We start from the raw sequence: 461,373 nt of genomic DNA on the forward strand, positions 1-461,373 counted from the left end.
ACTGGCGTTCCACGTAATGCTGTAGTTTGTCGGAGAATTGGTTGTTGCCGTGTAAGGCAATGTGGTACTCTGCAAGTTTGAACTTGTGCAAACAGCCGTAGTAGCACTTAATGTTATTGTTGGCAAAGGATTTACTGTTACAGTAAAATTATTTGCTGTAGACACACATCCAGTTGCATTTTTTACTGTTAAAGTTCCTGTATATGTTCCAACAGCAGTTCCAGCAGGAACAGCAATACTGATCGGGCTAGATCCTAGCGTAGCATTTGAAACTGGTAAAAAAGTATTTGTCGGACTGGCATTCCAAGTTATACTGTAAGTTGTTGGAGAATTTGTTGTGGCGCTATAACTCAAATTTGACGTTTGAGCCGAAGCGTTAACACAAACTTGTGTTGCTGTACCAAGGGTAATGGTTGGTGGTCCACTCACAGTAACTGTAAAATTATTTGTTGTAGACGTGCATCCAGCAGCATTTTTTACTGTTAAAGTTCCCGTATATGTTCCTGCTGCTGTATTTGCTGGTATTGCAATATTAATTGGGCTCGCGGGTAAAGCTGCATTTGAAATAGGCAAAAAAGTATTTGTCGGACTGGCATTCCATGTAATACTGTAGGTCGTTGGGGAGCTAGTAACTGCAGTATAAGGAAGTGTTGTATTCTGAGCACTTGAACTTGTACACACGGCCGTAGTACTAGCCAATGTAATTGTCGGTAATGGATTTACAACAACTGTAAAATTGTTTGTCCCAGATACACATCCAGCATTACTAACAGTAAGTGTCCCTGTATATGTCCCAGCAGCAGTTCCTGCTGGAATTGCAATAGTAATAGGACTTGCTGGTAAAGTTGCATTTGAAACTGGCAAAAAAGTATTGGCAGGACTTGCATTCCACGTAATGCTGTAGTTTGTTGGAGAATTTGTCGTTCCAGTATAACTCAAATTAGTTGTTTGTGCACTTGCACTTGTACATACCGCATTAGCTGTTCCTAGAGTAATTGTTGGCTGAGCTGTTATATTTATTTGGGTTGACAAACCTATTGAAGAGGTACAATCTACCGATGTTAAAGAGTCAACGACAATATTACTATTTCCTGGATTAGTAAATCCAGTAGCCGTAAAAGTTCCCGATCCTGCCGTGGTAACAGTCATTATTGCTGTCAAATTATTACCCACAGGACTACTTCTATGATAGGTCACTGTATATGTTCCCACTGGTAAATTGGCAGGGGTACTTAACAATTGCACTTGAGAGCTACTTCCAATAGACGTACAAACATTTGTTGCCGAAATTGATGTTACGCTATAGGTTTTACAGGTATAGGTAATATTAACTTGTCCTCTTGCGCCACTTCCTCCATTTTGTAAAGTAGAAGCACTTATCGCTCCGCCACCACCACCTCCGTATATACTTCCTGGATTTCCTGGATTTGTTGCCAATACTACTGTACTTCTTGCGGCGCCTCCTGCACCTCCTAAACCAGCACCAAAGTTACCTCCATTTCCTCCAGCACCAGAAGTAAGAAGTAAACCCAATAAGGCACTTCCACCTGGACCTCCATCCGCACCATTAGCAGTAGCAAGGTTTCCAATGGCCCCAGTACCTCCAGCTCCGCCGGTTGGATTAGAGTTTGTTGCAATATTAGCATTTCCTCCCTGACCTCCAGGCGCATTGAAAGAACTTGTAAATCCTGTTATGCTTGATGCTCCTCCCGGAGCCCCATTATCAGTTCCTCCAGAAGCAGTTGCCCCAACTACGACATTCAAACTTGAGAGTCCTGTTGTTGTAATTGTTCCTCTTGCGTAAGCCCCTCCGCCTCCGCCTCCGCCACTTCTTCCTGAACCTCCTCCTGCTAAGGCAGCACCTCCAGCTCCCCCTGCACCCCATGCTTCTACAGTAACAACATCCATCCCTGCAGGAAGAGGAAGAGAACCACTAGTTGTAATTGGATGTACAATTTGTGCTTCAGAAGTCGTATAAAAAATTGAGAAAAATAAAATAAGAAGAAATTTAAATCTCAAATTGAAATTAAGCGGTTTCTCCACATAAGTTACTAAAGTTGAAAAGCTGAAGAGATTCAGCACAGTAAGTATTTTTTTTTTCATCTTGTGGCATTTTAGTAATTGAAAAATAAATTCAAACTCAACAAGATTAATTGTAAAATCGAGTAATACAGAATAAAAACGAGCACTCCAGTTTTACAATCAATCGAAGGCAGATAAAATGGCAGTTATTGAAGTGTGATTTTGAAGAAAAAAATAATTGCAAGGCTTATAGAAACATTTAATCGATTTAATATGCATTTTATCGATTAAACTTTACTACAAGGTACGATTTTATTTACATTGAAATTGTAGTTATAATATTAAACTATAATTTTAACATGTTTATGTCAAAAAACACACAAAATAAGAAAAAACTGTTAAAACACAAATAAACCACACATAATCAACTATTTATGCAAATATTTTGATAAAAAAATCCTTTTGTAAAAATTACAAAAGGATTATGAAGTCATTTCATTACATTATTTAAAAAATCACTTTTTTTGAAGTTGATTTGCCATTTTCAAAAATGACTTTTACTACTAAAACCTCATGAGGAGAAAACAAATTTTGAACAGCCATCTTTCTAGTTTCAAGCTTGTCTCTCTTGTACAATTCATTTCCAGAAATATCAAATATTCTTACTACTTTAATATTTTCATCAAATGACTCAATATTTATGACTTGATTTTTGACATATATCATAATGCTTTTAGAATCCTCTTCAAGAGCTGCATTTCCTAAAGTTTTGTTAGCATAAACTATTGAAAATCGATTATTAAAAGTTCCCACTTCAGAATCAAATTGATATGGTCTTTCAGAAAGATTATGAATTTTGTTTAAAGTTTTATCCACTAAAAAAATATCTATTTGATTAAACAACTCATCCTGATGATCTATCTCTAAATTCAAAGTGGTTTTAACATTCGTTTTATATCCTAAACTAAAAAAGTCGCTTTCTATCCAAGGCATAGCTTTTCCTTGAATAGTTAGTTTTTTATTTTCTAAAATACTATAAAAATCAATCTCTTGACTTGAACCGAAAGATACAGCATCATAATAATCTAATGAGTTTGAAGCTTCTTTGGCATAACCCAATAGGATTTGCTTTAAAGCATTTTTTCCATTATGAAGATTCAGCCAAAATCGAAGTTTGTCATTTCCTTTTTCAGGTTGAGCACTATTGCTTGGTCTAAAAAATGAACTGTTATGAGTTTTAATTCTCATACTATTGTTAAATTGAATAAAGCCTTCTCCTTTGCTTTGTACAAAAAAGCCTTGCCCAGAAGCTATTATGCCATCTGGCGTAGTAGTATAATTTTCCGAATTTAAAGAAGAACTTATTCCAACTCCACCTAAAAGGTTATATACAACACAATCATCTGCTGAATATTTTCCATTGGAAGGAGGCGTGCTGTGTGTCCAAAAATAAAGAGCTCCATAGATTTTTGAAGCATTTGATTTTATAAAAAGATCTGCATTTATTGCAGAAGGATACGGATTTCCGATGAGATAAAAACCGTCCGCAACTTTAAATTCTGCGTCTATTTTACCATTATTCGGGATACCCTTAAAAGTTCCCTCAAACATTTGCCGCTCTGTAATAGAATAATTTTGCGGTGCCCTAATGCAGTAACCTTGCCCTGGGGTCATTATCATCGTTCCGTTATAACTTATAACCCAATTAGAAATTGGGTCATGCCAATAGTATTTATCTCCAAGAGTGTTGGGCGAAAAATCTGCCATTGTCTGCTTATCAACCGGTGAAGACCAATACGTCATATCATAGCGAATTACCGGCTTTGTTTTTCTTTTTAAATGAATAATCCCAGTATTTACTATTTCATCATCTGACTGATATAAACTAGCCGAATCTTCCAAAATCAAAGTTCCAGCCCCCGTGTATCCAAACTCTATCGAAAGAGCATTTTTCTCTAGCAAGGTTACTGTTTTGCCATTATCAATATAGCACCCGCAAACAGCAGCAGTAGTTAACTGCGGGAAATTTTCTTTGAAATAGACATCTTTTCCTGCAGAAGGAAAACCATTTGACCATGAGATTCCATTCCAAACTGTAGTATTCACGCAAAGTTTTAAACGAGCAATTCTATGTTTCGAAATACCAGAAACCGAATTAAAATTACCTCCAATGAGTAATCTATAATCGTTAGTAAATTTCATCTCAAAAAGTGTATTGTTTAGAGGTGCAATGAAGGAATTATCAATAGCTCCTGTAGACATTAATCTAACAAGTCTAGAAGATGCGGTATTTTTATATGTTCCCGAGAAAGAACCTCCAACCAAAATTCGGTCATCGGGCTGTATTAAAATAGAACGAACATCTCCTTTACTAAAACCTGTTCCAGATTCAAATGTTGCATCAAGACTTCCGTTGCTATTCAGCCTAAGTATTCTTTTTTGAGAAATCCCATCAAAAGTTAAAAATGAACCTCCAACAATAATCTTTTGATCCGATTGAAGTGCTATTGCATAAACATATTTATCAAAACCATTTTGGATATCAAAACTAGAATCAATACTCCCATCAGGATTTAAACGAACCAAACCTGAAAAAGACTGTCCATTAAACGTTTTAAAATGCCCTCCAAGAAGAATTTTCCCATCAGGTTGTATAACAATTGCATCAATAATACCATCAGCTCCCAAGCCAATATTAAAGCTAATGTCTTTTGATCCATCGGGAAGAAGTCTAACAATCCCATTAGCATTTAAATTTGATCCATTGTATTTTGTGAACGCTCCTACAGCGAGTATTTTCTGATCAGGCTGAATAGCAAGTCTGTAAACTTGTCCATTAAATCCCTCACCAATATTAAAGGAATTATCTATTTCTCCATTTGAAAAAATCCTAACAATTCTATTACCAATTACATCATTATATTTTGTAAAATTTCCTCCAATAATAACTTTGCCATCAGCTTGTAAAATTGCTGTCTTTACTACGTTATTTGCTCCAGATTTTCCAGAATTAAAAGATGCATCAATAGAACCATCTTCTAAAAGACAAGTCAATTTAGAAACTGCTATTCCATTAAATTTATTAAAATTACCTCCAACAATTATTTTCTGATTTAGAAGAGGCAAAATACTCAAAACAGAATTATCAAAACCAATACCTGAAGACAAATAGCCAATATCATGTTCTCCATCACTGTTAATTTTAGCTAATCGCCCTTGATTTTGTCCGTTAAAAACAGAAAAAGAACCTCCAATAAACCACGAATCTTCTTCATCAAATTCTAAACATAAAACAGATGCAGAAGCAGGTCCTGAACCAATATCAAAATCTGATTTTAAGGTTCCATCTGCGTTAAGAAAGACTAATCTATTAACTTCACTATTATTATAAAATCCGGTAAAAGATCCGCCTACCATTAAATTTCCGTATGAATCCATTTTGAGCGTTTGGACTCCTTCTTTACTAAAACCAGAGCCTGTTTGGAAACTTTCATCTTTCGTTCCATCAGTATTCAAACGAATAAGGCGATTGGCTACAATATCATTAAAAGTGGTAAAATTTCCCCCTAAAATGATTTTTTTATCAGGTTGCACCACAATGGCATTAACATCATCATTGAAACCCGTACCACAATTAAAAGCCGAGTCGAAACTTCCGTTACTATTTAGACGTACAATTCTATTGGCTGAAACTCCATTAAATGTGATAAAATTTCCCGTAAGAATTATTTTTTCATCGTCAGTTATTTTCGCATGTGTTATATTTAAAGCTGAACCCGAGCCCGTCAAAAAAGAAGTATCCAGAATTCCATTTGGAAACAAACGCGCTACTCTATTTACAGTAGAATTTGCATATTTTGTAAAACTTCCAACAATTATTATTTTCCCATCTGACTGCATTGCGATATCATAAACAATTCCTGTTGTTGCTCCTATCGTGGTATTAAAAGTAGAATCATAAGACCCATCTGGGTTTAAGCGAATCAGTCTTCCAGCATTAATTCCGTTGTACATTGTAAAATTCCCACCCAAAATAACTTTCCCGTCTGGCTGTAGATAGGATGCATAAATTTTCCCATTAAAACCTGTGCCCGTATTAAAACTTTCATCAATAGTGCCATTGGGATTTAAACGAGTAAGATAAGAAACTGGAGATCCGTGTAAACTTAGGTAATCGCCACCAACAATCAAACTGCCGTTACTCTGCATGAGGAGAGTTCGTACAGCCCCATCAAATCCGTCTCCGTTTTGTCCGTCATCAAATACATTAAATGACTGGTCAATTTTTCCCTGTTGTGCTAAAAGGCTTGAATCTGGCGAAAATAAAAATAGGGTTAGGCAATAGAATAAATTTCTAATCAAAACAATGCAATTAAAGTTAATATTGTAAGAATTAAGCTAAAATTACAAAGTTGCAATAAAGCACACAATACCAAGATTTAGGGATATTTTTGTGCATAAAAAAGCCCATTCTTTTAAGGAATGGGCTTATAAATATTTTGATAAATTATTTATAGATTAGAAAAAATAGCTTTCTTAGTAAAAGTATGACCATTTTCTAAGGTTATTTTTACCAATAGTACCTGATCTGTAGAATGCAAGTTTTTAATTTGCAATTCCGAAGCATTTACTTTACTATTAGTATATAATAACTGCGCTCCAACGTTATAAACATTTACTTCTTTTATTGTTTCTTTAGATGAAGTAATATTTACAGTTTTGTCTTTAACAGAAACTAAAACTGTATTTTCAAGATTTTCAAATTCACCTGTACCTAAAGTTTTGTTTGTATAACGAAGAGAAAAACGAGTTGCATTTGTTTCTGCCGCACTAAAGAAAGTATAATTTTCTTTTCTTAAATCTATTACTTTGCCTGTTACTTTGTCTTCTAAATATACAGCTTGAGTATTAAAAAATCCGTCTGTGTGATCAATAGAAATCGTGAAGTTACGATCTCCCTTATCATCAACACCGCTTCTATATCCTAAAGGAATTACTTCTGTATTATCAAAAGGAAGTGCTCGACCTTGAACTGTTAGTTTTTGGTTCTCGTTAAGCGTATAAAAATCAATATAAGAGTTGCTTCCCATTGTAACCGCGTCATAATCCACATCAATACCGTTAGTTGCACCTTCAATATAACCAACTAATATCTGTTTAAAAGCTCCTTGCGAATTAGCAATATTCAGCCAAAGACGATTTTTTTCAATTTTACTGGTTTTAGCTGTTTTATAAAATTGGGTATTCTCTGAACTTCCCTTACGGAATTCATTTTTAAATTTAATTGCAGTTCCAGGTGGTATTGCGAAGAAAGCTTGACCTGCGCCAATGTAACCCTTAAATTCATCTGCACCAGTAACAACGTCATTATTTACTCGTACCGAACCTGTTCCGTTAAAAACAACAAAATCTGAGCTTAGGTATTTAAAACTATTTGTTCCCGAATCAAATTGAGGAGGCTGGTTATGCGTCCAAAAATATAATGAACCTAGTTTATCTTTATTCTCTAGCATTAACTCACCGGCATCTACTGGAGAAGGATAAGGGTTACCAATCAAATTAAATTTATTGGGCTGTACATTAAATGAAACATCTCCATTGTTTGGCACCCCAACAAATACACCTTCAAATATTTGAGGAGTTACCAAATCAAAATTTTGTGGTCCTCTGATACTATAACCATTTCCTTTTACCATTTCTTCTGTTCCATTACTAATTAGTGTCCATTTTTCCGTTGTAGAATTGAATTTATGATATTTATCCCAAAGTGTGTTTGGTGATAAATCATGTAATGTAAAAATTGGCGAACGAGTTACTGGCGAAGACCAATAAACAACATCATAACGGCGCATACTAACCTTTCTTTTATAAGAAATATTACCAGTGTTTACTGCACTTGCTCCCTGTAATAAGCTTGATCCACTTTCAAATGTCAATTTACCATTACTTGATATTCCGTTTGTAATAGTCAAAGTCATTTCAGACGGAATAATTACATCAGGATCTGTTGCCCCATTTGGAACATTAATATTTAAAGAACATGCAGTTATATTTGGTTTAGCGGCAGAAAAAGGCTGACTTGGTACAACTGACGAAATCGTTACGCTTTTACTTCCGTCGGGTTCTCCATTTGACCATCCTGAACCATTCCATGTTGTATTTGAAGTAATGTCATCTATCTTAACAGTAACCGAACTTGAAGTACAATTTACATCATTTGTAACTGTAAAGTAATACGTTCCTACTACTAAATCTTGAATAGGAAGAGTAGAACTTGTGCCAGAAAATGATCTCGGCAAAGTAGTCGTTCCTGTCTGATTAATCGTCCAATTTCCTGATAAACCTGTCAGAGTTATGCTTCCAAAACTACCGCAGGATACATCATTGTTTTTTGTAATTGATGGTGCTGAAGACACTTGTTTTACAGTTATGGTTCCTGTTGCTGAAATGTTTCCGCAACCACTGATCAAAGTAACTGTATAGTTAAATGGACTACCTACTTCTGTAGTAGGAGTTCCGCTAATTGTAATTACATTTCCTGCCCAACCTCCAGTAACTCCAGCAGGTAAACCTGAAAATGTTGCACCTGTAGCTCCTGTTGTAGCGTAGGTTATATCTGAGATTGCAGTATTAGCACACACTGTTTGCGAATCTGTACCTGCTGCTGAACTTAACGTTATGGTATTGTTTGGGTTTACTGTTAAGGATTTTGTAGCAGTACTAGAACATGACCCATTTGTAACAGTATAGCCAACCGTTACTGTTCCCGAAGCTATTCCTGTAACAACACCCCCCGAAGTAATACTTGCATTACCCGTAATATTTGTGATCGACCACGTTCCACCAGTAGTACTATTCGTAAAAGCAGGAGTCGTAGTTCCGATACAAACCGAACTAGCACCACCACCTATCGCTGCAACTGTTGGCAATGCAGCAGTTGTTACTGAAACAACATTAGATGCGACAGCATAAACACCACAAGAATAAATCGGATAAACTCTATAATAATATGTTGTATTAGGCAAAAGACCTGTTACTGCAAAAGAAGAGACATCTCCAACATCTTTACCATTAAAACCAGTAACAAAAGGACTAAAAGTATTAGAAGTAGAAACATCTAATAAGTAAGTACTTGCACCCGGTACTTTATTCCAGTTAGCAGTAAAACCATTACATACTGTTAGAGTAGCTGCTGTAGCAGTCACTTTTCCTGTTGTTATACTTCCTATTGATGAATAAACAGAAGAACAACTTCCGCTTTTTACTAATGCACGATAATAAGTTGTAACGTTAACATTAGAAACTGTTAAACTAGTTGTTGTATTTGCTATTGCTATACCAGCAGTAGCAAAGTTATCAGTTGATGACTCCCATTGCACTACATTACCGACATTACCTGTTAATGTGAAAGTTGTACCACTTGAAGCTGCACATCCAGAAATACTTCCTGATATTGTTCCGCCAACACTTGTAGGATTTACTGTTATACTACCAGTAGCTGTAATAGTTCCACATCCACCTGTCAAAGTAACCGTATAGTTATATGCACTTGCCTGACTTACCGTTGGAATTCCGCTTATGGTCACTACATTTCCTGACCAACTTCCTGTAACTCCTGTTGGAAGACCTGAAAACGTCGCTCCGGTTGCTCCTGTTGTATTATACTTAATATCTGTAATCGCAGTATTAATACATACAGTCTGTGCATTTGTATTTGCAGCAGAACTTAATGATATTGTATTGTTTGGATTGACAGTAACTGTTAACGTAAAAGGTACACCTGAACAACTTCCTGTAATTGGAGTGACAGTGTAAGTTGCTGTTTGAGCTGTTAATGTAGTATTTGTTAATGTTCCTGTTATAGAAGATGCTGCAACCGTATTTGCTGCCCCACCAGTTAAACCTCCAGTAACGGTTGGTGCTGTCCATGTATATGTTGTACTACCCGGAATTGTTCCGTTTGTACCGTTTGCTGGTGTTACCGTGAAAGCCACTCCAGTACATGTTGAATATGTCATTGGAGTAATTGTTGCTGATGTTACATCTACCATAACTGGTGTTGATGCAACGGTAGTATTAGACCCACAAGTTACTAAAGCACGATAATATGTTTTTACTGTTTGAGAAGTGGTAAATGTTGAATTTGATCCTGTTGTATCAAGAAAATCAATTGACAAATCATCTATACTATGTCTATCATTTTCTCCTCCAGTACGTGCAGAAAACTTAAATTTCCATGATGATTTGTCTGCAGCGCTATAACCTGGCAAGAAAAGGTCTGAGACTACAGTTACGCCTGCAATCACAAGAGATAATTTTGCATTGGCATCAACTCTTAAAACAACATCTCGATAAGATGCATTTCTTAAGGCAACTGCATTAATAGCAGAAGTAAAATATCTAACATTATTGTATAAGACCCTTACACGTCCACCGCTCGTAACACCTTCATTATCATAAGTGTCAAATTGAATTATAATACCATCTCCTTCACCATTTTCTCCTCCTCCAGCACCTGCCACTACATTACTGCCATAACTAAAACTCATACCATCTGCTCCTGCTCCTCCCGTAGTTGTACCCCAAATTCTATATTTAAAAGTAGCTGTAAAAGCATTGATGTTACTATTTGTTGGCTTACTAATAAAGAATCCACTATTATGTCCGCTAAGACTAGTATCAGTTAAGATCAACTCAGTTCCGTTAATAATACAGTCACCACCTGCAAGTGAAATATCACCACTTGTTGTGTTTGCTGCTTGTGGAGTAGAAAAGTTACTATAGAAATAATTAGTCGATGTTGGTGTTGCATTTGTCCAATTGGTACCATCTGTAGACTTTTGCCAAACATAATTTGAACCATCAACAAATGTACTTCCTAAAGACAATGTAAAAGGTGAACTAGGACAAACCGATGAAGATGATGATACAGTGGTACTTGAAGTTGGATTTCCTGAACAAGAATTCAGAAGAGTAACTGTATATTCCTCAATCTGTCCCGCACTACCACTTGCAACACAAGGACCACCAGAATAACCTCCCATTCTCGCTACGATTCGCATTTTAATATTTCCTGCTACTGCTGTTGACGGAATTTGTAAATAAACAGATGTTATAGCACCATCTGCCCCTGTTGAGTTATTAATAGTTCCTATTGTATAACTTTCATTCGAGTCTGTGAAAACACCATTGTTATTCCAATCAAAATAGGCTGTATAATAACCGTTTGTATATCCAGTTGTATTTCCTTTTACTGTTAATACATAGAACTGATCCTTAACTAATGTAGTAGGCGTATCTGAAGTAAAGTCTTCATAAGCTGGGCTTGTTGTAAGATTGGAACTCGTTTTGTCTAACGTATTTAGTATGACCTCTGTAATTGGATTAACACTTGTAAAATAAGCGCATGTAACATTTAATATTCCAGTTGCTGAACTCCCAAAATAAGTAGTGTTTTTATTTGTAGCCAAAGATGCTGAACTACCCCAAGAAGAAGCTGTAGGAGCAGTTGTTGTCCCATAAGTTAGAGAAGCAGCAGTATGATTTTGGGTGCCTAAATTTGCGCTTGCTCCCGAGTTAATAACCAAAGAATTTGCAATAGTAGTTGCATTTGTAAAACTTTTTGCTCCCGTTCCAGCTAATGTCAAATTATAGAAATTTGAAACATTAAAAGATTGATTATTATTATTACCGTTTAGAGTTACTGTTGCTGTTCCAGGAGTAAATGTTCCAGCATTCGTAAAATTTCCTGTAATCGTAAGATTGTTATTTCCACTAGCTAAACCTCCTCCTGTAATTGATAAATTACCATTTACTGTCAATCCAGTGCCTAATGTAGTAGTTCCTGAGCTAACAGTTAGATTGTTAAATGTTGTAAATATTGTTGAAGGTAAAGTATTTGTAGCTGTTAATTGAACTGTACCTGAGCCCGAAGTAAAAGTATTTGAACCACTGCTATTTGCGAGATCAAAACCTTGACAAATAAGTAATCCCCCATTTGTCATATTTAAAGCTCCTCTTCTATTATTAGCACCACTTTCCCCCAAAGTTACAATACCATTTACAGTAAGTTGACTTGTAGATCCAGAATATGATAAAGTTGAAGTATTATTATTCACAGGAGAAATAAATAATGATGCACAAGTAAATGTTCCATTAACCGTTACATTATGATTTGAAACTATAGAAACATTGTCTACTGGACTTGGAGGTCCTCCAGTTGTACGGTAAGTCTGTGTTGTATTGTTTGATGATGCATTTGCTGTCAAGGTTAAACTTGTATTGCTCGCTATAGATGCAACAGTACCGATTGCTGCTCCTCCTTGAGTGGTTATAACTGAACCAATTGACAACTGTGTTAAAAAAAGTGTTGAGACTCCTGTAACAGTATTTGAAGTTGTTGAGGAAGTAATGGTTCCTGTTCTATTGATTGAAGCATTAACCCAAGTTCCTGCCGCGCTCCAATTTCCAGTGGCATTACTTGTTCTATTTTGAGAAAAAGTCATTTGTAAAGCCACAAAAAACATCCCAACACAAAGCAATCCTAAACTTGGCGTAAAAGATCTTTTGAATAAAGACTTATAGGAAATAAAAAATAAAAACGAGTAAAGTAATTTTCTCATCATATGTTAGTAGGTATTTGTTTTAAATTTGTTTTTGGTTTGCTAAAAAGCAAAAAATGGCAATCTATTTTCAAAAAAATAAATATTCATTTGGGTATTTTAATGGAAACTTAAATGTTAAATTCTTGATTTTTACCAGAATATCACGACTGTTAAAATTCCGTACAAAAATATTTAAATTAGCCTAATACACAAGGTTATAATTTATTTCTTTTGATAATATATTAACAAATTTTAGAATTAATTTATAACCTATTGACTAAAACTTCATTTAAACGTTAAAATGCATGAAAAAGCCGACGAACAGCACTTTTACCATCAAAGAAGCTTTACAAAAATTAGAACATTTTTGTGCTTATCAAGAACGCTGTCATGATGAAGTAGTTTCAAAATTGTATAGTTTAAAAATGACACCTGATGAGATTGACAGTATTGTCGTACAACTTATTGAAGGAAATTTTCTAAACGAAACCCGTTTTGCATGTAGCTTCGCCAGAGGCAAACACAGAATCAAGCATTGGGGCAAAATTAGAATCACGAATGAACTTAAAGCAAGAAACATTTCGTCAACGAATATTACCTTGGCTTTAAAAGAAATTTCTTCTGAAGAATATTTCGAAACTTTCGAAAACCTAGCAGAAAGATGTTGGAGAAGCATTTCTGAAACTAACCAACTCAAAAAACGTAAAAAATTCTGCGACTATATGTTACGAAGAGGCTATGAAAGCAATTTAGTTTATGAAAAAGTTAAAGAACTAGAAGAAAACTAAATTCCCTTTTCTTAAAAAGAGCCATTTATCTTTTTCAAACCTTTTCGATTTTTGCCCAAAAATCGTCAAAAAATTACCTGATAAATCAAATAACTTTTGGCTATAAAATATTCCGTTTTTTTCGGAATTTATAGCAACTTAGACGTTTTTCAGTCTAAAACTTCAAAAAACAGTCCTAAAAAAATCAATTTAGTACTATTATTCCTGCAATAATGTTATTTTTTTTATAAGAATACTTCTCTAACATTAAAATTTTTAATGTCTTCATCGAGTATTTTTTTTGTTCATCGATTATATCGGGGTTCGCAAAACCACGCTCAGTTTCAGCTCGTACCTTTATATATATTCTGAAGTCCTATTCCAGTATAACAAATTGATAAAAAAAAATTTAACATGAAAAAAACTCTACTTTTATTCTTATTATTGCCTTTTTTTGGATTTGCTCAAACTGATTTAGTAAAATGGGATGCGACAAATTCTGGCAATAGATATGCTCCTGTTCCAATAGTAGGAACAATTAACGCTTCTGATTTATCAGCAACGGTAACTAATACATATACCACCAGTGGTGGAAATACTTTTTTTTTTAGTAGCGGGTGGCCAACATCTGCAAGCAAGGGTGGCCAATATGATCCGACAAAGTATATACAATTTTCTCTGGGACCTAAAACAGGAAACAAGGTAAATTTAAGCACATTCACTTTTGAATGTAAATCTCCAGGTTCTCAAAAATATACAATTAAATATTCCAAGCAATCTGATTTCTCATCTGGTGTTTTTAATCTTCTTACAGCAACAGCACCTACAAGTAATTGGATACAATACACATTGAATTTTTCTGAAGAAATAAACCCTGTTTTACCTACTGAAAAAGTTTATGTTAGAATTTACGCCTATTACACTAATAACGAGTTCCAAATTAGAACTGGAAGTGGAAGTGGGACTATTGTACCTACCATCAATGGTGAAGTACTAAGCTTTGATGCTACTAAAATATTAGCTATCAATGATTACGTTACCACTACAAAAGATGTAGCAGTGAATGTAAATCCGCTAAACAATGACGTAAACAAAGCCAACGTAAACACTTTGGTTATTTCTACACCACCATCTGCTACCGAAGGAACTGCGATAATTAATCCTGATAAGACTATAACTTTTAATCCCGCTGCGGGATTTATTGGCACTTCTGTCTTCAACTACACCATCTCAAATGCAACGGAAACATCTACAGGAACCATAAAAGTAACCGTAAATCAAGACACAACAGACTTTCTATCACTTTGGGATGGAGCCGATGACACTTTCAATCCCGTAACCAAACAATATGTGGACCCAAACTCTCCAATTATAAAAGCGGGCACAAACATAAATTTAGATTATACATTTCAAAACCAAAATAATGCGTTTTTTCAAACTAGCGGCTGGCCTCCTTCTCCTAGTAACCCTAATGTTGCAGATAAATCAGACGAAACGAAGTACATTCAATTTAAAATCACACCCGATTCTCAACACAAATTAAATCTTAAACAATTCAATTTCACTTACCGAGGAAAGAATCAAAAGTTTCTTGTAAAGTATTCTAAGAATCCAGATTTTACCAGTGGTGCGCAGATTTTAATTCCAGACAGCAATACTGCCTCATCATGGACATCATTAACTAATAATATAGCACCGGGCTTAAACACCATATCGCCTGGAGAAACATTGTACATTAGATTTTATGTTTATGCAAACAATACTCCTAATAGTTCTTTTGATTTAAAAAATGGAAACGGAAGTCCAGAAGGCCCAGTAATCACAGGAACAATCCAAGATGTTTTTACCTTAACAGCAAAGAATGATATTGTTTCAACTCCATCAAATCAGGCTATAACAATCCCTATTTTAGATAATGATGTTATTGGCGGCTATCCCTTAGAAGCCATAACGGTAACACAACCTAGCAATGGTACTGTAACTGTAAACGGTCTTAACAATATCACGTTTACGCCTGCAGCAAATTTTACTGGATCTGCAACATTTACATACACTCTTAAAAATACCAATTCTAATTATTCTTCCGCTACTGTAACTATTAATGCTACAGCACCTGTTTGTAATCCAGGTGACCAAATTAAATACGGAGATAATAAATGGATAGGATATGTCTACAAAACAACAACTTTGCCACCATCTGGAAGCCCTGCAGATCCAAATCCTGCAACGCCTACTACCATTCCGATTTCGAACATGACTTATATTGGGCAAGTTGAAGAAAACAAACTATTTAATCGCGATGTTGTACAAGGAACTGTTACTGGGTTAAATCCGCAATTGTGTGAAACTCCTTCAGACTATTTCTTTGTTCGTTATAAAATGAAAGCCAAAGTTGATGTAACAGGCACATACAATATTACTGTTGGAGGTGATGATTATTATCGTTTGTATTTAACTACTGGCTCTACTACAAAGAAAATAATTGATCAGTGGTCTGATGTAAATTATTCTCAAAAGGCAGTAAATATGGCATTGACAGCTGGCGTAGAATATACTTTTGACTTAGAATATTACGAAAAAACAACTGATTCAAGAATACAGTTCTCTATGGGGTTAATAGCGGGAAGCAATACTGCACCTTATCCATTTGGAGACAATTTATGGAAAGTTTACGGATTTACTACCGCTGATAGTGGCAATAATTTTACAATTCCACAAAATAGCTACGCTGGATATTATAGTGTTAACCCGGTAAATATTAATACAACAGATTCATTTGCTCTTGCAGAATCACCTTCTTTTGATCCGGCTAAATCTGGCTGGCAAGGTGCCCCTGTTCCACAAGATTACTTCACTCTGGTTTATAAAAGACAAGGTTTTCCTTGCGGAACTTATCAAATACAAATTACAAACTGCGATGACCAAGTGCAAATTTTCATTGATGATGAAAATGCCGCAACTCCAGTTTACACTTCACCAGGAAACATTAATGATAATGCGCCTGTAAACAATGTATTAACCAGTCCTAGAGTTTTAGGCAAAAATTCTAAAGTCGAAATTCGCTTAAAAGACTACAAACAAAGTGCAAGACTAAATTTAAATTTTATTAAAACCCAAACAAACTATAATGGCGTAGCTACTCCAAATGGAAGTTCGTTATTAATCAGTTCAAATACAGCATTAGCGGCAGACCTTACAATTTGCTCTTGCACAATAAACGACAAAGTTACTTTGACGGTTCCAAAAGACATAACTTTAACTGTTGATGAAGATATAAATGTTCTTGGAGAAGGAAAACTGCTGATTTTAGACGGAGGATCATTACTTCAAACCTCGACTGCCAAAAACATGTTTACAGGAAATGCAAAATCTTTTGAAATACAAAGAACAACCAGTGTTGTTCGTTTCGACGTAACATACTGGTCATCACCTGTAGTCGGTTTGTCTATGCATGATTTATCTCCGGAAACTCTGTTTGACAAATACCATTACTGGAATGCAACTACCACAAAATGGGTTCCTAGCAACTATGGTATAAAAATAATGGATCCTGGATACGGATACAGTATTAGAGCTCCACAAACATACGACCTTACTACGCCAAGCAATTTTACTGCGAAATTCATAGGAGTTCCAAATAATGGAAACGTCCCAGTCCAAATTGTAAGCGGAAAATTTAATTTATTAGGTAATCCTTACCCTTCAGCTATTGATGCAGAAAAGTTCATTCAAGACAATGGAGATGTTGGCCCTTTATACTTCTGGTCACATAATACGCCACCGAAAATAATTGCAGGAACCAACACATTTACCTATGATAGTGCTGATTTTGCTGTTTTCACATTAATGGGACAAACACAACCATCGCCAAAAGGACAAGTTTCAAACGGCTATATTGCTACTGGACAAGGATTTTTTACTTTGCCAAATGTAAACACTGTTTTATTTACAAACGAACAAAGAGTTAAAGCCAAAAACACCACATTCTTTAAGACAACTGAAAAAACAAGTCAAATTGAAAAAAATCGTTTGTGGCTAAACTTAACCAATTCTGATGGTGCATTCAAGCAAATGCTTATTGGATACGCAACGGGAGCAACCAATAATTTAGATTATAATTATGATGCCCCAACTATGGGAAGCAACTCTTATATTGATTTTTATAGTATAAACGAGGCTAAAAATTTAACTGTTCAAGGCCGTGCCCTACCTTTTGATAATTCTGACATTGTCCCGATTGGTTACAAAAGCAGTGTTGAAGGCAATCTTACAATCTCAATTGATCATGCTGACGGATTCTTCAATACTCAGGCGGTTTATCTAGAAGACAAAACCACAGGCACTATAACTGATTTACGTACATCTAATTACACTTTTAAAACAGCTATTGGAACTTTTGCTGATCGTTTTGTGTTGCGTTACACAAATAAAACATTAGGAACAGATGATTTCGAAAATATAAAAGATGGACTTTTAGTCACTGTAAAATCAAAAGTAATAAATGTCACCAGCGGAACTGAAAACATTAATGAAGTGAAAATCTATACAATTGGTGGACAATTACTTTACAGCAAAAACAAAATCGAAGCAAAAGAATTAGAGGTTGCAAACTTACATTCTAGCAATCAGGTTTTATTGGTAAAAGTAATTCTTGAAAATGATCACGCACTTACAAAGAAAATCATATTTAATTAATAACAAAAACCCATCTATGCGATGGGTTTCTTGTTTTTATTCTTTTCTAATTATTATCAAAAAACAAAATCTCTGACCAATTCTAAGACTTGATTAATCTCTTCTTCCGAATTATAACTGTGAACACAAAAGCGAAGACGTTCCTGCCCTTCTGGAACAATCGGAGAAAGAATGCACTGAACATCAAACCCTTTGCCCTGAAGTTGTTGTGATAACTCGCTTACATTATTATTTCCTGGAATAATAGCAGAATGTATTGCAGATTTACTATGAACGAACATTGGTTTCAGTCCTAATAAATTTTTCTGCTGATTGAAAAGCACAATATTCTGACGAAGCTTTTCAATAGCTTCTTTTTCTATTTCCAAATGCTGGTATGCAGTAAAAATTGTCGCAACAGCATGAGGAGACAAAGCAGTAGTATAAATAAAACTTCGAGCAAAATTGATTAAATAATCCCTTAACTCGATACTTCCTAAAACTGCCGCACCTTGACATCCTAAACCTTTCCCAAAAGTTACAATTCGAGCAAAAATTTTATGATGCAATTGTAAATACTGACTTAAACCTTCTCCTTTTTCTCCAAAAATGCCTAAAGCATGAGCTTCATCAACAACCAAATAACAATTGTGCTTTTCCGAAAGTTGCAATAATTCTTCCAAATTTGGACAATCACCATCCATAGAAAAAACAGTTTCTGTTACTATGTAAATTGTTGCATATGGATATTTAAGAATATACTTTTCTAAATCTTCAAAATCATTATGAATAAACGAATATGATTTTGCTTTAGACATCGCAATTCTATCTTTTATAGAAGCATGACACAATTCATCATACAGAACAACATCATTTTCTTGCGGTACAGCGCTAAAAAATCCCAAATTGGCATTATAGCCTGAATTGAAAATTAAAGCGGATTCTGCCTCATGAAATCGCGCTATAAAACTTTCTGCAATTTGATATAAAGAATGGTTTCCTGTCGTTAATCGTGAACCAGTAGATCCATTTTGAAAAATCTCATTTTCTAATAAATAAGCATGAGTATGCTTATAAATAGTTTCTGATTTAGAAAATCCTATATAATCATTAGAAGAAAAATCAATCAGATTATTAAACACAGGCAATTTCCTAAACAGATTTTCCTGTTTACAGCTTTCTATTTTTCGTTTAAGATTTTCAGGCAACTCCATCAAACAAAGTTAGGCAATTCCTATTAGAATAAAATAAACGGCGGGTTTTGAACAATCCGCCGTTTTCCAAGTTTAAATAGCACTAATAAAAGGTGACTGTCTCACAAAATTTGATGCCATCATCTCTTTTACAAGAAATTTCGAAATATCCAATGCAGTAATTTTATCTCCCAAACAATCTTCAAGATTTACAGAGATTTCACTACTATCATTAGAAAAAACAATTAACGGAACACGAACCTGTGTCCAATCAACATTGCTCGCATTTAAAAGATCATAAGTTAATTGTCGATCCTTCTGGATCTCAGGAAAATTAGTTTTCATCCAGTCGGTTGCCATAATTGTTTTCGAGCTTTTTCTATCAAAAGGAGTATCGATATTCAATCCTGCCAGAAGAACATATCTTTGAATTCCATATTGACTCATTGCATTCAAAACATTCTTTGTTGCTTGGCTTGCTACCATGGGTTCACCCGGTCTTTGCCCAATCGTACTGATTACAGCCTGACAATCTTTAACTAATAAACTTATAGATTCTTCATTAATAGCATCGCCCTTAATGATTTCTATTTTTGAATTTTGAATAGTAAAATTGTCTGGATTTCTTAGTAGAAGTTTTACACTAAATCCATTTTCTAGTAACTGATTTACCAGATATTTTCCTGTTCTTCCGCCACCGCCAAGAACAGCAACTTTTGATATATTTTTCATATATATACTTTATAAAATTTGACATAAAAAATTTTGCTTCATCATTCTAGATGAAACAAAGTGCAAAAGCTTACTGAGCTTTTACAATCGATCAAATATTTTATAAAGAGATTTTGATAGTTCAAAAGTAAGAAAATAAAAAAAGCCAGACAATACTGTCTGGCTTTTCAGCTTATTTTGAAATTGTTTTAGTCAACTAACACAATTATCTTATTGTTTTTCATTTCGATTGTTCCCGACTTAATCCCTAAAGTATAAGTTTGGTCATTAACTCTCGTAAATTTATCAGCAGCCTCTTTAGAAAAACTGAAGCTTGGAGCTGCAATTTTAATTGTTCCTTCTTCTAAGATTGAAACAATTGGCGCGTGATGATTTAAAATCTGAAAGCTTCCATTAACTCCTGGTAAAGTAACAGATGTTACCTCTCCTGAAAATAATTTCGCTTCTGGTGATACTATTTCTAAAATCATTTTTTTTGAGTTATGAGTTATAAGTTATGAGTTATAAGTGAGCAGAAACTCATAATTTATAACTCATAATTCATAATTATATTAAGCTTCAGCTAACATTTTCTCTCCAGCTTCGATTGCATCTTGAATAGAACCTTTCAAGTTGAAAGCTGCTTCTGGAAGGTGATCTAACTCACCATCGATGATCATGTTAAATCCTTTTATAGTATCTTTAATATCAACTAATACTCCTGGGATACCTGTAAATTGCTCTGCTACGTGGAATGGCTGAGACAAGAAACGTTGTACACGACGTGCTCTTGCTACTGCAAGTTTATCTTCTTCAGATAACTCTTCCATACCAAGGATCGCGATGATATCTTGTAATTGTTTGTATTTTTGAAGAATTTCTTTTACTCTTTGTGCACAGTTGTAGTGCTCATCTCCTAAGATGTGTGGAGTTAAAATTCTTGAAGTAGAATCTAAAGGGTCAACCGCAGGATAGATACCTAACTCAGCAATTTTACGAGACAATACTGTTGTTGCATCTAAGTGAGCGAAAGTTGTAGCTGGCGCCGGGTCAGTTAAGTCATCCGCAGGAACGTAAACCGCTTGTACAGATGTAATAGATCCTTTGTTTGTAGATGTAATACGCTCTTGCATAGCACCCATCTCTGTTGCCAAAGTTGGTTGGTAACCTACTGCAGAAGGCATACGACCTAAAAGTGCTGATACCTCAGAACCTGCTTGTGTAAAACGGAAGATGTTATCAACGAAGAATAATACATCTTTTCCTTGGTCTGATCCAGCTCCATCACGGAAATATTCAGCGATAGATAATCCTGAAAGTGCCACACGTGCACGAGCTCCAGGTGGCTCATTCATTTGTCCGAAAACGAAAGTAGCTTTAGACTCTCTCATTCCTGGCATATCTACTTTAGATAAATCCCATCCTCCATTTTCCATAGAGTGCATGAAATCATCACCGTATTTAATAATTCCTGACTCTAACATCTCACGAAGCAAGTCATTTCCTTCACGTGTTCTTTCACCTACTCCAGCGAATACTGAAAGTCCACCGTGACCTTTTGCGATATTGTTGATCAACTCCTGAATCAATACAGTTTTACCTACTCCAGCACCACCAAACAATCCAATTTTACCTCCTTTTGCGTAAGGCTCGATCAAATCGATTACTTTGATACCTGTAAATAAAACTTCAGATGAAGTTGATAAATCTTCAAATTTTGGTGCTGGTCTGTGGATTGGCAAACCGTTCTCTCCAGATTTTGGCAAATCACCTAAACCGTCAATGGCATCTCCAACAACATTAAATAATCTTCCATATACATCTGGACCGATTGGCATTTGGATTGGGCTTCCAGTTCCAACTACTTCATATCCTCTGCTTAAACCATCTGTTGAATCCATAGAAATGGTACGAACAGTGTTTTCACCAATATGAGATTGTACTTCTAGAACTAAGATAGTTCCGTCTTTTTTAGTGACTTCTAGTGAATCATAAATTTTTGGAAGTTCAACATCTTTACCGTTGAAAACTACGTCTACTACTGGTCCAATGATTTGAGCAACTTTTCCTATTACTTTTGACATTACTTATGTATTTATTAAATAGCTATTTAGGTTTATCGAAAATACCTCTTTTTTCAGAGCGCAAAGATAATTTTTTAAAATATAAAATCAATTTTTTTTTCATAAAAAATAGCATGATTTTGTTTGATTCATAAAACTTGTCCAAAAAACAACAAAAACAGCATTTTTTTAATAAAAGAAAAAAACCGCTTCATTGATATAAATGAGCGGTTTTTTTGAAACTAAAATATAGTTCTGATTATAATTTTGCGGGGAATAAAACTGGATAATTACCAATATTAACACCTTTTAAATTTGAACCGTATTTGGCATTTATAGCTTGAATAAATTTATTGGCAATAAAAGCATACCCTCTCGGAGAAGGATGAACACCATCTAAAGAAAACATACCGCCGGTAACAAATGTAGCTTTCAATGTAAAGTCATTCATCGTAACCCCAGTTGACTTATTTAAATCGTCCATAATTGCTTTTGCATCAACAATTGCCAAACCATTTGCTTCTGCAGCCGCCTTGATAACCGCATTATATGCATTTGTAGCCACTTCTATTTCTGCCACTTCCGAAGGAAGCAAAACATATCTGTCTGGCAAAGGAAAAGTAACTCCTAATTGAGACAATGAAGGTGAAGGCGAAGCAACTCCGTCAAGCGCAACAGTTGGAACTTTTCCAATTCTAGAAGAAGCTCCTAAAACTATCAAATCAGTTGGCAACGCTTGTCTTGCTTTTCCAAAAATCATTCCCATTGCTGTAGCAGTATTAACATCCAATCCACCACCCATTAAAACCGCTTTTAAGTTTGCCGACAAATCTGGCAAGTTCTCATCGACGATTAGCAACGGATTATTTCCTGTTGTAGACAAAAGCTTAATTCTATCTCCTTGTCCTAAAAAAGCTAACGCATTATGCAAAGGACCATATAATTGTGCATTTAAAGCGCCAACTAAACTAACCCCATTAGAACTTAAATTAGATTGTTTTAATTGATTATAAGCTATTACATGAAAATGAGGAAGGGTTGTAATATTCGGAAGATTAGCTATAACTCCTTTTCTTCCGCCAGCTACCAACTGAGCAACCAAACCTTTGTAAGCCGCTTCAAAGGTTGCAGGAGGCGTTAAAGGATTTACAGCTGGATCTCCTCCAGCAGTTGCATAACCTAATTCATCATTTCCTCCGATCCATAAAGAAAAGAAAGTCGGATTCTGACTTAAAGCATCTGCCAAAACTGTAGTTGTAGCACTCGATGCAAATCGAGCAAAATAAGGATTTGCCGTTCCCGCTGCAATACCTGCAACACTACCATAACCAGGCGCTAATAAATGAAAACTTTTTGCCCCAGGAACCCCTAAGTTATTAAAAGTCCCAGACAAATGCGCCGTAACTTCTGTTGTCGGCACTCCAACTATAGGATCAACAGTTGATTCTGGATGAGTCGGAGTTATAACTGTATTAAAATACAAACGCTGAGTAGTAATAACATTTCCTCCTAACAGCAGTCCTCCTATATTATCATTTGCAAAAGGCGTCTTAAACTCTCCGCCGCCCACTAAGGCAAATTGCTGTGCCAAAATATTCGGATAAGCCCCTTCTTGACCTTTAATAAATAAAGCATTATCACTAAAACCTGCAGCAAAAGAATCTCCTAAAGCAACATACTTAGAAAAATCAGCACTTCCAGCAGTCAAAGCTTTACCATCCGATGACTCTACCACTGGAGCCACATCATCATCACTATTACAAGCCATAAAGGTCAACGAAACCAATAAAAGCCACTTGAAATTTTTTATCATAATTTATAATTTTTATAATTATCCGTTTCCAGATTGAACATCCAGAAACATAAATAATGAATTTGACTTTGAGTTAATAACCAATTATGGATTAATAGTCCATGAAGCAAAATACTGCTGCCCGATTAATCCTGCTCCAATTACTTGATAGTATTCTTTACCTCCAATATTAGCAGCTCCTAATTTTACTACTGATTTTAATTTTGGAATTCCATAATTAATCTGAGCATCAATTACTGTAGCCGATTTAATCATACCGTCAGCAAAACCAGCCTGCCATAAATATTCACTATTCCATCTTCCACTTACATTAAATCCGAAGTTTTTGAATAATTTATCGTTTCCAACAGACGCTTTAATTCTATGTTTTGGCGTATTAAATCCAGCCTCAAAGCTTGGGTCTTTTGCTTGATCAAAATCAAATTGAGCATAATTGTAATTCAATCCCAATTCGAAGTCAGCAATTATTTTTCGAGAAAGTCCAACTCCAAATCCTAACGAGTGTATTTCTACATCTGAATTTGTATACAATTGATACGTTCTATATTCTCCATTTTGAAGCGCCCTAATTGACTGAACACCTGGATCAGCAGTCCCTGCAGCAATATTAGGATTATCCTGAGCAGTTCCATAGAAAGGAGAAATCACATTTAGATTACCAATAAAGTTGTTGTAAATATTGTAGTAACCGTTAAGATCTATTGATGTACCTTCAAAAACAGAACGATATCCTAGCTCAAAAGCTTTTACCTCTTCTGGTTTCACATAATTGGCTCTAGATTTTTTTAACAGCGCTGCCGCCGCAACTGGATCAGTTCCAGCCATTGCAGAAAATGCAGATACAGAACTTGCTAGGTAAGAGTTCCCATAAGCATCATTACCATTCATAACTTTTGTTGGACTTCCTGTATATGATTGACCTTCTGCACTAAGATTAAAAGTCTCATTAAATCGTGTTAAGTTATCTGGAGCAGAACCAAGCAATACCGCATTTCCAATATTAAATCCTATATATTGATCCTGAGTTGTAGGATTTCTAAAACCTGTTTGAAAAGATCCTCTGAAGTTGTGGTTTCTTTTTTCTCCAGCAGAATATACAAGTGACAAACGAGGAGAATAATTGCCATCAAAGTTTTTAGACTTATCATAACGAAGAGAACCTGTAAACTTCAATCTGTCATCCAAAAATTTCTTCATCAATTGTGCGTATGCACCGTACTCATTATAATTTATCTGACTATTAGCATCGGTATAGATTCTTCCGTGAGAATTTAACTCATAAGCTCTAAAAGAACCTCCAACCTGAATTTCAGCAAATTTTATTATATCTCTGAAATTATAATTCGCATCTGAGTGATACATTTTTGAATTATCAACCAACCTTGATCCAGTTAAAACATCTGGATCACTTATAACCTGATTAAATGCATTTTTAAACTCAGCTGTACCAGGCAGAAAACGACCTGTATCAGCAGTAGATCTCGCAATAGCATGAGCCTGTTCTGGCGTCATACCTGCCAAAGTCCCTTGAATAAATGCTCCAGCATATTGACCAAACCAAGTATTATCGTCTTTCCATTTTCTGTTTACGTTAATACCAGTAAAAATCATATCATATGAATGGCCTCCATCTTCGCCAGTCATATAACCTCTAACAAAAAAGTTTTTCCCTTTAAATTCTAATTTATGCTGTTGCATAAAAAAGTCGTTCAAATAATATCTATTTGCTCCTTGATAAACAGCATTTCCAGTACCAAATTTACTCTGCCAGATAATTTCCAATCTTTCATCTCCAAAAGGTCTCGCATGCAAAGAGAAATCAATTTTCTTATTTGCCGCTTTATTATCTGTCAAATCAATTTCATTATACCCTGTTCTACTCACTATAGAATTTGGCAATAAATTAGATGCCCCAGCAGGAATCAATCCCATTGCCTCTAACTTTTGACCAACACCTTTAATATTTGTCGCAGCCTCATCTCCATAAACATTAATCCCATCATAGCTAGGATTTGTTCTATCTATACCAGCTCTTGTTTTATCATCGTAGTTTGTAGCATACCAATCTGTGGCCTGCATGTAAGTAAAGTTTGCTTTTGCCGCAAAATATTTATTAAACGCATGAGCGAATCGGATACCAAAATCATAAAAACTATTTGTCCCCGCAGCTTCTTGTGAAGTTGCACCATACTTAAAATAAGTAGAAATTCCCTGATTTGTAAATGGACTTTTACTAGTCATAAACAAAATTCCGTTAAAAGCATTAGCTCCATATAAAGCAGAAGATGCTCCAGGAAGCAATTCCACACTTTGAACATCAATTTCAGAAACCCCAATCATATTTCCTAAAACAAAGTTCAATAACGGAGACGCATTATCCATTCCATCAACCAATTGCATGAAACGAGTATTTGCAACCGTAGCAAATCCTCTCGTATTGATTGACTTGAATGACATACTACTTGTATTCATCTGAACCTCTTTCATATTTTCTAAACCATCATAAAAAGAAGGAGAAGCCGTTTTTTTAATTTCCTGAATCCCCATTCTTTCAATCGTCACTGGAGATTCTAAAACTCTTTCTGGCGTTCTTGATGCCGAAACTACAATTTCATCTAGTTTTGTTTCTTCACCTTTTAAAAACACATTTACTTTTTGATTCGTCGTCGTTATATTTACCGTTTTAGATTCAAATCCTACTGCGGAAACCTTTATAGAAAAAGGCAATTTAGCATTAGTACTCAATTTAAACGATCCGTCAAAATCTGTAGAAGCTCCAGTGTTTTCTCCTACAACAACAACATTGGCACCAGGAATAGATTGCTTGTTACTATCTGTAACTGAACCTGTAATTGTATTCTGCGCAAAAGATATTCCGCTGAATAACAACATAATTAGCAAGTAGACTCTCATTAGGGTTAGTTTTATTGTTAGTATATATAGCCAAAATACACAAATATTTTAATATGCATAAAAAAATGTTAAATAAAATTTATATTTATCATTGTTTTGTATAATATTTTAACTATTCACTAATTCATTTTATTAAAATAAAAACAAAGAAAACCTAAAGAAAAATCAGTTTACTATGCATACATATAAATTTTTATCAAAAAAATGAAAAATTCATAAAAATACATACACTGAAAAAAATTTTTGACAATAAAAAAAAGCGAGACCTAAATCTCGCTTTTTTAACATATTTATATTTTAAAATAGAATCTCTATTCTACTGTAACCGACTTCGCTAAGTTACGAGGCTGGTCAACATTACAACCTCTCATAACCGCAATGTAGTAAGAAAGCAATTGCAACGGAATTGTCGTAACTAATGGAGATAATGCATCTGAAGTTTCTGGAATTTCGATTACATAATCTGCCAATTCACGAACTTGAGTATCACCTTTTGTAACTACGGCAATAATTTTACCGCTTCTTGATTTAATTTCCTGAATGTTACTTACAATTTTATCGTAATGTCCTTGTTTTGGCGCAATCACAATAACTGGCATTAATTCGTCAATTAAAGCAATCGGACCATGCTTCATTTCAGCAGCTGGATAGCCTTCTGCATGTATGTATGAAATCTCTTTTAATTTCAATGCACCTTCTAAAGCAACTGGGAAATTATATCCTCTACCTAAATAAAGACAGTTTGGCGAATCTTTAAAAGCAGCGGCAATTTCTTTTGCTTTATCATTAGTTTCTAATGCTTCTGCAACTTTATCTGGAATGATTTCCAATTCTTGAAGATACGTATGGAAATCTGTATTTGACAACGTTCCTTTTGCTTTTCCTAAACGCAAAGCAATCATCGTTAAAACTGTGATTTGAGTAGTAAATGCTTTTGTAGAAGCCACTCCAATTTCTGGCCCTGCGTGTGTATAAGCACCTGCGTGGCTTTCCCTAGAAATAGAAGATCCTACTACGTTACAAACTCCAAATACAAACGCTCCGTTTTCTTTAGCCAATTTAATAGCCGCCATAGTATCTGCAGTTTCACCAGATTGTGAAATCGCAATAACTACGTCATCTTTATTGATAATTGGATTTCTGTATCTAAACTCAGAAGCATATTCTACTTCAACAGGAATACGTGTAAATTCCTCAAAAATGTATTCTGCAACTAAACCTGCATGCCAAGAAGTTCCGCACGCAACGATTAGGATACGTTTTGCATTTAAGAATTTCTCCAGATTATCCTCAACACCAGCCATCTGAACTATTCCTTCATTTGCATGAAGTCTTCCTCTGTAAGTATCTTTAATTACACTTGGCTGCTCGTAGATTTCTTTAAGCATAAAATGATCATACCCTCCTTTTTCAATCTGCTCCAAGTTCATTTGAAGTTCTTGAATATAAGGATCTACTAAAGAGTCATCCTGGATTTTTCTAATTTTAATTGGCTTATGCAATCTGATATTAGCCATTTCACCATCTTCTAAATATACTGCATTAGAAGTATATTCAATAAATGGTGAAGCATCAGAAGCAACAAAATACTCTCCTTCTCCAACTCCAATTGCCAACGGACTTCCTAATCTTGCCGCCACAAGTTCGTTTGGATTTTTTTTATCAAAAACAGCAATTGCATACGCTCCAACTACTTGGTTTAATGCAACTTGAACAGCTTTCCCTAATTTAATATTTTCTTTCTTTTGAACTTCTTCTATTAAATTAACTAAAACCTCAGTATCTGTATCCGATTTAAAAGTGTAGCCTCTTTTTATAAGCTCCTCTTTCAAAGGTGCATAATTCTCTATAATTCCATTATGGATGATTGCTAAATCTCCAGAATTAGAAAGATGAGGATGCGAATTCACATCATTTGGAACTCCGTGAGTTGCCCAACGTGTGTGTCCAATTCCAATATTTCCATTTGTTGTAAAACCTTCATTGGCTTTAGCTTCAAGATCAGAAACTTTGCCTTTTGTTTTGCAAACTTTAATGCCCGACTCTTCGTCATATAGCATAACACCGGCACTGTCATATCCCCTGTACTCAAGACGCTTCAAGCCCTTGATTACAATTGGATATGCGTCTCTATGACCGATATATCCAACAATTCCACACATATATATTTATTAATTTGGTTTCGTGTAGTATACTTCGAGTCTCAGTCTTTTCTTTTCTTGTTCTGAATCAGGTGAACCACCTTTTTTCCCTCCAAATAAGACTGTACCCAAAGGATTCATAACTGATGTTCTTGGCGCCGCAGAAAAATATTCAATTGGATTATCATTAATTTGAATCTTATTCTTCAACGCATTAAACGTAAGTGTTGTAGCACTTTGAGAAACAACCAGTCCTAAATCAACATTTTTAGCCGTTGCATCCTTAATTAAATTACGGAAATGGCTTGTGATTCTAATTTTATAACTCTTCCCTCTTTTATCTGAACCCACAGTAATCAAACCTCCATAAGCAGAAGAAGCATCTGCAGAATAATCTGCCAAAACAGTATTATTTGTCAAATTGTACAAATACACTCGATTTGGCTCTTCTGTACCCGTCATTTTAGCGGCATCAATATAGAATACTAAGTTAGCTTCATTAACTTTCCAGTTTTTGTTAGCTACATTATATCTAATTTCATCCAGCTCATCAGGAACACCATTTGCACCATTTACAGGTTCACCAGCAGAATTATAACTCAATACATCTGTCTGATTAAAAAGTTTTATAATAGCTAAAGATCCCTGTCCGCCTTTCAGATAAAGCTTTTCGTCTCCCTCCGTTTCATTTACATTTGTAGTTATAGCACTTACATACTCAGGATTTCGCGCATCAGCTAGAAAATTAGCCGTATTTGATGTTGTTGCAGAAGCACCTTTTAAATTCAATTCGATCTTCTTACTCTCTGTAGCATCATCAGCATCAGCTGTGGATTCCGTTTTAGCTTTATAATAAACCGTAATTTTACCTTCACTAAAATTTATCAGAGCCATATTACTTGGACTAGCCCCAGACCTTTCAACATTAAAATACAAACCTCTGAAATATTCCTGAAAAACATCTTCTGATGAAAGTTTAGAAGCCGCTGCATTCAATATTTTATCTTGAAAAAATTGCGGATTAAGATGCAGAGTCATCTGAGGTTTTTTTCTATCTGTTGTAACTACTTTTGTAGTAGGATCAGTAGTTTTGGTTACAATCTCTTTTGCATTAAAATAAAACTCATCATTCTCTAAAACCCCGCCATTATTTAATCTTTCTCCAACTTTTTTATTAGAGAATTCTGTGTTTTGATCTGTATAATAAAACTGTGGCAACTGATTACCACCACTAAAATAACTACTTCTCATCTGGATTCCAGATTCATAAACACTTAATTTTAGTTTTCCATTTTTATCTCCGTAAATAGAATCTAACTCATAAGTATTGTTCCCATCTTTATCAGTAGCTGTAACATGGCTAAAATATGGAATTTCTATTTTTACACTATCAATTACAGCAGACGCCCCAATTGTCGGAGCATATGACGTAAGTCCCACCTGAGTTACAAAATTTGCAGTCGTAGTCCCAAAAAGCGGATTATCATAAATACCTAATGCATTTGGTGTCATATTATTTGACTGAATAGGAGTAACTTCTTGATTAAAAGCTAGAACATCATATTTTTCAGACTCAAGTCCAAAGTGATCATCACCAACCAAACCATCACCAATCGCATTAAAATCTTTGTCACAAGAATATAGAAAAACAGCCATTACAGCTAAAAGAGATTTCTTAAAAAAAGAAGTTTTATACATGTCTAATAATAAAATTTAAATTTAAAGTCCAAATGTTCTGTAGAAATTTGTGTAAGCATCTGCAAATCCATCTTTCCCGGCGAAAGGTAAAAAAGGTTTTCCTGAAGATTCTATAAATTTTGTTAAACTTGGAGAAACATTTTCTGACGCAATAATTACACCATCAGAATGTAAGATGCTAGCTTTTAAAACATTCTCGTAATTTGGAGTTTCTAAATCTGATACAGCTTCATGAGGAACGCCATCAAATTTAACTTTATTGATCATTTCTAAATCTAGATTTTCATCAAATGATTGTCCGTAAACAGAAGTAATAATTTTAGTTTCAGAAAACAATGCTTCATGTTTATAATAATGCTTCATATAAATTGGAAGCATAGCTGCAAGCCAGCCGTGAACATGTATAATATCTGGAACCCAGTTTAATTTTTTTACAGTCTCTACAACACCCTTTGCAAAGAAAATAGCTCTTTCGTCATTATCAGGATATAAAGCACCTTCTTCATCTGTAAAAGTGGCTTTACGTTTGAAATATTCATCATTATCAATAAAATAAACCTGAATTCTCTCTTTCGGAATAGATGCAACTTTAATAATCAACGGCATATCTAAGTCATTCACTACCAAATTCATCCCTGAAAGTCTAATCACTTCATGCAATTGGTGTCTTCTCTCATTGATATTCCCATATCTTGGCATGAAAATTCTTATCTGACCGCCTTGGTCATTAATCATTTTCGGAACGTCATAAGACATTAAAGAAACCTCATTTTCAGCCAAATAAGGCACGACTTCAGATGATACGTATAATATCCTCTTATCTTTCATAATAGTATTTTACTTAATTTTGGTAATAAAAACGTCGCAAAATTACAAAAATTTATGCAGTTTATAACTAATATATTATGTTTGCATAAATTTTAATAATACCTCAATGCATATTTTCTACAGTAAAGCAGCGTTGATAGCCTATCTTAAAACTATCAAAACCGCAAATTCAACCATCGGATTTGTACCAACAATGGGCGCTTTACACCAAGGCCATTTGGCTTTAATGCAACGTTCGCTAAAAGAAAACGATGACACAGTAGTGAGCATTTTTGTCAATCCAACGCAATTTAACAACCCAGAAGATTTAGCAAAATATCCTAGGACACTAGAAGAAGATGTTAAGAAAATGCGTACATTAAGTGATAAAATTATTTTATACGCACCTTCTGTTGAAGATATTTATGAAGGAAATACCGTTTCGCAAACTTTTGATTTTGACGGATTAGAAAACCAAATGGAAGGAAAATTCAGACCTGGACATTTTAATGGTGTTGGAACAATTGTTAAAAGGTTATTCGAAATCGTAACTCCGACAAATGCTTATTTTGGGGAAAAAGATTTTCAGCAGCTTCAAATCGTTAAAAAATTAGTTGAAAAAACAGGATTGCCTGTAAACATTGTGGGATGTCCAATTTTTAGAGAAGAAAATCAGCTGGCAATGAGTTCACGAAATGAACGCTTAACGACTGAAGAGAGAAAAGACGCGGCGATTATTTACAAAACTTTAACCGAGGCAAAAGAGATTTTCCAAAATCACAGTCCGCAAGAAACAATCGAATTTGTAGAAAATTCTTTCAAAGACAATAAAGAATTTGAACTAGAATATTTTGTTATTGCTGACGAATCTACACTTTTATCTATCGATCAAAAAGAGAATGACAAAAAATACCGAGCATTTATAGCCGTATTTGTTAATTCTATAAGACTGATAGACACCATTTCATTAAATTAATCTAACTTTGCATCATGCAAATTCAAGTTATAAAATCAAAAATTCATCGTGTTAAAGTAACAGGAGCTGATTTAAATTATATTGGCAGCATTACTATTGATGAAACTTTACTAGAGGCTTCAAACATTATTGAAGGCGAAAAAGTATCTATTGTTAACATTAATAATGGCGAACGTTTTGAAACTTACGCTATTAAAGGCGAAAAAAATTCAGGCGAAATCACTTTGAATGGTCCGGCTGCAAGAAAAGTTCAGAAAGATGACATCATCATTATCATTTCTTATGCAACCTTGGATTTTGAAGAAGCGAAAACTTTCAAACCTTGGATTATTTTCCCTAACGAAAATGATAATTCGCTAACCTAATCAATTCTTTTTTTTAAGAATTTACTTTCTTTGTCAAAAGTTATTTTTGCACAAAGAATTCTTCTTTTGTCTCAATCCAAAATGATTTTGACGCTAAAACATTACGCTTCAATTTTTGCCCCATTTAAGAAAGAAGCAAATAAAATAGTATATTGCTACACTATTTTCAATACTTTTTAATTTACTGAAATGCCACAAATCATGAAAAAAGTTTACCTACTGACACTTTTGATTTCATTCTCGTCGTTTGCCCAAAAAACGTTCGATAATATTAAATCAGAAAAACTGGGAGAAGAACGCCGAATTACGATCGGACTTCCTGCTTCTTATGAAGCAAACAAAGACAAAAAATATCCTGTTCTTTATTTATTGGATGGAGATTACTTATTTGATCCGTTTTCTGGAGCAGTAAGTTATGGCACTTATTGGGATGACATTCCAGAGATGATTATCATCGGTATTCATCAAAATAAAAATGAAGAACGTTATGACGACACAACAATAGATCAAAACGAAGGTCTCCCATTTGAAAAAGGCGCAAAGTTTTTCGAATTTATAGGAGCCGAATTAATTCCGTATATCGAAAAAAAATATCGCACCTCGCCTTTCAGACTTATTGCAGGTCATGATGTAACAGCGAGTTTTGCCAATTTTTATTTATATAAAGAAATTCCGCTTTTTAATGCATACATCTGCTTAAGCCCAGAGCTTGCTCCAAAAATGGAAGTGCGTATTGCTGAGAAATTTGCCAAAATAAAAAGCCCTATTTTCTATTACCTTTCTGCTGGAGAAGGCGATATTAAGAAAATTAAAGAACCGATAGAAAAATTAAATAGCAATATTAAAATCGCTAATAATCCGTTAGTGAATTATAAATATGATGTTTTCAAAGGCGCGACTCATTATACAGAAGTTTTGCATTCTATACCAAGTGCATTGTACCAGATTTTTGAAATATACCGCCCTATAAATTCTGCCGAATACAATGATAAGATTGCGGTTCTTCAAACAGGTTATGCAGAATATTTAGAAAAAAAATACGCAGCTATGTCTGAAGTTTTAGGAGTTCAGATTCCAGTTAGAATGAGTGATTTTAAAGTAATGGAAAATCTTATTTTAAAGAGAAATGCTTATGATGAGTTAGGTAAAATGGCCGAAATTGGAAATGTGAATTACCCAAAAGCCATGTTAGGCGAATATGAATTGGGTTTGATGTATGAAAAAATGGGCGATCCTAAACATGCTTCAAAAAAATACCAAAATGCTTCGCAAATGGAGCCAATTGGAGATTTGAACAAAGACTTGATGTATGAGAAAATTGACGAAATGAATACACTTGCTAAAAAAAATAAATAATGTCAAAAGTTAAAACTTCCTTTTTCTGCCAAAACTGCGGAACCCAATATGCCAAATGGCAAGGGCAATGCAACGCGTGCAAAGAATGGAATACGATTGCCGAAGAAATTATTCAGAAACAGGATAAAGTGGCTTGGAAAAGTGAACCTACTCCAACAAGCAAAGCACCAAAGCCTTTAAAAATTAATGAGATCGATTCTACCCAGGAAGTCCGCATGGACACGACTGATGGCGAATTAAATCGTGTTTTGGGCGGCGGACTTGTTCCTGGATCTTTAACGCTTTTGGGCGGAGAACCCGGCATCGGAAAAAGTACACTTTTGCTTCAAGTATCATTAAAGCTACCTTATAAAACATTATACGTTTCTGGAGAAGAAAGTCAGAAACAGATAAAAATGCGTGCAGAAAGAATTACACCCAACAGCGAAAACTGTTATATTCTTACTGAAACAAAAACGCAGAACATCTTTAAACAAATCGAAACTATTCAGCCTGAAGTGGTCATTATTGACTCAATTCAGACTTTACATACCGATTATATCGAATCGACAGCGGGAAGTATTTCTCAAATTCGTGAAACCACAGCAGAATTAATCAAATTTGCTAAAGAAAGTAATATTCCTGTAATTTTAATTGGCCATATCACAAAAGACGGAAATATCGCTGGACCAAAAATCTTAGAACATATGGTTGACACGGTTCTTCAATTTGAAGGCGACAGAAATCATATTTATAGAATTTTACGCTCGCTTAAAAACCGTTTTGGTTCTACATCAGAATTAGGAATTTACGAAATGCTTGGTAGCGGATTACGAGAAGTCAGCAATCCATCTGAAATTTTGATTTCTCATAAAGACGAAGAACTTTCAGGAACGGCAATTGCCACAACTCTTGAAGGCATGCGTCCGCTTATGATTGAAATTCAATCTTTGGTTAGCACAGCAGTTTATGGAACTCCCCAACGAAGCACAACGGGTTATAACGCCAAAAGGCTAAACATGATTTTGGCTGTTTTAGAGAAAAGAGCTGGATTTCGTTTAGGCGCAAAAGACGTTTTTCTGAATGTCACTGGAGGAATTTCTGTTGATGATCCCGCGATTGACTTGGCTGTTGTTGCTGCAATTTTATCTTCAAACGAAGATATTCCAGTTGGAAAAGGTTTCTGTTTTGCTGGAGAAGTCGGACTTTCTGGCGAAATTCGTCCTGTGAATCGCGTGGATCAGCGTATTCAGGAGGCTGAAAAATTAGGTTTCGATACTATCTTTGTTTCCAAATACAATAAAATAGCTTTAAAGAATACGGGAATTAAAATTGAACTTGTTGCAAAAATTGAAGATGTTGCAAGCATACTTTTTGGCTGATTTCAAATACCACTCCTTCTATGAATTTTCCAAAACAAAAAATATACAAAGCATTAAAAATACTAGGAATAGTAATTTTAGTGCTTTGCATCGGACTGTACTATTTCCGTAATTCACTTCTAAACCAGGCCATAGCAAAAGTTACCCATAAAATGGCTGTTCAGTACAACAGTAATTTTTCTGTAGAATCGGCTTCTTTTGATGGTTTATCGACTATAAAATTGACAGATGTAGTTCTGGCTCCAATAAATGCTGACACACTTGTCAAAATAAAAAATGTAGAAACTAGCATTAGTTTAAGCAATTTATTAATTGGCGATGTTCAAGTTGGAACTCTAAAAGTAGACAATGGATATATTCAGTTAGTTAAAAAAGGCAAAAAACGAAATTTTGATGCTTTTCTAAAAAGAGATCGCGAAGAAACAGAATCAAACGAAAAACGCAAATACGCTTCGTTTGCTTACAGAATTATTTCGAAAGTGTTGAATCTAGTTCCGACTGATATGGATCTGAAAAACTTCAAATTCAAAATCGACGATAACGGAAAACAAACCAATATTGCTGTAGACAAATTGGTTTTAAGCAACAAACAACTCGAAACTAATCTTCATGTTCAGGCAAAAGATTTTGATCAGCGCTGGAATATTAAAGGATTTGCCGATCCAAGAAATAAAAAAGCAGATATTCGATTTTTTAATCTTGATACTGGCGCCATTCGTGTTCCTTATCTTGACGAAAGATACAATCTTAAGGCTAGTTTCGATTCTATTCGATTAAATGTTCAAAATATTGATAAAAGCGGCAGTGAACTTCATATTGATGGCTATACTTCGATCACAAATCTTACAATCAATCACCCAAAAATCGCGAGCAAAGATGTGGTTATAAAAAATGCTCGTTTTGATTATCGCTTTTTATTAGGCGATAGTTTCATCTCTATCGATAGCACTTCAACAATGCAGTTGAACAAAATTAAAGTTCGCCCTTATATTTCTTATGATACCGAAAAAGATACGGTTTATACTTTGAAAGTCGATATTCCGAAAATGAAAGCGCAGGATTTTATCGTTTCGCTTCCTGACGGATTATTTACACATTTTCAAGGAATGCAGGCAACTGGAAATTTCGATTATAAACTGGATTTCAAATTCAACAAAAACAAACCAAACACACTTGTTTTTGACAGTAAGCTAAATAAAGAGGATTTACGAATTACGAAATATGGTGAAGCCGATTTAAATAAATTAAACGGCGAATTTGTTTATCGCGCCATTATTCAGAATGTATTGCAAAGACCTGTTTTGGTTGGAAATGCAAATCCGAACTATACACCGTTGGATCAAATTTCGCCTTATTTGAGAAAATGCGTTCTAACGACCGAAGATCCATCTTTCTTCTCGCATCGCGGATTCATAAACGAAGCTTTCAAACAATCTATTCTAAAAAACATTAGAACGAAGAAATTCTCTCGCGGTGCCAGCACAATCAGCATGCAGTTGATTAAAAATGTCTTTTTAACTCGTGAAAAAACGCTTTCGCGAAAGCTTGAAGAAATCCTTCTAGTTTACATTTTAGAAAACAACCGAATTGTTAGCAAAGAAAGAATGCTCGAAGTCTATTTCAATATTATTGAATGGGGTCCAAATGTATACGGAATCGGGGAAGCAAGCCATTTCTATTTCCAAAAAAGCCCTTCAGCTTTAAATGTTGATGAATGTCTGTACTTGGCAACGATTATTCCGAAACCAAGAAAATTTATGTATCAGTTTAATGATGAAGGTAACTTGAAAGATTATGCTATTAAAAACCAAAAATTCCTGAAGAATCTAATGTTTAGAAGAGGACTTTTAGTTCCCGAAGACACGATTGGATTATTGCCGGTTTACATTTCTGGAAATGCGCGTTCTTTAATTAAAATTAAAGTTCCAGATTCGACAGCAATCAAAGCAGATTCTTTGACTGTTGATGATGAATTTGATTTGTAATTTTCTGCCGCGAAGGCACTAAGACACAAAGTTTTTTTCTTTTTAATCTCGCAAAGACGCAGAGTCGCAAAGTTTTTTGAATAGCCACTAGCTTAAGCTAGTGGAATAAGGTTAAAATAGAAAAGGCTTTAGCCAAACCAGTAAAGTTTGGCTAAAGCCTTCTTGTTTGCGCTTATCTTCTCATCCAGCTAAAGCCGGACGCAATTGAACTTAAAAATTTAACTTTGCGACTCTGCGTCTTTGCGAGATTAAAAAGAAAAAAACTTCGTGCCTTAGCGCCTTCGTGGCAAAAAATCACTTGTACGCAAAAAACTTATGGAGCTGGATCAGGAATTATAGCCTGAACTGCATCAATTTCAGCTAAGATTTGTTTAGAAAGAACAACATCAATCGTATCGATATTTTCTTTTAATTGTTCCAAGGTTGTAGCGCCAATAATAGCACTTGTCAGGAACGGTTGTTGCAACACAAATCCCATTGCTAATTGCGTTAGCGTTAAACCATGCTTTTTAGCGATTTCCTGATACAATTTTGTTGCTTCTGTACATTGATCGCTACTGTAACGTTTGTATTGCGGAAAAAGATTAATTCTCGCTTTTGGGTGACTTTCGCCAGTTAAGAATTTCCCAGTCAAAACACCGAAGGCTAAAGGTGAATATCCTAATAAACCAACATTTTCATATTTTGAAACTTCTGCAGAATTCACTTCAAATAAACGGTTCAATAGAGAATACGGATTCTGAACGGTTTTGATTCTTGGCAGATTGTTGTATTTGCTTTCTTCCAAAAGACGCATCATTCCCCACGCATTTTCATTAGAAACTCCAATATGTTTGATTTTACCTTCTTTGATTAATCCGTCGAAAGTTTCTAATATTTCTCTGAAATTATCTTCCCAAACATCATCATGTCCATGAAAAGCGCGCTGACCAAAATTGTTAGTTTTTCTTTCCGGCCAATGCATTTGGTACAAATCAATATAATCTGTCTGAAGTCTTTTTAAACTTTGCTCAACAGCAAATTTGATACTTGCTGGAGAAAAATCCAGTTTCTCACGCATGTATCCAAAATTCGGATTCGGACCTGCGATTTTAGAAGCCAAAATTACCTTATCTCTGTTTCCTGATTTCTTAAACCAAGTTCCAATAATTTTTTCTGTGCTTCCGTAAGTCGCTTCACTTGCAGGAACGGAATACATTTCGGCTGTGTCAAAGAAATTAACTCCTCTTTCAAGAGCGTAATCCATTTGTTCGTGCCCTTCTGCTTCTGTATTTTGCTGCCCGAAAGTCATTGTTCCAAGGCATATTTTACTAACTTTTATATCGGTGTTGGGTAATGTTGTGTATTTCATTTTTTCTTTAAAGGTTCAAAGTTGCAAAGTCACAAAGGTACAAAGGGATTTTTCAAATCTAAATTTGTGAAAGGTTAAAAAAAGTACAAGATTTTCTTGGTTTCTCCTGCGAGGTTTCTAAAACCTTGTAGGTTTATTTTTTTTATATTGAAATAAGATATTTATACCTACAAGGTTTTATAAACCTTGCAGGAAAGAAAAAGGCTCAAAAGTAAAAACCTTTGAGCCTTTGAACCTATGTCCCTTTGAACCTTAGTTTATGCTATTAAGCATCTCCGCAATCTCGTCTAATCTTGGAGTCAAGATAATTTCAATTCTACGGTTTTTAGCTTTTCCTTCCGGAGTAGCGTTGCTTGCTAGTGGAGAAAACTCGCTTCTTCCCGCCGCGGTTAATTTTTGTTTATTGATTTTTGGGTTTTCGCTTAAAATAGCTACGATTGCTGTTGCTCTTTTAGTTGACAGATCCCAGTTGTTTGCAATTGGTCCAGAACCAGCATACGGATCATCATCTGTATGTCCTTCGATTAAAACAGAAAGATCTGGATTGTCTCCTAAAACTTTTCCCAGTTCTACAACAGCTTTTCTTCCTTCAACACCAACAGCCCAGCTTCCTGAATTGAAAAGTAATTTATTTTCCATAGAAACATATACTTTTCCGTTTTTCTGTTCCACTGTTAAACCTTTACCTTCAAAACCATTTAAGGCTTTAGATAAAGTTTCTTTAAGTTTGCGCATTGATTCTTCTTTAGCCGCAATCATATCTTCCAATTCTTTCAAACGATTAGCTGTTTTATCCAAACGAGCTTGTTCATCTGCAAGAGCTTTACCTTTTGCTTCTAGTTGCGCTAACAATTCACGGTTTTTAGCCATGTTTTTCTCTAATGCATCATTGCTATTTTTCTCTAATGCATTGTATGAATCCTGAAGCACTTTATATTTCTTTTGTTCAGCAGCAAGATCAGCTTTTTGTTTTGCCAAATCGTCTTTTGTGCTGGCCAAATCTTTAGTCAGTTTATCACGGTCTAGTTCTAATTGATTTTTTGCCGCTTTCAAACTTTCATTTTCATCAGCGATAGAACGGTTTTCTTTTTTCAAATCAGAATATTTTGTTTCCAGATCATTGTAAATTTTCTTAGAAACACATGACGTTGTGGACAAGGCTAATGCCAATAATCCGATGGAGGCTTTTTTAATCATCTTACTTTAATTGGTTTTTATTTTAGGCGTTTAAAATCTCACAATTTTAAAATTCAGAATCAATTCTTGAATTTAAACCACCTTTCTCTCAACAAGAACAATACCAAAAATTAGTCAATTTCGACTAAAATAGGGCAATGATCTGAATGCATAGCGTCTGGAAGTATAACAGCTCTTTTTAATCTGTCTTCTAATACATTGCTTACCAAATTATAATCGATACGCCAGCCTTTGTTATTTCCTCTAGCTCCTGCACGATAACTCCACCAAGAATAATGGTGAGGCTCTTTGTTGAAATGACGGAAACTATCAATAAAACCAGATTTCATAAAAGCATCCAGCCAAGCACGTTCTGCAGGAAGAAATCCTGAAACGGTTTTATTACGAACGGGATCATGAATATCTATCGCTTCATGACAAATATTATAATCTCCGCAAATAATTAAATTCGGAATCATAAGTTTCAATTCATTAATATAATTCTGAAAATCATCCATAAACATAAATTTATGATCTAGTCTTTCAATGTTTGTTCCAGACGGAAGGTATAAACTCATTACTGAAACATCATCAAAATCTGCTCGAAGATTTCTTCCTTCAAAATCCATGTGGTGAATTCCTGTTCCGTAAACAATATTATTCGGTTTTGTTTTAGAAAGAATCGCTACTCCGCTATATCCTTTTTTGGTTGCAGGATAGTAATATTGAAACGGATAACCTGCTGCTGTAATATCATCTACTGGAATTTGATCCTGTGTCGCTTTTATTTCCTGAAGACATATTACATCAGGATTTGCTTGCTGCAGCCACTCGATAAACCCTTTGTTTATTGCCGCTCTAATTCCGTTTACATTATAAGAAATAATTTTCATCAGTGATTTTTTTAGGATTCCAAATGTAATAAAAAAGTGCAAAGTTTGTCTTGGAAACAGCGAAAAGTAGAGTTTTTTGTTATCTTTGTTCGCTGTTCTAATAAATTAAAAGTAGTACATGGGTTTAGTTACCGCGAAAGAAGTTGCAAAGGCAATAAATGTTGAAAAGTACGGAGTTTTCGGTACCTTTTCTGGCTGGATTCTTATGAAGGTTCTTAAGATCTCGACCCTTAATAAAATTTACGATCGCAATAAACATTTGGAAGACCTTGACTTTTTGAATGGAATTTTGGACGAAATGGAAATTAAGTTTGAAATCCCTGAAGAAGATTTAAAACGTCTGCCAAAAGATGGTGCGTATATAACCATTTCTAATCATCCGCTTGGTGGAATTGATGGAATTTTGCTTTTGAAATTGATGCTTGAAAGAGAGCCAAATTTCAAAATCATTGCCAATTTCTTGTTACACAGAATTGTTCCGATGAAAAAATACATTATGCCGGTTAATCCTTTTGAAAACCATAAGGATGCAAAATCGAGCGTAATTGGCATTAAAGAAACGTTGCGCCATTTGAGCGATGGAAAACCTTTGGGAATTTTCCCTGCAGGAGAAGTGTCAACTTATAAAGATGGCAAATTAGTAGTAGACAAACCTTGGGAAGAAGGTGCGATAAAACTAATTAGAAAAGCTAAAGTACCTGTTGTTCCAATTTATTTTCATGCCAAAAACAGTAAATTATTCTACTGGCTTTCTAAAATTGATGATACTTTAAGAACTGCGAAATTACCTTCTGAGCTTTTGACTCAAAAAGACCGTGTAATTAAAGTTCGTATCGGGAAACCAATTTCTGTAAGTGAACAAAATGAAATCGAATCTTTTGAAGAATACTCAGAATTCTTAAGAAAGAAAACCTATATGTTGGCAAATCCGTTTGAGAAAGACACCAAACTGATTGACACGGCAAGCCTTAAAATACCAAAAGCACCTAAAAAAATTGTAACGCCCGCAAGCGAATCAAAATTGATTGATGAAGTTCAGGCATTGCGTGATAGCGACAGCAGGTTTTTACAAAGCAAAAACTATGAGGTTTTCTTTGCAAGCGCAAAAGAAATACCGAACATTTTACACGAAATTGGACGCTTGCGCGAGATTACTTTCCGTGAAGTTGGCGAAGGAACAAACGAGTCGATTGATATTGACGAATACGACCAATATTATCACCATATGTTTTTATGGGATGATGAAACCAATAAAATCGCTGGAGCATACCGTATGGGATTAGGTTCTGAAATCTATCCAAAATATGGTATTGAAGGTTTTTACCTGACTGATCTTTTCAGATTTGAACCAGAATTGCATGACATGATGCACAAATCGATCGAAATGGGACGTGCATTTATCGTAAAAGAATATCAGCAAAAACCAATGCCTTTATTTTTATTATGGAAAGGTATTATCCATACTACTTTGCGTCATCCTGAACACAAATATTTGGTTGGAGGTGTAAGTATCAGCAATCAGTTTTCAGATTTCTCTAAATCGCTTATGATTGAGTTTATGAAATCAAACTATTACGATCCATATATCGCGCAATATATTCATCCTAAAAAAGCATACAAAGTAAAACTGAAAGACGCAGACAAAGATTTCATTTTCGACGAAGCAGAATCTGATTTGAATAAGTTTGATAAAATCATTGACGAATTAGAGCCAGGAAATTTACGTTTGCCAGTTTTAATTAAGAAATACATCAAACAAAACGCAAGAGTTGTCGCTTTCAACGTTGACCCGTTATTCAACAATGCAATTGATGGTTTAATGTACATTAGAATAGCAGATATTCCAGAAAGCACTATGAAACCTGTCATTGAAGAGTTTCAGATTGAATTGGAAAAAAAATTATCTGAAAAAGAAGAGTAATACAAATAAAGAAGCCGTTTCAATTGAAACGGCTTCTTTTGTATCATTAAAATCAGAGAACTTATTCTTTTCCAATTTCATTAATATCCTCTAATTGATTTTTAGGATCTGCACCGTATTGATTTGGCCCTTTTTCACCTTCTGTTGCTAACAATACAATATTATAAATTGGAATAAGTAAGAACCATCCGCTCTTATTGATATCATGCATTCTTCTAACTCCAACAGCAATTGCAGGAATTAAAACTGCAAAACCATAAATTCCTGTAACAATTTTAAAAAATGGTAAAAATGATTCAAAAATTCCAAAGATGAAATTAATAATTACACTTGCTAAAAAGAACATCCAATATTCTTTTCTTCTAGCTCTTCCATTAAAATTTGCATAATTTTTTAAAACTACTTTCTTGTAAATTTCTAACATAATAAATTCTTTTTAATTCCTTACTCATTATGGATTTTCAGTTACTCCATTACTTCTTTTAACAGAGCGCAAAATTATCTACTTAGAAAAGCGCCAATAGACTCTAAAAGCTTTTATTATATCAGAAAAAGACATTTTTAAGCATAAAAAAATCCCATTCATTTCTGAATGGGATTTAGATATAAATGTATTTTTCTTTTAAAACCAGCCTTTATAACCAATCTGATACGTTTGATAAAACTCTTCATCATCTCTGGTCAGATATATTATTCCTTCGATAACTCCAATTATACCGCCAATTCCAAAGGCAAAACCTAGAAGAAGCTGAATTATTCCTTCTTTGGTATAACCCAAATAAAACTTATGGATTCCTAGATATCCTAATAAAATAGCTAAAATTCCAGCTAACACTTTTTTATTTTCCTGTCCGTAACGCGGATTATTCCAATCTTCTCTCTTTGTATTTTCCATGATCTTAATTTTTAGTATTCTTAAAACTGTACTTGAACAAACAAATCTGATTGTTGCAAAATCAGATTATTGGATTTTAAAACCAAATTGACTGATGCAAAATATCATCAAAAGAGTTGTTTCTCACAAATAAAACCAATCTTATAAAATGATAAACCCCCAGAAAAATGGCTAATGCATAAGCTAACCTTCTGTTGTATAAAAGCGAATTAAAATATTCTTTTTTGGTAATTAATTCTGTAGTCAAAACAACAATCGTTACGGCACAAAAAGCAATAACAAAAGGCCCCAAAATATGATAAGAAATTGATTTGTATAGATCTCCCTGATAAAAATAGACTAAGGATTTTGTAATTCCGCATCCTGGACACGGAAAACCTGTCAGCATCTTAAAAGGGCATAATGACTGATCTGTTTCCAGGTGATCATTATGATTATGAAGCATTAAAAAAAACGGAACTATCAGTGTAATTGCTGCACCGATAATTCCGTAAATTTTACGTCTAGTTTGCGTATTATTTATATAATCTGTTGATATCACCTTGTACAATCATTGCCGCCGCAATAGGAAAAAAGAATCCTAAAACAATTAATAAAGTAGATTGGTCTTTTTGAAGCTCACCAGTTTTCTCATATACTTTTGGCAATGCATCTTTACCAGCCAAGTAGTAGAAATAAATATTAACCGGCATACAACAACCTGCAAAAATTGCAACTGGCTGCGAAATAACTTCTCTTTTCGCTACAGCATTAAAAACCTCTGCTACTTTAATGTTCCAATAAATTAAATACAATCCGCAAGTTAAAAATCCAAATAGCAAAACCATAATAGGATCTACTTTAAATACTGGGATTTGTTCTTCAAAATTATTCGATGTTTCTTGTAATTCCATCTTTGCTTAAAAAATTTATTAATTCCTACTCTTCGGATTTTCGGCTTTCTCCAAACTTTAAACAAATCTATTTAGATTCATTTTTTTAAAATTCGGAAACAATATTATTAAAAATTAACAAATAAAACTAATCTCACTAAATAAAATTCACAAGAAAAAACTCGTTATTAAAATCTAAAGGTCGTAACCTAGTTTTTGCCGTACACAGCTTTTATTTTGTCTACAATTACCTGCGCCAAACGTTCATGACTTTCAAAAGTCCAGCCCGCAATATGAGGCGTCAGCAAAACGTTTTTAGCTTCCATAAGATATTGAAGCGCTTCCGGTGTATTGTTTTCTTGAAATAAGGTTTCAAAAGAAAGTTTTTCGTATTCTAAAACATCCAAACCTGCTCCTAACACTTTTTTCTCTTTCATTGCTTCAACCAAATCGGCTGTAACTATATTTTTACCACGCGATGTATTAATAATCCAAAATGGCTTTTTAAACGCATTTATAAAGGCGCTGTTAACCATTTTATCTGTTTCTGGTGTCCAAGGAAGGTGAAGGCTTAAAACATCTGCTTTTTCGCGTAATTCCTCCAGAGAAACTTGTTTGGCATTTTCGTCGCCAACATTATCCAAAATATCATAGCATAAAACCTGTGAATCAAATCCTCTTAATTTTTTAGCGAAAGCTTTTCCCATGTTTCCATAACCGATAATTCCGACTGTTTTTAAATCCAATTCATGTCCACGGTTGCTTTCACGATTCCAATGCCCCGCTTTTACTTCTTCATCGGCTTGATTTAAATTATTAAACAATGACAAAATCATTCCTAACGAATGTTCTGCAACAGCATTGCGATTTCCTTCCGGTGCTGCAATAAGATGAATTCCTTTTGAAAAAGCATACTCACAATCAATACTTTCCAGGCCTGCGCCAACTCTTGCAATAAATTGCAACTTTGTTGCAGCATCTAAAAAAGTCTTGTCAATCTTAAATCGGCTTCGAATTACGATTCCGTTATAATCTTGAATTTTTGCTTCGATTTCTTCTTTTGAAGACTTAAAATCGGCGTGGTTTTCGAAACCAGCTTCTTCCAGTTGATTCCAAAGAATTGGATTGTTACTATCGATATGAAGAATTTTTATACTCATTTTTTCTGAATTTTATAAAAAACAAAAATACGGTTAATTTAATCTCGCAAAGTCACAAAGCCGCAAAGTTTTTCCTCTTTCAATAAACTTTGAACCTCTGAATCTTTGCGCCTTTGTTCCCAAACTTTTTATTGCTCAGATTTTTTTTTAACTTTGAAAGAATACGGATTTCGTAATCCATCATATAAATCTTCAGAAAATCTTCTCTAATGAAACTTACCAAGACTTTTAAAGCCTTTTTTGAAAACGAAAAATCGGGAGGAATTATCTTGCTCTTTGTCACGATTTTATCTCTTTATCTTGCTAATTCTTCGATTCAAATTCCGTACGTTGCTTTTTGGGAAAAAGAAGTTGCGGGTCATTCTATAACACATTGGATCAACGACGGCTTGATGACTATTTTCTTCCTTTTAATCGGATTGGAGTTGGAACGCGAGATTTATCATGGTGAATTATCCAATATTAAAAATGCTTCTCTGCCCATTATGGCGGCTTTTGGAGGAATGCTGGTTCCTGCTGCAATCTTCCTGGCTTTAAATTATGGAACAACCACACAAAATGGAGCTGGAATTCCAATGGCAACCGATATTGCTTTTGCCATCGGAATTTTATCGCTTCTTGGAAAAAGAGTTCCCACATCTTTGAAAGTTTTTTTAACTGCTTTGGCTGTTATTGATGATTTAGGCGCTATTATCGTTATTGCAGTTTTTTACACCACATCAATTTCTTTTTTGAATCTCGGAATTGCACTAGGAATTTGGGGCTTGCTATTTATCTTAAACCGAATGAAGGTTCATAATCTAATTCCGTATTTAATTGGTGGAGCCATAATGTGGTATTTTATGCTTAATTCAGGCGTTCACGCAACCATTACAGGAGTAATTTTAGCATTTGTAATTCCGTTTGGCGATGGCGGAGAGAAAACCTCATCTTATAGATTACAGCATTTTTTGCATCAGCCCGTTGCTTTTTTTATTCTTCCCTTATTTGCGATAGCCAATACAGCTTTAACAATTACAGAAAACTGGCATGAAGGTCTTAATCATGTTAACACATACGGAATCATTCTAGGACTTGTAGTTGGAAAACCGCTTGGCATTTTACTTTTCTCGTCTGTTGGCGTGACATCTGGCTTGTGCATGTTACCGAAAAACTTAAAATGGGCGCATATTTTAGGTGCAGGAATGCTGGGCGGAATTGGTTTTACCATGTCAATATTTATTACGGTTCTTGCTTTCAAAAATCCTGAGGTTATTATTTTTTCTAAAATTGCGATTCTTATTGCTTCTTTCGTAGCAGGTTTGACGGGCTTTTTATATCTAAAATATATTTTGAATAAAAAAGCGAGCTGAGTTTGACAAATTATAAAAAATTGCTCCCATCTATTCTATTAATCTGATTAAAGCAAATTCCAAAAAATTCCAACTTTAAATTCTTTAAATGAAAAGAATTCATCAAATACTACTTTACTCAATTTCTTCAATAATTGTATTAGTTGGAGTAATTTTCTATGAAATGGAAACATACGAGCCTCCTATAAATTGGTATTGCAATACTCCAGTTCCAAACTTCTGTGGTACACCAAACCTATCAGAAACTCAAGAAAAAGGAAGAGAAGTGTTCAATGCGAACTGTGCCGCTTGTCATAAGTTAGACGCCAGAAGTACAGGACCTGCACTTCGTGGAGTAGATTCATTAGTTTTTGTAAAATGGATTATTGGTAAAAATCACAAAATTGATACTGCAAAAATTGAAGATTTAGGAATAGATTATCATCGAACAATGTTTACTGAATATGTAAACGGAAAAGACCTGCAATCAATAATCGAATATTGCTCCAGAGAGCGTAATTATTAATTTCAAAAATAAAATTTAAATACTTCGTAGAGCTTCTTGCGGAGATTTCTCGTTCCTCGAAATGACAAACTGAACTTTTTAATCTCAAAACAAAAAATTCCAAACTCCATTTTAAAATTGGAATTTGGAATTTATAATATTGGAATTTCTTTAAAACTTAACCTTTGATTTGTTTCAAAGAGGTTTTGATTCCTTTTATCAAAGACGAACTGAAACCATTATGCTCCATTTCATTCAAACCAACAATTGTACAGCCTTGCGGTGTTGTTACACGGTCGATTAATTGCTCTGGGTGCACTCGTTCTTCTAAAAGCATTTTAGCCGCTCCTTTTACCGTTTGAGCCGCAATTGCTAAAGCGGTATTAGAATCAAAACCAATTTCGATTCCTGCCTGCATAGATGCACGAATATAACGCAATGCATATGCCGTTCCGCACGCACCTAAAACAGTCGCTGCATCCATTAATTTTTCATCAATAACAGGAGCCGTTCCTAGATCTTGAAATAAGTCAACAACTGGCGACGCATTTGATGCATATTTTTCTGGAAAAGAAATACAAGTTGCCGATTCTCCAAACTGTGCCGCAATATTTGGCATAATGCGAACAACTGGATATTCAAAATTTGTTTTGGTTTGAAGCATATCCAAAGACAATCCGCTTACTGCTGATGCAATGGTTTTGTTTTGAATAACTGGCAAAATTTCGGCTAAAACGGTATCAACCTGATACGGCTTTATAGTTAAAATTACAACATCAGCTTCCTGAATATTGTGTTTATTATCGTTAGAAACTGTAATTCCATATTCTGATAAATATTGAATACTTGCAGTGTTTCTTCTAGTAACAGTAACTTGGTTGTTTTTCGAGAATTTAGCAATTCCCAAGGCAATAGAAACTCCAAGGTTTCCTCCTCCAATAATGTGTACTTTCATTTTGGTTTGGCTTTAATTTATTTCTGATTGGTTAACAGCGTTTTCCGCCTGCAAATTACGCAGATTTTAGAGATTTTAAATCACTGTAAAAGGCTAATTTGTGGCAAAAATCTAGAATCCAAGAATCAGATTTGCTACACCAAAGTATAACATGATTCCGAATACGTCATTGGTCGTTGTAATAAACGGACCAGTCGCGATCGCGGGATCAATTTTATTTTTGTTCAGAAAAAGTGGCACCAAAGTTCCTAAAGTTGCAGCAAAAAGAATTACAACAATCATCGAAATTGAAATAGCAAACCCTACCAAGTACTGCTGATACATAATAGAATGATAGCCGAGTAAAAGCAGAGAAATGATACTTCCAGAAATCATCGATACAGTAATTTCTTTAGTAAAATAACCACGGCTAAAATCTTTCAATGTTCCGTTTGCTAAACCTTGAACCACAATTGCCGATGCTTGAACTCCAATATTTCCTGCTGTTGCAGAAAGTAGCGGTACAAAAATGATTAAAGTAGAATATTTTTGAAATGTTCCTTCGTTTCCTTTCAATACAAAAGAAGCTACGATTTCAATTACCATTCCGATTAAAAGCCAAGGCAAGCGCGCTTTGGTCAATTCGTAAACGCTGTCATTCGATTCAACGTCCTGTGTAATACCCGCAGCTAACTGGTAATCTTTATCAGCTTCTTCCTTAATTACGTCTACGATATCGTCGATAGTAATTCTCCCCACCAAACGACCTAATTCGTCAACAACCGGAATAGCCTCTAAGTCATATTTCTGCATGATACGAGCAACTTCAACGTCTTCCGTATCAACATTTACAAAATTTAATTTTCGGATATAAACTTCTCCAATTTGAGTTTTGGTAGAAGAAGTCAGCAAGTCTTTAAGTGATAACCTTCCTTTTAGTCGGTTTTCATCATCAACTACATAAATAGAATGTACTCTAGAAACATTTTCTGCTTGAATACGCATTTCTTTTACGCAAGTTAATACATTCCAATTTTCGTTTACTTTCACAAGCTCCTTACCCATCAAACCACCGGCTGTATTTTCGTCATAACGCAAAAGATCAACAATATCTTTGGCGTGTTCAACGTCGACAAGCTCAGAGATTACTTCCGCTTTTATTTCTTGCGAAAGTTCGGCGATAATGTCGGCAGCATCATTGGTTTCAAGCTCGTCAAGCTCTTCCGCGATTTCCTTTGGTGAAAGTCGGCTTAAGATATTTTCACGCAAATCTTCTTCCAATTCAAGAAGAATTTCGGCTGTTTTATCACTATCTAAAACCTTAAAGATGTAGGTTGCCTCATCGAAATCTAATTCGTCTAAAATTTCGGCAATATCGGCATGGTGCAGATCATTAAGCAAAACTTCCAGTTCACTGTCGTTTTTCTTATTGATTAGCTCCTCTAACTGATGTATAAATTCTTTACTAACTTTGAACTCCATTGGCTTCTATTTTTAGAGTTAGTTCAATAAATTCATCGACGCTAAGCTGCTCTGGACGTTTATCAAAGATAGTGTCTTCTCGCAAATTGTCTGATAAATTTAATGTTTTCAAACTGTTACGTAATGTTTTTCGTCTCTGCTGAAAAGCGGTTTTCACTACTGTAAAAAATAACTTTTCGCTACACGGAAGGCTGTAATCTTCCTTTCGGGTCATTCTCATCACACCCGATTTCACCTTGGGCGGAGGAATAAAAACGTTTTCATTAACCGTAAACAGATACTCGGTATCATAGAAAGCCTGAGCTAAAACTGATAGTATTCCGTAGGTTTTTGAGCCTTTCTTTTCACAGATACGCTCGGCTACTTCTTTCTGAAACATTCCCGAAAATTCTGGAATCTGGTGTTTTAGATCTAATGTCCTAAAAACAATCTGAGAAGAAATATTATACGGAAAGTTACCTATTATGGCAAATTGTTTGTCTTGGTAAACTTCATTTATATTATACTTCAGGAAATCCTGGGAGATAATCTTGTCTTTTAATTTTGGATAATGTGCATCCAAATATGCTACCGATTCGGTATCGATCTCAATAACGTGCGTGGTAATTGGCTTTTCAAGTAAATATTTAGTAAGCACACCCATTCCTGGCCCTATTTCTAGAATCTCCTCATATCCTTTAAGACTTAAAGTATCAGCAATAGCCTTTGCGACACTTTCGTCTTTAAGAAAGTGCTGTCCTAAATGTTTTTTTGCTTTTACTTTTTCCATTTCATTTCTTGTTTGCCACCAGGCTGCAAAAGTATTCTTTTTGTTGCAAAGGCACTAAGCTTCTTTATTTTTTTTTGCCACTAAGGCGCGAAGGCACAAAGTTTTATTTTTTGTTTTCTTGCCACAAAGGCTCAAAGACTGAAAGTTTTCATTCTTTTCTCTCAGTTATGAAACTGAAAACTGAGACTGTGACTGAAAACTAAAAAATTTAATGCTCCGAAATAACCTCCAATTCTGTTCTGAAAGAAAGCATTTTATCGGCAAATAAACCTAATGCTTCTCTGTGAAATTCTGGTTCGTCTTCGATATAAAACTTCTCTAAAGTTTCCTTGCTGTCTGTTATATACTGTACAGAATAGGTGATTCCGCCCATTTCTTCTTCAACTAGAACTTTTACAATTCGTGCTGAAGAAAATTTATTAGTAGCCAGAATTTCTGGTATGTGTTTTTCCTGCATCCATTTTAACCATTGGTCGTGAACGCTTTCGTGTATGTTTGTGGTAACGTTGTAAATAATCATTTTTTCTTGTTTAATCGTTTGTTCGGTTAACCGGTTAATCGATTAACCGATTAAACCAAACTATAAATTCTTATCCCCTCTTAACTCACGGTATTTTTTTCTGGCATCGACAAAGTAGATACTGTCTTGATGGTTAAAAATTACCTTTTCATATAAAGGCTTTGCCTTTTCTGGATCTTTTAGTTCGTCGTTATAAATTTCAGCGGAGAAAAACAGTGCTTCATCTACATAAATTCCGTCACTGTGATTATCTATAATTTGCTGATACTGGCTTAAAGCCGAAGCAAAATCTTTCTGGCTTTCGTAAACTTTTCCTAAACGAAGCAATGTTACCGCTTCTATTTCCTGACCTTTATAAGTCTTTAAAATATTCTGAAATTGTATAACCGCTTCTTGCTTTTTATTCTGATAGATTAAAAAATCTCCTTTTGCAAATGCTTTCAAAGCCACTTGTGTTGAATCTGCGGCAGTATTATCATTAATCAAAAGAAAATATTCCAACGCATCATTGGCGATTAACTGCGTGTTTGCTGCTTTTAATTCTTTGAATTGTTTCTGCGCCCATTCAAAATCGCCTTTGTAATAACTTGTTTTTGCCGCTTTCAAACTGGCTTCGTGTGCCATTACATCATTCTTTAAATCCAATTGAATTTGCGAATAATAAATTAGCGCCTGATTGTATTTTTCTTCCAAAAGCAAAATATCGGCCAGCTCCATTTTAGCATCGGCTTTTTGATATTCGTTTAGATTTAATTCTAAAGCTTTTTTGATCACTGCCTTTCCTTCTTCTGTCTTTTTCAAATTAAAGGCCAGAAAATGCGCTTGTATGATTTGCAAAGATAAGGTAAAAGGACTGATTTCGTAAGTTCCCAGCAATTGCTTTAATTCTTGATCGATAACTGGATAATCTTTTTCTTGAGCTTTATCGATTTTAATCTGCATTAAATAAGCATTCGACTGAACAAGCAAACCTAAATCTTTAGTATTTTGAAGAATGAAGTTTAGAATTTCTTCTGCCGTATCATTATCTCCTTCATTAATGGCAAATTGACTCAAATTGACAATACTCATTAACGATTCTGGCTCGCGTTTGTAAATGGCTTTTTCCTGAATAAATGCTTTTCCGAATTCTTTTTGCTGTACATAAAACCAGCTTAAATAGTGATTCCAGAAAACGTCTTGATCTTTTTGAGTTCTTAAGATTAATGCTTTTCGCATTGCATCTTTAAAAGCCGTATTGTCGGTTTCGCCATTCATGAATCGAGACAATTGCGTCTGAATCAGATTAGTGTTTTGCGGATTTGTGAAAGACTCAGTCAACAACAAATCGATCATAAGATCTGTTTTTCCTAACTGTCCGTACAGCATTCCAATCTGAAAATTGAAATTGAAGTTTGGCTGAATCTGCATTGCAGTTTGATAGGCTTTCAAAGCATATTCCAGCAAGACTTTTTTCTCAAACGAACTTGCAATTCCGTAAACATCATTCGGATTAACTTTTATTTTTTCGATTGCCTGTTCGTAGTAGTTTTTAGCTTTCGAATCGTTTTTCTGCAATTGAAAATTGTATCCTAACTCAACCAAAAAAACACCTTGCTTGTAGCGGTTGTAACGATCTTGAATTGCTTTCTCTGCGTTGGCAAACTGCTGTAACTGCTGATAGCAATCGACTGTTCTTAAAAAATACTGCGTGTTGGATGGCGCGCCTCTCAAAAGCTCTTCATAACTGATTTTTGCTTTATCAAAATCGCCTTTATCGTAATAATATTGTGCCAGCTGTTCGTTTTGTGCAAACGCAAAACCAGAGCACAACAAAACAATACAAATCAATATGTTTCTCATACTTTCATTTTAAGTTTTCAGTCGCAGTCGCGGTTCTCAGTCTAAGTTTAACTGTAAACTGGGACTTTTTTTAGTTTTCAGTCGCAATCGTGGCTTTCAGTCTTGTTAAAACTGCAAACTGTTACTGTCCACTGAGACTTTCTTAGTTTTCCAAAAAATCAGAGCTAAACCAATTAAAATAAATGGAATACTTAAAATCTGTCCCATATTAATCAGCATACTATTCTCGAAAGCTTCTTGATTTTCTTTAAAAAATTCAATTATAAAACGAGCTGTAAATAATAAAGTTAAGAAAGTTCCAAAGATTAATCCTTGTGCGTTTCTAATTTTTTCTGATTTATACATATAAAACAGAATCACAAAAATCAACACATAGGCAAAAGCTTCATACAATTGCGTTGGATGTCTCGGAATCAAATCGTCTCTTTGAAAGACAACTCCCCAATTTCCGTTGGTTGGTTTTCCGTAGATTTCAGAATTCATAAAATTCCCCATTCTAATAAAGGCACCTGTTACAGGAACTGCAACCGCCATTTTATCTAAAAGTCCCAAGAATTGCACTTTGTATTTACGGCAGTACAAAATCATTGCCGTTATAACTCCAATTGATCCTCCGTGACTTGCCAAACCTTGATAGCCCACAAATTGATATGCGCCTTTAATTTTCTGGATTGGTAAAAGAATTTCTATAGGATGTTTGAAGAAATAATCAGGTTCGTAAAAGAAACAATGTCCAAGTCTGGCACCTAAAACGGTTCCGACAATTACATAAATCAATAAGGAATCAAGATTATCTAAAGAAAGATTTTCTTTTTTGTAAATATTTCTAACAATATAAAAACCTAAAAGAAGCCCGCAGGCAAAAAGAGCTCCGTAATATTTTAACGGAAAACTATCTGTGATCCAGAAAATGACAGGATCTACGTTCCAATTTAATATTCCGTCTTTCATAAGTGGTAATTTTTAGTCGCAGTTTTCAGTCACAGTTCACAGTCGAAACTGAAAACTGAGACTGAGACTGTCAACTAAATTAATTTATAATGTCAAATCCGCAGTAAGGACGTAAAACTTCTGGTATTACGATTCCTTCTGGAGTTTGGTAATTTTCAATAATTCCAGCTAAAACACGTGGAAGCGCTAATGAACTCCCGTTAAGTGTGTGAGCCAATTGATTTTTTCCGTCTTTATCTTTGAAACGTAATTTCAAGCGGTTTGCCTGGAAAGTTTCAAAGTTAGAAACAGAACTGATTTCTAACCAGCGATCTTGTGCTGTAGAAAACACTTCAAAATCGTAAGTCAAAGCAGACGTGAATCCCATATCGCCACCGCAAAGACGTAAAACTCTGTAAGGTAATTTTAATTCTTTTAAAATCTCTTTTACATGTTCTACCATTCCGTCAAGTGCCGCGTAAGAATTATCAGGATGCTCGATGCGAACAATTTCTACTTTATCAAACTGGTGTAAACGGTTTAATCCGCGAACGTGCGCTCCGTAAGAACCTGCTTCACGACGGAAACATGGCGTATAGGCAGTTTGTAAAACCGGCAATTCGCTTTCGTTTAAAATTACATCGCGGAACAAATTCGTAACTGGAACCTCAGCCGTTGGAATTAGATATAAATCGTCTAATCCAGCGTGGTACATTTGTCCTTCTTTATCTGGCAATTGCCCAGTTCCGTAACCTGAAGCTTCATTTACCAAATGAGGCACCTGAACTTCGTTATACCCTGCCTCAGTATTTTTGTCTAAAAAGTAGTTGATCAAAGCACGTTGAAGCTTTGCTCCTTTTCCTTTATAAACAGGAAATCCAGCTCCAGTGATTTTTACACCTAATTCAAAATCGATAATATCGTATTTCTTAACCAATTCCCAGTGAGGCTGTGCGCCTTCGTGCAAAGCTGGAATATCTCCTTCTTCGAAAACATTCAAATTGTCATCTGCCGTTTTTCCTTCAGGAACAATATCGGCAGGAAGGTTTGGTAATGTGTATAATTTATTGGTTAACTCAACAGCCAAAGCTTCTGCTTTTTCGCTCAGTTCTTTACTTTTTTCTTTTAGTGAAACTGTTTTTTCTTTCAAGATCGCTGCTTTGGCTTTCTCTCCAGCTTTCATCAATTCACCAATATCTTTGGACAATTTATTAGATTCTGATAAAGTATTGTCTAATTCCACCTGTGCAGCACGACGATTTTCGTCTAATTGAACCACCTCTTCAACAACGCTTTTAGCATCGATATTTCGTTTTGCTAAAGCTTTGATTACTTTCTCTTGATTTTCTCTAATAAATGCAATTTGTAACATAGCTTGATTTTTATAACTATTGTATTTTTTATAACGGAAGCAAATTTAAGGAAATGTTTGTTAACATTAGGTCAAAGTTTTACAGTAAAACCGAAATCTCCTATAAACAGCAAAAGCACTGTAAAAGTGCTCTTGATGTTATCGTTTTTTTTTTCGAATTTTACTCTAGAAAACGATGCCTGTCATCTCTGTGAAAAGCGTATTCTCTTCCGTTATACTTTATCTTTTCTATTTCTTTTTTAATTTTCAAGTCGCTTTTTTCTTCGATACCATTTTCTAAATCATTTTCTACGGCTTCTTCATAAGAAAAGTTTTTGGAAATGATTAAGTCAAAATAACCGTTGGTTTTATGATCCGAAAAGCTCATTCCGGTTTCCAAAGTTTCTATCTGAAAAGTCCCGCTTCCGTTAGAATCGCCATTGGTCAATCGAATTGGATATTCATATAAAACCTTTTTTATCTCGTTATCAGCCAAAGTTATCAATGTAAATTTCTTTTCCGAATACAAAACAATTCGGCTGCTGGCATTGGCTTCGGTATAAAAAGCAATTGCTGGAGTAGTTTCGTTTAGAAAAACTAGATCTTTCAGGATATGCGATTTTGAAAACTGAATGGCTTCATTATCATAATAACCTAAATTATCGTCAAACTCTTCGGCAATTACAGTTCCGTCTTCACGATTTACAAATAAATATTTACGCTGAAAATAATTTCCCACCTCATTATCGTCATCGCTGGTTTTAAATGCTTTTTTATCATGCGACACCGTTGTCAGAACAAAAAAAACGGTTTGCTCATCATAATTGATAGAACTTGTTTCGTTAATTCTAATATCTGAATATTTAATTTTTAAGTTTGATGCCACTTTTGAGAGCAGATTCAGATTCATTTCTTTTGAATCTTCGATTTCATCCAGATTTTTAAAAATGAGTTTTCTTATTGGTTTTTTGTTGTGGCCAAGTTGTGCTTGCGTTTCCGAAAGCAGTTCCTGATATTGAACTTCGGCATCGTTTTTAACTTTTTCATTCTTCCCGCAGGAAAACAAAAACAGCAAAACGCCACTTAAAAGAATCGTTTTTTTCATAGGCTTGATTTATTAGATATTAGGGCATTCCAAATATATAATTTTCTTACAAACCATAACGAAAAAACAAAAATTTAATCTCTCTTAATTTCGTGACCTACAAACTCTTCCAGTGTTTTAAACATTTCTTCGACAGAAAGCACTTCAGTATCAGGATGCGATTTTAAAAATGCAGCATTCAATTCGGCTAAATTTTCGTCCAATTCAAAATAGGCATTATTATTCAACAAATCTTTAAAAGCATTCGGCGCGTCGTATTTCTCTTTTAAAAACTTCCCTAATTTAATATTGCTCTGCAAACGCAGTTTACGGCATTGCTCTTTAAACAGTTCCAAATGTTTTTCGGCACCAATTAAAGCCAAACCCTCTTCTATTAATTCATTAAGTTCCTTATTCCAGCCCGAATCATGAACGAATTTCGAAAAATTTCCTTCTGCATACTTCGAGGCATAAAAATCTAAATAATAACTCAACAATGCATCTTCGTGAATTAGATCATCGTCAATTTTTTCTTCGCGCATTAAATTAATTACCGAAATATTTGAATTGACAACATCTTGAGGATTTTCACTATTTGCTGCAGTTTCTGAAATAATAATTTTACCGAATTCCATTTGAGTTTTTATTTAAAAAGATTGTTTTGCAAAGTTGAGGGAAATAATTCAATGTTCCTTTTTAAACTTATTTATTTTGCGTTATTTTTTACGCTGTTTAACGTACAAAATAGTCTTTTTGACGTGAAATACAATTTTTCTAGTTTTTCTGCGTTTGTCCTTACAATCTTTAACAAAAAACAACGTTATCAATATAAATTAAAAAGTTGGTCAAAAATTGACTACCTTTAAGCAACCATTTATAAAAAAGCATATCTGTTTAAGAAATAAGACTTTACACCGAAGTCCTCCTAGCTAAAACCAAAAACATGAAACAGATCTTACTACTATTTAGCATCCTGCTTTTGCTGGCCAGCTGTGATAATGATGAATTGCCACAGTCTGATGTTCCATTTGCATTAGTGGGCAAAGGAGATTCTTTTTCTAATGGTCAAAGTATAGCTCAAAGACATTTGGTAATTAAAGACGCTAAAACCTGGAACAACTTTAAGAAAGAAATGAACATCACTAGCGATGTAGCAAAAGGTTTTAAAGAAATGAATATTGATTTTAGCCAATATCAAGTTATTGCCGTAATTGACAAAACACAACCCAACGACGGACATTCTATAGATATTGTAGAAATGACCGAAAACCGCAATACCATAATTGTAAAAGTCGAAAAGCTTAAAAACGGAAATCTTACTAAGAAACCATCTAAACCTTATGACATTGTAAAAACAGCAAAAACAGATAAAAAAGTAGTTTTTGAGCAATAACCTTCAATAGATTTCAATTTAATTTCACAGTAATGATGTAGCCATTGCATTTCTTTTTTACTGTTATTCAATATTAAATAATCCTCAAGAAAAAGTAAAAAGTACTGCTAGAATAGCAGTAAAACTTTTTATTATCTAATTTTATTGCTATCAAATATAGCATACTGTGATTTATTTCTTCACTAAATATTCATTTTGGCGTATTGAAAAGTGAAGCTTATATGTAAAATACAATAATAAACTGTAATTTTATCGCATTCAGATCGACTAAGCTTCAAAACCAGAAAATATGACCCAAAGAAAAGTATTAGAATATTACGTTTTAGACGTATTCTCAAATGAGAGCTACAAAGGAAATCCGCTTTCTGTAGTTTTTACAGATGGAAATCTAAAACTAGAAACATATCAGAATATTTCTCGAGAGTTTCGCTATTCTGAAACCTCTTTTGTCTATTATTCTACAAGAGAAAAAGCGCTGATGGTTCGCTCGTTTACCCCAACTGGAATCGAAATCGACGGTGCAGGACATAATTTGTTGGGCGCTGTCTGTGGCGCACTTTTAAAAGGAATCCCAATTTTTGACGAGCAAAATGAGAGCGAGCCTTTTGTGATTATGAACCATTCTGCAATTCCGTTGACTGTAAGTTTTGATTCTGAAACTCTTTCTCCAATTGTTCAAATGCATCAAAAATCGGCAGTTATCAAACAGGAAATTCCAACTTATAGAATTGCGGTAGCGTTGGGCTTAAAGATTGAAGATTTGGATGTAAATGCTTTTGTGCCAACAATAGTAAAGACAGAAGTTGCACATACGATGGTTCCCATAAAAAACAGTCAAATATTAAATAGTTTTATTCCTGACAGTCAGCTTTTAATCGAAATCTCAAAAGAATATGATTTTGAAGGTTTTTATTGTTTCACCCCAGCCGAAGAAGGCTTAGACCACATAGTTGAAACAAGGTTTTTTAATCCCATAATCGGAATAAATGAAGACCCTGCAACAGGAACAGCCGCCGGGCCATTGATTGGTTTTTTAACTCAAAAGAAATTCACTAAATCAGATAAGGAATATAAAATTCTTCAAGGCGTAAAATTAAAACAGCCGTCGATGATTGAAGTTATGAATCGTGAGGAAGATATTTTAGTAGGCGGTTCTTCGATTATTACAATGAAAGGAGAACTTTACATATAAACAAAGAAGCTGCATCTCAAAAAATGCAGCTTTTTTTATATTCAAAACCTAATAAAGATTTAGTTCGTTTTCATCGGAGGTAAATCAAACGCTTTTGAATCATGTTCAAAGTTATTTCTGTGCGCTCCATCGCAAAATGGTTTGTTTGAAGAATGTCCGCAACGGCAAAGTCCTAACGCTTGTCTTCCTTGCAAACCGTAAAGTGTTCCTTCTGGATCCATGATTTCAAAATCACCTTCAATTTTGATTGATCCGTTTTTATTGATGATTAATTTAGTCTTGCTCATAAATTTGTTTTTTTGTTTTTTTCGGATGGCAAAGATTGCGAAATATATTGTCATTTATAAGCGCGAATCGTAGTTTAAACTGGTTCTATTTTATGGAGAAATTACACAGAGGAACGCGAAGTTTTTACGCAAAGATTCGCAAAGATTTTAATTATTATACTCAAATAATCTCGCAAGGCGCAGAGACGCAAAGTCTTTTCAAGGTTATTTTGTCATTTCGACGAAGGAGAAATCTCCACGAGTAACTCCGTTCCTAAAAGCGTCAATCTTTGTTGAGCTACTTGCGAAGATTTCTCCTTCGTCGAAATGACAATATTGAGGAAAAACTAAGTGAATCTCAGCGAAAAAATCAGCGAATCTCCACGTAATATTAAAATCTCAATTCTATTGCTTATTTTTGCACTCAATAAAATTGAATTATGATACAAGATCCAAAAAGATATACTATCACAGCAGCATTGCCTTACACTAATGGACCTATTCATATTGGTCACTTGGCTGGGGTTTACGTGCCTGCAGATATATATTCGAGATATTTAAGATTGCAAGGAAAAGATGTAGCATTTATCTGCGGAAGCGATGAACATGGAGTTGCAATTTCGATGAAAGCCAAAAAAGAAGGAGTCACACCGCAAGAGGTTATCGATAAATATGATGGAATTATTCGTAAATCGTTTGAAGATTTCGGAATTTCATTCAATAATTATTCTAGAACTTCTGCAAAAATTCATCATGATACGGCTTCAGAATTCTTTAGAACATTGTATGATAAAGGAGATTTTATTGAAGAAGTTACAGAACAATTGTACGATGCAAAAGCAAATCAGTTTTTAGCAGACCGTTTTGTTGTCGGAACTTGCCCAAAATGTGACAATCCAGAAGCTTATGGAGATCAATGCGAAAAATGCGGATCTACTTTGAACGCAACTGATTTGATCAATCCAAAATCTACAATTACAGGAGAAACTCCGATTCTTAAAGAAACAAAACATTGGTTTTTACCTTTAGACAGATATTCTGATTTCTTAACAGAATGGATTTTAGTTGGACATAAAAACGACTGGAAAACCAATGTTTACGGACAAGTAAAATCTTGGATCGATGCAGGATTAGAGCCTCGTGCCGTAACGCGTGACCTTGATTGGGGAATTGATGTTCCTGTTGAAGGTGCTGAAGGCAAAAAACTTTATGTTTGGTTTGATGCGCCAATCGGTTACATTTCTTCTACAAAAGAATGGGCTGCGCGCGAAGGAAAAGATTGGGAACCATATTGGAAAGATCAAGATACTAAACTGGTTCACTTTATCGGAAAAGACAATATTGTTTTTCACTGTATCATTTTCCCAGCGATGCTTAAAGCTGAAGGAAGCTATATTTTACCAGACAACGTTCCAGCAAATGAGTTCTTGAACTTAGAAGGAAACAAACTTTCGACTTCTAAAAACTGGGCAGTTTGGTTGCACGAATATTTAGAAGAGTTTCCAGATAAGCAGGATGTTTTGCGTTATGCCTTAACATCTAACGCTCCTGAAACAAAAGATAACGATTTTACTTGGAAAGATTTCCAAGCTAGAAATAACAACGAATTGGTTGCCGTTTTCGGAAACTTCGTAAACCGTGTTGTGGTTTTAACCAACAAATATTACGACGGAATTATCCCAACGCCAAACGAATTTACAGAAGTTGACGAACAAACTTTAGCAGAATTAAAAGCGTATCCAGCTGTAATTGCAAGTTCAGTTGAGCGTTACAGATTCCGTGAAGCTTTGGGTGAATTGATGAATGTGGCTCGTTTAGGAAATAAATATTTAGCAGACGAAGAGCCTTGGAAAGTGATGAAAGACAATCCAGAGCGTGTAAAAACTCAAATGTATGTAGCGTTACAAATTGCTGCTGCATTGAGCGTTTTGGCAGAACCGTTTTTACCTTTTACTGCTGCTAAGCTTTCTAAAATATTGAATTTATCTGACCTAAAAGAACATTTTGCAGGTTTCAGCAAATTCTTGAAAGAGAAAAATCGTGATGCAAAAGACATCTTTATTGATAAAACTTTAGGATGGAATGACATTTCTGAAAACTCAGATTTATTGCCTGCGGGACATAAAATTGGTGAAGCAGAATTGCTTTTCGCTAAAATCGAAGACGAAGAAATACAAAAACAAATAGACAAATTGGAAGCGACAAAAACTGCAAATATTGCTGAAAACAAACAAGCAGAACCACAAAAAGATTTAATTCAGTTTGAGGATTTTGCGAAAATGGATATCCGTATCGGAACTATTCTTGAGGCTGAAAAAATGCCAAAAGCAAACAAACTTTTAGTGCTTAAAGTAGATACAGGAATCGATGTTCGTACAATTGTTTCAGGAATTGCAGAAAGTTTTTCTCCAGAAGAAATTATCGGAAAACGTGTTTCTGTATTGGCAAACCTTGCTCCAAGAGCTTTACGCGGTGTTGAAAGCCAAGGAATGATCTTGATGACAACAAATGCAGAAGGAAAACTGGTTTTTGTAAATCCAGATGCTGATGCGCCAAATGGTGCTACGGTAAACTAAACTGATTTTACACACTAAACATATAGTTTGTCATTTCGAGGAACGAGAAATCTTCGCAAGTAACTCCGCAATGAGAATCCAATCTTTGTAGAGCCTCTCGCGAAGATTTCTCGTTCCTCGAAATGACAAGATTGCAGAATTAACAGAATAAAATTCTTACATTTTTACTATTTCTTTCAAATTTACATTTATACGTTTGTACTGACTAAATATATAAAAGACTTTTGATAAAAAACTTATTTAAAGTTAACAATAAGCGAAATCCTCGTCATGGTGATGGAACGGGAAACTGTCCAAAAAACTATCTTTTAGATATTTAGTCACACCTAAAGCGAGGGTTTCGTGCGTTTAATATTTTCGTTATGACTAAGGAAAATCAAAAACCAACACATCAAGATGTAATGCCATCAATGGCAAAATTCCTTTCAGACCTTTGGTTTGAAGGCGATTTTAGAGAACAGCCCAATTATCTGTCTGAGATTTTCAAGCGAATTCTTGAAACAGATTTGGGAGATGACAAAGAGCTAAGATCAAAAATGATGGAATGCATCAAAACCAGTGAAATGCTTGCCGAAACACTCGAACCGTTTTCGGATAAACAAATTCAGAAAGCCTGCAGTAAAATTTTAGCTGCTTAAAACAACAAAAAAGCGCGAACCGATTATAGTTTTTAATTGATTCGTGCTTTTTCCTTTCAAAATACTCGCTTTCTAAGTTATCTTTGAAAAATAATACACGATTAAAATTCATTCAATGAAACTGACCAAACCAAGATTAGCCCTAATCTGCGGTATACTCTGCATATCTATTTTCCCGATATTGGTAAAATTACGTTTAACACCAGGATTGATTTCGGCTTTTTACCGAATGTTTTTTGCTGTCTTACTTTTATTGCCTTATGTTATTTTCAGCGGAAATTTCAAACTTCCAAAACTAAAATTTGCACTTTTAGCTGTGCTTTGCGGTGTTTTATTCTCATCTGATGTTGCAGTTTGGAATATTGCCATTCAGGAATCAAGCGCTACTCAGGCATCTTTATTGACCAATTTATCTCCTGTTTGGGTTGGAGTTGGTTCTTTCTTTTTTCTGAAAGCAAAACCTGCCACAAATTTCTGGATCGGAACCTTGGTCGCTTTATTCGGAATGGTAATTTTAGTCGGTTTTGAATTTTTTATCGATTTAAACTTCGATAAAGCATTTCTATTTGCCGTTTTATCGGGCATTTTGTATTCGATTTATCTTTTGGTCAGCAAAAATGTACTTTCAGAAGTTGATGTTCTTTCGTTTATGACGATTAGTTTATTCGCTTCAAGCATCTATTTAGGGATTTTATGTTACGCGTTAGGTGAACCTTTCACTGGGTTTACAAATACTGGCTGGTTTGTACTCGTACTTCAGGCCGTTATTTGCCAATTGTGCGCTTGGCTTTCCATTAGTTATGCCACTCAGCACATGCGTGCAACGAGGGTTTCGCTAAGTTTATTGAGTCAAGCTGTAATTACCTCAATTTTAGCTTGGTTGTTTTTGGAAGAACAAATAACTTTACAAATGATTATCGGCGGAATCATTCTCCTTTTCGGAATCCGAATTACTTTTTACGATAAAACGATTTCTTTGAAAAGATTGTTTTCTAAGAATTGAGATTAAAAAGTTTCTCGCAGATTACGCAGATTGAGCAGATTTGTTTTTATCTTAACAGAAATTAATCCGAGTAAAAAAAAATTAGTGAAATTACTTCATCACTTCTAAAAATCAATTATCTAATTAGCTATAATTCGTGAATTCGTGGCTAATAAAACTTGAAACAAAAAAACTTATGTTACATAAAACTAAAATACCAAACCTAAAAGTAATCGCATTTGATGCTGATGATACTTTGTTTGTAAACGAACCTTATTTTCAGGAAACCGAACATAAATTTTGCGCTTTGATGGAAGATTACCTTTCGCATCAAGGCATTTCGCAAGAATTATTTAAAATCGAAATTGCCAATCTGCCATTATATGGATACGGAATCAAAGGTTATATTCTTTCGATGATCGAAGCGGCAATGAACATTTCGAACAATACTATTCCGATGGAAGTCATTGAAAAGATTATTCAGTACGGAAAAGAATTGCTAGAAAAACCAATCGAGCTTTTAGACGGAATTGAAGAAACTCTTGAAGCTTTAAAAGGAAAATATAAATTGGTTGTTGCTACAAAAGGCGATTTAAAAGATCAGCATAGCAAATTGCATCGTTCTGGTTTAGGGCATTATTTCCATCATATCGAAGTAATGTCAGACAAACAAGAAATCGATTATCAGAAACTTTTAGGCCGTTTAGATATTGAGCCACACGAATTTTTGATGATCGGAAATTCATTAAAATCTGATGTTCTCCCAGTTTTAGGAATTGGAGGTTATGCCGTTCACATTCCATTTCACACCACTTGGGAACACGAAAAAATTAATCACACTATAGAACACGAGCATTTTAGTTCATTTGAAACTATTGCAGAAGTGGTTCCGAATTTATTATAATGAAAACACTTTTAGACTTAGAAAATTGGAATAGAAAAGAGCATTTTGCCCATTTTAAACAAATGGAAGAACCCTTTTTTGGAGTTACTGTAGAAATTGACTGCACAAAAGCGTATCAAACTGCAAAAAGTATAAATGCCTCTTTCTTCAATTTCTATTTGCATAAAACTTTGACTGCGGTAAACGCTATTGAAAATTTTAGATATCGAATTTCAGAAGACAAAATATACATCAACGACCAAATTGATGCATCTGCAACTATTGGGCGCGAAGATGGCACTTTTGGATTTTCTTTAATTGAATATCATCCAGATTTCAAAACATTTGAAAAGATTGCCTTAACCGAAATCGAACGAATTCAAAACACAACTGGACTTTTCACTAGATCTTTTGATGATGACAATCTGATTCATTTTTCGGCAATTCCGTGGTTGAATTTTGGTTCAATAACTCATGCACGCAGTTTTACGTACCCAGACAGCTGTCCAAAAATTTCGTTTGGAAAAATGATGGTTTCTGAAACTGGCAAAAGAACGATGTCAATGGCGGTTTATGTTCATCACGGTTTAATGGACGGAATGCACGTTGGTCAATTTGTAGATCTTTTTCAAGAGCTTATGAATCAATAAAATAAGCGGAATGATTTTTGTGCCCAAAAGCCTATGAAACGAATTTTTCTTTTTTTGTTTTTAATCTCCAGTACTGTTTTGCTAAGTCAGACAGTGCTAACTTCTTATACGATCGATTTAAAAAATAAATTAGAACAATCCGAAATCATAACTGGCAAAAATACGGCTACTCACGATGTATTTGTTTTTGCCGCAAGCGCAGATAGCCTTTCTATATTAAAATACAATAGCGCTTTATTCTTAAGAGATAAATTTGTCACAAACCGTCAATATACTGAAAACAGATCTTTGATGGGTTATAGTTTTAGCGAAGACGGAAATCCAACTTTGTATTGGTTTTCGAAAGAAGAAAAATCAATCATTTTGATTAAGTACTATCTGGAAAACAAAACTTCCAGAGCATTAAAATTTCAAATTCCGCTTGAGGACAACTATCTTTTAACGAATTATCAAAAAGACAACAATTTCTATTTGTTGATGCAAAGCAAAACAAAACAGGCCTTGACTGCTTTTGTTTTTAAAAACGGAATGGCAGAAGAGCGGTTTCTCGATTTCAGCTCTTTCAAATTCATAGATAGAAAAACTCAGCCCAAAACATTCAACCAGATTTTGAATGAAAACCCTATTGAAAAAATGGATTCTGGCGAATATAATCCGTTGTATAAAGTTAGTGCTAAAAGCAAACTTTACACGCTTCCAAACCGTTTGATTCTAACTTTAGACCAAAGTTTCAGAAAAACACAATTGTTTGATATTAACTTGGAAAATCAGGAAATAATAGAGAAGACGTTTATGAAACCTGTCGGGGAGAAAAATCCAAGATCGTCTAACTCTTTTTACCATGAAAACAAATTATATCAGATCAATGTTAACGCTGACGAACTTTTGTTTGATATAAAAGATTATGAATCTGGCGAATCGCTAAAATCATTTGCCGTTACCAAAAAAGACACAATACGTTTTGCAAACTCACCTTTACTTATGCAGATTGAAGACCGCGAGCCTAAACAGTTAAAAAATACAGCAAAATTTTTAAAAGTACTGTCTTCTCTTGATGCTGGACTTTCTGTTTACAAAAACCAAAAAAATCTATTTATCACTTTAGGAGGTTCGGGCAGCGATTTAAAATCGATTTCTCTGAATGGTTTTAATTTTAATGATCCTTTTGGTGATTTTTCTTCAAACAATTATTACAATATTGAAACCAATTATTCTGTCTTTTTTGAAAGCATTTGGACAAAAAAATTAGAGTTAACCCAAGAAACGCACGAACCTTTTGCCGCCGATAAAGTCTCTTATTTTTTAGATTCTCATAAAGAAGCAGTACTTCCTTATACCCTTAAACTTAATAATTATACTATTTTAAGTTATTACGACATTATTGCAAAACAATTGGTTCTTCGCAAATTTGCTGATGGATTCAACTAAACAAATCTTTATCAATAACTTACATCAAAAAACCTCGCAATTATTTTTATTATCCTTCTTTTTTAAAATCCTGAAATTTTGACTGTTGTCTTATTTTAATACTTTTTTGACTTTTAAAGAAAGTTTTTACTTACAATTTGTTGTTGTTTTGAACCAAATTTAAAATCAAAAAATAATGAAAAAAATTGTAATGACTCTTGCATTTGCCCTAGCGTTAACTGGAGTACATGCTCAAACAGAAAGTAATAACAATTTTAACAAATGGTCTATAGAATTAGGCGCAGGTTTTAATAAACCGCAACGACCATTTAATAGTGGTTATACGACTAACACGGTAAGTCCATGGACTGGAGATTTAGGAGTGCGCTATATGTTTAACAACAAGTTTGGTTTGAAGGCAGACTTTGGGTACAACAGTTTTGATCCGAAAGGTAACTCTATCGATTTTGATTCAAGATACTATAGAGTAGATTTACAAGCTGTTGCCAACTTAGGGCGCATCATGAATTTTGAAACTTGGACTAAGACTATTGGTTTATTAGGACATGCTGGTTTTGGTTATGGTCAACTAAGAAGTGATAATTTTAAAGGAGCAGATGAAGTAGGTAACTTTATTGCTGGTGTAACTGGACAAATAAGATTATCAGACAGAATCGCTTTAACTGGAGATTTCTCTACTATTTTAAACGCATCACAAGATCGTACTTTTGATGGAGTTTATGTTGCAGAAAATAGAGGTTTCTCTGGATTAATTTTTAACGGGACTGTTGGTTTAAACATTTACTTAGGTAAAAATGCTAAACATGCAGACTGGACAGTAATGTCTAATGACGGTAACAATACTGATCTTACTGCATTGGAAAACAAGCTAGCTGATCTTGAATCGCAAATCAAAAACAGACCTGCTCAAAAAGAAGTGGTTGTAGAAAAACAAGTAGCTGCGCAACCAGCTGATAATGATTTAATCAAGAGAATGATTAATGATAAATATTACAGCGTGTATTTTGATTTCAACAAAACGACTCCGATCGAAAACTCAACTGCTGCAATTGATGTAGTTTTAAACTACTTAAGAAAAAACCCTTCTGCTTCACTTGACCTTGTAGGTTATGCTGACCAAGTAGGAAAAGCTGAGTACAACGAAAAACTATCTAACACTAGAGCTACAAACGTAAAAACTATTTTTGAAAAAGCTGGAATTGCTTCTTCTCGTTTAAATGTTATCGCAAATGGTGCAGATACATCAATCCAAAAAGATTCTGATGAAGCTAGAAGATTAGCTAGAAGAGTTACTTTTATTGTAAAATAGTTTATTTTTAGACTTGAATTAAAAAGTCCTTAAGATATTTTCTTAAGGGCTTTTTTTATTGTCATTTTTTAATATGATGAATCTTTATTTTCAAATCCTGCAATTTCTAATAAATCCAAAAGCCTAATGTTTTCAAGGTTTCTAAAAAGTGTAATGAATAATTTTTCTTAATTTTACAAAAAAGACACTTATTATGTTAGCAAAAAATATTGAATCGGCTTTAAATAAGCAAATCCGCATAGAAGCAGAATCTTCGCAAACTTATCTTTCTATGGCTTGTTGGGCTGAAGTACAAGGATTAGAGGGAATTGCTCAATTTATGTACACGCAATCAGACGAAGAGCGTGCACACATGCTTAAATTGGTTAAGTATGTAAACGAACGCGGAGGACATGCTCAAGTAACAGATCTTAAAGCGCCAAAAACAACTTATACAACTTTCAAAGAAATGTTTGAGGAGCTTTACAATCATGAACTTTTTGTTTCGAAATCTATCAACGAATTAGTGCACATTACTTTTGAAGAAAGAGATTATGCGACACACAATTTCTTACAGTGGTATGTTTCTGAACAAATCGAAGAAGAGGCTACAGCTAAATCTATTTTAGATAAAATCAACTTAATTGGTGATGATAAAGGCGGACTTTATTTGTTTGATCGTGATATTCAGCAATTAACAGTTACAAGTTCAATCGCTATCAATCCTAAATAAAAAAGTTAAAGTTTATTTAGAATATTTAAAAATAACTTTTTTGGTTTATATTTGTCTCTGTTTTTAAAATTCAGAGGAAAAAGTGAGCAAGAAAGAAAAAGACAAGGACAAAAAAAAGGATAAAAAGCAAAAGAAAAACGCAGCTATCCTTGATAAAATTAAGAAGATTGAAAACTGTAAATCTTCTTGTTGTGAGAAATATAAAAAAAGCGAAAAGAAACGTTGCTCACGCTGTCCTATGTTTGATTTATTCAAAAAAACTGCTTAACACGATATAGAAAAACCCATCAGATTTCTCTGGTGGGTTTTTTAGTTTTAAATTGCAGTCTATATTTTCGATTTTTAAATTCAATTATGAAAAACGATATTACAATTCCCAAATCTAGTCTTGACTTTTTGGTTCAGCTGAAAGAAAACAATAACAAACCATGGTTTGAAGAGCATAAACCGCAATATTTGATAGAACTTAATCATATTGAAAATTTTGCAGGAGCTTTACTGAAGGAACTTTCCAAAACGGATGTTTTAGAAAATACTTCTGGTAAAAAAAGTGTTTACAGAATCTATCGTGATATTCGTTTTTCTAAAGACAAAACTCCCTTTAAACATTATTGGGGCGGAAGCTACACACGTGCAACTGCTGCAAGACGAGGAGGATATTATTTTCATCTGGAAAAAGGAAACAGCTTTTTTGCGGGCGGTTTCTGGGGGCCAAATGCCGCAGATTTAAAACGAATTAGAACCGAATTTGCCCAAGATCCCGAAACCTTTCAGGAAATACTGAATTCAGAATCTTTCAAAAACAATTTTGGCACTTTGCAAGGAGAACAGCTTAAAACAAAGCCAAAAGGTTTTGATGTTGATCATCCTGCTATTGATTTGCTTCGTTACAAACAATTTTTGGTCATAAAACGTTTTACTGACGAAGAAGTATTGAGTCCGCAATTTTTAGAACTGGCTTTGGACGCATTCAAAAACATGAGACCTTTTTTTGATTACATGAGCGAAGTGCTTACTACTGATGCTAATGGAGTTTCTATTTTATAAAAAAAATCTGCAAAGCATGAAACCCGACAGGTTTTTGAAACCTGGAGGGTTTAAATATTTCGCAAAAGCGTTATTTACTCAGCAGTAAAATTTCATTTACAATCACTTCGGTTATATAACGTTTTTCGCCGTTTTTATCATCGTAGCTTCGATGTGTCAATTTTCCTTCAACAGCAATTTCTTTTCCTTTTACAACAAACTTTTCAATAATTTCTGCCGTTTTTCCCCAGGCTGTTATTCGGTGCCATTCCGTTTGTTCTACTCTTTCTCCTTTGTCATTTTTATAATAGTCTTTTGTGGCAATCGAAACATGTGCTAGTTTTTTGCCGTTTTCTAATGTTTTAACTTCTGGATCGTTTCCTACATTCCCAATTAACTGTACTCTGTTTTTCATGGCGTATATGTTTTTATGTTATAAATAAATTGAATCGTTTATCAAATTCAACACTGCAAAGATGAGGAACCCCAGCGATGACAGTCGGTTGTTAACTATTTACTATCGACTGTAACTATTTGTAAGCGTTTGTAAATGGAATCTGTTTTTTGTATATTTGAGATAAATCTTACGATATGCAGGCAAAAATTAAAAAAGTAGAGTTAAGAAACCTTGAAATTGAGGACTATAGACAATTAAAGAAATCAATGATTGAATCGTATCCTGAAATGGCCGATTCATATTGGGGATCTGATGACATAGAAAGACTTCTTTCTATTTTTCCAGAAGGCCAGCTGGTGATTTTGGTTGACGGAAAGGTTGTTGGTTCTGCCCTATCTCTTATTGTTGATGAAAAGTTGGTAGAAAAAAGACATAACTATCAGCAAATTAGCGGAAACTATACTTTTTCTACTCACAATCCGAATGCGGAAATTTTATACGGAATAGATGTTTTTATTCACCCGAATTATAGAGGCTTACGTTTAGGCCGCCGATTATACGATGCTAGAAAAGAACTTTGCGAACAACTGAATTTAAAAGCAATTGTTTTTGCCGGAAGAATTCCAAACTATAGAGAACACGCCAAAAAATTGTCTCCAAAAGCGTATATAGAAAAAGTACGCACCAAAGAACTGTACGATCCTGTTCTTTCTTTTCAGCTGAGCAATGATTTCCATGTTTTAAGAATCCTCAAAAATTATTTGGAAGGCGACGAAGAATCAAAAGAATTTGCTGTTTTATTGGAGTGGAACAATATTTACTATGATGATAGTCCAAAACTGATTAACGTTAAGAAAGAAATTATTCGTTTAGGATTGATTCAATGGCAGATGCGTCCGCTAAATAATGTCGAAGCGCTTTTTGAGCAAGCCGAATTTTTCATTGATGCTGTTTCGGGTTATGGTTCTGATTTTGCTTTATTTCCAGAATTATTTACCGCACCTTTAATGGCCGATTACAATCATTTATCTGAAGCTGAAGCCATTCGAGAATTGGCTCGTCACACTGACCCAATTCGTAAGCGCTTTCAAGAATTTGCCATTTCATACAACATCAATATTATTACAGGAAGTATGCCTTATGTAGAAGGTGGAAATCTTTACAATGTTGGGTTCTTATGCAAAAGAGATGGAACTTCAGAAATGTATACCAAAATTCATATCACCCCGAACGAAGTTATACATTGGGGAATGAAAGGCGGATCTCAATTTAAAACCTTTGATACTGATTGTGGTAAAATCGGAATTCTAATCTGTTATGATGTTGAGTTTCCAGAACTTTCGAGACTTTTGGCAGATGAAGGAATGGATATTTTGTTTGTACCATTTTTAACCGATACTCAAAATGGTTATACTCGTGTAAAACATTGTTCGCAGGCGCGCGCCATAGAAAATGAGTGTTATGTAGCCATAGCAGGTTGCGTTGGAAATCTTCCGAAAGTAAACAATATGGATATTCAATATGCGCAGTCTTCTGTATTTACGCCATCTGATTTTGCTTTTCCAAGTAATGGAATCAAAGCTGAAGCAACTCCAAACACAGAAATGACCCTTATTGTTGATGTTGATTTAACCTTACTAAAGGAACTTCATGAACATGGAAGCGTAAAAACATTAAAAGACAGAAGAACAGATCTTTACGAAATTAAAAAATTGAATTCATGAAAACATGCCTCGAATGTTCTGCTAAAATTTTCGGCCGAGAAGACAAGAAATTCTGCTCAGATAGCTGTCGCAATGCCTACAATAACAAAATAAATAAAGATAGTACGAATTTCATGCGAAATATAAACAACAAGTTACGCAAAAATTACCGTATTTTGGCAGAGTTAAATGTAGACGGAAAATCGAAAGCTTCTCGAGACAAATTATTAACAAAAGGTTTTGATTTTGAGTTCTTTACAAACATTTTACAGACCAAGACAGGAAATACATATTATTTCTTGTATGACCAAGGCTACCGTTCCTTGGACAATGATTATTTTATGCTTGTTAAAAAAGAAATATAGTTAGTATTTATTCACCATGAGAAAAAACCCCACCTCAATTCTAGCCATTGTCTGCGTCTTAGCTATACTTGGCATTATATACGCCACGATGATGCCGCAAGGAATCTCTAAGGACGAAGAAGCGCTTGCTGAATTTTCGACCGAAAGAGCTTTTAACCAGGTTGAGATTATAGCACAGAAACCCCACTATGTCGGATCGACCAATCACGAACTGGTTGCAAATTATCTTAAACTAGAATTAAACAGAATCGGATTAGAGACGAGTGTTCAGGAAGGTTTTACTCTAAATGATAAAGGTCTTTTGGTAAAGTCAAAAAATATTTTGGCTCGAATTAAAGGAACAAATAATACAAAAGCGCTTTTACTTCTTTCTCATTATGACAGTGCGCCACACTCTTTCTCAAAAGGTGCAAGCGACGATGCTTCTGGAGTTGCAACAATTTTAGAAGGTGTACGTGCCTTTTTATACTCAAAACATCCTCAAAAAAACGATATTATCATATTATTCTCTGATGCCGAAGAATTAGGATTAAACGGTGCTGCTTTATTCGTAAACAAACATCCTTGGGCAAAAGACGTTGGTTTGGTTTTAAACTTTGAAGCAAGAGGAACTTCTGGTCCAAGCTATATGCTAATGGAAACCAACAAAGGGAATCAAGCTTTGGTGGAGGAGTTTACTAAAGCAAAACCTTCTCATCCTGTTTCAAATTCTCTGATGTACAGCATTTACAAAATGCTTCCAAATGATACTGATCTAACCGTATTTAGAGAACAAGGAAATATTCAGGGATTCAATTTTGCTTTTATCGATGGGCATTTCAACTATCACACGCAGCAAGATGATATTCAGCATTTAAACAAAACTACATTAGCACATCAAGGCACTTACATCATGCCTTTGCTGAAATACTTTACAAACATTGATTTAAATCAGACAGAATCTACAGAAGATAATGTTTATTTCAGTGCTCCTTTTACCTTCATTAGTTATCCGTTTACATGGGTAATGCCAATGACACTGATTGCTTTTGGATTATTGGTTTTATTCATTTTTGTTGGAAAAGTAAAAAGAATTATCACATTCACAGAAATATTCAAAGGTTTTGTTCCGCTTTTAGGATCTATTATAATTGCGGGATTGGTTACATTTTTAGGTTGGAAACTTATTCTGGAAATTTATCCGCAGTACTCTGATCTCCTAAACGGTTTTACTTATAATGGTCATGCTTATATTGGAGCTTTTGTTACGCTAAGCATTGCTATTTGCTTTGCTTTCTACCATCATTTTTCTGAAGGGAAAACTACCATGAACCATTTTGTGGCACCTTTGCTGCTTTGGATTATCATTAATGCATTTTTAGCCAATAGCTTAACAGGAGCTGGCTTTTTAATTATTCCTGTATATTTTGGAATATTATTATTCGGAATATTTATATTTACACAACATTACAGTTTAGGAATGAATTTACTTTTCAGCATTCCTGCTTTAGCTATTGTTGCGCCTTTTATAGTAATGTTTCCAATTGGACTTGGACTTAAAATCTTGTACGGAAGTGCTATTTTGACTGTTTTATTATTTGGATTATTACTTCCAATATTTGGAGCTTTTGCTAAAAAAGGAGCTTGGATTGTGGTTTTCTTTATCACTTCTATTTCATTTTTCGTTTACGCAGGATATAACTCTGGTTACGAATACGGCAAAGCCAAATCAAACAGCTTATTATATGTTTATAACGCTGATAACAATTCTGCTGTTTGGACTACTTATGATACGAATTTGGATGAATGGACGAAATCTTATTTAGGCGAGAAAAACCAAAAAGCAGTTGGATTAAATACGCTACCGCTAACGAGCAAATACAATACAACCTTTACTTATAGTGCTATTGCACCGGTTGTTGATGTGCCAAAACCTACAATTCAGTTTTTAAGAGATAGCGTTATTGGAAATAATAGATATTTGAAAATTAAAATTACTCCGAATAGAAAAGTAAATCGTTACGACATCTTTGCCAATCCAAAAATGACTTTTTACAACTTTAAGGCAAATGGAGTTGCTACTTCAGGAGAAAAAACAAATCGTCTTGAGCGAGAAGGTTCAAAAATATTATGTTACTATGTTGTAGGCAATGAACCGCTTGAAATGGATTTCTATATTAACAAATCGACTGTTTTTGATATGGATTTAATTGAAAGTTCTTTCGATTTAATGAGCAATCCGCTATTAAATGTTAAACCAAGAGAGAACTGGATGATGCCAACGCCGTTTGTATTGAATGATGCTGTTATGATTCAGCAGAAAATCAAACGATACACACCGCCAGTAAAACCAATTGAGCCTGTTGTTCCAGTAGATAGCTTAGCTGTTCCAAAAGACAGTATCAAACCTGTGACACAGCCGCAACCTTAATAAAATACTAAAAACTAATGCTATGGCAACAAATATTTCTACAATTGTTTTGAATGCCCCAGTTAAAAAAGTCTGGAATGTATTGACAAAATCAGAATTAGTCAAACAATGGCAATATGGAAGTGATTTAATTACTGATTGGAAAATCGGCAATGAAATACGATTTAGAAATGAATGGGAAGGCCAGGTTTTTGAGCAATGGGGAACCGTTTTAGAAGTTGTTCCAAATCAGAAAATTAAATATTCTTTGTTTTTTCCGAGACCAGGATTAGAAGATAAACCAGAGAATTATTTCATAATGAGTTATGTTTTAACTGAAGAAGATCAAAATACAAAACTCGAAATAATTCAGGAAGATAATCGTCCGGGCGCAGTTCAGGAAGAACCGAAGGGAGAGGAAAATCCAATTCTGCAAGCATTAAAAGCTGTAGTGGAAGCTTAAATTTAGGTTCAAAGAAACAAAGGTAAAGATTAAAAAAGCGCTATTCTATAGTGCTTTTTGTTTTTTAGATATGTTGAGAAACCTTTGAGCCTGTGTTTCTTTGAACCTTTGAACCAAAAAATTAGCATGCACATTCTATTTTTAAACCCTACTTCACTCATTTCGAACCTTCAATTACAAAAATCAATCTTTCACTATTCGAAGCATTACAACCTACAATGGCAAACACCAGAATTCAATACAAGAGCTATTAAATTCTAAAACAGAATGGGCGCAAAAGGAAAAGACAAAGTGAGATTTACGTTAACTTTGTAACGAAAGAATATCTCTGTGACTTTTAATCTGACAAAGTCGCCAAAACGCTAAGTTTAATTTTCTTTGCGACTCTGCGACTTTGCGAGATTATTACTTAAAGCAACCTTAAAAGAAATGAAGAAAATAAGTATACTTGGCTGTGGTTGGCTAGGACTTCCTTTAGCAAAAAACTTAACTGCAAAAGGAAATTCGGTAAACGGATCAACAACTTCGGAAGACAAACTTTCTATTTTGAAAGATGCGGGAATAAATCCGTTTTTAGTGACGGTTGAAAGCGAAAGTGTTTCTGAAAACATTACCGATTTTTTAGCCGAAAGCGAAATCTTAATTATAGATATTCCGCCAAAACTGAGAACAGTTGACCCAAGTTCTGAAAAGAAAGCATTTGTAGAAAAAATCAAGAATTTAATTCCGTTTATAGAAAAATCAACAATTAAAAAGGTTCTTTTTGTAAGTTCCACTTCTGTTTATGGTGATGATAATGGCTTTATAACAGAAGAAACTATTCCGAATCCAGACACCGAAAGTGGTAAGCAGTTACTTGTAGCAGAAAATCTCCTTCAAGAAAATCAAAACTTCCAAACCACAACCCTCCGTTTCGGCGGATTAATTGGTGAAGATCGTCATCCTGTTAAGTTTTTAGCTGGGAAAGAAAACATTGAAAATCCAGATGCTCCCGTTAATCTTATTCATAAAAACGATTGTATTGGCGTTATTGGAGCCATCATAAGTCAATCTAAATGGAACGCAGTTTTTAATGCCGTTGCGCCTTTTCACCCGACAAGAGAAGAATATTACACTTCAAAAGCAGTTGAAATGGATTTGGCTTTACCAAAATTCAGTTCACAACAATCTAATATTAAAAAGGTTATTTCGAGTAAAAAAATTGAAAACAATCTAAACTATCAATTCAAGCTGGAGAATTATTAAAAAAACTTTGCGAACTTTGCGTATCCCGATAGCTATAGGATTGCACCTTTGCGGTTAAAAAATTATGGAAACAGTTTATATCAATTCGCCTTTAGGAATCACCAAAATAATTGGAGACGAAAATGGTATTGCCGTAATTTCTGTTTCTGATGTTGGAACAAATGATGTTTCTAAGGAAATTCCAGATGTTTTAAAAGATGCCGTTTTGCAGCTAAATGAATATTTTGAAGGCAAAAGAACCGATTTTGACCTAAAACTGAATCCGCAAGGAACCGAATTTCAGCAGAAAGTCTGGAAATCTCTTCTTGAAATTCCGTACGGTAAAACGGTAAGCTACATGGATCAGACTAAAAAATTGGGTGATATAAAAGCAATTCGCGCTGTAGCTTCGGCAAATGGAAAAAATCCGCTTTGGATTGTTGTTCCTTGCCATCGCGTTATTGGCACAAACGGATCTTTAACCGGTTACGCTGGCGGACTATCGCGCAAAAAATGGCTTTTGGAACATGAATCTCCATCTGCACAACAAAGCTTGTTTTTAGTTTGTAATTAAAAAAGCAGGATAATTCATTCAATTTTTATTTACGATAGATTAAAAATCTAAATTTGTGTACATTTATACAGAATAAAAAATTAGTTCAATTCGTGAATTCGTGGCAAAAAAAATATGATTGAAAAGATAAACCTAAATAACATTCTCTTTCTCGATATAGAAACCGTTCCCGAAGAAGAAAACTTCAATTCGCTTGACGCGGAAATGCAATCACTTTGGGATTTAAAAACACAATATCAGCGAAAAGATGAATTTACACCTGAAGAATTTTACGAACGCGCCGGAATTTGGGCCGAATTTGGAAAGATAATATGTATTTCGGTTGGTTTTTTTACCATCAAAGGAGATGTTCGCAATTTTAGAGTGACATCATTTTTTGGTGATGAAAAGAAAATCCTAAAAGACTTTTCGAATCTGATCAACAATCATTTTAATCAGCCTCAGCATTTGCTCTGCGGACATAATTCGAAAGAATTTGATATTCCGTTTATTGCCCGAAGAATGATCATCAACCAAATGCCCATTCCAGACAAATTGAATTTATTTGGCAAAAAACCTTGGGAAATCCCACATTTGGACACTTTGGAATTATGGAAGTTTGGCGATTATAAGCATTATACTTCTTTAAAACTATTGACTAAAATCTTAGGAGTTCCTTCTCCAAAAGGCGATATTGACGGAAGCCAAGTTGCTCACGTATATTATGTTGAAAAAGATATTGACAGAATCATTACGTATTGCGAAAAAGACACCATTGCGGTAGCGCAGATTTTCTTGCGTTTACGTCGAGAAGATCTATTGATTGATGACGAACTAATTCATGTATAACTCTAGGTCAAAGGGTCTAAGTTGCAAAGGGACAAAGATTTTTAACTTATAATCTTTAATTTTTTTAAATGATTCATTCCGAAATTTCACATTATCGTATGGCTTCTCAGAAGCTTTATCAGGAAAATCAATGTTCTCCTCAGGAAATTGTACAGCATTTTGGTGCTATGCAGGCTCAGGATTATGCCATGGCAAAATGGGCAATTGGTTCGCGCTGCAATTCCTCTGAAAAAGAAATTGAAGAAGCCGTTAATTCGGGAAAAATAATTCGAACTCACATTCTTCGTCCAACTTGGCATTTTGTTTCTGCTGATGATATTTATTGGATGCTCGATCTTTCTGCTCCGCAAGTAAAACGCTTTACAGCTTCTGCAGCGAAAAAATTTGGCTATGATGAGAAAAAGTTAAATCAAACTAATGCAGCCATTGAGAAATTATTGTCTGGAAATAATCATTTGACTCGAGACGAAATTATGCAGGAACTTGGCATAAAAAAAACTTCTAGTGAAGACTTTTTGAGTGCTGCCATTATGATGAATGCAGAATTGGATGGTTTGGTTTGTAATGGACGAATGAAAGGCAAACAAATTACGTATGCTTTACTTGAAGAAAGAGTTTCTAAACCAAAAACTAAATTATCAAAAGAAGAAAGTTTAGCCAAACTCGCTCAACGCTATTTTGAGAGTCACGGACCGGCAACTTTACTAGATTTTTCGTGGTGGTCTGGTTTTGCGCCTACTTTTTGCAAAAATGCAATTAATGCAATTGAGTTGCAATTAAACTCTATTACCATTGATAATCAGACTTATTTGTTCTCCAAAAAACGTTCAATCGAGGATAACTTTCGCGAAAGCGTACATTTTCTTCCAGCATTCGACGAAATCTTAATTTCATATAAAACGCGTGAAGTTTCGTTTTCAGGAGATCATCAATCGAAAACTTTTACCAATAATGGCATTTTTAAACCTGTTATTTTAGAAAATGGAAAAGTAATCGGAATCTGGAAACGAACCATTAAAAAAGATCATGTAAAAATTGAAACGGAGTTTTTTAATGAAACTGAAAGTTCGAAAAAAGAGATTCTGTTTGAAGGAATCAAAACTTTTGAAACCTATTTGGAAACCAAAGTTGTGATTGGATAATTAATTTTTCAAAATAGATAATTAGATTTCGCCCCGCTGGGGCTTTTCAATTTATAGCTGAATGATTTCTATAAATATTTAGCTCTTCCAGAGCTTTTTCATTTGCATATAATTTTGTTTTATAACGTTTAATAGCTCTGGAAGAGCTAAATATCTATAGCAAATGAAATTTCCCATTTCAAAAAGCTCCAGCGGAGCGACACACAAACTCAAATTCCCGTCTCTTACATAAAATATTTATGCATTTTATTGCTAAATAATTACATTTACAAAAAAATGTAATTATGGTATTGAGCAGATTTTGGTTGGTTATTTTTATTTCTTCGATTCTTTTTATTGTAGTCAGTTTATTTACTGCCAATACTTATACCATTGATTCTGTTTTGAATGGAAAAAAAGACGATCCTGTTTTAGTTTCTGAAAAATATGTTGAAGAGCTTCCTGCTTTCATCAAAGACAGTATCAAAAAAGCTCCAGATCAGACCATGATCATCAATCATGATACGCTAAATGCCGATACGACTTATGTTTACAAAAGCAAAACTGTAAAAATTTATAGCGGACTTCAAAAATCTGATGGTTTACTGCCGACTTGTAAAAGCACTTTAGTAGATTTGATTTTGCCTCTTATAGCCTATTTAGCCTTTTTCTGCGGATTAATGGAACTTTTAATCGTTTCTGGAGCTTCTGGAAACCTAGCCAAAGCCTTAAGTCCGGTGTTTGTAAAAGTATTCCCGAGTATTCCTAAAAATCATCCTTCGATATCCTACATGACCTTAAACTTTGCTGCCAATTTCTTGGGATTGGATTCGGCCGCAACACCATTCGGATTAAAGGCTATGGAAAGTTTACAGGAAATAAACCCCGAAAAAGATAAAGCCAGTGATGCACAAATCATGTTTATGTGCCTTCATGCTTCTGGATTAACTTTAATTGCAACTTCGATCATTGGTTATCGTGCAGCTGCAAATGCCAGTAATCCAGCAGATGTAATGCTGCCTTGTATCATTACTTCTTTTATCGGAACTATTGCGGCTTTCTTAATTGTCGGAATAAAACAGAAAATCAATTTCAAAAGTGCTTCGCTTTTAATTGGTTTGATGGGATTAATTGCTGCAATTGTGGGATTATTGATGTATGTAAACCATTTAGATTTAATTGGCAAAAACTATTTCACTTCTAACCTTTCTGGATTAATCTTATTGGCGATTATTGTATTTACGCTGATCTTTTCTTTTAGACATGAGAAAAAATTCAAAGAAGCAGACACAACTGTTTTTGATACTTTTGTAGTTGGTGCAAATAATGGTGTAAAGACTGGAGTTACTATTTTCCCTTACGTTCTAGGCATGTTGGTTGCAATCTCATTATTTAGAAACAGCGGTTTATTCGAAATCATAAGTGATGCCATCGGATTTGTTTTTTCGAATCTAGGTGTTAGCAAAGAAATTACCAATGCGCTTCCTGTTGCCATGTTACGTCCTTTTAGTTCTGCAGGTTCAAGAGGTTTCTTAATTGATTCTATGAATACTTTTGGAGCCGATTCTCTAACTGCTAGATTGAGCAGTATTTTCCAATGTAGTGCCGAAAGTACATTTTATGTTATTGCGGTTTATTTTGGTTCTGTAAATATCAAAAACACACGTTATGCATTAGGCACAATGCTTTTGGTTGATTTAATCTGTGTTATTACAGCTATTTTTGTGGCAACTTGGTTTTTCTAAGACCAGCAAAAACATCAAAATAATTGCTTCTTATTTTTCGTAAATCTCTTTAAAACAACAAATTAGGTTTGTTGTTTTAAAGTTTTGATATAAGTCACCTGTTTGAATTAGGTGCATTATCCTACATTATTTTTTCATTTTTTATAAAAAACCTCTTATAATTTTATACTTTAGCCTTCTAACATAAATAAAACAATTAAATATTCCCCCAAATATGTTTAAATGGTTTTTAAGTAAAAAAAAGGAATCTAAGGTTCCTGAAAAAATCGAATGCGCTGAAGAGCCAAAACCTACAGAAAACCCTGTATCAGCACAAGACAGATTCGATACCAGCAAAATGGACTGGCTCATTAATGACTCGCTTCTAGCTTTTATGCCTCGCGAATTATTTATGCATTATTCAGATTCCAACACCACACCAGATCCTCAGGATCCTTCTTGGCAAAATCAAGGACTTTATTTTTGGAAAGAAAAAGAAGCTTTCGAAAACAAATCGCTCCCAGAGTTTTTTGGAACTATGGACCAGAAATTATTTGTCATCAACGAAGTGCCTGATTATATTTCGCTAGTTTCAGGAAAAGCAATGCCATGGTTTGGAATGCCCGGAGGCGGCGAAAAATTCTTCTTCAGGTATGATGAGACTACGCCCGTAACTTTAGAAGAGGCACACAAACTCAATATCATAAATTATGTTGAAGTTGTGGAATTGAATCAAGACAATCTGAGTGTTTTAAACGACAGGGACAATTATTGCTTTTTGATTGATCCTTATGAAGTGAAATACGAAGACCAGCTTTTTTATCTTAATGGCGAAAAAATATCGCTTGCAGAACTTTATCAAAAAAAGAAACTTTTAGTTCTATCTGTTGAATAAAATCACTTTGAATTATAATATATGAAAATCCACACTCTTTTCTTCCTGCTTGTTTTAGTAGGATGCCAAAAAACAAAACCAACAGATGCTGCTGCCCCAATTGCAGAAATTATTGAACCGCAAGAAACATTGGAGGTTACAAATGATGAAAAAATCATTAAAACCGATACTGTTTCTATTTACACTGACGGAACAGAATCATCTACAGATTACATTCTGGCGCATTTGGTAGATCAAGAGGCAGACAAAGACAGTATTGTTACCGTAAAATACAGATTAGATTTTTATCAGAATAAAGCCAAAACTGCTTCTTCAAAAATTGCAATCAAAGGTTTTCAGAAAGGTTCTGAATGGATGGCTTCTTACGGATTGACATCTGAAAGTTCAAAAAATTCTCCATTTATACAAATCTCACTTGGATATCCTGCATGCGGTTATTCTCATGACCACTATCTGTATTACCTAAAAAACAGCGCATTACAATTGGTGCACCAATGGAGCACAATGACTGATAGCGGCTGGGGAAGTTGGGTAGAAATTGAAAACCCTTCAACCAATTCTGACCCAAAATCCTTTTATTGCAAAACTGTTGCATTTGTACCTGCAGATGAAGATGAGAACGTAGATATGGGAATCCTTACACACTCAGACTCAATATCTTTCGAATTAAAAGACAACAAATGGAAAAAGATGCTGCTATCTGCGAAAGACAAACCTTACTTCGAAAAAAAGATGACGTTTGATCAATTTAATAACGTAGAATAAAATCATAAAACTGTTGAAGAGTTCTTATTCAAATTCTTTCTTAGGTAAATAATTTCTAAATTTGTAAAAAAACAAAACAATGATTGATTTTATATACCAAGATCCTTATCCGATCTTAAAGGATGATACGCAGTACCGCAAAATCACTTCTGATTTTGTAAAAGTTGAAAAGTTTGGAGAACGCGAAGTTTTAACCGTTGATCCAAAAGGTTTAGAGTTATTGGCTGAAGAAGCTTTGACCGATGTGTCTTTCATGTTGAGAACAACACACTTGCAAAAACTAAGAAAAATTCTAGACGATCCAGAAGCTACAGACAACGATCGATTTGTGGCTTACAATTTACTTCAGAATGCATCTGTTGCGGCTGAAGGCCAATTACCAAGCTGTCAAGATACAGGAACTGCAATTGTAATGGCCAAAAAAGGAGAAAGCATCTTTACAGGTGTTGATGATGCAGAATGGTTAAGCCGCGGTATTTTCAATACGTATCAAAAAAGAAACTTACGTTATTCTCAGATCGTTCCGATTTCGATGTTTGAAGAGAAAAATTCAGGATCAAATCTTCCGGCACAAATTGATATTTATGCTAAAAAAGGAACTTCTTACGACTTTTTGTTTATGGCAAAAGGTGGAGGATCTGCAAACAAAACTTATTTATACCAACAGACAAAATCTTTATTGAATGAAAAATCTATGGATGAATTCATTCGCACAAAAATTAAAGATTTAGGAACTTCTGCTTGCCCTCCTTATCACTTAGCTTTGGTAATCGGCGGAACTTCTGCAGAAGCCAACTTAAGCGCTGTTAAAAAAGCTTCTGCTGGATATTATGACAATCTTCCAACTTCAGGAAACATGGCAGGTCAAGCTTTCCGTGATCACGAATGGGAAGAAAGAGTTCAGAAAATCTGTCAAGAAAGTGCTATTGGAGCGCAATTTGGAGGAAAATATTTCACTCATGATGTACGTGTAATCCGTTTGCCTCGCCACGCGGCTTCTTGTCCGGTTGGATTAGGGGTTTCTTGTTCGGCAGATAGAAATATCAAAGGAAAAATTACTAAAGACGGAATTTTTGTTGAACAGTTAGAAACAAATCCGAAACAGTTTTTACCAGAAACAGCTCCGCATTTAGAAGCTCCTGTAGAAATTGATTTAGATCAGCCAATGGCAGATATTTTGGCTAAATTATCTCAATATCCAGTTAAAACTCGTTTAAAACTAAACGGAACTGTAATTGTTGCACGAGATATTGCTCACGCAAAAATCAAAGAATTGTTAGACGCTGGAAAACCAATGCCTGACTATTTCAAAAACCATCCTGTTTACTATGCTGGTCCTGCAAAAACTCCAGACGGAATGGCTTCTGGAAGTTTCGGACCAACAACTGCTGGACGTATGGACGTTTATGTGGATGAATTCCAGAAAAATGGCGGAAGTATGATTATGCTGGCAAAAGGAAACCGAACTAAACAAGTTACTGATGCTTGTAATAAATACGGCGGATTCTACTTAGGGTCTATTGGAGGTCCTGCTGCTATTTTGGCTCAAGATAATATCTTAAAAGTCGAAGTAGTTGATTTTGAAGAATTAGGAATGGAAGCTGTTCGTAAAATTACAGTTAAAGATTTCCCTGCGTTTATTATCACTGATGATAAAGGAAATGATTTCTTTGCTAATCTCTAGTTGTTTCTTAACCGCAAAGAACGCAAAGATTTACGCTAAGTTCGCAAAGAAAAATTTATATAAAAACGAAAAAACGTCCCAATTGGGACGTTTTTTTATTCTTAGTGTGCCTTGCGTAAATCTTTGCGCGCTTTGCGGTTAAAATACCATCATGCACTTAAATCCTGTTTTTCAAAAGCTATAAAATGTGATATTTCACCTTTTAGATTATACACTGGCGACGCCTCTATTTTGCATTTATAAGTCTGCCCGTTTTTTCTATAATTTTCAAGGGTTTTTGCAAAAGGAATCTGCTTTTTTACGGCTTCTCTTATATCTTTTAAATCCTTTTTGGAAGTTGCGGGGCCTTGAAACATTTTTGGAGTTTTCCCTAAGACTTCTTCCTCTTTGTAACCTGTCATTTTTTTAATTCCGCTTGACGCGAAAACTATTCTCAAATCTAAATCTGTAACCAAAACCACTTCATTTTTGATTCGTTCTTGAATGTTAAGCTTCTTTTCATCCCAAACGAATTCATTTGAAATCTTACTGACTCTCTGTAGATCAGCGCTTAAAGCTTTTAGTTCATTTAGATACTCGTAATGAAAATCCCAAGATAAGATTGGGACTGAATTTCGTTGCAGTGAATCATCAGAATTTTTATTTTTCATATCAAAATAATTCAAAAGATAGACAGATCTTTTTTCTCAAAGATACAGGAAAAATCTTGTTATATAAAGCTCCAAATCTTAATATACGCTTAAGTAGCGTTATCAGAATGTAAATTTTAGCTGAACAACAACCGCCTTTTTTACTTCAGTATTCAAATTACTCAACGAAATTCCAAGTAGCCTTACAGAATCCTTCATTTTTTCCTGATATAACAATTCTTCAACATTTTCCATAATCAAGCTTTTATCAGAAATGAAATAAGGCAGGGTTTTACTTCTGGTCTGCTGAGAAAAATCACTGTATTTAATTTTTAGCGTAATGGTTTTCCCTGAAACATTATGCCTCTTTAGACGTTTTTCTAATGAACTGGCAATTCGATCCAATTGTTCCATCATAAAAATTTCAGAAGACAAATTCACGTCAAAAGTATGTTCTGCTGCTACAGATTTAGCAATTCGAGAAGATTTCACTTCACTATTATGAATGCCTCGAACAACATGGTAATAAAATGCTCCCGATTTTCCGAAATGTTTCTCTAAAAACTCCAAAGATTTGCTTTTCAAATCGGTTCCTGTAAAAATGCCGAGCTGATACATTTTTTCTGTCGTCACTTTTCCGACTCCGTAAAATTTCCGAATGGGCAAATCTTCTAGAAAAGCTTCTACTTCGTCAGGGTTAACTGTTTTTTGTCCGTTTGGTTTGTTATAATCACTTGCAATTTTGGCAACAAATTTATTGACTGAAATACCCGCAGAAGCCGTTAACCCCACTTCATTAAAAATTCTTGCTCTAATTTCCTGAGCCAGAAGACTTGCACTCGGATTTCCTTTTTTATTTTTAGTAACATCCAAATAAGCCTCGTCAAGCGAAAGAGGCTCAACCAAATCCGTATATTCATGAAAAATTTTATGGATTTTGGATGAAATCTCTTTATATCGGTCAAATCTTGGTCTGACAAAGATAATTTCTGGACAATATTTTTTTGCCAAAACTCCGCTAAGAGCACTTCGAACACCAAATTTTCTAGCTTCGTAACTGGCCGCCGAAACTACACCTCGATTCTCTGAACCGCCAACTGCGACTGGTTTTCCTCTTAACTCTGGGTTGTCCATCTGCTCTACCGATGCATAAAAGGCATCCATATCAATATGAATAATTTTACGATATGTTGGTGTTTCAGACATATTGCAAATTTACAGAGTAAAAGCAATAAAAAAACGCTGTAAACAGTTATAAATCATACCAATTTTTAAAGAATGTGAAATCGATGAGTCCAAACCAATTATTCTTTCTATTTTTGTTCTTCTACTCGAAAAATTAAATAATGCGAACATTTGTTATAGGTGACATTCATGGCGGGTTACTTGCACTTGAGCAAGTATTGGCAAGAGCCGAAGTTACTACTGAAGATACTCTAATTTTTTTGGGCGATTATGTTGACGGCTGGAGTCAGTCTGTTGAAGTAATTGACTATTTGATTGATTTAAAAAGCAAACAAAATATCATCTGCATAAGAGGAAATCACGACCAGCTTGCATTAGACTGGTTAGAAAATAGACATGATGATTTTGACGAAGAAATGTGGTACAAACATGGCGGGAAAGCTACTGTTGAAGGCTACGCCAAAATCTCAGAAGAGAAAAAAAGAGCGCATATCGAATTTCTAGAAAATCTTCAAGACTATTATATTGATGATCAAAATCGTTTGTTTGTACATGCAGGTTTCACCAATTTAAGTGGTGTGAAATGGGAATATTTTTCGAAGCTATTTTACTGGGATAGAACTCTTTGGGAAACGGCTCTTTCATTAGATCCAAAATTAAAGGAAGACGACATACACTATCCGAAGAGATTTACCGTTTATAAGGAAGTTTATATTGGTCACACACCAGTTACCCGAATCGGCGAAACAGTTCCTGTAAATAGAGCTTGTGTTTGGAATGTAGATACAGGCGCAGCATTTAGAGGTCCGCTTACAATTTTAAACGTTGATACTAAGGAATACTGGCAAAGTGAACCCTTAAACGAACTCTATTTTAACGAAAAAGGTAGGAATTAATTTATTTAAAAATTACATTTGCTGCCACAATAATTAATATTAAATTTTTATGAAAAAGGTTATTACACTTCTATTTTTAGTAACATTCGGATTTGTTAATGCTCAAGAAGCTTTCAAAGGAAAGGGAGATATTAAAGTAAACGTAGGTGCTAATTTACAAGACGGTGGTTCTGGAATTCAAGGTTCTGTTGATTTTGGTTTAGGAGAAAATTTCTCTTTCGGTTTTGTTGCTAACTATATCCTAGGATTTGATAATTTTAATGGTAACTACCATGGTAGTTCTAGTGCTTATTATGATGCTGAACCAGATTTCTCAGATCGTTTTGATGCAAAAGCAAGAATCAATGCTAACTTATCTAGTGTAATTGGTGTAAAAGAATTAGACGTTTACCCTGGATTAAGCTTGGGTTTACATAATTTCGGAGGTCATGTTGGAGGTCGCTATTTCTTTACTGACGGATTTGGTGTTTTCACAGAAATCGGATTCCCAATTGCAAAATACGGTTCAAACAATGATCCTTTTTATCATTTGAATAATCAAGCTACTTTTAGTTTAGGTGCTTCGTTTAATTTATAATATTTTCTTAGGTTCAAAGGCTCAAAGAAGCAAAGGAACAAAGTTTTTATAAATAGAAAACCGCCCAATTGGGCGGTTTTCATTTTTGCGTAATAAAAATTTATGATCTGCTGAACTTTCTTTTTATTGTAGCCATAAACTCATTAAGTGTAATTCCATTATTTTCTATTGAATCATCTTCTACTAATTCTGAAATATCTTTTCCCCTATATGGCGCAAATAAAGACAAATACCAACTACCTGTATTTGTAATTGCACTTCCATTTAAAAATAACGTCAAAAGGTAAAAGAACACTAAAAGTCTAACAAAAACAAAAAACTTTCTATAACCTTTACTTAAGTCATTCTTTTTATTTTCTGATATTGCTTTAACAGTAAAATATATTAATTGAACAATAAAAACTACTATTAGAATATTTGGCAAATATCTTAAACTATCATAGTTAACTAACAACATTAATAGTGATATAACGATTGAAAATAAGGCATATGTTATAAACAAATAACTTCCCCATTTTATATCGATTTCAAACTTTTCCAAAGGCGTATTTTTTTAAATCAGAGCAAATCTAAATAAAAGACTATCTAAATTATTCGAAATTGATTAAAATAAAAAGAGAACTTTCTCTTAAGAAAGTTTTCTTATCTAAATTTATTTTTAGCACTTCAACTTTGAGTCTCTGCACCTTTGAGCCTTTGAACCTTAAAAAACCATCTCAGGAATTTCACCTTCAACAATCAAATCGGCTTCGCTTGAGGCGATGATATGCTCAACTGAGACACCTGGCGCTCGTTCTAAGAGCTTAAAACCTTTTTCTGTTACTTCGAGAACTGCAAGCTCAGTTACAACCTTTTTAACGCATCCTACGCCCGTTAATGGTAAAGTGCATCTTTTTAAGATTTTGGACTCTCCTGCTTTGTTTACGTGCATCATGGCAACGATGATATTTTCGGCGGAAGCCACCAAATCCATTGCGCCTCCCATTCCTTTAACCATTTTCCCTGGAATTTTCCAGTTTGCGATGTCTCCGTTTTCAGAAACTTCCATTGCCCCAAGAATAGTCAAATCTACTTTTTGGCTTCGGATCATTCCAAAACTAAAAGCCGAATCAAAGAAACTTGCACCCGGCAGTGTTGTAATAGTCTGTTTTCCCGCATTGATAATATCGGCATCTTCTTCACCTTCAAATGGAAAAGGTCCCATTCCGAGAACGCCGTTTTCACTTTGAAATTCTACCGCTATATCTTCTCGAACATAATTCGCTACCAAGGTCGGAATCCCGATACCAAGGTTTACGAAATATCGGTCTTTTACCTCTTTTGCAATTCGCTTTGCTATATCTTCTTTACTAAGTGCCATAATAATGTGTCAATTTTGTTAATGTGCCAATTAGTCAATTTGATAATTAGATAATATTTACGCAATCTAGATAATTGTCTAATTATCACATTATCTAATTATCTAATTCTAACCGTGCGTTGTTCAATTCGTTTCTCAAACTTTTCTCCTTGAAAGATACGCTGCACCATAATTCCCGGAATATGAATCTGATTCGGATCTAAAGAACCAACCGGAACCAATTCTTCAACTTCGGCAATTGTGATTTTTCCAGCTCCAGCCATACAAGCATTGAAGTTTCTGGCTGTTCCTTTGAAAATAAGATTTCCAGCTTCGTCGCCTTTCCAAGCTTTTACAATTGCAAAATCGGCTTTGAAAGCTTCTTCCATAATGTGCATTTTTCCGTTGAATTCTCGTGCTTCTTTTCCCTCTGCTACTTCAGTTCCGTAGCCTGCTGGAGTAAAGAATGCTGGAATTCCAGCCTGAGCTGCACGGCAACGTTCTGCAAGAGTTCCTTGTGGAGTTAATTCAACTTCTAATTCTCCTGAAAGCATCTGACGTTCGAATTCTGCATTTTCTCCCACATAAGAAGAAATCATTTTCTTGATCTGCTTTTTCTGCAGCAACAATCCCAAACCAAAATCATCTACTCCCGCATTGTTTGAAATACAAGTTAAATCTGAAATTGATGTATTTACTAAAGCTGCTATTATATTTTCAGGAATACCACATAATCCGAATCCTCCAAACATGATGGTCATGCCGTTTTGAATTCCTTGAATAGCTTCCTGAACGCTATTTACTTTTTTTGTTATCATAACAAACTATCTTAATTGCTGAATATTTTTGATAAAAATAAGATTTTTAGATGAAATTATAACGATTTCGTAAAAATAAAACTAAAAGAAAAATCCCTTTACTAATCTTCTTAAAGAGTTGTAAAGGGATTGAAATATAATTAGATAAGCTTTATTGCAACATTGTTACAATTCGAATTCATCTGTATTTTGTTCGGTTTGAGTAGTATCTTTTACTACAGCTGGCCTTTGATAGCAATCTACTTTTATTGAAAGGTTTGCCGGACGTTCAAATTCAGATTTTGAAACCTGCAGATCTTTATCAGCATAACACTTTTTCATGAAGTAACCCCAAACTGGTAAAGCCGCGGTTGCTCCTTGTCCATAAGTCAAACTTTTGAAACGTGCTGAACGATCTTCACATCCAACCCAAACTCCAGTTACTAAGTTAGGAACCATTCCCATAAACCAACCATCAGACTGGTTTTGTGTTGTTCCAGTTTTACCTGCAATTGGATTTGTAAACATGTACGGATATCCCGTCCAACGGTTATCTCCACTTCCTCCGCCTTGCGTACGTAAACGCACACCAGAACCACTTTCTGTTACCCCTTGAAGTAATTTGATTACTGCAAAAGCAATATCTTTATTTAAAACGTCGTGAGACTCAGGAATCGGTTCGTAAATAACCTCTCCGCTTTTGTTCTCAATTCTGCTTAAAAACTGTGGTTTTACATAAACTCCTTGGTTTGCAAATGTGCTATATGCCGCAACCATATCTTCAACCGTAATATCAACTGCACCTAATGCGATTGAAGGCTGAACTGGAATTTCTGTTTTAACTCCTAATTTTTTAGTCAATTCTACAACAGCTTCTGGACTTGTTCTATCAATTAATTTAGCCGAAACTGTATTAATAGAAGCCGCTAAAGCTTGCTTTAAAGTCACCATTCCTCTGTATCTGTAATCAGAGTTTCTTGGCTCCCAATCTTCTGTTACGTGGTGACGCCCTTTATGAATCATAAACGGTCCGTCCAAAATAGAATCGCAAGGAGACATATTCAGTTCTTCGATTGCTGTTGCATAAACGAAAGGCTTGAAAGTAGAACCTACCTGTCTTGCTCCCTGTCCTACGTGATCGTATTGGAAATATTTGTAATTAATTCCTCCAACCCAAGCTTTAATTGCTCCTGTTTGAGGTTCCATTGACATTAAACCAGATTGTAAAAAGTGCTTGTAGTAACGAATAGAATCTAATGGCGTCATTACTGTATCTCTTTCTCCTTTCCAAGTAAAGACACGCATTTTTGTTTTTACTTTGAATGAAGCAATAATATCATCTTCACTTTTGTCCATTTCTTTCATTTGCGCCCAGCGAACAGAATTCTTCATCGCTTGCATCATGATTCTATCAGTCTCAGCTTGGGTAATATTTACGAAAGGAGCATTTTTATTGTTTTTCTGGTCAATAAAAAACTGCTGTTGAAGGTTTTGCATGTGTGCCGCAACAGCCTCTTCAGCATAAGTTTGCATTCTAGAATCTATCGTAGTATAGATTTTAAGTCCGTCTTTGTAAATATCGTAGTCAGAACCGTCAGGTTTTTTGTTTTCTGCTACCCATTTCTTCATATAATCACGAAGATATTCTCTAAAGTAAGTTGCAATACCTTCACGGTGGCTTTCTAGTTTAAATTTCAAAGTAATTGGCAAAGCTTGAAGTCTTTCTTTCTCAGCCTCTGAAATCATTTTTGCTTTTGCCATTTGAGATAAAACCACATTACGGCGATTCTTCACTCCTTCTGGATTTCTAACCGGATTGTATAAACCTGAGTTTTTGAACATTCCAACCAAAATAGCCGATTCGTCAACTGTCAAGTCTTTTGGATCTTTAGAAAAATAAGTTTGCGCTGCAGAACTTACCCCAACAGAATAATTTCCGAAGTCATAAACGTTACAGTACATTGCTAGGATTTCATTCTTCGTATACTGTCTTTCCAGACGAATAGCGATAATCCATTCTTTTATTTTTTGTACAATCCTGAAAGGAAGGAATTTAGAACCTTCACCATGAAACAACTGTTTTGCAAGCTGTTGAGTTAATGTACTTGCACCTCCATTTGTTCCTAAACTAAAAACAGCTCTTAACGTTCCGCGTCCGTCAATCCCAGAGTGCTCGTAGAAACGAGCATCTTCAGTAGCGACAAGCGCTTCAACCAGATTTTTAGGCAAATCTGAATATTTAAGCTGAGATCTGTTGGTCTTGAAATACTTACCTAGCACTACTCCGTCAGAAGAAATAATCTCTGTTGCAAGGTTTGAATCTGGATTTTCTAAATCTTCAAATGAAGGCATAGATCCAAATAAACCCCATGAGGCAAATAAGAAGAAAGCTAAAACTCCTAACAAAGAGTACGCAAATACTCTCCAGAATTTCTTCTTGTAATAATTAATATCCTTAGTTTTATTTGATGGATTGTTTTTTTTAGCAGCCATAACTATTTTTCTAATCTTTTTGTTCTATTCTAAAACCAACGTCTGTAATTCCTTGCAAAGCTTCAACTCCAGGAATTTTACCTGATTGTCTAACAGCTTGTTTGATGTGAACTTTGTATTTTCCTCTAAACTTTACATCTTCTTTGTAATACAGTTTACTTTCTTTTATATCCGAAAATCCGTTTCCAAGTAATGTTCCGTCTGGCTCAGCCATTTGATATTCTAAGGTATCCACTTTTGTAAATCCGTTTGGCATTTCTATTGAAACAATCAAAAACAAATTATTAAACGGATAATTGTTGTTATCTCGTATGTTTACAAAAGCATTGTATCTTTTTGTAGAATCTAAAACTGGCAGATCAAAAGTTATGATACTGTCTTTGTGCCAGGCACTTCCAACAGATTTATACTCATCGAATACTCTTTTTTTATCGCAAGAAAAAAGAAGTATTGCTGCCAAGAGAAGAATTCCGCTATTTTTTATTCTCATTTTTAGTATTCGTTATTGGTTTTCTAGGTTCAGCAGGTTTATTTTCATTTGAATTCTGCTTATTCGGATTGTTTTTATTCGAATTATGCTTTTTCTTATGATTTGACTTGTTTGGATTTGGTTTATTCCCAGCATTTCCATTGTTCGCATTTCCAGCGTTGTTCGGATTATTATTTCCTGCTGGTTTAGCGTTATTCGCATTTTTTTCCTGCTGTGGTTTTACCGGAGTTGCCACACCAGCTGGCTCAGCATTTTGTTTACGTTTGCGATTTGGTTTTTTCTTTCTTTTTGGCTGATCAAAACGAGTCAAACTCTCTTGTCCCATTGCGTTATTGAAGTCTTTTTCTGGCTCTGAAGTAACCTCAACGGCAAAATCTTCTAAAGATGAAACTTTGTTTTTCAACTTGTTTTCAGCAATAATTTCTTTTACCTGATCAATTTTTAAAACATGCCAGTTTGCGAAATTATTGGTGTAAGCAAACCACATTAATCCTTTAAAAATATCTTGTTTTTGGCAGACAGCGTCTCCTTTTTCCGTAATCAATTTTGTATCGTAATCAGGAAAATCCTTTAATGCGTCCATGTAAGTGTCTAACTCATAGTTTAGACAGCATTTTAATTTTCCGCATTGCCCCGCCAATTTCTGCGGATTCAATGATAATTGCTGATAACGAGCTGCTGATGTATTTACACTTCTAAAATCTGTTAACCAAGTAGAACAGCAAAGTTCACGTCCGCAAGAACCAACTCCACCTAAACGAGCTGCTTCCTGACGGAAACCAACTTGTTTCATTTCTACTCTAGTACTGAATTCTTTAGCAAAATCTTTAATCAGCATTCTAAAATCGACACGATCGTTTGCTGTGTAGTAAAAAGTGGCTTTAGATCCGTCTCCTTGAAATTCGATATCCGAAATTTTCATTTCAAGTTTATGCTGAATTGCCAATTCACGCGCACGAACTTTCATTGGTTCTTCACGATCGCGGGCCACAGACCAGATATCGATATCTTTTTGAGATGCTTTTCTATAAATTTTTGGAACGTCGTTACTTTCGTAATTCACCCCCTTTTTCTTCATTTGAATCTTTACCAATTCTCCTGTAAGAGTTACAATTCCAATATCATGTCCTGGCGAAGCAACAGTTGCTACAATATCGCCAATACTTAAAGTTAATTTCTCCGAATTTCTAAAAAATTCCTTACGTCCGTTTTTAAAACGAACCTCAACACAATCAAAAATCGCCTCTCCATTAGACGGACTCATGTTAGAAAGCCAGTCAAAAACCGTCAATTTATTGCAGCTATCGGTGCCGCAAGTCCCATTATTTTTGCAACCTTTTGGTGCACCACCATCTGAGGTTGAACAACTTGTACATGCCATAATTATATATGTAGTGCTGCCAAAACGCAGCTTAAGTTCATAAACGTTTGATCGGTAAAGATAGTATTTTTTTTATTTTGCTTTTTATGGATTAAAACTAATGGTTTGTTAAATAAAAAATGAAATGTTTTATAAATAAAATTCCTTAAAAAAACAGAAGTTTATTCTTACTTATTAATAAAAAAAGCTTGCACACAATGTTTTCTGTCTGTTATAAATCGTAAAAGTTCTTTTTAACTTTTTATCCTAAAATATATTTACGATTTTTATGTTTTATCTTACAGCTTGGTTTGCGAGGCCACTATTTGCAAACCTAATTGCAATTAAAACTTATCATCATTTTTAAATATATTTCTAATGCAAACACAAAACCAGATTGAAAATTTCCTTTTTCAAGGAAAATTTGACGAGGCCAGAGAATGTCTAAATAACGGAGAAAAATTTAACGAACAATATCTCAAAAACAACTTTTCGCAGATTACCGCCAAAATTATAGACGCCAAAGAAATTGATTTCATCGAAAAATTAATAAAAGCTGGATTTATTGAGACCGACATTTACGAATTGGACAGTTTTGATCAATCCATTTTCAAACCATTGACTTTATATATAAAAGATGACGAAGATTCGATTGCTTTCTTCAAGGAATTAATGTCGAAAATGGATAACATTAACGACGAAATAAGCGACAAAACTCTTCTTGGTTATTTTCTTGAAAAAGGAGCTTCGCCAAAAATAGTTAAAGTTTTAGTTGATGATTTTGGAGCTAACACTCAGTATAAGAACAATGCAGGAGAAAATTTCATCTACACTATTTTGAATACTTATGGTCTAGATCCTGAAAAAGTAAAAGAATATATATCTATACTTTTAGAAAATGGCGTTGACATTAATGAAAAAAATATTGTGGGCACAACACCGTTAATCTGCGCCGTTAAAAGAAACAGAAAAGAACTTTTGCCATTTTTATTAGAAAATGGTGCAGATCCAAATGAAACTGATAATCAGGAAAACAGTGCTTTTTATTACGCTGCAGCCGAACAGTTTTCTTTTCCGATGTACGAACTTTTAGCAGAATCATCATCAGCCAATTTTAATAGCATCAATAAAAATGGAAAAACTTTACTCACAGAATTTATCCGAATGATGTCTGATTCTGAATACGATCTGAATTCGCTACAAAGATTATTATCAGATGGAGCCGATTTAAATCATTGTGCCCAATATTATGGAAATCCGAAATCGGGCGTAGATTATATCGTTGAGAAAAAATCGGGCATTTTAAAATCGGTGCTTGACAGCGGATCGGTTGACGTTAATGAGCAAGATAATCAAGGAAATACGATTTTGCATAAAGTTTGCGCCTATAATGTCAATTACGACGCAGAAATGGCAAAAGAAACCTATAGAAAAGTAAAACTATTATTAGATCAGGGAGCCGACATTTCGATTACAAACGATAAAGACGAAACTGCTCTAATGCTTGCTTCTGGAGATAATCTTAAAATTAAAACGGTTGAACTTTTAATGAAACAATAAAACAATCATTTACTTAAAATTATTCAAACATGTCAATGTCATTTATAGTTGCCTGCGAAAACGGCAACCGAAAAATAGCCGAATTGCTGCTTCAAAATAAAGAAGTAGATGTAAAATATACAGACGAACTTGGAAGAACTGCTCTTCATTATGCCGCACACCGCGGTTATCTCGATACTGTGAAAATTCTAATCGAAGAAGGTGCCGATATTAACTACGAAGACCATCAAGGAGAAACGCCTTTATATTTTGCCTGCCTTCAAAAACAAAAACAAACGGCGCTGCATCTTTTAGAAAACGAAGCAGAAATCACGAAGAATGATAAATACGGAAATAGTCTGTTGCATTTAGTCGTTCAGACGGGTCAAATTGAAATTGCAACAAAGTTGCTTCAAGCTGGAATCGAGGTTAATTTACTGAATAGCAATGGAGAAACTCCGCTATTATTGGCTTCGACAAAATTAAATAGAGAAATTATCCAGTTGCTTTTAGACAATGGAGCCGATATTAATGTAACCGATAAACAAGGAAATACGCCTCTTATTTATGCTTGTTATTCCAAATCGATTCCGATGGTGACATTGCTTTTAGATAATGGTGCCGATATAAACCACGCGAATCATTCTGGTGAAAATGCACTTTTAATTGCTTGTTATGAAACAAACAGAATGCTAGCTAAATTATTGATTGAAAGAGGTGCAGATGTATTTACTTCAAGCAATACTGGACATTCTCCTATTTGGTACGCTTGCGCGAATAATCAAAAGGAAATCGTGGCTTTGTTTTTAGAAAACGGAGTTGATGTAAATTACAGCAAACCTTTAGCTGGCGACACTTCTTCAATGAATGATTATTTGGATTGGATTGTTAGCGCCACAAATATTTCAAACGAATCGAGTTTTACTTTGAACAGTTCATACAATTATGGTGGAGAAAGTCTGCTGCATGTAGCAACCAAAAAAGGGAACTTAAGTATGGTTAAACTGCTTATCGAAGCTGGAGCAAACATCAATATTCAAGACGAATCTGGAAATACGCCACTTCATTACAGCGCCACAAATGGAAAGAAAGATGTTGTAAAATATTTATTAGATAATAAAGCCGATGCGTCAATCGTAAACGTAAAAGAACAAAAAGCAATAGATTATTCGAATGTAAAAGGCTTTAATGAAATTACAGAACTTATTCTGAAATATGCTCCGTCAGGAACTGTTGTAAATCCAATAAATACTCCACAACAACCCGAAGCACCAAAAGCCGAAGTTTCAAATTCGATGGAAGCAAAGAAAAAAGCATTATTAGATTTAAAAGAACTTCTAGATGCTGGAATCTTAACTTCGGAGGAATTTGATGCCGAGAAAAGTAAAATTTTAAAAGGATAAATAATAAATAAATTCAAAAATGAAAAAAATCTTAAATGCCACAACTCTATTTTTAGTATTAATTGCCGGAAGCTTAATTTCTACATCATGCACTAACCTTTCACCAGAAAAAACCTTTGAAATTGCTGCTTTAAATTCGAATTTATTATCTCGTTTTGGAAGTAAAGAAATCAATGAAAAGTTGCAATCTGAAGCACAAGTTTATGATGAAACTCAAAAAAAGATGATTCCGTCTACTTATCAAGACTCTTTTAAATATGATATAACGAATTTAGAAACGCGATTAAAAACAATTCAAGACATACCGGAAGATGAAGACAATAAAGAACTTCTTCAGGCATCTAAAGACTTATTTACTTATGCAATTGCGAAACAGAAAGAAGGCTACTTGCCAATCGCTAAACTGAAAGATGAAAAGGCTTCACCAGAACAAATTGAAAAAGCAATTGCAGATTTTGACGCTTCTACTCAAAAAGATATAGATGCAAAGTTTACCAAATTGATGAATGTTGCACAAACTTATGTTGACAAGCATAATATCAATGCTAAAATTGGAATTTAAATTTCTCTTATCATAAACAACAAACCCTATTTTGTAATGTTACAAAATAGGGTTTGTTATTTTAATTTATAGATTTTAAGTCTGCTTAACCGTAATAATCTTTACAGGACAAGCTTTCGCAGCCAATTCACAGCTTTCAACAATCGCATGATTTGGGGATTTTAAAGTAAAAAAGCCTTTTGCATTTACAGAATGAATCAAAACCGATTTCCCATCTTTTTTTGACATTTGAAAATGAGTCGGATCCATTTCAACGCAATAATTACAGCCAATGCACTTATCTCTTTGTAAAGTTATGATAACCATTACGCCTCAACAATTTTATATAATTTGTCCGACATTCTGATCCTGAATGGAAGTTTAAAAGTACAATCGTCTCCTTTTGTTGCTTTTTCTACCGTTAAATCATTCACGAACATTTCTTCAATAATCATTTCCTGAGCTCCTGTACTTGGTCCAGTAACTAAAATTTTATCTCCGATTTTAATATCATAAGCTTCAATCTTAAATTGCCCAACCTCAGCTTTTGGAAAATAATGCGTTCCTTTACCCACATAAACCTTTTTCTGAGTCGCTGCAGATCCCGGAATACCGCTCCATTCGCCTAATTCCTGACCTAGATAATATCCAGACCAGAATCCGCGATTGTAAACAGTTTCTAAAGCTTTCATCCAATCTACAGTTTTTTCTTTTGAAAAAGTTCCGTCATAATATGCATCGATAGCTTCACGATAGGTTTTGGTTACCGTTGCCACATATTCTGGTGCACGGCCACGTCCTTCGATTTTTAAAACTTTAACTCCCGAATCGATAACCTGATCTAAGAAATCCAGTGTACATAAATCTTTAGGTGACATCATATATTCATTATCCAATTCGATTTCGAAACCTGTTTCCTGATCGATAACTGTATATTTTTTTCGGCAGTTTTGTTTGCAAGCACCACGATTCGCTGATGAATTATGGGAATGCAAGCTCAAATAACATTTTCCAGAAACCGCCATACACAAAGCGCCATGACCAAAGATTTCGATTTCAACTAAATTTCCGTTTGGTCCTTTGATCTGTTCTTTTTCAATTTGGTCTGTGATATTTTTTACTTGACGCAAACTCAATTCACGACTTAAAACCATTGTATCAGCAAATAGACTGTAAAATTTTATGGTTTCAATATTGGTTACATTCAACTGTGTTGAAATGTGAACTTCCATGCCAATTAATCTTGCCATAGCAATTACCGCTTGATCAGAAGCAATTACGGCTGTAATATTCGCTTCTTTAGCTTTTGTCAATAATGTTTTTACGACTGATAAATCGTGATCGTAAATAATGGTGTTTAATGTAAGATAACTTCGAACATTTTTGGCTTCGCAACGATTGGCAATTTCTTTTAAATCATCAATTGTAAAATTTACAGTTGAACGTGCACGCATATTAAGCTGTTCGACTCCAAAATATACTGAATCACAGCCATTGTCTAAAGCAGCCTGAAGCGACTCAAAATCTCCAGCTGGAGACATAAGTTCAATTTTATCGGTAAGTGTCATTTTTGATTTAATATACAAATGACAAAAATAATGTGGCTATAATTAGATTACTATGATTTATATCATAGTCTATATTTTAAAAATTATTTGCAGTAGTATAATATAGCTCACGATTTCAAACACAACAAACGATTATTGTGCATTTCAAATTCAATTTTGCAAAATACACAATCGTTGTGGATATTCTTTGCGTTCCTGCGGTTGAAACCGCAGGTTATGTTTTTCTTACGTTGTGTTTTTCAAATATAGCCCGTGGTTTCAACCACGGGAAACGTATTATGGAGTCAAGCTATCATTTATCTCCCAACCCATGCAATTTTACAAACTCATCAAATTCATCTTGTCCATTTTTCTTAAGATGATGTTCTTTTTGATTTTTAATGTAATTATAAACAGCATTTAACTGAGATTCACTGACAGAGAAAGCACCAAAACCAGTTTGCCATGCAAATTTTTCAAGGATAAATTCTCCTCTATTCATAAAATGAGAAGAACTTCCTTTGATTTGCTTTACAATATCTGTGATAGTTTTTTGTGGATTTTGTAAAAATAAAACATGCACATGATCTGGCATTCCATTTATGATTCTAACAGGGCAACCAAGTTCTATTAACTCTTGCCAAATGTAATCGTACAAGTTCTTCTCAATTGAACGATTAATTAATTCTTGACGATTTTTGGTAGCCCAAATTACATGAATCCATAATTTGGTAAACGATTGTGACATAAATAAATTAGCATAAAAATTTTGCTAATTTACAATTTTATACAATTTATCTGACAAACGAATACGAAATGGAACCTCAAAAGTAATCTTGTCACCAATTTTAGCAGATTGAGTTTCTGCGCCATTAACAATGATTCTGTTCAAAACCATTTCCTGTTCACCAGTTGTAGGCCCAGAAATAAGGATTTTATCACCGCTGTTTAATTCGTGATTTTCTACAGTAAATTGTCCAACTTGAGCTTTCACATAATAATGTTCTGCTTTTCCAAGAAGTACTTTCTTTACTTTTATTTTCTGACGGATATCAGCTGGTTTTTGAGCTGTAGCTAAAGCCGTTTCAGGAAGTTCGCCTGAATGTTTGAATTTCAAGTTTTCAGATTTTCCTTTTCTAAACACTTTATTTCCAACTTGTTTTCCAGTTCTTAAACGAACTTGGTCAACTAATGGCATGTGGATGATTTCTAAACATTCTGTAGAACAGCAGTTTTCCATTGCCGCTTTACAATCGTCACACTGAATAAATAATAAATGACAACCGTCATTTTCGCAATTCGTGTGATTATCGCAAGGTTTTCCGCATTGGTGACATTGCGAAATAATATCATCTGTAATTCTTTCGCCTAGACGATTATCAAATACGAAGTTTTTTCCAATGAATTTGCTTTCTAAACCTTCTTCTTTCAATTGTTTAGCGTAATTAATAATTCCGCCTTCTAATTGATAAACATTTTTGAAACCTTGGTGCTTGAAATAAGCACTGGCTTTTTCGCAACGGATACCTCCAGTACAATACATTACCAGATTTTTATCGTCTTTGTGATCTTTAAGCTGTTCGTTAATGATTGGCAAACTCTCTCTGAAAGTTTCAACATCTGGAGTAATCGCACCTTTAAAATGTCCTACTTCACTTTCGTAGTGATTTCTAAAATCTACTACAATTGTGTTTGGATCATCAAGGATTTCATTGAATTCTTTGGCTTTCAAGTGAACGCCAATATTAGTAACATCAAAAGTATCATCATTTAAACCGTCAGCAACGATTTTGTGACGCACTTTGATAGTCAATTTTAAAAAGGAATGATCGTCTTGCTCTACAGCAACATTCAATCGTATGCCTTTCATGAAATCGTAAGCTTCAAGCGTTTCTCTAAAAGCTTCAAAATTTTCGGCAGGAACGCTCATTTGAGCATTAATTCCTTCATTGGCAACATAAATTCTTCCTAATGCATCGAGTGCATTCCAGGCAATGAATAAATCGTTACGAAATTTTTGTGGATCTTGAATTTTGGCATACGCATAGAAAGACAACGTAAGTCGTTGTTTACCTGCATCATCGATCATGATGGCTCTTTCTTCTGCGCTTAAAGTGTTATACAGTTGCATGCTATAAACAGTTTTAAGTTAAGAAATATATGTTTTTTAGATTTTCTTTAAAATCTGCGGCAAATTTAGAGTTTATTTTGAGATTAAAAATGACCTTTCCCTAATTATCTCATTTTTTTAACATCTTTCGGCACTTTATGTATTGATTTATAACACATTTTAATGCTTTTGATGTTCTTTTATAGAAAGCTGTACCAAATCATCTACTGAAACAGAACGGCTAATATGCCCAAATAGAATTTCAAGGTTTTCTGCTCGCAGACTGTCCCTCACATCAGAACGGGCTTCGGCAATTTTTAGAGTAACGTTTTTTGCTTGTAAATCAATAAATAAATTCTTTAAGAAACGTGCACCGGCAATATCGATACGAGGTGAAGAATTGAGATCTAATATTACCGTCTTTAAAGAATCCTGTTCACCGTAGATTTTTTCCAAAATTCTTTCTTTAATATATTCCGCATTGAAATAAAATATGGAAGATTCGATTCTAACAATCAATACGTGCTCTATTTCCTCGTTGTCTGGATGTCTTTTCAAATCTGTATAAACCCTAGTTCCAGGAACTTTTCCCAAAAAAGCGACGTGTGGTTTTGAAGCGGCTTTCAATAAAAGCAACAAAGTTACAAGTGTTGCAAGTAAAACTCCCGCGAGAATTCCCCAGATCAATACTCCTGCTAGCGCAATCATTACAACAGCAAATTCTTGTTTGTTTATTTTATAAAGATGTCTCATTTCTTTCCAATCAAAAAGACCTCTTATCGCTACTAGAACAATAGCGGCCAGAATTACGGTTGGCAGATTTTGAAGATATCCTGTCAAAAACAAAAGACAACAGGCGATAGCTCCCGAAGCAAACAAAAGTGACAATGGTGTTTTAGCTCCAGCAGCATCATTTACAGCTGATTGCGACAAACCGCCAGCAACGGGATAACCATGTCCAAATGAAACAGCCGCATTAGCAACTCCAAGCGCCAGAAGTTCTTGGCGCGGATCAATAACATATCCATTTTTTTGTGCTAAGGTGCGTCCAGCAGAAACACTTTCTATATAAGATAATAAAAAACAAGCCATTGAGAGTGGCAAAACTCCTTCGACATCTCGAATTCGGAGAGAAGGCAGATGAAATTCAGGAAGTCCAGTCGGAATAATCCCGACTGTTTTGAATTCTGCATATTTTAATGAGGTACTCGAAATAAGAATAATTGATAAAATGACAATAAATATGGCAACTGGAAACTGAGGGGCTACTTTTTCTCCTATAATTAATATCAGAATGGCAATTATTCCAAAAATGAAAACAGCCATATTCATTTCTGGAATTTGGTTGAAAAGAACCATAATTCTTTCCACAAAATTATCTCCGCCTCCTTCAACACCAAACAATTTTGGCAATTGCGTTAAACCAATAGTGATCGCCGCACCCGCTTTGAACCCAACCAAAACGGTTTCGCTAATAAAATTAATAATACCGCTTAACCTCAACAAATAAGCGATGATTGCCATTCCCGCAAATACCAATGCTGTAAGCGAGGCAATTTCAGACCAACGCTGCACATCGCCATTGGCCATGGTTGCTATAGTTGTGCCTACTAATAAAGAAATAGCAGATGTCGGACCTATTGCAAGCTGTTTACTGGATCCTAACAAAGCATAAAATATTCCGCCAATGAGATATCCGTAAATTCCATATTGAGGCGGTAAACCTGCAAGAGTTGCATAGGCAAGAGAAACAGGAATTCCGTAAGCAGCGAGAGTTACACCTGCAATAAAGTCTCTTTTGAGATTCTGTTTTTCATAATTTTTAATCCAGTCTAGTGAGGGCAAAAGCTTAGAAATCATATTAAGAAAGATTAAGATAATACTAATTCACAATTACAAATGAATGTTTATAGTTGTAAAAAGTTACTCTTTCTCTTCTAACAATGCCTTTTTAACCTCATTAAGTTCTGCTATTTTCTCTGGACTTACTTTCGGGTATTCCAAATCCATTTCGTCTAAAGCATGAATGATTGCAGAAGCAATTGCAATTCGAGCATACGATTTATTATCGGCGGGAATTACATACCAAGGCGACTTTTTGGTTGATGTATTTTTGATTAATTCTTCGTATGCGTGCATGTAGTCGTCCCAATAGCCACGTTCTTTAGCATCGGCTGCACTGAATTTCCAATTTTTATCAGGATTGTCAACTCTTTCTATAAATCTTCTCTTTTGTTCCTCTTTAGAAACATTTAGAAAAAATTTAATGACAACTGTTCCGTTTCTATTCAGATATTTTTCAAAGTTTCGAATGTCTTCAAAACGATTCTCCCAGATATTTTCTTTTATCAATTTTTCAGGGATTTTTTGACTCTTTAATATTTGTTCGTGAACACGAACCACCAGCACTTCTTCATAATAAGAGCGATTGAAAATCCCGATTCGCCCTCTTTCGGGAAGATGCTTTTGACAGCGCCATAAATAATCATGGTCTAATTCTTCTGAACTTGGTCCTTTAAAAGAAGAAACTTGACAGCCCTGCGGATTTATGCCTGACATGACATGCTTGATTGCACCGTCTTTTCCAGCAGCATCCATGGCTTGAAAAATAATAAGAACCGACCATTTATCTTGCGCATACAAAATATCCTGCATGGCAGCGAGAGCCTTAATTCCCATTTTTAATGTTTTTTGAACCGAGAACTTTTCTGCTTCGCCAGAATAAGACGTTGGTTTATCTTTTAATGTAAAATTCTTATCATCACCAACACAATATTGCTCAGAGAATTTTTTAGCTCGATGTAACAATTCCTTTTTATTTAATTTTTTTAAATCATTATCATCATCTCCTTCTTTTTTATGTTTTTTCTTGTTATTTTTTGACATGATTACTAAAGTTTTTGAATTATTATTACTAGTCCATTAAATAATTTATTCTTACAAAAATGTAGTTTATCGGCAGTAAGCAGTATTTCATCTTAATTTTCATTATAAACTGATATACAGATAGATAAAATTTTAACTAAAATTAACAAAATCTGCACAATATTTAACCACTTAAACAAAAAAACGCTAACTTAGCTATTGCACTTTACTGGTTTTTAATTAGTTGTATTTAATGAATTTTATCTAAAAGAATTTAACAATGAACAAAATCTACTCCTCAGCAATTTTATTAAGTTTCTTATTTTTTTCTTGCAAAAAAGAAACTCCGCCAGCGCCCAAACCATTAGAAATTTCAGTTACTTCAGTTTTACAGCAAGATGTAGATTTAGAATCTGAATATACGGGGCAGACTTTTGGTCAATCAGACATACAAATTAACCCACGAGTTGATGGTATTATTGAAAGCATGAACTTCAAAGAAGGAAGTTTTGTCAAAAAAGGACAGGTTCTTTACACAATTGATCCTTTACCATACAGAGCTAAACTTAACGAAGCCCAAGGAGTTGCAGCAGAATCGCAGGCGAGATTATCAAAAACCAAATCAGATTTGGATATGATTACTCCATTGGCAAAAATGAACGCGGTGAGCCAAAGAGAATTGGTTTCGGCAAAAGCTGCGTACAATGCTTCTTTAGCCCAAATAAAAGCCTCAGACGCTTCGGTTCAAAATGCTCAGATAGAATTGGGCTATTGCCAAATTTTAGCACCAATTTCAGGATTAATTGGTATTTCTAAAGTCCGCGTTGGTGATTATGTGAGACCTGGCGCCATGTCTATTTTAAACACCATTTCTGACCTTGGCGATGTTAGAGTACGATTTACTATTAGCGAACAGGAATTTCTGCGCCTCTTTAGAGAGTTTAGCAAACCAAATTCTGCCTTAAAAGGGTCTGGAGCTACTGTCACTATAAAATTATCTGACGGTTCTATCTATCCCGAAAAAGGAAAAGTAAGTTTTGCCGACAGACAAATCGATCCTTCTACGGGAGCAATCACATTTGAAGCAACATTTCCTAATCCTGATAAATTACTCCGTCCGGGTCAATATGTAAAAGTTGCCTTGCTTACAGATATTCGCAAAGACGCAATTGTAATTCCGCAGCGCGCAGTTATTGAAGTCCAAGGAATCTATCAAGTCTACGTAGTTGGTAATGATAACAAAGTACAAATGCAGATTGTAAAACCAGGCCCTTCTGTTAAAAACGGTTATATAATCGAAGAAGGATTAAAACCTGGCGACAAGATAGCCATGGGAGGTACTTCGTTATTGAAAAACGGAAGTGTCATTACTCCTAAAATCGTTCAGTGGCAATTGGGCGATCCAGAAACTGTAGCTTCAAAGTAATCTAAATCAAATACTATTATGGGAGAATTTTTCGTCCGAAGACCGATTGTTGCCATTGTAATTAGTATTATTATTGTGATACTTGGATTACTGGCATTACAAAAAACACCTATTTCACAATATCCGGATATTAACCCGCCTGTTGTAAAAATTACCACATCTTTTACTGGAGCAAATGCGCTAAATGTCGAACAAGCAGTTGCCACTCCGATCGAACAAAAAGTGAATGGTGTTGAAAATATGTTGTACATGAAATCGATCAACACTTCTGATGGCGCTTGTACCATTGAGGTAACTTTCGACGTAGGAACAAATCTGGACAACGCCAATATGCTTACACAAAACAGACAAAACCAGTCTGCTCCCTTTATGCCTTCAAGCGTAAAACAGCAGGGAGTTGTGGTAAAAAAATCGCTTTCGTTCCCAATGATGCTTTTTACCATTACATCTACCAATCCGAAATATGATGCTAAGTTTTTAAATAACTATGCTAGTATCAATGTTGTTGACCAGCTGGCTCGTATCAAAGGAGTTGGAGAGGTTGCTCTTTTTGGAGGTAGTGATTACTCCATGCGTATTTGGTTAAAGGCAGATGTGATGAGTAAACTCGGTGTAACCGTAGAAGATGTCAAAAATGCACTGAATGCACAAAATATGATCAGTCCGGGAGGAAAATTTGGAGCTGAACCAGCGCCTCCTAATACTGAATTTACATACGGCGTAACACTTCAAGACCGATTGGTAACTGAAAAAGAATTTGGAAATATCGTAGTTCGAAGCAAAGAAGATGGAGCACAAGTTTTACTTGCCGATATTGCTCGAATCGAATTAGGAACTGAAAATTACAGTTCAACAGCCAGAAGAAACAGTTCTCCAAGTGCCGTTGTGGCTTTGTACCAAATGCCTGGAAGTAATGCGCTAGACGTAGCAGAAACTGCAAAAGCAACTATGAAACAATTGTCAGAGCGATTTCCGCAAGATGTTGTATATCAAGAATCTTTAGACACCACACTTGCCATTACCGCAGGGGTTGATGATATTGTTCATACCCTTTTTGAAGCTATTATTTTAGTTATTATAGTAGTATTTATATTCCTCCAAAACTGGCGCGCCACTTTAATTCCGTTAATTACAGTTCCTGTTTCATTGGTTGGTACTATTGCCGTTTTCCCAATGTTGGGATTTTCGATCAATACCCTTTCGCTTTTAGGATTAGTATTGGCAATTGGTATCGTGGTCGATGATGCAATTGTGGTTGTAGAAGCCGTAATACATCATATCGAACACGGAAAAACTCCTAAAGAAGCAACTGTTCAGGCTATGAAAGAGGTTTCGGGACCAGTAATTGCCATTGCATTGATTCTATGTGCCGTTTTTATTCCAGTAGCTATGACTCCGGGAATTACGGGACGTTTTTATCAGCAATTTGCCATAACTATTGCCGTCTCGGTCGCCTTTTCGGCATTTAGTGCTTTATCTTTAAGTCCTGCCCTTTGTGCTATGTTATTAAAACCAACAAAACCTATCGATCAGCAAAAAGGATGGCTTGCTAAATTCTTTTCTTGGTTTAATAGAGTTTTCGAAAATGTGACAGGAAAATATATTGGCGGAGCAACATTTTTTGCCAAAAAAGCAATGCGTATTGTTGTTTTACTAGCTGTCATTCTGGTTTCCATTGTTCTTTTGGGCAAAAAGATTCCGTTAGGATTTATTCCTGAGGAAGATCAAGGTTATGTTTTAGTAAATATTGCCTTGCCTCCTGCATCATCTTTACAGCGTACCGATGAAATATCTAAAAAAGTAGACAGTTTCCTTAAAGAAGAAAAATCGATTTTATCATATACAACGATAAACGGATTTAGTATGCTTACAAACTCCTACCAGCCAAATAATGCTTTCATCTTCATTTCTCTAAAACCTTGGGAAGAAAGAGCCGAAACGGCTAAACAGTTTGTAGACCGATTCAATAAAAAACTGGCTACTCAAATTACGACGGCAACCTGTTTTTCATTTGGCCCGCCTGCAATTCAAGGTTTGGGAGCTTCCGCTGGATTTAGCTTAATGTTGCAAGACCGCGGAGGAAATACACCACAGTATTTAGCAGAACAGACACAAAAATTTATTGCCGCAGCACAACAGCGTCCTGAGATAAAACGAATTTATACCACTTTTAATGCTGGTACTCCACAAATTAAGCTGGATATCGACAATGACAAAGCAATGAAATTAGGAATACCTGTTTCTAAAGTTACCGAAGCACTTGGAGCCTTTTTAGGAGGAAGTTATGTAAACGACTTTAACCGTTTCGGGCGTCAATACAAAGTGTATGTGCAGGGAGAAGCCTTTAATCGTGTAAAACCAGAAGATTTAAACATGATTTATGTCAAAAACAATAAAGGCGATATGCTTCCGGTTTCGACATTAGTTACGGCAACTAAAGTTTCAGGTCCCGATTTTACGAATCGTTTAAACTTATTCCGATCTGCTGAAATTGGAGGAAGTCCCAACGATGGTTATAGTAGTGCTCAAGCTTTAACTGCATTAGAAGAAGTCGCCAAACAGACCTTACCTGCAGATATGAGTTACGATTACATTAACTTATCTTATCAGGAAAAACATTCTCCTGGAGGATCTTCTGTATTTATTATGGCATTGGTCTTTGTATTCTTAATCCTAGCAGCACAATACGAAAGCTGGAAACTACCTTTTAGTGTACTTCTTGGAGCGCCTTTTGCAGTTTTTGGAGCCTTCTTAGGGCTTCTTTTAGCAAGATTTGGAAGTGATGCTTATGTCAACAACGTTTTTGCTCAAATTGGACTCGTTTTACTTATCGGATTAGTGGCGAAAAATGCTATTCTTATTGTTGAGTTTGCCAAAGAAGAATATGAAAAAGGAAAACCTCTTTACGAATCGGCAATGTACGCGGCAAGACTTCGTTTTCGACCGATCTTAATGACTGCTTTCGCTTTCATTTTAGGAGTAGTTCCGTTGCTAACCGCTACAGGTGCAGGTTCTCAAGCCCGTATTGTAATGGGAATGGCTGTATTTAGCGGTATGTTAATCGCCACCGTTTTAGGTGTATTAATTGTACCAGGTCTATTTGTTATGATTGAAAAAATTGGACACAAGAAAGAAGAAGCAATCGTAGCACGAGAAAACAATGTAGAATCAAATACTACAGACCATGAGTAAGAAATATAAAATAATCGTTATCGTATTGGTTCTTTCCTTTTTCCCAGTGGGATGTATGGTCGGACCAAAATATAAAAAACCTGAGCAGTTAAAATCAGATTCTTATAAAAACGAAAGAAATTTAGACAGTCTCGCTTCGGTAACCAATTTAAAATGGTTTGATTTGTTTAATGATGATGTTTTAAAAGGTCTTATTCAAAAAGGACTTGAGAATAATTACGATTTAAAAATTGCGGTTTCAAGAATTGAACAGTTTCGTGCTGAATTAGGTTATTCCAAAGCCGATTTGTTTCCGTCTTTTCAATATGGAGCTACTATAAACAGCAACAAGAAATACATTACTCCGTCAACGGCTGGCGCAAGCATGTCATGGGAACTTGACTTTTGGGGGAAATTTCGCCATGAAAACAATGCTGTCAAAAATGAACTTCTCGCTACAGAAGAAGCTCGAAAAGTAATATTGTCTGATATCGTTGCCAATATTGCAATCGCATACTTTCAGATGCGAAATTTTGATGATCAGCTGGAAATTACCAAACACACTCTTGAAACAAGACAAAAATACTATGAAATTATAAGCGAAAGATTTGCGAAAGGCTATATCTCTGAAGTTGACAAAGTGCAGATTGAACAGCAGGTTGCCATTGCCGAAGCAGCAATTCCGAATATTGAAAGACAAATAACGTTTCAAGAAAATGCAATTGCGTTGCTAACAGGTCAGCTTCCTACTGAAATTCCGAGAGGAAAAAGTAATACCGAGTTGCAGATAGTCAGCAAAATTCCATTATCAATTCCGTCTGCCTTATTAGAAAACAGACCCGATGTAAAAGCGGCCGAATTAAGATATGCAGCAGCAAACGAAAGAATTGGCGTAGCCCAGGCAATGCGTTTTCCGTCTATCAATCTAGCTGCAATTGCTGGATTTGCCAGTGCCGATTTGAGTAATCTTTTTCTCGGAAGCTCATATATGCAAAATGCTTCTGGCGGAATTGCTGGGCCAATATTTGCATTCGGAAAAAACAAAAGAAGAGTTGAGATAAACAGACAACAAGCAGAACAGTTCAAATTTCTTTATCAACAAAAATATATTGATGCTGTCTCTGAAGTAGAACAATCTATACAAAACGTCAGAACCTATCAAGAAGAATGGAAAGCGCGCAATAGACAAGTGCAAGCCGCTTTAATAAACTACAAACTATCTCACGAAAGATATGACAGTGGTTACGTTTCTTACTTAGAAGTTCTAGATGTAGAAACCAACCTTTTCAACGCACAATTAAGTCTAGCACAATTATCTGAAAGACAATTAAGTTCAATGGTTGAATTGTACAAAGCACTTGGCGGGGGATGGAGTTTATAAAGGTACAAAGGTTCGTAGTAGCAAAGGTCCAAAGGTCTCCAACCATCTCTAAAAACAAAAAAGCACTATTTTCATAGTGCTTTTTTTAATCTTTGTACCTCTGTACCTTTGCTTCTTTGGACCTAACGAATTAACAGAACTCGTTAAACGCATCCTGCAAATTCTCAGCAATTAATTCAGCTGGGCGTCCTTCGATGTGGTGACGCTCTAACATGTGAACCAATTCTCCGTTTTTAAACAAAGCCATAGATGGCGAGGATGGAGGAAATGGGAACATATGTTGTCTTGCAGCATCAACAGCTTCTTTGTCTACACCTGCAAAAACAGTAATTAAGTGGTCTGGTTTTTTAGCATTATCCAAACTCATTTTTGCTCCTGGACGTGCATTTCTTGCAGCGCACCCGCAAACAGAGTTCACAACAACTAAAGTGGTACCTTCAGCTTTGATAGCATTCTCAACAGCTTCAGCACTATGTAAATCTTGAAAACCTGCAGCTGTTAATTCAGCTTCCATTGGTTTTACCATTTCTAGTGGATACATATTCTTGTCTTTTAAAATTTTACTTTTGAACTGCAAAGTTACAAAGTTTACTCGCAACTAGTTAATTTGAAGTATAAAGTTTTGTTATAGTTCGATATCAAATTTTAAATCACGTATTTTAGAAATACTTAAACAGCTTCCGCTTTAATATTTTTTTTTGGAAACTGATAATTATATTGTTTTAAGTGTCTGTTTCTGCCTCTCATTTTATGTCTTGTTGCTAAAACTGTTGATTTATCGTGTTCAGAGATTTCAATTGTTGTGAGATAATTGCTGACATACTTTTTAAGAACTTCGATATTATCTACCGTTATAGAATAAATTGTTTTTTTTCCTTCATATTTTACATCAACCAGGCTAGCTTTTTTTAGTTCTAAAAGATGTTTTGATATTGTAGACTGTGCCAGCGGAATTAATTCGACTATTTCGCCGCAAGTTCTATTATCTCTTTTCCAAAGAAGTGTCATAATCTGGATTCGGGTGGGATGTCCAAGAGCTTTGCAGATCTTTCCTATTGCTTCTGTTTCTATATCAAAATCTAAACGTTTTGTGATTCCCATAACCTGTCAATTCATTCATTATCGTAAAAAACCGATGTTGTTTTGAATCACAAATTTAGATAAGTAACATATTTTGCAAAAGCCTCAAAAAGTCATTAAAACATAAGAATAAGGCATTTTTTAGTGCAAAAATGCATTAGTTAAATCCCTTTTAAAAAAACAGATTTTGCTGATTACTGTTTTCCAAACTTCTCTTGGTTTTCCCTGTTTTAAACAGCTTTATAATACTTCGAGCCTGAAAATTCAAGATAGATTTTTAATGGTTACGTTTTCTAGTTAGATTTATTTGAGAGAAAAATCATTCTAAATAACGCTTTAATAAATGGAAGTTTTGGGCACTTTAAAATAACTTTAACATCTTCAAAAAAACTCGTCTCTTCATCTAAAAATTTGAAAATCAATTCAGGATTTCCTTTTTTAAACAAAGAAGAAAAAATGGAACTTCCTAATTCGTTATTGCGATGAAGAATATCCAAAAGCAATAAATCGTAAAACCAAAATCTATTCTTCTTATGAAACAATGCCATATTGAGCGAAGTCGAAGCATCGTTTTGAATAAACTCGACTAAATCTGATGATTTTTTGTCTGAACTTTTAAACGTATAACCTGTACTCGCTTTTGTCCAACCGCCTGCCGTACCAATATTCAGGACACGTTTTGTGTTTTTTTTCCAAAAAGGATAACAAGTCATAGGAATACTCCCGTCCTCTTTTTCAAGAATTTCATATTGGCTTACGCCGAGTTTCTTCAGATAAACTTGAATTTCGTTTTCATATTCTTTTTTCGGAAGAAGTTTTTCCGAAAACAACGTATATTCAACCAAAGCCTCCGTTTTTGAAGTTGATAAAACATACATAAATCTGGTATTCCCTTTTTGTTCCACCGAAAAATCCATGAAAGTCACTTCTTCGGGATTGAAAACTTTCTTTTCGCTCTTTATAAACCAGCCCACAAAATGCTGTTGCAAAACGGGATATTTGTTTTGCCTTTCAGCGAAAGCCTTAGTATAAATACTGTTGAATAAATAATTACAAGTATATCTATTTTCTTCTGTTCCAACAAAAACATGCGTTTCGAGTTCGTTGATATCGGTTACTTTTTCATTTAGAAAAGTAATACTTGAATGTTTGAAAAGTTCCTCAAAGACAAAATTGTAAAAATCGATTCCGCTAATCTTATTGTATTTGTATGGCTTCAACGCTAAATTGCGTTTAAACTTTTCATTAGCAAATAAAGCAAAATCCCACTTTTTAGAAATAATAGGATCCCAAGCTAATTCATCTTTTTCCCAAAAACACCAAGTTCTATCATTTACTTTCTTCAATTCCTGATCTAACAGCAAAATTGTTTTAGAAGAGAATTTCCCAGACAGAATCATTTTATAAACCGTCATTAAAGATGCCAGTCCGGTTCCTGTAAAAATGTAATCGAAATGTGGAATTTGAGAAGAGTTCATTTTCAAAAATAAGAAAATTTATTTTGCCAGTTTTTCCAAAAGAACTTTAAACTCTTTTATACTCAAATAAATATTATATTGAAAAATGATTTCGTTTTTTTCATTCAAAACACACAAGGTTGGATAGGCAATTTGATTATTGATTGTTCCCAATTGCAATGCCAGTTCATGAACTCCGACATTATTCCCTGAAGGCAGGTATTTGAAAGTGTGATTTGCGAATTTGATATCTCTTTTTTCCTCTGCATTAAAATCAACGAAATAGAAATTGGAGTTTAGTTTTTCTATAATTTCTTGATCTTTAAAAGTTGTGGCTTTCATTCTTTGGCAAAACTGACACCAATCGGTATGTATGAAAACAATGATTTTTCGTTTTTGGATTTGCTGTAAGCTGTCTACTTCTTCAAAAGTTCTGCTTTTTAACTGACAGAATCCTGTTGAAGTTATTCCGAAGAAGAGAATAAGTAGAACTAACTTTTTCATTTTTTTGTTTTTTTTAGCCACGAATTCACGAATTATTTTAAAAATTATCTGTAATGCAAAACAACTGAAAGAAAAATTACACAAATTAATTTTGATAAATTCGTGTAATTTTATTTGGTTGAATCTCAATAAATAATTCGTGAATTCGTGGCTAATAATCGATAATAAAATTACCTAAAAGTATATCGCAATCCCAAAAATCCACGAATAGTTTGGTTCTGTCCGTAAACGTAAGTCGTATCAAATGTCAAACCGTATGGATTATCTGGCGTTACCAAAACTTTTCCAGCTGAATCATATTGCACATTTTTGTCGAAAGGATCATTGGTTCTCGAAATCAAAAACGGATTATTCTGTTTGGGAGTGAAATTCAGTAGATTTTTGATGCCACCATAAACTTCAAAATCTTTCCATCTTGAATAGGTAAACTGAATATTCTGAATACTGTACCAAGGCGAATTCGGACTTCTCGGATCGGTTTCGCTCAACAAAGGCAATTTCATCGGACTATAAACATTTCCTGTGTAATCCATCGATAAATTCCAAGGTTGAATTTTGTATGAAACACTCCATGTTGCAGTGAAATTCTCCGTTAAAAAAGGTCTTTCAGAAATTCCATTTTCAACATTTTTATTATCCAAAACTGTTGCTCCGACAATAAATTTTAATCCCGAAGGGAAATTAAGATCAATATTTGTGCTGATTCCTTGACTTATTGCATAACCATCAATATTGTCGTAGATGATTTCGTTTGGATTGGTCTCATAATCTGAAATGATTTTATTGCTGAATCTCGTATAGAAAGCTGTGGTTTCAATTCCCATAAAGGTTCCGTTCCCGAAGTTGATTTTCTGAATATAATTCAAATTCACATTTACAGATTGTTCAGGTTTTAAATCATTTTTGATAATAACATCTCTCGAACCTGTCAACGCAGCGTGATCTTCGGTAAACAAATTCACAACTCTAAATCCCGTTCCAGCATTTAATCTAAAAATAGTATTTTCATTTGCTTTAAATCTGTAAGCAAAACGCGGTGTAAAAATAGATCCGTGAATAGAATTGTAATCGTAACGCATTCCGAGCAAAACCTGACTTTTTGGAGAAAATGTAATTTCGTCCTGCACAAAAATCCCAGGAAGCCAAGTGTTTTCAGCCTCTTTTGTTGCAGGCGTGTTATCGTCATAGTATGTGTATCGACTTGCAATTCCTGCCAATAAATCGTTACGTCCAATTTTTTTATCCCAAGTCAGCTGTAAAAATCCAATTTTCTGATTCGCGATATAAGATGTTGTACCGTAACGGCTGTCTTGATAATGCACATTTCCAGAGAACGAAAGCATCAGCTTTTCTTCAAACGGCAATTGGTAACTTCCAATTAATTCGGCTCTTTTGGTATAAATACTTTCGCCATAGATTTCATCACCGCCACGATATTTTTTCTCCCAACGAATATCTCCGCCCCAGCGATCTTCATACATTCCGCGGGCTGCAATGGTAAAAAGGCGATTATGATTTCGCTGAAAACTCCATTTATTAAAAACCGAAATTCGTTCAGAAAGCGTAACGTCAGTAAAATTGTCCTTGTCTTTATCAATTACTTGATCGTAGTTAAAATAGTTAATCCCAATAAGCGAAATAGCTTTTTTTCCCGCATTAAATTTCATTCCCAAATCTAGATTGCTTTCAAAATAAGAAGTCGTAAAATAATCGGCGGAAAAAACGGGTGCGTTAGTCGGATTTTTAGTAATGATGTTGATTAAACCTCCAACCGCTTCACTTCCGTAAAGAGACGAAGCTGGCCCTTTTACAATCTCGATTCGTTCCACCAGAGAATTCGGAATTCCAGACAAACCATAAACCGTCGAAAGACTGCTCACAATTGGCATTCCGTCAATCATAACCAAAGTATAAGGCCCTTCCAATCCGTTTATATGAATATCTCCTGTGTTACAAACACCACAATTAAGCTGCGGACGAACTCCATTTATATTCTGAAGCGCATCATAAATGCTTGGAGTTGGGTTTTTCTTGAAGAAAACTGGCGAATAAACCTCAACCGGAACGGCGCTTTCTAATCTTTTTACAGGTTTTAAGGTTCCTGAAACCACAACTTCGTTCAATTCGTTTTGATCTTCCTCTAATTCAAAATCGAGATTCAGATTTTCATTTTCTAAAACAGAAATTCTTTGGGTTGCAGGTTTGAATCCTGTTGAGGTGACATTTATTTTATAATTCCCTTTCGGAATATTTTCGAGTTTATAAAATCCTAGTGAATCTGTTTGCGTCTTAAAGTTAGTATTTAATAAACTAACGTTAATTTCCTGACCTACTGGAATTGATGATTCGACTTTTCCTGATATATTTTGCGAGTAGAGGCTTTTAGCTGAAAGTATTAATATTGTCAAAAATAAATATTTCATTCTTTTAAAATTAAATTTAGACAAATCTAAAAATTAAATTTGACAAATAATTATTCTTAAAACAAAATTTTCAGACTGATTGAAATCAATATGTTACATTTCTATTTTTAAGAATCGTAAGCATTTTTGTTTAATCTCGCAAAGACGTTAAGTCGCAAAGCTTTTTTTAAAAACTTGGCGGCTCTGCGACTTTGCGAGAGAATTTTACGAATGCATTAAAAATCTTCGTCAATAAGTTCTTTATTAATGACCGCTCCAGCGAACGAACCGGTCGAAACCGCAATCGCCACAGATCGCATTTGAGTTGTGCAATCTCCACTTGCAAAAATGCCAGGAATGTTTGTTTTCTGCATCGCATCTACTTTCACCAATCCTTGTTCACTAACATCACATCCCAAAGTTTCAGGGATTGGGCAATGCTGTTCAAAAGGCGGTTTGGCGTAAATCGCTTTTACTTCTACTTTTTCTGTATTTTTAAAAATGATATTTTTAATATACCCTTCATGATGCTCAAAAGACTCTATTTCTTCTTCTAGAATTAAAACACCATGATTTTTAAGCGTTTGTGTTTGTTCTGAAGTCAAGTCCGATTTTCCGTTTGTGCATAATCTCAAGTCTTTTGTCCAATTAGAAATTAGTTTTGCATACTCAAATCCCATTTCTCCGTTGGCGATAATTGCCGTCTTTTCATTTTTAACTTCATAACCATGACAATAGGGACAATGCAAAACCGAAATTCCCCAGCAAGCAGCAAAACCATCAATTTCTGGTAGTAAATCTTTAACTCCTGTTGCAAACAAAACTTTTCTCGAAGTAAAAAGAGCTCCCGATTCTGTCTCAATTTCGAAACCATTTTCTGTTTTAAGTGCTTTTACCGCAAGTCGGTTATAGAATTGAACCGTTTTATAAATGTCAACTTGCAATTTGGCTTTCGCCGAAATAACTGCTGGCTTTTCACCGTCTTGCGTAATGAAATTATGAGAATGTGGTGTCTGTCTATTGCAAGGCAAACCGCTGTCAATAACCAAAACCTGACGCAAAGAACGTCCCAAACTCATTGCGGCAGACAATCCGCTGTAGCTTCCGCCAATGATAATCACTTCAAAATGCTTCTGTTCCATCTTTCTATTTTTAATGATTTTGATTTCTATGTAATTTGTAATTGATTAAATGCCCAATGATCATTCCGATTCCTCCGAAATAAATCATATCTAAATGGATGTCTAATAAAAGTTCTACCAAAACACTAATCCAAATGAGTGTCATTGAAACAACTAAAATGGACGATACCAAAAGAGATGATTTTTTTATAATTTTGAGAATTGCAAATAAACCTATCGAAGCAAATAGTAAATCTATAATCGGATTGTGACTCAACCCTAAAGGCAGAATCGTTAAAAGAGGAAAAACCAAACAATGAACCAGACAAATGGTCGCGCTTGAAATTCCTAAAATATCGTAAAAGGATGTGCTTATTTTCTTCATTATGTGTACTTTTGCTTAATGCAATTTTGTTGCAAATATATACAATTTTATCAATTGCAACATTGTTGCGTTTAATTTTTAATTTCATAAAAAATGAAAACTACACGTAATACAGCAGCAAAGACAGCTGTTTTAGAGGTATTTGAGAAATCTAAAACGGCTCTTTCGCACACCGAAATTCACAAACAATTAAATGATTTGTGCGATCGCGTTACCATCTATAGAATTTTGGATCGCTTGATTAATGAAGATGTGATTCATAAGATTTCAAATCTAGACGGAACGGTAAAATATGCCAAATGCAATCATTCGCATCAGCGCGTGCATATTCATAACCATGCGCATTTTAGCTGCGAGAATTGTCATGAGATTACGTGCCTTGAAAATGTAAAACCTAGTTACATTATGCCACACAATTATAAAGTGAACGAGATTAACTTTACACTTTCAGGATTGTGTCCGAATTGTTTAAATTCTAACATTTAACTTTTAGACTCGTCTAAAAATATTGTTTCGCGAATGTAATTTTTCTCTATATTTGTGAAAACAATACTTTTACAATGACCAAATCTTTAGAAGAAGTCCACGAATCGGTTTCTACAGAAAATAAAAAAAAAGGTTTTAGAAAAATTTTAGCCTTCTTAGGGCCCGCTTATTTAGTAAGTGTCGGTTATATGGATCCAGGAAACTGGGCAACCGATATTGCTGGCGGAAGCCAATTCGGATACACTTTAGTTTGGGTTTTATTAATGAGTAATTTAATGGCTTTGCTTTTGCAGAGTTTAAGTGCTCGCCTCGGAATTGTAACACAGCGCGATCTGGCACAAGCTTCGAGAGAAACTTATTCGAAATACATCAACTACATTTTATATTTTCTTGCCGAAATTGCGATTGCGGCCTGTGATCTAGCAGAAGTTCTCGGAATGGCGATTGGAATTAATCTTCTTTTCGGGATTCCGTTGCTCGAAGCAGTTCTAATTACCGTTTTAGACACCTTTTTATTGCTTTTCCTGATCAATAAAGGAATTCGCAAGATGGAAGCCTTCATTATTGCTTTAGTTGCCATAATTGGCTTTTCCTTCATTTTCGAAATGATTTTTGCAGAACCAGAAGTGCACAAAGTTTTAGCTGGGCTTATTCCTTCGATTCCAAACTCTGCAGCTTTATATATTGCAATTGGAATTATCGGAGCAACTGTAATGCCACACAATTTGTATTTGCATTCGTCTTTAGTGCAAACACGAAAATTTGATAGAACTCCAGCGGGAATCAAACAAGCATTAAAATACAATTTGATCGATTCTACAATTGCTCTAAATCTTGCTTTCTTCGTAAATGCTGCGATTCTTATTCTTGCCGCCGCGACTTTTCATAAAAACGGAATGTTTGAAGTGGCCGAAATTCAAGATGCGCATCAATTTCTCGAACCATTATTAGGAACCAAATGGGCGCCAATATTATTTGCAGTCGCCTTGATCGCCGCAGGACAAAGTTCAACGGTAACAGGAACACTTGCTGGACAAATTGTAATGGAAGGTTATCTGCATTTCAGAATTCAACCTTGGGTTCGAAGAATTATAACGCGTTTAATTGCTATTATTCCTGCCGTAATCGTGATTTTAATTTATGGCGAAAGCGTAACAGGAAAGCTTTTAATTCTAAGTCAGGTCATTTTGAGTTTACAGCTCGGATTTGCCATAATTCCGTTGATTCACTTTGTTAGTGATAAATCTAAAATGAAAGGTTTTCATATTTCGAGAACTACGCAAATTGTTTCTTGGATTATTGCCTCTATTATAGTTTCACTAAATGCCAAATTGGTTTATGACGAAATCACTTCTTGGTTAGCAAATTCAGATCATCCGATGGTTCTTTGGCTTACGGTTGTTCCACTTGCCTTCGGATTCTTGGCTTTATTGTTATACATCGTTTTTAAACCATTTATCGCCAAATTCAAATCAAAAGCTATAAATCATTCGCCTCATAATCTAAAATTGAAGTTTTCACCTAGAGAAAGTAAGAGCATTAAAAACATTGCTGTCTCTGTAGATTTCTCAAATGCAGATGAAGCGGCTTTGAACAAAGCCTTTGAATTGGGTGGCATTGAAACAGAATATACTCTAATTCACATTGTAGAAACGGTCGGAGCCTTAATGTACGGAGTTAATATACAAGATTACGAAACCACAATAGATGAGAAATTATTGCTGAAGTACAAAGATATGCTTTCGGAAAAAGGATTCAGGATCAAAACAGAACTTGGTTTTGGAAAACCAGACAAAGTAATTCCGAAAATTATAAACGAAGGAAATTTTGATATTCTCGTTATGGGAACCCACGGCCACACTGGACTAAAAGATATTCTTTTCGGTACAACAGTAGATAAATTGAGACATAAAATTTCGATACCTTTGTTGATTGTTAAATAAAAGGGGCAAAGGCTCAGAGGAACAAAGGAACAAAGCCTTTGCAACTTTGAACCTTTGTAACTTTGAACCTCAAAAAAAATGACTTTTTCAGAAGAAAACTACCTTAAATCAATCTATCATCTGACTGCTGCATCAGAAACAGAAGTCAGTACAAATGCAATTGCAGAAATTATGGAAACGAAAGCTTCCTCTGTAACTGATATGCTTAAAAAGCTGGCAGAAAAAGATTTGGTCAATTATAAAAAATATCAAGGAGTTTCTTTGACTGAAAACGGAAAACTGGCTGCGAAAATGATTGTGCGAAAACATCGTCTTTGGGAAGTATTTCTAGTTGAAAAACTAAACTTTAGCTGGGATGAAGTTCATGATATTGCAGAACAGTTAGAACATATCAAATCGGAACAATTAATTAACCGATTGGATGATTTTCTAGGAAATCCGACCGAAGATCCGCACGGCGATCCTATTCCAGATGCAAACGGACGAATTATTAAAATCGAAAAACAGCTTTTATCGGAGTTAGAAGAAAATCAAACAGGTGTTTGTGTCGGTGTAAAAGATACTTCATCTGAGTTTTTGAAATATCTCGATAAACAAGGAATTGCCTTGGGTTCTAAAATTGAATTCCTTTCTAAAGAGTCTTTCGATTTATCGGTTAAAATCAAAGTGAATGATAGAGAATTATCAATTTCAAATAAAATTGCTTCTAATTTGTTTGTGAAGTTGGTTTAGACCGTTTTTAATGTTTCAAAGAATTATTATATTTTTTTAAGTCTTTTATATAAAACATCTTCCAAATCAATAGTTTTTAGACCAACTAAATTTAAACATATTTTCTTTTTATTTTTTGTCTCTAAACACAGATTAAAAACTTGAATATAAGCATCTTCAACTTCTTTAAATTCAACTTTTCGAGTAATAAAAACATTCGTAATAATAATTGATTTATCAGTTATTATTACCTTTTTTCTAAAAGAAGCTATCAACATTATAAGCGCAAGCAAATTGATTCCAATTAGGCCTATTAGAAGTAAATAAAACAAATAATCGAGCGGCGGCCAAGATTTTTGCATTTCACTCATAATAGTATTTGCAGGAACTGGTACAACTGGAATTAATAAAATTCCAGTGCAAACTATAAGAAGCGGTAAAGAAAAAAGCAAGCCAAATATCTTGAAACCTATATGTGTTCTATAAACTTTTGTACTCATAAATACTTTTGCAGATACATTATCTACCATAACCAACAACCACCCAAGGAATATCAAATCTCCCTTTAAATTGATATACTAAAACACTGTTACCTGCCTCAACGTTTTCGTACAATTCTCTATCAACAGATACTTTTTCAATTTCTGTTTTATTTCCCCATGGAGATATTTTCAGGTCGTATGACTTAGTTTTTCTGCCGCCGTTTATTTCTTTGCTTATAACATGCGAATCAAATAATAATGGTTCAGATTCGTCAAATGTGCAGTTTAAAGCTACGACCGCGCTATACCCATAAATGAATCCGAAAACAACATAACTCAATATTGAAAAATAACCTTTAGCATTATTAAACGACATTTGTTTACTACATGAAATTACAATAGCTGCATAAACTAAAGCGATCAAAATTGCAGGAATCCAAATATTAGAATAATCATCAATCGAAAAATCCAACATTACTCTTAGTGTAAGGATTACTCCCGGAAATACTATAGGAAAAGCTACCATTGGATATGCACTCTCTTTTTCAGAATCAATTTTAATTAAACCCTTCCAAAACTTTACTGATAAAATACCAATAATTGGGAGAGAAATACAAGTTATTATAGCATAATGATATGGTTTTGGGTAGAAAAACAACCAAACGCAAACAATACTAGTTATACTATTTACTACTTTCGCAAACAAGCGGGCTTTTTTTAATTTATCCTCTCTTTCTTCAATTGTAAAACCGAAATCGTTATTAGTTAAAATTTCTTTGTGTTCTTTTTCTCTTTTTTCTAACATTGCTTTTAGCTCTTCTGCATTCAAATCAACAATTTTAGATCTTAACACGCTCTTCAATTCTTCTGAATTTTCAAATAAATTGCTAAGTGTAATATTTTTTTTTGTTGAATCTAAAGGGGCAATACCAATATGTTCCATAGGAATTTTTGGATTTTTAAAAATATTAAAACATTTGATTTCAATAAATTTCAATTCTTTTTTTCCAAACAAAGTGATTGAAATTATAGATTCTTCAGTAATAATTACTTTTCTTTTCTTTATAGAAATTATGGACACAATCATTAAAACAATCATCACTAAGAACAATGCTGGCAACCAAAGTCCAGGCATTGAGTCTTGCATTTCTTTAATTGTTTTATTAAAAGGCGGAATTATTAAGGCAATCAAAAATCCTCCATATATAAATATTACTAATGATGCCAAAACATACATTAATATCCTTAACCCTTTTTTTACTCTATATTCTTTCATTTTAAGAAGCATTAAATTTTTTGCAAAATTATTGCTCCTTTTTATCATCAGACACCTGTAAAAGACTTATAATTAACAAAAAAAGACAAAAAAAAACCGTAAAAACTATTTAGCTTTTACGGGTTTGGTTTTTTATTTAATTAAGTGGAATACTTTAAACAATCCCCTTCTCAATCATTTCCAGCATTACTGGAGAGGCATTTTTAAACGTTGGTGCTTGTTCGATTATACTTCCAGCGTTCTTTTTATTTACTTTGAAAGTCACATCGTCATCTGTTGTAAACAAAAGAGCGGTCAAGAAAGGTTTTTTGATGTGTGAACCCAATATCAGTAAAGCTTCATCTAAAGAATGAATGCTTTCTATTTCTTCTGTTTTATATCTAAAAGTTAACGAAATTGAAAACGTATTATCTTCATTCAGAACCAATCTGAAATACACATTTTTAAGCTCTGTATCACCCATCGTTTTGGCCAAAGTCAGTTTTGCGAAATTTCCGTTTTGGATGCTTTCTTTAACTCGTTCACAAAAAAGGGCAAATATTGGTTCGTACATTTTTTTTAAGGTGCTAAGGTTCTGAGATGCTATCGCGATAGCTATCGGACTAAGTTTTTACAATCTTTGTCTATTATTTAACCGCAAAGGTCGCAAAGATTTACACAAAGAACACAAGAATTGAGCAAAAAAAAATCAGCCACAGATTATAGAGATTAACACAGATTTCCATAAATCCTTTTAATCCAAATAATCTGTGGCTAAAAATTAATATTTTTTGCGGTTAAGAAAAATTATTTTCCTGTAAATTCTGCTTTACGTTTTTCTAAGAAAGCCGTTGTTCCTTCTTTGAAGTCTTGAGTTCCGAAACATTCTCCGAATGATTTTATTTCGGTATCAAAGCCATTTTTGCCGTCTTTAAAATTAGCATTGATGGCTTTTATCGCTTTTCCAATAGCAAATGGCGCATTTTTAATGATTTTCTGAGCAATCACGTTTGTAAATGACAAAAGCTCTTCTTGAGGCACCACATGATTTACCAAACCGTACTCTTTTGCTTGTTCGGCAGTAATCATTGCAGCAGTCATGATCAATTCCATTGCGCGTCCTTTTCCAATTAATTGCGGTAAACGCTGTGTTCCTCCATATCCTGGAATTAATCCTAAAGTGACTTCTGGAAGTCCCATTTTTGCATTATCAGAAGCAATTCTAAAATGACAGGCCATTGCCAATTCTAATCCGCCACCAAGAGCAAAACCATTTACGGCAGCAATTACTGGTTTTTTAAGATTATCAATAAAATCAAATAAAGATTCCTGTCCTTCGGCTGCCAATTGCGCGCCTTCAACAGTTGTATAATTTGCAAACTCCGAAATATCTGCTCCAGCTACAAAAGCTTTTTCTCCACTTCCAGTTAAAACAACAACACGAACATCATCATTTTTCGCCAATGATTGAATGGCATTACTCAGATCACTGATTGTTGCTTTGTTTAAGGCATTCAATTTGGTTGGTCTGTTAATGGTAATTGTCGCAACTTTTTCTTCGATTGAAACTAAGATATTTTCGTAATTCATGACGCTATATTTTATAAGTTTGTGATAGGGAGAGAAACTGTAAACGTAGTTCCTTTTCCGTAAGTTGATTCAAAGGTAATTGTTCCTTTGTAATTTTCGATAATGTTTTTAATAATTCCAAGTCCAAGTCCCATACCGCTGGTTTTGGTTGTGAATTTTGGCTCGAAAATCCTTCCTATATCTTGTTTTTGAATTCCGATTCCGTTGTCCTTTACTGCAATTTCAACATTATTATCTCTTCTTTTTACTGACACAACAATTGATTTTTGAAACTGGCTTTCTGGAATGGCTTGAGTCGCATTTTTAACCAAATTAGTAATAACACGAATCAATTGCGTACGATCCATTTTGGAAATGATTTCTTCTTCTTCTTTTTCGAAAGAAATATAATCTTCGTTGAAAATATCCAAAGCCAGTTCTACAACCTCAACAACATTTAGCGTTTCATTTTGCTGTGCTGGCATCGAAGCAAAGTTTGAAAATGCCGAAGCTACAGCCGTCATCGTATCGATCTGCTGAATTAAAGTTTCGGAGTAATCATTCATTTTTTGCTTCACGTCGGGAGCAGAAGGATCAAATTTTCTTTGGAAACTCTGAACGGTCAAACGCATCGGCGTAAGCGGATTTTTGATTTCGTGGGCAACTTGTTTCGCCATTTCGCGCCAAGCTTCTTCACGTTCGCTTTGTGCTAGCTTGATGGCACTTTTTTCGAGTTTATCCACCATTCCGTTATAAGCTGTAATCAAGAAATTAACCTCTTTACTATTCGCTTCCAAAACAATCTTTTCATTTTTCTGATCCAGATTGGTTTCTTCTAATCTTTCAGAAATCGTTTTTAGTGATTTTGTAATGTAGGTTGAAAGGAAATATGCTAACGCGAAAGCCACAATCAGCATAAAAGAATATACTTGACTTAAACGAATCAAGAAGGTATTCAATTCGTTATCATAATATCCATCGTCTTCTAAATACGGAAGATTAAGGATTCCAAGAGGTTTAAATTTTTCGTCTTTTATTAAGCTGTATGAAGATCGGTTCTTAACTCCATCTATCGTTTTAATATCTACAAAACGCTTTTCGATGGAAGAACGAACCAGTTTAAGAATATATTCTGGAATTGGAGGTGGTGCTTTATCAACAGCAAAAGACTCTTTAGAAGATTTGAGCAGTTTTCCATCTAAACTGTAGATATTGATTTCAATTTTGTGAATCTGAGCTAACTCATGAATTTTATCTTTAAAAATTAAATCTAAATTCTGAGTTTTTAATGGATACGTCGTAGTCGCTAGAACATAATTGATATGTTCTTTTACCGCATTTTCTTTTCGCTCTAAACGTTCCTGATGGTATTCTTTGGCCTCAGTCTTAAACTGAATAATCGAAATCGAAGCCAATAAAAAAGATGCCACAACAATCAATACAATCATCGACAGGAAAATCCTGGTACGAAGCGATAGCATTGACATTTTGAAGTTTAGCATTTTGTTTTTGTTTTGTTTGTTTCAGGTTTCAAGTTCCAGGTTATGTTGCGTTTGGCAACTTGAAACTTGAAACCTGAAACTAAAAAAACTATTTTCTCTCTCTAATTCTTTTGTAAAACCTGAATCCCAGCATTATTAAAACCGAGAATAAAATAATTCCGATTACGCCGAAAATCCAGTTGATGGCACTTTTTAAAACTACTAAAAAGACAACAGCAAACAAAATAATTGTTGCGCCTTCATTCCACAAACGCATGAAATTGTTAGAATATTTTACTTCATCGTTTTGCAATTGTTTAAAAATCTGATGGCATTTTCCGTGGTATAAATACAAAAGGAAAACGAAACATAATTTTACGTGCATCCAAGGCATTGTAATCCAAACATGACCTGCATCTGTAAAAAACAGCATCCAAAAAGCAAAAATACTTGCCAAAACTGCTGAAGGCCATGTAATAATGTACCACAACCGGTAGGCCATTATTTTGTATTGCACCTGCAGAATTTCTTTTTCTGGCGAAGGTTTTTCATTGGCTTCAATTTGGTACACAAACAAACGCACAATATAAAACAAACCCGCAAACCAAGTGATTACGAATATAAGATGAAGTGATTTGAGATAATTGTAGTATTCCATTATTTCTTAAATGTAGATTTTTTAAAAAGATCAATCATTTCTTTACCATCATCTTCATCTTCATAAACAATCGAATTTACAAAGATCTTATCATTAAAACCTCGAGAAAAAATCACTAGAGTTACTACTTTTTTCTCATCTTCAGTTATTTCTATTTTGGCTCTTCTAAATGGCAAACCCGAAATATTTTCAGTACTAACTGAATAATCTCCCATTTTACCTTTTGGATAAATTTTACCAATATCCTTTAAAAGAAGAAAATCCTTTAATTTCATATTTAGATCAAGCGCTCGAACATCACTTCCAAAAAAATCTTCGTAATTCACTGAAAAATAATTGGCTTCATCTTTTTTAAAAACAACAATCGAATGTTTCTTTTTAGCTAAAGTCGTATCTCCTTTAATATCGGCTTTCTGCTTTAAATCTACTTTTTCGTAATCATCTGGAACAGAAATTTGCCAATTGAATGTTTTATCGTAAAAATTATTGTCTGCAAGAGAATTGTTTTTTTTGCAACCTGAAAAAGCTACTAAAACAAGAAATAAAACGGAAATGCTTTTTAATTTATTCATCTAATATTTATTTAGTCCAATCATTAATCCAATTTGCCACTGTTTGGCACCATTCGTCGTCGTCATTCAAGCAAGGAATTGCCAAGAATTCTTCTCCTCCTTTTGCTTCGAAATCTTCTTTGGCACGCATTGCGATTTCCTCTAAAGTTTCTAAACAATCTGAAACGAAAGCAGGTGTTACAACTGCTAATTTTTTAATTCCTTTTGAAGGCATATTATCGATTTCAACATCAGTATAAGGTTCTAACCATTTATCACCTGCTAAACGAGATTGGAAAGTCAAACTGTATTTGTCTTCTGGAAGCCCTAATAATTTAACGACTTGTCTTGTTGTTTCATAACATTGGTGACGGTAACAGAATTCGTGTGCCGGAGATGGCGTGTTACAGCAAGAACCGTCAATTTTACAATGTGACTTTGTTATGTCAGTTTTACGGATATGACGTTCTGGAATTCCGTGATATGAAAACAATAAATGATCATATTCAAAACCAACTAAATGTTTTTGAATAGAATCTGCTAAATTTTTGATGTAATCTGGCTTGTTGTAAAATGCTGGAACATCGGTAAACTTCATGTGAGGAAATTTCTTCTTGCGGATTTCTTCTGCTTTAACTAAAATAGTCAAAGTCGAAGCCATTGCATATTGTGGATATAAAGGAAAAAGCAATACATCTGTCACTCCTTTATCGCTTAATTCTTGAAGTCCTTTTTCAATTGTCATGCTTCCATAACGCATTGCTAAAGAAACTGGAACGTTTACTAAAGGCTGAACTTTTTGCTGCATTCTTTCTGAAAGAACGACTAAAGGAGAACCTTCTTCCCACCAGATTTTCGCGTAAGCATGTGCCGATTCTTCCGGTCTTTTTCTTAAAATAATACCACGAACTAATAGTGCTCTTAATAAATATGGAACATCAATCACATATTTATCCATTAAAAATTCATCTAAATATGGTTTTACGTCTTTTGGAGTTGGACTTTCTGGAGAACCTAAGTTTACTAATAATACGCCTTTCATTATTGTTTTTTTTTGCTTTAGGCTTTAAGCTCTAGGCTTTAAGCTTTTTATTTGTTTTTAAAAATTTCGACAAAAGTAGAACTTGGAACTTTTTCGAAATATGATAATTATTACTTTTTAATTATTGTTGAATATTCAAAATTGATTTTAAACAATTCGAGAAATTTTTCACCAGATTTACACAGATTAACGCAGATTTATTTGATTAATTTGTGAATTCGTGGCGAAAAAAACTTAAACATTCGCATTAATCGACATTAAATATTTTTTTGGTGTTGTTCCGAATTTCTTTTTGAACGCGGCTATGAAATGACTACCTGTACTGTAGCCAATTTTCAATCCAACTTCATTTACATTATATGAACCGCTGTCTAAAAGTTTTCTAGCAAAATCCATTTTATAATCAAACAGAAAACCATAAACCGTATCGCCATAAATCTGTTTGAAACCCATTTTTAGCTTTTTCAAATTCAAACCGATTTCATCTGCTAGTTCTTGCAATCCTGGCGGTTCGGCCATATTGGCAATTACAATTTCTTTTGCCTTTCTGATTTTTAGAACGTTATCTTCGTCAATCAAAAACGGACATTGTTCCGCATTTGGATCTTCGGTTCTGTTGAAATACAAACTCAACAATTCGTATCCTTTCCCTTTATAATAAAGGTTTTTTATCGATGGATGAAGATTGTAATGAAACAGCTGACTCAAAACAATTGCCATTGACGGACTAATATTCCCTTCGTTATAGTACTTTTTATCTTTATTGTCAGGACTTAGAAAAGTAATATAATCGGCTTCGGCAGAAAATAACGCGTGAAATTTCTTGATAGAAACAATTACTGAAATCGCCCACGAGTTTGGAGCCAGCTCTAAATTTAGCGGCAATTCTTTTTGTGGATTGTATAAAAGCAATGATTTTTCTTCTTTCAATTCTAAAGCGTAATTGCCTTGATTGAATAAAAATTTTGCGTTTCCTTTTATCCCGAAGTGAAACTGTATCAGGCCAGTACCTATTATTTCGTGCTGTGCATAGAAAGGTTCAGAACCATCATTTTGAAAACGAATCAGCGTAAAGTCGTCTTCAATTTTTATAACTTCTTGAGAACTCATAGCGATATTTTTTTGAAACGAAAATCAAAACAAACTCAAAATGCTATTTAGAACGACTCTAAACTAATCACTTCAAATGAGTTGATTTTGCTACAAAAGTAGTCCTTTTTACTCAAAAACACCTATTTAGGTTCAAAAAAACATACAGCGACATAAAAAGTACTTTTAGCGTTATTTTTATCGATGGTATAGTAATAATTTTGTTGCACTTTTATGAAAGTGAATTTATGGAAAACAATAACGTACCGAAACACCTTTATTTTTACTCAGTTGGTCTGAGTTATAAAAAAGCTGATGCTGAGGTTAGAGGTCAATTTAGTTTGGATGCTGTTGCAAAGACGCGATTGCTGGAACAAGCTAAAAACGAGGGAATCGAAAGTTTAATAGTTACTTCAACTTGCAACAGAACCGAGATTTATGGTTTTGCAGAACACCCTTTTCAATTAATCAAATTGATTTGCGACAACAGCAATGGTTCTGTTGATGCTTTTCAAAAAGTTGGTTTCGTTTACAAAAATCAAGAAGCAATCAATCACTTATTTCGCGTAGGAACTGGTTTAGATAGTCAGATTCTGGGCGATTTTGAAATTATATCCCAAATCAAAACTTCATTCATTCATTCAAAATCTTTAGGTTTAGCGAATGCTTTCATGGAAAGATTAGTGAATGCGGTTATACAGGCGAGCAAAAGAATTAAAAACGAAACTGAGATTAGCTCTGGTGCGACTTCGGTTTCTTTTGCATCGGTGCAATACATTCTTAAAAATGTAGAAGACATAAGCAATAAAAACATTTTGCTTTTTGGAACTGGAAAAATTGGAAGAAATACGTGTGAGAATTTAGTAAAACATACTAAAAACGAGCATATCACTTTGATCAACCGTACTAAAGATAAAGCCGAGAAGTTAGCAGGAAAATTAAATTTGATTGTTAAAGATTACTCTGAATTACATTTAGAACTTCAAAAAGCCGATGTTGTAGTTGTTGCAACAGGCGCACAGAATCCAACGGTTGACAAAGCGATTCTGAATCTGAAAAAACCTTTATTGATTCTGGATTTATCGATTCCAAAGAACGTTCATGAGAATGTCGAGGAATTAGAAGGAGTAACGTTGATCCACATGGATTATTTGTCTCAGTTGACAGATGAAACTCTAGAAAACAGAAAATTACACATTCCGGCTGCTGAAGCGATCATCGAAGAAATTAAAGACGAATTTATTACCTGGATGAAAGGCAGAAAATTTGCGCCAACGATTAATGCTTTAAAAGAAAAACTGAATGCGATCAAAGCTTCGGAATTAGATTTTCAAAGTAAAAAAATTGCCGATTTTAATGAAGAACAAGCTGAAATCATCAGCAACCGAATCATTCAGAAAATCACTACTCATTTTGCAAATCATTTAAAAGACGACGATACCATGGTCGATGAAAGCATCGAATGGATCGAAAAAGTCTTCAAAATAAAAGCATCTTAATTTTAGTTTTACCATTAAGACATTAAGAAAGTTAAGTTTTTAAATCTTAATTCACTTAATGTCTTAATGGTAAAATTTTAATACAAAACCATGGCAGAAAAAACAATCAGAATAGGAACGCGCGACAGCGAATTAGCACTTTGGCAAGCACACACTGTAGAAAAAAAACTAAACGATTTGGGTTACAAAACTTCAATTGTTGCGGTAAAATCTCAAGGTGACATTATTCTGGATAAACCTCTTTACGAATTAGGAATCACAGGAATCTTCACCAAAACGCTAGACATTGCCATGATCAATGGCAATATTGATATTGCTGTGCATTCTATGAAAGATGTTCCAACGGCTTTACCAAAAGGTATCGTTCAAGGTGCGGTTTTGCCAAGAGCCAATGTTCTAGATATTTTAGTCCATAAAGGAAATCCTGATTTTACAAATCCAAGCACTATTGCGACCGGAAGTCTTAGACGTCAGGCGCAATGGTTTAACAAATATCCAAATCACACGGTTGTAGATTTACGCGGAAACGTAAATACTCGTATGCAAAAACTACAAGATAATAATTGGGACGGAGCTGTTTTTGCAGCTGCAGGTTTGGAACGAATCAACTTAAAACCAGAAAATTTCATCAATTTAGATTGGATGATTCCTGCTCCGGCACAAGGAGCAATGTTGGTTGTGGCAATGGAGAACGACAATTATACTTTGGATGCGCTTTCTCAGTTAAATGATATCGAAACTGAAATCTGTACTTACATAGAACGTCAGTTTTTGAGAACGCTTGAAGGTGGATGTACTGCCCCAATTGGAGCTTTAGTAACGTATAATGAAGATGAGGACACACTACATTTTCAAGGTGTTTTACTTTCTATTGATGGAAAACAAAAACTAGAAATCAATAAAACCGTTGATATTTCGGAATGGAAAAAACTAGGTTTTAACTGTGCTCAGGAAATCTTGAATAATGGAGGAACGGAATTAATGAAGCAGATTAAAGAAACTCTGAAAAAATAATGGCAAACCCAGTTCAAATAGTATCTACAAAAATATTATCTCCTCTTCATAAACAAGAGCTAATGAAATATGGCGTTGAATTAATTGAAGCCGATTTTATTAAAACCGAAAATAAACCTTTCGAATTAAAAGACCTCAACGAAAGTCTAATTTTTACAAGTCAGAATGCTGTTCATAGTGTTTTATCTCATCCTAATTCAGAGCAGTTAAAGAAAAAAAATGTGTATTGCGTTGGACTTAAAACCAAAACGCTTTTAAGTGATAATGGCTTTAATGTAGTAGCTTACACGGGTTACGCTGCAGATTTGGCTGAAATTATCACTTTGATTTATGGCAATGAAAGCTATACTTTTTTCAGCGGCAATTTAAGACGAGACACTTTGCCAGAAGCTTTAAAAGAAAACGGAATTAAATTCAATGAAATTCAGGTTTACGAAACTACGCTTCAACCTCAGAAAATAAAAGCAAACCCAGAAGCGATTTTGTTTTTTAGTCCGTCTGGAGTAAAAAGTTATCTGAAACATAATACGATCAATAAACAAATCTGCTTTTGCATTGGTGACACCACCGCAGAAGCTTTGTCAAAAATCACAAAGAATATCATCGTCGCAGATCAGCCCACAATTGAAGATGTGATTGAAGATGTAATTCACGAATATAAATAATCTTTACAGTGCCCTGCAAGGTTTTCAAAACCTTGCAGGTTTAAATATAAATCAACAAACAATACCTACAAGGTTTTGAAAACCTTGCAGGAAAAACAAATAAGAGATGTTAAAAAACGACCTATTTTTAAGAGCATTAAAAGGAGAAACAGTTCAACGTCCACCAGTATGGATGATGCGTCAAGCAGGAAGATATTTACCAGAATTTAGAGAACTTCGTGATAAATATGACTTTTTTACGCGTTGCGAAACTCCAGAATTAGCTGCTGAAATTACAGTGCAGCCAATTCGTCGAATTGCTCCAGATGCTGCAATTTTATTTTCTGATATTTTGGTAGTGCCTCGCGCAATGGGAATTCACGTGGAATTGAAAGATAATTTAGGTCCGATTATTCCAAATCCAATCCGTACAATGGAACAAGTAAATCAAGTTTTTGTTCCAGATGTAAATGAAACTTTAGGTTACGTTTTTGACGCTGTGAAATTGACTAAAGAAATGCTGAACGATGAAGTACCTTTAATTGGTTTCGCAGGTTCACCTTGGACAATTTTCTGCTACGCTGTTGAAGGAAAAGGCTCTAAAAGCTTTGATACAGCAAAAGGATTCTGTTTTTCAAATCCAGTTGCGGCGCATACCTTATTGCAAAAAATCACCGATACCACTATTTTATACTTAAAAGAAAAAGTAAAATCGGGAGTAAATGCCGTTCAGATTTTTGATTCTTGGGGAGGAATGCTTTCTCCTGTTGATTATCAAGAATTTTCATGGAAATACATCAACCAAATTGTTGATGCTTTAGCTGAAATTACTCCAGTTATTGTTTTCGGAAAAGGATGCTGGTTTGCTCTTGGTGAAATGGGGAAAAGTAAAGCTTCTGCTCTTGGAGTTGACTGGACTTGCACAGCAAGAAACGCTCGTTATTTGTCTGGTGGAAACATTACTTTACAAGGAAACTTTGATCCTTCAAGGTTGCTTTCTCCAATTCCGACTATCAAGAAAATGGTTCAGGAAATGATCGATGAGTTCGGAAAAGATAAATATATCGTAAATTTAGGTCACGGAATTTTACCAAATATCCCTGTAGATCACGCAAAAGCGTTTATTGACGCTGTGAAGGAATACGGAAATTAATTAGTTGATGGTTTTAAGTTGACTTCCTGCAAGGTTTCCAAAACCTTGTAGGTTTAAAAGTTGTTTTTATATTCGCAGTAAAAACTTACAAAAAATATAAGGCAAATTAAAAATGAAGCTTGAAATATTACAAAAAGATTGTTATTATCATATTTATAATCGCGGAATTAACGAAACAAACATTTTTGAAAATTATGCTAATAAGCTCTATTTCTTAAAGCAATTAGCAAAATATTTGGAGGATAAAATATCCACATTTGCTTATTGTCTAATGAATAATCACTTTCATTTAGTTATTCAATTGAACGTTGAAGAAAAAGAAGTTCACAAGCATTTTCAAATTTATTTAATTCTTACGCGAAAGCATTCAATAAACAGACCAATAGAACAGGAAGTTTATTTGAAAAACATTTTAAAAGAATAAAGTTAAAAGATGAAAATTATCTAAAACGACTTATTCTTTACGTTCATTTAAATCCGAAACATCATTTCGATTTAGACTTTAAAGGTTTTAGATTTTCATCTTATCAAGCCTTTTTATCAAGTCGAGAAACAAAAATAGAACGAGATGAAGTTCTAACTCTATTTGGAGATTTAGAAAATTTCGTTTTTTGCCATAATCAAAAGAATGAGTTTTTAAATGAAACTTACACTTTTGAATAATTTCAACTTCTCCTGCAAGGTTTTCAAACCTTGTAGGTTTATATAAAGTATTTAAGTTTAATAACAAATACCTACAAGGTTTTGAAAACCTTGCAGGAGATCAAAAAAATGCTCAACAAAGGTTTACGAGACGAAGAAAAAATAAGAATTGATAACGTTCTCAAAACGTTACGAACTCTTGTCTTTGTACCTTATCCATTGAATGCTTCACAAGAAACAGACATAGAAAATCAATTAAAAGAATTCGCATTAAGCATTGAAACACTAATCGATTATTCGAACAAAGAATTAATCACGTTATTAATGCGTCTTCATTTTGATTGGGAGCAATTAGAGCAATTTGCCGATATTTTGATGGAACTTTCAAAAGACGAAAATTACAATTTTAAGGAAAAAGCTTTAGCAGTTTATCAATATATTCAAGCTGAAAGCAAGGTTTTTTCTTTTGGAATTAATACTAAAATTAATTCCCTAAAAAACAAATAAAGATGAGTTTTACAGATTGGAAAACAGAAACCATTAATACGATTGTTCCTCAAGATTTTTTTAATCTTATCGAAAAGAATAAAAATCATATTAAACAAACTTTTCCGCTTACATTATCTTATTGTGAAAATTCAGAAAAGACGAAACAATTTATTGCTTTCAATAAGGACAAGGAAAAGAATAAGGAAGGATATTTTTTCTTTGCGCGAGACTCAAATACCCAAGATTTAATGGGTTATCTATGCGTAAAAACCATCGATTATCGAATTTCTAAATGTGAATTAGGATATTTTATCGATGAAGATTATCAAGGAAAAGGAATTACCACAAAAATGGTTTCTGATGCACTTGATTTTTGTTTCAACGAATTAATGATGAACAAAGTTTTTATTTGCACATCTGAAATCAATTTGGCAAGTCAGCGAATTGCATTGAAACACAATTTTAAACAAGAAGGAATTTTAAGAGATGAGTTTAGAAATGGTGATGGCGCTTTGCAAAATACCGTTTACTTCGGACTTCTTAAATCAGAATACATAAAATCATGAAAGACAAATTTTACGCATACATACAAAATTTACAAGACCAGATTTGTGCTGGATTAGAAGCTGTTGACGGAACTGCAAAATTCCGTGAAGACTTATGGAAACGTCCTGAAGGCGGTGGTGGGAGAACTCGCGTTATTGAAAACGGAAATGTTTTTGAAAAAGGTGGTGTAAATATTTCAGCTGTTCACGGAAAACTTCCAGAAACGATGCAAAAAATGTTTGGCGTTGGCGAAGCTGATTTCTTCGCCTGCGGATTAAGTTTGGTAATTCACCCGAAAAGCCCGATGGTTCCTACTGTGCACGCCAATTGGCGATATTTCGAAATGTACGATGAAAAAGGAAATGTGATCGAACAATGGTTTGGTGGCGGACAAGATTTAACACCTTATTATTTGTTTGAAGAAGATGCAATTCACTTTCATCAGACTTGTAAGACAGCTTGCGACAAACACAATTCAGAATTTTATCCGAAATATAAAAAACAATGCGATTCGTATTTCTGGAACGCACATAGAAATGAAGCGCGCGGACTTGGCGGTTTGTTCTTTGATTATTGCAAAGCAAATGAATCGATGTCAATGGAAAACTGGTACGATTTTGTAACCGAAGTTGGCAATAGTTTCCTTGAAGCTTATGTACCAATTGTAGAAAAAAGAAAAAATCTTCCTTATACTCAAGAACAAAGAAACTGGCAAGAAATCCGTCGTGGACGTTATGTTGAGTTTAATCTTGTTCATGATAAAGGCACTTTATTCGGCTTAAAAACGAATGGAAGAATTGAAAGTATTTTGATGAGTTTGCCTCCGCACGTGCAATGGGTTTACGATCATCATCCAGAAGCAGGAAGCGAAGAAGAAAAATTGATCAATGTATTGACAAATCCGCGTGAGTGGATTTCGTAGTCTAAAAATTTATTTAATTTGATAATTATTATGTCGCCCCTCTGGGGCTTCTTTTTTTTTGTCGATTCACTTCTATAAATATTTTGCTCCGCTGGAGCATTTTTTTATATACGACTAGTTCCTGCAAAATTCTAGACTATTAATAAAGAAGCTTCGGAGAAGCGAAATATTTATAGAACATTTTACATCCTCTAACACAAAGCCCCAGAGGGGCGACATATTTGCTTTAAACAAAAAAGAAATATTTATCCTACAATTAGGTTTATTGTTTAGATTTACTTTTTAATATTTTTAATTAGACATATGGCAAACACAGACTCTCAATTATATGTCCAAATCATTTTTGCTGTAAAAGGAAGACAGAACCTAATTTCGAAAAAATGGAAAGATGAAATTTATAAATACATTACAGGAATTATTACCAATCAGAAACAAAAACTGATTGCAATAAACAGAATGCCAGATCATATTCATATCTTAGTTGGAATAAAACCAAATGTTTCATTATCAGATTTGGTGCGAGATATTAAATCAAGCTCTTCCAAATTCATAAATGAACAAAAATGGATTAATGGAAAATTCGAATGGCAAACTGGTTTTGGTGCTTTCTCGTATGGTCATTCACAATTGGCAAATGTTATAAAGTACATTGAAAATCAAGAAGAACATCATAAAACCAAAACATTCAAAGAAGAATATATTGTGTTTCTAAAATTATTCAATATTGATTTTAAAAATGAATATATTTTTGATGACGTTTAATTTTTTATGTCGCTCCGCTGGAGCTTCAAATCTTATTCGATTATTATAATTGCAATAAATATTCTGCTTCTCCGAAGCATTTCTAAAATACCACATGATCTTGAAACTAATTTACGCCATATTCTTCATCAACATTTTTGGGTGTTTTGCCCAAAATGATTCCTTGCAAAATCCGTATTTTAAATCATACAATGATAAAATTACTGCTAGCGTTTATTATCTAGATACTTCCAATAGTTTTCAAATTGCTTCAGGTCAAGATTCGAAAACGTATGTGAATCTAATTCCAAATCGAAGAGAACAGATTGGTTTTACTTTAAATTATAAAATCATTGATATTACAATTGGTTTTGCTCCCAAATTTCTAAGTCAGAATAAAGGCGATTCTCATTCAAAAAACTTCAATTTCAATACGCGTTTTTACTATAAAAAATGGATGCAGTCTTTCACTTTTATCAATCAAAAAGGATTTTATATTAGTGATGATAACATTACGGCTCAGTTGCCTCACATGCGTACCACAAAAATTGGCGGATCCACTTCTTATGTTTTCAATGATAAATTCTCTTTTAGAACATTGGTAAGCCAAAACGAATGGCAGACTAAAAGTTCTGGAAGTTTCATTCCGTCGTTCTCTTTTTATTATACAAACTTAGACTTAAACACTCCCGATTCGTCTCCTGGAGATTTGTATGTCTTAACGCTTGCTCCCTCCTATTTTTACAATTTCGTAATCAGTGATCGGGTTTTAATTGGTGCAGGACTTGCTTTGGGTGGCGGACTTAATATTATTGATAAAGAAACCTCAGCTTTATACCAAGCCGACTTCAATTTAAAACTAGCTTATAACAAAGACCGATTTTTTGGTTTTGCCAGCATCAACACAGTAGCTTTTGCGCAAGACGATAAAGTCGATCCACGATTGAATGATAATATTTCTACTGTAAAATTGTCTATTGGTTACCGATTTGATCCTCCGAAAAAAGTAAAAGAAGTTTATGACAAGGTCAATGAAAAAATTGGACTTTGAGAAATCTTAATCTGAAATAAACTGAAAGCCCAACAAAAATGCTTAAATTACAGAGATTTACGAAAAACTAAAATTCATTATTATGGGAAATAGGAATACAGAACAATTAAATCTCATGCATTCTGGAAAAGGATTTATCGCTGCACTTGACCAAAGCGGTGGCAGCACACCAAAAGCATTATCGCAATATGGCGTTGAAGAAAATCAATATACAAATGACGAAGAAATGTACACTCTTGTACATGAAATGAGAACTAGAATTATTAAAAGTCCTGCTTTTGATAGCCAATATATTCTCGGTGCTATTTTGTTTGAAAATACAATGGATCGTAAAATCGATGGACAATGGACAGCCGATTATTTATGGGATAAAAAACATATTATTCCTTTTCTGAAAGTAGATAAAGGGCTAGCAGATCTTGCAAATGGCGTACAATTAATGAAACCCATTTCTGGTTTGGACGAATTACTAGATCGCGCTGTAGAACGAAATATCTTTGGAACTAAAATGCGTTCTGTCATTAAAGAAGCCAATACCGAAGGAATACGCGATGTTGTTAGTCAGCAATTTGAAATAGGAAAACAAATTTTTAGTAAAGGTTTAATTCCAATTATAGAACCTGAAGTAGATATTTACAGTGCTGATAAAGAAAAATCGGAACAGATTCTGAAAGAAGAAATCCAAAAACAGCTTCATTTATTGGATAAAGATGTAAAAGTAATGCTAAAACTTTCGATTCCGACCGTAAACGATTTTTACAGCGATCTTATTTCAGATCCGCACGTGGTTCGTGTTGTAGCGCTTTCTGGCGGCTATTCTCGCGAAGAAGCAAATCAAAAACTCTCACAAAACCACGGATTAATTGCCAGTTTTTCTAGAGCATTGTCTGAAGGACTTTACGCTGGCCAATCTGATGAAGAATTTAATGCTGAATTAAAAGAAACCATCAAAGGTATTTATCAGGCTTCAATCACTTAATAAAATACAATTTAGAACATAAAAAAATCCCTGAAACATTCTTGCATCAGGGATTTTTTTTCTATTATTTAGAAGTCATTTCATCGGCTAAATCTAATGTCTGCAAAATGATGTTTTTATCAGACTTAAAAGAGTTTAGTTTAAAAACGAATTTCAATTTGTTGTCAATTAGTTTTTTAGGAGATTCTATCGATATATCTGAAAACTGAGATGAAATTTTAGTCATTCGATCCAATTCTGAATCTTTTGCTTTTTTACCAAATGTTTTCACAGTTTGCGCAATATCCAATTTTCCAGAAATGTAATTTTTACTCAAATCTTTCTTCGCACCTTTAGCAAAAGAACCATTTCCTGCTCCAAAATACGCTTTTGTATTGGCAACAATTACTACGTCTTTTTCTTTCATAATAAAAATATCGCCATATTCTTTCGTACCTGCAATCATATATGAATTCCCATTTGGAATCAGCATTTTTTTGCGAACCCCCAATTGCAATAATTTATCTCCAAAAGTTGGATGCGTAGAAGTAAAAATCACAGAAAACAGCGGAATATCTTTTTTCACTTTCTCCTCCGTTATTTTTTCTTCATAATTCTCGTCATAATCATACTTTTTGGTCATTACCTCAACTTCTTTTGTATCGTATAAAAAAGCGCTTAAATCGCCGTCAAAAAGCTTTGCTGTTGCTTCTTCATCAACAATTGTAGAAATCAGATCTGTAATTAGTGTAATATCTTCCTTCGCAAATTTCGGATTCTGAAATAATTCTGACATTAATGACGGAAAGTTTTCAAGTGCCGCTTTTGTATTGGCATGATACGAAATATAGCCTAAAGGTTTTTCAGTGGGGAAATAATTAAAAATGTTTTTGTTGATTTTTCTATCGCTGATTTTGCTTACAACGGCAGCAATCTCTGGAGCATATTCAACCACTTCCTCAATTCGGGAATTATCATTATCAAAATAGAAATCCAAATTGATGCCTTTTACAAAATTTCCAAAGTTCTTCTGAAAGGGCAGGTATTTATCATAACCGCCAAATAAAGCCATAGGATAATTGTACAATGAATAGAAACTAGACATGAATCCACCATAATTTACCCAAGACGAAATATCTGCCGACATATTTATTTTTGAAAAACTTGGCGCTGTAAAACCATTTTCAAATAAGCCTTTTATAATTTCTCTTTGCTGTTCAGCCAGTTTTTTATCAAACTCTGCTTGTTCAGCTGTATATTCTTCATAAGGATTTCCATCGTACAGATAATCTTGTTCCGTCGTCTCTGCTAATCCGGCTGGTACATCAGCCACCATAGGTTCATCACGCATTACAGATGGTTCTGCTATTTTTGGCGGATTTGGCGCTTCTTGAATGTCATATCCTTTCGGTACTTCTATAGTTACTGTTTCTTCATACGTATCAGTAGTTATAATCGTATCATTTAAAACAGGAGGTCCTTCTGGAGAAGCGTAAAACTTAGCAGGAAGCCTTTTTGTTAATTCAAATATGATCAAATAATTATCATTCCATACAAATGACCTCTTTAAACCGCTTGGTGTAAAAACAGCATATTTTCCGAATTCTTCAATTGTACCATTCTTATCATTTGCTCCTTGTTTTTCAATCAGATATTGTCTTACTGCTTCCTTGTTTTTTATTGGAATGGTAACCTGATAAAACGGAACGCTATCTAAGAAATTTCCATGAATTGTAATTTTTTGATCCAATTGAATGATCGATGTATATTGGCGAAGATCAAAATCAGGTTTTTTGCTGGTGTATTTCGTAATAATCGAATGATTCAGCACTTCATCTATGCTGACTTTTTTAGAAAGCTGATTTCCGTTAAACTGTACAAAATAATCGTATTTGTCTGGACTCGTTTGTCCAAAAGTAAAATACGTGGCAAATAGAAAAATTAGAGTGTAAAAATGCTTCATAAAATCAAGGCGTTAATTGGATGGTATTATTCATTAAAGTCGATTTCTTAAAAACACTGTACATACTTTGTTTTAAAAAAACGGTCTTTTTGTTTTTGGAAATTTTGCTGTTTGCATTGTCTACAGCTACAATATCTTTATCGAAAGTATAAATAGAAATAATGCTGGCTTCTTCGAGATCTTTCTTTTTCTTCGGGTCGTTTACTACTTTTTCGGGAACGGGATACGAAGCAATTCTTTCGAAAGTTTTGCCGCTTCCGCTAAAGTGAATCTGATCGCGCTGATTGTTGATTGTATTGACAACAGCATTTAACGCTTTTAGGTTTGTATAATTGAGTTTGATAATGAAAACATAATTATCAAAATCTGTTTTGGTTGTTACATTCGAAATCCCGTCGATTTTTACAGCTTTCGCCTTAAAATCTTCCAATTTCTGTGTAATTTCTTGTTCGTTCGGAATTTTTACGCCATCGACTTCTTCTAGCCAAATGGCAGATTTGGTTTTGAACCAAGATTTAGAAAAATCAATCATCAGTGTATATTCACCACTTTGATCGTCGTGATGTTTGATTCTTTCTGTAATCTCAAAACAACTTGTTAAGAGTAAACAGCAAAATAAAGCGAGAATTTTCTTCATTTTACAAATTTAGATGGAATATTCTGAAAAACCATGCTTTAGTTCAAACAATATAAATCAAAATTTTTAGATAATATTAACGGATTCTACAACAAGCTAAAGGCCTTATTCTGTTCCTTTTTCTTTAACTTTGCGCCACTCATTAAAAAGTGAGACAAACTTCAAAAAAATAAAAAACAACTTCAATTTTAGAATAAGGGTTTATCAATCTGTTTTCAAATTCAGATTAAAATCTGAAATCTAAAATCTAAAATCTAAATTTATATGTTCCCATTACAAAGAGGCAGAAGATTAAGAGTAAATGAATCGATTCGTTCTTTAGTACGTGAAACCAGTTTAAGTCCATCGGATTTTATGTTTCCAATGTTTATTGCTGAAGGAGAAAATGTAAAAGTCGAAATTCCGTCAATGCCTGGAATTTTCAGAAGATCTATAGATTTAACAGTTGAAGAAGTAAAAGAACTTTATGATTTAGGGATTCGCGCCGTAAATATTTATGTAAAAGTTAGCGAAAACCTAAAAGATAATACTGGTAAAGAGGCTTGGAATCCTAACGGATTAATGCAACAAGCCATTCGTGCCATAAAAGCGGCTTGTCCAGAAATGATCGTTATGCCAGATGTGGCTTTGGACCCATATTCTATTTACGGTCATGATGGCATTATAACAAATGGCGATGTAGAAAACGACAGCACAGTTGATGCTTTAGTAAAAATGGCTGTTTCTCACGCAGAAGCTGGTGCCGATTTTGTTGCACCAAGCGATATGATGGACGGACGTGTTTTACGCCTTCGCGAAGGTTTAGATGCTGCCGGATTTCAGAATGTTGGAATTATGAGTTATTCTGCTAAATATGCTTCTGCTTTTTATGGTCCGTTTAGAGATGCTTTAGATTCTGCTCCAAGAGAAGCTGATGTTGTGGTTCCAAAAGACAAAAAAACATATCAAATGGATTACGCCAACCGTATTGAAGCAATCAAAGAAGCGTTGTCTGATGTTGAAGAAGGTGCAGATATGGTTATGGTAAAACCTGGAATTGCTTATTTGGATATTGTTCGCGAAATAAAAAATACAGTACATGTTCCTGTAACCGTTTATCAGGTTTCTGGAGAATATGCCATGATTAAAGCGGCATCGGAAAGAGGATGGTTGGATCACGATAAAATTATGATGGAACAATTAATGTGCATCAAACGTTCGGGCGCTAATCTTATTTCGACTTATTTTGCTAAAGAAGCAGCAATACTTTTAAAGAAGTAACATGAAAAAGATTTTATTTTTATCTGCAGTTTTAGCCTTTGCTTCTTGCAAAAAAGATACTTCTGAGCCAGCAAATACAGCAACTGAATCGGTTGCTGAAGGAGAATCGGCGAAAGCCAAAAGTCCAGAGGAATTAGGAAAACAAATATTTGAAAGCACAGGAAATTGTTACGCATGTCATCAGCCGGATCAAAAAGTGGTTGGACCGAGCATTAAAGAAATTGCCAAAACGTACAAAGACAAAAATGGTAATATCGTTACTTTCTTAAAAGGAAACGCAGAACCAATTGTTGATCCGAGTCAGTTTGAGGTTATGAAAACCAATTTTGCCATAACAAAGACCATGTCTGATGAGGAATTAAAAGCAATTGAAGCTTACATTTACAGTAATTTAAAATAATTGCAAGATGTTCCATAGGAACATCTTTTATTCTCTCAAAATAATAACGCAAGAGGGCGGTTCCGAAAGTCGGAACCGCCCTTTTTTAGCATTAAAATGAATTACCAGATTTTAACTCGTTTTTCTGGTTCAACGTACATTTTATCACCTTTCTTAATATCGAAAGCTTTATAGAAAGCATCAACATTTTGAATCGGCACATAAGCTCTGTACATTCCAGGAGAGTGCGGATCTGTTTTTACTTGGTTTTTGATCGCTTCGTCTCTAGATTTTGTTCTCCAAACAGTAGCCCAAGAAATAAAGAAACGTTGTTCTGGTGTAAATCCGTCAATTAAACCTGGATTTCCATGTTGTTTCAAATACAATTGCAAACCATCAAATGCAGCATTGATTCCACCTAAATCTCCAATATTTTCACCTAGTGTAAAATGACCATCGACATGAACTCCTGGCAATGGCTCAAGAGCACTGTATTGATTTGCTAAATCATTTCCTAAAGTCGTAAATTGTTTCAAATCATCTTCTGTCCACCAGTCAACTAAATTTCCTTCAGCATTGTAACGTGCGCCAGAATCATCAAATCCGTGAGAAATCTCATGTCCGATTACGGCACCAATTCCACCATAATTAACTGCTTCGTCAGCTTGATAATTGTAGAAAGGCGGCTGTAAGATTGCGGCTGGGAATACAATTTCGTTATAAGATGGGTTATAATAAGCATTTACTGTTTGCGGAGACATATGCCATTCTGTTTTATCAACAGGTTTAGACAATTTGTCTACGCTTTTCTTAAATCTCCATAACGCTAAGTTTTTAGAATTCTCAAAATAGCTTCCTCCTTCTGCGATGCTTTTAATTTCTAAAGCCGAGTAATCTTTCCATTTATCAGGATATCCAACCTTAATAGTTATTTTGTTCAACTTTTCGATTGCTTTTGCTTTAGTGTCTTTAGACATCCAGCTTAGATTGTTAATGCGATTTTGGTAAGCCGTAATAACATTATGAATCATATCAACCGCTTTGGTTTTAGCTTCAGCAGGAAAAACTTTTTCTACATAAAGCTTTCCAAGAGCTTCACCAACATTTCCGTTAACCACATTAAGCGCTCTTTCTTCAGCCGGCAGCTGTTTTATAGCGCCTCTTAATGTTTTGCTGTAAAAATCAAAATTAGCATTATCAATTTCGGTTGTCAGTTTGCCCGCATTACCGTTAATCAAATCCCATTTCAGATATTCTTTCCATTGTGCCACTTTGTTTTCTTTGAAAACAGTTTGTAAAGCCGTCATATATTTAGGCTCGTTTACAATTACAGTCTCTAATTTAGTAATTCCTAAACCAGCAAAATATTCATTCCATTTAATGGCTGGAGTTAATTTTTGAAGTTCAGCAATTGTCATCGGGTTGTATTGCAAACGGCTGTCTCTTCTTTCAACTCTGTTTAATCTTGGTTTTGATAATTCTGTTTCAAGAGCTAAAACCTCAGTAGCGCTTTGTTTTGCTTTTTCTGGAGATTCTCCAATAAACTGTAGCATTCTTGCAACATGCAATTCATATTTAGCGCGTTTTTCTTTAGAATCTTTGTCATCAGAAGTGTAATAATCTTTATCAGGAAGTCCTAATTGACTTGGTCCTAAATTTACAGAGTTTTTAGAACTGTCTTTATCATCAGCTCCAATGTAAATTCCGAAAAATCCAGCATTGCTTTCTTTTTCCATTTCAACCAAATAATTCTGAACATCAGCAATGTTTTTAATTGCGTCAATTTTTTTCAGATATGGTTTTAAAGGTTCGATTCCTTTCTTATTTCTTCCGATAGAATCTAAATAAGTGTTGAATAAATTAACCGCTTTTCCCTGATCTGTATTCGATTTGTATTTCGGATTTTTAGAGGCTTCTTTTAAAACCTCCATCACATCTTTGTCGGTTCTTTTAATTAGTTCATTAAAACTTCCCCATGTTGTACGATCACTTGGAATTTCTGTTTTTTCAAGCCAAGTTCCGTTTACATATTTGAAAAAATCCTGACTTGGGCTGATTTTCGTATCCATATACGATACATTGATACCTGGTTCCTTTGGCGCTTGAGCTTGAGCTGCAGTTACTGCAAACATCGCAGATATAACACCAAACACAGGTTTAGCAAATTGTTTTTTCATAAAAAGTTATAGTTTAATGGAAAATACAAACGTATTGTTATTATTTCAAAAATTGTGTTAAAATTCTAACTGTAAAACCAAAAAGGCATATAAATGTCACAAATAGAAATTAAACACTGGGATATAGGTCTACAGTTACAATTAAAAGTTACAAAAGCCTGTTAAAAAAATAATACAGTAAAGTTTTTAAAATCTGCTTTTTGTATTTTTGCGCCAAATTATTTTTATGAAATCGCTTTTATACAAATACCGCAAATTCTTTATTGTTTTAATAGTATTTTCGGTTGTTACGATATCTTTGTTTTACTCTGCGTTGAAACCTAAAAAGACGCTTCCGATTTACAATCCAGCTGACGTAAATCCTGAATTGGTAGACAGTACAATTCAGTATAAAAGCAAATACCACACAATTGCCGATTTTTCTTTCATCAATCAAAATGGCGATACGATTACACAGAAAAATTACGAAGGAAAGATCTATGTTGCTGATTTCTTCTTTACAACCTGCGGATCGATTTGCCCGAAAATGTCAACCAATTTAGTTGACGTTCAGAAAGCAGTTTTAAATAATCCAAAAGTAATGCTGCTTTCTCATACTGTTTTCCCTGAAGTGGATAGCGTTTCTGTATTAAAAGCTTATGCTATAAAATACGGTGTTGTAGACAGCAAATGGAATCTAGTTACTGGCGATAAAAAAGAAATCTACAAAATGGCCAGAAAATCGTATTTGGCTGTAAAAATGGGAAGACCAGATCAGCTTTATGATATGGTGCATACCGAGAATTTTGTTTTGGTTGATCAAAAGCGTCGCGTTAGAGGTTTTTATGATGGAACAAACAAAGAAGACATAAAACGTCTTTTGGAAGACATCGAATTCCTTTCTCAAGAGTAAAATCCCTTATTTTTAGAAACTTTTAGCATTTGTGGAGGTGTTAAATACCTTGAAATAAAGAATAATTGCCTACTTTTGCAATCTAAATTCAATCTAAATAAGCTTGCAAAATACAATACACACTCTGAAAAAAGGCGAAAAAGCCATTATCAAAGATTTTGATATCGATCTTGTTCCACTGAAATTATTAGAAATGGGTTGTCTTCCTGGCAGCTTAGTTGAATTATTGCAGGTTGCTCCTTTTGGTGATCCATTATATTTAGACATTAACGGTTCACATGTCGCAATCCGTATTGAAACAGCTCGTGAAATTGAAGTTGAACTTATCAAAACCAATTTGTAATGAGTGTTCAAAATATCAATGTTGCCCTTATCGGAAATCCAAATACTGGAAAAACTTCTGTTTTTAATCAATTAACAGGACTTAACCAGCAAGTTGGAAATTACCCTGGAATTACGGTTGAGAAAAAAATGGGCTTTTGCAAGTTGCCCAATAATGTTAAAGCCAATATTCTAGATTTACCAGGAACATATAGTTTGAATGCCAGTTCGATGGACGAGAGTGTAGTAATCGAACTTTTATTAAACAAAAACGATAAATTATACCCAGATGTAGCAGTTGTCGTAACAGATGTTGAAAATCTGAAACGAAATTTACTGATTTACACACAGATAAAAGACCTTGAAATTCCGACGATTTTGGTCATCAATATGTCTGATCGTATGGAACGAAAAGGAATTTCTTTGGATATTCCGTATTTAGAAGAAAAACTAAAAACAAAAATTGCTTTAGTAAGTTCGAGAAAAGGCATAGGAATCGAGGAATTAAAAGAACTCATAGTTTCTTATAAAAATATTACACACGAACCTTGCTTAAATGCTTCTGTAATTGACCCTGATTACTTTGAAAAACTGCAAAAAGCCTTTCCAAATCAATTGATGTACAAATTGTGGCTGGTAATTACGCAAGATGTCAATTTTTTAAATTTAGATAGAAACGAAATTAGAGGCACTTTTACCAAATCGCATTCAGAATTAAAGCGTTTACAGCAGAAAGAAACCATCAAAAGATATCAGTTTATCAATGATGTTTTAAAAGAAGGTTTAAAGATTGATGCTTCGATGGCGAAAGATATTCGTGCCAAAATTGATCGAGTTCTAACGCATAAGGTTTTTGGTTACGTTATTTTCTTTGCTATTTTGTTTTTGATTTTCCAATCGATTTTTAGCTGGTCTACTATTCCGATGGATTTCATTGACAGCACTTTTGCTTCTTTAAGCAGCTGGGTTGCAGCAGAACTTCCAAGCGGCATTTTGACAGATTTGCTTTCGCAGGGAATTATTCCAGGAATTGGCGGAGTTATTATTTTCATTCCGCAGATTGCGTTCTTGTTTTTGTTCATTTCCATTTTGGAAGAAAGCGGTTATATGAGCCGAGTTGTATTCTTAATGGATAAAATCATGCGCCGATTTGGACTTTCAGGAAAAAGCGTTGTGCCTTTAATTTCAGGAACTGCATGTGCGATTCCGGCAATTATGGCGACTCGAAATATTGAAAACTGGAAAGAACGCCTTATTACGATCTTAGTAACGCCATTCACGACTTGTTCGGCTAGATTGCCCGTTTATGCGATTATTATTTCATTGGTTATTCCGAGTAAAAGAGTTTTTGGAGTATTGAACCTTCAAGGACTAACACTTATGTCTTTATATATTTTAGGATTCTTTATGGCCATTTTATCGGCTAACATTTTGAATAAGGTTTTAAAATTAGAATCAAAAACCTATTTTGTTGTTGAAATGCCAAATTATAAAATGCCACTTTTCAAAAACGTCGGAATCAATGTGGTAGAAAAAACCAAAGCATTTGTTCTTGGTGCAGGTAAAATCATCTTAGCAATATCAGTTATTTTATGGTTCTTGGCTTCTTATGGTCCTGGAAAAGAATTTAATGAGGCTGAGACTATTGTTAAAGAAAAATTTGCCAATACTACTCTAAATGAAACACAATTTGAAAATGAAGTTAATTCTCAAAAACTCGAGAATTCGTATATCGGTTTGATGGGAAGAGCAATTGAGCCTGTAATTCAGCCTTTAGGTTACGATTGGAAAATCGGAATTGCCTTAATCAGTTCGTTTGCTGCCCGTGAAGTTTTCGTTGGAACATTGGCAACCATTTATAGCGTTGGAGATACTGATAATGAATCGACCATAAAAAGCAAAATGCAGGCAGAAGTTCGTCCAGATACGGGAGAAAAAGTATTTGATTTCGCCACCGGAATTTCATTACTACTGTTTTATGCTTTTGCTATGCAATGCGCCAGTACATTGGCGATTACCAAAAAAGAAACCAATTCATGGAAATGGCCTGCAATGCAACTGGTCTTCATGAGTGGTCTTGCTTATATTACCGCATTAATTGCGTATCAACTTTTAAAATAAAAAGTTATGTTTCAAGAAATAATAGCCTTCGCCATATTAGGAATTGCAGTTGCTTTTTTGATCAAAAAGTTTTTCTTTAAATCGAAAAAGAAAAAAGACTGCGGAGGCGGAACTGATTGTGGATGTTCTTAGTTGAAGGGACAAAGGTGCAAAGGTTCATAGGTACAAAGCTTCAAGTAGAATTTAAATTTCTATTTGAAGCTTTTTCTTTTCTCTGCAGTTTCATAAAATTTGATAATTTTAACCTTTCAAATTATTAAAAAATGATACAAAGAGCCTCTTTTCTATTTTTCTTTTTATGTTTAAGTTTCAGTGGATTTTGTCAAAATGCAAATCCAAAACAAACTCCTAATAATTCATTTACTACTTCAGATGGTGTTCCTTTATTTCTGAAAGTTTCAGGCAAAGGCGATGTCTGTATTTTTGTTCATGGTGGTCCTGGCGCGTGGAGCAAATCTTTTGAGGAATTTGGCGGAAATGTACTTGAAGATAAATTAACTATATGCTATTTCGACCAAAGAGGTTGCGGTAGATCTGGATCTCCTGCAGATAACAATTATGGCATGGATAGAATGATTAATGATATTGAAGAAATCCGAGCTCATCTTAAGACGGATAAGGTATTTGTAATTGGGCATTCTTTCGGAGGAATCTTAGCCACTAAATATGCCGAAAAATATCCTCAACATGTAAAAGGTTTAATTTTATTGAATTCTACTCTTGACATAAACGATTCACTTCTTAATCAAATCGCTTTTATGGGCAAAACTCTTGGAAAAGATTTTCCTGTAAAAAGCAAGGATTCAATATTAAATACTTTTTTTGAAGCTAAACAGCAAATTAAAAAAGCTGATCTAGATTATAAAATGCTCTCTGACAATAGAGCAAATGTTGAGAAATTGGACAGCATTGACAACAGTGAAAAAAGAAACTCTTCATTTGCACAGCATGCGTTAAGTGGACCGTTATATTTTAGTGATTTTACAAAAGAAACGGCTTCTATTAAAGTTCCAACTTTAATAATCTCAGGAACAAAAGACAACAACATAGGTCCAGAACATTATCGTTTGTTTAAATTCCCAAACCAAGAAGTTAAGATTATTGATGGCGGACATATTTTGTATTACGAGCAGAATAAGGAATTCAAAAACACGATTCAGAAATTTATTCAAAAAAGTAAATAATGAAGGAAGCAAAATGAAAAGACTTGAGCCAAACTAAAAACCGCACAAAAAAAGTCTTATTATAATGCTTTTAAAACCGTTATAGGTAAAATCATTGTCTCTGTTAAATTACTTTTGAATTATTCAAAATACATTCAAAATGACAAAATTTGAGAAAAGAGAGATAGTTAGGAATAACACTATTACGAGATTGCTTTGGTTTTCATTTGGATTTTTATTTGCTTTTGTAATAATGTGCCTTTTAAAATTTAGATAATAAATCTATGTGAGCTATACTACTTTAAATAATAAAATAAAAAAACGGCTCTAAATCTAAAGCCGTTTTTTTATAATCAAAATTAAAACCTATTTCAATCCTTCCCACTCTGCATAAAACTGAGCAAGGAAAGTTTCCATAAACTGATGTCTCTCAGCTGCTATTTCTTTTCCTTTTTCGGTATTCATTTTATCTTTTAGAAGTAATAGCTTTTCGTAAAAATGATTTATAGTTGGAGCGTTGTTCTTTTTATACTCCTCTTTTGTCATATTGGTGATTGGAGCAATTTCTGGATTGTGTAAAGCTCGGTTCTTAAATCCGCCGTAATTAAACGCTCTTGCAACGCCAATGGCGCCAATTGCATCTAAACGATCAGCATCTTGAACAACATCTAATTCGACAGAAGAGAACTTTCTTTCGAAATTTCCGCCTTTATAAGAGATATTTTCAATAATATTAACCACATGGGCAATTATATCCTCAGAAACATTTTCGGCCTCTAAAAACGCTCTTGCTGTTTTTGGTCCAATAGTTTCATCTCCATTATGAAATTTGCTATCGGCTATATCGTGCAATAATGCTCCTAATTGTACAATGGTAAGATCACATTCTGTTTCTTTTGCAATCAGCAGCGTATTTTTGTAAACACGTTCAATATGAAACCAATCATGGCCGCCTTCGGCATCATTTAGTTTTTCTTTTACGAAAGCAATGGTTTTAATAATTAAAGCTGAGTCACTCATACAGAAGTTTTTACAGTTTATAAAAAAATGTTGATTGCCAAAGATTAAAATCTCCAACAATCAACAAATATGTTTTAAAGCAACAATGTTGCTTTTTTCAAATTACAAATATTTTAAATTCCAAGTTCTACTCAAGAATCTGAAATCTACATTCTAAGATCTAAAATTTAAAGTCTAGCAGGTTCGACCCATTTAAAAATGTGCGATTCCTTAGGAATCACAATTCTCTCTGAGATTTTTGCCATTCTCGCTGGCAATTTCATTAAATAATCACGCGCTTTCTCTGCTTCATCAGAAAGATTGCCAATTTTATCAATCTCCCATTTGTTGATTAATTTCTGCATGATTTCAACATAATCGTTTGCAGTATAAACTCCAATACGTTGAGCTGAATCAGAAAACTGTTCGAAAGCTGTACTGATTTTTTGACCAGATTCTCTCAAAAAGTGAGCTGGCATAACGATTTTCTGCTTCATCATGTATTGAAAAGCTAACATCATTTCGCTTGGATCAACTTGGAAAATTCTAGTAACAAATTCGCTATATGCATGGTGGTGACGCATTTCATCACCTGCAATCATTTTACACATTTTAGACAACTTGTTATCGCCAAATTTCTTAGCCATCTGCGCTACTCTATTGTGCGAAACATAGGTTGCTAATTCCTGAAAACTAGTGTATACAAAGTTTTTGTATGGGTCAGTTCCAGTTCCAATATCAAAACCATCGTTGATCAAGTGCTGTGTAGTCATTTCGATTTCACGCATGTTTACACGACCAGACAAATACAAGTATTTATTTAAAAGATCACCGTGGCGGTTTTCTTCTCCAGTCCATTGTCTTACCCACTTTGCCCAACCGTTTCCTTGGCCTTCTTCTTGCTGATCTATTCCTTCAACATCCATTAACCATGACTCATATGTAGGCAAAGCCTCTTCTGTGATTGTATCACCAACAAGTGTAACCCAGAAATCGTACGGAAGTTCTTTAGCAATCTCGCGTAATTCTTTTACCTCTTCAAAGAAATTTTCTCCTTGAGAATCTGGTAAGAAATCCGACGGCTGCCAAATTTTTTCCACTGGAATTAAATACTGTTCAACGAAGCTATCCACGTTTTTTTCCAAAAACTGCATTACTTCTAATCTAATGTTTTTTATAGACATTACTTATTATAGATTTGGGTTGTACGTTTTAGCTCGGACTAAAACTTAAACCTGTTTATATTCATTTATTCCTTCTTTAACTGCTTTTTCAGTAATCTCCATCAGCTCTTCAAACTTATAATCTTTAACAGCTAAAGCTGGATGAGCTGTAAACTTCAGATGATTTCCTAAACCAACAGGAAAAAAACCAAACTTTACCATTTTCCAAGAATTATTGATGCTTACCGGTACAACATATGCAGATGGTGCATATTTGCATAAAATTTTCAAACCGCTTTGCGCAAATTCTTTTGGTACTCCTGTCTTACTTCTTGTTCCTTCCGGAAAAATAACGGCAGATCTTGTGTTTTTTTCGATATATTCAGACAAGCCTTTAATAACTGGTATTGCTTGTTTAGGGTCTTTTCGGTCAATTAGGACAGATCCTCCGTATTTCAAATTATAAGAAACACTCGGAATTCCGCTGCCTAACTCCTTCTTACTTACAAATTTACAATGAAAACGTCTAAAGTACCAAATCATTGCCACGATATCGTACATACTTTGGTGATTTGCCACAAAAATGATTGGCGCACCTTTCGGAACCGTGTCTACGCCTTCAATCGTATATCTTGTCCCGACAAGATTGGTACATTTTAAAAGGCAGAAATTTAAATAATCAACACTTTTTTTGTGAGCCTGGTAACCAAAAACATTTAAACAAATCCACTGAATTGGATGAAAAACAACCAAACATAAACCAAATAATAAATAGTAAATTACCGATATTGGATAAGAAATAATTTTTTCCATGCTTCAAAAATTAATGCGCAAAAGTAGTAAATAAATTTTTAGACTTATTAAAATTGAAAACAATAACCGTTTTTCTGGTTTAATTGTACCTTTGCACTAGAATTTGCAAATTTTTTCTGAATTAAATGAACTTTACTTACCCTAAAAACGAGCGTTTAAAAAGCAAAACGACCATTGGATTACTATTTTCTGAAGGAAAATCGGTGTCCAAATATCCGCTTCGTTTGGTTTACCGTCAAGCGGAAGCAAATTCAGAAGAACAAACTAAGATTGGCGTTTCGGTTTCTAAGAAATATTTCAAGAAAGCCGTTGATCGAAATTACTTCAAAAGAGTTTTACGTGAAACCTATCGATTAAACAAACATTTGCTTTTGGATAATCTGGATCGTCCGTATTCGATTATGCTTTTTTATCAAACCAAAGACCGTTTGCCTTATGATGAAATCAATACTAAAATGATTCAGTTGTTTGAGAAATTTACAGCGCAGATCAACAAACCTCAAGATTCTGAACCAAAAACGGAAGCGTAAATTTCAAAACGTAAGATTATTAATCAAGTTAGGCAAAAAAATCGTAGTTTTAGCTCTAAATTGAAATTTTATGCGTCAACTTTTCTTTTTATCTGTTTTATTTTTAATGCTTTCTGGTTGCAGTAAATCTGAAGCTGAGACTAATGATGTTGCAGTAAGCGCCGTTATGGTTCCTCCACCGCCACCTGCTGGAGCGAGTGAGTCTAATAGAAAAGATCAAGATTTAAGTGAATCTTCAACAACTAAAATTCCGCAGAAAATAATCAAACAGGGATCGCTCCGATTTGAAACAGATAATTTAGAAAACACTTACAATCAAATTCAAAAAGCCGTTTCAGACAACAAAGCAAGAATCATAAACGATTCTGAAGGGAAAGATTACAACAGTGTTTACAGAAGCCTTACAGTAAAAGTGCCTAGCCAGAATTTTGATCGTTTTATAAATAATGTTTCAAAAGGAGTTTCTTATTTTGAAGTTAAAAATATATCAGCAGAAGATATAACAGAACAATTTATTGATTTAACTTCTAGATTAAATACGAAGAAAAAACTCGAAGAACGTTATCTGCAAATCTTACAGAAAGCGACTAAAGTCAGTGAGATTTTAGAAATTGAAAAACAGATTTCGGCTATCCGCGAAGAAATAGAATCAAAAGAAGGCCAGCTTAAATATTTAGAAAGCCGTGTCTCTGAAAGCACAGTCACCATTGACTTTTACAAAAAGACACCTGAAAAAGAAGGTATTAAAATATCCTATGGCTCAAAAATCTGGAACGCAATTAAATCTGGATTCTTTAGTTTATCCGATTTTTTAATATCGTTAATCAGCGTTTGGCCGTTTGTTATCCTATTTTGTGTATTTGCCTATTTTATAAGAAAAAGATTAAAAAGAAGAAAAAAAGAATAATCATGTATCCGTATTTCAAAAAGAAATTTATTATACCAGTCGCTGCGGCGGGAATGTTATTTGTTGGAACCAGTTTTAGAGAAGATTTTTTTGAAATTGCCAAACAGATCGAAATTTTCACGACTTTGTTTAAAGCTGTAAATACTAATTATGTCGACGAAACCAATCCCGGAGATTTGATGGATAAAGCCATCAAAAGCATGTTGGGAAGTTTAGATCCATACACGGTTTATTTTAATGAGCAAGATGTTGTCAATTTCAAAATCAACAATACTGGAGAGTATACAGGAATTGGGGCTTTGATTTCTAGAAAAAATGACCGCTTAATTGTTCGTGAACCTTATAAAAATTATCCAGCAGACAAAGCCGGACTTAAAGCAGGAGACGAAATTATTCAAATCGGTGATGTTTTGATCGCTGATTTTAAAGATGATGCTTCTCAATTATTGAAAGGAACAAAAAACACTAAAATCAATATCAAATATCTTCGTCAAGGAAAACCAAGTACTACGGTTTTGGTTTTGGATGAAGTGGATATTAAATCGGTTCCTTTTTACGGAAAAATTGATGATAAAACGGGTTATATTGTTTTAGCGCATTTTAGCAGAAAAGCTTCTGCCGAAGTGAAAGATGCATTGGAAAAATTAAAAGCCGACGGAGCCAAACAAATCGTTTTAGATTTAAGAGGAAATCCAGGAGGCTTATTGAACGAAGCAATCGATATCTGCAATTTGTTTGTTCCAAAGAATGAAGTAATTGTAACGACTAAATCGCGAATTGAAAAACATAACAATACTTATAAAACTCAGAAAGAACCAGTTGACACTGAAATTCCGTTGGCGATTTTAGTGAATGGAAGAAGTGCTTCGGCTTCTGAAATTGTTTCGGGCGCTTTGCAGGATTTAGATCGTGCGGTTATTCTAGGAAGCAGAAGTTTCGGAAAAGGTTTGGTGCAGCGTTCGGTTGATTTAACTTACGGAACTCAGCTGAAAGTAACCATTTCAAGATATTATACGCCTTCTGGAAGATGTATTCAGGCTTTGGACTATTCGCATAAAGATAAAAATGGCGTGGCTCAAAAAACAGATGCCAAAAATTATAATGCTTTTAAAACCAGAAAAGGAAGAACGGTTTATGATGGCGGAGGAGTTTTACCAGATATCGAATTGGAAGAAGCAAAAACCAGTGCCATTGCAACAGCTTTAATCAAAAACGATGGTGTATTTGATTATGCTACAACGTATTATTACAAAAATCCAAATTTAGGAGATAAGATTCCGACTTTGACAGATGCAGATTATACCGCTTTCAAGCAATATCTAAAAACGAACAAAATCACTTTTGATACAGAAACCGAAGTGGCTTTGAAAAACACTTTAGCTGCAGCTAAAAAAGAAAAAATAGATGAGACCATCACTGCCGAATATCAGCAATTGTTGAATGCTTTAGAAAAAAGCGAAACTACTTTACTGGACAAAAACCAAAAAGAAATTAAAAACATGATTTTAGAAGAATTGATTAAAAGATATCAATATCAAGAAGGTTTGTATCAGTATTATTTAAAAAACAATTCAGAAATTAAAAGAGCAGTTAGTGTATTAAATAACCCGACAGAATATAAAACGATTTTAAAAATGTAGTGAATGAAAATAACTCTAGCCCTGACTCTTTTTTCATTTTATACAGTAACGGCACAACAAAAACCTGTTGAAACTATTTATTTTGAATTTGACAGGTATGATCTGACAGATAAACAAATTACTGTTGTTTCAAACTTTATAAAAAATATAGACACTTCTAAAGTAGAGTCTATACAGATTTATGGCTATTGTGATGATCGTGGAAATGATGAGTATAACTTTAGATTATCTAATAATCGAGCCAATACGATTCAGAATCTATTGATCGAAAGAGGATTCAATCAAAGTAAAATTGTTATTCTGGAAGGAAAAGGACGTGTTGTCGTAAAAGCAGATACGGTTGAGAATCTGTATGAGACACGTCTGCGGAATCGGCGGGTTGATTTGATTGTGGTTAAGAAAAATAGTTTCGGAAAAGGAGTTTATACTTCTTTCAAAGACAATTTAAAAGTTGGCGATAAAGTATATTTAGAGTCTATTTTATTTGATATCGGAAGCGCCAAACTTACTAGCAATTCTAAAAAAGAACTGGATAAAATTGCTGTCATACTCCAAAATCATAGATCCTTAAATTTTGAAATCAGAGGGCATGTGTGCTGCACTCCAGAAATTTACAGCGACGGAATTGATAAAGATACCAAAGAAAGAAGACTTTCCTGGAATCGCGCCAAAACTGTTTTCCATTATTTAATATCAAAAAAAATATCCAAAAGCCGGATGACGTATATTGGATGCGGCAATCGATATCCATTAGGTCGAGGCGATAATTACGATCGACGGGTGGAGTTTGTGATTACGAAAATTTGATTTTAAAGGTTCTAAGATTCTGAGTAGCTAAGGTTCTAAGTTTTCTACTTGTTGGAATATGAAGATTTTCAATCAATCTCGAATCATTTCTATATGCGGAATATCATCTTCAAGATACATTTCGCTGGTTTGAACAAAACCGTGGCTTTCGTAGAATTTCTTCAAATACAATTGTGCACCTATGGTTATTTTATCTTTTCCAAAATTGGATTTAATTCCAGCTATGGCTTCACGCATTAGTTCATGTCCCCATTTTCTGTCTCTGTAATTGGCATCTACAGTAACCCTTCCGATTGAAGCGTTATCAAAACTAATTCCTGCGTCAAATAAACGCGAATAGGCTACTATTTTACCTTCAAACTCCCCAATTAGGTGTAAAGCTTTCTTATCTTTGCTGTCAAGATCCAAATAAACGCAATTTTGCTCTACTACAAAGATTTCACTTCTCAGTTTGAGCAAATCATATAACTCATGAACATTTAATGCCTCAAAAGGCTTTATTTTCCATTTTAATTCCATTCTTACTTATTTTTGCCACAAAGGCACGAACGCGCTAAGTTATATTATTTTTTTAGCTAACTAAAGTTTCTTATAAAAATCAAAAAGACACAAAGTAGTATCTCATAGAAATAAAACTTTGTGCCTTTGTACCTATGTTTCTTTGTACCTAAGAAGTTACTTTTTCGTCATTATAATTTCCATGCTTTTATATTCCGTTCCGTTTTTTGTATCGTACATTTCCATTTTACGGGTTTTAGCATCTACGATGGTGTAAACTTCTCTATACTTAATATTTTTTGCTGTTACAGGATCTGCCATTTCTCCGTCATATTCGACACTCTTGGTGCTTTCATTATATTTTCCTCGACCAACCATCATTCCTGTTCCCATATTATCGATAAATGTGGAGATATATTCTTTGCTAGCGTTATTATAACCAACTGTTCCTTTACCTTCAAATGGTTGCCCCATCATAGTTCCTTTATAGGTTGCTTCTTGAAAGCGACCGCCTAAGACCATTTTGATCTCTGCTACAGAAGTTTCTTTTTCGGGTTTAGCATTTGCATCAGACCAAAATGTCATATCACAATTCCATGTTCCCACTTCATCAGCCAGCATTTTATGCGGGTTTCCTGGCGTTGCATATTCCTGCCAAGCTTTCATTTGTGCCGCAGAATCTAATGGTGCTTCTGTAACAGGTTCTTCTGTTTTAACAGAATCTGTTGCTGCTGGAGTTACTGTTTCTTCTTTCACTTCTTTTTTACAAGAAATAAAACACAGGGTTATTATTGCTAAGGTTGAGGTTAATTTTTTCATAACTATTTGTTTTTATGTTTGTTATGAATAAAAGTACGAAAAATTTTGTTTGTTTTATTTTGTTTCAGGTTTCATGTTTCATGTTAATATACTTTGAGGACTTAACCGCAAAGTTCGCAAAGGATTTACCCGGAGGCGCAAAGTTTTTTTTTTTGAAAAAACTGTTGAAATGTATTTGTCTCACTAAGCAGAGTCGAAGGATAAGCGCAATGTGTTAAAGTATATTTAATCTCGTAAGGACGCTAAGTTACATTGAGAAGGTCAAGTTCTCTAAAAAATGCACATATTAAATCGTGAAATTTTGAAGCCCTAAACTTGAAACTTTGAACTTGAAACCTAAAAAACAAAAACCTTTATCGTTTGTCGATTCTCACGGTTTTTATGATTGCTTCCAGTTCTAGCATTAAATCGCGTTCTTGATGTGAGGGCGAATAAGAGAATCCTTCGATAACCAAAACTCGATTAAAGGTTGGGTCTAGTATTGCATAATTGATAAATGGCCCTGTCATGAAATCGTTTTTCAATTCCCAAGTTCCTTTTGTTTCGAAGGCTTCTTTGTTGTCCAACATTACTTTTGAAAAATACGGCGCGTAAGCTTCGCTGGTAATCATTTGCGTATTGGGCTCACGTCCTTGAATGTATTTACCGATTGAGTCCCGCATTTTGACAATAGCGTTTACGACATCTTTTTTCTTCTTGAAATTAGAAAGCGGAATCTGGTAAATCAATAAACTGGTATTGCCACTTATGATTTCTTTTTTAAGCCAAATGAATTTCTTTTTATGCAACATGTATTCATATCCTGTCGGGATTTGAATATTGATGTGAAATTTGTTTTTTAAGATTGCTTTATTTAATAGCGATGCGCTATTGTCTTCCTGAATTTTCTGAATTTCGGCGTCATGAATAATTTTGATTATTTGAGGAGCGTTCAATTCAAGACTGCAGATAATATCGTCTACAGATTTTCCGTAAATGCGAAAGGTATTGTGAGGTAATGTTTTGCTTCGAATGATTTCGAATTTATCAGCAGGTGCTTTTTTGACCACAATAATGCTTCGGCTATCGGTTACAAAACCTTCTAAAAGTCTAGCAGGATATTGATTTATGGTAAAAAGCGGCTCTTCTTGGGTAAGTCCAAGAACTGGAGAGGCAAATTTATTTCTAATGCTATCGCCTACTTCTCCATACCACAATTGGTCATCGATAATGACCGAAATGGTATTGGTTTTTCCAGAAACTGTTTCTTGTTTTTCACTTTTGAAACAAGAAGCCAAGAAAAATGGAGCTAATAGCAATAAAAAATGGGTTTTATTCATTTTTTTAATTTATGAAATAAAACCCAAATTTAATAAGATTATTCTATTATCCGTTTATTTTAAGTTTCATTCCCGGTTTAATATCTTCATCTTTAATACCATTCCATTTTTTAATATCTGAAATTGTTACTCCAGGATATTTTTTAGAAATGCTATATAAAGAATCTCCTTTTTTAACGTAATAATCTTCACTAACGTTTTTAGAAGGCGCTTTTTTCTTGAATGAATCAACCGAGTTTGATGCAATTGCTGTTGAAGCCGGCTCTTCTATAACGATCGCTGCTTTAGAAATAATTAATGTTTTTCCTAAACCAATGTTATTTGAAGTTAAATTATTAAGTTCTTTTAACTCCGCAATAGTCGTACCGAATTTCTTTGCAATGCTACCTAAATTATCGCCAGCCACTACAACATAGTCCATATCTACGGCTGTTTTCTCTTTATTTTCGGCAGATGCAATGGCTTGTTCTTTGTCTACAACAGCAGGAACAGTTTTAACAGGAGCCTCTTCTTCTGCCTTAATTTTTAGGCTTCTACCAATTGCAACAGCATTTGTTTTTAAGTTATTCCATTTTTTAATATCCGAGATACTTACGTCATACTTAGCGGCAATCGCACCTAAATTGTCTCCTTTTCTAACTTTATAAAATTCAAAGTCTCCATTATCAACCGCTGCTGGTTTTGTAACAGCAGGTTTTGCTTTTGGAGCATATTTTACTGCTAGTCTAGAAGATGTAGCTCTAAACTCTTTATCATATTTTACGTAAGCATAAATTTGTTCTTCGTTTGAAACAAATGTCGCTACTTTATCTTTTGGAAGTCTGATAAAATGCTGTTCTCCTTGATAGAACGGTACAACACCCATTTTATATGACGGATTTAAAAGTTGAATCTGAGATTGTGGCATATCTAGTAAATCAGCAAGCTGTTTGAAAGACATTTGATTTTTTACTGCTACTGTATCAGTTTCAAAGTTTTTAACTACTGCTCTTTCAGGATTGATTCCGTGTTCTTTATGATATTCAAAAAGATACATAGTTGCTAAGAAAGCAGGAACATAACCTTGAGTTTCTTTTGGAAGATAATTGCGAATGTCCCAGTATGAAGTTTTTCCGCCAGAACGACGAATTGCTTTGGTAACATTTCCTGGACCTGAATTGTAAGAAGCTAAAACCAGTTCCCAGTCACCAAAAATATTAAACATTTTGGTCATGTACTCAGATGCTGCGGCCGTAGCTTTAAGAGGGTCACTCCTTTCGTCGATATAAGAATCGATTTTAAGAGCGTATTGTTTTCCAGTTCCGTACATAAACTGCCAAAGACCCGTAGCGCCCATTTTAGAAACTGCTTTAGGATTTAAAGCAGATTCTACAACGGCTAAATATTTTATTTCCAAAGGAACGTTCTGTTTGGCAAAAGCGTCCTCAAACATTGGGAAATAATATTCTGATAAAGCCATTAATCGAGAAAACGATTTTTTACGGTTCTTAAGAAATGACTTTATGATATTTTCTAAACCTTGATTGTATTGTATCTCAAAAGGTGATTTCTGATTCATCGCCGCCAAACGTTGCTTTAGCAATTCGGTTGGAAGTTCTTCATCAACAGTAACATCTTTGTTAATGGTTTGAATGTCTTTGGTTAGATCATCATAAATATCTAGACTTACTAATTCGTTCATCCATAAACTATCTACTTTTGCAGCAAGATCGTTCTTTTTGAATGTGCTTTTAATAGAATCTAAATATGAAAGCTTAACCTCTGGTTTCAGTTCTATATCTGCCTTTGCCGCTTCTTGTGCACAGACAGCTAACGAAAAGAAAGCCGAAACCACTAACGATAATTTCTTTACAATCATATAACATTATTTTAAAATTCTGTAATTCAAACAATTACAAGAGTTGTATTTTTGCAAACTTAAGCCCTTTATTGAAGAAAACTGTTTAAAAAAATGTTAATTGTGATTTTTTAGTCTAAAATCGCTGCGATTCCAGGTAAAATTCTTCCTTCTAACATTTCAAGCATAGCCCCGCCACCAGTGGAAACGTAGCTCATTTTATCTTCAAATCCGAACTGTTTTACTGCTGCGACAGAATCTCCACCTCCAACTAATGAAAATGCTCCATTTGCTGTAGCTTCTGCGATATAATCTCCTAATGCAATTGTTCCTTTAGAGAACGTTTCCATTTCAAAAACTCCCAATGGACCATTCCAAAGAATTGTTTTTGACTCTAAAATAACTTTTTTGAAGTTTTCTAGAGATTTTGGACCTGCATCTAAACCTTGCCATCCGTCAGGAATTGCAGTTACATCTACAACCTGAGTATTTGCATTGTTTGAGAAATCGTCTGCTGCAATAACATCAACAGGAATATGAACCTGAACGCCTTTTTCTTTTGCTAATCTTAAAATTTCAAGAGCTAAATCTAATTTATCATCTTCACAGATAGATTCACCGATTTTTCCGCCTTGAGCTTTAATGAAAGTAAAAGTCATTCCTCCTCCAATAATCATGTGATCTACTTTATCTAAGATATTTTCGATTACCGTGATTTTAGAAGAAACTTTAGAACCTCCAAGAACAGCAGTTACAGGTTTTTCACTGTTTTTAAGAACTTTATTTAAACTGTCAATTTCTTTTGCCAATAATGTTCCGAAACATTTATCGTTTGGAAAAAATTGCGCAATAATTGTAGTAGATGCATGTGCTCTGTGAGCAGTTCCAAATGCATCATTTACATAAATATCTCCAAGTGAAGCCAATTCTTTAGCAAAAGCTACATCTCCAGCTTCTTCTTCAGCATGAAAACGTAAATTTTCTAATAAAAGAACTTCGCCAGGTTTTAACTCTTTTGCTGCAGTCTGAGCTGGTTCTCCAACGCAGTTTTCAGCAAATTTTACTTGAACTCCTAAAATTTCAGAAGCTGTTTTTAAGATATGTTTAAGAGAATATTTCTCTTCTGCTCCTTTTGGTCTTCCAAGATGCGACATTAAAATCACACTTCCACCTTGTTTTAAAATTGTATCGATTGTTGGTTTCGCAGCTTCAATACGTGTTGTATCTGTTACATTAAAATTTTCATCCAATGGCACGTTGAAGTCAACACGGATAATTGCTTTTTTATTTTTAAAATCGAAATCGTTTAAAGTTTTCATCTGCTAATTTTTTTAATTTTTTGAAAGAATAACAAATATAGAACTTTTAACGAAGTCTAAATTTCAAAAAAGCAAAAATAATCCAGCAATAAAAACGAAAACGTTGTAAATTATGAAAACAAACAAATTTATTCTCAAAGATGATAAAATTTAATTGCTTAATCTCGAATAGGACTTTGTGTACAAGGACAGTTACTAATAGATTGCAAGAAGTCGAACCCTATTGTGATGGAATGTGTTCCTGAATTATAACTTCCAAGGCCATTAAACATCAACTGGTAAGAGTATGCAAAATAGAATTTAGATTTCATAAAACCGGCCATTGGTCCCATTGCCAAAGGTTTTGGGAACTGGTCATTTAAGAAACGGTATGAAACTCCGATCCAATAGTAATCTTCGTAACGATTGTAACGTCTGTATTTGAAGTTAAAATCGGTTGTAGAACGTCCGTCACTCGCAAAGTACTGTAAGAAAACCGATGGTTCGTATTCAATACGTCTGTTTTCTGCATCTTTAAAAGTAAATCCAGAGTATACTTGAAAGTTTGATAAAAGATCTGGTTCGTTCACTCTTTCAAGACTAATATTCTTTTTCAACACGTTGTTGGCATTAAAACTGAAATAAAACCCTCTGTTACGATACAAAGCACTAATATCGAAGTTATTATTGGCACTATAGCGATTATCTGTAGGTGCCGGCCCGCCAATTGGAGGGTTTCCATTACTCCCATCATCAAAATTTCCTGTCTCAATTCGGAAACTATTAAAGTTGTAAGAGATACCAAAAGATAAATACTGTTCTGTACGATAATCTAAAATCAAGTGGTGCGCAAAAGAAACTTTTGCACCTGTTTGTCTTGTATTACCGTTGCTATCATTATACAATGAAATACCTACTCCCGAACGATCTAAAAGACGAAAATCTGCATACAATGATTGGTTGTCTGGTGCATCTTTAATTCCGACCCACTGCGTTAAACCGTTGGCTCTAATACGGAGATTATCTCCAATACCAGCATACGCAGGAGAAAGAATAAAAGGGTTATCAGCTAAATACTGTGTAAACACTGGTAGGTTTAACTCTTGGCTGTAACTTGTTGTTACAGCCATGAGTACTAAGGATAAAATAAACTTTTTCATTGTATTAATTTTTTTAGATAACATCATTGGGGCTATAATTTTGTTATCTGTATAATGTGAAATGTCCAACAAATTCTCTTGGATCTTTCGGATCATTTAATTTAAGAACATACCAGTAATCTCCTGTTGGCAATTCCTGTCCATGATATCTTCCGTCCCATTTTCCACCTACACGGTATTTCGCAACTACTCTACCATATCTGTCATAAATATCGAACGTTAGCTCTTTGTATGCTAATGCTCCACAGTCTGGACCAATTGTCGTACCAGTACTACCGTTTGGTGTGAAGTAGTTTGGCATACAGAAGTCATAGAATGTACCATGAACTGTTATTGTCGCCTCACAACCATTTTTGTCTCTCACGATAACTACATAATCACCTGTTTTATAGATTCTATAGCTATTAGATGATGTAAATGGCTCACCGTTGAAACTGTACTCGTAAGGAGCAACTCCACCAGCAGCTTTTACAACAATTGTATTGATGTCTTTGCTTTGGTTTGTTACATCTATTAGACTTACTGGATCAACAGCATTTACTTCAAACAAGTCAGTTGTTACTTCACATGTATTCACATGTTTTACTGTAATGTAATGAGGCCCTGCTGCAACATTTGTAAAGATATTGCTAGGTTGGAAATTTCCATTATCTAGAGCATACGTTACTAGTGTTGGATCTGTGTTTGACGGATCTATTGTTACCACAACCATATTTGCCTGAGCATTGTTCACACAATCATAAGTTACTTCAACAGTAGGATTAAGTGTAACAGGCGGTGCCATGTTAATCGTAATCTCTTGCATACATTGATTAGCATCTAATATGTAAACTGTGTGTGCTTTACCTTCAAGCCCAGAGAACGTAAATCTAGTTTGTGTAGAATCTCCTAACGTAAACGGTCCGTTCTGATTATCTAGGCTATAGCTATAAGGCTTTGTTCCTCCTATAACATCAATTACAAATTTAGCATTCTTTTCACCCGTACAGTGCTCTTCTTCTCTAAGAGTCAGATCTTCTGTAATTACGATTGGATCTGGTTCTTTAACTTCAACATCTTTAATGTAAACATAACATTCATTTTCGTCTTGAACTAATATATCGTAGAAACCAGGTTTCAAGTTTTCGAATACATTTTTATCAAAGAACTGTTTGAATTCAGGTTCAATTGCATATTTATATGCACCGACTCCTCCTTGAGCGTTTACAGTGATCTTACCATTATTGTAACCGTTACAAGTTAAAGGCGTAGCAATTGCATCAGCTGTTAATGAGGTAGCTGGCTCTGTCAATACAAATGTTGTTGACACAGTTTGGCAATCTGAGCTAGTTACCTTCACTTTATAAGTTCCTATTGGCAATTCTGTAAATGTACCAGGAATAGTTTGTGCTGGAGCTGGAGTAATATCAATTCCTGCAGCATCTTGTAAAGTATAGATATAGTTACCTAAACCTCCTTTTGCTACTACTGTAATAGATCCTGTAGCTCCACCTTTACATTTAATATCAATTTTGCTAGATCTCTCGAATTCTAATTTTGGAACTGGCTTGAACTCTGTAGTGTTAGATACAAAACTTCTACAATCCTTAGAATCTTTTACAAAATACTTGTACTCTGTCGCAGCTGTTGTAACTGGCAATGTAATATCTATGTAAGAACTAAATGGTCCTGTGTAATTAGTTCCATCTGCACTGTAATAGTACGGCGGAACTCCACCAACAGCCGTTAATTTAATAACTGGAACTTGCTGACAAGTTTCTGTTCTTACAATTGACAATGTTGCTTTTACAATTTCTGGCTGGTCAATTGTTACTTTGTTAGAATCATTTGTACAGCCCCAAGTATCATTTGCAGTTACGTAATATGTTCCTGCTTTTAGATCTGTAAACTGATTTGATCCTTGTCCTTTCGCAGTAATAACTGTTCCGTCAACCAATACTCCGTGTAGAGTATAAGTATAATTTCCAGAACCTCCGCTAACGGTATTAATTGTCACAATTCCGTTCTCATTATCAAAACATGTTAACATTGGTGTAGCACTAATGTTTATTGCTATTGGAGTAGGAATAGATAATCTAACTGTATCAGAATCCTCACATCCATTCGCATCCATTACGTAAACTGTATACAATCCAGCTGGTAAATCTGTAAACTTATTCTCAGCTGAGTATGGTTTAGTAACAGGTCCATCAAGTTTGTACTGATAATCTCCAGTCCATCCTCCTGTTGCAGTTGCTACAATCTCTCCATCTGTATTGCTTAGACAAGAAATTGGTTTAGAATTCACCTTAATTTCTAAAGCAGCTGATGGACGCTGAATCGTAAAGTTTGTAGTAACAGAACAATATGGAAGTCCCGTTAATTGTGCTACAAATGTATACTTACCAGCAGCAAGATTAGAAAGGTCTACTTTTGTACCATTTGAATTTCCGCTTACGCTTGATCCAGATTCGTGCGTTAATACATATGTAAATGGACCAGCTTCATCTGTTGGAGTTGGAATATCATCAACTAAAGTTAATGTTATGCTACCATTTGAATCTGTGAAACATGTTACATCTTTAATATTTGTCGCTACTAAACGGAACGTATTCGGTTCGTTAACAATGTATGGCTTTTCAACACCACAACCTGTTACCGGATTCGTAACTTTAATTAAATAAGTACCTACTTTTAATCCTGTGAATAAGCCGTTTAAGCCATTTGTAACAGGATAAACTGTACCATTTGTACCTTCAATAGTGTATGTCAATGCTGGTAATGTTCCTCTTGTTGGAATTGCTGTTACCTGAACTGACTCAGCATCTCTACAGTTAATTTTTGTTGTAGCAAGATCTAAACGAGCAATATCTACATACTGATCAATTTTAACTGAAGAGTATCCGCCTTGACAACCTTTGCTGTCAAAAACAATAACTTCATAAGTTCCACCTAAGTAATCAGATTCAGTATAAGTATTTCTATCATCGTCTTGAACTACTTTACCATCTCTTATAAATTGGTATCTGATGTACGTATTTGAACCACCACTCACTGAACTAACAGGTACTGTAATCGTAGCGTCGATAGCGGTATTACCTACATTACATAAGTATTGTGTTACTACTGGTTTGTTTACCACTATAGGAGCTGGCTCACCAACTTTCACTGTAGCAGTTCCAGGACATCCTTTACCAGAGATTACTGTCACCTCATAATCACCCGCAGGCAAATCGTAGAAGTATGGCGAATCTTGAGGTCCTCTAACCTCTGGACCAGCAGTAAGACTGTATCTGTACTCTGGGTTGTTATTTGCAGCATCAAGTTTAACCTCTATACGACCATCTTTGTAAGTATTACAAGTTACATCAAATCCTTTTGCAGTGATTCCAGTAACTAGAGTTGGCGTTTCGATTGTTACATCTACCGATTTCTCACATGTTGGACTTGTGCTAATATCTCTTACAATAAATGTATAAGAACCTGGCGCTAAGTCTTTAAATACGTTATCTACGCTTGTTGTAATCCAATTATCTTTTGTGTATACATATTGTGCTGGCATTTTACCTCCGCCTGCAGTTAATGTAACCACACCAGTAGCAGTCATACAAGTTGGATCTGTAGTAACTTCTGCTTTTAAAGTAAGCGGTGCTGGAATGTTAAATGCTGTTGCAGCTTTTACAACACATTTATTAGCATCTCTAACCCATACTGTATAATCTCCAGAATTTTTCACAGTAAAGAAAGCATCTTTTCCATATTCCGATCCATCTAAACTGTATTCTAGTGGAGCCACACCTGTAGCCGAAACGTTAATTGTGTAGCCATTAACATCATCATAACAAGGACTAACCACACTTACATTAGTAATAGCTGGCATTGGGTCTTTTGAAATGTTTACTGGTACAAATGCTTTACATCCGTTTGCATCCATTACATACACATTCCAAGTATCAGACGCCGGAGCAATTGCTGTAGTTGGAATTGTAAATATTTTATCGTCTTTGAATAAACCATCGGCAGGAACACCTGCTGTTGGTAATACCACAACATATTTGTATCCTCCGCTACCTCCAACGATTTGTGTTTCATCGATTGTAATAACCGCACCTGCTGTGTTACAATTTTGATTTTTCTTACCTGGATTGAAATTAATCAAATCTAATACTGGTGGTTGAGTGATTTCGAATGTATTCGAAGTTACAGAACAGAAAGGATAATCATCCTCTTTAATAACCACAGTATAAGCACTTCCTGCACCAACTCCAACTGGAATTGTATACGGATTAGTCGTTGCACTATCAATAGGTCCTAAAACCCCTGTTACTGCAACACCAGCATTCCAAACTTGGTAAGTGTAATTTCCTTTATAATCTAACACATCGATAGTGATTTCACCATTTGTTCCACCATTACAAGATACTGATTTAGAAGCAGTAGCAATAACTTTTGCTGTCTCGTATACTGGCACATTATAAGCATTTGTTATAATAGAACAGTATGTTCTTTTATCTGTTATTTTAAACTGATAGAAATGACCTGCAGTTGGAGCAATATAGTCAAAACTGCTGTCTCCTGGGTTAACCTGAACCACAGTTCCTAAAATCTGACCATCTTGATATACTTGATATTCAAAACTAGCCGGAGATGCACCACCTGCAATTTCTACATGAATTGTTTCATGTCCATTGTTCGCACAAGAAGCTCTATCACCTAAACTTGCTACAGCCCCAGTTAATTTAGGGAATGCTGCAATTGGAATCTGAACATCATCAATACATCCATTTGAATCTTTAACATAGAATGTTAATGTCTGAGCTGTATCGTTGCTTACAGTGAATTTATTATCTGGTATCCAATTTGTTCCATTTTCACTATAAGTATATATACCTGTACCACCTGTAGCTGTCACCTCTACTACAGTAGAGTTTGGCATGTTAGTACCAGAACATGTAAATGCTGATGGTGTAGCTTTAGCTACCACTGCTGTTGGTACATCAATGATTTGAGGTGTACTAGCTGAACAATATTTTCCAGAAATTACAGCAACTGTATATGTACCTGCAATTAAACCGGTAAACAACGGCGTGTTTTGAGAAATCAAGGCACCACCTGTCGGAAGCGTACGCTGAATAGTATACGTATAATCACGATCATCATTACCAGGGTCTAAGGTTATTAATATAGAACCATTAGAAATATTTCCTTGCGGATCCGAGCAATTTGGTGAAGTCGGTGTTACTTTAAATGTTACTGGTGTAGGAGCCACCATATCAACAGTATTTGTTGTTACGTGACAATCACGGGCATCATATACATCAAACACATAAACTCCGTAATCTGTATCTGCTACATTAAAATCTGAGTACAATGCATTAGTAAAGTTAGTTAACGCAGATGTAACTCCTTTGTAAGTATAAGTATATCTGTAAGGAGCATATCCTCCAACCGCTTTAACTCTTATTGTTCCATCAGCAGGAAGGGCACCAGCACAATAAATTGGTTTCTCCATTGCGATTGAAGCAAAAAGCTGCGGTTTAATTTCTACTGTTGTTGCTGCAGATTCGCAACCATAGTTATCTCTAACTTTTATTACATATGTTTTCGGAGTTAATTTATCGAATGTAAATGTTGAATGCCATGTTTCTCCATTATCAATAGAATACTCATATGTAATTGGGAAAGTAGATGTACTTGCCGCAGTTATTACTAAAGTTGTTGAATCTGTATTGTAATAACAATAATCAGATGTTGTTGCAATAGTTAACGTCGGTTTAGGAGGAGTAATTAATTCGAATGAATTTAATACCTCTACCGAACAAGTATTTGCGTCTTTTACTTTAATATCATAGAATCCTGTTTGAGTAAGATTTTTAAATATACCATTATTGTTTGTGATAGTCGTGTTGTCTGGCTGCGTTAGGGTAAATGTATAATCTCCCCATCCTCCACTTGCTGTTACAGTAACCGCACCAGAAGTTGTACATCCTAATGGCGTTACAACTGGAGTTGCTAGAACTAAAGCTGCAGGTGGAGCTGCAATATTAACTTTAATATCCTTAGAACAGTCAGTTGCATCATCGATAACTTCAATTGTATGATCGCCTGCTGATAATCCAGTCAAGCTGATTACTGGGTTTGAATGATTACCTGGAACTCCAACTCCATCAAGTGTATAACGATAAGTTGTATTAAATCCTGATACATAGAAAGTTGCTTTTCCGTTAGTTGCAGTCAAACAAGTAATTCCATCTTTAGATGTCTCTTTGATATCAATTTTGACAACATTAGGAATCTTAAGATTTTTTTGGAACGTACATTTATTAGCATCTGTTACTTGGAATACATATTCAACGTCTGGTAATAAACCAGCAAATATGTTTGTTCCGTTATCTTCAAATGTTGGAGAAATTTTTTGATATGTTAAAGGCCCAACACCTCCAGCAACATTTATAATTTCAACATTTGTATCTAAAGTTGTACAAGTTATTACCGGTCCCGCTTTAAAATCAAATCCTGTTGGAGGAACTAGTTTTAAAATATCTACTGAACCATTTACTGTACATCCATTTGCATCTTTTATTGCATAAAGAATATGCTGATCTGTTTTTGTACTATTTTCAGTAACAGTGTATGTATCTTTAGCTATAAAATCACCTCCATTAAAACTGTACGTGTAAGCACCAGTACCACCAGTCGCTTTTAATACAACTGTTGCAGATTGCGCTACATTTCCTGCACCACAAGTAAGTCCTGTAATATCTGGAGCTAATAAAGTTAATAAAGTAGGTTCTCCTAAAGTTGCTGAACTAGTAACCTCACATCCTAAAGCGTCTTTTACAATAAATGAATAAGTTCCTGCTTTAACCGTATATAGTGTTGTATCAGAGAATCCTAAACCATTAAAGTTATATTTATAAGGAGCCTTTCCTCCTTTTGCAGATACTTCTATAGTACCATCACCTCCATTACATAAAGGCTGAATAGCTTTATAATCTGGAACAATTGGCACAATGGCATCAACATTAACTGGCGCAGTCTCAATTGGACAGCCATTTGCATCTGTAATTCTAAATTGGTATACATCAGCATTAGCCGCAGTTACAGGGTATGTGAATGTTGTAACACCAGCCACTACAGTAGTTGTTGGAGTAATAGAAGCATACGCACCCGCTGCACCCTTTTTAACTTCATAAGTATATGCTGGAGTACCTTTTTCAACTTTAACTGTTATTGTAGCATTTGCCACAGCATTTCCAGAAACAGAACAGTCTAATTGTTTAGTTACTTGTGCACTTGCAATAGGTGTTTCTGTAATGGTAATACTTTTCGAATCCGAACAATCGTTAGAATCTTTTATAGTCACATTTACTGGACCAGAACTTAATCCTTTAATTGTATACGGGAATGGTACTGCATCTTTAATTTCAATGAAATCAGCATTATTTACTTTAATATAATAAGGAGCAATACCTTGAGTTGTCATTGAAACAGTAACCTCAAACGCACCTTCAGCAGCGCATTTGTTTACAATAGCTAAATTAGCAATTGCTGGAGCAGGATCTAAAGGAACATTAACCGAAACACCTGTTGGTTGAATACAGCCATAAGAATCTTTAGCCCAAACTAGATAATCTCCTGAATTAACATAGAATGTACTTGCCGTATGAGCAGCTGTAAATGAAGCAGCTGTTGGTTTTGTGTCTTCAGCACCAAAACCAAGTGGAAGAACATCTGGAACTATTTGATAAAAATATGGTCCTGTTCCACCAGATGCTTGAGCTTTTACAATACCTGCAAGATCTTTACAGTTGTCATTTTTAATTACTGATGCTTTTACTTCTAAATCTGTCGTAGATTCTTTTATTTCAAAAGTACCAGACGAAGACTGACAGCCTTTAACAGCACCATTATATTCAGTGTAAGCAATATAATATCTTCCTGGAGCCAAAGTTCCTGGTAGAGGATCTGGGTAAGTTCTCGTAAATGAAGTTCCAGAAACTGAAACATTTATTTCTCCGCTTACTGGTACATTGCTTTGCTCTTTAAAAATTTGATATCTTACATCTGTAGTAGTTGGAGCCCATCCTGAAACTGTAAATGATACGCTTCCGTCGTTAGCGTTCTTACAAGTAACATTTGTAGCAATCGCTGGTCCTACTAATGAAGAAGCTGGTGGGATTGGTCCATTTGCAGATTTTAAGAAATAACAATTTGTTGCCTTATCGTGAACTACGAAAGTATATGTTACTCCTGGAATTAAATTCTTAAATGTTTTAACTGTACCTCCAGCAACATCTGGACCACTATAATTATTTGTATACGGAGCATAGTTGTACTCTAATAATCCAAATTCATAATCTGCACTAGGAACTATAACTTTAACCGTAACAATAGCTGTACCCGCGTTTACACAGTCCGAAGCAGTTGTACTAACATCAATATCTAAATCCTCTGGAGGAGAAGCCATTACAACTTGTTTAGGTAAAGTACAGTCATTAAGATCTTTAACAACTACAGTATAAATTCCAAAATCAATAATCTCAAATGTCTTATCCTCTCCAGTTGGCGCATTAAAAGAAGCACTATAACCAAAATTACTTGTAAGGTAGTATACATATGATCCTGAACCTCCTGAAACATTCTTAACAGTAATTGAACCAAAGCTTGAGCCTGAGCCTCCTACGGTTTTATCACATTCAATATTTTTTTGTTCAGTATCAAAAGTAACAGGATCTGGAGATACTACAGCAACTTTAGTTGACGCAGCACTAAGACATCCTTTACTGTCACGAACTTGGTAAGTATATTCTAAACCAGTCCCAGTTGCTCCAGCTAAATCTGTGAAGTAACCTGTTTGGTTTTCTGTAACCCAATTATCAATTGTATAATAAAATGGTGGAGTTCCTCCTGAAGTAACAGTAATTTTAATTGTTCCTTCATTAGAACCTGAACACAATGTAGGAGTTGCTACAGCACTTGCTACAGGTATTATCGGAGTTGTAACTTCAACTGGAACAGTAGATTCTGCCTCACAACCGTCTGATTTTACTTTAAAGTAATAATCTCCTGGATCTGAAGTATAGAATACATTTGTTCCTGCTGGCAATATAGCTGTATAAGTTCCGCTTGCTCCTTTTTTGTATTCATAAGTATATGTACTATTACCACCTGCAGCCGTTAAAGTAATTTTTGCGTCTGGAGTTGCTGGCAAGGTAGCTGAACAAGTTACATCTTTTTCTGGTGTAACTGTAAGTGTCAATTGACTATTTACATGTAAAGGTTTTTTGGCTTCACAACCATTATCATCTTTTACACTTAAAATATAATCTCCAGGAGCCGAAATGGTCTTAACTGGATTGTTGTCGTAAACACCGTCAATTCCATACTGAACAACACCATTATATGTCGTACCAGATATAGTAACTGTAATTGGTGCACCACCTGTTTTAAAACAAGTTACAGCAGGATCATCAATTGTTGGTACTGCGTCTTTAGTGATATGAGCTGTTGTTTGAGCAGGACAACCTTTCTCATCTCTTACATAAACATCATAATCTAAACCATCGACATCGGTGTCTTTAGAGAACGTTGTTGAAGTTGTATAATCTGCAGGATAAATTGGTGCCGTTGAACCAGCTTTAACCACAGCATAATATAATATTCCTGTTCCGCCATTTGCCGTTACAGTGATTGTTGTATTTTTTCTATCGCAGAATACTTTAGGCCCTGTTGCGCTTACAATAGTAACTGCTGTAGGATTTGTTAATACGATAGTTTCATGAGCCTCACATTTTGTAAGGTTATTTGTAACACTAAATGTATACGAATCTGCTTTTAATCCAGAATATGTAATTACATCTCCTGTTTTAGAAATACCAGTTGTAATTGTACCCGTAACAGCTCCTACTAAGCTATACGTATAACCTGTAGTTCCGTTAGTGTTTCCTGAAATGGTGAAAACAAGTCTACCATCAGAAAGATCTTTACAAGATACATTTGCGTCAATTCTACCAGACTCTAAAATTGGAGTTACAGGATCGATTACAGCTGTTCCTTTTTTGGTACATCCGTTATCATCTGTAATAGTGAAATTATAAGTTCCAGGTACTAAACCTGTAAAAGTATAACTATTAAAATTCTGAGTTGTTACTTGCACTGCTGGTGCTACTGCTGCAACATAGCTAGTAATCTCATATTTCAATGGCAATTTACCACCAGTAACTGTAACTAATAAATCTGTTGTTAATTTAGTAGCCTCACAAGTAATAGCTGGAGACGAAAAAGCTATAGCAGTTGGAGGAGTTAAAGGCACAACCGTTGCCGAAGTTGCCACTGTACAACCATTCGCGTCTGTAACTGTAATATTTACAGTACCAGAGGCATTAATTGTGAATGTGTTTGAATTTGATAAACTTATTGATGTAGCTGGATTTCCAGTATCATAAGTATATTTATACTTGTTTGCTCCTGTATAAGGTGTTCCTCCTGAAGCAGTAACCGTTATGATAGCTGCTTGAGATGCATTGTTCGTTCCACATTTTAAATCAGTAGTAACTTGTGCATCTGCTTCAAATATAGCCACTGGACCTTTAACCGTAATTGGTTTAGAAACAGAACATTTTGTATTAGTGTCTCTAACTACGATGTCGTAAGTAGAAGCACTTAATCCTAAAAATTCGTTAGACGACTGCCAAGTAGCTCCATTATCTTTACTGTACTCGTAAGTACCTGAAGCTGGAGTTGCAGTTACAGTTATTTTTCCTGTAGCATCACCAAAGCATTTAACATCAATAATATCTGTTGTAAAATCAGGTGTTACTTTAGTCGCAACGTTTTCTGTAAAGCCAGTTTTACATCCTTTACTGTCTAATATTTCAAATACATAAGTACCGGCAACAGCTGCAGGATATGTAAATGTAGTTACACCTGCTCCAACATTTGTATATGTAGCAGGGAAACCAGCTCCATTAACATTAACTCTATATTTGTAATCAGGGTAACCATTACCAATTGTAACTTCAATAATAGCATCTGCACTTGTGTTACAATCTAATTTTTTAATGACTTTATGATCTGTAACAACTACTGGAATAGCCACCACTTGTTTTGGTAAATCTATTGAACATCCTGTAGAAATATCTTTTACAGTTACAACATAATCATCTGGAATTAATCCTGTGAAAGTACCATTGTTTTGAGGTTTACCTCCATTAAGACTGTAAGCATAATTTGGTGCAGCGTTTGGAGAAACAACAATTGTAGCTCCTGTTCCGCCAGCACATAAATCTGTAGTCGCATCAATTGATGCTGTAGGAGGTGCTACTGTACCAATAACGAAGTCACCTTTTACTTCACAACCATTTAAATCCTTTACTAAAACGTCATAAGTTCCAGCATTTAAATTTGAAAACACATTTGTTGGTTGTGTAATTGCAGTTCCTGCTGGTGATGTAGGAGTTATTGTATATTCATAAGTTCCCCAACCGCCAACTGCATTGATCGTTGCCGTACCTTTTTTATCGCAAGTAACATCTGTAACAAGTTCTGGATTTAAATCAAGTTTAGCTGTTGGCCCATCAATTACAACCGTTTGATCTTTAGAACAAGTTGTATCTGTATTAGTAACAACAATTTTATGAGTTCCTGCACTTAATCCTGTCACAGAAATATCAAATGAATTTCCTACTGCAGGAGATATTAGTGCTGTAACTGGTGCTAAAGCATCTACTTGGTAGCTGTATCTAACAATGTTACCCAATCCAGAAACTGTAAAGATCGCAGTACCATCTGTAGCTCCACTACAAGTTATATTATTATGAGATTTAACTGAAATCTCAAAAACTGGCAATGCTTTAATTTCATGTAACTTTTCGAAAACACATTTATTAGCATCTCTAACTTCAAAAGTATAAATTACACCTGCATCTAATCCTGCAAAAGTATTGCTAGGTTGGAATGTCGCTGTAGCATAAGCAGCTGGTGCTTTTATTCTATATTCTAAACCTGCTGTTGGAAGTGCTGCTCCAGCAGCATCTACAACATTAGTAATAGTTACTGTTGCTTGATTTGAAGGACATGTTACAGCAGAATTATTAATTGTCATTCCTTTTGGAGGATTAGGTGCCACAATTGTACCTACGACAACCGTTTTAGAACAATTTTTACTATCTGTAACCGTAACAGAATAACTTCCTGGAATTGTCAAATTCTCAAAAAGACCTGTAGTATTAGTTCCAACTACAGTATTGGTAGTTGTATTTTTTAATTCAAAATTATAGCCTCCATTACCACCTATTGCAGACGCAGTAATTGTTGCTGTTGTCTCACAAGTATATGGTGTTGAAATAGATGCCGAAGGCACTAAATCTTCTGGTTGGAAAACTTTAAATGTGTACGATTGCTCGCAACCTAAATTGTCTTTTACAATATAGCTATAAGTAATTCCAGCAACTGAACCAGCTAATGGACCATAATGAGTAGCTGTTCCAAAAGCACCTGTTCCATTAAACTGATATGTAAATGGAGCCACACCTGTTAATGGTGTAATGTCTACATATCCATTTGCGGCATTGTAACATGTTACATTTTCAACTTTATGTTCAGCAGTTACAGGTTCTGTTGGTTTAATTTCTTTTTCTTCAACAGCTGTACAGCCATTTTTATCTGTGATTGTGAAAACATATGTTCCTGGAACATCTGTATATGTAAATGTAGGACCAGTAATATCTCCGCTAGTAAATAAAACAGTATTCGTTGCTTTATTTTTTACTACATATTTATATGGAGCAGTTCCTCCACTAATTGTAACTTCAATCGTAGCTTTTCCAGTTGTACAAGTTAATGCACCACTGATAGACGAACGAGCTGAAATTTGCTCATCAATTGTTTGGCTTACTGCCAAAGCATCACAGCTATTAGCATCTGTAATCAAGAAACTATATTTACCTGGAGCCGTTACTTTATAATCAAATGATGTTGTAGTAAATGAAGCACTTGAAGATCCATAAGTAATTCCTCCATCTGTACTTACTTTATAAGTGAAAGGACCAACTCCTCCGATAATATTAACCGTAATTTTTGCTCCCGCATTATTATCAAAACACAATCCTGAGTTCTGTACCACTACAGCTTGTGGTTTAGATGCTGGATCAATTACTAGTTCTGTATCCATTGCATCAGAACAAGACTTAGAGTCTACTCCTGAAATAATATAAGTACCCGCTGGAACTTCATATAAAATTCCGTCGGCTGGGAAAGTTTTAGTGTAAGAAGAGTTTTTATCTTTTAATGTTAAAGTATACGCTGGTGTACCGCCAACTGCAGTAGCAGTAACAGTTGCGCCCTTACAAGTAGCCGCTGATGCAATTGCATTTACAACAAATGGATCCTTAGCTGGAATTGTTGTTGGAATTGTAAAGTTACAAGAAGCCGCGTCATTTGCATAACGAACACGAACATCATAAACACCTGAATTTTTTCCTGAAATTACAACAGGAGAAACTTTAGAATTTACCCATGTTGGAGATGGATCACCACCATTTAATGTATAATAGAAACCGTCTGTTGTATTAAAGTTTTCTGCATAAATACTAAATCCACCATCAGCACTATTGCTACAAGAAACTCCAGTAATACCTTTAACTTCAGCTTTAAATCCTTTTCCGTTTTCTACTTTTAAGTCTAATGTTTCAGCAGATAAACATGATTTTGGCAACTGGCGTACCCAGATATCATCAATAACTAAGTCATTACCATTAAATACTTCACTTCCAGAACGAACAACAAAAGTTAAATTTTTATTGTCACCTGGATTTAATTTTAAACTAATAGGCACCCATTTCTTTCTGTCAGGGTGATTAAAGCCAGGAGCAATTTCTCCTGTATCATCCCTAGCCACAACTTTTCCAGTTCCGTCAACCAATTCAATTCTAATAATTGGCGCGGCACTGTTGTAGGTTGGCATTAACAAATTACCTACGTAAAAATCTACAATTACATCCTGATTAGGAATAACATCTACAATTGGTTTACTGTATAAAACACCATATTTTCCAGCAGCATTACCAACGTTTACTAGTAAATATCTACCATTAGGGTCACCTACATTATCCAAATTATTTGGATTTGTAGTATGATCTTTATAATGGAACCATGCTCCAGAGTTATTGCTAAGGGGATCATCTGGTCTCCAGAAAAAACTGGCTACAGAATAAGCATTATCTTCTACAGATCTACTTGGTGTTCCATCAGGATACTTGCATAAATAAGGTGGATTTACCCTTTGATCATTAAAACAATATGCAGGTGCAATACCAGGTGTTGTAGTTGGAGGCCCGCTTCCAAAATCCTCTTTCAATAAGTTGCTAAATGTAGGAGCCTGTACTAAAGTATATTCTACTTTAATTTTATAATCACCTGCAGGTACATCTTTAAAGACGTTAGCAGGAGTGTTTGTATTCAATGCATAAATATAACTTCCCGGATTTGCAGGATCTGGTTTACCAATATAGTATGAGTAAGTATAACTTGCACTTGTAGAAACGTTAGCAGTTACTGTTACTGTTCCTTGTCCGTTACAGTTATAAACAGCATCTGAAACATCAAAAGTAGGCTTTGCTGGTTTTGGATCTAAAACAATTCCTTTAACCTCAAAAATACAGCCTGCCGCATCTTTAATTAATAAAGTATATGGCGTAGCACTAGGTTCAACATAAGCCTGATTACTTGTTTGCCAAGTTTTTCCACCATCAAAACTATATCTGTAAGGATTTGGTGCCGGGAATTGAACACCTCCTTGAGGATTCGTAATTCTAACTAAACCTTGTTGTTCATTTCCTGCTGGTCCACAACCAGATAACTCAGCAACACCACCAGAAGCCGTTAACGGTGAACCTGGTCCAGTAATTGTTATAGTTTTCTCTGGATCAAAACAATCTACACCATCGTAAGTATATTTTACAATTACTTTATAATCACCTGGGCTTAGGTTTGTAGTTGGCATAGTTGTAAAAGCACCTCCATTTACATTGTAAGAAACTGAATATCCAGAATCTGCCGGAGTAACAACCATCGAAATTTCACCTTCTTTAGAATTATAACAAGCAAGGTTTTTAGTATCAAATGTAACTGTTGGTTTTACAATTTGAATCATTTTGATAGGAGGAATTGTTACAGAACATCCTTTATCATCAACAACCACAATGTTGAAAATTCCATCTGCCGGTAAATCTTCTGGAGTTACAGTTATTATCGGGCTAGTAAAATAATCAGCATTGCCGTTTACATAATACATATAATATGGTGGTGGGCCTGGTCTTGGAGTACCTCCTGTAACTGTCACCGTAATTTCACCATTGGCACATGCTGTAAGATTCTTAGTTACTTTTGCCTCAGCAGCCAGACGATAATCGAATACTTCAATTTCTTTCGTTATGAAACAGCCGTTCTTAGCTGTAGACATATCAACTTCATAAACTCCTGGTTCAACTCCTTTAAATTTTGTAAAGTTATCATCAATCAAACCTGTGTTTTGAATCTCTGCTGTACTACCTTTCTTTCTAAGAACAAATTTATACTGACCAGGAACGTTATTTAAATTCGCGGTTATAGTTCCTAATTCACCAGTACAAATTGGGTGAGTTGCTTGGATGTCTGCTGATAATACAAGTTCATCAACATTCACATCTACGAAGAAAGGACAAGCAGACATTTGACCGTCTATTAATACAGTCTGTCTAATCTGAACTTTATAACTTCCTTTAGGAACATTATTGAAAGTACTTGATGTCTGATAACTTGTTCCATCAAGACTATAGCTATAACCTGTATTTTCAGGCGGATTTGTAACTTTAATCCAACCTTTAGTATTACAAACAATATCTTGTTTTTCTGCTTGTGGATCAAGTTTATTCTGATAAACATTAAAATAATGCATCACCACACAAGTATTGCCATAATTTACAACAAGTCTAAAAACACCTGGTCTGTCAGCAATAAACTTTGTATCGTTGTCAACAATAGTAGTCCAGTTTGTTGCTCCTTCATAAGGACAGCTTTCTGGATTAGGCTGATTTGCCGGAGGAACATCTTTTGTTTCCTGCCAAGTTACTTTTGTTGCGCCTGTAATTTTCGTGTCAATTTCTCTCTTATCGTTAAGACCGCACAAGAAAATTTTAGGGAACGGTTTATTATCTCTCACACAGGCATAAGCTAGTCCTGTAGCTGGATCAATATTATCTCCTTTAATAGGATTTGCAATTGTTCCCGCAAGATAATCTTTTACGTTGAACGTTTGCATAATTGGTTCACAGTTATCAGCACCACTATTATTCACCGTATATTTTCCTGGTTTATCAATAGTAACTGTTCTATTGTTTCCACCAAAAATAACTCCGTTAGGATCTCTCCATACGTAAGTTTTATATCCTAAAGCGGCCGTTAATGTAGCAGTACCACATATCGAAACATCTCTGTTAAATAAACAATCTTGAATACCAACTAAAAAATTTGTAGCCGTAGGTTCTCCAACATTACATTGTGAGATTGAAGAATAACTTCCTTCTCCAAAACCTTCTGGCGTAGTATTTTTTTCACCAAAATATCTAGAGTAAGCTATATTTTCAACTTTGTTGGAACACGCATCTATTAACTCATTACAGTCATCTACAACTTTTACTTTAAACTTGATGGTGTATGGTGTAAGAGGACCGTTCGCAACTACCATTGCATCAGGTATTGTGAATACTAATTTTCTAGTAGCAGCATCATATGTTGCTGTAATTCTAGAATCCATTGTGATACCGCTTAGACCGCCAAAAATTACATTTTTAGGAAGTTCATCAGTTATAGTAAAGTTCTTCGCATTATCATTTCCTTCATTTCTAAAATTAATTTCGTACTGAATATCCTGATTTAATGTTACTGGCTTGCCATTAATATTATTATTGTTTTTATCTAGAGCATTCTTTCTTAATACAATTTTTGGAGCAATAATTTCTACTGATAAGGCAGTAAAAAACATATAATAAGAATCCTGAGAAGTGTTAATCGTAAGATTAGCATCTGTTTCATTATTCTGTATAATCGTATTATTTGGATTGTCAATTTTTACCACACCGGTATCATAACCTAAAGTATTTAAACTGGCAGGAGTACGACCTGGCAAAATAATATCACCATCGGTTATTGTACTGTTAAAAAAGTTTGGTGTACCAGGGTTACCCGGCGCAATTGGTCTTACAAGTGAAGAAATATTTCCTGCTGTAGCAGATTTAACACCTTGTATTTTTAATCCGTCTCCTTTTAAGGAAGCATCACCTTCTAATGCAGCAAAAGCAAGTTTTGCATTTACATCTCCAAATGGATTGGTTCTAAAACCTGAAACAGGAATCACCAACGGTGGGTCACTCGCTCTGATAATACCAAAACCATTAAAACTTGTGATGAACTTGTTTGGTAATAATGGATCTTTATAAACTACAAAAATAGACCAGCCACCAGAGTTACCTCCAGGAGTCACTTTTCCTTCAGAAGTCATGATGTCACCTACAGTATAAACACCATCCTTAGCGCTCTTAACTTCATCTGTAATTTCTTTAAAACAAGCATACGGTTTTGAAGCATATACATTGGTAACGCCTGGTTTTCCTTCATCATAGATGATTGTACCTGTTAACTGCTTGTATGCCGCTGTAGGTGTTTTTAATTTCACGTTAGCGATTTTGCTTCGGTCGGAACCCTGATAAGTTCCTGCCCAATACAAAGCAGCGTATACAATCTCGTAACATGCCTGACTAGCCTGGGGAATCACTAGTTTAGCAGAACTTGAATTAAAGGTATTGCTATCGCCGTCAATATCGATATATTTCATATCGAAATTGTCGTTCACCTTAGTTACATCATCGAAGGCATCATTTGCACGTTGTTTACTTTTATTTTCATCTCTATTTAAGATGTTGTTTCCAATCACCAAAATATCTCCATTTAAACTGGCGCTATATTCTGTTTTGAAACCTTCTCTTACCTGAGAATAGGAAGATAAACTTAACAATAAAAATACGACTGCAATTAATACTTTAAAAATAGTAGGTTTTTTCATAGTCTTCATTTTGTTTTTGGCCTTCTAAATTTTTTAAGGGGCATTAAAAAATAAATTTCAGCATTCTAAACTTTTATTTATTTGCCCTTCCGAAAATTCGGAAGGACTAGATTTTTCAAATTATATATTCTATTAATTCTCCACTTTTACAATGGCCATTTTTCCATTATATGGTTTACTACCTTTTGCATCTAATGCTTTTGTTGCCTCTTGTAAACCGTCGTATTTCTCATAATAGATATAGTACTTACTTGTAGCTACATTATAAAAGAAATTAATATCTGAACGTCCTGCAGCCACTGCTTTTGTTAAGAATTCATCTCGTTTCTCTACACTATTATGAACTGCAACAATTAAATAATAACCATTATCAGAGTTTTTAATATTTTTAATAATCTGCATATTTGACTGCTCTTCACCAAAATCAAAATCATTTGCTTTTAATGGTGAACTGCTCAATTTTGTTGTCTCTTTTATTCTCTTAAGAGCTGCAACGTCCTGCGCATATCTTCCTTCATCATTTTCATAAGCCGCACGTTTAATTCTACGTTTACGCTCAATTTCAGTCTCAGTCTTAATACGCTCTAAATCGGCAATCAAAGAAGCGCCTTCTCTTTCCATTTTTAATTGAGCCGCTTTCAATTCGTTTATCTTTTCAAGATAAGCTTTATTCAAAGGATCATCTTTCGGGAACTTTTTAAGTCGATCGTTATACAGATTAGTCAGTTTCGCAATCTCATTCTTCATACTGTTATTTGCGTCAGCAATCTGAACTTTCAATGCCTCAATTTGGCTATTTTCTGCCGCTACACTCTTAAATGGTTTTGGCTCCCTATATATACCTCTTTCACTTAAATCATTCTCCTCTTTCAAATCGTTTAAGTCTTTCTGTTTATTCGCAACAGTCGCTTTAAACTGATTTAGTAAATCCGTTTGAATATTACTTGTGCCTTCAACAGATTTAGTTAGATTCTCGATCGATTTTCCTGTATCATCTTTCGCTTTTGCCGCTAGTGCCGCTGCTGCTGCATCGGCTTTTGCCTGGTTTGCTGCTAATCTTGCTTGGCGCTCTTCTTCTTCACGTAAACGTCTTGTTTCTTCTTCAGCTTTCATCTTCTCTGTAGCTTCAGCATCGGCTTTGGCTTTTGCTTCTGCTAGAAGTCTTGCTTGTTCAGCTGCCATATCTGCTTTGGCTTTTGCATCTGCTGCCAATTTCGCCTGACGAGCATCTTCTTCTACTCTAGCTTTTTCTTCGGCAGCCTGTTTAACTTTTAGCGCTTCTGCATCTGCTTTTGCTTTTGCATCGGCTGCTAGTTTAGCTTGAAGTGCTTCTGCGTCGGCTTTTGCTTTTGCGTCTGCTGCAAGTTTTGATTGAAGTGCTTCTGCATCTGCTTTTGCCTTAGCATCAGCTGCTAATTTCGCCTGACGAGCTTCTTCATCCAATCTTGCTTTTTCATCTGCAGCTTGTTTCGCTTTTAATGCTTCTGCATCCGCTTTTGCTTTTGCATCGGCTGCTAATTTCGCCTGACGAGCATCTTCCTCTTCTTGTAATTTTTTCGCTTCGGCTTCTGCTTTCGCTTTTGCGGTGGCTTCTGCATCTGCTTTTACTTTTGCGTCAGCCAATAGTTTTGCTTGTAGAGCTTCCATATCTGCTTTTGCTTTTGCATCTGCTACTAATTTCGCTTGAAGCGCTTCTGCATCTGCTTTTGCTTTAGCATCTGCTGCTAATTTCGCTTGACGAGCTTCTTCTTCAACTCTAGCTTTTTCTTCTGCGGCTTGTTTCGCTTTTAATGCCTCTGCATCCGCTTTTGCTTTAGCTTCTGCTGCTAATCTTGCTTTTTCTGCTTCGGCATCCGCTTTGGCTTTAGCATCTACTGCTAATTTTGCTTGACGAGCTTCTTCTTCTACTCTCGCTTTTTCTTCTGCAACTTGTTTCGCTTTTAACGTTTCTGCATCGGCTTTCGCTTTAGCTTCGGCTGCTAATCTTGCTTTTTCTGCTTCTGCATCGGCTTTGGCCTTAGCTTCGGCTACTTGTTTCGCTTTTAATGCTTCTGCATCTGCCTTAGCTTTTGCATCGGCTGCTAATTTCGCTTGACGAGCATCTTCCTCTTCTTGTAATTTTTTCGCTTCTGCTTCTGCTTTCGCTTTGGCTGTAGCTTCTGCATCTGCTTTTACTCTGGCATCTGCAATTAATTTAGCTTGCAAAGCTTCCATATCGGCTTTTGCTTTTGCATCTGCTGCCAATCTTGCTTGTTCTGCTTCTGCATCGGCTTTCGCTTTAGCTTCTGAAGCTAATCTTACTTTTTCTGCTTCTGCATCAGCTTTTGCTTTTGCATCGGCTTCTAATTTTGCTTTTGCTTTTGCATCGGCATCCGCTTTCGCTTTAGCATCTGCTACTAATTTGGCCTGAAGTGCTTCTGCATCAGCTTTCGCTTTTGCTTCCGCTGCTAATTGAGCTTGTTTCGCTTCTTCGGCTTGTTTTATTTTCAATGCTTCTGCATCAGCCTTTGCTTTTAATTCAGCAGCTATAATTGCTTGTCTTGCTTCTTCGTCAGCTTTTACTTTTGCATCTGCTGCTAGTTTCTCTTTAAGTGCTGCTTCTTCGGCTGCTTTTGCTTTTGCATCTGCCGCCAATTTGGCTTTGTTAGCAGCGTCAATCGATGCTTTTGTTTTAGCTTCGGCTGCGGTCTTAGCTTTTGCTTCAGCTGCTAATCTTGCTTGCAATGCATCTGAATCTGCTTTTGCTTTTGCATCGGCAGCTAATATTGACTGCATATCAGCGGCCTCCGCTTTTGCTTTAGCATCTGCTTTACGTTTTGCTTCTGCAGCGTCAGCTTTTGCTTTATTGTCTGCAATTAATTTTAATCTTGCAGCCTCAGCATCTGCTTTTGCTTTTTCTGCAGCAGCCAATCTTGCTTGTCTTGCCGCTTCAGCGTCTGCTTTTACTTTTTCAGCAGCGGCTAATCTCATTTTTGCTGCAGCTTCTGAATTTGCTCTTGCTCTTTCTATCGCAAGTTGTGCTGCTGTTTTTTGTTGTGTTGGTGCTGCTGCATTCGCCGCGGCAGCTTTCGCTTTTGCAGCTTCTGCATCGGCTTTTGCTTTATCCGCTGAGGCCAATTTTGCTTGTAAAGCTTCTGCATCAGCTTTTGCTTTTGCATCAGCAGCTAATTTTATTTTTAAAGCTTCTGCATCTGCCTGAGCCTTATCTGCTGCTAACTGTTCTGGAGTTTTTTGTGCAACTACTCCAGGTTTATTTGTTGCCGCCTGTGCTCTTGCTGCGGCTGCGGCATCAACTTTTGCTTTGTTATCAGCAGCAAGTTTTATTCTGCGTTCTTCAGCATCTGCTCTAGCTTTATCTGCTGCTAGTTGTGCTTGTGTTTTTTGTGTTTCAGCTACTGCTTTGTTTGCTGCTGCAACTTGTGCTCTTGCTGCGGCTGCCGCATCTGCTTTGGCTTTTGCCTCTGCAGCTAATCTTATTTTAATAGCCTCAGCATCTGCTTTAGCTTTATTGTCTGCTTCTAGTTTTGCTTTTGCAGCGGCTTCAGCATCTGCTTTTGCTTTATTATCTGCTTCTAATTTGGCTTTCGCTTTAGCCTCTGCATCTGCCTTAACTTTTTCGGCAGCTGCTAATCTTGCTTGTTTTGCTTCAGCATCTGCTTTTGCTTTTGTTTCAGCAGCCAATCTGTTCTTTTCAGCAATTTCAGCTCTATTCACCTGAGTTGCTTCTGAATTTGGTTTAGCTGGAACTCGTTTTGGCTTAGCTGGATCAATCAATGATCCTTCATCATCATCTCCGTAATAGTAATTTCTATTTTTGAATTTATAAGCTATAGCAAATTCATGTGAACCTCCTAAATTTGAGAAATTGCCCATTCCTCTTTCGTAATTGTATTCAATAGCAATACTCGGAGAAATATTTACTCCAAGACCTGCAGAAACTCCATACAATGTATTATATCCAGCTTGCGCCCAAACTCCTTGCTGAAGTGCAAGCATAGCAAGTCCAGAAATAACTGTTTTATCTTTTTTGATTTCTGTTCTAACAATTCCAGAAAATTTACTTCTGTCAAAAAAGCCATAACTATCAATATATCCAGTATACATAGCATGCAATTGAATGGCTCTTTCGGGATCTTCTTTTACCATTCCAGATCCGAAATTGTAAAGCACTAAATTGTTAACTGCCAATCCGAAATCTAAAAATTCTGTTCCATAATTAATCCCAGGATTTACAGTCAGCAATGTACTTTTTGGAAACTCTCCGTTTAAAATAGTAGAGTCATCAGATATGATTTTTCCTGTATTTATACCGCTTTGATAAATTCCAACATTTAAACCAAAAGTCAAATTGCTAGCCTCTTCTAAAACAATGTTATGAGCGAAATTGGCAACTCCGCCAAAAACAGTCATTAGTCCGTAATTCTGCTGAAATAGACCGACAGCAAATGCTTCATTCTCTCTAAATCGTCCAGAATAATTAGCTAAATACGTCTGCGGAGCATTTTCAAATTGAACCCATTGTCTTTTGTTATAAAAACTAGCATATGGATTTGATTCTCTAACAAAACTGAATGTTGGGTTAATTAAATATCTATTAAACTTTAAAGAATTTCTTATGGGTAATGAAAACGAAACAACTCCATCCTCAGAAGCATCTTGAGAATAGAGTACATTTGATAAACCATAAAATAACGTGATGAATAGTAAAAGTTTCTTCATATTATTTTATAACCGTTATTGATCCTTTTTTTTCACCTGCATCGCCTTGAATGACATAGTAATAAACGGGATTTACATTTTTAAAATCTATATTGTTTTGAGGCCAATCGCCTTGGTAATTCACTACATCCAAAACCATTTCTCCATTTGAACTAATGATCATTACCTTCGTATTTGCATTTTTATATTCGTCTGGAATATTCCAATACGGATTCATTCCGCTTAATTTAATAATGTTTGGAATAACGCTTGATGGGCCAGACTCGCCATTTATTCTAAATGAAAACTCTCGGCTTGCTATACATCCAGATGCCTGAGAAACTTTTGCTTTGTAGTTACCTTTTACAGCTACAACATAAGAACTTGATGTTTCATTAGAAATTAAATTATCATTTAAATACCACTCATAAATTGGTGCTGTAGCATCTGTTGTAATAGTTACAGTAATAGTTTCACCTTCGTTTAATTTATATCCATCCGGAGCATCAATACTTGCGTTAAAACTATTGCTCTTAAGATTAATAGATCCTGTAGCCTTACATCCGCCAAAATCAACATCTACAGAATAAACTCCAGATTCGTTTGTAGAATAAGTACGATTTGTCGCTCCTGCAATTAGATTACCATCTTTTTTCCATTGATAGCTATTTCCTGAAGTCGCTGTTAAAACTGTTCCCGAACCACTAGCGCAGAATGGATTTCCTAAACTTGATTCGATCGTAACCGAAGAACCAGAAGCAACTGATGTAACAGTGACACGATTTGAATACGATCCAGAAGTACATGTGCCGTAATTTGTTTCTGCGTAGTAAATTCCAGGTGTTGTAACCGTATAATCTTTCCCACCATTTCCTTGAACAAGTGTCGGCAATGCTGTTTCACCGTTATCTCTGTACCAGTTGTATGATAGAGATGGATATTTTAAAGGTGAATCTGGATTGGTAGCTACGTTATCTATTGACAAAACAAAACTGCCACCTGCACAAAATGCCGCAGTACCATTAAAGTTATTAATCGTATACTGTTGGTCATGTGCTCTGTAATAAATTGGGAAAGCATTCTTTAAACCAAAAGAAACAAATTTACTGCTAGAAAATCCCGTAGTAGAGACTCTAAGACTATAAGTATCTGATCCTACCAAATCTGTTGGAACGGCAAACGTTATTCTCTTTTGATTGCTGGCAGGATCCGATACTGTAATTGTTGTAGTTTTTACAATGTTTACAAAATTATTAGTTGAAAGTTCAACCTCAAACACTGTTCCCGCAGGAAAACCACTATAGGTAAAAGTTGCATTATATTCGTTACCGCCTGGTCCAGCACAGATTCTATCAAAATCCAAAACTTGAGGATTTATCGTTTTAGTCTGCGCACAAGTACTCGATCCAGTAAAGAAGATTATGCTGAATAATATTAAAACTTTAAAAAAAGATAAAGTAATTTTTTGAATCATATAGTGCGTGTTCTTGCTAGATCTATACGCTCAAAAAACAAGATATCTATGAATGTTTCTGAGAAATCATACTTGTAGTTTTCAATCACTTCTTTTGCAAGAATAGAAGTTGCTGCAAGTGTTGAGTTCTCCTCACAATTGTTAGATACAGTATTTGACTCAGCCGCTATAGTAAGGTTATCCTTGGGGGTGGACATCCCTACTATAGACTGATTTAAATTACTTGATTTGCCGTTTTCTATAACAGCATTGTTATTGTTGTTTTGGTTATTATTAGCCAAAGTTAAACCACGCTCAGAAACAGCAGCCTTAGTAGGGTTTTCTGCTGTATTCTGTGCATATAGAGTTAACGATATAGGCGAAACCAAAAATATTATATATAAAAAATATTTTTTCGTAGATACCATTATGTCTTGATCTTTATTTAGGCCCGTAAGACGATACATAAATTGTGTCTGGGGACTTAATTAATAAAATTTACGCGTGGGAAATAAAAATCGAAACTATTTATCTATTACCGCTAGAAGCCGTGATTTTTCCTAATTGTAATCTGAAATCTGGTTTTTTAGGATTGAAGATATCAATGAATGTTTCTTTGTTGTCACTTTGAGAGTAAACGTTAAAGAAAACACTGTTTCCATACCAGCTCTCTAAATCTTCATTGTTAGAATTGTATTCAGTAAAGATGTTTCCTTTACATAAGTTGAAATACATTTCCTCAAATTTGATTTTTTTAAGGTTGGCATCATTGATTTCAGTTTTGCTGTCTAATAATACTGCAGGGTTGAATCCAGAGATTACACTTCTTTTCATTTCAAGAGAAGCATTTTCAGCTACATATACAGCCTCTTTTACTAAACCTGCTTGAATGTCAGCGTTAATGTTTTCACTGTCATTAACCATTGTAATATTACTTGCAACAACTAAAGTTTGTTTTTTAGTGAAGTCTGTTTCACTTTTCTTCTCAAAAGATCTAACCTCCATACAACGAGATCCGTCTTTTGTGCTTGAGAAGTAAGAAGATCTAACTGCTAAAGAGTTGAAGAAACGACATTGAACTCCTTGAGAGAATTTAAAGTCATCGTTAACTGATTTATAAGAAACGAATTTTGTTGCATTTAAGTCACCACCTAAGATTCCGAAAGAATCTCCTCCAGCGTAGCTCACCATAATATTTTCTAAAATCGTTTTGTTACCAACAGCTGCTAAAGTCAAAGCATTGAAAGTATCAGCTCCTTTTACTTTTTTACCAGCAAACTCGATTCTAACGAATCTTAAAATTCCTGAGTTTGAAGCCACATTGTCTCCACCGTAAGTAGTCATTGTAGGATCAAGATCTAGGTTATAAGAACCTACATTTCCGAATTTGTTAATTGGAGCATCTCCAAGGATTACGATTCCACCCCAGTCTCCAGCTTTTTTCATGCTGCGGTTTGAAGTAAATACAATTGGATCTGTTTCTAAACCATCAGCCACTAATTGTGCTCCTTTTGTGATTACTAATGTTCCTTTTGTTTCGAAATCACCGATAATTACAGTTCCAGGTTCGATAGTTAAAACAGCATTGTTTGTAACATAAACGTTTCCTTGCAAAACGTAGATATTTCTTTTCAGCAATTTAGTATTAACAGAAATGTTTCCTGCCAAAATTTGGTTTGCTTCTCCATAATCAACTTTGTTAGGCTTAAACTCAGTCCAGTTGTTTAACCAATTGGTGTAGCCCATAATTCCTTTCTCTTGTTGAGCATTCATACTCGCAACTGTCAAAAGAACGCAGATCAATTGAGTAATTTTTTTCATGATAAGGGGGGTATTACGGTTAATAATAAATTTGGGTATGCGTAAATGTAAAAACTCCTCTCGGGTTTTCTGAAATTTCTCAGAACCCTCGAGAGTGAGTTTTTTTTATTTTATTTTTCGAGAACGTCAAAGCAGGTATTCACTTAGACTTTCCCAAAATGATTTTAAAAAAATGCTTTATTACATTTCGTTCAAATCGTTGAACTCGTGTAATGATTTCAATGTACTTTCGTAGAATAAAATTGCAGCGATTAGATTTCCTTTATCAGAGTAAGGCATCATTTTTCTTTGAAAATCTACCGTAGTATCCAAGAAAGTTGTTGTACCAACTGCCTGAGCATCTAAAACTTTTTTGTGTTCGTTATCATCTGGAATACCAAGATCAGCCATAGTAACACCTGGTTTAGTAACCAAAGCAATGTAAGGGAGAGTTTTAACTAATACTTTAATACGCTCGATGTATAATTCCAAAAGTTCACCCTTTTGCATACCACTTAATTCTTTTTGGTCATGGTATTTTCGGATAAGAGCAGTTGTACTGATAATACTTCTCGGTGCGTTTTTAGCTTGTGCTGAAGCAGCCGCAGTAGTTAAGATAAAAAAAGCACTAAATAGAATAATTTTCCCTTTCATAGATTCTTATTTTATAATTGGTTGTTGATAAAAACAAAAATATAGAAATTAACTTAAATTACAACTGTAATGGATTTTTTTTTCAAAAAATTTCCTTAAAAAAACCTTAAAAACCAGCGTTATGTCGAGAAAATGTGCGTTTTAACGGGCATTTTGTTAAAAATGTTAATTAAAAAATCGTAAGATATTAACTATAAAAAATATAAAATTGACTCAATAAATACCCAAAAAAAACATACGTTTATCGGTTTTTGAAAAAAAATATTAACAAAAACATCTTGATATTTACTCACTTGAAGGTATTTATTAACAAAATCCCATCGAAAATGATCCAAAAAAATCAAAAAATCATTCGAAGAGTTCTAATCCAAATTTGAAAATTAGAACGAATAAATAATCTTACTTATGAAAATTTTAGACTACACATTTTCTTCTATCTTTGCGCCATGCAATTTTCTCAAATTTTAGGTCAAGATTACATCAAAAGCCACTTGATAAAAAGTGCTGCTTCTGGTAGAATCCCTCATGCCCAATTATTCGTCGGCCCAGAAGGAAGCGGCACATTAATAGCGGCAATTGCCTATGCCCAATACATTTTATGCAATAATACCGGTGATGAAAATTCAAATGGAAATGATTCTTGTAATCTAAAGTTTGATCACATTTCGCATCCCGATCTGCATTTTATTTATCCAACCGTCACAACCGAAGATGTAAAAACAAAACCTAAAAGTTTAGATTTTATTCAGGACTGGCGAAGCTTTATTCAAGAAATGCCTTACGGAGGTTTATTCGATTGGTATAAAATTCTTGGTGTTCAAAACAAGCAAGGAGAAATTCGTGTAGAAGATGCTCAGGAAGTTTTAAAATCACTTTCGCTAAAATCTTACGAAGGCGGATATAAAATTATGATTATTTGGATGGCCGATAAAATGAACATCGCCGCATCCAACAAACTTTTGAAACTTCTTGAAGAGCCATCAGACAAAACGATGTTTATTCTAATTTCTGAAAACGAAGAAGATATTATTCAAACCATACGTTCACGATGCCAAGTAATTCACTTTAGTGGACTTCCTGAAAAAGTTATTGCCGATGCCTTAGTTGCCCGAGAAAATATAGATGCGACTTTAGCCAAAAAAATTGCACATCAAGCTCAAGGGAATTTTAATAAGGCACTCCATTTGTTAAAAGAAGACGATGATGATCTTCCTTTTGAACAATGGTTTGTTAACTGGGTTCGTGCGGCTTTTAGAGCAAAAGGAAATGCCGCTGCCATTCAGGATTTAATTTCTTGGAGCGAGCAGATTGCTGCGCTGGGACGCGAAAGTCAGAAAAAATTCATCCAATACTGCATCGAAATGTTCCGACAAGCTCTTATGCTAAATTATCAGGCTCAAGACTTAGTTTATATCGAACCAAAAGTGGATAAATTCAAATTGGAGAATTTTGCTCCCTTCGTAAACGGAAATAATATCCATGAAATATTCAAAGAACTTTCAGATGCTATGTACCACATTGAAAGAAATGGAAATGCAAAAATAATCCTTACCGATTTATCGATCAAATTGACTCGTTTAATTCATAAAAAATAATTCAAAATGAACAATGTTGCCTCAATTTTACTTTTGGCTTTTCTAGCTTTAACTTTTCTACAATCCGGTTACGAAAAAATTTTTTACTGGAAAGACAATGTTACTTGGCTTAAAGAACACTTTGCTAAAACGCCATTAAAAAACCAAGTTCCGCTAGCTCTTATGCATTTGTTGATTTTAGAACTAATTTCAGGAATTTTATGTGTTGTGGGCGGAATTCAATTGTTTACAAATAATGGCAGAGAATTTGGTTTTTATGGAGCTATCTTTTCTTGTATCTGTTTGCTAATGATGCTTTTCGGACAAAGACTTGCAAAAGATTACGATGGTGCGAGAACCATTGTTATATATTTTATACCAGCTGTAATGGCTGTTTATTGGTTGAATTAGATCAACTAGAAGTTAAAAAAAAGCCACAGATTTCACAGATTAAAAGGATTAAAAAATCTTTGTAAATCTTTGTAAATCTTTGAAATCTGTGGCAATAAAAAAAATTATTTAAAAAAATGAATCCAAAACATCCTTCAGAATCCCTAACTATTTTAACTGATTTAGTTTTACCGAGCGAAACAAATCCTTTAAACAACCTTTTTGGCGGTGAGTTATTAGCCAGAATGGATCGCGCGGCAAGTATTGCGGCCCGTAGACATTCGCGCCGAATTGTAGTAACGGCATCTGTAAATCACGTTGCTTTTAACAGAGCTATTTCGCTTGGAAGCGTTGTAACCGTAGAAGCAAAAGTTTCAAGATCATTCAAAAGTTCGATGGAAGTTTTTATCGATGTTTGGGTAGAAGACCGCGAATCTGGAAACAGAACAAAAGCCAACGAAGCAATTTATACTTTCGTAGCAGTAGATGATACAGGAAGACCTGTTGAAGTTCCTGCAATTGTACCAGAAACCGAGTTGGAAATTCAGCGATTTGATGCTGCACTTCGTCGTAAACAATTGAGTTTACTGCTTGCAGGCAAAATAAAACCGACAGACGCTACAGAATTAAAGGCTTTATTTGTATAGAACGATTTTGTGACAATTTGGAACAATCAAACTTCAAAAAAAGAAGTAATTTTACAAATTATAAAACTGACTAATAAAAATATAGCAGAATTTTCTTATTTTTATCCAGAAAGACAAAATAATAATTTAAGATATTTAGAAAAAAATGAGTTCAGAGAAAGAAGCCAAATTAAAAGCACTACAATTAACGCTTGATAAACTTGACAAAACCTACGGAAAAGGAACCGTAATGAAAATGGGCGACAGAGCCATTGTAGAAGTAGAAACGATTTCTTCTGGCTCACTAGGTGTAGACTTAGCTCTTGGAGTAAACGGATATCCGAAAGGAAGAATTATAGAAATATATGGCCCAGAATCTTCTGGAAAAACAACCTTGACGCTTCACGCAATTGCAGAAGCTCAAAAAGCGGGCGGTATTGCTGCTTTTATCGATGCGGAACATGCTTTTGATAGAAACTATGCAGAGAAATTAAATGTTGATATTGAGAACTTAATCATTTCTCAGCCAGACAACGGGGAGCAAGCTTTAGAAATTGCTGAAAACCTAATTCGTTCTGGAGCTATTGACATCGTTGTAATTGACTCTGTTGCGGCTTTAACTCCAAAAAGCGAAATTGAAGGCGAAATGGGAGATTCTAAAATGGGTCTTCACGCACGTTTGATGTCTCAAGCTTTGAGAAAACTTACTGGAACTATAAGCAAAACAAATTGTACAGTTTTCTTCATCAACCAGCTTCGTGAAAAAATTGGTGTTATGTTCGGAAATCCAGAAACAACAACTGGAGGTAACGCACTTAAATTTTACGCTTCTGTACGTTTAGATATTCGTCGTTCTGCTCAAATTAAAGATGGTGAAAACGTAATTGGAAACAGAACTAAAGTTAAAATTGTTAAAAACAAAGTAGCTCCGCCTTTCAAAACTGCAGAATTCGACATTATGTATGGAGAAGGAGTTTCTAAAACTGGAGAAATCTTAGATTTAGCTGTAGAATTTGATATCGTTAAAAAAGCAGGATCTTGGTTTAGCTATGGCGATACCAAATTAGGTCAAGGACGTGACGCTGTTAAAGCTTTAATTAAAGATAATCCAGAACTTGCTGAAGAACTGGAAATCAAAATTAAAGAACATATGAAAGAATTGGCAAATGCCTAAAACATAAGTCTAAAAAAGACATTCTGAAAGCCAAGTGATTACACAAAAATCACTTGGCTTTTTTTATTTCTAAAAAATTCAAAATTTTCACGCAACCTTTTTTCCAAACTTTCATCTATAAAAAAAAGCAGTTTTGTAATTGGTACTGCCATATATCAATTTCGGTTTTTTTTAGAATTTACGTTGATTGGTTATTTGAGTAAAAAAATCCGTTAGTTGGTCAAACTAACGGGTTTTTACCAAATTCTTTCTTTTAATCAGAATTCCAACGCAACCTTTTTGATTTTTCTGAATCTATAATAATGTGACATTAACTTGAGTTATTAACCAAACTCTTTATTATCAACTATTAATATTTTAATCATGAAAGAAAAAATAGAATTGTTGTACAGTAAAAACCGAAGAAAAACCAAATTGAAGTTTAAAAAAGTATTGCGTTTTATTTCAGAAAAGATAATTCACAGATAATAAGCTTTTGAATAAAAATAGGGGTTTTTAATTCAAAGAAAAGCCGGTAGACTTTTAAGTTTACCGGCTTTTGTATTTTACATAATGTCAGAATATTTATTATCGCTGAAAATCGATTAAACCAGAGTAAATCAAGTTTCTCACCTGTTCTTTCAATTCTTTTCGATGATCGCTTGTCAAACCTTTTGTTTCTACAAATGGCAGAATTCGCGCACGCATTTTTCCTGGACTTCCGCTCATGAATGTATATGAAAAACGTTCTTTATTGTCTGGAAAAACAATTGGCACAATCGGAATCTGATGATCTATAGCCAATCTGAATGCGCCGTCTTTAAACTCATCCAATAAAATACTTTCATCATCTGGAACTCCACCTTCAGGAAAAATACAAATACTCAAACCTTGATTAAGACGATTTTGAGCTCTTTTAAAAACTTCATTTTTACTTTTAGAAGAATTTCTGTCAACCAAAATACAAGTTCGTTTATAGAAAAAACCAAAAAGCGGAATCTTCACTAACTCTTTTTTTCCAACAAAAACAAACGGGTTTTTTATAAGTGCCAGCATCAGCATAATATCGGTCATCGAGGTATGATTAGCCACAATCATATAACTTTTCCCTTTAATGAGCTTCTGTTCGCGTTTTACGGTGTAATAGAAACCCATTCCGAAAAGGATAAATTTAGCCCAAATGCGGGCCATTTTAAAGAAATATGGATATCCTTTCTCAGAAAGGATAGAAACGACCAGAAAAGGGAACATAATGAGTATTGGAATCGCCATCAAAACGTAAAACCAAACTCTCCAAAGAATCCAAAAAGCAATTTTAAATATTTTCATAGCTTCAAATGTAAGAAAACAGAAATGAATTTTAAACATGAATTTGTATCGCTGAGTATTTAACCGCAAAGCACGCAAAGATTTTACGCAAGGGCCGCAAATTCATAGCCACAGATTTAAATGATTAAATGGATTTTAAACAATCTGTGAAGATTTTTTTAATCTGTGGCAGCACATTTAAATCTTTGAAAAAACATAATAAAAATCTTTGCGTGCTTTGCGTAAAATCTTTGTGTGCTTTGCGGTTATAAAAAACTTCACGAACTTTGCAATTAAGAAAAAAACGAGAATGGCAAAAATACTTACTGGTGTTCAAAGTACAGGAACACCGCATTTAGGAAATTTATTAGGAGCAATTATTCCGGCAATCGAATTATCAAACGATCCAACAAATGAATCTTATTTGTTTATTGCCGATTTGCATTCAATCACTCAGATTAAAGACGGAAAAACTTTAAGAGAAAATACCTATAGCACTGCTGCAGCTTGGCTTGCTTGTGGTTTAAATCCTGAAAAAGTGACGTTTTACAGACAATCTGATGTGGTTCAAACTACTGAATTGACTTGGTATTTGAGCTGTTTTTTTCCGTTTCAAAGATTGACTTTAGCACATTCGTTCAAAGATAAAGCCGATCGTTTAGACGATGTTAATGCTGGACTTTTCACTTATCCAATGTTAATGGCGGCGGATATTTTATTATATGATGCAGAATTTGTTCCTGTTGGAAAAGATCAGTTGCAGCATTTAGAAATCACTCGCGATGTTGCGGCTCGTTTTAACCACCAAATGGGTGAAACTTTTGTACTTCCAGAAGCAAAAATTCAGGAAAACATTATGTTGATTCCAGGAACAAACGGAGGAAAAATGAGTAAATCTGCTAATAATATTATCAACATTTTCTTGGATGACAAGACTTTACGCAAACAAGTAATGAGTATTGAAACAGATTCGACTCCTCTTGAAGCTCCAAAAAATCCAGATACTTGTAATGCATTCGCTATTTATTCATTGTTAGCAAACGAAGAACAAACTGCCCAAATGAGAGCAAACTATTTAGGCGGAAATTATGGTTATGGTCACGCGAAACAAGCTTTGTTTGAATTGATTACCGAGAAATTTAAAACCGAAAGAGAAAAATACAATTACTACATCAACAACCTTGAAGAAGTAGATGCTTTATTGAAAAAAGGCGCTTCAAAAGCTTCTGTAATTGCTGATGGTGTATTAGCAAAAGTTAGAGAAGTTTTGGGATTTCAGAAATAATTCAAAAACTATCTTTTAAAGAAACGCTGATCATTTTAAAATTGGTCAGCGTTTTTCTTTGGTGTTTATTTTAATTATTTTTTTGTAACTTCAAGTATATTAATCATTTAAAAACAGAAAAATGGATAAGTATATTGAAGATTATAATGTCCCGCCGTATCTATTTCAAGTTCTAAATATAATTTTCGGCATAATATTGATTTACATTTTATATCGATTGTATAAACATTTTAAACGAAAATAAAATATAGGATTTTCTGCGTTAAATTGATTCAAAAAGTTTTCCAGGAAGTGGTCTAATAATGCCTTTTAATTCCATACTTATCAAAATTCCAGATAGTTTGAAAATCGGAATCTCACATTCAATTGCAATGATGTCTAATAATTCTTTTCCATTTTTCAGAAGAAAATCATAAATCTTTTGCTCTTCGGGTTCTAACTCCACAAACAACTGTTTCTGAATACTTTTTGGTTTTTCCTTAATATCCCAATTCAGCATATAAATCAAATCTGCGGCACTTGTTAATACATTTGCTTTCTGGGTTTTAATCAGATTATTACAACCTTGACTATATTTATCGGTAACTCTTCCAGGCACAGCAAAAACATCACGATTGTATTCGTTGGCCATGTTTGCAGTAATTAATGATCCGCCTTTATCAGCAGATTCTATCACAATTGTAGCTTCAGTCATTCCAGCGACAATGCGGTTTCGGCGCACAAATTTCTCTTTATCAGGATTTGAATCGCTCCAAAACTCAGTAATAAATCCACCATTCTCTTCCATTTTTGCCATGTATTTTTTATGGGTCCTCGGATAAATCTGATTCAGTCCATGAGCTAAAACTCCAACAGTTTGCAAGTTATGATCCATCGCCGCTTGATGTGCCACAATATCAACGCCATAAGCAAAACCACTTACAATTACAGGATCTAACGGAGCCAAATCTTCAATTAACTTTCTACAGAAATCGTTTCCGTAAGAAGTAATCTGACGTGTGCCCACAATACTGATTATTTTTTTGTTTTTGAAATCTAAATTTCCAGCTGTAAATATCAGAATTGGCGCATCAATGCAATGTTTGAGACGCTCTGGGTAATTTTCATCTTGAAAAAAAGAAACTTGAACATTATTGTTTTTTATAAATGAAAGTTCTTTATCGGCTTTTTCAAAAACAGTTTTATCTTTCAGGTTTTTCAATAGAACAGATCCAATTCCATCAATCGCAGCCAACTGCGAATTTTTCGCTTTAAAAATAGCAGTAGCATTGCCAAATGAATTAAGCAATTTTTTACCCATTATATCTCCCACTCCATCAACCTTCAATAAGGCAAGTAAACTAAATAATTCCTGATCGTTCATTGTTTTTTAACATTATGTAAAATAGAATTAAAAAATCTACTTTTTTTGAAGCACAAATATCTATAAAACAATGTAATTTCTTAATAAAATTAAAAAATAAATTACTCATCCCTTTTTAGTAAAGGAAAATCAATAGGCTAATTAATTGAAAACGAATTGTCTAAAAATAATTGCGAATTGTTAATAAAAATTGTGAATAAAATTTTGATAACTATGCGCGTTGGCTAACTTTGTTAATATGAAAATCGAAGTATATATCTCACAGTTATTGTATCGTTATCAGTGTGTAACGGTTCCAGGATTTGGTGCATTTTTAACCGAAACACATTCGGCGCAGCTAAATGAAAGCACTAATTCGTTTTTTCCTCCAAAAAAAACCATTTCTTTCAACAGTCGTATAAAAAATAATGACGGATTATTGGCAAATCACATTGCACAAGCTGAAAAAACATCTTACGGTTTTGCAGTTAGCGCAATTGCTTTTGAGGTTTTGAACTGGAAAAAAACATTGGAAGAAGAAGGAGTAATTCTTTTAAAGAATATTGGAGAACTACGTTTGAATTCTGAAAGTAATATCATTTTCAAACCAAACGATCAGACCAATTATCTGGCAACTTCTTTTGGATTAAGTCCTTTTGTTTCTCCTATGGTGAAAAAAGAGGCATTCGAGAAAAAAATTGAAAAGATAGCAGCAAAAGAAAAAGATGCTGTTTTATTATACGAAAATGACGAAGAAACAAAATCTTCAAATCCGTTCTTGCGATATGCTGCAATTCTTGTTTTAGGACTTGGAATTACAGGAAGCATTGGTTACCCGTTATATCAAAACCAAATTGATAACCAAACTCTTGTTGTAGAACAAGCCGTTCAGAAAAAAGTACAAAACAAAATTCAAGAAGCCACTTTCTTTATAAAAAGTCCGCTTCCAGCTGTAACTCTTTCTGTTGATTCGGCTAAAGTTGAAACTGTCGAAACAACAATGCCTTATCACATTATGGCTGGTGCATTTAGAAGTGAAGCAAATGCAAAAAAAGCTTACAACCAGCTAATTAAAGATGGTTATAAAGCTAGAATGCTGAAAGAAAACAAACATGGACTATTCCCTGTTTTATACGGAAGCTATGCTACGATGAAAGAAGCAGAACAAGCTCAAAAAGAAATACAAAAGGGCGAAAATCCCCAAGCTTGGATACTAGTCGAAAATCTATAGATCACAAAAATCCCGTTTCAAAAGAACGGGATTTTTTTTGTCGTATTCTGTTATTTTAAAAAATTTGACTGGCAATCTTTGATAATTTCTTCAGATAAATTAGCCTCAAAAAAATACATCATGGACAAATTTCTTAAAACATTAATTTTCTTATTCTTACTGAGTTCACAATCTTTCTTTGCTCAACAAATTTCAAACACTGCACAAGAAATAGAACGTCAAAAAGCTGATCTTGAAACGCAAAAAAGTTTAAAAGAAAATTATAAAAAACTCGACGACAAACTTGATCAGCTGAAAAAAGAACAGAAGCTATTGGAAAGCAAAAAGAAAGCCCTATCAAAATCTGAAAGCGACTTGAAATCGACAAAAGAAAAAATCAGCAAACTGGAACTTGCCAATCAGAAAATTGAAAACAAAATAACAACATCTACTATTTCTGATGAAGAAATTCAAAAACAGAGAATCAAAACCAAAGAAAATGAGGTAAGCATTCAAAAATTGAAACTAACTCAAATAACGCAGGAAAAAGAGCTAGAAAAAGCGATGTCAGCTATATAAGTAAAAAGCCTAATTCAAAAGAGAATTAGGCTTTTTTAATGTTTATCGTGAAACAATTTTTGCATCTTGAGATAAAATTTCTTTTCCGGACTGATATACTATTAACGCCGCAGGCGCCGAATTTTTTTCGCCTAAAACGATGAAATGACATTCATACTTGAAATTGCCTTTTTTGAATTCGTAATGATGATTTCCCCCTGTTCCATCGGCAAAAAAAGCACCATTTTCAATTACAAGATCTGGAGTATCAGTCATTTTATTTTTGATTCCCCAAGAAACATAGCGGTAATTATTATTTCCTAAATCATCAATTCTTATTTTAAATTTTGAAGTTTCAAGAATGGCAACTGGCTCTTTAAAATTTGAAATTGATGCATTTACATTTTTCTTCTGTGTTACAATCAAAGCACTTTTCATTTTCTGTTCTTCATCAGATTGATGATTGATGCTGATAATTCTTCCATCAATATCGATCCACATGTCTCCACGATTTAGCATAATGCCACGCCAGCCAACTTCTGACCAATCTTTTGCTGGATCTGATTTTGTTATTTTTTCAACCAGAACTTTATCAAAAATCTGATTATATCTTTTTACAAAATCTGTCTTGTCTTTTATTGGCGGAATTGGATATTCCCGTTTGAATGGAAATTTTATTCGCTTTGCAATTGCTTCTTTATCGTTGTTTTTTACCTCCAAGATAAATTTCGAAATGAACTTTTGATATTCTGGTTTCAAAGCTTGAGCAATCAAAAACGAAGAATTAAATACCAAAATTGTTAGTAACATTTTAAATGTTTTCATATCTAAATTAATTTAAGGCGTTAGAAATTAGAATTTTGAAAAGCAGAAATCAATGTTTCACGTAGGACGCTATAAAAATCAATTTATGCTCGCTTTGAACATTTTCAATTCGTCCCAAGTAAATTCATCGCCATGTTTTTCTTTCAGACCACTCAAAGATTCTTCTTGATAAAACTGAAACGCTTCACGCAAGGCCAAAATTTTATCATACGGAAGAACATCAGTAATTTCGATTTTCTTCGATTGAATAAGTTTTATCAAATGCCCTTCGATAGTTTGAACATTCAATTTACGCATTCTCGCAATATCTTCAACCGGATGTTTATCCATCCATAAATCATACGTTTCTTCGACTGTCGTTTTTTTAGCCGTTTTAAGCTCGTTTTTCTCTTTCTTAGGTGATTTGTATCGAATAACGGGCTCTTCGGTTCTAAAAATGTCTGTATTTGTCGTTTTCAGCTCTTCCCTGATTCTTTCCGCTTTGTTGGTTTTGTAATTTTTAATTTTTGGCGATGTCAGCTTTTCTTTACTGATGGCTTCACCAGCAACAACCACTTCGATTAACAATTTGGCTTTCATCAATCTCAAAACTGCTTTGGTTTGAAGATCATCCAAAAAGTTAAGCTCTTCATAGAACTCTTTTACTTTTTTGAATTTTTGAATTTCAGCCATTTTATAAATCAGATCATCAACCAATTTGTCCATCGCTTTGAAGAAATAATCGTAGGCCGCATCTACTCTTTCTTTTACAAAAAACAGATCGACTGTTTCTTTGATGAAAATTTTATTGAGTTGCGCAATGAATTTCTGCGAAGGATCTAAAAGCTGTTCCATAATTTCCATCCGTTTGTGAGCCCAAACCGCATGTTTCGTTTTTTCGGAGCCAGCTGCATTTTCGTTGTAACTAAAACGATGATTTCTCCATTCTTGCGCCAATTCTCCCCAATTAAAACTGTTTATCAAATAGTTGTGGATAAAATTTTTGGTTTCGAAGTGAAGTGCCTTCTCTAAAGTTTCCTCAGTCGCGCGGTTCAAAGCATAATCCATCACATCTTGATCGTTGGAAATACCATTCATCTGCATCGGAGAAAGCAAAATAAGCCCGTTTAAAGAACGCAAACGCGAAAGTGCTACATAGGCCTGTCCAGGCAGAAAAACTTGCGACACATCAAGCGCTGCTTTGTCAAAAGTTAAACCTTGGCTTTTGTGCACCGTAATTGCCCAAGCCAATTTGATCGGATAATGCGCAAAGGTTCCTAAAACTTCTTCTTCGATATCTTTCGTTTGTTCGTTGACTTTGTATCGGATATTTTTCCATTCGTACTTTTCAACTTCCAGCGTCATATTCTCTTCTGGAAAGTGAACAAAGATTTCTTCGTCAGAAAGCGATTTGATTACACCCATCTTTCCATTGAAATATCTCTTTTCAAAAGACAAGTCATTTTTGACGAACATGATCTGTGCGCCGACTTTCAATTTCAGTTCTTCCTCGACAGGAAAGATCTTTTCAGGGAAATCTCCAACCACAAATGGCGTATAAATATATTCTTTTCCATCTAAATCATTGATTGACTGTGAGTTGATAGAATCGGCCTTCGCATTATGAGTAGTAAGCGTGATATAACCTTTGTTCTCTTTGAAGTCAAAATCTGGCTTAACATACTGATTTAGAATCGCTATGTCTTCTGGAGTGATCTGATTATTTCGCAAATTGTTCAAAACTGAGATAAAAGCATCATCGGTCTGGCGATAGATTTTTGACAATTCGATGTAAATCGGCGGATACGTTTGGAGAACATGAGAATGAAAAAAGAATTTCCCACGGTAATAGTTTTTTAGCGTTCGCCATTCTTCATCACGAATTACAGGCGGCAATTGCAACAAGTCTCCAATAAACAAAACCTGAACACCTCCAAAAGGTTGTGTGTTTCTTCGAACGGTCTGCATCATAAAGTCAACCGCGTCCAACAAATCGGCACGCATCATACTCACTTCATCAATTACCAGAAGCTCCATGTTTTTAATTACATTTCGCTTGACGTTATTCATTTTGAAATGGCGACGAAGCGATTCTTTGTTTTCAAACTTTACAGTTTCTGTAAATTGTGCGCTTGCATCGTAAGACGGAATAAAAGCAGAAAACGGAAGCTGAAACATGGAATGGATGGTTACGCCTCCAGCGTTCAAAGCTGCAATTCCCGTTGGTGCAACGACTACGGTGTTTTTATGCGTTGTCGCGATAATTTCGCGTAAAAGCGTAGTTTTTCCAGTACCTGCTTTTCCCGTAAGGAAAATAGATTTCTGAGTCTGATTGATGAATTGTAAAGTGTAAGCTGCCGCTTCTGAAACGTTCTGCATTGGGCTTGTATTAAAGAAATAAAATTACCGCATTTTTATAAAAAGAAAAAACCTAAATCTTAGTGGATTTAGGTTTTCAGTAATTTAGTTAGTTTGGTAGTTTTTTATTTTTTTGCTTCGCCTTCTTTTGTTTCAGCTGCTGGTTTTGCATCTGCCTTTGGTGAAGCTTTGTATTTATCATTTAATTCTTTAATGATCTCTTTTGTGATATCAAATTTATCTTCAGCATATAAAATAGATGCTGCATCTCCAGTTCCGTAGATATAAGCGTAACCGTTTTTCTTTCCGTAATCTTTAATGAATTTTTTAACTCCACTAACAAGAGAATCCATTTCAACACCACTTTCTTGTTGCAATTGTTGAGCTAATGCTTGTTGTGCATAACCTAATTGCTGCTCTCTTTTTTGCAATTCAGCACCTCTTTGCTGTGCCCAAGCTTGACCGTTTGCTTGTGCTTGGCTTTGAAAATTAGCAGCGTCTTGTTTAAAACGTGAAATCTCAGCTTGTAATTGTCTACCTTTTTCTTCCGCTTGAGCTTTGTACTTTGCCTCTAAATCTTTTGCCTCAGTGTATTCTTTCATCAAAACCGAAGTATCCACGTAAGCTGTTTTTACTTCCTTTACCTCTGCTGTTTTGTTACAAGAAACTGCGAAAACTGAAAGTGCGATAATAACTAATGCTTTTTTCATTTTTAATAATTCTATTTTTTTAAGTATTGAAGACAAAAATATAAAAAAATCAATAGCATCAACATAAAGTTTAAAAAATGCGTAAATTTTATGATATTGTTTTTATTTATCGAAAAAAATATAGCCATAAACCAACTTTATCGCTATATTTTAGATACTTTTTGTCTTATTTTATATCAACTAAAAAAGCCATCTTGCCTTTTAGGGGCAAAATAGCTTTAGATGCTTTTTATAATTTATTTGTTTTTCAAAACATAAATATGCGATGAATACTCTTTTGTGTTTTTCGCTTTCCAATTTGATTTTAATCCAATGAAAAAAGCTTTGATATAATTCATTTTTCCTGTTTTATATTTTTCGGATAAAAGGCTTACGTAAAACGAATCAAACTTCATTGGAAGTATCTTCTCTAATTTCATGTCTACTCTTTCAAAAAGCAGTTGAATCGATTTTTTTGAAAAATGCCAAAAATGGATTGGCACATCATAAGCGGCCCAAAAAGTTTCATAATGACCCGCATCAAACGATTTGAAGTTTGGAACCGCAACAATTAATGTTCCAGTTGGTTTTAATAAACGCTTCAATTCTTGGATCTGATGTTCCAGATATGGAACATGCTCCAATACGTGCCACATAGTAATTACATCCAAAGAATTACTTTCTAAAGCACTAATTTCTTCTACAAATGAAATCCCTTTTTCTTTAGCAATATTTTTAGCACGATCGCTTGGTTCTACTCCAATGGTTTCCCAACCGTCATTTTTTGCAGTCAAAAGAAAATCTCCAGTTCCAGCACCAATATCTAAAAGTTTTCCTTTATTCGGTTGCTGGCTATTGATTAAATTCAATTTATTCTTAAGCGCTATGTTTTTTACGAAATGATATGCTTTTTCAAATAACGAACGTTTGTTGTCTGTATGCGAAATATAATCTTCGCTTTCGTAATATCTTCCCAAATTTTGAAGTTCGGGTTGCGGAGAAGTAATTAGCATATCTAATTCTTCATCATAATACAAATCAAAAATTTCTTTTGAAACAGAATGGTCTTTTACCGTAAGAAAGTGTTTTTTATTTAAAACGTTCATTTTTTAATTTTATAGATATTGGGTTTAATTTATAGCAAATCCTAAAAACGAAATTGCATCGTTTTTAGGATTTTTACTTTGTTATTTGTTGTTTTTCCAGTTTATTTTAACAGCTGATATTTTTTCATTTTCTAACCTGATATCATTCAAAACAGAAAATCCATTTAAAACATAAAATTCTAATGGTGATTTATAATTTTCTTTATTTCGTTTGAAATCATTTTCATGATCTATTACCCAGCCATTCAAATCTTCATTATTCTTTTTCATTTCTTCTAATAAAATTCTTCCGTATCCTTTTCCTTGAAATTGATAATTCAACATTATTGCAAACCATATTTCTTCATCTCGAAAAAATGTATAAGCCCAACCTTGAATCTCATTTTTTGAATCAATCAAAAGATAATTATCCATTTCTAAAATCGCATTTACATAAGTATCGAATTCTTGAAAAGTTTCATGACCAAGCTGAATTGGATATCCGTTATTTCGAAGTTGCCACAATGTTTCTTTTTCCTTTTCTATAAAACTATTTTGACGTACAACTTTCATGTTTTAGTTACTTTTTATTAAAAACGTTTCACGTGGAACAGCTACAATTTTACATTTTTGGCTTTAGACTTTAGATTTATATTGGATTCTGAAAAACAGGAATACCAAAAATAGTTTCACGTGGAACATTTATAGTATTCAGTCGCAATTTTCCAGTCGCAGTAAAACTGGACACTGAAAACTGCGACTGTAAACTATTTTTATCTTCCCATATAAATCAAAAGCACGGAAATATCACTTGGTGATACTCCGCTTATTCTTGAAGCTTGAGAAATAGTTACAGGACGAATCTTGCTTAATTTCTGTTTTGCTTCAATCGACATTGATTTGATTTTGTTATAATCGAAATTGTCTGGAATTTTTACTTCTTCCAAACGATTCAATTTATCTGCGTTGTTTCTTTCTTTCTCGATATAACCAGAATATTTAACCTGAATTACGGCTTGCTCTACAATTTCTTCGTCAAGTTGATTCTCTTCGATATAAGCTGAAACTTTTTCAAACTTCAACATATCTTCCAACTCGATTTGCGGACGAGAGAAAATCTTAAACATTTTATCTCCTTGCGAAATTGGTGCAGATTCTTTTGCTTCCAAAATCGGATTTGTTTCTGCAATCGTAACACTGGTTTCTTTGAAGAATTGAACCATTTTTTCAGATTCGTTCAATTTCTTTTCCATTCTTCGTAAACGAGCTTCAGAAGCTAAACCAATTTCGTATGACATTGGAGTCAATCTGAAATCGGCATTATCTTGACGTAACAAAGTTCTATACTCCGCTCTTGATGTAAACATACGATATGGTTCTTCTGTTCCTTTCGTAATCAAGTCATCAATTAGAACTCCAATATATGCTTCGTCACGTTTTAAAATCAATGGATCTTTTTCATGTACTTTTAAATGTGCATTTATTCCAGCCATCAAACCTTGAGAAGCAGCTTCTTCATATCCCGTTGTTCCGTTAATCTGTCCAGCGAAATATAATCCTTCAACTAACTTCGTTTCCAAAGTATGCTTCAATTGTGTTGGCGGAAAGAAATCATATTCGATTGCATAACCAGGTCTAAAGAATTTCACATTTTCAAAACCTGCAACAGAACGAAGCGCTTTGAATTGAATATCCTCTGGAAGCGAAGTTGAAAATCCGTTTACATAAACTTCACAAGTATTCCATCCTTCCGGTTCAACAAATAATTGGTGACGCTCTTTATCTGCAAAACGATTAATCTTATCTTCAATCGACGGACAATATCTTGGTCCTAAACTTTTGATTCTTCCATTGAACATTGGAGAACGATCAAAACCTTCTCTCAAAATATCGTGAACATTCAAAGACGTATACGTCATGTAACAAGAACGCTGATGCGTTAATGGAGAAGTCACATCCGAATAAGAAAACTTATCTGGCTTCGCATCTCCTTTTTCTTCGTTCATTTTAGAATAATCTAAAGAACGTCCGTCTACTCGAGGTGGCGTTCCTGTTTTCATTCTTCCTGCTTCAAAACCTGCTTTGATTAAATCTTCGGTAATTCCAGTTGCTGCACTTTCTCCTGCTCTTCCTCCACCGAATTGTTTTTCTCCGATATGAATCAAACCATTCAAAAAAGTACCGTTTGTCAAAACAACAGATTTGGAACGAATCTCCACACCAAGCGAAGTCCTAATTCCTTTTATCTTTCCGTCTTCGATAATCAACCCTTTTACCATCTCTTGATAAAAATCAAGATTTGGAGTCGCCTCCAACATCATTCTCCATTCTTCTGCGAAACGCATTCTGTCACTTTGAACTCTTGGCGACCACATTGCAGGTCCTTTTGATTTGTTCAACATCTTGAACTGAATTGCAGTTCGATCTGAAACAATTCCTGAATATCCACCAAGTGCATCAATTTCACGAACGATCTGTCCTTTTGCAATTCCACCCATCGCAGGATTACAAGACATCTGTGCTATGTTCTGCAAACTCATTGTAACCAATAAAGTTTTCGATCCCAAATTTGCAGCCGCAGCCGCAGCTTCAGAACCGGCATGGCCTGCACCAACCACAATAACATCGTATTCTTCTAAAAACATTTTGTTTTATTATTCTCCAAAAACCACTAACGCGGTTTCTAGAATTACTTTTATCTTTTTCTTGTTTCACGTGGAACGCTTATTTTTTTTTGTTTCAGGTTTAAAATTTCAGGTTCCAAGTTCAAACTGAATCTCAAATTAGAATCTCAAATTAGAATCTTCAAATTAGAATCAAATTAGAATCTTTAAATTAGAATCTTCAAATCAAAATGTTTCACGTGAAACATTTCTAAACTTCCATTCTAAATTTTCAGTATGTTCCACGTGAAACGTTTTATTTTATTCTTTACAAAATTTTAATCTTCAAGAATTGTTCCGTGTGAAATATTACGTTTTATTCTTTAAATTCAAAACCTATAAATCGTTCCACGTGGAACGATTTATCTCTTGATCAAATCTAATATATATCGTTCCACGTGGAACGTTATTATTTTTACTTATAAACTCTAATATGTTTCACGTGGAACGTTATGCAAAATTAAAACTTGAAAACGTTTCACGTGGAACATACCTATAATAAAAAGTGGTTTAATTACTGTTCCACGTGAAACATCTTCATTTTCTCTTCTTCTTTTGCTCTCATTAATTGAGCATCTTCATCAGTCTTATCCTTGTATCCACAGTAATGAAGTATACCGTGAGACAGCACTCTTTTAAGTTCTTCAGCAAAGGAAACATTGAAGTCTTTCGCATTGTCTGCAACACGTTCTACAGAAACAAAAATATCTCCATTTAACTCGTTACCAACTGTATAATCAAAACTAATAATATCTGTTAGGGTGTCGTGATCTAGATATTCTACATTGATTTTATGAAGATATTCATCATCACAAAATATATAGTTTATCTCACCTTCATTCTTTCCTTCAGAAACAATCACAGCACTTAGCCAATCACTAAAAGCCTGCTCGTCTCCTAAAGTAAAATCTGTTTCGTAATTAAAATTTATCATTTTGTATTAAAGTATTCTTGAACTTTTTGATTAAAATTCGAGCGCAAAGGTAGTGATTGTCTGTTTAATATCTCTACACTGTGTAAATATTCCAATAGTGAACTCGGTAAAGCATTCGAACGATTTGTAAATTCAGCTTTATTTGTTTCAGATTGTCTTTGTGTATCTTGACCTTGCTGCTGAACTGCATTGTTTAATTTCCATAGTTCTTGTTGGATGTTTAATATACGTTGCAAGTTCTCATTCTTAAAACCTTTATTTAAAATTTGTTTTTCAGATTGCTTCATCTGATCTATTACAGATCTGCCCTGAGCATCCAAACCTTTCTTCGCTAATTCTTTTTGCAAAGCCTCACGAAGCTTAACTTGCTCTTTGTATATTTCCATTATAGCTTCTGCATCGCCTTCTCCATCTTCTCCTTCATTACCATTCTTTTCTCCTCTTCCACTCTTTCCATCTTTACCCGAAGAACCTTTATCTCCACTTTTGTTTCCCTGGCCATCTTTTCCCTGGCCATCTTTTCCTTGACCATCTTTTCCTTCACCACTTTGTCCTTGTCCAGACTTTCCATCTTTTCCTTCACCTGGTTTATCACCTTGCTGTTGTCCTGATTTCATTCCGTCTTTCATCTTGTCAGCAAGACCTTTTTGTTTCTGAATAATATCTGGTAATTGCATTCCTTGTCCGTCTCCTGGTTTAGGTTTTCCTGCTCCCGGTTTAGGCATAGACATCTGCATATTGTTCAATAAATCACTTAAGAAATCGGCTAACTTATTAGCAGATGAAACCGCATATTGCTGGTGTGAAACTCCTCTTGGAATCTGAACATCGGTTAAAGTTTCTATAGCCTTGTCCATATTGTATTGTACGTTTCCAATTTCTTTAGTTACATCTTCTGCAACCTTTGGGTTACGTAATGAAAGGGCAAACAAACTATCATCAACATGTCTAAATTGCTGTTTCAAATTCTGCTGAATCTTGATGTTTTTTGTGAATGTAGAAGAACCTAATTTCATTGCTTTAAACTGTTTCATCACATCTTCTTGTGATAAAGAATAAGCCAAAAGGTTATCCAGAATCTGACGAAGCATTGCTACATCTTCTTCCAATTGCTCTTGTTCCCCGCCTTCCATCTCGCTCTGCATTTCCTGAGCCATAGACTTCATTTTCTTTGCAGCGCTTTTCTGTTTTGGCTTAGCTCCAGAAGTATTCTTTTTACTTAATTCCTCAGAAGCTTTATTCAAATCATTATCTACATCTTTCTCTTTAGAAGCATCAGATGGAATATCTAAAGGTTTCTTTAAAGTCTTATTTTCCTCTTTCAAATCTTTTAAATCTTCCTGAATCTTATCAAAAGATTTATTGATTTCATCCTGCTTTTCTTTAGTATTTTCTTTCTCTTTATTTGATAACTGTTCTTGTTGTTCTGACAGTTTGTTTAGTTTCTCAGCAACCTGTTCTGCTTTTTTAGAAACATAAAAACGTTTGGTTAGCTCAACCAATTGTTCTAAATTACGAGATTGGTTTTTACTAATTTGTTTAAATTTTTCCATCTTATCAAACAGTTCTTCACTGTTCAATTTATCATTCAGATTCTTTAATTCATCTAATAATTTCTGATTTTTTTCTAAATCTTTCTGTGCATTATCTAAACGCTTTTGTAAATCTTCAGCTGTTTTATCTTTCTTATCATCTTTGAACTTATCTAGATTCTGATTCATTTTCTCAGAAAATTGTTTCATCATTTCGTCTTGTTGTTTCTGACGTTTGATAAAATCATTGATCTTCTGCTGATCTTTAAACTCTAAATTATCTTTTTCTTTTCCTGTATTTTGAAGCTTATCCATTTCTGAAATCTGCTTCGTTTGGTTCTTCAAAGATTTAGATAAACTATTGATATTATTATTTTGCTGTTGCAATTCCTGATCCTGAATTTCATCTGTTGTAGCTACACGATCTGAAAATGTAAAAGACTTTGTAGACTTAAATCCGTGTGGTGCATCGTTATCAAAAACTTCAAAATAGTATTCGTATGAAACTCCTTCTTCTACTGGAAGGTTACTAGGAAAATTAAAAACAAACTGATCGAATACTCCAGTCTTAACAGGAATGTTTCCACGCTTAGCAGATTGTGGTTTGTTACGTTCGTAGTATACAATTTGTAATTTCGAAAGTCCGTAATCATCACCTAATCTACCCAAAATATAGTTCTTATCTAGCTTCAAACTGTCTGGTGCAGGACCAACATTAATGCTTGGAAACTGATCTTTGATTACAGATAACTGATAATCTAGTTTTTCGTAGTTTTTAACCTTATCATTAGACGTAAGTATTTGATATTCGGTATTTTGACTTATATTTTTAGCCAATTTAAACTCATTTTCTGTCTTATTGAACTTAAATACTTCATTATCTCTTTTCCATACTACTTCTTGAGTAGATTTGGTATTCATTTTCCAAGTTACAGTTGTTCCTTCAGGTACAATTGCGTTTCCAGTTCCCTGAATTGTTTCTGATTTTTTCTTTAGATAAGAAGGAAAATTTAGAACCATTTCGAAGTTAGCGATTGATGGAACTGTAATAACTTTCAATTCGTATTCTTCTGAAACAACTGAATTTCCTTCAAAAGAAAATTGAATATTTTCAGAAGGCTTTTCAATTTTAAATTCAAACTTTCCAGCTTGTGGAGATTCCATAAAATAACTTTCATCACCAATATGAATCATGACATTTTCAGGAACTACATTTCCAACAGATTCCATTTTAATCACGAAATCTTTGTTTTGTTCAGCTTGTAAATTAGAATTTAGAACCACAAATTTAAATGGAGCTGGCGGCAAAAATGCTGAATTGAAATGAACTACTCTATTCAAACTTTGATAAATTACATTGCTATTTCCAGAAATATAAAACACTGCAAAAAGCAAAATTGGAACTAAAGCTAATGGCAAATATTTTTTGTTTGCTTTAAAATTGATGGCATTTCCAAAAGGAATTGGTTGTAAAGAATTTGCTTTTTGTTCTATCGATGCCAAAACCAATTCTGAACTTTCAGCATTATTCTCAGAAGACAATTGCAAAAAGTTAGTCAGCTTATCGCTCACTTCTGTGAAATGATTTCCAATAATTTTAGAAGCTTGGCTATAATCAATTCCCTTTTGAAGTTTGAATAACTTGAATAATGGAAAAAGAATTAAACGCACCAGAAGAAAAACTTCAACCCCCACAAATAACCAAAACAGAAAAGTTCTTCCCAACGGTTTTAGCCAAAGAAAGTATTCCACAAAAAGCGTAAACAAAAAATATAACAAACCAAAACCGGTAAAAAGTAAGATCCCTTTTATCAATTCGTTGGTATAATATTTCTTAATGAAAGCCTCAAGCTTTTGATATATTGCAGATGATGTCTTCAAAATAAATCTCTTTTAATTATAACCTATAAAAGTAGTAATTATTAATTAGATAATGTTCAATTAGAAAATTAGTCAATTAAGCTTAACACGACGAATTATCTAATTTTCTCATTACCTAATTTTCTAATTCAGAGTCGTATCTTTGCAACAAAATTTTAAACAAATGTCAAAGCAAGTTCGTGTGCGTTTTGCACCAAGTCCGACTGGACCGTTACATATTGGCGGAGTTCGTACTGCCTTATTTAATTATTTATTTGCAAAAAAACATAACGGTGTTTTTTATCTGAGAATTGAAGATACAGATCAGACTCGTTTTGTTCCAGGTGCAGAGGCTTACATTATGGAAGCTCTAGAATGGTTAGGAATTGCTCCTGAAGAAACAGTTGGGAAAAATGAAAAATTTGGTCCATACAGACAAAGCGAACGTAAAGATTTATACCAACAATATGCAGATCAGTTGATCAATTCTGGTTGGGCATATTATGCTTTTGATACTCCTGAAGCTTTGGATGCACATAGAAAACAACACGAAGCTGAAGGAAAAACATTTATTTACAATCACCACAATCGTGAAAAGTTAGATACATCACTGGTAATTTCTGCTGATGAAACTGCTAAAAGAATTGCAAATGGAGAACATTACGTAATTCGTTTTAAAACTCCGGTTGATGAAACTTTGCATTTGAAAGATATCATTCGTGGCGATGTTAAGTTTGAAACTAATCTTTTGGATGATAAAGTTCTATTCAAAAGTGACGGAATGCCAACATATCATTTAGCTAATATTGTGGATGATCATTTGATGGAAACTTCGCATGTAATTCGTGGTGAAGAATGGTTACCTTCTATGCCACTTCACGTTTTATTATATAAAGCATTTGGTTGGGAAGCTCCAGAGTTTGCTCATTTACCTTTGATTTTGAAACCAGTTGGAAATGGAAAATTATCAAAAAGAGATGGAGACAAAATGGGATTCCCAGTATTTCCTTTAGAATGGAAAACTGAAGAAGGTGTTTCATCTGGTTATAGAGAAAAAGGATTTTTCCCAGAAGCAGTTGTAAACTTCCTTGCTCTACTTGGTTGGAATGATGGAACTGATAAAGAATTATTTTCTTTAGAAGAATTAGCACAATCTTTTGACTTAAATAGAGTTCACAAAGCTGGAGCTAAATTTGATCCCGAAAAAAACAAATGGTTCAATCACCAATATTTAGTAAAACAAAATAATGCAGATTTAGCGAAAACCTTCTCTCCTATTTTAGAAGAAAAAGGCTTCTCGACTCCGCTCGAAGTGACAACACGTATTGTTTCGCTTATCAAAGAAAGAGCAAACTTTGTTTCTGAATTTTGGGATTTGACTGATTTCTTTTTCCAGGCGCCAACATCTTATGATGAGAAAGCAAGTAAAAACTGGAAAGAAGAAACTCCAACTTTAATGCAGGAATTGATTTCTGTTTTAGAAAATATTGAAGATTTTACTTCTGCAAATATTGAAGCAATCGTGAAAGATTGGTTAACCAAAAACGAAATCGGAATGGGGAAAGTAATGCAACCTTTCCGCTTAAGTTTGGTTGGAGCTTTGAAAGGCCCTCACCTATTTGACATTGTTGAAATCATTGGAAAAGAAGAAACTATTTCTAGAATTCAGAAAGCAATTTCTACTTTGTAAAAAAATTTACCATTAAGATATTAAGTTAATTAAGCTTTACTTGATGGTAAAAATAGTATAAGATTTAAGTTCATAAAGCTAAGCTTAATTATCTTGACAAAGCTTGACTTAATTAACTTAATGCCTTAATGGTAAAAAAAAAGCAAACGCTAAGCAACATCTCAAAAATGTTCTTAGCGTTTTTTTAATGTTTGAAAATTTTATTTTAGAAGAATTTTCGTAAATTACCAAATTCATAAATTAAACTAAATAACCATGAGTACAGCATTTATTATCTTTTTAGTATTGGCATTCTTCATTTTCATGTCGTCGTTCTTTACTGTGAAACAACAATCTTCTGTAATTATCGAACGTTTTGGAAAATTTCAGAGTGTTAGAAATTCAGGATTACAACTTAAAATTCCGATGGTTGATAGATTGGCCGGAAGAGTAAATCTTAAAATTCAGCAACTAGATGTTATCATTGAAACTAAAACTAGAGACAACGTTTTCATCAAAATGAAAGTTTCTGTTCAGTTCAAAGTGATTCAAGATAAAGTTTACGAAGCATTTTACAAATTAGAATATCCGCACGATCAGATTACTTCTTATGTATTTGATGTGGTTCGTGCTGAAGTTCCGAAACTAAAATTGGATGATGTTTTTGAAAGAAAAGATGATATTGCTGTTGCAGTAAAACGTGAATTGAACGAAGCAATGTCTACTTACGGATATGATATCATCAACACTTTGGTTACTGATATAGATCCAGACATCCAGGTAAAAAATGCAATGAACAGAATCAATGCTGCTGATAGAGAAAAAACGGCTGCAGAATTTGAAGCTGAAAGTTCAAGAATTAGAATTGTTGCTAAAGCAAAAGCTGAAGCTGAAAGTAAACGTTTACAAGGTCAAGGTATAGCAGACCAACGTCGTGAAATTGCAAGAGGTTTGGTTGAAAGTGTTGAAGTTTTGAACCAAGTTGGAATCAATTCTCAAGAAGCTTCTGCCCTAATCGTAGTTACGCAGCATTATGACACTTTACAATCTATTGGATCAGATACAAACTCAAACTTAATTCTTCTTCCAAATTCACCACAAGCTGGAAGTGACATGTTGAATAACATGGTTGCTTCTTTTACAGCTTCAAACCAAGTTGGAGAAATGATGAAAAAGACCAATAAAAAAATTGAAAAACCAAAACCAACTCACAGAGAATCTGGCTACGAAGATGATGTTCAACCAGATGTTCAACAATAATTTGAAAATAAAAAAGAGGCTTAATTGCCTCTTTTTTTATTTATAAACCAATTGATAATAAATGGTAAAATAGACTGTAAAATTTCTGGAAATGATTTCTTGACATAACCGGTGTAAGATGAAATGAAACCATTTACAATATTTTGCGGTGTGATGCTTTCTTTAGTTTTCTGAAAACTCAAAACCAATTTCTGATAATTAATTTCTTTCTCAAGTTTCAGAATTTCTAGATCTCTTTCAATCTCAGCATACGAAGAGTATTTTTTTCTTTCCATAATTAATCATTAAAAAAGATTTCTGAAAATTTCTCCAAAATTGGTCCTTCAACAAACTTGTCCTTTACAAAGAAAAGTAAAATGGTAAAGAAAAGATAGATCCCTCCTACTGCCAAAAATCCGAGAGCATTATTTTCAAACAAAGAACCAAAAGCATACGCTGCGGCAAAAGATCCAAAAATCAAAACCATACTGAAACATAATAAAATCAAGGTAAACTTAAAGATCAAAGTTGTCGATTTCATCGCAACCTTAAAACCCCAAAGTTTATAATAAGCTAAATGACTTTCAATGTATTCTTTAGCCTGATCTTGAACTTTTTCAGTGTTTTCTTTTAATTCTTCAAAAGCCATAAATTATAATTTTAAAATAAAAAAGCACAAAACTGTCTTATAAAAATAAGCAAGTAATGTGCTTTATCAAAATATTATTTCTGAAGTTTAGCGTTGTGTGCTTTTAGTTCAGCAAGTTTACTTTCTAAAAAAGTGATCACTTCTTCTGTTTTGTAACTCATATTTGAAAGTAAATCTTCATAAGTTCCATCTAAGTTTTTCTTTGCATGAGCAAACTTTTCACGTAAAACTTCTGAACTTGCATCAAATGAATCTTTCAAATTATGTCTTGCATCATCTAAACCTTCTTTAATTTTTGCTCGAGTTTTAGATCCTTTATCTGGTGCAAATAAAATTCCGATTGCAGCTCCTGCTGCTGCTGCTGCTAAAATTGCTGCAGCTGTATTTAAATTCTTAGACATGATAGTTACAATTTAAAATTATTAATAAAGATACTCTTTTTTAAAGTGATAAAACTTTGATTAATTGTAATTTACAAAAAATTAACAATATTATTAATACACATAAGCTACAGCTTCGTACTTACCATCTGCTTTTTCAACAATGCTAACAAAAGGATAACCATTTGAAGCCGATTTAGATTTAATTCTCATAGCAGTCTGGTTCTGATTTGCAATTGGCGGTTCACCCTTTGTCCTTGTTGAGACTCCTGTAAAACTAGCTGCCTGTTTCAGTCCTATTGTTTTGTCTTGTGGAAGAACAGTTACCATTTTGTAATCGTCTTTTGAATCTACTACTATTTTATCAGAAACTTTTTGTGTTTGTTTTGTTTCTTTATTTGTAATAGATGAAACTGCATATTTACTGATTTTGATTTCTTCAGAACTTCCGTTTAAAGAATAATAAACAAAACCATTCTCGTTTTTAATAAAATTTACATCAAGCTGTTCTCCGTTGTGTTTTGTAATTTGATGTGTCTGCGAAATTGCTACGTTTGCAAATAATAATGCTACGGCGAAATATAAAATTTTCATGATAAATTAGATTTAAATTAAAAATTGTCAGACCTGAAATTTAAAAACTAAACTTTCACTCAAATTCAACATTATGGAATTTTGTACATTATGACACCATTTGAAAAAATATCTTTTACGGGAAATATTATCAAATCTACATCATAATAAAAATGAGAACATAAAATTGTTTTCTTAGGAAATCAGTTTTGAAAATCTATTATTATAAAAATTACGAGTTTCTAAAAACAATAAATTTCAACTTAGATTCTTTTCGGCAAATTTTAATTTTTTACAAAAATCATCTCTGACTTTTGGTATTGAGTTAAAAATAGCAGTTTTATAAACAATTGTGTGTTAACAACCCGTTAAACTGACCAAAATAACAGTAAAAACTAAAATAAAGACCGTAAATAAACGATAATTCAAAAAATAAGTTATCTATCAATTAAGTTTTAAAAACGTCTTAAAATCAATTTATGAAGGTTAAAATTAATCTATAAAAACTATGGTTTATATATTTTTAATCATTTTTATAAATAATAATTAAAAATTAAGTTTTATAAAAATTAATAATTAAAATTTATAAGCAAAAAATCGAAATCGAAAAATTAAAAAATAATCAAAAACTATAGTTTCAACTTTCATAGTTAATTTTATAAATAATAATTAAAAACTAAATTATATAAAAAATAATAATCAAAACTTATAATCATAAAAATTGAAGTCAAAAATTAAAAAAATAAGAAAAAACTTTAATTTTAGATTTTTGCGAAGAAAATTGGAATTAAAAAAGTAAAAAATCAAAATAAAGAGTTTTACTGAATGAAAAAAGAAAAAAGGTCTTCTCTATTCGACTATTTTTTATTTTACCTTAAAAATAATTTATGAAGGTCACTTTTAATCTATTAAATTAATTAAAATTTTAAAATTAATAGATTCTATAAATAATATATAAAAGCTATTAAAAATATAAAATCACATTATTTAAAACTATACTTTGAAGTATGATAGCAAAATTGGGAGCTAAAAAAGGTAAAAATTAAAATAAAGGCTTTTAATAAATCAAAATTTAAAAATTGAATTAGTTATCCAACCTTTTTTTATTTTTGATTAAAATCAATTTATGAGAGTCACTTTTAATCTATAAAAATTATAAAATTTTAAATATCGATAGTAAATCTATATAATAAAAAAAAGCGCTTATAAAAGCGCTTTTCATAAATTTAGTTGATATTACTTCTTCACCATTTCAGAAAGAATTTCAATTTCTCTTTCCGAAGCATTTTTTGGTGGATTTGAATATAATTTCAAAATTTCATCTGAAAACTGATTTCTCAAATCTTCACTTTCAATATCTCTTAAATTTAAAAGTGCTTTTGATCTTACATAAGTTGATTCACTTTTTAAAGACATTGAATATAATTTCTTAATATCATCTTCTTCAAAATCGGTAGATTTCCAGTTTGAATATTTTAAAATAAACTGAGAAAACAACAGCGAAGCCTTATTATTGTTGATATTCTTCTTTAAAGAATTCTGCAAAAGAGAAAAAGTAGAGATGTTTTTTATGTTCTCTCCTATCGCACTTTCAATTGCAATTCTTTCAGCTTTAGTTTCAACTTTAAAATATTTGTTGATATCTTTCAAAGAATTATTAATACTGTTTTCTTCTTTTTTACCTTTTTCTTCCCAAGCATCTTTCAATCCAACTGTTTTGTTAAACACTAATTTTGAAGGAGTTGAGTCTTTATCAACAGTAAAATATCCTAAACGTTGAAACTGGAATTTGTCTTCATTTTGAGCTGTTGATAAACTTGGTTCAACATATCCGGTTACAATTTCTAACGAATTTGGATTCACAAAATCTAAGAAATTTTTCTCTTTATAACTGTCTGGAGCTTCATCTGTAAACAAACGATCGTACAAACGAACTTCTGCTTCTAAAGCATGCTGAATTGAAACCCAATGCAATGTTCCAGATACTTTTCTTTGGCTTGCTTCTGTTCCGCTTCCGCTTAGAGAATCGGTATCATACGTTACATGAATTTCAGTAATATTACCTTCTGAATCTTTTACAACTGATTCACCTTTAATGATATAAGCATTTTTAAGACGAACTTCTTTTCCTAAAGTCAAACGGAAAAATTTAGCTGGAGCTTCTTCCAAAAAGTCTTCTCTTTCAATGTATAATTCACGAGAAAAAGGTACTTTTCTGAAACCAGCATTTTCATCTTCCTGATTGTTTTCAGCTTCCAACCACTCCTCTTTTCCTTCTGGATAATTGGTAATTACCAATTTTACAGGATCTAAAACAGCCATTACACGAGGTGCAATTTTGTTCAAATCTTCACGAATACAGAATTCTAAAACTGATACATTTATTAAATTATCACGTTTTGCAATACCAATTGTATTAGCAAAATTACGCAAAGAAGCTGCTGTATAACCACGTCTTCTTAATCCAGAAATAGTTGACATTCTTGGATCATCCCAACCGTTAACATGCTTTTCTTTAACTAGTTGCTGTAATTTTCTTTTACTAACAACAGTATGTGATAAGTTACGTCTAGCAAATTCTCTTTGCTTTGGACGCAATTTATTTTCATCAAAAATTTGATCTAAAAACCAATCGTATAATTCACGGTGAGGCAAGAATTCTAGTGTACAGAATGAATGTGAAATTTGCTCTAAATAATCACTTTGACCGTGTGCCCAATCGTACATTGGATAGATTTTCCAAGCATCTCCTGTTCTGTGGTGATGTTTGTGTAAAATTCTATACATAATTGGATCACGCATTAACATGTTTGTTGATTTCATGTCAATTTTTGCACGAAGAATATGTGTACCAGCCTCAAATTCACCGTTTTTCATTCTTTCGAACAAATCTAAGTTTTCTTCAACTGAACGATTTCTGTATGGACTATCAGTTCCTGGAGTTGTTGGAGTTCCTTTTTGGATTGCCATTTCTTCAGAAGTCTGACTATCAACATAAGCTTTATCCTTTTTAATTAATAAAACTGCCCAATCATACAATTGTTGGAAATAATCAGATGCATAACATTCCTCTGCCCATTTGTAACCCAGCCATTCTACATCTTTTTTAATAGCATCAACAAATTCCTGTTCTTCTTTTTCAGGGTTTGTATCATCAAAACGTAAATTCACAGGAGATTGATAATCAATTCCTAAACCAAAATTTAACGCAATAGAACTCGCGTGCCCAATGTGTAAATAACCATTAGGTTCTGGTGGAAAACGAAAGCGAAGTTTAGTATTTGAAAGACCTGATTTTACGTCTTCCTCTATGATTTGTTCAATAAAATTGAGTGATTTCTCTTCTGATGCCATTATTTTATAGTAATTTTAGCAAAGATAAAAAAAAGGTTTCAGGTTTCAGGTTTAAAGTTATTTAACTAGCGCAAAACCTGAAACTTTAAACGTGAAACAACATAAAAATGGGAGTTATTAAACTTAAAAACATTCGTACTTTTTCTTACCACGGATGTTTAATTGAAGAAGGAAAAATTGGATCTGATTACACTGTTGATCTAAAAATTAAAACCAATTTACAGAAATCAGCAGAAACAGATCATCTTTTAGATACTGTAGATTATGTACATTTGAACAAAATTGTGACGGAAGAAATGGCAGTTCGTTCGCATTTATTAGAACATGTAGCTAAAAGAATCAATATTCGCGTACTGGCAGAGATAGAAACAGTAGAAAAAACAACAGTTTGGGTTTCTAAAATTAATCCGCCTATTGGTGGTGATGTTGAGTCAGTTACTATAAAAATGACGGAAATTAGAAAGTAATGTTCAAAATTAAAATCGTAAAATTTTAAAATAGTTACTATGAAACTTTTGAAATTTAAAGATTTTAGTTACTTTTGCCAACCGTTCAAGTAATGGCGTCGTGGCCGAGCGGCTAGGCTGGGCTCTGCAAAAGCTCCTACTCCGGTTCGAATCCGGACGATGCCTCAAAACCTTCAAAGCAATTTGAAGGTTTTTTTATGTCTAATTTTTAGAAAAAATTAATTAAAATATACGTTCGAACCCAGACGATGCCTCAAAACATTCAAAGCAATTTGAAGGTTTTTTTATGTCTAATTTTTAGAAAAAATTAATTATTAAAGCTTGTAAATAAACCCGACAGGTTTTAAAAACCTGTCGGGTTTGCTATTTTACCACAATCTTGTCATTTCGACGAAGGAGAAATCTCCACGAGAAGCTCTACAAAGATTGGATAATTGTTGCGGAGTTACTTGCGGAGATTTCTCCTTCGTCGAAATGACAAACAAAGTCAACTTTTTCAAAGTCCTTATGAAATTACTTTGTTCCTCGAAATGACTTATAAACACAAAAAAACCTCTGAAATTCAGAGGTTTAATTTTATAATTTTGAGTTATTAACAACTATTTCTTTTCTATTCTTTCGAAAGCATTTTTAACCATTTCTTTCTCTTTCGGAAACCATCCTTGAATTACTAAAGCAAATCCGAAAATCATTAAAACCACGCTAATTCCTTTTTTAATTTTAAGAATATTAGTTGGAGTCATTTTTGATTTCAACTGTTTGGCTAATAAAATCTTAGCACAGTCAATTAACAAATATGTGATAATTACAGCAGTAAAAAATGTCATCATTCTTGGAGTCTGCATATCTAATTTTGGTCCAACAGAAATAATAACGGCAAGCCAAAAACCAAGAACACCAATGTTGATAACGTTCAATAAAAAGCCTTTTACAAATAGACTGCCGTAGTTTCTTTTTAGAATATCACGATCAATTTCTTCATCGTTTATTTTTTCTTCTTTCTTTAGCTTTACAAACGAAATAATACCATAAGTAAGCATAATTATTCCTCCAAAAATAAAAAGTGCTGGATCGTCTTTTAAACTAGAAATCAATCTATAACTTCCAAGATAAGCAATAGCTATAAAGAAAATATCTCCTAAAACTACGCCAAAATCAAAAACAATTGCAGCTCTGAATCCTTTTGTAATGCTGGTTTCTAATAAAACAAAAAATACAGGACCTACCATAAAACTAAGAACAAGTCCCCAGGGAAGTCCCGCTAGAATATCGTTAATCATCAATTACTACTTGTTATTTTACTTCTTCTATTTTACCACCAAAAACAGTTTTCTGGTTTATTTGCTTTGGTTTTCCATAAATGTAAATAGAGCCTCCTGCGCTCACTTTTGCATCGACAAGGGTTGAAGCATTAACATCTGCTTTTCCTCCCGCAGAAACGCTTACAGTTGTCTGAGATGTGCTAAGTTTACTTGCTAGTAAATAACCTCCAGCTCCTAAACTTGCATCTTGATTAGCAGCCTTTCCAGTTAATGTAATTTTACCTCCAGAAACTGAGCTTACTTTTAGCTTATCAACATCCAAATCAACATTTATAAGACCGCCTTCCTGAGCACTCACTTTAAAAGAAGTAGCTTTGATAGCTTCACTACTCTTTACTTCAGCTCCTTCGTTTACATCAATCAATTCGATGTGTTTATAGTACAAAGTTATATCAAGATCATTTCCAGAAAGAAGTTTTGGAAAAGGCATTCTTAATTTTAAAATACCATTTTTATTAACAGCTTCAACTTCTGCTTCTCTTGTTCCTTTTATTACAATTTTATTCTCAGATCCTTGAACCAATTTTACACTTAATTTATCAAATACTTTTACGGTATCAAAATCACCTAACTGTTTGGTAACCTGACCAAAAGATATTTGTACAAATAAAATTGCTGCTCCTATAATTAGCTTTTTCATACTTTTATTTTTAAATTAATATTTATTCTGCACGTCTTAAAAAATGAAAATCCAGTTGTTTTTTCACTAAGTCGGCATTTTTTACTTTCACATAAATTTCGTCTCCTAATTGCAGTAAACGGTTTGAAGTTGCTCCAACCAATGCATATTGCCTTTCGTCAAAAGTATAGTAATCTTCTTTTATTTCTCTGATTCTTACCATTCCTTCGCATTTGTTAGAAACGATTTCAACATAAATTCCCCATTCGGTCACACCAGAAATAACTCCAAGGAATTCTTCATCCTGATGATCCTGCATGTATTTAACCTGCATGTATTTGATACTGTCACGCTCAGCATTTGTTGCTAAGTTTTCCATGTTTGAACAGTGCAGACATTTTGTTTCGTAAGTCTCTTCATCTACAGAAGCTCCTCCATCTAGATAATATTGCAGCAAACGATGTACCATTACGTCTGGATAACGACGAATTGGCGATGTAAAATGGCTGTAATAATCAAAAGCTAAACCATAATGACCAATATTATCTGTAGAATATTTGGCTTTACTCATACTTCTAATAGCAAGAGTATCAATAAGATTTTGTTCTTTCTTACCGTTTACTTCTTCCATTAAAGCATTTATTGATTTTGCTATATCGCCTTTTGTTCTAAAATCAATTTTATAACCAAACTTAGCAATAACAGTTTGCATTGCAATCAGTTTATCTTCATTTGGTTCATCGTGAATACGGTAAACAAAGGTTTTCTTTTGTTTTCCAATATATTCAGCCACTTTTCTATTAGCCAAAAGCATAAATTCTTCAATCAAATGATTCGCATCTTTTGATATTTTAAAATATACTCCTTCTGGTTCTCCTTCTTCGTTAAGATTAAATTTCACTTCCACTTTATCAAAAGAAATAGCGCCTTGCTGCATTCTTTTCTTTCTTAAAATCTTAGCTAATTCATCTAATTTCAAAGTAGCTTCAACAATTTCATCTGAAACAACGTAAGATTCTCCAGTAATAGAAATATCAACTGGAATCGCATTATTTCCTTTTGTCTCAATAATATGCTGAGCTTCTTCGTAAGCAAAACGCTGATCTGAATAAATTACTGTTCTTCCAAACCATTGGTTGATAACCTGAGCTGTTGGAGAAACTTCAAATATTGCAGAGAATGTGTATTTCTCCTCATTTGGACGAAGTGAACAAGCAAAGTTAGACAATACTTCCGGAAGCATTGGCACTACTCTATCTACCAAATAAACCGAAGTGGCTCTCTGATAAGCTTCATCATCAAGGATTGTTCCTTCTTCCAAGTAATACGAAACGTCTGCAATATGAATTCCGATTTCGAAGTTTCCGTTTTCTAACTTTTTGAAAGACAAGGCATCATCAAAATCTTTTGCATCTTTTGGATCTATCGTAAATGTGAGCGTATCACGCATATCGCGACGTTTTGCAATCTCAGATTCCTGAATCGAAGTATCCAGTTTTTGTGCAAATACCTCTACTTCAACAGGAAAATCTGCTGGCAAACCGTATTCAGCCAAAATAGCATGAATTTCAGTATTATGTTCTCCAGGTTTTCCTAAAACTCGAATTACAGATCCAAACGGACTATCTGCTCTTTTTGGCCAGTCTTCAATCTTAACCAACACAACATCACCGTTTTCAGCTTCACCAATTTTATCTTTAGGGATAAAAATATCGGTATACATTTTAGGATTTGCAGTAGAAACAAAAGCAAAATTTGGCTGCATATCTATTACACCTACAAACTCTGTTTTATCTCTTTCTATAACTTCAATTACTTCACCTTCAGGTCTTTTTCCTTTTCTTCTGTTATAAACGTAAACTTTTACTTTGTCTTTGTCTAAAGCACGATTCAAATTATTGGTCGGAATAAAAACATCTTCTTCAAACTCGTCACAAATAAAATATGCCGTTTTTCTGCTCGTCATATCAATTGTTCCTTCGTAGTAATCCTGGCTAATGGCTTTTACTAAGTATTTTCCAGGTTCTGCTTCTATAATTTTCTTCTGAGCTGCGAGAATCTTTAGATCTTTTATAATCTGATTTCTGCTTTTTGTATCATCAAGTTCTAGCTTTGCTCCTATCTGTTTGTAATTGAATGGCTTATTAGCATTTTGCGATAAAATCTTTAGGATCTTCCCAGAGAAATCTTTCTCTTTTTTTATCGGCTTTCTAATTTTCTTACTCATATATCTTTTCTAATAAGGTTTAAAATTACGAATAAGAAATCAGATTACAGATTTTAACAAATAGAATTATTAAAATTATAACTTTTCGTACATTTACAAAAAGACCTAAAATGGAAAGCTTTAAAACGATCGCCGTATTCAATTATCTGCACGAAACCGTAGTTCTCAAACACTTACTAGAACAAGAAGGAATTCCTTATTTTTTCGAAAATGAAATGACGCTCTCTGTCATGCCATTTTACTCCAACGCACTGGGCGGAATCAAACTCAAAGTTCATCCAAACGATTTCGAAGAAGTTCAGCAAATTTTGGACAATCTCAACAATCCTCTCAAAATCGTCTGAAACAAAAATTCAAAAATCAATTCCAATTTCAAAAATCAATTTCAAATCAGAAGTAAAATTCAATTCAAAAAATAAAATTTTTCAATTTCAACTTTTTTAGTTTTCAACATATATTAAATACAACAAAAAAGATTTTTAAAAATTTAAAAAAATTTGGTTGTTATTATAGCTTGTTAATATGTCGAATAATTTTTTTTTTGAAGCCATTGAAATCTCGTTTTACTTATTTATTCTGAGTTATCAACATAGTTATTTTTGGTTAAATGATTAATTTATAAGACTTTTTGTATTTTAATTAACAACGGTTGACAACCAAAATTGAATTGATTTTGTAGATAAGTTGATATGTTGATTTCTGTTGAAAATGGTATTTTTGATATTGATAACTTTTCCAAAAATTCACGAAACTTTTCTTGCATATTTAATTTCACTTTTGGATTATGAAATTTTTGTAAACAACCAAAAAAAACTTCTAATTTTCTTTTCGAACTTATTAACATTTTCTGTTAACTTAAAGTTAATTGAATATCAAGCAATTACAAACCGCTATTAACACCTCAAAATTTTAACAAATATTATGTTTATTCTTCATTGATTGTGAGATAGTTATATACTTATTAAAATTGTTAATAACCTATAAGATTTTGACAGTAAGATAGTTGAGATTAGCCACGAATTCACGAATTTTTCAAATACTTTGACGAAGTAAAGTTATAGAATTTTAAGATTGTTGATTATTCGTGAATTCGTGGCTGAAATCTATATTTTCCTTTCTAAAAAAGATTTACTTCCGTATTCTTTAATTAAATTTGCATAACACAACTTAATAGTAATAGAAAAATGAAAATTTCGATAGGAAACGATCACGCAGGTCCAGAATATAAAAAAGCAATTGTTGAAATGCTGAAAGCTAGAGGATATGAAGTAACTAATTACGGTACAGATACTGATGCTTCTGTAGATTATCCAGATTTCGGGCATCCCGTTGCGAATGATGTATCTGAAGGAAAAGCTGATTTTGGAATTGTAATCTGCGGAAGCGGAAATGGAATAGCAATGACTGTTAATAAACACCCGAAAGTGAGAGCTGGCTTATGCTGGACTAAAGAAATCGCTTATTTAACACGTTTACACAATGATGCCAATATTGTGAGTATTCCAGCGAGATTTACATCTATTCATCAAGCTGTTGAAATTGTTGAAACTTTCTTGGATACAGCTTTTGAAGGCGGAAGACACCAAAATAGAGTGAATAAAATTGCTTGCGCATAAAAAGTCAAAAAAAAATTCGGTGCTTCGCACCTATTAATTAACACACCGGGCCGATTTTTAATTTGCTCGGTTTTTTATTTTAAGTATTTATTATTCAGTGTTTTAAAATGTATTTTTTGAGTTATCAACAATGTTAATATCTACTTTTTATAGTTTAAATAAGCAATTATAAGTGCTAATTGAATTCCTAAAATCACAACGAACTTTACAATAAAAGAAGTTTTACTCGTTTTATGTCTAAATAATAACATCGCTGTTAATAACCCTGGTGAGCCACCCGTTAAAGCCATGATAAACAAGGTTTTTTCAGGAATTCGTCGGTTATTTTTTCTAGCTTGGTATTTGTCATATCCCGCGAAAATAAAAACGAGAATGTTTATAAATAAAAAATATAGTAATAAAACTTCCATTGTCTTAAAATTAAAAACAAAGATATTATTTTAGCCGAATGATTTACTATTTTGCAGAAACGCTTTAACAAGTAAATTATATCATTTTTAAGTAAGAAAATCATTTCATTAAAAAGTATGACTAATATTCAATTCATTGCCAAGTCTGTTCAGGCGCCAGCAGCAAGTATTCAAAACACAGTTAAATTATTAGAAGAAGATTGTACGATTCCGTTTATTTCGCGATACCGAAAAGACGCAACCGGAAACCTTGATGAAACTGTAATTGAACAGATTGCAAAACTGCAGAAAGAATACGATACACTTATAAAACGTAAAGAAGCGGTTTTAAAATCGATCGAAGAGCAGAAAGCGCTTACGCCAGATTTGAAGAAAAAAATTGAAGACAGTTTTGATTTACAAGAAATAGAAGATTTTTACCTTCCGTATAAAAAGAAGAAAAAAACAAAAGCCGATGTGGCGCGCGAATTCGGATTAGAGCCTTTGGCAAAATTAATAATGTCTGAAAGCGATGTTGATTTTGATTTCATTTCGACGCAATACATTAATGAAAATGTTATTAACGAAGAAGCTGCCATTCAGGGTGCAAGAGACATTGTTGCCGAATGGATTAACGAAAATATCTATGTTCGTAAACAATTAAGAAGATTGTTTCAGCGAAAAGCGACGATTGCTACAAAAGTGGTTAAAAAGAAAGCAGAGGAAGAAGGTGCGCAAAAGTTCAACCAGTATTTTGATTGGGAAGAATCTTTGACAAAAGCGCCAGCGCACCGTTTATTAGCAATGCTTCGTGCAGAAAATGAAGGTTTTATAAAAATGAAAATTGATGTTGATATCGACGATGCCTACGATGTTATAGACGAAATTATCATCAAAAAACAAAACAATTCAACATCACATTTGCAGCTGGCAATTGAAGATAGTTATAAACGTCTATTGAATCCAGCAATTGGAAATGAAACTTTGCAAGAAGCAAAAGCAAAAGCTGATGCTAATTCTATTCAGGTTTTTGCTAACAATTTAGGTCAGTTGTTATTGGCTCCTCCATTAGGCGAAAAACGTATTTTGGCAATCGATCCAGGATTTAGAAGCGGTTGTAAAGTAGTTTGTTTAGACGAAAAAGGTGATTTATTATACAACGAAACCATTTATCCGCATGCGCCTCAAAATGAGGAAACAATGGCGATCAAGAAAATCCGTTCGATGGTAAACGCGTATCAAATTGATGCTATTTCTATTGGAAATGGAACAGCTTCGCGCGAAACCGAATTTTTCATCAAAAAAATTGCGTTCGACAAACCAGTTCAGGTTTTTGTGGTTTCTGAGGCAGGAGCTTCAGTTTATTCGGCTTCAAAAATTGCGAGAGAAGAATTTCCAGATTATGATGTAACCGTTCGTGGTTCGGTTTCTATTGGAAGACGACTTTCAGATCCTTTAGCCGAATTGGTAAAAATCGATCCGAAAGCCATTGGAGTAGGGCAGTATCAGCACGATGTTGACCAGACGAAACTTAAAGAAGAATTGGATAGCACGGTAATTCGCTGCGTAAACTCGGTTGGAATCAATATTAACACTGCTAGTAAACATTTACTAAGTTATGTGAGTGGAATCGGGGAGAAGCTGGCTGAAAACATCGTTCAATACCGTTCTGAAAACGGACCTTTTGAAGATAGAAAACAGCTGAAAAAAGTGCCTCGTTTAGGAGACAAAGCGTATCAGCAAGGGGCAGCGTTTATTAGAATTACAAATGCTAAAAATCCGTTGGATAATTCGGCGGTGCATCCAGAAGCTTATCCGGTTGTTGAAAAGATGGCGAAGGATTTGAATATTTCTCTAAACGAATTAATTGCAAATAAAGAAAAAACAGCGCTTATTAAGCCAGAAAAGTATGTAACACCAGAAATTGGTTTATTGACGCTGAAAGACATCATAAAAGAGCTTGAAAAGCCTGGTTTGGATCCAAGAAAGTCTGCTAAGGTTTTTGAATTTGATGCGAATGTAAAATCAATCAAAGATTTGAAAACAGGAATGATATTGCCAGGAATTGTTAATAACATTACCAACTTTGGCTGTTTTGTTGACATCGGGATCAAAGAAAGTGGTTTAGTGCATATTTCGCAGTTAAAATCGGGCTATGTAAGCGATGTAAACGAAGTTGTGAAACTGCATCAGCATGTAGATGTGAAAGTGACTGAGGTTGATGAGGATAGAAAGAGAATTCAGTTGACGATGATTTTATAAAAAATTCCAATTTTCTAAATTCCAAATTCCAAAATGGTTGGAATCTTTAAATAAAAAAATCCCAAATTACGAATGTAATTTGGGATTTTTAGTTTATAAATCAAATAATTATATTTTTATAAATTTTTGAGAGGTTTCTCCGCTGCCAGCTTTTATTTTAATTAAATATAAACCTGATGCAAAAGAACTAACATCTATAGAATTATTTACATTTTCTTTTGTGTAAATCAATCTTCCTAACAAATCATAAATTTTTACAGAGTAGTTTGAATCTTGTAATGAGTTGATATTTAATGTGTTTTTTACTGGATTTGGCCATAGAGAAAATGATTTGTTTTCTTTGATAAAATCTTCGTTTGATAAGACAACTTCTGTTCCTTTTAGTTGAATTAAAGAAGTAGAATTAGTATTTCCTCTGTAAGAAGTAAAATCTCCACCTATTATTATTTTACCATTGGATTGCAGATTTATAGAATTAACAGACGTAGAAGAAGAATTATCAAATTCTGAAGCTCTAGTGTCTATGCTTCCATCAGTATTTAAACGAATTAAGTGTACAGATTGGTACCCTTGGTAGCTATAAAAACTACCGCCAACTATTATTTTTCCGTCTTTTGGCAAGGCTATAGATAAAACAGAATTACTAAATCCAGATCCAATGTTAAAGGAGCTGTCTTTGCTCCCATCAGCATTTAAACGAATTATATAATTTTGATTTGCCCCTTGAAAGTAACTAAATTTACCACCAACAATTATTTTACCATCAGCTTGTACAACGATAGAATGAACATCGCCTATTGTATAAAGACTACCAAACCCAGTTCCAATATTAAAAGAACTGTCCTTACTTCCATCAGCATTTAATCGAACTAAATAGTTTTGACTAACTCCTTGGTAGTTTTTAAATTTACCACCAACAATCAGTTTACCATCACTTTGCAGAGCTACAGATAAAACAGGAGCATCAAATCCAGTTCCAATATTAAAGGAGGTATCTACAGATCCATTAGAATTTAAACGAATTAGATATCTAGAAACAACCCCTTGATATTCAGTTATATCACTTCCTACAATTATTTTTCCATCAGGTTGAACTACAATTGAGTTAACACTGTCTGAGTCATCATAACGACGGACGAAACCACTTCCTGTGTTAAAAGAGGTATCTTTGCTTCCATCAGCATTTAAACGAATCAAGTTTTTTTGATTAATACCTTGATAGGCATTAAAGTAACCACCCACCATTATTTTTCCATCTGTTTGAATAGCTATAGATTTAATGATACCTTGAGTACCATTATAAGAATAAAAAAAGCCGGAGCCAATATTGAAAGATTTATCGATGGAATTGTCCGTGTTAAAGCGTATAAGATTACTTTGAAGAGTTTGTTGATAATTAGTAAATTTACCACCAACTATTGTTTTTCCGTCGGTTTGTTGTGCAATTGCATAAACAGTATTGTTAAATCCATTTCCTGTTTCAAAAGTAGTATCTCTGCTTCCATCACTATTTATAGATAAAATATTATTTACGGTAATACCTTGGTAATCATCAAAATATCCTCCTGTAAATATTTTTCCATTTTGCTGCACAACAATAAAATTAATGCGATCTGTTTGTCCGTTTCCATAACCAGTTCCTATATCAAAAGAAGGATCTTTGGTTCCGTTAGAATTTAGACGAATCAAATGATTTTGAGAAATTCCTTTATAGTAAAGAAATGCACCCCCAACAATTATTTTACCATCAGGTTGTAAACCTAAAGCTGTTACAGAGGGAGCAAATCCAAACCCTGTTAATATATCAAAAGTTTTGTCTCTTGAACCATCAGGATTTATTCGTACTATTCCATTTTGAGTATCATTAACATATCTCATAAAATAACCACCTGCTACAATTTTACCATCAGGTTGTAATACAACACTATTTACTGTAGCATCAAATCCTGAAGATACGTTAAAAGAAGCATCTTTACTTCCATCTGTATTCAAACGAATTAGAAGGTTTTGTGATAATCCCTGAAATTGAGTAAATTCTCCACCAACGATTATTTTTCCATCATTTTGTAAAACTATAGTTTTTACAGTAGAATTAAAACCGATTCCAATATCAAATGAAGTATCTTTAGTTCCATCAGCATTAAGACGTATCAAATATTTAGTAGCGATTCCTTGATAACCTAAAAATCCTCCTCCAACTAAAATTTTACCATCGTTTTGTTTTACCATGGTAAGTACGGTAGAACCGCCATTTGGATTATCCATAAAACCAGTTCCGCAATTAAATGTAGCATCTTTGCTTCCGTCTGAATTTAAACGAATTATATAATTTTGAGATAATCCTTGAAATTTTGTAAAAACACCTCCCAGAATCATTTTTCCATCATCTTGCAGAATGATAGAAGATATATAATTAGAGTACATTGAGTTACTAAAACCAGAACCAGTACTAAAACTTGTATCTTTTGTACCGTCTGGATTCAAACGAATTAAATTATTTGAAGAATTGTCTCCTCTATAAGAGCTAAAGGCACCTCCTACTAATATTTTTCCATCTGGTTGTGTAGCTGTACAAAAAACATTGCCATTTGAGAATCCCGGATACGATCCATATTCATGTTCAACATCAATTGAATTTTGGGCATCAATTGTTAAGAATTGTAAAAAGAAAAGTAAAAAGTGTAGAGTTTTTTTCATATACATAAGTTTGCGTCAAATATATAGAAATTTTCTCTCAGAAAATTTAGCGAAATTTATAAGCAAAAAAAATCCCAGACTACATTGTAATCTGGGATTTTAATTTTTTCGAATTTCTTATTTTGTTTCTTCTTCTTGTTTTTTAGAAGCAGCAGGTTGATCGTCTTTAGCAGCGTTTTTAAATTCCTTAATTCCACTTCCTAAACCTTTCATTAATTCTGGAATTTTTTTACCTCCAAAAAGTAATATCACAATACCTACGATAACAAGGATTTCTGTAAGACCTAATCTTCCCATGACTAATATATTTAATGCCGAAGCAAATTGTTTTTCTTAATTATTCCGCAAAGGTATATAGAAATATACGAAATAGAAGTATTTTTAGTTTAAAATATTCGTATTAGACCGCGTTAAATATTTTATAAAATCGTAAATTATAGATCTTCATGAAATTTTTCGACTAAATATCATGATGATTAATTATTATATTTGCTAGAATAAAGAAGGATAATGACTCAAAAAAAGAAAAAGAATTTTAGAAAAAAACTGTTCATTAAAAACCGTTTAGTAATTTTAAATGAAGACACTTTTGAAGAAATATTTTCTTTTAGGCTTACTTTAATGAATGTCTTTGTAACGTTTACTTTAGGAGGAATATTTCTAATTTTGGTTACTACTTTCATTATCGCTTTTACGCCCCTTCGCGAATTTATTCCTGGGTATTCGTCAACAGAATTAAAACGAAACGCTACAAGGCTGGCAATAAAATCAGATTCTTTAGAAACGGCTTTGAAACAAAATGAAATCTATATAAAAGGGATTCAGAAAGTTTTGAAGGGGGAACTAGAATATTCAAAATTTAATAAAGATTCTATATTAGCAGAATCTGTTGAAGATGCTTCAGACTTAAATATGAAAGCATCTGATGCTGAAATAAAACTGAGAGAAGATGTCGCTGAAACAGAAAAAGAACTGAAAGCTAAATCTCAAGACAAAAAGAAAAGTGACAAAAAATAATACCACTGAAAATGTCAATTAAGTCAATTGCGGCGAAAATTTTTGCCCGAAAAATATACAAACAAACTCTTAGATGGGCCGAAAAACCTGTTGAAACGCAACAAAAGGTTTTTAAAAGTCTAATAGAAAATGCTCAAAACACTGAATTTGGAAAAGATCATCATTTCAATCAAATAAAAACTTTTGAGGATTTCCAAAAACAAGTTCCTGTAAGGGATTATGAAGATTTAAAACCTTATGTTGAAAAGGTTGTAAAAGGCGAAGCGGATATTCTTTGGAAAGGAAAACCATTATATTTTGCTAAAACTTCAGGAACAACTTCAGGAGCAAAATTTATTCCGCTCACCAAAGAATCGATGCCATATCATATTGAAGCGGCTCGAAATGCAATTCTTCATTATATTAACGAGACAGGAAACGCCGATTTTGTTGACGGAAAAATGATTTTTTTGCAAGGAAGTCCAATTCTAACTGAAAAGTACGGAATTAAATTTGGGAGACTTTCTGGAATTGTAGCGCATTTTGTTCCTAAATATCTGCAGAAAAACAGAATGCCATCTTGGGAAACCAATTGTATAGAAGATTGGGAAACTAAAGTAGATGCTATTGTGGACGAAACTATAAAAGAAGATATGTCGGTTATCTCAGGAATTCCGTCTTGGGTTCAGATGTATTTTGAGCGTTTACAGCAAAAAAGCGGTGGCAAAAAGATTAGCGAAATATTCAAAAACTTTAATTTGTTTATCTACGGAGGAGTAAATTATGAACCTTATCGCGCCAAGTTCGAACAAATGATTGGCAAAAAGGTAGATAGTATAGAATTGTTTCCTGCTTCTGAAGGTTTTTTTGCATACCAAGATTCGCAGAAAGAAAAAGGAATGTTGCTACTTTTGAATTCTGGAATTTTCTATGAGTTTATAAAAGCAGACGAATTCTTTAACGAAAACCCGAAAGTATATACAATTGGTGAAGTTGAGGTAGGAGTAAACTATGTTTTTATTATTTCTACCAATGCAGGGCTTTGGCGTTATAATATTGGAGATACTGTTCAATTTACTTCTTTGGCACCGTATCGTGTTATAGTTTCTGGACGTATTAAACATTATATTTCGGCTTTTGGTGAGCACGTAATTGCTAATGAAGTCGAAAATGCGATGAAAGATGCTGTAAATTCTACCAATATTGTAATAAACGAGTTTACAGTAGCACCGCAAATTACACCTGCCAGCGGTTTACCCTATCATGAATGGCTGATTGAATTTGAAAAAGAACCAGAAAACATGGAAGCTTTTGCGGAAACAATCGATAATTCAATGCGAAAACAAAACATTTATTACGACGATTTAATTACAGGGAATGTTTTAAGAAAAGTAGTGATTACGAAAGTTTCTAAAAACGGATTCCAAGATTACATGAAATCACAAGGAAAACTAGGCGGACAGAATAAAATTCCGAGATTGTCAAATGATAGAAATATAGCGGATAATCTTACAAAATAAAATAATATTTCCAAGATAAAGCAGTTATTTATTCATATGAATTAGGATGAATAAGTAAATGAAATTAAATGAGTCAAGGAAAGTTTCAAAATAAATATCGTATTTCTTCAATAAGAGCGCAATGGTGGGATTATGGTTGGAATGGAGCGTATTTTATAACAATTTGTACACAGGACAGAAAACATTATTTTTGAGAAATTCAAAATAATAAAATGGTTTTATCAGAGGTTGGTATTATTGCCGATATATTGTGGCATCAAATACCCATACACCATAAAAACGTTGAATTGGGTGATTTTGTGGTTATGCCAAATCATATTCACGGAATTTTGATTATCGATAAACAATTGGATAATGCGAATATTGTAAATACAGGGGGCGTAGATACAGGGCATGCCCTGTATCTACCATCATCATCACCAGGTTCGAAACGTTTTCAAAACATTGGAAAAAATACCATTTCGTCAATTGTTGGATCATATAAATCTGCGGTAACCAAACATGCCAATAGATTAGGATATCCGCATGAATGGCAAAAATTATTTTATGATAATATTATTAGAGACAATAATCAATATCAAAGAATTTCCGATTATATTGTCTCAAATCCAGAAAATTGGACAAAGGATAAATTTAAAACAGAAAATAAATCAAAATGATTTAAAAAAAATGATATTGTGGTTACAAGGCATGCCTTGTATTTCCCTACATTTGAGTTTACAAAATTAAATAGCATGAAAGAAACCAAACATATATCAAGATCTAGAGCGCAAGAATCTTCTGCGGCGATAGAAAAAATGTACATTACAATGCGCCATTTATTCAACCGTGGTTTTTATAAACCAATGGGAGTTTCTGGTGACAGTTTACGTGAATCATTACTGGCTTTACGTCCAGAAATTTATGGAAATATTGCCGAAGAAAAAGTCGAATTAAATGGACTTTTGTACGTTATAGAGCGTCTTCCGATTGGAATTGAGCAATGCCGTTTTATCAATTTAACTTCAGATGAAGGATATTCTAAATCGCATTTCCAGCCGATTGTTCCTCCAAAAAGAAGAAGAAATTGTTATAGAATTGACGAAGAACAAATGAATGTCGAAATCACACGCGGACGTTCAGACATTTATGATATCCTGACACATTTAACGTTCATTTTTATTGAATCTCATAAAATCAAAAATAGAGTTTTAATTGACGATGGAGGAGAGGTTTCGCGCGATTGGCAGAAACTGGAGCAATCTGTGATGCAAACCAAAAAGCTGACGCAGATTGAGAAAGAAAAAGCCATTTCTCACGTTGCAAATATTCTAGCGAGAACTTTTGAAGAAGTTTTAGATATTTACGATGCTTTTGGTTCAGAATCTGCGCCAGACCGTTTCCTTCATGTTATTTACTGGTTAGGAAAACTGGCGATTGAAGAAATTGTTGAAAACAACAAACGTACGATAACTTTTAGTCCAGTTTTACGTGAGCGTCTTGGACATCATATTCACGGAGAAATCTGGGCTACAAACATCAAAGAAGTTCTTAAAGCAAACGATTTGCTGAAAAGACCAATTCATGTCATTAGTGCCAATATGCACAGTGTGATGAATTCGATTTTTGCAACGCCATTGTTAAAAACAAAATACAAAGGAAAAACAGATTTCTTTATTTATGAAGAATTAAGCGGTTCAGGTTCAAAAGAAATTAGAGGTCAGGTCGAAGAATTGGCTTTAAAAAACGGAATGATTTCTTTACCAGATTGTTCAGGAACGAATATCGACGTTCAAATTTTTGATACAGCTAAAATTGACTGGTCAAAAACAGCTTTTTCGCATGCTAATGTAGGTGAAGAAAAACCAGTTATAATCGTAATGGATTATGCCTTTGGAGAGCAAGCTTACGAGACTATTGACGAGCTTTTGAAACCATTTAAAAAAGAAACTTTACTAAATGTAAAATCGGTTTCGATTATGGGTAAAGCTGGAATTCTGGAAGGCGGAAAAGGAGATATTATGATCCCTACAGCACATATAAACGAAGGAACAGCTGATAATTATTTCTTCGAAAACGAACTTACAGGCGCAATGTTTGAAGGAAATGATATTGACATTTATGAAGGCGCAATGGTTACCGTTCTTGGAACTTCGTTACAAAATAGAGATTTACTGAAATTCTTCCACGAATCGACTTGGGGTGTAATTGGTCTAGAAATGGAAGGATCTTATTATCAAAAAGCCATTCAGTCAGCATCTAAAATTAGAAAAAGCGTGCCGCATGATATTAAAGTTCGTTATGCTTATTATGCTTCGGATAATCCTTTGGAAACTGGAAGCACACTAGCTTCAGGCGGATTGGGAACAACTGGTGTAAAACCAACTTATTTGATTACTATTAAGATTTTAGAACAGATTTTCAATATTAAATAATAGTAAATGAGTACAAAAGTACCGCAGAATATAGAAGATCAAGAGATTGATATCGTTCAGGTTTCAAAAAGTATTGGTAATTTTTTTAATAGAATTAATGCTAGTATTTTTCGTTTAATTCAATTCTTTATTCGTAATTGGATTATCGTTCTGCTTTTAGTTTTAATTGGTTTTGGTTTGGGATTATTGCTAGATATGACCCAAAAAAAATACAACCATGAAATTATTGTGGCTCCAAATTTTGATAGTACAGATTATTTGTATGCAAAAATTGGTTTAATCTACTCTAAAGTTAAAGAAGGCGATACTCTTTTCTTAAAAAATACAGTTGGAATTCAGTATCCTGAAAGTCTTAAATCTATTGAAATTAGGCCAATATCTGATGTTTATAAATTGATTGAGAATAAACCGGAGAATTTTGAATTGATTAAGTTGATGGCAGATAATGGGGATATCAAAAAGATTATTGAGGATAATCTAACCAGTAAAAATTATCGATATCATAGAATTTCAATTACTACAGATGAATTAACTAATAATAAAAAAGTTACTGAACCTCTTATGAATTTTTTAAATAAAACAGAATTCTATAAAAAAGTTCAGGAAGCAAGATTGGTTAATGTTAAAGAGAAAATGAAACAAAATGATTCTATTATTTCTCAGATTGACGGAATCTTAAAAGAATTTTCTAATACTGCAAATAGCTCTCAAAAAAGCAACAGTTTGGTTTATTATAATGAGAATACGCAGCTTAATGAGGTTCTTAAAACGAAAGGCGATTTAATTAATGAACAAGGTTATCATAGAGTTGAATTAATAGGTTATGATAAAATTATAAAAGATATCAGTACAACATTAAACATTGAAAAAGAAGGTTTCTTTTATGGACACAAGAAACTAATATTTCCTGTTCTATTTGTTTTTCTTTACATTTTACTGCATTTCTTTAAAGCCTTTTACAGAAAACAAAAGTTATTAATTGTAGAGAAAACAAATATTTAAAAATATAACAACAGTATTTATTGAGATAAGATTGTATAAAGATTAAAAACCAAATTAGCCCAAAAATTTAAAATGAAAACAAAACTATTTTTTGCAAGTTTGATTTTACTTGTAACATTTACTTCATGTAAGAAAGAAGCAGATCAAAAACAAGATGAGGTTAAACCAGCTGAAGTTGAAGCAAAAAACAATAATTTCCAGGTGACACTGACAGCAACAGTAAAAACAGACGATCATTTTCAGTTGTATTACAGCCAAGATGCTTATGAGGTTCCGTACAAGGAAGAAAATTCAGTTTGGACAGAAGTAAAAGCAAATGAAAATCCGCAGGACATTGTTTTTAATCTTCCTGAAGATGTAATTCCAAACTATATCAGAATTGATCTTGGAACAAATGAAGGACAGAAGGAAATCATTATTAAAAACTTTAGAATGAAGTATTACAGTAAAAGTTTTGAAGCCAAAGATTCATTATTTTTCAATTACTTTATTCCAAATGACTGCGTAAAAATTGTAGACAAGAAAAACTCAATTGTGCAAAACTTCAAAACAAAAGAAGGAAAATACGATCCGTTATTTTATTCAGAAAAAGCACTTTACGATCAAATTCAATTAATCGTAAAATAATATTTAAGAGCCACAAAAATGTGGCTTTTTTTATCTAATGTCAATACTTTCTAAACAAATCCTATTATCTTGTTTAAGTTAAAATACCAAAATGTACTACAGAATAACCGAATTAAGAATTTTGTTATTTATGGAATTGGTCAGATAGTTAATCTGGTAAGTCCGCTTTTGGTAATGCCTTATTTGGTGTCAATTTGTGAAAAAGAAGGACTGGGAAAAATTGGTGTTGGATTTTCGTTTGCTTTAGTATTGAATGTTTTGATTGATTATGGCTCTTATATTAATGGAACCAAAGAAATATCAATAAACAGAGAGAATATAGAAATTATTAAAACAAAAATAGTTTCAATTTATGTAATGAAGTTCTTTTTGATCTTAATGACGTCATTTATTGCTTTTTTGCTGATTTATTTCATTCCTTTTTTTAATAAAGAGCAAGCTGTTTTCTTTTTTAGTCTTTTGTATGTAATTGGTCAATTCTTAAACCCAACCTGGATTTTTCAAGGTTTGGAAAGCTATAAATGGATTTCTTTTATTAATATTATTTCCAAAGCAATATACGTTGTTTGTATTTTTATTTTTATCACAGATAAGGATGATTATATCTATGCTAATGCTTATTTGGGAGTTGGATTGATTATTTCGAGCTTTATAGGACTGATTTATTTGATAAAAAAATACAATTTACAATTCTATCACAATGTTACCAAAGATGCATTGTTGTTATTAAAGCAGGAATTCTCTCTGACTTTTTCACAATTGTTTCTTTCATTTTATCAATACCTGCCTATTATGATAGTTAGTTATGTTGGAGGAAATGGTATGGCTGGACAATATAGAATTATAGAACAGATAGTTATGACATTTAGAAGTTATCTTCAAATGTTCTTCAATTTTATCTATGCCGATGTTTGCCTGCAAATACATGCAAATTTGAAAAATGGAATTTCAAAATGGCTAAAATACAATGGTTTAAATTATTCATTTGTTCTATTAGTAGTGTTTACGGCATTTGTATGTGCAGAACAGATTTTGTTATATTTCAATATTGCCTCAAATGACTTAACATCAATGATATACTTTTTCAGGTTAGGCTTGATTATACCTATATTTATGGCAATTTCTTTTGCTTTAAAGCAATTACTTTTTGCTTTAGACAAGAATAATATGTACATAAAAATTACAATCGGTTCTTCAGTTTTTAGTTTGTTTTTGTTTTTTGTGTTAGTAAAAACTATTGGATTACAAGGGGCTTTTATCGCGACAATTTTTATTGAAATAATGGTAATAGTTTTATATTGTGCAGTTTTGAAACCAATAATAAGATTGAGTAAATAATGAATATAACAATTTACAAAAGTTTTCCGTACCAGATTTTATTTTTGCTTTGCATCGGAGTTTCTTTGTTTGCTAATTATGAGCTCACTTTTGCGGTTTGGTCTTTAACTTTACTGCTAACAATTAAAAGAAAATATTCGTTTACCATAATCCAATATAATGTTATTTTTCTCATTATTCTTTTAATTGCCGTTGTTTCTACTTTTTTTAGTACAACCACACCCTTTTTATTCATAAGAGATTTTACCTATTTAGTCAAGCCTATTTTAGGATTATTGGTAGGATATCAGCTGTGTAGATTTAGCAGTAAATTGGCTTTAAAAGTCATGGTTTATGCTGGATTAGCAATTTCTGTAATGCATTTGGTTATGTTATCTTTTACGGTAATTGAATTCAGAACTTTGAGCGTTAACTTGTTAAGAGAACATGGCGGTTATTTTAGCGATTACGAAATTTATATATTAATTATCCTTATTTTTTATAAAGAGCTAAAGTTAGAAATATCAAAAAAGCAGAGAATACTTTTTTTAGCAATAATTGGTTTATCTAGTTTTTTATACTTGGCACGAACAAACTTGATTCAGTTTATTATTCTTTATGTTGGTCTAAAAGGGTATTTGATTTTTAATAAAAAATCTCTAAAGGTAATTTTAGCTGTTTTTTTAGCGTCAATAATAGGGTATGCATCAATTGTTTATATTAATCCAAAAAGAGAAGGAAAAGGAATTCAAGCTTTTTTATATAAAATAAAAATTGCGCCGCAGGAAGCTTTTAAAACGAAAATTGATAAAGAAGATTGGAAAGATTTCAACGACAATTATAGATCATTTGAAAATATAATTGCTGTAAATCAAGTTTCTGCCAAAGGCAACAGAGCTATATTTTTTGGAGAAGGTTTAGGATCGACACTAAATTTGGGCAGGAAAATATGGACGAATGATCATGAATACGTTCAATATATTCCAATTGCGCATAACGCATATATGACTATATTTTTAAAATCGGGATTATTAGGAGTTTTATTTCTTTTGACCTTTCTGATTATTTTATACAGGCAAAAAAAGTCGGATATCAAAAATGTTCAAGCAATCAATTATTTATTAATAGGAACCAGCATTTTTCTTGTAGTTTCAAATTGGGTATTTTTAGGCTTATATTTAAAATTAGACAATAAATCTATAATAATAGGATTTCTTATTGCACTAAGAGAAGTAATTATAAAAGAGCATAATAGCCAAAAAAGAATAGAAAATGAGCATTAAAAACACAACCAGTATTTTTGTTGACTGCCATGTTTTTGATAGTGGTTTTCAGGGCACAAGAACATATATAAAAGGCTTGTACTCTGAGCTAATAAAAAAAAGCGATCTTCATTTTTTTTTAGTTTCTTCTAATCCGGATCATTTAGCATCTATTTTTGGGAACCATTTAAACGTTACTTATTTAAAATATAAATATCATAACAAGTATTTAAGACTGCTTATTGATATACCAAAGATTATAAAAAAGAATAAAATTGATTTTGCTCATTTTCAATATACCGTTTCACCAATAAAAAGATGTAAATACATTGTTACAACACACGATGTATTGTTTATTGATTTTCCAGAATATTTTTCTTCCTTAAGCAGAATTGTCAATACATTTTTATACAAACAAAGCGCTAAAAGATCAGAAATCAAATTGACAGTTTCGGAGTATTCTAAACAAAAAATTCAAGAGCATTTTGCATTATCAAATTATGAGATAACTCCAAATGCTTTTCAGGATACTTTTTTTGAAGAATATAATAAGCAGCAGATTAAAGCTGAAGTTGAAGATAAATTTTCATTAAAAAAATATGTTATTTATGTAAGTCGATGGGAGCCGAGAAAAAATCATCAAATGGTTTTAAAAGCTTTTTTAGATCTGAAATTGTACAAAAACTACAAGCTTCTGTTTTTAGGAGATGACACTTTATCTAATAAGGAATACGACGATATCTACAACGCATTAGATTCTGAAATAAAAAATCAAATTGTTTCTTTAAAAAACGCTGATTTAAAAACAATGCTTTTGTTATTGCGCGGAGCAGATGCATCTGTATATCCTTCTTTAGCAGAAGGTTTCGGAATTCCTCCGTTAGAAGCAATAGCGGCAAAAATTCCAACAATCTGTTCCAATAAAACGGCAATGTCAGATTTTACTTTTTTCGAAAATTATTATTTTGATCCGTACAATCAAGATGAGTTTAATCAAAAACTTCAAAAAATCTTAACTCAGGACGTAGCTTCAGATTTTGAGATAATGGCTCAAAAGATCAAAGAAAAATACAGCTGGCAAAAATCAGCAGATATATTATATCAGATTATCAAAAAACATGAATAACAACCAAAAATTAAGTTTATTGATTTTTGGCCGTATTGCTTCCAAAGAATTTGTTTTTCGTTTGAACCAAAAAATTATAATTTTTAGCAAACTGCTTTTTTAAAAATGATGCATCATCTTTTGGAAACCAATCTGTTGTTCTTGGCTTTTCAATTTGTACTTTATGAATTTGGTAAGCATAAGTAGCAACAGATGTTCTAAAATTTCCTTCGGGAAAATTTGTCATATCATATCCGTGGAGCGTGTACGGAGCACATTGCTGAATAATTAAGCGATTAAAAGGAACGTCAAGTTCAGTGTTTTCTCCAGTTCTTAAATCAAATATTTTTAGACCTCCTTTATATTCTGGTTTCCAGTCTTTATTTAAATATAAAAGAAGATTCAATTCTCGATACCAGTTTTTATTAATAGGATGATAATTAAAGTCTAAGTGCATGTCCAGAAAGCTATTTTTTTTACCCTGATGTAGGCCTCCACCGTGATTTTTTGGGTCAACAAAAACAGATTTTGAGGTTATATAAGATATAATTTTATTGAATCTTTCAGATGAGAGTTCATCATACAATTCATGCATTTCAGGACTTAATTCCTTATAGTTTGATTTTTCAAATTTATTATTGGCAAAAGAATAGTCACGACTTTTATTTTGGAGTTCAGGAATGCTTTTATGAGCTTTAACTAACTTTTCTTCTTCACAAAAGTTATCAATTATTAAATGCGGAAATGGACTAGCGGTTAAATATTTTAAGCGCAATTCATCTAAATGTTTTTCCAGGTATTCAAAATTAATCATAAATGTTATTTTAAACCGCTTGCGAACAAAAGTAGAAATTAAATCAAATAATCATTAATTATAAATGAATTTATAGGCAATAAAAAATTCAGAATTTTAAAATCATTATTTTTGGGTCCCATTTTATAAAACTTAAATGAAGATAGCCATTCTAGGAACTAGAGGAATTCCTAATAATTACGGAGGATTTGAGCAGTTTGCTGAAATTTTCGCCGTTTATTTAGCTAAAAAAAAACATGATGTTTATGTATATAATTCGCATAAACATATTTTTCAGGAGAAAAATTTCATGGGAGTAAATATAATTCATCAATATGACCCAGAATATAAAATGGGAACTGCGGGACAATTTATTTATGATTTGAATTGTATTTTGGATTCTAGGAAAAGAAATTTTGATATCATTTTGCAATTGGGCTACACGAGCAATTCGATATGGTCATTCCTTTTACCAAAAAAATCCATTATTATTACCAATATGGATGGAATGGAATGGAAGAGAACCAAATATTCTAAGCCAATTCAAAAGTTTTTAAAATTTGCCGAAAAAAGAGCTGTAAAAAGCAGTGATTATCTAGTTGCAGATTCGGTGGGAATTAAGAAGTATTTGAAAGAAAAGTATAATACAGAAGCTGTTTATATTGCTTATGGAGCAGATTTGTTTTCTGAGTCAAAAGAAGAGATACTTTCCCAATATGATGTTGAAAAAAACAATTATAACTTATTGATAGCGCGTTTTGAACCAGAAAATAATATCGAAGTAATTTTGGACGGTATTGCAGATAGCCAGGATAATAAAGTGATGTTGGTTGTAGGCAATAATGATAATAGTTATGGAGACTATCTTAAAAAGAAGTTTTGTAATTATCGAAACATACGTTTTATAGGTGGAGTTTATAATAAAGGACATTTAGATAATCTAAGATATTTTTCTAATCTTTATTTTCATGGCCATTCAGTAGGAGGAACAAATCCTTCTTTATTGGAAGCAATGGCTGCAAAAGCATTAATTGTAGCACACGATAACGAATTTAATCGCACTATTCTACAAGAAAATGCATTTTATTTTTCAAATGCCAAAGATGTTAAACATCTTATAAAAACCGTACAAAGAAAAGATCACGAAAAAATTGTTCAAGATAACTTTGATGCGATACTTCAAGAATTTAATTGGAATAAAATAAATGAATCATACCTTAGATTGTTTGAAAAAAGTCTTCAATAAAATAGATGAATTATGGAAGGACAAAACCTTGCTAGCTTATCTTTTGGCAGCAATGTTAATAACACTTCCATTGAAACATAATATCGGGAGTTTAACCTGTATTATTTTTTTATTAGTTTCCTTTCTCAAAGCAAAAAAAGCAGACTTTTCGGTTTCTAAAGTTTTATTGCTTCCTATATTATTGTATGTGTTAATGTTGGTATCGCTTATTTGGACAATAGAAACTGAACTGACAATCAAAGGATTACAAAAAGAGATACTATTCCTATTAATTCCTTTGGCTTTTTGCTCATTGCCAAAAATAGATCGAAATGATGTAAATAAAGTTGTCAAGTGGTTTAGTTTTACAATGGTAGGTTTTGCTATATTTTACTTTTTAAAAGCAATTGTAAAATTCATTAATTCTGGCGACAAAGGAGTTTTCTTTTATCATGAATTAGTCACTTTAGAATTGAACGCAATCTATATGTCCGTTTTTGCTTCTTTGGCCTTATTTTATTTCCTTACTAAAAAAGAAAAATCAATTATTGACAAAGCAGGATTTTTGATTCTAATTGTTTTTATTTTTTTATTATCATCTAAGAATATTATTGTAGTAGACTTGGTTTTGATAGTAACGTATTATTCTTTTTTTTCTACTATTTCAAGAAAAACAAAACTTATGATACTTTTGGCTGTTTTTGCTCTATCAATAAGTTCCATACTTTTTATTAAGCCAATTAGAGATAGATTTATGATTGAATTTGAAACGATATTGGTTGACAGTTCTTTAAATAAAAACACAAAAGAAAATCAAGGACCGATTTATAATATTAGTTTAAAACAAGCTTGGAGTCAGGATCGATTTCAGCAAAACGATTTTTTTCCAGGAGCAGCTTTTAGACTTTTTCAGATTAGAATATTTAAAGAAATGCTTGAGCAAGAAAATATTCTTTTTACAGGATTTGGATTAGATGCTTCCCAGAATAAAATAAAAGAAAAAATAAAAGAGCATAATTTATACCCAAATTATGGTGAGTTTAATTTTCATAATGAATACATTCAAATATTTTCAGAGTTAGGAATATTTGGTTTTTTAATAGTAATAAGCATGCTATTTGTCACAATCAGAAATGGGATTATAAATAAAGATTTTATTCATATTGCTTTTGCGGTAAAAATGATAGTCTTATTTTTGACCGAATCTTTTTTAAGTCGACAAAGAGGAATAATTTTCTTTATGGTTTTTTACTGCATGTTTAATGTCGTAAATAATTGTAAAGAACAGAAAATAGTAAAATGAAAAGAATACTTATCACCGGAGCAGCAGGATTTTTGGGATCACACCTATGTGACAGATTCATCAAAGAAGGTTACTTTGTAATTGGAATGGATAATCTGATTACGGGAGATCTTAAAAATATTGAACATTTATTCAAATTAGAAAATTTCGAGTTTTATCATCATGATATAACAAAATTTGTTCACGTGCCAGGTGATTTAGATTATATACTACATTTTGCTTCGCCTGCAAGTCCTATTGATTATTTAAAAATCCCGATTCAAACTCTTAAAGTAGGATCTTTAGGAACTCACAATTTATTAGGTTTGGCGCGAGTTAAAAAAGCGAGAATTTTGATTGCTTCAACTTCTGAAGTTTACGGAGATCCTCTAGTGCATCCACAAACTGAAGAATATTACGGAAATGTAAATACAATTGGTCCACGCGGAGTTTATGATGAAGCAAAACGTTTTCAGGAATCAATCACAATGGCCTACCATACTTTCCATGGAGTAGAAACTAGAATCGTACGTATTTTTAATACTTACGGACCAAGAATGAGATTAAACGACGGACGTGTAATTCCAGCTTTTATTGGGCAAGCTTTACGCGGAGAAGATTTAACGATTTTCGGCGATGGAATGCAAACACGTTCTTTCTGCTATGTTGACGATCAAGTTGAAGGTATTTACAGATTGTTACATTCAGATTACGTTTATCCTGTAAATATTGGAAATCCAGATGAAATCACAATTAAAGATTTTGCAGAAGAAATTATAAAATTGACAGGAACAAACCAGAAAGTGGTTTATCATCCGTTGCCAATAAACGATCCGTTGCAGCGACAGCCAGATACCACAAAAGCAAAAGAATTGTTGGGCTGGGAAGCAAAAGTTAGCCGTGCAGAGGGAATGAAAATTACGTATGAGTATTTCAAATCATTATCTCCTGAGGAGCTCGCTAAAGAAGAACACAAAGACTTTTCAAACTATATAAAATAAATTAAGATTCTGAAAGAATAATAAATCTAATGAACGATTTAGTATCTATTTTAACACCAACATACAATACTGAAAAGTTCATTAGGGCGACTATCGAATCAGTTCAAAACCAGACCTATAAAAGCTGGGAAATGATTCTGGTTGATGATGCCTCTACAGATAGGACAGTTTCTATTATTGAAGAATTTGCGCAAAATGATAGCAGAATAAAATTATTCAAATTATCCAAAAATTCTGGAAATGGTTTTGCCCGAAATGAAGCTTTAGAAAAAGCTTCTGGAAAATACATCGCCTATCTTGATGCTGATGATATATGGTTTTCGGATAAATTGGAAAAACAGATTCAGTTTTTAAAAACAAATAATCAGCCATTTACTTTTAGTTATTACGATTCTATCGATGAAGAAGGAAATAATTTAAACCGAAGAGTTGAATCGCCTAATCCTTTAACTTACAAAGAATTGTTTTTCTGCAATTATGTAGGTAATCTTACGGCTATTTACGATGCTGAATATTTTGGAAAAATCAAATTAGAATCTTCTGAAAAAAGACAGGATTGGAGAATATGGCTTACAATTTTAAAGCAAATACAAACGGTAAAAGCAGTTCCTGAAAGTCTGGCTTTTTATAGAATTCGAAAAGATTCTATTTCTTCATCAAAATTTAAATTAATCAAACATAACTTTGGGGTTTACAGAGAATTTCATGGATATAATCTTGTTTTTTCTGTTTTGTTGATGATGAGGTTTTTATTTACTCAGTTGGTAATCAAACCAAAATATATAAGAAAGTTTAAATATTCATCAAGGTCGCAAATTGCAACCTTGAAGAAATTCGATTAAAATTGGAGGTCGCAATTTGCGACCTCCAATTTTTTTATACCATGTAGTAAAATTTAAGTTCAAACTTGAGGTCACGATTTGTGACCTTTAAGAAATTATTTTTTGTAGCCAATCTTTACTCTTTCAGCCTCATTTTCTTTTTTCTCAGTTAATTCATCTAAATATGAAAATACCAATTCAATATTTTTATCATGATTTTCTAACTTCTTCTGAATTTGAAGAATATCGACTTTGATTTCGGTTGTGTCTAAAAGCATTTGTCTCACTTTTGCGAAAATCCTCATAATTTGAATATTAGTTTGAATGGCTTTATCACTCTTTAAGACACTTGATAGCATTAAAACACCATGTTCTGTGAATGCAGTTGGAATATAACGTAAACCCATTTTTTCAGAATTGGAAATCACAATTTGTGATTTCCAATTTTCAGTTTCAGTTTTATTAAGATCGAACATGAAATCTTCTGGAAATCTAGAAATATTCCTTTTTACGGCTTGCTTTAAAACCCTCGTTTCAATTCCATACAATGTTGCGAGATCGCGATCAATCATCACTTTTTGACCACGAATAAAATATATTTTATTTGAAATTGTTTCTTCAGAAAATAAAGAGTGATCTTCCATAAGTTTTTAATTAAAAAAAACAAATGTAAGATTTTATTTATATTTATAAATAGGATTTATATTGTTTTAGTTTCCCACGATTGGTTCTTTCTAAAACGGTTTTTCTTGTAAAAGTGAAGTTTAAATTCGGTTCTAAATACAAATCGATAGCTTCTTTTATTTTTTGAATTTGTGCTGAAACTAATTCTTTTTCAGAGACATATTCAATTTCAAAAGTATCTATTTTGGTTTGTTTGATAATGAATTCTTTTACATTTCCATCATCTTCGATTATGCTTTTAGTTACATAATAAAATGTAAGACCAGGCGATTTTTTTCCGCTTGGAAGAATTGCAACATCATTGGTTCTTCCAATCAGTTTTTTTAAAATTGGTTTTTGTGGTGTGCTTTTTTCGTCCAAAATTCCAATGTCGCCAATTTCATATCGAATGAAAGGATTTGCTTTATTGAACAAAGATGTAATCACAATTTTTCCTTCCGTTCCATGTGGAACAGGATTATTATTTTCATCTAAAATTTCTACAAAAAGTGTTTCTGAATTTACTTGCCATTCTCCTTGAGGATTTTCAAAAGCAATTAAATCCAATTCTGAAGCGCCATATTCGCTTATAATTGGAATTCCAAATTGTTTTTCCAAAAGTCTTTTATCCGTTTCAAAAAGCATTTCTGAAGTAACAAAACAAGCTTTAAGGGTTGGGCAAATTTCTTTTAAAATGATATTTTTCTGTTCTAAAAATTTCGCAAAAAGAACAATTGAACTTGTATATCCGTTGATGTAATCGAATTTTTTAGTTCTGAATTTTTTTAGAAATTTCTCTAAAATATCATCCGATAAATCAAAGACAGGAAAGCGAAAACGATGTGTCAAAAAATCTTTAAAACGTTCTTTTTGATATCCAATAAAATCCATCGGTATTCCATAAAAACGCGCTTGATACGAATGGTTAAAATCAATACCAAACCAGCCGAAACGCATAATATTAGATGCCCACGTTAAGGCATGCGAATACTTATCTTTAGCAAAAACAAAAGGAGTGCCACTTGATCCAGATGTTTTGTTGAGGTAAATGTTTTTTTTTGAATAACCTTTTGAAAGTCTTTCTTCAAGCGGTTTTTGGAGATTCTTTTTGTTCAAAATTGGAAGGTCATTCCAGTTTTCAATCTTTTTGTTTCCCAGTAAATCACGATAAAAAGAATTGTTGTTTAAATGAAAATCAACAATTTCTTTCTTTTTATTTTCCAGAAATGAAGTGTACTTTTCTTCAGAAAAATGAACAATTTTATCCAATTCCGCTGTTGCTTCCTTTATTGGAAAACCATTTAGTTTGAGTGTAAGATCAAAAAGGCGAATCATTTTTCAGGATAATTTTCGTCAAAAATAATATTTACCAATTACTAACAATCAAGAATCACGAAGTTTTTAAGATTTAATTATTTTTTACGTTCAAAAGCAATTATTTTTGCACGACAACTAAAATACAACAACACCATGACAATTTTACTATTGGGATCAGGCGGAAGAGAGCATGCATTTGCATGGAAAATGACACAGAGTCCGCTTTGCGAAAAACTTTTTGTAGTGCCTGGAAACGCAGGAACTGCTGCAATTGCTGAAAACGTTGCAATATCTGCAACAGATTTTGAAGCGGTAAAAGCATTAGTACTTAAAGAAAATATAAGTTTAGTAGTAGTAGGGCCCGAAGATCCGTTGGTAAAAGGTATTTACGATTACTTCAAAAATGACGAAAGTTTAAAAGATATTCCAGTTATTGGCCCATCAAAATTGGGTGCACAATTGGAAGGAAGTAAAGAATTTGCGAAAGAATTCTTGATGAAACATAATATCCCAACTGCAGCTTATGATAGTTTTACCGCTGAAACAGTTGAAGAAGGATGTAAATTTCTTGAAACATTACAGCCTCCTTACGTTTTAAAAGCTGACGGATTAGCAGCAGGAAAAGGTGTTTTGATTATTCAGGATCTTGAAGAAGCAAAAACAGAATTACGCAACATGTTGGTTCACGCAAAATTTGGAACAGCAAGTTCAAAAGTGGTTATCGAAGAATTCTTGGACGGAATTGAATTAAGCTGTTTCGTTTTAACAGACGGAAAAAACTATAAAATTCTTCCAACTGCAAAAGATTACAAACGAATTGGCGAAGGCGATACAGGTTTAAATACAGGCGGAATGGGAGCAGTTTCTCCAGTTCCTTACGTAGATGCAGTTTTAATGGAAAAAATTGAAACTCGTATCGTAAAACCAACAATTGAAGGTTTCCAAAAAGATGGAATTGAATATAAAGGATTCGTTTTTATTGGACTGATTAATGTAAAAGGAGAGCCAATTGTTATTGAATACAATGTAAGAATGGGAGATCCTGAAACTGAAGTTGTGGTTCCGAGATTAAAATCTGATCTAGTTGAATTGTTCTTGTCTGTTGCAGATCAGAAATTAGGAGATTTCAATTTAGAGGTTGATCCAAGAAGCGCTACAACTGTAATGGTTGTTTCTGGCGGATATCCCGAAGATTTCGAAAAAGGAAAAGTAATTTCTGGATTAGAAAACATTACAGATTCGATAGTTTTTCATGCGGGAACAAAATTAGATGGCAAAAATGTCGTTACTAATGGAGGACGTGTAATTGCAATAACATCTTACGGAGAGAATTTTCAAGAGGCCATAAAAAAATCTTACCAAAACATAGATAAACTAAGCTTTGATAAGATGTATTTTAGAAAAGATATCGGTTTCGATTTAATCTAAAAATAAATACACAAGCCCTTTTTAATTAAAGGGTTTGGTTTTTTATTTTAAAAATGAATGAGCCGTTGTATCTTGGTTTTCTGTTCCAGCGTCATCAAAAATACGTAATTGTTTAATCCAGTAAACGATTGCGCATGCACAGATGATCATAAAAATCCAGTTAATAGTGTTTGCACCAAACCATGTAATTAATTCTAAATGACGTAAAAAGTCAAGAGGAGCAAACAAAATGTTAACAAATAGGTATTGAATTCCTTCAAAAAAAGCTGTCATAATTTTAAAAATTATATGTTATTTATTGTTGTGTAATGCCTTGAAGATAAAATTCGGTAAACCAAATCTTTTTTCAACTTGTTAGGTTTTTCCTTTTAAACAAGTATTATCTTTACAATCACAAAAGTATAAAATATCCTTATGATAACAAGTGTTTTTAAAAAATCTACGCCATTAAATTATTCATTGGTTGTAATTTTAATACTGGTTTTCTTTTTTATGTTCCAAATTAAAGACCCATCTTGGGTTACGTCTTATTTTTTGGCTTTTCAAAAAGTGAGTTTGCTATGCTTTATTTTGGCTTCTTTTTTTATGATTAATTTCATTGTAAAAAAGAACGGACTCAGCAAAGACAATGGTTACGCGATACTTTTTTACTTGTTGTTTATTTTATTTTTTCCGACAATATTTAACAACTCAAATATTATTTATGCCAATTTCTTCATTTTATTGGCACTTCGAAGATTAATTTCGTTGCAATCTTTAAAAGCATCAAAAGAAAAAATATTTGATGCAGCGTTTTGGATTTTTGTAGCTTCTTTATTTCAATTTTGGAGTATTCTCTTCTTAATATTGGTTTATATTTCTATTATTTTTCATGTTTCAAGAGATTATAGAAACTGGGTTTTGCCATTTATTGCACTTTTAGCAGTTACGATTTTATTTTATATGACATCGTTAATTCTAAATTTTGATGCCGTAGCTTTCATTCAGGAAAGGGCTGTAATCGATTTTAGAATTGATTATTTTAAGAATAATTATGAAAACGCAGCGCTTTCAATATACACTGCTGTAGCTCTATTTTTTGTTACTTCAATGTTAATGACCTTGTCAAACAGACCGCAAATTGTACATTCTTCATACAAGAAAATTGTAGCTTGCTTTTTTATAGCAGCTTTTGTTTACATCATTTCGCCAAATAAAAGCAACGATTTATTATTGTTTAGTATTGCACCATTAAGCATTATGGCAACTAGCCACGTAGAATACATGCAGCAGAAACTGAATAATGAAATTGTTTATTATACGCTGATTGTGTGTAGTTTATTTACTTTTTTCTCTCAGTTATAATTTACTCCCGTAAGCAAGATCACCGGCGTCACCAAGACCAGGAACAATGTAGTTTTTTTCATTTAGTTTTTCATCTAGAGAGGCTACCCATAAATGACAGTTTTCAGGAAGATTTTCCTCTAAATGCGTTATTCCTTCTGGAGCAGCAATAACAACAACAATATGTAATTCCGTTGGAGTAGCGTTTTCTACTAATTTTTTGTGAACAGCTACAATTGATTGCCCTGTAGCCAACATCGGGTCAAGGAGTAGAACAGTTTTATTATTTAAGTCTGAAATAGCCTGATATTCAACTCGAATTTCAAATTCATCATTATTGTTTGGATGAAATCTGCAGGCAGAAACAAAGCTGTTTTCTGCATGATCAAAATAATTTAAAAAACCGTTATGAAGCGGTAATCCAGCCCGTAAAATAGGACATAATACTAAATCCGCATCAATTTCTGTAGTTTTCTTAATTCCAAGAGGTGTTTGAATATCAACATTTTTATATGGTAAAATTTTGCTCAGTTCATAAGCCATAATTTCTCCAATGCGTTCAATATTTCTACGAAAACGCATGCTGTCATTTTGAACATTTACATTTCTAATTTGTCCTAAGAAATGATTTAAAACGCTGTTATTTTCAGAGATATAATGAATTTTCATGATGAAATTGTAATTTATTTAGAGATATAATGATGAAACGAAAAATAATTTCTTTTCTTCGCGGCATAAAAGTATAAAAAGTATCTTTGTATCTATATAAAAAATAAAGACATGTTTTCAAAATTAGCATATTCAGTTTTCGAACAAAGCATCAAAGATTATCATCAGTTTGATAATGTAGATCAGCCGATCAATAATCCTTATCCAAAAGATAAGTTCGAGCATTTGTTATATCTAAAAAATTGGATTGACACGGTTCAATGGCATTTTGAAGATATTATTCGTGATCCGCAAATTGATCCAGTTGCGGCATTAACTTTAAAAAGAAGAATTGACGCATCAAATCAGGAACGTACTGATATGGTGGAATATATTGACAGCTATTTTTTACAAAAATACAGTAATGTAAAAGTAAAAGACGGAGCAAAAATCAATTCTGAAAGCCCTGCTTGGGCTTTTGACAGATTGTCGATTTTGGCTTTAAAAATTTATCACATGCATGAAGAAGCAAATCGTGCAGAAGCCTCTCAGGAACATAGAGATAAATGCCAAGAAAAATTAAATGTACTTTTAGAACAAAGAACAGATTTATCTACAGCAATTGAAGAATTATTGACAGATATCGAAAACGGAGATAAATTCATGAAAGTGTACAAACAAATGAAAATGTACAATGACGATGAATTGAACCCAGTTTTATATCAAAATAAGAAATAATTTGGCAGAGTTGTCTAGCAACAAAATCAAACATATAGCCGTCATGAGACTATCCGCAATGGGAGATGTCGCCATGACGGTTCCTGTTTTACGCGCTTTTGTAAAACGGTATCCAACAGTAAAATTGACCGTTATTTCTCGTCCGTTTTTTAAACCTTTCTTTGACGGAATTCCTAATCTTGAATTTTTTGCTTTTGATGAAAAAGAAAGACATAAAGGATTTCTAGGACTTTTACGATTATACAGTGATGTAAAAAAACTAAAGATTGATGCTTTTGCGGATCTTCATAATGTTTTACGATCTAAAATTGCGAGTTTGCTTTTCGCTTTAAGCGGAAAAAAGAGAGCAACTGTTGATAAAGGCCGTGAAGGCAAAAAAGAATTAACTCGTGAAGAAAACAAGATTTTCAAACAATTGCCAACCATGTTCGAAAGACATGTAAAAGTGTTTTCAGTACTTGGTTTTCCTTTAGATTTATCAAATCCAACATTTCCTGAAAAAGCAGTTTTAAGCTCTGATATTCTTGATATTATTGGAAATGAAAATCAAAAATTAATTGGAATTGCGCCTTTTGCCCAATATGATTCTAAGGTTTATCCTTTAGACTTAATGAAAGAAGTAATTTCAAAATTGGCTGAAAATAGATCATATAAAATTTTACTTTTTGGTGGAGGAAAAAAAGAAATCGAAATTTTGGATTTAATTTCTGAGCCTTTTGAAAATGTAATAAATATGGCTGGAAAAATCAAATTTCAGCAGGAATTACAATTGATAAGTAATCTTGATGTAATGCTTTCTATGGATTCTGGAAATGCGCATATTTCAGCAATGCTTGGTGTAAAAGTCGTTACACTTTGGGGTGCGACGCATCCTTATGCAGGATTTTTGCCTTTTAATCAAAGTTTAGAAAACGCACTGACTTCAGACCGAAATCAATATCCAAAATTGCCAACATCAGTTTATGGAAATAAAATTGTTGAAGGTTATGAAGATGCTATGAGGACAATTTTACCACAACAGGTTATTGACAAAGTTGTAGAGCAACTTTCATAAAGTAAAAAACTTCTCTTTCAAGGAGAAGTTTTTTTTTAATCTTTAAGCAATATTTTTGTTTAGATCATATCTTTCATTAGAATCAAGGAAAGAATATCCTAATGTTTTTTTTCTTTTTTTGTTTACTATAATGGAGACAAAGTTATTTTTATCTTCGGTTGACAATAGAATATGTTCGAATTTTTGTGATGAATCTCTGTAAACTTTATAAATTAAGTCTTGATCTTTAATTTTTTTAGATAAAATTTTAGCCGATTTAAGTCTGCTTACATAAGGCCAGATGTTAAAAACATTCGAGTCTGTTTTTTTTACTTCTACCATTTTTTCGGTCAAAGTCGAATTGTATTTTTCTCTTTCAAGCAATTTAGGACCTTTTCTGTTTTTCATTTTTATGATAACTGCTAGAACGCATAGCGAAGCAGTTACAACCAGCATAATAAATAGATAGAGATGAAAGTGTTGTATGTGAGCTGTCATGATATTTAATATTTAAATGTTTGACAAATTTGATTTAGCTCTGTAAAATCTCAAAACAATGAGATTGATATTGCCATAATTTTACCCCTAATTTAATGAAAATTTGGCAATATTTCGACAAAATTTTGATTTTATTTCAATTAGAGCCAAATCTTCTCATCTCGACAACGACGGTAGATGTAACTTTTAAGATTTGCAATGGTTTCTTGGTAATTTGGTGCATCATAACCGTAGCGTTCATGCTCCATTTGTTCTCTTTCAATAGCATCGCATCCTTTAATAACTTCTTTGATCATGTCAAGTAAAGCAAGCTCTTTATTGTCGGTTTTTTGAAATTTAAGTTCAACAATTTCATCTTGAAGTTCTTCACAGTAGTCAACCAGCTTCATAACTTCTCGTTCTTCCAGAAGATATTCTTTATTTCTAAAAATTTCTCGTACCGATTTCATAAATAATTAATTTTCAATTTTTTAAATTCCAAATTCCAAGTTACATCTTTGTCAAATTTTTAAACTTTGACAAAGAGTAGAAAAGCAATTAAACAAAAAAAATTCCAAATCCCAATTGAAAGGTTGGAATTTGGAATTTTTGATATTAGAATTTGATAAGACTAGACGTCGTCGTAATCAACATAAATAGTTTCCGATGTTGGATGCGCTTGACATGTTAAAATTAAACCTTCAGCAATTTCGCCGTCTGTTAAAATAGAATTTTTAGTCATTTCCGCGGTTCCTTTAGTAACGCGCCCTAAACAGCTGCTGCAAATTCCGCCTTGGCAAGAATAAGGAGCATCAACGCCTTGTTTTAGAGCAGCATCAAGAATAGTTTGTTTTTTAGACATTTCGAAAGTAGTTTCTTCGTCATCTACTAAAACTGTGATTTTCGTATGTCCTTCTTGAGAACCTTGAATTGCGTGTTCTTCAGAAGAAGACGTAAACAACTCAAATTTGATAGCAGATTCTTTTACATTTTTCTCTTTCAATACATTAGAGACGGTATTAATCATGTCTTCTGGTCCGCAAAGGAAAAACTTATCAAATTGAAGTTCTTTGTGTTTGTTGTTTAAAACAAAATTAACAGCCGATTTTTCAATTCTTCCAAATAAAGCGTTTTCAGCTTTTGCTTGACTGTACACATAATGCACAAAAAATCTGCCTACATATTGTAATTGCAAATCGTGAAGTTCTTGATGAAAGATTGTGCTTTCAGGGGTTTTATTTCCATAAACCAATACAAATGAACTTTTTGGCTCATTTTTCAGAACCGATTTTATGATAGAAAGCACTGGAGTAATTCCGCTTCCTGCAGCAAATGCCGCGTAGTTTCTTTGTCTTTCAGCATCTGGCTCAAAAGTAAATTTACCTTCTGGCTGTCCAACTTCAAGAACATCTCCTGCTTTTAGTTTTGTATTGGCAAATTGAGAAAAAAGACCATTTTTTACTGCTTTTACAGCAATTCTTAGTTCACCGCTGTCTGGTGCAGAGCAAATAGAATAAGCACGTCTTATTTCTTGATTGTCAAGAGTCAGTTTTAAATTTATATATTGTCCAGCTATAAATTTATAGTCTGATTTTAGTTCTTCAGGAACATTAAAAAGAATAGAAACAGCATCTGCAGTTTCGCGTTTAACCTCTTTAATTATAAGTTTTAAGAATGAAGGCATGATAGAATTTTTATGCAAAAGTAGCAAACCACTATTAAAAGTTTAGCACGAAATTATTTTTTTTAACTTTTTTTGTAACGTTTTCCTACATTTGGTCTCTTACTACAAAAATACTAAACCATAAACCATGATTAAGAAGTTTATTTATCTAGAATGGAAGGCTTTTATTAGGTCCGCATCTTTTGGTAAAAATCTGGCAATGAAAATTATAATAGGTTTTTTGATGATCTATTTTTCATTAGTTTTTGTCGCAATGGGCGTTGGAGCATTTTATGTTCTTAAAGACATGAATTTGGAACCATTGGCCACAATAAACAAATTTTTAATTTATTATTTCCTCTTTGATTTGGTAATTAGATTGTTACTTCAATCAATACCGGTTTTAAACATCAAACCATTATTGGTATTGCCATTTAAGAAGCCAGTTATTGTTCATTTTTCATTAGGAAAAACAGCTTTGTCTTTTTTTAATTGGGTTCACGCTTTGTTTTTTGTGCCTTTTTCAGTTGTCTTAATTTTGGAAGGATATGATGTTGTTGGAATCTTTTTTTGGTACGTAGGAGCGATGGCTTTTATTTATATCAACAATTTTTTGAATATTATTTTAAGCAACATCGACAAATTGTTTGTTGTATTTGTGGTATTAATTTTGGCTTTGGCAGGAGCGCAATACTATAAGTTATTTGACATTACAACATTTACAACTCCGTTCTTTCAGAGCTTTTACGATATTGAAGGGGTATTTTTAATTCCTGTTCTGATCTTAATTGGTTTATATGCTTTCACATTTAAATATTTTAAAAACAATTTATATCTCGATGCAGGACTTTCTGTAAAACAAGATGTTGCTACGACAGAAAATCTTTCATGGCTAAACCAATTTGGGACTTTGGGAACTTTCTTAAAAAATGATATTAAACTCATTAAAAGAAACAAAAGATCCAAAACAACCATTTTCATGAGTGTTCTTTTTTTGTTTTACGGATTTCTCTTTTTCGGAAATTCTCATCAGCCTCCGGTAATGCACATTTTTGCGGGCATTTTTGTTTCGGGCGGATTTTTGTTTGTCTTTGGGCAGTTTGTACCAAGCTGGGACAGTTCATATTATCAGTTGATGATGACGCAAAATATTCCGTATCGAGGTTACATTACTTCAAAATGGTGGCTCATTGTTATTGCAACTTTTCTCTCTACAATATTAGCTTCCTTTTATTTGTTTTTGGGATGGGAAATTTATCTCACAATTGTAGTTGGAGCAATTTATAACATTGGAGTCAATTCTCATTTAGTACTTCTTGGCGGAGCATTTACTAAAACACCAATAGATTTAAGTAACGCTGGAGGTGCTTTTGGAGATAAAAAGGCATTCAATGTAAATGCAATGCTATTAACGCTTCCAAAAATTTTACTGCCTTTAGGACTTTACGCAATCGGACTTTATTTGAATAATAAAAATCTTGGGTTAGCTTTGGTTGCTGGAGCTGGAATTTTAGGATTTGTGTTTAAAGAAAAGGTATTTTCATTAATAGAAAAAAGATACAAAGTAGAGAAATACAGTACAATAAGTGCTTATAAACAAAAGAGTTAATTTGATAATTAGAGAATTTGTCAATTAGAAAATCCAAATAAAAAAGACAATTTTTTAATCTAAAATCAACAATCTAAAATCTAAAATTACATCATGATACAAGTAAATCAGCTTTCAAAAATATATAACGGTACTACAGTTTTAAACATCAGCAATTTAGAAATCCCAAAAGGACAAAGCTTTGGATTGGTGGGAAATAACGGAGCAGGGAAAACAACATTTTTCAGTTTGCTTCTAGATCTTATTCAGCCTTCAACAGGATACATAAAAAGTAATAATATTCAAGTAAATACAAGTGAAAACTGGAAATCTTTTACAGGATCTTTTTTAGATGAAAATTTCCTTATCGGATATTTGACTCCAGAAGAATATTTCTATTTTATCGGAGATTTACGTAATCAGAACAAAGCAGATATTGATGCATTGCTAGCGAAACATGAAGAGTTTTTTAATGGTGAAATTTTAAAGAACAAAAAATATCTTCGTGATCTTTCTAAAGGAAATCAGAAAAAAGTAGGAATTATTGCAACGCTTATTGGAAACCCAGAAGTCGTAATTTTAGACGAACCTTTTGCAAATTTGGATCCAACTACAGTTAGCCGGTTGAAAAAAATTATTAGAGAATTGGCAGATAATCCGAATGTAACCGTTTTGGTTTCAAGCCATGATTTACAACATACGGTGGAGGTTTGTGATAGAATTGTTGCGCTTAACAAAGGCGAGATTGTCAAAGATATTCAAACCTCAAAAGAGACCTTACAAGAATTAGAATTATTTTTTGCTGTGTAAGAATTTCTATATTTCAAAAAGAACCGTATTTTTACAAGTGATTATACTAAAATTGGTTTTTAGTAGTTATGTGTTTTAAACTCTTTTCTATTGAAAAAGAATACTCTTAAATATAGTTTTATTCCCATTTTTTTATTCTTTTTGATAGCTTGTTCTACCAAAAAGAATACCTTTTTGGCTCGAAGTTCTCACTCGATTGGGACAAAGTATAATATTCTTTATAACGGAGGAATCGGCCTTGATAAAGGATTAAAGTCTATTCAGGCCAATAATGAAGATAATTTTTGGAAACTGCTGCCAATTGAAAAAATGCAGTTTGATGAAAATTTTTCTGAAGGTGAAAAAGCTAAAAATCCTGATTTTGAAAAAGCAGAAACTAAAGCTACAAAAGCCATTCAGAAGCACTCCATGAATATTGGCGGAAGAGAAAGAAACTGGCAGATGGATGAAGCGTATCTAATGCTTGGGAAAGCAAGATATTATGATCAGCGTTTTATTCCAGCAATTGAGGCATTCAATTATATTTTATACAAATACCCAGAAAGCAATAACATTTATACCGCAAAAATCTGGCGCGAAAAAACCAATATGCGTTTAGGCAATGATGCAATTGCTCTTAAAAACATTAAGCTTTTACTTAAAAAAACAGATTTAGATAAACAGACTTATGCTGATGCCAACGCGCTTTTAGCAGAAGCTTTTCTTAATTTGGAACAAAAAGACAGTGCCGTTTCTAGACTTAGAGTTGCAGAACAATTTACAAAAAACAATGAAGAACGTGCAAGATATCGTTTTATACTTGGCCAGATGTATCAGTCAGAGGGTAAACGTGACAGCGCCATTTATTTCTATGATGCTGTTATTGATTTAAACAGAAAGGCAGACCGTAAGTATATGATGCACGCTTACGCGAAAAAAGCACAAATGTTTGATTATGGGAAAGACAATGATACTATTTTCTTAAAAACATTTAATAAATTGGTGACTGATCGTGAAAATCGTCCTTATTATGATGTTCTTTTTTATGAAATGGGAGTTTATTATGATAAAAAGAAAGATCAGGAAAATGCCTTGAAATTTTACAATAAATCTTTAGGCAGAAAATCTAAAGATCCATATTTGATGGCTTCTGCCTACAGAAATATTGGAAATATGTATTTTAAAAATACAGATTACTCAATGGCTGCCAAATATTATGATAGTACTTTGGTAAAACTGGATCCTAAAACCAGAGAATATGCTTTTATAGAAAAAAACAGAAAAAATCTTGACGACGTAATTAAATACGAAGCCATTGCAAAACGCAACGACAGTATTATTAAGGTATACAACCTTCCGCCAAACGAAAAGAAAGATTATTTTGAAAATTATATTGCCGAGCTTAAAAAGAAAGATGAAGCAAAACGCCTTTTAGAAGAAAAAGAAAAGGAGCGATTGGCCAATATTGACCGAAATTCTCAAGCAGATTTTTCAGGAAATGGAGCCGTAAATCCTAATTCTTTAGGTAAACCAGTAGAACCACAAGGAATTGCAATGCCTCCAGGCGGAAATGATAATGCAAGTACATTTTATTTTTACAATCCAACAACTGTTGCTTACGGAAAACTGCAGTTTAAAAAAATGTGGGGAAGCAGAACATTGGGCGGAAATTGGAGATTGGCAGGAGTACGATCAGCAAACGATGCAGCAATGAAAGACACCATTAATACGCAAGAAGTTGCCAATGCACTGAAAGATACAATTGTTCCAGAAAAATATACTGTAGCCTATTATGTAGAACAGCTTCCAACTTCGCAAGCTGCGATGGATAGTATTGGTAAAGAACGTAATTTTTCATACTATCAATTAGGACTTATATATAAGGAGAAGTTTAAAGAATATAATCTGGCTAGTGATAAACTGGAACAGTTGCTTAAAAATAATCCTGAAGAAAAGCTCGTATTGCCATCTATGTATAATTTGTACAAAATTTATCAGATTACAAATCCGGCAAAAGCAGAAGCTATTAAGGCAGAGATTTCTACGAAATATCCTGATTCGAGATATGCTCACATTTTAAATAATAAAGAAGACGATCCGAGTTCTAGTCCCGATAAAGAATACCAGAAATGGTATAAACTTTTTGAAGAAGAGAAATTTGACGAGGTCCTAGCCAATATAGATAACCTGATTAATCAATATTCAGGAGACGATATTGTATCTAAATATGAATTGCTAAAAGCCAATACTTTAGGAAAAGTAAATGGTTTGGAATCGTATAAAAAAGGACTTGAGAATGTGGCTGACAATTACCCAAATAGCGAGGAAGGTAAAAACGCCAGAGAAATTCTAGAGAAACAAGTGCCTGTTTTGGAGAAACTTAGTTTTACAACAACCGATACTAAAAACTGGAAAATATTATATCGTGTTTCTAACAGCGATACAAAAGCAGTTAAAAGAATTGAAGAAGCAATCAGAGTATTTTTATTAGTTGAAAATTACGAAAGATTGACAACATCTTTGGATAAATACAATAAAACAGAAAGTTTTGTAGTTATTCATGGTTTAAAATCTGAGGCTTATGCAAATGATGTTGCTGGAGTTTTCAGAGACGATAAAAAATATAAAATCCCAGATCAAGCTATAATAATATCAAATGATAATTACAAGATCGTTCAGATCAAAAAGAATTTGGACGTATACTTGACCCCGAAAACCCCTTAAATCTTAACCGCCATGTTTGAAAAAGTAAAGAAAAATGGAACTGAACAATTAGGACGAACAAATAGAATTGTAGAAGGAACATCAATAGTAGGAGACATAGTCTCAAAAGCCGATTTTAGATTAGACGGCGAATTGATTGGAAACTTTACTTCACAAGGCAAAATAGTGATTGGGGCCAAAGGAGCTGTTAAAGGAGAAATAATTTGTAATAATGCTGATATTGAAGGAGAATTTCACGGAAAGATAAAAGTTCTGGAAACCCTTAATATTAAATCGACTGCTCAAATACACGGAGAAGTGGCAGTAGGAAAACTTTCAATAGAACCAGGAGCCGACTTCACAGCAACCTGCACGATGCTTGCCCACTCGAATCCTGTAATCATGCTAGAAGATGGAAAAGGAACCGAATAATGATAGAAGAAATAAATGGTTAGCATTTATTAATATTCCCTTTCAAATGGGAGTAATCATTTTTGTGTTTTCATATTTTGGGACTTGGCTTGATGAGAAACATCCAAGCCCAAAAGTTTATTATAATACCATTTTTGTGTTAGCGGGAGTTGGAGTTGCATTATATAATGTAATCCGACAAGTAAATGATATCAATAAAACAAAGTAGTTTGTATATAAAATGCCTTGAGATAAAAGTTGCATCTTTGCACTAAAATTATTTCAAATGCTTTCAAAAAATTACAAACCGATTTTTTATTTGTTATGCCTTGCTTTAGGTACCTATATTCTACATAAAGCCATTTTTTTATTTAGTGAAATTAGTACGGAGAAATTTCATTACAGTTTAGAATTACTGTATTTATCCTTCTTCATAATTTCATCTTTATTATACCTTATATTATTAGTAGTAAAAAAGAAGAATTTTGAAATCGTTGGGATGACATTTCTATTTGGAACTTTTACACAAATGTTATTAGCCTATTTAGTTCTGCAGCCAATTTTAAAAAATCAAACTGGGGAAACCAATATTGAAAAAGTCAGTTTTTTTATAACATTTGTGCTGTTTTTGTTATTTCAGACGCTTTTAACTGTCCGATTATTAAATGAAAAGCCTTAAAATAACAATTCTTTAAAACAAGGTTTAAAAATAATTTTTCATATCCTTTTGAATATTAATAAAAAATGTACCTTTGCACCAAATTTTAGAAACGTAAAAAAATAAGATTTTCCACGATATGGTGATTTCAAACAAACCACTCAGCTTTATTCTTGCTGCTTTTGTAGCTTCTCTACCGATTATGGGTTTTGCAAATCCAGAGAATGACTCGACGCATGTTCAAACTCAAACTGCTCATGAAGAGAAAGTAGTTTCACATAATGCTCACCAAGAAGGAGAGCATGTTGCTCTTGACCCAAAGGCAAAAGTGGATGCTTTTATTGATCACCACTTACAAGATTCTCATGACTTTGTTTTCTTTTCAGATGAAAAAGAAAATAAGCATTATGGTTTTTCATTACCAGTTATCCTTATTGATGGAGGTTTAAAAGTTTTCTCTTCTTCAAAATTACACCACGGAGAAGAAGTTGCAGAAGTTGACGGTAGCTACTACAAATTAGTTCACGGTAAAATTTACAAAACAGATGCTGCTGGAACAATTAACTTTGATGAGCACGGTCATCCATCAAACGAAAAACCATTAGATTTTTCGATTACTAAAAATGTTGTTTCAATGCTTTTCGTATCAGTATTATTGTTCTTCATGTTTACTGGTTTAGCAAAATCATACAAAAAAGGACCAATCCCAACAGGATTTGGTAGAGTTTTAGAACCACTTGTAATTTTCATCAGAGACGAAATTGCTGTTCCAAATATTGGAGAGAAAAAATACCGTAAATATATGGGTTACCTATTAACTGTATTTTTCTTTGTTTGGATCTTAAACTTATTAGGAATGACTCCGCTAGGAATCAACGTAACAGGAAATATTGCTATTACAGTTTGTTTAGCAGCCTTTACATTTATCATTACTCAATTTAGTGCAAACAAAGATTATTGGGGACACATCTTCTGGATGCCAGGAGTACCAGTTCCGATGAAAATTATCTTAGCTCCAATTGAGGTTTTAGGAACATTAACAAAACCATTCGCATTATTAATTCGTTTGTACGCAAACATTACTGCAGGTCACGTAGTAATTATGAGTTTAATTGCAATGATTTTTGTTGGAAAAAATTTAGCAGCAGATTTACCAATCTCTTTAGGATTAACTTTGTTTATCTCTGTTATTGAAGTTTTAGTTGCATTTTTACAAGCGTTTATCTTCACAATGTTATCATCATTGTTTATTGGTATGGCTGTTCAGGATCATGATCACGCTCACCACCACGAAGACGAAACAGCGATTATTTAATTTTTAGAAGTTTAATTTTATATATATAAATAGTTATGGGAACAATTCCAACTTTAGTAGGTGCTGGTTTAGTAGTAATCGGTGCAGGTTTAGGTTTAGGTAAAATCGGTGGATCTGCTATGGACGCTATTGCTCGTCAGCCAGAAGCTGCTGGTAAAATTCAAACTGCGATGATTATTATCGCGGCTTTATTAGAAGGTTTAGCATTCGCTGCTTTAATCTTAGGAAAATAATAAAGAGAGAAATAACAGCATCTTTAACGGTTGGTTAAAGATGTTGTTACTTTTAAAAAAGAAATTAAATATTTAATATAGTTATAAAATGGATAAGTTAATTAACGATTTTTCATTCGGATTATTCTTCTGGCAAGCTTTAATCTTGGTAATATTAATTTTGCTTTTAGTAAAATTTGCTTGGAAACCAATTATGGAATCTATTACTGCAAGAGAAGAAGGTATTAAAAATGCATTGCTTTCTGCTGAAAATGCAAAGAGAGAAATGGAAAACTTACAAGCTGACAATCAAAGAATTTTGAATGAAGCTCGTGCAGAACGTGACGCGATGTTGAAAGAAGCTCGCGAAATGAAAGAGAAAATGATTGCTGATTCTAAAAACGAAGCTCAAGAAGCTGGTCAAAAAATGATTGATCAAGCTAAAGCGGCTATCGAAAGCGAAAAAAATGCTGCAATGGCAGAATTGAAATCTCAAGTTTCTTCTCTATCATTAAGTATTGCTGAGAAATTATTGAAAGAAGAATTATCTAACAAAGAATCTCAAACTAAATTGGTTGAGAAAATGTTAGGTGACGTAAAGTTAAACTAAGATTATGGCAGGTACAAGAGCAGCAATTCGTTATGCAAAAGCAATTCTGGACTTAGCAAACTCTAAAGGTGTTGCCGAAGCTGTAAATAACGATATGAAATCAATTGCAAATGCAATTGAGACAAATACAGAATTGAGTACATTTATTCAAAACCCAACAACAACTGTTGAAGTTAAGGAAAGTGCTCTTTTAGAAGTTTTTGCAAATGTAAATGGAGTAACAAAAGGATTGTTCCGTTTATTATTTGAAAACAAAAGATTTGAAATTCTAGATGCAATTGCAGTAGAATACAATAAATTATTTGATGAAAACAATGGAGTTGAAGTAGCAAAAGTTACAACAGCAATTCCAATGGATGCTGCTTTAGAAGCTAAAGTTTTAGCAAAAGTTGCAACTTTATCAGATAAAAAAATTACAATTGAAAATATTGTAGATCCTTCAATCATTGGTGGATTTATTTTGAGAATAGGAGATAATCAATACAATGCTTCTGTTGCAAACAGATTACAAGTATTAAAAAGAGAGTTAAGTAATTAGTTTTTATAACACAAAAGTGTCTAAATTATAAATTAAGATGGCGGAAATCAAACCTGCTGAAATTTCAGCAATATTAAGAAAGCAAGTAGAAGGTTTTGAATCTGGTGCTACGCTAGAGGAAGTAGGAACAGTACTTCAAGTTGGAGACGGTATTGCTCGTGTTTACGGGCTATCTAATGTACAATATGGAGAGTTAGTAGAATTTGATAACGGTATGGAAGGTATCGTATTGAATCTTGAAGAAGATAATGTTGGGGTTGTATTATTAGGACCATCAACTGGACTTAAAGAAGGATCTACTGCAAAAAGAACTCAACGTATTGCTTCTCTTAAAGTAGGTGAGCAAATGGTAGGACGTGTTGTTAACACTCTTGGTTTTCCAATTGATGGAAAAGGACCAATTGGTGGAGACTTATACGAAATGCCTTTAGAAAGAAAAGCACCTGGAGTTATCTTCCGTCAGCCAGTAACTGAACCATTACAAACTGGAGTAAAAGCAGTTGATGCTATGATCCCAGTTGGACGTGGACAGCGTGAGCTTGTAATCGGTGACCGTCAAACAGGTAAATCAACTGTTTGTATCGATACAATCTTAAATCAAAAAGAATTTTACGATGCAGGAAAACCTGTATTCTGTATATATGTTGCAATTGGACAAAAAGCTTCAACTGTAGCAGGAATCGCAAAAATGTTAGAAGAAAAAGGAGCAATGGCTTATACAGTTATCGTTGCTGCTAATGCTTCTGATCCAGCTCCAATGCAAGTTTATGCTCCATTCGCTGGTGCTGCTATTGGAGAGTACTTTAGAGATTCAGGTCGTCCAGCTCTTATCGTTTATGATGACTTGTCTAAACAAGCTGTTGCTTACCGTGAGGTTTCTCTTTTATTAAGAAGACCACCGGGACGTGAGGCTTACCCTGGAGACGTTTTCTACTTACACTCTCGTTTATTAGAGCGTGCTTGTAAAGTAATCGCTGATGATGGTATCGCTAAAAACATGAACGATTTACCAGATTCTATTAAATCTATCGTAAAAGGTGGTGGTTCATTAACTGCTTTACCAATTATCGAAACTCAAGCTGGTGACGTTTCTGCATATATCCCAACAAACGTAATCTCTATTACAGATGGTCAGATTTTCCTTGATGGGGATTTGTTCAACTCTGGGGTTCGTCCTGCAATTAACGTAGGTATCTCTGTATCTCGTGTTGGAGGTAATGCTCAAATTAAATCAATGAAAAAAGTTTCTGGAACTTTAAAATTAGACCAAGCTCAATTCCGTGAATTAGAGGCTTTCGCTAAATTTGGTTCTGACTTAGATTCTGTTACTTTAAACGTAATTGAAAAAGGAAAAAGAAACGTTGAGATCTTGAAACAAGGTTTAAATGATCCTTATACAGTTGAAAACCAAGTAGCAATTATCTACGCTGGTTCTAAAAACTTATTAAGAAATGTTCCTGTTAATAAAGTAAAAGAATTCGAAGCTGATTTCTTAGCTTACTTAAACAGCAAACATAAAGACACACTTAACGCTTTGAAAGCTGGAAAATTAGATGACGCTATTACTGACGTTATCGAAAAAGCAGCAAAAGAAGTTTCAGCAAAATATAACTAATTAGATAATTCGTTAATTAGATAATTAGATAATGTTAAGCATTATTCTAATTATCTAATTTTCAGATTGTCACATTTTCTAATTAATAGATGGCAAATTTAAAGGAAATCCGTAATAGAATTACTTCCGTTTCATCGACGATGCAAATTACATCGGCTATGAAAATGGTTTCTGCTGCAAAGCTGAAGAAAGCACAAGATGCAATCACTGCAATGCGTCCTTATGCCGAGAAATTGACGGAGTTATTGCAAGATCTTTCTGCTACACTAGAAGGTGAAATAGGAGGAGATTACACTACACAACGTGAAGTAAAAAAAGTATTGTTAGTAGCTGTAACTTCAAACAGAGGTTTATGTGGTGCTTTCAATTCGAATATTATTAAAGAGATTAAAAATCGTACTGATTTTTATGCTGGAAAGCAAGTTGACGTTTTTGCCATTGGTAAAAAAGGTGGAGATGCTTTAATTAAAACGCATAAAATTCACGGTCATCATAATGCAATTTTTGATAATTTGACATTTGAAAATGTTGCTGGAATTGCAGATGACTTAACACAAAAGTTTTTAACTGGAGAATACGACAGAATTGAGTTAGTTTACAATCAGTTTAAAAATGCTGCAACTCAAATTGTTCAAGTTGAGCAGTTTTTACCGTTAACTCCTATTAATACTGATGCAACAACTGCTTCTGGAGATTATATTTTTGAACCAGGAAAAGAAGAAATTGTATTAGCTTTAATTCCTAAGTCTTTAAAAACACAATTGTACAAAGGTATTCGCGATTCATTTGCTTCTGAGCATGGAGCTCGTATGACTGCAATGCACAAAGCAACAGATAATGCAACTGCTTTAAGAAACCAATTGAAATTAACTTATAACAAAGCTCGTCAAGCTGCGATTACAAGTGAGATTTTGGAAATTGTAGGTGGAGCAGAAGCTTTAAACGGATAATCTGTTACATAATAAATAAAAGAAAAGCCAGCATTAGCTGGCTTTTCTTTTATTGGAAGTTTTTTTCTTTTTTAAAAATACTTTTATAAAATGGTGATTCTCAAATTACAGTTAAGTTGAGAATCACTACCATTTTATAAAAATAGACAGATAACTCTGTGTGCTTTGTCTTTCATGGGAACAAACTAGCTTTATTAATCCCAATGCTCTGTTTTTTTAAGGGTTACAATACAGCAGAATCAATCCCTTGTGCTTTGTCTTTTGTGGGAACAAACAAGCTTTATCAGTCCCAGTGCTCTGTTTTTATTAGGGTTACAATACAGCTGAATCAATCCCTTATGCTTTGTCTTTTATGGGAACAAACAAGCTTTATTAGTCCCAGAGCTTCTTTTTTTTAAAGGGTTGTATCTAGCTTTCTCATTCCCTTTGAAACAAATTTAGTCAAAGACTGTAAAAAAAATGTTACATAATTTTTAACTAAATTTTATATATTTCACATGTTCTGTTAAAAAACAGTGTTATAATTAGCTAAAGATAAGTATTTTAAGATTAATTTGTACAATAATTCTTCTTTTTTTGTTAAAATTTTTTCTCAAAGTTTATTTCCGCTCGGCTTATCTTATATTTTAAGTATTTTTGAATTTCTATTCTTTTAAACAATGGCCTTACAAATAAAAGAGCTTACTACCATCGAGGATATGGTAGCTCAAATAAGTACTATTCGATTTTTATATCCAAACATATCCCTTGAAAAATATAAATCATTTCTTTCTGAAATGCTTCCGCATAATTATATTCAGATTGCAGTTTTTGAAGATGATACATGTCTTGGCTTAACAGGCTGCTGGTCGGCTACAAAACTTTGGACAGGAAAATATCTTGAGATTGACAATTTTGTTGTTAATCCAGAATACAGATCTAAAGGAATCGGTAAAATGCTAACCGATTATGTAGATAAAAAAGCTATTGAGTTAAATTGCAGTAGTATTGTTTTGGATGCATTTACAGGAAATTTTGGAGCTCATAGATTTTATTATAATCAGGGTTATGCGCCTAGAGGATTTCATTTTGTGAAAATTTTGGACGAAAAGAAATTGACGGTTTAAAAACAATCAGAAGTTTTCTTTATTGCGTCAACAAAAGCACCATTAAACAAAAGAAATGGTTATTTTTGTCTTACAAACATTATTAGAATTATATTTTGGGATTATATAAAAGTCTATTCAAGCAAACGGCAATTTACGGACTGGCTACAGTTTTACCTAGAATGCTTAGTTTTTTATTAGTGAGATTATATACTGGAATTTTACCAACAGCAGAGTATGGTGAAGTTTCAATCGTATTGTCTTGGATGGTTTTCTTTAACGTGGTTCTTTCGTACGGAATGGAAACTGCATTTTTTAGATTTTACAGTGCTGAAGAGGATAAGAAAAATGTAATCGCAACATCTACCATTTCAATATTTTGGACCTCAATAATTTTTCTTTTCGCTGGTTTGATTTTTAGAAATACATTGGCAAACTTAGCCGAAGTAGATGTTCAATACATTACTTATACCATTTGGATTTTAGTTTTAGACGCATTGGTCTTAATTCCGTTTTCTAAACTTAGGGCAAATCAGAGGCCGATGGTTTATGCGGCTATTAAGATTGGAAATGTTGTGATAAACTTATTGCTGAATATATTCTTTTTAATGTATCTTCCAAAATTGGCAGAGGCAAACCCAAATTCTATTTGGGATAATTTATACGTACAGAATTTCCAGATTGCTTATATTTTCATTGCAAACCTTTTGGCAAGCTTGGCTACATTTATTGTTCTTTCTCCAAATTACCTTTCGCTTGGACGAAAATTCGATCCTGTTCTTTGGAAAAAAATGATGAAATACGGACTTCCGATTTTAGTTGCCGGATTGGCTTTTGCTGTCAATGAACATTTTGATAAAATCTTATTGGGTTATTTGCTTCCTGAAAATTTAGCAAAGTCTGAAGTTGGTGCTTATTCTGCATGTTACAAGCTTGGATTGTTTATGGTTCTTTTTGCAACAGCTTTTAGATTAGGAATAGAGCCTTTCTTTTTTAGTCACGCTAAAAATGAAAATGCTCCTCAAACCTATGCTGTTATTACCAAATATTTTGTGATTTTAGGATCATTGATTTTATTAGGTGTAATTGTTTTTGCAGATGTTTTAAAATATTTATTATTAGATAACAAATCGTATTGGGAAGCTATGAAAGTTGTGCCATTAATTATTTTGGCAAATTTCTTTTTGGGTATTTACAATAATCTATCGGTTTGGTATAAACTGACAGACAAAACAAAAATTGGTGCATATATTTCTATTGTAGGAGCCATTGTTACATTGATTTTAAATTATCTTTTAATTCCAAAATATAGCTATTACGGATCTGCAATTGCAACCATTTCGGCTTACGGAAGTATGATGCTTATTTCTTATGTTTTAGGAAATAAATATTATCCAATTCCTTATGATATGAACAAAATTGGTACTTATTTGGGCGTTTCAATAGTATTTTCAATAATCTCATTTTACGGATTTAGGGAAAAATATTATGTTGGAATTCCGCTTCTTTTAATCTTTATGTACATGGTATACCATTTTGAAAAAGATACCATAAAAGGAATAATGAAGAGGAAATAAGACGCTTTAAAAATTATATTCAAAAAATGAAAATTCAAATTATCAATAAATCACAGCACGATTTACCAAATTACGAAACGATTGCATCTGCAGGAATGGATCTGCGTGCCAATATTTTAGAACCAATTACGTTAAAACCTTTAGAAAGAACAATTGTAAAAACAGGACTTTTTATCGAATTGCCAATTGGTTACGAAGCGCAGGTAAGGCCAAGAAGTGGTCTGGCAGCAAAAAAAGGTGTAACTGTTTTAAATTCTCCAGGAACTGTTGATGCAGATTACAGAGGAGAAATCGGAGTAATTTTAGTAAATTTATCTAATGACGATTTTGTAATCGAAAATGGAGAGCGAATTGCACAGCTGATTATTGCAAAACACGAAAGAGCTGAATGGATCGAAGTTGAAACACTTTCTGAAACATCAAGAGGTGAAGGAGGCTTTGGTAGCACTGGAGTAAAATAATAGAAAAACGAAGACCAAACCCAATGAAGATTTTGACAGATCTTCCCATAAAAATCAAATAAAGAATGAAAATAATTGTGCCAATGGCAGGCCGCGGATCAAGATTGAGGCCTCATACTTTAACAGTTCCAAAACCGTTAATTCCAGTTGCAGGTAAATCTATTGTACACCGTTTAGTTGAAGATATTGCCAAAATATTAAAAGAACCGATTGAAGAAGTTGCCTTTATTTTAGGAGATGAAGCGTTTTTTGGAGATGATGTTGTAGCAAGTTTAGAAGATCTGGCTAAAGGATTAGGAGCAAAAGCTTCAATCTATCGTCAAGATCAACCTCTAGGAACTGGCCATGCAATTATGTGTGCGAAAGAATCTCTTTCTGGACCAGCTGTAATTGCTTATGCAGATACTTTAATTAGAGCCGACTTCGAATTAGATCCAGAAGCAGATGCTGTAATCTGGGTAAAACAAGTAGAGCAGCCAGAAGCTTTTGGTGTTGTGAAACTGAACCAAAATAATGAAATTATAGAGTTGGTTGAAAAACCAAAAGAGTTTGTTAGCGATTTAGCTGTTATCGGAATTTATTATTTTAAAGAAGTTGGAATTTTAAGAAATGAACTTCAGAATGTTTTAGATAATAATATTCAAAATGGTGGAGAATACCAGATTAATGACGGTATCAAAGCTATGATGGCAAACGGAAAAGTTTTCAAAACAGGAAGCGTAGACGAGTGGATGGATTGCGGTAACAAAGACGTTACGGTTGAAACCAATACAAGAATGTTAGGTTTTCTTCACAATGACGGAGAGCATTTAGTAGATTATGGTGTTACTTTAGAAAATTCAACAATTATTCCTCCATGCTATATTGGACAAAATGTAGTCTTGAAAAATACGACAATTGGACCAAATGTTTCTCTTGGAAATGGCTGTCATGTAACAGACAGTACAATCAAAAACAGTTTGATCCAGACTTATTCTCAAATTAAAAATGCTGCTTTAGATAATGCAATGATCGGAAACCACGTAAGTTATGATGGGAAATTTACAAGCATCAGCATTGGAGATTACGCTGTTTTAGAATAAAATAAAAATTATGAAAGTTTCGTTTTGTTTAAAATGTAATTTTTACAGATGATTAAAAAAAGAGTTTTTACACTATTGGTTTTTGCTTTATTCAGCACATCATTTTCCGTTTTTGCTCAGACGGAACCCGAAGATATTGCTATGGCAACAGACGAATATCAAGACTCATTTTATGAATCATTAAAACAAAAAGGAATTGAAAATTATGATAAAGCCATTGTATCATTGGAGAAGTGTATTAAACTTAAACCCAATGATGCAGTTGCTTATTTTGAATTAGGGAAAAACTATTTTGCGTTAAAAGAATATCAAAATGCGCAGACTGCTTTTGAAAAAGCCACACAGCTTGATCCTAAAAATAAATGGTTTTGGCTTGGAATTTATGATGTAAGTTACGAGACAAAAAACTATCCTTTGGCGATTGAAATCATTCAAAAAATAATTGTTTTTGACGAAGAATATAAAGACGATCTGATTTCGTTGTATATGATTACCAATCAATATGATAAAGCATTAATTGCGATTAATGAAATGAACGATAAGTTCGGAAAATCTTCTGATCGAGAGATTTACAAAGCGCAAATTTTATCTCAAGGAAAATATCAGAATGCTGAAATTGATAATCTAATTCAACAGATTAAAAAAGATCCGAAAGAAGAATCCAATTATTTGAATTTGATTCTTTTGTATTCAAAAAGTAATGAAAACGAAAAATCACTTGAAGTTGCAAAACAACTGGCAAAAGAAATTCCAAGTTCAGAATGGGGGCAGGTGAGTTTGTTCAAAACTTATTTAGATGCCAATCAGGCAGATAAAGCTATAAAATCGATGAATGTGATTTTAGCAAGTTCAAAAATCGATTCAAAAATCAAACACAGGACTTTGAATGAATTTTTGATTTATGTAAATAAAAATCCACAGTATGCTGCCGATTTAGAAAAAGCCATTTCCTATTTTGATAATGACAAAGATGTTGACGTTGCCAAAGAAATTGGAAAATTTTATCATAGCAAAGGACAGTTTGAAAATGCGATTAAATATTATGAAAAAGATTTAAAATCAAATTCAGATACAGATCTTGAAACCAATATGTTATTGTTGGAAGCTTACGTGCAGACAAAACAATATGAGCCAATGACCAAAAGAGCCATGATGCTGATTGAAGTTTATCCTAGTCAGGCTCAGTTTTACTATTATGCTGGCTTAGGGAGCAATCAGCAGAAACAATTTAAAAATGCAAAAACCGTCTTAGAAATGGGTCTTGATTATGTAGTGGATGACGTAAAATTAGAATCAAATTTTAATATTCAATTAGGAGAGGCATACAATGGATTGGGAGATGCAAAGAAAAAAGAGGAATACTTTTTGAAGGCAAATGAATTATTAAAAAAGAAAAAATAAAATTTAGATGAAAAAATATATATCAATACTAGTATTGTCTATTGCTGTAATTTCATGCAAATCCAAAGCAGTAGCGGTGCAAGGAAATCCAAGCCAGACAATTGTAGAGAAAGAAGACAAAAAAGTAATTGAAAAACACTACGACAACAAGTTAGATTTTTCAACTTTGTATATAAAAGCAAGTGCAAGATATGCTGATGAAAAACAAAGCCAAAATGTTACTGCTGAAATTAGAATCGAAAAAGACAAGCAGATTTTAATAAGCGTGCGTTTCTTAGGAATCACGATGGCTAAAGCTTTAATAACACCTTCTGCAGTAAGTTATTATGAAAAAATGAATGGAACTTATTATGAAGGAGATTTTACAAGCTTAAGCAAATGGCTTGGAACAGATTTAGATTATTCTAAAGTTCAAAATTTATTAGTTGGAGAAGCTTTTGACGATTTAAGAAAAGGAAAGTACACTCAGACTATTGTGGATAATTTGTTTAGACTTGACGAAGAAAAGGATGCCAATTTAAAAAAGACCTTTTTCTTAGATGGAGAAAAATATTTAATTCAGAAAGAAGAGATTTCGCAGCCGTCTGAAAACAGGACATTGCAAATCGCTTATTCAGACACCAAAACTTTTAATCAAGGAATATTACCAACAAGCATAGAAATCAATGCCGTTCAGCCAAAAGGCAAAACAAATATTAATTTGAATTACAACAATATTTCATTTAATGAAGAACTTTCTTTTCCGTATAGCGTTCCAAGCGGTTATAAAAAAGTTACAATTAAGTAAATTTGCAAAATAAAAACAGAAACATGCCAAAATTTCTTCTAAGTCTAGTTTTAATTTGTGCCACTACATTTGTATGGGCGCAGGATTCGCAGCAAGAAAAACTGGAACAGCGCAAAGCTCAAATTCAGCAGGAAATCAAAGAGAACGAAAAGATGTTGCAGTCTGTTCGAAAAAAAGAGAAATCTGCTGTTAACGAATATTTAATTCAAGCAAACAAAATTAAACTTAAAGAGAAATTAATCAATACGACAGCCAAACAAGAAAAGCTGATTAGTAATGATATGTATATTAATCAAGTTCAGGTAAATAAACTAAAAAAAGAACTTAAAGTTCTAAAAGAAGATTACGCTGAGATGATTTTGAAATCGTACAAAAGCCGTTCTGAGCAGAGTCGTGCCATGTTTATTTTATCTTCTGAAAGTTTCTTGCAAGCTTACAAAAGAGCACAATACCTGAAGCAATATACTACATTTAGAAAAAATCAAGGTCTTGAAATTCAGTCAAAAACAGCACAGTTAGTTGATTTTAATGCAAAACTTGATGGACAAAGACAAGTAAAAAAGAAAATAATTGCTGAAAATCAAAAAGAGAAAATTTCTCTCGAAGCAGAAAAAAAGGAACAGCAGAAATTAGTTAATTCGCTTAAAAAAGATAAAAATAAAATTATCGCTGATACCAAATCCAAACAGCAGGAATCGAGAAGAATTGATGCAAAAATTAAAGACCTTATTCGAGAACAAATTAGGAAAGCAAATGAAGAAAGACGAAGAAAAATAGAAGAAGAAAGACAAAGAATAATAGCTGAGAATAAGAAAAAAGGTGTTGAGACTAAAGATGATGATTTGCCAAAACCGCCACCGCCTGCCTCTTCAGACAGAATTGAATTAACACCTGAAGGTAAAATTTTAGCTGCCGATTTTAAAGCGAACAGAGGAAAGTTGCCTTGGCCGGTTGAAAAAGGATTTATATCTCTTGGTTATGGAGATAACCCTCATCCGTTGCATCCATCAATTACGGTGCACAATTCTGGAGTTGAGATTACTACAGAAGATGGCGCAACAGCTCGCGCGGTTTTTGAAGGAACAGTGTCAAAAGTGATTGCTTTGTCTCCAGTAAACAAAGCAGTTTTTATTCAGCATGGTGATTATTTTACTGTCTATCAAAATCTTAGTTCTGTGTCAGTTGAACAAGGCGATAAAGTAAAAGTAAAACAAAGCCTTGGAAAAGTAAGGACAAGTGGTGATACAGGAAGAACAATTATTAAATTCCTTATCCTTCAAAATACTTCATACAACAATCCAGAAGGATGGTTGCAAGGTAGATAAAAACTTAAGGGAGCATTTAGCTCCCTTTTTTATTCAATTATATTTTAATCATATTGTTCTAAAAAATATTTTACAACATCTGTTGTGGTTACGATTCCTTTAAGTTCTCCATTGTCTACAACAGGAAGTGCATGGAAATCTTCTTTTACAAAAATTTCTGCTAAATCCCTGATTATGGTATCAGAAGAAACTGTTCTTGGCTTAGAGGTCATGACTTGAGGAACAGTCAACATTTCTAGTATAGCTTCATCAGCATTATCCTGACCTTCAAACAAAGCTCCAAAAGTTAATCGGTTAATATCGGTTCGACTAATTATTCCAACCACTTCTTTTCCCTTAACAATCGGAATATGGCGAATTGTATTTGTTTTTAATTTTTCGACCACTGTTTTAAGATCATCTTTTTCGTTTGCAGTCACAACAGTTTTTGTCATAATGTGGCTAATTGGTTCTCTTTTTTTCATGATAGATTAGTTTTATATTTACATCAAATATGTAGAATAATTCCCTCAAACGCTATGATCTTTATCAGCTTTTAAAACAATTAAAAGAACATGTAATACCACTAAATTTTAGTATTTTTGCAGTATGGAAACAAATAGACAGAAAAAAATAGGCGGTGTTCTTCAGAAAGATCTGGTTGACATTTTGCAAGGTGAAGTGAGAAAAAACGGGATTACAAACTTAGTAATTTCAGTATCCAAAGTAAGTGTAACTACAGACTTATCTGTAGCGACTGTATATCTAAGCATTTTTCCGCAAGAAAGAGCCAAAGAAACTTTAGAAGCAATAAAAACAAACACAACTTTAATCAAACATGATTTGGCGCAGCGTGTGCGTTTGCAATTACGCCGTGTTCCGAATTTGGTGTTCTTTATAGACGATTCTCTAGACTATATAGAGAAAATCGACAATGCACTTGCAGGAAAAGAAAACCCAATAGAAAATCGTGATCTTTTAGAAAAAAGAAGAAAGTCGTAATTTGAATTTTCCCTTATACATAGCCAAACGATATATTTTTAGCAGTAGTAAAAACAATGCTATTAATATTATCAATCGAATTGCCAGCATGGGAATCATTGTTGGTACAATGGCTTTGTTTGTAGTTTTATCTGTTTTCAGCGGACTTAAAGTTTTTAGCCTTTCATTTACAAATGAAATTGATCCTGATTTAAAATTGACGAGTACCTATGGAAAGTCTTTTTTACTTACTCCAGATCAGGAAAATCAGATAAAGAAAATCAACGGTGTTGCTTCTTACACCAAAATTATAGAAGAACGAGTTTTATTTCTATTCAAAGACAAACAGCAAGTTACCTATTTAAAAGGCGTTGACAGTTTATATCCAGTTGTTAACGATATCAAGAAAAAACTTTTTAATGGTCAATGGCTTAAACCAGATAGTTATCAAGTTATAATTGGTTATGGTTTGGCTCAAAATTTCTCAATGGGAATTTTGGACTTTGAAAATCCGCTTCAGATTTTTGCTCCAAAACCAGGAAAAGGCGGAATTGAAAATCCAGAAGAAGCTTTCAATAAAACAGATGTTCTGCCCGTTGGAATTTACTCCATCAGCGAAGATTTAGATTCAAAATATGTATTTGCAGATTTAGGTTTAGTGCAGGAATTATTAATGTACAAGCACAATCAAATCTCTGGATTGGAATTTAAATTAAAAGAAAATGCAGATGAAGAAGCGATAAAGAAACAGCTTAATTCTATTTTTAAAGATAAAATTACTTTAAAAAACAGAGCACAGCTGAATGAGTCTTTGTATAAAATGCTTAATACCGAAAACATTGCAGTTTATCTGATTTTTACATTAGTTATCATTGTGGCTCTTTTTAACTTGATCGGAGCTTTGATTATGATGATTTTAGAAAAGAAAGGAAATCTTAAAACACTTTTCAATTTAGGATCGGATATTGGTGATCTTCGAAAAATATTTCTGCTTCAAGGCACTTTGTTAAGTGTTTTTGGAGGCTTGATCGGACTTGTTTTAGGTATCATCCTTGTAATATTACAGCAGAAATTTGAACTTATTATGATTACGCCAACCTTGGCTTACCCAGTTGTTTTTACAGTGGAGAATGTTTTGATTGTAATGACAACAATTATCTCTTTAGGATTTGTTGCTTCGCTAATAGCAAGCAGTCGAGTAAGTAAAAAATTACTAGATTAATTTTTCTTTCGAAATATTACTTATATTTACCGCCTTGAAAATCTACAGCATATGATTGTTTCTGCCTAATCCTATTTTATTTTTTAGAATAATTAGGATACTTACGTTTTACTTTTTTAGTTCAGATTGAGATACATCTGGACCAATTTTATCATTTATCCTAAAATATCATGACAGAAACATCTATAAAGAAAAGCTTCTTTTCTAAATTTTTTACCACAATTAAACAAGCCTTAAAAGGCGACGAATCTTTTGACTATACTTCTGGAAGTATAAAAAAAGCTGTAATTCTATTGGCCATTCCGATGGTTTTAGAAATGATGATGGAATCGGTTTTTGCTCTAGTTGATTTATATTTCGTTGGGCATTTAGAACATAGCAGTTTTGCAATTCAGACCGTTGGTTTAACCGAATCGGTATTGACTGTAATTTACTCACTTGCGATCGGAATGAGTATGGCAGCAACCGCGGTTGTAGCACGAAGAATTGGAGAAAAAGATCCAGTCGCTGCTGCAAAAGCTGGAATGCAAGCTATTATTATTGCATTTGCAATTAATAGTATAATGAGTATTTTCGGAATTATATACGCAAAAGATATTCTGATTTTAATGGGTTCTTCTGTAGAATCTGCCGAACATGGTTTCCGATTTACTCAAATTATGATTGGTTCGAGCTTGTGTATTATGCTTTTATTTCTAATAAATGGAATTTTCCGAGGAGCAGGAAATGCAGCAATCGCCATGAAAAGCCTTTGGATTGCCAATATTTGCAATATCATTTTATGTCCGATTTTAATTAACGGTTTCGGACCCGTTCCAGCTTTTGGATTAATAGGTGCTGCTTTAGCAACAACAATTGGAAGAAGTATTGGAGTTATCTATCAAGTATATCATTTATTCTTTGGAAACGGAATTTTAAAAATTAAGATTACGTATTTCGCTCCGGATTTTACGCAGATAAAAGCTTTGGTGAAAATTGCGGCTCCAGGAATTTTACAATTTGTAATTGCATCTTGCAGTTGGATTTTCTTAGCACAATTGGTTGCAACAACAGGAGGTGATCATGGTTCAGCTGGATATCAGACAGCATTACGAATAATGATGTTTTTCATTCTTCCAGCTTGGGGATTAAGTAATGCTGCAGCGACATTGGTTGGACAAAATTTAGGAGCCAAACAAATTGATCGTGCAGAAAAATCCGTTTATACAACCGCAAGATATAATGTAATTTTCATGGCTTCGATTATGATTATTACTTTGGTTTTTGGGCAATATATTATTTCGTTTTTCACGAATGATCAGCAGGTCAAAACCATTGCGATTGAAGCATTGCAAATTATGAGCATCGGATTTATTTTCTACGGAATCGGAATGGTTTTAATCAACACTTTCAATGGAGCTGGAGATACCTGGACACCAACAGGAATTAATTTCTTCGGTTTTTGGTTGTTCCAGATTCCATTGGCTTTTGTTCTTGCCAAACATTTTAACATGGGACCAACAGGAGTTTTTATTGCTATTCCTGTTGCTGAAACGGCCATTACTTTGACTGGAATTGTTTTTTATAAAAGAGGAAAGTGGAAAAGAGTTCAAGTATAATACAAATAAAAATGCCTTCAATATTGAAGGCATTTTTTGTATCACATTTTTGTCATTTCGACGAAGGAGAAATCTCCGCGAGAAGCTCGACAAAGATTGGGCTTTCATTACGGAGTTACTTGTGGAGATTTCTCCTTCGTCGAAATGACAATGATCGTGGTTATTTTGTGTTTATGTCAGCCTAAAACTTGACAAAGATTAATTTATTATTTTAAACAAATTCATATCCCGCATAAACCTCTTGGATTTCTTTCATAATAGCGAATAAATCTTCAGGAGCATCTGTGGTAACCAGTTTTTGTTTGAATTCTTTAAACGAATGAATTCCTTTGAAGTAATTGGTATAATGGCGACGCATTTCTACAATTCCTAAACGCTCGCCTTTCCAATCCATTGACCATTGTAAATGATTTCTAGCCGCTTCAACACGATCAATAACCGTTGGAGCAGGTAAGTGCTCGCCTGTCTTGAAGTAGTGTTTGATTTCGTTAAAAATCCACGGATAACCAATTGCAGCGCGACCAATCATGATACCATCAATTCCGTATTCATTTTTATATTTTAATGCTTTTTCTGGACTGTCGATATCGCCATTTCCGAAAATTGGCATTGTAATTCTTGGGTTGTTTTTTACACGTGCAATATGTGACCAGTCAGAATGGCCTTTGTACATTTGTGCACGGGTTCTAGCGTGAATTGTCAAAGCTTGAACACCAATATCTTGAAGTCTTTCTGCAACTTCATCAATATTAATTGAGTTGTCGTCCCAGCCTAAACGTGTTTTTACAGTAACAGGCAAATCAGTTCCTTTGATAACCGCTTTCGTTAAACGTACCATCAAATCAACATCTTTTAAAACTCCTGCACCTGCACCACGACAAACGACTTTTTTTACTGGACATCCAAAATTGATATCTACTAAATCTGGTTTTACAGTCGAAACAATTTTAGACGACATTTCCATTGCTTCTTCATCACCACCAAAAATCTGAATTCCAACAGGACGTTCGTAATCAAAAATATCCAGCTTCATGCGGCTTTTTATGGCGTCACGAATTAATCCTTCCGATGAAATAAATTCAGAATACATTAAGTCAGCTCCATGCGTTTTGCATAATCTGCGAAACGGCGGATCACTGACATCTTCCATCGGTGCTAATAATAAAGGAAATTCGGGTAATTCTATGTTGCCAATCTTGACCATCTTCGTAATTTTTTGCAAAATTACAACTTTTTAATCGAATTGGCACAATTCGAGGTGCAAAGGCTCAAAGCAACAAAGGTTCAAGGGCTTTTTTATCAGACAATTAAGGAACCTTTGATCCTTTGTGCCTTTGCCACTTTGTACCTAATACTAGGATCTATAGTCGAAAAATCGAATTGGTTTTCTACTCATTGGATTAAAAACCAACGGATTCAAAACTTCTTTTGAAGCAAATTCTATTTTTGGTGTTACTCTTAATTTAGCTCTAAAATGATCTTTTATTTCTTGTAAAAATTCTGGAGTTTGATTTTTTACCGCAATTTTAATCAAGATTTCATCTGTTCCTAAATCGTTAGTAGAGATTTCGATAAGGTGATTTTCGATATTATCAAAACTGCTCAAAACATCGTTCATTGCTGGCGGATAAAGTGTTGTGCCTTTATATTTAATCATTTGTTTTTTACGCCCGACAACTGGACCAACACGTAAAGTATTTCTGCCGCAAGCACAAGGCTCGTCGTGAAACTGAACCATATCTCCAGTTTTGAAACGGAGTAAAGGCATCGCTTCAATTCCTAAAGTTGTAAAAGTGAGTTCGCCAGTTTCACCATTTTTTACAGGTTGATTATTTTCGTCTAAAACTTCAACAATGATTAATTCTGGATGATGATGCCCGCCTTTTCCATGTTCACATTCGGTAAAAGCGGTGCTCATTTCGGTAGAAGCATAAGTCGAAAACAACTTAATATTCCATTTATCGGTGATTTTTTTGGATAGAATATTCATGGAGAAATCCTGTTCTCTCAAAGATTCCCCAATACAAATAGCACCTTTTATACTCGAATTATTATAATCGATTCCGTGCATTTCGGCGTATTCAATTAATTTCAAAAGAAAAGAAGGAACCGTAATTAAATAAGACGGATTGTATTTTAAAATCGAATCCCATTGCATTTCTGGAATTCCGGCTCCAACACGAATTACTCCCACTTTCAGTTTTCGAAGTCCGAGAAAATAGGCAAGACCAGCCATAAATTTTCTATCAATTGTCGTCATCAATTGAACAACATCGCCTTCTGCAATTCCTGCACAGGCAAACGAAATGGCTTCGTTGTAGGCTAAACGATCCAAGTCAGAATCGGTTAGACCAAAAGTAACAGGGTCGCCTAAAGTTCCTGATGTTGAGGCATAATCTATAATTTTATGCTGTGGAACACACAAAAAATCATCGTTGTATTGCTGTAAATCTTCTTTGGTTGTAAGAGGTAAATGCTGTAAATCTTCCAGTGTTTTTACCTTTGAAATATCAATATTCTGTCCTGCAAAAAGTCTTTTATAAAAAGGAGAATTCTCACTGATGTAAGCTAAAAGTTCGGCTAATTTTTTTTCTTGAAAAATTTTAATCTCTTCTAAAGAATCTTTTTCTATTGCTGGAATCATTGTAATTTTCTTTTGACTTTTTTTAAATATTTTTCAATCTCTTCTTTTTGCGGAACTGTAGTGATTTCGTGGCTTAAAGCTTTTTCAAAATTAAGCTTCGCCTGAAGAAATTCCTTTTTTTGGTAAAAGTACAATCCTGTCTTATAATACACAACCCAATAATCAGGGTTTAATGCTTGATAATGCTCAATAAATTCTGTTGAAACTGTTTCTTTCTTTTTTATAATAGAATCTATTTTATGATCTTCAATCTTAAATTTTTTAAAATTCTGAAAAGCAGTTGTTTCTAAAAACGGATCTTTGGCAATATTTAAATTTTCTTTCTGAAATGATTTTGCAGCATTTCTATTTTCACCAAAAATCACATTTAAATCATAACAAACAAACTCGCCCAATTGGTACGGATTTGCCGAAACCCAAACCAATTTTTCTTTTGGTTTAAAGATAATTCCGTGATGTGCCAGCAGTTGGTTTAAGGCTTTTTCATTTCCATATCCTAAAGAAATATCTTTTAAACCTTCTTTATTTCGAAGAATTTCCGAAGCAATTTCAGGATTTACTTTTGGATTTTCAGATAGCAATTCCTGCATTCTTTCAAATCGATATTCAGAATGGCTGTTGGCAATTTGTTCCATATTTCGTTTATCTTCTTTGAAAGCTTCTCCTTGAAAATGATTGGAACAAATTAGCTGATTGCTGTTTGGAACATCATAAACATCCATTTTATTTGGCGAAACTTCGATCAGAATTGCTTTATTATCATTGGCACTTCCAACCATAATCGATTCAGAAACAAACACTTTTCTTTTTTTTGCAATAGCAATGGCATCATCCAAATTTTTGGCGTGCTGTAAAATTTCTCGGGTTAGAATCGAAATCGGAGTTTTGGCGCTAAGCGGAATTTTAGATTTAGATGCATTTATCGTTACAGTCAATCCTTTATAATTCATTCCAGAAACCGCTCCGATCATTCCTGGCCAAGTTACCATCATAAAAGGATATCCTTCTTTTGGTTTTATAAAGGCGGCTATTTTATTTTCCGCGAAAGCGTCATTGACATAAAAATCAAAATTTCGAGCCAGAATTAAATTTCCATCTTCCGATTTTTCATTCCAAGCAGCAAAAGAAGAACAGCCAACCAAAGCTAGATCCTGCAGCGCGTGACCAATATCGTGCGCGGCATGTAAATATAAATTACGCTGATATTGCGGTGCGATATTATCAAATTCGTTGGAAGAAAATTGAGAAACGCCATAAATCTCCGTTTGGTATTCGTCAGGAACATTTAAATACAGTTTCCGATTGTACCATTTCAGAAATTGACGAAGTAGTTTTTGCTGAAATTTTGAAGGAATGAAATCGGTAATTTTTGAGAAAAAAATACGTTGCTGTTTGTGTAAAAGTGAATCGGTCAAAGCTCCGGTTGAAAGTCCGATTTCGAGCGGATCGCCTTCTACATATAATTCCCAAAGGCCTTGTTTATTTTTTAAAAGCGAATTTTTTCCAGAAAGAAAAACGCTGTCTGATAATTTCTCAACAACAGGTTTTGTATTGTTGTAAGCAGTAAGATCTGGTCTGTGTTTTTTTGATTTTGAAGTACCGCAAGAAGTCAGCAAACTAAAAAAACCGAGGAAGAAGATATATAAGATTCGGTTTTTCATAATATTTTATTCGGATGCTTTTTTAATTTTTTCCAGCAGATATTCTTTTCCTACAATTTCAGAGCAGGTTATGACCGCTCCAACTGTAACTCCCAAGACACCATGCATGTTTATACTTTGGCCTGTAAGATAAAGATTTTCTATCTTAGTTTTAGTCGGAATCATAGTTTTCATCGGATTATTTGAATCTTTAACATATCCGTACATGTTTCCGCCGTCTCCGCCAATATAATCTCGGTACGATAGTGGAGTAGAAGTATACACTGATTTGATGCAATCTTTTATTCCAGGAAATTTTTTTTCGATTTCTTCTAAAAATTTTTTCGATTTTTTAGTTTTGAATTCGTCATAACTTTCACCTCGATCATTTTCTTCAAAAGTGGTATTAAAAGTATTTTCCCAATCTTTTACATCATCATATTTCATGTAGGTCAAAAACGTCATTCCGTCTGCCCATTCTTCATCTTTTTTTGACGGATTCATAGAAGCCATAAAAGTTTTAGGCCATGAATTTTCGTCGTATTCATAAGCAGTCCAAACATCAGTGGCACTTTTAAAATGATAATAATTGTGATTGATGTATTTGAACTTTTTAGGTTTAAAAACGATATACAAACTGAATGCAGAAAGGACATTTTCTAGATTCTGAATTCTATTGAAAAATGGTTTTCTAAAATTTTCCTGACCTGCCATTTTCAAAGTCGTTTTAGGTTCGATGTTCGAAATAAAATACGTTCCAGAAACTTCTGTTCCGTCTTTCATTTTTACCGAATTTACCTTTTGATTTTCAACTTCAATTTTTGTGACTTCTTTATGTTTGAAAAACTCGCCACCGTATTTTTTAAGTTGTTTCAGTAATTGCTTCGTAATTTGACTTCCGCCATTTACGCATCGCCACGAACTTTCAATGTATGAATTGACCACAAGTGCATGAACGTAAAAAGGCGATTTATCTGGAATTCCAGCATATAGAAAATTGGATCCCGCCAAAATGGCTTTCAGTTTTTCATTTCCTGTAAAAGAATCAATGGTTTCTTTTGCGTTAAGCGTTAAGATTTCATCATCGTATTTTCCCTGAGATTCCAGATTATAAAGCGGAAAAGTTTTGCAAACCGCTTTTATTTTTTGACAATAATTTTCAAGATTTTCTTTTTCTTCAGGAAAATATTGAGTTAGTTTTTCAATGAAATTTTCGAAACCTTGCGCATGCGGATATTCGATTTTATCGTCATCAAAAGAAATTAGATCAAAACCATTTTCGTCCATTTTCTTTAGATTCAAATGATCCATTATTCCAATATATTTGAAATATTGATAAAGATTTTGGCCTTCGCCTAAACCTCCGATATAATGAATTCCAGTATCAAAAATGGTTTTGTCTCTTACGAAAGTCTGAAGATTTCCTCCGTATTGATTGTTTTTTTCGAGTACACAAACGCTGTAGCCTTCTTTTGCCAGAATAACAGCAGAAACCAATCCGCCTAAACCGCTGCCAATTATAACTACATCGTACTGTTTTTTCATCCTTTTTTCTTTAAAACTAGTAAAGCATTTTCTTCAGAAACAATTTCAAAATCTTCAAATTGATTTCTTAAACGGGAACAATTCACTAAAATTATAGAAGCAACATTCGAAATTACTTTTTCGATTTCATCGTGATAACTTTCGTCAGAAATTAAAAGTATATCGTAATGATTTTCAACTGCTGATTCTAATTTGTCGAGGTAAAATATTTTTCTCTTTGCAACTATATAATTTGTTTTGGCAACCAGCAATTTTTCTTCATCATTTATAAAAGAAAATATTTTTCGCTGCGGTTCTTGCAAAGCCAATAAAACATCCAATTGCCCGTAATCATTACCTAAATGCAGGATTTTTGCTTTCGGCTGAATGTGTTGGTTTAAGATGTAATAGGTTTCGAGATTTTGTTTTAAATCTTTTTTTACACTATTTCCAACTTCGATTTCTTTATAATCGTAGCTGTTAATAAGCATTGTTTTGAAATAATCTGGATCTTCAAGCTCGTGTCTTATTTTGCGATATTCTGCTTTAAAGAATGAACTAATTTGTTTGGTTCTTTCGGTATAATTAGTTCCAAACGAAAGATCGTCAGGAGCAATTCTTTCTAAAATGGTAACGGTCAATTTTCCGTGATGAATAACAAAATCACCTTTCGGAATCAGTTCTGAAGCGCCATGAATGACCACGGGAATAATGTCAATTTTAAATTCTTCGGCAAGGAAAAATGCACCTTTATGGAATCTTTTTACAACATTACTTTCTGATCGAGTTCCTTCTGGAAAAACCATCAGAGAATATCCTTCGTTTACTTTTTTACGTAAATGTTCCACTCCGCCTTCTAAACCTTCTGAGACAGGATAAAATCCCGCTTTTCTCACAACACCGCCAAAAATAGGAGAGTTGTAAACCCAATCGCTTACCAAGAAAATGATTTTTGGGCTCAGCATTCCGATTGAAAGAATATCTAGAAACGAAGAATGATTGGCAATAATTACGGCTGGTTTATCAAAAGTTTCATTGAAATTATTAACGACTTTTTTGCGAATAAACGGATTTGAATATAAGACCGATTTCATGAATTTTGAAACCACATATCGGAAAGCTTTCATTTTTGATTTTTTGCTGAAAGGCAAAATCGGCATGATCGTAAAACTGAAAATCGACATTACAATTCCGCCCAAACCATAATAAGCAAACGAAATTACGCCATGAAGAAATGTTCGCAATTGAAATGGCGGATTTCCTTTTTTCGGACGATTTGATAAAAACAGTTTGAATAAAATCGGATAGAAAATAAAAGTAATGATCAGTGCTGCAAAAACCCCGATTAATGAAACCAGTGAAATGGAAGTAAGAGCAGGATGTTTGGCAAAAATCATCGCTCCAATTCCTAAGATTGTCGTGATAACCGCCAGAATAATTGAGGTTCTATAAATGGCAATTTCGTTAACGCCATTAGTGTACTCTTTTTGAAGCGCACTGGTCATGAAAATACTAAAATCGACTCCGTGACCAAAAATTAAAGTGCAGACAATCATACTGAAAATGTTCATCTGAATGCCAAAAATGCCCATAATTCCTGCGGTCACAATTCCAGTCAACGCAATTGGAATACAGCTGATAATTACCAATTCGATTCTTCGGAAAAAGAAAAATAGAATTAAAATTACGGCTACAAAAGAATAATTGACCAACGAATTAAAATCGGTTTTTAAAGTGCTGAAAAACGTTTCGTTCATTTGCTGACGGTCAATTGCAATTATGTTTTCTTTTGCTGAAGCCGATTTTACAAAAGCATCTCGCTGTTCCGGCGATACTTTTACTAAAGTTGAAATGGTATAAAAACCATTTTTTTCGGTGATGAATTCTTGTAATTGAAGTGCTTGAATTTTTAAAAATTCATCTGCAGAAACAGGTTTGAAATCAAAATCTAAATGATCAAAAAACAGATTGTATGTTGTGGGTTTAAAACCAAGTTTTGAACCTTCAGCAATTAATTCTGATTTTATTAATTGTTTTTTTTGTGAAGTCCAAAACGAATTCCATTTTTCAACTTTTTTGATTTGTTCTTTTTGCGAAAGCACAATTCCGCCAACAGAACTGAAATTCAAAATTTTGTTCTGTTGTTTTGCTGCAAATAAATCTCCAAAAAGTTTACTGTTATGCTGTAAAGCTTCTTCCATCGTTTTTCCGTAAGAAGCCACATAAATCGTTTTGGAAGTTAAACTGGTGCTTTCTTCCAACTGTTTTTCGGCAGCTTTAATTTCTTTCGGAATAAAATTCAGCTGTGATAAATCGTTATTAAAACCAACATCATTATAAGTAAAACAGCAGATAATCGTAATGATAACGCAAAGTCCGATTAAGATTTTATTGTTGTGAAAAGAAAAATGAGCCATTTTATCGATCACATTTTTCTTGTGTTCTGCCGGATTTTCTTTTGGTTTATATAAATGAGGAACAATCAAAAGCGAGAAAATAGCAGAAGCCATAACGATAACAGCCGCAAAAATTCCGAGATCATTTAATGCATCTGACTTTACAAAAAGCAGACATAAAAAAGCAACGGCAGTTGTAGAACTGCTCATAATAACAGGCATTGTAATGTCTTTGTACAAGGTTTTTACATCGCTGTTATGCTTGTAGTGCGTGAGAATGTGAATAGAATAATCAATCGTAATTCCCAATAAAATAGAACCAATTCCAAGAGAGATTGCCGAAATCTGTTCTCTCACAAAATATAAAAATGCTACGGCAAATAATCCGCCAAAAACTGTTGGAAGAAAAATAATTAGCGGGATTAAAACTTTGCGGTAGAATAAAATTAAAATCAGCATTAAAGTAAACATCGCGATTGATGTTGTCAAAATAATATCTCCTTTAATCTGACTAGCATTGGCAACAGCAATTAACGCAGAACCAAAATAACTGATAGAAGTTTTTCCTTTAAATTGTGTATTTAAGTTTTCTTGAATCGATTTAAGCTTTTCAGCAAAAATGGTATTCTTTTCGGTTTCGCTTGACGGAATATTTGACGTGATAAAAAGTAGCAATTTCTTTTTATCTTTTGTCATTACAAAACCATTTTCAAGAGTAAAATCGTCACCGATATTTAATTGTTGTAATTTTTTTAAAGCGATAAAAGAAATCCCAAACGGATCTTGCTGAATAAAATCTTTGGTTATAAATCCAGAAGGAGAAATGATCGATTTGTAATTTCCTTGAACAGTTGCTGCAATACTGTCTTTTTGCAGTTTTTGCTCTATGTTTTTATAATCAGTATCATTCAGAAAAAGAGGAAGATTATCGTAAACAAAATCAATAGTTTCCTGAATGTTTTCTTCGTCAATTTTTCCTTGAATTCCTGTTATGTAAGGTTTGCAGGATTTAGAAACGCTGTCTGAAAATATGGTTGCCATTTCTTTCAAATCCTCGGCAGAACCATTTTTATCTAAGCTGAAAATTACGGTGGTTTTATCGGCAAAGTTTAATTGTTTTAAAACTTTGGCGGTAACATCGGTTTTGTCGTTTGTCGGGATAAGTTTGGTGATATCTTCTTCAAACTTTAATCTTGAAGCGAAAAATCCAAAAACCAAAAGCATCAGAACGGCCAATAGAACCGAAAGAGATTTTCTTCGGTTTACAAATAAATGAATGGCGTAGAAGTATTGATGCATGGTTATTTTATTTTTTTTTCGCCACGAATTCACGAATTAGTTTAATATTAAATTCGTGAATTCGTGGCGAATAAACATTTTAATTCGGTTTGTTTTTAGAACTAAAAGCCGTTAAAAGCAAATAACTTATAAAGCCAACTGATAGTGCTGAAACGGTTGCTAAAATAAGACTTCCTACGATATATTGCGTAGCATTTTTTTGAATATCGTCGAGGGTAATTGAACTGTCTAAAACCAGTGGCGTATCGCTGGTTACAAAAACACTCCCAACTTGAAGCGAAGCATAAATAATAAACGGAATAAAAGGCGGAAAACTTACGTTTGAAGTAAGGTAGGCAATGACTTTGTTGAGTCTGAACAAGGCAGCAAACGTAAAAAGCAATACAGTTTGAAATCCCCAAAAAGGAGAAAGTCCGATAAAAATACCAAGAGCAATTGCAGCCGATTTTTTAAAATTAGAATCGTTGCTTTCTAAAATATCTTCTAGAAAGAACTTTTTAAATCCTTTTTTTTTTGCTCGGCGAAAGAAGTCCCGAGGTTTTATATACAGCAAAGCATTAGTTACCAAAACTGTATTTAAAATACTGATTCGGGTAAAATCTCGAAACGGACGAAAATGTGAAACTCGTTCTGCAGGATCATACAAAACTTGGATCGGAATATTTTTTACAACAATTCCTTTCCATGCTGCACGTACAATCACTTCGATTTCAAACTCAAATTTATTGGTGTAAAAACGTTTTGGAAGCAATCGAAGAGGATACAATCTAAAACCAGATTGTGTATCGTCTAGTTTGATTCCGGTTTCAAACTTGAACCAAAAATTAGAAAACTTATTTCCGAAACTGCTTTTCTTCGGAACATTTTCCTGTGTCATATTTCGGCTCCCAATCAAAAGAGCATTTGGTTCATCTTGAATTGCTTCTAAGAAAACAGGAATATCTGCTGCAAAATGCTGTCCGTCAGAATCGATTGTAATGGCGTATTCGAAATCCAGTTCAAGCGCTTTTCTAAATCCGTTTCTCAGTGCACGACCTTTTCCTAGATTTTTAGGATGATGAATTTGAGTCAGTTGCGAATATGATTTTAGAATTTCGCTCGTAGAATCAGTCGAACCGTCATTGACAATAATAATATTTGTGGTGAAATCTAAAATAGAATCCAGTACTTTTTTCAGCGTTTTTTGATTATTGTACGTAGGCACAATAACGCAAAAGTTAGTCGAACTAAGTAATTCCTGCTGTGATTTCATGCGGTATTTTTTGAGCTTACTTCACAAATTGCTTCTCTTTTTCAGAGAAACTTTTAGATTGTAAAACAAAATCTTTAAGATAATCTTTCAAAACAGCACCTTGCGAAGCATAATATGTTGTGATGAATTTTTTATCTTCTTTAATGTTTTTCTTGTAGCCTGTAATACCAGGAACATCTTCTTGAACACTCAGTCTGATCATTCGCATTTCAATATTGCTTGGATCGCTTTTTATTGTTGCCTCCAATAGTGTTGCACCTTCTTTAAAACGGTCCATTTTTTTGCTTATTTTCTTTTCAAATTTAGAATCTACTAAAATCGAAGCCGCTTTATAAGCTACTAAAATTTTATCATCATTATTTGAAACACCTGAAAGTTTGGCTACAAACTCTTTGGCATTGTTTTCTGATTTTGCTACATCAGAATACATTTTGCGGATAGAAGCCAAATCTGGCGTTCCAACAAAACTTACCCATAAAAGTAATGTCAATAATAGTTTCATAATTATATTTTTTTGTACACGTTACTCAATTTAAGAGCAGTAGTGTCGTTAAAGTAAGTCGTGTTTTTCACTTTTACCAAACCGTCTTCAGTAGTTGTAATGTCAAGTTCCAATCGCAATTCTGGAGTAACTTCCGGATTAATTAGTGCCATGAATTTAACATTTGCCAAAGACTGAATCATCAATGAACTTTTGGTAATTGATTCTGTCAGTTCCTTGATAATCTGAATCATGCAAACACCAGGCATAATAGGATTTCCAGGGAAATGTCCTTTAAAAACCTCATGTTTTTCGTTGACTAAAATTGTAACAATATATTTTGAATCAGATACTTTTTCTTCTGATAGTATTTTATAAAAATCTTGTAAAATCATATTTTTTATTTTCCAAATGTATAGGCAGCACCTAATTGAAACACTAAGTTGTTGCTGTCACTACTTTCATCATAATAATTAGTAAAAGCATTTATAAATCCTTTTTTTACTCTCGCTTCAAATGCAATTCCATTTTTCAAGCTATATCCTAGACCTGCAATAATTCCGAAGTCGATATCTTCACCTTTATTAAAATTGTATTCTTTTTCTTTAGGCTCTACTTTTATGTTATCAGCAATTAAAATATCAGCAAAAGGTCCTACTAGTGCATATAAATTTTCAGTAAAATTAAATTTATTTATAGTAATTGCCGAAATATATTGTAATGAAGCATCAACTGTTCCGCTAACAGAAGTTGTTGTATAGGTGTTTGTTTCTTGATTATAAGTAGTGGTTGTCCCCATATCTGCTGTACCTTTTCCTCCTTGTCTTGAATATGTTAATTCAGGTTGAAGCGTATAAACTCTTCCAAGTTTTAAAGCTCCAAAACCACCTATGTAAAAATCTGTTTTGTTGCCAAGATCGGTATTTGTTAGTTTAGAAATGTTAATTCCAGCATGAATACCAGGTTTAAATGTTACTTGAGCTTGTGTCGTTAAAAATGCAAAAAAAGTTAATGCGATTATAGCTAAATTTTGTTTAGTCATGTTTTATTTTCGTTATTTAAAAGAGTAGCTGATTCCCAACTGAAAATTAATATTTGTATTATAATCTCCAAATAAATAATAATTATTGGAGTCATTTTGATAATAATCACTGCTTAAAACATCAAGCAGACCTTTTTTGAATCGCGCTTCAAATGTCAAACCAGAAGGCAGGGCATAGGCAACTCCTAAAACCAGACCAAGATCATTTTGCGCTTTTCTAACAGCAAGATTATCATTCAATAAAATATCTAATGTAGGCCCTGCTTGAAATTGAATTCCTTGCGGCAACGTAAACTTATTTATCATAGAAAGAGATAAATAGTTTATGTCAAGATCTAAATGTTCTACTTTATTGGTTTGTGTATTTTCATCAAAATAATTTCGCGCTACATTATTAGAACCTTGTCTGCTGTAATTAATCTCTGGCTGAAGGGCGTAAACTTTGGTTATCTTAATTTCTGTAAAACCACCAGCATAAAAATCAGTTTTATAATCGGCATGCATTTCAGAAATAGTAGAAAAACTAAATCCGGCTCTTAATCCAGGCTTTACGGTTACTTGGGCTTGTATATTTAAAACCGAGAAAAAAACAACAATAAAGAAGAATATTCTTTTATTCATTTTTATTTTGTTTTAAACGTATAACTAATACCTATCTGGAAAACTTGGTTCAAAATTACATCATCATAGTAATAATCATTATTATTATGATATCCATTATAGCCATAAATATCAACTAATCCCTGTTTAATTCTCGCTTCAAAAGTCAGTCCATTTGGCAAGGTGTAACCTAAACCACCAACAAAGGCAAGGTCAAAATCCTCTGGGTTAGAATTAATGTAATTATCACTAACTTTTAAATCTAATGATGGTCCTCCCAATAGATGAAAACCACCACCACCAAAGTTAAATTTAGCAACTGCTCCAAGCGTTATATAATTTAGCTCATACTTTTCAGAATAATAACGACCATTTTCAAAGTATCTTCCTTCATCACCTTGTCTAGAATAATTTATCTCTGGCTGAACCGAGAAAAATTTATTGAATTTTATATTTACCAATCCACCAATATAGAAATCAGTTTTAGAACTATTGTCATCAATATTGGTTAATGTTGATACATTCAAACCACCTCTTAGTCCTGGACTAACTCTTACTTGTGCTTCTGCTTGGATTCCGATTAATAATACAAATGCAATTAAAACAAATTTTCTCATTTTGGGTTTGGTTTAAGTTTAGGATTAGTTTAATTTTTTATTCTGATTTAAAATAATTCAGTTCAATTTTCAGTTTAATATTCTGATGAATTATCTGAATCTTTTCGGCAAAAATATTGTTTTCTGAATTGAAAAGCAGTGTAAATTTTTCTTTTGTTTTAGAAGCATGAACGATCTTTTCTAATTTCTGATCTTTTTTGGAGATGAAAATATAATTGTCACGCTTGCCATCTGCCGATTTATATATGTCTGCCGATTCATTTTCAAATTGTGCTTGAATCAAATATTCTTTCTTTAAAAGCAATCGAAAATCTTCTTTTAAAGTATTAATCAATATTTTTCGATCTAATTCTGAAACAATAGAATTGACTTTAAAATCGGTATCTGAGATTTCAAAATCCATTAATTTGTTTCCGAATTCGGTTGTAAAAACAATTCGGTGCGTAGTGTCGTTTATTTTCTTGGCAATGAAAATTCCAGACAACTCATTTCCATAAACACTGATATTGGTTTTATAAACATAATCGGTTTTTGAGTCTGAGAAATAAGGAACCGTATAAGACGTTTTGTCTGATTTTTTGGGCGTATAGTTTTTTGTAACCGAACCGCAAGAAACGAGTACAAGAACTAAAACGAAATTAATTAGTAAAAACTGAATCGTCGATTTTTGCATTGATCACTTTATTTTTAAGTACAATTCGAGTATAATCTTCAGATGATTCTAATAATTTTACCTGAACAACAGTTGCTTCTTCTTTGTCAAAAGTCAGTTCAATTTGTTTGATGTATTTTTTCAGCGTCGCATCTTTCGGAACAAATTTTGCGAGATTCTGACCTTTCAATTTAAAATACGAAATCGTAAACTCTTTATCATCAAACATATTTCCGCTTACACTTCCGACAATCAATTTATTAATTCGGGCAAAGATTTTACTATTTCCAATATCAACGGCGCTTTTCTTTCCTTCATCGTTAATCAGGATTTTTCCGTTTTTGAAAGTGATGCTGTAGTTATATGGTTTTTTATATTGCCATTGAAGCAAAGCAGGTTCTTTGAAAACCATTTTTCCTGAAGTTTCAATGTCTTTCGATAAAAAATCTAAATGTTTGTATTGAACAAAATCGGTACTTAAAGTTTTGATTTTTTTAGCAACAACATTTACATCTTGTTTGAAAGAATTAATTTCGGCATCGGTCATTTTTTGTTCCTGCGCGAACAAATTGACAGATATAAATAGAATTAGCAGTGCTATTTTAGTTTTCATATTCGAATTTTGCTTTAATTTTTTTTTGCCACAGATTAAAAAGATTTACACAGATTATTTCTTTTATAAAAATCCGTTTTCATCCGAGTTTTCGCGCAAGCGAATCTGTTTTATCCGCGTTCAATTTTGATAAGCTTTTAGATTCAAAAGTTCTTCGATCGAAACGACTTGATAATTATTTTGCTGTAAAAATTGCAAAAACTGTTCCAGTACCAAAACTGAATGCTCGCCCGTATCATGCAAAAGTACAATTCCGCCGGGAGAAATATGCTTAATTAACCGATTGAAAATTAATTCCTGATTTTGAGTTCCTCCATCAAGAGAACGAATATTCCAGCCAATTGTTTTATGTCCAGTTACTTTTAAAGCTCTTCTTATCGAAGGAGTTGTAACTCCATAAGGCGGACGAAAAAAGTTGATTTTCTTGGAAGTGAATTTTTCTAGAAGCGCATCTGTTTTCTGAAGTTCTTCCATTATTGTTGAAGCATTATAAAAATCAAAAAACTTAGAATGTGAATAAGAATGATTTCCAACTAAATGACCTTCGTCAATCACTTTTTGGAGAATTTCAGGATGCGTTTCGATATTTTTTCCAATACAGAAAAAAGTCGCTTTGGCATTGTATTTTTTCAGAAGTTCTAAAACCTCCAAAGTATAAATGCTTGGACCGTCATCAAAAGTCAACGCAATTTTTTTTTCTTTTTCTAACGGATTACTGCAAAATGCTTTTACATGATAATTGGAAGAAATTCTAGAAGAACCAAAAGCATTTATTCCAATCCAAAGTAGAATTATAACAGCAAACCATAGAAAATGGATTGCGATATACAGATTCAGAAGAAACAATAAAAGCAATAAAAAGATAAAAAACAGCGATATGTTTTTATGCGTTATCATTTTGACAGTAGCGTAAAACTATGGTTTTTCCCGTTTAATTGATTGTATAATAAAATCGTTTTATAGTTCGGTTTTTCAACAGCATTTACTTTTACGATTTCTGGAATTTCCTGCGTTTTTAAAATTTTAGACGCCATCCAAAAAGCAAAAGCCGAAGCCGTATCATATTCGCCGCTCAAATGTTTGTAATATAAAACAGGAGTTTGAGCGAATGTATTTTCAGCAAGATTTTTATAATAATTTTCAAAATTGGCATTTCCGTCAAAACCTAGAACTAAAGCATCAACATCTGAAATTTCTAAGTTATTTGATTTTAAGAACGATATAATTGCTGCTTCAACTTCATTTTCTTCCAAAGTATTTACAATAAAAACATCCAGAAGTTCTGCATAAGTGTTTTCTTTTCTTTCGCTTTCTAAAACAAAAAAACTAGCGCCTTCACCATAAACGGCACCGCTCGTTGTAGAATTTAAAACATCATACGGAGCAGTATTATCGGCTTTAATACGGCCATTTAATTTAAAAAGGGAAGTAGTATAATCTCCATTTTCATCAACGCCACCCACTAAAATTGAATTGGCTTCGTCTTCTTCAATCTGCATTTTAGCATCAATCAAAGCCGATTCAAAAGAAACCGCACCATTTACATACGTAAAATTATAACCTTTGCATTGCTGTAAAAGTGCAATTTGCGCTCCAACGGTATTGTGTGTAGATTGAATAAAAGAAGTCGGAGTCAAAAATTCTTCGTTATTATCTAAAATGCTTTTTAGGAATTTTTCAGAATCTTCGATACAGCCTAAACCAGTTCCTGTAATAATTGCATCGACACTTTCAACATTGGCATCTTTCATAGCCAAAGCCGAAGCTACGATTCCGTTTTTTACGCCTTTTGCCATGCGTCGGCTGGCAGCAGGAGAAATATATTCTTTGTATACTGGTGGAACAATTGCCAGTACATTTTCGTCATGATTTACAATAGCTTCTTCCAAAAAAACAGTATCAAATGTTTTTTGAGTCGAAATACAGCCTACTCCATTTATATAGGTTCTTTTTGTCATTAGCTTTTTGAAAATATAAGGGTTGAACAATTTCCTCCAAATCCGAAAGAGTTGGATAAAACGTGTTCGATAGTTTTATTTTTTAAAGTTGTCTGCGGTTTCAAATCAAATTCTTCCATCGGAACTTCAAAATTCAAATTTGGATAAACCACATTATTCTGAATAGCCAAAACGCTATAAACAGCTTCAATTGCAGCTGCAGCCGCTAATGTATGTCCTGTAAAAGGTTTTGTAGAACTGAAATCTGGAACTTTTTCATCTTTGTAAATTCTCAGTAAAGCCCTTCCCTCAGACAAATCGTTGTTCGGAGTTGCAGTTCCGTGAACGTTGATGTAATCAATTTCAGAAGGTTTTAAACCCGAAACATCAAATGCTTTTTTCATAGCCAAATAAGCGCCGTCTCCATTTTCTGAAGAAGCAGTTTGGTGAAAAGCGTCGTTGGCATTTCCGTAACCCGAAACTCTTGCCAATACTTTTTTGTTTTGTCTTTCTACAATTTCATCCGATTCTAAAACCAAAAAAGCAGCAGCTTCTCCAAGATTTAATCCTTTTCTAGTATTATCAAAAGGTTTGTTGTAATCGTCAGATAAAATCATCAGAGTTTTGAATCCGTTGATGGTGAACTTTGCCAAAGCATCGGCTCCGCCCACGATTACACGATCTAATTTCCCCGTTTTGATTAATCTTGCACCCAACATAATCGAATTGGCTGCAGATGAACAAGCCGTACTGATGGTTGTTACCATTCCTTTTAAACCTAATTCTTCAGCAATTTTTTCGGCAACATCACCGCCATCGTGGCAAGTAATGTACTTGGTTAATTCTGGTTTTTCGAAATAATCGTAATAATGTCTTTCCGTCATGTCCATTCCGCCCACGCTTGTAGCCGAAATAAGTCCCGTTCTAAATTCATTTATATTGGTAATGCCAGCATTTTCAACAGCTTGTTTTGCTGCCAAAGTGCCAATCATAGCGGTTCTGGAGAAATTGTTATCCTCATTTAATTTGAGTTCATCGATAAGATCTTCGTTAGTTTTTTTGATTTCACCAACTTTGATAACATCTGCGTGAACAGTCGAAATATTTTGAATACGAGAAATGCCGATTTTGTTTTCGGTTAGCGAAATATAATTTTCCTCAACCGAATTACCAATCGCAGAGATAATTCCCATTCCCGTTATTGCAACACCTTTCATTTTTAGACTTCTTAGATTGTTAGAATTTTAGACTTCTTAGATTTTTTTAGACTGGCTTAGAATTTTAGATATTAGACTTCTTAGATTTTTGGAAAACATTGTCTAAGAAGTCTAAAAATCTAAGTGAGTCTAAGAAGTCTTACTTCGTTCTGTTAGCGCTAATGTACGCTGCCATAGTTTCGATTGATTGGAAAATCGCCTTTCCTTCTTTTGGGTCAACCAATTTAATTCCGTAATCTTTATCTAAAATCACGATCAATTCAAGTGCATCAATCGAGTCTAAACCTAAACCATCTCCAAACAAAGGATCGTTATCAGCAATATCTTCTACTGCGATATCTTCAAGGTTTAAAGTTGTTATGATTTTATTTTTTAATTCTTCTTTTAATGCTTCCATGATTATTTATTGTATAATGTATTGATAGTTTCGTTTGTATATTTCTCGTTTTCTTTTTTACTGATGATGCAAAGAAACGCTTTATAATTGTCATTGTAAAATTCTACCCAACCGCAAAGAACCGAATCTGCTTTATTTGTGTTTAACAAAATTCTAGAATAGTTCAACAAAAATTCAGAATTGAAAGCATCAAATATAAAAAAAGAATTTTCACTTTTCAGCTGATGGCGTATACTTATTTCGCCCAAACAAATATTTGGCAGCGTATAAACAAAGACCGCCGGACTTGGGAAATAGTTTTCTTTGTCTGAAATGGATTCCTGGTATTTTACATCAGTATCTAGACTCGAAGATTTATTAGCCAAAATCAAAGCGATATTATTTTCCTGTTCCGTTGAGGTAATCGGACTCAAAAGCAGTTCTGAACCTAAAAAAGCCAGTTTGCTTAAAGCATCCATTTTGAAAAACTTTGGATACTGCATTTCAAAATTGCGATACGCTTGTTTGGCAAAATCTGCAAAATCTGTTGGTTCAATTTTGAATACAGAAGTTCCGTTCAAAACAATTTCGTTGTTTTCGATTTTGATGTAGGATTGTATGTAGGTTTTGTTTGAAATCATTTTCAGATATGGATTTAATTTTTCCAATCAAGATTATTTGTGGTTTGTTATTTCTCCAGATGTGTATTCAAATATTTTTCTGTATCCAAGTTCTTCCACTAATTTATTTGAATATATATTTTCTACATCTGTCATTAGCCAGCATTTTTGGTTTTTTTGTAAAATTTCAGATGTCATCTTACTCAATAAAAATTTCCCAGCTTTTTGATTTCTAAATGGCGTATCAATATAAACAGTTCCAATCATTTCATTTTTGAAGCTTGTGTCCATTCTTGAACAAAAACCAATAATCCTCCCATCTTTTTCTCCAACAATAAATTTTTTGCTCGCAATTAAAAACTGCATTTGAAATTTCATTTCATTAAAATCTTGATTGTTATCTCCTTTATATTCTTCTTCAAAAAAATTACAATTAAATTCCGTAAGTATTTCCAAATCCTTATTTTCTGCATACCGAATTAAAATATTTTCAAGTTCAAAAGGTTTGAAATTTTTTAAATCAGTTTCATAAAAGTATCGGTCTTTGTAAACCGTATATTGAACATTAGGATTAGCATTAAAAATTGAAGTAATAATTTCCTTGTTTCCAGAAAAACATAATTTATTAGGCAGCAATTTAAAATCTAAATCTTTTATTGCTTCGTCTAATATTTCTTGACTATAATTCAGTCCATAAATATTGTAATTGTTATTACTGCAAAAACCAATAATCCATGAATGTTCATTTCCTTTTATCCATTTTGCATTAATTTCAAAATTTTCTGAATAAGTTCTTAATACATTTTCAAAAAGGTAAAAATGTTCAAATTTATTGTTCTTTATAAGATCTTTTATTTGATCAATCAGTACATTCATTTTAGAAATTATTAAATTATAACTATCTCACTTTCTCAAAAACCACAGCTGTATTACAACCACCAAAGCCAGAAGCTGTTTTCAAGAAATAATCAATCTTCTTTTCTCCATTTTTCTCAATCACATTGATAGCTTCACTAACCCCAATTTCATCAAAACCTTTCGATTCAAAAAGTTTATTTTGATTGGCAGATTCTATCGCTATAACCGTTTCCAATAATCCCGAAGCGCCAAGTGTATGACCGTAAAAACCTTTTAAACTATTTACAGGAACGTTTTGTAAACCTAAACGATTTAGAGCAATCGCTTCCATTTCGTCATTATAAGGAGTTGCAGTTCCGTGGGCTGAAATATAATCTAAATTTTTGGCTTCAATTTGAGCTTCTTTCAAAGCATTCTGAATACTTCTGAACAAACCTTCTCCCGTTCTTGACGGACCAGAAATATGATTGGCATCGTTTATCGAACTGTCGCCAATTACTTTTATTTTAGCATTTTTGGCTTCTGCCGAAACTAGAACAGCTGCAGTCGCTTCACCCAAACTTACTCCGGTTCTGTTTTTAGAATATGGTTTGCAAGGTTGTTCGCTCATTGCTTGGAAAGCATTAAAACCAGACAAAACAAATTCTGAAACTTCGTCGCCCGCCACAACAAAGACATTATCGTAAAGTTCAGATTGGATCATTCTTTTGGCAACGGAAACGGCTAAAATTCCAGAAACGCAGGCATTTGAAACTACAATTGGCTGAGTTTGAAATCCGAAGAAATCGGCAACGTTTTTAGCCAAAACATCTAAATGCGCGTTGTTGAAACTTTCCTCAGAATCATTTGCTAAAGCCGTCACATTTCCTTTTGTAGTAGAAAGTATAAAAGCAGTTTTTGAATTTAACGCTACTCCAGAATTTTTGATGACTGGCTCTAAAGCCAAAATCATCATTTTCTCTAAACGCGAATATTTGGTTTCAGTGCTGATTTTTGCAAAAGCACTGTTTATTTTTTCATCGCTGATAATAGATGCATAAAACGGATTTGGCATCAAAGAAACGTCATTATGAAGCTGAATGCCAGAATCGCCACGAAGAATCGCTTCAATGTTCGATTGAACATCAAAACCTAAAGGCGTGATACAATTCGTTTCGGTTATGTATATTTCTCTTAACATTTTATGATTCTCAGTTTCTCCTGCAAGGTTTTCAAAACCTTGTAGGTTTAATTTTGTAAGCTTTAATATTTATACCTACAAGGTTTTGAAAACCTTGCAGGAAAACGAAAATTAATTCGTGCTAATTCGTGAAATTCGTGTTCTATAATAACAATCCAACTTTCTTTTTCCATTCGTCATAAAAAGGAGGATTGGTCAGCATTAAATTTCCTGCTGCATCTAAAAAAACCTGAGTTGTTTCACCTGTGCAAGCCACTTCTCCTTTATCGTCAATAATTTTAAAACGGTAAATCATTTTGGCAGCTGGCGTATCAACAACCGTTGTTTCAATTGTTACAACGTCTCCGTAACGCAAAGACAATTTATGTTCGCAAGTCGATTTTACAATTGGCGTGGTATAACCTGTTTTGGCAATGTCCAGATACGTAAGTCCATGCTGACGCCCAAACGCTTCACGTCCATCTTCGAAATACGTTATATAATTGCCGTGCCAAACAATTCCAAGCGGATCTGTTTCGTTAAAACGAATCCTAATTTCATGTGTAACAGTTAGATCTGTAGCTTCTTTAAACTGCTCTTTTCTTTTTATCATAAAATAATGCGATGGAAGTGGTAATAATGAAAAATAAAAATAATAAACTTATTCTTGGTATGATTTCGACGAAAGAAACGTTTCTAAGCAATACATCGTAAAAAGCCTCTAATCCCCAGTTCATTGGAGATGATTTTGCGATATATTGCATGATTTTCGGCATAGCAAAAACAGGAACCCAAACACCGCCAATTGCGGCTAAAATAATCACACTTGTCGCGCCAAATGGAGCAGACTGTTCTTGAGTGCTGGCTATAGTTCCTAATAAAATTCCGAACCCGATTGCTGCAGATCCTGAAAATAATGCCACAACACTTGTCAATACAAAATGACCTTCAATATTTAAAGAAGGCAATCCAATGGACGGGAATAAGAATACCGCAACGGCAACCATCATATAAAACTGAATCATGCAAATGATCGAGTAGGTGATGGTTTTTCCAATAATCACCACTAAATTAGAAACAGGATTGGTTCTTAATCGAACAAAAGTTCCTTGTGATTTTTCTTTTACAATATTGATAGATAACGGAATGACAATAAAAAAGATCGCAAAAAGTGTCCAAGCGGGAACATTATGCTGAACCGAATTTGGACGAACTTCTTTGTTGTTGATTCTCGGAATTATTTCTTTGAACGTAATAAAGTTCTTTTGTTCAAAATCGATTGTTTCTTCTCCTAACTGTTTTTGAAAAGTGCTGTAAATCGATTTGGTTTCAATCTGCGAAATCATTTTATCAATCGAACTCATAACGGCATTTTTGAAACTCATCTGAACGGCTGGATCAAAATATAGTTTTACTTCTTTTTCTTTAATAACTCGCTGAGGTTCGGCAGCCGTTGTACTATCAGTCAAACCTAAATTGCTCACGATTTTCTCTACATTCTGATTTACTTTTTCCTGCAAATCAGAACTTAGATTTTCTGGAATTACAATTGCCAATTGAAATTTTCCTTTGTACACATTTTCTTTGGCAATTTCTTCGGTAATCGGTTTATTATCAATTTGTGTTACAACGGTAAAATATTTGCTTTTTTCTAGATTTTCAAAAACCGTTTTAGAAACAGATCCGTGGTCTTTATCGACCAAAAGAATCTGAAGTTTAGAATCGGTTACGGCTTTAAAAGTGCTGTCTTGAATTAGGGTTACGGCAATGACCAAAACCAAAGGCATGACAAATAAAATAATCAGTCCGCCTAAATCTCTTTTTAGCAAAAGGAATTCTTTTACTACCGACATCCAAATTTTATATATCATCTCTCAACGCTTTACCGGTTAATGAAATAAAAACATCTTCGAGATTTCGAGCATCTTTTGTAGATTCAATTAATGCCGACGGAGTTGCTTGTGCGTAAATCTGTCCTTGGTCTAAAATCGCAATTTGAGAACAGAAATCTTCGGCTTCAGCCAAATGATGTGAGGTATAAATAATAGTCGTTCCGTTTTGGTTTAAAACTTTCAAATAATCGATAATGGCAGTTTTAGAATGCACGTCGACACCAACTGTTGGTTCATCCAAAAACAAAACTTTCGGATTATGAAGAATCCCTGCGATCAGATTGACACGACGTTTCATTCCGCCTGAGAAAGTCTGAACTTGTTTATCGGCAAATTTCAGTAAACCTAAAAGATCCAAAGTTTCGATTACTTTATCTTTTAAACCAGAACCTTTTAAGCCGTACATGCTTCCAAAATAAAGCAGATTTTCTCTGGCTGTCAAAGTCGGGTACAAAGCATATTCTTGAGGAACAACGCCTATGATTTTTTTAATTTTTGAAGCATGATGCTGATAATCTAAACCATCAATGGTAAAATGCCCAGAAGTTGGTTTCACCAATCCGCAAAGCATGGAAATTAAAGTAGTTTTTCCAGCGCCGTTTGGACCGAGCAAGCCAAAAATCTGACCTTCGTTTATATTTAGCGAAACGTTGTTCAAAGAATACATTTCTGCATTTTTGTACTTTTTCGAAAGGGATTCTATTTGAATGATAGACTGCAAAATAGTATTTTTAGCTGATCGCTTTTTTTAATTTTTTGAAAAAGACTTCTTCTCTATTGGCAATTTCCAAAAGTTCATCGGCAATAGTGTTGTAGGCATCTTCTTTGGCACTTCTGTTTTTGTAAATACGTGAAGCTTCAACAGCAAAATCACGCCATGAATCTCCAATTTGAGTCATTTCTTTAGAAAGTTCTTTCAGTTCTTCGTTAGCTAAAATAACTGAAGCTTCTTGTAAAAATGCCGCATAAATAAAACGGAAACCACCGCCTCCAGTTCCAATTTCTTCCTGCATACGAACCATTTGCGCCAAGTAGTGATTGGCTTTTCTGACTCCGTGTTTCTTAGGCCATTTACGAATCTGGCGAGAAACCATTTTGATGCCGCGAACTCCAACAATTGGCATTGGCGCTAGCATATCTCTACACGTATTTTTGATTCCTTTAATGATGGCACTTTTTAAATCGACATCTTTTGGAATCTGAATTGGATAGTACATTTGTCCGCGAGGCGCAAAAGCTCCTTTGGCAAAACGTACTTTATTCATGTCTTCGTAAGTTAAAGTCGTAACGGTTTCCATAACAGGATCGCTCACTAAATACTCGGTTTCGGTTTTTCCGTAAACGACTAAATTGTGTGCATTGAAATGAAAACGATATTCGTCAGGAAAATAACTTAAATTGTAAACGCCAACCTGTAATCCGGTTGGGATATTATTTTTTAAATTTTCGTCTAATGCTTTATTGGCATTTGAAACAGAAGAAAATTTTTGTCTTTTTATTTTTAAATTTAATCGATTAGCTACTTTATTGAAAATCTGTCCAGGCAAAGTTCTGTAACTGATTGCCGGTGCATGATTCACTTTTATAAAAGGCAGATATACAAAAAACAATCCAGAGCCAATACCAAAAACCATCGGTTCGCTAATGTTTAGTCCGCTGTTTTTTAGCAGATTTGACGCTACTCCATTCTCGCAATGAGCAGACTGATGATGTGTGAAAGTTAATTCCATTTATTTGGTAATGCTGTTTTTTAATTCTTCGATTGATACTCCAAAAGTATCTGCATATTTTTTCAGGATTTTATCGTTTAGTTTGGCAAAAACACTAGGTTTAAAATGTCTTTTTACGCGCCATTTCCAAAATCCCACGTAACTGGATAATATGTTAAGATCCATTTTATTGGCTTCCATAAAATACACAATCGGACTTACTTCGCCGTTTAAAACCTGTTGTTTCGCATCGGCAATTCGTTCGTTTATTTCATCAATAGAATTTGAAAGTGCTATTGTTTTAGGTTCCCAGCCTGTACTTAAAGTTGTGGTATAATTACCGTTTTCATCTGTTGCGTACAAAAGTTCTTTAACGTTGTTTTTCGTTAAGTTGCTTTGATCCTGAGGTACTTTATCTTTTTCCATATTGTTTTTTAATTTGTTAGCAGTATTCCAGCTAACACAACACATAAACTAACCACTAAAAATCCAAGATTTGCAAAAGCTAGGGTCTTTTTTTTCTTTACAAATAAATAAATCATTTCTATAAGTAATCCGAAATAAAACGCTTGGGTAATTAAAAATCCAATGATGAATAATCCTAATCCTCCATCAACATGTCTATGTTCATTTCCCTCACAATATTTATGTGGATCAAAAGTCAAAGACCAAAATAAGAAAACCACAGCAAGTAAAAGAACCAAAATCCCAATGCGTATAGCAAAATGTAAAATGATTTTTTTTAAATCCATTATGCCGAAACCGTCTTTTGAATAAACAAGTTAATTTCGCATTCTAAGAGTATCTGGTCTTCGACTGCACTTTTACAGCTCATTGTACATAAAGTATAATCATCGCCAGTAAATTTCGAAACTAAATTGGCTTTGGTTATAATTGTTTCGCCGACTTTTGGCAGTGCATGAATTTTTACATTTTTTAAAGCACTGATAAATCCGATTACGTTTACGTTTTCATTTTCTAGTCCGTTATCGTCAAAAAAGTATTTTTTTCCAACAATTGCAGAACAAGTTTGTGCTGTATTTTCGATCAAACCCGCTTCAATAAAAGTATCGTTTTGAACAAAAATATTGTTTGCTTCAACAAGAAAAACAGTTTCTACTGAACTTGAATCGATATTCAAAATCAAATCCACCATAAGCATCGGTGCTCGGTGCGGTAAATAATTTTGTATGTCAACAGCAGTAGCTTTCATTATTGTTTTATTTTGCCAAAACAGTTTTCATTTGTCCTCTGGCAATTTCTTCATTATTCAAAGTCGTCACAATATCCACCAAAGTAATTCCTGCAAATTCCTGCAGAATCGTTACTTGAGACTGAATATTGTCGCTTAGTTTTGGAAGTTTTTTAATCTCAATTTCTTTAATAGATCCGATATAACCCGTTGGAGCAATTTCGTTTCTTAAAAAATATTGATATCCTGTATGCAATGCCACAGATTGTGCCATGTGTTCGATTAATCCAGCTTCAAGAAAAATATCATTTGAAACAAAAATATTATCACGCTGAATTTGTAAACCAGCAACCAAAGAAGTTTCAGAATAAGAATGCATAGCATCTACCATCACAAAAGGGAACTTTTGTGGCAGTAAATTTTCTACCATTTCTTTTTCTAAAAGTGCCATTGTTTCCATTAGCAAACCGTTAAATATGCATACGCGAAAGAGAATCTTCCGCTTTCTGGAACAGATAATAAAATTTTATCTCCTTTTTTCAAATTTCCTGAATTCAATAATTCTTCAAGAGCTAGGTAAATAGAAGCAGAGCCAACATTTCCAACTCGAGAAAGATTCATGAACCATTTGTCATCGCTCATTCCGATACCTTTTTCGTTTAATCCTTTTTTCAATCCTTCCACAAAAAAGTTAGAAGAAACGTGAGGAATAAAGTAATTGATATCTTCCGATTTAATATTGTTTTTATCCATTGCCTCTTTCATGCTTTCTGCACCTTTTGACAGGATAAATTCATCTAATAATTTAACGTCTTGTTTTATAGAAAAAACAGATTCGTTTAGCCATTGTTCTGGAGAATAATCGCTCCAGCCTTTAATTTCTCCATTTTCCAATTTATCACCTCCAGCGTACATGCAAGTTTCCAATTCGTACGCATACGAAAAAGCTTCCATCCATTCGATTTTTAGCGAAATAGGTCCTCTTGGTTTATTTTCTAATAAAAAAGCTCCAGCACCGTCAGATAACATCCAACGAAGGAAATCTTTTTTGAAAGCAATAATTGGCTGTTCTTCAAGGCTTTTTAAATTGTCGGCCTCGTGATTGTATTTTTGAGCATTCAGCCAAGTCGAAACTTTTTCAGAACCTGTGCAGATTGCATTTTTTGAATTTCCAGATTTTATAGAAAGAAAACCAAATTTAAGAGAGTTCATTCCGGCACAGCAAACTCCTGTTGAAGAGTTTAATTCTACCGATTTGTTTTTTAGAAGACCGTGAACCATCGCAGCATGCGAAGGCAGAAATATGTCAGGAGTTGAGGTCCCGCATGAAAGTACTTCTACATCTTGAGGCGTAAAATTTTCGTCGAATAATGGTAAAATGGCATTTCTTGTTAATTCGGCATTGCTGTGTGTGCTTTTTCCGTCTTTGTCAACAGCGTAATATCGGCTTGTAATTTTATTGTTGCGCAAAATAATACGTCTTGCTTTAGAAGCAGTATCATTGATAAGGCCCAAGTAGGCTTCCATTTCGTCATTTGAAACGGCTTCGTTTGGCAAATATTTTGCAGCTTTTGTAATATATACTTCAAACATAATCTAAATTTCGTCTTCTAAACTCCCTGATAATATTGAGTTTCCTTTTTTATAGTTTTTAACTTAAGCGGATAGGTAATAAGGTGCAATATATACACTATTGGTGAAATTAACCATATCGCAAGGAATAAATAAACATTAAATACTTTAAGCAGCTGTTTTCGTTTTTTTTGATTTTTATAAATGATGTTTGACCATTTATTAAAAATTTTATTGGCCGTTTTGTCAACAGTAACTAAATAGGAACTTATTTTTACAGCGCCTGCCTCGACCAATTTTGGCTGTAATTGCGTTAAATTGTCTTTTTGTAAAGAATCAAGCATGATTTCTCCAAACTGACTCGATTCTTGTATGTCTTTTTCTGAAACTCCCGGAAGCGGAAAAATACCTAAATATTTTTTCTTAACTCCAGAAAACATCCATTCTACAATTGTAATCACGCTGATTAAATTTCCAACGCGGTCTACCAAAGCTACATTTCCAACCAAATTGGCATTGGCTTTTCTCAGTAAAACTTTGATTTTTTCCTGAGCCATAATCCACATATTTCTTGAACCGCTGATAGTAATAACAGGCGTATTGTTCAAAATTTTCTTGGCATCGTTACTTTTCAAAAAGGAATTGATCGGAATTGAAGGCGATAAATACCAAACCTGATAATGAAATAAAACTAGATCAAACTTTGTATTTAGGATTTCTTCTGGAACAGGTTTTAATGCTGTTGGAATCTGTAAAAATGATTCTGGAAATGCATCAAAAAATGATTCTTTGTTCCAAGGAAATGGGAACGGTTTTTCTAATTGTATTTCGTGAAATGTGAGATTTATTTCGTCTGAATTTAGAAATGGTTTTGCAATATTTCTTGCAATAGATTCCAATTGTCCAGATTGTGTATAATAAATTACGAGAACATTTTTCATTTAGGTCTTTTGGCTTTGGTGGTTCGCAAAAGTAAGTAAATTTATTTAAACGAATTTTCTTATTTCAACCAATGACATAGAATTCCCAATTTTTTGATTTATTGAAAAAAACTAAACTGAAAAGTGTTTGTTTGATGCTATTTTGACAATGAATTTTTGTTTGCTAACTGGTTCCAAAAATCAAAATAATTGAACCATTGTAATGGATAACGGGTCAAGATGCTTTCTACGCTTTTTAAATATTCCTTCAAAAGCGCTTTTTCGTCGCGGTGTTTTACTTCGGCTTCTCTTGCGTACAAATGATAATGAAGATTTGGTTCTTTCATTACGTAAACAAAAACTACTGGAACTTTTAATCGCGAAGCAATTAAAAATGGCCCTGCAGGAAAATTGGCTTCTTTGCCAAGCAAGTTTTCAGAAAGAGATTTAGTTCCTTCAAAATAACGATCGCCTGTAAAGCAGATTAATTCGTTTTTGGCCAAAGCGGCATTGATCTCAAAAATATGAGAGAGATCTTCTTTGATGATAATAAATTTTACGGTTGGTTTTTGAGAAACGCTTTCCAGATAATTTTTAATGGCAGAATGCTCTAAATCTGTTGTAACAAGATTGATTTGGAAATTAAGGTCAATGTCTCCCAGAAAATGTTCTGCAATTTCAAAATTACCAACATGAGCGCTAATTAACACGCCACCTTTTTTCTCAGCGAGTAATTTTTTTAGTATTTCTATTCCGTCAAATTCATAGGTGAATTTATTTCGCATTCCTGCCGAAATGGAAACTTTGTCAATAATGGTCTGTCCAAAAGTATAATAGCTTTTGAAAACCATTTTTTTGGATTTGAAATAGGAGTATTGAAGTCTTTCTTTAAAATAATAGAAAATGGCTCTGTTGCTTTTTCTTAGAAATAAAAAATAATAAGAAGCAACAAAATAAAGTAAGACATAAGCAGCTTTCACACCCGCTTTTTGAATTAAAAAAACGAATATTTTATAACCTAATACAGTTCCTTTGGATTTACCATCCCATTGACTCATTTAAGCTGATTTGGCTTTGATTTTAGTTTCGATTAAGTCATAAAAACTTTGAAAATCAGAAATTCCAACAAAATCTGCTTCAACTAGTTTTACACCAAAGTTTGCCTCTATTGAAACGACTAAGTCAACATAATCCAGACTGTCTAACCCAAGTGTATCTTTTAAATTAGCATTTGGTTCAATGTCGTCATTATCAACTTCAAATTCATCAACTAAAAAACCATTAATTTTTGCTATAATCTCTTCTTTATTCATTGTTCAATTTAAACTTTTTAACCACCAACGCAGAGTTGGTTCCTCCGAAACCGAAAGAATTGGACAAAAATATGTCAAATTTTTTGTTTAACGTAGTTTTAACTAAATTTAATTTTGACGCATCTTCATCTGGGTTTTCCAAATTGATGTTTGGCGCGATAAAATCGTGCTGCATCATTAGGATAGAATAAATGATTTCGCTAGCTCCTGCCATCCAGCATTCGTGGCCTGTCATAGATTTTGTAGAACTCACTGGAGGATTTTTTTCTCCAAAAACCTCAAAAATAGCTTTTGCTTCGTTTGCGTCTCCAACAGGAGTAGAGGTTGCATGAGCATTTATATATTCAATATCTGAAGCTTCTAATTTTGCATCATCAAGCGCACGTTTCATTGCTGTGGCTGGTCCTTCAACGTTTGGAGTTGAGATATGTCCGCCGTTTGAAGAAAATCCGTAACCGCCAATTTCTGCAATAATATTGGCTCCACGTGCAATGGCAGATTCGTAACTTTCTAGAATTAAAGTTGCTCCCCCGCCACTCGGAATTAATCCGTCGCGACCTGTATCGAAAGGTCTTGAAGCTTTTGTCGGATCGCCTTCTCTGTTAGAAAAAACGCCTAATCCGTCAAAACTGCTCATGGCATATTTATTAATTTCTTGTGCTCCGCCAGTAATTACAATGTCTTGAAAACCGCTTTTAATTAAAAAATAAGCCAAACCAATTGAGTGAGAACCGCTGGCACATGCTGCACTAACGGTAAGATTGATTCCACGAAGTTTAAAAATCGTAGAAAGATTCATCGTAACCGTAGAGTTCATCGATTTGAAAATAGCGCCAGAACCAATAAGAGCAGTGTCTTTTTTCTCGCGTACAATATCTGTTGCGTCAATGATTGCTTTAGAAACACTATCGTTTCCGTACATGATACCTACTTCATGATCATCAAAAAATGCATCATCAATGTTAGCATTTTTTAAAGCTTCTATAGTGGCCATATAAGCATATTCGGTTTCTTCACCTATGCTCATACGTTGTCTTCTAGTCAATAAGTTTTTAAGATCGGCTTTCGGAACCATTCCCGTCAAGGCTGATTGAAAACCAAATTCTTTTCTTTCAGAATCAAACTGAATACCAGATTTTCCTTCGTATAACGAATCTTTTACTTCGTCCAAAGAAGTTCCGATACAAGAATAAATTCCCATTCCAGTAATTACAACTCGTCTATTCATCGTCTTTCAAAAGTAATTTTTTATCCTTAAAGTGTAATTTTTAAAACAAAGGCACAAAGTTTTTATTTTTTAATCTCGCAAAGTCGCAGAGTCGCAAAGTTTTATTTAAAAAGGACTTTAAAAAAGAACCTTTGCGACTCTGCGACTTTGCGAGCATTTTTTTTGTTAAGTAAAAAACTTAAAAATAAACTTCGCAAACATAGTATTCTTTAAGAATATATTCCGCCATTTATGTTGATAATTTCTCCTGTAATATAGCTTGCTTTTTTAGAAATCAAAAAGCTTACCAAATCTGCCACTTCTTCTGCTTCGCCAAAACGGTTAACAGGAATTAATTTTAATAATTCTTTTTCGTCCAGTTGGCTCGTCATATCGGTTCTAATGAAACCTGGAGCGACAGCATTTACAGTAATATTTCGTTTTGCAACTTCTTGAGCCAAAGCTTTTGTAGCCGCAACAATGGCACCTTTTGCAGCCGAATAATTGGCTTGTCCTGCAGTTCCTTTTACTCCAGAAACCGAAACCATATTTACGATTCTGCCGTATTTGTTGCGTAACATTTTTTGAATAAAAAACTGTGTAACATTAAAGAAACCGTTTACACTTGTATTCATAACACCATTCCAGTCTTCTGGAGTCATCCACATAAAAAGACCATCTTTTGTGATTCCGGCATTGTTTACAATTGCTTCAACTAATTTTTCAGGATTAGCTTCCTGCCAAGCAGTTAGAACATTTTGTACGTTTTCAAAATTAGAAACATCAAATCCTAAGATTTCGCCTGTTGCGCCTAATTTTTGTACTTCTTGTAATGTTTCTTCGGCAGCTGTTTTATTCGAATGATAATTAATCAGAATATGATAATCGGATTCTACGGCAAGTTTTTTACAAATCGCACTTCCAATTCCTCTCGAACCGCCTGTTACTAATACACATTTCATTTAATGTAGGTTTTGTTTTTTATTCATAATAAATGAAACCGCCTTATAAAAACGCGATTTCATTTATGCAAAGTTCTAATTTATTTGGAGATAAATACTATTTCTTTTTTTTCGTTGCTGGTTTTGCAGTTGGTTTTGTCGCTGTCTTAGTTTCTTGTTTTGGTTTTTCAGCAGAAACAGGAGCTGCAGCTGGCTGAGGTTTTTCTGCACTTTTAGAAAACAGTTCGGCATTTTCAAACCACTGATTGGCTAAAACTGTACCGTCAGGTTTAAGAAATCCCCATTTTCCTTCGTTTTTTACTCTGGCAACACCACCAATAAATCCTTTATCTTGTTGTGTAAACATTGCAATAATAGCATTTGTTGTGATACCATATTGAGTTGGGATTACCAATTTTCCAGATTCGTTGATAAATCCCCAATTGCTTTCTTTTACTGGAGCCAGACCGTTTGCACTGAAAACTTCTGCATCATTGTAAGTAGGCTCAATTACAAATTTTCCTTCTGGATTGATGAATCCCCATTTTTTTCCAACCAAAACTGGAGCTAGGTTTTTTGAGAATGCTTTTCCTTTATCATAAATAGGAAGAATAATCCAATTTCCTTTTAAATCGATGTAACCGATTTTTCCATTCTTTTTAGCATAAGTCAAATCTTGAGTTTCAAAATCCCAGATTTTTTCAGCTCCATCAACTGGAATAAATTTTCCGCCACTTACCAATCCGAAAGTTTTGTCTTTTCTTGCCCAAGTTGTACCTTTAAAATAATTTCCAACTTCGGCATAAATAGGTTCAACCAATTCTTTTCCGTTAGTATCAATAATTCCCCAGTTTTTGTTTAGTTCCACTCTGGCATAACCATTTTCAAAAGGTTTGATCTGATCGTATTTTGGTTCTAAAACAACCGCCATTTTGTTATTGATCAGACCCACTTTATTGTTTTGTCTGATAAAAGCAACGCCATCATTAAAATCAAATAATTTTTCGGAAGCTGGTGCTTTTTGAATTTCTCCTTTAGTATTAATGTAAACCCAATCTTTGTCTTTTTGTACAACTGCAATTCCGCTGTTAAAATCTTTAGCATCTTTAAAATCTGCTGGAATTACCCAAGCTCCTTTTGCATCGATAAATCCCCATTTTCCGCCATTTTCTACAGCGGCTAAACCTTCAGAAAAACTTCTGGCAGATTTATATTGAGGTTCAATTTTAAAAGATCCATCTTTAGACAGATATCCAATTTTGGAATTTTTCTTAACTAATGCTAATTCTTGACTATTAACAAATTGAATGCAACTTAGCAATAAAAAAACAAGTGACTTTTTCATGATTTTAAGATTCAATATTAATACTGTGAAATAAAGATTTTTAACTGTTGATCAAATAATCTTTTACTTTTTGAACAAAAGGATACATTACTTGATCTTCCTTAAATTCTGGAATTATATTTCTGATATCGTCATACCATTTTTTAGTTGTAGATGAAATTTGATCTTTCTGTCCTAAATAATCAATTGCCTGAACAATTGTAATTAATTCTATAGCTAAAACTTCGAATGAGTTTTCGATAACTTTTGATGTAATAACCGCAGCATTGGTTCCCATACTTACAATGTCTTGATTGTCATTGTTGTTTGGAATACTATGCACATACATTGGGTTTGATAACATTTGGTTTTCGGCAGTTGTTGAAGTTGCGACGAACTGAACGCCCTGCATTCCGAAATTAAAACCTAAAGTTCCTAGGTTTACGAATGGAGGAAGAATTTCGTTGATTTTAGAGTTCAATAAATAATTCAATTGACGTTCTGCCAACATTGTTAATTTCGTAATAACGATTTTCAGTTTATCCATTTCTAGCGAAATATAATCTCCGTGGAAATTTCCGCCGTGGTAAACGTGTTTGTTTTTTACGTCTATAATTGGGTTGTCGTTTGCCGAGTTAAATTCGTCTTCTAGAATAGAAGAAACATTATTAATAGTTTCTAAAACTGGCCCAAGAATTTGAGGAACACAACGTAATGAATAATATTCCTGAACTTTTTCTTTGAAGATTTCTTCGGTATTTTCACCAGAATATAAATGGTCTTCTCTTTTACGGATCAAAGTACTGTCAGAAAGATTTTGTCTCATTCTTTCAGCAACTTCCTGCTGTCCTTTATGACGTTTTGTTTGGTTTAATTCTTCTGAGAAATGATCATCATAAGCTTGAACCAATTCGTTAATTGCACAAGAAGCTTTTAATGACCAGTCTAATAATTTTTTTGCATAATGAACATTTACCACTCCAATTCCTGTCATTACAGAAGTTCCGTTGATTAACGCTAGACCTTCTCTAATTTCTACTTGAATTGGTTTTAACCCTTCGATTTCGAAAACCTCTGCAGTTGCGCGTCTTTCACCTTTATAAAATACTTCGCCTTCGCCAATTAAAACCAAAGCTAAATGTGATAGCTGTACCAAGTCTCCGCTGGCACCAACACCACCGTGTTCAAAAATTAAAGGCGTAATATCTCTATTGATTAATTCTGCCATTAAATGAACAACAGAAGAATGAACTCCTGAATTTCCTAAAGAAAGTGTATTTAATCGAGCTAAAATTGCTGCCTTTGCGCACTCAGCGTTTAAAGGTTTTCCAGTTCCAGAAGAGTGGCTTCTGATTAAATTGTATTGCAATTGAATTTGATCTGACTCCTTAATTCTATATTGAGCCATTGGACCAAATCCTGTATTTACTCCGTAGATTACTTTGTTTCCTGAGAATTCTTTTAAGAAATTAAAACTTTCGTTTACTCGATTTAAGACCACATCGCTTATGGCAACTTTGTTTTTTCCAAAGATTATGGCTTCAAATTCTGCTAAACTTAGATATTCATTTATTGTATTCATCAAATCGATTTTGGTTGTGCTAATTTAATTTTATTTATCAAAATAAATGTAGTTATTTTGATGATGGCAAATGTAGGTTAATTAATGATAATAATTCTAATATGACAAAGGAGTTTGTTGATGTTTTAGTGATTGGTGCAGGACCGTCTGGATGTGTTTCGGCATCGTATCTTTTTAAGAACAACGTAAAGGTTAAAGTTGTAGAAAAAACGAAGTTTCCGAGACTTGTTGTTGGCGAAAGCCTTATTCCGCGCGTGATGGACCATTTTGCTGAGGCAGAATTGTTTGACGCCCTTGACGCGATGAACTTTGAAAAAAAATTAGGCGCTCGTTTTATTAGAGGCGAAGAAATCTGCAATTTTGATTTCAGTGTAAAATTTGGAGAAGGCTGGGACTGGACTTGGCAGGTTCCAAGAGCTGATTTTGACAATACAATGGCTCAAGAAGTGATAAGAAAAGGTATCGACCTAGAATTTGAAACAGAAGTTCTGGAAGTTTCTTTTGAAGGGAAAAATTCAAAAACTATTGTAAAAGATAAAGATGGAAATTTAAAAGAAATCCACGCTAAATTTATCATCGACTCGAGCGGATACGGACGAGTATTGCCAAGACTTTTAGATTTGGATACGCCTTCAAAATTAGATCCGCATTCTTCTATTTTTACGCATGTTAAAGATATTAATAGAGAAGAAGGAGTAGAGGGAACCCAAATTTCGTTTGATATTCTAGAAACCGAAGTTTGGCTTTGGGTAATTCCGTTCTCTAACGGAAACACAAGTTTGGGTGTTGTCGGGCCAACAGATTTTATCAATTCACTTTCTGAAAATAAAGATAATGCTGAGGCGTTGCGAAATGCCATTCAGAAATCAGATTATTATATTAAAAGATTTGCTGGAACAGAATTTTTATTTGAACCAGTTAAATTAGAAAACTACTCAAGAGCTGTAAAAAGAATGTATGGCGATGGTTTTGCCTTAACAGGAAACAGTTCTGAATTCTTAGATCCAGTTTTCTCTTCGGGTGTAGCTTTTGCAACCGAATCTGGAATGTTGGCAGCAAAATTATATTTGAAAGAATCACAAGGAATTCCTGTTGATTGGGAAGTTGAATTTACACAATACATGAAACGCGGAATTGCTGTTTTCACCACTTACGTGCAAGAATGGTATACAGGAAATCTGCAGACATTATTCTTCCATCAGCCAGAAAATCCAGAAGTAAAAGAAAAAATATGTGCAGTTTTAGCAGGTTATGTTTGGAACGAAGAAAATTCGTTTGTCAAAAAACATGATCACGTAATAGCTAATATGGCCTATTTATTAAATATGCAAAAAGAACAAAGCCCTGAATAATCAGGGCTTTTTTTTATTTATATGCTTTTTTCGCTATAAGCTTAGACATTGTTTTTGCTGTTTTTGCAAATCCTTCGCCAATTCGGGTTTCATTGTTAAAATTGCTTCCCCATTGGTCTCCTGGAGCCTCTTCACTGTTAATTTCTAATAAGACGTTTGATTTGTTAGCTGTTTCAACAAATTTTAAATTGGTTGTTACTTTTGCTGGCTGTTTCATAATTCCAGCATCCCAGCCCGGATAAATCCAAACTGCCTGTACAATTAAAGTATAAGGTGAATTTATTCCTTCTTGAAAATTTAAGTCTTTCTTTTCTTTAGTCAAAACAATATTTGCAATTTCCAAAAATTTTGGAGTCCATATTTGGTCTTTTGCCACAATCCATCTTTTTTCCCAAAGATTTCCATTTCCTTTTGCCTTTTCATCTAAATCTGCTTTGTGCTCTTTTACGTATTGTGCTTCAGACTTTTTCTCCTTCATCATAGTAAAATTACTATAATCAAATACGGTATTGATTTCTTTTTGATCTTTTAAAAAGTCAAAATTTCCTTGAACAATATTAATGTCCTGAGCAAACATTGCTCCTGAAATAAAGAAGCACGCGATAATTAGTTTTTTCATTTTTTTTGGTTAATTAGGTTTGATTTTTATGCGACTAAAATAATCAAAAGGATGAATATATAATTTATTTTACATTAAAGTTTTAATTTCATTTTGCTTCAAAACAAAAAAGGATTCCAAAGTTGAAATCCTTTTTTTATCCTTTGAGAAAGTTAGAAGTTATAATCCAAAAATCTTATCCATTACAATCCATTTTTGCCCTAGTTTTGCCCAAGGTAAAGCTTGTTGGAATTTCCACATTAAGGTTTCCCACTCCTTAACTTTCTCGTTTGAAGCGTCGGCTTGGTCTTTCTTTTCAAAAGTAAAATCGGCATCTGCTTCGATGATCATGAATAATCGGTTTCCAGTGCAATAAATATCCAGAACTTCAATTCCAGAATCTTGAATGCTTTTTTTAATTTCTGGCCAGACGTTTTCATGCAGTTTTTTATATTCTGCAATTAAGTCTGCATCATCTTTTAAGTCTAAGGCCAAACAGAATTTTTGCGCTGCCATAATCTAAAATTTATCCTTGGTAAGCTACAGCAGTTTGTTTGCTTGTGCCTAAACCTTCAATTCCTAATTCGATTACATCACCAGCTTTAATGTAAATTGGATCTGGTTTAATTCCTAATCCAACTCCCGGAGGAGTTCCTGTACTAATTACATCGCCAGGAAGCAATGTCATAAACTGGCTTAAATAATGTACTAAAAATGGAATTTTAAAAATCAAGTTTGAAGTATTACTGTTTTGGAACGTTTTTCCGTTTACAGTAAGCCACATTTTTAGATTATTAACATCACCAACTTCTTCTGGAGTTGCCATAATTGGCCCAAGCGGAGCAAAAGTGTCGTTTCCTTTTCCTTTAGCCCATTGTCCGCCACGCTCCAATTGGAAAGCTCTTTCGCTATAATCATTCAAAAGGCAATATCCAGCGATGTAGTTTGGTGCATCTTCTTCAGAAACATAACTTGCTTTTTTACCTACAACAAATGCCAATTCTACTTCCCAGTCTGTTTTTTCGCTGTTTTTTGGAATGATCAAATTGTCATTTGGTCCACATAAAGAAGTAGTAGACTTAAAGAAAATAATGGGTTCTGTCGGAATAGCAGCACCAGTTTCTTCACAGTGATCTACATAATTTAATCCTATGCAGATAATTTTTGACGGACGCGCAACTGGCGAACCTAAACGAACTGAATCGCTTACTTCTGGAAGAGAGGGATTGCTTTTTAAAGCTTCTTCTAATTTTGCTAAACCGTCATTTTCAAAAAAAGCTTCGTTGTAATCTGTTACAATAGACGAAACATCGTATCTTTTTTCATTTAGTAAAACTCCTGGTTTTTCCTTTCCTTCTTCTCCGAATCTAATAAGTTTCATATTTTAATTTTTTTAGTAATGTGTATTGTTTTTTTTATCACTCCCGATAGTTATCGGGATAAAAGATTAAAAGGATTTTTTAAAACTGTGTTTAATTTTTTTTTGCCACGAATTGCACTAATTTTCTCGAATTGGAATTTGTGTAAATTGGTGAAATTTGTGGCTTAATTTTTTTTGCACGCAGATTTTGCAGATCGAGCAGTTTTTTTTAAATCCTTTTAATCCTTTAAATCTGTGGCAAAATAAAATTTAGTTATTTAATTTAATGAATCCACCATCAATTGGGTAATCTGAACCTGTGATGAAAGACGATTCGTCACTACATAAGAATAACGCTAAAGTTGCGATTTCTTCCGGTTTTCCCATACGACCGATTGGCTGTGATTGTGATAGTTTTTCAAAGATTTCCACTTCTTTTCCAGGATAATTTTTAGCAATAAATCCATCTACGAAAGGCGTGTGAACTCTTGCAGGAGAAATAGAATTACATCTGATTTTATCATTCAAATAATCTTTTGCGACCGATAAAGTCATGGCCATAACCGCTCCTTTTGCAGTAGAATAAGCAAAACGATCAGGAATTCCGACCCAGCAAGCAATTGATGCCAAGTTCAAAATGACGCCTCCGCCAGAGTTTCTTAAAGCAGGAATCGAAGCATGAAGACAGTTGTAAACTCCCTTTACGTTTACATTCATGATTTTATCAAAATCAGATTCAGAAGTAGTGTCTACTTTTCCAACGTGAGCAATTCCCGCATTGTTTACCAATATATTGATATTTCCGATTTTCTCGAAAGCTGATTTTACCTGTTCGTGGTTTGAAACGTCGCATGCATGAGCAAAAACAGTTCCTCCATTTGATTTAATTTCTTCAACAGTTTCTTTTGCGCTTTCTTCCGTCAATTCTAAAATGTGAACTTCAGCTCCTTGCTTAGCAAATAAAACAGAAATCGCTCTCCCAATTCCGCTTCCGCCTCCTGTGATAATTGCTTTTTTATTTTGTAATGAAAACATATTATATGTGTTTAATGATTTATTAATTAAATTATAAAGATACCCCACGTTTCCACGGAATAAAATCGTCTTGGTTTAATTGAACTGCTTTCGGAATAATATCTCCGCTTGCCGCTTTGATGCAATATTCTAAAATTTCTTCGCCCATTTCTTCAATAGATTTTTCACCACTGATAATTGGTCCGCAGTCAATATCGATAATATCTTTCATTCTGGTTGCCAAAACAGAATTCGTAGCGACTTTAATTACAGGACAAACCGGATTTCCTGTCGGTGTTCCTAATCCCGTTGTAAACAAAATTAAAGTTGCTCCGGAAGCTGCTTTTCCAGTCGTTGCTTCTACGTCATTTCCTGGCGTACAAACCAAACTTAATCCTGGTTTTGTAACCAATTCGGTATAATCTAAAACATCAACAACAGGTGAAGTTCCGCCTTTTTTGGCTGCTCCCGCGCTTTTAATCGCATCTGTAATTAATCCGTCTTTGATGTTTCCTGGAGAAGGATTCATGTGGAAACCTGAACCCACTTTATGAGCAAGTTCATCATAAGATTCCATTAAATCGATGAATTTTTTAGCGTTTTCTTCTGTGATACATCTGTCAATTAAATTCTGCTCGGCACCACATAATTCTGGGAATTCTGCCAAAAGAATTTTTCCGCCTAAAGCCACAACCAAATCAGAAGTATATCCAACCGCAGGGTTTGCAGAAACTCCGCTGAAACCGTCGCTTCCGCCACATTTTACACCAATGCATAAATCGCTTAAAGGCGCTTCCGTTCTTTCGTATTGATTGATTTCGATCAAACCTTCAAAAGTTTTTTTGATGGCATTTGTAATCAGAACTTCTTCGCTTTCTGTTTGCTGCTGTTCAAAAATAAACAACGGTTTATCAAAATCTGGATTTTGTCTTTTTACATCATTTACAAAATCCTGAACTTGCAAATGCTGGCATCCTAAACTCAAAAGTGTGATTCCGCCAACGTTCGGGTGGTTTGCATAAGAAGCCAATAAGGCGCTCAAAGTAGAAGCATCCTGACGCGTTCCGCCACAGCCGCCTTGGTGATTTAAGAATTTAATTCCGTCTACATTTTCAAAAACTCGTTTATTTTTTGGAGTTGGATTCAATTCAATATGAATATCGTTAATGTCATTTCCGTTCAAATAACCTTCCAATAATTCGTGCGTAAATTGGTTGTATTTATCCGTTACAGCATAACCCAATTGTTTGTGTAAGGCTTCTTTAATAACATCCAAATTTCTGTTTTCACAAAAAACAGTTGGGATAAAAAGCCAGTAATTGGCCGTTCCAACGCGTCCGTCTTTTCTTTTGTAACCTTTAAAAGTTCTATTTTCGAATTTTGAAACATCAGGTGCATTCCATTCGTATGAAGCATTTCTGTAAGCGTAAGGATCTGCGGCGTGTTTTAAGTTCTCGGTCGTCATTAAACTTCCTTTTGCCACATCATTTTGCACTTTTCCAACCAAAACGCCGTACATATTTACTTCTTCTCCCTGCTTCATATCTTGCATGTAGAATTTATGTTTGGCTTTGATGAGGTCTTGTAAAACGTAAGTTTCGTTTTCAAAATGAATGGTTTCGCCTTTTTGAAGATCGGTTAAGGCAACCAATACATTATCGTCTGGATGCAGTTTTACAACCAGTTTTTTTGTGTTATTCTCAGACATTGTGTTGTTGTTTTTTTTCTTTTTTTGATGTCACTGCTTTTCATTTTATAACATTTTAATCTTCTGATTTTGTATAGAATTCGCGCAGTTAACGAAAAATAAAATTAGGGTTTTTACACATTGGTTAATAGTCCAATATTATCCGTATCTAATCTTTAATTATCTTTGTGGTATGAAATTGGAACAAACCAAAATAGCGTCTTATCTCAATACAAAAGTTTCGGTGCTCAATCGTATCGAACCTTTTTTTCAAGCGCCTTTTCATTCACATCCAGAACTGGAGTTGGTGTATGTAAAAGAGAGTTTTGGAAAACGAATTATCGGAAATTCGGTAATGCCTTTTGAGCCTGGAGATATGGTTTTTTTAGGTTCTGATATTCCGCATGTTTGGCTGAATGATGAAAAATATTATCAGGGAATTGAAGATTTAAGAGCCAATTCAATTGTCGCATATTTTCATAAAGATATTTTCGGACCGACTTTTTACGAATTAAAAGAAACTCAAAAAATCAACGAGCTTTTTTTTCAGGCTGGAAAGGGAATTTCGATTATTGGAAAAACCAATAAACAAATTGCTAAAAAACTGGAGAAATTGGTTTCTAAAAAAGACTTCGAAGTTATTGTTGGACTTTTTGAGATTTTGTCTATTCTTTCTGAAAGTCAGGACAAGATTTATATCAATGATGAAATTTATTCTTTGATGCAAAAAGATTCAAAAGTAGATCGTCTTTCGGAGGTTTTTCAATATGTAAATAAGAATTATAAAAAGAATATTTCCTTAGAAGAAATTGCCGCTGTCGCGAATATGACGCGGACTTCTTTCTGCAGAATGTTTAAAGTAAAAACAAAGAAAAATTTTGTTGATTATCTGCACGAAATCAGAATTTCGAATGCTTGTAAATTGCTTTTGGAAACTGATAAAAACATGTCTGAAATCGCCTATGCTTGTGGGTATAAAACAGCTTCCAACTTTAATAAACTATTTAAAAAGTGTAAAGGAATGACGCCTTCAGATTTTAAGAATAGTGCTATATAAATTTTGCTCAATTCGTAAAAAAAAATAGCCACAAATTCACGAATTAAAATGATGAAGTATATTTGTGTGAAATTAGCTTTAATTTCACGAATTATGATTTATAAAAATTCGTGAATTCGTGGCGAAAAAAATTGCAAAAAAAAAATTAAATAGATCGATCTAAATGTGTGTAACCTCCATCAACATAAATAATCTGTCCAGTAGTATGGCTTGATTTTTCTGAAAGGAGGAAAACTACCATATTTGCAATTTCTTCAGCAGTTGTCATTCTGTTTTCTAACGGAATATTTTTGGTAATCGCGGCTAGTTTTTCTTCTTTATTTTCGAAAGTGTTAATCCATGTTTCGTACAGTGGCGTATAGCATTCAGCCACGATTACAGCGTTTACGCGAATGCTGTATTTCAATAATTCAACAGCCCATTCTCTGGTTAAGGCATTTCTACCACCGTTTGAAGCAGCATACGCTGAGGTTCCGCCTTGACCTGTTTCGGCAGTTTTAGAACCGATGTTTACAATTGCACCTTTTGATTCTTTCAAATACGGAAGTGCGTGTTGCGCCATTAAATAATAATGTACTAAATTTTTGTGAAGCGAAGCAGCGAAATCTTCATAATTTCCGTTTTCTAATCCAACACCGTCATTAACGCCGGCATTGTTTACCAATCCGTCAATGCGGCCGAATTTTGCGATCACGGCTTCAACGGCTTTTTTGCAGTCTTCAGGTTTTGTCAAATCGGCAGCAACTTGATGCGCTTCTTTTCTAATGGCTTTTAATTCTTCTACGGCTTTGATGTTATCATTTTCGTTACGTCCAACGATAAACGGAATAGCGTTTTCTTCGGCTAAAACCTTAACGATTCCTAAACCGATTCCTTTTGCGCCGCCCGTAACGATAATGATTTTTTGCGTTAATGATAATTGCATGGTATTTATGTATTATAATTTAAATTCTGTTTGTTTTTTGCCACAGATTAAAAGAATTAAAAGGATTTTTTTCTCTTCATTGTGTTTTTGCCACGAATTGCACGAATTGCACCAATTGCACCAATTTTAAAATAATTATGAAAAATAAATTAGTGTAATTGCTTCGCCTATTCGCTATCGCTAGAGTCGTGGCAACATTTTACTCTCACAGAAATTTTAATCTTTTTAATCCTTTTAATCTGTGGCTATATTTTTTATTCAATGAATATACTTTAAAAAATTTACAGCTGTTGTTCATGACAAACAACAGCTGTAAAAAGAGAGAATTGAACTGATAATTTATTACCAGAACTTAACATAAAGCGCCACAATAATCAGTAATGTAATTACGATTAAAACTGTAGTTTGTGGCTGTACTTTAAACATTCCAGGTTCTGTCTCGAATGCTTTTGGGTTTACTTTTGGTCCAGCGAAACTTATTAGAATCATGGCAATCATTGTAAATAAAAATGATAATCCCATACAGATGTGGAAAGGAATTTCAAAAGCTCCTTTTCCGTTAGGGTAAGCTGTGTATAAAAGTGTGTCGTTTCCAAATAATGAAGGAGCGTACTCGTTGAATAAAACAGATAATAAGAATCCTAAAATTACTCCAACAATGGCTGCAGATCCCGTAGTTCTTTTCCAAAACATACCTAAGAAGAACATAGCAAAAACTCCAGGGCTAATGAATCCAGTATATTTTTGGATGTATGTAAATCCTCCAACACCACCGATTCCTAAGATGTCATTCCATGTAAATAAAACAGCTAAAAGCATGGCAACAAAAACGGCAATACGACCGATGTTTACTTGTTGTTTTTCACCAGCTTCTTTCTGGATATATTTTTTATGAACGTCTAATGTATAGATTGTAGAAATACTGTTTACTTTTCCAGCTAAAGACGCTACGATTGCAGCAGTTAACGCAGCAACAGAAAGTCCTTTTAATCCCGTTGGAAGGAATGTCAATACAGCAGAATAAGCTCCATCTTTTCCTCCAACTAGTTGAGGCAAGTGTCCGTTTGTATATAAAACATAAGCAGCAATACCAGGAAGCATTACGATAAGAGGCATTAATAATTTTAACATACCAGCAAATAAAATACCTGTACGCGCAGTCTGCAAGTCAGCACCAAGTGCTCTTTGCGTAATGTATTGGTTACATCCCCAGTAGTTTAAGTTGATGATCCAGATACCAGCAGCGTAAGACAACAATCCTGGGAAAGTTAAATATTTATCGATTTCTAATTGAGAAGATGCAGCGGTTGGTTTTGGGATGATCATTTTGAAATGCTCAGGAGCTTCTTTCATTAAAACTTTGAAACCAGCAATTGCATTTTCGCCTACGCCAAAATATTGTCCAACAGTTGTCAAGGCGATATAAGAAGTTACCAAACCTCCAATGATTAAAACCGCAACTTGAATAACATCTGTATAAGCCACAACTTTCATTCCTCCAAGAGAAATAAATAAAGCAAAAATGGCTAATCCTAACATAATAACATGCAGATATTCTCCACCAGCAAGACCATTAATAGCAACTGCTCCCAAATATAAAATAGAAGTAAGGTTTACAAAAACATATAAAAACAGCCAGAATACTGCCATGATAAGCGCAGTAGATTCATTGTAACGTGTTTTTAAGAATTGCGGCATCGTGTAAATCTTGTTTTTAAGATATACAGGAATAAACCATACCGCTACAATAATAAGAGCAACGGCAGCAAGCCATTCGTAAGCAGCAACAGCAATTCCTAAGAAGAAACCTTCGCCACTCATTCCGATGAACTGTTCTGCAGAGATATTAGAAGCAATAAGAGAAGCTCCAATTGCCCACCAAGTTAAATTTCCTTCAGCCAAAAAGTAAGCTTTAGCATCATGTTCGTCCTGTTTACGTTTGCGGTAAACGGTGTAACCGTAGACAGAGACTACGATAAAGTAAATAATAAAAACCGCATAGTCTGCGAAAGCGAGGTTTTGGTTCATTGTTAGTAGTATTTTAAATAATTATTATAGGGTTGTTTGTTTATGTGGTTTTAAAATCAGTTTTTATGTTGTTAAATCTTGTTAAAAATGCAAGATGTGTTTTATTTCTGTTATTTTTTTGCGAAAATAAAAGCAGAAGCCAAATGTAAAATAAAAATTTAGAAATCAACCATTAGCAAATGTGTTTTTTACATTTATAATAAGATAAATGTGTTAAATTTTTATTTTTGGTTTTCTGGAGACTATAAATTGCTAGGCTTTGACCAGACTTTTATAATGTACATCTGAAAGTTGTCTTAAAATTTCAGCACTTTTTTCAGGAGTAATATCTCGTTGCGATTCGCCCAACATTTCGTATCCAACCATAAATTTCTTTACAGTTGCCGATCTTAACAAAGGCGGATAAAAATGCATGTGGAAATGCCATTCTGGATGCAATAAACCATCTGTTGGCGATTGGTGGATTCCTGAAGAATATGGGAATGAAGTATTGAATAAATTGTCGTACTTCGTAGTTAACTGTTTTAAGATTTTCGCGAAAGCAGTGCTTTCTTCAGCAGTAAAATTGGTGATTTTGTTTACCGCTCTTTTGCTTACAATCATCGTTTCGTATGGCCAAATTGCCCAAAACGGAACCAGCGCAACAAAATGATCATTTTCAATTACGATTCTTTCTCCGGCTTTCAATTCAGCTTTTACATAATCTTCTAATAATGTTCTGTCATTTTTATCAAAGTATGATTTTAAGCTGTTTTGTGTTTTTTCAACTTGAGTAGGAAGAGACGACTGTGCCCAGATTTGTCCGTGCGGGTGTGGGTTGCTGCAGCCCATTACACTTCCTTTGTTTTCAAAAATCTGAACGTGGTTAATGTATTTTATATTTCCTAGATCGGTATATTCTTTCTGCCAAGTTTTGATGATGTTTTCAATATCAGCAATTTCCATCTCTGGAAGAGTCAGATCGTGTCTTGGCGAAAAGCAAACTACTCTCGAAATTCCTTGTTCTGGTTTTGCCTTAAAAAAAGTATGTTTAATATCGTCTTCAAAAATAATTTCGTCCTGTTTCATGGCAGCAAAATCATTTTCAAAAACAAAACTGCTTTCGTATGCGGGATTTTTTGCTCCGTTGGCACGAACGTTTCCTGGACACAAATAGCAAGTTGGGTCATATTTAGGAAGTTCTTCGGTTGAAATAGTTTCATTTTGTCCTTGCCAAGGGCGTTTTGCACGATGAGGCGAAACTAATACCCATTCGTTAATTAATGGATTGAAACGTCTGTGCGGGTCTTCGTTAATGTCAAAATTTTTCATTGTAGTGTTGTGGTTTTAAAGTAGCGTTGTTCCGTTTGAGATTTTTACATCATAGAATTTTAATTCAATTCCAAATGTATCTAAATAAAGCTTCGAAAACTTACGCTTAACCTCATTTTCATGTCCTTTTTTAACTAAATTAATGGTACAGCCACCAAAACCGCCTCCCATAAGTCTCGAACCAATAATGGCATCGTCTTCTTTTGCCGTATCAACAAGCATGTCCAGTTCTTCGCAGCTTACTTCATATTCTTGCGATAAACCATAATGAGTTTCAAAAAGCAGTTCTCCTAAAAGCTCAATATTTCCTTGGTCTAAAGCTTCACAAGCTTTGATAACACGATTGATTTCTTTTACTACAAAATGAACTCTGCTGAAAACTTTTTCAGTCATTTTATCTTTAAGGCTCAATACCTGTTCTTCTGTAGCGTTTCTAAAAGTTTTTACTTCTGGAAAATGATTTTTTATGATTGATAAACCTTCTTCGCATTCAATTCTTCTTGTATTGTATTCTGATGTAAACAACGAATGTTTCACATTAGAATCAAATAAAATCAGCGAATAATCTTTAAAGTCGGCATTGTGATATTCAAAATCTAAAGTGTTGCAGTCCAGCTGTATTACTTTGTTTTCAAGACCATGAACGCTAGAAAACTGATCCATAATCCCACAGTTGATACCGACCCAGTGTTCTGCTTTTTGTCCTAATAATGAAATGTCTTTTTTCTCAATTTTTAAATCAAAAAGAGATTTGATTCCGAAAATCATTCCGCACTCCAAAGCGGCAGAAGAAGATAATCCAGAACCAACAGGAATATTGCTGCTGAACACACAATTGAAACCTTCAAAAGAAAATCCGTTGTCTTGTAATTGTTTAATTACGCCTCGAATATAATTTGTCCAAACGATATCACTCAATTTTACTTCCTGAGTTAAGTCAATTTCAAATTCTTCATTCAAATCGATAGCGATTATTTTGGAAGCATTAATGTTGTTTTTTGCAAAAGCAAAGCAAATCACTTTGTCAATTGCAGCAGGTAAAACATAACCGTCATTGTAGTCAATATGTTCTCCAATGATGTTGATTCTGCCTGGAGAAAGTACTGTTTTTTGAGGAGAAGATCCGAAAGATTTCTCAAAAAAAGCAACAGTATTTTGTATTAAAATATCATTCATTATAGTTGTTGTAATTGTGGTATTGTATAAATAGTTAGTTTATGGTTTCAAATTTGTAAAGTGTCTTCTGCGTGTATTCTTCCCCTTTTTTCAAAACAGCATTAGGAAAATGAGCCTGATTTGGTGCATCTGGAAAATTCTGTGTTTCAAAACAAATTCCGCTTTGAGCGTTGTAATCGACATTTTCTTTTCCTTTTAGTTTTCCGAAACAATTTCCGCCTACATATATGTGTACGCTTGGCTGATCGGTGTAAACATTCATTCTCAGTTTGTTCTTTAAACTGATTAATTGCGCTACGATTTCGGTTTTAGAATTTACCACAAAAGAATTGTCTATTGGAAACGGACAACTTTTTGCAGTTCTAAAATCAAAATCATGATTCGTCAAATTGGTATAATTTCCTGTTGGAATATTATCTTGATTTGTTTCCAGCATTTTATCAGATTTGATGAACATCTGTTGTTCTAAAACATTACCATCATGTCCGTCAAGGTTAAAATAACTGTGATGTGTCAAGTTGATAATAGTATCTTCGGTTGACGTAGCTTTATATTCTAATTTTAATTCGTTTTCTTCTGTTAAAGTATATGTCAGGTAAACGATCATTTCTCCAGGAAAATTTTCGTCTAAATGCGCGCTCAAAAGCCCAAAAGTTATAGAAGGATTTTCTCCACTTTTAGCATCAGTTACGCTCCAAGCTTTTCTTCCAAAACCCATTTCACCACCGTGAAGCGTATTTCCATTATTGTTCCCATCAAGCTGAAATTTTGTGCCATTAAGACTGAAAGAAGCATTATGAATGCGTCCAGCGTAACGTCCAACCGTGGTTCCAAAATAAGGAGCGCTTGGTAAATTATATGATTCTAAATACGATTCTAAATTGTCAAACCCTAATACAACATCTGTTAAGTTTCCGTTTACCGGAATTTGGATAGAAGTTACAGTTGCACCATAATTGATGATCTGAACTTTCATTCCGTTTTTGTTAACCAGATCAAATGAATAAATTTCTTCCTTATTGGGCATTAAACCAAACAATTTGCAATTTTGAATCTCTTTTAAATACGATATGTGTTTTATTTCCATATAATTTTTACCAAAAATGAAATCCAAAAGTAGAAACATTTTCTATATTTGCATACCAGTACCTACCAGTTTTTAATATTAATAGTCAAAATGACTTTATCATAAGGGTGATTTCAATTCAAAATACTATTGGTCTGCCAAAATATAAGCAGATAATTCTTTCAATCGAAAAAGCGATTGAAGAGGGAAATTTAATTAAAGGAGATAGGCTTCCATCTGTAAATAAAGTCTGTCTGGCTTTTTCCTTATCGCGAGATACGGTTTTATTGGCGTATGACGAATTGAAGAAAAGAGGAATTATTTACGCCATTCCTGGTAAGGGCTATTATGTTAAAAGCGTTGAAATTACTATAACTCAGAAGATTTTCCTGCTTTTTGACGAATTGAATATTTTCAAAGAAGATATTTATAATTCGTTTTTAAAAAACATCGGAAAAAATGTTCAAGTCGATATTTTCTTTCATCATTTTAATGTTCAGGTTTTCAAAAAACTCATAAATGACAGTAATGGAAATTATACAAGGTATATTATTATGCCGACGAACTTAAGCGACATTACAGATTCGATAAAAACCCTACCAGTAAGCGATGTAATTATATTGGATCAGACCAATCCTGAGTTAAAAATGTTTCCAGCGATCTACCAAAACCATCAAAAAGATATTTACGAAGGTTTAATGAAAGGCAAATCTCGATTGTCAAAATACAAAAAACTGATTTTAATTTTTCCTGGTTTTAGAGAACCTCCAGGAATGAAATTGGGTTTTGAATCGTTTTGCCAAGCCTATAGTTTTGATTATGAAATTATCTCAGATTTCAGCAATCAATCTATTGCCTTAGGAGATCTATATATTATTCCTCACGATCGCGATTTGCTTTTGGTGATAGAAAATGCAATGAGTAGAAACTTAAAATTAGGAGAGGATTTTGGCATTATATCGTATAATGAAACGCCATTGAAGAAAATTGCCGCAAACGGAATCACTACGATTTCCACCAATTTTGAATTAATGGGAAAAATTCTGGCCGATATGGTTCTGCAGGGAATAAAAGAGCAGATCGAAAACAAATCTGCTCTTATAGTAAGGAATTCTCTATAAATTTCTCCCGCAGATTTAGCAGACTTTTTTTGATAATTGATCAGCCAAATCTCTTAAATCTGCGAGAGAATAAATATATTCTTATAGATTGAGTGCAAAATTGTTTTGCAGTTTCTCTTCGTATTTCTCTTTATTAAAGGTATATAAATAAGAACCTTTTCTAGAAGATTGCATGTCTTTTTCGTCTAATTTATTTAAAATTTCAAGCGAATTAATTTTGCTGATGAAATTTCTTTTGTCCAATTCTTTGCTCAAAATAGCTTCATACAATTCTAAAAGCTGACGCATTGTGAATTTCTCAGGAAGCAATTCGAAACCAATTGGTTTGATCGAAGTTTTGTAGCGAAGCCTCTTAATGGCATTTTCAACCATTTCATTGTGGTCAAAAATTAAGTTTGGCGCATCATTAATAGGAAACCATTCTGCGTGATAATTTTTAATTAGTTCTGCATTATGGTTTTCGATATTAATTAAAGCAAAATAAGAAACCGAAATGGTTCTTTCTACCGGGTCACGATCAATTTCGCTGTAAGCATGCAACTGCTCCATATAAATATCGTTCAGACCTGTATATGTATTTAAGATTCGAGTTGCGGCAGCATCTAAAACTTCATCATGTTTTAGAAATCCTCCGATCAAGGACCATTTTCCCTTTTCAGGTTCAAAATCTCTTTGAATCAAAAGGATTTTCAGACCATCATTGTCAAATCCGAAAATGATGCAGTCTACCGCCAGTAAAACTTTATCAGCAGAGCTATAACTATTTAGCATATATAATTAATTTGGATGGGTAAATATATAAACTTCTTAAATCGTATCATAATTTATTAATGTAACATTTACACTTAACTGTAATTTGTTACGAAATAAGTGTTTTTTGGTTTACAATTTATGGGGATTGCGGATAAAAATTTTGTTCGGCTTAGAAGTGCCCAAATTTATGCAAAGTTTTTTATTTTAATAGGTTTTTAAATATTGCTTTCTAATTATTTTAAAGGAATTGTTGAGAAATATGTTTTTTATTATGGTTAAATTGACTATTAGTCATTTTTTTAACTACATTTACAAATGTTTAAAACACACTTAAATACTGTTTGAGTCTTTTTTTAAACTTAAAAATATTCAAATCGACTTATAAAAAACTTACTTACTATTTAAACCACATTATGAAAAAACCACTTTTCCTTTTGGTGCTGGCACTGTTTTATCAGTACGCATTTTCTCAGATTACTACAATTTCGATAAAAAACAATAATGATTCGCCTATTATTAGCAAGCATATTTACGGTCATTTTGCAGAGCATTTAGGACATTGTATTTATGGTGGATTTTTTGTTGGAGATACTTCTAAAATTCCAAATACCAACGGAGTTCGAAATGATATTGTAAAAGCATTAAAAGATTTAAAAATTCCGAATTTAAGATGGCCAGGCGGATGTTTTGCCGATACATACCATTGGAAGGATGGAATAGGTCCGAAAGAACAGCGCCCAACGATTGTAAACCAATGGTGGGGAGGAGTTACAGAAGACAATAGTTTTGGAACGCATGACTTTTTAAATATGTGCGAATTGCTTGGGGCAGAACCGTATTTGTCTGGAAATGTTGGAAGCGGATCAGTTCAGGAATTGGCAGACTGGGTACAGTACACCAATTTTGGAGGCAAAAGTCCGATGAGTGATATGCGAAAGAAAAATGGAAGAACCGAGCCGTGGAAAGTAAAATACTGGGGAATTGGAAATGAAGCTTGGGGCTGCGGAGGAAATATGACCGCAGATTATTACGCAAACGAATATAAAAAGTTTGCCACTTTTATGTCTGATTGGGGAAATGGTGGAATCACAAGAATTGCGTCTGGAGCAAACAGTTCTGATTACAACTGGACAGAAGTTTTAATGAAAAATATTCCGTTAAATATGCTTGGTGGTGTTGGCGTTCATCATTATGCTGTAATCAATTGGGACAAAAAAGGTGCCGATGTTGATTTTACCGAAAAAGAGTATTTCTTAACGATGCAGTCTGCTTTAAAAATGGAAGAATTAGTGACAAAACATGCTGCTGTTATGGATAAATACGATCCAGAAAAAAAAGTGGCTATGATTGTAGACGAATGGGGAGGTTGGTATGAAGTTCAGAAAGGAACAAATCCAGGATTTTTATATCAGCAAAATACTATGAGAGATGCTGTGTTGGCAGGTGCAACATTAAATATTTTCAATAATCACGCAGACCGAGTTAAAATGGCAAATCTAGCGCAGTGTGTGAATGTTCTTCAAGCTGTAATCTTAACCGATAAAGCAAAAATGATTACAACTCCAACCTATCATGTCATGAAAATGTACAGTGTGCATCAAGATGCTAAATTGATTCCGATCGAATTTAAATCGCCTTCTTATACTTTTAACGGAGAAAGCATCCCCGCAGTTTCGGCTTCGGCTTCAAAAGATGCGAGCGGATTGGTTCATATTTCGTTAGTGAATATTGATGCTGTAAATAAGAACAAAATCGAAATTGACATAAAAGATTTGGGCGTTAAAAACTTTACCGGAAGTATAATTACTTCTCAAAAACTTCAGGACTATAATTCTTTCGAAAATCCAAACAAAATTATTCCAGTTGCTTTTAAAGGTTTTGAAAACAAAAAAGGAAAGCTAGAAATTACAATTCCGCCATTTTCGGTATTGGTTTTAGAGGGAAAATAACATTTAATAACTAAAATTTTTTCGGGACAGATACGACTTTCTGGATTTTAGATGAAATAATCGCAATGTTATAAATGTATTACTGACATTTATTTTTTGAAAAGGTGCTAAAATGCTGTTTTAATGCATTTATAGCAAAAATGAATTATGCAATTTCAATTAAGTGTTTTTTGTACACTTATGAAATATTTATCTCTATATTTGTCAATATTTTAAAAATAAAATAGAATGAAAAATTATGTAATAGGATTGGACTACGGAACAGATTCTGTTCGTGCGGTGCTGATAGACGCTGAAAATGGACAAGAATTGGCATCCAATGTTTCTCATTACAAAAGATGGAAAAACAAGCAATATTGTGACGCCTCTATAAATCAGTTTCGCCAGCATCCTCTGGATCATATCGAAGGATTGGAAATCACGATTCAAAATGTAGTTAAAGAAAGTAAAGTAGATCCTTCGTTAGTAAAAGGAATCTGTATTGATACAACAGGATCTTCTCCAGTTCCAGTTACAAAAGATGGAACGCCATTGGCATTAACAAAAGGTTTTGAAGAAAATCCGAATGCGATGATGGTTTTATGGAAAGATCATACTTCTATAAATGAAGCAAACGAAATCAACGAACTGGCAGTAAGCTGGGGTGGAGAAGATGTTACAAAATATGTGGGTGGAATTTATTCTTCTGAATGGTTTTGGGCAAAAATCCTTCACGTTACAAGACAAGATGAAGCAGTTAGAAATGCGGCGCACACTTGGATGGAGCACTGCGATTTAATGACGTATTTGTTAATTGAAGATAAAGATTTAAAAACCTTCAAAAGAAGCCGTTGTGCAGCAGGACATAAAGCAATGTGGCATACAGACTGGAACGGATTACCGCCAGTTGAATTCTTAGAAAAATTACATCCTTATTTAGCGCAGCTTCGCGGAAACTTATACTATGAAACGTATACCTCAGATTTAGTTGCCGGAAATTTAAGCAAAGAATGGGCAGATCGTTTAGGACTTTCGACAGAAACAGTTGTGGCTGTTGGAACTTTCGACGCGCATTCTGGAGCAGTTGGAGCTAAAATCGAAGAGAATACTTTGGTTCGTGTTATGGGAACTTCAACTTGTGATATTCTAGTTGGTTCTTATGATGAGGTTGGAACAAAAACCGTTCGCGGAATTTGCGGACAAGTTGATGGATCTGTGATTCCAGGATTTATTGGTTTGGAAGCAGGACAATCAGCTTTTGGAGATTTATTGGCTTGGTACAAAGAATTATTAATGTGGCCGACGGAACATTTATTAGGTTCTTCGTCACTTTTAAATGATGCTCAAAAAGAACAATTAAGAGAAGAATTCAGCGATAAATTAATTGTCGAATTGACGAAAGAGGCGGAGAAAATTCCAGTTTCAGAAAGTCTTCCAATTGCTTTAGACTGGATTAACGGACGAAGAACTCCAGATGCCAACCAAGAATTAAAAAGCGCAATTTCGAATCTTTCTTTAGGAACAAAAGCACCACATATTTTCAAAGCTTTAGTAAATGCAATCTGTTTTGGAGCGAAGAAAATTGTAGATCGTTTTGAAGAAGAAGGTGTGAAAATAGACAGCGTAATCGGAATTGGTGGTGTGGCTCGTAAATCTCCTTTCATCATGCAGACTTTGGCGAATGTTTTAAATAAGCCAATCAAAATTGCAGCTTCAGATCAGACTCCAGCTTTAGGTGCAGCAATTTACGCAGCGGTTGCGGCTGGAATTTATCCAAATGTAATCGAAGCAAGCCAGAAAATCGGAAGTGATTTTGACGGAGAATATTTCCCTCAGACAGACAAAGTCGAAGCGTATCATAAACTGCTTTTAGGATACGAAAAACTAAGTGCTTTTGCAGATCCAAACCTTAAAATATCGCAACATGAGCTCTCAATATAAAGATTTAAAACAAGAATGTTACGAAGCCAATATGCAGTTAAATGCATTGAATTTGGTGGTGTACACTTTTGGAAATGTAAGCGCCGTAGACAGGGAAAAAGGCGTTTTTGCCATTAAACCAAGCGGTGTTCCTTACGAAGACTTAAAACCTGAAGATATTGTAATTGTTGATTTTGATAATAATGTGATTGAAGGAAATCTGCGTCCGTCGTCAGATACCAAAACGCATGCTTACTTATACAAAAACTGGCCAAATATTGGCGGAGTAGCGCATACGCACGCGACATATTCTGTGGCTTGGGCGCAATCTCAATTGGATATTCCGATTTTCGGAACAACTCATGCCGATCATTTAACGGCTGATATTCCGTGCGCACCGCCAATGGCTGATTCTTTAATTGAAGGAAACTATGAGCACAATACCGGAATTCAGATTCTAGATTGCTTCAAAGAAAAAAATCTTTCTTACGAAGAAGTGGAAATGATTCTGATTGGAAATCACGGCCCATTCGCTTGGGGAAAAAATGCAGCAAAAGCGGTTTACAACAGTAAAGTTTTGGAAGTTGTAGCAGAAATGGCGTATCTGACTTTACAAATAAATCCAAACGCACCAAGATTAAAAGATTCATTAATAAAGAAACATTACAACCGCAAACACGGAAAAGATTCGTATTACGGACAGTAATGATTTTGTTTCAGGTTTCAAGTTTGTTTTGTTTCAAGTTGTTGGAACGTGAAACTTGGAACATGAAACAAACAAAAACAAAAATAATAATATAACAATAAGATTTTCCGCATTTCAAACTTGAAACTTGAAACAAAGAAAACTTGAAACAAAATAAAAAATGATTGATATATCTCAAAAAGAAGTATGGTTTGTAGTAGGAAGCCAAGAATTATACGGTGAAGAAACACTTAGAAAAGTAGCAGAACATTCTCAGATTATTGCAAAAGGATTAGATGCTTCATCTTCAATTCCAGTAAAAGTGGTTTATAAAGATGTGGTAAAATCGCCTTCGCAGATTTTAGATGTATGTTTGGCTGCAAACTCTGCTAAAAACTGTATCGGAATTATTGCTTGGATGCACACTTTTTCTCCAGCAAAAATGTGGATCGGGGGATTAAATATCCTTAAAAAACCATTATGTCATTTACACACGCAATACAATGCTGAAATTCCGTGGGGAAGTATCGATATGGATTTCATGAACTTGAACCAATCGGCTCACGGAGATCGTGAATTCGGTTTTATCATGTCTAGATTACGTAAAAAACGTAAAGTTGTTGTAGGACATTGGGAAGACCAAAGAGTTCAAAAACAACTAGGAATTTGGTCGAGAGTGGTTTTAGGTTGGGATGAACTTCAAAACCTAAAAGTAGCTCGTATTGGAGACAATATGCGCGAAGTTGCCGTTACAGAAGGTGATAAAGTTGAAGCTCAAATTCGTTTCGGAATGTCGGTAAACGGCTATGATTCTTCAGACGTTACAAAACATATTGAGAAAGTAACAGATAAACAATTGGCTGATTTATTAGCTGTTTATGAGTCTTCATATAACTTAACCGATTCTTTAAAAGAAGGTGGAGCGCAAAGAAGTTCTTTGGTTGAAGCGGCAAAAATTGAATTAGGTTTAAGAGCTTTCCTTGAAGAAGGAGGTTTTGGAGCTTTTACGGATACGTTTGAAAACCTTGGCGTTTGGAAACAATTACCAGGAATCGCAACACAAAGATTAATGGCCGATGGTTATGGTTTTGGTGGAGAAGGAGATTGGAAAACGGCAGCAATGGTTAGAGCTTTAAAAGTAATGTGTGTAGGTTTAGAAGGCGGAACTTCTTTCATGGAAGATTATACGTACCATTTCACACCGCAAAAATCATACGTGTTAGGTTCTCACATGCTGGAAATCTGTCCATCTATTGCTGACGGAAAACCTTCTTGCGAAGTGCATCCATTAGGAATTGGAGGAAAAGAAGATCCAGCTCGTTTGGTATTCAATTCTCCTGCTGGAGATGCAATCAATGTTTCTTTGGTTGATATGGGAACTCGTTTCCGTTTAATCGTTAACGAAGTGGAAGCAGTGAAACCAATGGCAGAATTACCAAAACTTCCAGTTGCACGTGTTCTTTGGGATTGTAAACCAAATCTTGAAGTTGCAGCAACAGCTTGGATTTTGGCTGGTGGAGCGCATCATACAGTTTACAGCCAGTCAATTACAACAGAATATATGGAAGATTTTGCAGATATCGCAGGAATCGAATTATTGGTAATTGATGAAAAAACAACAGTAAGAGAATTCAAAGATAAAATCAACGCAAACGAAGCCTATTTCCATTTGTTCCAACACGGCCTGTAAGGCAGTAAAATGTAATTTGTAAGATGTAAAATGTGAAAAAACTTAAAAAGGTAATTTTGACATTTTTAAAATGATTAAATTTCACATCTGACATTTTACTTCTAACATTTAACTATTTACAAACCAAAAAAACTATCATTTATGAATGTATTTAAACGTTCCCTTTTCATACTAAGCATGCTCGGTATTGCTATAGTTACAGTTCAATGCAAAAGCGATAAAAAAATGGATAACACTACAGTTTCTTCAGATAAAAAAGCAGAAGTTACAATTGAAAAATCGGAATACGGAACAACAGCTAAAGGCGAAAAAGTTGAGAGCTATAAACTGAAAAACCAAAATGGGATGGAAGTTGATATCATCACTTTTGGTGGAAGAATTACAGATTTGAAAGTACCAAATAAAGCGGGTGTTTCAGAAAATGTAGTAATCGGTTTTAACTCTTTAGCACAATACGAAAAAGAGAATCCGTTTTTCGGAGCTTTGATCGGAAGATACGGAAACCGAATTGCTAAAGGTAAATTTTCTTTAGATGGAAAAGAATATCAGTTGGCGATTAATAATGCGCCGAATGCTTTACATGGTGGTCCACAAGGATTTTTTAATGTAGTTTGGAAAGCTGATGAGGTTAAATCTGGTGAAACAGCTTCATTAAAATTGTCTTACTTAAGTAAAGATATGGAAGAAGGTTATCCTGGAAACTTAAAGGTTTTTGTGACTTATACATTGACAAATGATAATCAGTTGGAAGTTTTATATGAAGCAACTACTGACAAGAAAACGGTTGTTAACTTAACACAGCATTCATATTTCAATTTATCTGGAGATTTTACTAAAACAATCTTAGATCACGAATTGACTTTAAATGCAGATAAATTAGTTCCAGTTGATGCAGATTTGATTCCGACAGGAAAATTAGAAGATGTTGCTGGTACACCTTTCGATTTCAGAACTCCAAAATTAATTGGGGCAGCTATCAATGCTAAAAATGATCAATTGGAAAAAGGAAAAGGTTACGATCACTGTTGGGTGTTGAATAACCCTGAAAAGGGAAAAACAATTATTGCAAAAGTATACCACGCAGCAAGCGGAAGAGTTATGGAAATGACAACAGACGAACCTGGAATTCAATTCTATTCTGGAAACTTCCTTGACGGAACTTTACCAATGCCAAACGGAGGAACTTTTGCGCATAGAACAGGATTATGTCTAGAAACAGAACATTATCCAGATTCTCCAAACCAGAAAAATTTCCCAACAACGGTTTTAAATCCAGGAGAAAATTATAAAACGAAAACTACTTTTAAGTTTTCAGTTAAGAAATAGTTTTAGAATCTGTTTATTAATTTAGTAATTTCTAAGAACCTTGAAAGTTTATGCTTTCGAGGTTTTTTTGTTTGTAAATATCAAAACACATTTCCTTCAACAAGTATTTTATTGATTTATTCGAATCTTTCTTACATTTGAGAAATAACTATCCTAAAAAAACTTACTTATGAAGAAACCAGTCAAATTGCTAATGGCTGTATTAGCTTATTCTGTATGTGTAATAGCAAACGCCCAGATTCAGATGAATTTTAAATTTGATACGCCTTATGGTAACAATACCGCTGTTGGAAAGTTTGTCGAACTCAATGGAGCTAAAATCTATTATGAAGAATATGGAAAAGGTGAACCTTTGTTATTGATTCACGGAAACGGAGGAAATATTGAATCAATGGGAAATCAAATTGATTATTTTAAAAGTAAATACAGAGTTATTGCTGTCGATAGTAGAGGGCAAGGAAAATCGGAATTGAAAACGGATTCTCTTACCTATGTGCAAATTACAAAAGATATGGAAGGACTGGTTAATTACTTAAAATTAGATTCGATAAGTGTTATTGGCTGGAGTGACGGAGGAATTGTTGGGCTGCAAATGGGGATTTCAGGGAAGTCAAAAATAAAGAAAATTGTAACCATGGGCGCCAATTTAAGGCCAGATTCTACGGCTGTTAACTCGTACGCGATAAAAGACATTCAGGGTATGAGAAAAATGGTTATTTCGAAAATTAAAGAAAAAGACACGAGCGAAAATTGGAATCTGTTGAAACAACTTTCAGGACTTTTAGTAGATCAACCTAATATACCAACTAAAGATTTATCAAAAATTAAAGCAAAAGTGCTTGTAATAGCTGGAGATAGGGATGTAATCAGAAATGAGCATACGGTCGAAATTTTTGAAAATTTATCTAAAGCACAGCTTTGTATTTTACCTGGCGAAACGCATTTTGCTCCAGCTTCAAGTCCGGAAGTATTTAATGCAGTCGCAAATAAGTTTTTATCAGAACCATTTAAAAGACCAGATTCAGATTTGACTAAATTGGGTCAATAAAATTCAATCAATAGAATTGTTTTTTAATCTCGCAAAGTCGCAATGACGCCAAGAAAATAAACTATGCGGCTCCGCGACTTTGCGAGATTAATTTATCCCAAGTTTCGAAAAATCTTAACTTAGCGAAATGAAACATCTATTCAAAGCACAATTAAACTGGATTTCAAAACAAAACCCAGAAGAATCATCCAAAAGATTCTACAGCAAAACCCATCAAATAAAAATTGAAGGAAAACCAATTTTAGATGTTTCAGCAGCAAAAGCTTTTAAAGGTGATCCATCATTATATAATCCTGAAGATTTATTGTTGAGCAGTTTAGTTTCTTGTCATATGATGTCTTATTTATACGTCTGTTCTCAAAACGGAATTGAAGTTCTCGAATATTCAGACAATGCAGAAGCAACGCTAGAAGTAAATCCAGACGGAAGCGGACGTTTTGTTGAAGCAAGATTATATCCGAAAGTAAAAATCTCAAATCCAGATAAAATAGAATTGGCTTTAGAACTGCATCATAAAGCAAATCAATTGTGCTTTATTGCTAATTCTTGCAGTTTTCCTGTTTTGCATGATGCGAGTTGTGAAGTAATATAAAAGAAAAAACCTCTTCTGTTAAGAAGAGGTTTTTCGTACCCGGAGCCGGAGTCGAACCGGCACGGTTTCCCACAGGTGTTTGAGACCAGCGCGTCTACCAATTCCGCCATCCGGGCGTAGCAGACGAAAAAATAAATGATAAATCAGTTATTTTAACGCAATAGAATGAAGTCATAAATGGCGCCATTCCTTTAACACGGTGCAAATGTAAAAAATAATTTTAAAAATTCTAATAAAAATACTTAATTTTTTGCTTTCAGTGTTCAATAAATTTTATAAATTTGCAGCTCGTTAAAACGAAGCACACACAACTAACTACATCCGAGACATTTATACGCTTTCTGCTTTATTTAAATAATAAAGTTGAATTGTAGAAAAGTAACGGGATAAAACAACAAATTACAATGTCGCACCTAGAACCAGAAGCTAAAATTTTTGCTTGTTCACAAAGTGTTTATCTTGCAGAAAAAATTGCAAAAGATTACGGAATTCCGTTAGGAAAAGTAACGATGTCAACGTATAGTGACGGAGAATTTCAGCCGTCTTACGAAGAATCAATAAGAGGTTTACGAGTATTTATCGTATGTTCAACTTTTCCAAGTGCAGATAATCTGATGGAATTGTTGTTAATGATTGATGCGGCAAAACGTGCATCAGCAAGACATATTACAGCTGTTATGCCTTATTTTGGTTGGGCAAGACAAGATAGAAAAGACAAACCAAGAGTTCCAATTGGAGCTAAATTAGTAGCAAATCTACTAACAGCTGCAGGAGCAACAAGAATCATGACTATGGATTTGCACGCAGACCAGATTCAAGGATTCTTTGAAAAACCGGTAGATCATTTATTTGCATCTACAATCTTTTTACCATACGTAGAAAGTTTAAAGTTAGAAAACCTAACAATTGCATCTCCAGATATGGGAGGTTCAAAAAGAGCATATGCTTATTCTAAGTTTTTAGAATCAGATGTAGTAATCTGTTACAAACAAAGAAAAGCAGCCAACGTTATCGACACTATGGAGCTTATTGGTGAAGTAAAAGGACGTAACGTAATCTTAGTAGACGACATGATCGATACAGGAGGGACTTTAGCGAAAGCAGCAGACCTAATGATCGAAAAAGGAGCGCTAAGTGTAAGAGCAATTTGTACGCATGCTATTTTATCAGGCGGAGCGTATGAGAAAATTGAAAACTCAAAACTAACAGAATTAATCGTAACAGATTCAATTCCGTTAAAGAGAGAATCAAAAAAAATAAAAGTGGTAAGCTGCGCGCCTTTATTTGCTGAGGTAATGCAAATGGTTCACCACAACAATTCCATCAGTGGAAAATTTATAATGTAAAAGCAATAAGCTTTAGGTTATAAGCCGTAAGCTATTCGCAATTACAAAAAAAGCTTAAAGCCTAGTGCTTAAAGCTTACAGCAAAATAGAATATTTTTTATTAATAACTATATTTTTTTACAATGAAATCGATTACAATTAAAGGATCAGAAAGAGAAAGCGTGGGCAAAGTGTCAACTAAAGCCTTACGTAATGCTGGACAGGTACCTTGCGTTTTATACGGAGGAAACCAGGCAGTACACTTCTCAGCAGACGTTACTGCATTCAAAAACTTGGTTTACACTCCAAACGCTCACACTGTTGTGATCGAACTTGGAAAAGGAAAATCATTCAATGCAATTTTGCAAGATATCCAAGTTCACCCAGTATCTGATAAAATTTTACACATTGACTTCTTCCAATTATTTGATGATAAAGAAATCACAATGGAAGTTCCTGTGAAAATCGTTGGTACATCTAAAGGTGTTCTTGCGGGAGGTGTTTTACGTCTTAACCAACGTAAATTAAAAGTTAAAGCTTTACCAGCGAATCTTCCTGATTTCGTTGAAGCTGACATCACTCCACTTGAAATGGGTAACAAATTATATGTTACTAAAGTTGGAAAACCAGAGTACAAAATTATGCACCCAGACAACACTGTTGTTTGTCAAGTGAGAATCTCTCGTGCTGCTATGAAAGCTGCTCAAGAGGCTGCAAAAGCTGCAAAAGCTCCTGCAAAAGGAAAGAAAAAATAATTTTTTTTCAACTATACAAAAAGCCCCAATCTTTCGATTGGGGCTTTTTTTTTGAGGTTCTGAGATGCTAAGTTACTAAGGTTCTAAGTTTTTTTGCATTGAGAAGACTTCGACTTCGCTCAGTTTGACAAAATGATAGAAAAATAAATCTACATAATCTGCCGAGACATTTTCTTTGCGTTTTTAGCGTAGATCTTTGCGAACTTTGCGGTTCGGTTAAGCCTTAGCAAGCAATTGTCTAATTGGCACATTTTCAAATTATCTAATTATCCAATTGCCACATTCTCTAATTAATCTTACTTTTGCAATCATGATAAAATGGATAACAAAACTGTTTTCATCACCATCAAAAGAAGAGAACATAGAAGATAATATGAAAAAATATTTAATCGTCGGATTAGGAAATATCGGAGCCGAATACGTAAACACGCGACATAATATCGGATTTAAAGTCCTGGATTTTTTAGCTAAAAAAGAAGGACTTTCATTTGAAACCGTAAAGTTAGGCTCGTTGGCAGAATACAAATTTAAAGGAAGAACCTTTTTTCTTTTAAAGCCAAATACTTACATGAATTTAAGCGGTAAAGCGGTAAAATATTGGATGGATAAAGAAAACATTCCATTAGAAAATATTTTAGTTATTACAGACGATTTAAATCTTTCATTCGGCACTATTAGGATCAAGCCAAAAGGAAGCGATGGAGGTCATAATGGTTTAAAAAACATCAATTTGGTTTTAAATACGCAAAATTATACCCGTTTTAGATTCGGTATAAGTGACCAATTTAAAAAGGGCCAACAGGTAGATTATGTTTTAGGAGAATGGAATGCTGAAGAAGAAGCAAAACTTCCAGAACGTTTAGAAACTTCAGCGGAAATTATTAGAACTTTTGGAACGGCAGGTTTAGAAAACACTATGACGACATTTAACGGAAAATAAAGATTTTCAGATATTTATATTGTAAAAATGTAAATTATCAGTGAATTTAATTCAATTATAACGAAATAGTATTTTCAATTCCAAAGTTAAATGTCTAAATTTGGAATAAATTATTATAAACCATAAAAATCATTTTACCATGGCTTTTGAATTACCACAATTACCTTATGCATACGATGCATTAGAACCACATATTGATGCACGTACAATGGAAATCCATCATACAAAGCACCACAACGCTTATACTACAAATCTTAATGCAGCTATCGCTGGAACAGATTTAGAAGGAAAAACGATCGAAAATATCTTAATCAATTTAGATAAATCTAACGCTGCAGTTCGTAATAATGGTGGAGGTTTCTACAACCACAATTTATTCTGGACTGTAATGTCTCCAAACGGAGGAGGATTGCCAACAGGAGATTTATTAGCTGCAATTGAGTCTTCTTTCGGATCATTTGAAGAGTTTAAAGCAAAATTTGCTAAAGCTGGTGCTACACAATTTGGTTCTGGATGGGCTTGGTTAACAGTTCAAAAAGGAGGAAAATTAGAAGTTGTAGGTACTCCAAATCAAGACAATCCATTAATGCCAGAAGTTGCTGGTCACGGTGGAACTCCAATCTTAGGAATGGATGTTTGGGAGCATGCTTACTACTTAAACTACCAAAACAGAAGACCAGATTATATCGAAGCTTTCTTCAGTGTAATTAACTGGACAGAAGTTGCTAGAAGATTTGCTTTAGACAAGTAAGGAGAAAAATAGAGTAAAGAATAAAGAGAAAAGACGAGTGCCAAAGGGACTCGTCTTTTTTTTGTCTATATATTTCGGCTATAATCTGTTCTATTTTCTTTCATCTATTCTCTTAAAAAAAAAAGAAAATAAAAAAGGTGGAAGTTCTTCCACCTTTTTTGCCCCAAATCTACCATAAACTTAACCTACTAATGTTATGGTTCTGTAAAGGTATGACAGATATTTTTTTGATGGAAACATATCAGGTGAAAGGCAACTATATCCGATTAAAAGCTTATATGGCCTATTTTGAAATATTTATACATGTATTTCAATAAAAAAGGCGGAATTTCTTCCACCTTTTTTGCCCCAAATCTACCATAAACTAACCTACTAATGTTATGGTTCAGTAAAGGTATGGCAGTAATTTTTATGAAGAAAAATTTTTAGATAAAAAGCAATTATACTCGATAAAACACATTTAATTATTTGTTTGTCAGTGCTTTGTGGCTTTAAATAAAAAAGGCGGAAGAAGTTCCGCCTTTTTTGCCCCAAATCTACCATATACTAACCTACTAATGTTATGGTCTAGTAAATTTATGGCAGTTATTTTTGTGAGTAAAAAATTTTAGATGAAAGGTAAGTAAATCCGATGAAGAGATATAATCGGTTGTTTATAAATGGGTTGAGTTTATTCCAATAAAAAAGGTGGAATTTCTTCCACCCTTTTTGCCCCAAATCTACCATAAACTTAACCTACTAATGTTATGGTATCTCAAAAGTATCATAGCTTTTCAATTTCACCAAAGAAATAGGATGAACGGCAAAAAAAACCGATGAAATGCACTATTTAACCTTTTATTAGTATTTTATTAATACGCTCGAGCGTCTTTTCCTTCATAAAAATTCATGAAAGCACGATTTACAACTCGATTTCCACCTGGAGTTGGGTAATCTCCTGTGAAATACCAGTCGCCTAAATTTTTAGGACATGCTTTATGTAAATCGTCTACTTTCTGGAAGATGATTTTTACTTCTGCATTGATTTCTGGTGAACTTAACATTTCTGCAATTTTATCTGAAATCTCCTCATCTGTAAATTGATCATATATTGCTGTAACATAGTTTACAACATCTTTATCTGCGAAATTTTCTTGCGCTTTGCATTTTGCATAAACTTCGTCTACAATATGGTATAAGTTTCTTTCTTTTAATAAAGCAAGTGCGGCTCTAAAAGCAACCAAACCTTCTAGCTTTGCCATATCGATTCCGTAACAGTCTGGATAACGAATTTGTGGTGCAGATGAAACAATTACGATACGTTTTGGCTTCAAACGATCCATCATTTTAATAATACTCATTTTCAATGTAGTACCACGAACAATACTGTCGTCAATAATTACCAAATTATCCTCTGGTTTAATTACGCCATAAGTAACATCGTAAACGTGAGCCACTAAATCGTCACGGCTGCTATCTTCAGTAATAAAAGTTCTAAGTTTAGCATCTTTAATTGCCACTTTCTCTGTACGTATTTTTACAGATAAAAGTTCCTGAAGCGTTTCAGCGGTTAATGTGTTTCTATTTTCTAGAATATAATTGTTTTTTCTCTGGTTTAAGAAATCCTGAGCAGCTTCTACCAAACCATAAAATGATGTTTCGGCTGTATTCGGGATGTAAGAGAAAACAGTGTTGTCTGTATCACTGTCAATTGCTTTAAGAACAGCAGGTAAAATCAATTTTCCTAAATCTTTACGTTCTTGGTAGATTTCAGCATCACTTCCTCTTGAGAAATAAATTCTCTCAAAAGAACAAGCTTTTTTAACGGTTGGTTCTAAGATTTGATTCATAGAAACTTTTCCGTTTTTCTTGATAATCAACGCATTTCCTGGATCGATTTCTTGAACACTTTCAAACGGAACATTAAATACAGTTTGAATAACAGGTCTTTCAGAAGCTACAACTACAACTTCGTCATCTTGATAAAAATAAGCTGGACGAATTCCTGCTGGATCTCTAAAGACAAAAGCATCACCATGGCCTAATAAACCAGCCATTGCATAACCACCATCTAAGTTTTTAGCCGAACGAGCTAATATTTTAGCAATATCCAAACGCTCTGCAATTACTGGAGAAGCATCTCTTTTAGAATAGCCCTCAGCTTTACAGTCTTGGTACAATTGCATTACTTCTTTATCTAAGAAGTGACCAATTTTTTCCATTACAGTAACGGTATCAGCCATTTCTTTTGGGTGTTGTCCCAACTCAACCAGATTTTCGAAAAGTTCTTTAACATTAGTCATATTAAAGTTTCCTGCCAAAATCAAGTTACGGTGCATCCAGTTGCTCTGACGCAAAAATGGGTGAACACTCTCGATACTGTTTTTTCCAAAAGTTCCGTAACGTACGTGACCTAAAAACAATTCTCCAATATAAGGAATGTTTGCTTTTAGTTCTTTCATATCATCACCAAGTTCTGGATGTGCTTTTAATTCTTCGCTAATGCGTTCGTTGATTTGTTTAAAAACGTCCTGTATTGGCTGTGCGTGATTAGAACGAACTCTACTGATGTAGCGCTGTCCCGGATCAACATCAAATTTAATGCTTGCAAAACCAGCTCCGTCTTGACCACGGTTGTGCTGTTTTTCCATCATTAAATACATCTTCTGGATTCCGTAGAACGCAGTTCCGTATTTTTCTTTATAATATTCAAGCGGTTTAAGTAGTCTAACTAAAGCTATCCCACATTCGTGTTTTAAAGCGTCGCTCATTGTTTTTTGTTATTTGTGTGTTGTTGTAAGTTGTGTGTATTAACGTAATAAAAAAAGCCCCGTTTTATCCGAGGCTCTTAGGCATTATATTTCTATGTCAAACTGAGTTAACGACTTAAATTGCTGTAATCGAATCGCTACTTCAGCTTTGCTTAAATTTTCCATCCTTTCAGTTCCAAATTTCTCTACGCAGAACGAAGCTAAATTTGAACCGTAAATAATTGCATTCTTCATGTTGTTAAATGAAATGTTTTCGCTTTGCGCAATAAATCCAGAGAAACCACCTGCAAAAGTATCTCCTGCTCCAGTTGGATCAAAAACATCTTCTAATGGTAAAGCTGGTGCAAAGAATACTTCTCTATTGTGGAATAAAAGTGCTCCGTGTTCTCCTTTTTTGATCACCACATATTTTGGTCCCATATCCTGGATTTTAGAAGCTGCTTTTACTAATGAATATTCTCCAGAAAGCTGTCTAGCTTCTTCGTCATTGATTGTTATAACATCTACACGTTTAATAACGTCTAATAATTCTGGAAGAGCGCAGTCCATCCAAAAGTTCATAGTATCTAAAACTACTAATTTTGGTTTTTTCTCCATTTGATCTAAAACACTGCTTTGTACCAACGGATGTAAGTTTCCTAGCATCACAACATCAGCATCTTTGTAGTTTTGAGGAACTTTTGGCTGAAAATCAGCTAAAACGTTCAACTCCGTTACAAGAGTGTCTCTAGAATTTAAATCGTTGTGGTATAAACCGCTCCAGAAAAAAGTCTTTCCTCCTTTTACAATTTCGATACCAGAGATATCAATATTTTTTGACGTTAAAAGATCTAAATGTTCTTGAGGGAAATCGTCGCCAACTACAGAAACAATGGCCGATTGCAAGTTAAAAAATGACGCTGATAATCCGATGTAGGTCGCAGCACCACCTAATATTTTATCTGTTTTTCCGAAAGGAGTTTCAATCGCGTCGAAAGCAACTGTTCCAACAATCAATAGTTTATTCATTTTATGAATTTCGAATTAGGGTGCAAAGATACTTCATAAGTTACAATCTTGCAACGGTTTAGGTTCTCAAAATTTTCTTAAAAAAACGACTATAATTTCGAAGTAAAACTATTGTAAATGAATGGGTTAAAATTGATTTTTAGTAGTGTTTATAATAGGTTTTTTGAATTTAAGATGCAACTTTTTTGAAAATAATTGCGAATATTTTACAGCTCGTACTTTTTATCAAAATAATTTTTCAAAATCCCAACCTGAATCAAAATCATAATTGGAACAATCAAAATGGCATACAAGATATTTTTGGAGAAATGAATTCCTGAAAACGCAGTTGACATTCTGTCGGAATATAATTTTCCAAATTCATCAATTTTGAAATCAGTTTCAGAAACAGAGAATAGAGAAACGTAAATCACTAATGTTGCCAAGGCCAATCCGATCGAAATCCAGATTGGTTTAGAAATTAAAGGTTTGTATGCTTTTAGTTTTTTCTCATCTAAAAGATGAACTTGGGACATTATTATAGAAGTGAAATCTATTGATGGTGACTGCAGTTTTTCATCAGCCATCATTTTCTCAATAAGTTGTTCTATATTTTTATCGCTCTCTTTCATAACATTCTATTATTTCTGGTTCTAACTGTTGTCTCAAAATTACGGCTAATTTCTGTCGGCTCCTAAATAACTTTACTTTGGCATTGTTGGCCGATATATTCATGATTTTTCCAATTTCTTCTAAATTCTGATCGTCAAAATAAAATAAGGTCAAAAGGAAATTTTCGTCACTCGGTAATAAATTTAAACATTTTTGAATGGTCTGCTTTCTTTCAGTTTCTTCTAATGCACTCAATGCATTGTCCATTGTTTTAATTAAATGAGACGAGAAATCATCAATAGAAATATTTAAATCTTCTTTTTTGTTTTTCTTCAAACGGTCTAGGCACGTGTTATAAGCAATTTTATAAATCCAAGTAGAAAATTTAGATTCTCCTTTAAATTTTGTTAGGGAACTGTAAATTTTTATAAAAGTATCTTGTGCGACTTCTTCTGCTTCTTCGCGATTTTTAACCATTTTTAGAGCCAAAGTAAAAATCATATCTTTATAACGATCTACAAGAACTGCAAACGCATTGGTCTCGCCCTTCAGAATTTTATCGATATAATGTTGATCATGTATTGCGCTCATATTATATTGGACGACAGAGTTTCGTTTTTGGTTACAACTAAATGAAATAAAAATTCCAATTTTTTTAAATCCCAAATTCCAATTCAATAACCATCAAACCCAGATTTTGAATTATACATATATATAATAGTATGAACTTTGTCAAATTTTTAAACTTTGACAAAGTTTCTCAGAATCAAAATTAATTGATAATCAGTTAGTTTTGAGATTTGGAATTTAAAATTTGAAATTTTTCACCAAAAGTTGTAACCTCATTTTAAAAACCCTCGTCATATGAGGTATATCAATCAATTAAAAACATAAAATATCATGGACGAAAAAATTTTAATTCCAATCAGTCTTTTTTTAATGATCTTCGGGATTGTTTATTTAATTTATTCTACAAGAAACAGAGAGCGTTTGGCTCTTATAGAAAAAGGAGTAGATGCGAGTATCTTTTTACAAGGAAAAGGAAAAGGGGTGCCAGCATGGAAAATCTTTGTTGTAAATATTGCCTTTTTATTAATAGGAAGTGGTTTAGGTATTTTTATCGCCTTATTAATTACCACTTACACATCGTTGAACGATGGAGCGGTTTATCCTTCGATCATATTCATAATGGCTGGAGTTGGTTTGTTAATCGGATTTGGAACAGCCAAAGATTTAGATAAGGTAGAAGAAGAAAAGTAAGAAAGTAAAAAAACGAAAAACGCATCAAATATTTGATGCGTTTTTTTTATTCTTTTGATCCAATGGTTTCATAATAAACATCAACCGAAAGTTTTGGCTGCATGGATGCCATAACGGCCAGTTGATCGCAACGCTCATTCTGCGGATGATTGTTGTGTCCTTTAATCCATTTAAAATCTACTTGGTGTTTTCGATAGGCAATTAAAAAACGTTTCCATAAATCTGGATTTTTTTTGTCTTTGTATCCTTTTTTCTCCCAACCAAAAACCCATTTCTTTTCAACAGAATCTACAACGTATTTAGAATCTGAAACTACAAGGACTTTCATATTTGGCTTTTTCAATTTTTCTAAACCTACAATTACGGCCAGAAGCTCCATTCTGTTATTGGTAGTAAGACGAAAGCCTTCGTAGAATTCTTTTTTATGCGGAGTGCCCACCAGTTCCATCACGACTCCATAACCGCCATTTCCTGGGTTTCCTTTTGCTGCGCCATCCGTATATATATGTACTTCGTGATTCATTAATAATTTTAGACTTTAGATTGTTTAGGGCTTGGAATTTAAATTTTAGAATTTTCCTCAAGAATTCTATGAATAATCTCTGGAAAATGTTTTTGTTCCAGCTCATGAATCTTTTCTGCAACAGTTTCTGGCGTATCTTCATCTGTTAAGGCTACATTTGCTTGGAAGATAATAGCACCTTCATCATAATTTTCATTAACATAATGAATTGAGATCCCGGTTTCCTTTTCCTTATTGTTTACAATTGCTCTGTGTATGTGCATTCCATACATTCCTTTTCCTCCATAATTAGGTAAAAGTGCTGGATGTATATTTATTATTTTGTTTGGATATTGTTCTATTATGTTTTCTGGGAATTTGAGTAAAAAACCGGCAAGAACGATCAAATCCGGGTCGATTTCTTGTACTTTTTGTAATACATTTCTCTCCAAAAGTTCGTTTTTTGAGAAGATTTCGACTGGAATTTGATGATTTTTTGCTCTTTCAATCACTTTTGCCGAAGCATTATTTGTAAAGACCGAAACGACCTTTGCAATTTCAGTGTTCGAAAAATATTTTATAATGTTCTCTGCGTTAGTTCCTGATCCTGAGGCAAAAACAATAATTTTTTTCATAAAGTTGTGTGTTTTGAGAGTGCAAAAAACGGAATAAAAATCGAAAATAAATAGCTTTAAAAGACCTTTCTTGAAATTAATTTTATAAATTAGTGTCACATTTATAAACTAAATAGTTGTTTTAAAATAAAGTTTTTTATTTTTGCCAACAAATTAAATTCTAAAATTAAAGATTATGTCAGACATTGCATCAAGAGTAAAAGCGATTATCGTAGACAAATTAGGTGTTGACGAAAACGAAGTTGTAACAGAAGCAAGCTTCACTAATGATTTAGGAGCTGACTCATTAGACACTGTTGAGCTTATTATGGAATTCGAAAAAGAATTTGATATTCAAATTCCAGACGATCAAGCAGAAAACATTGCTACTGTTGGTCAAGCTATTTCTTATATCGAAGAAGCAAAAAAATAATAATACCACACCCGATTTCTAAAAATCCCCATTTTTTGAAATTCCAAACTCCAATTTTGGAATTTGTTTTTTTGAAATTTGAAATTTTTAAGGATCGGGTGTTATTATTTTTTTAAAATTTAAATTTCGATTGGTTTTCAATCAAAAAGATATATTTATATTGTAATTCCCATGGCTCTTAAATAACTATAAGTTAAGAAAGCGTGGGTTTTATTTGTTTAAAGTACAAAATACATATTTATGGCATTAAGGCGAGTTGTTGTAACAGGATTAGGTGCACTTACTCCTATTGGGAATAATATCCAAGAATATTGGAATGCACTTGTGAATGGAGTTAGCGGAGCCGCTCCGATCACATATTATGATACCGAGAAACACAAAACGAAATTTGCCTGCGAAGTAAAAAACTTCAATATTGAAGATTACATGGATCGCAAGGAATCTCGTAGATTAGATAAATTTGCACAATACGCAATTGCTGCCAGTGATGAAGCTATTAAAGATGCAGGAATCACAAATGATAACGTAAACAAACAAAGAGTTGGTGTTATCTGGGGAGCTGGAATCGGAGGTTTAGAAACTTTTCAGGATGAAGTATTGTATTATGCAAAAGGTGATGGGACTCCAAAGTTCAATCCTTTCTTTATTCCTAAAATGATTGCCGATATTGCTCCTGCACATATTTCTATGCGTAACGGGTATATGGGACCAAATTATACTACGGTTTCTGCATGTGCATCTTCTGCAAACGCATTAATCGATGCTTTCAACTACATTCGTTTAGGAATGTGTGATGTTATTGTTTCTGGTGGCTCTGAAGCTGCTGTTACAATTGCTGGTATGGGAGGATTTAGCTCAATGCACGCTTTATCGACAAGAAACGAAAGTCCAGAAACAGCTTCAAGACCTTTTGATGCAACCAGAGATGGTTTTGTTTTAGGAGAAGGAGCAGGAGCTTTGGTTCTTGAAGATTATGAACATGCTAAAGCCAGAGGGGCAAAAATCTACTGCGAAATTGGTGGTGGAGGTATGTCATCTGACGCTTACCACTTAACTGCACCACATCCGGAAGGAATTGGAGTTATCGCAGTAATGGAAAACACATTGAGAGATGCTGGTATGACTCCTGATCAAGTTGATCATATCAATACTCACGGAACTTCTACTCCATTAGGAGATGTTGCTGAATTAAAAGCGATTAGCAAAGTTTTTGGAGATCACGCTAAAAACATCAACATCAACTCAACAAAATCAATGACAGGACACTTGCTTGGTGCGGCTGGAGCTATTGAAGCAATTGCTTCGATCTTGGCAATGCAACACGGAATTGTGCCTCCAACGATTAACCATACAGTTGTTGACGAAAACATTGACCCATCTTTAAATCTTACTCTAAACAAACCTCAAAAAAGAGAAGTAAATGTTGCTATGAGTAATACATTTGGTTTTGGTGGACACAATGCTTGCGTATTGTTTAAAAAATTAGCTGACTAATTTCTGTATATGAATATTATCAAAAAAATATTTTCTAAATCCCGTTCTCTAGAAGACGGGATTTTTTTTGACACTATTCAGAAAATTCTTGGTTTTCAGCCTTCTAGCATAGATTTTTACAGACGGGCTTTTACACATCGTTCGTCTAATAAATTAGATCAGAATGGGCATCCTATTAATTATGAACGTCTAGAATTTTTAGGAGATGCTATGTTAAGTGCCGTTATTGCTGCACATTTATTTAATAAAGCTCCAAATGGAGATGAAGGTTATTTAACTAAAATGCGTTCAAAAATTGTGAGTCGTGAACATTTGAACGAATTAGGTAAAGACTTAAATTTAGTGCAGTTTGTAGAGAGCAAAGTGCCAATTCAGCACTTTGGAGAAAACATTCATGGTAATATTTTTGAATCCCTTATAGGAGCTATTTATTTGGACAAAGGCTATACTTTTTGCGAAAAATTCATTCAAAAAAGAGTAGTTACTCCTTATGTAGATATTGCGCGATTAGAAGGAAAAGTTATAAGCTACAAAAGTCTTGTTATCGAATGGTGTCAGAAAGAAAAAAGAGTTTTTCATTATGACATTTTTGAAGATAACGGAATAGACGGCCAGCGTTTATTTGGTGTTAAATTAAGTATTGATGATAAAGTTGTCGCAAGAGCGCGAGCAACTTCAAAAAAGAAAGCAGAAGAAAAAGCATCCCAGAGAGCTTATTTTGCATTTCAAGAAAAAATTGACAAGAAATAGCTGCAAAAATGTTGTAACTTTCACAAGGCTACATCGTTTTCGTTTATAATTTAACAAAACAAGCATGTCATAACTGTTGATGCTCCGTTTAGAAATAGTATATTTACAACTTGATTTTTCAAGACATGGCTATTCATAAATTGGATTTAGACGAATTTGACGAAATTGATTATTATTTGATGGCAATTCATACTTCTTTAGAAGATTATAGATTAGCCTATTTTATCAATAAAATCCTTCCGATCAACTTAAGTAAGAGCAAAAACGAGATCCATGCTCAAACTAAGGAAGGTGAAGCAAATTTTTCTAGATTCTATTATTATGATGAAGAAAAAGCTGTTTCCTGGAATTTAATTCAGAATAAAAATGAAATCATTTCTGTGAGTACAAATGATTTCCAGAATTTGTTTTCTAATGAAACAAGTGAGGTTTCGACAACAATTCATTTACTTCCTGAATTTAAAAAAGTCGATTTTTTCCTGAAAATTGATAATAGCGAAGAGGCGCTTAATTTTTCAGAAATTCAACAAAAATTAAACACAATAGAAAGTATTGCGGCTATTTATGCCGTTGATACAGACAAAATAAAATCAAAAAACAATCTAATTTTTTAAAAAAAATGCTAACAAACAAGAAAACCAAAATTGTTGCTACACTTGGCCCCGCATGTAGTACAAGAGGGATCATTAAAGATATGATCGATGCAGGTGTTAATGTGTTTAGAATCAATTTTTCGCATGCAGATTACGAAGGAGTAAAAGAAAAAATCGATATCATTAGAGGCCTTAACGAAGAGTTTGGTTACACGACAGCAATTTTAGGAGATTTGCAAGGACCAAAACTTAGAGTTGGTGTAATGGAAGAAGGTACTGTTGTAAATGATGGAGACGAAATTACTTTTACAACTGCTGAAGATATTATCGGAACATCAAAAAGAGTGTTCATGAAATATCAGAATTTCCCAAATGATGTTAACCCAGGAGAGCGAATCTTGCTTGATGATGGTAAACTTATTTTTGAAATTGTTTCTACAGATAAAAAAACAGAGGTTGTTGCTAAAGTTATTCAAGGAGGAGAATTAAAATCTAAAAAAGGGGTTAATCTTCCAAATACAAAAATCTCTTTACCAGCTTTAACAGAAAAAGATATTGCTGATGCGATTTTCGCAATTGAGCAAAAAGTTGACTGGATTGCACTTTCATTTGTGAAAACTCCTCGCGATTTACAGGATTTACAAGAATTAATTGCTAAGCATTCAGAATATAAAATTCCAATCGTTGCTAAAATTGAAATGCCAGAAGCTCTTGAGAACATGGACAAAATTGTAGCATATTGCGATGGTTTAATGGTTGCCCGTGGAGATCTTGGTGTTGAGCTTCCTGCTCACGAAGTTCCATTGGTACAAAAAGATTTGATCAGAAGAGCTAAAACAGCTAGAATTCCTGTTATCGTTGCGACACAAATGATGGAAACAATGATTACAAGTTTAACTCCAACAAGAGCAGAGGTAAATGACGTTGCTAACTCAGTAATGGACGGTGCAGATGCTGTAATGTTGTCTGGTGAAACTGCTACAGGAAACTACCCAGTACAAGTTATTCAGAGAATGGCACAAATTTGTGAAGCTGTAGAAAACTCTCCGCTAATTCAAGTTCCTCAAAATACACCACAAATTAAAACGAAACGTTTTGTTACTAAAACAGTTTGCCATCAAGCAGCTTTATTAGCAAATGAAATCGAAGCTAAAGCAATTTGTACTTTGACAAATAGCGGTTATACAGCTTTCCAAATTTCAGCTTGGAGACCTTCAACAGCTCATATTTTAGTATTTACTTCAAACAGAAGAATTTTAACGCAATTGAATTTATTATGGGGAGTTAAATCTTTCTACTATGATAATGAAGAGAGTACAGATGATACTGTAACAGATGTAAATCAAATTGCGATTGACAAAGGTTATGCACAAAAAGGAGATTATTTAATCAACCTTGCTGCAATGCCAATTAAAGACAAAGGAATGGTTAATACAATGAGAGTTTCTGAAATAGAATAACAAATCTCTCAAATAAATTTAGAAAAGCTGCTTAATTTTTAAGCAGCTTTTTTGTTTGTTTAAAAGACTTTTACAAAATATAAACTACCTTCCCAATTTGACATTTAGTCTTTATGCGGATATTTCAGGATCTAATTTTCTGATAATCTGATGAAATTTTAGATCAAAAGAAGCTTTTTTTTGTTTCATTTTACTAAAATTTTAAAAAATATCTATACAAAAAATCAGTTTAAGCTATCATTTTCTGCCTTTTTACTTTTTTAAAATTAAAATTATAACTACTTAATTTTATGATGTTTTAAGATGTTCCATTTTGTAAAATGAAACATTTTGGTGCAAATTCTCCCTTTTTCTTGTTTCATTTTATAAAATGAAACAAGCTCATGCCGAATAAACGCGATTGTTCACTCTTTTATTAGTTAAATTTGAGATACTTAAGAAAAAGTTAAAAATATAATGTTTCAAATTTTTAATATATAATGAATTTGAAACACATCAAAAAAATGCAACCTCTGTTTAAGTATTTTTTTTGAAAATTACTATTTCCCATTTATTTTTTTGGATTTCAAAACTCATACAATAAGAATTACTAACGAATTTTTTTACCATGAAACAAATCAAATTAAAATGCGGATTGACGAATACCTTCAAGGTATTGGTTGTACTATTTTTTTCAGGAGTTTCTGTTACGGCGCAGAGCAAAAAGCCTAATATACTTGTGCTTTGGGGAGATGATATTGGGATTACTAATATCAGTGCTTACAGTGATGGTCTTATGGGGTATACTACTCCCAATATTGATCGTTTAGCCAATGAAGGAATACGATTTTTACATTATTATGGAGAACAAAGCTGTACTGCAGGGCGTGCCGCTTTTTTAACTGGACAGCACGGTATTCGTACAGGACTTACTAAAGTAGGTTTTCCGGGAGCGCCAATGGGAATGAGCCAGTTGGATCCTTCTATTGGGGGTATTATGAAAAGTCTTGGTTATGCAACAGGTCAATTTGGTAAAAACCACGTTGGAGATAGAAACGAAACTTTACCAACAGTGAATGGCTTTGATGAATTTTTTGGAAATCTGTACCACCTAAATGCTGAGGAGGAACCAGAATTGCCAGATTATCCTAAAGATCCAGAATATCTAAAAAAATATGGACCGAGAGGGGTGTTAAAATGTACAGCAACAAATGTTGATGATCCTACTACTGATCCTCGTTTTGGAAGAGTTGGAAAACAAAAAATAGAAGATACGGGAGCGCTTACTAAAAAAAGAATGGAAACTGTGGATGATGAAACTTCTGCTGCAGCTATAGATTTTATTAAAAGACAAAATGCAGCTGGTAAACCATTTTTCTGTTGGTTCAACGCTACTCGTATGCACTTGCGTACGCATGTTAGAAAAGAACATAGGGGAAGATATACACATGGAGATAGCGAATATATTGATGGTATGATCGAACACGATGAAACTATCGGAAGCATCATAAAAGCATTGGATGATTTAGGAATTGCAGATAATACTATTGTGGTATATTCTACAGATAACGGACCTCACATGAACACATGGCCAGATGGCGCTATGACCTCTTTTCGTTCAGAAAAAAATACAAACTGGGAAGGAGCTTTCCGTGTACCTTGTATTGTAAGATGGCCAGGACATATTAAGCCAGGAACCATTACTAATGAGTTGATGAGCCACAATGACTGGATTCCAACTTTTGCATCTATTGCAGGAGAACCAGATATTGTAAACAAGCTTTTAAAAGGTTACAGTGCAAATGGAAAGAACTATAAAGTACATTTAGATGGTTTTGATCAGACAAAATTACTTGAAGGAGGAAAAAGCGTGCGAGATAAATTCTTCTATTCAGATGATGATGGTTTACTAGTAGGAATGCGTAAAGGGGATTATAAATATGTTTTTGCTGAACAACGTCTTGCAGGAACATTAGGGGTTTGGGCAGAGCCTTTTACAGAGTTACGTTTGCAAAAAATATTTAATTTATATCAAGACCCATATGAACGCGCTGACTTTACTTCAAATACTTACTGGGATTATGTGTTGAATCATGTTGGATCTGTATATGGTATAATGAATGATGTTTTTGTTTTTGCAGAATCTTTTAAAGACTACCCTCCACGTTCTATACCGCCAAGTTTTAATCCGACTACAATTCTCCAGCAAACTATGAAAGGTATAAAAGCTCAGGAATATGTAGAGAAAAATATTTTACCAAAAGTAAAAGAAGAAGAAGAGGCAGCTTCAAAAAAGAAAAAATAAATCATAACAAAAGAGATTCAGGTTTAAAAATCTGAATCTCTTTATTAATGTAAATATCATGAAAAAAAGTATATGCATATTGTCTCTGACGGTTTTGTTTTTCTTTTCCTGTAAAAAATCTGAACCAGCAGCTTCTACAACGACAGAAAATAAACAAACAGAAACCGTTACAAGTGGAGATCCTCTGCCAAGCTGGAATGATGGAGCCTTAAAAAGTGATATTATTGCTTATGTAGAAAAAGTAACCAAAAAAGGAAGTCCAGATTTTATTCCGGAAGAATATAGAATTGCCACTTTTGATAATGACGGAACTTTATGGGCTGAAAAACCATACGTTCAAGAACTTTTTGCTTTTTATAGAGTAAAAAAAATGGTAGAAGCCAAACCTGAATTGACACAAAAACAACCTTTTAAAGCAGTTATAGAAAAAGACAAAACTTTCTTCGAAAAAGGAGGCGATAAAGCGCTTATAGAATTGGTTGCAGCAACTCATACTGGAATGACCGAAGATGAATTTGAAGCTTCGGTGAATGACTTTTTTAAAAGTGCACAATATCCGGGTAAAAACGTTGCAGTAAAACAAATACGTTATCAACCGCAATTAGAGCTGTTGAATTATCTCCGTGCCAACGGATTTAAAACATACATTGTTACTGGAGGAACAATAGAAGTAGTGAGAGCGATATCTCAGGATTTTTACGGAATTCCGAAAGATCAAGTCGTAGGAACTTCTTTTAAATATAAATATGACGGAACAAAAAACGCAGTACAGCGTGAAGCAGCTCTAGATCATTTTAATGATAAAGAAGGAAAACCTGTCGGTATTCAATTGCACATTGGGCAACGACCTGTTTTTGCATGTGGTAACGAAGGCGGTGCTGGCGATATTGCGATGCTGAAATATTCTCAAGGTAATAAATATCCTTCTTTTCAATTGCTAGTAAATCATAATGATTCAATAAGAGAGTATAAATATCAGGAGAAAGATAATGCATCATTAAATGCTGCAGCTCAAAACAAGTGGCGTGTTGTGGATATGCAAAAAGATTGGAAAAAAGTTTTTGCCGATTAAATGAAAATAAACCGTTTGCAGTATAAAAATAAAAGAGTCGAAATTTTATAGTAAATAAATTTAAGACGTATGAAAAATTCTTTTTTAGCAATAGCATTGATGCTTGTTACTTTTACAATTTCTGCTCAGGAAGAACATACAAAACCAGGAAACAGCGCGCAGGAACTTGCGGATAAAATGGCAAATCCGGTAGCAAGTTTAATTAGTGTTCCGTTGCAAAATAACCTTACATATGGAATTGGTGCTTATAATGGATCAAAATATCAGATCAATATACAACCTGTTATTCCTTTTAAATTAAGTGAGAATCTAAACTTAATTACTCGTTATATTCTTCCAGTTGTAGATCAGCAGGATGTTACAGGAGAAAATACCCATGAGTTCGGTTTAAGTGATGCAACAGTAACAGCGTTTTTTGCTCCTAAAACAAAGGGAATTATTTTAGGCGTTGGTCCTGCTTTCTTAGTGCCAACCGCTACAGAGAAACTTTTAGGAACAGAAAAATTCGGAATTGGCCCAAGTGTTTTGGTGATGCACCAAGGAAAAGGGCTTTCTATAGGTTTTTTGGCCAATCAGATTTGGTCTGTAGCAGGAAATGCCGACAGAGCAGATTTCAACCAGTTTTACACACAATTGTTTCTAACACATAGTTATAAAAGCGGAGCAAGTTTAGGTATTACTTCAGAAATTACTCAAAACTGGCAAGGAAACACAACTCTTATTACAGTGAGTCCAAATGTTGGAGCTATTACAAAATTAGGAGGTCAGACGATGCAGTTTGCCGTTATGCCTTTAATACCAGTTGTTGGCCATTCAAACATAAGACCAGACTGGGGATTAAGAGCGGTGGTAGCATTTATATTTCCGCAGTAATTCTGTATAAGAGTTTTAGAAAAGATCATTTTAAATTCTAACAAATGGCAGAAAAACCTTTTGATCCCATTGCATCAAAAACAGAACGCTATGAAAAAGGAGCTTCTATTAGAAAAAAAGTCCCTTTAGAAAAGCATCAGGAATGGAATGCTTTTAAGAATAGAAAAAATCCTGTAGACATTTTAATTCAGACTAGCATAGGAAGAGTAGAAAGTCTAGTGCCGATTCGATACAGAAGAATGATGGAATCTCCTTTTGCATTTTACAGAGGGGCAGCGGCGATTATGGCCGCCGATTTAGCTCATACTTCTGTATCGGGAATAAACCTGCAGCTTTGCGGTGATTGCCATTTGATGAATTTTGGCGGATTTGCAACTCCCGAACGCAAATTGGTTTTTGATATAAATGATTTTGACGAAACGTTTCCAGGACCTTGGGAATGGGACGTAAAACGACTGGCAGCCAGTTTTGTTATTGCTGGAAGATGGAGAAAATTTTCCAATAAAAATTGTAAAGAATTTGCTTGGCATGTTGCCGATAGTTACAAACGCCACATGTTGGATTACAGTAAACTATCTGCGCTTCAAATTTGGTATGCAGATATTGATTTGGCAGAACTGATTGAATTAGGCCATGATAAAGAACTTAAAGAGTTTGACCAGAAGAGAATAAAAAAAGCATCAGAGTATACTGCGCATGAAAAAGAGTTTGCAAAGATGACTTATTTTGATGGAGCCAGAGCACGCATAAAAGATGATCCGCCTTTGATATTTCATCCAAGTGGAGATCTTGAAAAGCAAGTTGCCAAAGAGGGCGAAATTATCCATAAAAGATATCTAGAATCGCTTTCAGAAGAAAAGCAGATTTTGTTAAGCAGATATATGCTTCATGATATTGTGATAAAAGTAGTGGGCGTAGGAAGCGTTGGAACTCTTTGTGGAATTAGTTTGCTGATGTCTGCTTCAGGCGAACCTATTTTTTTACAGTTTAAAGAAGCCAGAAAAAGTGTGTTGGAAGGAAATGTAAAAGCAAAGGGTAAATATATTCATCAAGGGGAACGTATTGTGATGGGACAAAAGCTTATGCAGTCTGCTTCTGATATGTTTTTGGGTTGGACAAACGATAGTAAGGATAAGTTCTTTTATATAAGACAGCTGAGAGATGCCAAAATAAAACCAGTTCTAGAAGTTATGAAGCCTAAAAACATGGCAGATTATGCCAAAGCCTGCGGATGGGCACTTGCAAGAGCGCACGCACGTTCAGGAGATCCTTCTATGATTTCTGGCTATATTGGAGATACAGACGAATTTGCCGATGCTATTTCGGAGTTTTCGGCTTTATACGCCGATCAGAATGAATCTGATTATAATAAAATGCTAGAAGCAATAAAACATGGAAAACTGCCTATAGCTGCCGAAATTTAAGATGTAGCCCTGCAAGGTACACGCATATAAAAAGATCAAATGACAACAAAGTAAGATTTTATTTATTTAATACTGTTAATTAAATAAAATGATTTATCTTTGAGAGTGATCTAAGTAGTTGTTTAATAATGGTTTGTGTAGTTTAGGCAATTATTAGCATCTGTTTCGCCCCCTCGTTCAAGATTTTTACGATTTTAATACATTCGAGTTAAACTGATTTAATTATTAATTTAATAAATACCACAACATGAATATTAAAAGAACAAGTCTTCGTATAATCCCAGTCTTATTTTTGGGTTTGTTTTACAGCTGTGCTCCAACTGTAAAAGTTACTACTGATTATGATCATGCTGCTAACTTCAGCGAATACAAAACTTTTGCGGTTTATGATTTAAAAGCGCAGCAAGGCCAAGTAAATCAGTTAAATGTTGATCGTGTTGCAAAAGCAATTCGAAATGAGATGTTGGCAAAAGGATTTACCGAATCCAGTAATCCGGATTTAAAAGTTAATGCCGTTTCTATCCTTAAAAATAAAACCCAAGTGACAGCTGATACCAATTTTTATGGCTATGGAGGAATGTATCGTCCATACGGATATTGGGGCGGAGGCGCCATGATGGGCGGTGGTAGCACAACATTCAATACTTATGATTATGTTGACGGCTCATTAGTAATAGACATTGTGTCTACAAAAACAGACAAATTGGTTTGGCAAGGAATCGGAAATGCTGAAATTGACAGCAAGCCAGATAATCCTGAACAATTCATCAACGATGCAATCAAAAAAATACTAGCTGGTTTTCCTCCTGGAGCAGCAGTTAAAAAATAACTCAAAAAAGAAGATTTGTACTTGCCACACTTCGGCAAGTACAATTTTTACTCCTCATGCATACGCCCCCATCGTATTCTATTTTTAAGATTTTAAGAGAATTAACGTTACTAAATTAAGCTTAAAAAAATGATCGATATTTTACTTTCCCTATTCTTTTTTATAGCCACAATTGCTGGCCTTGCCACTGCAATTATGGTTTTGTTTTCCAAAAAAAATTACTCCAAAAGTTTCTTTTTGGGAATGTTTCTGCTGAGTCTGGCGGTAGTAAGTATCTACAATTTTTATCTGTCGGCCAATTTATTTAAAAATTTCCCAGATCTATTTACTATTACAAAAGCGTTTATATTTTTGACCGCACCGTGCTCTTTTTTGTACGTTAGAAACATCTTGTCATTAAACAAAGGTTTTAGAAAATACGATTGGCTTCATTTTGTGCCTTTTGCTATTTATTTCTTTTTAACTCTGGTTGTTTATGTTGGGAGTTATACCAATATAAAAGCTGTCGATTACATTGCAGAATTAATCAAAAATCCATTTTCTGTTTTAACATTGACGATTTGGCTTTTCTATGTCTTTTTTCAAACCATGTTGATTTTAAACTATGATCTGAAAAAATTTAAAGGAAACCAATTTCATCACATTAAAGTAATTAACTGGATTAGAGTGTATAATCTCATGATTTTGTTCTTATTTTCGGCGCTTTTTGTGCATCATTTTCTATTGAGAAAAGTAGATGCAACAGATCTTTCCTGTTATGTGCTTATTTCCTCTGTATTGTTTTTTACAGTCGGCTGGCTTTATTTCCGACCTCAGATTTTTCATGATGAAGAAGAAACATTTGATTTTGTTGTTGACAATACAATAGTAGTAAAAACAAAAGAAACCAAGAATGCACTTCCAATAACAAACGAACTAACCCTTGAAAAGAGAGAAGAATATCTTTTAAAATTAGAACATGTTTTGGTTACTAAAAATCTATTCTTAAAAAAAGATTTTGTAATCAGAGATTTGTCTGACGAAACAGGAATATCTGTGCACCATTTGTCTAATTTGATTAATTCTGAATTCGGACTTCACTTTCAAGACTATGTTAACCTGAAAAGAATCGAATATTTTAAAGACAAGATAAATGATCCAGAATGGAAAGATTTATCCTTAGAAGGCATGGCTTGGGGTTCTGGTTTTAAATCCCGAACAACTTGTTTCAGAGCATTTATTAAACATACCGGAAAATCTCCTTCAGAATATTTTAAAACCATCAGAATAAATCCAGATCGTACGGGATCATATTACTTCAAGTAAAATTATGAATGGCTATTGTTTAGTCTTAATTTAAAATATTCTGCCATGAAATTAGAAATTGATAATTCAGGAAAAAAAGTACAGTCAGTTTTTGCAGTAGTAATGGTATTGATTTCTTTTTATTGTAATGCACAATTAAAAGGAGGGCATATTCTCGGCTCTATGGGGCTCCAATCAGGAACTCAGGCGCCAGAAAAAACGTTGAGTGTTTATATTCCAGGTTACATTTATGCAGCATCTTCATTAAGAGATTCTGACGGAGATAAAGTAGGAGATCCCAACCTTACCATGTTTATCACAGGATTTGGAGCCAATTATGTTAGCGATTTTAAAATTTTAGGAGCCAATTATGGCGCTTCCATTTTATTGGCAGGCGCTTCCAATACGATTCAAGGAAGTTATGTAGATTCTAAAAGCGATTTTGCTTTTACAGATATGTACATACAGCCCGTTCAGTTAGGTTGGCATAATAAAAGAGCCGATTTTGTTTTCAGCTATCAAATGTATTTGCCAACAGGAAAATTTGAAGCTGGCGGAAGCAATAATAGTGGTTTAGGAATGTTCATGAATGAGTTTTCGGCAGGAACAACTTTATTCTTTAATGATAAAAAAACATTCCATTTTTCTGCATTGGCCTCTTACGAAATCAACGGAAAAAAGAAAGACACCGATATTAAAACAGGAGATATTTTGAGCATTGAAGGAGGTTTAGGAAAAACCTTTTATTGCATGAATGCCGAAAAAACGGCTCCAAAAGGCATATTCAATGCTGGTCTTATTTACTATTTGCAATATAAAGTATCAGATGATAAAATTCCGGTTGGAAATGCATTCATAATCGAACCCGATAAAGATAGAGTTGGCGGACTAGGCGCTGAGGTAAATTACCTGCATCTTAGCAGTATGACCTCGGCAGGTTTTAGATGGATTGGCGAAGTAAATGCCGTAAATAGATTTCAGGGAAATACTTTCTTTATTACACTGGCACACGTGTTCAGTTTTAAGAAAAAATAATTGCTAAAGATTTTTTTTAACGAAGTGAAAACTTAAATCTAAAACGATAAATATTCTATGGTAAATCAAAAAACAATACACAAAAAAGTCCTGTTTTTGCTTTGGATATTAGTTTCGTTTAATGTTTTAAATGCACAAAAACATCATACCGTTATGAAAGACTCCATAGACGGAGCTTTCGATTTAAGTGATTTTCTTATTTATGCCAACGGATTCATAGTCGTGCCAACCATTATTACAGAACCCGCCGTAGGAGGATTTGGAGGCGCAGTTGCTCCAATTTTTCTAAAAAAACGTGCACCTGTTATTGAAGAAGACGGAAGAAAACGATTTGTAAATCCAGATATTACAGGAGGAATCGGAATGTATACTGCCAACAAAAGCTGGCTTGCGGGAGCTTTTCGTTCGGCAACATTAGTAAAACCAAAAATATTATATCGTGCTTTTGCAGCTTATGGCGACATGAATTTATCATTTTATGCCAATAATCTGCCGAATCATAATGACGAAGAATTTAAACTCAATTTTAAGTCGACCATTTTCTACACACAATGGCTCAAACAATTTAATAATGCAAAATGGAGTGCAGGGCCGCAGTATTTATTTTTAAATTCTAAAATAAAGCTGCCCGATTTAGATCTTCCGCCGCCATTTGTAGATCCAAAAGATATTAAAAGCACCATAAGTCAGTTGGGAGCCGCGCTCCAGTTTGACGGACGTGACAACATATTTACGCCAGATAAAGGAATAAGAATCCAAACCGATTTTTTCTGGTCAGATAAAGCATTGGGGAGCGATTATCAGGCATGGCGTATCAATTTATCGGCAATTGGATATTATCCGTTGGCGAAAACTCTAATTGGCGGACTAAGGATTGAAGGAGAGCAGGCGTTGGGGAGTCCGCCTTTTTATTTAAAGCCTGGAATTAATATGCGAGGAATTCCCGCAGCGAGATACATGGGAAACACAAGTATTGTGTCTGAACTAGAATTTAGATGGGATTTGTACCGAAGATGGAGTCTTATGGGCTACGGCGGTCTCGCAAGTGCCTTTAACGATTGGGATCAAGCTTTTGCAAAACCTGTAGTTTACAGCTACGGAACAGGTTTTAGATATCTCATTGCCAGAAAGTTCAAACTCAGAATGGGAGTCGATGTGGCTAAGGGAAATGAAGAATGGGCTTACTACATCGTTTTTGGAAGTAACTGGATGCGATAGCTAAAAAAAGCAAAAAACTTGTAAGAAGTTAATTTATAAATAATACAGCAAAAAAGCCTTGATAATGTAGTATTGAGGCTTTTTTGTATTAAATACCTTAATAATTATAGCCCTTAAGAAAACATTAACAACTAAACATTACACAAATTGTATAATATTTAATTGTTTTGTAACAAATTGGAAACATTTGAGACTAATTTTATAAAATCTTAAACATAACTTATGAATACATTTTCATTCAAATCAGTGTTTGCTGCTTCAGTATTTTTGGCTGGAACTGCAGGCTGTTTTGCGCAAGACATTTTAGTAAATTCACTTAAACTAAATGCTAGCGACAAAAGTAAAGAGAACTTCAAATTTACAGAAGTAATTAACCTAGGAACAACATCGGTAAAATCTCAAGGATCATCTGGAACTTGCTGGAGCTACTCAACAAATTCATTCTTAGAGTCAGAAATGATTCGTTTAGGAAAACAGCCTGTTGAGCTTTCTCAAATTTATTCTGCAAGAAACGTGTATGTAGAAAAAGGAATTAACTATGTTCGTATGCACGGAGCAATTACGCTTGGAGATGGAGGAGCTCTTCACGATGTAATTAATATGTACAAAAAATACGGAACTGTGCCTAGAGAAGTTTACACAGGATTAAACTACGGAACAGACAAAAACAAATTTGCCGAAATGAGCGCTCTTATCGAAGGTGTTTTGGCAGCAGTGGTGAAAAACCCGAACGGAGAATTGACTCCAAACTGGCAAAAAGCATATTCTGCTGTTATTGACTCTTACTTAGGAAAAGTGCCAGATAACTTTACATACAAAGGAAAAAACTATACGCCACAATCTTTTGCTAAAGAAGTAGTAGGAATTAACCCAGACGATTACGTAGAAATGTCATCTTTTACAAATGCGCCTTACTACCAAAAAACAACTATGATGGTGCCAGACAACTGGTCATTGGATCAAGTTTACAACGTAAAATTGAACGATATGACAGACGTTATCGACAACGCGCTTAAAAAAGGATACACTGTAGCTTGGGCAACAGATGTTAGCGAGAAAAGCTTTAGCTGGAAAAACGGTGTAGCTTACGTAGCATCTAAAAAATTCGACGACATGACGGCTGAAGAAAAAGCAGACATGTTTAACGGACCAAAAGCTGAACCAGAAATTACTCCAGAAATGCGTCAGGCAGCGTTTGATAACTACACAACAACAGACGACCACGGAATGCACATTATTGGTCTTGCAAAAGATCAAACTGGAAAAGAATATTATATCGTAAAAAATTCTTGGGGAGAAACAAACGACTACAAAGGTTTCTTGTTTGTAACTAAGAACTTCGTAAAATATAAAACTACTGCATTACTAGTAAACAAAGGAGGAATTCCTGCTGAAATTGCTAAGAAATTAGGGGTTTAATTACCTGAGAGTTTTAAGAAAATAGAAAAAGCGCCACGATCTTTGGATTGTGGTGCTTTTTACGTTTTAGATGTTAAAAATTATGTTGATAATCAATTATAATTTTGAAATTAAGGATATTCTATTTTGTAATATTTTCCCTAGATTGCAAATCGTTAAAAGTTATTTTGATTGAATTGTATAAATGAAGTAATAATTAAAATTTTAAAGCATATCTATGGGAGAATGGTCTAAGAGTGTTGGAGAAGAGGGGGAAAAAATCGTAGAATATTTATTTGAGAATATTTTAGGATATAAAACTTTGAGAAAGAAAAATAGTATTTCGTGCAATAATGGAGAAAAGCATAAAATGGGAGATGGCCCAAAAACAAGTCATGGAATTGACGGTTTGATTACAGTACATTCTCCTTTGCAGGATAAGGTCTTAGATGTTGGAATTATCTCTGTTAAGTTTACCGCTAATGAATATCCTAAGGCGCCTAAAGGAGACTTTAAAAAACATTTTAAAGATTTAGTTTATACACTAGAATGTTATGAAAATTCTAAGCTCAATTCTGAGATTAATAGAAGTTTTTCGAATGTTACTAAAACAGATATTACAGGGATTTTAGTTTGGGCATCAAATGAGAGTGATTTAGATTTTGATGTAATATCTAAAGTGTCAAATATGACTGTAAGTTCTGATTATCATTTTAATAGAATAATTGTTTTAGATAATGCTAGAATAACATTTTTTGTAAATTTAATTGAAAATGTAAAAAATAAATTCAAGCAGGGGATAGTTTCTTTTGTGTATCATAATTCCGGATTGAATTCATTGAGTTTAGAGTCAAATAGTTACGGTGAATTTTTACCAATTCAATATTTGTTTTCAGATATTATTCCCTTAAGAGTTGAGATCGATAATAAGGTAACCTTCATCATTGGTGTTCGGGACAATTTTAAGTATGAAGATTTATTAAGAATTTTTTCTTTTGTTAAAAGTTTCGATCATCTAGATTCGTCAAGCAATGTGATTATTACATTTCCTGATTACAATGAAACTAAAAATTCATCAGATGTAGAAAAGGCTCTTTCGTTTTTTGGAAATGACAGTTTTAAATCAAATCTAACAGTTACAAAACACACACTAGACTTTAAAAATCGATAGTATGAAAGATAAGATATTACCATATGGAGATAGGTTAAGACAGTTACTTGTTAAGTCAAATATAACAAGTTCAAATTTGAATTTATTTTTAAGGGATAAGGGGGTTTTTTTGGGAGGGAATGAAAAAGATAATTCAGTTCCGTTACTTATTAAAACACTTATAACACCAAATGAATTTGTTGAGCTATATGAAACTCAAAAAAAGAAAGAAGATAATGTAAAGATAAATTCTGCTGTTTTAAAATGTAGTAAGGATTTTAGTTTGCCAAATATTATTAGAGGGGGTTTTGATCTCAATGAATTGGTTGAAAATTCAAGCGATTACAAGCAAAATTTCACAATTAAAGGAAGTCCTACATTTTATTTTGAAGATGAGGTTGGCGTTCTGGATTATGAAATTGAAAGAGTCAATTTATTAGATGATTGGACAAATAATCTTACTACACATAAAGGAACGGTATATGTTAGTAAACGTGAAGACGGAGCTATTGAGTTAAAAGTTGAGCAGAATTCTACATCTAAGGAAACTAAATTTATCAATGATCTAATTAATAAAGAAATAAAAAAGGCATTTGTAAAGGAAGATATAATCTCTTCTAAATCGGATTATATTAGGATAAGGTTTAATGATTTTTCAAATCCTGATAGAATCCAATTTCTGTATTCTTTTACCAAAAAAATGTGTGTTTATTTGGATTTTGTTTCTGTTTCAGATATCGATATTTATTTAGACGAAGAGGAAAAAACTCCGGAAGATTTAAAGAAGTTTTTAGATGAATTAGAATCGTTAAAATTAAATGGAAAAAAACTGCAGAATCATCCTTTAGTAACAGATCATAAATACCATAAAAAAGTAATTTTCGCGTCTTTATCTTTAAAGTATAAATTTAACATTGATGGTGTCAAGGGTGAATGTGTAATAAAAATTTATTTTCCAGAATATATATCAAAAAAAGATGAAACATCAGAAGTTCAATATGTAATTAACTTTACAATTAATAAGGATTGTAAAGGTATTGCATCGGAAAACGAATTAAGAAAGAAAGTTATAAGTTATATTGATTCCCATAAATTAAGATCTTATAATTTATTCAAGAAAAAAGAAGCTGAAATAGAACCTGTTTAGTTTTTTTGAACAAAACAAAACATAAAAAGAGGCGCATTGATTGCGCCTCTTTTTATTATATATTTTCAAAACTAGAAATTTATTTCCCCTTCATCAACCTCTCCAAATACTCCACTTTATCTTTTTCAGCCTGAACCAAACGCTCATAAAGTTCCACAACTTTATCAAGTGGATTGAAGTTGCAATTATGGTTTACAGTTGGTCCACTATGAATAACAGAACCTTCATGATTATTTTGAATGTTGTTTAATACAACTTCATCGCTATAATTCTTAATAGCATCAGCTGAAACTCCTAAAGCTTCTGCAATAGAATTTAGTCTTTCGTCGTCAACATTTTCGCTTCCTTCAAGAGTGGAAACATATTGCTGGCTTACGCCTATAGCAATCGCAAGTGCTTCTTGTTTCATTCCTCTAAGCTCTCTAATTCGGCTTATGTTTCTCCCGATATGTTTTGGTTTGGTTGCTGTGCTCATACATCAAAGATATTAAAAATCCTTAAAAATTAGGAATGCTGTAAAATACAATCTTTTTGCTTGTGAGATAAAATTATGATCTATTTTGTTAGAATGTATTCTATCGTTTATTTAGCTGAAACAAAAATACAATTTTTCGTACAATAATTATTTGTAATTAAAACATAAATAAACGCCATGAAAACAGAAAACGAAAGCAATTCCAATCAAAAGAAAATAATAGAATCGGTAGCTAGATTGGTATCAGATCTTTGTTTTGACGGAGAATATAAAAACCATCCAGAATACTTAAACGAGATTTTTGAGCATCTTCTAGAAACAGAATCTGGAGACAGCCGTTCCTTGCGAATTAAAATGCTAAGCTGCATTCGAACCAGTAAAATGTTGGCAAAAGCACTAGAGCCATTTTCAGACGAAGAAGTGCAAAAAGCCTGCGTTAAAATGATCAATGCGTAAAAAGAAGTACTTTATCGGCTTTCTAAGTAATTCATGGTAAGAATAAAAGCTAACTAAAAGAAAATCAGTATCTTTAGTGTGAATTTTTTAATAGGAGAATTAATTTTATTCAAAAAAATCATGAAAAAGTATGAAGCAATTTTATGTACACTTGCGTTCGTATTTTCTCTCGGCTGTTTTGCTCAGAGCACAAACAGTGCCTCTGCTTCTCCAGCACCAGGAAAAACGACATTATTGACGGATAGTCTCCCTACAGATGATATGGTGATACAATCGTATTATGTAGAAGAAAGAATAAATAAACTTTTTGGAGGTAGAATTATTACTTACCAAGTTTCAAAACTGGACATGGTCGATACTTACGATCTTGGCCCTAATAATACTAGAACAGTAATTCCGAATTACGTAAAAAGAAAACCAAAAGTTGCTCCAAATACAATAGAAACAAAAACGCTTGTTGCGAGTGCGAATACTTCTGTAGCGCCTGTTAAGGTAGAAGTTACAGCTCCTGCGCCTTCAACTGAAAAATACGTAACTGTAAATATGGTGGATACTTACGAAAAAGTGCTTGATAAAGGGTATAAATCTATCGAGATGCTTAAAAAAGTAGCTGATCGTTTTTATTTTGAAGGCAATCTAACCGCAGCAGCGGGCTATTACACCCAATTATTTGACCAAGCCAAAGATTTGGATGTTATTTACTATTATAGATATGCTCAGTCCCTAAAAGCAATAAATGAAGATGAGAAAGCAAATGCTTTAATGAAAAGGTTTAAAAGCGAAACTTTGACTATGAAATAGGGTTTTTCTTTGTGTGTTTTTTTAACCGCAAAGGGTGCTAAGGTTTACGCAATCCCGATAGCTATCGGGAGCAAAGTTTATTTTGAGATAAATCTAAAGATTAAGTTCGCAAAGCTTTGTGTTTATAAAGCTCTGTGAGCTTTTTTGTTTTACCTACAGTTTGTCATCCTGAACGAAGGATCACACTCGTATATCGACAAAGATTGGCAACCTTTGCGATCTCTTTTATAGATTCCTATTAAGCCTCAGATAAAAAAACTCTTCGCGTCCTCTGCGTAAAACCTTTGCTCCCGATAGCTATCGGGAGAACCAACCCCGAAAGCTTTCGGGGCTCTGATTAACAGTCAGATTTATATCTTATAAGAAGTTTGTCTATTATTTCGGGATACTTGATTAAGTTTTCAATATAAGTTTTGCTCTTCATTTTTTTGATATGCTTTTCTATTGAAAGTGCTTGAGATTTATTTTCGCATTCTATTTTAAGATATAATTCCCAATCATCAGCATTTGCAGTGAATTTGTTAGATTCAGCATTTTTATGAAATTCCATCCTATTGTCAAAATTAGAAGTATATCCTGTGTAAAATCGGTTTAATTTGACAGAATAGAGAATATAAACAAAATGCATTATTAAGGCAGATAAAATTATTTGATTGTTTTTTAAGCGACTCCTCTTGTACTCGAACCAACCCCGAAAGCTTTCGGGGCTCTGATTAACAGTCAATATGATGCAAAAAAAAATACCACTTACAATTTGTAAGTGGTATTTAATAAGCTCCCCCTCTTGGGCTCGAACCAAGGACCCTCTGATTAACAGTCAGATGCTCTAACCAACTGAGCTAAGGAGGAATCACCTTAAAGGTAAATATGTTTGCTAAAAAAAGTTGCTCCCCCTCTTGGGCTCGAACCAAGGACCCTCTGATTAACAGTCAGATGCTCTAACCAACTGAGCTAAGGAGGAAAGTGTTGCTCTTTTTAGCGAGTGCAAATATAAAACTATTTTTAGTTTCTCAAAAACATTTTCACTCTTTTTTTGACTTTTTTTTACTTGCCTACAATGGCTTTGTAAATGTCGTTACCATTAGCAAATAGTAGTAGTGAAATAAGTAAAACAAAACCAACCATTTGCGCATTCTCTAGGAATTTATCGCTCGGTTTTTTGCCGCTAATTATTTCGTACAATAAAAACATTACGTGACCACCATCAAGAGCTGGAATTGGCAATAAATTCATGACTCCAAGCATAATTGACAATAAAGCTGTGATTGACCAGAAAACTTCCCAGCTCCAAGAACTAGGGAAAATGTTGTAAATAGCCGCAAAACCGCCCACTTGCTTGTAAGCTTTAGTTTCTGGATTAAAAATCATTTTCAATTGTTTTCCGTAACCTACTAACTGATCTTTTCCTTTTTGAAGACCAACCGGAATAGATTCGAAGAAACCATATTCTTTAGTGCTTATTTTATAGTATCCTAATTTCTCTAATGATTTCATGTCTAATCCACCAGCAAAAACGCCTAACGTTCCTTCTTTAGAAACTTTAACCATAAGAGTTGTTTCTTTCAAATCGCGTAAAACAACCGCTGGAATATCTTTTCCTTTATTAGCAGCTAAGATTGCTTTTGCCTCGTCAAAATATTTAACTTTTTGTCCGTTAAGAGAAAGAATCAAATCTTTTGCTTTTAAATTTTGGTTAGGAGAATCATCACCAACTTTTCCAATAGCAAAAGGTCTACGAATATCGATAAGCATTCCTTTTTCTGTTTTAGAAAGCTGATCGACAAAATCAGTTGGCATTGTAATCGTTTGTTGTTGTCCGTTTCTTTCAATCAAAACATGTTTTGCCATGATTACATTCATGTTCATATCGCTGTCAAAATTTTCTACCGCTTTTCCATCAATAGAAATAATTTTATCACCAGTTTTAAAACCAGCCTTAAGCATAGCAGGATTTTCAATAGCAACACCATCTTTTAAGTCAGCATTTGCAATATAAGTATCTCCGTAAGCAAACGCCATTCCGATATAGATAATAAAAGCCAATATGAAATTTACAGTAACACCGCCAAGCATAATAATTAAACGCTGCCAAGCCGGTTTAGTACGAAATTCCCATGGCTGCGGATCTTGAGCCATTTGCTCTTTGTCCATACTTTCATCAATCATTCCAGAAATTTTCACATAACCACCAAGTGGTAGCCATCCGATACCGTATTCTGTTTCTCCGATTTTCTTTTTGAAAAGTGAATATTTAACATCAAAAAATAAATAAAATTTTTCGACTCTAGTTTTAAACAATTTAGCAGGGATAAAATGCCCTAATTCATGAAGAATAATAAGTAAAGATAAACTCAATAGAAATTGAGAGAGTTTGATAACTATATCCATTTTTTGTTTTTAATTCGTATTTAACGCACAAAAGTAGCGTTTTCTATTTTAATATAAGTGTGCAAGATAGTGTTTAAGATTTTAAATGTTTGTTAATTAATAAACATTTCGATTTATCGTTTTAACAAGATACTGTAACTTTACTTTTCCAACACTGCCATACTCAATTGGTAGTATAAAATCATTAAAAGTTACAGTATATGGCAACGAAATTATTTTCTCCTCTTACTATAAAAAACATCACTTTTAAAAATAGAATTGCAATTTCGCCAATGTGCCAGTATTCTGCAATTGACGGATTTGCAAACGATTGGCATCTTGTTCATTTAGGAAGCCGAGCCAGCGGAGGAGCTGGACTTATTATTCAGGAAGCAACAGCAGTTTCTCCAGAAGCTAGAATTTCTCCAGCCGATTTAGGAATCTGGAAAGATGAACATATCGAAAAGCTTAAGCAAATTAATGCTTTTATAGTTTCTCAAAATTCCATTCCTGGAATCCAGTTAGCACATGCGGGAAGAAAAGCAAGCGTTTCGGCTCCGTGGCTTGGAAATAAGAAATTAGATTTCGCTCAAGGCGGATGGCAGACTGTTGCGCCAAGTGCGATTCCGTATCATGAAAATGAACCATTTCTTCCAGAGGCTTTAGATAAAAACGGAATTAAAAAAGTAATCTCCGATTTTAAAACAGCAACAAAAAGAGTGGTAGAAGCAGGATATCAGGTTGTAGAAATCCATGTGGCTCATGGTTATTTGCTGCACCAATTTTTATCTCCTTTAACAAATGTAAGAACAGACAAATATGGAGGAAGTTTTGAAAATAGAATTCGTTTTACATTAGAAGTTGTAGAAGCAGTTCAATCAGAATGGCCTTCGGATTTGCCTTTGTTTGTTAGAATTTCGGCAACCGATTGGGCAGAAAACGGATGGAATCCAGAAGAATCTGTGCAGCTTTCTAAAATATTAAAAGAAAAAGGAGTAGATTTAATAGATGTTTCGTCAGGCGGATTGGTTTCGCATCAAAAAATAACATTAGGTCCAGGTTATCAGGTTCCTTTTGCAGAAAAAGTAAAACAAGAAGCTAACATTGCAACAGGTGCTGTAGGATTGATTACTGATGCGCATCAAGCCGAAGAAATTCTAAATATGGATCAAGCCGATTTAATTTTATTTGCTAGAGAATCATTGAGAAACCCGAACTTGCCTTTAGATTTCGCCGCAACATTAAACGACGATATTCAATGGCCAAAACAATACGAGAGAGCTAAACTTTAAATATTTTTATTAGCCACAGATTACACAGATTAAAATGATTTTTTTAATTTTTTTTCGCCACGACCCGAGCGATAGCGAACAGGCGAAGCAATAGCACGAATTTGCACAAATCGTTGCGTCCAGAAACTTAAAATAATTCGTGTAGATTCGTGAAATTAGTGGCAAACAAAAAAATCCTTTTTAATCACATTAATCTGTGGCAAAAAAAACAAAATAAGATGCAAAAAATAAAGACAGCACTATTATCATACGGAATGTCGGGGAAAGTTTTCCACGCTCCATTTTTAGATATTCATGAAGGATTTGAATTATTAGGTTCTTGGGAAAGAAGTAAAAAGCTGATTCAAGAAGATTATCCATACGTAAAAAGCTACGCTTCGATAGACGAATTATTAAGTGATGATGTCGATTTGGTAATTGTAAACACGCCAGTTGGAACGCATTACGAATATGCCAAAAAAGTGCTTTTGGCAGGAAAACATGCCGTTGTAGAAAAAGCGTTTACCACAACAGCCGCCGAAGCAAAAGAATTGGCTAAAATTGCCAAAGAAAAAGGTTTGAAATTGGCTGTTTTTCAGAATAGAAGATGGGACAGCGATTTTAAAACCGTAAAAAAAGTAATTGAAGACGGAGTTTTAGGAGATTTGGTTGAGGCCGAATTTCACTTTGACAGATATAATCCGTTATTGAGTCCGAAAGCGCATAAAGAAACAGCCAATGATGGTGCAGGAGTTCTAAAAGATTTAGGTCCTCATATTATAGATCAGGCAATAAGTCTTTTTGGATGCCCGAAAGCTGTTTTTGGAGATATTCGCGTAACGAGAGAAAACTCTGTTGTAGACGACTGGATAGATTTGACTTTGTTTTATTCTAATTTCAGAGTCCGTTTAAAAGCGGGATTTTTTGTGAGAGAAGCCAATCCAGCGTATACGGTGCATGGAAAAAAAGGCTCTTTCTTAAAACCTCGTGGAGATGTGCAGGAAGATGAATTGAAAATTGGCAAAAAGCCAAACCTAGATTCTTGGGGAACAGAAGATGAAAGTTTGCAGGGACTTTTGCACACAGAAATTGACGGTAAGATTGTGAGAGAAAAAATACCAACGCTTCAAGGCAATTATTTCAGTTTCTTCGATGGAGTTTACGATTCTATTGCAAACAATAAAAAAGAACCAGTTACAGCAGATGAAGGCGTAAAAGTGATGCAAGTGATAGAAGCCGCAATTGCGAGTAATGCACAACAAAAAGTAATAGGTATACAATAAAGATGTGCGTCTTAAAAGGTTATTCTCTTATTTTGTAAGCTTCAGAGAAGCAAAATATTTATAGCTAAGAATAAATAATATCATATTAAAGCTCCGGAGGAGTGACATGCAGCAATATATGTCACTCCTCCAGAGCTTTTTTTCATTTGGTTTATTGAAATTCTATAAATATTTTACCCCTCTGGGGTTTTTGCTAATACTTTTTATAAGCCCTTGCCTTTACTTCAATAAAAAAAATGAAGAAGATTATAATTCTACTAAACTCGAAATGTTGTAATTTTAATTATAAGAATTCAATTGTAAACCTTTTAATTTATAAACAATAACGTTGTATATTGTGTATAACCTTAGGCTTTGTACGCTTTGACCAGCGTTTTTAGTATTTTTGACAACATTCCAATAAAATTCAATATGCTGATAAACATTAATCCATTATCGCTTTTTCAGACCAAAGCCAAAATCAAGAAAGTATTTAGAGAAGCCAAAGCTTCGTATTTAAATCGCATTCGTTTTGCTGTTGGAATGTTTTATTTCGGAATGGGTTTGAGTTTTGCCACATGGGCGAGCAGAATTCCAGATATCAAATCTGCTTTGCATCTAACAGAAGGCGATTTGGGTTCTATACTTTTTGCGCTTCCAGTTGGGCAATTGATTATTATGCCCTTTTCAGGAAAAATGGTAACCAAATTCGGTAGCCACCGTATTCTGATTTTCTCTTTAATAATGTATGTTTTGTGTTTAATCAATTTAGGTTTGGCAACAACATCATTGCAATTATCATTAGGATTATTTTTATTTGGTGTGTTCGGAAACTTAGCTAATATTGCCGTAAACACGCAAGGCGTTTATACCGAAGTTTTATTTAAAAAAACGATCATGTCTTCTTTTCACGGTATGTGGAGTTTTGCCGGATTTACTGGCGCGCTGGTAGGTCTCGGAATGCTGGCTTTAAAACTGAGTCCGTTGCATCATTTTATAATTGTAGCTGTAATTGTTTTATTGATGGTAGCCTTTAACTTTAAATTTTTGGTTAGAGCCAAAGAAAAAAAGAAACCAAAAGAAGAAGGTAAAAAACTATTCGTAAAACCAGATACAGCTTTGCTTTGGTTGGGCGTTATAGGATTCTGCAGTATGGCTAGTGAAGGCGTTATGTTCGATTGGAGCGGTGTTTACTTTAAAGAGATTGTAAAAGCACCTGGACCGTTGGTGGTTTTAGGCTACACTTCTTTTATGATTATGATGGCTAGCGGAAGATTTCTTGGCGACGGATTAATTAATAAATTTGGGCGCGAACGCGTTATGCAGATTAGCGGAGTTATGATTTCGGCTGGACTTTTTACGGCTGTTTTTCTTCCTTATATCATTCCGTGTACTATTGCCTTTATGTTTGTTGGTTTGGGTGTTGCAACAATTGTACCTACAGTTTACAGTATTGCTGGTAAAAACCCGACCGTTCCTGCTGGAGAAGCTTTAACGATTGTTTCTAGTGTAAGTTTCCTTGGTTTCTTAATGGGACCGCCAGTAATTGGACATATTGCGCAAAATTTTGGTCTGCAGTTTTCTTTTGCCTTTATCGGAATTTTTGGCGTTCTGATTGCCTTTATGGTTTCTAAAATTAGAACGTCAGCATAACTCAGTTTTTGATTAATATTTATTAAAAGCGATTAATTTTGTAAGAATTTATTTGTTTTTTAAATATTTTGCCTACATTTGAATTTAAGCAATAGCTTGAGTTTTTAAAAAGCTCTTTTTTCCAAAAACCAATTTTATCTTTTGAATTAAGGATTATCATCCTCGAAAATTTTAAAGTTAATAATAGGTTTTAATGGTAAAAAAATACGCAGTCTTCTTTATTTTTTGGTTCTTTAATTTTGCTTTTGCACAACAAGAAATAACAGTAACAGGAATTGTTATTGATTCCCGAACGCAGAATCCTCTGGAGAATGTAGTGGTTACGATACAGAACACGGCTGTGATGCAGCTTACTTCAAAATCAGGAAAATTCGAACTTCATATTTTTCCTCAAAAAGAACAATTGCTATTACTTAGAAGCCAGGGATACAAAGATTTCCTTTTGAAAGTAAAGTCCAATGCTGGACAAAATATTAATCTCGGAATATTACAATTAGAAGACACTTATTCAGATGAGGTTCCTGCTGCATTAATCACTTTATCAGACAGCGATTTCTCAGATGATAATAGTTCGTCTGAAATGACTTCAGGACTTTTACAATCGTCGAGAGATGCTTTTATGCAGGCATCGGCATTCAATTGGGGACAAGCTAGATTTCGTATGCGTGGTTTAGACAGCGAAAATGCAATCACAATGCTCAACGGAATGTCAATGAATAAAATTTACGATGGTAGACCGCAATGGGGAAACTGGGGAGGTTTAAACAATGTACTTCGAAATCAGGAATTTTCAGTTGGAACAACAGCTTCCAATTATACTTTCGGAGGAGTTTTAGGCACACAACAGATTTTTACACGCGCTTCTTTGTATAGAAAAGGAACATCACTAACGTTTTCTGGAAGTAATACGACTTATTTATGGCGGGCAATAGGAACTTATGCATCAGGAATGAGTGCCTCTGGTTGGGCTTTTGCTGTTTCGGCAGGAAAACGTTGGGCTGATGAAGGTTATTTTGATGGAACAAATTTCGATGCTGATTCTTTTTTTCTTAGTGTCGAAAAGAAATTAAACAGCAAACATTCTCTCAATTTTACAGGATTTTATACACCTAATTCTCGCGGAAAAAATTCTTCTAATACCGCTGAGGTTACCGATTTAATGGGGGAAAAGTACAATTCGTACTGGGGATTTCAGAACGGCAAAAAGCGAAATGCAAGAGTAAAAAATGTAGAAGAACCGCTCTTTATGTTGAACCATTACTTTAAAATTGATGATAAAACCAATCTGAATTCTGCAATTATGTATCAATTTGGGAAAGTTGGAAACAGCAATATCGATTACCAAAATGCAAATAGTCCAGATCCTGTTTATTATAAAAAAATGCCAAGCTATTTTAGTTCGCTTTATGCTAAAGATCAGGGTGAGTTTTCAGGCGAATTTACTCCAGATTATGAAAATGCAGAGAAAAGCAAAATAGCATTTCTGACTAGTCCACAGATCAATTGGAACGAAATGTATTTTGCTAACCAAAAGATAGGACAGAATGGTTATGAGCGTGCGCAGAGCCATTACGTGCTTTACGAAGACAGAACAGATGATCAGACTTTGGCAGTAAACTCAAATTTGAATGCGCAGATAACTCCCAATATTTCTTTTGATGGAGGATTTACATTTAAGAAATTAAAATCGCATAATTTTCAATATTTATTAGATCTTCTTGGCGGAGCATATTTTGAAGATATAGATCCGTTTTACAAAGGAAATCTCTCTCAATCAGATTTACAGCATCCAAATCGTCAAGTCGTGAAAGGAGATATTTATGGGTATAATTATAATTTACTGGCCAATACTTTAGATGTTTTTGCGCAGTTTAAATTCAGCTACAACAAAACAGAATTTTTCCTGGCACAATCATATTCGATGTCAGATTATCAGCGAGAAGGATTGTATCAAAACGGGTTGTATCCAACAAATTCGTTAGGGAAAAGCGAGAAAGTAAATTTTGAGAATTTTGGCTTCAAAGGCGGTTTCACTTATAAAATTTCAGGAAAACAATTGCTGTTTTTTAATGCAGCACATTTTACCAGAGCGCCTTCGCTTCGAAATACGTTTTCAAATTCACGTTTAAATAATAATATCGTTGACGGAATAGAAAGTGAAAATATCACTAGTGCTGAAGCAAATTATGTTTACCGCTCAGCAAAAATCAAATTGCGTTTGACGGCTTATTATTCTTTGATTAAAAACACTTCAAAAACCTCTTATTTCTATGCCGAAGGAATTTTTGATAAAGGTTCTAGTTATGATCCAACAAGTGCTTTTGTTAGTCAAACGTTGACCAATTTGGATAAGAAAAATACTGGAGCCGAATTAAGTTTTGAATATCAGATTTGGCCAACATTAAAAACAACTTTTTCTGCAGCATTTGGAAATTACATCTATAACAGTAATCCAAATGTAAAAATTGTAAATGACGCCAATAGAGCAAAAGAAGGAGCACAAACAACTTTTGATTTTGGACGAGCTCTTTTAAAAAATTACAAACAGTCGGGAACTCCACAGCAAGCCTATGCATTTGGGTTAGAATATCGTGACCCGAAGTTTTGGTGGATTGGTGGAAATATTAATTATTTGGCAGAAAGTTATATAGATGTTTCGCCAATTTCTAGAACATCACAATTTTACATCAATCCAGCCAATGGTTTTCCTTTTCCTGAAGCAACTTCCGAAAGAGGAAATGAATTGCTAAAACAAGAAAAATTTAATCCTGTTACATTATTGAATTTGAGCGGAGGAAAATCTTGGCGTATCCATAAAAAATACGTGGGACTTTTTGCCAGTGTAAACAATGTTTTGGATTTAATGTATAAAACTGGTGGTTTTGAACAGGCAAGAAATGCCAATTTTAGAGCACTCAATCAAGATGCCTCAAGCGGAACACCTTCTTTTGGGCCAAAATATTATTATGGCTATGGCCGAACTTATTTTCTAAATCTTACAATCGGTTTATAAAACTGAAAATCTATTTCTCATGAAAAAACTAATTTTAATTTTTGCAATATCTCTAATTAGTTGCAGTAAAGAAGTCGAAACTCCAGAATTAGCTTGTACTCAGCCCAATCTTTCTGTAAATAAAAGCGTAGAAAAAGTATATGAACTTTCAGGAACAACGGCAAAGCAATATTTGTATGACGACATTATAGAAGCTTACGTAGTTTCAAGTGATGAAGGAGGTAATTTTTTTAAAACAATTTCACTGCAAACCAAAGAAACTGAAAAAACACCAGTAATTGGTTTTAATGTTCCTGTTGATGCTACAAATACTTACATCGATTATCGAGTGGGAAATAAAGTGTTTGTAAAACTTAAAAACCAATTTACAGATTTGTATTATGGCGGTTTAAGAATCGGAAGTTTGTATGTGAGTAACGCTGGTGATCCTACAATTGGTAGAATTTCTCAAAACGAATATAAAAATGTATTAAATGTTTCGTGTACAAATATAGACGAGAGCCAATTGGTTAAATCACTTTCTGTAGAAGAAGCTCTTTCAGATTCTAAACTAAATACTTTGATAGAATTAAACGATGTGGAATTTACTGAAGCGGCATTAGGGCGTCATTATTTTGAAGAATCTAATAATGTTGGCGGTTCAACAAATTGGTATTTGAGAGATAAAACAGGAAATCAGATCATCTTTAGAACAAGCAGTTATGCAAAATTTGCAGATCATGCCGTACCAGAAGGAAGCGGAAAAGTCAAAGGAATTCTAACAAAGTTCGGCACTGACTATCAATTTATGGTTCGATATGAAAGTGATATTGTAATGAATGGAAAAAGAAATACTCCATTTTTTTCAGAAGATTTTCAGTCGGTTAAAAACAATGTCAATTTTACGCTTCCAGGCTGGAGTAATATTGTAGAAAAAGCAACAAAACTCTGGAAAAGCATGGTATATTCTGGAAATGGCTATGCTGAATTTAATACAACAAGCACAACAGCTGCCGAAAATGTGGCTTGGCTCGTGTCGCCTAAAATAAATTTATCAGGATATAAAAATGCGGTACTTTCGTTTAGAAGCGCGCAACACGATTTAAAAATCGATTCTCCGTTAAATACATTAGAAGTTTATGTTTCAACGAATTTTGATGGTGCAAGTGTGACCAAAGCAAAATGGACAAAATTGGAAGCAAAAGTTCCGACGCTTTCGACTCCTGCACGTGAGTTTATCAGTTCTGGAGGAATTGATCTTTCATCTTATTCTGGAAACATAAATATAGCCTTTAAATACATAGGATCTGGAAAAGATAAAACACTAAATGGTGCTTTTATGGTTGATGATATTAAGATATTTGGCGAAAAATAGGTGGTATTTTGTAAAAAGAAAATTAATAATCTGAATTTTAGAGTATTATTGAAAAGTTTGTAGTTTTTGTATTTCAAATTGTTAAAATCTAATTGAATTTTGTATTTTGGTCGTCCCAAATCAATACAAAAACAAATATGAGAACCTACTTTATTGCCATCTTATTGATGGTGTTTCCTTTCTTGATGCACAGTCAAGACAACGTTAAGCTAAAGCAGATCAACATTGTAAAAACAAATTACCAAAACTCTAAGGACGGCGAAATTGTTAACAAAACAATGGTTTTTAAAGAGGGTAAGCTTCAAACTATTACTACTTCAGATGTTGTGCAACATTTCTATTACAACAAAAACGGATTGCTAGACATGACTGTAAAAGATAAAGTGGGAAGCGACTGGAAAGAAGTAATAAACTATACCTATGACGCTGATAACAACATCACCAAATTTGTAAAAAAATATCAGGAAGGGCCTAATTATATTACTAAAGTTGTTTCGTTTGTTTACGAAGGAGCAAGAGTAAAAGTAACAACAAAAAAGAGCACCAATCATCAGAATTTAGTAGATGATATTGAGTATCTTGTTGAAAACGGAATTATTGTAAGACGTACTTCACGTGATAGAAACAAGGCCATCATTGGAAAACTGGAATATGTTTATGTAAACGATAATGTATCGAGACACAGAGGGTTGGTTGGAGATAAAATCTCTAAATCATTTACATATGATGATAAAAAATCGGTTGATCAGTTAATTGTTCAAAGTCTTTTTGGAGATAATTACAAAGTAATTGTACCAATGATTTCGTATCATGAAGAAGAATTTGAGTTCGAATCTATTTCTTATAATAATGAAATGAATTTCAGCCCATCATCAACAGCTTTAGTTGCGGTGAGTAGAAAATACAAATACAATAAATTAAATTACCCGATTTCTTGCTCTCAAATAGAAGAAAACGGAATTGTGAAAACGGAAAAAACCTTTATTTACGAATAAAGGTTTTAAACTTAGACCATTTATTGATTAAGTGGAACCTTGTTGAGTTTATCTTGACGGGTTCCATTTTTTTTTTTTGAGTGTATTATTCTAAATATAAATGTAAAAACAAAATTGTATAATTGATTGTAGCTGACAAATGATTAAATTTGCACCTTATTCAAGACTATGTTAGAAAAAGAAGTTATAAATTTTGAGAGAACAGTAATTGTTGGTATTGTTACTCAGAATCAAAGTGAAGAAAAACTAAATGAATATTTAGACGAATTGGAGTTTCTAACTTTTACTGCAGGAGGTGAAGTTATTAAACGCTTTTCGCAAAAAATGGAACGCCCTAATCCAAAGACTTTTGTGGGTACGGGGAAAATTGATGACATCAATCTTTTTGTAAAAGAAAACAAAATATCGACTGTAATTTTTGATGATGAACTAACGCCATCACAGCAAAAAAACATTTCAAGAATTATTGATTGTAAAATTCTAGATAGAACCAATTTAATTCTAGACATTTTTGCGCAGAGAGCCGAAACTTCATATGCAAGAACGCAGGTTGAATTGGCGCAATGCCAGTATTTATTACCGAGACTTTCTGGTTTATGGACACACCTTGAACGTCAAAAAGGAGGTATTGGTATGCGTGGACCTGGAGAAACAGAGATTGAAACCGATAGACGTATTGTTCGTGACCGAATTTCATTATTGAAAGATAAAATCAAAACGATCGACAAACAAATGAGCATTCAGCGAAGCAATCGCGGAGCAATGGTTCGTGTAGCTTTGGTTGGATATACCAATGTGGGAAAATCGACTTTGATGAATGCAATTGGTAAAAGTGATGTTTTTGTTGAAAATAAATTATTTGCAACTTTAGATACAACGGTTAGAAAAGTGGTAATTAAAAATCTTCCTTTTTTACTTTCTGATACCGTTGGATTTATTCGAAAATTGCCAACGCAATTGGTTGATTCTTTTAAAAGTACATTAGATGAGGTTCGTGAAGCCGATTTGTTGCTGCATGTAGTAGATATTTCGCATCCTGATTTTGAAGATCATATAGAGTCTGTAAATAAGACTTTACAAGAGATCAAGAGCAACGACAAGCCAACTATTATGGTTTTTAATAAAATCGATGCTTACAAACATCTTACGATTGACGAAGATGATTTGATCACCGAAAGAACCAGAAAACACTGGACACTTGACGAGTGGAAACAAACTTGGATGAGTAATGTAGGAGAGCATAACGCATTGTTTATTTCTGCTAGGAATAAAGAGAATTTTGAAGAGTTCAGAGAAACAGTTTACGAAGCTGTTCGCCAGATTCATATAACACGTTTTCCTTATAATAATTTCTTGTATCCTGATTATAAGGATGCAGTTGAAAAAGAAGATGAAGAATAAAATAGAAACGGCTTTTGAGAATTTTCGAAAGCCGTTTTTTATTGATTTTATTAAAACCCAAAATTAATTCCTAAACCAAATACTTCTCTGGTTTGAAAACCTTTAAAAGCATTATCGTCATAGATGGTTTGGAAAGAAAAGTTTGCCGATAGAAATTTATTCACTTTCATAATAATATTTAAAGAATAATTAATATCGATATTTTGTGGATCTTCTAAATAATTTGAATATAAGTTTAATGTGTTTTCGGCAGTTACATTGGTCATAATGGCCAATTTGTAATAGACTGAAGCATAGAATCCAAGTTCGTAACGCATGCTTTTATTGACATCAACACCAAAATAATATCCATCAGGATAAGGTAAACCTGTAGCAGGATCAATAGCTGTCGTATAAGCTTTGTCTACAAATGTGAATTTTGAGGTTAACGGCGCAAAATTTATTTTAAGATTTTCATCTTTAGACCAATAAATACCAGGTCCAGTAGTTAGATAACCTGGAGACATGAATTTGGTGTTTTCAGTTCTTATTTCTTTTCCGTTCGGATCCTGTCCGTAAATATATCCAGTTGTAAATTGTGTTCTAAAGTTTAAGAAATAAGAGTAATACCATTCTCCAAAAGCTCTTTTTCCAACTATAGAATTGAACTCAAATCTATCGTCTGTTTTCTTTTCAAAATCGGCATTCTTAGTTTGAAGCAAACCATAGTACGCAAGAACTTTATTATCCCAAGTTAAATCGTCTTTTTTGTAGTTGAAGTCGTAATTGATTCCTAGTGTTCCAGAAAAGCTGTCTTCACCTCCAGCGATCCAATTATTGAAACTGGATTGGTTTAATAAAAGGGATACTGTTCCTTTTGCCTTCCAACCTTCTTTTTCAATTGTGTCATTGATTTTTTTTACGGCTTTTTCGGTGTTTTGCGCTAGTTCTTTTTCGGTGTTTTGTGCTTGTAAAAATGTGAAATTTACTAAAATGAAAAGTAATACGGTTAGCTTTCTCATGGTTTTTAGTTTAGAAGTGTATAATCAAATATACTAAAAACCAATGGAAAGTTAAGGTTTGCTGTAGTGTTATTGCAGGTTATTTCTTAGATTCTTTATATAGAGGTACTGCCGAACATGCTTCGCCATACATAATGCTTCGAGCAAATGGCTGTAAATAATTTGTGGCCAAAATGTAAGCGCGCATCGGAACTGGTTTTCTAGAACAGCCTTTTACAATGACTGGTTTTCCTTTGTAAACCGAATAATCTATTTTGCTTAAAAGTTCTTCATATAGGCTGGCGTCAAGATCTTCTATAGTTCCGTTCACAACTTTTTTTGCAAAAGGAGCCAGATGAACACCAACTAAAATTAAAGCCCAAGCCGGAATAATAGCATCTGTACTGCAGTATACAGCAACATATTGATCCTGATATTGTGACCAATCGTGATTTTTAAGATGCTCTCTAAAGTCTTTTTCTTTCAATAAAAATCCTTCCAAAAGCCATTGCGAAATGTCAATCTGCACTCGCATTCCTTTTGGATAATAATCCTCAAGATCAAAAACTTCTAAAGCACTATTGGCAACTTTATTGATGATTTCTTCCATGTGAAAAGTGGTTTCAGGTTTAATGTTTCAAGTTACGTAACCTGAAACATTAAACTTGAAACAAATATTAAAGCATTCCTAATTCTAATTTAGCTTCTTCGCTCATTAAATCTTTGCTCCAAGGCGGATCGAAAGTAATTTCAACGTCAACATCTTTAATGTTTTCAATTGCTTTTACTTTTTCTTCTACCTCTCTTGGCAAGCTTTCTGCAACAGGGCAGTTTGGCGAAGTAAGTGTCATAAGGATTTTTACCTCGTAATCTGTGTTTACCATTACGTCGTAAATTAATCCTAATTCGTAAATATCTACAGGAATCTCAGGATCGTAAATGCCTTTTAAAACTCTTACGATTGATTCTCCTAATTCGTTTGTGTCTATTTCTTGTTCCATTTTATTTTTGTTTTTACCACTAAGATATTAAGAAAATTAAGTTTTGCTGCGTGCTTAACTCTCTTCTAATATTTAGAAAATTAAGCTTAAAGCTTTATGAAACTTCCTTAATGGTTTAAAATTTTTTAATTTTTGGTTTTTGCATCAAAAGCCAAAGCGTACATTTTGATGTTTTTTATCATCGAAACCAAACCATTGGCACGAGTTGCAGATAAATGTTCTTTTAGGCCAATTTCGTCTATAAATTCAGTATCAGCTTCCAGAATATCTTTTGCTTTTTGGTTTGAGAAAGCACGAATTAAAATCGCAATTATTCCTTTGGTCAAAATAGCGTCACTATCAGCTGTAAAAACGATTTTATCGCCTTGTTCTTCGCCTTGCAGCCAAACTTTTGACTGACAGCCTTTGATTAAATTATCGTCGGTTTTGTATTCTTCTTTAATTAAAGGAAGACTTTTTCCTAGTTCGATGATGTACTCATAACGCTGCATCCAGTCATCAAACATTGAAAACTCATCTATTATTTCGTCTTGTATTTCTTTTATCGTCATAATTATTCTTTAGAAAAATCAACTAATAAATTTACCAGTTTTTCTATTTCTTTTGGCGGAAAACCATTGTCGAAACCTGCAGTTTCGTATGTTTTTCCATCCTTAGTTATTTTTAAATTTCCTATCGCAGCGCCGTCATAAGTACGTTTGTCTGTTGGTGCTTTTAAGGTAGAAAGATTGTTTAAATTAACTTTTGAATATGCTGTAACAATCTCGTTCCATTTCGCATCATTAATCTTGCTTTTAACAGCTTCAGCATTACGTTCCTTAACAACCGAAACCGATTTGTCTTGTACAGTTATTACTTTATAATAGCCTCGTGAAAGTGCAGAATATTCAATTTGTGTAGATTTCATGTCTGCTTTTTTTTGACTGCAGCATCCCGTAGCAATAAAAAGTGTCAGGAGCAATAATGATACTATTCGCATATATTTTATTTTTTAGCTTAACATAGTTTGTGCTTTCTTAACTGCATCAACCATTTGATCGATTTCCTCTTTAGTATTATAGAAAGAAAAAGAAGCACGAATTGTTCCTGGAATACAGAAGAAATTCATGATTGGTTGTGCGCAATGATGTCCGGTTCTAACAGCAATTCCTAATTTATCTATAATAGAACCAACATCATATGGGTGAATTCCATCAATATTAAACGAAACTACAGAAGCTTTATTTTTGGTGTTCCCGTAAATTCTAATGCCTTCAATTTCGTTAAGACGTTTTGTTGCGTGTTCTAATAATTCATTTTCATATTCATGAATTTTATCAAAACCAATCTCGTTTAAATAATCAATCGCAGTTCCTAAAACAATTCCGCCAGCGATGTTTGGCGTTCCTGCTTCAAATTTATGAGGAAGATCAGCGTAAGTTGTTTTTTCGAAAGTAACTTCTTTGATCATTTCGCCTCCGCCTTGATATGGAGGAAGTTTGTTTAGCCAAGCTTCTTTTCCATAAAGAATTCCAGTTCCCGTTGGACCGCACATTTTATGTCCTGAAAAAGCATAAAAATCGCAATCTAATTCCTGAACATTTGGTTTTAAATGCGGAACAGCTTGCGCACCGTCAATTAAAACTGCAGCGCCTACAGCATGTGCTTTGTCAATAATATATTTGATTGGATTGATTACACCCAATGCATTTGAAATATGATTTACGGTAACAATTTTGGTTTTTTCAGAAAGTAAAGCATCAAATTCAGAAATGATTAATTCTCCATTTTCATCAATTGGGATAACTCTTAAAACAGCACCAGTTTTTTCGCATAACATTTGCCAAGGCACAATGTTACTATGATGTTCCAATGAAGAAACCACAACTTCATCACCAGCTTTTAAAATAGAAGCAAATCCGTTTGCGACTAAGTTAATTCCATGAGTCGTTCCCGAAGTAAAAAGCACTTCATGAGCATGTTTTGCGTTAATGTGGTTTTTTACTTTTCCGCGAGCAACCTCGTAAGCATCAGTTGCTAACTGGCTTAAAGTGTGAACACCACGGTGAATGTTAGCGTTGATTTCGTTATAATATTTTACTTCAGCATCAATTACAACTTGTGGTTTTTGCGAAGTAGCTCCGTTGTCGAAATATACTAATGGCTTTCCGTTTACAGTTTGCGAAAGTATAGGGAAATCAGCTCTTATTTTTTGAATATCTAGCATGTCTTATTTAGAAAAAATCTATTTACAAAAGTACTAAAACTAAATTTGTTTATACAGGAAATCTATAATTTCCTTTTATGGTGCTATTGTTACAAAGCGTAAATGCTGATTCCGTAAAAATCGATAAGATTTTCTGAATTATCCGAAATAGATTTCTAAATTGAGTTCTAAAATTGTGAACATAAATTATTTATATTGCAATAAAAATACTAACTCATCATGAAAAAATTTCTCAAAGTACTTTTGCTAATAGTGGTTCTTGCTTTTTTGTATTTCGGATTTACGACTTATCCGAAGCTTGATTTGATTTCTGGTTTCTCTGCCAAAAGTGTTGCATCTGGACACTTTATTGACAATCGACCGTTGGATTTAATTCAAAAAACCGATAATGATATCAATTTGGTTGATTTAGCAAAAAACTCCATTGATGATGCAGGAAAATATGCTATTTCTTCTGTTTATGGATTGAAAGAAAGAAAAGCCATTTACCGCGAAGGACTTGGAGCAACTTTGATTAATGATGATTTTGATATTGCAAAACCTTATTTGCTTCCAAAGAGAGCAAAACTAGAAAACAATCTTCCTTTTCCATACGGAAATAACGAACCAAAAGATACTGCATTTTCGAATGTTGATTATTCAAAATTGAAAAAAGCAGTAGATAATGCTTTTGATAAAACAGGGTCAAGAATCAAAAGAACTCGTGCTGTTGTGGTTTTGTATAAAGATCATTTGATTGCTGAAAAATACGATATAGGTTTCAATAAAGACAGTAGAATCTTGGGTTGGTCAATGACAAAAAGTATCACAAGTTCGGCTTTTGGAGTTTTGGCTAAACAAGGAAAAATTGATATTTACAAACCTGCTCCAGTTGCAGAATGGCAAAATGATGAACGTAAAATTATTACACTTAATGATCTTCTTCATATGAATTCTGGTTTAGAGTGGGAAGAGAATTATAGTACGATCTGCGATGCGACCAAAATGCTTTTTCAGGCAGAAGATATGGGAAAAGTGCAATTGGAAAAGCCAGCTCAATTCAAACCCAATACGCATTGGAATTATTCATCAGGAACAACCAATTTATTGTCTTTAATTTTAAGAAGACAATTTAAAACACAACAAGAATATCTTGATTTCTGGTACAGTGCCGTAATCGACAAAATCGGAATGAACTCGATGATTGTCGAACAAGATATGTCTGGAACTTTTGTAGGTTCGTCTTACGGATGGGCAACACCAAGAGATTGGTCAAAATTTGGATTATTATATCTTCATAAAGGAAATTGGAACGGAGAACAAATTCTAGATGAAAGCTGGGTAAAATATACTGCAACTCCAACCAATACTTCTGATGGAAAATACGGAGCACAATTTTGGTTAAATGCGGGAGGTAAATTCCCTGATGTTCCGCGTGATATGTTTTACTGTAGTGGTTACCAAGGACAAATGGTAGCGATCATTCCATCAAAAGATATGGTAATTGTGAGAATGGGAGTGAGAGAGGAAGAACCTGGATTTGATTTTAATGGGTTTTTGAAGGAGGTGATTGCTTCTGTTAATAAGTAATTTAGATTTGAGCTCCTGCAAGGTTTTCAAAACCTTGTAGGTATCAAGTGGAAATGATATACCTATGAGGTTTTGAAAACCTCGCAGGAAGGATAGAGTGCAAAAAAGCAAAATTCGCAAAGTTTTGTAATAAACCTTTGCGAACTTTGCGTAACCTTTGTGTCTTTGCGATAAAACCCGACTACAAATCAAATCCTAAATTCACGCCCAATTTCGTAGCAATGATTTTAGTAATTCTTTGTTTTAATTCCGGTATTTTAATGCTTTCGATTACGGCATTTGAGAATGCGTACATCAATAAAGCTTTAGCTTCTTTTTTCGGGATTCCGCGTGACTGCATGTAGAACATTGCTGTTTCGTCAAGCTGTCCAACCGTACAACCGTGAGAACATTTTACATCATCTGCAAAAATCTCCAATTGCGGTTTTGCATTGATTGTAGCTTTGTCGCTCAATAAAATATTGTTACTTTTTTGGAAAGCGTTTGTTTTTTGAGCTTCTTTTTCAACCAAAACTTTTCCGTTGAAAACTCCAGTCGAACGATCAGAGAAAATACCTTTATAATCTTGGAAACTTTCGCAATTTGGTTGTGCGTGATTTACCAAAGTATAATGGTCAACGTGTTGTTTGTCGTTTAAGATTGAAATTCCGTTTAACGTACTTGTTAATCTTTCTCCAAAATGATAGAAATTCAAATTGTTACGTGTCAAGTTTCCTCCAAAAGAGAAAGTATGAACGTAAGCATGGCTTTCTTGTTGTTGAGAAACATACGTGTTGTCAATTAAATTCGCTTCACTATTGTCGTTTTGAATTTTGTAATAATCAACAATTGCACGTTTTTGAGCAAAAATCTCCGTAACCGAATTAGTTAAAACTGGATTTTCATTCAAACTTTGGTGACGCTCAATAATTTGTACATGTGAATTTTCGCCCACAATAACCAAGTTTCTTGGCTGAACCATTAAAGCAGCTTCATTTCCAGTTGAGAAATACATAATTTCGATTGGTTTGTCAGCCACTTTTTTCTTCGGAATATTGATAAAAGCACCTTCAATTGCAAAAGCAGTATTCAATGAAGTCAAGCTGTCGTCTTTACTTGCAATTTGGTTGAAATACGTATCAATAACCATTTTGTATTTTGGTTTTGTCAATGCCGAAGACATTAAACAAACATCGATTCCGTCATGTGTTGTAGAAGACAAATGCGAACTGAAAACACCATCAATAAATACTAATTTGTATGTGTCAATTTCGTGTAAAAAGTATTTTTTTACTTGATTGAATTCGATTGCATTTTCCTGCTTAGGAAAAACCGTAAAGTCATTTTTTAAGATGGCGTTTAGCGATGTGTATTTCCAAGCTTCTTCTTTTTTGGTTGGGAAACCTTTATTTTCGAAGTTTTTTAAAGCATTTGTGCGTATGTCATGTAAATCTGAATGTACATCGACACGCTCTTCAAAAGCCATAAAAGACGATACTAATTTTTCTTTTAAATCCATTTCTTTAGTTGTAAGTTATGAGTTATGAGTTATGAGTTTTTGCAAACTGTAAACTGTAACTGTAAACTAGTTTTCTGCTTTGATCCAGTCGTATCCTTTTTCTTCTAATTCGTAAGCCAATTCTTTACCGCCAGATTTTACGATTCTACCGTTGTAAAGAACGTGAACGAAATCAGGAACGATATAATCTAACAAACGTTGGTAGTGTGTGATAACGATAATAGCATTTTTATCGCTTTTTAATTTGTTTACACCATTTGCAACGATTCTTAAAGCATCGATATCAAGACCAGAATCCGTTTCGTCAAGGATAGCTAATTTTGGCTCTAACATTGCCATTTGGAAAATCTCGTTTCTTTTTTTCTCTCCTCCAGAAAATCCTTCGTTAAGAGAACGAGAAAGAAATTTACGGTCGATTTCTAATAATTCAGATTTCTCACGAATCACTTTCAACATTTCGTTTGCTGGCATTTCTTCTTGTCCGTTTGCTTTACGAGTTTCGTTGATCGCAGTTTTCATAAAGTTAGTTACGCTAACTCCAGGAATTTCTACAGGATATTGAAAAGAAAGGAAAACTCCTTTGTGGGCTCTTTCTTCTGGAGCTAAATCAGCAAGATCTTCTCCGTCAAGAATAACTTCACCATCTGTAACTTCATAGTTTTCGTTTCCTGCAATTACGGCAGAAAGCGTACTTTTTCCAGAACCGTTTGGTCCCATGATAGCGTGAACTTCTCCAGCTTTAACTTCTATATTAATTCCTTTAAGGATTTCTTTATCACCAATTGCGGCGTGAAGGTTTTTTATTGATAACATCTTTTTTTTGTTTAAAGTTTCAAGTTTCAAGTTCTCAGTTATGCTGAAAATAGAAACTTTGAAAAATCTTTTATTTTAATATGATATAAAAATTCTTTTTTAATGGTTGCAAAAGTAAGTTTCGGATCAAAAACTTGAAACCTGAAACCTGAAACTTTTTTTAACCTACAGATCCTTCTAAAGAAATCTCTAATAGTTTTTGAGCTTCCACAGCAAATTCCATTGGAAGTTTATTCAAGACATCTTTACTGAAACCGTTTACAATTAAGGCAATCGCTTTTTCAGTCGGAATACCTCTTTGGTTGCAATAGAAAACTTGATCTTCTCCAATTTTACTTGTTGTTGCTTCGTGCTCGATTTTTGCTGTTGGATTTTTACTTTCGATGTAAGGGAAAGTATGCGCACCACAATTGTTACCCATTAATAATGAGTCACATTGAGAAAAGTTTCTTGCGTTCTCAGCTCTTGGCGAGATTTGCACTAAACCACGGTAGCTATTTTGTGATTTTCCAGCCGAAATACCTTTAGAAATAATAGTCGATTTGGTGTTTTTTCCTAAATGGATCATTTTTGTTCCAGTATCAGCTTGTTGGAAATTATTGGTTACAGCAATCGAATAAAATTCTCCTACTGAATTGTCTCCTTTTAATACACAAGAAGGATATTTCCAAGTTACAGCAGAACCTGTTTCAACTTGTGTCCAAGAAATTTTAGCGTTTGTTTCGCATAAACCTCTTTTGGTTACGAAGTTGTAAACTCCACCTTTTCCTTCTTTATTTCCAGGGAACCAGTTTTGAACTGTAGAATATTTAATTTCAGCATCATCCAAAGCGATCAATTCAACCACAGCAGCGTGTAATTGGTTTTCATCACGGCTTGGAGCAGTACATCCCTCAAGATAAGAAACGTAGCTTCCTTCATCAGCAATAACTAGAGTTCTTTCGAATTGTCCAGTTCCTGCTTGATTGATTCTAAAATAAGTTGAAAGTTCCATTGGACATTTTACGCCTTTTGGAATATAACAGAAACTTCCGTCAGAGAAAACCGCTGAGTTTAATGCTGCATAGAAGTTGTCTTTTTGAGGTACAACAGTTCCTAAATATTTCTTTACTAATTCTGGATGTTCTTTAATTGCTTCAGAAATTGGACAGAAAATAATTCCTTTTTCTGCTAAAGTTTTTTTGAAAGTTGTTGCTACCGAAACAGAATCGACTACAATATCCATTGCGATATTGTTCATCTTTTTTTGTTCGTCTATAGAAATTCCCAACTTTTTGTACATCTCTAATAATTCTGGATCAACATCGTCTAGAGTTTTATTAGGATCGACTTGTTTTGGAGCTGAATAATATGAAATTGCCTGAAAATCTGGTTTTTCATAGCGTACGTTTGCCCACTCAGGCTCAATCATTTCTTTCCAAGCACGGAAAGCTTCAATACGCCATTCGGTCATCCATTCAGGTTCTTCTTTTTTAAGAGAAATAGCTCTTACAATTTCTTCGTTTAAGCCAATAGGGAAAGTTTCAGATTCTATATTGGTATAAAATCCGTACTCATATTCTTTAGTTTCCAGTTCGATCTTTAAATCGTCTTCGGTGTATTTGCTCATTATATTTTAATGTTGTCTTAAAAGTTTTTAAAGTCTAAAGTCTGAAAGTCATTGGGCAGTCTTTTAAGACTTTATGACTTTGGGCTTTTGACTATAAAGAGAATGATTCTCCACATCCGCAAGTTCTGCTCGCGTTAGGATTATTGAAAACAAAACCTTTTCCGTTTAATCCGCCAGAAAATTCTAAGATTGTTCCGGCTAAATAAAGGAATGATTTTTTTTCAACAGCAATAGATATATCGTTGTCTACAAATATTTTATCGTCGTCATTTTTGGTTTTATCAAATTTTAACTCATATGATAAACCAGAGCATCCGCCGCTTTTAACACCAACTCTTACGTAGTCGTGCGCAGCATCAAAACCGTCGTCTTTCATTAAGTCGATGATTTTCTTTTTGGCAGTATCAGAAACTTTTATCATGGTTCTTAGATGTTTGTTTTTAAAGAACATTTTACTTCTGTATAAAAAATATTACAGATTTAAAACGCTAATTTTCAATGTTAAATAGAAATTGTCTGCAAAGATACGACTTAAAAACCTTTTTCCATAACGGTTCACATTATTATAACAAATGTGAAAATAGATAATACTTATTTTGACAAAATCGATCCTAAAAACAGTTCTAAAATTTCCAAAAGAAACTTTCTTTAGAATTAAGCTGCAAATATCGCTCCTAAATGTTAAAAAACAAGTATTTCTACTGATTATAACCATATTTTATTCAATATTTTTGCAGAAAATTAGGAGTAATTATGAAAAAACAAAATGAAATAAAGTGGTTTAAACCCTTGTTTGCTTTAATTTTTGTTTTAGGAGTAGGTGCTGTAGTCTTGGTTTTTAGCAGTGAACCTGATAAAAATAATAGTGAAGGTAAAAAGGAAAGTATTGCCAAAATAATCTCATTTGAAAGTAAAGAAACAAGTGAGCAAAAGAATATTTTAGATTCTTTAAATACGTTAAAAAATGCATACGATCAGGCTATTTTAGAAAAAACAGCTTTATCTAAAGAATTAGAGTTAGAGCGTAAAAATGTTGAGAACTTAGTCGCAATTATTAAAGCTTCTAATAATCCATCGGCGGAGCAGATTAAAGTTTATCGAAATCAGCTTTCAGATTTGAATGCATCATTAGAAAGCAGAGTTCAGGAAATTAAAAAACTGAAATCTCAAAATAAAAATTTATTGACCGAAATTGAAAGCCAGAATGTTGTCATGTATAAACAAAAGATGGAAAACGACACATTGGTTTCTAAACAAAAAAAGTTAGAATCGACTTTAAAAGATGCTTCAAAATTGTATCTAAGCAATTTTAAAGCAATTGCACTTCGTGAAAAAAACTCTGGAGCTGAACTGGAAACAACAAAAGCAAAGAATACAAAAAAATTAAAAATTAGCTTTACCGTTAACGGAAATGCAGTCGCAAAAACAGGAAGAAAAGTTTTTTATGTTCAGGTTTTAGATCAGAAAAACACCGTTCTGGGCGATAATAAGCTTATTGAATTTGGCAATGATAAAGCACTTGTTTACAGTTTTATAGTAAGCACCGATTTTCAGGGTAAATCGGTAAATGCGTACGGAATTTTAAATGCGGACCAGTTTAAGAAAGGAACTTATTTTGTGAATTACTTTGATAAGCAGGAAATAATGGGAAGCACTTCGGTTACATTAGAATAAAAGTTTTTTTGACTTTAAAATTTAGCAAAAGGAGTTTGAATTTTCTAGCTTTGTTCTTTTTTGAAAATCATTCTTATGAAACTTTACCCTATAGAATCTGGAAATTTTAAGTTAGATGGAGGTGCTATGTTTGGCGTTGTTCCTAAAACCATTTGGAATAAAACCAATCCTGCCGATGCCAATAATCTTATTGATATTGCTGCTCGATGTTTATTGATCGAAGACGGAAATCGTCTTATTTTGATTGACACAGGAATGGGCGATAAACAATCTGAAAAGTTTTTTGGATATTATTCGCTATGGGGTTCGCATTCCTTAGATAAATCTTTAGCAAAATATGGTTTTAACCGAGACGATATTACAGATGTTTTTATGACGCATCTTCATTTTGATCATTGCGGAGGAAGTGTTCAATGGAACGCTGATAAAACTGGTTATGAGCCAGCTTTTAAAAACGCTAAATTTTGGACAAACGAAAATCATTGGGAATGGGCAACAAAGCCCAATGCACGCGAAAAAGCTTCTTTCTTGTCTGAAAATATTCTGCCAATGCAAGAAAGCGGACGATTGAATTTTATTGAAAGACCAGAATCTGATTTTGGATTTTCTAAAGAATTAAATTTCGACATTTATTATGTCGATGGCCACACCGAAAAACAAATGATTCCGTATATCAAATATCAAGATAAAACGATTGTTTTTTGTGCTGATTTACTGGCGACAGCGGGGCATATTCCGCTTCCGTATGTTATGGGTTACGATACAAGACCGTTATTAACAATGCCAGAAAAATCAAAATTCTTGAATTTGGCAGCAGACGAGAATCATTATTTGTTTTTAGAACATGATGCGCATAATCAAATTATAACGGTTGAGCATACCGAAAAAGGAGTTCGATTGAAAGATGTTTTTACTTGCGAAGATATTCTTTAAGCAAAATATATTGAACGTAAAAAATCCCATTTTCATTCATGTGAAAATGGGATTTTTTGATTTAACTAATTGTAATTTTCAAAGCTTAGTTTGTTTTAAATTTCTAAACCTGCCCTACGGTTTCACCGCCTTTATTGTCTTTAAGCACTATTCTTTAGTAATTGTATTGTTGGCTGAAGCGTAACCTCAAATGATTTTGAACTTGCATTCTCGCTCACCTTTGCCGTTAGGAAATTGTTTTTTTTACGATTCAAACCATGATAAGTATACTTTCCATTCAGCGGAAATTATATTCATAATGATTTGATAAGTAAATGTTTGCGAATGCCATAGTTTTCAGTATTTTTCGTCAAAATTTCATAACACATTGTTAACAGTTAGTTTTTTGTAACAAAAAAGCATAATTTAGACCCATCTTTTAACTTTACTTAAATATTTATAGATACATGAGTCATATAAAACCTCTTAAATTATCTGCTTTTGCATTACTTGTTTTAGCAGGTTGCAGCGCTACAGTTCAAGCGCAGGTTTCAACTTCAAAAGCATTTATTACAGCACCTTCGACAGTTGTAAAAAAAGCGCCTCTTAGCGAAAACGAATTAAAAAGATGGAGTCATCTTGATTTGATAAAAGATTCAATTCCGGGAATGAGCGTTGACAGAGCTTATGCTGAATTACTGCAAGGTAAAAAAGGACAGAAAGTAATCGTTGGAATTGTAGATTCTGGTGTTGATATTGAGCACGAAGATTTGCAAGGAATGATCTGGACAAATCCTAAAGAAATTCCAGGAAACGGAATCGACGATGATAAAAACGGTTTTATTGATGACGTTCATGGATGGAATTTCCTTGGAAATGCAGTTCACGAAAATCTAGAAATGACCCGTATCGTTAAAAAAGGCGACGATGGTTCTGCTCAATATAAAGCTGCTTTGGCGCAATACACAGAGAAATATGAAAAAGCGTTAAAAGACAAACAGCAAGTAGATTTTTTACTTGATGTTCACAATACTATCAAAAAAGAGCTTAACAAAACAACATATAAAATCGAAGACTTAAGCGCTATTACTTCAACAGACCCAAAAGTGGCAAGAAGTAAAATGATTATGACTCAGATTTTTACAAATGCGGGTTCAACTTTTGATCCAGAAGCAGATTTCGGAGAATACAAAGAACAAGTTTACGATCAGTTGGATTACAATTTGAATAAAGATTATGACGGAAGAAAAATTGTAGGCGACAATCCAGAAGACATTAAAAACAATCATTATGGTAACAATGTTGTTTTTGGTCCAGATAAAGAAAAAGCACTTCACGGAACTCACGTTGCGGGAATTATTGCCCAAGTTCGAGGAAATAATTTAGGAGGAGACGGAGTAGCGGAAAACGTTGAAATTTTAACTGTTAGAGCAGTTCCGGATGGAGACGAATATGATAAAGACATTGCTTTGGGAATTCGTTATGCAGTAGACAATGGTGCAAAAGTAATCAACGGAAGTTTCGGAAAAAGTTTTTCTCCACACAAACAATGGGTTTACGATGCTATTAAATATGCAGCAAAAAAAGACGTTTTAATTGTTCACGCAGCTGGTAACGATGGTTACAATATTGATGAAGCTAAAAACATCAATTATCCAAACGATTCTGAAGACAACGTAAAAGAATTTGCTGATAATTTGATCACAATTGGTGCTATCAATAAATCTTACGGAGAAACTGTTGTAGCGCCATTTTCAAACTTCGGAAAAATCAACGTAGACGTTTTTGCTCCTGGTGAAGAAATCTATGCAACAGTGCCAAACAACAAATACAAATATTTGCAAGGAACATCAATGGCATCTCCAAATGCGGCAGGTGTTGCAGCTTTGATTCGTTCTTACTATCCAAAATTAAAAGCAGCTCAAGTTAAAAAGATTTTGATGGACTCTGGAGTAGCACTTCCTTCAATGGTTGTTTTGGGTGAAAGTGAAAATCCAGACGAAAAACCAAAAGCGGTTTCTTCTGTAGAATCATCAAAAACAGCTAAGATGGTAAATGCATATAACGCTTTATTGATGGCTGAAAAGATGTCAAAAAAATAAACAATAAAACACTATTAATCCGATGGAAGGGCGCAAGCTCTTCCATTTTCTATTACATATTAACATGCGAAAAATTATTTTACTTTCTTTCCTAAGCTTAGGTTTTAATTCGGCTTTTGCACAAAGCGCCCCATATTGGCAGCAGCACGCTGACTATAAAATGGAGGTTTCGATGGACGTAAAAAACTATCAGTACAAAGGAAAACAAGAATTGGTTTATACCAATAATTCTTCTGATACTCTAAAAAAAGTATTCTATCATTTGTTTCCAAACGCTTTTCAACCAGGAAGCGAAATGGATGCACGTCTTCATTTTATTAAAGATCCAGACGGAAGAATGGTAAACAAAGTAAAACAAGCTGACGGAAAAGAAGTAAAACAAAGCCGTATCGAAACTTTAAAGCCAAACGAAATTGGTTATTTAAAAATTACAAACTTCAAGCAAGACGGCGTTACATCTCAAACAAGAGTTTCAGGAACAATCTTAGAAGTGACTTTGGCAAAACCAATCCTTCCAAATTCTAAAACAACTTTTACATTAGATTTTGACGGACAAGTTCCAGTTCAGATTCGTCGTTCAGGAAGAAACAATTCTGAAGGAGTAGAACTTTCTATGTCACAATGGTATCCAAAATTGGCCGAATTTGATTTTGAAGGATGGCACGCAGATCCTTACATCGCAAGAGAATTTCACGGTGTTTGGGGTAATTTTGATGTGAAAATTACAATTGACAAAGACTACACAATTGGAGGTTCTGGATATTTGCAAGACAAAAACTCAATTGGTCATGGTTACCAAGATGCTGGTGTAACGGTTACATATCCTAAAAAAGCAAAAACCTTGACTTGGCATTTTATTGCGCCAAATGTTCACGATTTTACTTGGGCTGCCGATAAAGAATATACGCATGATATTGTAAAAGGACCAAACGATGTTGATTTGCATTTCTTCTACAAGAATAACGAAAAAACCACTGCAAACTGGAAACAGTTAGAGCCATTAATGGTTAAGGTAATGGAATATTACAACCAAAGAGTTGGAGCTTATCCATACAAACAATACTCATTTATTCAAGGTGGAGACGGTGGAATGGAGTATGCAATGTGTACTTTAATGCTAGGAAACGGAACTCTTGAAGGAATTCTTGGAACCGCAACACACGAATTAGGACACTCTTGGTTTCAACATATTTTAGCTTCAAACGAATCAAAACACCCTTGGATGGATGAAGGTTTTACAACTTACATCGAAGACAGTGCTTTGAATGAATTAAAGGGAGATAAAAAAGAAGTTAATCCGTTTGCAGGAAATTACAAAGCGTATTACAGTTTAGTAAATTCTGGAAAAGAACAGCCACAAACAACTCACGGAGATCGTTATGACGAAAACCGTCCGTACAGTATTTCTTCTTACATAAAAGGAAGTCTTTTCCTTTCTCAATTAGAATATGTAATTGGAAAAGACAACGTTGATGCAACTTTAAAAAGATATTTCAACGATTTTAAATTCAAACACCCAACTCCAAACGATATTAAAAGAACAGCTGAAAGAGTTTCTGGAGCTGAGCTAGATTGGTATTTGATTGATTGGACACAAACAACAAATACGATCGATTACGGAATTAAAGACGTGGCTGACAATGCAGGAAAAACAACAATTTCTTTAGAAAGAATTGGAAGAATGCCAATGCCAATCGATTTAAAAGTGGAGTACACAGACGGAACATCTGAGACATTTTATATTCCGTTGAGAATGATGAATTTCATTAAACCAAATCCAAACCCGAACGAAAAAAGAACAGTTTTAGAAGACTGGGCTTGGGCACAGCAAAACTATAGTTTTACAATTGACAAAAACAAAACGTCAATCAAAAAAATCACTATTGATCCAAGCGGATTAATGGCTGATGTAAAACAAACAAATAATGTTTTTGAAGTGAAATAAAGATTCTCAATTTCAAACCTATAAAAATCCAAAGCTGGTTTCTGGCTTTGGATTTTTTTTTCTTGATAAATTTAAAAGAGTTGTAATTTTGATACAATAGTAATCTTGTAGATTGAAATTTTAAATCCAAAAAGAATGGCACAATACGAATCTTTAATACAACATTTGCAAGATCGAATAGAACTTTCTGAGGAAGAAACGAATCAATTTGTTTCTCATTTTAAAATAAAAAAGATCAAGAAAAGGCAATTTATCGTACAGCCTGATTTTGTAGCCAAGTATAGAAGTTATGTGGTAGAAGGTGCTTTAAGAGCATATGTAGTAAATGATGAAGGTCAGGAACATACGATTGCTTTTGCTATTGAAGACTGGTGGATTTCTGACTATAATAGTTACATTTATCAGCAGCCGGCCACGATGTTTGTTGTGGCTTTAGAAGATGCTGTTTTGCTTCAAATAGATTTCGAAACAGAAAACAAACTGAAAATGGCCAATCCAAAATTTGAAACTTTTTTTAGAATTACAGCAGAACGCACGGCAGCATTTTTTCAACGCAGAATCATTACAAATCTCACTTCTTCGGCAGAAGAGCGTTATGATAAATTTATAACCCAATTTCCTTTAATCTCAAATAGAGTGCCTCAGTATGCATTGGCTTCTTATTTGGGAATGACAACAGAATTTCTTTCGAAAATAAAAAACAATAAATTAAAAAAATAAACTTGAACTAGTTCAACGTTATTTCATAATCTACTTCATTTTATAACCTTTTAGCTTGTCTGAACTTTGTAAAACAATTTTAAATACAAAGAAAATGACAGCAAATAAAAACACAGCACTGGTTGTTGGCGCAAATGGCGTTATTGGTGCAAATCTTATAGAATATCTTTTATCTACTAAGAACTGGAATATTATTGGATTATCCAGAAAAGGAGGTACAAATGCTCCTAATCTGAAATACATTTCAGTTGATTTATTGGATACTGAAAACAGTAAAAAGCAGTTATCTGATCTCACAAATATTACGCATATATTTTATACCGCTTATCAAGATCGTCCCTCATGGTCTGAGCTTGTTGAGCCGAATCTTAATATGCTTAAGAATGTAGTTGAGATAATTGAGCCAATAGCTAAAGACTTACAGCATATTAGTCTGATGCAGGGATACAAAGTTTATGGAGCTCATCTAGGGCCTTTTAAAACTCCAGCAAAAGAAACAGATGCAGGTCATATGCCTCCAGAATTTAACATTGACCAGCAGCAATATTTAGAAAAAAAGCAACAAGGAAAAAAGTGGAATTGGAGTGCTATTAGACCTTCTGTTGTAGGTGGTACAGCAATAGGAAACCCAATGAATTTAGCGCTTTTGATTGCCGTTTATGCGTCAATTTCTAAAGAGTTAAATATTCCGCTTCGATTTCCGGGAAAAGCAGGAGCATACGATAAACTTATGGAAATGACCGATGCAGGACTTTTGGCAAAAGCAACAGTTTGGGCGGCGACAAATCCGCAATGTGCGAATCAGGCTTTTAATATTACAAATGGAGATCTGTTTCGATGGACAGAACTTTGGCCTAAAATTGCTTCTTATTTCGATATTCCTGTTGCAGCACCACTTCAAATGGAACTAAAAACAGTAATGGCTGACAAAATGACTTTATGGGAAAATATTCAGGAAAAATACAATTTAGAAAAACACGATTATGAAAAATTAGCCAGCTGGAATTTTGGAGATTTTGTCTTTTCTTGGGATTATGATTTTTTTGCCGATGGAACCAAAGCAAAACGTTTCGGATTTCACGAGTTTATTGATACAGAAGAAATGTTTTTTAGTCTTTTTGATCAATTGCGCCAGAAAAAAATCATACCATAATCTTATGATGATGTGAAAAAATTTTAGAAAATAGAAATAAAGAAAGCCCTTAAATTTAGTTTTAAGGGCTTTTCTTTTATAATCAAGTTTATTCCAAATTTCTAATTTTTATACCATTTTCATATTTGCAACAGCCTCTGGCTGTATTTTTTTAAAAGGAACCCATTCTCTATAGCTAGCAGATCTCCATAACCATTCAATTGGGCCATAATTATATTTTGAAAGCCACCATTTGCTAATAAACAATTGAATGATAAATATGAAAATAGCCAATAAAAAGTAAAACCAATACGGCATAGAATCGGCAATTCCCAAACCAATTCCAGAGAAAATTATACCAGCCAATATATTTTGGCTCATATAATTGGTTAAAGTCATTTTTCCGCCTGCGCTAAAATAGCTGAAAACCGTTTTTAATTTTCCATTATTGTACAAAATACAAATTCCGGTCGATATAAAAATCATCGTACTTAAAACTAACCAATAAAGAGGATGAAAAACCTTTAGAAGTTCTACTTTATAAATTATCATAATATTAAATGCAATTCCGATAAGTACAGCTAAAGCTAAACTAATAATGCAGACAGATTTTAAGAGTCTCTTTAATTCTGTTAAGCGATTAAAAAAGTTTAGTTTTTGAAGCATAAATCCAAAGAGCATACAGCCCAGCATTACATAATGAGCCGTAATGGCATATCCTGGAATAATAATTTGTTCGTAAAATGAAGCAAACAAATTAAATTTAAAAAAATCAATCCAATTTCCAGAATGATACAATTTTAAATATTCTGGATTTGTTGCAATGGCGGGATGTTCAATTTTTATACCATTAACGTAAGCCATTACAAAAGGAACTGTAAGTACGATTACAGCAGAAATAATAGCTAAAGTTTTGGTAGAACATCTGTAAAAAAGCAATAACACAAGTCCAAGAAAGGCGTAATCCTTTAAGATGTCACCAAGCCAAAAAGCAGAGTTAATAAATGCTAAAATAAATAGCAAAAACATTCGCCAGGCAAAAAAAGCAACAGGATTTTTGCCTTTAGACGCAACATTGTTAATCAAAATTGCAAATCCGTAGCCAAATAAAAGAGTAAGTAATGTCCAAGATTTTGCCGCAAATAAATAGCGGTTAATAAATTGAAGCACCTGAGAAAAAGTACCGTGTTTAATTTCTTTTTCTATACCGATGTATAGGAAATCTAAATAATTTCCAATTGCTACGCCCAATATGGCCCAGCCCCGAAGTATGTCGACAATTGCAGTTCTTTTGCTCTGCTCGACAGGATGATAAGAATTTGTCATTTGATTGATGATTTTGTTGTGATTTGATTGATGATTTTGGAATAAACTTGATTAATGTTTAAACGTAATCAAAAGTACATAAATTATGCAATCAGTATTTTTTCTTACAATAATATTTACAAAAAAAGCGTGTCATTCTAAAAATAACACGCTTTAAAATCTTTATCGTTTTAGATTATGACAAATGCTCCAGCATATCTTTTGTCATAGTTTCAAGATCAAATTTATGATTCCATCCCCAATCTTTTCTTGCTTCAGCATCATCAATACTTGCTGGCCAGCTGTCTGCAATTTTCTGACGGAAATCTGGATTATAAGTAATTTCAAACTCTGGAATATGTTTTTTAATTTCAGCAGCAATTTCTGTTGGTGTAAAACTCATTGCGGCCAAATTATATGAAGAATGTATTTTGATTTCTTCTGCAGGTGCTTTCATGATATTAATCGTTGCGTCAATTGCATCATCCATATACATCATAGGCATTTTTGTTTCAGAAGATAAAAAGCATTCGTATTTTTTATCGGCAATAGCTTTATAGAAAATATCAACCGCATAATCTGTAGTTCCACCACCTGGAGGAGTAGACCAACTTATTAAGCCTGGATAACGAATACTGCGAACATCTACACCATAAATGTTGTGATAATATTCGCACCATCTTTCGCCCGCTTGTTTGCTGATTCCGTAAACAGTAGAAGGTTCCATTACAGTATATTGCGGAGTGTTTTCTTTTGGAGTTGTTGGTCCAAAAACAGCAATACTTGAAGGCCAGAAAATCTTCTGAATCTTTTTAGCTTTAGCTAAGTTTAAAACATGAAAAAGCGAATTCATATTCAAATCCCAAGCAAAAGCTGGATTTTTTTCGGCAGTTGCAGATAAAAGAGCAGCCATCAGATAGATATCTGTAATTTTATGCACTTCAACCAAATGTTCAATCTGATTAAAATCTAAAGCATTGACCACTTCAAAAGGGCCTGAATTCACAACATCAGTATTTAATTTTCTAATATCAGAAGCGATAACATTCTCGGTTCCGTATAATTTACGCAGTTTTTGCGTCAGTTCTGTTCCAATCTGACCGCAGGCGCCAATGATCAATATTTTAGGATTCATTTCGTGATAATTTTTTAGAGATACAAATATAACGTTTTCGCAATTACGTGCGCTTTTTTGAAGAATAAATTGTAAATTCAATAATTAAAAAGTTTGTTTGTTATATTATTCTCTTTTAAAAGTGTGTCTTTGTGCCTTTTTGAAAATCCGCGAAAAAGCGCTATTTTATTGGAAAAAACATCAGATGAAATATTTCAAATTATTATGAGAATAGGGATTAAAAGACAAAAAAATAACCTTGATTTATAGAATCTTTAGCAAAAAACAGAATTCATAATTGTAAATTTACTTCGTAACTTTGCAGCCTAACTGTTTTAATCAATGAAATACCAAATATCTCTTTTTTTGCTTTTGACAACTCTATTGTTTTCTTGCCAAAATGAAAATGAAAAACGCCTTGCAGAAAATGCAAAAGAAGCAAAAAAGAAAGAAGCTATTTTTAATAATATAAATAAAGGCTGGACTTTTCTAGACGAACCCATTAACGAAATCTCAGAATCACAATTGAATTCTTGGACAGAGTGGCGTGAATTTATAAAAGAAATTGGAGAAAAGCCTAGAAAAACAATTGGTGCATTTCAGAAAAAATCGGCAGCTATTTCTAAAAAAGCAATGGCTTTAAACAATAATATTCCGGCTCAATTTAACCAGCCTCAGATCAAAAGCCGTATTTCTATTTTGATTACCAAAATCAGAATGCTGGATTTGTTTATTCATTTAAATAATATTCCAGATGATAAAGTGGTTTTTTTAATTCAAGAAATCAATAAAGAATTGATTTCGCTAGAAAGACAAATGGATAAAATTGTCGAAAAAGCAAAAATCCCTAAAGAACAAGGAGAAGAAGATTTCCTTAGAATGTTAGATACAACACGTGCGATTCCGAATTCGGCACCGCCAATAGATCCAAATATACCAAAAGTTGAGTAAAAACGCCTTATATACTACATACGATAATCTGCCAAAAGCAGAGCAGATTGCAAAAAGTTTACTGGAAGGAAATCAGGTAAAAATGAACATCAGCGGATTGTTGGGATCTGCTGTTTCTTTTATTATCCGTTCCGTTTTTAGGAAAACCGAACTGCCTTTTCTGATTGTTTTAGACAATAAAGAAGAAGCGGCCTATTACCTAAACGATCTCGAACAAATGATTGGAGAACAAGATGTACTGTTTTATCCAGCATCATTTCGCCGTCCGTACCAGATTGATGAAACAGACAACGCCAATGTTCTGCTTCGCGCTGAGGTTTTAAACCGAATTAATTCAAGAAAAAAACCAGCCGTAATTGTTACGTATCCTGAAGCACTTTTTGAAAAAGTAGTAACACGAAGAGAACTAGATAAAAACACTTTAAAAGTAGCTTTGAATGATAAAATTTCGATTGATTTTATCAACGAAGTTTTGTTTGAATATGATTTCAAGAGAGTAGATTTCATTACAGAACCTGGAGAATTTTCGGTTCGTGGAGGAATTGTCGATGTATTCTCTTTCTCAAATGATCATCCTTATAGAATTGAGTTTTTCGGAAACGAAGTAGACAGCATTAGAACTTTTGATGTTGAAACGCAATTATCGGTAGAAACACATAAAAAAATCACGATTATCCCGAATGTTGAAAACAAATTGTTTCAGGAAAACCGTGAGAGTTTCTTAGATTATATTGCTGAAAAAACCGTTCTTTTTATTCAAAATACCGAAGGACTTTTTAGTCAGTTAGACAAACAATTCGCAAGAGCAGAAGAAGCTTTTGAGAAACTTTCGAAAGAAATAAAACACGCAACGCCGGAACAATTATTTTTAAATCAGGCATCATTTATAAAAAGATCTTTGGATTTTTCAGTTGTAGAATTGGCATCAAGACCGGTTTATAAAACAACTAAGAAATTCGAATTTCATATTCAGCCTCAGCCATCTTTTAATAAACAATTTGATTTATTGCTGAATAATCTAAGCGATAATCATTTTAACGGATATGTAAATTATCTGTTTTGTTCGAATGAAACTCAGGCCAAACGTTTTCATGATATTTTTGAAAGCTTAGATGAAGCGAATTCTGAAAATATCAGGAAACATTATCATACCATTGTACTGCCTTTATATCAAGGTTTTATTGATGAAGAAAATCAGATAACGGCTTATACGGATCATCAGATTTTTGAGCGTTATCATAAATTCAACATCAAAAACGGATATTCTAAAAAGCAGAATATCACGTTAAAAGAATTAACCGCACTTTCTGTAGGTGATTATGTAACACACATAGATCACGGAATTGGTAAGTTTGGCGGATTGCAGAAAATTCAGGTTGAAGGCAAAACACAGGAGGCCATAAAATTGGTTTATGCCGATAATGATATTGTTTACGTGAGCATTCACTCGCTTCATAAAATTTCGAAATATAACGGAAAAGACGGAACGCCTCCGAAAATTTATAAACTTGGATCGAACGCTTGGAAGGTCTTAAAACAAAAAACCAAAGCGCGTGTCAAACATATTGCATTCAACTTGATTCAGCTTTATGCGAAACGCCGTTTGGAAAAAGGTTTTCAGTTTGCTCCAGACAGTTATCTTCAGAACGAATTAGAAAGTTCGTTTATTTACGAAGATACGCCAGACCAAATGAAATCGACGGCAGAAGTAAAAGCAGATATGGAAAGTGATCGCCCAATGGATCGTCTAGTTTGTGGTGATGTTGGTTTTGGAAAAACAGAAGTTGCGATTCGTGCCGCTTTTAAAGCGGTTGACAATAGCAAACAAGTTGCGGTTTTGGTTCCTACTACGATTTTGGCGTATCAGCATTATAGAACTTTCTCTGAGCGATTGAAAGATATGCCGGTTTCAATAGGTTATTTAAATAGATTTAGAACTGCAAAACAAAAAGCGCAGACTTTAAAAGATTTAGCCGAAGGAAAACTTGATATCGTAATTGGAACACATCAATTAGTAAACAAAAACGTAGTTTTTAAAGACTTAGGTTTATTGATTGTCGATGAAGAACAAAAGTTTGGAGTTAACGTAAAAGATAAACTCAAAACGATTGCTGCAAATGTTGATACGTTGACATTAACGGCAACGCCAATTCCGAGAACGCTTCAGTTTTCGTTAATGGCGGCGCGTGATTTATCAGTAATTACAACGCCTCCGCCAAATCGTTATCCAATTGAAACAAATGTGGTTGGTTTTAATGAAGAAATTATTCGTGACGCGATTTCGTATGAAATTCAACGAAACGGACAGGTTTTCTTTATCAATAACCGAATCGAAAATATAAAAGAAGTGGCAGGAATGATTCAGCGTTTGGTTCCAAATGCAAGAGTCGGAATTGGCCACGGACAAATGGATGGCGCGAAACTAGAAGAATTGATGTTAGGTTTCATGAACGGAGATTTTGATGTTTTGGTAGCCACAACTATTATCGAAAGTGGTTTGGACGTTCCAAATGCGAACACGATTTTCATCAACAACGCCAATAATTTTGGATTATCAGATCTGCATCAAATGCGTGGTCGAGTAGGCCGAAGCAACAAAAAAGCATTCTGTTATTTCATCTGTCCGCCGTATTCTTCTATGACCGAAGACGCCAGAAAACGTATTCAGGCGTTGGAACAATTCAGCGAATTAGGAAGCGGTTTCAACATCGCAATGAAAGATCTTGAAATTCGTGGTGCGGGAGATTTACTAGGTGGAGAACAAAGCGGTTTTATTAATGAAATTGGTTTTGATACGTACCAAAAAATCATGAATGAAGCCATCGAAGAGTTGAAGGAAAACGAGTTCAAAGATTTATATCCTGAGGAAAATGATATCGATACGAAAGAATATGTAAAAGACATTCAGATCGATGCCGATTTTGAGCTTTTATTCCCCGATGAATATATTAACAACGTTTCAGAACGTTTGGTTTTATATAACGAATTAGGCGCTATAAAAGATGAAACTGGTTTACAAGAATTCGAAAGGAAACTAATTGACCGTTTTGGACCTTTACCAAAACAAGCTGTTTCTTTATTAAACAGCATTAGAATAAAATGGATTGCTACGAAAGTCGGAATTGAGAAATTGGTTCTGAAACAAGGCAAAATGATTGGTTATTTCGTCTCAGATCAACAGTCTGATTATTACCAATCTGTGAAGTTTAGAAATGTTTTAAACTTTGTTCAGAAGTATAGCAATCTTTGCAAAATGAAAGAAAAACAAACCGTAAACGGATTACGTTTGTTATTGACTTTTGAAAATGTGAAGTCAATAAAACGTGCGCTGGAGTTGATGGAATTGTTTGAAGAGTAATATTATTTTTCAAGAGTAGAGGATAAATTTCGTTTTATAAAAGCATCAGTCCCGTATTTCCTTTTAATCTTTTGCGTTGCACCGAGATTTCGGAACTAACGCAAAAGATTTTTCAGCTCTATTAGGATGATTAAATAAAAGTTTACTGCCGTTGTTAGTAGTTTCTTTTCTACTATTTTCCTAAATACATTTTTTTAAGTAACATTTTTTGATAAATTAAATTCATGTATGACTTTATTTTTTAGAGAAATATAATCTTCCACATTAAGTTGAAGTTTTTCTATAAATTTTATATCTGAATCCATTCTTTTATTAAAATCTTTATCATCATTAAAATCTTGAATGCATTTAAAATAATTTTCGAATGCTTTATCATTATTGCCTTCTATAAAATAAAAATGTCCAAGATTTCCAAAGGTAAGACCCTTAAAATCATTTTTAGATTTCAATAAATCTTCAAGTAACTGTTTCGCTTTTTCTAAATCGATCTTTGATAAAAGATAACTACGTCCTAATAACATTTTATTATAAACACTTTTATGATCTAATTCTTTAGCTTTTATTAATGCATTAATCGATAGTTCCCATTCAAATTTGTTACAGTAAACATCCCCAAGCTCACGCCAATATTTCGCTACTTCTGGTTTTGTCTCTAATATTTTTTCAGTAAGTCTTAATGCATCCGTATTTTTTCCAATGAAATTATATATTTGTGCAATATCATACATATCTTCTTCATTCGTTGTCTTTTCTTCTGCTTTTTGACAATAAGAATATGAGTTTAATTTATCATCAATTTCGTGAAAATTATCTGCTTTCAAAAATAAAAGTTTAAAACTAGGGTTTTTGACTTCCGATTCTATTTTGTTGCAGTATTCATTAGATTTTTCAGGGTTTTTATTTACATTATAACATTTTGCAATAATGTATAATAAATCCTTTTCAGGTTTTCCACCAGATTCTTTTTCTAAATCTAAAAAGACTTTAAGAGCTTTTTCGATGTTGTTTTTTGAAAGATAACAATTGCCCAACTGCCAAAGTGCTTCTTTATGGAATTTATCTATTTTTAGTAAGTCTTCATATTTATTTATTGCTTCAATATATTTTTCTTCATTATATAAGGTATTAGCTTCCAAAAATAATTGTGTGACCTTATTTAGAATATATTTTCTTAAATCAGTATTTGCTAATAATAACTGTTTTTTAAAAACATCATCTTTTATTTTTTCTGGAAAATAATTGAAAAAACAATAGTATTCACTGATCAAGTTTTGATATGGTTTGAAACTATTTGATATATTAAGACTATAATTTAATTTTTTGGCTTTATCGCCTTCTAATTTTGATTTTGCAAGATTGCCAGAACTGAGTCCTAAACAAAGAGCGTACTTATGCGAATCCATGAAAGGAATATTGTCTAAATATTGCTTAAATTCATCTAAGTCAAAATCGTTTTCTGCATTATCTATTGCGTTTTTTAATATTTCATTGTTATCATAAAAAGGAACAAAACAATTCATTGGATTTTGAAATAGTTCGATCTTAAATAGGTTCGGGTTAAAAAGATTATATTCATATAGTTTATTCATTAGAATAAAATTTATCAATTCTAATCCTTCTTGGATTTCTTCTTTATGTTGAAGTGTTTTCAGGCGATTTAGGAAATTTTTATCTCGTAACCAGCTTCTATTTTTTTGATAAATAATTGCAATTGTCAGCCCTGTTAAAGAACGTTCCCACACATTCGTTTCGAAATCTGTAATAAAATCTAATAGTAAATTGGCTTTTTTAGAGTCAAATTTGAAATTTATGATACTTAATGATAAAGCGCTAACTATGAGGCTTCTGTCATACCAGTAATAATTTTCGTTATCCTCTCTAATTTTTTGAATTTCTAATATTGTGATTGGATCTAGTGTTTCATTTGAGTAAATTTGCTCAAAAAGAACTGAGGAATACATCAATTCTTTCTTTTCTGTAATGAAATTTAACTGATCGTCTGTATCTTTAAATATTTCGCCAAATAATTTTATTTTTAGATTATGTATTTTTGCAACATCTTCTTTGGTTGATTTGCAATTTAAATCTTTAGTTTCTTGTCTTAAAACTTCTAATGCTTTTAAAATATCATTATCGTCAGTTTCTTCATTAGATAAATTTTCTTGAATAATTTTATTTAAATTTTGAGCACCTTTAATCTTTGCTTCAAGTGAAGAAATTTTTGTTTCTATTTCTGAAATTATAGAGTCAATTTTTTCTATTTCTGTTCTTACCGAATGTAATTGATTTGCATCAGATATTGTAACTTCAGTTTTACGAAGTGCATTTCTTTTTTGTATCCAGCTGTTTCTAATTTCACGTTCGTCATTTAGTTCAATTAAACACATATTAATTAGAGATTTTGATTAATGAACTAGAAATTTGATCATTGTAAAATGAAATTTTATCGTTTATTTCTTCTATTTGGGTATAAATTGAGAATTGCTGATTGAGATCCGTAATGGAAGGGAGTTTTTTTTCAAAAAACATTTTTTTATCTAACCAGGCTTGTCTGGCAATTGTAGCACCTTCAATTTCAGAAATTAAAAATTTTTCATCAGCGCTTATTTTTTCTCCCGAAATTATTTTTTTGATATCATTTTGAATTTCATTTTCATCTTTAGTTAAATCAGAAAATTGCTTTTCTAGTATTTTTTCAATTTTTAAAATATCATCAAAAGGTAATGAAGCTATTTTTACATATAAATCCTTTTCATCTAAAATGTTTTTTTCAGTAAATTTAAATAAACCTTGTGTTGCTGTTTCTAAAACATTTTTGTCATAATTATTTTGTTTTTGTGTAATTATATAAATGTAAAAATTATCAAATTTGGTTTGAAAACTATTTTTAATAATTCCCTCAATAGTTTTTTTCGCTTTGCTTATTGTAGGGGTTGATGTAATTTGAAAAGCTATTCTATTACCTTTATCTAACAAATCTAATGCAGGGAATTTTGAATCATCTTCACTATATTTTGCATTTGTTAAATTACAATTATACGCTATATTAAGTATTGGAATTAAAGTATCCTCTGATACAATATTTATGTCTAATTGGGCATTGGCATTTAAAATTCCTGTTTGAATTTTAAAGCGAGATAGTAATTCAGCTATTCTTATTAAAGATTTTTGTTGGTTCATTTTTAAATTTTGTATTTGGAAAATTGTAATGATGTAAATATAAAAAAATATTGTATTTATAGTAATTTTCCTTTTTTTTTAAGAAGGATTTCAAGTGAACGAAATATTAACAAAAATGGCGCACGAAAATTTCATGCGCCATTTAATTTTAAACCTAAATCGAATTTATTGTATAATCAGTTTTTTAGTCACATTAAAATCTTTAGAAATAATATTTACAATATAAATTCCTGTAGATAAATGATGATTTACTTGTCCTGAAGCAGAAAGTTTTTGTTTTAAAAGAGTTCTTCCGTTCAAATCAGAAACTAAGATTTCAGCAGAATCTCCGCTTGCTAATTCTGGCATAAGAATATGAAATTCATTGTCTGTCGCTGGATTTGGATAAATGCCTATTACCGGTTCAGTTTTCGAAATTTCTTCAGCATTTAAAGCCATTTTTGATGTTCCAATAGTTGTTGGTTCCAATTGCCATTGTGCGCTGTACCAACCATCTTGCGAATTTCCGTATTGTGCAGAACCTGTTTGGTTTTCGATATGAATGATGTTTCCTGTTTGCCATCTGTTTCTTAATCTAACCCATGTTCCGTCGATATAATCGCTAGACCATTGTGCACTCCAGAAAGTTGTGTCAGTTATGTTACATTGTACATTTCCGGTCTGACCTTCAATATTCATCAATTCTCCTGTTGCTACATTTTTCAATACAAAGTAAGTAGCGTCAATAGCGATTTTTTGCCATTTGTAGTTGTTGCCAGAAATGCTTGTTCCGTAACCTGTATTTGTTCCTGCATCAGATAAATAAGCACCAGTCCATCTGTTTTTGATCGTGTAATAATTTCCTCCGCCTGATGGTGTTGAAACTGTTACAACACAAGTATTAGTTTTGTTTCCGTCGACAGTAACTACAGTAATTGTAGCCGTTCCATTCGCTATAGCGGTAATTAGGCCAGAAGAATTTACAGTTGCCACAGCCGTATTGTTTGAGCTATAAGTTACCGATTTATTAGTTGCATTTGCAGGAAGAATTGTTGGAGTCAATTGCTGTGTTCCGCCAACATTTAATGAAGCTGTCGTTGGACTTAAACTAACACTTGTAACAGCAACACCAGTTCCTGGGTTCGAATCGTACCAAGCGCTGTTCATGTACCAGCCATTTTTATCTCTGCTTAGGTCGGCAGTTTGGTTGGTTCCGTCGTTAAAGATTAAGTTAGTTGAGGTTACATTCGTAAAAGTATAACTGTACCATCCATTTCCAACGTCGGTCATATTTACTCCAGGCCAGTTTACAGTTGCTAAAACTCCTGTTGGCAAAGCATTCCAATAATAGATTTTAATTCCAGTTCCCCAATTTGATGGTTTATAAAAGTAAACCGTAAAATTTGTATTTGGATTTACTGTAATTGCAGCAGTAGCTGTTTTATTTCCGTCTTGAGTTGTTGCTGTAATTGTTGCTGTTCCTGCTGCGACAGCTGTAACAAGTCCACTTGAATTTACAGTTGCAATTGCTGTATTGCTTGAACTCCAAGTTACATTTTTATTGGTTGCATTTGTAGGTGAAATCGTTGCTGTAAGCTGTTGTGTGTTTCCTGCATATAAACTTGCAGAAGTTGGTGAAACCGCTACAGAAGATACTGGAATTGTAGAAACAGTTATAGCTGAAGTTGCTGTTTTGTTTCCGTCAGCAGTTGTAACCGTAATGGTTGTTGTTCCAGCAGAAACTGCTGTTACCAATCCAGATGCATTTACTGTTGCTACAGCCGTATTGCTAGAAGACCAGCTTACATTCTGATTTGTAGCATTTGCAGGAGCAATCGTTGCATTTAACTGTTGTGTTGTTCCTAAACCAACCGTTGCTGATGTTGGACTAACCGAAACACCTGTAACGGCTACAACAGGCGCATTGGTATTGGTTAAAACCAAATATTCGAAAGCAGTAAAATTGCGTGTAGAACCAGCTGTTAAAGTTACCGAAGCATTATTGTTGTACGGATTTACATAAGTTCCTGCTAAAGCCGCTGGAATAACATACGATTTGGAAGCATTTCTCAAATTCGACATTACGATAACTTTCTCCGTGCCTAATGTCTTAGTGAAAATGCAGATATCATCGTTTGCATAAGTAGTCAAATCACCTCGACGTATAGCTGCGCTTTGTGTTCTAAAATTAAGAATCTTAGCAAAATCAGCAGCTGCAGTTGGGTTTTGAGACCAATTGAATTTAAAGTTAGTCCAAGGCCAATCGGTTTTTGGTTCATAGTCAATTTCTTGTCCGCTCATTAAAAAAGGAACTCCTCTCATGTAAGCTGAAACTAAGAAATTTGCAACAACTCCGTTATGGTTTTTAAATACCACAAAAGGTCTTCTTACACCATCATCATTTGTATATGTATCATGATTACCCGTATATCTAACGATTTGCTGATTTCCAGTGGCTTTAGCATATTCATAAGTGGTTTGATCCTGAATTCTTTGAGAAACAGGTCCTCCGCTGGCAATATCATATAAGCCAGCATGAAACCATCTGTCGCCATAATTCATATCAAAACCAACTTCAAAGTTCTCTTGTCTGTCACCTTCGGCTAACATTAATAATTTATGAGATGTGATTCCGCGAAGATTTGAATTCACTTCAGACCAAAAATCTAAAGGTGGATTATTGGCATAATCGCAACGGTATCCGTCAATATTGGCAGCAAAAATCCAATAGCGCATAGCATCTTTAATAGCTGCTCTTGTTGCAGAACTATTAAGATCTAGTGCTGCAATATCGGAGAAGTTACCTAATTGCTGAATTGTTGTGCCAGTTCGTTTATAATATTCAGGATGCGAGACCGTCCAGACATTATCCCAAGAAGTTCCGTTGATGGCAATGTCCAAAATAACTGCCATTCCGCGGCTGTGAGCACCATCGACCAAAGTTCTTAAATCGGCCAGAGATCCGTATTCAGAACCAACGGCTTTAAAATCTTTGATACAATAGGGCGAAGCCGAACTTCGGGAGTCGGTTCCGTGTGGGTAAATCGGCATTAAATAAATGACATTGGTGCCGAGTGCTTTAATATTGTCTAATCGGGCAGTTACTCCAGCTAAATCTCCGTTGGCACTAAATGGGCGTATATGAACCTGATACATATTTATATCTCGTGTATCTGGCACGCCTGCAAATGGAGTTCCATATTGAGCAGGATCTTGTGCATAAACTGAACCTGCAAATAATAGTAGAAAGCAAAGTATTGCTTTGGTAATATGAAATAATCTAGGGGTAATTTTGATTTTCATAATAATAGTTTTTTGCATGCTTGTCGGCATTCTAACTAAAATTCATTTTCACTCGCTTTGTTTTTAAATTCGACAAACATTTGTGGTTAATAGTTTTCAATAGTAAGTTTTTTTAGCCCGAGTTTGGGCAATAGTTTTTTGCCACGAATTCACGAATTAAGTATTTATGTGAAAATCTTAATTTGAAAAATTCGTGAATTCGTGGCGAAAAAAAACTAGTAATCTGTTAATCTATAATTTTTTCAATCCTTTTAGATCTGAAGCAGTTCCTTCTTTGATGCTGATGGCTACACCACCGCCAGGAGCTAAATATTGCTTCAGTTTACTTTTTGAGTTTACAATAACTTTAGTAACAGTATATTTCTGTGGATTCTGATTCCAATTGGCATCTTTAGCATCGGCATAAATTGTGGCAACGAAATTTTTTCCTGCAGGTAAATAATCAAATGAAATGATTGCTGTTCTTGCATTTTCATCTGTAATTCCGCCAATAAACCATTCGTTTTTGCCTTTTGCTTTACGAGCAATTGTAATGTAATCTCCAGGTTCAGCTTCCAAAATATAACTGTTATCCCAATCGATAGCTACATCTTTAATGAACTGAAATGCATCTGGGAATCGCTCATAATTCCCCGGAATATCTGCAGCCATTTGCAACGGACTATACATGGTTACATAGTAAGCCAATTGTTTTACTAAAGTCGTGTTTACTCGTTGTGAACTCCCTGTTCCGTAATATGAAAGATCGGTCTGGAAAATTCCAGGCGTATAATCCATTGGACCTCCCATTAAACGGGTAAATGGTAAAATAGTAGTGTGATCTGGAGCTAATCCTCCCATAGATTCGAACTCAGTACCGCGCGCTGATTCCTGAGCAATCCAGTTTGGAAAAGTTCTGTTTAATCCCGTCGGTCGAACGGCTTCGTGACTGTTGACCATAATTTTATAATCGGCAGCACGCTTCGCAACGTTGATGTAATGATTGACCATCCATTGTCCGTCGTGATGTTCGCCACGAGGGATAATTTGTCCTACATAACCTGTTTTTACAGCATCATAACCATTATCATTCATAAATTGAAAAGCACGATCCAAACGACGCTCATAATTTGTAGCCGATCCAGAAGTTTCGTGATGCATGATAATTTTTACACCTTTTGATGCTGCATAAGCATGAACTGCTTTTACATCAAAATCAGGATAAGCAGTTACAAAGTCAAAAACATCTTCTTTCCAATTGCCAATCCAGTCTTCCCAGCCAATATTCCATCCTTCGATAAGAATTGCATCGAAACCATTTTTTGCAGCAAAATCGATGTATTCTTTTGCGCGTTCTGTAGTGGCTCCGTGTTTTCCGTTTGGAGTAAGCTTCGTAAAATCATCCGTCATTTTTACGTTGTTTTCTTTTCCAAAAGCCCAAGTACTTCTTCCTGCTACAAAATATTCCCACCAAATCCCGATGTATTTCACTGGTTTAATCCATGAAACATCTTTATAACTTGTTGGTTCGTTTAGGTTTAAAATTAATTTTGAAGCTAAAATATCAGTCGCTTTATCACTTACTACAATCGTTCTCCAAGGTGTTTGAGTATCGGTCTGCATATAACCTTTTGCTCCAACAGCATCTGGAGCCAAATGACTTGTCATTTTGTTGGTTTTAACATCAACTTCAAGATACATGGCTGGATAATTGATTAATCCTGCTTCGTGAATGTTGATGTATAAACCATCGTCTGATTTCATCATTGAAGGCGTTTGTACAGACAATTCTTTTATTGGCTGCTGTGCATTAATCTCAATCGTAGCTTTTTTCATCAAAGAAGGGATTTCTGAAATCTTTGAAGTCGTATAAGCATATTCGTTGGTGTCATAATCTCCTGGAATCCAGAAAATTTTATGATTTCCAGCCAATTGAAATTCCGTTCGTTCTTCTTTAATTACAAAATAATTCAAGTCATTTTGTTTTGGAAATTCATATCTAAATCCCAATCCGTCGTTGAATAGACGGAAACGAATACGGATAAATCTGTTGTTTTCTTTCGCTTGCGTTAAAGTGACAACCAATTCGTTGTAATGATTGCGAATTGTTTTTTCTTCTCCTAAAACCGGATTCCAATTTTCATTAACAGAAGTCTGAGCTGTATTTGTAATGGTAAAACCATCCATAAATGAAGCTTTGTTCTGCAATTCTAAACCCAACGAACTTGGCTTAATAACTGGTTTTTGTTTGTATGATAATTGGTAAGACGGAATTCCGCCTTCTTTTAATTCAAATTTTAGAGTAAGATTTTTGTCTGGCGAAGTTATTTCTTGTGCCTGAATCCATATTGAGCTTATGAATACAAAAAATAAAAGCGCTAATTTTTTGCCCAAACGAATTTGAAGCATTTTTTTGGATTGAAAATTCATGTTATTTAGTTTTTTGCAAATCTAGTTTTATTAGAAGCGTTTATTGTTTTTTAAGTATTAAATATTGATAAGCTTCTAAATTTAGTTCCGCACCAATTGCAATTTGATTTCCAGTTAATGCATCTGTCCAATTTGTGTTGGCTAAAGCTGTAGGAGCAGTATATTTAAGCGATTTGTTTTTAATGTTGGCAACAATTAAAACTTTGTCATTTGTTGTTTCCATGGTAAAAGCGCTCACATCGTTACTGCTATAACCAGTCAATTTTCCTTTTCGAAGCGCTTCATTTGAATTTCTAAAGGCAATGATTTTTTGATATTCTAAAAGCATGTCATTATCTGCAGTAGACCAATCTATTGGCACATTGTCAAAATAATCGATGCGTTTGTTATACCCAATTTCCTGACCATTGTAAATCATAGGAATAGATTTCATACTTGATGCAATTACAAAAGCTGCTAACGATCCTTTTTTTCCTCCAAAAAGTTCAAGCGGAGTTCCATCAGAAAGGTTTACGTCGTGATTTGTCGTATAACGAACAATTCTTTTTGAAGCATCTAATTGTCCATATTCTTTAGAACTTTCCGTTTGAAGATAACTTGCAGGTTGAGCTTCTGCGAATACTTTTTCTAAAGCACTGAAATAAGCAAAACCAAAAGTATAATCGAATCCTGCATCAAAATGATTGACTCTAGTTCCTTCTGCCATTAAAATCATTCTCTGATTTTTGATTTTACGGATTTTAGAAATCGCTTCTGACCAGAAATTCATCGGAACCATATCGGCTGCATCACATCTAAAACCATCAATATTGGCATTGTAAACCCAATATGACATAGCATCAATCATTGCTTTCTTCATTTCTGAATTGGTATAATTTAGCTGTGCAACATCCTGCCAGTTTGTTCCAGGCGGAATTGTAATATTGCCGCTAGCATCTTTTTGGTACCAGTCTGGATGCGCTGTTATCCATTGATTGTCCCAAGAAGTATGATTGGCAACCCAGTCTAAAATCACCGCCATGTTTTTGCTGTGTGCTTCGGTAACTAAAGCTCGAAGATCTTCTAATGTCCCGTAGTCAGTATTTACGGCTTTGTAATCCTTTATAGAATATGGCGAACCTAATTTACCAGCCGTTTTTATTTTTCCAACAGGGTAAATCGGCATTAGATAAATAACATTTGCGCCTAGTTTCTGAATATCTCCCAGACGTTTCTGCACACCTTTTAAGTTTCCTTCCGGACTGAAAGAGCGCACATTTACTTGATAAATTACGGCATCTTCGTTGGCTGCAACTTTATCAAATGGTGATCCATACTGCTGATATTCGTTTTCTGTTCCTGTATTTGGGTCTGGTTTCGGATTTTCTTCAGAAGAACTGCACGATACAAAAGCTATTGAAAGCAGTAAAGCAAAAAAAATGTTGGAGTTAGACTTCATGATTTTAGAATTAAATTTTATAGAATCTGAGCGTGGAGTTTTTTAGATAACCTGCCTTTTGCTCAGAAAGGCAGGTTTCACTCAAAACTAATCTAACAAGTATGAATGTGCTAGATTATTTTTTAACTATACTGCAAATTGCTGTTGCAGGATAGCCATTTGTGTTTGGATCTGTTTCATCAATTGTGAAGGTAACTTCATAAGTTCCTGCTTCAGAAATGGTGTAAGCACCTGCATTGTCTTTAGTAATAACATTTTTAGACTCATCAGCAGGGCCATAATTTACATCCCATTTGTTGTTCAGTCTGAATTTTAATGCTCCAGGAACTAAGTTTGCTGTTACTTTCCATGTTTTAGTCTGATGATCGTATTTCATTGGTGTACTGTTGTCCCATCCTCCAGATTGAGCTGTTCCAACAATTCCCCATGCATAAGGAGTAGCAGACCATTTTAGCGTGTTCAAATTTACTTTAATTTGGTATGAACCTGCACTTGGAAGAAATAAATTATCATCATCCATTCTAACTAAATCTTCATTAGTAGCACCTGCACCATAAAATTCGGCCCATGTTCTGGCAGTATTTAACTTGAATGCTAATGCAGTGCCTTCAGCAGTCATGTATCCTTGATAGATTCCTTTTTCAATTGCTGTTAAAGCTGAAGCAGTTTCAACCGCCCAACCTTGATAATCTCCAGGCATATAAATTTCACCAAAAACAACTGCTTTTTCGTAAGGAGTCACCGTGATCTCAATTGGATCTGAATAAATATTTCTGTCCATGGCAGCCACAACTCTTACGGCTAATTTTCCTTCTACATTTGGTTGTATTCCTAAATCTGTTGCAATTTTATTCAAATCGCGAACAGTAAAAGATTTACTCAAAACATCGTTTCCTGCTTCGAATGCTTTAGCATTTAACCATGCCTTTGCACCAGTAGTATTTGCTGGTAGATCAAATTGTACCGTATATAAAACGGGAGCTTCAATCGGGAAAACAACAGCAGCCCAAGAAATAGTTGCTGCAGTATCGTCGGCGGTATTTTCTGTAAGCACAATTTTACTTGCAGAAGATGTAATTGCAGCAGGAAAACTAACCGATTTTAAAACGGTTAATTCTGCGTCAGATTCACAAGAAGTAGTCACGATTATTAATGCCAATAATGCGACTAATTGATTTATATATTTTTTCATAATATTTAGCTGATTTAGTAACCTGGATTTTGTTTAAGTCCCGGATTTGCATTTAAAGCTGAAGTTGGGATAGGGAATATTTTTCTATATTCTTCTGAAGTACCTTTGAATTCATTTGGCAGCAAAAATTTATCAAAACGAATCATATCTTCTCTACGATGCCCTTCCCAATTTAATTCACGACCTCTTTCATCAAAAATATCGTCAAGAGTAGGATTTGAAGCTAAAGCTGCAAGACCAGCACGAGTTCTAATAGCATCTACTAAAGGTTTAGCTGCTCCTGCATTTCCTAAACGAACATTGCATTCGGCTGTCATTAACATAACATCAGCATATCTGTAAATTGGAAAATCATTTGAAGCTCCGCCACCGTTCATTGAACCTGCAGGATAAAATTTAACATTTCTAACACCTTCCTGAGCACCTGCTCCCGGATTATCTAATGAAGTGATGTCTAATGTATAATTTATGTTACCTGGCTGCGGTCCTAATAAGAATTGTTTTTTACGAACATCTTTATCGTCATACTTTAGGTAAAAATCTTTTGGAATAACAGATCCGTTCCAGCCACTATAACCAAATAAAGCATTAGCATGTGGCCCAATCAAGCTACGTACTGTAAAAATATTACGACCTACAACATCAACGGTAGTATAAATAGATAAAATAGTTTCATCTTGTGGACTTACATCTCCAAACAATTCATAGTATTTATTTCCTAATGGACTTGAAGCATCTGAAAGAGCGGGATGTAATGAAAACCCTCCGCCATTTACAACATTGCAAGCAGCCAAACATTCTTCCCATTTTGGAGTTCCTGTTAAAACCCCTGCATTTAAATATACTTTAGCAAGTAAAGTATATCCAGCCCATTTGTTAAATCTGCCGTAAAATTCGCCACCCTTAGTGCCGGGCAGTAAATCAACATTTGCCTTTAATTCTGATACTACAAAATCAAATACTTCTTTACGACTTGCTTGTGGAATTTTGTCAACAGTAATATTGTTGTTTGTATAAAATGGTACACTTCCAAAATCATCAATCAATAAATAATAGAAAAAAGCTCTTAAAACTTTAGCTTCAGCAATTTTTGATGCATCGGCTTTAGAGTCTTCCAATTGTTGTATGGCAAGGTTGGCATTGAAAATTGATTTGTAAAGCCAGTTCCATGTATTTCTAACTACTTCATCTGTTGGCAACCATTGATGTTTGAACAAAATTGCAAATTCAGTTGACCAGTCACCTGTATTTCTGTGAGGAATAACTTGATCATCAACACACATAGAATTTAAGTCGTACCAACCCATATCGGCACCGGCATAACCAACCCCATTCCAATTACCAGGAATTTGTGCATATACACTTGCTAAGGCTATGTCAGCTCCTTGAGGAGATCCATAAAAATCCTTCGCAGGGTATTGATCGTACACGTTTTCTTCAACATTGGTGCAACCTGTCAGAGCAAAGAAACAAATGCTTCCTGCTAAAAATATATTTTTTATTTTCATTTCTTTTACTATTTAAATTTAACGTTTACACCAAACGAAATGCTTCTGGTACGAGGATAAATTCCTCTGTCTCCTCCAAAATAATCATTTACGTCACCACTACCACTTAAGTTAATTTCAGGATCAATACCTGAATAATTTGTGATAAGGAATAGGTTGTTTCCAGTAAGAGAAAGTCTAATTGACTCTATAAATCGATCTTTAAAGCTAAAATTGTATCCTGCAGTAACGTTTTCTAAACGAACAAAAGAACCATCTTCTAACCATAAATTTGAAGAATATTGCGAGGTGTAGATACCTAAATCAACCGCACTTTGTAAAACATTGCTTTTTCCTATGTTTTCCATATAACTTGAACGTTGATTTACAGTGTTATAAACTTTATTCCCTCCAGATCCTCTTAGTAATAAAGAAGCATCAAACTTTTTATATCTCAAAGTAGGATTGAATGCAAAAGTATAAGTTGGCAAAGCAGAGCCTTGCATTACACGATCCAGACTCATACTGCCTTGGTCAATAACGCCATCACCATTTTGGTCTACTACCGTTTCAGCATTAGCGGCATCTTTACCTTGGTGCTGTAAAATATTAAATGTACCAATTGGTTGTCCTTTTATTAAGTAAGAATTTGGTGCACCCCAGCTTACATAATCTGTATTTAATGCTACGCCATTGATGCTTCCGCTTAGATTAAGAACTTCATTACGCATAAAGGAAACATTTCCTGCCAAAGTAAAAGTTGTGTTTTCATTACGAATTACATCATATGCCAAAGCAACTTCAAGACCTTGGTTTCTTATACTACCAACGTTTGCTTTAATTTTATCATAAGGATAAGGAGGCTGAGGTACTGTATAATCAAATAATAAATTATCTGTTGTTGCAGTATACACATCAATTGTACCTCTCAATCGGCTGTCAATTAAACCAAAATCAAGACCAATATTGGTTTGTTTTTTTGTTTCCCATTTCAAATCTGGATTGCCATTTTGAGTGATATTGTAATTTGGAATTTGAGAACCTCCAAAATAAGTTGTGCCCGAGGCGCCAACCAAAGAAAGAGAACTTAAGGGTTTCAACCCTTGCTGATTTCCGGTAACGCCATAACCTACACGTAGTTTCAAATCATTAACTACAGATTGATTAGCCATAAATGATTCTTTTGCAATTTGCCAAGCCACAGAAGCAGATGGGAAATTACCCCATTTATTATTTGCTCCGAATACAGAAGAACCATCACGTCTGATACTTGCTGTAACCAAATAACGATCTAATAAAGAGTAATTTACTCTTGCCAAAAAAGAAGCTAGAGTTCTATCCTCTTTAGAAGATTTAATGTCACCAGGAAGAGCTTTAGTAATGTCGCCTAATTGAAGATTATTATAAGTTGCTAAATCATTTATAAAACCTCTTACTTGAGAGTAATTTTCTTGCTTGCTTTGGTACTGCCATTCGTACAAAGCCAAGGCATTGATTGAGTGAACTCCAAATGTTTTTTTGTAATTCAAACTAATATCCATTAATTTTTCTTCTTGGCGAGTATTATTGATATTTCCAAAACCTTTTTGGTTAATTGCGTTTGCATCAGTAGATTTTGCTGGATTATAAAAACCGATTGAATTATTTGCTTTTCTCCAGCTTCCAAACCAACCAGCCTGCAAACCATCAACTATATCTAAATCAGCTTTAAGGCTTCCAAATAAATTATCGTATTTTCCCTCATTAGTAATTTCTTGTTGAGCCGCATAAGGATTCAAATATTGAAATAGGTTAGGATCTGTATAATATGTTGTCCCGTCTGATTCAAACACAGGATCAGTAGGGCGCATTTGATAGGCCTGAGAAATTAAGTTTGAAACTTGATTAACTCTACCGATACTTTGTACACTGCTGGCTGTATTACTAATTCCGTTGGTTAAACTATAAGTCAAAGTTAATTTGTCATCTAAAGCTTTTTGAGTGGCTTGTAACCTTGCAATATATTTTTTATTGCTAGAATTAATTACTACACCATCCTGCAAAATAGCACTTACAGATCCGTGGTAACTGAATTTATCAGTTCCGCCACCAAACGAAAGTGTATGTGTTTGTGTAAACCCTGTTTGCGTTAAAATTCCGTACCAATCTGTATTAGCACCATGATTTGCAGAAGCAGGAACGCCAACACTTTGCGCTGCAGTCCACCATTGATCAGCATTTAGAAAATCTAATTTTTTTGGAATAAAATCGATAGAAGAAGAACCTACATATTCAAAAGTTGTTTTTCCTGTTTTATTCGTTTTAGTTCTTACGATAATTACTCCAGCAGCTCCTCTAGATCCATAAACAGCTGTAGCCGAAGCATCTTTCAAAATATCGATAGATTCAATTTCCGTTGGGGGAATAGAATTTAGTAAATCTAAATTTCCTTGAATTCCATCTACTACAACCAAAGGGTCGCTTCCGCCAATTAAAGAACTTACTCCACGAATACGCACACTTGGACCAGAACCCGGTTCGCTACCAATTTGGTTAATATTTACACCCGCAGCTTTACCCGAAATTAATTGCAACGGATTTACAATTGCACCTTGATTCATGTCTTTTGCATTAATTGTAGAGACAGCTCCAGTAACGTCTTTTTTAGACAAAGAACCATAACCAACTAAAACAACTTCTTGTAAGTTGGTTGCATCTGGTTCCAATTGAATATTTAAAACGCCATTTCCAACAGGAACTCTTTTAGTTTTATATCCTACAAAACTGACTAAGATTACAGAAGAACTGCTTTCGACAGTAAATTTAAATTTACCATCAAAATCGGTTACAACACTGTTTTTTGTGCCTTCTTCGATAATAGAAGCTCCAGGAAGCGGAGCACCATTTTCGTCGGTAACAATTCCAGAAATTGTTTCTTTTTCGTTCTCGATATTTTGCGTTTTTAGTTCAGGTTTTTTTAGAATAATTTGTGTGTCGCGAATTTTAAATTCGGTTGGGGTTCCTTTAAAAATTCTGTCTAAAACTACATATATCGATTGTTCCTTTACAGAAATAGAAACTGTTCGATCTAAGTCGACATCACTCATTTTGTAAATAAATCTGAAATCTGTTTTTTGTTCAATGGTCTCAATAACCTTTTCGATTGTTGAATTGTTCAATTCAAGAGTAACTTTAGTCTTTTGCGCATAAGTACTCGCTTTGATATTAAACATGGCGACCAAAATAAGGAGTGTAGTTAATTTCAATTTTAGGTCATTTTGGAACAATGAGTATAGAAACCCATTATTCTTAGATTTTTTTTTCATAATTTTGTTAATTGATTGTAGTTAATTCGTTATATTCAATCACTTAGTTAATCGGAAATTGTTCGCAGCTCTTTCCGATTTTTTTATTCCCGTAATGTTATCTCATCATAAATTGTATTGGTTTTAGTGGTTATTTAATTAGTATTTGATTGTTTTTTATGGTGTAATTAATGCCATGAACATCATTAAAATAGCTCATAACATTCTCAATTGATTCTTCTTTAAAGCTGGCATTGAATTTCTCGTTAGCCAATTTTTCATTTTTATTAATGATCGTTACGTTATATCGTCTTTCCAGTTTAGTGATAATATTTTTGAAAGTCATATTTCTAAAAGTCAGTCCGCCATCTATCCAAGAAGTATAGATTTCTGTAGCAACCTGTTTAGTAAAAATTGAAGCATTTTCTTTGTTGAAACTTCCCTTATAGCCCGGTTTTAAGATTGTATTTTTAGAAGCATCAAATTCTTCGTTTGAGCGGTACATTCCAACAGAACCCTCAACCAAAACAACATCTGTGGCAGCGTCTTCCGGATAGTTAGAAACGTTAAAATGTGTTCCTAAAACGCGTACATTCAAGTTGTCAGCATTTACAATAAAAGGATGTTTTTTGTCTTTTGCGACATCAAAAAAAGCTTCTCCGTCTAGATATACCTGACGATTTTCTCCAGTAATAAATTTTACTGGATATTTTAAAGTAGTTCCAGAGTTTAAATGAACCATAGTCCCGTCAGACAATTGAAGACGAAATTTTTTGCCAAATGGAATTTTAAGCGTGTTGTAAGCCAGTTTATCAGAATCGGTTTGATTTTCGTAAACTAATTTATCACCGTTTTGGTTTCCAACAATATTTCCATTTTTATCGTGAACTTGAACTTTGCCATTTTCAGAAATAATCTGAACGCTTCCGTCCTCCATTTGTAAAACAATATCAGTGCTTTTAAAATCGAAAGGAACTTCGGCAGTTTTATTTAGAAAAACTTGTTTGTAGCCAAAACCAACTCCCAAGAGAACCAAAACGGAAGCTGCAATAGCAATATATTTTCTATAACTTGATTTTCTAGGTTGTAGTTCTATTACAGTTTCTTGTTCTTTTGCCGCAGATAAAATATTGTCAAAAATAGAATCTGCTTTGTGCTCATCCATTTTTGGCATTTCGCCCAATAGATTTTTTACTTCTTCAACAGTCGGAAATTCTTCAGTAAGATTGTTATTTCGACAATAGGCGATAACCTGTTCTGTTTCTTCGGCAGTACATTGATTTAAAATAAATTTCTCTAAAAGCGTTTTTATTTCAGAATTTGAATTCATTAAGAATGTTTTTAGGTTCTGTGTTTCTATAATACAGCTGAGATGCAATCGAGTACTACTCAAACGTTATAAATTTTTAAATTTTAACATTTGAAAAAGATAAAAAAGCTTGTTAAGTATTGATTTTACTGGATTTTATTAAAAAAATCTTTTTTAATAATTGTTTTGTCATTTCGACCGAAGGGAGAAATCTCACTCGTAATTCGACAAAGATTGACAATTATCTTTGCGGAGTTTCTAGTGAGATTTCTCCCTTCGGTCGAAATGACAAAAACTTTGTGGGAATATAAAATCTGGCATAAATCAAAAAAAAAAAATCACTCCGAAGAGTGATTTTAAGGGCAATATTTGTGGTTTTGGTTAGATAATTTCATCGTGAAGTTGAAAAAAACCGCGCATCGATTCGAGCGCTTTACTCATTTGGTTCCGGACTGTATTTATCGAGATTCCGAGTTCCTCGCTTATTTCTTCGTAGCTCATTCCTTTCTTTCGCGACATTTTAAAAATCTGCCGTCGTTTGGGCGGGAGCTGTCTTATAGCTTGCTTTTGGAGTTTTTTACAATCGGCTTCGCGAATGGCATAATCTCCATATTCATGCGTTTTCTGACTTTCGTAGAAAACAGCTTCTTTCAATACAATTTCATTGGCGGCTTTATTCAAAACATTAAAAGCCTGATTTCTTGCAATTGTAAAAATGTAGGCTTTAAAAGATTGTTCTACATCCAAACTTTCGCGGTTGAGCCAGACTTTCAAAAAAACATCCTGTACATTTTCCTCCGCTGCTTCTTTTGATTTTAGAAGACTGATACTGTATCCATAAATATCTTGGCGGTACAAATCAAAAAGTTGGCGAAAGGCTTTTTCGTTTCCTTTTTTGAGTTCACTTACCAATAATTTTTCACTATGGTTGGCAGCTTCTAACAATTTAAATTGCGTTTATTTAATTCCAATGGTATTAAACGATAAAATCTGAGGTCTGATATCTGACTTCGTCGCAAATATATAAAAATATTATTCGTAATAAATTATATGTAAAAAAACTTAATTCGTATTTTTTGTTAGTTTTTTATATAAAAGATATAAAATGCAGCGCAAAGTGGCTTTTTACAAGTAAGTGTCATATTGACGCTTTTCAGAAATAATGTTTATTTAGCAATATGACTTTTGAGAATATTCTTATTTGCTAAAAATGGAATCATGCTTATTCAACCTTTTATAAAACAAAAATCCTTTCATCTTTCATTAAAAAAGACAAAAGGATTTTTGTTTTATAAGGAAGAATCAAATTGATTCTTTAATCTTTATTAGTTTAGTTTTTCAAGTCTTTAATTACTTTAAAAGCAACATCAACTTGATCTTCTCCAACCAAAATAGTAAATTCATTTGAAGTTGAAATTACCTCATTGATGATAATTCCTTCCCAAGCCAAACGCTGGAAAATAAAGTAGTAAATACCTGGAACAACAATGTTTTCTTTTGGTAATTTTACAGTAATTGAAGCTAAATTATCCAATTTCTGGATTAATTTTTCTCTCATAAAGTGTTTCTCAACTAAGTGATTTACACTACTGCTTACAACAATATTGGTTTCGTTAACTCCACGAGATGAAGTATAAAAAATATCAGATAAAGCATTAATATCAGAAATTAAATCTGCTTGTTTGTTTAAGACAGTTTCAGACGCTGCGAAAGTGTAATCTGTAAGCTCAGAACGAACTGTTATTTCACCAATATTTTTAATTACTTTATTGATTTTGTGGTTTAATTTAAAATCTAGTTCTTCCGTCAGTCGTTTTAAAGACATTACTACAGCGCCTTGTTTTACCTCTTTCCCAAACTCACTTTCTAATTCGGTCATAATATTTCGCGAAAGTGATGTTAGGTTAATAATTCCGAGTGACAGAGCATTTAATAAAAATGGTTTTGTTTTAATGTAGTTTTCTACAATAGAAGAAACAGTTTTCATAATTCTTTTTTTTTTTGGTAACAGTTGAGTTGGTTTGTTAATTTAACATTGCGATGTTATAATTCTTTGCAAATATAAATAAAAAAACAAATTGTTACAATTATAACAATAAAAAATTATGTTAAAAGTGATAAAAAGCGTCGGTAAGATGTTCAATTGCAAATGATTCCCCGTTTTTATGGATTGCAACGATGTCAAAACGGATTTCTAAATCTTCTACAAAATCCTTTTCCCTATCGTTTATGTAGGCATTTACTGCTTTAATAAGTAATTGAATCTTTTTTTGCTTGACAAAATCTTGTGGAGAACCAAAATCTAAACTCGAACGAGTTTTAACTTCAACAATTGCCAAAATAGCATCTTTTTGAGCAATTATATCTATTTCTGCTTTTTGGATGACAAAGTTTCGTTCTAGAATAGAATATCCGTTTTCTTCTAAATGTGCAGCTACGAGGTCTTCACCTAATTTTCCTAAATCGTTATGTTCTGCCATGAGTTTTGTTTTTTTGTTTGAGGTTTCAGGTTTCAGGTTTTTTGGACGCAAAGACGCGAAGTTGCAAAGGATATTTAAAAACTTTGCGACTTCGCGTCTTTGCGAGATTTTATGTGGTATTGTTAGACTTGCTTAAGGTATAAGCAACGTATTATTACTTTTTAAAAGTGACAGTACTTCCAGAAGCTGTAACTTCCATCGTAACTGTATTTCCCATAATGAGAGCTCTGTTGTCTCTTATGTGGCCAGCTGGGAAATTAAAAATTACCGGAATATTGTACTTTTTGGTTACATCGTCGATAATTTCTAAAGCATTTTTTCCCCAAGGCACTTCATTGTCTTTCATACTTGTCATTCCTCCAATGATAATTCCTTTGAGGTTTTCAATGCATCCGTTGCGTCTTAGATTCATCATCATACGGTCAATATGATAAAGATATTCATCTAAATCTTCGATAAATAAAATTTTATCCTTGCAGTCAATTGCCGATGGCGATCCTAATAAACTATATAAAATAGACAAGTTACCTCCAACTAATTCTCCTGTTGCGGTTCCAAAACGATTCATAGGAGCTGGGCTAATAGTATAGGAAATAGGTTCATTGAACAAAGCTGCTTTTAGTGAGCTTACAGCATCTGGAGTGGCTCTAGGAACTGTTACCGGCATAATACCATGAATAGATTTGTAACCCATTGTATTCAAATGATTATGAAGAACTGTTACGTCACTAAAACCGATAATCCATTTTGGATGCTGTTTGAATTTGGTAAAATCTAATAAATCTAACATTCTAACAGTACCATATCCGCCACGAACGCACCAAATTGCTTTAATATTCGGATTGTCCATTTGCTTCTGGAAATCGGCAGCTCTTTGTTCATCTGTTCCAGCCAATTGATTATAATCTAAACCAATTGTTGACCCGATTACGGCTTCTAGACCCCAACTGTGCAATAAATCTATTGTTGGTTTTAAGTTATCGTCGATGTTTTTTCTTGCTGTTGCCAAAAGTGCCACAGTATCTCCTTTTTGTAAATAAGGCGGTGTTATCATGTTTTGTTGAGATTGACAGTTGAATGATTGTAAAGCAAAAATAAGAAATGCGAGTTGAAACAGAATATTTGGCTTCTTACTATTTAAAAGGTTTTTCATAATCATTATTTGCTTCTTTCCATTTTGTATGAAAAAACAAATATAGAAATTTTAGTATTTAAATTTATTTGAATTTTCTTACAATTAAATAAAAAAGAGTAATATTGGTATGTTTTTTAAAATAATATTACATGCATTTTTTCAGAATCTTTTTGGTAGTTCTTCTTTTTTCAATTCAAACGCAATCTCAATCCAAAAAGTATAAAATACATACAATCACCTTTTATAATTTCGAAAATCTCTATGACACTGTAGATGATGCATTTACAAATGATGATGAATGGACTCCAAATGGAGCACAGCATTGGACAGCAGAAAAATATCAGCAGAAATTAAAGAATTTGGCAAGAGTGATATCAGAAATTGGAATGCCAGAAAACTCAAATGCGCCTACTTTAATTGGTGGAGCTGAAATCGAAAATCGAGATGTTTTAGAAGATTTAATCAAAGAACCAAAACTACAATCTTTAGATTTAGGAATCATTCATTTTGATTCACCAGATAAACGCGGTATTGATGTGGCCTTGCTTTATCAAAAGAAATACTTTCGTCCGACTTCTTTTTCGAATATTCCATTAATCATTTATAAAAAGGAAATTCCAAAAAAAGAGGAACAATCAGAAGTTTTAGACGATGAAATTGAAGTTAGAAAAGAAAATAAAAACCGGGTTTTTACCAGAGATCAGCTATTGGTTTCAGGATTTTTAGAAAATGAAGAAATACATATTATCGTAAATCACTGGCCATCTAGATCTGGCGGAGAAAAAGCAACGAGTTTATTCCGCGAAGCTGCAGGAAAATTGAACCGAAAAATTATCGATTCATTACAACAGATCAATCCGAAAGCAAAAGTATTGACGATGGGAGATTTTAATGATGGACCATTTAATAAAAGTATAAAAGCGGGGTTAGGAGCAAAGGGAACAAAATCTGAAATTGCTGAATTTGATGTTTTTAATCCGTTTGAAGATCTTGCGAATAAAGGTTTAGGAACCATTGCATATCGTGACTCTTGGAGTATTTTTGATCAAATTATCATAACAGCTTCTTTAGTTAAAACAGATTTTTCGACTTTTAATTTTTGGAAAGCAGGCATTTTCAACAGACCTTACCTTATTCAGAATTCAGGAGCATATAAAGGCTATCCGTTGCGAAATACATTGGCGGATGCTGGTTTTAGTGACCATCTTCCGGTTTATATCTATTTGATAAAAGAGTTTTAATGAGTTTTCACTATCTTAGCTTTTCATAAATTTTGAATAAAAATGGCTATAGCAAAACCTTTTAACCTGACACAATGGATTGACGAAAACCGTCATTTACTTAAACCGCCTGTTGGAAATAAAAATCTGTATGTTGATTCTGGAGATTATATTGTAATGATTGTTGCAGGTCCAAATGCTCGAAAAGATTATCATTATAATGAAACAGAAGAACTTTTTTATCAGTTAGAAGGAAGTATTAAGGTTGTGATTCAGGAAAATGGCCAACGTAAAGAAATGGAATTAAATGCAGGTGATATGTACTTACATCCTGCAAAAGTGCCACATTCTCCTGTTCGTTCAGAAGGTTCTATTGGTCTTGTTATTGAAAGAAAACGTGCTGGACAAGGTTTTACAGATGGTTTACTTTGGCATTGCGATAATTGTAATCACAAATTGTACGAAGTATATTTTGAACTTCATAATATAGAGAAAGATTTCCTTCCTCATTTTGAACATTTTTACAATTCAGAAGAATTAAGAACTTGTGATAACTGCGGAACTGTTATGGAAACTGATATTAGGTTTGTAGCGAAGAAATAATGTTAATTACATATAAAAATAACCCAACACTATTGTAAGCTTGTTGGGTTATTTTTTTTTAACGCTAAAAAAAGAAGATTGTATCATTTTTGAAGTATATTTGTATTACAAATAACTCATAGATATATCAAAAATGATACAAGAAATAATTGCATATAAAAATATTGTCGATAATATTGAGAGTTTAATGAACAAATCACCCTTTAAAAAAAGCTATATTATTGAGCAAGTTGGTATTCCAAGTCCAACGTTCTATCGTAAGTTAAAGACTCAGACTTTTTCTGCCGATGAAATGCTTTCTATTGCTAAAATTCTTTCTCCAGAAGAAAACTTTAGATTAGAATTAAAAGAGGAAATCGAGCAGGGTAAACGTGATCTCGAAAATGGAGATTTTATTACTCATGAAGAAATGCTGGCAGAATTAAGAAGTAAAAAACTTATATAGATTTACAAATCATGAGGATTTAAAGGTCGTTGGCGATTATTCCAAAAAGCAATCAGTTTTATTTGATTTTCTTTTATTGCATAATATAAAGTAATATGTTTTGAGATTACTATTTCCCGGCATTCTAAATCATCCCTATATTTTCCTATTTGAGGATTTTTTTCTAATAACTTATTTACTCTTAATACATCGAGAATAAATTTTTCTGCTATTAATGGTGACCAATATAATTCTAAATAATTTCGAATAGAGTAAAAGTTATATTTTGCTTTTTTTGACCAAACAATTTCCATTTAATATAATTTATTTGGCTAAAATATAAAAAATAACTTACAAAATATTTTCTACAACTCAAACTTTTTCCCTTGTTCAGGATAAATAATCTTCAATCTCAAATCATTTTGAGCTTTTAGTTGCTCTTTGATTTTTGCAATATTCTTTGCAGGAGGTTTTAAATGAGTAATGATAATTTTAAAGTTTTCAAGAGAACCTTTTCCCGCTAAATCTTCTAGAATATGAAGTTCTTTCATTAAATAATTTGGAGTTAAATGTCCGAACAAAAATTTATCTGGTTGTTCATTCGGAAATGAAACTTCAATAAAAATTCCTTTTAATTGTTTGGCTTTAACCAATGGAGCAACAGCTGTCCATAAATTGCGAAGATTATTGCTTTTTTCTACTTCATCTGGACCTGTATCACCTAAATACAAAGCATAATCATTGTCGTTTTTAATTAAGAAAGCAGTACTTTCAAAAGGATTAACATGGCTAAGAGAAAAAGCTGTAACTGTCATTTTGGTATTAGTTAAAGGAATTTCTTCGCCTAAATTTAAAGTTTGAAAATGGTATTTTTTTAAAGGAAAACCTGGACCTGCATCTCCAAAATTGGCCCAAGTCTGATCGTTGAAATAATGGTTTTCCATCATTTCCATGCATTTATTAGTTGCATAAACTGTTTTAGAAGAATCAGCAGGAGAATTTATAATTAATCCAGAAACATGATCCAAATGTGCATGAGAAATTAAATATCCTTTGATGTATTTTCGTAAAACTTCGTTTGTAGAAACTTTAAATGTTTTCTTTTCAATCGCTTTTTCAATTCCGGCGTTTATGGTTCCAGCGTCAAGACAGATATAATCAGTTGTATTTAATGGAGCAATTAAATAAGCTGAGAGATTTTTTTCGTCAATGCCTCCCATTACTCCTAATGGAACTACTGAAAAAGAAGTTTTTGTTTTTTGAGAAAATATATTGGTTGTTATTAAAAGAAAACAAAGGAGAAGCCGAATATAAGAGGTCATATTTTTAATTTTAAGTAATGCAAATTTCATTAAATAAATTCAATAATAAAGTTTCGTTTCTGTTAATACTATAAAATAAACTTAAATTTACGTTTATTTATAAATTAACTTCAATCGGAAATTAATTCTAAAACAATATCTTTACATAAAAATATAACAATTTTAACCAAAAAAGTTACAATGACAACAATAGCATCGCAATTTGGAATGAAGGAAGCTCTTGATAAATTGGGCATCAAGACCATAAATGAAGGAACATCCACAGGAATTAATAATTTTTCATCAGGAGAAGTTCTTGACAGTTATTCTCCAGTTGACGGGAAATTAATTGCTTCGGTAAAAATGTCAACTGCAGAAGATTATGAAAAAGCAATTCAGACAGCGGCAGAAGCGTTTAAAACTTTTAGATTGATTCCTGCGCCACAGCGAGGTGAAATTGTACGTCAGTTTGGAGAAAAATTGAGACAAAATAAAGAAGCTCTAGGAAAACTAGTTTCTTACGAAATGGGAAAATCATTGCAAGAAGGATTCGGAGAAGTTCAGGAAATGATTGATATCTGCGATTTTGCAGTTGGTTTATCACGTCAGCTTCACGGATTAACAATGCACTCTGAAAGGCCAGGACATCGTATGTACGAGCAATATCATCCTTTGGGAATTGTTGGAATCATTTCAGCGTTTAATTTCCCAGTTGCAGTTTGGTCTTGGAATACTGCTTTAGCTTGGATTTCTGGTGATGTTTGCGTTTGGAAACCTTCTGAAAAAACACCTCTTTGCGGTATTGCTTGCCAAAATATCATCGCTCAAGTTATAAAAGAAAATAATCTTCCAGAGGGAATTTCGTGCTTAATAAACGGTGATTATAAAATAGGAGAGTTGTTGACTGCAGATGATAGAATCCCGCTTATTTCTGCGACAGGTTCTACTAGAATGGGGAAAATTGTTGCTCAGACTGTTGCGGGGAGATTAGGTAAATCGTTGTTAGAATTAGGAGGAAATAATGCTATTATTGTTACTCCCGATGCAGATATTAAAATGACGGTTATTGGTGCTGTTTTTGGCGCTGTTGGAACTGCTGGACAACGTTGTACTTCTACTAGAAGGCTGATTATTCACGAAAGTATTTATGATAAAGTAAAAGATGCATTAGTGGCAGCTTACAAACAGTTAAGAATAGGAAATCCGCTTGACGAGAACAATCATGTTGGACCGTTAATTGATACTCATGCTGTTGAAATGTATGCTGCAGCTTTAAATAAAGTAGTAGCCGAAGGCGGAAAAATTCTTGTAGAAGGAGGAGTGCTTTCGGGGCAAGGTTACGAAAGCGGATGTTATGTAAAACCTGCAATTGCTGAAGCTGAAAATTCATTTGAAATCGTACAGCATGAAACTTTTGCTCCAGTTTTATATTTGCTTAAATATTCTGGTGAAGTAGAAAATGCGATAGAAATTCAAAATGGTGTTGCACAAGGTTTATCTTCTGCAATTATGACCAATAATTTACGTGAAGCTGAAAGATTCTTGTCGGCAACAGGTTCTGATTGCGGAATTGCAAACGTAAATATCGGAACTTCTGGTGCTGAAATTGGTGGTGCTTTTGGTGGTGAAAAAGAAACAGGAGGCGGACGCGAATCTGGTTCTGATGCATGGAAAATTTACATGAGACGCCAAACCAATACAATTAATTATACAACAAATCTTCCGCTTGCGCAGGGAATTAAATTTGATTTGTAATTGTACAAAATCTGAAAAAGGAGGGCTTCCAAATTTGGAAGCCCTTTCATTTTAGGTTAGTTAGTTTTACTTTTTAATAAGTGTTTGGTTAATTGATCCGTCTACAGTAGAAATTTTTGCTAGATAAGTTCCAGGAATTAAACTGCTCGTATCAATGCTTTCAGAACTTCCAGAGTTAATTACTAAGTTTCCAGAGATATTATAAATACGTACATTTTGTACTTTTTTCTCAGGGTCTGCTAAGTATAAAGTGCTTGAAAATGGATTCGGATATAGAACTATTTTCGCTGGCTCTGCAGTTGTTGCTGAATCAGTGACAGCGGCCATTTTTAAAGTCGTTCCACTGTAAACTGTACTGATATAAAATAAATTAGCAACAGATCCTTTAGTTATAGTATGAGAGCCCGCAGCAATTGAAGCCGTTACAATACCTCCAGACGCTGTGTATGAAACGTTGTCTACTTTAATAGTTCCCGTAAAGTTTGAATCGAAAACTAATGTTAACGTAGACGCACTTGTTGTTGTATAAGTTATGGATGTGCTTGTTTCGATTTTTAAACGCTCAGTCAATGTTAGTCCGTTGTAGGTTACAGACCCAGGAGTTGAATTCATGTTTCCTGTAATAGAATAGAATGTACTTGTTTTACCAGAAGTTGTGAAATTATGTAATTCAGATCCTCCGCCTGAACCTGTAGTAACTGTTATTGTTCCTGATGCCGTTACAGGAGTTCCTGCAGTGCCAGATGTTGTTACAGAGTAAGGTACATTTGCTGTTGGAGTTCCAGTAATTGTTATTGTTTTCGCAGTTGTATTTTTTACAAAAGACAATCCAGAAGCAGGTAAGCCAGTTACAGATGCATCTGTTGCGTTTCCGCCCCAAGTAAAGACGATTGAAGCAATAGCAGTTCCAGATGAAACCGTTTGGCTATTATTGCCACTAGAAGTTAAAGTTTGGCTTCCAGCAGCGGTAACTGTTACAGTTCCTGAACCAGTGGCTGGGGAACCACTAGTTCCAGAAGTTGCAATTGAGTACGAAACTGTTGCTGTAGGCGTACCCGAAATAGTTATAGTTTTAGCTGTTGCATTTTTTACAAAAGATAATCCAGAAGCTGGTAATCCTGTTACAGTCGCATCAGTTGCATCTCCTCCCCATGTAAATACAATTGAAGAAATTGCAGTACCGCTCGTAACAGTTTGGTTGTTGTTTGAAGCAGAAGTTAAAGTTAAAGTTTGTGTTCCAGCAGGTGGATTCCCTTCTCCTTGCACAGAAACTAATGTTCCAGTATAATTTGTAAGAGCTGTTTTTAATGCTGTAATAACTAAAGAAGAAGTATCATCTGTAGCATTGTTAAATGTCCATTTTAAATCTCCTCCAGAAACACGTCCTGCATATTGAGTCGTTTTTGTTTTTGCCGCGGCAGGAGTATCGATAGTTAAATTTTTTACATATAAATTAGCGTCAGTATCAAAGTTGTTGTACGTGTTAGCACCCGATTTAGATTTTACCGTACTGCTTACCACTTCGCCTCTTGTTGAAGCTACATAAGCATCAAAATCAGTTGTAGAGCTTATTTTTCCCGAGATATTGTACAACGGATTTGGATCATTGTAAGCTACAAAACGCATATTATTTGTTCCGTTTGAAGCATCAAAAGTATTGTTATAAGCTTTAATGCTTCCTCCGGCTTCTCCAGAAAAAGTTCCCATTGTCCCAGCATTATTCACCTGATTAGCTTCGTCCCAAATGTCAGAACCTTGAAGAGAAGTTAACATTGGGTGTTTACTGTTTCTAAAATAGTTTCCTTCAACAAAAAGTGAAGATCCCATAGTTGATCCTGCACCATATTTACAAACTCCGTCATAATAGTTGTTGTAAATATGTGCCGAGTAATATCGTACACGAGGATGACGAGAATCTGAATGGTCGAACCAGTTGTGGTGATATGTTACATATAAACCGGCGGTTGTTCCTTCGCTTAGACCTAAAAGACTTGCTTTTCCATTGTCCCAAAAGTGGTTATAAGACATGGTAATGTAAGTCGAAGTTTTATTGTCTAATGCTCCATCGCCTTTTATTTGGTCAGCATCGCTTCCTGCATTTCCGTAGAATAAATCACAGTTGTGAACCCAAACGTGATCATTGTCTTGTTGCATTCCCACGTTGTCGCCTGCAGTACTGTCGCAGTTCATAAATCCAAGATTGCTTACTTCTATGTTTGAAGCCGATTTTAATCGAACTCCCCATCCGTTTGCTACAGCATCGTCTCCAATACCTTCAATGGTAACGTAACTTGAAGCATTATTTGCGTTTTCAATAACAACGTCACCACCTTCCATTACAGTCATGTCAGTAATATTTCCGATTAGACGGATAATAAACGGACGAGTGTCTTTTCCTTTTTTAATGGCATAAAGAATATTTTGTAAACCAATGCATGGATTCGCACTTGCTCCAGTAATATTCATCGAAATTGTATTTTTGGTATTTTGAGTGATGTAAAGAATTACGGCATTATCTTTAGGTGTTCCATCTGCCTTGTATCCTCCAGGAACGCGGCCACCTTCAAAGGCAAATCCGTTTCTGTCATGTGCGACTACCGTTAAACTGCTTGTTGTAGTTCCAGTTCCTTCAGTACCGTTTATAACGGGTTTTACTTTTACAGTGTAAGTTCCGGCTTTAAGTCCTGGAATATCAGCACGAAAGTAAGAACCATAACTTCGGATAAGCTGGTCGTCAATTTTTTTGTCTGTAAGTCCATTTCCAGTGTAGTAAACATTGTAGGTTTGGGCACCACTGACTGGTTGCCATTTTACAAAAGCAGATTCTAGCCAGCCCGAAGCTTCATTAATAGTTTGGGCCCATAATTGGACTGTCATAAGAAATACAGCCACGAAAAGTAGGTTTTTTTTCATAAGGTTTGTTTAAGATAGTTAATAAAATAAGTAAGTGGTTTTTACTTACGATTCCAAGTGGTTTTATTGTAATCGATTACACAAAATTATATATTAATTTTTAATACGATAATTTTTTTACAAAAAAAGAGAGGATACGTAAAAAATTTTGCTTTTAAAATATTAAAAATGTAATTAATTACATTGATTGTAATTTATTGCATATTTCATATTGAGTACGGAAAGCCGTATTTTTCTCGCTTTTTTAAATTTTAAAGATTAAACAAAAAGAAGAAAAAGAAGTTGCTATTTTTTTTTATTACATAAATTACATTTTAAAATTTAGTAGGAAATAGATTCTTTTTGTGTTTTAGCTATTCCCAGAAGATTTAATTAGAATATTGAATTGATATTCAAAATTTAATCGATAGCAATAAAAAAAGCCCTTTTGATTTTACTCAAAAGGGCTTCTAATTTTATAATTAGGACAAACTAGTCTCTGCTTGCAAATTTAGATAGAAGTCTTAAGAATTCGATGTATAACCATACCAATGTGATCATTAACCCCATTGCTCCATACCATTCCATAAATTTTGGCATTTTTTCTCTTGCGCCTTTTTCAATTAAATCAAAATCTAAGAAAAGGTTAAGAGCTGCTACAATGATTACAAAAACACTAATACCAATACTCATCATAGAATTTCCATAATGAACAGGCGTCCAGCTTGTAAACAATGATACAATCCAAGAAATTAAATAATAAGTCGCAATTGCCAAGGTTGCAGCAACAACAACAGATTTGAATTGTTCTGTAACTTTAACAATTCTAAATTTATATAGACCAAGACAAACCAAGAAAGTAACCAAAGTTGCTCCAACGGCGTTGATTACAATTCCCGGAAATTTCAATTCAAATATTGCAGAAATACCTCCTATGAACAATCCTTCAAATAAAGCATATCCTGGTGCTAGGTAAGGAGAGGCCTGTGGTTTAAATGAAGAAACTAATACAAGGATAAAACCAATAATTGCACCTCCAATTGTAGGCAGCATAGGGTTTATTCCGTTAAAAGTCATCCACCATGTCACCATAGCTGCACCACATAAAATAAGAAATAAGATTGCTGTTTTGTTGATGGTTCCAGATACCGTCATCTCTTGATTGTAATCAATGATCTGAGCTTGGTGTACTTCTGTTCTTGGTTCAGCATTTGATGAAAAACGCTTACTATTTAAAAATGGATTTTTTGAATTAAAGTTCATATTGTAATACATTTAATTGAACTCAAATATATGGAGATTTTTTGAAGTGCAATTATTGGAAAGAATTTTTTAACATGAATTTCTCTTCTTATTTAAAGCATAAAAAAAATCCACTAAAATTAATTTAATGGATTCTCGAATATTTTGAATGAAGAGGCTATCTTATTTCAATAAGTCTAAAACTAATGATGGAAATAAACCTAACGCAATGTTTAAAGCAATTGATACTACAGCTGTAGCATAAATTAAGAATGGTCTTCCTGTTCTTTCCTCGTTTGGTTCTTTTGAATACATCGCGATGATTAGTTTGAAATAATATCCAACACTAATGATAGAGTTGATTACTGCTACAATTACTAAACCAATATATCCTGCTTGAATAGTTTGATTGAATAAGAACAACTTAGCAAAGAATCCAGAAAAAATAGGAATTCCGGCCATTGATAATAATGAAGCTGTAAGGATTGCAGCTAATAACGGATTTGTTTTTCCTAAACCATGGAAGTTTGTTATGTCTTCGTTATCACGATCTCTACAAACATATAAAATAACACTGAAAGCTGCGATTCCAGCTAGTGCGTATGCAGTAGTGTAATATAATAAAACTCCAGCTGAAGCTGAAACCGTTAATAGCGTCATTAACATGAAACCTGCATGAGAGATTCCAGAGAAAGCAAGCATACGTTTTACGTTTACTTGTCTTAATGCCATAATATTACCAACAGACATTGAAGCAATTGAAATTATAACAACGATCACTTCAAAAGTGTGTAACAAATCTTGATTATCTAATGAAGAAATGAAATTCATACCAGCAATCAATTTAAATAAAGTTGCAATTGCTACTACTTTTGCCAATGTACTCATTAACGCAGTTGTTAAAGCTGGAGAACCTTCATATACATCTGGAGCCCAGAAGTGAAAAGGAACAGCAGCTACTTTAAATAACATTCCTACAACCATTAAAATCATTCCGATTGGGAACCAGATTGGCAATTCTGCAGAAAGTGCACTTTCGTGAATATCACTAATGTCAAAACTTCCCATTGCACCATAAATCAAACAAATTCCGAATAAGATAATTCCTGAAGCAAATGATCCCATTAAGAAATATTTCATACCCGCTTCGTTACTCTTTATATTCAAACGATCGCTAGCGGCAAGTACATATAAAGCGATAGATAAAATTTCAATTCCTAAGAAGAACATAGCTAAGTTTCCAAAAGAAACCATTGCTACAGCTCCAGCTAGTAAGAAAACTTTAATAGCAACATAATCAGAAATTTTAGTTGGGTGATTATGGTAAAAATTATGGCTTAATGCTACAAGGAAAATAGTCAAAACGATAAACAATGATGAAAAAGCTGTTGAAAACTTACTCACTGCTATCATGTTGTTGTAATAACTTTGTTCTGTTCCAAATTCACAGTAATTAAGTGCCAATACACCTATTAAACCCAGAATGGTAATAGGAATGATGGCCTTTCTTAAATTAAGAATTTCAAACAATAGGCAGAAAATACCCAATCCTGTTATAGCTATTAATGTATTCATTTTTATCTTTTTGATTTAGGATCTCAGTTCTTATGTGTAATCCTAATTTATTTTTTGTTTAAAATATTAGTTCTTATTGATAACTTGTAAAATGTTTTCCAAGCTTGGTGTAATCAAATCTGTGATTGGTTTTGGATAGAAACCAAAGAATAATAAAACAGCAATAATTACAGCAAATGAAATTCCTTCGTTAAGCGTAACATCAGCAAAAGCTTTAGAATTAGTTTCGCCTAACATTACGTGCTGGAACATTCTTAACATATAGTAAGCTCCCAAAATAATTGTAGTTCCACCAAGAACAGCAAACCAGATATTGATTTGAGATAAACTGTATAATACTGTAAACTCTCCAACAAAGTTAAATGTACTCGGTAATGCAACAGAAGCTAATACTAAGATTAAAAACATTGAAGTGAATTTTGGAGATTGAGCACGAATTCCACCCATTTCACCAATTTCTCTAGTTTCGTATCTTCTGAAAATTACTTCAGCTGCAAAGAATAATCCTACTACAACAAAACCGTGAGCGATCATTTGCATAACTGAACCTCTAAAACCATCAAGAGTTAAAGTGTAAGATCCTGCTGCAATTAATCCAACGTGAGCAAGAGAAGAGTAAGCTAATAATTTCTTTAAATCTTTTTGTCTCAATGCCACGATTGATCCGTAGATAACACCAGCAATTCCTAAAGCGATAAAGATATACATGTATTCTTTAGCAGCGATTGGCGCAAGTGGCAATTGCCAACGAAGAACGCTGTACAATCCCATTTTAAGCATGATACCAGATAAAAGCATTGTTCCAACTGTTGGTGCTTTTTGGTACACATTTGCCTGCCAAGTGTGGAAAGGAATGATTGGAATTTTGATAGCATAAGCTAAGAAGAAAGCCAAGAAAATCCAGAATTGCTCGCAAGCAGATAAATTTACTTTGTATAAATCTTCAATTAAGAAAGAACCAGCTTTTGTGTATAAGTAAATAAAAGCAGTCAACATGAATAATGAACCAGCAAGTGTGTAAATAAAGAATTTAACCACTGCTTTTCTGCGCTCTTCAGCATCGCCATTACCCCAGATCAAGGCAATAAAGTAGATTGGAATAAGTGCTAGCTCCCAGAAGATATAGTATAAAAGACCGTCAGCTGCTAAGAAAGTTCCTGCCATAGCAAAAGCCATAAACAAGATTAATCCATAAAAGCCTTTTGCATTTTTATATTCATTTCCAAAAGAAGAAAATATAATAATCGGAGTTAAAGCTACGGTTAATAAAACCATTGCAAGTCCAAGTCCGTCACCATTTAAAGCGAAAGAAATTTTTGGCTGTGTAATCCAACTGTTGATTATGCTGATGTTTTCGCCAGCATTATAATTATTCAATAATACAATTGAACATCCTAAAGCAGCTAAACTAAAAAGTAAAGCAACTTTTGAAGCTAGTTTGTCACCAGAAAAGTAAGTGGCAAATGCACCAATTAAAAGTATAATTAATATAGTAGAAACGTTCATAGTAATAATATTATTGAGCTAAAAATATATAGGAAACAATTGCACAAAGTCCTAAAACAAAAACAAATAGATATAACCCTATACTTCCGGTTTGTAATTTTTTTCCTTGGAAAGCAATTTCGTTTGCTATTTTACCTAATCCAAAAACAAGAGCAGATAATCCTGTCTCGATATAGTCTCTAAAGAATTTAGATAAACTATTAATTGGCTGTACAAATACTGCGTCGTAAACTTCGTCTACATAATATTTGTTGTATAACACTTTACTTAAACCAGTAATGTTTTCATCAGATTCTGGAACATTATCTTGTTTAAAGTATTTTACATACGCAATTAAAATTCCAAGTAATCCGCCTAAAACTGCAACACCCATTAAAGTGTATTCAGTTGTGCCTAAATGGTGTTCTTCGCCAGCTACTTTTGTGAAAAGAGGAGCAAGATAACCATTCAACCAGCTGTTTCCAGGTAAACTGATTAATCCACCAAAAGTTGCTAAAATAGCTAAGATGATAAGCGGAATAGTAATTAATGAACCACTTTCGTGTAAGTGATGTTTTTGCTCTTCAGTTCCTCTAAATTCTTTGAAGAAAGTTAAGAACATTAAACGGAACATATAGAAAGCTGTCATGATAGAAGCAACCGATCCAATAACGTATAATGGAATGCTGTGGTGGAATGCTGTCAATAAAATTTCGTCTTTTGAGAAGAAACCTGAGAAGAATGGAACCCCAGAAATGGCTAATGAAGAAATCAACATAGTCCAGAAAGTGATTGGCATTGCTTTACGCAAACCTCCCATGTTGCGCATATCTTGCTCTCCGTGCAATCCGTGAATTACAGATCCAGATCCTAAGAATAAACAAGCTTTAAAGAAAGCGTGTGTGATTACGTGGAAAACTGCTACTTCATAAGCTCCAAATCCTAATGCTAAGAACATTAAACCTAATTGTGAAACTGTAGAGTAAGCCAATACTTTTTTGATATCGTTTTGAACTAATCCAATTGTAGCAGCAACTAATGAAGTGATTGCTCCAATAATTGCGATTACAGATTGAACGTCTGTTGCAAGGTCAAAAACAAAGTTTAATCTTGTTACCATGAAGATACCAGCAGTAACCATCGTAGCCGCGTGGATCAATGCAGAAACTGGAGTTGGTCCAGCCATCGCATCAGGTAACCAAGTGTATAACGGAATCTGAGCAGATTTACCACAAGCTCCAATGAATAAACATAAAGCCGCTAAAGAAAGTAATGGTAAATTTAAGTTAGAAGCTCCAGCAATTGCAGTTTTTAAAGTTGCGTAATCTAATGTTGAGAACATTGAACCAATGATGAACATTCCGATTAATAAACCTAAATCCCCAATTCTGTTCATGATGAAAGCTTTTTTCGCAGCGTCATTGTAATCTTGGTTATTATGCCAGAATCCAATTAATAGGTAAGAACAAAGTCCAACACCTTCCCATCCGATGAAAAGAACTAATAAGTTACTTCCAATTACAAGTGTGATCATAAAGAAAACGAACAAATTCAAGTAAGCAAAGAATTTGTGCATGTTTTCGTCATCATGCATGTAACTGATAGAGTATAAGTGAATCAAAGATCCAATTCCAGTTACAAAAAGTAACCAAAGAACAGATAATTGATCTAATAAAAATCCAAGATTGATTTTTAAGTTGCTAATTTGAATCCAATCAAATAAAGTAACTTCAATTCCTTTTCCAGTTGAAGTTATTTGATTAAAAAGTAAAAGAGAAACTACAAAAGAAATTGCTACGGCAATAGTTCCGATTGCACCAGAAACTGTTTTTCCTAAGCTTTTTCCAAAAAAGACATTTACTAGAAAACCTAGTAAAGGAGTTAAAACTAAAATTAAAGCTAAATTGGTATCCATTTCTGATTATCCTTTTAAATTTTTTAAATTATCGATACTGATTGATCCGATATTTCTAAAGATAGAAACTAAAATGGCCAATCCTACCGCAACTTCGGCTGCAGCAACCGCCATCGAGAAGAACACAAAAACTTGTCCTTGCGCATCTTGATGATAAGTTGAAAAAGCAACAAATAAAAGGTTTACCGCATTCAACATAATTTCGATAGACATGAAAACGATAATAGCATTTCGTCTGTACAATACACCAAAAATTCCAATACAGAAAAGTACAACACTTAAAAAGATGTAGTTTTCAATACCTATTTGATTTAATATATTACCCATTATTTATTTAATTTTTCTTTTTTAGACAATAGAACTGTTCCAATCATAGCAACCAAAAGCAAGATCGAAGCAAACTCGAACGGAACCATATATTCGTCCAATAAAATTTTACCTAAAACTTTAATTGATTGGAAATCTTCTCCAGTAGAATCGTATTCACCCACAATTGGTTTCGAGTTGATAAAGATTGTAATTAAAACAATCAATATTAAACAGAAAGAAACAATAGCACCCAAACGTGTAATTCTAGGACGGTGAACTTCTCGCTGTTCGTTCAGGTTCATCAACATGATGGTAAACAGGAACAGGATCATAATAGCTCCGGAGTAGACTATTATATGGACAACAGCTAAGAACTGAGAATTTAATAGTAAATAATGGCCAGCGATAGAAAAGAAACATATTACCAAGTAGATGGCACTATGAATTGGATTTCTGCTGAAAATAGTCAAGAAAGCAGTAATAACGGTAATAAACGCTAAAAAGCAAAAGATAACTTGAATAGTTGTTGCGTGTGCAAAATCAGGAATATGTATCATTTAGTTAGCGTTTTTAAGTTGAGCGTTTTTCATAGCCATTTCTAAAGGCATCACTAATTTATCTTTCCCGAAAATGAAATCTTCTCTATTGTAATTAGCAGGAACCAATACTTTAGATTCTGTTAAGTAAATAGCGTCTTTTGGACAAGCTTCTTCACATAGACCACAGAAAATACAACGAAGCATATTGATTTCGTATATTTCAGCGTATTTCTCTTCTCTATATAAATGTTTTTCATCAGGCTTACGTTCTGCAGCTTTCATAGTGATTGCTTCTGCAGGGCATGATAAAGCACATAATCCACAAGCAGTACAGTTTTCACGGCCTTGCTCATCACGTTTTAACATGTGCTGACCACGGTAAACTGGACTCATTTCACGAACCTGTTCTGGGTAATGAATGGTAACTTTTTTTCTGAAAAGGTGTTTTACAGTAATAACCAGACCTTTTACAATCGCCACAAGATACAATCGCTCAACAAAAGACATGTCCTTATTTGACACTACCTTTTTTCTACCCGATAATGATATAGTTTCTATTGACATTTTTACTATTATAGTTTATGATTTGCAATTTGAAATCAATCAAATTCAAAATCTATTTTGTTTTTTATTTGAAGCTTATTACGGTTCTTAGAATCCTAAAGCTGCTGCAATATCGTGTCTTAAAATAACAACACCTGTAATCATGATATTAATGATCGAAAGCGGGATTAAAATTCTCCATCCTAAGTTCATTAATTGGTCATATCTAAATCTTGGAATTGTCCAACGTACCCACATGTAGAAGAAAATAAAGAAACATATTTTTATAAATAATGCTCCAATTCCTAGTAAGTTCGCTGTATTTACACCAACATTTTCTACCATCCATTGCATTCCTGGGTAGTTGTATCCACCAAAGAATAATACAGAAATAATAGTAGAAGAGATAAACATACTTGCGTACTCAGCAAATAAATAGAATCCCATTTTCATTGACGAATACTCTGTATGGTAACCTCCAATTAACTCGTTTTCACATTCTGCCAAATCGAAAGGAGTTCTGTTTGTTTCTGCAAATGAACAGATTAAGAAAATTAAGAATGATAAAGGCTGATAAAAAACATTCCAGTTCATTCCTTGCTGTTGTAATGAGATTTCTTTTAAACTCATTGTTCCAGTCATCATCAATAAAGCAATTATTGATAATCCCATTGCAACCTCGTAAGAAACCATTTGAGAAGCTGCACGAATAGCTCCCATTAAAGAGAATTTGTTGTTAGAAGCCCATCCACCAATCATGATGCCGTAAACTCCAACAGAAAGGACTCCAAAAATGTATAATATAGCAATATTTACGTCTGTAGCCTGAAGAATAATATCTCTTCCAAAAAGGTGTAAACGATCTCCCCACGGAATTACAGCACTAGTCATTAAAGCTGTACTCATTGCAATTGCCGGACCTACAACGAATAAAAATTTATTTGGTGTATTTGGGAAAAATTCTTCTTTAGAGAATAATTTCATACCATCTGCAAGTGGCTGTAATAAACCTCCCCATCCAGCACGGTTTGGTCCAACACGGTCTTGCAAGAAAGCAGCAACTTTACGTTCTGCCCAAGTAGAATACATTGCCATGATCATTGTTACCGCAAAAACGACAACAATTACAACACTCTTTTCTATAATAAATGCACTTTCCATTTCTTAAACTTTTTTATCATTATCAGTTAATGGAATCGCTGCCATACTAATTTTTTTACGATCAATATCTCTACCTAAAAGAATGTTCTTCTCAGTATCGATTTCAACTTTCTCTAATTTCTGAGTGTAGTTATTTTGGTTGATAACAGAATCTTTTTCAAATTCTCTTGGTCCTTCAATAACCCAATCATCAACATTTTTATGATCAAAACGACAGCTGTTGCAGATGAATTCTTCTACTTCATGATATTCGTCTTTACGACCAGTTACACGTTGAATTTCTCCACCAAACATCCAAACTGTAGTTTTACCGCAACATCCTGGAGTTGTACATTCTCTGTGTGCGTTATAAGGTTTGTTAAACCAAACTCTTGATTTAAAGCGGAAAGTTTTATCTGTTAAAGCTCCAACTGGACAAACGTCAATCATGTTTCCAGAGAACTCATTGTCGATTGCTTTAGAGATTCCAGTTGAAATATTAGCGTGATCTCCACGATCTAATACTCCGTGAACTCTGTTGTCTGTCAATTGATCTGCAACTTGTACACATCTTTGGCATAAAATACAACGGTTCATGTGAAGTTGAATATTTGGACCAATATCTTCTGGTTCAAATGTTCTTTTTTCTTCAATGTAACGTGATTTCGGATTTCCGTGCTCAAAACTTAAATTTTGTAAATCACATTCACCAGCCTGATCACAAATAGGGCAATCTAATGGGTGATTGATTAACAAAAATTCTGTTACAGATTTACGGGCTTCAGTTACTCTTGCAGACGATTTACTGTTTACTTCCATGCCATCCATACATCCTGTTACACAAGATGCCATTAACTTTGGCATTGGTCGTGGGTCAGCTTCACTACCTTTAGAAACTTCAACTAAACAACAACGGCATTTTCCGCCACTGCCTTTTAATTTTGAGTAATAACACATGGCTGGTGGTACCAAATCTCCACCAATCATACGTGCAGCCTGCAGGATCGTTGTTCCTGGTTCTACGTCTATACTTTGACCGTCTATGGTTACTTTCATCTCTTATTTTGTTTTTTTAGTTTCAGGTTTCAGGTTTCACTGCCGATAGCTATCGGTATTGAAACTAAAAAAACTTGAAACTTTAAACTATTTTTTTAAACTGTTTGTTTGCCAACTAAATGTTTTACCTGAGAAAAAGGCTCAGCTACAAAGTGATCTCTATTTTTAATTTTTTCTGGGAAACGAACGTGATATTCGAATTCATCTCTAAAGTGACGAATTGCCGCAGCTACTGGCCAAGAAGCAGCGTCACCAAGCGGACAAATTGTGTTTCCTTCAATTTTACTCTGAATGCTCCACAATAATTCGATATCTTCTTCACGGCCTTGACCGTTTTCGATTCTCCATAAGATTTTTTCTAACCATCCCGTTCCTTCACGGCATGGAGTACATTGTCCGCAAGATTCGTGGTGGTAAAAACGAGCAAAGTTCCAAGTGTTTCTTACAACACAAGCAGTATCGTTGTAAACAATAAATCCTCCAGAACCTAACATAGATCCAGTAGCAAAACCACCATCACTTAAAGATTCGTAAGTCATTAAACGGTCTTCGCCATTTGCTGTTTTGAAAATCAAGTCAGCAGGTAAGATTGGCACAGAAGAACCTCCTGGTACAAATGCTTTTAATGGACGATCAGAAGACATTCCTCCTAAATATTCATCAGAATTCATGAATTCGTCAACACTTAAACCTAATTCAATTTCATAAACCCCTGGATTTTTAATATGTCCTGAAGCAGAAATTAATTTAGTTCCAGTAGAACGTCCAATTCCAATTTTAGCATAATCATCTCCAGAATTGTTTACAATCCAAGGCACAGTCGCAATTGTTTCAACATTGTTTACCACAGTTGGATTTGCCCAAAGACCAGAAACCGCTGGGAAAGGTGGTTTAATACGAGGATTTCCTCTTTTGCCTTCCAATGATTCGATTAATGCTGTTTCTTCTCCACAGATGTAAGCTCCAGCTCCACAGTGAACGTGAAGTTCAAGATCATAACCTGTTCCTAATATATTTTTTCCTAACCATCCGGCAGCTTTTGCTTCGGCGATTGCTCTTTCTAAGATTTTGAAAACCCACATATATTCTCCACGGATGTAGATATAAGATAGGTTAGCGCCCAAAGCGTAGCTTGAAGTAATCATTCCTTCGATCAATAAGTGAGGAATATATTCCATCAAAAATCTATCTTTGAATGTTCCAGGCTCAGATTCGTCGGCATTACACACTAAGTGTCTTGGTCTTCCTGATTTTTTGTCAATAAAGCTCCATTTCATTCCTGCAGGGAAACCTGCACCACCACGACCACGTAATCCTGATTTTTTTACTTCTTCAGTAACTTCATCTGGAGTAAGTGTTTTTAAAGCTTTTTCTACAGAAGCATAACCACCATTTTGGCGATATACTTCGTAGGTTTTAATTCCAGGAATATTGATTTTATCTAATAATATTTTTTGTGACATCTTATTTATCGTGTAATATTATTTTATCATCTCTACAATCAGCAATGATCTGATCGATTTTCTCTTCTGTTAGTTTTTCTTTGTAGAAATCTCCCAATTGCATCATTGGAGCGTATCCGCAAGCACCTAAACATTCTACACCAGCAATAGTGAACATTCCGTCTGGAGTTGTTTCACCCATTTTAATGCCTAATTTTTCAGAAGTATAATCCATCAAATCTTCGGCACCTCTTAAACAACAACAAGAAGTTTGACAAAACTCAAACATATACTTACCAATTGGCTTCTGGTTGAACATCGTATAGAAAGTAACTACTTCATAAACCTCAATTGGTTTTATTTGAAGAATCTCAGCAACTTTATCTTGCAATTCAATACTAAGCCAGTTGTTATGTGCATCCTGAACTTCATGCAAAACAGGCAGTAAAGCCGATTTTTGTTTGCCCTCAGGATAATGACTGATCAATTCATTGATGCGGTTCATCAATGCCTCGGTCATGTTTATTTCTTGTTTGTAATGTTTACGTTCCATTTTTAATTTTAGATTTTAGTCCCGATAGCTATTGGGATAGATTTTAGATTTTTTTAATCTTGATCTATAATCTATGATTCTTCAATCATTGTTTAAGTTTTAGATTCTTCAATCTGAATTTTTCAATTCCTAATTATAATTTTAAATCTAAATTCTAAAATCTGCATCCTCATTCAGCAATCTAAAATCTATAATCTAAAATCTACAATTTGTTAGGCGTCTAATTCTCCTGCAATTACGTTCAAACTTGAAAGAATGATAATTGCATCAGAAAGCATGGCACCTTTAATCATTTCTGGGAATGCTTGATAATAAATAAAGCATGGTCTTCTGAAATGTAATCTATATGGAGTTCTACTTCCGTCTGTTACTAAATAAAAACCAAGTTCTCCATTTCCTCCTTCTACTGGGTGATAGATTTCTGCAACTGGTACAGGAACTTCTCCCATTACGATCTTAAAGTGATAAATTAAAGATTCCATAGAAGTGTAAACATCTTCTTTTGGAGGAAGGTAGTAATCTGGAACTTCAGCGTGATATTCATTTCCTGGAGGCATTTTTTCTAATGCCTGACGAATAATGCTTAAACTTTCCCAAACTTCAGCATTACGAACACAGAAACGATCATAAGTATCGCCTGATTTTCCAACAGGAACAATAAAATCGAAATCTTCGTAAGATGAATAAGGTTGCGCTACACGTACGTCGTAATCAACACCAGCAGCACGTAAGTTTGGACCTGTAAATCCGTAAGCCATTGCTTTTTCAGCAGTGATTCCACCTACGTTTACAGTTCTGTCAAGGAAAATTCTGTTTCTCTCGAATAAGTTTTGGAATTCCTGCCAAACTGGAGGAAATTCTTCAAGGAATTTATCTAGTTTTTTGAAAACTTCTGGAGACCAGTCTCTTTCAAAACCACCTATTCTTCCCATATTTGTTGTCAAACGAGCACCACAAATTTCTTCGTAGATTTCGTAGATTTTTTCTCTAAATTGAAAAACGTATAAGAAACCAGTATACGCACCAGTATCTACACCCAAGATTCCGTTACAGATAATATGGTCTGTAATACGAGCCAGCTCCATAACGATAACTCTTAAATATTGAGCTCTTTTCGGAACTTCAATACCTAATAGTTTTTCTACTGTCATCCACCATCCCATATTATTAATAGGAGATGAACAATAGTTCATACGGTCTGTAAGAGGTGTAATTTGGTAAAAAGGACGATTTTCGGCAATTTTTTCAAATGCTCTGTGGATGTAACCAATAGTTGGCTCAGCCTCAAGAATTTTTTCACCATCCATCAATAAGATATTTTGGAAAATACCGTGTGTTGCAGGGTGAGTTGGACCTAAATTCAGTACAGAAAGTTCGCTTCCGTCGTCGTTTAGTCTCTCCTTAATTATTTTAGCATAACGATGCTCTGGTGGTAATAATAGTTCTGACATTTTATAATGTTGAATTATTTTTTAGCAATTTGATGTTGTTCTTCCGAAGAATCTATCATCCTTATCTGTTCTTCCGCTGTCTTCCATTGGGAATTCTTTTCGCATTGGGTGAGACTGCATTTCGTCCATATTTAAAATACGTTTCAACTGAGGATGTCCTATAAAGTTAATCCCAAAGAAATCGTAAGTTTCTCTTTCCATCCAATTGGAAGACAAGAAAATATTTGAAACCGATTTAATTTCTGGTTTTTCTCCGTTTAGGAAAACTTTGATTTTTAATCGTTTGTTTTCGTACCAGTTGTGTAAATGATAAACAACTGCAAACTGACGTTCTGTTTCGTTATCCGGATAGTGAATGCCGCATAAGTCAGTTAAAAAATGAAATTTTAATTCTGGATCATTTTTAAGGAATAGAATCAACGGTGTGATTTTATCGGCCGAAGCTTCTAAAGAAAAAATATCTCTTTCTTGTTGAAAGTTAAAAACATCATTATTGAATGTTTCTACAAGTTTGTCTTGAATTTGGGTATTTTCTAAGGCCATCTTATGAGATATTATATGAAGCTAATAATTCTTGGTATTCAGGTGAGCTTCTTCGTCTCACAGATTCGCTTTTTACCAATTCCTGAAGTCTCATAACTCCATCAACAATTTGTTCTGGTCTTGGCGGGCATCCTGGCACATAAACATCAACTGGAATTACTTTGTCAATTCCTTGTAGAACAGAATACGTATCAAAAACTCCTCCTGAAGAAGCGCAAGCTCCAACAGCAATTACCCAGCGAGGTTCTGACATTTGCTCGTAAACTTGTCTTAAAATAGGAGCCATTTTTTTAGAAATAGTTCCCATTACTAATAACATATCGGCTTGTCTTGGCGAGAAACTCACACGCTCAGAACCAAATCGAGCTAAGTCATAGTGAGATGCCATTGTTGCCATGAATTCGATACCACAGCATGAAGTCGCGAAAGGAAGCGGCCATAATGAGTTGGCTCTTGCTAAACCAACAACATCACTAAGTTTTGTAGCGAAGAAACCTTCACCAGTAACTCCTTCTGGCGGCGCAACCATATTTACTTTTGAATCGCTCATTTTATTTTAGATTGTAGATTTCAGATTTTAGATTTTTGATCTTGAAACCGAAATCAATATTTTAAAATTCAATATTGTATTGTGAGATATTATTTTCAAATCTAAAATTCTAAATCAATTTAATCTAAAATCTAAAATCTGAAATCTAATATTCTTTATTCCCATTCTAGTGCTTTCTTTTTGATGATGTAAAAGAAACCAACTAAAAGTAAAGACATGAAAACTAACATTTTTAACATTCCTTCAATTCCTAAGTCTTTGAAGTTTACTGCCCATGGATAAAGGAAAATAACCTCTACGTCGAACAATACAAACAAAATGGCAACTAAGAAGTATTTTACAGAAAAAGGAATACGGGCGTTACCAACAGATTCGATACCGCATTCGAAGTTTTGATCTTTAACTTCAGAGGATCTTTTTGGTCCTAATTTCCCAGAAATGATGATTGTTCCTACCACAAAACCAACAGCTAGAATAAACTGCATTAAAATAGGAATGTAACTGTATTGATCAGATTGCATAAACTTTGATTTTATACTTAAAAAATGAGCCACAAAGATAACTTGGAAGTCTGTAAAACACAAGTTAAAAAAGGATTTAAGTAGGGTGCCAAACCGCGTTTATGTCTAATTTTTATTCATTATAAATAACATTGTGTTATTTTAATGTTTTTTTAAGAAATAGATAAAAAAAAACGTCCCGATATTTTCGGGACGTCTTCTGAGACCATTCAGAGGCAAAAAAAAATAATTGCTATATTTTTCTTAGATCACTGCTACTTTAGCAGCAACTTTCCCTTTTCTTCCTTCTTCTTCTTCATAGCTTACACGGTCACCTTCGCGTAATTCTTCCGCGTTAATTCCTGAAGCGTGAACGAAGATGTCCTTTCCTGTTTCTTCGTCTGTAATGAATCCATAACCTTTAGATTCATTGAAAAATTTTACTGTACCTGTACGCATTTGTAATGTAATAATAATTTATAATAAACAAATGTAATATATAAAATCATACAAAAGACATGTACGTGTTAATTTTTTGTAAAAATTATTGATTTACAGTGTTTTTACGCGGTTTATTGCATCAATTTGCTTATGGAATACCTTAATTTGCGAATCATTAATTGTAAGAATATGAAAATATCACAATTGTAAGAATATGATAATTCAAAAAAAATATCGTTTAAGATTTTTCTTAACATTTCGTTAAACTAAAAAAGCCGCTGAATTTTTTCAACGGCTCTTTTAGTTTTTATGAATAATTTACTGCATTTAAGCAATGTCAACTTTAATGCGAAGTTCTTTCAATTGTGCTTCATCAATTGCAGCAGGAGCATCGATCATGACATCACGTCCTGAATTGTTTTTAGGGAATGCGATAAAATCTCTAATGGTTTCTTGTCCTCCTAAAATAGCAACAAGTCGGTCAAGACCAAATGCTAACCCTCCGTGAGGTGGTGCTCCAAACTGGAAAGCATCCATTAAGAATCCGAATTGTGCTTTTGCTTCTTCTTCGGTAAATCCTAAATATTTGAACATCAATTGTTGTGTCGCTTTATCGTGAATACGAATAGATCCACCGCCAATTTCGTTTCCGTTTAAAACCATATCGTATGCATTTGCACGAACTTTTCCTGGTTCTGTTTCCAATAACGCCATGTCTTCTGGTTTTGGAGAAGTAAATGGATGGTGCATTGCATGATAACGTCCGCTTTCTTCATCAAGTTCCAATAATGGGAAATCAACAACCCATAATGGAGCAAATTCTTCAGGATTGCGTAATCCTAAACGAGTTGCTAATTCCATACGTAACGCAGAAAGTTGTGCGCGTGTTTTATTTGCAGGCCCAGAAAGTACAAAAATCATATCTCCAGGATTTGCTTCTGTTGCTTTTGCCCAATTTGCCAAATCATCATTGTCATAGAATTTGTCTACAGATGATTTGTATGTTCCATCTTCATTGCATTTTACATAAACCATTCCCGACGCACCAACTTGAGGACGTTTTACCCAGTCAATTAACCCGTCGATTTCTTTACGAGTGTAATTTCCAGCTCCAGGAACTGCAATTCCGACAACTAATTCAGCTGCATTGAATACAGGGAATTCTTTGTGTTGTGCAAATTCGTTCAATTCTCCAAACTTCATTCCGAAACGGATGTCCGGTTTGTCGTTTCCGTATGTTTTCATAGCATAGTCGTAAGTGATTCTTGGGAATTTATCTACTTCGATGCCTTTAATTTCTTTTAGTAAATGTCTTGTCAATCCTTCAAAAATATTCAAGATATCTTCTTGTTCAACAAATGCCATTTCGCAGTCAATTTGAGTAAACTCTGGCTGACGGTCTGCACGTAAATCTTCGTCACGGAAACATTTCACGATTTGGAAATATTTATCCATTCCACCCACCATCAATAATTGTTTGAAAGTTTGTGGAGATTGTGGCAATGCATAAAACTGCCCTTCGTTCATACGGCTTGGTACAACGAAATCTCTTGCTCCTTCTGGAGTAGATTTAATTAAATAAGGCGTTTCAACTTCGCAGAAATCTAAATCAGAAAGATATTTACGAACTTCCATCGCTACTTTATGACGGAACAACAAACTGTTTTTTACAGGATTTCTTCTGATATCCAAATAACGATATTTCATTCTGATGTCTTCTCCGCCGTCAGTTTCATCTTCAATTGTAAATGGAGGAGTTAAAGCAGTGTTTAAGATCGTTAATTCAGAAACTAAAATTTCGATTTCACCCGTTGGAATATTTTTGTTTTTAGCTTCACGCTCAATAACAGTTCCTTTTACCTGAATTACAAATTCTCTTCCTAGAGTTTTTGCCAATTCAAAAACGGTCTTATCAGTACGACTTTCGTCGAAAATAAGTTGTGTAATTCCATAACGGTCGCGTAAATCGACCCAATTCATAAATCCTTTATCACGTGATTTTTGAACCCAGCCCGCAAGTGTAACTTCGGTATTAATATTTGAAGCGTTTAATTCGCCACAATTATGACTTCTATACATAATCAAAATTTTAGACTGCAAAAGTAAATACAAAATTCAAGATAATATAGTAAAGTGGGAAGTTGATTCAGAATAATTTCAAATAAATTGTTAATTGTGAAAATCCGAAGCTTTTATTTCTTTAGTTTTGATTCATCTAAAAACTAATCATAATACCTATGAAAAAACTTTTTGTTGCAAGTTTAGTGCTTTTTAATGCTTTGAATATTGTTGCTCAAAGCAAAAATTCAATAAAGTTCACAGCTAAAATCGCCAATAGAAATAGCGACACTTTGGTTATTAAAGGAAGAGATAATTTCAGGCAAGTAATTCCAATTGGTAAAAAGGAGGTTTTTTCTGCAACTTTTGATGCTCCTCAGGGATTTTATGTGTTTTCTGATGGAACAGAATCTTCTAATTTATATTTAAAGCCAAATTCTGAAGTCAATTTGACTATGAATGCAAAAGAATTTGATGAAACTATAGTGTATAAAGGTAAAGGTGTGGATGAAAGTAATTTTTTGGCGCAACAATCTTTAAGAAATGAAAAACTTGAAGAAGCTTTTTCTAAAGAACCGGAGGAGTTTGCTAAAATATTAGAGGCTAAAGAAAAAGCAGATAATGAAAGTTTGAATAAAGGAACTTTTGATCCGCAATTTGTAACTGCAATGCAAAGTAGTTTTAAAAATTTTCATGAATTTTCGCTTAGAAATTATGAAAGTGCATATAAGGCAAATAAAATGGTTGGAAAAGCATCTCCCGGTTTTGACTACGAAAACTTTAAAGGAGGAAAAACAAAACTTTCTGATTTAAAAGGAAAATATGTTTATATCGATCTTTGGGCTACTTGGTGCGCGCCTTGTAGGGCTGAGATTCCTTATCTGCAAAAGATCGAAGAGAAATATCACGGAAAAAATATTGAATTTGTAAGTATTTCTATTGATAGGGCAAAAGATAATGAAAAATGGAAAAAGTTTGTAACTGATAAAAAATTGGGAGGCGTTCAATTATTTGCTGATAAAGATTGGGAATCTGAGTTTGTTGTGAATTACGGTGTAACTGGAATTCCTCGATTTATTTTAATAGACCCACAAGGTAATATTTTAAAATCTGATGCATCAAGACCATCTGATCCTGAATTGGATAAGCAGCTTAGTGCATTATTGAACTAATTTTTTTACGAAATTTATAACGTTATCGTAAAACGAAAATATTTCTAAAATACCAGTAAAACCAGTGCTTAAGCGCTGGTTTTTTCTTTTTCGGGAAATTTCCAATGTTAAGTTTTTATTCAATGTTACCAAATTGTTAAGCAAAAGTTTTTTTAATGTAAACAATTGACTATATTTGATAAAGATTTCTTAACATTAAATACCTAAAGATATGAAAAAGAGTGTAATTTTAGCTGCAATATTGTTCTCTGGAATTGTAGTTGCACAAGAAGGAAAGCCTGAATTAGAAGCTGCTGGGAACAAGGTAAAAGCAACGTATTACTATGAAAATGGTAAAGTGCAGCAAGAAGGCTTTTTTAAAGACGGTAAATTAGACGGTGTTTGGGTATCTTATGACGAAAAAGGAAATAAAAAAACCGTTGGAGAATACACAGACGGAGTTAAAACAGGAAAATGGATTTACTTTAATGAAAACAGTTTAAGCGAAGTTGCTTATTTAGACAACAAAGTAAGCTCAGTTAAAAGTTTACAGAAAAATGCTTTAGCAAACAGAAATTAAATTTAATTTCTGAAAACCAATTATAAAAAAACCGTCCCAATATTTCGGGACGGTTTTTTTATGCTTTTACTTTTTTAGATTTTCTGTTTCTTCCAAACCAAATTATAAATCCGCTTACAGGTAGTGCAGCGGCAATTAAACTCACAATAAAAGCTATAATTTTTCCAGGAAGGTCTAAAACTTGTCCTGTATGGATTCCGTAATTCATTTCGACAACTTTTAGTCCGAGGCTTTTTTTATCAAAAGTTTGGCTTTGGATTAATTTTCCGCTTGACGGATGAAAATAATAGTTACTCTGCTGATCATAACGTAATGTATATGGGTAAGCTCCTGTACTGACAATATCGCCTTTTTTCTGCGGAATCATTATAAAAAACATTTCTGCTTTTGGTTGCAATTTCTGAGTTTGAATAAATGCTTTGTCAATTGCTGTAACCGAATTTGCTTTGAACGAGGTTGTATCAATTATAGGTGTTTTTGTTTCGGCTGCTTTGTCTCCGCCAAAATTAAAAGATTTATAAATTCCGTCGCCAACCCATTCGTAGGTAAAAGTAAGTCCGGTTATGGCTAAAATTAGAGCTACTATAGAAATGTAAAAACCAGTAGTATTATGCCAGTCGTAATTGACGCGTCGCCATTTTGCTGACCATTTTATGGTAAAACTTCTTTTAATGTCACTTTTTCGTTTTGGCCACCATTGTATTATTCCCGAAATGAGCAATAAAATAAAAATGATAGTCGCTCCGCCAATAATATGCTTTCCGATATAATCGGGTAGAAGTAGATATAGGTGAATGTATTCTACAATAATGAAAAAATCGGTTTCCGGATTTTCCGATTTCAGATATTTCCCAGTATACGGATTAAAATATAAGTAAAGATTTCCCTTGTCAGAATAAGTGTAAACAATTGCCGATCTATTTCTTCCATAATAAGCGATCATGGTGGCTTTGTTTTCAGGAGCGGCTTCTTTTGCTTTTTCCTGCAATTGAGATGGTGGCAGAAAAGGTTTGTTTTGAGGTTCAACCAAACGCCATTCTTTTCGAGTAATGTCTTTTATTTCATCATGAAAACAGAAAATGCAACCTGTAATACAGACTACAAAAACAATAAGGCCAGAAATTAGTCCGAGCCATTTATGTATAAAACGTATTTTGGTTTTGAATCCCATTTTTTGATTAAAAGCGTAAAAGTATGCTCAAAATTTATATAGGACAAGTTATTATAGATAATTTATATGTGAGCGCAATAAACACTAAGAAATGATAAAAATAAAAATCTCGCAAAGACGCGAAGGCGCAAAGAAATATAAAAAAAACTTAGCGACTTTGCGTCTTTGCGAGATTTTAAAAAAAAGTAACTGAGAGAAAAGGAGCAGGGCAATTTTAAGCAACTGCTTTTTTAGGTTTTAAATGATAAGCCGTGTATAATGAAATTGCTGCTAAGAAAATCCAGAAAACATCAATAAAGAATATCTGAAATTTGTTTTCTAGGAAAGAAGTCCAGAACCAATTTCCAGAAACGATTCCGTTTGTAACGGGAATCAAGAATCCTAAAATGCTTCCTGAAATGAGACAGAATTTGTTGGTGAATGCATCATCCTTTTTAATGATAAAGAAGATTGTCAGTAGTAACCAGCCTCCAAAATAAAGTGCATATAAATTGGACTGACTTAAAGGGTAGAAAATTTTACTTCCAATAAAAGCCAACGCTGTAATTGGATACATGCTTAAACAAATTGCCAAATAAATACGAACAACAGCAGCGTTGAAACGTCTCTTCTTTTCTGGCATATTGTTTTTTTGTCGAGCAACAAGCCAAATCATAACGCCAGAGATAATGACAAAACAAGTTATAATTCCTAGAAGAAAACTAACGATTTTTAATGCATATCCGCCATAATCGCCAAAATGTATTCTGTATAAAACATTTTTTACAACATCTAAATAGCTCGTTTGTGCAATAGGGTCTTTTTTGCCAATTTCTTTTTCGTCAGCAATTCTGTATACTACTTTTCCAATTCCTGTAAATTTTTTATGGCTTAAAAGTTCGCCCTCAACTAGAACGTGCATATTGGCATCTCCATAATTTTGGATAAAAACACGGGTAATTTCAAAATCGGCCCAGTTCTTTTTGGTTTTTTCAACCAGTTCATTAATATTAAATGGATGTGCTAGTTTTTTGTTTTCAAACTTATAATCTGGATCAGTATATTCTAGTTCCTTATATAATTTATCCTGATCTCCTTTGTACAAAGCCATTACAGCTGGAGCTACAATTAAAAGTTTAATCATAAAAAATGCTCCTGTAACCGCATATACAAATTGAAACGGTAAGCCGATCATTCCTAAAGCGGTATGTGCATCTGTCCAAAGTGTTTTTAATTTTTCTTTCGGACGGAACATATAAAAGTTAGAAACGATTTTATTCCAGTGCAGAAGAACTCCTGTTATAATTGCGAATAAAAAAAACAAAGCTGTAAATCCAGCTAAATAATATCCTGCAGGATATGGAATTTGTGCTAGAAAGTGCAGACGGTATAAAAGCTCACCTAACGAATAAGATTCTTGATAAGTATAAGTTTTGTAATTTTTATTGTCAAGATAAAAGAACTCTCCTGCTTGTTGTTTTTTTGAAGCCAAGGTGTCTTTGGTTCCTTCCATATAAACAGCAACTCGATTTTCTACTGAAGGTTTAGAAATAGTAATATTTCTTCCGTGCAAAACATATTTTTTGTCAAGATGCTGCAGTGCATTATTGTAGTCTAATTGAATTTCTTTTGTGATTGCTGTAGATTCACTTCTTTCCCAATTGATGATTTCATCTCTAAAAAAAGAAAAAGATCCAGCGAAGAAAATTACAAAAAGAACTACACTGATCACGATTCCGCTGACAGTATGTGTGTGAAAATAGATATTGTAATGACGGTTATTCATAAATATTATTGTGCCGTATTATAGGTTTGACCTAGGTAAATGAAAAGACAAAAAAGTAGAGACAGCAGAATGTAAACTCCCCAGATTTTCCAGCCGCTTTTGGCTAAGAAAGCAATAATCATTAATGCCACCCAAAGAATAAAACCGCTGAAAGCCATTGTGATTAACACATCTTTTCGGCTAAACCAAGCCGCTAAAGCCAAATGAAAAGTAACAGAAACAAAGTATCCGCCTAAAATTGCAGCAGTGATTTTGGAAAAACGAGGCCAAAAAGAAGGATTTAGATATTTTGGATTTGCTGGCATATTGTAATTTAAAGTGGATTTTTAATTGTAATAAAGTTCAGTTGCGGCAACAAAAATGAGTAAGGCTAGAAGCAATTTGCTGTTTATCTTTTTTAAAGGAGTAAGGATAATGATTAGACTTCCAACAGTCATTAGCTGTATGAAAAACATCAAAGTGCCACAGCCTAACGATTGTGTAAAAAGCCACATTGCATAAGCAGAAAGCAATAGCGTTAAACCTACGATTTTTGTTTGTTTTGGATTTCTCTGCATCCATTTTTCAAAACCCAAATCATACGATAACACTGCTCTCTTTGAAGTGTAGTACAGTGTATAAAAAGCTAAGAAAACGATAAGACTGGCAATTGTAATCATAATCAATTAGAATTTAAAAAACACCTTTCCCATGAAAGAAAGGTGTTCTTTGTTTAACTTTTATTAAAACTTGTAAGTAAAACTTGCAGCGAAAGTTCTAGGATCTTTTGGATGTACTGTTGACCATCCGTCATAGATTTCTTTGTTTGTGATATTGTTTAATTTTAGTGTGATTCCAAATCTTTCAGTATTGTAAAATAAAGAAGAATTAAGGACAGTGTACTCTGGAATTGTAAATGTTCCTGAAACTTTTCTGTTCATGATTTTGTTATCTCCAACATAATTTCCTCCGAATCCTACACCAAATCCTCTTAATAATCCATTAGTGAATTTATAGCTTGCCCATAAGTTTGCCAAGTTATAAGCTCCCGCACTTTCTGGTCTGAATCCTACAAAGTCAGCATCTCCTTTTGTTAGAGTTGCATCATTATAGCTGTAACCAAGAATAATATTTAAACCGGTAATTGGATTAGCGATAAATTCAGCTTCAAAACCTTTATTGTGTTGCGCACCATCTTGATAGTTTGTCACGTCAGTTGCATTTGGTCTAACGCTATAAACCATGTTTGAAACTTTAATATCGTAATAGCTTAAAGTAGCGTAAATTTTATCTTTAAAAATGTTCAATTTTGTACCAAATTCTATTTGGTTGGCATGCTCAGGGTCGAATGTTACAGGAGTTCTAACTGTTCCATTTACGTTTTCTCCGGGAGCCACATTTGAGAAACCATTCATGTAGTTTGCGAAAATAGATACCTTATCAATGATTGGCTGATAAACCAATCCGAATTTTGGAGATAAAGAAGTCTGGTTGTAGTTATCATCGTCAGTTGAAACATCTCCGCTATTTATAAAACGATCTGCACGTAAACTTACCATTGCAGAAAGAGCAGGAGTGAAGTTGATTACGTCAGAAAAATAGGCGCTGTAAACCTCTTGTTTTGTTTTATTGTTGTTTCTTGGAGCGTTTCCTACAATGGCGTCAGATCCAGCTTTTGTTAAATCTCCCGTGTCACCATTTGAAGGACCAAAGATTGCATTGAAAGAGGCTAAATCGTCTCCAATATAAACATATCCGTTTCCAAAATAACCTGTCCCGCGATCGAGAGCAACTCTGTTGTAGTAATCTAAACCAACTACAAGCCTGTTTCTCATATTTCCGATTTTAAAATCGCCAATGAAGTTTTGTTGGATATCAAAAGTAGTGTTTTTGTTGTCTTGGTAATTGAAAAATCTTGCTAAAACTATACCTTCCTTAATAGAAGAAAACATCTTATTGCTAGTTCCTTCATATAAATAAGCATAATTTCCAGTAGACTTAGCATTACTTGTCGAGAAAATAGTCTGAGAAGTCCATTGACTAGAAAGCTTGTAATTCATTTGCGCCTGAATATTGTAAGAAGGCGTTTTGATTGTTAATTCGTTACTTGTGTAAGAACGATTATTGTCGTATTTTAATTCAGCAATATTGTGAACTCTTAACGGATTCGCTCTATCTAAAAACAACATTGTTGGGTTTGTGGTTTCATTGCTCATGAATTCGGTATTGACTAAGAATGATAATCTGTCATTTACTTCGTACGATAATGATGGAGCAATAAAAAATGATTCTACGAATCCAGCATCTTGAAAACTTTCTTGTTTGTTGTATGCTGAGTTTACTCTAAAATTAAGTGTTTTTGCATCGTTAAGAGATGTGTTAAGATCTACAGTTGCACGGTTTAATCCGTAGCTTCCAGCGGTATAATTTACTTCTCCGCCAAATCCTTTGTACGGTCTTTTTGTTGTAGTATTGATTAATCCTCCGTATGAAATTAAACTGCTTCCAAATAAAGTTCCAGAAGGGCCTTTAATAATTTCTACTCTGTCAATGTTTGCAGGATCTAAACTACCATTTGTTAAACCTGGTACACCGTTTACAATAGTTGCTTGAACAGGGAATCCTCTTAAAGAGTAATAACTGGCTCCATCTCCGCCACGACCTGTTGAAGCCCAAAGTTGTGTTACGCCAGGAGCATTTTTTAAGGCATCATCAAATGTTGTAACCACTTGTTCTTTTAAAACTGATCCCGTAATTGTAGTATATACTTGTGGATTTTCAAGATTCTTAAGAGGTAATCTAGAAACTTGTTGATTGTCTTTGCGTACGAAGCTATTTTTACGACCGTTTACAACTACTTCTGTTAATTCTTCTGAATTTGAAGTAAGATTGAAGTTTTCAGTTAATTCTTGTCCTTCTGTAATGGTAATCTTTTTTTCTGATGAGTTATAACCAACAGCTGAAACTTTTAGGAGATAAGTTCCTGATTTAACATTTTTTATTTTGTAATTACCCTCTTCATCGGTAGTTGTTCCAAATCTTGTACCTTTTAAAGCCAGAGAAATTCCCTCAGGAGATTCATTATTATTTAAAGATATTTTTCCTTTTATAGTAGCTTTTTCTTGTGCGATGATCGTATTTCCGATCAACAGGAAAAAACAAAATGTTAAAACAGAAATCGTAAATTTTAATTTCATTTTTATTTAGAATTAATTTTGATAGTGCAAATTTAATTGCTGGATGGCAATCAAACAAGTTGTTTTTATTTATTCTAAATAAATTATTTTTTAAAGGTTAAAATTTTCATTAATGTAAAAAATTAACATCTTAAGTCAATCTTAAGCTAATTTTAAGCAAAAAAAAGCCTGTTCTCATGAAAGAACAGGCCTTTATATTGTCGAAAATTACTTAAAAATTACAACTCTAAAGCACGTTTAGCATCGCCATTCATTAATAATTCTAATGGATTTTCTAAAGCTTCTTTTACAGCAACTAAGAAACCAACAGACTCACGTCCGTCGATAATTCTGTGATCGTAAGAAAGAGCCACATACATCATTGGGTGAATTTCAACTTTTCCGTTTACAGCAATCGGACGCTCAATAATATTGTGCATTCCTAAGATTCCTGATTGTGGAGGGTTGATGATTGGAGTTGATAACATACTTCCGAAAACACCACCGTTTGTGATTGTAAAAGTTCCTCCAGTCATATCGTCAACTGTAATTTGACCATCACGAGCTCTTAAAGCCAATCTTTTGATTTCAGCTTCAATTCCGCGGAAAGTTAAGTTTTCAGCATTACGAACAACAGGAACCATTAAACCTTTTGGTCCAGAAACAGCGATAGAGATATCACAGAAATCGTATCCTACTTTGTAATCTCCATCGATCATAGAGTTTACATCTGGATATAATTGAAGTGCTCTTGTAACTGCTTTTGTAAAGAATGACATGAAACCTAAACCTAAACCACCGTGTTTAGCTTTGAAAGCATCTTTGTATTCATTACGGATATTGTTGATTGGAGTCATGTTTACTTCGTTGAAAGTAGTAAGCATAGCTGTTTCATTTTTAGCTGAAACTAGTCTTTCTGCTACTTTACGACGTAACATAGATAATTTTGTACGTTCAGTTCCACGGTTTCCTCCAGTTGGGGTTCCCATTGAAGCTACAGCTGTTGCATTTACTGCATCGTCTTTAGTAATTCTGCCACCTTTACCAGTTCCTGTTACAGAAGCTGGAGCAATATTTTTCTCGTCTAAAATTTTTCTTGCTGCTGGAGATGGAGTTCCTGCAGCATAACTTGTTGCTGCTGGAGCTTGTACTGGTTCTGCTTTTGGAGCTTCAGCCTTTGGAGCCTCTGCTTTTGGTGCTTCCGCTTTTGGCGCTTCTGCTGCTGGAGCTGCAGATCCACTTCCTGCTGGTTTAGCAGCATCTGTATCAATTAAACAAACTACAGCACCTACTGCAACTGTATCACCTTCTTCAGCTTTTAGTGTAATTACACCGCTCATTTCAGCAGGCAATTCAAGAGTAGCTTTATCTGAATCAACTTCAGCAATAGCCTGATCTTTCTCTACATAATCTCCGTCTTTTACTAACCAAGTTGCAATTTCAACTTCTTTTATTGATTCCCCTGGTGATGGGACTTTCATTTCTAAAATCATCTTGTTTTTGTTTAAGGTTTTTATCGTTTCATGTTTCATGTTTCAGGTTGTTAGACTTGAAACTTGGAACATGAAACTTGAAACAATTATTTTTTTAATTATCTAAATAAATTTTTATCGAATACCATTCTAATTGCATCTGCATGACGACGTTTAGCACGTGTATAACTTCCTGATGCAGGAGCAGAATATG

The 461,373-nt window shown here is 33.9% G+C and carries 389 protein-coding genes, 4 tRNA genes and 1 pseudogene (1 of these 394 only partly in view); 174 read left to right on the forward strand and 220 right to left on the reverse strand.

All coding sequences use genetic code 11. The features are described 5' to 3' along the window. From DMB71_RS22000 to DMB71_RS16855, 3 genes are all read right to left on the reverse strand, one after another. A partial coding sequence (locus tag DMB71_RS22000) for a beta strand repeat-containing protein (protein ID WP_394336384.1) occupies positions 1–2,103 on the reverse strand: 2,103 nt, incomplete at its 3' end. A 426-nt stretch (positions 2,104–2,529) separates the two neighbouring features. Then, on the reverse strand, positions 2,530–6,384 hold the full coding sequence (locus DMB71_RS16850) for a T9SS sorting signal type C domain-containing protein (protein ID WP_111368076.1): 3,855 nt from the start codon (positions 6,382–6,384) through the stop codon (positions 2,530–2,532). A 149-nt stretch (positions 6,385–6,533) separates the two neighbouring features. Beyond that, positions 6,534–12,647 (reverse strand): GEVED domain-containing protein, encoded by a 6,114-nt coding sequence (locus DMB71_RS16855; RefSeq protein ID WP_111368078.1) that lies wholly within the window; start codon positions 12,645–12,647, stop codon positions 6,534–6,536. A gap of 284 nt (positions 12,648–12,931) precedes the next feature. Between DMB71_RS16855 and DMB71_RS16860 the strand changes: the two genes are divergently transcribed. After that, positions 12,932–13,414, forward strand: a complete 483-nt coding sequence (locus tag DMB71_RS16860; protein WP_111368079.1) for a regulatory protein RecX — start codon at positions 12,932–12,934, stop codon at positions 13,412–13,414. A gap of 393 nt (positions 13,415–13,807) precedes the next feature. Then, entirely contained in the window at positions 13,808–18,088 is a 4,281-nt protein-coding gene (locus DMB71_RS16865) for an Ig-like domain-containing protein (RefSeq protein WP_111368081.1), read from the forward strand. Positions 18,089–18,144: 56 nt separating this feature from the next. On the opposite strand, the gene DMB71_RS16870 is transcribed toward DMB71_RS16865, so the two are convergent. The 9 genes from DMB71_RS16870 to DMB71_RS16910 form a co-directional block, all read right to left on the reverse strand. Next, positions 18,145–19,281 carry an aminotransferase class I/II-fold pyridoxal phosphate-dependent enzyme gene (locus DMB71_RS16870; RefSeq protein ID WP_111368083.1) on the reverse strand — a complete coding sequence of 379 codons (1,137 nt, stop codon included), beginning with the start codon at positions 19,279–19,281 and terminating at the stop codon, positions 18,145–18,147. A gap of 72 nt (positions 19,282–19,353) precedes the next feature. After that, the gene (locus DMB71_RS16875) at positions 19,354–19,992 is read right to left on the reverse strand and encodes an NAD(P)-dependent oxidoreductase (protein ID WP_111368084.1); all 639 of its coding nucleotides are present in this window, start codon (positions 19,990–19,992) and stop codon (positions 19,354–19,356) included. A 188-nt stretch (positions 19,993–20,180) separates the two neighbouring features. Continuing rightward, on the reverse strand, positions 20,181–20,462 hold the full coding sequence (locus DMB71_RS16880) for a FoF1 ATP synthase subunit delta/epsilon (protein ID WP_111368086.1): 282 nt from the start codon (positions 20,460–20,462) through the stop codon (positions 20,181–20,183). An 81-nt stretch (positions 20,463–20,543) separates the two neighbouring features. Further along, on the reverse strand, positions 20,544–22,055 hold the full coding sequence (gene atpD / locus DMB71_RS16885; protein WP_111368087.1) for a F0F1 ATP synthase subunit beta: 1,512 nt from the start codon (positions 22,053–22,055) through the stop codon (positions 20,544–20,546). Between the two features lie 238 nt (positions 22,056–22,293). Then, positions 22,294–23,847 (reverse strand): SGNH/GDSL hydrolase family protein, encoded by a 1,554-nt coding sequence (locus DMB71_RS16890; RefSeq protein ID WP_111368089.1) that lies wholly within the window; start codon positions 23,845–23,847, stop codon positions 22,294–22,296. Between the two features lie 84 nt (positions 23,848–23,931). After that, positions 23,932–26,760, reverse strand: coding sequence for a TonB-dependent receptor domain-containing protein (locus DMB71_RS16895; protein WP_111368090.1), 2,829 nt, complete (start codon positions 26,758–26,760; stop codon positions 23,932–23,934). 311 nt (positions 26,761–27,071) lie between these two features. Beyond that, positions 27,072–28,922, reverse strand: coding sequence for a glutamine--fructose-6-phosphate transaminase (isomerizing) (glmS, locus tag DMB71_RS16900; protein WP_111368092.1), 1,851 nt, complete (start codon positions 28,920–28,922; stop codon positions 27,072–27,074). Between the two features lie 9 nt (positions 28,923–28,931). Next, the gene (locus DMB71_RS16905) at positions 28,932–30,599 is read right to left on the reverse strand and encodes a DUF4270 domain-containing protein (RefSeq protein WP_111368093.1); all 1,668 of its coding nucleotides are present in this window, start codon (positions 30,597–30,599) and stop codon (positions 28,932–28,934) included. 21 nt (positions 30,600–30,620) lie between these two features. Next, positions 30,621–31,427: a glycogen/starch synthase gene (locus DMB71_RS16910; RefSeq protein WP_008465476.1), complete on the reverse strand. Its 807-nt coding sequence runs from the start codon at positions 31,425–31,427 to the stop codon at positions 30,621–30,623. 106 nt (positions 31,428–31,533) lie between these two features. On the opposite strand from DMB71_RS16910, the gene panC reads away from it, so the two are divergent. The 5 genes from panC to DMB71_RS16935 all read left to right on the forward strand — a co-directional run bounded on the left by panC (position 31,534) and on the right by DMB71_RS16935 (position 37,449). Next, complete coding sequence (gene panC, locus DMB71_RS16915; protein ID WP_111368095.1) at positions 31,534–32,382, forward strand: pantoate--beta-alanine ligase; 849 nt, start codon at positions 31,534–31,536, stop codon at positions 32,380–32,382. Between the two features lie 14 nt (positions 32,383–32,396). Continuing rightward, positions 32,397–32,747, forward strand: a complete 351-nt coding sequence (gene panD, locus DMB71_RS16920) for an aspartate 1-decarboxylase (protein WP_008465481.1) — start codon at positions 32,397–32,399, stop codon at positions 32,745–32,747. 201 nt (positions 32,748–32,948) lie between these two features. Beyond that, a complete protein-coding gene (locus DMB71_RS16925; protein WP_111368096.1) occupies positions 32,949–34,103 on the forward strand; it encodes an alpha/beta hydrolase in 1,155 nt (384 codons plus the stop codon). Next, positions 34,103–35,464, forward strand: coding sequence for a DNA repair protein RadA (radA, locus tag DMB71_RS16930; protein WP_111368098.1), 1,362 nt, complete (start codon positions 34,103–34,105; stop codon positions 35,462–35,464). Before DMB71_RS16925 ends, radA begins: the two co-directional genes overlap by 1 nt. A 20-nt stretch (positions 35,465–35,484) precedes the next feature. Continuing rightward, a complete protein-coding gene (locus DMB71_RS16935; protein ID WP_111368099.1) occupies positions 35,485–37,449 on the forward strand; it encodes a transglycosylase domain-containing protein in 1,965 nt (654 codons plus the stop codon). A gap of 313 nt (positions 37,450–37,762) precedes the next feature. Here DMB71_RS16935 and DMB71_RS16940 read toward each other — a convergent pair whose 3' ends face one another. From DMB71_RS16940 to DMB71_RS16950, 3 genes are all read right to left on the reverse strand, one after another. After that, positions 37,763–38,800: an aldo/keto reductase gene (locus DMB71_RS16940; RefSeq protein WP_111368101.1), complete on the reverse strand. Its 1,038-nt coding sequence runs from the start codon at positions 38,798–38,800 to the stop codon at positions 37,763–37,765. Between the two features lie 252 nt (positions 38,801–39,052). Beyond that, complete coding sequence (locus tag DMB71_RS16945) at positions 39,053–39,997, reverse strand: OmpA family protein (RefSeq protein WP_111368102.1); 945 nt, start codon at positions 39,995–39,997, stop codon at positions 39,053–39,055. A 110-nt stretch (positions 39,998–40,107) separates the two neighbouring features. After that, positions 40,108–40,869 carry an exodeoxyribonuclease III gene (locus DMB71_RS16950; protein ID WP_111368104.1) on the reverse strand — a complete coding sequence of 254 codons (762 nt, stop codon included), beginning with the start codon at positions 40,867–40,869 and terminating at the stop codon, positions 40,108–40,110. 118 nt (positions 40,870–40,987) lie between these two features. Here DMB71_RS16950 and DMB71_RS16955 point away from each other — a divergent pair, with 118 nt between their 5' ends. Continuing rightward, entirely contained in the window at positions 40,988–42,790 is a 1,803-nt protein-coding gene (locus DMB71_RS16955; RefSeq protein WP_111368105.1) for a GNAT family N-acyltransferase, read from the forward strand. A 61-nt stretch (positions 42,791–42,851) separates the two neighbouring features. On the opposite strand, the gene DMB71_RS16960 is transcribed toward DMB71_RS16955, so the two are convergent. From DMB71_RS16960 to DMB71_RS16980, 5 genes are all read right to left on the reverse strand, one after another. Beyond that, positions 42,852–43,214 (reverse strand): DUF805 domain-containing protein, encoded by a 363-nt coding sequence (locus tag DMB71_RS16960; RefSeq protein ID WP_111368107.1) that lies wholly within the window; start codon positions 43,212–43,214, stop codon positions 42,852–42,854. Positions 43,215–43,412: 198 nt separating this feature from the next. Beyond that, entirely contained in the window at positions 43,413–43,685 is a 273-nt protein-coding gene (locus tag DMB71_RS16965; RefSeq protein WP_111368108.1) for a TM2 domain-containing protein, read from the reverse strand. A 76-nt stretch (positions 43,686–43,761) separates the two neighbouring features. Next, on the reverse strand, positions 43,762–44,226 hold the full coding sequence (locus DMB71_RS16970; RefSeq protein WP_111368110.1) for a DUF2752 domain-containing protein: 465 nt from the start codon (positions 44,224–44,226) through the stop codon (positions 43,762–43,764). Continuing rightward, a complete protein-coding gene (locus DMB71_RS16975) occupies positions 44,201–44,578 on the reverse strand; it encodes a DUF4234 domain-containing protein (RefSeq protein WP_008465507.1) in 378 nt (125 codons plus the stop codon). Before DMB71_RS16975 ends, DMB71_RS16970 begins: the two co-directional genes overlap by 26 nt. A 188-nt stretch (positions 44,579–44,766) precedes the next feature. Further along, complete coding sequence (locus tag DMB71_RS16980) at positions 44,767–45,717, reverse strand: 2-hydroxyacid dehydrogenase (protein WP_111368111.1); 951 nt, start codon at positions 45,715–45,717, stop codon at positions 44,767–44,769. A 209-nt stretch (positions 45,718–45,926) separates the two neighbouring features. On the opposite strand from DMB71_RS16980, the gene nhaA reads away from it, so the two are divergent. Then, positions 45,927–47,069: a Na+/H+ antiporter NhaA gene (gene nhaA / locus DMB71_RS16985; RefSeq protein ID WP_111368113.1), complete on the forward strand. Its 1,143-nt coding sequence runs from the start codon at positions 45,927–45,929 to the stop codon at positions 47,067–47,069. Between the two features lie 253 nt (positions 47,070–47,322). Continuing rightward, positions 47,323–47,413 (forward strand): annotated as a pseudogene (locus DMB71_RS22295) (c-type cytochrome); the annotation flags it as partial. A 318-nt stretch (positions 47,414–47,731) separates the two neighbouring features. Here DMB71_RS22295 and proC read toward each other — a convergent pair. From proC to DMB71_RS17035, 9 genes are all read right to left on the reverse strand, one after another. Beyond that, positions 47,732–48,508 (reverse strand): pyrroline-5-carboxylate reductase, encoded by a 777-nt coding sequence (gene proC / locus DMB71_RS16995; protein WP_111368114.1) that lies wholly within the window; start codon positions 48,506–48,508, stop codon positions 47,732–47,734. A gap of 111 nt (positions 48,509–48,619) precedes the next feature. Beyond that, complete coding sequence (mgtE, locus tag DMB71_RS17000) at positions 48,620–49,969, reverse strand: magnesium transporter (protein WP_111368116.1); 1,350 nt, start codon at positions 49,967–49,969, stop codon at positions 48,620–48,622. After that, positions 49,953–50,738 (reverse strand): 16S rRNA (adenine(1518)-N(6)/adenine(1519)-N(6))-dimethyltransferase RsmA, encoded by a 786-nt coding sequence (gene rsmA, locus DMB71_RS17005; protein ID WP_111368118.1) that lies wholly within the window; start codon positions 50,736–50,738, stop codon positions 49,953–49,955. Before rsmA ends, mgtE begins: the two co-directional genes overlap by 17 nt. Before the next feature lie 208 nt (positions 50,739–50,946). Further along, on the reverse strand, positions 50,947–51,258 hold the full coding sequence (locus tag DMB71_RS17010; RefSeq protein WP_008465514.1) for a DUF4286 family protein: 312 nt from the start codon (positions 51,256–51,258) through the stop codon (positions 50,947–50,949). A gap of 60 nt (positions 51,259–51,318) precedes the next feature. Next, positions 51,319–53,100 carry a tetratricopeptide repeat protein gene (locus DMB71_RS17015; protein ID WP_111368119.1) on the reverse strand — a complete coding sequence of 594 codons (1,782 nt, stop codon included), beginning with the start codon at positions 53,098–53,100 and terminating at the stop codon, positions 51,319–51,321. Positions 53,101–53,205: 105 nt separating this feature from the next. Next, complete coding sequence (gene lgt, locus DMB71_RS17020; RefSeq protein ID WP_111368121.1) at positions 53,206–54,051, reverse strand: prolipoprotein diacylglyceryl transferase; 846 nt, start codon at positions 54,049–54,051, stop codon at positions 53,206–53,208. A gap of 79 nt (positions 54,052–54,130) precedes the next feature. Beyond that, positions 54,131–55,402, reverse strand: a complete 1,272-nt coding sequence (gene serS / locus DMB71_RS17025; protein ID WP_111368123.1) for a serine--tRNA ligase — start codon at positions 55,400–55,402, stop codon at positions 54,131–54,133. 160 nt (positions 55,403–55,562) lie between these two features. Further along, a complete protein-coding gene (locus DMB71_RS17030) occupies positions 55,563–56,486 on the reverse strand; it encodes a hypothetical protein (protein WP_111368125.1) in 924 nt (307 codons plus the stop codon). Between the two features lie 74 nt (positions 56,487–56,560). Continuing rightward, positions 56,561–57,100 carry a DMP19 family protein gene (locus DMB71_RS17035; protein WP_111368127.1) on the reverse strand — a complete coding sequence of 180 codons (540 nt, stop codon included), beginning with the start codon at positions 57,098–57,100 and terminating at the stop codon, positions 56,561–56,563. Positions 57,101–57,408: 308 nt separating this feature from the next. Between DMB71_RS17035 and DMB71_RS17045 the strand changes: the two genes are divergently transcribed. Both DMB71_RS17045 and DMB71_RS17050 read left to right on the forward strand, forming a co-directional pair. Then, positions 57,409–57,858, forward strand: a complete 450-nt coding sequence (locus tag DMB71_RS17045) for a protease complex subunit PrcB family protein (RefSeq protein ID WP_111368130.1) — start codon at positions 57,409–57,411, stop codon at positions 57,856–57,858. Positions 57,859–58,147: 289 nt separating this feature from the next. After that, on the forward strand, positions 58,148–59,050 hold the full coding sequence (locus DMB71_RS17050) for a PhzF family phenazine biosynthesis protein (protein ID WP_111368131.1): 903 nt from the start codon (positions 58,148–58,150) through the stop codon (positions 59,048–59,050). A 59-nt stretch (positions 59,051–59,109) separates the two neighbouring features. Here DMB71_RS17050 and DMB71_RS17055 read toward each other — a convergent pair whose 3' ends face one another. Next, complete coding sequence (locus tag DMB71_RS17055) at positions 59,110–59,337, reverse strand: CDGSH iron-sulfur domain-containing protein (protein ID WP_111368922.1); 228 nt, start codon at positions 59,335–59,337, stop codon at positions 59,110–59,112. A 419-nt stretch (positions 59,338–59,756) separates the two neighbouring features. Here DMB71_RS17055 and metG point away from each other — a divergent pair, with 419 nt between their 5' ends. The 10 genes from metG (at position 59,757) to DMB71_RS17105 (ending at position 69,541) form a co-directional block, all read left to right on the forward strand. Beyond that, positions 59,757–61,892, forward strand: a complete 2,136-nt coding sequence (gene metG / locus DMB71_RS17060) for a methionine--tRNA ligase (RefSeq protein WP_111368133.1) — start codon at positions 59,757–59,759, stop codon at positions 61,890–61,892. A 362-nt stretch (positions 61,893–62,254) separates the two neighbouring features. Beyond that, positions 62,255–62,530, forward strand: a complete 276-nt coding sequence (locus tag DMB71_RS17065) for a hypothetical protein (protein ID WP_111368134.1) — start codon at positions 62,255–62,257, stop codon at positions 62,528–62,530. 115 nt (positions 62,531–62,645) lie between these two features. Continuing rightward, positions 62,646–63,533, forward strand: a complete 888-nt coding sequence (locus tag DMB71_RS17070) for a DMT family transporter (RefSeq protein WP_111368136.1) — start codon at positions 62,646–62,648, stop codon at positions 63,531–63,533. A gap of 175 nt (positions 63,534–63,708) precedes the next feature. Further along, positions 63,709–64,416, forward strand: a complete 708-nt coding sequence (locus DMB71_RS17075; protein WP_111368138.1) for an HAD family hydrolase — start codon at positions 63,709–63,711, stop codon at positions 64,414–64,416. Then, positions 64,416–65,045: a chloramphenicol acetyltransferase gene (locus DMB71_RS17080; protein WP_111368139.1), complete on the forward strand. Its 630-nt coding sequence runs from the start codon at positions 64,416–64,418 to the stop codon at positions 65,043–65,045. Before DMB71_RS17075 ends, DMB71_RS17080 begins: the two co-directional genes overlap by 1 nt. A gap of 33 nt (positions 65,046–65,078) precedes the next feature. Continuing rightward, on the forward strand, positions 65,079–66,473 hold the full coding sequence (locus DMB71_RS17085) for a hypothetical protein (protein ID WP_111368141.1): 1,395 nt from the start codon (positions 65,079–65,081) through the stop codon (positions 66,471–66,473). Between the two features lie 175 nt (positions 66,474–66,648). Next, positions 66,649–67,782, forward strand: a complete 1,134-nt coding sequence (locus DMB71_RS17090) for an OmpA family protein (protein WP_111368143.1) — start codon at positions 66,649–66,651, stop codon at positions 67,780–67,782. Between the two features lie 193 nt (positions 67,783–67,975). Beyond that, positions 67,976–68,494: a ferritin gene (locus DMB71_RS17095; RefSeq protein WP_111368145.1), complete on the forward strand. Its 519-nt coding sequence runs from the start codon at positions 67,976–67,978 to the stop codon at positions 68,492–68,494. Positions 68,495–68,576: 82 nt separating this feature from the next. Then, entirely contained in the window at positions 68,577–68,762 is a 186-nt protein-coding gene (locus DMB71_RS17100) for a hypothetical protein (protein ID WP_111368147.1), read from the forward strand. A gap of 86 nt (positions 68,763–68,848) precedes the next feature. After that, positions 68,849–69,541 carry a DUF2461 domain-containing protein gene (locus tag DMB71_RS17105; protein WP_111368148.1) on the forward strand — a complete coding sequence of 231 codons (693 nt, stop codon included), beginning with the start codon at positions 68,849–68,851 and terminating at the stop codon, positions 69,539–69,541. 70 nt (positions 69,542–69,611) lie between these two features. Here DMB71_RS17105 and DMB71_RS17110 read toward each other — a convergent pair whose 3' ends face one another. After that, a complete protein-coding gene (locus tag DMB71_RS17110) occupies positions 69,612–69,935 on the reverse strand; it encodes a single-stranded DNA-binding protein (RefSeq protein ID WP_162614839.1) in 324 nt (107 codons plus the stop codon). A gap of 176 nt (positions 69,936–70,111) precedes the next feature. Between DMB71_RS17110 and DMB71_RS17115 the strand changes: the two genes are divergently transcribed. From DMB71_RS17115 to DMB71_RS17175, 12 genes are all read left to right on the forward strand, one after another. Beyond that, positions 70,112–71,641, forward strand: a complete 1,530-nt coding sequence (locus DMB71_RS17115) for a bifunctional GNAT family N-acetyltransferase/carbon-nitrogen hydrolase family protein (protein ID WP_111368152.1) — start codon at positions 70,112–70,114, stop codon at positions 71,639–71,641. Then, on the forward strand, positions 71,638–71,985 hold the full coding sequence (locus tag DMB71_RS17120) for a hypothetical protein (RefSeq protein WP_008465546.1): 348 nt from the start codon (positions 71,638–71,640) through the stop codon (positions 71,983–71,985). The genes DMB71_RS17115 and DMB71_RS17120 overlap by 4 nt, the downstream gene beginning before the upstream one ends. Positions 71,986–72,001: 16 nt before the next feature. Next, positions 72,002–74,395 carry a M28 family peptidase gene (locus DMB71_RS17125; protein WP_204251801.1) on the forward strand — a complete coding sequence of 798 codons (2,394 nt, stop codon included), beginning with the start codon at positions 72,002–72,004 and terminating at the stop codon, positions 74,393–74,395. Positions 74,396–74,417: 22 nt separating this feature from the next. Continuing rightward, positions 74,418–74,837: an SRPBCC family protein gene (locus tag DMB71_RS17130; RefSeq protein ID WP_111368153.1), complete on the forward strand. Its 420-nt coding sequence runs from the start codon at positions 74,418–74,420 to the stop codon at positions 74,835–74,837. A gap of 429 nt (positions 74,838–75,266) precedes the next feature. Next, positions 75,267–76,082 (forward strand): SDR family oxidoreductase, encoded by an 816-nt coding sequence (locus tag DMB71_RS17140; protein ID WP_111368155.1) that lies wholly within the window; start codon positions 75,267–75,269, stop codon positions 76,080–76,082. A 64-nt stretch (positions 76,083–76,146) separates the two neighbouring features. Further along, on the forward strand, positions 76,147–76,635 hold the full coding sequence (locus tag DMB71_RS17145; protein WP_111368157.1) for a methylated-DNA--[protein]-cysteine S-methyltransferase: 489 nt from the start codon (positions 76,147–76,149) through the stop codon (positions 76,633–76,635). 114 nt (positions 76,636–76,749) lie between these two features. Then, positions 76,750–77,463 (forward strand): 3'-5' exonuclease, encoded by a 714-nt coding sequence (locus DMB71_RS17150; protein WP_111368158.1) that lies wholly within the window; start codon positions 76,750–76,752, stop codon positions 77,461–77,463. Positions 77,464–77,531: 68 nt separating this feature from the next. Further along, on the forward strand, positions 77,532–78,605 hold the full coding sequence (locus tag DMB71_RS17155) for a winged helix DNA-binding domain-containing protein (RefSeq protein ID WP_111368160.1): 1,074 nt from the start codon (positions 77,532–77,534) through the stop codon (positions 78,603–78,605). 284 nt (positions 78,606–78,889) lie between these two features. After that, on the forward strand, positions 78,890–80,329 hold the full coding sequence (locus DMB71_RS17160) for a nucleoside recognition domain-containing protein (protein ID WP_111368161.1): 1,440 nt from the start codon (positions 78,890–78,892) through the stop codon (positions 80,327–80,329). Positions 80,330–80,543: 214 nt separating this feature from the next. Next, positions 80,544–81,203 (forward strand): hypothetical protein, encoded by a 660-nt coding sequence (locus DMB71_RS17165; RefSeq protein ID WP_111368163.1) that lies wholly within the window; start codon positions 80,544–80,546, stop codon positions 81,201–81,203. A 21-nt stretch (positions 81,204–81,224) separates the two neighbouring features. After that, on the forward strand, positions 81,225–81,968 hold the full coding sequence (locus tag DMB71_RS17170) for a hypothetical protein (protein WP_111368164.1): 744 nt from the start codon (positions 81,225–81,227) through the stop codon (positions 81,966–81,968). Between the two features lie 79 nt (positions 81,969–82,047). Further along, positions 82,048–83,652 (forward strand): fumarate hydratase, encoded by a 1,605-nt coding sequence (locus DMB71_RS17175; RefSeq protein ID WP_111368166.1) that lies wholly within the window; start codon positions 82,048–82,050, stop codon positions 83,650–83,652. Between the two features lie 149 nt (positions 83,653–83,801). On the opposite strand, the gene DMB71_RS17180 is transcribed toward DMB71_RS17175, so the two are convergent. Together DMB71_RS17180 and dinB are read right to left on the reverse strand one after the other, a co-directional pair. Further along, positions 83,802–84,302, reverse strand: a complete 501-nt coding sequence (locus tag DMB71_RS17180; RefSeq protein ID WP_111368168.1) for a PAS domain-containing protein — start codon at positions 84,300–84,302, stop codon at positions 83,802–83,804. A gap of 102 nt (positions 84,303–84,404) precedes the next feature. After that, positions 84,405–85,487 (reverse strand): DNA polymerase IV, encoded by a 1,083-nt coding sequence (gene dinB / locus DMB71_RS17185; RefSeq protein WP_111368170.1) that lies wholly within the window; start codon positions 85,485–85,487, stop codon positions 84,405–84,407. 140 nt (positions 85,488–85,627) lie between these two features. Here dinB and DMB71_RS17190 point away from each other — a divergent pair, with 140 nt between their 5' ends. Both DMB71_RS17190 and DMB71_RS17195 read left to right on the forward strand, forming a co-directional pair. Beyond that, complete coding sequence (locus DMB71_RS17190; RefSeq protein ID WP_111368171.1) at positions 85,628–86,362, forward strand: metallophosphoesterase family protein; 735 nt, start codon at positions 85,628–85,630, stop codon at positions 86,360–86,362. 49 nt (positions 86,363–86,411) lie between these two features. Then, positions 86,412–86,939, forward strand: a complete 528-nt coding sequence (locus DMB71_RS17195) for a DUF6646 family protein (protein WP_111368173.1) — start codon at positions 86,412–86,414, stop codon at positions 86,937–86,939. Between the two features lie 100 nt (positions 86,940–87,039). Here DMB71_RS17195 and DMB71_RS17200 read toward each other — a convergent pair whose 3' ends face one another. From DMB71_RS17200 to DMB71_RS17225, 6 genes are all read right to left on the reverse strand, one after another. Next, positions 87,040–87,480, reverse strand: a complete 441-nt coding sequence (locus tag DMB71_RS17200; RefSeq protein ID WP_162614840.1) for a hypothetical protein — start codon at positions 87,478–87,480, stop codon at positions 87,040–87,042. A 162-nt stretch (positions 87,481–87,642) separates the two neighbouring features. Next, the gene (locus DMB71_RS17205) at positions 87,643–88,299 is read right to left on the reverse strand and encodes a 3-oxoacid CoA-transferase subunit B (protein ID WP_111368176.1); all 657 of its coding nucleotides are present in this window, start codon (positions 88,297–88,299) and stop codon (positions 87,643–87,645) included. A gap of 98 nt (positions 88,300–88,397) precedes the next feature. Further along, positions 88,398–89,096 carry a CoA transferase subunit A gene (locus DMB71_RS17210; RefSeq protein ID WP_111368178.1) on the reverse strand — a complete coding sequence of 233 codons (699 nt, stop codon included), beginning with the start codon at positions 89,094–89,096 and terminating at the stop codon, positions 88,398–88,400. A gap of 165 nt (positions 89,097–89,261) precedes the next feature. Further along, a complete protein-coding gene (locus tag DMB71_RS17215; RefSeq protein WP_111368179.1) occupies positions 89,262–91,568 on the reverse strand; it encodes a penicillin-binding protein 1A in 2,307 nt (768 codons plus the stop codon). A gap of 10 nt (positions 91,569–91,578) precedes the next feature. After that, positions 91,579–92,058, reverse strand: a complete 480-nt coding sequence (locus DMB71_RS17220) for a gliding motility lipoprotein GldH (RefSeq protein ID WP_111368181.1) — start codon at positions 92,056–92,058, stop codon at positions 91,579–91,581. Continuing rightward, entirely contained in the window at positions 92,042–93,439 is a 1,398-nt protein-coding gene (locus DMB71_RS17225) for a PSP1 domain-containing protein (RefSeq protein ID WP_111368182.1), read from the reverse strand. The genes DMB71_RS17220 and DMB71_RS17225 overlap by 17 nt, the downstream gene beginning before the upstream one ends. Positions 93,440–93,796: 357 nt before the next feature. On the opposite strand from DMB71_RS17225, the gene DMB71_RS17230 reads away from it, so the two are divergent. Genes DMB71_RS17230 through DMB71_RS17240 form a run of 3 tightly spaced genes read left to right on the forward strand, consistent with a single transcriptional unit; the run spans position 93,797 to position 96,922 of the window. After that, complete coding sequence (locus DMB71_RS17230) at positions 93,797–94,978, forward strand: ankyrin repeat domain-containing protein (RefSeq protein ID WP_111368184.1); 1,182 nt, start codon at positions 93,797–93,799, stop codon at positions 94,976–94,978. 35 nt (positions 94,979–95,013) lie between these two features. Beyond that, positions 95,014–96,360 carry an ankyrin repeat domain-containing protein gene (locus DMB71_RS17235; protein WP_204251802.1) on the forward strand — a complete coding sequence of 449 codons (1,347 nt, stop codon included), beginning with the start codon at positions 95,014–95,016 and terminating at the stop codon, positions 96,358–96,360. Positions 96,361–96,379: 19 nt separating this feature from the next. Further along, positions 96,380–96,922, forward strand: coding sequence for a hypothetical protein (locus tag DMB71_RS17240; protein ID WP_111368187.1), 543 nt, complete (start codon positions 96,380–96,382; stop codon positions 96,920–96,922). A gap of 75 nt (positions 96,923–96,997) precedes the next feature. Here the strand turns inward: DMB71_RS17240 and DMB71_RS17245 are convergent, their stop codons facing one another. From DMB71_RS17245 to DMB71_RS17270, 6 genes are all read right to left on the reverse strand, one after another. After that, entirely contained in the window at positions 96,998–97,228 is a 231-nt protein-coding gene (locus tag DMB71_RS17245) for a ferredoxin (protein WP_111368189.1), read from the reverse strand. Then, positions 97,228–98,469 (reverse strand): peptidase U32 family protein, encoded by a 1,242-nt coding sequence (locus tag DMB71_RS17250; RefSeq protein WP_111368190.1) that lies wholly within the window; start codon positions 98,467–98,469, stop codon positions 97,228–97,230. Before DMB71_RS17250 ends, DMB71_RS17245 begins: the two co-directional genes overlap by 1 nt. A gap of 292 nt (positions 98,470–98,761) precedes the next feature. Further along, positions 98,762–99,196, reverse strand: coding sequence for an IS200/IS605 family transposase (gene tnpA / locus DMB71_RS17255; protein WP_111368192.1), 435 nt, complete (start codon positions 99,194–99,196; stop codon positions 98,762–98,764). Positions 99,197–99,220: 24 nt separating this feature from the next. Continuing rightward, positions 99,221–100,579: an oxygen-dependent tRNA uridine(34) hydroxylase TrhO gene (gene trhO / locus DMB71_RS17260; RefSeq protein ID WP_111368194.1), complete on the reverse strand. Its 1,359-nt coding sequence runs from the start codon at positions 100,577–100,579 to the stop codon at positions 99,221–99,223. Between the two features lie 159 nt (positions 100,580–100,738). Further along, positions 100,739–102,418: a SulP family inorganic anion transporter gene (locus tag DMB71_RS17265; RefSeq protein WP_111368195.1), complete on the reverse strand. Its 1,680-nt coding sequence runs from the start codon at positions 102,416–102,418 to the stop codon at positions 100,739–100,741. A gap of 63 nt (positions 102,419–102,481) precedes the next feature. Then, the gene (locus DMB71_RS17270) at positions 102,482–103,444 is read right to left on the reverse strand and encodes a polyphosphate kinase 2 family protein (protein ID WP_204251803.1); all 963 of its coding nucleotides are present in this window, start codon (positions 103,442–103,444) and stop codon (positions 102,482–102,484) included. A 259-nt stretch (positions 103,445–103,703) separates the two neighbouring features. On the opposite strand from DMB71_RS17270, the gene DMB71_RS17275 reads away from it, so the two are divergent. From DMB71_RS17275 to DMB71_RS17285, 3 genes are read left to right on the forward strand one after another with little or no spacing between them, the layout of a single operon-like run. Next, positions 103,704–104,849, forward strand: a complete 1,146-nt coding sequence (locus DMB71_RS17275) for an efflux RND transporter periplasmic adaptor subunit (protein WP_111368197.1) — start codon at positions 103,704–103,706, stop codon at positions 104,847–104,849. Positions 104,850–104,867: 18 nt separating this feature from the next. Next, positions 104,868–108,041 (forward strand): efflux RND transporter permease subunit, encoded by a 3,174-nt coding sequence (locus DMB71_RS17280; RefSeq protein WP_111368199.1) that lies wholly within the window; start codon positions 104,868–104,870, stop codon positions 108,039–108,041. Next, complete coding sequence (locus DMB71_RS17285) at positions 108,034–109,401, forward strand: efflux transporter outer membrane subunit (RefSeq protein ID WP_111368201.1); 1,368 nt, start codon at positions 108,034–108,036, stop codon at positions 109,399–109,401. Before DMB71_RS17280 ends, DMB71_RS17285 begins: the two co-directional genes overlap by 8 nt. 130 nt (positions 109,402–109,531) lie before the next feature. Here the strand turns inward: DMB71_RS17285 and DMB71_RS17290 are convergent, their stop codons facing one another. From DMB71_RS17290 to DMB71_RS17320, 7 genes are all read right to left on the reverse strand, one after another. Continuing rightward, entirely contained in the window at positions 109,532–109,942 is a 411-nt protein-coding gene (locus DMB71_RS17290) for a BrxA/BrxB family bacilliredoxin (RefSeq protein ID WP_111368202.1), read from the reverse strand. Positions 109,943–110,070: 128 nt separating this feature from the next. Beyond that, positions 110,071–110,502 carry an ArsR/SmtB family transcription factor gene (locus DMB71_RS17295; RefSeq protein ID WP_111368204.1) on the reverse strand — a complete coding sequence of 144 codons (432 nt, stop codon included), beginning with the start codon at positions 110,500–110,502 and terminating at the stop codon, positions 110,071–110,073. Positions 110,503–110,774: 272 nt separating this feature from the next. After that, positions 110,775–111,959 carry a lycopene cyclase family protein gene (locus tag DMB71_RS17300; RefSeq protein ID WP_111368206.1) on the reverse strand — a complete coding sequence of 395 codons (1,185 nt, stop codon included), beginning with the start codon at positions 111,957–111,959 and terminating at the stop codon, positions 110,775–110,777. 18 nt (positions 111,960–111,977) lie between these two features. Next, positions 111,978–112,442 carry a thioredoxin family protein gene (locus DMB71_RS17305; RefSeq protein WP_111368927.1) on the reverse strand — a complete coding sequence of 155 codons (465 nt, stop codon included), beginning with the start codon at positions 112,440–112,442 and terminating at the stop codon, positions 111,978–111,980. 170 nt (positions 112,443–112,612) lie between these two features. Further along, positions 112,613–114,865 carry a TonB-dependent receptor gene (locus DMB71_RS17310; RefSeq protein ID WP_111368208.1) on the reverse strand — a complete coding sequence of 751 codons (2,253 nt, stop codon included), beginning with the start codon at positions 114,863–114,865 and terminating at the stop codon, positions 112,613–112,615. Positions 114,866–115,080: 215 nt separating this feature from the next. Then, positions 115,081–115,986, reverse strand: coding sequence for an NAD(P)/FAD-dependent oxidoreductase (locus tag DMB71_RS17315; protein ID WP_111368209.1), 906 nt, complete (start codon positions 115,984–115,986; stop codon positions 115,081–115,083). Positions 115,987–115,996: 10 nt separating this feature from the next. Then, complete coding sequence (locus DMB71_RS17320) at positions 115,997–116,350, reverse strand: MerC domain-containing protein (RefSeq protein ID WP_111368211.1); 354 nt, start codon at positions 116,348–116,350, stop codon at positions 115,997–115,999. Between the two features lie 93 nt (positions 116,351–116,443). Here DMB71_RS17320 and DMB71_RS17325 point away from each other — a divergent pair, with 93 nt between their 5' ends. The 3 genes from DMB71_RS17325 (at position 116,444) to DMB71_RS17335 (ending at position 119,511) form a co-directional block, all read left to right on the forward strand. Then, positions 116,444–116,836 carry a Fur family transcriptional regulator gene (locus DMB71_RS17325; protein WP_008465649.1) on the forward strand — a complete coding sequence of 131 codons (393 nt, stop codon included), beginning with the start codon at positions 116,444–116,446 and terminating at the stop codon, positions 116,834–116,836. 74 nt (positions 116,837–116,910) lie between these two features. Further along, positions 116,911–118,779, forward strand: coding sequence for an Nramp family divalent metal transporter (locus tag DMB71_RS17330; RefSeq protein WP_111368213.1), 1,869 nt, complete (start codon positions 116,911–116,913; stop codon positions 118,777–118,779). 78 nt (positions 118,780–118,857) lie between these two features. Further along, a complete protein-coding gene (locus tag DMB71_RS17335) occupies positions 118,858–119,511 on the forward strand; it encodes a metal-dependent transcriptional regulator (protein ID WP_111368214.1) in 654 nt (217 codons plus the stop codon). 26 nt (positions 119,512–119,537) lie between these two features. Here the strand turns inward: DMB71_RS17335 and DMB71_RS17340 are convergent, their stop codons facing one another. From DMB71_RS17340 to DMB71_RS17380, 9 genes are all read right to left on the reverse strand, one after another. After that, on the reverse strand, positions 119,538–119,990 hold the full coding sequence (locus DMB71_RS17340; protein ID WP_162614841.1) for a hypothetical protein: 453 nt from the start codon (positions 119,988–119,990) through the stop codon (positions 119,538–119,540). A gap of 19 nt (positions 119,991–120,009) precedes the next feature. Further along, positions 120,010–121,248, reverse strand: a complete 1,239-nt coding sequence (locus DMB71_RS17345) for a hypothetical protein (RefSeq protein WP_162614842.1) — start codon at positions 121,246–121,248, stop codon at positions 120,010–120,012. 154 nt (positions 121,249–121,402) lie between these two features. After that, complete coding sequence (locus DMB71_RS17350; protein ID WP_111368218.1) at positions 121,403–121,801, reverse strand: hypothetical protein; 399 nt, start codon at positions 121,799–121,801, stop codon at positions 121,403–121,405. A gap of 233 nt (positions 121,802–122,034) precedes the next feature. Continuing rightward, complete coding sequence (locus DMB71_RS17355; protein ID WP_111368220.1) at positions 122,035–122,817, reverse strand: enoyl-CoA hydratase/isomerase family protein; 783 nt, start codon at positions 122,815–122,817, stop codon at positions 122,035–122,037. Between the two features lie 11 nt (positions 122,818–122,828). Further along, a complete protein-coding gene (locus DMB71_RS17360) occupies positions 122,829–124,244 on the reverse strand; it encodes a sensor histidine kinase (RefSeq protein WP_111368222.1) in 1,416 nt (471 codons plus the stop codon). A 142-nt stretch (positions 124,245–124,386) separates the two neighbouring features. Beyond that, the gene (locus DMB71_RS17365; protein WP_111368223.1) at positions 124,387–124,935 is read right to left on the reverse strand and encodes a CopD family protein; all 549 of its coding nucleotides are present in this window, start codon (positions 124,933–124,935) and stop codon (positions 124,387–124,389) included. After that, a complete protein-coding gene (locus tag DMB71_RS17370) occupies positions 124,935–125,507 on the reverse strand; it encodes a hypothetical protein (RefSeq protein ID WP_111368225.1) in 573 nt (190 codons plus the stop codon). The genes DMB71_RS17365 and DMB71_RS17370 overlap by 1 nt, the downstream gene beginning before the upstream one ends. Before the next feature lie 7 nt (positions 125,508–125,514). Then, positions 125,515–126,528, reverse strand: coding sequence for a ferrochelatase (hemH, locus tag DMB71_RS17375; protein WP_111368227.1), 1,014 nt, complete (start codon positions 126,526–126,528; stop codon positions 125,515–125,517). 234 nt (positions 126,529–126,762) lie between these two features. Beyond that, a complete protein-coding gene (locus DMB71_RS17380; RefSeq protein WP_111368228.1) occupies positions 126,763–127,638 on the reverse strand; it encodes an AraC family transcriptional regulator in 876 nt (291 codons plus the stop codon). Positions 127,639–127,865: 227 nt separating this feature from the next. Between DMB71_RS17380 and hemA the strand changes: the two genes are divergently transcribed. The 10 genes from hemA (at position 127,866) to DMB71_RS17435 (ending at position 137,297) form a co-directional block, all read left to right on the forward strand. Further along, positions 127,866–129,116 (forward strand): glutamyl-tRNA reductase, encoded by a 1,251-nt coding sequence (hemA, locus tag DMB71_RS17385; protein ID WP_111368230.1) that lies wholly within the window; start codon positions 127,866–127,868, stop codon positions 129,114–129,116. A 90-nt stretch (positions 129,117–129,206) separates the two neighbouring features. After that, on the forward strand, positions 129,207–130,130 hold the full coding sequence (gene hemC, locus DMB71_RS17390; protein ID WP_111368231.1) for a hydroxymethylbilane synthase: 924 nt from the start codon (positions 129,207–129,209) through the stop codon (positions 130,128–130,130). Next, a complete protein-coding gene (locus DMB71_RS17395; RefSeq protein ID WP_111368233.1) occupies positions 130,130–130,795 on the forward strand; it encodes a uroporphyrinogen-III synthase in 666 nt (221 codons plus the stop codon). The genes hemC and DMB71_RS17395 overlap by 1 nt, the downstream gene beginning before the upstream one ends. Positions 130,796–130,901: 106 nt before the next feature. Next, on the forward strand, positions 130,902–131,927 hold the full coding sequence (gene hemE / locus DMB71_RS17400) for a uroporphyrinogen decarboxylase (protein ID WP_111368235.1): 1,026 nt from the start codon (positions 130,902–130,904) through the stop codon (positions 131,925–131,927). A gap of 771 nt (positions 131,928–132,698) precedes the next feature. Next, the gene (locus DMB71_RS17410; protein ID WP_111368237.1) at positions 132,699–133,076 is read left to right on the forward strand and encodes a hypothetical protein; all 378 of its coding nucleotides are present in this window, start codon (positions 132,699–132,701) and stop codon (positions 133,074–133,076) included. Between the two features lie 2 nt (positions 133,077–133,078). Next, on the forward strand, positions 133,079–133,624 hold the full coding sequence (locus tag DMB71_RS17415) for a GNAT family N-acetyltransferase (protein WP_111368239.1): 546 nt from the start codon (positions 133,079–133,081) through the stop codon (positions 133,622–133,624). Next, positions 133,621–134,526: an oxygen-dependent coproporphyrinogen oxidase gene (gene hemF / locus DMB71_RS17420; RefSeq protein WP_111368240.1), complete on the forward strand. Its 906-nt coding sequence runs from the start codon at positions 133,621–133,623 to the stop codon at positions 134,524–134,526. The genes DMB71_RS17415 and hemF overlap by 4 nt, the downstream gene beginning before the upstream one ends. 303 nt (positions 134,527–134,829) lie before the next feature. Beyond that, positions 134,830–135,288: an IS200/IS605 family transposase gene (gene tnpA, locus DMB71_RS17425; protein ID WP_111368242.1), complete on the forward strand. Its 459-nt coding sequence runs from the start codon at positions 134,830–134,832 to the stop codon at positions 135,286–135,288. Positions 135,289–135,382: 94 nt separating this feature from the next. Further along, positions 135,383–136,318: a DUF4421 family protein gene (locus DMB71_RS17430; RefSeq protein WP_111368244.1), complete on the forward strand. Its 936-nt coding sequence runs from the start codon at positions 135,383–135,385 to the stop codon at positions 136,316–136,318. An 82-nt stretch (positions 136,319–136,400) separates the two neighbouring features. After that, a complete protein-coding gene (locus tag DMB71_RS17435) occupies positions 136,401–137,297 on the forward strand; it encodes a fructose bisphosphate aldolase (RefSeq protein WP_111368245.1) in 897 nt (298 codons plus the stop codon). 64 nt (positions 137,298–137,361) lie between these two features. On the opposite strand, the gene DMB71_RS17440 is transcribed toward DMB71_RS17435, so the two are convergent. Continuing rightward, entirely contained in the window at positions 137,362–139,239 is a 1,878-nt protein-coding gene (locus DMB71_RS17440; protein WP_111368247.1) for a hypothetical protein, read from the reverse strand. A 4-nt stretch (positions 139,240–139,243) separates the two neighbouring features. Then, positions 139,244–139,876 (reverse strand): hypothetical protein, encoded by a 633-nt coding sequence (locus tag DMB71_RS17445; protein ID WP_111368249.1) that lies wholly within the window; start codon positions 139,874–139,876, stop codon positions 139,244–139,246. Between the two features lie 264 nt (positions 139,877–140,140). Between DMB71_RS17445 and hemB the strand changes: the two genes are divergently transcribed. After that, positions 140,141–141,136 (forward strand): porphobilinogen synthase, encoded by a 996-nt coding sequence (gene hemB / locus DMB71_RS17450; RefSeq protein ID WP_111368251.1) that lies wholly within the window; start codon positions 140,141–140,143, stop codon positions 141,134–141,136. A 1-nt stretch (position 141,137) separates the two neighbouring features. After that, a complete protein-coding gene (locus DMB71_RS17455) occupies positions 141,138–141,536 on the forward strand; it encodes a c-type cytochrome (protein ID WP_111368252.1) in 399 nt (132 codons plus the stop codon). Positions 141,537–141,637: 101 nt separating this feature from the next. Here the strand turns inward: DMB71_RS17455 and DMB71_RS17460 are convergent, their stop codons facing one another. After that, entirely contained in the window at positions 141,638–143,692 is a 2,055-nt protein-coding gene (locus DMB71_RS17460) for a M13 family metallopeptidase (protein ID WP_111368254.1), read from the reverse strand. Between the two features lie 226 nt (positions 143,693–143,918). Between DMB71_RS17460 and DMB71_RS17465 the strand changes: the two genes are divergently transcribed. The 5 genes from DMB71_RS17465 (at position 143,919) to DMB71_RS17485 (ending at position 148,210) form a co-directional block, all read left to right on the forward strand. Continuing rightward, the gene (locus tag DMB71_RS17465; protein WP_008465695.1) at positions 143,919–144,584 is read left to right on the forward strand and encodes an SCO family protein; all 666 of its coding nucleotides are present in this window, start codon (positions 143,919–143,921) and stop codon (positions 144,582–144,584) included. Between the two features lie 103 nt (positions 144,585–144,687). Continuing rightward, positions 144,688–144,927 (forward strand): FeoA family protein, encoded by a 240-nt coding sequence (locus DMB71_RS17470; RefSeq protein ID WP_111368256.1) that lies wholly within the window; start codon positions 144,688–144,690, stop codon positions 144,925–144,927. Further along, positions 144,927–147,026 (forward strand): ferrous iron transport protein B, encoded by a 2,100-nt coding sequence (gene feoB / locus DMB71_RS17475; RefSeq protein WP_111368257.1) that lies wholly within the window; start codon positions 144,927–144,929, stop codon positions 147,024–147,026. The genes DMB71_RS17470 and feoB overlap by 1 nt, the downstream gene beginning before the upstream one ends. Before the next feature lie 6 nt (positions 147,027–147,032). Then, positions 147,033–147,158, forward strand: a complete 126-nt coding sequence (locus DMB71_RS17480) for a FeoB-associated Cys-rich membrane protein (protein ID WP_111368259.1) — start codon at positions 147,033–147,035, stop codon at positions 147,156–147,158. A gap of 131 nt (positions 147,159–147,289) precedes the next feature. Next, positions 147,290–148,210, forward strand: a complete 921-nt coding sequence (locus DMB71_RS17485) for an alpha/beta fold hydrolase (protein WP_111368261.1) — start codon at positions 147,290–147,292, stop codon at positions 148,208–148,210. A gap of 345 nt (positions 148,211–148,555) precedes the next feature. Here DMB71_RS17485 and DMB71_RS17490 read toward each other — a convergent pair whose 3' ends face one another. The 3 genes from DMB71_RS17490 to DMB71_RS17500 form a co-directional block, all read right to left on the reverse strand. Beyond that, positions 148,556–149,209 (reverse strand): HD domain-containing protein, encoded by a 654-nt coding sequence (locus DMB71_RS17490; RefSeq protein ID WP_111368262.1) that lies wholly within the window; start codon positions 149,207–149,209, stop codon positions 148,556–148,558. 167 nt (positions 149,210–149,376) lie between these two features. After that, on the reverse strand, positions 149,377–150,372 hold the full coding sequence (locus DMB71_RS17495) for an acyl-ACP desaturase (RefSeq protein ID WP_111368264.1): 996 nt from the start codon (positions 150,370–150,372) through the stop codon (positions 149,377–149,379). A 45-nt stretch (positions 150,373–150,417) separates the two neighbouring features. Further along, positions 150,418–151,164, reverse strand: a complete 747-nt coding sequence (locus DMB71_RS17500; protein ID WP_111368266.1) for a lysophospholipid acyltransferase family protein — start codon at positions 151,162–151,164, stop codon at positions 150,418–150,420. A gap of 125 nt (positions 151,165–151,289) precedes the next feature. On the opposite strand from DMB71_RS17500, the gene rnpA reads away from it, so the two are divergent. The 4 genes from rnpA to DMB71_RS17520 all read left to right on the forward strand — a co-directional run bounded on the left by rnpA (position 151,290) and on the right by DMB71_RS17520 (position 155,048). Beyond that, a complete protein-coding gene (rnpA, locus tag DMB71_RS17505) occupies positions 151,290–151,694 on the forward strand; it encodes a ribonuclease P protein component (RefSeq protein WP_111368267.1) in 405 nt (134 codons plus the stop codon). A 70-nt stretch (positions 151,695–151,764) separates the two neighbouring features. Next, positions 151,765–152,601, forward strand: coding sequence for a DUF4349 domain-containing protein (locus DMB71_RS17510; RefSeq protein ID WP_111368269.1), 837 nt, complete (start codon positions 151,765–151,767; stop codon positions 152,599–152,601). Between the two features lie 2 nt (positions 152,602–152,603). Further along, on the forward strand, positions 152,604–154,241 hold the full coding sequence (locus DMB71_RS17515) for a S41 family peptidase (protein WP_111368271.1): 1,638 nt from the start codon (positions 152,604–152,606) through the stop codon (positions 154,239–154,241). 3 nt (positions 154,242–154,244) lie between these two features. Further along, a complete protein-coding gene (locus DMB71_RS17520; RefSeq protein WP_111368273.1) occupies positions 154,245–155,048 on the forward strand; it encodes an OmpA family protein in 804 nt (267 codons plus the stop codon). Positions 155,049–155,120: 72 nt separating this feature from the next. Here the strand turns inward: DMB71_RS17520 and DMB71_RS17525 are convergent, their stop codons facing one another. The 12 genes from DMB71_RS17525 to DMB71_RS17580 form a co-directional block, all read right to left on the reverse strand. Continuing rightward, positions 155,121–155,567 (reverse strand): GNAT family N-acetyltransferase, encoded by a 447-nt coding sequence (locus tag DMB71_RS17525; RefSeq protein ID WP_111368275.1) that lies wholly within the window; start codon positions 155,565–155,567, stop codon positions 155,121–155,123. Positions 155,568–155,723: 156 nt separating this feature from the next. Continuing rightward, positions 155,724–156,365, reverse strand: a complete 642-nt coding sequence (locus tag DMB71_RS17530; RefSeq protein WP_111368276.1) for a DUF1579 domain-containing protein — start codon at positions 156,363–156,365, stop codon at positions 155,724–155,726. A gap of 353 nt (positions 156,366–156,718) precedes the next feature. Next, positions 156,719–157,684: a DUF4837 family protein gene (locus DMB71_RS17535; RefSeq protein ID WP_111368278.1), complete on the reverse strand. Its 966-nt coding sequence runs from the start codon at positions 157,682–157,684 to the stop codon at positions 156,719–156,721. 46 nt (positions 157,685–157,730) lie between these two features. Continuing rightward, on the reverse strand, positions 157,731–159,542 hold the full coding sequence (locus tag DMB71_RS17540) for a LysM peptidoglycan-binding domain-containing protein (RefSeq protein ID WP_111368280.1): 1,812 nt from the start codon (positions 159,540–159,542) through the stop codon (positions 157,731–157,733). Between the two features lie 110 nt (positions 159,543–159,652). Then, a complete protein-coding gene (locus DMB71_RS17545; protein ID WP_111368282.1) occupies positions 159,653–160,840 on the reverse strand; it encodes a phosphoglycerate kinase in 1,188 nt (395 codons plus the stop codon). Positions 160,841–160,998: 158 nt separating this feature from the next. Further along, positions 160,999–161,979 (reverse strand): PorP/SprF family type IX secretion system membrane protein, encoded by a 981-nt coding sequence (locus tag DMB71_RS17550; protein WP_239452995.1) that lies wholly within the window; start codon positions 161,977–161,979, stop codon positions 160,999–161,001. 43 nt (positions 161,980–162,022) lie between these two features. Next, positions 162,023–180,058 carry a T9SS type B sorting domain-containing protein gene (locus tag DMB71_RS17555; RefSeq protein ID WP_162614843.1) on the reverse strand — a complete coding sequence of 6,012 codons (18,036 nt, stop codon included), beginning with the start codon at positions 180,056–180,058 and terminating at the stop codon, positions 162,023–162,025. A 132-nt stretch (positions 180,059–180,190) separates the two neighbouring features. Beyond that, on the reverse strand, positions 180,191–184,777 hold the full coding sequence (locus DMB71_RS22255) for a PorP/SprF family type IX secretion system membrane protein (RefSeq protein WP_111368286.1): 4,587 nt from the start codon (positions 184,775–184,777) through the stop codon (positions 180,191–180,193). 1 nt (position 184,778) lies between these two features. After that, the gene (sprC, locus tag DMB71_RS17565; protein WP_111368287.1) at positions 184,779–186,230 is read right to left on the reverse strand and encodes a gliding motility protein SprC; all 1,452 of its coding nucleotides are present in this window, start codon (positions 186,228–186,230) and stop codon (positions 184,779–184,781) included. Further along, positions 186,227–186,637 (reverse strand): hypothetical protein, encoded by a 411-nt coding sequence (locus tag DMB71_RS17570; protein ID WP_239452996.1) that lies wholly within the window; start codon positions 186,635–186,637, stop codon positions 186,227–186,229. The genes sprC and DMB71_RS17570 overlap by 4 nt, the downstream gene beginning before the upstream one ends. 100 nt (positions 186,638–186,737) lie before the next feature. Then, positions 186,738–188,030: a hypothetical protein gene (locus DMB71_RS17575; protein WP_111368290.1), complete on the reverse strand. Its 1,293-nt coding sequence runs from the start codon at positions 188,028–188,030 to the stop codon at positions 186,738–186,740. A 180-nt stretch (positions 188,031–188,210) separates the two neighbouring features. Further along, positions 188,211–188,663, reverse strand: coding sequence for a hypothetical protein (locus tag DMB71_RS17580; protein ID WP_111368292.1), 453 nt, complete (start codon positions 188,661–188,663; stop codon positions 188,211–188,213). Positions 188,664–189,109: 446 nt separating this feature from the next. Here DMB71_RS17580 and DMB71_RS17585 point away from each other — a divergent pair, with 446 nt between their 5' ends. The 4 genes from DMB71_RS17585 (at position 189,110) to recA (ending at position 192,427) form a co-directional block, all read left to right on the forward strand. Next, complete coding sequence (locus DMB71_RS17585; protein ID WP_111368294.1) at positions 189,110–190,258, forward strand: DNA polymerase III subunit; 1,149 nt, start codon at positions 189,110–189,112, stop codon at positions 190,256–190,258. Positions 190,259–190,264: 6 nt separating this feature from the next. Continuing rightward, positions 190,265–190,648 carry a DoxX family protein gene (locus tag DMB71_RS17590; protein WP_111368295.1) on the forward strand — a complete coding sequence of 128 codons (384 nt, stop codon included), beginning with the start codon at positions 190,265–190,267 and terminating at the stop codon, positions 190,646–190,648. A gap of 116 nt (positions 190,649–190,764) precedes the next feature. Beyond that, positions 190,765–191,274 (forward strand): acyl-CoA thioesterase, encoded by a 510-nt coding sequence (locus tag DMB71_RS17595; protein ID WP_008465736.1) that lies wholly within the window; start codon positions 190,765–190,767, stop codon positions 191,272–191,274. A gap of 145 nt (positions 191,275–191,419) precedes the next feature. After that, complete coding sequence (recA, locus tag DMB71_RS17605) at positions 191,420–192,427, forward strand: recombinase RecA (protein ID WP_111368298.1); 1,008 nt, start codon at positions 191,420–191,422, stop codon at positions 192,425–192,427. Between the two features lie 567 nt (positions 192,428–192,994). On the opposite strand, the gene DMB71_RS17610 is transcribed toward recA, so the two are convergent. Continuing rightward, on the reverse strand, positions 192,995–193,735 hold the full coding sequence (locus tag DMB71_RS17610; protein ID WP_111368930.1) for a lysophospholipid acyltransferase family protein: 741 nt from the start codon (positions 193,733–193,735) through the stop codon (positions 192,995–192,997). Positions 193,736–194,024: 289 nt separating this feature from the next. On the opposite strand from DMB71_RS17610, the gene trpS reads away from it, so the two are divergent. Further along, complete coding sequence (trpS, locus tag DMB71_RS17615) at positions 194,025–194,999, forward strand: tryptophan--tRNA ligase (protein WP_111368300.1); 975 nt, start codon at positions 194,025–194,027, stop codon at positions 194,997–194,999. A 262-nt stretch (positions 195,000–195,261) separates the two neighbouring features. Here trpS and dprA read toward each other — a convergent pair whose 3' ends face one another. Further along, positions 195,262–196,362 carry a DNA-processing protein DprA gene (gene dprA / locus DMB71_RS17620; RefSeq protein ID WP_111368301.1) on the reverse strand — a complete coding sequence of 367 codons (1,101 nt, stop codon included), beginning with the start codon at positions 196,360–196,362 and terminating at the stop codon, positions 195,262–195,264. Between the two features lie 238 nt (positions 196,363–196,600). Between dprA and DMB71_RS17625 the strand changes: the two genes are divergently transcribed. Together DMB71_RS17625 and DMB71_RS17630 are read left to right on the forward strand one after the other, a co-directional pair. After that, complete coding sequence (locus DMB71_RS17625; RefSeq protein WP_111368303.1) at positions 196,601–197,572, forward strand: HU domain-containing protein; 972 nt, start codon at positions 196,601–196,603, stop codon at positions 197,570–197,572. Positions 197,573–197,692: 120 nt separating this feature from the next. Beyond that, positions 197,693–198,130 (forward strand): hypothetical protein, encoded by a 438-nt coding sequence (locus tag DMB71_RS17630; protein WP_162614844.1) that lies wholly within the window; start codon positions 197,693–197,695, stop codon positions 198,128–198,130. A 42-nt stretch (positions 198,131–198,172) separates the two neighbouring features. Here the strand turns inward: DMB71_RS17630 and DMB71_RS17635 are convergent, their stop codons facing one another. The 8 genes from DMB71_RS17635 to DMB71_RS17670 all read right to left on the reverse strand — a co-directional run bounded on the left by DMB71_RS17635 (position 198,173) and on the right by DMB71_RS17670 (position 210,055). Beyond that, a complete protein-coding gene (locus tag DMB71_RS17635; RefSeq protein WP_111368306.1) occupies positions 198,173–198,934 on the reverse strand; it encodes a hypothetical protein in 762 nt (253 codons plus the stop codon). Between the two features lie 78 nt (positions 198,935–199,012). Continuing rightward, positions 199,013–201,292, reverse strand: a complete 2,280-nt coding sequence (locus tag DMB71_RS17640; RefSeq protein ID WP_111368308.1) for a helix-turn-helix domain-containing protein — start codon at positions 201,290–201,292, stop codon at positions 199,013–199,015. A 104-nt stretch (positions 201,293–201,396) separates the two neighbouring features. Beyond that, on the reverse strand, positions 201,397–201,981 hold the full coding sequence (locus DMB71_RS17645; RefSeq protein ID WP_111368309.1) for an OmpH family outer membrane protein: 585 nt from the start codon (positions 201,979–201,981) through the stop codon (positions 201,397–201,399). A gap of 236 nt (positions 201,982–202,217) precedes the next feature. After that, the gene (locus DMB71_RS17650; RefSeq protein ID WP_111368311.1) at positions 202,218–203,066 is read right to left on the reverse strand and encodes a class I SAM-dependent methyltransferase; all 849 of its coding nucleotides are present in this window, start codon (positions 203,064–203,066) and stop codon (positions 202,218–202,220) included. An 81-nt stretch (positions 203,067–203,147) separates the two neighbouring features. Continuing rightward, positions 203,148–203,618 carry a hypothetical protein gene (locus DMB71_RS17655; protein ID WP_111368313.1) on the reverse strand — a complete coding sequence of 157 codons (471 nt, stop codon included), beginning with the start codon at positions 203,616–203,618 and terminating at the stop codon, positions 203,148–203,150. 200 nt (positions 203,619–203,818) lie between these two features. Beyond that, positions 203,819–205,690 (reverse strand): tRNA uridine-5-carboxymethylaminomethyl(34) synthesis enzyme MnmG, encoded by a 1,872-nt coding sequence (gene mnmG / locus DMB71_RS17660; RefSeq protein ID WP_111368315.1) that lies wholly within the window; start codon positions 205,688–205,690, stop codon positions 203,819–203,821. A gap of 532 nt (positions 205,691–206,222) precedes the next feature. Further along, the gene (ybeY, locus tag DMB71_RS17665) at positions 206,223–206,642 is read right to left on the reverse strand and encodes an rRNA maturation RNase YbeY (RefSeq protein ID WP_111368316.1); all 420 of its coding nucleotides are present in this window, start codon (positions 206,640–206,642) and stop codon (positions 206,223–206,225) included. Next, positions 206,639–210,055, reverse strand: coding sequence for a DUF4175 family protein (locus DMB71_RS17670; RefSeq protein WP_111368318.1), 3,417 nt, complete (start codon positions 210,053–210,055; stop codon positions 206,639–206,641). The genes ybeY and DMB71_RS17670 overlap by 4 nt, the downstream gene beginning before the upstream one ends. A 163-nt stretch (positions 210,056–210,218) precedes the next feature. Between DMB71_RS17670 and gltX the strand changes: the two genes are divergently transcribed. Both gltX and DMB71_RS17680 read left to right on the forward strand, forming a co-directional pair. Beyond that, positions 210,219–211,724, forward strand: coding sequence for a glutamate--tRNA ligase (gene gltX / locus DMB71_RS17675; protein WP_111368320.1), 1,506 nt, complete (start codon positions 210,219–210,221; stop codon positions 211,722–211,724). Positions 211,725–211,979: 255 nt separating this feature from the next. Continuing rightward, positions 211,980–212,963, forward strand: a complete 984-nt coding sequence (locus tag DMB71_RS17680; RefSeq protein WP_111368321.1) for an SPFH domain-containing protein — start codon at positions 211,980–211,982, stop codon at positions 212,961–212,963. A gap of 20 nt (positions 212,964–212,983) precedes the next feature. Here DMB71_RS17680 and DMB71_RS17685 read toward each other — a convergent pair whose 3' ends face one another. The 5 genes from DMB71_RS17685 to DMB71_RS17705 form a co-directional block, all read right to left on the reverse strand. Next, entirely contained in the window at positions 212,984–213,238 is a 255-nt protein-coding gene (locus tag DMB71_RS17685; protein WP_111368323.1) for a DUF6327 family protein, read from the reverse strand. Positions 213,239–213,240: 2 nt separating this feature from the next. Further along, complete coding sequence (locus DMB71_RS17690; protein ID WP_111368324.1) at positions 213,241–213,591, reverse strand: competence protein; 351 nt, start codon at positions 213,589–213,591, stop codon at positions 213,241–213,243. Between the two features lie 74 nt (positions 213,592–213,665). Further along, positions 213,666–213,992, reverse strand: a complete 327-nt coding sequence (locus DMB71_RS17695; protein ID WP_008465774.1) for a YtxH domain-containing protein — start codon at positions 213,990–213,992, stop codon at positions 213,666–213,668. A gap of 93 nt (positions 213,993–214,085) precedes the next feature. Further along, a complete protein-coding gene (locus tag DMB71_RS17700; protein ID WP_111368326.1) occupies positions 214,086–214,565 on the reverse strand; it encodes a hypothetical protein in 480 nt (159 codons plus the stop codon). A 1,215-nt stretch (positions 214,566–215,780) separates the two neighbouring features. After that, positions 215,781–217,898, reverse strand: a complete 2,118-nt coding sequence (locus tag DMB71_RS17705; RefSeq protein ID WP_111368327.1) for a glutamine--tRNA ligase/YqeY domain fusion protein — start codon at positions 217,896–217,898, stop codon at positions 215,781–215,783. Positions 217,899–218,005: 107 nt separating this feature from the next. On the opposite strand from DMB71_RS17705, the gene folB reads away from it, so the two are divergent. Together folB and DMB71_RS22010 are read left to right on the forward strand one after the other, a co-directional pair. After that, positions 218,006–218,365 (forward strand): dihydroneopterin aldolase, encoded by a 360-nt coding sequence (gene folB / locus DMB71_RS17710; protein WP_111368329.1) that lies wholly within the window; start codon positions 218,006–218,008, stop codon positions 218,363–218,365. A 94-nt stretch (positions 218,366–218,459) separates the two neighbouring features. After that, positions 218,460–218,530, forward strand: a tRNA-Cys gene (locus tag DMB71_RS22010). A gap of 434 nt (positions 218,531–218,964) precedes the next feature. On the opposite strand, the gene DMB71_RS17715 is transcribed toward DMB71_RS22010, so the two are convergent. The 3 genes from DMB71_RS17715 to rnr are packed head-to-tail and all read right to left on the reverse strand — an operon-like array spanning position 218,965 to position 222,533. After that, positions 218,965–219,645: a LysE family translocator gene (locus tag DMB71_RS17715; RefSeq protein WP_111368330.1), complete on the reverse strand. Its 681-nt coding sequence runs from the start codon at positions 219,643–219,645 to the stop codon at positions 218,965–218,967. Positions 219,646–219,658: 13 nt separating this feature from the next. After that, complete coding sequence (locus DMB71_RS17720; protein ID WP_111368332.1) at positions 219,659–220,327, reverse strand: head GIN domain-containing protein; 669 nt, start codon at positions 220,325–220,327, stop codon at positions 219,659–219,661. A 22-nt stretch (positions 220,328–220,349) separates the two neighbouring features. Next, positions 220,350–222,533 (reverse strand): ribonuclease R, encoded by a 2,184-nt coding sequence (gene rnr / locus DMB71_RS17725; RefSeq protein WP_111368333.1) that lies wholly within the window; start codon positions 222,531–222,533, stop codon positions 220,350–220,352. A 110-nt stretch (positions 222,534–222,643) separates the two neighbouring features. On the opposite strand from rnr, the gene DMB71_RS17730 reads away from it, so the two are divergent. Both DMB71_RS17730 and rpiB read left to right on the forward strand, forming a co-directional pair. Then, positions 222,644–222,877 (forward strand): putative signal transducing protein, encoded by a 234-nt coding sequence (locus DMB71_RS17730; protein WP_111368335.1) that lies wholly within the window; start codon positions 222,644–222,646, stop codon positions 222,875–222,877. Between the two features lie 840 nt (positions 222,878–223,717). Beyond that, the gene (gene rpiB / locus DMB71_RS17740) at positions 223,718–224,149 is read left to right on the forward strand and encodes a ribose 5-phosphate isomerase B (protein ID WP_008465784.1); all 432 of its coding nucleotides are present in this window, start codon (positions 223,718–223,720) and stop codon (positions 224,147–224,149) included. 140 nt (positions 224,150–224,289) lie between these two features. Here the strand turns inward: rpiB and DMB71_RS17745 are convergent, their stop codons facing one another. Further along, on the reverse strand, positions 224,290–224,559 hold the full coding sequence (locus tag DMB71_RS17745; protein ID WP_111368338.1) for a DUF1294 domain-containing protein: 270 nt from the start codon (positions 224,557–224,559) through the stop codon (positions 224,290–224,292). 117 nt (positions 224,560–224,676) lie between these two features. Here DMB71_RS17745 and DMB71_RS17750 point away from each other — a divergent pair, with 117 nt between their 5' ends. After that, positions 224,677–226,800, forward strand: coding sequence for a Tex family protein (locus DMB71_RS17750; protein ID WP_111368340.1), 2,124 nt, complete (start codon positions 224,677–224,679; stop codon positions 226,798–226,800). A gap of 108 nt (positions 226,801–226,908) precedes the next feature. Here DMB71_RS17750 and DMB71_RS17755 read toward each other — a convergent pair whose 3' ends face one another. Further along, complete coding sequence (locus tag DMB71_RS17755) at positions 226,909–229,497, reverse strand: T9SS type A sorting domain-containing protein (protein WP_162614845.1); 2,589 nt, start codon at positions 229,495–229,497, stop codon at positions 226,909–226,911. A gap of 117 nt (positions 229,498–229,614) precedes the next feature. Continuing rightward, entirely contained in the window at positions 229,615–229,794 is a 180-nt protein-coding gene (locus DMB71_RS17760; protein ID WP_008465789.1) for a Sec-independent protein translocase subunit TatA/TatB, read from the reverse strand. Between the two features lie 213 nt (positions 229,795–230,007). On the opposite strand from DMB71_RS17760, the gene DMB71_RS17765 reads away from it, so the two are divergent. The 9 genes from DMB71_RS17765 to DMB71_RS17805 all read left to right on the forward strand — a co-directional run bounded on the left by DMB71_RS17765 (position 230,008) and on the right by DMB71_RS17805 (position 239,761). Next, a complete protein-coding gene (locus DMB71_RS17765; RefSeq protein ID WP_111368343.1) occupies positions 230,008–230,514 on the forward strand; it encodes a peptidase in 507 nt (168 codons plus the stop codon). Between the two features lie 11 nt (positions 230,515–230,525). Further along, on the forward strand, positions 230,526–232,013 hold the full coding sequence (locus tag DMB71_RS17770) for a GH3 auxin-responsive promoter family protein (protein ID WP_111368345.1): 1,488 nt from the start codon (positions 230,526–230,528) through the stop codon (positions 232,011–232,013). Between the two features lie 212 nt (positions 232,014–232,225). Beyond that, entirely contained in the window at positions 232,226–232,672 is a 447-nt protein-coding gene (locus DMB71_RS17775; RefSeq protein WP_239452997.1) for a transposase, read from the forward strand. Positions 232,673–232,747: 75 nt separating this feature from the next. Continuing rightward, positions 232,748–234,427: a DUF6909 family protein gene (locus DMB71_RS17780; protein ID WP_111368346.1), complete on the forward strand. Its 1,680-nt coding sequence runs from the start codon at positions 232,748–232,750 to the stop codon at positions 234,425–234,427. A 6-nt stretch (positions 234,428–234,433) separates the two neighbouring features. After that, complete coding sequence (locus DMB71_RS17785) at positions 234,434–235,429, forward strand: hypothetical protein (protein ID WP_111368348.1); 996 nt, start codon at positions 234,434–234,436, stop codon at positions 235,427–235,429. Between the two features lie 72 nt (positions 235,430–235,501). Next, positions 235,502–236,056: a hypothetical protein gene (locus DMB71_RS17790; protein WP_111368350.1), complete on the forward strand. Its 555-nt coding sequence runs from the start codon at positions 235,502–235,504 to the stop codon at positions 236,054–236,056. Between the two features lie 69 nt (positions 236,057–236,125). Next, positions 236,126–237,394, forward strand: a complete 1,269-nt coding sequence (locus tag DMB71_RS17795) for a lipopolysaccharide biosynthesis protein (RefSeq protein ID WP_111368351.1) — start codon at positions 236,126–236,128, stop codon at positions 237,392–237,394. Between the two features lie 311 nt (positions 237,395–237,705). After that, positions 237,706–238,656 carry a hypothetical protein gene (locus DMB71_RS17800; protein WP_162614846.1) on the forward strand — a complete coding sequence of 317 codons (951 nt, stop codon included), beginning with the start codon at positions 237,706–237,708 and terminating at the stop codon, positions 238,654–238,656. Continuing rightward, on the forward strand, positions 238,646–239,761 hold the full coding sequence (locus DMB71_RS17805) for a glycosyltransferase family 4 protein (protein WP_111368354.1): 1,116 nt from the start codon (positions 238,646–238,648) through the stop codon (positions 239,759–239,761). Before DMB71_RS17800 ends, DMB71_RS17805 begins: the two co-directional genes overlap by 11 nt. A gap of 16 nt (positions 239,762–239,777) precedes the next feature. On the opposite strand, the gene DMB71_RS17810 is transcribed toward DMB71_RS17805, so the two are convergent. Next, positions 239,778–240,554, reverse strand: a complete 777-nt coding sequence (locus tag DMB71_RS17810) for a 2OG-Fe(II) oxygenase (RefSeq protein ID WP_111368356.1) — start codon at positions 240,552–240,554, stop codon at positions 239,778–239,780. 136 nt (positions 240,555–240,690) lie between these two features. Here DMB71_RS17810 and DMB71_RS17815 point away from each other — a divergent pair, with 136 nt between their 5' ends. The 4 genes from DMB71_RS17815 to DMB71_RS17830 are packed head-to-tail and all read left to right on the forward strand — an operon-like array spanning position 240,691 to position 244,883. Beyond that, positions 240,691–241,779, forward strand: a complete 1,089-nt coding sequence (locus tag DMB71_RS17815) for a DUF1972 domain-containing protein (protein WP_111368358.1) — start codon at positions 240,691–240,693, stop codon at positions 241,777–241,779. Beyond that, the gene (locus tag DMB71_RS17820; RefSeq protein ID WP_111368359.1) at positions 241,739–243,061 is read left to right on the forward strand and encodes an O-antigen ligase family protein; all 1,323 of its coding nucleotides are present in this window, start codon (positions 241,739–241,741) and stop codon (positions 243,059–243,061) included. The genes DMB71_RS17815 and DMB71_RS17820 overlap by 41 nt, the downstream gene beginning before the upstream one ends. Then, the gene (locus DMB71_RS17825) at positions 243,058–244,041 is read left to right on the forward strand and encodes a UDP-glucuronic acid decarboxylase family protein (protein ID WP_111368361.1); all 984 of its coding nucleotides are present in this window, start codon (positions 243,058–243,060) and stop codon (positions 244,039–244,041) included. Before DMB71_RS17820 ends, DMB71_RS17825 begins: the two co-directional genes overlap by 4 nt. 29 nt (positions 244,042–244,070) lie before the next feature. Continuing rightward, the gene (locus tag DMB71_RS17830) at positions 244,071–244,883 is read left to right on the forward strand and encodes a glycosyltransferase family 2 protein (protein ID WP_111368362.1); all 813 of its coding nucleotides are present in this window, start codon (positions 244,071–244,073) and stop codon (positions 244,881–244,883) included. A 95-nt stretch (positions 244,884–244,978) separates the two neighbouring features. Here DMB71_RS17830 and DMB71_RS17835 read toward each other — a convergent pair whose 3' ends face one another. Then, positions 244,979–245,506, reverse strand: coding sequence for an ORF6N domain-containing protein (locus DMB71_RS17835; protein WP_111368364.1), 528 nt, complete (start codon positions 245,504–245,506; stop codon positions 244,979–244,981). Between the two features lie 43 nt (positions 245,507–245,549). Next, the gene (locus tag DMB71_RS17840; protein WP_111368365.1) at positions 245,550–246,860 is read right to left on the reverse strand and encodes a phenylacetate--CoA ligase family protein; all 1,311 of its coding nucleotides are present in this window, start codon (positions 246,858–246,860) and stop codon (positions 245,550–245,552) included. Between the two features lie 135 nt (positions 246,861–246,995). Between DMB71_RS17840 and purD the strand changes: the two genes are divergently transcribed. Next, positions 246,996–248,270: a phosphoribosylamine--glycine ligase gene (gene purD / locus DMB71_RS17845; protein WP_111368367.1), complete on the forward strand. Its 1,275-nt coding sequence runs from the start codon at positions 246,996–246,998 to the stop codon at positions 248,268–248,270. A 42-nt stretch (positions 248,271–248,312) separates the two neighbouring features. Here purD and DMB71_RS17850 read toward each other — a convergent pair whose 3' ends face one another. Further along, the gene (locus DMB71_RS17850) at positions 248,313–248,543 is read right to left on the reverse strand and encodes a DUF6341 family protein (protein WP_041519835.1); all 231 of its coding nucleotides are present in this window, start codon (positions 248,541–248,543) and stop codon (positions 248,313–248,315) included. 141 nt (positions 248,544–248,684) lie between these two features. Between DMB71_RS17850 and DMB71_RS17855 the strand changes: the two genes are divergently transcribed. After that, entirely contained in the window at positions 248,685–249,614 is a 930-nt protein-coding gene (locus DMB71_RS17855; RefSeq protein WP_111368368.1) for a DUF6427 family protein, read from the forward strand. Here the strand turns inward: DMB71_RS17855 and upp are convergent. Next, complete coding sequence (gene upp, locus DMB71_RS17860) at positions 249,609–250,262, reverse strand: uracil phosphoribosyltransferase (RefSeq protein WP_111368370.1); 654 nt, start codon at positions 250,260–250,262, stop codon at positions 249,609–249,611. The genes DMB71_RS17855 and upp overlap by 6 nt on opposite strands. Before the next feature lie 111 nt (positions 250,263–250,373). Between upp and DMB71_RS17865 the strand changes: the two genes are divergently transcribed. Continuing rightward, positions 250,374–250,979: a DUF4254 domain-containing protein gene (locus DMB71_RS17865; protein ID WP_008465817.1), complete on the forward strand. Its 606-nt coding sequence runs from the start codon at positions 250,374–250,376 to the stop codon at positions 250,977–250,979. 43 nt (positions 250,980–251,022) lie between these two features. Beyond that, entirely contained in the window at positions 251,023–252,033 is a 1,011-nt protein-coding gene (locus tag DMB71_RS17870; protein ID WP_111368933.1) for a glycosyltransferase family 9 protein, read from the forward strand. Between the two features lie 42 nt (positions 252,034–252,075). Here DMB71_RS17870 and DMB71_RS17875 read toward each other — a convergent pair whose 3' ends face one another. The 3 genes from DMB71_RS17875 to DMB71_RS17885 form a co-directional block, all read right to left on the reverse strand. Next, positions 252,076–252,510: a hypothetical protein gene (locus DMB71_RS17875; protein WP_111368371.1), complete on the reverse strand. Its 435-nt coding sequence runs from the start codon at positions 252,508–252,510 to the stop codon at positions 252,076–252,078. 140 nt (positions 252,511–252,650) lie between these two features. Continuing rightward, on the reverse strand, positions 252,651–252,959 hold the full coding sequence (locus tag DMB71_RS17880; RefSeq protein WP_111368373.1) for a hypothetical protein: 309 nt from the start codon (positions 252,957–252,959) through the stop codon (positions 252,651–252,653). Positions 252,960–253,120: 161 nt separating this feature from the next. Beyond that, the gene (locus tag DMB71_RS17885; RefSeq protein WP_008465821.1) at positions 253,121–254,173 is read right to left on the reverse strand and encodes a 2Fe-2S iron-sulfur cluster-binding protein; all 1,053 of its coding nucleotides are present in this window, start codon (positions 254,171–254,173) and stop codon (positions 253,121–253,123) included. Between the two features lie 127 nt (positions 254,174–254,300). On the opposite strand from DMB71_RS17885, the gene DMB71_RS17890 reads away from it, so the two are divergent. From DMB71_RS17890 to DMB71_RS17980, 19 genes are all read left to right on the forward strand, one after another. Further along, positions 254,301–255,761, forward strand: a complete 1,461-nt coding sequence (locus DMB71_RS17890; protein WP_111368375.1) for a DUF5687 family protein — start codon at positions 254,301–254,303, stop codon at positions 255,759–255,761. Between the two features lie 93 nt (positions 255,762–255,854). Continuing rightward, complete coding sequence (locus DMB71_RS17895; protein ID WP_111368376.1) at positions 255,855–256,550, forward strand: ABC transporter ATP-binding protein; 696 nt, start codon at positions 255,855–255,857, stop codon at positions 256,548–256,550. 90 nt (positions 256,551–256,640) lie between these two features. Then, positions 256,641–259,253 (forward strand): type IX secretion system periplasmic lipoprotein PorW/SprE, encoded by a 2,613-nt coding sequence (porW, locus tag DMB71_RS17900; protein WP_111368378.1) that lies wholly within the window; start codon positions 256,641–256,643, stop codon positions 259,251–259,253. A gap of 12 nt (positions 259,254–259,265) precedes the next feature. After that, positions 259,266–259,664: a bactofilin family protein gene (locus DMB71_RS17905; RefSeq protein ID WP_111368379.1), complete on the forward strand. Its 399-nt coding sequence runs from the start codon at positions 259,266–259,268 to the stop codon at positions 259,662–259,664. Beyond that, positions 259,645–259,872, forward strand: coding sequence for an AtpZ/AtpI family protein (locus tag DMB71_RS17910; RefSeq protein WP_111368381.1), 228 nt, complete (start codon positions 259,645–259,647; stop codon positions 259,870–259,872). The genes DMB71_RS17905 and DMB71_RS17910 overlap by 20 nt, the downstream gene beginning before the upstream one ends. A 57-nt stretch (positions 259,873–259,929) precedes the next feature. Then, positions 259,930–260,322 carry a hypothetical protein gene (locus tag DMB71_RS17915; protein ID WP_111368383.1) on the forward strand — a complete coding sequence of 131 codons (393 nt, stop codon included), beginning with the start codon at positions 259,930–259,932 and terminating at the stop codon, positions 260,320–260,322. Between the two features lie 118 nt (positions 260,323–260,440). Beyond that, the gene (gene atpB / locus DMB71_RS17920; RefSeq protein ID WP_111368385.1) at positions 260,441–261,616 is read left to right on the forward strand and encodes a F0F1 ATP synthase subunit A; all 1,176 of its coding nucleotides are present in this window, start codon (positions 260,441–260,443) and stop codon (positions 261,614–261,616) included. A 35-nt stretch (positions 261,617–261,651) separates the two neighbouring features. Next, on the forward strand, positions 261,652–261,849 hold the full coding sequence (atpE, locus tag DMB71_RS17925) for an ATP synthase F0 subunit C (RefSeq protein ID WP_008465835.1): 198 nt from the start codon (positions 261,652–261,654) through the stop codon (positions 261,847–261,849). A gap of 88 nt (positions 261,850–261,937) precedes the next feature. After that, the gene (locus DMB71_RS17930) at positions 261,938–262,438 is read left to right on the forward strand and encodes a F0F1 ATP synthase subunit B (protein WP_008465836.1); all 501 of its coding nucleotides are present in this window, start codon (positions 261,938–261,940) and stop codon (positions 262,436–262,438) included. A 4-nt stretch (positions 262,439–262,442) separates the two neighbouring features. Further along, the gene (atpH, locus tag DMB71_RS17935; RefSeq protein ID WP_111368387.1) at positions 262,443–262,976 is read left to right on the forward strand and encodes an ATP synthase F1 subunit delta; all 534 of its coding nucleotides are present in this window, start codon (positions 262,443–262,445) and stop codon (positions 262,974–262,976) included. 37 nt (positions 262,977–263,013) lie between these two features. Next, positions 263,014–264,591: a F0F1 ATP synthase subunit alpha gene (gene atpA, locus DMB71_RS17940; RefSeq protein ID WP_111368389.1), complete on the forward strand. Its 1,578-nt coding sequence runs from the start codon at positions 263,014–263,016 to the stop codon at positions 264,589–264,591. Positions 264,592–264,680: 89 nt separating this feature from the next. After that, on the forward strand, positions 264,681–265,541 hold the full coding sequence (gene atpG, locus DMB71_RS17945; RefSeq protein ID WP_111368391.1) for an ATP synthase F1 subunit gamma: 861 nt from the start codon (positions 264,681–264,683) through the stop codon (positions 265,539–265,541). Between the two features lie 659 nt (positions 265,542–266,200). Continuing rightward, positions 266,201–266,647, forward strand: coding sequence for a GNAT family N-acetyltransferase (locus DMB71_RS17950; RefSeq protein ID WP_111368392.1), 447 nt, complete (start codon positions 266,201–266,203; stop codon positions 266,645–266,647). A 95-nt stretch (positions 266,648–266,742) separates the two neighbouring features. Continuing rightward, on the forward strand, positions 266,743–268,203 hold the full coding sequence (locus DMB71_RS17955) for a lipopolysaccharide biosynthesis protein (protein ID WP_111368394.1): 1,461 nt from the start codon (positions 266,743–266,745) through the stop codon (positions 268,201–268,203). Positions 268,204–268,229: 26 nt separating this feature from the next. After that, entirely contained in the window at positions 268,230–268,664 is a 435-nt protein-coding gene (gene dut / locus DMB71_RS17960) for a dUTP diphosphatase (protein WP_111368395.1), read from the forward strand. A gap of 65 nt (positions 268,665–268,729) precedes the next feature. After that, positions 268,730–269,746 carry a sugar phosphate nucleotidyltransferase gene (locus DMB71_RS17965; RefSeq protein WP_111368397.1) on the forward strand — a complete coding sequence of 339 codons (1,017 nt, stop codon included), beginning with the start codon at positions 268,730–268,732 and terminating at the stop codon, positions 269,744–269,746. 48 nt (positions 269,747–269,794) lie between these two features. Continuing rightward, positions 269,795–271,147 (forward strand): tetratricopeptide repeat protein, encoded by a 1,353-nt coding sequence (locus DMB71_RS17970; RefSeq protein WP_111368398.1) that lies wholly within the window; start codon positions 269,795–269,797, stop codon positions 271,145–271,147. A gap of 7 nt (positions 271,148–271,154) precedes the next feature. After that, entirely contained in the window at positions 271,155–271,934 is a 780-nt protein-coding gene (locus DMB71_RS17975; RefSeq protein ID WP_111368400.1) for a DUF4292 domain-containing protein, read from the forward strand. Between the two features lie 23 nt (positions 271,935–271,957). Continuing rightward, positions 271,958–273,259, forward strand: a complete 1,302-nt coding sequence (locus tag DMB71_RS17980; protein WP_111368401.1) for a murein hydrolase activator EnvC family protein — start codon at positions 271,958–271,960, stop codon at positions 273,257–273,259. A gap of 44 nt (positions 273,260–273,303) precedes the next feature. On the opposite strand, the gene DMB71_RS17985 is transcribed toward DMB71_RS17980, so the two are convergent. Next, the gene (locus tag DMB71_RS17985) at positions 273,304–273,723 is read right to left on the reverse strand and encodes a CBS domain-containing protein (protein WP_111368403.1); all 420 of its coding nucleotides are present in this window, start codon (positions 273,721–273,723) and stop codon (positions 273,304–273,306) included. Between the two features lie 124 nt (positions 273,724–273,847). On the opposite strand from DMB71_RS17985, the gene rbfA reads away from it, so the two are divergent. From rbfA to DMB71_RS18000, 3 genes are all read left to right on the forward strand, one after another. Next, positions 273,848–274,240, forward strand: coding sequence for a 30S ribosome-binding factor RbfA (gene rbfA / locus DMB71_RS17990; protein WP_111368404.1), 393 nt, complete (start codon positions 273,848–273,850; stop codon positions 274,238–274,240). A gap of 1 nt (position 274,241) precedes the next feature. After that, on the forward strand, positions 274,242–275,441 hold the full coding sequence (locus DMB71_RS17995) for an ABC transporter permease (protein WP_111368406.1): 1,200 nt from the start codon (positions 274,242–274,244) through the stop codon (positions 275,439–275,441). Positions 275,442–275,611: 170 nt separating this feature from the next. Then, positions 275,612–277,039 (forward strand): MATE family efflux transporter, encoded by a 1,428-nt coding sequence (locus DMB71_RS18000; RefSeq protein WP_111368407.1) that lies wholly within the window; start codon positions 275,612–275,614, stop codon positions 277,037–277,039. Positions 277,040–277,250: 211 nt separating this feature from the next. Here DMB71_RS18000 and dusB read toward each other — a convergent pair whose 3' ends face one another. The 36 genes from dusB to DMB71_RS18180 all read right to left on the reverse strand — a co-directional run bounded on the left by dusB (position 277,251) and on the right by DMB71_RS18180 (position 311,618). Further along, a complete protein-coding gene (gene dusB / locus DMB71_RS18005) occupies positions 277,251–278,243 on the reverse strand; it encodes a tRNA dihydrouridine synthase DusB (protein WP_111368409.1) in 993 nt (330 codons plus the stop codon). A 150-nt stretch (positions 278,244–278,393) separates the two neighbouring features. Then, positions 278,394–279,683 carry a phenylacetate--CoA ligase family protein gene (locus DMB71_RS18010; protein WP_111368411.1) on the reverse strand — a complete coding sequence of 430 codons (1,290 nt, stop codon included), beginning with the start codon at positions 279,681–279,683 and terminating at the stop codon, positions 278,394–278,396. Further along, positions 279,680–281,344 carry a C45 family autoproteolytic acyltransferase/hydolase gene (locus DMB71_RS18015; RefSeq protein ID WP_111368412.1) on the reverse strand — a complete coding sequence of 555 codons (1,665 nt, stop codon included), beginning with the start codon at positions 281,342–281,344 and terminating at the stop codon, positions 279,680–279,682. The genes DMB71_RS18010 and DMB71_RS18015 overlap by 4 nt, the downstream gene beginning before the upstream one ends. A 6-nt stretch (positions 281,345–281,350) precedes the next feature. Then, positions 281,351–282,868: a phytoene desaturase family protein gene (locus tag DMB71_RS18020; protein ID WP_111368414.1), complete on the reverse strand. Its 1,518-nt coding sequence runs from the start codon at positions 282,866–282,868 to the stop codon at positions 281,351–281,353. Beyond that, positions 282,865–286,542 (reverse strand): 1-acyl-sn-glycerol-3-phosphate acyltransferase, encoded by a 3,678-nt coding sequence (locus tag DMB71_RS18025; RefSeq protein ID WP_111368416.1) that lies wholly within the window; start codon positions 286,540–286,542, stop codon positions 282,865–282,867. The genes DMB71_RS18020 and DMB71_RS18025 overlap by 4 nt, the downstream gene beginning before the upstream one ends. Positions 286,543–286,621: 79 nt before the next feature. After that, positions 286,622–287,794 carry a DUF2062 domain-containing protein gene (locus DMB71_RS18030; RefSeq protein ID WP_111368417.1) on the reverse strand — a complete coding sequence of 391 codons (1,173 nt, stop codon included), beginning with the start codon at positions 287,792–287,794 and terminating at the stop codon, positions 286,622–286,624. 16 nt (positions 287,795–287,810) lie between these two features. Continuing rightward, entirely contained in the window at positions 287,811–288,296 is a 486-nt protein-coding gene (locus tag DMB71_RS18035) for a hypothetical protein (RefSeq protein WP_111368419.1), read from the reverse strand. A gap of 2 nt (positions 288,297–288,298) precedes the next feature. Beyond that, complete coding sequence (locus DMB71_RS18040) at positions 288,299–288,670, reverse strand: hotdog family protein (RefSeq protein ID WP_111368421.1); 372 nt, start codon at positions 288,668–288,670, stop codon at positions 288,299–288,301. 5 nt (positions 288,671–288,675) lie between these two features. After that, on the reverse strand, positions 288,676–289,317 hold the full coding sequence (locus DMB71_RS18045) for a porin family protein (RefSeq protein ID WP_111368422.1): 642 nt from the start codon (positions 289,315–289,317) through the stop codon (positions 288,676–288,678). A 12-nt stretch (positions 289,318–289,329) separates the two neighbouring features. Continuing rightward, positions 289,330–289,938, reverse strand: a complete 609-nt coding sequence (locus DMB71_RS18050) for an outer membrane beta-barrel protein (RefSeq protein ID WP_111368424.1) — start codon at positions 289,936–289,938, stop codon at positions 289,330–289,332. 2 nt (positions 289,939–289,940) lie between these two features. After that, complete coding sequence (locus tag DMB71_RS18055) at positions 289,941–290,534, reverse strand: porin family protein (RefSeq protein WP_111368425.1); 594 nt, start codon at positions 290,532–290,534, stop codon at positions 289,941–289,943. Between the two features lie 37 nt (positions 290,535–290,571). Further along, positions 290,572–291,207, reverse strand: coding sequence for a hypothetical protein (locus DMB71_RS18060; protein WP_111368427.1), 636 nt, complete (start codon positions 291,205–291,207; stop codon positions 290,572–290,574). Beyond that, positions 291,173–291,799 carry an outer membrane lipoprotein carrier protein LolA gene (locus DMB71_RS18065; protein ID WP_111368429.1) on the reverse strand — a complete coding sequence of 209 codons (627 nt, stop codon included), beginning with the start codon at positions 291,797–291,799 and terminating at the stop codon, positions 291,173–291,175. The genes DMB71_RS18060 and DMB71_RS18065 overlap by 35 nt, the downstream gene beginning before the upstream one ends. Before the next feature lie 120 nt (positions 291,800–291,919). Further along, on the reverse strand, positions 291,920–292,696 hold the full coding sequence (locus DMB71_RS18070) for a polysaccharide deacetylase family protein (protein ID WP_111368430.1): 777 nt from the start codon (positions 292,694–292,696) through the stop codon (positions 291,920–291,922). Beyond that, a complete protein-coding gene (locus DMB71_RS18075) occupies positions 292,693–293,757 on the reverse strand; it encodes a beta-ketoacyl synthase N-terminal-like domain-containing protein (protein ID WP_111368432.1) in 1,065 nt (354 codons plus the stop codon). Before DMB71_RS18075 ends, DMB71_RS18070 begins: the two co-directional genes overlap by 4 nt. Continuing rightward, on the reverse strand, positions 293,757–294,953 hold the full coding sequence (locus DMB71_RS18080) for a beta-ketoacyl-[acyl-carrier-protein] synthase family protein (protein ID WP_111368434.1): 1,197 nt from the start codon (positions 294,951–294,953) through the stop codon (positions 293,757–293,759). The genes DMB71_RS18075 and DMB71_RS18080 overlap by 1 nt, the downstream gene beginning before the upstream one ends. A 139-nt stretch (positions 294,954–295,092) precedes the next feature. Further along, a complete protein-coding gene (locus DMB71_RS18085) occupies positions 295,093–295,350 on the reverse strand; it encodes a phosphopantetheine-binding protein (protein WP_008465883.1) in 258 nt (85 codons plus the stop codon). 2 nt (positions 295,351–295,352) lie between these two features. Then, positions 295,353–295,970 (reverse strand): 3-oxoacyl-ACP synthase, encoded by a 618-nt coding sequence (locus DMB71_RS18090; protein ID WP_111368435.1) that lies wholly within the window; start codon positions 295,968–295,970, stop codon positions 295,353–295,355. 33 nt (positions 295,971–296,003) lie between these two features. Continuing rightward, on the reverse strand, positions 296,004–296,825 hold the full coding sequence (locus DMB71_RS18095) for a GNAT family N-acetyltransferase (protein WP_111368437.1): 822 nt from the start codon (positions 296,823–296,825) through the stop codon (positions 296,004–296,006). A gap of 22 nt (positions 296,826–296,847) precedes the next feature. After that, entirely contained in the window at positions 296,848–297,987 is a 1,140-nt protein-coding gene (locus DMB71_RS18100) for a beta-ketoacyl synthase N-terminal-like domain-containing protein (RefSeq protein ID WP_111368438.1), read from the reverse strand. A 142-nt stretch (positions 297,988–298,129) separates the two neighbouring features. Further along, positions 298,130–298,579: an acyl-CoA thioesterase gene (locus DMB71_RS18105; protein ID WP_111368440.1), complete on the reverse strand. Its 450-nt coding sequence runs from the start codon at positions 298,577–298,579 to the stop codon at positions 298,130–298,132. After that, entirely contained in the window at positions 298,554–299,837 is a 1,284-nt protein-coding gene (locus DMB71_RS18110; protein WP_162614847.1) for an ABC transporter permease, read from the reverse strand. The genes DMB71_RS18105 and DMB71_RS18110 overlap by 26 nt, the downstream gene beginning before the upstream one ends. Then, positions 299,827–300,525 (reverse strand): ABC transporter ATP-binding protein, encoded by a 699-nt coding sequence (locus DMB71_RS18115; RefSeq protein ID WP_162614849.1) that lies wholly within the window; start codon positions 300,523–300,525, stop codon positions 299,827–299,829. The genes DMB71_RS18110 and DMB71_RS18115 overlap by 11 nt, the downstream gene beginning before the upstream one ends. A 64-nt stretch (positions 300,526–300,589) precedes the next feature. Then, positions 300,590–301,588 (reverse strand): BtrH N-terminal domain-containing protein, encoded by a 999-nt coding sequence (locus DMB71_RS18120; RefSeq protein ID WP_111368443.1) that lies wholly within the window; start codon positions 301,586–301,588, stop codon positions 300,590–300,592. Beyond that, positions 301,589–301,993 carry a hypothetical protein gene (locus DMB71_RS18125; protein WP_111368937.1) on the reverse strand — a complete coding sequence of 135 codons (405 nt, stop codon included), beginning with the start codon at positions 301,991–301,993 and terminating at the stop codon, positions 301,589–301,591. 8 nt (positions 301,994–302,001) lie between these two features. Continuing rightward, positions 302,002–302,319: a hypothetical protein gene (locus DMB71_RS18130; protein ID WP_111368445.1), complete on the reverse strand. Its 318-nt coding sequence runs from the start codon at positions 302,317–302,319 to the stop codon at positions 302,002–302,004. Continuing rightward, on the reverse strand, positions 302,319–302,780 hold the full coding sequence (locus DMB71_RS18135; RefSeq protein WP_111368446.1) for an ABC transporter permease: 462 nt from the start codon (positions 302,778–302,780) through the stop codon (positions 302,319–302,321). The genes DMB71_RS18130 and DMB71_RS18135 overlap by 1 nt, the downstream gene beginning before the upstream one ends. Before the next feature lie 7 nt (positions 302,781–302,787). After that, positions 302,788–303,219 carry a hypothetical protein gene (locus DMB71_RS18140; protein ID WP_111368448.1) on the reverse strand — a complete coding sequence of 144 codons (432 nt, stop codon included), beginning with the start codon at positions 303,217–303,219 and terminating at the stop codon, positions 302,788–302,790. Continuing rightward, positions 303,219–304,352, reverse strand: coding sequence for a beta-ketoacyl-ACP synthase III (locus tag DMB71_RS18145; RefSeq protein ID WP_111368449.1), 1,134 nt, complete (start codon positions 304,350–304,352; stop codon positions 303,219–303,221). The genes DMB71_RS18140 and DMB71_RS18145 overlap by 1 nt, the downstream gene beginning before the upstream one ends. A gap of 17 nt (positions 304,353–304,369) precedes the next feature. Further along, positions 304,370–305,272 carry an NADPH-dependent FMN reductase family protein gene (locus DMB71_RS18150; protein ID WP_111368451.1) on the reverse strand — a complete coding sequence of 301 codons (903 nt, stop codon included), beginning with the start codon at positions 305,270–305,272 and terminating at the stop codon, positions 304,370–304,372. Positions 305,273–305,409: 137 nt separating this feature from the next. Further along, complete coding sequence (locus DMB71_RS18155) at positions 305,410–306,309, reverse strand: LpxL/LpxP family acyltransferase (RefSeq protein WP_111368453.1); 900 nt, start codon at positions 306,307–306,309, stop codon at positions 305,410–305,412. Continuing rightward, positions 306,310–306,564, reverse strand: a complete 255-nt coding sequence (locus DMB71_RS18160) for an acyl carrier protein (protein ID WP_008465907.1) — start codon at positions 306,562–306,564, stop codon at positions 306,310–306,312. After that, positions 306,557–307,792 (reverse strand): beta-ketoacyl-[acyl-carrier-protein] synthase family protein, encoded by a 1,236-nt coding sequence (locus DMB71_RS18165; RefSeq protein ID WP_111368454.1) that lies wholly within the window; start codon positions 307,790–307,792, stop codon positions 306,557–306,559. Before DMB71_RS18165 ends, DMB71_RS18160 begins: the two co-directional genes overlap by 8 nt. Positions 307,793–308,001: 209 nt before the next feature. Next, positions 308,002–308,733, reverse strand: coding sequence for a 3-oxoacyl-ACP reductase FabG (gene fabG / locus DMB71_RS18170; protein ID WP_111368456.1), 732 nt, complete (start codon positions 308,731–308,733; stop codon positions 308,002–308,004). A 97-nt stretch (positions 308,734–308,830) separates the two neighbouring features. After that, entirely contained in the window at positions 308,831–310,057 is a 1,227-nt protein-coding gene (locus DMB71_RS18175; RefSeq protein ID WP_111368457.1) for a WG repeat-containing protein, read from the reverse strand. A gap of 40 nt (positions 310,058–310,097) precedes the next feature. Then, positions 310,098–311,618 carry an HAL/PAL/TAL family ammonia-lyase gene (locus DMB71_RS18180; RefSeq protein ID WP_111368459.1) on the reverse strand — a complete coding sequence of 507 codons (1,521 nt, stop codon included), beginning with the start codon at positions 311,616–311,618 and terminating at the stop codon, positions 310,098–310,100. Between the two features lie 101 nt (positions 311,619–311,719). Between DMB71_RS18180 and DMB71_RS18185 the strand changes: the two genes are divergently transcribed. After that, complete coding sequence (locus tag DMB71_RS18185; protein WP_111368461.1) at positions 311,720–312,970, forward strand: NAD(P)/FAD-dependent oxidoreductase; 1,251 nt, start codon at positions 311,720–311,722, stop codon at positions 312,968–312,970. 13 nt (positions 312,971–312,983) lie between these two features. On the opposite strand, the gene DMB71_RS18190 is transcribed toward DMB71_RS18185, so the two are convergent. From DMB71_RS18190 to DMB71_RS18210, 5 genes are all read right to left on the reverse strand, one after another. After that, the gene (locus DMB71_RS18190; RefSeq protein WP_111368463.1) at positions 312,984–313,589 is read right to left on the reverse strand and encodes a hypothetical protein; all 606 of its coding nucleotides are present in this window, start codon (positions 313,587–313,589) and stop codon (positions 312,984–312,986) included. A 159-nt stretch (positions 313,590–313,748) separates the two neighbouring features. Continuing rightward, entirely contained in the window at positions 313,749–314,084 is a 336-nt protein-coding gene (locus DMB71_RS18195) for an L-rhamnose mutarotase (RefSeq protein WP_111368464.1), read from the reverse strand. Positions 314,085–314,094: 10 nt separating this feature from the next. Further along, positions 314,095–314,949: a fumarylacetoacetate hydrolase family protein gene (locus DMB71_RS18200; RefSeq protein ID WP_111368466.1), complete on the reverse strand. Its 855-nt coding sequence runs from the start codon at positions 314,947–314,949 to the stop codon at positions 314,095–314,097. Between the two features lie 249 nt (positions 314,950–315,198). After that, entirely contained in the window at positions 315,199–315,963 is a 765-nt protein-coding gene (locus DMB71_RS18205) for an SDR family NAD(P)-dependent oxidoreductase (protein WP_111368467.1), read from the reverse strand. Positions 315,964–315,994: 31 nt separating this feature from the next. Then, on the reverse strand, positions 315,995–317,650 hold the full coding sequence (locus DMB71_RS18210) for a UxaA family hydrolase (RefSeq protein WP_111368469.1): 1,656 nt from the start codon (positions 317,648–317,650) through the stop codon (positions 315,995–315,997). Between the two features lie 172 nt (positions 317,651–317,822). Between DMB71_RS18210 and DMB71_RS18215 the strand changes: the two genes are divergently transcribed. Further along, positions 317,823–318,686, forward strand: coding sequence for an AraC family transcriptional regulator (locus DMB71_RS18215; protein ID WP_111368471.1), 864 nt, complete (start codon positions 317,823–317,825; stop codon positions 318,684–318,686). 145 nt (positions 318,687–318,831) lie between these two features. On the opposite strand, the gene DMB71_RS18220 is transcribed toward DMB71_RS18215, so the two are convergent. The 5 genes from DMB71_RS18220 to DMB71_RS18240 form a co-directional block, all read right to left on the reverse strand. Further along, positions 318,832–319,611: an SDR family oxidoreductase gene (locus DMB71_RS18220; RefSeq protein WP_111368473.1), complete on the reverse strand. Its 780-nt coding sequence runs from the start codon at positions 319,609–319,611 to the stop codon at positions 318,832–318,834. Positions 319,612–319,953: 342 nt separating this feature from the next. Further along, on the reverse strand, positions 319,954–321,639 hold the full coding sequence (locus DMB71_RS18225) for a sodium/sugar symporter (RefSeq protein ID WP_111368474.1): 1,686 nt from the start codon (positions 321,637–321,639) through the stop codon (positions 319,954–319,956). 252 nt (positions 321,640–321,891) lie between these two features. After that, positions 321,892–322,950, reverse strand: a complete 1,059-nt coding sequence (locus DMB71_RS18230; RefSeq protein WP_111368476.1) for a UDP-glucose--hexose-1-phosphate uridylyltransferase — start codon at positions 322,948–322,950, stop codon at positions 321,892–321,894. 15 nt (positions 322,951–322,965) lie between these two features. Further along, complete coding sequence (gene galK / locus DMB71_RS18235) at positions 322,966–324,126, reverse strand: galactokinase (RefSeq protein ID WP_111368478.1); 1,161 nt, start codon at positions 324,124–324,126, stop codon at positions 322,966–322,968. 34 nt (positions 324,127–324,160) lie between these two features. Continuing rightward, positions 324,161–325,213: an aldose epimerase family protein gene (locus DMB71_RS18240; RefSeq protein ID WP_111368480.1), complete on the reverse strand. Its 1,053-nt coding sequence runs from the start codon at positions 325,211–325,213 to the stop codon at positions 324,161–324,163. Positions 325,214–325,314: 101 nt separating this feature from the next. On the opposite strand from DMB71_RS18240, the gene DMB71_RS18245 reads away from it, so the two are divergent. After that, entirely contained in the window at positions 325,315–326,313 is a 999-nt protein-coding gene (locus DMB71_RS18245; RefSeq protein ID WP_111368481.1) for a GntR family transcriptional regulator, read from the forward strand. A gap of 81 nt (positions 326,314–326,394) precedes the next feature. On the opposite strand, the gene DMB71_RS18250 is transcribed toward DMB71_RS18245, so the two are convergent. Next, positions 326,395–327,084 (reverse strand): NUDIX hydrolase, encoded by a 690-nt coding sequence (locus tag DMB71_RS18250; RefSeq protein ID WP_111368483.1) that lies wholly within the window; start codon positions 327,082–327,084, stop codon positions 326,395–326,397. A 395-nt stretch (positions 327,085–327,479) separates the two neighbouring features. On the opposite strand from DMB71_RS18250, the gene DMB71_RS18255 reads away from it, so the two are divergent. The 7 genes from DMB71_RS18255 to DMB71_RS18285 all read left to right on the forward strand — a co-directional run bounded on the left by DMB71_RS18255 (position 327,480) and on the right by DMB71_RS18285 (position 336,255). After that, the gene (locus DMB71_RS18255) at positions 327,480–329,015 is read left to right on the forward strand and encodes an alpha-N-arabinofuranosidase (protein ID WP_111368484.1); all 1,536 of its coding nucleotides are present in this window, start codon (positions 327,480–327,482) and stop codon (positions 329,013–329,015) included. Positions 329,016–329,243: 228 nt separating this feature from the next. Beyond that, positions 329,244–330,935 (forward strand): ribulokinase, encoded by a 1,692-nt coding sequence (locus tag DMB71_RS18260; protein ID WP_111368486.1) that lies wholly within the window; start codon positions 329,244–329,246, stop codon positions 330,933–330,935. Next, positions 330,919–331,620 carry an L-ribulose-5-phosphate 4-epimerase gene (locus DMB71_RS18265; protein ID WP_111368488.1) on the forward strand — a complete coding sequence of 234 codons (702 nt, stop codon included), beginning with the start codon at positions 330,919–330,921 and terminating at the stop codon, positions 331,618–331,620. The genes DMB71_RS18260 and DMB71_RS18265 overlap by 17 nt, the downstream gene beginning before the upstream one ends. Before the next feature lie 160 nt (positions 331,621–331,780). Next, positions 331,781–333,289: an L-arabinose isomerase gene (gene araA / locus DMB71_RS18270; protein ID WP_111368490.1), complete on the forward strand. Its 1,509-nt coding sequence runs from the start codon at positions 331,781–331,783 to the stop codon at positions 333,287–333,289. A 141-nt stretch (positions 333,290–333,430) separates the two neighbouring features. Then, complete coding sequence (locus tag DMB71_RS18275) at positions 333,431–334,615, forward strand: aldose epimerase family protein (protein ID WP_111368491.1); 1,185 nt, start codon at positions 333,431–333,433, stop codon at positions 334,613–334,615. A 169-nt stretch (positions 334,616–334,784) separates the two neighbouring features. Beyond that, the gene (locus DMB71_RS18280) at positions 334,785–335,663 is read left to right on the forward strand and encodes an alpha/beta fold hydrolase (RefSeq protein WP_111368493.1); all 879 of its coding nucleotides are present in this window, start codon (positions 334,785–334,787) and stop codon (positions 335,661–335,663) included. Between the two features lie 127 nt (positions 335,664–335,790). Continuing rightward, a complete protein-coding gene (locus DMB71_RS18285) occupies positions 335,791–336,255 on the forward strand; it encodes an OsmC family protein (RefSeq protein ID WP_111368495.1) in 465 nt (154 codons plus the stop codon). A 36-nt stretch (positions 336,256–336,291) separates the two neighbouring features. On the opposite strand, the gene DMB71_RS18290 is transcribed toward DMB71_RS18285, so the two are convergent. After that, positions 336,292–336,371: transfer RNA gene (locus tag DMB71_RS18290), tRNA-Leu, on the reverse strand. Between the two features lie 288 nt (positions 336,372–336,659). Here DMB71_RS18290 and DMB71_RS18295 point away from each other — a divergent pair. From DMB71_RS18295 to DMB71_RS18310, 4 genes are all read left to right on the forward strand, one after another. Continuing rightward, on the forward strand, positions 336,660–337,601 hold the full coding sequence (locus DMB71_RS18295) for a ribose-phosphate pyrophosphokinase (protein ID WP_111368496.1): 942 nt from the start codon (positions 336,660–336,662) through the stop codon (positions 337,599–337,601). A gap of 122 nt (positions 337,602–337,723) precedes the next feature. Next, the gene (locus tag DMB71_RS18300; RefSeq protein ID WP_111368498.1) at positions 337,724–338,335 is read left to right on the forward strand and encodes a 50S ribosomal protein L25/general stress protein Ctc; all 612 of its coding nucleotides are present in this window, start codon (positions 337,724–337,726) and stop codon (positions 338,333–338,335) included. Between the two features lie 310 nt (positions 338,336–338,645). Next, complete coding sequence (gene pth, locus DMB71_RS18305) at positions 338,646–339,275, forward strand: aminoacyl-tRNA hydrolase (protein WP_111368499.1); 630 nt, start codon at positions 338,646–338,648, stop codon at positions 339,273–339,275. Between the two features lie 139 nt (positions 339,276–339,414). After that, positions 339,415–340,026, forward strand: a complete 612-nt coding sequence (locus DMB71_RS18310; RefSeq protein WP_012023214.1) for a superoxide dismutase — start codon at positions 339,415–339,417, stop codon at positions 340,024–340,026. Positions 340,027–340,877: 851 nt separating this feature from the next. Here DMB71_RS18310 and DMB71_RS18315 read toward each other — a convergent pair. From DMB71_RS18315 to DMB71_RS18330, 4 genes are all read right to left on the reverse strand, one after another. Next, on the reverse strand, positions 340,878–342,776 hold the full coding sequence (locus DMB71_RS18315) for an amidophosphoribosyltransferase (protein WP_111368501.1): 1,899 nt from the start codon (positions 342,774–342,776) through the stop codon (positions 340,878–340,880). A gap of 84 nt (positions 342,777–342,860) precedes the next feature. Next, a complete protein-coding gene (locus DMB71_RS18320; RefSeq protein WP_111368502.1) occupies positions 342,861–343,784 on the reverse strand; it encodes a PfkB family carbohydrate kinase in 924 nt (307 codons plus the stop codon). A gap of 206 nt (positions 343,785–343,990) precedes the next feature. After that, on the reverse strand, positions 343,991–344,395 hold the full coding sequence (locus DMB71_RS18325; RefSeq protein WP_111368504.1) for a hypothetical protein: 405 nt from the start codon (positions 344,393–344,395) through the stop codon (positions 343,991–343,993). Beyond that, on the reverse strand, positions 344,379–344,966 hold the full coding sequence (locus DMB71_RS18330; RefSeq protein WP_111368505.1) for an RNA polymerase sigma factor: 588 nt from the start codon (positions 344,964–344,966) through the stop codon (positions 344,379–344,381). Before DMB71_RS18330 ends, DMB71_RS18325 begins: the two co-directional genes overlap by 17 nt. A gap of 309 nt (positions 344,967–345,275) precedes the next feature. On the opposite strand from DMB71_RS18330, the gene DMB71_RS18335 reads away from it, so the two are divergent. Then, a complete protein-coding gene (locus DMB71_RS18335; RefSeq protein WP_111368507.1) occupies positions 345,276–345,635 on the forward strand; it encodes a DUF6249 domain-containing protein in 360 nt (119 codons plus the stop codon). Positions 345,636–345,681: 46 nt separating this feature from the next. On the opposite strand, the gene rnhA is transcribed toward DMB71_RS18335, so the two are convergent. Further along, entirely contained in the window at positions 345,682–346,158 is a 477-nt protein-coding gene (gene rnhA, locus DMB71_RS18340) for a ribonuclease HI (protein ID WP_111368508.1), read from the reverse strand. A 38-nt stretch (positions 346,159–346,196) separates the two neighbouring features. After that, positions 346,197–346,772, reverse strand: a complete 576-nt coding sequence (gene purN / locus DMB71_RS18345; RefSeq protein WP_111368510.1) for a phosphoribosylglycinamide formyltransferase — start codon at positions 346,770–346,772, stop codon at positions 346,197–346,199. Positions 346,773–346,947: 175 nt separating this feature from the next. On the opposite strand from purN, the gene DMB71_RS18350 reads away from it, so the two are divergent. The 16 genes from DMB71_RS18350 to gapS4b all read left to right on the forward strand — a co-directional run bounded on the left by DMB71_RS18350 (position 346,948) and on the right by gapS4b (position 365,195). Beyond that, a complete protein-coding gene (locus tag DMB71_RS18350) occupies positions 346,948–347,184 on the forward strand; it encodes an acyl carrier protein (protein ID WP_007137004.1) in 237 nt (78 codons plus the stop codon). A gap of 240 nt (positions 347,185–347,424) precedes the next feature. After that, a complete protein-coding gene (gene fabF / locus DMB71_RS18355) occupies positions 347,425–348,678 on the forward strand; it encodes a beta-ketoacyl-ACP synthase II (protein ID WP_111368511.1) in 1,254 nt (417 codons plus the stop codon). Positions 348,679–348,687: 9 nt separating this feature from the next. Then, entirely contained in the window at positions 348,688–349,428 is a 741-nt protein-coding gene (gene rnc, locus DMB71_RS18360) for a ribonuclease III (protein WP_111368513.1), read from the forward strand. A gap of 125 nt (positions 349,429–349,553) precedes the next feature. Continuing rightward, complete coding sequence (locus DMB71_RS18365; protein WP_095930692.1) at positions 349,554–350,042, forward strand: IPExxxVDY family protein; 489 nt, start codon at positions 349,554–349,556, stop codon at positions 350,040–350,042. 5 nt (positions 350,043–350,047) lie between these two features. After that, complete coding sequence (gene pyk, locus DMB71_RS18370; protein WP_111368515.1) at positions 350,048–351,481, forward strand: pyruvate kinase; 1,434 nt, start codon at positions 350,048–350,050, stop codon at positions 351,479–351,481. Positions 351,482–352,088: 607 nt separating this feature from the next. Further along, complete coding sequence (locus DMB71_RS18375) at positions 352,089–353,765, forward strand: arylsulfatase (RefSeq protein ID WP_111368516.1); 1,677 nt, start codon at positions 352,089–352,091, stop codon at positions 353,763–353,765. Between the two features lie 58 nt (positions 353,766–353,823). Beyond that, positions 353,824–354,837, forward strand: a complete 1,014-nt coding sequence (locus tag DMB71_RS18380) for an HAD family hydrolase (protein WP_111368518.1) — start codon at positions 353,824–353,826, stop codon at positions 354,835–354,837. Positions 354,838–354,906: 69 nt separating this feature from the next. Further along, complete coding sequence (locus DMB71_RS18385; RefSeq protein WP_111368519.1) at positions 354,907–355,710, forward strand: hypothetical protein; 804 nt, start codon at positions 354,907–354,909, stop codon at positions 355,708–355,710. A 44-nt stretch (positions 355,711–355,754) separates the two neighbouring features. Next, positions 355,755–357,134, forward strand: coding sequence for a DUF2252 domain-containing protein (locus DMB71_RS18390; protein WP_111368521.1), 1,380 nt, complete (start codon positions 355,755–355,757; stop codon positions 357,132–357,134). Positions 357,135–357,381: 247 nt separating this feature from the next. Then, the gene (locus DMB71_RS18395; protein WP_111368523.1) at positions 357,382–357,963 is read left to right on the forward strand and encodes a DUF4136 domain-containing protein; all 582 of its coding nucleotides are present in this window, start codon (positions 357,382–357,384) and stop codon (positions 357,961–357,963) included. A 129-nt stretch (positions 357,964–358,092) separates the two neighbouring features. After that, positions 358,093–359,268: a helix-turn-helix domain-containing protein gene (locus DMB71_RS18400; RefSeq protein WP_111368524.1), complete on the forward strand. Its 1,176-nt coding sequence runs from the start codon at positions 358,093–358,095 to the stop codon at positions 359,266–359,268. 45 nt (positions 359,269–359,313) lie between these two features. Next, positions 359,314–360,282, forward strand: a complete 969-nt coding sequence (locus tag DMB71_RS18405; RefSeq protein WP_111368526.1) for a SphA family protein — start codon at positions 359,314–359,316, stop codon at positions 360,280–360,282. A 96-nt stretch (positions 360,283–360,378) separates the two neighbouring features. Then, a complete protein-coding gene (locus DMB71_RS18410; RefSeq protein ID WP_239452998.1) occupies positions 360,379–361,500 on the forward strand; it encodes a BamA/TamA family outer membrane protein in 1,122 nt (373 codons plus the stop codon). Positions 361,501–361,722: 222 nt separating this feature from the next. After that, entirely contained in the window at positions 361,723–362,919 is a 1,197-nt protein-coding gene (locus tag DMB71_RS18415; RefSeq protein WP_111368530.1) for a C1 family peptidase, read from the forward strand. Positions 362,920–363,136: 217 nt separating this feature from the next. Next, the gene (gapS4a, locus tag DMB71_RS18420; RefSeq protein WP_111368532.1) at positions 363,137–364,069 is read left to right on the forward strand and encodes a GapS4a family protein; all 933 of its coding nucleotides are present in this window, start codon (positions 363,137–363,139) and stop codon (positions 364,067–364,069) included. A gap of 1 nt (position 364,070) precedes the next feature. Further along, positions 364,071–365,195, forward strand: a complete 1,125-nt coding sequence (gene gapS4b, locus DMB71_RS18425; protein WP_111368765.1) for a GapS4b family protein — start codon at positions 364,071–364,073, stop codon at positions 365,193–365,195. 79 nt (positions 365,196–365,274) lie between these two features. Here the strand turns inward: gapS4b and DMB71_RS18430 are convergent, their stop codons facing one another. Beyond that, the gene (locus DMB71_RS18430; RefSeq protein ID WP_111368767.1) at positions 365,275–365,670 is read right to left on the reverse strand and encodes a helix-turn-helix domain-containing protein; all 396 of its coding nucleotides are present in this window, start codon (positions 365,668–365,670) and stop codon (positions 365,275–365,277) included. 177 nt (positions 365,671–365,847) lie between these two features. Here DMB71_RS18430 and DMB71_RS18435 point away from each other — a divergent pair, with 177 nt between their 5' ends. Both DMB71_RS18435 and DMB71_RS18440 read left to right on the forward strand, forming a co-directional pair. Further along, positions 365,848–366,126, forward strand: coding sequence for a hypothetical protein (locus DMB71_RS18435; protein ID WP_111368769.1), 279 nt, complete (start codon positions 365,848–365,850; stop codon positions 366,124–366,126). A gap of 120 nt (positions 366,127–366,246) precedes the next feature. Next, complete coding sequence (locus tag DMB71_RS18440; RefSeq protein ID WP_111368770.1) at positions 366,247–366,927, forward strand: hypothetical protein; 681 nt, start codon at positions 366,247–366,249, stop codon at positions 366,925–366,927. Between the two features lie 337 nt (positions 366,928–367,264). Here the strand turns inward: DMB71_RS18440 and DMB71_RS18445 are convergent, their stop codons facing one another. The 4 genes from DMB71_RS18445 to rseP form a co-directional block, all read right to left on the reverse strand. Next, positions 367,265–367,555 carry a GIY-YIG nuclease family protein gene (locus DMB71_RS18445; protein WP_111368939.1) on the reverse strand — a complete coding sequence of 97 codons (291 nt, stop codon included), beginning with the start codon at positions 367,553–367,555 and terminating at the stop codon, positions 367,265–367,267. A gap of 147 nt (positions 367,556–367,702) precedes the next feature. Further along, positions 367,703–367,776, reverse strand: a tRNA-Asn gene (locus DMB71_RS18450). Positions 367,777–367,814: 38 nt separating this feature from the next. Continuing rightward, positions 367,815–367,888, reverse strand: a tRNA-Asn gene (locus DMB71_RS18455). An 83-nt stretch (positions 367,889–367,971) separates the two neighbouring features. After that, positions 367,972–369,315 carry an RIP metalloprotease RseP gene (gene rseP, locus DMB71_RS18460; RefSeq protein ID WP_111368772.1) on the reverse strand — a complete coding sequence of 448 codons (1,344 nt, stop codon included), beginning with the start codon at positions 369,313–369,315 and terminating at the stop codon, positions 367,972–367,974. Between the two features lie 200 nt (positions 369,316–369,515). Here rseP and DMB71_RS18465 point away from each other — a divergent pair, with 200 nt between their 5' ends. The 7 genes from DMB71_RS18465 to hflX all read left to right on the forward strand — a co-directional run bounded on the left by DMB71_RS18465 (position 369,516) and on the right by hflX (position 380,243). Then, positions 369,516–370,586: an NADH:flavin oxidoreductase/NADH oxidase gene (locus tag DMB71_RS18465; protein WP_111368774.1), complete on the forward strand. Its 1,071-nt coding sequence runs from the start codon at positions 369,516–369,518 to the stop codon at positions 370,584–370,586. Between the two features lie 218 nt (positions 370,587–370,804). Next, positions 370,805–371,848: a Gfo/Idh/MocA family oxidoreductase gene (locus DMB71_RS18470; RefSeq protein ID WP_111368941.1), complete on the forward strand. Its 1,044-nt coding sequence runs from the start codon at positions 370,805–370,807 to the stop codon at positions 371,846–371,848. A gap of 411 nt (positions 371,849–372,259) precedes the next feature. Further along, on the forward strand, positions 372,260–373,480 hold the full coding sequence (locus DMB71_RS18475) for an MFS transporter (protein WP_111368943.1): 1,221 nt from the start codon (positions 372,260–372,262) through the stop codon (positions 373,478–373,480). Between the two features lie 193 nt (positions 373,481–373,673). Next, positions 373,674–376,493: a TonB-dependent receptor gene (locus DMB71_RS18480; RefSeq protein ID WP_111368776.1), complete on the forward strand. Its 2,820-nt coding sequence runs from the start codon at positions 373,674–373,676 to the stop codon at positions 376,491–376,493. A gap of 19 nt (positions 376,494–376,512) precedes the next feature. After that, positions 376,513–377,847, forward strand: coding sequence for a DUF5689 domain-containing protein (locus DMB71_RS18485; protein ID WP_111368777.1), 1,335 nt, complete (start codon positions 376,513–376,515; stop codon positions 377,845–377,847). A 137-nt stretch (positions 377,848–377,984) separates the two neighbouring features. Beyond that, the gene (locus DMB71_RS18490) at positions 377,985–378,842 is read left to right on the forward strand and encodes a hypothetical protein (RefSeq protein ID WP_111368779.1); all 858 of its coding nucleotides are present in this window, start codon (positions 377,985–377,987) and stop codon (positions 378,840–378,842) included. A gap of 168 nt (positions 378,843–379,010) precedes the next feature. Continuing rightward, entirely contained in the window at positions 379,011–380,243 is a 1,233-nt protein-coding gene (gene hflX, locus DMB71_RS18495; protein ID WP_111368780.1) for a GTPase HflX, read from the forward strand. Positions 380,244–380,293: 50 nt separating this feature from the next. Here the strand turns inward: hflX and DMB71_RS18500 are convergent, their stop codons facing one another. The 6 genes from DMB71_RS18500 to DMB71_RS18525 all read right to left on the reverse strand — a co-directional run bounded on the left by DMB71_RS18500 (position 380,294) and on the right by DMB71_RS18525 (position 384,430). Next, positions 380,294–381,244 (reverse strand): DUF3078 domain-containing protein, encoded by a 951-nt coding sequence (locus DMB71_RS18500; protein WP_111368782.1) that lies wholly within the window; start codon positions 381,242–381,244, stop codon positions 380,294–380,296. Between the two features lie 79 nt (positions 381,245–381,323). Next, positions 381,324–381,833: a DUF2480 family protein gene (locus tag DMB71_RS18505; RefSeq protein ID WP_111368783.1), complete on the reverse strand. Its 510-nt coding sequence runs from the start codon at positions 381,831–381,833 to the stop codon at positions 381,324–381,326. Between the two features lie 67 nt (positions 381,834–381,900). Further along, entirely contained in the window at positions 381,901–382,224 is a 324-nt protein-coding gene (locus DMB71_RS18510; RefSeq protein ID WP_008466058.1) for an SUF system Fe-S cluster assembly protein, read from the reverse strand. A 125-nt stretch (positions 382,225–382,349) separates the two neighbouring features. Beyond that, positions 382,350–382,775 (reverse strand): SufE family protein, encoded by a 426-nt coding sequence (locus DMB71_RS18515; protein WP_111368785.1) that lies wholly within the window; start codon positions 382,773–382,775, stop codon positions 382,350–382,352. A 2-nt stretch (positions 382,776–382,777) separates the two neighbouring features. Next, positions 382,778–383,203, reverse strand: coding sequence for a hypothetical protein (locus DMB71_RS18520; RefSeq protein WP_111368787.1), 426 nt, complete (start codon positions 383,201–383,203; stop codon positions 382,778–382,780). Positions 383,204–383,215: 12 nt separating this feature from the next. After that, on the reverse strand, positions 383,216–384,430 hold the full coding sequence (locus DMB71_RS18525) for an aminotransferase class V-fold PLP-dependent enzyme (protein WP_111368788.1): 1,215 nt from the start codon (positions 384,428–384,430) through the stop codon (positions 383,216–383,218). Between the two features lie 219 nt (positions 384,431–384,649). Between DMB71_RS18525 and DMB71_RS18530 the strand changes: the two genes are divergently transcribed. Next, positions 384,650–385,999 carry a serine hydrolase domain-containing protein gene (locus DMB71_RS18530; protein ID WP_111368790.1) on the forward strand — a complete coding sequence of 450 codons (1,350 nt, stop codon included), beginning with the start codon at positions 384,650–384,652 and terminating at the stop codon, positions 385,997–385,999. 181 nt (positions 386,000–386,180) lie between these two features. Here the strand turns inward: DMB71_RS18530 and sufD are convergent, their stop codons facing one another. The 4 genes from sufD to DMB71_RS18550 all read right to left on the reverse strand — a co-directional run bounded on the left by sufD (position 386,181) and on the right by DMB71_RS18550 (position 390,340). Next, a complete protein-coding gene (gene sufD, locus DMB71_RS18535; protein ID WP_111368792.1) occupies positions 386,181–387,497 on the reverse strand; it encodes a Fe-S cluster assembly protein SufD in 1,317 nt (438 codons plus the stop codon). A gap of 66 nt (positions 387,498–387,563) precedes the next feature. Further along, complete coding sequence (sufC, locus tag DMB71_RS18540; protein WP_008466070.1) at positions 387,564–388,310, reverse strand: Fe-S cluster assembly ATPase SufC; 747 nt, start codon at positions 388,308–388,310, stop codon at positions 387,564–387,566. A gap of 160 nt (positions 388,311–388,470) precedes the next feature. Next, complete coding sequence (gene sufB, locus DMB71_RS18545) at positions 388,471–389,919, reverse strand: Fe-S cluster assembly protein SufB (RefSeq protein WP_111368794.1); 1,449 nt, start codon at positions 389,917–389,919, stop codon at positions 388,471–388,473. A gap of 91 nt (positions 389,920–390,010) precedes the next feature. Continuing rightward, entirely contained in the window at positions 390,011–390,340 is a 330-nt protein-coding gene (locus tag DMB71_RS18550; RefSeq protein WP_008466073.1) for a HesB/IscA family protein, read from the reverse strand. Between the two features lie 332 nt (positions 390,341–390,672). Between DMB71_RS18550 and DMB71_RS18555 the strand changes: the two genes are divergently transcribed. The 6 genes from DMB71_RS18555 (at position 390,673) to DMB71_RS18580 (ending at position 398,425) form a co-directional block, all read left to right on the forward strand. Further along, positions 390,673–391,593: a GumC domain-containing protein gene (locus DMB71_RS18555; protein WP_111368796.1), complete on the forward strand. Its 921-nt coding sequence runs from the start codon at positions 390,673–390,675 to the stop codon at positions 391,591–391,593. A gap of 75 nt (positions 391,594–391,668) precedes the next feature. Beyond that, a complete protein-coding gene (locus tag DMB71_RS18560) occupies positions 391,669–392,526 on the forward strand; it encodes an MBL fold metallo-hydrolase (RefSeq protein ID WP_111368797.1) in 858 nt (285 codons plus the stop codon). A 446-nt stretch (positions 392,527–392,972) separates the two neighbouring features. Then, positions 392,973–394,607 (forward strand): S8 family peptidase, encoded by a 1,635-nt coding sequence (locus tag DMB71_RS18565; RefSeq protein ID WP_111368799.1) that lies wholly within the window; start codon positions 392,973–392,975, stop codon positions 394,605–394,607. Positions 394,608–394,671: 64 nt separating this feature from the next. Then, entirely contained in the window at positions 394,672–396,552 is a 1,881-nt protein-coding gene (locus DMB71_RS18570; RefSeq protein WP_111368800.1) for a M1 family metallopeptidase, read from the forward strand. Positions 396,553–396,687: 135 nt separating this feature from the next. Continuing rightward, complete coding sequence (locus DMB71_RS18575; RefSeq protein WP_111368802.1) at positions 396,688–397,272, forward strand: Crp/Fnr family transcriptional regulator; 585 nt, start codon at positions 396,688–396,690, stop codon at positions 397,270–397,272. A gap of 94 nt (positions 397,273–397,366) precedes the next feature. Beyond that, the gene (locus tag DMB71_RS18580) at positions 397,367–398,425 is read left to right on the forward strand and encodes an SDR family oxidoreductase (protein WP_111368804.1); all 1,059 of its coding nucleotides are present in this window, start codon (positions 397,367–397,369) and stop codon (positions 398,423–398,425) included. Between the two features lie 108 nt (positions 398,426–398,533). On the opposite strand, the gene DMB71_RS18585 is transcribed toward DMB71_RS18580, so the two are convergent. Next, positions 398,534–399,730: a DUF418 domain-containing protein gene (locus DMB71_RS18585; RefSeq protein WP_111368805.1), complete on the reverse strand. Its 1,197-nt coding sequence runs from the start codon at positions 399,728–399,730 to the stop codon at positions 398,534–398,536. A 175-nt stretch (positions 399,731–399,905) separates the two neighbouring features. Next, positions 399,906–400,844, reverse strand: a complete 939-nt coding sequence (locus tag DMB71_RS18590; RefSeq protein WP_111368807.1) for an L-threonine 3-dehydrogenase — start codon at positions 400,842–400,844, stop codon at positions 399,906–399,908. A gap of 321 nt (positions 400,845–401,165) precedes the next feature. Between DMB71_RS18590 and DMB71_RS18595 the strand changes: the two genes are divergently transcribed. Together DMB71_RS18595 and mfd are read left to right on the forward strand one after the other, a co-directional pair. Further along, positions 401,166–401,774: a hypothetical protein gene (locus DMB71_RS18595; RefSeq protein ID WP_111368808.1), complete on the forward strand. Its 609-nt coding sequence runs from the start codon at positions 401,166–401,168 to the stop codon at positions 401,772–401,774. After that, entirely contained in the window at positions 401,767–405,132 is a 3,366-nt protein-coding gene (gene mfd, locus DMB71_RS18600) for a transcription-repair coupling factor (protein WP_111368810.1), read from the forward strand. The genes DMB71_RS18595 and mfd overlap by 8 nt, the downstream gene beginning before the upstream one ends. Before the next feature lie 194 nt (positions 405,133–405,326). Here the strand turns inward: mfd and DMB71_RS18605 are convergent, their stop codons facing one another. From DMB71_RS18605 to DMB71_RS18665, 13 genes are all read right to left on the reverse strand, one after another. Continuing rightward, positions 405,327–407,519, reverse strand: coding sequence for a tetratricopeptide repeat protein (locus tag DMB71_RS18605; RefSeq protein ID WP_111368812.1), 2,193 nt, complete (start codon positions 407,517–407,519; stop codon positions 405,327–405,329). 1 nt (position 407,520) lies between these two features. Then, complete coding sequence (locus tag DMB71_RS18610; RefSeq protein ID WP_111368813.1) at positions 407,521–408,312, reverse strand: SMEK domain-containing protein; 792 nt, start codon at positions 408,310–408,312, stop codon at positions 407,521–407,523. A gap of 165 nt (positions 408,313–408,477) precedes the next feature. Then, entirely contained in the window at positions 408,478–411,594 is a 3,117-nt protein-coding gene (locus tag DMB71_RS18615) for an Ig-like domain-containing protein (RefSeq protein ID WP_162614848.1), read from the reverse strand. Between the two features lie 231 nt (positions 411,595–411,825). Then, complete coding sequence (locus DMB71_RS18620; RefSeq protein WP_111368817.1) at positions 411,826–414,003, reverse strand: glycoside hydrolase family 97 protein; 2,178 nt, start codon at positions 414,001–414,003, stop codon at positions 411,826–411,828. Positions 414,004–414,043: 40 nt separating this feature from the next. After that, on the reverse strand, positions 414,044–415,441 hold the full coding sequence (locus DMB71_RS18625; RefSeq protein ID WP_111368818.1) for an alpha-amylase family glycosyl hydrolase: 1,398 nt from the start codon (positions 415,439–415,441) through the stop codon (positions 414,044–414,046). A gap of 115 nt (positions 415,442–415,556) precedes the next feature. Continuing rightward, complete coding sequence (locus DMB71_RS18630) at positions 415,557–416,633, reverse strand: SusE domain-containing protein (protein WP_111368820.1); 1,077 nt, start codon at positions 416,631–416,633, stop codon at positions 415,557–415,559. Between the two features lie 14 nt (positions 416,634–416,647). Next, a complete protein-coding gene (locus DMB71_RS18635) occupies positions 416,648–418,141 on the reverse strand; it encodes a RagB/SusD family nutrient uptake outer membrane protein (RefSeq protein WP_111368822.1) in 1,494 nt (497 codons plus the stop codon). Between the two features lie 8 nt (positions 418,142–418,149). Beyond that, positions 418,150–421,365, reverse strand: coding sequence for a TonB-dependent receptor (locus DMB71_RS18640; protein WP_239452999.1), 3,216 nt, complete (start codon positions 421,363–421,365; stop codon positions 418,150–418,152). A 190-nt stretch (positions 421,366–421,555) separates the two neighbouring features. After that, positions 421,556–422,734 (reverse strand): FecR family protein, encoded by a 1,179-nt coding sequence (locus DMB71_RS18645; RefSeq protein ID WP_111368825.1) that lies wholly within the window; start codon positions 422,732–422,734, stop codon positions 421,556–421,558. Between the two features lie 360 nt (positions 422,735–423,094). Next, the gene (locus DMB71_RS18650; RefSeq protein WP_111368826.1) at positions 423,095–423,658 is read right to left on the reverse strand and encodes an RNA polymerase sigma factor; all 564 of its coding nucleotides are present in this window, start codon (positions 423,656–423,658) and stop codon (positions 423,095–423,097) included. 385 nt (positions 423,659–424,043) lie between these two features. Further along, a complete protein-coding gene (locus DMB71_RS18655) occupies positions 424,044–424,700 on the reverse strand; it encodes a hypothetical protein (RefSeq protein WP_008466087.1) in 657 nt (218 codons plus the stop codon). A gap of 121 nt (positions 424,701–424,821) precedes the next feature. Beyond that, complete coding sequence (locus DMB71_RS18660; RefSeq protein ID WP_111368946.1) at positions 424,822–425,193, reverse strand: YraN family protein; 372 nt, start codon at positions 425,191–425,193, stop codon at positions 424,822–424,824. 154 nt (positions 425,194–425,347) lie between these two features. Then, complete coding sequence (locus tag DMB71_RS18665; protein WP_111368828.1) at positions 425,348–426,247, reverse strand: S66 peptidase family protein; 900 nt, start codon at positions 426,245–426,247, stop codon at positions 425,348–425,350. 230 nt (positions 426,248–426,477) lie between these two features. Between DMB71_RS18665 and DMB71_RS18670 the strand changes: the two genes are divergently transcribed. From DMB71_RS18670 to DMB71_RS18680, 3 genes are all read left to right on the forward strand, one after another. Then, positions 426,478–427,569 carry an endonuclease/exonuclease/phosphatase family protein gene (locus tag DMB71_RS18670; protein ID WP_111368830.1) on the forward strand — a complete coding sequence of 364 codons (1,092 nt, stop codon included), beginning with the start codon at positions 426,478–426,480 and terminating at the stop codon, positions 427,567–427,569. Positions 427,570–427,611: 42 nt separating this feature from the next. Next, a complete protein-coding gene (locus DMB71_RS18675) occupies positions 427,612–428,151 on the forward strand; it encodes a 3-hydroxyanthranilate 3,4-dioxygenase (RefSeq protein WP_111368831.1) in 540 nt (179 codons plus the stop codon). Positions 428,152–428,284: 133 nt separating this feature from the next. Beyond that, the gene (locus tag DMB71_RS18680; protein WP_091128812.1) at positions 428,285–428,596 is read left to right on the forward strand and encodes a hypothetical protein; all 312 of its coding nucleotides are present in this window, start codon (positions 428,285–428,287) and stop codon (positions 428,594–428,596) included. Positions 428,597–428,598: 2 nt separating this feature from the next. Here DMB71_RS18680 and DMB71_RS18685 read toward each other — a convergent pair whose 3' ends face one another. Further along, a complete protein-coding gene (locus DMB71_RS18685) occupies positions 428,599–428,889 on the reverse strand; it encodes a type II toxin-antitoxin system RelE/ParE family toxin (RefSeq protein WP_111368833.1) in 291 nt (96 codons plus the stop codon). A 51-nt stretch (positions 428,890–428,940) separates the two neighbouring features. After that, positions 428,941–429,897, reverse strand: a complete 957-nt coding sequence (locus DMB71_RS18690; RefSeq protein WP_111368834.1) for an MBL fold metallo-hydrolase — start codon at positions 429,895–429,897, stop codon at positions 428,941–428,943. 180 nt (positions 429,898–430,077) lie between these two features. On the opposite strand from DMB71_RS18690, the gene amaB reads away from it, so the two are divergent. Further along, on the forward strand, positions 430,078–431,631 hold the full coding sequence (amaB, locus tag DMB71_RS18695) for an L-piperidine-6-carboxylate dehydrogenase (protein WP_111368836.1): 1,554 nt from the start codon (positions 430,078–430,080) through the stop codon (positions 431,629–431,631). Positions 431,632–431,697: 66 nt separating this feature from the next. Here the strand turns inward: amaB and DMB71_RS18700 are convergent, their stop codons facing one another. From DMB71_RS18700 to aspS, 18 genes are all read right to left on the reverse strand, one after another. Further along, complete coding sequence (locus tag DMB71_RS18700) at positions 431,698–434,544, reverse strand: pectate lyase family protein (protein WP_111368837.1); 2,847 nt, start codon at positions 434,542–434,544, stop codon at positions 431,698–431,700. Positions 434,545–435,015: 471 nt separating this feature from the next. Beyond that, on the reverse strand, positions 435,016–435,786 hold the full coding sequence (locus tag DMB71_RS18705) for a Bax inhibitor-1/YccA family protein (protein ID WP_111368839.1): 771 nt from the start codon (positions 435,784–435,786) through the stop codon (positions 435,016–435,018). A gap of 162 nt (positions 435,787–435,948) precedes the next feature. Next, the gene (locus DMB71_RS18710; RefSeq protein ID WP_111368841.1) at positions 435,949–437,340 is read right to left on the reverse strand and encodes an NADH-quinone oxidoreductase subunit N; all 1,392 of its coding nucleotides are present in this window, start codon (positions 437,338–437,340) and stop codon (positions 435,949–435,951) included. 66 nt (positions 437,341–437,406) lie between these two features. After that, entirely contained in the window at positions 437,407–438,846 is a 1,440-nt protein-coding gene (locus DMB71_RS18715; RefSeq protein ID WP_111368842.1) for a complex I subunit 4 family protein, read from the reverse strand. A gap of 10 nt (positions 438,847–438,856) precedes the next feature. Continuing rightward, positions 438,857–440,740: an NADH-quinone oxidoreductase subunit L gene (gene nuoL / locus DMB71_RS18720; RefSeq protein ID WP_111368844.1), complete on the reverse strand. Its 1,884-nt coding sequence runs from the start codon at positions 440,738–440,740 to the stop codon at positions 438,857–438,859. Positions 440,741–440,746: 6 nt separating this feature from the next. Beyond that, positions 440,747–441,067: an NADH-quinone oxidoreductase subunit NuoK gene (gene nuoK / locus DMB71_RS18725; RefSeq protein ID WP_008466103.1), complete on the reverse strand. Its 321-nt coding sequence runs from the start codon at positions 441,065–441,067 to the stop codon at positions 440,747–440,749. Continuing rightward, complete coding sequence (locus tag DMB71_RS18730; protein WP_111368846.1) at positions 441,067–441,606, reverse strand: NADH-quinone oxidoreductase subunit J family protein; 540 nt, start codon at positions 441,604–441,606, stop codon at positions 441,067–441,069. Before DMB71_RS18730 ends, nuoK begins: the two co-directional genes overlap by 1 nt. Next, positions 441,607–442,152 carry a NuoI/complex I 23 kDa subunit family protein gene (locus tag DMB71_RS18735; RefSeq protein WP_111368848.1) on the reverse strand — a complete coding sequence of 182 codons (546 nt, stop codon included), beginning with the start codon at positions 442,150–442,152 and terminating at the stop codon, positions 441,607–441,609. Between the two features lie 87 nt (positions 442,153–442,239). Next, positions 442,240–443,292 (reverse strand): NADH-quinone oxidoreductase subunit NuoH, encoded by a 1,053-nt coding sequence (nuoH, locus tag DMB71_RS18740; protein WP_111368849.1) that lies wholly within the window; start codon positions 443,290–443,292, stop codon positions 442,240–442,242. 3 nt (positions 443,293–443,295) lie between these two features. Continuing rightward, entirely contained in the window at positions 443,296–444,327 is a 1,032-nt protein-coding gene (locus DMB71_RS18745) for a 2Fe-2S iron-sulfur cluster-binding protein (protein WP_111368851.1), read from the reverse strand. A gap of 95 nt (positions 444,328–444,422) precedes the next feature. After that, on the reverse strand, positions 444,423–445,790 hold the full coding sequence (gene nuoF / locus DMB71_RS18750; protein ID WP_111368853.1) for an NADH-quinone oxidoreductase subunit NuoF: 1,368 nt from the start codon (positions 445,788–445,790) through the stop codon (positions 444,423–444,425). 1 nt (position 445,791) lies between these two features. After that, positions 445,792–446,322 (reverse strand): complex I 24 kDa subunit family protein, encoded by a 531-nt coding sequence (locus DMB71_RS18755; RefSeq protein ID WP_057115709.1) that lies wholly within the window; start codon positions 446,320–446,322, stop codon positions 445,792–445,794. Between the two features lie 212 nt (positions 446,323–446,534). Beyond that, positions 446,535–447,773 (reverse strand): NADH-quinone oxidoreductase subunit D, encoded by a 1,239-nt coding sequence (locus tag DMB71_RS18760; protein WP_111368854.1) that lies wholly within the window; start codon positions 447,771–447,773, stop codon positions 446,535–446,537. A gap of 21 nt (positions 447,774–447,794) precedes the next feature. After that, complete coding sequence (locus tag DMB71_RS18765; RefSeq protein WP_111368856.1) at positions 447,795–448,316, reverse strand: NADH-quinone oxidoreductase subunit C; 522 nt, start codon at positions 448,314–448,316, stop codon at positions 447,795–447,797. Position 448,317: 1 nt separating this feature from the next. After that, on the reverse strand, positions 448,318–448,866 hold the full coding sequence (locus DMB71_RS18770; protein WP_111368857.1) for an NADH-quinone oxidoreductase subunit B: 549 nt from the start codon (positions 448,864–448,866) through the stop codon (positions 448,318–448,320). A 155-nt stretch (positions 448,867–449,021) separates the two neighbouring features. After that, positions 449,022–449,387 carry an NADH-quinone oxidoreductase subunit A gene (locus DMB71_RS18775; RefSeq protein WP_008466117.1) on the reverse strand — a complete coding sequence of 122 codons (366 nt, stop codon included), beginning with the start codon at positions 449,385–449,387 and terminating at the stop codon, positions 449,022–449,024. Between the two features lie 243 nt (positions 449,388–449,630). Beyond that, entirely contained in the window at positions 449,631–449,825 is a 195-nt protein-coding gene (locus DMB71_RS18780; RefSeq protein ID WP_007137066.1) for a cold-shock protein, read from the reverse strand. 309 nt (positions 449,826–450,134) lie between these two features. Continuing rightward, the gene (gene aspS, locus DMB71_RS18785) at positions 450,135–451,886 is read right to left on the reverse strand and encodes an aspartate--tRNA ligase (RefSeq protein WP_111368859.1); all 1,752 of its coding nucleotides are present in this window, start codon (positions 451,884–451,886) and stop codon (positions 450,135–450,137) included. 158 nt (positions 451,887–452,044) lie between these two features. Between aspS and DMB71_RS18790 the strand changes: the two genes are divergently transcribed. Then, on the forward strand, positions 452,045–453,037 hold the full coding sequence (locus DMB71_RS18790; RefSeq protein WP_111368860.1) for a TlpA family protein disulfide reductase: 993 nt from the start codon (positions 452,045–452,047) through the stop codon (positions 453,035–453,037). 211 nt (positions 453,038–453,248) lie between these two features. Continuing rightward, positions 453,249–453,596: a toxin-antitoxin system YwqK family antitoxin gene (locus tag DMB71_RS18795; RefSeq protein ID WP_111368862.1), complete on the forward strand. Its 348-nt coding sequence runs from the start codon at positions 453,249–453,251 to the stop codon at positions 453,594–453,596. Between the two features lie 58 nt (positions 453,597–453,654). On the opposite strand, the gene DMB71_RS18800 is transcribed toward DMB71_RS18795, so the two are convergent. From DMB71_RS18800 to DMB71_RS18830, 7 genes are all read right to left on the reverse strand, one after another. Continuing rightward, a complete protein-coding gene (locus DMB71_RS18800; protein ID WP_111368863.1) occupies positions 453,655–454,767 on the reverse strand; it encodes a PepSY-associated TM helix domain-containing protein in 1,113 nt (370 codons plus the stop codon). A 214-nt stretch (positions 454,768–454,981) separates the two neighbouring features. Then, positions 454,982–456,532 (reverse strand): PepSY-associated TM helix domain-containing protein, encoded by a 1,551-nt coding sequence (locus tag DMB71_RS18805; protein WP_111368865.1) that lies wholly within the window; start codon positions 456,530–456,532, stop codon positions 454,982–454,984. Between the two features lie 5 nt (positions 456,533–456,537). Beyond that, a complete protein-coding gene (locus DMB71_RS18810; RefSeq protein WP_111368866.1) occupies positions 456,538–456,837 on the reverse strand; it encodes a hypothetical protein in 300 nt (99 codons plus the stop codon). Positions 456,838–456,858: 21 nt separating this feature from the next. Further along, a complete protein-coding gene (locus tag DMB71_RS18815) occupies positions 456,859–457,191 on the reverse strand; it encodes a hypothetical protein (protein ID WP_111368868.1) in 333 nt (110 codons plus the stop codon). Between the two features lie 63 nt (positions 457,192–457,254). Further along, positions 457,255–459,708, reverse strand: a complete 2,454-nt coding sequence (locus DMB71_RS18820) for a TonB-dependent receptor (protein ID WP_111368870.1) — start codon at positions 459,706–459,708, stop codon at positions 457,255–457,257. A gap of 218 nt (positions 459,709–459,926) precedes the next feature. Next, positions 459,927–461,180, reverse strand: coding sequence for a 2-oxoglutarate dehydrogenase complex dihydrolipoyllysine-residue succinyltransferase (gene odhB, locus DMB71_RS18825; RefSeq protein WP_111368948.1), 1,254 nt, complete (start codon positions 461,178–461,180; stop codon positions 459,927–459,929). 98 nt (positions 461,181–461,278) lie between these two features. Further along, positions 461,279–461,373, reverse strand: the 3' portion of a protein-coding gene (locus DMB71_RS18830; RefSeq protein WP_111368871.1) for a 2-oxoglutarate dehydrogenase E1 component. The gene runs 2,683 nt beyond the window's last position; the window shows 95 of its 2,778 coding nt (coding positions 2,684–2,778); the start codon falls outside the window, past its right edge; it ends in the stop codon at positions 461,279–461,281.

The organism is Flavobacterium tistrianum, from assembly GCF_003254545.1.
GTDB classification, from domain to species: Bacteria; Bacteroidota; Bacteroidia; order Flavobacteriales; family Flavobacteriaceae; genus Flavobacterium; species Flavobacterium tistrianum.

What these genes read in the sequence shown, in the direction of transcription:
- DMB71_RS18090 (WP_111368435.1), bottom strand. Translation starts at nt 295,970, where the DNA reads ATGATTTCAAACAAAACCTACATACAATCCTACATCAAAATCGAAAAC.
- DMB71_RS18660 (WP_111368946.1), bottom strand. Translation starts at nt 425,193, where the DNA reads ATGGCAGAACATAACGATTTAGGAAAATTAGGTGAAGACCTCGTAGCT.
- DMB71_RS17850 (WP_041519835.1), bottom strand. Translation starts at nt 248,543, where the DNA reads ATGACAGCTTTTTTTGAAGGAATTCAATACCTATTTGTTAACATTTTG.
- dprA (WP_111368301.1), bottom strand. Translation starts at nt 196,362, where the DNA reads ATGAACGATCAGGAATTATTTAGTTTACTTGCCTTATTGAAGGTTGAT.
- metG (WP_111368133.1), top strand. Translation starts at nt 59,757, where the DNA reads ATGATACAAGATCCAAAAAGATATACTATCACAGCAGCATTGCCTTAC.
- DMB71_RS17415 (WP_111368239.1), top strand. Translation starts at nt 133,079, where the DNA reads ATGAGTTTTACAGATTGGAAAACAGAAACCATTAATACGATTGTTCCT.
- DMB71_RS18310 (WP_012023214.1), top strand. Translation starts at nt 339,415, where the DNA reads ATGGCTTTTGAATTACCACAATTACCTTATGCATACGATGCATTAGAA.
- DMB71_RS16875 (WP_111368084.1), bottom strand. Translation starts at nt 19,992, where the DNA reads ATGAAAAATATATCAAAAGTTGCTGTTCTTGGCGGTGGCGGAAGAACA.
- DMB71_RS17410 (WP_111368237.1), top strand. Translation starts at nt 132,699, where the DNA reads ATGCTCAACAAAGGTTTACGAGACGAAGAAAAAATAAGAATTGATAAC.
- DMB71_RS16955 (WP_111368105.1), top strand. Translation starts at nt 40,988, where the DNA reads ATGGGTTTAGTTACCGCGAAAGAAGTTGCAAAGGCAATAAATGTTGAA.
- DMB71_RS18165 (WP_111368454.1), bottom strand. Translation starts at nt 307,792, where the DNA reads ATGAATAGACGAGTTGTAATTACTGGAATGGGAATTTATTCTTGTATC.
- DMB71_RS18050 (WP_111368424.1), bottom strand. Translation starts at nt 289,938, where the DNA reads ATGAATAAAAGAATATTCTTCTTTATTGTTGTTTTTTTCTCGGTTTTA.
- DMB71_RS18615 (WP_162614848.1), bottom strand. Translation starts at nt 411,594, where the DNA reads ATGAAAATCAAAATTACCCCTAGATTATTTCATATTACCAAAGCAATA.
- DMB71_RS18105 (WP_111368440.1), bottom strand. Translation starts at nt 298,579, where the DNA reads ATGATAAAAAGAAAAGAGCAGTTTAAAGAAGCTACAGATCTAACTGTT.
- DMB71_RS18220 (WP_111368473.1), bottom strand. Translation starts at nt 319,611, where the DNA reads ATGCAATTATCATTAACGCAAAAAATCATTATCGTTACGGGCGGCGCA.
- DMB71_RS18470 (WP_111368941.1), top strand. Translation starts at nt 370,805, where the DNA reads ATGCAAAAAATAAAGACAGCACTATTATCATACGGAATGTCGGGGAAA.
- DMB71_RS17180 (WP_111368168.1), bottom strand. Translation starts at nt 84,302, where the DNA reads ATGAAAAATAAAAATTCTGATGATTCACTGCAACGAAATTCAGTCCCA.
- DMB71_RS17240 (WP_111368187.1), top strand. Translation starts at nt 96,380, where the DNA reads ATGAAAAAAATCTTAAATGCCACAACTCTATTTTTAGTATTAATTGCC.
- DMB71_RS17345 (WP_162614842.1), bottom strand. Translation starts at nt 121,248, where the DNA reads ATGAAAGAATATAGAGTAAAAAAAGGGTTAAGGATATTAATGTATGTT.
- dinB (WP_111368170.1), bottom strand. Translation starts at nt 85,487, where the DNA reads ATGTCTGAAACACCAACATATCGTAAAATTATTCATATTGATATGGAT.
- rsmA (WP_111368118.1), bottom strand. Translation starts at nt 50,738, where the DNA reads ATGGAAAAAGTAAAAGCAAAAAAACATTTAGGACAGCACTTTCTTAAA.
- rnpA (WP_111368267.1), top strand. Translation starts at nt 151,290, where the DNA reads ATGAACTTTACTTACCCTAAAAACGAGCGTTTAAAAAGCAAAACGACC.
- DMB71_RS16905 (WP_111368093.1), bottom strand. Translation starts at nt 30,599, where the DNA reads ATGTATAAAACTTCTTTTTTTAAGAAATCTCTTTTAGCTGTAATGGCT.
- DMB71_RS17950 (WP_111368392.1), top strand. Translation starts at nt 266,201, where the DNA reads ATGGCCTTACAAATAAAAGAGCTTACTACCATCGAGGATATGGTAGCT.
- DMB71_RS17745 (WP_111368338.1), bottom strand. Translation starts at nt 224,559, where the DNA reads ATGGAAGTTTTATTACTATATTTTTTATTTATAAACATTCTCGTTTTT.
- DMB71_RS17335 (WP_111368214.1), top strand. Translation starts at nt 118,858, where the DNA reads ATGACTTTTTCAGAAGAAAACTACCTTAAATCAATCTATCATCTGACT.
- DMB71_RS17915 (WP_111368383.1), top strand. Translation starts at nt 259,930, where the DNA reads ATGCTTTCAAAAAATTACAAACCGATTTTTTATTTGTTATGCCTTGCT.
- DMB71_RS18590 (WP_111368807.1), bottom strand. Translation starts at nt 400,844, where the DNA reads ATGAATCCTAAAATATTGATCATTGGCGCCTGCGGTCAGATTGGAACA.
- DMB71_RS18160 (WP_008465907.1), bottom strand. Translation starts at nt 306,564, where the DNA reads ATGAATAAAGAAGAGATTATAGCAAAAATTAATGGTTTTTTAGTTGAT.
- DMB71_RS18055 (WP_111368425.1), bottom strand. Translation starts at nt 290,534, where the DNA reads ATGAGAAAATTTGTTTTAATTGCATTTGTATTATTAATCGGAATCCAA.
- DMB71_RS22255 (WP_111368286.1), bottom strand. Translation starts at nt 184,777, where the DNA reads ATGAAGAAACTTTTACTATTCATCACGTTATTTTATGGTTTATCAAAT.
- DMB71_RS17720 (WP_111368332.1), bottom strand. Translation starts at nt 220,327, where the DNA reads ATGAAAAAGCTAATTATAGGAGCAGCAATTTTATTTGTACAAATATCT.
- DMB71_RS16965 (WP_111368108.1), bottom strand. Translation starts at nt 43,685, where the DNA reads ATGGAAAATACAAAGAGAGAAGATTGGAATAATCCGCGTTACGGACAG.
- DMB71_RS18400 (WP_111368524.1), top strand. Translation starts at nt 358,093, where the DNA reads ATGATCGATATTTTACTTTCCCTATTCTTTTTTATAGCCACAATTGCT.
- DMB71_RS16895 (WP_111368090.1), bottom strand. Translation starts at nt 26,760, where the DNA reads ATGAGAGTCTACTTGCTAATTATGTTGTTATTCAGCGGAATATCTTTT.
- DMB71_RS17080 (WP_111368139.1), top strand. Translation starts at nt 64,416, where the DNA reads ATGAAAACACTTTTAGACTTAGAAAATTGGAATAGAAAAGAGCATTTT.
- nuoH (WP_111368849.1), bottom strand. Translation starts at nt 443,292, where the DNA reads ATGGAAAGTGCATTTATTATAGAAAAGAGTGTTGTAATTGTTGTCGTT.
- DMB71_RS17705 (WP_111368327.1), bottom strand. Translation starts at nt 217,898, where the DNA reads ATGGCATCAGAAGAGAAATCACTCAATTTTATTGAACAAATCATAGAG.
- DMB71_RS18430 (WP_111368767.1), bottom strand. Translation starts at nt 365,670, where the DNA reads ATGAGCACAGCAACCAAACCAAAACATATCGGGAGAAACATAAGCCGA.
- DMB71_RS16890 (WP_111368089.1), bottom strand. Translation starts at nt 23,847, where the DNA reads ATGATAAAAAATTTCAAGTGGCTTTTATTGGTTTCGTTGACCTTTATG.
- DMB71_RS18375 (WP_111368516.1), top strand. Translation starts at nt 352,089, where the DNA reads ATGAAACAAATCAAATTAAAATGCGGATTGACGAATACCTTCAAGGTA.
- sufC (WP_008466070.1), bottom strand. Translation starts at nt 388,310, where the DNA reads ATGTTATCAATAAAAAACCTTCACGCCGCAATTGGTGATAAAGAAATC.
- DMB71_RS18325 (WP_111368504.1), bottom strand. Translation starts at nt 344,395, where the DNA reads ATGAAAGAGAGCGATAAAAATATAGAACAACTTATTGAGAAAATGATG.
- DMB71_RS17540 (WP_111368280.1), bottom strand. Translation starts at nt 159,542, where the DNA reads ATGATTGTAAAGAAATTATCGTTAGTGGTTTCGGCTTTCTTTTCGTTA.
- DMB71_RS18765 (WP_111368856.1), bottom strand. Translation starts at nt 448,316, where the DNA reads ATGGCCTTAGAAAATACCCAAATTCAAGACAAACTTGTAGAAACATTC.
- DMB71_RS17350 (WP_111368218.1), bottom strand. Translation starts at nt 121,801, where the DNA reads ATGTACGAACCAATATTTGCCCTTTTTTGTGAACGAGTTAAAGAAAGC.
- DMB71_RS17700 (WP_111368326.1), bottom strand. Translation starts at nt 214,565, where the DNA reads ATGAAAATTTTATATTTCGCCGTAGCATTATTATTTGCAAACGTAGCA.
- DMB71_RS17730 (WP_111368335.1), top strand. Translation starts at nt 222,644, where the DNA reads ATGGAAAGCTTTAAAACGATCGCCGTATTCAATTATCTGCACGAAACC.
- DMB71_RS18465 (WP_111368774.1), top strand. Translation starts at nt 369,516, where the DNA reads ATGGCAACGAAATTATTTTCTCCTCTTACTATAAAAAACATCACTTTT.
- sufD (WP_111368792.1), bottom strand. Translation starts at nt 387,497, where the DNA reads ATGGATTTAAAAGAAAAATTAGTATCGTCTTTTATGGCTTTTGAAGAG.
- DMB71_RS18210 (WP_111368469.1), bottom strand. Translation starts at nt 317,650, where the DNA reads ATGTCTGAGAATAACACAAAAAAACTGGTTGTAAAACTGCATCCAGAC.
- nuoL (WP_111368844.1), bottom strand. Translation starts at nt 440,740, where the DNA reads ATGGATACCAATTTAGCTTTAATTTTAGTTTTAACTCCTTTACTAGGT.
- DMB71_RS18525 (WP_111368788.1), bottom strand. Translation starts at nt 384,430, where the DNA reads ATGCTAGATATTCAAAAAATAAGAGCTGATTTCCCTATACTTTCGCAA.
- DMB71_RS17885 (WP_008465821.1), bottom strand. Translation starts at nt 254,173, where the DNA reads ATGCCTTCATTCTTAAAACTTATAATTAAAGAGGTTAAACGCGAAACT.
- hemF (WP_111368240.1), top strand. Translation starts at nt 133,621, where the DNA reads ATGAAAGACAAATTTTACGCATACATACAAAATTTACAAGACCAGATT.
- folB (WP_111368329.1), top strand. Translation starts at nt 218,006, where the DNA reads ATGGGAGTTATTAAACTTAAAAACATTCGTACTTTTTCTTACCACGGA.
- DMB71_RS17515 (WP_111368271.1), top strand. Translation starts at nt 152,604, where the DNA reads ATGTATCCGTATTTCAAAAAGAAATTTATTATACCAGTCGCTGCGGCG.
- DMB71_RS18100 (WP_111368438.1), bottom strand. Translation starts at nt 297,987, where the DNA reads ATGTTAAGAGAAATATACATAACCGAAACGAATTGTATCACGCCTTTA.
- DMB71_RS17280 (WP_111368199.1), top strand. Translation starts at nt 104,868, where the DNA reads ATGGGAGAATTTTTCGTCCGAAGACCGATTGTTGCCATTGTAATTAGT.
- DMB71_RS17070 (WP_111368136.1), top strand. Translation starts at nt 62,646, where the DNA reads ATGAAACTGACCAAACCAAGATTAGCCCTAATCTGCGGTATACTCTGC.
- rnr (WP_111368333.1), bottom strand. Translation starts at nt 222,533, where the DNA reads ATGAGTAAGAAAATTAGAAAGCCGATAAAAAAAGAGAAAGATTTCTCT.
- DMB71_RS18125 (WP_111368937.1), bottom strand. Translation starts at nt 301,993, where the DNA reads ATGGAAAAAGATAAAGTACCTCAGGATCAAAGCAACTTAACGAAAAAC.
- DMB71_RS17755 (WP_162614845.1), bottom strand. Translation starts at nt 229,497, where the DNA reads ATGAAAAAAACTCTACACTTTTTACTTTTCTTTTTACAATTCTTAACA.
- DMB71_RS17750 (WP_111368340.1), top strand. Translation starts at nt 224,677, where the DNA reads ATGACTAATATTCAATTCATTGCCAAGTCTGTTCAGGCGCCAGCAGCA.
- DMB71_RS18000 (WP_111368407.1), top strand. Translation starts at nt 275,612, where the DNA reads ATGACAGAAACATCTATAAAGAAAAGCTTCTTTTCTAAATTTTTTACC.
- DMB71_RS17975 (WP_111368400.1), top strand. Translation starts at nt 271,155, where the DNA reads ATGAAAAAATATATATCAATACTAGTATTGTCTATTGCTGTAATTTCA.
- DMB71_RS17695 (WP_008465774.1), bottom strand. Translation starts at nt 213,992, where the DNA reads ATGTCTAAGAATTTAAATACAGCTGCAGCAATTTTAGCAGCAGCAGCA.
- DMB71_RS18145 (WP_111368449.1), bottom strand. Translation starts at nt 304,352, where the DNA reads ATGTTTGAAGTATATATTACAAAAGCTGCAAAATATTTGCCAAACGAA.
- DMB71_RS18805 (WP_111368865.1), bottom strand. Translation starts at nt 456,532, where the DNA reads ATGAATAACCGTCATTACAATATCTATTTTCACACACATACTGTCAGC.
- DMB71_RS17030 (WP_111368125.1), bottom strand. Translation starts at nt 56,486, where the DNA reads ATGAAAAAAACGATTCTTTTAAGTGGCGTTTTGCTGTTTTTGTTTTCC.
- DMB71_RS17480 (WP_111368259.1), top strand. Translation starts at nt 147,033, where the DNA reads ATGTTTCAAGAAATAATAGCCTTCGCCATATTAGGAATTGCAGTTGCT.
- DMB71_RS17865 (WP_008465817.1), top strand. Translation starts at nt 250,374, where the DNA reads ATGTTTTCAAAATTAGCATATTCAGTTTTCGAACAAAGCATCAAAGAT.
- dut (WP_111368395.1), top strand. Translation starts at nt 268,230, where the DNA reads ATGAAAATTCAAATTATCAATAAATCACAGCACGATTTACCAAATTAC.
- DMB71_RS17525 (WP_111368275.1), bottom strand. Translation starts at nt 155,567, where the DNA reads ATGGAATTAAAATGGAAAATAAAGCCTTTTGAGGCATTAAATGTTCAT.
- DMB71_RS17690 (WP_111368324.1), bottom strand. Translation starts at nt 213,591, where the DNA reads ATGGCTTTTGAAGAATTAAAAGAAAACACTGAAAAAGTTCAAGATCAG.
- DMB71_RS18025 (WP_111368416.1), bottom strand. Translation starts at nt 286,542, where the DNA reads ATGCATCAATACTTCTACGCCATTCATTTATTTGTAAACCGAAGAAAA.
- DMB71_RS17325 (WP_008465649.1), top strand. Translation starts at nt 116,444, where the DNA reads ATGAAAACTACACGTAATACAGCAGCAAAGACAGCTGTTTTAGAGGTA.
- DMB71_RS17530 (WP_111368276.1), bottom strand. Translation starts at nt 156,365, where the DNA reads ATGAAAAAATTAACCTCAACCTTAGCAATAATAACCCTGTGTTTTATT.
- nhaA (WP_111368113.1), top strand. Translation starts at nt 45,927, where the DNA reads ATGAAACTTACCAAGACTTTTAAAGCCTTTTTTGAAAACGAAAAATCG.
- DMB71_RS17190 (WP_111368171.1), top strand. Translation starts at nt 85,628, where the DNA reads ATGCGAACATTTGTTATAGGTGACATTCATGGCGGGTTACTTGCACTT.
- DMB71_RS18255 (WP_111368484.1), top strand. Translation starts at nt 327,480, where the DNA reads ATGAAAAAACCACTTTTCCTTTTGGTGCTGGCACTGTTTTATCAGTAC.
- DMB71_RS18060 (WP_111368427.1), bottom strand. Translation starts at nt 291,207, where the DNA reads ATGCAAAAATCGACGATTCAGTTTTTACTAATTAATTTCGTTTTAGTT.
- upp (WP_111368370.1), bottom strand. Translation starts at nt 250,262, where the DNA reads ATGAAAATTCATTATATCTCTGAAAATAACAGCGTTTTAAATCATTTC.
- gltX (WP_111368320.1), top strand. Translation starts at nt 210,219, where the DNA reads ATGTCAAAGCAAGTTCGTGTGCGTTTTGCACCAAGTCCGACTGGACCG.
- DMB71_RS18075 (WP_111368432.1), bottom strand. Translation starts at nt 293,757, where the DNA reads ATGACAAAAAGAACCTATATAAATGGAGTAGGCTGTATTTCGACTCAA.
- atpG (WP_111368391.1), top strand. Translation starts at nt 264,681, where the DNA reads ATGGCAAATTTAAAGGAAATCCGTAATAGAATTACTTCCGTTTCATCG.
- DMB71_RS17160 (WP_111368161.1), top strand. Translation starts at nt 78,890, where the DNA reads ATGGTATTGAGCAGATTTTGGTTGGTTATTTTTATTTCTTCGATTCTT.
- DMB71_RS17590 (WP_111368295.1), top strand. Translation starts at nt 190,265, where the DNA reads ATGAACAATGTTGCCTCAATTTTACTTTTGGCTTTTCTAGCTTTAACT.
- DMB71_RS18140 (WP_111368448.1), bottom strand. Translation starts at nt 303,219, where the DNA reads ATGGAAACAATGGCACTTTTAGAAAAAGAAATGGTAGAAAATTTACTG.
- rseP (WP_111368772.1), bottom strand. Translation starts at nt 369,315, where the DNA reads ATGGATATAGTTATCAAACTCTCTCAATTTCTATTGAGTTTATCTTTA.
- DMB71_RS18365 (WP_095930692.1), top strand. Translation starts at nt 349,554, where the DNA reads ATGGCTATTCATAAATTGGATTTAGACGAATTTGACGAAATTGATTAT.
- DMB71_RS17970 (WP_111368398.1), top strand. Translation starts at nt 269,795, where the DNA reads ATGATTAAAAAAAGAGTTTTTACACTATTGGTTTTTGCTTTATTCAGC.
- DMB71_RS18130 (WP_111368445.1), bottom strand. Translation starts at nt 302,319, where the DNA reads ATGGATTTAAAAAAAATCATTTTACATTTTGCTATACGCATTGGGATT.
- DMB71_RS18555 (WP_111368796.1), top strand. Translation starts at nt 390,673, where the DNA reads ATGAAAAAACAAAATGAAATAAAGTGGTTTAAACCCTTGTTTGCTTTA.
- DMB71_RS17050 (WP_111368131.1), top strand. Translation starts at nt 58,148, where the DNA reads ATGACCCAAAGAAAAGTATTAGAATATTACGTTTTAGACGTATTCTCA.
- DMB71_RS17655 (WP_111368313.1), bottom strand. Translation starts at nt 203,618, where the DNA reads ATGAAAGTTGTACGTCAAAATAGTTTTATAGAAAAGGAAAAAGAAACA.
- hemE (WP_111368235.1), top strand. Translation starts at nt 130,902, where the DNA reads ATGTTAAAAAACGACCTATTTTTAAGAGCATTAAAAGGAGAAACAGTT.
- DMB71_RS17640 (WP_111368308.1), bottom strand. Translation starts at nt 201,292, where the DNA reads ATGCAGAACGTTTCAGAAGCGGCAGCTTACACTTTACAATTCATCAAT.
- DMB71_RS17265 (WP_111368195.1), bottom strand. Translation starts at nt 102,418, where the DNA reads ATGATTTCTAAGCTTTTGCCCTCACTAGACTGGATTAAAAATTATGAA.
- DMB71_RS17465 (WP_008465695.1), top strand. Translation starts at nt 143,919, where the DNA reads ATGAAATCGCTTTTATACAAATACCGCAAATTCTTTATTGTTTTAATA.
- trhO (WP_111368194.1), bottom strand. Translation starts at nt 100,579, where the DNA reads ATGCAACTGTATAACACTTTAAGCGCAGAAGAAAGAGCCATCATGATC.
- DMB71_RS16925 (WP_111368096.1), top strand. Translation starts at nt 32,949, where the DNA reads ATGAAAAAAGTTTACCTACTGACACTTTTGATTTCATTCTCGTCGTTT.
- DMB71_RS17245 (WP_111368189.1), bottom strand. Translation starts at nt 97,228, where the DNA reads ATGGTTATCATAACTTTACAAAGAGATAAGTGCATTGGCTGTAATTAT.
- DMB71_RS17035 (WP_111368127.1), bottom strand. Translation starts at nt 57,100, where the DNA reads ATGGAATTCGGTAAAATTATTATTTCAGAAACTGCAGCAAATAGTGAA.
- DMB71_RS17650 (WP_111368311.1), bottom strand. Translation starts at nt 203,066, where the DNA reads ATGAACGTTTTAAATAAAAAACACTTTCTTACGGTAAAAGACCATTCT.
- DMB71_RS16880 (WP_111368086.1), bottom strand. Translation starts at nt 20,462, where the DNA reads ATGATTTTAGAAATAGTATCACCAGAAGCGAAATTATTTTCAGGAGAG.
- DMB71_RS18480 (WP_111368776.1), top strand. Translation starts at nt 373,674, where the DNA reads ATGGTAAAAAAATACGCAGTCTTCTTTATTTTTTGGTTCTTTAATTTT.
- DMB71_RS17110 (WP_162614839.1), bottom strand. Translation starts at nt 69,935, where the DNA reads ATGAAAAACAGAGTACAGTTAATTGGGAATGTAGGAAACGATCCAGAA.
- DMB71_RS17055 (WP_111368922.1), bottom strand. Translation starts at nt 59,337, where the DNA reads ATGAGCAAGACTAAATTAATCATCAATAAAAACGGATCAATCAAAATT.
- panC (WP_111368095.1), top strand. Translation starts at nt 31,534, where the DNA reads ATGCATATTTTCTACAGTAAAGCAGCGTTGATAGCCTATCTTAAAACT.
- DMB71_RS17165 (WP_111368163.1), top strand. Translation starts at nt 80,544, where the DNA reads ATGTTTAAATGGTTTTTAAGTAAAAAAAAGGAATCTAAGGTTCCTGAA.
- DMB71_RS17140 (WP_111368155.1), top strand. Translation starts at nt 75,267, where the DNA reads ATGAAGAAAATAAGTATACTTGGCTGTGGTTGGCTAGGACTTCCTTTA.
- DMB71_RS17225 (WP_111368182.1), bottom strand. Translation starts at nt 93,439, where the DNA reads ATGGCATGTACAAGTTGTTCAACCTCAGATGGTGGTGCACCAAAAGGT.
- DMB71_RS17490 (WP_111368262.1), bottom strand. Translation starts at nt 149,209, where the DNA reads ATGAGTGACTCAGCTTTAATTATTAAAACCATTGCTTTCGTAAAAGAA.
- DMB71_RS17300 (WP_111368206.1), bottom strand. Translation starts at nt 111,959, where the DNA reads ATGAACTCTTCTCAAATTCCACATTTCGATTACATTTTTACAGGAACC.
- feoB (WP_111368257.1), top strand. Translation starts at nt 144,927, where the DNA reads ATGAGTGTTCAAAATATCAATGTTGCCCTTATCGGAAATCCAAATACT.
- DMB71_RS17715 (WP_111368330.1), bottom strand. Translation starts at nt 219,645, where the DNA reads ATGATTAACGATATTCTAGCGGGACTTCCCTGGGGACTTGTTCTTAGT.
- DMB71_RS18580 (WP_111368804.1), top strand. Translation starts at nt 397,367, where the DNA reads ATGACAGCAAATAAAAACACAGCACTGGTTGTTGGCGCAAATGGCGTT.
- DMB71_RS18485 (WP_111368777.1), top strand. Translation starts at nt 376,513, where the DNA reads ATGAAAAAACTAATTTTAATTTTTGCAATATCTCTAATTAGTTGCAGT.
- DMB71_RS18135 (WP_111368446.1), bottom strand. Translation starts at nt 302,780, where the DNA reads ATGAAAGCTACTGCTGTTGACATACAAAATTATTTACCGCACCGAGCA.
- rnc (WP_111368513.1), top strand. Translation starts at nt 348,688, where the DNA reads ATGAATATTATCAAAAAAATATTTTCTAAATCCCGTTCTCTAGAAGAC.
- tnpA (WP_111368192.1), bottom strand. Translation starts at nt 99,196, where the DNA reads ATGTCACAATCGTTTACCAAATTATGGATTCATGTAATTTGGGCTACC.
- DMB71_RS18780 (WP_007137066.1), bottom strand. Translation starts at nt 449,825, where the DNA reads ATGCGTACAGGTACAGTAAAATTTTTCAATGAATCTAAAGGTTATGGA.
- DMB71_RS18530 (WP_111368790.1), top strand. Translation starts at nt 384,650, where the DNA reads ATGAAAAAATTTCTCAAAGTACTTTTGCTAATAGTGGTTCTTGCTTTT.
- DMB71_RS17905 (WP_111368379.1), top strand. Translation starts at nt 259,266, where the DNA reads ATGTTTGAAAAAGTAAAGAAAAATGGAACTGAACAATTAGGACGAACA.
- DMB71_RS17680 (WP_111368321.1), top strand. Translation starts at nt 211,980, where the DNA reads ATGAGTACAGCATTTATTATCTTTTTAGTATTGGCATTCTTCATTTTC.
- DMB71_RS17360 (WP_111368222.1), bottom strand. Translation starts at nt 124,244, where the DNA reads ATGATTGTATTGATTGTTGTGGCATCTTTTTTATTGGCTTCGATTTCG.
- DMB71_RS16865 (WP_111368081.1), top strand. Translation starts at nt 13,808, where the DNA reads ATGAAAAAAACTCTACTTTTATTCTTATTATTGCCTTTTTTTGGATTT.
- DMB71_RS18510 (WP_008466058.1), bottom strand. Translation starts at nt 382,224, where the DNA reads ATGGAACAAGAAATAGACACAAACGAATTAGGAGAATCAATCGTAAGA.
- DMB71_RS17270 (WP_204251803.1), bottom strand. Translation starts at nt 103,444, where the DNA reads ATGTCAAAAAATAACAAGAAAAAACATAAAAAAGAAGGAGATGATGAT.
- rnhA (WP_111368508.1), bottom strand. Translation starts at nt 346,158, where the DNA reads ATGAATCACGAAGTACATATATATACGGATGGCGCAGCAAAAGGAAAC.
- DMB71_RS17230 (WP_111368184.1), top strand. Translation starts at nt 93,797, where the DNA reads ATGCAAACACAAAACCAGATTGAAAATTTCCTTTTTCAAGGAAAATTT.
- DMB71_RS17115 (WP_111368152.1), top strand. Translation starts at nt 70,112, where the DNA reads ATGCAGGCAAAAATTAAAAAAGTAGAGTTAAGAAACCTTGAAATTGAG.
- DMB71_RS17965 (WP_111368397.1), top strand. Translation starts at nt 268,730, where the DNA reads ATGAAAATAATTGTGCCAATGGCAGGCCGCGGATCAAGATTGAGGCCT.
- DMB71_RS18045 (WP_111368422.1), bottom strand. Translation starts at nt 289,317, where the DNA reads ATGACTAAACAAAATTTAGCTATAATCGCATTAACTTTTTTTGCATTT.
- DMB71_RS18500 (WP_111368782.1), bottom strand. Translation starts at nt 381,244, where the DNA reads ATGAGAAAGCTAACCGTATTACTTTTCATTTTAGTAAATTTCACATTT.
- DMB71_RS17380 (WP_111368228.1), bottom strand. Translation starts at nt 127,638, where the DNA reads ATGAGTTCTCAAGAAGTTATAAAAATTGAAGACGACTTTACGCTGATT.
- DMB71_RS18675 (WP_111368831.1), top strand. Translation starts at nt 427,612, where the DNA reads ATGGCTATAGCAAAACCTTTTAACCTGACACAATGGATTGACGAAAAC.
- DMB71_RS17105 (WP_111368148.1), top strand. Translation starts at nt 68,849, where the DNA reads ATGAAAAACGATATTACAATTCCCAAATCTAGTCTTGACTTTTTGGTT.
- DMB71_RS18520 (WP_111368787.1), bottom strand. Translation starts at nt 383,203, where the DNA reads ATGCGAATAGTATCATTATTGCTCCTGACACTTTTTATTGCTACGGGA.
- DMB71_RS17510 (WP_111368269.1), top strand. Translation starts at nt 151,765, where the DNA reads ATGCGTCAACTTTTCTTTTTATCTGTTTTATTTTTAATGCTTTCTGGT.
- DMB71_RS18405 (WP_111368526.1), top strand. Translation starts at nt 359,314, where the DNA reads ATGAAATTAGAAATTGATAATTCAGGAAAAAAAGTACAGTCAGTTTTT.
- DMB71_RS18035 (WP_111368419.1), bottom strand. Translation starts at nt 288,296, where the DNA reads ATGAAACTATTATTGACATTACTTTTATGGGTAAGTTTTGTTGGAACG.
- panD (WP_008465481.1), top strand. Translation starts at nt 32,397, where the DNA reads ATGCAAATTCAAGTTATAAAATCAAAAATTCATCGTGTTAAAGTAACA.
- DMB71_RS17875 (WP_111368371.1), bottom strand. Translation starts at nt 252,510, where the DNA reads ATGACAGCTCACATACAACACTTTCATCTCTATCTATTTATTATGCTG.
- DMB71_RS17825 (WP_111368361.1), top strand. Translation starts at nt 243,058, where the DNA reads ATGAAAAGAATACTTATCACCGGAGCAGCAGGATTTTTGGGATCACAC.
- DMB71_RS17170 (WP_111368164.1), top strand. Translation starts at nt 81,225, where the DNA reads ATGAAAATCCACACTCTTTTCTTCCTGCTTGTTTTAGTAGGATGCCAA.
- DMB71_RS17765 (WP_111368343.1), top strand. Translation starts at nt 230,008, where the DNA reads ATGACTCAAAAAAAGAAAAAGAATTTTAGAAAAAAACTGTTCATTAAA.
- DMB71_RS17495 (WP_111368264.1), bottom strand. Translation starts at nt 150,372, where the DNA reads ATGTCTATAAAAAACATTAGATTAGAAGTAATGCAGTTTTTGGAAAAA.
- DMB71_RS17780 (WP_111368346.1), top strand. Translation starts at nt 232,748, where the DNA reads ATGAAAGAAACCAAACATATATCAAGATCTAGAGCGCAAGAATCTTCT.
- DMB71_RS17075 (WP_111368138.1), top strand. Translation starts at nt 63,709, where the DNA reads ATGTTACATAAAACTAAAATACCAAACCTAAAAGTAATCGCATTTGAT.
- DMB71_RS17365 (WP_111368223.1), bottom strand. Translation starts at nt 124,935, where the DNA reads ATGGAATACTACAATTATCTCAAATCACTTCATCTTATATTCGTAATC.
- DMB71_RS18605 (WP_111368812.1), bottom strand. Translation starts at nt 407,519, where the DNA reads ATGTGTTTAATTGAACTAAATGACGAACGTGAAATTAGAAACAGCTGG.
- DMB71_RS18155 (WP_111368453.1), bottom strand. Translation starts at nt 306,309, where the DNA reads ATGAGTCAATGGGATGGTAAATCCAAAGGAACTGTATTAGGTTATAAA.
- DMB71_RS17460 (WP_111368254.1), bottom strand. Translation starts at nt 143,692, where the DNA reads ATGAAAAAACAATTTGCTAAACCTGTGTTTGGTGTTATATCTGCGATG.
- DMB71_RS18200 (WP_111368466.1), bottom strand. Translation starts at nt 314,949, where the DNA reads ATGAAACTTATTAGATTCGGAGAAGAAGGAAAGGAAAAACCAGGAGTT.
- DMB71_RS17575 (WP_111368290.1), bottom strand. Translation starts at nt 188,030, where the DNA reads ATGAAAAAAATTACTCAATTGATCTGCGTTCTTTTGACAGTTGCGAGT.
- DMB71_RS16855 (WP_111368078.1), bottom strand. Translation starts at nt 12,647, where the DNA reads ATGATGAGAAAATTACTTTACTCGTTTTTATTTTTTATTTCCTATAAG.
- DMB71_RS18350 (WP_007137004.1), top strand. Translation starts at nt 346,948, where the DNA reads ATGTCAGACATTGCATCAAGAGTAAAAGCGATTATCGTAGACAAATTA.
- DMB71_RS18110 (WP_162614847.1), bottom strand. Translation starts at nt 299,837, where the DNA reads ATGATATATAAAATTTGGATGTCGGTAGTAAAAGAATTCCTTTTGCTA.
- mgtE (WP_111368116.1), bottom strand. Translation starts at nt 49,969, where the DNA reads ATGGAGTTCAAAGTTAGTAAAGAATTTATACATCAGTTAGAGGAGCTA.
- DMB71_RS17785 (WP_111368348.1), top strand. Translation starts at nt 234,434, where the DNA reads ATGAGTACAAAAGTACCGCAGAATATAGAAGATCAAGAGATTGATATC.
- DMB71_RS18185 (WP_111368461.1), top strand. Translation starts at nt 311,720, where the DNA reads ATGACAAAGGAGTTTGTTGATGTTTTAGTGATTGGTGCAGGACCGTCT.
- DMB71_RS18020 (WP_111368414.1), bottom strand. Translation starts at nt 282,868, where the DNA reads ATGAAAAAACAGTACGATGTAGTTATAATTGGCAGCGGTTTAGGCGGA.
- DMB71_RS18380 (WP_111368518.1), top strand. Translation starts at nt 353,824, where the DNA reads ATGAAAAAAAGTATATGCATATTGTCTCTGACGGTTTTGTTTTTCTTT.
- DMB71_RS18550 (WP_008466073.1), bottom strand. Translation starts at nt 390,340, where the DNA reads ATGATAAAAGTTTCTGATACTGCCAAAAAGAAAATCATCGACTTAATG.
- DMB71_RS17130 (WP_111368153.1), top strand. Translation starts at nt 74,418, where the DNA reads ATGGCAACAAATATTTCTACAATTGTTTTGAATGCCCCAGTTAAAAAA.
- DMB71_RS17320 (WP_111368211.1), bottom strand. Translation starts at nt 116,350, where the DNA reads ATGAAGAAAATAAGCACATCCTTTTACGATATTTTAGGAATTTCAAGC.
- odhB (WP_111368948.1), bottom strand. Translation starts at nt 461,180, where the DNA reads ATGATTTTAGAAATGAAAGTCCCATCACCAGGGGAATCAATAAAAGAA.
- DMB71_RS18565 (WP_111368799.1), top strand. Translation starts at nt 392,973, where the DNA reads ATGAGTCATATAAAACCTCTTAAATTATCTGCTTTTGCATTACTTGTT.
- DMB71_RS17610 (WP_111368930.1), bottom strand. Translation starts at nt 193,735, where the DNA reads ATGAAAATATTTAAAATTGCTTTTTGGATTCTTTGGAGAGTTTGGTTT.
- hemH (WP_111368227.1), bottom strand. Translation starts at nt 126,528, where the DNA reads ATGAAAGGCGTATTATTAGTAAACTTAGGTTCTCCAGAAAGTCCAACT.
- DMB71_RS18685 (WP_111368833.1), bottom strand. Translation starts at nt 428,889, where the DNA reads ATGGAAATTGTTTGGTCAAAAAAAGCAAAATATAACTTTTACTCTATT.
- DMB71_RS17175 (WP_111368166.1), top strand. Translation starts at nt 82,048, where the DNA reads ATGATTGATTTTATATACCAAGATCCTTATCCGATCTTAAAGGATGAT.
- DMB71_RS18215 (WP_111368471.1), top strand. Translation starts at nt 317,823, where the DNA reads ATGAAATTGGAACAAACCAAAATAGCGTCTTATCTCAATACAAAAGTT.
- DMB71_RS16945 (WP_111368102.1), bottom strand. Translation starts at nt 39,997, where the DNA reads ATGATTAAAAAAGCCTCCATCGGATTATTGGCATTAGCCTTGTCCACA.
- DMB71_RS18755 (WP_057115709.1), bottom strand. Translation starts at nt 446,322, where the DNA reads ATGGAACGTAAACATTACAAACAAGAAATAAACATGACCGAGGCATTG.
- DMB71_RS18775 (WP_008466117.1), bottom strand. Translation starts at nt 449,387, where the DNA reads ATGCAATCTGATCAATACAGTTACATTCCTATTTTAATGCAGTTTATT.
- nuoK (WP_008466103.1), bottom strand. Translation starts at nt 441,067, where the DNA reads ATGGGTAATATATTAAATCAAATAGGTATTGAAAACTACATCTTTTTA.
- DMB71_RS17630 (WP_162614844.1), top strand. Translation starts at nt 197,693, where the DNA reads ATGGACAAATTTCTTAAAACATTAATTTTCTTATTCTTACTGAGTTCA.
- DMB71_RS17355 (WP_111368220.1), bottom strand. Translation starts at nt 122,817, where the DNA reads ATGAATTACGAAAATATCTTAGTTTCAATCGAAGAAAAAGTTGCGACA.
- DMB71_RS17635 (WP_111368306.1), bottom strand. Translation starts at nt 198,934, where the DNA reads ATGAAAACATTTAAAATGTTACTAACAATTTTGGTATTTAATTCTTCG.
- DMB71_RS17085 (WP_111368141.1), top strand. Translation starts at nt 65,079, where the DNA reads ATGAAACGAATTTTTCTTTTTTTGTTTTTAATCTCCAGTACTGTTTTG.
- nuoF (WP_111368853.1), bottom strand. Translation starts at nt 445,790, where the DNA reads ATGTCACAAAAAATATTATTAGATAAAATCAATATTCCTGGAATTAAA.
- tnpA (WP_111368242.1), top strand. Translation starts at nt 134,830, where the DNA reads ATGGCAAACACAGACTCTCAATTATATGTCCAAATCATTTTTGCTGTA.
- DMB71_RS17880 (WP_111368373.1), bottom strand. Translation starts at nt 252,959, where the DNA reads ATGAAATCGGTACGAGAAATTTTTAGAAATAAAGAATATCTTCTGGAA.
- DMB71_RS17895 (WP_111368376.1), top strand. Translation starts at nt 255,855, where the DNA reads ATGATACAAGTAAATCAGCTTTCAAAAATATATAACGGTACTACAGTT.
- DMB71_RS16975 (WP_008465507.1), bottom strand. Translation starts at nt 44,578, where the DNA reads ATGGAATTACAAGAAACATCGAATAATTTTGAAGAACAAATCCCAGTA.
- atpE (WP_008465835.1), top strand. Translation starts at nt 261,652, where the DNA reads ATGGGAACAATTCCAACTTTAGTAGGTGCTGGTTTAGTAGTAATCGGT.
- DMB71_RS17330 (WP_111368213.1), top strand. Translation starts at nt 116,911, where the DNA reads ATGACCAAATCTTTAGAAGAAGTCCACGAATCGGTTTCTACAGAAAAT.
- DMB71_RS17250 (WP_111368190.1), bottom strand. Translation starts at nt 98,469, where the DNA reads ATGACACTTACCGATAAAATTGAACTTATGTCTCCAGCTGGAGATTTT.
- DMB71_RS17820 (WP_111368359.1), top strand. Translation starts at nt 241,739, where the DNA reads ATGAATCATACCTTAGATTGTTTGAAAAAAGTCTTCAATAAAATAGAT.
- aspS (WP_111368859.1), bottom strand. Translation starts at nt 451,886, where the DNA reads ATGTATAGAAGTCATAATTGTGGCGAATTAAACGCTTCAAATATTAAT.
- DMB71_RS17545 (WP_111368282.1), bottom strand. Translation starts at nt 160,840, where the DNA reads ATGAAAACTTTAAACGATTTCGATTTTAAAAATAAAAAAGCAATTATC.
- sprC (WP_111368287.1), bottom strand. Translation starts at nt 186,230, where the DNA reads ATGATTCAAAAAATTACTTTATCTTTTTTTAAAGTTTTAATATTATTC.
- rbfA (WP_111368404.1), top strand. Translation starts at nt 273,848, where the DNA reads ATGGAAACAAATAGACAGAAAAAAATAGGCGGTGTTCTTCAGAAAGAT.
- DMB71_RS18665 (WP_111368828.1), bottom strand. Translation starts at nt 426,247, where the DNA reads ATGATAACACCGCCTTATTTACAAAAAGGAGATACTGTGGCACTTTTG.
- DMB71_RS17205 (WP_111368176.1), bottom strand. Translation starts at nt 88,299, where the DNA reads ATGGCACTTAGTAAAGAAGATATAGCAAAGCGAATTGCAAAAGAGGTA.
- DMB71_RS17570 (WP_239452996.1), bottom strand. Translation starts at nt 186,637, where the DNA reads ATGGTATCTACGAAAAAATATTTTTTATATATAATATTTTTGGTTTCG.
- DMB71_RS17840 (WP_111368365.1), bottom strand. Translation starts at nt 246,860, where the DNA reads ATGATTCGCCTTTTTGATCTTACACTCAAACTAAATGGTTTTCCAATA.
- DMB71_RS17095 (WP_111368145.1), top strand. Translation starts at nt 67,976, where the DNA reads ATGTTAGCAAAAAATATTGAATCGGCTTTAAATAAGCAAATCCGCATA.
- DMB71_RS17870 (WP_111368933.1), top strand. Translation starts at nt 251,023, where the DNA reads ATGAGACTATCCGCAATGGGAGATGTCGCCATGACGGTTCCTGTTTTA.
- DMB71_RS17285 (WP_111368201.1), top strand. Translation starts at nt 108,034, where the DNA reads ATGAGTAAGAAATATAAAATAATCGTTATCGTATTGGTTCTTTCCTTT.
- ybeY (WP_111368316.1), bottom strand. Translation starts at nt 206,642, where the DNA reads ATGATAAATTTTAATTACGAAACAGATTTTACTTTAGGAGACGAGCAG.
- DMB71_RS17520 (WP_111368273.1), top strand. Translation starts at nt 154,245, where the DNA reads ATGAAAATAACTCTAGCCCTGACTCTTTTTTCATTTTATACAGTAACG.
- DMB71_RS17790 (WP_111368350.1), top strand. Translation starts at nt 235,502, where the DNA reads ATGAAAACAAAACTATTTTTTGCAAGTTTGATTTTACTTGTAACATTT.
- DMB71_RS17555 (WP_162614843.1), bottom strand. Translation starts at nt 180,058, where the DNA reads ATGAAAAAACCTACTATTTTTAAAGTATTAATTGCAGTCGTATTTTTA.
- DMB71_RS17550 (WP_239452995.1), bottom strand. Translation starts at nt 161,979, where the DNA reads ATGAAAAAGTTTATTTTATCCTTAGTACTCATGGCTGTAACAACAAGT.
- DMB71_RS18435 (WP_111368769.1), top strand. Translation starts at nt 365,848, where the DNA reads ATGAAAACAGAAAACGAAAGCAATTCCAATCAAAAGAAAATAATAGAA.
- rpiB (WP_008465784.1), top strand. Translation starts at nt 223,718, where the DNA reads ATGAAAATTTCGATAGGAAACGATCACGCAGGTCCAGAATATAAAAAA.
- DMB71_RS18320 (WP_111368502.1), bottom strand. Translation starts at nt 343,784, where the DNA reads ATGAATAAACTATTGATTGTTGGAACAGTTGCTTTCGACGCGATTGAA.
- atpB (WP_111368385.1), top strand. Translation starts at nt 260,441, where the DNA reads ATGGTGATTTCAAACAAACCACTCAGCTTTATTCTTGCTGCTTTTGTA.
- DMB71_RS18030 (WP_111368417.1), bottom strand. Translation starts at nt 287,794, where the DNA reads ATGAAATCACAGCAGGAATTACTTAGTTCGACTAACTTTTGCGTTATT.
- DMB71_RS17440 (WP_111368247.1), bottom strand. Translation starts at nt 139,239, where the DNA reads ATGAAGCATTTTTACACTCTAATTTTTCTATTTGCCACGTATTTTACT.
- DMB71_RS17125 (WP_204251801.1), top strand. Translation starts at nt 72,002, where the DNA reads ATGAGAAAAAACCCCACCTCAATTCTAGCCATTGTCTGCGTCTTAGCT.
- DMB71_RS18115 (WP_162614849.1), bottom strand. Translation starts at nt 300,525, where the DNA reads ATGTATTCTTTGAACAACGTTTCGCTAAATATAAACGAAGGTCAGATT.
- DMB71_RS17770 (WP_111368345.1), top strand. Translation starts at nt 230,526, where the DNA reads ATGTCAATTAAGTCAATTGCGGCGAAAATTTTTGCCCGAAAAATATAC.
- radA (WP_111368098.1), top strand. Translation starts at nt 34,103, where the DNA reads ATGTCAAAAGTTAAAACTTCCTTTTTCTGCCAAAACTGCGGAACCCAA.
- DMB71_RS18790 (WP_111368860.1), top strand. Translation starts at nt 452,045, where the DNA reads ATGAAAAAACTTTTTGTTGCAAGTTTAGTGCTTTTTAATGCTTTGAAT.
- lgt (WP_111368121.1), bottom strand. Translation starts at nt 54,051, where the DNA reads ATGAAAGACGGAATATTAAATTGGAACGTAGATCCTGTCATTTTCTGG.
- DMB71_RS18180 (WP_111368459.1), bottom strand. Translation starts at nt 311,618, where the DNA reads ATGAATACAATAAATGAATATCTAAGTTTAGCAGAATTTGAAGCCATA.
- DMB71_RS18240 (WP_111368480.1), bottom strand. Translation starts at nt 325,213, where the DNA reads ATGGAAATAAAACACATATCGTATTTAAAAGAGATTCAAAATTGCAAA.
- DMB71_RS18715 (WP_111368842.1), bottom strand. Translation starts at nt 438,846, where the DNA reads ATGAACGTTTCTACTATATTAATTATACTTTTAATTGGTGCATTTGCC.
- atpD (WP_111368087.1), bottom strand. Translation starts at nt 22,055, where the DNA reads ATGTCAAAAGTAATAGGAAAAGTTGCTCAAATCATTGGACCAGTAGTA.
- mnmG (WP_111368315.1), bottom strand. Translation starts at nt 205,690, where the DNA reads ATGTTTTTAGAAGAATACGATGTTATTGTGGTTGGTGCAGGCCATGCC.
- DMB71_RS17150 (WP_111368158.1), top strand. Translation starts at nt 76,750, where the DNA reads ATGATTGAAAAGATAAACCTAAATAACATTCTCTTTCTCGATATAGAA.
- DMB71_RS17890 (WP_111368375.1), top strand. Translation starts at nt 254,301, where the DNA reads ATGATTAAGAAGTTTATTTATCTAGAATGGAAGGCTTTTATTAGGTCC.
- DMB71_RS18230 (WP_111368476.1), bottom strand. Translation starts at nt 322,950, where the DNA reads ATGAAAAATTTTGACATTAACGAAGACCCGCACAGACGTTTCAATCCA.
- DMB71_RS18120 (WP_111368443.1), bottom strand. Translation starts at nt 301,588, where the DNA reads ATGGAATTAACTTTCACACATCATCAGTCTGCTCATTGCGAGAATGGA.
- DMB71_RS18445 (WP_111368939.1), bottom strand. Translation starts at nt 367,555, where the DNA reads ATGCATTTTGTTTATATTCTCTATTCTGTCAAATTAAACCGATTTTAC.
- DMB71_RS18265 (WP_111368488.1), top strand. Translation starts at nt 330,919, where the DNA reads ATGAGCTCTCAATATAAAGATTTAAAACAAGAATGTTACGAAGCCAAT.
- DMB71_RS17210 (WP_111368178.1), bottom strand. Translation starts at nt 89,096, where the DNA reads ATGATAACAAAAAAAGTAAATAGCGTTCAGGAAGCTATTCAAGGAATT.
- DMB71_RS17315 (WP_111368209.1), bottom strand. Translation starts at nt 115,986, where the DNA reads ATGGAACAGAAGCATTTTGAAGTGATTATCATTGGCGGAAGCTACAGC.
- DMB71_RS18800 (WP_111368863.1), bottom strand. Translation starts at nt 454,767, where the DNA reads ATGGGATTCAAAACCAAAATACGTTTTATACATAAATGGCTCGGACTA.
- DMB71_RS18390 (WP_111368521.1), top strand. Translation starts at nt 355,755, where the DNA reads ATGGCAGAAAAACCTTTTGATCCCATTGCATCAAAAACAGAACGCTAT.
- proC (WP_111368114.1), bottom strand. Translation starts at nt 48,508, where the DNA reads ATGAAAGTACACATTATTGGAGGAGGAAACCTTGGAGTTTCTATTGCC.
- recA (WP_111368298.1), top strand. Translation starts at nt 191,420, where the DNA reads ATGAGTTCAGAGAAAGAAGCCAAATTAAAAGCACTACAATTAACGCTT.
- DMB71_RS16870 (WP_111368083.1), bottom strand. Translation starts at nt 19,281, where the DNA reads ATGGAGTTGCCTGAAAATCTTAAACGAAAAATAGAAAGCTGTAAACAG.
- DMB71_RS18080 (WP_111368434.1), bottom strand. Translation starts at nt 294,953, where the DNA reads ATGAAAGGTGTTGCAATAACGGGAATGGGAATTATCTCTGCGATTGGT.
- DMB71_RS18595 (WP_111368808.1), top strand. Translation starts at nt 401,166, where the DNA reads ATGAAATACCAAATATCTCTTTTTTTGCTTTTGACAACTCTATTGTTT.
- DMB71_RS18250 (WP_111368483.1), bottom strand. Translation starts at nt 327,084, where the DNA reads ATGCTAAATAGTTATAGCTCTGCTGATAAAGTTTTACTGGCGGTAGAC.
- DMB71_RS17985 (WP_111368403.1), bottom strand. Translation starts at nt 273,723, where the DNA reads ATGAAAAAAAGAGAACCAATTAGCCACATTATGACAAAAACTGTTGTG.
- serS (WP_111368123.1), bottom strand. Translation starts at nt 55,402, where the DNA reads ATGTTACAAATTGCATTTATTAGAGAAAATCAAGAGAAAGTAATCAAA.
- DMB71_RS18415 (WP_111368530.1), top strand. Translation starts at nt 361,723, where the DNA reads ATGAATACATTTTCATTCAAATCAGTGTTTGCTGCTTCAGTATTTTTG.
- fabG (WP_111368456.1), bottom strand. Translation starts at nt 308,733, where the DNA reads ATGAAATGTGTATTAGTAACAGGCGGTTCGAGAGGAATTGGAAGTGCG.
- DMB71_RS16935 (WP_111368099.1), top strand. Translation starts at nt 35,485, where the DNA reads ATGAATTTTCCAAAACAAAAAATATACAAAGCATTAAAAATACTAGGA.
- DMB71_RS18745 (WP_111368851.1), bottom strand. Translation starts at nt 444,327, where the DNA reads ATGAAAGTAACCATAGACGGTCAAAGTATAGACGTAGAACCAGGAACA.
- DMB71_RS16980 (WP_111368111.1), bottom strand. Translation starts at nt 45,717, where the DNA reads ATGAGTATAAAAATTCTTCATATCGATAGTAACAATCCAATTCTTTGG.
- DMB71_RS17305 (WP_111368927.1), bottom strand. Translation starts at nt 112,442, where the DNA reads ATGAAAAAGTTAGTTCTACTTATTCTCTTCTTCGGAATAACTTCAACA.
- DMB71_RS18635 (WP_111368822.1), bottom strand. Translation starts at nt 418,141, where the DNA reads ATGAAAATAAAAAATATATTTTTAGCAGGAAGCATTTGTTTCTTTGCT.
- galK (WP_111368478.1), bottom strand. Translation starts at nt 324,126, where the DNA reads ATGAATGATATTTTAATACAAAATACTGTTGCTTTTTTTGAGAAATCT.
- DMB71_RS18260 (WP_111368486.1), top strand. Translation starts at nt 329,244, where the DNA reads ATGAAAAATTATGTAATAGGATTGGACTACGGAACAGATTCTGTTCGT.
- DMB71_RS16910 (WP_008465476.1), bottom strand. Translation starts at nt 31,427, where the DNA reads ATGAAAGATAAGAGGATATTATACGTATCATCTGAAGTCGTGCCTTAT.
- trpS (WP_111368300.1), top strand. Translation starts at nt 194,025, where the DNA reads ATGGCAAAAATACTTACTGGTGTTCAAAGTACAGGAACACCGCATTTA.
- araA (WP_111368490.1), top strand. Translation starts at nt 331,781, where the DNA reads ATGATTGATATATCTCAAAAAGAAGTATGGTTTGTAGTAGGAAGCCAA.
- DMB71_RS17500 (WP_111368266.1), bottom strand. Translation starts at nt 151,164, where the DNA reads ATGGAAAAAATTATTTCTTATCCAATATCGGTAATTTACTATTTATTA.
- DMB71_RS17340 (WP_162614841.1), bottom strand. Translation starts at nt 119,990, where the DNA reads ATGAGTACAAAAGTTTATAGAACACATATAGGTTTCAAGATATTTGGC.
- DMB71_RS18205 (WP_111368467.1), bottom strand. Translation starts at nt 315,963, where the DNA reads ATGTTTTCATTACAAAATAAAAAAGCAATTATCACAGGAGGCGGAAGC.
- DMB71_RS18735 (WP_111368848.1), bottom strand. Translation starts at nt 442,152, where the DNA reads ATGTCAATAGAAACTATATCATTATCGGGTAGAAAAAAGGTAGTGTCA.
- DMB71_RS17220 (WP_111368181.1), bottom strand. Translation starts at nt 92,058, where the DNA reads ATGAGAATAAAAAATAGCGGAATTCTTCTCTTGGCAGCAATACTTCTT.
- DMB71_RS17805 (WP_111368354.1), top strand. Translation starts at nt 238,646, where the DNA reads ATGAGCATTAAAAACACAACCAGTATTTTTGTTGACTGCCATGTTTTT.
- DMB71_RS17215 (WP_111368179.1), bottom strand. Translation starts at nt 91,568, where the DNA reads ATGGCTGCTAAAAAAAACAATCCATCAAATAAAACTAAGGATATTAAT.
- DMB71_RS17435 (WP_111368245.1), top strand. Translation starts at nt 136,401, where the DNA reads ATGGGAAATAGGAATACAGAACAATTAAATCTCATGCATTCTGGAAAA.
- DMB71_RS17775 (WP_239452997.1), top strand. Translation starts at nt 232,226, where the DNA reads ATGGTTTTATCAGAGGTTGGTATTATTGCCGATATATTGTGGCATCAA.
- DMB71_RS17830 (WP_111368362.1), top strand. Translation starts at nt 244,071, where the DNA reads ATGAACGATTTAGTATCTATTTTAACACCAACATACAATACTGAAAAG.
- DMB71_RS16860 (WP_111368079.1), top strand. Translation starts at nt 12,932, where the DNA reads ATGAAAAAGCCGACGAACAGCACTTTTACCATCAAAGAAGCTTTACAA.
- DMB71_RS18610 (WP_111368813.1), bottom strand. Translation starts at nt 408,312, where the DNA reads ATGAACCAACAAAAATCTTTAATAAGAATAGCTGAATTACTATCTCGC.
- DMB71_RS17155 (WP_111368160.1), top strand. Translation starts at nt 77,532, where the DNA reads ATGATTCATTCCGAAATTTCACATTATCGTATGGCTTCTCAGAAGCTT.
- gapS4a (WP_111368532.1), top strand. Translation starts at nt 363,137, where the DNA reads ATGGGAGAATGGTCTAAGAGTGTTGGAGAAGAGGGGGAAAAAATCGTA.
- purD (WP_111368367.1), top strand. Translation starts at nt 246,996, where the DNA reads ATGACAATTTTACTATTGGGATCAGGCGGAAGAGAGCATGCATTTGCA.
- DMB71_RS17235 (WP_204251802.1), top strand. Translation starts at nt 95,014, where the DNA reads ATGTCATTTATAGTTGCCTGCGAAAACGGCAACCGAAAAATAGCCGAA.
- DMB71_RS17145 (WP_111368157.1), top strand. Translation starts at nt 76,147, where the DNA reads ATGGAAACAGTTTATATCAATTCGCCTTTAGGAATCACCAAAATAATT.
- DMB71_RS18570 (WP_111368800.1), top strand. Translation starts at nt 394,672, where the DNA reads ATGCGAAAAATTATTTTACTTTCTTTCCTAAGCTTAGGTTTTAATTCG.
- DMB71_RS17370 (WP_111368225.1), bottom strand. Translation starts at nt 125,507, where the DNA reads ATGAATAAATTAAAAAGCATTTCCGTTTTATTTCTTGTTTTAGTAGCT.
- DMB71_RS18690 (WP_111368834.1), bottom strand. Translation starts at nt 429,897, where the DNA reads ATGACCTCTTATATTCGGCTTCTCCTTTGTTTTCTTTTAATAACAACC.
- DMB71_RS18810 (WP_111368866.1), bottom strand. Translation starts at nt 456,837, where the DNA reads ATGCCAGCAAATCCAAAATATCTAAATCCTTCTTTTTGGCCTCGTTTT.
- DMB71_RS18040 (WP_111368421.1), bottom strand. Translation starts at nt 288,670, where the DNA reads ATGATTTTACAAGATTTTTATAAAATACTATCAGAAGAAAAAGTATCT.
- DMB71_RS18620 (WP_111368817.1), bottom strand. Translation starts at nt 414,003, where the DNA reads ATGAATTTTCAATCCAAAAAAATGCTTCAAATTCGTTTGGGCAAAAAA.
- pth (WP_111368499.1), top strand. Translation starts at nt 338,646, where the DNA reads ATGATAAAATGGATAACAAAACTGTTTTCATCACCATCAAAAGAAGAG.
- DMB71_RS18070 (WP_111368430.1), bottom strand. Translation starts at nt 292,696, where the DNA reads ATGATAACGCATAAAAACATATCGCTGTTTTTTATCTTTTTATTGCTT.
- DMB71_RS18015 (WP_111368412.1), bottom strand. Translation starts at nt 281,344, where the DNA reads ATGAAAAACCGAATCTTATATATCTTCTTCCTCGGTTTTTTTAGTTTG.
- DMB71_RS17310 (WP_111368208.1), bottom strand. Translation starts at nt 114,865, where the DNA reads ATGAAATATTTATTTTTGACAATATTAATACTTTCAGCTAAAAGCCTC.
- DMB71_RS17275 (WP_111368197.1), top strand. Translation starts at nt 103,704, where the DNA reads ATGAACAAAATCTACTCCTCAGCAATTTTATTAAGTTTCTTATTTTTT.
- DMB71_RS18770 (WP_111368857.1), bottom strand. Translation starts at nt 448,866, where the DNA reads ATGAGCGATTCAAAAGTAAATATGGTTGCGCCGCCAGAAGGAGTTACT.
- DMB71_RS18585 (WP_111368805.1), bottom strand. Translation starts at nt 399,730, where the DNA reads ATGACAAATTCTTATCATCCTGTCGAGCAGAGCAAAAGAACTGCAATT.
- DMB71_RS17580 (WP_111368292.1), bottom strand. Translation starts at nt 188,663, where the DNA reads ATGAAAGGGAAAATTATTCTATTTAGTGCTTTTTTTATCTTAACTACT.
- DMB71_RS18285 (WP_111368495.1), top strand. Translation starts at nt 335,791, where the DNA reads ATGAAACATCTATTCAAAGCACAATTAAACTGGATTTCAAAACAAAAC.
- DMB71_RS18330 (WP_111368505.1), bottom strand. Translation starts at nt 344,966, where the DNA reads ATGAGCGCAATACATGATCAACATTATATCGATAAAATTCTGAAGGGC.
- amaB (WP_111368836.1), top strand. Translation starts at nt 430,078, where the DNA reads ATGACAACAATAGCATCGCAATTTGGAATGAAGGAAGCTCTTGATAAA.
- DMB71_RS18625 (WP_111368818.1), bottom strand. Translation starts at nt 415,441, where the DNA reads ATGAAGTCTAACTCCAACATTTTTTTTGCTTTACTGCTTTCAATAGCT.
- DMB71_RS17645 (WP_111368309.1), bottom strand. Translation starts at nt 201,981, where the DNA reads ATGAAAAAAGCATTAGTTATTATCGCACTTTCAGTTTTCGCAGTTTCT.
- DMB71_RS17295 (WP_111368204.1), bottom strand. Translation starts at nt 110,502, where the DNA reads ATGGGAATCACAAAACGTTTAGATTTTGATATAGAAACAGAAGCAATA.
- DMB71_RS17445 (WP_111368249.1), bottom strand. Translation starts at nt 139,876, where the DNA reads ATGAAGAAAATTCTCGCTTTATTTTGCTGTTTACTCTTAACAAGTTGT.
- DMB71_RS18175 (WP_111368457.1), bottom strand. Translation starts at nt 310,057, where the DNA reads ATGAAAAAGTCACTTGTTTTTTTATTGCTAAGTTGCATTCAATTTGTT.
- hemB (WP_111368251.1), top strand. Translation starts at nt 140,141, where the DNA reads ATGTTCCCATTACAAAGAGGCAGAAGATTAAGAGTAAATGAATCGATT.
- DMB71_RS18085 (WP_008465883.1), bottom strand. Translation starts at nt 295,350, where the DNA reads ATGGAAGCATTAAAAGAAGAATTAAAAAATAAAATCATAACAACTTTA.
- DMB71_RS17930 (WP_008465836.1), top strand. Translation starts at nt 261,938, where the DNA reads ATGGATAAGTTAATTAACGATTTTTCATTCGGATTATTCTTCTGGCAA.
- DMB71_RS17395 (WP_111368233.1), top strand. Translation starts at nt 130,130, where the DNA reads ATGGCAAACCCAGTTCAAATAGTATCTACAAAAATATTATCTCCTCTT.
- DMB71_RS18150 (WP_111368451.1), bottom strand. Translation starts at nt 305,272, where the DNA reads ATGAAAAATGTTCTCGTAATTTATTATACACAATCTGGACAATTGGAA.
- purN (WP_111368510.1), bottom strand. Translation starts at nt 346,772, where the DNA reads ATGAAAAAAATTATTGTTTTTGCCTCAGGATCAGGAACTAACGCAGAG.
- DMB71_RS17430 (WP_111368244.1), top strand. Translation starts at nt 135,383, where the DNA reads ATGATCTTGAAACTAATTTACGCCATATTCTTCATCAACATTTTTGGG.
- DMB71_RS18395 (WP_111368523.1), top strand. Translation starts at nt 357,382, where the DNA reads ATGAATATTAAAAGAACAAGTCTTCGTATAATCCCAGTCTTATTTTTG.
- DMB71_RS17835 (WP_111368364.1), bottom strand. Translation starts at nt 245,506, where the DNA reads ATGGAAGATCACTCTTTATTTTCTGAAGAAACAATTTCAAATAAAATA.
- sufB (WP_111368794.1), bottom strand. Translation starts at nt 389,919, where the DNA reads ATGAGCAAATACACCGAAGACGATTTAAAGATCGAACTGGAAACTAAA.
- DMB71_RS16950 (WP_111368104.1), bottom strand. Translation starts at nt 40,869, where the DNA reads ATGAAAATTATTTCTTATAATGTAAACGGAATTAGAGCGGCAATAAAC.
- DMB71_RS18095 (WP_111368437.1), bottom strand. Translation starts at nt 296,825, where the DNA reads ATGAATGTACTGATTGATCAAATAAAAGATCTTATAAAGAACAATAAA.
- hflX (WP_111368780.1), top strand. Translation starts at nt 379,011, where the DNA reads ATGTTAGAAAAAGAAGTTATAAATTTTGAGAGAACAGTAATTGTTGGT.
- DMB71_RS18705 (WP_111368839.1), bottom strand. Translation starts at nt 435,786, where the DNA reads ATGAACTTTAATTCAAAAAATCCATTTTTAAATAGTAAGCGTTTTTCA.
- DMB71_RS17485 (WP_111368261.1), top strand. Translation starts at nt 147,290, where the DNA reads ATGATACAAAGAGCCTCTTTTCTATTTTTCTTTTTATGTTTAAGTTTC.
- DMB71_RS18440 (WP_111368770.1), top strand. Translation starts at nt 366,247, where the DNA reads ATGAAAAAGTATGAAGCAATTTTATGTACACTTGCGTTCGTATTTTCT.
- DMB71_RS17855 (WP_111368368.1), top strand. Translation starts at nt 248,685, where the DNA reads ATGATAACAAGTGTTTTTAAAAAATCTACGCCATTAAATTATTCATTG.
- DMB71_RS17290 (WP_111368202.1), bottom strand. Translation starts at nt 109,942, where the DNA reads ATGTATCCACTAGAAATGGTAAAACCAATGGAAGCTGAATTAACAGCT.
- DMB71_RS16940 (WP_111368101.1), bottom strand. Translation starts at nt 38,800, where the DNA reads ATGAAATACACAACATTACCCAACACCGATATAAAAGTTAGTAAAATA.
- DMB71_RS18710 (WP_111368841.1), bottom strand. Translation starts at nt 437,340, where the DNA reads ATGAATACATTAATAGCTATAACAGGATTGGGTATTTTCTGCCTATTG.
- DMB71_RS17090 (WP_111368143.1), top strand. Translation starts at nt 66,649, where the DNA reads ATGAAAAAAATTGTAATGACTCTTGCATTTGCCCTAGCGTTAACTGGA.
- DMB71_RS17045 (WP_111368130.1), top strand. Translation starts at nt 57,409, where the DNA reads ATGAAACAGATCTTACTACTATTTAGCATCCTGCTTTTGCTGGCCAGC.
- DMB71_RS18575 (WP_111368802.1), top strand. Translation starts at nt 396,688, where the DNA reads ATGGCACAATACGAATCTTTAATACAACATTTGCAAGATCGAATAGAA.
- dusB (WP_111368409.1), bottom strand. Translation starts at nt 278,243, where the DNA reads ATGGTCAAGATTGGCAACATAGAATTACCCGAATTTCCTTTATTATTA.
- DMB71_RS17015 (WP_111368119.1), bottom strand. Translation starts at nt 53,100, where the DNA reads ATGAGAAACATATTGATTTGTATTGTTTTGTTGTGCTCTGGTTTTGCG.
- DMB71_RS17195 (WP_111368173.1), top strand. Translation starts at nt 86,412, where the DNA reads ATGAAAAAGGTTATTACACTTCTATTTTTAGTAACATTCGGATTTGTT.
- DMB71_RS17760 (WP_008465789.1), bottom strand. Translation starts at nt 229,794, where the DNA reads ATGGGAAGATTAGGTCTTACAGAAATCCTTGTTATCGTAGGTATTGTG.
- fabF (WP_111368511.1), top strand. Translation starts at nt 347,425, where the DNA reads ATGGCATTAAGGCGAGTTGTTGTAACAGGATTAGGTGCACTTACTCCT.
- DMB71_RS18515 (WP_111368785.1), bottom strand. Translation starts at nt 382,775, where the DNA reads ATGACGATAAAAGAAATACAAGACGAAATAATAGATGAGTTTTCAATG.
- DMB71_RS18065 (WP_111368429.1), bottom strand. Translation starts at nt 291,799, where the DNA reads ATGAAAACTAAAATAGCACTGCTAATTCTATTTATATCTGTCAATTTG.
- DMB71_RS17595 (WP_008465736.1), top strand. Translation starts at nt 190,765, where the DNA reads ATGAATCCAAAACATCCTTCAGAATCCCTAACTATTTTAACTGATTTA.
- atpH (WP_111368387.1), top strand. Translation starts at nt 262,443, where the DNA reads ATGGCAGGTACAAGAGCAGCAATTCGTTATGCAAAAGCAATTCTGGAC.
- DMB71_RS17120 (WP_008465546.1), top strand. Translation starts at nt 71,638, where the DNA reads ATGAAAACATGCCTCGAATGTTCTGCTAAAATTTTCGGCCGAGAAGAC.
- hemA (WP_111368230.1), top strand. Translation starts at nt 127,866, where the DNA reads ATGGAAAACAATAACGTACCGAAACACCTTTATTTTTACTCAGTTGGT.
- DMB71_RS18645 (WP_111368825.1), bottom strand. Translation starts at nt 422,734, where the DNA reads ATGAATTCAAATTCTGAAATAAAAACGCTTTTAGAGAAATTTATTTTA.
- DMB71_RS18280 (WP_111368493.1), top strand. Translation starts at nt 334,785, where the DNA reads ATGAAGAAACCAGTCAAATTGCTAATGGCTGTATTAGCTTATTCTGTA.
- DMB71_RS17685 (WP_111368323.1), bottom strand. Translation starts at nt 213,238, where the DNA reads ATGGAAAGAAAAAAATACTCTTCGTATGCTGAGATTGAAAGAGATCTA.
- glmS (WP_111368092.1), bottom strand. Translation starts at nt 28,922, where the DNA reads ATGTGTGGAATTGTTGGATATATCGGTCATAGAGACGCATATCCAATT.
- DMB71_RS16960 (WP_111368107.1), bottom strand. Translation starts at nt 43,214, where the DNA reads ATGTTAGAAATTTACAAGAAAGTAGTTTTAAAAAATTATGCAAATTTT.
- atpA (WP_111368389.1), top strand. Translation starts at nt 263,014, where the DNA reads ATGGCGGAAATCAAACCTGCTGAAATTTCAGCAATATTAAGAAAGCAA.
- DMB71_RS17810 (WP_111368356.1), bottom strand. Translation starts at nt 240,554, where the DNA reads ATGATTAATTTTGAATACCTGGAAAAACATTTAGATGAATTGCGCTTA.
- DMB71_RS18760 (WP_111368854.1), bottom strand. Translation starts at nt 447,773, where the DNA reads ATGTCAGAACTATTATTACCACCAGAGCATCGTTATGCTAAAATAATT.
- DMB71_RS18010 (WP_111368411.1), bottom strand. Translation starts at nt 279,683, where the DNA reads ATGATTCCAGCAATAGAAAAAGATTCTTTAGAAGAGATTAAAATTTTT.
- DMB71_RS18295 (WP_111368496.1), top strand. Translation starts at nt 336,660, where the DNA reads ATGTCGCACCTAGAACCAGAAGCTAAAATTTTTGCTTGTTCACAAAGT.
- DMB71_RS18190 (WP_111368463.1), bottom strand. Translation starts at nt 313,589, where the DNA reads ATGAAAAAACTAATTATCGCGTGCTTCTTTATTTCAGGAGCAATGTTT.
- DMB71_RS17065 (WP_111368134.1), top strand. Translation starts at nt 62,255, where the DNA reads ATGACTAAGGAAAATCAAAAACCAACACATCAAGATGTAATGCCATCA.
- DMB71_RS17980 (WP_111368401.1), top strand. Translation starts at nt 271,958, where the DNA reads ATGCCAAAATTTCTTCTAAGTCTAGTTTTAATTTGTGCCACTACATTT.
- DMB71_RS18630 (WP_111368820.1), bottom strand. Translation starts at nt 416,633, where the DNA reads ATGAAAAAATATATAAATCAATTAGTCGCATTATTGGCATTAATAATC.
- DMB71_RS17585 (WP_111368294.1), top strand. Translation starts at nt 189,110, where the DNA reads ATGCAATTTTCTCAAATTTTAGGTCAAGATTACATCAAAAGCCACTTG.
- DMB71_RS18490 (WP_111368779.1), top strand. Translation starts at nt 377,985, where the DNA reads ATGAGAACCTACTTTATTGCCATCTTATTGATGGTGTTTCCTTTCTTG.
- DMB71_RS18475 (WP_111368943.1), top strand. Translation starts at nt 372,260, where the DNA reads ATGCTGATAAACATTAATCCATTATCGCTTTTTCAGACCAAAGCCAAA.
- DMB71_RS18820 (WP_111368870.1), bottom strand. Translation starts at nt 459,708, where the DNA reads ATGAAATTAAAATTTACGATTTCTGTTTTAACATTTTGTTTTTTCCTG.
- DMB71_RS18560 (WP_111368797.1), top strand. Translation starts at nt 391,669, where the DNA reads ATGAAACTTTACCCTATAGAATCTGGAAATTTTAAGTTAGATGGAGGT.
- DMB71_RS17625 (WP_111368303.1), top strand. Translation starts at nt 196,601, where the DNA reads ATGAAAATCGAAGTATATATCTCACAGTTATTGTATCGTTATCAGTGT.
- DMB71_RS18315 (WP_111368501.1), bottom strand. Translation starts at nt 342,776, where the DNA reads ATGAGCGACGCTTTAAAACACGAATGTGGGATAGCTTTAGTTAGACTA.
- DMB71_RS18670 (WP_111368830.1), top strand. Translation starts at nt 426,478, where the DNA reads ATGCATTTTTTCAGAATCTTTTTGGTAGTTCTTCTTTTTTCAATTCAA.
- DMB71_RS18195 (WP_111368464.1), bottom strand. Translation starts at nt 314,084, where the DNA reads ATGGCAGCGCAAAAATTCTGTTTGGCCTTAGACTTAAAAGATGATGCA.
- DMB71_RS18300 (WP_111368498.1), top strand. Translation starts at nt 337,724, where the DNA reads ATGAAATCGATTACAATTAAAGGATCAGAAAGAGAAAGCGTGGGCAAA.
- DMB71_RS17910 (WP_111368381.1), top strand. Translation starts at nt 259,645, where the DNA reads ATGGAAAAGGAACCGAATAATGATAGAAGAAATAAATGGTTAGCATTT.
- DMB71_RS18385 (WP_111368519.1), top strand. Translation starts at nt 354,907, where the DNA reads ATGAAAAATTCTTTTTTAGCAATAGCATTGATGCTTGTTACTTTTACA.
- DMB71_RS18700 (WP_111368837.1), bottom strand. Translation starts at nt 434,544, where the DNA reads ATGAAAAAAAACCTACTTTTCGTGGCTGTATTTCTTATGACAGTCCAA.
- DMB71_RS18275 (WP_111368491.1), top strand. Translation starts at nt 333,431, where the DNA reads ATGAATGTATTTAAACGTTCCCTTTTCATACTAAGCATGCTCGGTATT.
- pyk (WP_111368515.1), top strand. Translation starts at nt 350,048, where the DNA reads ATGCTAACAAACAAGAAAACCAAAATTGTTGCTACACTTGGCCCCGCA.
- DMB71_RS17535 (WP_111368278.1), bottom strand. Translation starts at nt 157,684, where the DNA reads ATGAATAAAACCCATTTTTTATTGCTATTAGCTCCATTTTTCTTGGCT.
- DMB71_RS18225 (WP_111368474.1), bottom strand. Translation starts at nt 321,639, where the DNA reads ATGAACCAAAACCTCGCTTTCGCAGACTATGCGGTTTTTATTATTTAC.
- DMB71_RS17815 (WP_111368358.1), top strand. Translation starts at nt 240,691, where the DNA reads ATGAAGATAGCCATTCTAGGAACTAGAGGAATTCCTAATAATTACGGA.
- gapS4b (WP_111368765.1), top strand. Translation starts at nt 364,071, where the DNA reads ATGAAAGATAAGATATTACCATATGGAGATAGGTTAAGACAGTTACTT.
- DMB71_RS17455 (WP_111368252.1), top strand. Translation starts at nt 141,138, where the DNA reads ATGAAAAAGATTTTATTTTTATCTGCAGTTTTAGCCTTTGCTTCTTGC.
- DMB71_RS18795 (WP_111368862.1), top strand. Translation starts at nt 453,249, where the DNA reads ATGAAAAAGAGTGTAATTTTAGCTGCAATATTGTTCTCTGGAATTGTA.
- DMB71_RS18505 (WP_111368783.1), bottom strand. Translation starts at nt 381,833, where the DNA reads ATGGAAGAAATCATCAATAAAGTTGCCAATAGTGCTTTAGAAGTTTTT.
- hemC (WP_111368231.1), top strand. Translation starts at nt 129,207, where the DNA reads ATGGCAGAAAAAACAATCAGAATAGGAACGCGCGACAGCGAATTAGCA.
- DMB71_RS18655 (WP_008466087.1), bottom strand. Translation starts at nt 424,700, where the DNA reads ATGAAAACTGTTTCTTCTATTGTAGAAAACTACATTAAAACAAAACCA.
- DMB71_RS18730 (WP_111368846.1), bottom strand. Translation starts at nt 441,606, where the DNA reads ATGATACATATTCCTGATTTTGCACACGCAACAACTATTCAAGTTATC.
- DMB71_RS18335 (WP_111368507.1), top strand. Translation starts at nt 345,276, where the DNA reads ATGGACGAAAAAATTTTAATTCCAATCAGTCTTTTTTTAATGATCTTC.
- DMB71_RS18815 (WP_111368868.1), bottom strand. Translation starts at nt 457,191, where the DNA reads ATGATTACAATTGCCAGTCTTATCGTTTTCTTAGCTTTTTATACACTG.
- DMB71_RS17010 (WP_008465514.1), bottom strand. Translation starts at nt 51,258, where the DNA reads ATGATTATTTACAACGTTACCACAAACATACACGAAAGCGTTCACGAC.
- DMB71_RS18680 (WP_091128812.1), top strand. Translation starts at nt 428,285, where the DNA reads ATGATACAAGAAATAATTGCATATAAAAATATTGTCGATAATATTGAG.